Genomic DNA, 324000 nt, shown 5'->3' on the forward strand with positions numbered 1-324000 from the left:
ACTGTTCTAAGGCCTTTTTCTTGAGGCCGTCGTAATCAAATTGATCATTCTTGCTCATAAAAAGAAACTTGTGTTAAAGGTCAGGAAATTATTTTAACCTTTGACACAGTTCATTTTACAGTCTCAATTGTAACTGTTTTATATAGTGAGGTGTGTCATTCATGTTTTAATAAATTAAACGATTTCACTTTGGGGTTGGGTTAGGGCCTTTTTAGGATGTGCTTAAATTCTTTTTCAAAATCACTTTTAAAAGTTCTGTCCTGGTCAATCCTGAATTTTTCATATTCTGTTTCAGCTAATTTCATTGCCACCGCATGGCTTATTTTTCCTGCATCTTTTAAAATCTGGTATTCGTTAAATTGGAGAAAACCATCAAGTTTTTGTACCCAGTCAGACATCTTCATTGGTAATTGTCTTGCAGCCTGATTCTCTGCATAGTCTAAGTACATAGATACAATTCTTTCCAACTCCTTAATTTCTTTTTCTATAAGGTAATTTTTAGCGACAGCAATATCACTTTTGAGTACTTTGCCAGCAGGAGCATTTTTAAAGGTTTGTAATCCCATATGAGGTTTACTTGCATCAGCTCTTTCTGCTATTATTTGAGCTGCTGTCTTACCTGATATTGCATAATGTAATTTGTTTTGAACAGTCTTAAAGAATTGCTGAGTAATCTCAGCATCTTTATTATAATCAATACTGCACTGCTCATATATATCAGTTATTTTAAGATAAAATCTACGTTCGCTGGCTCGTATTTCTCTAATACGTTCAATAATTCGTCAAAGTAATCTTTACCAAAACGTTGCCCTTGTTTTAGTCGTTCATCATCCAGTACAAATCCTTTTATAATATAATCCTTCAAGACTTTAGTGGCCCATATGCGAAATTGGGTCGCTTCAAAACTATTAACTCTATAACCAATAGCAATAATTACATCAAGATTGTAAAAATCTAATACTCGTTTTACATCTCTGGAGCCTTCCTTTTGAACTACTCGAATTTTTCGAGCAGTTGCTGCCTCATCTAATTCTCCACTTCTATATATTTCTTTAAGATGATAAGTAATCGTGTGGCTTTCAATAGAAAACAGCTCCCCCATTCTTTTTTGCGTTAACCAAAAAGTATCATCATTGTATACTACTTCAACTTTTATGTCTCCGTTAGGATTACTGTAGAATATGATATCGGCATTTTTAAGATTATCCTCCATTGATATAGTTATTGTAGGCAAATTAAACATCTCCTGAGTTTAGGCAAAACAAATTTTTGTTTTTATAAGATTGATTTCCATATTGCTATGTTTGTACGTTCGGCAGTAAATCTGATAGTAGTGCATTCATTTATATTTTATGACGAAGGAAGATTTTCAATGCAGGTCCCACCAGAAATGCACTTGGATCTGCAACTTCGTTCAATGAATAATGATAATCCGATCATACCTGGTATACGCCGGAGGCTATTCATGCTTTGGTGATTTGCAGGTATGACAAGTCTAACGGGAAAATATATGTGCTGAATCCAGAAACCGGGCCGGCAATTGGTATTTCTCTTCCCTTATTTTTGTTTATAGTAAATATTCTTCGCAGTTGTGTTTTACGAAGCGTTGATCTGCGTCTTTTCCCAGGGAGATATAATTTGCAAAATTTCGCACAATGCAATATATTTATACAAAATTTCTAGCTGCTGCATACTCTGCAGGTAAACGGTAACATTCAGCACTTTTTTCATAGAGGTTCCGGCCTGTTTCAGGATGGCGCTTATATTATCTAAAGCCTGGCGTAACTCTTCGTTAAAGCCTGCATCCCCATTACCGATCTGGCCCGACACAAAAACCAACCCTTTGTATTCGGTATAATTACTGAATGATTCGGTCCTGCATTATTTGTTTGTGCATATGCGGTCGTTATAAACAACCCCATTACTGCGATAGTTATTAACTTTTTCATTTTATAATCCATATTTACTGATAAGTGCAACCATGGCAGCCATTGCAGCTGCGCCCATAGCAACTTCCCTTTGATTAATTTTATCGTAGGTATCCAGTGCGCTATGATGAATATAAAACAACCGGCTATCGTCACAGTCAAGACTGATCAGCGCTGTTGCCTGTTCCTTCATAGGCGTCAGGTCAACACCGCGTTGCTGCAGCTGTATGTCACCTGCTTTATAAGGCATGAATAATTCTTTCCATTGTTGAAACCGAGCCATGGCTTCAGGTGTGGTTTCAATCCTGAATCCACGTGGCGCAAAGCCGCCTGCATCAGACTCAATAACGGCAACATGTTTTTCATTGCGCAACCTGGCCTGTTTGGCATATTGGATGGCGCCATGTGCACCGGCCTCTTCATTCATGTATAGAATGATCCTCACGGTACGTTCGGGTTGTAGTGCAGTTGCCCTGAAAAGCCTCAGCACTTCCATGGCCTGTACTATACCAGTACCGTCGTCACTGGCACTTTCACTGAGGTCCCAGGAATCAAGATGTGCGCCTACCGTTACATACTCCTCCCGGTATTTTGCTCCTCTGATCTCGGCTATTACATTATACGACTGCACATCGGGTAGCTGAATGCAATACATACGAAGCGTATACTGCAGGCCAGGATCTTTCTTCAAAGCATCACTTAGCAGATCGGCGCTATTGGTGCTCAGCGCTGCTGCCGGAATTTTCGGGACGGCCGTGTCGTAATTCATGGCGCCTGTATGCGGGTAATCATCTTTGGCGAGTGTTAATGACCTTACCAGCGCTCCAACGGCGCCCCTGCGGGAGGCTGCAATAGCCCCCTGCGCCCGTTGATCTGCCGCAATCAGATAAGCTTTGAATGTCTCGATCTCACCCGCATCCATAGCCCGGTTGAAGAAAACAAACTTACCTTTTACTGCCTGATCGGGTAAAGCGGCCAATTCGGCCCACGACTTTACTTCAACAACGCCGGCCGTTAACAGGCCATCAGTGCCAATGGAGCCTCCCAGGGCAGTAACGTCCATTTTTACCCGCCGGCCTTTAGCCGTATAATAAGAAAGTTCTTTTGCACCCCTTACCCAATGAGGTACTGTTACGGGCTGCAGATATACACTATCCGACTTGTATTGCGCCAATACTTTTTTTGACCACTCAACGGTTTGCTGTGCCTGTAACGAGCCACTTATACGCGCGCCAATGCGGGAAGTGAGGTAACGCAGGTTAACATCCGTTTGGCCATTCTTTAAAGCCTCACTATAGAGCTTACGAAATAAGATGGAGTCGGATGAGTCAGGCACCTGGGCAAACATAGATAAACCAATGGCCAGCATTACAGTCACCATAAAGGACTGTAATGCTAATTTGAATACTATTTTCATACGGTAATTATTGACCGATGCCGGTGGTTGTGTAATTAACAGGGACCCAACTGTAACCCTTGTTCATTTTACGAATATGACCGATGCCGGGGAACGACAGGTGATCGCCTGCTATCCAGTACCGGCCTTTGGCCGCATCTTCATACGCTTTTTTGCGTGCTGCTGCAGCCGCTTTAGGGTCTACATCGTAAACAATGGTTATATCAGGCTTAGTGAATTGCAGCGCGGCGACATGCATAATATCGCCCCAGAACATTATTTTTTCACCTTTACCTGTCACCTGGTAAAAACTATGACCAGGCGTATGCCCCGGGCTGGCAACAGGCAGTATGCCCGGGAATAGCTCTGTGCTGTAATCAAAGGTCTTCACCTTTCCAGCCTTAACATAAGGCAGCATTTTTAGTCGCGCCTGATCATAGTAAGGCTTCAGTCTCTCAGGAGCTTTGGCATAGCTTTCGTCGCTTAGCCAAAAGTCTGCTTCCTTTTTGCTTACATAAATGGTCGCATTGGGAAACACCATTTTATCACCATCCATTAAACCTCCGGTGTGATCGGTATGAATATGGGTAATCAAAACTGCATCTATCTCTTTTGGATCATAGCCAGCGCTGATCATACTGGCAGGCAGATGCCCGAGCGCAGGCCCATATAATTCGGAAGTGCCGGCATCTATCAAAATGAGTTTTCCTGCCGTTTTCACGAGGTAAGCATTTACTGAAGCTTCCACTACTGGTGTTTGAAAATTGGAGTGGGTCAGCTCCTCAATTTCAGCAGGTGTTGTATTTGTCATCAATTTATTCAGTTCCTGGGGAATGCTGCCATCCGAAAACGCAATGACCTCTATATCGCCAATCATCATATGATAGCTACTGGGTTGTGGCAGCGGCTTTGCTTTTTCCTGTGCCGAAACAGTTAACGTGAAAAACAAAGCTGCTACAAAAAAATTTATATACCTTTTCATTGTGTAATAATTTTAATTTGACTTAAAAAGCGAAACATCTTTCCGGCGGGCCCACTTTCAAAATAATTCATCTGCAAAGCTAGGATGCTTGTATGCTGTAGACAAGTACGCACTTCATTATAGCATAGGGCTAAAATTAGCTCTATACCCCTGTATTGTTTTATTGTTTAATTTCACTTCGTAAAACAGTATATTATGGCTGAAAGAAAGATTCCCAAAGACCTGAATTGCGGCATGGCCATGATCATGGAAATAATTGGCGGAAAATGGAAGCCTTGCCTGATCCATAATATCTGGAAAGGACATAAAAGGCCCAGCGAATTACAACGACTAAATCCCAAAGCCACGCGAAGGGTTTTGTATCAGCAACTTCAGGAACTGGAAGAACATGGAATTATCAGCAGGGTAGTGCATCCCGTGCTTCCACCCAAAGTAGAATATTTCCTGACAGACCTGGGCTTATCATTACTTCCGGTGATCAGTGTTATGGATGAGTGGGGCTCCCAATATCTGGAAAATCCCGGCGTACACCCGAAGCTGAAAATAGCATAATGCCATAGCGTACTATACTTATTGATTTGCGTCCACATTGATCAGCAGGTGCTGTCCCGACTACAAAATGAAACCCTTCAAATCCAACGACTTGAAGGGTTTTTAATTGGAATAATTTCTAAATAGTTTGAATTAAATGAACTATTTAAAACTTCTAAGTAATTCTTCTATCTTTAATTCGCCTGCTATAGTTTGTGCACCATTTTCCATAACTTTTTCATAATCTCAGCTGTTCTTGCAGAAAATGCTAACGTCGTCCAACCACCATTTTCTGCTTTAAAACCTTCTGCATTTCTTACCGCGGCAAGACTTTTTCAGTCGTTTTTATTACGCCTTCCGGTAATGCTGCTATGTTCCGCGCCACTGGTCTACAAACGCATCTATTTCCACAACAGATTCGAAATTTGTCCCGTTGTCCCGACATATTTAATATCAAAAAGGGCATTAAGAGGCCCGTAGGACGTAGCCTTTACGGTCTTTTGTGTTTTTGTACAAATGATCTACTACTCAAAAAATTGACTTTTTAGTTTAATGAAATGGACGAAAGACAATGAATGGTTAGAAATTATTGATATTAAAAAAATGAATGAAAATGAATAAAATCTGAGTAGTACCACGATCTACATTTGTAATAATATGAGTACAGAAAAATATCCTTATATACAAGCCAACATTTCCGCACAATTTGAATTTGAAAGTACTGGCCCAAATGGCGCCATTAAAAAGGTGGTGACATATGAAATGATGGGTACTTTAGAAGGGGGAATACCTCTTTTTAATCTGGGATTTGGAGATTATAATGAGGATGATAAATCTTATAATGATCTGACAGTTTCCAACAATGAAGATAAGCTCAAGGTATTGGCCACTGTTGCAAATACGGTACTGGATTTTACAGAGCCTTATGAAAAGGTTGCTATTCACGCTATAGGAAGCACACCATCCAGAACCAGGTTATATCAAATGGGGATCAACGCTTATAGAAAAGAAATAGAGGCGCATTTTAAGATCCTGGGGTACAAAGACGGTAAATGGCAGGAATTCAAATTTGCTACCAACTACGAGGCATTTCTGGTAATAAAAAAATAATTGTAAATTTGCTTAAACAGGAAAAATGGCGTATAAATTTTCCAAAATAGTTAAAGATAAAAATGAGCATGTAACCGGGCAGCAGGAGTCATCTTTGCCAGATCCCCGGAAGAGTCCATTTTTCATTAAACAGTTAGAAAAGGCGAAGGAATTTATGAAGAATAATCCAGTGCCTGGTGAGTTATTAAAAACAAAATAAACTAGTATAATTAGCAGGACTGTACACTCCTGCTATCTTAAATTGAAATAATGTTAGAGAGCTGCACTAATGGTATGGTTCTCTTTTTTATTTATTTCAATCTATATCATTTTAATACAATCCGTATAACGATATGATTTTAACCAGTGATATAAGCAGATAAACGAATTACTATTAGCTTATCGTAATGGCACCTGTAAAATTGCATATTTTAGTCAAACCCTCCGTAGACTGGCCTTAATTTTTGAGTCTAAAGAATTGGAAGAAGTAATATACTTAACCGGAGTAGGTTGTATATATATAAAAGGGCCGTTTTCATTCTCAGTAAAATCTCTGATCGTTAAAAAAGATCCAGAAAATGGTAATACTATTATTTCAGACGAATCCCGGCAAGCAAATTAATATAGTGGGCAAGCACTATATCTTTAGCATCCCTGTTCTTCTTAGCCACACAAAAATACTAATCTTTTCAGCAAACAATAGCAGCAACTTGGTTCTATACGAAGAGCCTGTGGTAAAGTCTTTTGTATTATTCGTGGTTTAATGCAGCAGATTTCCGGGGCGATTTTTATATTTGCCCCCATGCAACCAAAATTCAACATCACTTCTCTCAGCTCAAAACCAGAGATCATTTCATCCCTGGCGGAAATGATCATTGAAACAGTTGCCCATGGAGGCTCTGTCAGTTTCATGCATCCGCTGGCGCCTGAAAAGGCGATAGCATTCTGGACAGCTTCCCTTGCCGCTGCAGACCGGGGAGAGCGGATTATATTAGGCGCTTTTGATAGAGATCTGCTTATCGGTACGGTAACACTGCATCTTGATTGTCCGCCGAATCAACCTCATCGCGGGGAAATTGCCAAGATGATGACGCGTGTAAAGTACCGGGGGCAGGGAGTTGCCCGTGCACTGCTAACAGAGGCAGAACGCCTGGCAGTAGAACATGGGAGAACTTTGCTGACGCTGGATACCGCTGAAGATGAGGGAGCAGCGGGGCTTTATGAGAAACATGGTTTTCAGAAGGCAGGTGTGATCCCGGATTTTGCGCTAAAGCCACATGGCGGGCTTACCAGCACTATCATTTACTGGAAAAAGATAGGTAGCTTATAATGAAAAACGCTTCAACCTGACGGTTGAAGCGTTTTTTTTATTATCATCCTACTAATTACAGTTACAGTACCTCTTTCAGCTTCTCTTCCAGGTTACGTCCTTTCAGGTTCCTGGCAATGATATTGCCTGCAGGGTCTATCAGTACGTTCTGCGGTATAGCGGTAATACCGTATTGCAGAGCCACTTCACTTTTCATGTAGTTCAGGTCACTCAGCTGTAACCAGAACAGACCATCTTCCTGAATAGCTTTCTTCCACTCATCTTTACGCTCTTCCAGGCCGATACCTATAATAGCGAGTTTCTTGTCGTTAAACTGCTTCAGGATCATTTTCAGCATAGCATTCTCTGCCCTGGAAGTACCGGAAAGACTTGACCAGAAATTCAGGAATACATATTTGCCTTTGAATGATGATAAAGTTACTTTATTGCCTTCCGTATCTTTCAATGCAAATTCAGGCGCTACCTTTCCAATAGCTGTTGCCTTTGCATCATTGATCCTTTTCTCAAACGCCTTACCTTTTACGGTTTCTCTCACACTTTCAGTCAGCGTTTTATAAATTGGCTCAACATCCCGGTAATCGATAAAATAACCGCTATATTCTTCGAGTAAGTCAAGCGAAATATACATGTCAGGATGCTCGGAGATAAAGGTTTTCATCAATCCTCTTCTTTCTTCCATTGCAGCTCTCAGCTTCTCGAAATACTCTCTCCTCGCTGTCATTGCTTTAGCAGAAGTATCAGTCGGGTTGGAAGATTCCTTTGTAAGTGAATTCAGCTTCGCTTCAACAGGAGCCATATAACGCTGATATACCTTATAATCAAGTTCTGATTCTGAACCAGTAGCTTCGAAGTTTGAGATATTTTCATCGGAAGTAAGCCAGATGGTTACACCGGGTTCTACGTACAGACGGGCTACGTTCTTACTGTCAAAAACAGTGGTTGGTTCTCCGGTCCTGCTTACAGAAAGCATTGCGTTTACAGGATAAGGTACGTCCTGGGCTAACTGGAAAAAACCGTTATCAACATCAGCGGAATCATATACAGTCTTACCTTCTACAGAATAACCGATATAAACCTTTGCCGGAGCCTGGAGCTTTCCCAATTGTCCTTTTATTGTGAAGGTTGTTTGTGCCATTGCAGGCGCTGCAAGGAAAAGAGCGGAAAGAAGACTTAAACTTTTGAACATTCTATATAAGTTTATATACATGCTTTTTCGGGACGGCGTCTATGACAACTGTCCAGTTTTTCATATATACATCCGTGTTAAAAGGCAGCGCAAAGTTAGCTTTTTTATTTATCTATTAATAAAAAATACTATGTTTTAGGGGTGATATATGTTAAAAATTCGTTAAGAGAAGTAATCTCAGAGAATTGCTCAAAAAACAGGGTTCCGTCTTCGGCAAAACCCTGTTTTTTGAGAGTTCTTTTGCACGGTGCGGAGCTGAAGTTTTTGTGATAAAAAGCAAAAGTCAGTTTTTCTGAAAAGACATTACCGGTAGTCCAAAGCACAGATATTGTATAGATACTCCTACTCAAAGCCTACTATAAAGTATGGATAGTGTATGCATTGCGGTATCACTTTAGCGCCACAATGCTTTCCGAAAGAAAGTACCACTTTTCTATCTGCCAACTTAAAATTGCAATCAGAAGCAGCACTCAAACTTGTTTTTGCCGGGAATTAAGAATTTTCATTATACTTTGATAAAACCTGTTCATGATATTTTGAGAAGGAATTTCCGGGTTGCGCAAGGCTGAAGTTTTCATGAGAGAGATTTGGCTTTCAGGCGGCGAAAAAGTCAAACTGATACCGTATTTTAACAGCTTCACGTTCAACTCAGGGTTATGAAACACATCACGTTATTGTTACTGATCTCCCTCTTTATTGCCCCTGGAGCAGGACATAGCCAGGGATTTCTGAAAGCAGAAGGCACAAAGATTGTCAATGGGAAAGGAGAAAATGTATTGTTACGCGGTATTGGCCTGGGCGGCTGGATGCTGCAGGAAGGTTATATGCTGCGGATAAACGGACCGGGGCAACAGCATAAGATCCGCGCCCGTATAGAGGAACTGGTGGGCAGGGAGAAAACAGACGCATTCTATGATGCGTGGCTGTCCAATCATACCACAAAGGCAGATATAGATTCACTGAAGGCATGGGGCTTTAATTCCGTGCGATTACCCATGCATTACAATCTCTACCTGGATATATATAAGGGGTTTGCCCTGACAGATACATTATTACAGTGGTGCAAAGAGAATAGCATGTACCTGATACTGGACCTGCATGCAGCTCCGGGCGGACAGGGCAATGACCTCAATATCTCCGACAGGGATAGCTCCCGTCCTTCTCTGTGGGAAAATGAAGAGGCACAAAAGCAAACTATTGCTCTCTGGAAAAAGATAGCTGCTCATTATAAGGATGAGCCATGGATAGGCGCGTATGATATTCTTAATGAGCCGAATTTCGGGTTTGACGATCCCCAAAATGATAAAAATGGCCTTAAAGAGCAGCATAACGCTCCGCTGAAAAAGTTGCTGCAGGAGATCACCACTGCCATCAGGGAAGCAGACCAGCAACATATGATCATCATTGAAGGGAATGGCTGGGGAAATAACTACAATGGTATGCTTCCCCCGTGGGATAAGAACATGGCACTGAGCTTTCATAAATACTGGAATTTCAATGACCAGCAATCTATCCGGTATATACTGGATTACCGCAGGAAATACAATATTCCTGTATGGGTAGGAGAAACCGGGGAGAACTCGAATGTGTGGTTTACGGAAGCCATCCGTTTGCTGGAAAAGAATAATATTGGCTGGTCATGGTGGCCGCTGAAAAAGCTGGGCGTCAGCAATCCGCTGGAGATACCTTCTAATGATGGCTATCAACAGATACTTAATTACTGGAACGGTAAGGGTGAGAAACCTGATGAAACGGCAGCCTTTGCCGCGTTGATGGAGCTGGCACAGGCTACCAATATCAGCAATAATATCCTGCACCGGGATGTGACAGACGCCATGATGCGGCAGCCATTCACAAGGCAGGCAAAGCCTTTCAATGCCAATATCATAACAGACAACTTCTTTTTACCTGCCACAGACTATGATCTTGGTGTAAATGGCGCTGCCTATTACGATACGGATACTGCCAACTACCGCGTATCTGACCCTAAAATGACGGGAGGTAACAGCGGCAGGGCGTACCGGAATGACGGCGTGGATATCATGGCCGATAAAGACAGTGCAGACCAGTATTATGTAACGGATATTGAGAAGGGAGAATGGCTGCAGTATACGATCAATGCAAAACGAAACGGGAAGTATACTTTACTGGTGCTTGTTGCGGGTAATAAGGGTAACGGGAAATTCTACCTTACTGTTAACGGGAAACCGGTTAGCAGCACTATTGCCGTACCTGCGGGACATAAAGGGCAATGGCAGACGGTTGATGTAAAGAACGTTACATTGAAGAATGGCCATCAAACCCTGCGGCTCCATGCTGAGGCGGGAGGGTTTGACTTTAAGGCCATCCTGTTTACACGCACACCCTTACCATAAACAGGCAGGAATGTATCAGCTCAGCTCAGCCAGTTCCTGATCTGAAAATATACGGGACCGGATATGGAAACGAACGCCAAGCGGAATCTCCAGGGAGAAACTGCTACCTCTTCCTTTGATAACATCAAGGATTAGCTGGGTATGTTTCCAGTATTCAAACTGGTCTCCGCTCATATAGAATTTACAACCTGCCACTTCTCCGAGGCATACGTCGGTCTGTCCCACCCTGAACTCCCCTTCGGGGAAACACATGGGCTGGGAGCCATCGCAACAGCCACCGCTCTGGTGAAACATGAGGGGGCCATGCTGCTTCCGGAGTTTGTCAATAAGTTCAATAGCTGCTTCCGTAGCAATGATCCTTTCGGGCATGCTGAAGTGAATTAGTTACAATAATGACAGGGGGCATGCAGCCCCCTGTCCCATCCTATGGAGCAGGAAATTAAACATCCTGCCCGTCCCCCTTAAAAGAACCCCAGTTTATCTTTACTGTAAGAGATCAGCATATTTTTAGTTTGCCGGTAGTGGTTCAGCATCATCTTATGCGTTTCTCTTCCGAAACCGGATTTCTTATATCCGCCAAACGGAGCATGTGCGGGGTACGCATGATAGCAGTTCACCCATACACGGCCGGCCTGGAGGGCGCGGGGCACCTGGTACATTTCATGTGCATCGCGGGTCCAGACGCCAGCGCCTAATCCGTACAGGGTATCGTTGGCAATGGCAATGGCTTCTTCTGTGGTTTTGAAGGTGGTAACACAGGCTACCGGCCCGAATATTTCTTCCTGGAATACCCTCATCTTGTTGTTTCCGAACATCAGGGTTGGCTGGATGTAATATCCGTGTTCCAGTCCGCTGTTCTGATGGTAAGCGTCTCCGCCACAGAGTATTTTTGCGCCTTCCTGTTTACCGATATCCAGGTAGCTGAGGATCTTCTGATATTGATCTTCACTGGCCTGGGCCCCCATCATAACGGTGCTGTCCAGCGGGTTACCCATTTTTATAGCTTTAGTACGCTGGATAACGCGGTTCATGAACCGGTCATAGATATGCTCGTGCACCAGGATGCGGCTTGGGCAGGTACAGACTTCGCCCTGGTTGAGGGCAAACAATACTGCTCCTTCTATGGCTTTATCAAAGAAGGCGTCATCTGAATCTGCTACACTTTCGAAGAAAATGTTGGGGCTTTTACCTCCCAGTTCCATTGTAACAGGGATCAGATTTTCAGAGGCGTATTGCATGATGAGCCGGCCGGTAGTGGTTTCTCCTGTGAAAGCCACTTTTTGTACGCGTGAAGAGGAAGCAAGCGGTTTACCAGCTTCCACGCCAAAACCGGTTACGATGTTCAGTACCCCTTTAGGCAGTACATGGCCTACCAGTTCCATCAGGCACATGATGCTGGTGGGAGTCTGTTCCGCAGGTTTTACTACTACGCAGCAGCCAGCGGCTAATGCCGGGGCTATTTTCCATGCGGCCATCAGCAAGGGAAAATTCCAGGGGATGATCTGTCCTACAACACCGATTGGTTCATGCAGGTTAATGCTTACGGTAGTTTCATCATGTTCGCTGATAGTACCTTCTTCGCTGCGGATCACGCCTGCAAAATAGCGGAAGTGATCTACCACCAGCGGAAGGTCTGCCGCCCTGGTTTCCCTGATGGGTTTACCGTTGTCTATTGTTTCCACAACGGCCAGGTATTCCAGGTTATCTTCTACTATCTGCGCTATCTTCAAAAGCAGGTTGCTACGGCTGGCGGCGCTGGTTTTGCTCCAGGAGGTGAAAGCTGCATGTGCTGCATCAATGGCTTTATCTATATCCTGCGCGTTGCCACGGGCTGCCTGTGTAAATGCTTTACCATCTATGGGTGATATGTTGTCGAAATATTCACCGCCGGATGGTGGTACCCATTCCCCATTAATAAAGTGATCGTATCTCGGTTTAAACTCGGGACGTGCTGCCAGGTTCGAGACAGGGGCAGCTGTTGCTGAAACGCTCATAATAGTGGAATTTTTTTAGTGTGAAACAATGCTAAAAAACGATACTACTAATATCAACAACGCTGGAAATCGTTTTGTTTTTTTTGTATTTATTTATAGGACGATTGTACCTGAGTTTATTTTGAGGGAAGTTTGAATAACGCGGAGAAAGGCCTAAAAAATCGCTTTCGCCTTCGGCGAAAGCGATTTTTTAGGGGAAAGTTTTTCTGGCCTGCGGCCGGCTGGAAAAAATGGTGTAACTTATTCATTATGCTTAATCTTACAGTACCCAAACAATTGCAGACGCTGGTTGAAAACCGCCGCATCTTCAACCTGAAGAACTGTGAACTGAACATCTTCGAAAGCTATGAAGAAGCATACCAGGTACCGCTTACCTTCAATGATCTTGTCATTACCAGCATGATACGAGGTAAAAAAGTTATGCATCTTCCTGACAAGCCCACCTTCGATTATCTGCCGGGAGAAACGGTAATAGTTCCCGCACATGAAACAATGACCATTGACTTTCCGGAAGCTACTATGGGATCTCCCACGCAATGTATTGCGCTGGCTATAGATCAGGCCTATATACAGGATACCATGCAATATCTTAACAGCTATTACAATGCAGGGAATGAAGAGCACAGATGGGCGCTATCCTTTGATCAGTACCACTTCGAGAACGATCATGAAGTGACAGAACTGATCAATAAGCTGATCAGGATATGTACCAGTGAGGATAAAGCAAAGAACGTCTATGCTGACCTTCAGCTGAAAGAGCTGCTGATAAGGCTTATACAGAGCCAGCACGTGAGACAGGCATCCATCAGCACTACAGATACCAATCAGAACAGGTTGCATTTTGTACTGAATTATATACGGGAACACCTGACAGAGAAAATAGCGGTGGATGAGTTGAGCAAGAAAGCCTATCTGAGCAGGAACCTCTTCTTCAAATGGTTCAGGGAGCAATTCGGAATAACGCCACTGGAGTATATTAACAGGGAAAGGGTTAAGCTGGCCAAGCAATTGCTGGCAAAACCGCAAAGCAATATTTACACTGTAAGCAAGCTTTGCGGTTTTAGCGACACCAATTATTTTATAAGAGTATTCAGAAAAACGGAAGGGACCACGCCTAAGGCATACCAGTCCTGTATCCGTTAATCAATCTAACGTTTCCATTCATTGTCTTTCTTCTCAGCATCCATAAACAGGTTGCCGTCCACACGTATGCCGGCCACTTCTTTTTTACCGGTAGGGATTGAGAATACTGCCTGCCGGGAATCCTGTTTCCAGACAGCAGGTGTCTGATGAACAGTATCACTGCTGCCATCCGCATAGTTCACAATGATATCGAACGGGACGGCAAATCCGCCAGTATTAATAACTGATAATGAGACAGCTCCATTCTTCTGCTGTACATTCTTTATACCCAGGTCGATATAATTATTGCTGAAAAACCAGTTGTTCCAGAACCAGTTCAGCTGCTGACCGGAAGCAGTATTGAAGGAATTGAAGAAATCCCATGGGATGGGGTGTTTTCCGTTCCAGTTATCCATATAGGCATGCAGGCATTTTTTGAACAGTGCATCTCCCAGCATGTCCTTCAAGGCAAGATATGCCAGGGAAGGTTTGCCGTAGGCATTATTACCATATCCCCTGCCACTTACCTGGTTTGACATGGAAATAATGGGCTGGTCTTCTTCTGCAGAAGGATCGTTGATATAACCGTCTACGCGGAATTCTTTGTAGAACCTGTCTGCCGCAGCCTTATCTCCCTGGGAAAGGCCGATAAGATATTCCAGGGTAGTGGCCCATCCTTCGTCCATAAAGGCGTAACGGCTTTCGTTGATACCCATATAGAAGGGAAACCAGGTATGTGCTATTTCATGGTCCTGCACCAGGCGGGCAAAGGTCAGGTTATCTCCTACAGTGGCGTCATTCACCATCATGGGATATTCCATGTCTGCATATCCCTGGAATGCTGTCATAACAGGGAAGGGATAAGCGACACCGGGCCAATTGTGAGAGAACCAGTTGAGGGCATAGCGGGCATATTCTACAGAGTGGTGGAAATCTGTTGCTGCATCATTGTAAGCCGCCTGTACACTGGCCCTGCGGTTTGCCGCACTGTCTACTATCACGCTGGCCGCATCCCATACGTAATGATCGCTCAGTCCGTAGGTGACATCGGCAATATTGTCTGCCTTAAATCTCCAGGTATTCCATTCCTGCTGACGGGTAACCTGGTGCTGCTGCATCTCTGAGGCTGTTGCGATATGCGCCGGGATATCGGAAGTATAAGAAGCTATCAGTCGGCCGGCAATGGCAGGTTGCAATACCTCATCTGCGTTCTGTAATACGCCTGTGCCCCATACCACGTAGTTGGCAGGTACTGTGACCGCTACCTTATAGTCATTAAAATCGCTATAAAACTCTACCCTGTCAGCGTGTTCTATTCTATCCCATCCGTTGTAATCATCATACACTGAAATACGGGGATATGAATAGGCCAGGTAGAAAGTAGTGCTGTCTATACTGCCTTCCCTCCCACTCAGTACCGACATATCATAATGCCAGCGGATACTGAACTTTGTAGTTTCTCCTGGTACCAAAGCCTCGGGTAACTGAACATTTGCCACTGTTCCAACATCATTATTAAAAGATACAGCGGTACCGTTAATGACCAGGGTATCTATTATCACGCCTTTTGTAAGGAAATCACTGCTGGTGTAACCGGAGCGGGGCGCCTGGGGCTTATGAATGTTACAGATAAGCCGCAGCACGACGTAGCGGAGGGTATCCGGGCTGTTGTTCACATACTGGATAGTTTCTTCCCCGTATATAGTTCTGGAAGGTGGTTGTACAAGAAGATTGATAGCGTAACTGCCCTTGTTCTGCCAGTACCGGCGACCGGGTTTACCGCTGATGGTCCTTGTTTCTTTGGTGTAGGCGTTTTTAATGTTTCTTGGCATGTATAGATCCTGTGCGGAAGTGGATGGGAGTATGCCAAGGAGGAGCATGGAGGAAAATGCTATCCTGCAGATGACTTTGTTTGCTTTCATATGAAACAAATATACAAAGCAAGGTTCTCCCGGGTTGTTTTTTTTGATCAGAGGTAGTTTGTTTGCCGTAGGCGGATAAACAGGGAGATAGTACAAAGCAGGCATAATGATTGTGCTTTATTTATCAAAACATACAACTATGAATACATTCACAATAGGTCATGGGGATAATACCATACGGGTAGAGCAGCAGGATAAGGAACGCTTCATAGTAAGGCTGGAAGAGAGGAAGATCAAGCTCCTGAAGAAAGAAGATAATGAGGGCGCCAATCACTGGTTTGAGGAAGGGTGTGATAATGAAACGCCTGAGGCAAAAGCCCTGGGTAATGCCATTCATCATTATGAAGTGGAAGAGCAGGAAAAGCAGCAGTTTGTTGTGAAGCTGGAAGCAAGAACTATCAGGTTAGTGCAGAAAGAGGATAATGAGGGCGCTAATCACTGGTTTGAGGAAGGATCTGATAATGAGACCCCGGAAACGAAGGCGCTGGGGAATGCGATAGATAATTACCTGGCGAAAGAGCAGAAGTAGTTCAGGGAATAATAAAAGGGAATGTTTCCCGGGCTTTCCACGGCCCTTTCAGGTATATCCAGGTCTGTAACCCGGTTGTGTCAAAGCTAAAAGGCGTAAAATTCTTTTTTAATGCGTCGTATAATAGCTGCGCCTTCATTGCCGTTACCTTATTCTGTATGGTAATATGTGGGCGGAGCGGTTGCCGGTCCTGCCTGATGAGCCAGGGGTCAAATTTTGACTGCATTTCCCTGTGTAGTTCCTGTAATTCTTCAGAATATAGCTGGTATCCTACCCCATTGCCGTAGAAGCTGAGACCGGTTACCTGTAAAGTAAGTGGAGCCCTGGCGGCAAATGAGTGTAGTGCTTCCCCGATAAGGGGTTGATTGGCTGGCAGATGATAGAATAATGTGATGTGTGCATCCAGGTAGTTGGCATGCGAGGGAAAGTGTCTCCTTCTTAAGGCATTGAAGTGGTCCTGATAGCGGGGTTCCATTCCCACGGTGATAATGAGCGTGTTACCCATAGGAGCAAAAATAATAATTTAGGTTCTGACAGGGAACCGCTTGATAGAAATTTTTCATATACAAACTTAAAAAGCTATTTTTGCCCGCATGGATTTCAATTACAAAGAAATGGATCCCGAAGGTTGGGAAACCCTGAAGGTGATCAGCGAAGCGGATAAACTGAACCAATGGATGTTTGATACTATCCATCCTTTCCTGAAGGGGAAAGTGCTGGAAATAGGCAGTGGTATTGGTAATATCTCCTCTTTTGTGCTGAATAACAATTACCAGCTTACAATGAGTGATATCAGGCCCAGTTACCGGGAAGTGCTGAAGAAGCATTTTGGCGGGCATCCGAATACTTCAGAAGTAATGGAGCTGGATATTGTTGATCCTGATTTTGATCAGAAATTCGGTAAGTACTTCAATACTTTTGATGCAATTTTTGCATTGAATGTAGTTGAACATATCAAGGATGATAAACTGGCTATTGCCAACTGTAAAAAGCTGCTGGCTCCCGGTGGGAAACTGACTATACTGGTGCCTGCTTACCAGAGCCTTTACAATCATTTTGATGAGGCGTTAGAGCATTACCGCAGGTATAATAAAACTACCCTCTCAGCCCTGTTCACAGCCAATGATCTGCGGATCACCCGGAAGCAGTATTTTAATGCTGCCGGCATTATGGGATGGTATGTTTCAGGTAAGCTGCAGAAGAATAAGATCATTCCCGGCGGACAGATGAAGCTGTATAATACGCTTGTACCTGTTTTCCGTCTTACAGATAAAGTATTGCTGAACCGGTTGGGGCTTTCCGTGATCGTTTCGGGCACGAAAGATTAAGTGAAGGTTTTAACTGTTTGCAAAAAAACGCGTTTGCCGGATGGCAAACGCGTTTTTTTGTGAGTGGGAGCCTGGTACTGAAGATGGCGCGACGGCAAATCGGTTTGACGTGCTACTTAATTTTTCCGGTAAGGTTTTCCTTTTCCTTCTTCGCAATATTGCTTCAGGCTGAGCAGGAACATAGCCCAGTTGTAATTGCACCAGCGATAGTAATCTGTTACTTCCCGCCAGTTGTAATGTTTCAGTACCAGTTTGGTAACGCCTTTCTCTTCAGTAAGATCAAACGAAATACAGGTACCTACCCATTCCGGATCTGAGGCTGTACATTTCCACAAGATCCTTTCATCAGGCTTCAGCTCCTGTATTTCCATTTCTGTAGTGTAATCTTCGCCCCAATTGAATTTACTGGTAGTTCCTGTTTCGTTCCTGACTTCCAGGTTCTCTGTCCATATGTTTCCCAATCCTTCCTGTGTACTCAGGGCTGTGTATACTTTAGTCTTCCCGGTTTTGATGTACTGGATATGTTCTATTGCATGCATGGTGAACCGTTTAATGAGCGCTAAATTAAACTGTTTGGTTATACGCAGGGATGGCCGGAACAGCCAAACTATGCGGGCTGTCCGGGACATGGGACCGGCTAAAAGTTCAAAGTAGCTGCCTGCTCCATGTCTGATGTTTTATATAATACCTCGGGGATCTCTGCCAGTGTGGAGGTATGTACTTTTTCTCCAAGGCCGTAAAATTCCTGGAAACTCATAATGAGCGGGCGCCATTTATCCGGATCTACTTTATCCGGCATGCCGGGCATGAGGATATTTTCGTCGATGTATACACGTTGTATGCGCATTTCCAATGTGATGATCCTGCCACGCTGTGCTTCATTATCTTCCGCCAGCGGGTGGATGCCTGTCAATACAGCTTCCAGCTGTACCGGGCATTCGAGTATACGTGGCGCCGCCACTGTATTACCGGCCAGGGGCGTGAGACCGGCTGTACCGAATTTGTCGGGTTCATACCGGTATCCTTTCTGTAGTTTTCCTGCCGGTACAGGATTGCTGCCTGTAGTTTTTGCCAGCCGGTTCACCGCCGGCGCCAGGTTGAAGGAGGGCAGGTTCAGTACGCACTCTTTAGTGCGCAGAATGTTCTCTGTCGTTTTTGAGAAAGCAGATAGTCCCAGCATACAGCGCCAGCCCAGCCAGAAAACAGAAGACATTGGTGCAATATTGTAACTTCCGTTTTCGTTGATAGTGCTGAGAAGTGCCACAGGAGTTCCAAAATAAAGAATAGGCGGTTGTGACTGTACATGCATAATAACCTCGTTTATTCCCTCAAAGGTAGATGCAGTAAAGCTGCTACTCAACCCGGTTCTTGCTGTATATAATTCCCTCATAATAAAACACAACTATCTATCATGAAACCCACACATCGATTGTTGGTAGCAACCGCGCTTTTCTTTGCGGTGAGCTGTACCAGGAAGAATTCAGAAGCAACAGAATTACTGAAGAATGACGCACTGGCAGTATCTGCCCTCAGCTCTCCACCGGGAGATGTTGTAGGCAAGGTGACTGTAGGTTACCAGGGATGGTTTGCCTGTACGGGAGATGGCTCTCCTATCAATGCCTGGTGGCACTGGACACAGAACTGGGCGCAAGCGCCATCATCCACTAACAACGGTATAAAGTCCTGGCCTGATGTCAGGGATTATACTTCCACCTTCCAGACAGCCTGGCCGAACCTGAACAACGGACAGCCGGCAAAGCTCTTCTCTTCGTTCTCTGACCAGACCATCAACACACATTTCCAGTGGATGCAACAGTATGGGATTGATGCCGCAGCGCTGCAACGGTTTAATCCCAACGGGCAGGAAGGACCGGTGCGGGATGCTATTACTGCCAAAGTGAAAACAGCTGCGGAGAATTATAGTGTAAAGTTCTATATCATGTATGATGTAAGCGGATGGCTTAATATGCAATCTGAGATCAAGGCCGACTGGAGCAGTAAAATGGCTGCCTATACCTCCTCTCCTGCCTATGCCAGACAGAACGGCAAGCCTGTGGTTTGTATATGGGGTTTTGGTTTTAATGATGAGAATCATCCATGGTCAGCAGCTGTATGCCTGAATGTGATCAACTGGTTTAAGAACCAGGGCTGTTATGTTATTGGCGGTGTGCCTACTCATTGGCGTACGCAACCGGCCAACAGCGATTCAAGGCCTGATTTCTCTTCTGCCTACAATGCGTTCAATATGATCTCTCCGTGGATGGTTGGAAGAATAGGAACATCTCAGGAGTCAGATAATTTCTTTACCAATGTGAATACTCCTGACCAGGCGTATTGTAATGCCAATGGTATCGATTATCAACCCTGTGTACTGCCGGGCGACCTGCAGGAAAGGCAACGCGCTCATGGTAACTTTATGTGGAGGCAGTTTTACAATATGATAAGAGTAGGATGCCAGGGTATTTATATCTCTATGTTCGATGAATATAATGAAGGTAACCAGATAGCCAAGACTGCTGAGAACAGCAGCATGATACCTGCTGGTTCTTCTTTCCTGACGCTGGATGAAGATGGTACTGCCTGCTCTGCCGACTACTATCTTCGTCTTACCGGTGATGGGGGCAGGATGCTGAAAGGGTTAACACCTCTTACTGCTATCAGGCCTACGCCTCCTGTTGTTGGCGGGCCGAATAATCCTGTAGGTATGACTATTGCCCTGAAAGGTTTTAATGGCAGGTATGTGAGCAGTGAAAACGGGACACAGCCTATGATATGTAACCGTACTGCTGTTGGGGGCTGGGAGCAGTTCACTGTTGTTGATGCGGGGAACGGGAAAGTAGCTTTGAGCAATGGTGGCAAATATGTTTGCTCGGAGAATGGTACGCAGCCTGTTACCTGCAACCGGACGGCTGTTGGTCCGTGGGAGCAGTTTGACTGGATTGTGAATGCTGATGGTACTGTTTCTTTGAGAGGGAATAATGGCGCTTATGTTTCTGCGGAGGATGGTTTGAGTAGTATGACGTGTACTAAGACTACGATAAGTGCTGGTGAGAAGTTTATGGTTAATTGATTGGTGCGGATAAATTGCTCAAAAGAAAAGCTTTTGCCTTCGGCAAAAGCTTTTCTTTTGAGAGAGGGCTTTAACCGGCCTACGGCCGGTTAAAGTGATTTCTTCTATTTCAAGACGCTTACTTCTCCTTTTGCTATGATGGTTTCACCACCTGTTTTCTTCTTATAGTACAGCAACCATACATAAGTACCATTCTCCACCAGTTTGCCGTTGAACTTACCATCCCAGCCGGTCTGAGCATCTTTACCAAGGTAGATCAGCTCCCCCCAGCGGTTGTAGATACGTAAGTCATAATCATACATTACACCCTGTACGTGAGGTTTGAACGTATCGTTCTTACCATCCCCGTTTGGCGTGAAGGCATTCGGGAAGATCGGTTTGGCTTCACATTCCTTAAACATTACCGTGATATCGTCTGACACAGATCCACATTCATTGTATACAGTTACGGTATAAATACCGCTTGTAGTTACAACATATGTATCGTCATTTGAACCATCCTGCCAGCGTACGCTGTTATCGCCTACCGGCGGTTTCAGGGTCAATGTGCGGCCAATACACAGGGTAGTGTCTTCAGGCAGTAATGTGGAAGGAATACCTCCTACTGTTACTTTCATGCTATCCATAACAACACGGGAACAATTGGCATCCATTACAGAAACGATGTATGTTCCGGCGGCTGTGATCTCTTTCACAGGATTGGTGGTACCATCATTCCACATATAGGATGCAGCATTGGCTGTGGTTGCGTCTACTGTTACGCGGCCACCGATACAGAATTCCCTGTCAGGACCAAGATCTACTTCGGGCGCAGGCACCAGGCTTACTACCACAGAATCTTTGATGACGCAGCTGCCGCGGGTAACTGTTACTCCGTAAGTACCTTCTTTGGATACTACGATAGAATAGGTTGCTTCGTTGGTGCTCCAGCGTACTGTACCACCGTCAGGATCTACTGTCAGCATGGTGGTAGCGCCAGGACAGATAGCCACATCGTCTGTCAGTGTGATCTGCGGAGCAGGTACTACTGTCACATCGATATCATCATGTGTGGTACAGCCTTTCAGCGATACGTCCACACTGTAGGTACCCGGCATGTTCACCTCTATAGCGGCTGTTGTTTCGCCAGTGCTCCAGGAATATGTACCACCCTGCACGTAGGCATTCAGTTTTACTGTTTGTCCGTCGCAAAGTATAGCATCCGGGATATTCACTACCGGTGGATTATTCACGCTCACTTTGATAGAATCTGAAGTAGAGCAGATACCGTTGCTGACAGTTACTTTATAGGTACCGGCAGCAGATACGGTGATGGTCTGGGAGGTTTCACCGGTAGACCAGCGGATGGTGTATCCAGCATTGGCTGCACCTGCATCCAGGGTGATGCTGTTCACGCTACAGATAGCAGTGTCATTACCCAGGTTCACTACCGGTTTGGCAATGTATTGCAGGTTATATGTCACGGTATCGGACATACAGCCTGTTACCCCGTCTGTTACAACGAAGGAGGCCTGTGTGGCGCCTTTCAGGTCAAACACATTGCTGCTCTGAGTGAACGGAGCACTTACAATACCTGCAGGTACAACGCTTACCAGGGTGAATTTAGGTTTGCTTACTTTATTCAGCAGCAGTACAGCTACTTTCGTATAGTTTGAGCAGTTAGCTGCCATGTTCGGGTCCAGCTGTGGTTTCGGACATGGGCTTACCGTGATGGTCTGCACACGTTCTATGGCGGCATTGCCACAGGCATCCGTGATATTCCATCTTCTGATGATGGTGTAACCTGCACATGCATCCACTGTATAAGGATCTGTTGTCATCGTTACCTTTTTAGGGAAGGTACCGTCACAATTATCTTTTGCATACAGGGTAGCTGCCACAGGGATAGATTGACCGCAGGTCAGTGTTACATCAGCAGGAGCCGGATCTATTACCGGGCGGGTGGTATCTACCACGGTGATCACCTGGCGGGCTGTTATAGTATTGTTACAATTGTCTTTCGCTGTCCAGGTACGTACCAGGCGGTAGTTGCCCGCACAAGCTCCTGAAACTGTTTCACGGTTCTGGGTGTAAGAGATCTTCACGCTGCCACAGTTGTCTGTTGCGCTGATATTAACCGGTGCATCAGGTATTGCGTCACAGCTTACAGTGGTATCCGCTGGCGGAACTACTGTGAAGGTTGGACGGGTAGTATCCTGGACGAGGATCACCTGTTGCATGGTGTTCTTATTACCACAGTTATCGGTTGCTGTCCAGGTACGTGTCAGGCGGTAGCTGCTCAGGCAGGTGGTGGACAGGAACTCTTTCTTCTCAGATACTTTTACTGCTATTGTAGCAGTACAGTTGTCTGTTGCTGTGATAGCCGGTACTGTCGGTACTTTATCACAATCTACGGTCACATTTGCCGGTACTGTCATAGAGAACACAGGGCGGATGGTATCCTGTACTGTGATGGTCTGGGTCAGTACGGTTTTGTTACCGCAAAGGTCTGTAGCAGTCCAGGTACGGATGATCTGGTAGTTATCCGCACACGCGCTGTTAGAGATATTCTTACGTGTATCTACAGGATTTACTGTGATCACGCCAGGAGTACAGTTGTCTGTCGCTGTAAGCGGAGCACCTGCAGGCACCTTATCACAATCTACTGTGATGTTGGCCGGAGCCGTAGCACCGAATACAGGGGCGGTCTGATCTCTAACGTTCACTACCTGTCTGAGGGTATCGCTGGCGTTGCCACAGGCGTCTACTGCCACCCATTTGCGGATCAGCTGGTAGTTGCTTGCACATGCACCTGGCTGGTCTACACGTACTTCGATCGGAGTAATGGTCATGGTGCCGTTACATGCGTCGATAGCGGTGAGGTTTACAGCGGCTGGTACGTTGTTACATTCTACAGTTACGCTGGCAGGAGCTGCGCTGCTGAATACAGGAGCTGTTCTGTCAACCACTGTGATGGTCTGCTGTGCCTGGGTGGTCAGTCCGCAACGGTCTGTCGCAGTCCAGGTACGCATGATCGTGGTTGTACAAGTATTTACTACAGTTGTTACATCATTATATGTTACTGTCAGTGCTTCGTTGGTATAAGGCGCGTGGCTGAATACCGGTGTGCCGAACAGTGTGGTGTAATCTTTACCCTGTACGCAATCTGTTGTTACAGCTGGCGGTACGGAGATTACAACCGGAGGTGTGTTCATCAGGGTCAGCATTACTGCGTTGCTGATGTTGCCGGTACAACCGCCTGACATTACCACTCTTCTGTACCAGGTGTTCTGAGCAATGTTAGCGGGGCTATAGGTAGCGTTGGTGCCGCCTGTAGCAACATTCACGAAGCCGAGGGTTGCGCTGGTGGTGCTTATCTGCCACTGGTAGGTGAAGGTACCGTTACCACCGCTTACTGTGCCGCCCTGCAGCATGGCAGGAGTCTGGTTAGCACAGAGGACCTGATCGGCAGTGATGGTATTACCCAGGATAGCCGGCTGGTTGGTCAGCGTTACCTGGTCTGGAACAGAGGTACATGTACCGTTGGTGACGGTCCATTGCAATGTTGCGCTGGTCCCGGCAGGCACCTGTACGGTTGTTGACGGGTTATGGATATCGGTGATGGTTGGTGAACCGCTGATGATGGTCCAGGTACCGATCGCGTATGCCGGGCTAACCGGAGTAGCGTTCATGGTAAAGTTCACATCGTCACAGTTGGTCTGGTCAGCACCTGCGTTGGCGTTAGCCGGCATCAGGTAGTTGCGCAGTTTCACGGTATCTGTAGTGACGGTACAGGAGCCATTTGAAATGGTCCATACCAGGGTAGCAGAATCGCCGTTAGGTACGGTTACTGTTGAAGTTGGGCTTGCCAGGGTAGTCACTACAGCTGCGCCCTGTACTACTGACCATACACCTGTGCCCACAGCCGGCGTGTTGGCTGCCAGGGTGAAGGAAGTGGTCATACACTGGTTCTGGTCAGGACCTGCTGCTGCGGCTGAAGGCAACATATAGTTGCGCAGGATCACACTGTCTACCGTTGTACAAGGGCCGTTTGTGATGGTCCAGTACAGTACGGCGGTATCACCGGGAGCTACTGTTACGGTAGCATTAGGCTGAGCAGCAGTTGACGGAGCAATCGTTGCTGTACCTGAGTAAACTGTCCACAGGCCTTTACCTGCAGATGGCGTGCTACCTGCCATGGTGAAGTTGGCGTTGTTACATTGTGCTATATCGGGACCGGCGCTGGCCTGTGCTGGCTGTGTGAAGTTGCGCAGCACAACCCTGTCGGAGCTGGTACATGTACCATTTATGATGGTCCATTCCAGAACGGCGGTATCGCCTGCGGCAACGGTTACCGGAGCATTTGTCAATAAGGTATCTGTATCCAGCAGTACACCGTTACCGAGTACCAGTTTCCATCTGCCCACGCCTATTGCAGGAGTATTACCTGCCAGGGTGAAGCTGGCATTATTACACTGGTCCTGGTCGGCGCCTGCATTGGCTGCTGACGGAGCGGCAAAGCTACGCAGCACAACGGTGTCCGGTTTAGAGGTACAGGTTGCGTTGCTGATCCTCCATTCCAGGGTAGCGGTATTTCCGATGGCTACTGTTACCGGAGCATTAGGTGTATTAGCATCGGCAGGGTTGAGTACGGCTGTACCGGCTATTACAGTCCAGGTACCAACGGCGCCGGCTATATCCGGTGTGCTGCCGTTTAAGGTAAAGCTGGTATTGTTACACTGGTCCTGGTCAGGGCCTGCATTGGCATCGGCCGGGGTCAGGTAGTTGGTTAATTGCACATCGTCAGTCGGAGCGGTACATGTACCGTTGGTAATGGTCCACCTTAATGTGGCTGTACCACCGTTTGGTACCTGTATCACGGCATTATTCTTATGTTCGTCACCCGGGGTGATGGTAGCTGTTCCTGATACGATGGTCCATGTACCTACAGCACCTGCTTCTGTTGGAGCAGTGGCGGTCATGGTAAAACCGGCGGTATTGAGACATTGTGCCTGGTCGGCCCCTGCAACAGCGGCAGCCGGCATCAGGTAGTTATGTAATATTACTATGTCTGTAGCCACGCAGGTACCATTGGTGATAGTCCATACCAGGTAAGCAGAATCGCCGGCGGCAACAGTTACTGTTGTTGTGGCCAGATTAGGATTAGTGATAATGGCGTTTCCTGATCCTGGTGCAGTACTAAGGCTCCATACGCCTGTACCTATTGTTGGTACAGTTGCGTTCATGGTAAAGGTCGCGTTCATACAGTTTGCCTGGTCAGCGCCGGCCGCGGATGTTGGCGGCTGGAAGTTGTTCAGCAATACATTATCTGTAGAAGTGCAGGAACCGTTGGTGATGGTCCATACCAGGTCTGCGAAATCGCCTGCCGCTACGGTCACTGTTGTAGACGGGTTGGTTGGATCGGCAATGGTAGCATTACCGGAACTAAGCGACCAGCGTCCTGTACCTACAGCAGGTGTATTAGCTGCCATGGTGAAATCGGCCGTATTACAGTTTGCCTGATCGGGGCCAGCGGCGGCTGTGGTAGGCGCCTGGCTGTTCACCAGTTTCACTGTATCTGCTTTCGCTATGCAGGTACCGTTGGTAATGGTCCATACCAGGAAGGCAGAGTCACCATTTGGTACATTAACAGTAGAAGTATTGCTGTTAGGGGTGGTGATGGTGGCTGTGCCGGAGCCGTAACCTGCACCGGTGAGCAGTGTCCAGGTACCGGTACCTATGGAAGGTACGCTACCTGCCAGTGTGAACAGAGGCGTCATACACTGGGCCTGGTCGGGACCCGCGTTGGCATCGGCAGGCATCTGGTGATTGGTGAGGACCACGGAATCTCTTACAATACATACACCATTAGTAATGGTCCAGTATAATTTGGCTGAGTCTCCGTTAGGTATGGTCACTGTTGTGGTCTGGCTGGCCGGGTCTGCGATAGTAGCAGTACCTGAGCCGAAGCCTGACGCCATTGTCCAGGCGCCGGTACCAACAGAAGGTGTGCTGCCGGTTACTGTAAATGCAGGGTCCATGCAATGCTCTACGTTAGCGCCTGCCTCTGACGGGTCAGGTTCTTCAAATACTGTAACGGTAGTGCTTACACAGGCAGTGGTATCGCAAGGGCTTGTACCTTCTGCTCTTACATAATAGGTGGTAGTGGTGTTGAGGCTGACTGTAATAGTGGTACCTGTACCGATGCTGGCGCCGGTTCCGCAGCCTCCTGCATACCATACCCATTGGGCGTTAGGTGTGCCATTTGCTTTCTGTCCGAGGTTACCGCCGTTGACGGTCAGCGTAGTAGTACCGGATTCGCAGATGTTCGGAGAGCTTACAATAATATCTGTAGCAGCGGTAGGTGGTGTTTCTATATCAACCGTAAAGTTTAAGATAGAATCGCAACCTGCGTTTGCATTTTTATAAGAGAGCAGGAAGTTATAAGTACCTGCAGCTGTACCTGCCGGGTAACTGATGGTGAGCGGCCATGTTAATGGCTGGTCTGTAACAGTTACGAAGCCAGGCATTGGGTTGCCGGTACCTACGGCGAGGCTGTAGGTATCAGGATTTCCGGTTGTGGCCAGGGTATCCAGGAGGAATGTTCCTGTCTGGCTACAGCTGAGGACAGGTGTTTTCAGTGTAATGGTCGGTTTTGCCAGTTTATGTATCACCACGGTATCTGTTGTTGGTGTACAACCCTGAGCGTTGGTGATAGACCAAACCAGTACGATGTCGTCTACCTGGCTGTTTACAGTTACAGTTGTATTATAGGCGTGGATATCTGCAACTGTAGCGTTGCCTGATACCAGCGTCCATGTACCTGTTTCTGCCGCGGGGCCTGTCAGCGTATCGTTCGGCTGGCTGGCGATCATCGTGAAGATGTTGTTTGTGCCACATTGTGTAGTGTCCGGACCAGCGTCACTGTGTGTAGGATCGAAGAGGAGGCTCAGTGTATCTACAGCTGAAGAAGTACAGTTTGTATTCTCCGTGCTTTTTACTGTCCATAATAATACAGCGGTAACACCAGGTGATAAGATCACTCTTGATCTTGGGTTGGCGGCATTCGCGATCATTACATAATCGTCGAAGTTTACAGTGCCGGTGGTGCTTACGCCCGGGCCGTATACATTCTGGATGGTCCATCTGCCGGTTGTTGCAGGTTGCAGGGTAGCATCCATCGTAAAGCTGCCGCTTTCGTTGAAGCTGGCGCACATTACCTGGTTTGCGCCCACCTGGGCGGTTGGTATCTCTGTTACTTTTACTTTATAAGGAGCGGATGTTACCACGCAGGAACCTGTAGGATCAGTTACTTCTACGGTATAGAGACTATCCGCTATACTCATCGGCTGTACGCTGATAGTAGTCTGGTCGTCTGTACCTGCTATTGGTGTGCGTACGCCGGTAACAGGGTCTGGTCCGGTAAACCAGCGGATGGTATTGCCGGCCAGCTGGGCGTTGATCCTGAGCTCTACCTGTTCTGTGCGACAAACGGATACAGAAGAAGAGGACAGTTCTACAGCAGGCGCATCTACTTTCAGGATCTTCTTGGTGTTTTCGTCCATACAGGTATGTCCGTCGCCGTAGTCCATAAATCCGTATACGGTAATGGAGGTATCTTCTGTTACAAGGATATCGCGTGTAGTTCCTGTATATCCCGGCAGGTCTTTCCAGGCATACCTGTCAAAGCCACCGGAGGCCTGCAGCTGTACGGTGGTGCCCGCACATACCTGGCTCTTGGTCAGGTAGAGTGTTGGCATTGGCAGGATGGTGAGTTTGACGGGGCTGGAGGGGGCGGCGCAGGTAGATACGTCACTGCCTGCTTCGTATATACGTATGCGGAACAGGTAGTCAGCAGCTACTGTACGGGTACCTCTCAGTTCTCCCGGTGCAATCACCAGGTCCTGGCTGGTAGCAGTGCCATAAGGTACGTTCATCCAGGTAATACCATTATCATCACTCATCTCCCACTGGTAAGTAGGCGCCACAAAATAAGATGTAGGCTGATACGAGGAGGTTAGTTTTACGGGAGCGCCTTCGCACAATACCTCTTTCAGACTGGTGCTATTACCATCAATACCAGCGGTGATGATAGGGCTACAATAAGAAAATTCGATATCGTCTACCGCGATATCGTTACCACAACCACCCGGTTTGTTATTTACTATATATACTTTAACCGAATCTATATTGGCGGGTACGGTAAAGGAACCCCCGTATTTCTGCCAGCTGTTCAGGCTAGCCTGGTCCAGTCGCATAGAAACCGAGTATGTTCTGTATTCTCCCAATATCTGGCTCTGGTTAGCTGCGTTCACTATCCTGAAGGTCACCCCGGCATACTGATAACCGGCTTTACATACGCTACCGATGGAGTTCTCCAGGTTCACGTTCATCAGCCAGGCGCTGAAGTTATATACAGATCCTTTACAGAGTCCGGTAACTGTTTTCTGGTAAAATATGCTTGGCTGATAAGCGGAGTTAGCTACGAGCATGGCGCCGCGGTAATCGCCTGTATGGTCTCCTACGTTGGCCCAGTTGCTTTTTCCCTGGGTGGTATTGGAGATAGTATAATTATTATCTGTCAGGTCACCACTGCCCTGGTAGGTATAGGTAACGACACCGTTAACCGGGTAAGGCCGGCGGCTTACGCCGTCAGCCATGGCACCGAAGTTCTCTGAGAAACCGGGCATAACGGCATTACCGCCGTTACAGGTACGAATGGTACAGTCCATCGCCACCATTTTTACTGTCCTGGTTTCAACATAGTTTACACCACCTTTTGTATATGGCAGGGTGATGGTAAATGTATAATCACCGGGTTGCAGGAGCTGAAGGGTGAGTGACTTGGTGTTAGTCAGCTTGGTAGCTTTTACTGTAGAAGTATTGTCAGAATACAATATTTCATAGTCGGCTTCCGTTCCTCCCGGAGAAGCGATAGACCAGGTGGCTTTCTGTGTAACAGTCACACCACTTCCCTCTACCATTGCATTCATACTGGTAAATTTCAGCTGATCTGCTGTTGCATTGTTCGTTGACATACAAACCGTATCCGGTATATTAACATATACGGTTTGTGCCTGTAATGCTCCTATAGAGCAGAACAGGAAAAGGTATAGGATTGAAAGGAGTTTCTTCATCGGTATAGGGTTTGTGTAAAATAACTCACATGCTTGAACGACAGATTTCGTCTTACAGTGATTCACAATGACTTACCAATTGAAAAAGCATAAAGCTTCCTCCCCGGGGTTACAACCTGAGTGTAAAATAAATCCATAGGTATGATATTAAACTGGGATTAAAATTAGAATTAATATGAAATATTCAAAAATGTGTAAATATTATAATATGGCTGGCTAGTCAGGAAATGAGAGGGTTGGGGGGAATGGAATTTGATAGTCAGGTGATTAAAGGGAAGAAGAAAATAAGTAAAAGTTATCCACATTTGGAGTATCTGGATAAATATTTTCTATAATATGTGGGGAAGGAGTAAAAAATGGGATTTCGCCTTCGGCAAAATCCCATTTTTTGAAAAGGGCTGCGGCGCTTTTTAAAGAGTGGGTAAAAGATGTTTTTTTGATAAAGGCGGTTTAGCGGGCGGCGGGCTTTTAAAGGGTGGGTAAAGATGTTTTTGAATAAAGACGTTTAACCGGCGGTGGAAAGGCTTGAAAATAGAGAGCGGGGAACAGGTACAGATCGTTTTTTTGATGAGTGCTTCTGCCTGCGGCCGGGTCAGGAGGAAAGGGAATTTTTAATTCTCAACAATACCTCTTCATCCCGGATAATACGATAATGCCCTTCGGCAGTAATTTTACAAACCTGTACTTCGGGATGTTCATGCAGAAAACGTTCAGTCTGAGGCACTGAGATCACGACATCTGTAGTGTCATATATCAGCAACACCTGTTCTGCCTGTACGTTGCTGATATGTGTTGGCAGATCCAGCGTTCTTACATCTTCTTTATAATTATTGAGTACCATCTGAGGCACCAGTGTACTTACGGGCTCCCCTATCCGCAGTTGCCGGAAAGCGTCTTCAAAAGCCCATATGGATGATATTAACGGCGCAATCAGAATATGATGGGATACTTTCTTTTGTTCTCTTGCCAGCGCTATGGTGGCTGCCAGTCCGCCGAGGGAATGGGCTATCACTATACTGATATCATAAAGCCGGAGGAATTGCCTGATAATATATATCCATTGGATCAGGTTGGTATTCTTTCCTTCGGAGAAGCCATGTGCAGGCTGATCAAACGAAATTACACGATATCCTTCTTCTGTCAGCATATTGACCATAGCTCCGAAATCTACAGCACTTCCGGCCCAGCCGTGCAGTAACAGGACCGTTTTATTACCTGTGCCCCAGATGTACGTTCTGACGCCGGTCTTTGATTCGTCAAATGCGTAGGAGCTGACCATAATTGTTGTTTCTGCAGCTGCCGCTTTCAGCGCCAGGTGAGGTTCGCGGAAGGCTCTTCCGGGAGGTTGGGTGAAGAGGTTAATGAAAACGCGGGCGGCGGTTTTGGTAAAAATCCGGCCGATTGTAGTGAAGAAGAGTATGAGTATCTTTTTCATGGTTATGTCCGTTTAAAAGAGTAGGTGCAAAATAAGATAAAGAATGTAGTGGGGGTGATTAAATGGGGGAAATTGCTCAAAAAAACGCGTTTACCTTCGGCAAACGCGTTTTTTTGAGGGAGAGATTTAACCAGCCGCAGGCTGGTTAAAAGTATTAATGACGGAAATAACTTCCTGGTACAGGGCTTTCTGTGAGGAAATTATACCGGCGTAAAGTAGCGTGCTCCCCTATTCCCTTTAACGCATGGGCATGTTTCCTGTAAAAATCCATCTGTGTCGCCAGGTCTTTTTCTTCTGCCGGGGCATGGTGAATATCATTAGCAATTTCTGCAGGCGTTCTGTTATCTGCCGGAGTGTGCTCAACTTCCTGTGTTGTTTCATTTATCCGCATCTGACCTTCACCCCACGGATACCAGTAGCTCTGAGACATAAAACCGATGATATCCGGTGTTATCAGGGCAGAGCCCAGCCAGGAATGGTTGAGGGTAAATATCAATTGCCCGTTCTTTACTTCTTCCAGCTCTCCGTAACCATTCAGTAATGATGTATCTGCACTTACGATCAGGGCGTCTGACAGATCACTGTTCTGGTTATACGTTATATAAGAGCATCCCAGTTCTGCGGCAACGGCCCGGCCTGTTATTTCGGAGTCTCTGTCGGGTAATCCCGCCACTACGCGGATGTTTCTATCAACAGTATCCAGGAAGATCCTGAGTTTATGGATCACGGTTTTTATGGAAACATGATTCCCCCATAATGCTACGTAACGGCCGCCAGCTACGTACTGGTCTGCCGAATCGAAGTAATCCAGCACTACTCCGCCGTACTGGATGAAATGCCAGTCGCGTATATGCTTTTCCGGTGCAGCTATTAACCGGCAGCGGTAGAGCATATCTGTCAGCTCGTCTATATGCCGGATAGGTACTTCCATGCCGGGATCGTCTTTATATTTTTCGAGGAAAGATCTGATTCCATATATCTCTTCCTTTACTCCTTCCAGTTTATTATTGAGGATCCTGCATTTATTCAGGAAATGTACGGCCCAGAAATCTTTCTGCAGATCTATACTTTCCAGTATGCGGAGCGCTTCATCTACCTGGAATTCTTTTGCGTAACAAACGGCCAGCAGGTGAGCTGTGTTTACGTGTGTGCTATTCAGGGATAATGCCTTTTTCAGGAAGGGCATGGCCATTCTGAAGTGTTCTACCTGGAAGAAGTGTTCTCCTAATTGCTGATAGGCTTCAAACTGCCCTGGTGTAGCTAACGCCTGTTCAAAGAACTGCTGTTCATCCTGTCCGCCTAAAGTACCGAGGCAGTCTGCCGACAGACGATATAACGGCATGTAGTCTACGTCCTGGTTGAATGCTTCTATTAACAGGCCGAGTGCTTCCTGGTATTCCTTCTTTTCAAAGGCAGCTTTGGCTTTCAGGTATCTTTCGTGTGCAGGAGAAGTTTCTGGCGCCTGCTTTTTGAACAGATCGAATAGTCCCATAGGTAGTTTTTATAGTTTCATAGGAGTAGTACAAATATATGGTTTTATATAATACATTTTGAGCGAGGAATGTATTGATAGTGGCGCTGTTTGAATTTCTTTCTGATAGGAATTTTTTTTGCGCTGCGCGGCTGGATTTGAATAAAGGGGGTTAGCTCTGCGGACCAGACGGAGACGGTACCCTTATGTTAAAAAGGGATTAATTGATTACTTTTATGCTATGAACCTGCATGCTTTTTCAGATAGTCCTTTTCTTATCCAGTTCAGTTTTCACCAGATCATAGAAGAGCTGGAAAAACAGGCGGCAGAGCCGGCAGGTGAATATGCTGAGCAGGCAAGGCAACTGCTGCAGGACCTGGGTCCTTATCCCCAGTTCAGGGAAGGCATTACAGAGTATGCGCAGGTAGAAGGTCATGAAGACCTGTTACGCCGTCTGCTGAAAGATTATTTTCCGCCGGCACTTACCCTGAATGAGATCAAGGCTGTCACCTTTCCATACTTCAACATCACCTTTAATCATACAGAAAGGTTTAAGAATATCCTGAAAGCGGCGGGACCGGATTTCCAGATCAACATCAGGGACCTTGATCCGCACCAGCTGTATGTGCTGAGCTGCTGTATTATACTGAATGAATACTACGGCACCAACGTGGATTTCAGTACGCCGCTGTTCTATGATATACCGGCAGCCAATGGCACCATCAGGCATTACCGTATCTTATACAATGCTGATTTTCTGGATGTGCTGCCAACGGAAAAGTCCGTGCCTCTTACAAAGGAAGATATTGATCTGCTGCTTAACAACTATGACGACCTGGACCTCTGGAAACAGAAGTTCCCTGTTGGCAGCTGGCTGCTGAAAGGCTTTGGCATTATGAACCTGTATGATGCCACTATCGAGAATGCTGTTTCCATACTGAAGGAAAAACTACTGGGGTTAAACGCAGCGGATTTCCAGGAGAGTGTTGAAGCCATTTTCCGTTCCATATACCGTATCCCGGATATCAAAATAGGTTTTACGCTCTACAACCAGGAAGAGGGTAGATTCAGTCATGATGTTTTTGGTCAACAGATACACAGCTACCTTCTTCAGGCACAGCGGAACAGTGAGCCTGACGAGATGTTATGCCTGCATTCTTACTATAACCTGATACAGAAGAAGGTGTACTATGCTGTTTCGGATACTTCAGCGCAGGGCAATGCAGATACAGACAGCCTGCTGGTGCGCAATCTTGCTGCTATTGGCGCACGCAGTTTCATACTGGCCCCGATTGTAAAGAACGGTCAGCTGCTGGGCGTACTGGAAGTACTGGCCAGTAAACCCGGAGAGCTAAACAGCGTCAACGCCAACAAGCTGGATGTGGTCATGCCTTTCCTGACAGATACTATTGAGCGGCTGATAGCAGAGTTGGAAAATGAAGTACAGGCGGTGATACAGACAGAGTATACTGCTATTCATAACAGTGTATACTGGAAGTTCAGGGATGAGGCGCAGAAGCTGATACTGCGCCGGCAGCTGGGCAGGGAGTATAAACTGAAAGAGATCATCTTCCAGGATGTATACCCGTTATATGGACAGATAGATATTAAAGGTTCCACGCAGGCGCGTAATGAAAGTGTGCAGAAAGACCTGCGTTACCAGGTAAAAACGATGCTTGCCTTGCTGGAAAAGCTACCTGCAGATAATAGCTCTTATGCCGGGGAAAGACAACAACTGAAAGATTACCTGGTAGAGCTGACCTTCCCGCTGAGGGCCAGTACAGAACAGTATATCAGCAGTTATCTTCACTCTATCCATCGCCGTATCCGGGCAGTGCCTGATGCGGAGCAGCATCCGCTCATCAACAGTTATTTTGCAGAGACTGATAAGCTAACGGGGGCATTCCATACTTACAGGCGTATGCATGAAACCACCGTATCGCTTATCAATGACCATATGGCCAGTATTATTGACAACGGGCAGATTGCCATGCAAGCCGTATATCCTCATTATTATGAAAGGTTTAAAACAGATGGGGTTGAGCACAATCTTTATATTGGCGCTTCTATAGCACCTAATCATACTTTTAAAATTGAGTATCTGCACAAATTACGGCTCTGGCAGTTACAGATGCTTTGTGAAATGAGCAGTTCTCACCGGGAGCTGCTGCAGCCAACACTCCCCTATCCGCTGGAAATCACGGCGCTGGTACTGGTCTACAATTCCAAACTGGCTATCCGTTTCCGTATGGATGAAAAACGTTTTGATGTGGATGGCAGTTATAATGCCCGTTTTGAGATCGTGAAGAAAAGGATAGATAAGGCGCATATACAGGATACGGAAGAGCGTATCACGGAATCGGGGAAGCTTACTATTGTTTATTCTTCGGACGCAGAAGAAGCAGAATATACAGGCTATATACAGGAGCTGCAAGCCCGCGGGATGCTGGACAGCGATATTGAGAAACTGGAAGTGGAAGACCTGCAGGGAGTATCGGGGCTTAAGGCGTTGCGTATTAAAATTTCCTGAGCAATCTTATTTGAAGGGCGCAATGAATGCGCCCTTCTTTTACTAAACCCTTAATATGTAAACTTCTCCCAACCTCCTATTGCTGCACGGTTGCAGGTCATAGCCTGTTCACCGTTCTCGCTGGATACGTACAGGCCATTATTGCCCCTCAGGGAAAATGTACCGTCGCTATTCGCTATCCAGTCAAATTTCTCCCAATCCTGGATAGTTGTCCTGCTGCAGGTAATAGGGTTGGCTCCATTCTCTGATGATACGTACTTGCCCTGGCTTTGCAGCGCTACTTTTCCACCGCCGGCCTCTACTACAGTGAACTGTTCCCATGCCTGTGCAGTGGCCCTGTTGCAGGTCATTGCCTGAGTACCGTTCTCTCCGCTTACAAAGAGATTGTTGTTACCTCTTAATGAGATAGTGGCGCCGATGGGGGCGCCGCTACCGGTGTTGGTGATGTTATATACCCTTACATAGTCTACCAGCATGCTGGCAGGCAGGGCGTTGTCATTAATAGTATTTCCCGGAAGGTTACCGCCTACGGCCACATTCAGAAGAATGAAGAAGTTGTTGTGAAACTCTTCTGTTCCGTTGATGTTGTTCAGGATATTGGCCGTATGGTATTGTACTCCGTCAACATACCAGCGGATTGAGGAAGCATCCCATTCTATTGCATATATGTGGTAGTCTGTCGGTGTAGTGGTGGTGCTGCCGCCATAGTAGGAATAAGCGGTATTGAACCAGTGAATGGTGCCCAGTACGGTGTTACGCGTGTTCACGTGTTCCATGATATCGATCTCACCGCAGGCGGGCCAGCCGGCAGTAGCGATATTGGAGCCCAGCATCCAGAACGCGGGCCATAGTCCCTGTACACCTGGCAGTTTGATACGCGCCTCTACACGGCCATATTTCCTGGAGAACTTACCGTTGGTGTTGATGCGGCCGGAAGTGTAAGGCTGGCCGGCCACCGTCTGTTTACGCGCAGTGATGACCAGGTTACCGTTACTTACGGCAACGTTCTCTGTCTGGTAGTACTGTTTCTCATTGTTGACGCCCAGGTTACCATTTTCATATCCCCATTTGGAGGTATTAAGGCTGGTACCGTCAAACTCATCGGACCATACCAGCTCATAGGCCAATGCGGCAGGAGCTGCAGCAATAGCTTCATCTCTCTTTAAACCGGGAGCTTCCTGCCCTCCTTCCTTCTTACAGGCAATGGCTGTAGTTAACAGCGCAGATAAAATCAATAGTTGTTTCTTCATAGCTTTTCAATTAACGTGGTGAATGAATAATGAATCATGGTTTTCATAGTCTCTAATGTTTATTGTGAGGGATTGATGATTCCGGACCGGGCCCAAAGATCAACAATAATTACCTGCAGGCGCTTTTCAGGGGGTACGTCAATTCTACTACAGCAGAAAGATACCCTATTGATTATCAATGAACATATTTTACGTCACGCCTACTTCAGGGAGATTATTTACTATTTTTAATCAAACGTTATGAATGAAAAGGCTCCTTTTGTTTGGGCTGCTCTGGCTGATAGCAGTTACTACCCGGGGCCGGCAGATCAGCGGACTGCCGCCCATCGTCAACCATACCAAACTGCAGCATACAGGAGGTGGGCAGACATGGGATGTTGATACAGACCATCGCGGCATTCTTTACTTTGCCAATAATGAAGGGCTACTCACCTTTAACGGGAATACCTGGACCTTACTGCCCGTACCCAACCACACCCGCCTGCGCTCCGTTCGTGTGGATAAGAACGGCAGGATCTACGTAGGTGCGCAGGACGACTTTGGCTATTACCAGGCGGACGCTGACGGCGTGTTGCGCTATACCTCCCTTAAACCGCTGATCCGTTCCGGCAGGAAAGAATTTGCAGATGTCTGGAATACAGTTCTTTATAACGGCAGCGTATACTTCCGCAGTAGTAATAATATCTTCTGTTACCGGGATACAATGGTAACGGTGTATCCTGCCCCGGGTGAATGGCGGCATCTTAGTAAGACCAGCCGCGGGCTCTTTGCTCAGGACGCCCGGCAGGGACTTATGCAGTTAAAGAATGGCAGCTGGCAGCCTATATGTAAGGAGATAACAGCACAACATATGCAGGTATGCGGGGTGCTGGAGCATGAAAATGATACCCTGCTGATAGGGACACTGAAACATGGGTTTTATAAACTTTACGGCGGGCGGCTCATTCCCTGGAAGATTGCGGCGGACAGCCTGTTCCGCAATATCCAGATGAGCTGTATAAAAGCCTGGGAGGATGATCAGCTGCTGATAGGGACTTCCTACGGAGGTTGTTATATCCTGCAACGCAGTACCGGCCACATACTGCAACGTTTTTCCGTTGAGGAAGGCCTGCAGCATAATGGTGTGCTGCGCATCTTCACAGACCCGGCCAGGAACATCTGGCTAACACTGGACAACGGTATTGATATGGTCCGTTATAATACGGCTATCAAACAGTTACTGGCCAACAACAAAAATTATCTTACCACCTATGCAGCCAGGGTATTCAACAACCAGCTGTTTATCGGAACTTCTGACGGGCTGTTTGCCGCTCCGCTTGGCGCTATGAATAATTTCCGGCCTGTGAACCAGACCAAAGGGCAGGTATGGCATCTCTCGGCAGCCGGCGGACATCTTCTCATGGGCCATCATGAAGGCGCCTTCGAAATAAAGGACAATACAGCCGTCCCTCTCCTGAGAAATACCGGCTGCTGGCTGTTCCGGCCCCTCTCCCGCTTTATACTGGCTGGCTGTTATAACGGGCTTCGCCTTATCCCGTCAGATAGCGCGGTGCTCAGATCTGCCAGGAATGTCCGGGGACTGTTCGAATCCCTGCGTTTCCTGACACCGGAAAATGACAGCGTTATCTGGGCCTCCCATCCCTACAGGGGAGTATACAGGATCAGGTTGGAACGTGATACCATACTACATTATACCCTCTTCACGCAGCAACATGGATTGCCTTCAGGATATAATAACTCTGTATTCCGCATCCATGATAAAATGATCGTCGCCACCCAGGCAGGCGCATACGAATTTGATCCCTTACATGAGCGCTTCATTCCCTCTCCCTGGCTGACACCCGTATTCAGGAACATCCCGCTTCAATACATGACGGAAGACAGTAAGGGAAATATCTGGTTTGTGTCTGATAAAATGCCGGGCGTTCTTGACTTCCGGAAAAACAGTATTGTTTTTTTCCCGGAGCTGAAGGGAAAAATAGTGAACGGCTTTGAGTGTATCTACCCTTATAATGACGAGCATATCTTTATCGGGGCGGAAAAAGGTATGTACCATATTAATTACCGGAACTATCTGCAGTCAAAGGAAAAGCCCGTTGTGCTGATCAGCCGGGTGATAGCGCAAGCTGATACAGACAGCCTGTTGTTTGGCGGATATCGCGCCTCTTCAGAGGCGGCGTTCAAAGCCATGCCCAATGCTTATGCAGGATTTCACTTTGAATATGCCACTCCAATAGCAGGACAGGAAAATACATTGGAATATAGCTTTCGCCTGATGGGGTTTGACAATACCTGGAGCGACTGGTCTTCCCGTACAGAGAAAGACTACACCAATCTGCCATACGGGGATTATACTTTTTCGGTCAAAGCAAAAGATAACCTGGGTAATATCTCCTTCCCGGCCAGTTATACCTTCCGTATCCTGCCCGCGTGGTACCAGACCATTTTTGCCCGGATCGTTTATGGTTTGATACTACTAGGACTTGCCTGGTATGCTTATCTCTTTCAACGGAAAAAATTCACGACTCAACAGCGGAAATATCAGCAGCAGCAGGAGCAGCTTATTCTTCAGCATCAACTGGAAAAGGAACAAAGGGAGAAGCAGTTGATCAGTCTGCAGAATGAAAAACTTACTTCAGAAGTACAGTTCAAGAATAAGGAGCTGGCCACTTCCACTATGTACCTGCTGCAGCGAAGCAAACTGCTTTTCACCATCAAGGAGGAGATACTGATGGCTATCAAAAAGATAGAGCCATCGCCGTTGCATGCATTTAAAAAAGTCCTACGCATGTTTGAGGAAGCAGAGAACAATGAAGAGGACTGGGAGCAATTCTCCCGGCACTTTGATGAGGTGCATAATAACTTCCTTTCTTCACTGAAAAAGCAATATCCTGATCTTAGCACCACAGATCTGAAGCTGTGCGCCTACCTGAGGATCAACCTTACTACTAAAGAAATAGCGCAATCCCTGGGTATTTCTGTGCGTGGTGTGGAAACCAGCCGTTACCGGTTAAGGAAGAAGCTGTCTATTCCGGGGGAGATAGGGTTATATGATTTTTTGATAGGAATAGCCGATGTTGAGAAGAATTGACAGAGGTTAAATGACTTCATATTGTGCAAACACCGACCGAGATTATCCGTTACGTTGCAGGGAACCCGGAAGTGAACGCAGGTGCATCGAAACCGGACAGTTTCGTATAGTTATAAATTATAAGACACTCATTATCAATAAGCATTAAAGCGGCATTTTCTTTGTTCCAGGCAGCGAGGAGAATTGCAAAAAATTGATTTCGCCTTCGGCGAAATCAATTTTTTGAGGGAAGAAAGGCCTGCGGCCGGCAGGAGAAATCAAATTTTTGAGAAGTGAAGGCTGACCTGCAGTCAGTCGAAAAATAAAAGCCTAAAATAAACCTGCGTCGACATATGTTACAGAACTACATCAGGATAGCCTGGAGAAACATTCTGAAAAACCGGTTCTATTCAATTCTGAATATTACAGGCCTGGCAACGGGTATTGCTTTCACAATATTGATTGCCGCTTATGTATGGAGTGAGCTGCAGGTAAATAAGCGCGTTAAAAATGTAGATAACCATTATATTATTGAAAGCAAGTGGAAAGACCCTAATATGGGATATGAGTTTGCTACTGTAGGTATGTTGTCCAAGGCGCTGAAAGAACAATATCCAACACTGGTGAAGAACTACTATCGCTGGGATGGGATCACCACCAATGTTTCTTTAGGAGAAAAAGCATTCAGGGAAAGCGTACAGATAGGCGACAGTACCTTTCTGAGCATGTACGGATTCAAAGTACTTTCAGGCAATGCTGCCACTGCTCTTGCTGATCCTTTCTCTGTCGTGATATCAGATAAAATAGCATTGAAATACTTCGGAAAAACAGATGTAACCGGCAAAGTGCTTACAATGGAGAACTTTGGAGGTTCAAAACATGACTTCATGATAACTGCAGTGATCAGTTACAATGGAGATAATTCCGTTTCCCATATGCTGGAGGATGATGCCAACGGGTTCTATCTACCACTGGAATCTGCATCGTTCTTTGGACGGAGAATAGAATTCTGGGATAATCCTTTTATTGTAAGTATGGTGGAACTTCAGGATGGTGTTACGCCACAACAACTGGATAAGCCTATCGCCTCTTTGCTGAAAACACATTCAACACAACAGATAGCTGCAGATATGCACCCTCACCTGGCGCCTCTTAAAACCTTTCACCTGGAAAAGTTCAATGGGGTGGTGAAGCGAATGTTATATACTTTATCAGTCATTGTATTATTTATTTTACTGATGGCTGTAGTCAACTTCGTTAACATGTCTGTAAGCCGTTCTTCTTCACGCCTGAAGGAGATAGGCGTACGAAAAGTGCTGGGCGGGTTGAAGAAACAGCTTATCTGGCAATTCCTGACAGAATCTACTATACTCATTCTCTTTGCCACATTACTTGCGTTTGTGGTATACCTGCTGGTCAGCCCGGCATTTGGGCAGGTGCTGGGTAAAGATCTTCCACGGTTGAATGCATTTCCTTTGTACTTTATGGCCTTCCCTTTCCTGATCATCATAGTAACAGGACTGGTTGCCGGTTTATACCCGGCATTTGTACTGTCATCTATGCAATCTGTAGATTCATTGAAAGGGAAACTGAAAACAGCGAAAGAAAACGTTGTGCTGCGAAAATCGCTTGTGGCATTCCAGTTCTTTACAGCAGCTGTTGTGCTTATCAGCGCTTTTATTATAACCCACCAGGTACAGCTGTTCTTCAGTAAGGACCTGGGATATAATAAAGAATTCATGATATCAGCCCAGGTACCGAGGGACTGGACACCAGCCGGTGTTAACCGTATGGAGGGCATCCGTGCACAACTGGCGTCTATACCTGAAGTAAAGGAGGTAACGCTTTCCTATGAAGTGCCTGATGGCAATAACTCCCAGGGCATCAATGTTTATCATGCCTCTGCCGATTCCACAACGGCTATAACATCTTACCTGTTAAGCTCAGATGAGCACTATGCAACTACTTATGGTATCCCGATGAGTGAGGGTAAATTCTTTACTGATCCTGGGATGAAGGTTGACAGCAGCAAAGTGGTGATCAATGAGAAACTGGCGAAGGCGCTTGGATGGGAGCATCCTGCAGATGCTATAGGACAGCTGGTGAGAATGGACCTGGCCCGGACTCCGTTCACTATAGCCGGCGTAACGAAAGACTTTCATTTTTCTTCTATGGCACAGGCTATTCAGCCTATCTTCTTTACACATATCAAGAACAGCAACATCTATCGCTTTTTCTCCTTTAAACTGCAGTCAAAAGATATTCCGGGATCTATTGCCGCTTTGCAGCGTAAGTGGTCGGAGCTCCTGCCCGGGGCACCGTTTGAATATAAATTCATGGATGAAAGACTTTCCCGTGTATACAAGACAGAGATACAGCTGCAGAAAGCGGCTTATACAGCTACTATACTATCTATCATCATTGTGTTGCTTGGCGTGACAGGAATGATATCTTTAAGTGTGCAGAAACGTACGAAGGAGATAGGTATACGGAAAGTGCTGGGAGCCTCTGTAAGCGGTATTGTAACACTCTTTGCAAAGGAGTTTATGCTGATCATATTAATAGCCGGCCTGCTGGCTTGTCCTGTTGCTTATATGCTTATGCAGAAATGGCTGGATAACTATGCTTATCATATCAATATTACGGCGGAACCATTTGTGGTTACTTTGCTGGCGCTGGCGGGTGTTACGGCGGTGCTGATAGTTACCCAGACTATAAAAACGGCGTTGAGTAATCCGGTTAAGAGCTTACGGTCGGAATAGTACATTCCATCATCCATTTAACCTGGGTTATTCTTTAATAAGGATAACCCTTTTTACTGTGTATTTGATCTTTGTCTTTTCATATTCAAGGACAAGCAGCATTGAATTAGTTATTCCTCCTAACTTGTTGTTGATAGTTGGAAATCCGGTGAAATGAATTAATTTCGGGTAATTTCATTTTTTAAATTTTAAAAAAATTGCGATGCCAGAAAATCAATTTGAGGCTATAATGGCCGCTATTCAAGGGCTGACTGTTAAGTTTGAGAATAGATTTGATAAAGTTGAAGCCCAATTAGTTAGTATTAACGGCGAATTGAAAAGGATTGAACATTGGACACCTTACAATGCAAACCAGGATATTGTTGCTAAATTAGCAGCTATTACCGCCCGTAAATAAGTTATCCTTAATCCAAGATCCACTATACCCCTAAAATTTTTGAACCTTACCAGTTGCCTGGTAAGGTTTTTATTTTAAACTAATACAGCGCTACTTTGGGGCGAAAGCGATTTTGAGAGGGAGAAGAGAACTTTTTTTGAAACAGGCTATTATTTTTTTGAGATAAGCTGTATATTTTTCAGCATAAAATAAATTCCATGACCCAGAACATTTCCACAGAAAGAGCCAACATGCCAACGGGCGTTAATAAAGTACTGGACAGAAGAACGGTTGAAGCTGATAATAAAAACCTATTGAAATTCCTGAGGCCAGGCATGCATGTGCTGGATGTAGGATGCGGTTCAGGCGCTATCACCAGGGGCATTGCGGAAATAACAGGACCTTCGGGCAAGGTGACGGGGATTGATGTAAGTGAAGATCTTATAGCACAGGCGTCTGCGCATTTTGGGGATGTTCCTTCCCTGCAATTCAGTGTGGCAGATATTAAAGCATTTGACAACGGGGACAGATACGACCTTATTACATCTGCCCGGGTGCTGCAATGGCTGCCTGACCCGAAAGCGGCATTGCTTGCAATGAAAAAGCTGTTAAAAGAGAATGGCGTTATTGCCATCCTTGACTATAATCATGAAAAGATAAAATGGGAGCCCGCTATCCCCGCTCCTATGCAGCACTTCTACAATGCTTTTCTGCAGTGGAGGAAGGATGCCGGTTTTGACAATGCCATTGCGGATAACCTTACCGGTATTTTCAGGGAAATAGGATTTAATGAAGTATATGTAAGTTCTCAGTCAGAACGTACGGAGAAAGGAGAAGCCTCTTTTTCTTCACGTGCCGACATATGGATACAGGTAGCCGCCGGCAGGGGCAAACAGCTGGTGAAAGATAATTATGTTACAGAGGCAGAAAGATTGGCAGCCATAGCTTCTTATGAAGAATGGATGACCGGTGAAGGACAGAGCATGGAAATGTACCTGCTGGCTGTAGAGACAGCGAAGCCCTGATAACAGGCTGCTTAAGGCACGAAGGCTGTTTGCCGTTTCTTTTCATCATGCCGTGACTGCGTTCTGAATGAGAGCGTGCGTTGCAGGGGGAGGATAAGCCATATGCTTATCCTGAGCAGATCGTAGAGACGCTTTTTGAAAAAGCCCTTCTGCCTGCCCAGGAAGGCAAAGCGCTGATAAAGCATCTGGAGTACGGAAGATGCCAGCACATGTGCGCATACCATGTTCTCCCTGGCTGCAAATTCCGGTCTTACGACATCGATAATGAGTATCATGCGTTTGCGGTCTGAGTTATTCCAGGCCGTATGTGTTTGTGCGTCGCAGAAAGGCAGGGCCTTTCCGTTTTCCCAGGGGCGGATCTCCTTTCCTACCTGGAAGCCACATTCGGGCAGCGATGCCGGAACGGAGAGTCCCAGGTGACAGCGGATAATAGCGTCTGTATCTCCCTGATGGGGGTTGATATTGGAATGAGGTTCCAGCACGCTGAGCGAACAGGAAGTAAGGTGAGGGATGCGCTTCATGATGCGTACTGTTTCCGGGCATTTACGGCAGTTGTCATGCATGGTGAACTTCCAGAAACAGAGGCCCATCGTTTTCCATTTCTTAGGCGGGAAAGACATGGACTTATTGATAAAATAGGGCTTCAGCCTGGCAGGCCTTTCTTCCATCAGGGTAAACACTTCGTCCCTGATCACTTCCCAGTTGTCTTCCAGCTCTTTGATCCAGGGCAGGGTTGATCTATCGTAGAAGGCGGGCTCTTTTCCCATATACCGTCCGCCAAAAACATTATACCAGGGTTGCTGCTTTTCCATATTATTTCATCGATGATTTAATGATTTGAATAAGATCGTCAGAGTGGTCCTGCAGGAGGTTGTGCGCGCCGTTCAGGTATACTACAGAGAAGCCGGCGGCAGACAGTTCCTGCCATTTCTTTACTTCTGCGGGAGGCACCAGGGTATCCTGCAAGCCGCCTATGACTGTGAGCGGTACATCTATCATCCCTTTTTCAGGCAGGTAGCATTCCAGTACCTGGAGGTCTGCCCTCAGCAGTTCTGTGCCCTGGTTCAAAGCCATTCTGCGGGTAACGCTGTCCTCTCCTTCATAATTCTTCAATACAGCCTCAATAAAGGCCTCTTCTTCCAGCAGGTATGTCTGAGTATCAGAAGGCGTTAAAGGCGCTGCGCAACCACTCAGGAACAGGCCTTTTGGCAGCTTCCTGTTGCTGCGTTTCAGTGCTGTATAAAATTCATAGGCCATTAAGGCACCCAGGCTGTGGCCGAAGAGGTAGAAGTCTTCTTCCCCATCATGATAATCATTCAGGAGGTCATCTATCAATGGCCTGATATCGGTAAAGGCTTTTTCATGGCTTCTTTCTTCCCGTCCTCTTGGTTGTACAGCCACTACTTCCACATCGTTTCCGAAGGCGCCGGCCCACCTGCCGAAGATAGAGGCGCCGGAACCGGCATATGGGAAGCAAAGCAGTCTTGCTCTGCGTGTTGCCGCTCCTTCCTGTAGTACAATGAACCCTTTACCTTCAGTAACATGGGATTGTGCTCTTTCCAGGTAAATGCTGTCATAGATAAAATCACGTACGGCCGCGATAGTGGGATAATTGTATACGAGTGTGGCAGGCAGCTTGCAGTTAAAGTCTTCCTGGAGTTTTGTAACGAAGGTGATGGCCATTAGGGAATCCATGCCCAGGAAATTGAAACGCTGTCCGGCGTCTATTGCGTCCATTGATTCTATGAGCATCACCATTCTCAGTTCCCGCCTTACGATATCTTCTATCATGCTCCGCGCCTCTTCCGGCGTGCTGGTAAGGATGCTGTTGATATCCCGGTGCCGGGGCTGTTCTGTTTTTTCGCCCTTGCCAATCACTTCACTGAACAGGGAGGGTTGCAGGGAGAAATCTATGAACAGGCGGAATTTGTTCCAGTCGGCGTCTACTATCAATGAATATGGGGCGCCGGCCGCCAGCTCAGTTTCCATACATTCCAGGGCTTTGGCAGGCGGGAGTAAACGGAAGCCGAGTTTCTGCAGGACCTCTTTTTCATTGCCGGCAGCGCTCATCCCGGTTTCATCCCAGGGGCCCCAGTTAATGCTGCAGGTCTTTAACTGGCGGTCAGCCCGGTAAAGGCTCAGCATATCCATAAAGTAGTTGGCTGCTGTGTAATGGCTCAGCTCTACCGAGCCCCATAGTGCAGATACGGAAGAGAAGAGGATGAAGCAGTCCAGGTCACGATGTTCTGTTAAGCGGTGCAGGGTCCATGAGGAGGACACTTTTATCCGCAGGGTGTCCAGGTAGTTATTACGGTCCAGGTCCATGATCTTTGACATCCAGTTCACGCCGGCGGCGTGGATCACTCCCCGTACCGGTATGTTCCTTTCATCCAGTCCGGCGAAGAGCTGTTCCAGTAATGCGGTATCCCGAATGTCTGCCGAGATGATGTCTATTTTTACTCCGCCGTTCTTCCAGGCCAGGAGTTGTTGTACGATAGTATAATTGCTGTCAGTGTTTGTCAGTGATTCCCAGCTACTTTCAGCAGGCAGTACTCTCCTGCCGGTAAGCACAAGATGTTTTACGCCCTTTGATACCAGCCAGCCGGCGCATTGCAGGCCCAGTCCGCCCATACCGCCGGTGATGATATAAGCACCGTCTGCACGGAGAGCGACGTTGCTGCGTAGCCGTTTAACGTGTTCCAGCTGGCAGATGTACTGTTTCCCGTTCCTGATAGCGATGCAATGTTCACCTTCCGGCTTTAACACCTTCTGTAATACTTCATCGGCAGTGGAGGCGTCGCTGATGTCTATCATACCTCCTCTCCATTCGGGATGTTCCAGGAAGAGGGTGCGTGAAAAGCCCCAGAGCGGCGCCGCAGCCAGGTTGATCCCCTCGCCTGCTATTACCTGTTGTAAGCCGGTGGTGATGACCCATACAGGCATTACCAATGCGTTTTCTTTTGCTGCCTGGAGCAGGGAGATCAGTAATCCGTTAGTATCGGCAATGTATTGTTCCAGCGAGGTATCGGTACTATGACCAGCCAGGAAGAGCATCTTCCATTCCCTGTTGTTCTCCCGGCGATGCAGGTTGGAGATCCTGTCCAGTACTGCACTGCATTGTTCAGGACTGGTGTTGCCCAGATGGAAGTCTGCTTTGGCAGAGGATGTGCTGATCCAGTGAACGCTTTTTTGTTTTGCCTTCAGCCTCTGCAGCAACGTGGTTGTCATGCTGCCGGCCGCCCCTATTACCAGCCAGTTTGCGGGTTCTTCCAATGCTGATTCAAGACCCGCTGCGGGTAGTGCGCCACTGTCTTTCCAGGTTACCTGGTAGTGGTAATCTGACTGGGGCAGCTGTGCAGGAGCTGGTATTTTTTCCGGCGATGCAAATGCAGATAAGCGTTCTGCATTCAGTCCTTCCAGCCAGTAAGAGCGATGCTCGAATTTCTGCCCGGGGATGAGTGAGGGCTGGAAGTTGCCTGTTAACAGTGGTTCCCAGCGTATGTTCACTCCTTTGCGGTATAGCTGGCAGAGTGCGTCCAGCAGGAAGTATCCTTCTGTTCTGTCGCCCTTTTTGATATTCAGTGTACGTAATAAAGATTCGCTTTTGCAGCCTGAATCGTTGATAGCTACCAATGTGCTGCTGCCTGGTCCTACTTCAATAAAGTGAGCGATATCTAATGTTGATATGACCTGCGCGGCTTCATAAAATTCTACTGTATGCCGCAAATGCGCTACCCAGTAGTCTGCATCCGGAACATCCTGCATAACAGCACCGTGGAGGGAAGATATCCATAACTTATCCGGCGCTTTGAAAGTAAATTTCTGAAGGTACTGGTAGAATGGCTCCAGTACGGGGTCCATGATATGGCTGTGAAAGGCCTGATCTGTTTTCAGCAGGTATACTTCTATGTTTGCAGCACGGCATTTTTCAAGTACCAGGTGTACATCTTCTGCATGCCCGGAAATAACAGTTTTCAGGGGACTGTTCACGGCTGCGATGGAGATCTTTTCAGGGTTGATCATTTCGCGGACTGTGGCAGCGTTGGTGAATACTGTTGCCATAGTACCGGTATCTTTTATGGTGCTGATCAGTTCAGCCCTTTTATGCAGTATCAGCATGCCGGTTTCCGGTTCAAAGCATCCTGCCAGGCAGGCGGCGGCATATTCTCCGAGGCTATGTCCAAGCAGAACATGAGGTGCGCAGCCACATTCCTGTAAAAGTGTGCCTAAAGCGTATTGTACGGCAAAGAGGATGGGTTGCATGTAACGATCGCTCCACAGGCTGGTATCTTCTTCTTCAAAGGCCAGACGCCACAGGGGGATCTGGTCTTCTTTATCCAGCGCCCTGGCGCAGCGGTCAAAGGCATTCCGGAAAACGGGATAGCGGAAGTAGAGCTCCCTGCCCATATGCAGGTAATGTTCTCCCTGGCCGGTGAAGAGGAAGCAGATCTTCCCGGCGTCATCTGTTGTTGTGGTCAATGTACTGCCGGACATTGCCGCCAGGCGTTCTTTTAAAACATTTATGGAGCTGACCAGGAAGGCCTGCCTGTATTTCAGGTCGGTACGTCCTCTCAGCTGGGTGTAGCAGATATCGTTGATTGACAGAGATGTTCCCTGTTCCAGCCATTTCTGCCAGAGGGCTATCTGGGCATCCAGTCCGCCGGGAGTCATGGCTGACAGTGCAAAGGGGGAAGCATATGCTAATGTATGCCCTATTCCGTTACTATAGGCTGGTGCTGAAAGTGGTTCTTCCAGTATAGTATGTGCCAGGGAGCCGCCGAATCCGAAGGAGCTGATGGCTATCCGTTTCTTTTTAACGTTCCAGGGGGTAAGCCGGGTGGGTATGTGCAGGCGTGTGCCCTGCAGATGGATGTTGGGATTTAATTGATCAAAATGAAGCTGAGGGGGGATCTTTCCATGCTGCAGCATGAGGATGGATTTGATCACGCTTGCGATGCCTGCTGCCGCTTCGAGGTGGCCGATGCTGGCTTTGACGGAGCCCACGTAGCAGGGAGCGCCTTCAACGTTGCCGTAGATCCTGGCCAGTTGTGCCATTTCAACGGGATCGCCGGCGGCGGTACCGGTGCCATGAGCTTCTATACAGGAGATATCTGCACGGTTGATATTTCCTTCTTTCAAAGTCCTTTCTATGAGCCTGGCTTGCGCTTCACCACTGGGGAAAGTTATGCCTGGACTACGACCGTCCTGTCCAGTGGCTGAGGCGCTTACTACAGCCAGTATCTTATCTCCGTCCCGCAGGGCGGCGGAGCGGCGTTTCAACATTACCAGTCCGCAACCTTCTGCCCGTACATACCCATCGGCGTTTGCATCGAATGTTTTGCAGCGGCCTGCGGGCGACATCATGCCAAACTGGGACAGGGTTATGGTGGGGCCGGGAGAAAGGATGGCGTTCACCCCTCCTACTATTGCCTGTGTGCATTCTCCATTCAGGATAGCGCTTACGCCCAGGTGCAGGGCTGTGAGCGAAGATGAGCAGGCGGTATCTACTGCGAGGCTGGGACCTTTCAGGTCATAGAAATAGGACAGCCTGTTGGCCGCTATGCTGTTGGCGTTGCCCAGACCAGAATAGGCGTTGAAGCTTTCCATGCCTGGCATGAGCTTGATCTTCATATAGAGGTAATCGTTAGTAGACACCCCTACAAAAACGCCGGTATCTGACCCTTCCAGGCGTTCTTTCTTCCAGCCGGTATGTTCGAGCAGGCGCCAGGAGGTTTCCAGCAGCAGTCGCTGTTGCGGGTCCAGCTCAGGCGCTTCGTAGGGAGAGATGCCAAACAATGCAGGATCGAACTGGTCTATCTTATCAATGAACCCAGCCCATTTTGTATTCATCTTGCCCGGTACGGCAGGGCGGGCATCATAAAAAACGTTATTATCCCAACGTTCCGGCGGTACTTCGCTGATAGCGTCTGTGCCTGTGCTGAGCAGTTCCCAGAATTTCTCCGGGGTGTCAGCGCCGCCAGGAAAGCGGCAGGCCATGCCTACTATCACCACGGTATCTTCTTCATTAATGATGTTTGGGGAAGGATACAGGATAGGAAGTTTTCCATCCAGGTATTGCCGGATGCAGGCAGCTCTTGATATTTTGTAGTTGCTGGTACGTGGTAAACATCCGGCAGGGATCAGTATGATACCTGTAGCTGTAATACCAAATGCTTCCGCCAGGTTGGTGCGGACCTTTGCCGCTACCTGTTGCAGCTGTGCCTGTGTGCTGTGGCGGTGCACTTCCTGGAAGATGTAAAACTCTTCTTTATTGTTGTCTGTATATGCGGCGCATGCTGTATGATGATACAGTTGTAATAGCTCCTGGTCTATACGTACGGTCTGTTCCACGTCTTCTGCCGGGTAGTTTATACCGCGTACGATGATCATTTCTTTCCGGCGTCCGGTCAGGTATAGATAAGGCCCTCTGATAAATCCTGTGTCGCCTGTCTTTAGCAGGCGGGAATCAGTCAGCTCACCAAGATATCCGGAAAAGTTGCAGTTGCTTTCTGTCCATATTTCTCCTTCCTCTTCTTCGCTGCAAGGGCTGCCATCGGGTCTGTGAATGGTGATGTTTATTTCGTTATCGATGGCATAGGGAGTCATGAGTCTTATCTGCCGGCGGTCTACCTGTTTCCTGTATATGGCTGTATCCAGTTCCTCCATCCCCATTCCTCCACCCGCTACCAGCAGGGAGGCTTCTGCCAGCCCGTACACTGGTTTAAAGGCATTCCTGTCAAAGCCGGCCGGGGCAAATTTTGCGGCAAAGCTGTTCAGGGTTTCAACGGGCACTGTTTCGGCGCCGACGTAAACGTATTTCCAGCTGGCAAGATCCATTGTGGGTTGTGCTTTGCGGCAGCATAGCTCAAATGCGAAGGCCGGAGCAGCGGCGGCGTTGGCTTTATAATCGCTGATCATCTGCAGCCATGCTGTTGGAGAGGCGAGGAAGGAAGTGGCCGGCATAAATACGCCGAAGCCGCTTTCGAACAGTACGGTGAAGAGATGCCCCAGCAAACCCATATCGTGATGGAAAGGCAGCCATCCGGCTACTCTTACCAGTTCCTGCCGGTTAAACACACGGTACATGAATGCCAGGTTGCTGATCACATTTTCATGCCGCAGCACTACTCCTTTGGGATACGTAGTTGAGCCGGAAGTATATTGGATGTAGGCAATATCACCGGGTAATATATCCGGTAACGTTGCCTTGCAATTGTTTTCTTTTTGTAATGAGGCCAGTGTCAGTACTTCTGCGTTTGTGCCGTTCAACTGTTCCCGGTATTCTTCTGCTATCAGCACTTTGCTGATCTGTTCTTTCTGCAGGATGGTTTTCAGGCGGCCCATGCCGGTCCTGTCCCTCACGCTTCTGATGGGCGGTATTGGTGCGGGGATGACGCCTGCCAGTATACAACCCAGGAAGCTGAGCGTGAATTCTGCCTGTGTGCCGGCACACAGTAATACTATCTCTTTCGGGTTACATACGGTTAACAGGTCCTGTGCGATGCGGGTACATTGTTCGCGCAGCTGATTGAAGGTAAATACCTGTTCTTCTTTTCCTTCGTTGTCCAGGAAAACAAATACATTGTCATTCTCCCTGTTTGCAGGGAATTGTAAAATAAGGTCTGCAATAGTTCTTTTATCCATATACATATTAGCTTAAAACAGCAGCGCCGCAACGGGAGTGTGCGACTGCTGCTGTTTACCCTGTTTATACGGGTTGTACTTACAATTAACGGCAAGGTCCATTAACGTCCATGCTACGGGCGGTATTGAGGCTTTGCACAAGTGCGTTCCTCACCATACGCTGTACGTAAGCTCTTCTTTCTTCAGTAGAAGCTGTTGCCAGGTTTCCCTGAACGATAATGGCGGAGATAGTAGAGGCCCCGGATATTCCGTTGATCTGTACCTGCCAGTTACGGCCACCGCCGGCTATTGCTCCCTGTACGTCCAGTCTTACAGTACGTACGGAGATCCTGAAGGGAGGGAGGCGCCAGATGTCTGCAAATACCAGCTGGGAGATGGCATCTGTAGCATCCTGGATATTAGCCGGGCTGGGTACGTGATAGTTATTTATAGGACCGGTATTAACAATGGTGATGGTACAATTGGGGTCGTTAAATAGTTCTGTTTCGGATGCTGCCCCTAAATTGGGATCTAAGGATTGATTTTCCATGATGATAGGTTTTATTGTGAAGAATAAGATGTGTCTACCAGGATGTTGCTACCGTTCTGCAATCCTTCTTCCAGCGCTTTTTTAACCAGGCTTTCCACTTTTTTCTGTTTTTCTCCTTTTCTCAGGCTGCCGTGTACATGAATGCCGGCGATGACGTTACGGTGCTGGATGCCGTTCACGTGAATGCCCCACATTCTACCGCCGCCGGCTACTGTATTTTCCAGTACGAGGCTTACAGAACCTTCTGTGATCCGGAAGGGAGGCAGGCGCCAGATATCATCGTAAGTGAGCTGTTTGATGACTTTCTTTGCGTCCTGTTTGTTTGCGGTGGATGGAGCGAAATAGTTGTGGATCTTTTGCGGAGTGCGGAGTTCTCTTGCTGCCGGCGTGTATGGTACAGTCAGGAGGCTCTGGATGGGTGTACCGTCCGTGCCTGTTCCGTTAAGTGTATATGTTCCGGCTTCCAGTTTCAGGCTTTTAGAGCCATTCCCTATATCGGCGCCGGTTATATTATAGTTGCCCGGGTTGAGCGCAAGACTATTGAGATTGGCGGTTACCCAGCTGAAAGTGTATTCATCGCCGGCGCCTTTTTCGGCGTTGAAATATTGTATCTGCGGATGTGTGGTATCGGCGCTTCCGAGGTAATAGACATCGCTGTATCCGCCCGGCTGGAAGATGGTCAGTGTGTTGAGATTGGTGGTTTGTACCATGCGTGCGGCTCTCCATCCAAAGGGGACGGTAGCGAAGGCTGGCGCTGACAGTTTCCCGCCTGCATCTTTCTGTGTGTATTTGAAATAAGCCAGTTCTACAGGCTTTAAGCGGAATGACAGTGTTTCCTGTGGATTCTCCCTGTAGCCGAAGGCTGTCAGGATATAAGAAGCGGTGTCGGGCATGCTTTCGTAGTTACCCTGGTAGGCTTCCAGCAGGTCCTGGCCGGGTGTAACTTCCAGTTCTGAAATGACTGGCCGTACGGTGCCATTGGGTTTTTGAACGGCTGTGCTGGCAGCATACAGGGCTTTCCAGATCAGCTTTACGTTATCTGTTACGCTGATAGGCGTAGTGATAATGGGATCTGACCTATACTCTGTAATGTAGGGGGCATGTTGTGTGAGTGTTACTTCCTGTTCTGCGTGCTTTCCATCACCGGTAAGTACCTGTGCTGTATAGATCCACTGGTCTTTATCGTCCGGTACATAGACATCGCAATTGCCGGGGTATGGAGGATCTCCCTGTACGGGGAATGTCCTGATAGCGGGGTTGCCCTGGAAGCCTATGATCTTTACCTCGATGCCCCCCATGGATTGCCAGTAGAGTGTAGATAGCTGTCCCTGGCCTACTACGGGCGGTTGCAGCCAGGCTATGATGGCCAGTTGCGCCGGTTGTTTGGTGACGTTCATGGAGGCGCTTCCTTCATGCGATCCTATATATTCGGCGGCGGTTACGTTTGCCGACCCTACGGTGCCGTTGATGGGCACTCCTTTGAACAGTACCACTATGTTATCGCCCGGCATCAGGGTGCTTCCAGCGCCGGTCTTTGCCTTTATAGCAAAGTAGTTGGTGTTGGTCACTTTACCGCATACAAAAGCTGCCGTCTGCGATTCTGACTGGAACGAGGTGGAAGTGACCAGTTCAGGGGGGAAAGTGATGTCTATTTCATCCCCATGGGGGCCTCCTGTAAATTTAACATCGTTGCCATCGGGAGGGTTGGTGATGGTAAGTGTCATGTTAATAGTGGTGCCTACAAACACGTTTGAGGGCTGCAGATCGTACGTAAAAAGAGTTTTCGATGCCATATGATCAGCTTAATTGTTTTCAAGAGAATTTGCGTTTGACAGTGTGATCCATCCTTCTATCAGTTTCAGGTCCTCCTGTTCCATAGTAGCCAGGGGAGAGTATTGTTCTATTGGTACTTCCGGGTTCCAGCTGGTTACATCTCTGCGGGCCATCCATCCCCAGGAGCCATGTACTTCTGCCGGCGTAGGCATTTTGATCTTTAACGGATCGAGCAGTAATGGTCCGGCGCGGAAGGTAGATTTCAGCGCCATGAGGGCGTTGGAAACCGGTCCGCCGGGGAGGCTGAGCGTATTTGCCGGCAGGCTGCCCGGCACTACAGGGATGATACCGCTGGGATCTACCAGCATGGTCAGTTTTACTGTACTGCTATCCGCAGAAAGGTCTATTACATGTCCTCCCTGTACATACCCGCTTTCAAATGCGTTGTTTGTCTGCATGCCGTCTGCCAGACCGCGCAGGTCTCTTTGTTCCCTGCTGCGGAACATGCTGATGGCCTTACCTGTCTGTGCCGCGTCGTATACGGCGTAGAAGGTCTGGTAATCATCTGCCTGGAAATAGCCTATCACGCCGTTATCTGCCAGTAAAGGATCTCCTACGCGCAGCGGGAAAGGCACAGACATAAAGGGAGGATTAACGGGATCGTATACACCGGATTGGTTGTAATATTTCCCGGTGTCAATCCAGCTCTGGTTATAGATGGGGTTACCTCCCAGGGTGAGGCTGACTTCGGCCCTTACCACTGCCAGGGGTTTGCCCAGCAGGATAGCCTGGTTACTGGCGGCATCCTTGAAAGTTTCAGCAGTCCACAGTGTAGCATCTATGGCAGCTATGAGATCATTATATGCGCCGGCACCGTCAAAGCCTGTACGCAGCAGGTTGTTCACAAAGGCCTGCAGGTGCGCATTCTCAAGTTCAGGCGGAGCACCCAGGGCGGTGTTCAGTCCCGGAGCGGCATCCCACCTGATGGTATAATGGTCTTCATCACTTTTATGATCGTCTGTTACTTCTTTCTGTACTTTAATAACTGAGCCCTGGTTGTGACCATCCGCATCAAAGATGATGAGAGAATCGTCCAGGTGATTGGCCATTACCCAACCGCAGATAGGATTGGTAAGATCAGATGAGTTGGTGAGGATGTTGTCATCATCATTTTTCAGCAGATTCATTCTTGCCAGTGTGGGTTGTGCCAATCGTGGCGCCAATTGTCCGTAGATGGTACCGTCTCCGGAGTAATTAGGGCTTTGTGTTATGAGGTTTTCTGCCCATTTTATTTTTGGCAGGAGCTTCAGTCCGGGGTCTTTGCAGCGCATGACCTGTCCGAAAGCATCTACCACCCAGAGGTCTGTGACAGAGAAATGTCCTGACCTGATGGGGAAGAATGGTTTTGCTGTTTGCTGATCAGCATCTCCTGTTACAGGTTTGAAATTAGCGTCTGTATTGCCCAGCAGCTGTAATACTGATTGTTCATCGGGGTAGGTGTTCATGGAGATGAGCTGTGTGGCCAATTGTTTGGTGAAGCCGCTCATGGACTGTGTCAGGATATCTATCTTGCCGATCTTTGCGGCCACTACTTCCAGGTCTGTTATTACAAAGTCAGGCAGCGTGTTGTAGATGGGATCGTCTTCAAACTGGGAGAGTTTGGTTTGTATGACCTGCGCAGTTTTTGCGTTCAGTACAGTGCGACCGTAGAATAGCAGTCCGCCGGAGGATGGGATATTATTCCCTGTCCATTCGAAATCTATATCTCCCAGCTTCCAGTCTTTCAATGCCCCGTTCACGTCGAGCGATGTGGGGTACCAGCTAAGTGACCAGTCCATATAGATGGGTGACCATGGTTGTTTCACTATTACTGATACGGCTATCGGTGAGGGCAGTACGCCGGTGAAGCCGGCTACTTCTTTGAGCGCCTGCGCGGGGAATCCGAGCGCTTCGCTGTCGTTCCATACGGAGGTTTGCTGTGTTTTTATCTGGGCTGCCAGCTGCGCCAGATCTGCCGGGCTGGGTGTTACTCCACGCCTCATGAAATAGAGGGAGGCCAGGAAGGTGCAGCTATCGGGGTCCAGCAGGACTGATTCGATCCAGAGGTCCATCGCTTCTTTGGGGATGGCGTTCCATGCGGGCATCTGTGCTTTACTGAGGATATCTGCTGCCCCTAATGTATAAGTTTTTGTATCGCCTCCCATTGTATAGGAGACTTCTATGCCTGTTATATTCTGGCCCGTAAAACGTACGAAGAGCTGTTCATCTTCGCTGTACTGTCCGGGCGCGGTGAGTTTGGTGTCGAGTTGTCCGCCGCTGATCATGATAACCGGGTCTGTGGGCTGTGCAGATGCCGGCATGTCGATAGCTTTGAGCACATAGTCATCTCCCAGTGTAGCTTTCAGGGCATCGGCGGCGCTTTTTACTGCGACCACCTGCTGGTTGTAGTTGTTGATATTGCCTGCCAGCGAGCTTTTGATGGCGGTAATGCTCTGGCTTACTTTTTCTTTTACGGATGGAGGGTCCTGGCGTTTAAGAAGGTTTTGTTTTATGGACAGCATAAACAGTTCCTGGCGTTGGGTCTGTATGAGTCCTACCAGTTCATTGACGCCCATCTGTTGCCGGTTGAGCGCTATCAGGGCCTCTGTTTCCTGTGGAGTAAGCGGTATGCTTTGTTGTCCGCCGGTGCCGAGGATATCTTCCTTTGAACTTTCCGGCCGTACCACTACCCATATTTGTCCGCCGTAAAACAGTTCAAAGCGGTCATTATGAATAGCTGTTTCTACTTTGACAGGATCTGCCTCGAGATCGGCCAGCAGGTCTTTCTGGAATGCTTCCAGCGCTCTTTCAATGATGGGAATGTCTTCGCTGCCCTGTGACCTTTCATTTACTACCATATTGGCCATGTAGGTAGCAATGGCTTCTACCGCATTGTTACCGATGGCTACATCGGGGAAAATGAGTTCTCCCCCGTCTCCTTTATTTGGAACTCCGGTACCATATGCGTGTCCGTCTCCCTGCCAGAATATGCAGGCCTGCGAGTGGCAGAGTGTCTGTTTGGGCAGTGGAGGCATAGTGTCGGTTATGCCGTGTTGCTGTTGCCAGTTATGCCATGCTATGATAGCATCTTTCGCCTGCTGGGGCAGGTCTATCTTAGAGGGGTCCCAGCTGCCGGTCAGTCCATGTTGCTGCTGCCATAACTCCCATGCCTGTACGGCTTCCTGTACATCGGCTACGCTATCTCCTACGCCCCATTCTGCCAGTGCCGCAATTCCCTGTTGCCATGCTTCGTCAGAATCTGTCGGAAGGTTGATGAGGATATCATTTTCGGGGTTATCATACCAGCCTATGATGGAGTAGTTATAGCGTGCTATATCTGGTCCCAGGTCATCATGCAGAGAGAAGACGTTCTTGACGTTGTCATATGCAACGGACCATGACACATCTCCCGGGCCAACGGCCTTTACAAAGGGACGTGCGGGCATTGCTTTACCGTCAAACGATGCGAGATCTGTATTGACGCCTATTCCTTTTACGGGGAAGTCCAGGTCTTCCGGGACGGGATATTGGCTGGGGCCGTTATCCAGTTGTTCAGGCGAGAGGTCTTCTATGCTGAACAGCATATCACTCTGTACTATAACAGCGCTTACTTCCGGCGCCCCCTGAGTTGGATCGGAGTCCTGCACCTGGTATCTGAAGCGGGTGATGAGCCAGCGGTTGGGCGCCAGCGGGAAGTTCACGTCTGTACCGTCGCTGGCATTATCTGACTGTTCCCCTTTGCGCAGGGTGTATGGCAACGTCCACATAAGGTGGGCGCCTGGCAAGGGACAGGGAGCTTCATTGAAAGGCGAGGGCTCATCTCCGTCCATCTGCATCCAGAGCTTGTAATAATTGTCTTTAGTACCTGACCAGGTGGTATCTGAAAAATAGTCAGGTTTCCCGATGAGGAGGATATCTGTTATCATCGGTACCATTACAACTGGTCCGGGCCACATGGGCATATATATGTCGTTTGCCATCTTAGTTTTCATTTTGAGGGGGACTGAAGAAACATTCAGGAGAATTGAGATTGTAGGTCTGTTTGCCGGCTCCCTGTACCAGTTGTATAGCCAGTTCTGAGGGCGTCAGTACGCCATCTTTCAGCGCTCCCTGGGGCATGGCCGCTGTGATGCTGGCTCTTAACCCATCTATATCCAGTACGCCGGGTTCCTGTCCGGCGCCGGTGAGCAGGGTGCCGCTTGCTTTGAGATAATTGCTGCCTGCTTTGATCTGTTCTCCTGCCGGGTATGTGCTGTTATCGGGAAAGCCCAGGCCTCTCAGGTATACCTGGAAGGTATCAGATGTGGGAGTATCACGTACGATGCCGAAGTGCAATCCTTCGCCCGGTTCTATAAAATTCACTGTATCGGGCACTCCGTTGAAGAGGCAGAGCAGGACATTATCTGAAAGCCGGTCCATACGTAGTATGTCCAGTTTTTTATCTTCCTTAAATGCTTCTATTTCCATTCCCGGCCATCCTGACACTACGCAGGAGCGGAATATGAGACCGGAGATGGGGCCACCGGCTTCCGTCACATCAGGAGGGGTTTCTTTCCTGAGCATGGCGCGCAGCTGTTGCTGCATGATATCTACCTGTTCATAGATGCTTTCGAAGAAGGCTTCGTTGAAGATCTTTTCCCGTGAAGAGAACACGCCTACGCTGAGGGCGCCGTCTATGAGCCTGTCCTGCCAGTTCCTGTCTATGTAGAAGAACCGCATGGATTCTGTGGGCAGCAGACGATCGTCAGGGACGAGGTATTCTACCGGCACGCCATACAGCAGTGATAGCTGTGCCAGCCAGTATGTAAGCTTGTCCGGCAATTCGGGCGCCGCTCCTTTTTCGTCTCTGGCAGACAGTATGTTGTTCACTACTGTTCTGTGAATGGTATCACGATTTCCCCAGGATTTCATAATTACGCTCCTTTTATTTTTTTAGTAAGTACCAGTAAAGGGTCTTCATCATTCTCGAACATGGCTTCTTTCTCCTGTTCTGTGAGCACTCCCGGCAATTGCGGATCCGGCGTTGCTGATGTTCTTAATTTCACCTGCGGCCAGTCAACGTTCCTGAAGCTTGCTGTAAACAGGCTTCTTACAGCGGCCAGCATTCCATCGGCTTCGTTGCCGGCGATGACCTGGAGCTTATCTGTGCCTACTTTCCTGGCGTTGGCCACTATTGCTCTGAGGTAGCGGTTCCTCCACTGGAAGAGGGCGATGGAGAAACTGGCGTCAGAAAGGGCCAGCAATCGTCCTATCTGCCATGCGGCGCTGTAGGCGTGGTTGAACAGTCCGTATTCTGGATCGTATTGTATTGCGTGATCGCTGTAGTGATAAGGCCCATATGCGAAGTCCCTTTTTGTAGGCGCAGGCATCAGAGGCCCGCGGTACCAGGAAGTGGCTGTTTCTCCCTGCCGCATGTTGTTTTGCAATGGGATATATCCTATTTCCAATGCTTCTTTTGCGGTGGCTGACAAGGCGCTGGTAGCGGCGCTTTCAGGCATGCCGAAGAGGGTTACCCCTCCCCTTCCTTTTTCACAGAGATCGCCCATGAGTTTGATGAAGCTGCCCTGTGCGGCGTTGACAGTAAACTGCCAGGCCCCCAGCAGGCAAAGGCGGATCTTTGTGTAGTTGCCCGGGATGGTGCTACCTCTGAGGTGGTCCTGGTGCCCTTCATAGGAAACCAGGAAGACGCTGTTACGGCCGCCGGCCTGTGGCAGGCGGTTACCGATAACAAGAGAGAAGCAACCGTCATCGTCCATGCCCAGCAGGATCTTCCCCCCTGTGTTCACTGTCCGGGCATGCGCCAGGAACGGCAGTTCCGATAGTTTTGGGGAGATAGACTGAAAGAAGCTGAGGTCAAGATCAACAACGGTCACTTTCTCATCTTCTGCACCGAAAAGATTACCCAATACGGGTGGGAGGATCTTTGGATCTTCCGGTGCTGCCAGTTGACTTACTGTCACGGTTTTGGGGTTACTGACCTTAGATGTACCGCCTGTGGTATCGAGATCGGCCGGATATAAGGTCAGCAAACCCATCCAGGGTATGACATTGCCTGCGCCGTCCTTTGCTGCTTCGCTGCCTTTCAGTTGTTGTGATGCGGCAGGATCTATGGGACGGGCCCAGGGCAATGAGAAGTTATTGAATACAATATTGGGTAGTACGTTGTCATACAATCCCTGCTGATTGGCAGGCGGATAGAGGGTATGGATCTGTGAGGGGTTGATGGAGAAACGGGGCCCGTCTATCAGCACCTGTTGTGTGGAGATGTAAGGTTTTACCGTTTCTCCCGGTATATCCAGTATCTGCTGTTCTGCGGACAGGGTATATTCACCTGCTTCCAGCGGTGGCTGAATAGAATCGAAGAACTGGATCTGTCCAGGAGCCACTGTTCCCGGCTCAGTACTCAAACCTGCATTCATGGAATTATAGTTTTGATTGTATGCTTATTTTAACCGTGCTTACTGTTGCTGCTGAGAGATCAAGACCGGCGTTGTTGAGTGATAAGTCTTTCAGCTTAGTCTTTGCATTTTTGGGCAATTCGCTGAAGCCGTACATACCGGTGATCTGGCTGTCCTGGTCTCTTACTGTGGCCAGTACACCATAGAATTCAACCTGCGTATTACCTGCCGGTACCTGGTAAATGAAGAGGAAGCCGTTTGTCAGCACCACCTTCTTCACCAGTTCACTCTTAGCACCGCTGCCGCCGGGGATACTATTCGCAGCTATCCATACGTCAGGTGCTGCATCCTTATCTACTTTTACGCCCAGGTATTTTGTTCCTTCCGGGAAAACGGCCTGGATCCAGCCTTTCACCGGTTGATCGTCAAGACCCAGCACATAGTTTTCACGCAGCAGTTTTGCTGTATCTATGACACCTGCATCTGCATGAGCAGATCTTACGCGTATGCGTTGACTGTTCTGTACTCTGATCATAGCAGCATCGCCCAATGCCCATACTTCATTTACTTTGGAGAGATGGGTATCTTTCTGCCAGCCGGTGATCATTGATCCATCAGCTTCATAGCCCTGTACAGCCACCTGCGCTGCACCCTGTGGTAAAGCGAAGGACTTTTCACCAGCAACGTACCTGTAGGATAATATGGCCCCATGTGCGTCGAAGCTGATGACCCGTACCGGCAGGTTTCCGTCCAGCTGCAGGGTGGTCAGCGCCCTGTTGTCTATTGCCCATAATGCCACGCTGCCGTCGTAGAGTGTTCTGGTATTGGCAGCAAGGCCGCGTTTCATGGCCTGCGACTGAGGAATGTTCTTCCTGGTGAGCCCACCGGTATGCTGCCAGCTGCTCTTCACACCCAGGCTTCTGCCTGTGCCTCTCGTAGCTGTATCTGTATTCCGTTTTACTTTATAGCGTTTCAGCATACCTAACAGCCTGGGCTCTACGAGAGGAGCTTCTGCCGGAGCTGCAAAAGATCTTGTTGCGCTTCTGTTCACCTGTTTTGCTGCTTCCGGTACGCCGCCATTCTGGTAGATGCCGATGCGGGCAATGACAGGCAATGCCTGGAGGATGAAATTGGCGGAAGAGGCCATCACTGTCAGATCGGGATCCAGCGGAGCTTCTATACTGCTTAGCTGCAATGCCGCATATACTTCATTGCGTTTGGCGATAGTAGCCTGCGTCATGATGGAGTTCATGATGACCTGGTAAGCCGTAGCCTGGTCTGAGTCAGGATAGCGTTGTGCTGCCGGGTAGCCTGGTGTATTCTTAAAGGGCAGCAGTTTGGGATCGCCCAGGGTATACGCCAGGTTGATTATAGGGAAAGGAATGACCTCTCCTATGAAAACGTACTGGTCGCCATCAAAGACCAGTCCGAATGACGCGTCAGGGATCAGCATTTTAGACGGATCGGGCGGCTGGCGCTTATTCAGGCCGTCTTTAGACCATAATGCGCCCGGAGCCCCGTTGCTGAACGCAGAGATCCTGATGTTGCGTTCTTTCAGGTTGACCTGTTCTCCTTTTGCATTTGTGATGGTGATAGTAAGTGGTGAGTTGAGGTCTGTTACCATACCCATAGGGCGTACGCCTACCTTAATGCCCTGCTGACTGTAATCTGAATTGGCTACGGTGGTCAGCGAGGCTGGTATAGATGTTTTGAGTGAGAAAGAGAACGGATATGGCTGGATTGACCAGAGATTGTTGTTCTCACTCTGTAAACCTGCTTCTGCCGCCCATTTCACTACCTGTTGTACGGGGTCTGCATTGAGTAAGCGAACACCGCTTCGGGAGCGTGTTTCCGATATTTCCGGCGCAGGCAGGAAGGAATCTGCAAAGGCAGCCCAGGTAAGGTTTTTATTGTCAGTAGCTGTGGTTCCTGATCCGATGGGGATAGTAAAGGAAATAACGTACCAGTCCACATGAACATGTCCGTGTGTTGGAGGGCCTTCCAGGTGTAATTGTGCACCCAGCTCTGCCTTGATGGTCAGGGAGATGCCCGCTATGGTAGTACCGAAGGATGCGCCTACTGTAATGCCTATATCCACATTAAAGTAGAATGGTTTCCATTCTATGAGGAAATTGGCGTAAGCGCTGAGCCATGCTTTCAACGGTCCCAGCTGGTAAGCGACGTTGATATAGCCGCCCGCCATTACAGCTGTGGGGCAGAGAGCGAAGTAAGCTCCGCCGCCTATGCTGATGCTGCCTACGCTGATGTCCATCTTCCATTGCAGTCCCAGGCGGGGTACTTCGGGGTAATAGACAGGCTTCTGGAATGAAGGGTGATAGCCGCCGAGGGAGATCACAAAATCGCCCGCCGGTATAGTGTAATCTTTTGTGACGATGGTCTTATACCAGAGGAAGAAGGCAAAGCCGCCGGTGACCTTACAATCGTTAGAGAGGACGAATGAGTTGGGGGTCAGTTGCGCTTCTGCAGAGATAATGCCCAGCTCAGGTTTGAAGGAAACTTTAATGGCCAGTTCGAAGTAGGCCAGGGCCAGGCTTTTAGGAATGCGTGGCGGTAAAGATGCGAAGCTAAGACCCAGCAGGTTCACTTCCCAGTCTTTGCCGAAGCTGAAGAAGAGCAGTGCTGAAGAGGTGATCAGTTCAAATGAAGTGAACTTGATACCTGCTGCCAGCCAGTACTGACCTACTTCCGGTTTTACCACGGCAGACAGTGCTACCAATGCTTTGCCGGGGTCTTCTCCTTCTGCGAAGGAGCCATCTACCAGGCCTTTCAGCAGCGGGAAGTCCTGAACCTCTGTGATATTGGGAATCTGTATAGACCTGTTGAAGCTGAAGCCGGCTGCTACTCCGGTGATGAAGAAGGCAGGTACGCCTCCCAGCGGAGCGTTCAGTACGGCAAAGATGAACAGTGAAGGCGCCGTGTCTGCCCCAGGGTTGGGAGATACCGGTACTTCAGCGTAAGAGCCCAGCGCCATAAGTGAGAAGGTGCCCGCCTTGATAACTGCAATGCCGTTGTAGCTTACATAAGTATTGCCCCCATCGGTTATTTCAGTTTTCACGAAGCCACCGTTAATCTCTACAGCCCCGCCTCTGAAGCTGATGTCAAGGCCGTCCAGGTCTACCGTATAGGCGCCGAAGTCAGTAGGTGTAGTTACCGGTACTCCTACTCTCAATCCGATTACGGAAGCCTTCAGTCCTGCGAGGTCTACACTGCCGGTGAAGAGGAATTTCAGCAACTTCTGCTGATCTTCCCAGCCCAGTCCAAGGCTATCTATATACAAAGGTCCGAAGCCACGTTGTACGGGCAGGATCACTTCATTACCGTTGCCGCTGCTGCTCTTCAGGTTTACCCAGAGTTTGCTGCTGTAGGCAGTGGTAACGGAGAAAGCCGGGTCTGTAGGCGGATTGGTGTTCTTATTTGTAGTGCCGGATCCCAGTATGTTATTGGCAATGGGGTTGTTGCCGCCACCGCTGGCCAGTTCTGCCGGGGAGAGAGAAATGCGTATATCGTCCAGTGTTACAGCGGCCCCGAAGTATACGTCCGGTGCGTTGCTGCCTTTAAAGTCCAGGCCGAATATTGCACGGGGTTGTACCTTCCCTATTTTGAAGCGGGAAAGATCTACCAGTGGTTTGCCGTCAGTGCCTATAAAGTCGAAGCCGAGATTGTAGAGCATCATCATGAACAGTCCGAAATCGACCGAGACGTTGCCGTTGTCTGACTTCACAGGCAGGTAGAACCCGATGCCGGGGTCTCCTGGTTTGCCGCCGCTTTTAACTATCCATTCATCGTTGCCGGGGGTGTTATCTCCCAGTTGCAGTACAAGGTTGGGGATGGCCGCCAGTTTGAGGTTGGGCGCTACCAGCCGTACTCCGTAGTAGTCCGGCGTACCGTCTTTAGGCCCTATGACAATGCTCCCTTTGTTATCTGTGCCGAAGGTGAGCAGTGTCAGTTTATTCTTCATCAGTGTGAGCAGCAGGTTGCCGAAGAAGCTGCCTGGTGTGAGTTTGCTGAGGTTATCTATTGTGTTGAGGCTGTACCTGTTGTTCTCATTAACGATGAGGGACATGGCTTCCAGCAGGAGGGCCGGTGTGGGCGCGTTGGCCGCGGCCACAATGGGGGTTTCCAGCCAGGTTTTGATCTTGTCTATATTCAATACCAGTACAGACACATAACGAGGCAGTACAATCTTGATAACGTCGAGGAGCCAGCTGCCTACTTTTGCCCCCAGGTCCCCATCGCCAGGGAAGAAAGATGGCAACAGTTCGCGGCAGAGGTCAGACTGTTTGCTGAAATCAGCAGCATCGCCCAGCGGGTCGAAGTCCAGCGTAAAGCTTTGACCGGGCACATAGCTTAATGACAGTTCCGGACCTGTAGTACCATCCAGCGGCACGAGGGCATGGAAGCCAAAGTTGAAGTGTACTGTGCCGTCTGCGGTATTGACGCCTACCCCGGTATCTGCAATGTCTATACGCAGCAGCTGGGTGGAAGGCAGGTTCAGTTGTACCCACAGCCCCAGCAGGCTATCGCTGTTTAAACCGGTTTTAATGGTGATAGGAAGCTGATCGCTGGGTTTGTATAGCAGACAGCCGTTATCCCGGCTTAAACCGGATAATACGCCTGATAACATGGCAATGATAGCATCTACCGTGTCGGGCGCTTTAGCGGTGGTAAAGAGGCCTTTCAGCCATGCCAGCGCTACGGCCTCCACATCTTCCAGGAGGTCGAGCTGTGTTTTGCCGCCACGTACAGCGGGGTTGAGAGCGTTGATGATATTGTTAACCAGCGTCTGTACATCTACCAGGTTGCCGAAGGTAGTGAGGCGGTTCACAAAATCAGATGCGCCGGCGGCAGATAGTTTCTGCAGCAATGTGGGCACCAGCTGGTTGATGAGTGCCGCAGCAGCCAGGCTGGCCGCCTGGCCCAGCAGGCTACCCCATCCCAGGAAAGGTAACAGTTGCAGGGAAACTCCTGAAGGTGCACTGGCAGAGCCCTGCCCTATTTTCAGGAAGAATGCTTCATTATATCCTGTGTTTGTGTAGAAGGCTACTGGCAGTTTGGAGCCGGAAGAGAGGGTCAGCTCTCCTGCAAAGGCAGGCTGATAGTTCTGGTCTAACGTGACGCCAAAGGAAAGTTTATTCAGGATACCCAGATCGTCCGCAATATTGATATCCTTAGCCGCAAATGAGAAGGCAGCTTTCTGATCGGCGCCGGTGATGTTTACTTCAAAACCGTAAGGAAGGCCTGTGATACTGGTACCGTTGGTAACAGGCGCAATGCTGATGCCATTGGAAGAAGATACTGCAGGCAGTTTACCCAGCATGGCCGCCAGTTTGGCGATGCTGAACTTACCGTTATCTCCCAATACCTGGTCAGAGAGGAGCCAGCCGAGAGGATCTTTTAGTATACCCAGCAGGGAATACATCTGCCAGAGCTCAGGTTCTGACTGCTGGCCTATGGCCCTGCCATTTACTTTTCCTGCAGGCAGCAGCTCCTGTACAAGGCCCAGGCCTTTGAAGACCTGTTGCACCAATGGGTACTTCCTTACCAGCTGCTCTTCAAACACGGCGTTGAGCATGATGTTGAGCGTATACACGGGTGCGAGATAAGCTACCTGGTCAAGGAAAGCGTCAGTTTTAAATGGTATCAGCTGCAGGGGCACGGCTGAGGGTTTAGTGCTGTCACCCCAGATCAATGCTGAGGTGAACAACACTTCCGGTGTGTCATTCAGGAACTTGAGTATGATATTGTTATCAAGGGTAAAGCCGACTTTGGGACAGTACAGGTCCAGCGCAGCTGTGAGCTGGCGGTTGTTAAGGTCCATCTGTATACCGCCGGTGATGTTGAGCAGTCCGCCTAACGTGAATGCATATTGCGGTAATACGCGCAGGCTTACCACGCCTTTTCCATCTGCGCCAAATGTGAAGTTGCCGAATTGTATATCGGGGATATACTTAGTCAGCTCTGCGATCAATGTTTTCAGCTCTTCTGTATTGCTGGCGGCGAACAGCGCTTCAAAGCGGGTTTTCAGTGCGGTAACGGGGTTTGAAACCACTTCCAGCAATGCCTGTGGATAGAGCGGATAGCCTTCTTCAGCCGGGCCGCAGATATCCAGTCCTGACAGCAGTTCCAGCGCTGCTGTGGGGAACTCCGGCAGGTTGGTCTGTAATACCTCTGCGATGAAGCTGAACAACACCTCTCTTTCTGCTTCAAGAGAGAGCAGCTGTTGTAACTGCGTATCGATGAATGTGTCAAAGTTTGCCAGCAGGGCATTCCAACCGGCGGAGTTGATGCCATATAACTGGTCTGCCGCATCCCTGGTGGGTATTCTTTCCAGCGCCAGTCCCAGCATTTCCAGCAGTCCGTAGGCTGTCTGGAACAACGGTTTTTCTTTTACCTCTGCTATGGCTTTTTGGATACCTGCGTTCAGCATAGCCAGGAAAGCGCTTTGCAGGGAAGCGTGGAAATTGGCCGAGAGGAAGTCCTGCAGGGTGTAAGTAGCTACCTGTTGCCCCGGAATGGTGATGTTTACCAGGGTTACTACAGGGGTGAACTTAATGCTGCCGCCGGAGAGATTGATGTTAAACCCGATAATGGCTTTTTCCAGGCTGCCGATGGAGGCAGGAAGGTTTACGAGGAGCCCGCCGGGATTATATAAGGTACACAGGAAGCTAAGTGAGGGCGCCTGCTGGTCAAGTACAAACGTTCCGTTCTGCAGGCTATACTTTATGCCATTCAGGCGGGTGGAGAGGTCTACGCTTACCTGCTGATATGCCCAGCTATCTGTACGGCCGGCGCCAATGCCAAGTATCTTATCCGCAGTATCATACCAGAATATAGCTTCAAAACCTTTGGGCAAAGGTGTGCTGTAAGGATCGTCGAAAGTACCTGTGCCTTTGATGGCAGGCGCGGTGGTCATGGAGTTGTTAATGGTCCATGAGAGAAGTGATAGCAGGCTATCTGCTGTCTGGGTGGTATTGAAAGCTGCTGCCAGCTGGTTCCTGATATCCGGCCAGGGATCGCTGAGGTTGCTGATGGACAGTTGCGGGAATCCCTGCCATTGCAATCCCTGGGGAAAGATGGGAGATTTGGAGATGTCTGGTAATAACCCCAGGGCGCCTGTCATCAGTAATCCGGCTCTTGTTTCAAAGCGGGTGAGCACTGCGCCCAATGCTGCCACCAGGAAGGGATTGAAGGTTTGCTGGGAATTTCTTACCAGGTCTTCCAGGTCTTTCAGCTTGCTGAAGTTGAGGCTTTGTCCAAGTACGATGTTTTGTCCGTCGACGATCAGCGTAGGTGCATCAACGTACATAGACCATGACCATCCTCCTGTGCGGGCCCATTGTGCGGAGAGCTGCGCTTTACTAACGCTTACCACTACACCGGCTATGGAAGGTGTTGTAATGCCCTGTGGCAAGGTAAGTTTTGCCGCTATCTGTGGCAACCAGTCGGCAATGATGCCATTATCCCCGTGAGGGAAAGTGATACTTACAGCGTCTATATTGAGGGAAGGAGCGATCTGTATTGAACCGATGGTAATAACGGGCATTAATTCCACACCAAGTACCAAAGTAGTAACGCCATCCACAGCTTGCTGATAAGCAGTTACATAGGCAGGCAGATTATTACCGTTCAGTGAGATGCCTGCTTTCCAGGGCGTAGTAGGTGTACCGTCACCATCGACGGTGATAGTGCTGCCGTCAGCAGCCACCTGCAGCAATAAGGCAAGTTCGTTCACCATCCAGGAGAAGGCTGCTTTACCGTCTACCTGTTGTGCGTAGCTGAGCACACTGGAATAGTAGTCAGCCAATGCAGACACCGGGTTGAGGATGGAGGTTACCATACCTGCAGGTGAGAATGGCGGCACCAGCGTGGATGGCCAGCCAGCTCCTGCGCTGGCAGGAGCAATGAGGCCAATCAATGCGGCAATATTGTCTGAAAAAGATTTCTGTCCGACGCCAATGAGAGCAGACAGTGCTTCGCTGAGCACGGCCGCGCCGGCGTTTGCCAGTTCTCCGGGGGATAGCAGGTTGATGCTGTCGTACTGGCTATCTGGCGTAATAACTGTATTGAGTAAGAATTGTGGTACTATCTTTCCACCGGTGCCAAGTTGTAAGCCGCCGCTGAGTGAACCGAAGCTGTATCCATCGTAGGCTATCAGCGGAGTACCAGCTGTCTTGTTGTTCAGGTTAAAATGGAAGAGGAAGCTGATGTTGGGTGATGCTGTCACGGCCTGTTCGCTCAGTCCGAAGGAACCTAATTCCAGTGAGGCTCCGATGACAAATACCGTATCTGAGGTACCCAGTGGGATATTGTTCCCTTTGAGTGAGAGGCCGGGATAAAAATAACGGAGGCCACCATCGGCAACGTCTGTCGCCACGGTAAATGCCAGTTGTCCGACGCTGTTGACGGAAAGAATGGTAACGGCATAAGGGTCTATGCGTGTGCCCGTTCCGGTTATAGTCAGCTGATCGTTACCCAGGAAGCCGGCCAGGCTTGTGATCCAGGCTTTCAATTGTTCACTATCCGTACAAAGTGCATTGAACCAGTTGAAGAAGAGGGCTTTTACGCCGCCGGGATAAGCCACCGGATCTGAGGCAGCTTTGAAGAGGTCATACCATTCCAGTAAGGGCAGTTTAACATCGGGTAAACCCGGTACTGTTTTAGAGAGGCCAAACAATGAGGAGATGTAGCGGATGCGTTGGTCCTGTCCGGGGAAGACGTATGTCAGCGCACCGATGAACAGGTTGGACGCTATGTCCAGTATTTCCTGGCCGGAGACGGCCAGGAGGTCTGCCAGGGAGCGGTTGGAGGGCAGCAGCTCTCCCGGTAGTTTAAGTGAGAGTACTTCGAGGGATACGCTGAAAGGATCTGCTGCGGGCAGGTCTACCATGGCGCTGAATTTCACGCCGTCGAATGAAAGTCCGGCGATATTGACCAGCGGCTGGTCCTTTACGCCACCTTCCGCAGAAATGCCTATACTGATGGGATATCCCGGGCTGTCGAATGTGATATTGAAAGAGCCGTTGCCGATGCGTACGAAAGGCAGGAGGCCCCATACATTCACCTTTAGCAGTGGAGAGGTATCGGGCACATTCCAGGTGTTCAGTACTCCCAGTCCAAGCACTGTTTCTGCCTGCTCTCCTTCCCCTTTGATGTAGCTGACTATGTAGAACCCTGTAGGTGTTTCCCCGTTTTTGATGGGATACCAGGTGCCCAGCAGTGCGGGATCCTGTACGGGTATACCCAATGCGCTGCCACCTACCTGTCCCAGAACCTGTGACAGTAATGATTCAAACTGCTGAGGGTTGACGGTTACTCCATTACGGATATTGGTGATGGGGTCCGTGAACCAGGACGGGTTCAGTTCGTAGATGGTGCTATTGCCGGGGCCGGGTTTTGCGGAGAGCAATCCTATGAGAACGCCGAGGCTGCCTAATATGGGGTCAAGGCCGGTGAAGGTGATGCTGTTGTTGTCTTCCAGATCACGTTCAGGCATGCTGACAGGAACGGTATATACCCGCGCAAGGGCTTTCTTTCGTGTGCTTGATGTTTTATCCACCTTTCAGGCTTTAAAAAATCAATAAATAATTGGGGTTCTTTTGAGCAGGGCTGGTCCAGCTATGCGTTGGAAACGGATTCCCTGTTCGCTTTTTTCAGCAGGTCTGTTGTGTAGACGTTCAACAGATTGAGATAGCCGTAGAGGGAGTGATGCGTCATCTCATCAATTTCGAGGCTACCATTCAGTACGACAGGTTTATCTACCGCCTGTAATCCTATCTCTGCTGTTGCTGTGGCTATTCTGTCGCTCAGTCGCCTGATCTGGTAGCTTTTATCTCCCAGTACTTTGGTATAATCCTGAGCGAAGGCATAGTCTGCCATCAGTATGCAGCCGAAGGTGTATACTGATCCGACGGTGAGGCTTCTGTCGCTGCTCATTGCATAATCTGCCGCTGCGATATTGGCGATAGCTCCGCCGAGGCTGTGGCCTGTCACAACGAGTTTCCTGGTGCCTGTCAACAGTGGCTTAACCACCTGGTACAGGACTTCGCCGAAAAGGCCGGTCTTTCCGCTGGTTGTAGCGACTGCCTGCGATTCGTATACGTTATACGCACCTCTTTGTACGTGAGAGGAATTTGTGGGAGCGAAAGAAGGATGCACCAGGCCGGAATCGGCTGTATAGCCGTTGAATTCATCCCAGGTAGTGCATCCACGGATGGCGACAGCTATAATGGTTGAACTGCTGAAAACCAGTGCGAATGGGGCGTCGTTGACTTCAATGGTATCTTCGAGGGTAAAGTTTGTAGATGGAATAGTAGCTCCGGGATGTTGTCCCAGCTGATAGGCAGCTGCTATCAGCTGTGTCATGGAAGAAGCCAGTACGGGATCAAAGCCCGGAGGCGGATTGGGAAAGCTTGGCGCAATAGCTACACCGGGAATGGGAGTACCTCCTATTGCCTGCAGGTAGAAGACGTCGCTTCTTTCCCACCAGGGTACATCCGGTAGCGGAATTTTGGAGGGCACCAGGGTAACCTGTCCCAGCGGTTGCCAATCGTTGTCTGTAGGTTCCTGCGGGAAATTGTCGACCACGATAAGATTTGTTTTTACCCAGTGGGTATATGATTCCGGTGCTTTTGTTTTGTAATAATCTGCCATTGCTTTTGTGGCAATGTTACCTACAGAGAAGGTGTAGCAGGGAGTTACAGAGGTGGGCGCATCCTGATTGTCCGGGCCGATGTTGCCCGGACGGAGATCGAGTGCAGCTATCTGTGCCAGAGGTGCGCCCAGGCTCATTCCGCAGAGATATAGTTTTTTTGTTCCTGCCATTGGCAGTACGTCCCATAATGGCTTACGCAAAGCCTGGTAAGCGCGGGAGTAGATGGTCATGACCTTACAATCGTCCGAAGTTTTTCCTGCTATAGCCTCCGGTAGTTGCTGCTGGTTAAACTGGCCATCGTACTGGTAAGCCAGGTATTGTGTCCATGTTATACCGAGGGCAAGTACATATACTACGTTGCCGTTACCGTCAGGGCCATGAGAGAGGAAGCCCTGGTTGGGTATTACGACGGGATCCATGGGGGCGGAGCTTATGTTGAAGATCTTTCTGTCCAGCGACCATCCTGGGGGCAGACTGGGATCGATGTTCTTCATATTTGGAATGCTGGCTTGTGCGGCCAGTTGTTCCATTGCTATGAGCAGTTGGTTGGAGATTGAAGATGCCATAAACCTGAAGATTGGATATGATGAGGGAATGATCAATTTAAACTGGCTGGACGATTACTTCGGAATTGGAGCCGGGATTGCCGTTACTGCCTCTGCTGCCACTGCCGGTGCCACAGTTGTTATAGCCGTCTCCGACACCTCCGCCATCGCCGCCGTTGCCGGCTTTTCCGTTGAAGGTCTCACTACCGGGGACATACGGAGAAGAGTAATCGTAATTCACAATTATTGTGGCGCCGTCGCCACCATCGCCGCCACGGCCGCCGTTGCCTCCATATCCGCCACAACCCTGCTGGCCTGTGGAAGCTGCCGAGCAAACGTTATTCGGGCCTCTGTCGCCAGGATCTCCCCCTGGTCCGCCGGTACCACCTTTACCGCCTTTGCCTGCGTCCTGGCCGGTACCCCCGCCAACCCTGACAATTACCGGGTTGTTGACATACCCGAGATTTAAAGTGCCCGGAGGCGCCGGTCTCCCTTTGGAGCCGTCTGTACCTTTTGACCCGGTGGTGCCGGTACCGCCTTTACCCCCACTTGAAGGGCCATAATCGCAAGAAAAGGTACAGTTGCTGCTATTGTAGGATTCCTTTCCGGGGCTTCCTTTGGCCCCTTTTGAGCCTGTTCCTCCGGTAGCGCCATTAGGCGCTGCGTTTGTATATGGATCGCCTGTGATTATAATAGTTGTAGTAGCCATAGAATTTCTTTTTTCTTACAGAGTGTGGAGTTTCATTAAGGTTGCTGACGTACGGTAACGTAGGAGGGTGACCCTGGTTGTCCGGGGCTGCCGGGGCCACCGGGGCCGAGGTTACCATTGCTGCTTGAGCCACCGCTGCCGGGTTGACCGGGTACGCCGGGTTGGCCTAACTCGGTGGTTGTTTCTATGTTAGCTCCTGGCAATAACTTTGTGTACCATACTGTTACTGAGGCACCATCACCACCATCGCCTGATCTTCCACCGTTCCCACCTTTGCCGCCTGGTCCCTGTGGGCCGTCTTTAGCTGCATTGCAGGCGTTGTGGGAATCGCGATAACCGGGAGGACCACCCGGACCACCATCGCCACCCTGACCACCCTGACCGCCATCCTGACCGGGGCCACCTCCTACCACCACCAGTACCTGTCCGGACACTTCGCCGAGATAAACATCAGGACGTGGCACAGGTCTTCCTTTTAATCCTACTCCACCGGTGGTACCTGTACCACCGGGCGATCCCGGCGCACCGTCTGTTGGGGGAGAATCACATCGATAATTTCCACAGCCAACATCCGTAGAACTACCGGCATTCCCTCTAGTTCCCTGCGAGCCCATATTTCCTTTATATCCACTGGAAGCGGGATATGTATACGGATCACCTTTTACATAAATTGTAGCCATGTTATCAGGTTTTATTGGGCATTGAAATATTGTGTGTTAAGGGTTGCTTTTGTGGTGATCCATATCTCTGCATCAGCACCTGTGGTAATAGACTGGTAATTGAGATATACAGGATCCGGACCTGTTATTCTCAGGACACCGTTTGCGGGGATAATAAGGTCTTCACCGGTAAAAACAGCTATTCTTCCGGGGAATAGTACTGCGTTAATAGCTTCTTCGTATTCCTGTACTTTCCTTGAGTTTCCCATTACGAAAGCATGGGCAGCTTTTTCGAGATGCGCAAAAAATTCGGGATGTACTTTACCAAATACTTCTCCTTTTGATTTTGCGGTGCGGAATACGTCTGCGTATTGCTGAGGAAATGCCTGTGGGTATGCAACGTGTGCGTCATCGTTATTATCTTCTACGCCTACCAGTCTTTTTACATCGGCGATAGATCCTACGCTTAAATAGATGGGGGGAACATGAGATTCAACAGGGTCTGAAGAAAAAACGAGTTCCTGTTTGCCAGATTGGGTACTTCTCTGGCCGGATTGGGCAGCCTGTAAATGTTCCATTTGTCTTGCAGCTACTTCGGCTGTAATGCCCAGTCGCTCGTTAATTTTGAGGAACCGGCCTTGTTGTGCGGGTGTTAGTGAAGCCATAATAGGTTTCTTTTTAATGATTTAGTGAGAGAATATGAGGTAACGAATGTGCATAAGTATCCAGATGTCCTTGACATTATTTCACTTGACAATAAAAAACAAACCCGACAGGAAAAGAGAACTGCATTCGGAGTTACACTGTACCAAACGTTGCAGCATTAAACGAATAAAATAGGGTACCACGGTTCATAAACACAGAGACAACTAGTAAGGATGCCCTATGATTTCTGAGGTGACTTCTTTAGCCGGTTTAGCCTGGTAAATTCTCGAAACTACCATTCATAGAAAAGACGATTGAGGGAATTAATTATAATTATCCGATAAGGTTATTTTGATCCTGTTTAACACTGACAAAATCCAATCCATTAATAATCAAATGGAGTTCTAAAATAATGAATTCTAAGGCACAGCGCTTCAACTCATAACCACTTTTTTAAATATTTTTTATTATATAACATGTATTTAACTATAAAACAGATTTTATCATTTAAAAATAGTTAGCTATCCTAACGGTAAGATTTTGAGATGTTGCGTAAGTAAATGCCGGGTATTATCTTTAGCAACTAACAGTTTACTCTATATGAAATTTGCAAATTCCACGTTCTTCGTTTCGATCCTTTTTCTTTGCTGTAATGCGCCAAAGGCGCCGGAGCAACCTGTAGCTGAGAAACCGCTGACGGGTACATGGCGACTGGTATCTGCCAAGGTGATCACCAAGGGGGATACAGTATCTACGTTTCCTGTGGCTGGGCAGGAGATGATAAAGATGTTCAACGCAACGCATTTTTCGTTCTTTAAGCATGATGTTGGGGAAGCGAATGCTGTATTTGATGCGGGCGCCGGTACATTTACATTATCCGGGGAGGATTATAAGGAGCAGTTGAGTTATTGCAGCGCCAGGGAATGGGAGAACAGGGGTTTTTCGTTTAAAGTTAGTTTTCATCATGATACGCTTGTTCAGAAGGGTGTTGAGAAAATAGATAGTCTGAATATTAACCAGGAGATCGTGGAAGTGTATGTAAAAGTTAATTGATCTTTTTCATTGGGAAGAATTGGCTTTTTGTTAACCAGTTTTTTTTGCCAATCTACGAAAGCCATCGTACATTAGTTGAGTATATTCCTGATATTTAAAATGTACCAGATGAAATGTAGTCAGATCACCAGGATCATGATGGGGTATTGCTTTGTCTTTATGGCACAGCAGTTACAGGCGCAATCGATAGAAATAGACAGTCTTTTTAACAGTGAGGTGCAGCAGTTTGCATTTAATGGCAATGTGCTGGTTACCGAGAAGGGGAAGATAATATATGATCATTCATTTGGTTATGCGGATGTTGAAGGGAGCCGCCTGGTGAATGAGAATTCCGGTTTTCATCTTGCGTCTGTTTCCAAGACAATCACATCCACAGCTATCCTGCAGCTGAAAGATAAGGGCAAGTTGCGACTGGAAGATGCCGTTATTAAATATCTGCCTGATTTCCCCTACCCTGCTATTACTATCAGGCATCTTCTGTCTCATACTTCAGGGCTGCCGGACTTCCAGATCTTTGAGGCGCCACACAGAAAGGATACGGGGAAAATATTCAGTAATGAAGACCTGATCCCTGCTCTTAAAGGATATGACAGGTCTATGCCGGCGCCAGGCGAGAAATGGAGTTATTCCAATACCGGTTATGCATTGCTGGCATTGATCGTTGAGAGAATAAGCGGCATGGCTTTCCCCGCTTACCTGGAGAAATACATTTTCAAGCCCGCCGGCATGCGGCATACTTATGTACAGACATCTTTGTTGCCGGTGAATGATACCAGCCGCACGATCAACTATGACTTTCCCAGTTATGATCCTTCCCGTTTAAAACGGGTATCTTCCATGCCACAGCTGAGAATACCTTCCGTAATCCTGGGAAGTATTTACGGGCCGGGGAATGTTGTAAGCAACACCAGCGACCTGCTGCGATTTGATGAGGCATTATATAACGGCAAATTGCTGAAACCAGCTACGCTGGAAGACGCCTTTACTCCCGCGAAGCTGAATAATGGTGAGAAAGCCGCTATGGGATGGGGTAACAGTGTTTCCTGGTATGGACTGGGATGGCAGATACTACAGGACAGCTCTATGGGAAAAGTAGTATGGCATACCGGTGGCGCACCAGGAATGGTTACTGTATTTATGAGAAATCTTACACGAAGGCAAGCGGTGATTGTGCTGGATAATGTTACTCACCGTAAAGTGCATGCAGATGGTATGAATACTTTATATCTGCTGAATAAAAAGCAGCTGCCATCACCCGGTAAAAGCTCGCTCGCATCAGTTTACATTAAAGCATTACTGAAAGGTGACGCGGAGCATGCCATTACAGTTTTTAATGAGCTGAAATCAGATACAGCGCATTATTACCTGGATGAAATGGAGATGAACATACGTGGGCTGGAGTTATTTTTTGATGGTCAGCAGCAGGCTGGTGTGGAAGTGCTTCGTCTTAATACGTTGTTGTTCCCCCAGAGCTGGAATGTTTATGATAGTTATGCAGAAGTGCTTTCACTCACCGGTAAAAAAGAGGATGCAATGATCATGTACAGGAAGTCTATCCGTATGAATCCTGATAATAAGGGAGGGAAAGAGGCGCTTGAAAAGATCATTGCTGCGGGATCAAAGTAGTTGTTTATATCACTCATATAAAAGCGCTTTCATCAATAATGGTGAAAGCGTTTTTTTTGGCCTTCGGCCGGTTAAAAAAATGTAATTTGGGGAACAGAATCCCTATCCCGAATACCCCTGCTACACAATTTTTCTTCACCCGTTTAACTCCCAAACTATGCGAACAGTAATTCTACTGCTACTTCTATCTATTTACAGTTTCTGTTCTTACTCCCAGAGCTGCAGTACTCCTTACAGAATTGTGGTATTAGGCTCGTCTACAGCTGCCGGCATGGGCGCTACACCCAATCACAGCTGGGTATATCTCTATACCCAATACCTGAAAACCATCAATACCGGTTACCAGGTGTATAATCTTGCTGTAGGCGGATATACGACTTATGATATTAATCCGACGGGATATGTGCCTCCTGCTTCAAGACCATCTCCGGATACGGCGCATAACATCACCAAGGCTTTATCCCTGCAACCGCATGCCATCATCATCAACCTGCCTACCAACGATGTTGGCAGGAATTATACACTGGCAGAGCAGCAGGCAAATTACCAGCGTGTTATTGATGCGGCTACTGCCCAGGGAGTACAGGTGTGGGTTTGCACGACACAGCCCCGTAATGATTATTCAGCGCAACAGGTTGTCAACCTGAAAGCGATGCGTGACTGGACATTCTCCTACTTCGGAAATAAATCTATCGATTTCTGGACGGGAATGACAGAGCCGAATGATTCTATCAAACGCGCCTATAGTTATGGAGATGGCATACATCTGAATGACTCCGGGCATTATGTGCTATATACGCGGGTAGTTGCCAGAAATATTCCACAGGCATTGTGTAACGGGAACCCTCCTACTCCACAGGTACCGGTGGTATTGAGTTCGTTTACCGTGACAAACAGCACTAATAAGCTGCAAGTGAACTGGAGCACAGCTTATCAGAAAAATGTGAGCAGGTTTGTTGTACAACAGAGCATTGATTCCGTCAATTTCAATAATATCGCTACTATCACGCCTACCGGCAATGACAGCACAGGGCGTTCTTATAGCTACCTGGATACTGTGGTCCGTAAAGTGAAGCAGTTCTACCGGCTGGATGTCATAGTTGCAGATACACACTATATCCACAGTAATATCGTTAAAGGTATGCCTGATACAGCTTATGGCACTAATACCTACTTTAATATCACCAACCTGGCTGTGCAGCAGAATAAAGATAAACTGCAGCTGATATGGTACAGCAACAATGAAAAAAGTACATCGAAATTTATTATAGAACATAGCAGCGACTCCCTGAACTGGAATACTGTCGGTACTTTAGCAGCTGCAGGTAATTATACAGGCTCCCGCTTTTATAATTTCACAGATACTACCGTATATACCCGTCTGCAGTATTACCGGTTGAATATGGTGACCACTACTAACCTGCATTTCTTCAGTACTGTTGTAAAGGGTATGCCGGATACTATGTATACCCGGCCGTTCAGGATATCCAGCTTTACTGTAACGTTACAGCAATCCAAAGCACAGCTGAACTGGACTACCAGTGCCGAAAGGAATACAAAGAACTTTACTGTGGAACGGAGCCTTGATTCGCTGACGTGGAATGCCATAGGTACTGTTAATGCTGCAAGTAATTCAAGCACCACCCGTTCGTACAGTTTCAGGGATACGGCCACACTTAGCGGAACAGTATATTACAGGTTGAATATGCTGACACATGATAACAGACGGTTCTTTAGTTCAGTGGTAAGGTTCTCGTTCCTGACGTTGCGTACTATGGCGGTTGTTCCTTTTGATAGTCCGTCGGCTGTAAGGCTTGCGCCTAATCCCGTTACAGAAAGCAGCCAGTTATTGGGTTTAGCGCCGGGGAATCATGTGGTGAAGGTTTTTGATCTTTCCGGGCGGCTGGTGTATTGTAATATGCAGTTCCAGGCGGGGAGGAAAATAGAGGCAGAAGCATGGCCTAAGGGATTGTATATCATTTTGATAGATGAGGGGAGATATCAGCTTAAGATGGTAAAGCAGTAGTATACAATAGTTGTGTAAATAGTGTAAGTGAGGGGGAATGTACCGGGAACATGCCGGGAACGTAGTACTATCCATGCTTTTGATGTGGAGTAGAGGTGGACTTGATGTGGACTTGATCAGGGGTTGATAAAGGGAGGTTTGTTACAGGAAATGTTGATAAAAAAGGATTCCCTTCTCAATGAGGGGGAGTCCTTTTTATTTGGGATATGGAGCCAACTTATAAATAATAAGTCTATACGAGAATACTACTTTCAATATAACCTCCTGTCAATCATTGAAACATAACACAAAGATGTTAGCCCTGCTCAATAAGGAGATTTTTACTTTTGCCTATCAGTTATATACGAGAATGATCTTATAGCTTAATCCTTGTGAATGTTCCTATACATACCTTGTACCGGCTATATAATTCATATTCGGTTGTAATTTAACCAGCATTGTTCTAATTTTTTAGTCTGCCGGATTTGCCTGCTAAAAATTACTATGCCCGTGAACGTAATACATGTGACCCTGGATTAATCTTTTTGGGGACAATGGAAAAGGACCAGAAAAGTTGATTCCATTAGATATAATATCAAGTTCAATAGCTATAATACTATGATCTCTGCTTTTAGAAAAAGTTTGTCTCTCTTTTTATGGATTGTTCTCTATGCCCATTATTCCATTGGACAGCAAAAGAACACTTTTGACATTACTGCACCCACGACAGTGTATAAACCTTCTTCTAATGCCAGTGAGATGGTAAAAGTTGCAGATATACCTGTGAGCACTTACAGTGGAAATGCGCAAATCAATTTTCCATTATTCTCTATTAAGAGCGGTGAGCTGACACATAATATTTCCCTGAATTATACAGGCGGTGCTGGTATTCCTCTAGACCAGGAAGGAAACTGGGCAGGGCTTGGCTGGGATATTTCTATGGGTGGCGCTATCAGCAGATCTGCTATGGGGAAAAACGACGAGATGACTACAACACCGGGGTATACATCCGCCGCTCAGTCAACTAATCTTCCATTGTGGACAGACACCGACCCTACCAACTGGTTAAATACTATCACTACCTGTGATAAAAAGGATATTGGAGAAGGCCGTATGGATATGGCGCCGGACGTTTATTTCCTGAACTTTAGTGGGAATTCGGCGAAGATGTTCTTTGATAAGAACGGAGCAGTCTTTTTTTCGCCTTTCAAGGCATGGAAAGTGCTCGGTAATCAATCTTCCGGCTTTACTATCATTATTGAAGATGGTACGCGATATGAGTTCAGCACTATTGAAAACTCTTCTACCAGTTCTGAAACCTATCCGGGAGATGGCGGTGGCAGCATCAATGCCGGGAAATCAGCCTGGTTCCTGACCAGGATAGTATCAGCAAACTTACGGGATAGTATCAGCTTTAATTATTCTCCTGTCAGCTATACCTATGAGGATGGCATCCCTTCCTATACTATTTATGATCTGTTTGAAGAGCAGGATGCCGGCCCCTGTCCAGGTGGGGCTCAGATGGATACTCACCGGGAAAGCTATACATTGAATTATCAGACATTGAGTACATATGTGCTGAATTCTATCGTATATAATGGAGGAAAGATACAGTTTACAATTACTGCTGACCGCCAGGATGTCAATTCAGGTAATAAGTATCGCATCAGTGGTATGGATATTTATTCGGCAGTAAATACGGGGTTTACTTTATATAAAAGTATTGTTTTTAACCAGAACTATACAAACAGCACAGCTACCGATCCGCTGAAAAAAAGGTTGTTGTTATCGTCATTCTATGAAACCGGTGGCACAGATACATTGAAATATATTTTCTCTTATATAGACCCGGAAGCTTTACCATCAAAGAAATCCTTTTCACAGGACCATTGGGGATATTACAATGGCAAGAATAACAGTACAATGGTGCCAGCCTATGATGATAATGCGGGGAATGTGATTGCAGGCGCCGACAGGGGACCAGATTCTGTTTACATGCAAAAAGGGCTGTTAAAGACCATAACATACCCTACCGGTGGGACAGTTACATTTGATTATGAGCCGCACAGGTATTCCTATTATAATGCGAATTACGAGTATACCCTACAGCATATAGATTCTTCAGTAGTGAATACTTCAGTCAGTGCAAATACACTTCTTCTTGGCTCCACTCCTGCAAAGGCTGCCGATACTACAGAATTCATTATGCCGAACTCACCCGGGCAAAAGCCTACCATAACTTACTTCGTAAAAGGGCAAATAACAGGCGATGCACTTGCCGATGTATACATTTATGATGAGAACTGGAACCTTAAAGTGAGCGCCGGCGATTCTCACAACCAGACACTTACGCTTCCGCTTGTTTTTGACAAGGGAAAGAAGTATTATCTCGTGGCCAGCAGGGAAAAGGCTACTGAACAGGCAAGGATCAGTGTAGCCTATAAGAAATATGAGCCTTACCTTGCTTCAACTGTATACAGTAAAATGGCCGGAGGTAACAGAATCAAAAGGGTTACTCTATATGACGGGATCAATCACAGTAATGATGTCGTAAAAAGATACAGATACATGCTGAATGACAGTATCTCTTCCGGGGTGTTACTTGATTATCCTAAATATGAAGATGTAACGTATACAGCATATTATTGTAATGTTTCCACTTCAGAAGGAGGCAGCCCATTGTCTTATAAAAATGGAGACCTTCCTTACTTTACCAGGTATTCTACTTCCCTCAATTCACTGGGGCGAACACAAGGCTCTCCGGTAGGATATTCCAAAGTAAGTATACTGAATGGAGAGAATGGGGAAAATGGCCGTGAGGATTTCTTTTACTCCATTACGGGTCTTTATGATGAAGGAGGTAATGGTTATCCATATGCGCCGAAAACCAGCAAGGAAGACCTGCGAGGATTGTTGTTGGGGCATAAGGTATATAATGCTGCCGGTAATATTTTACAGGCTACCACTAATGAATATGATTTTAATAATACAGCGGGAGCTCCCAATTATAAATGGATATGGGCGGCCAAAATAGGTATCCGTAAATCTGATGCTTATCCCTCTACACCCTGCCCGGAAAATAGTCACTGGAGTTTTATGAGCACCATGTATAAAATTTACCAGTTCTGGCCGGTACTCACATCGAAAACAGATACGACATATGACGTTAACGGCAATGCACTGGTATCAAAGACTACCTATCAGTATGACACCACTAACCTGCAGTTGATTAACGAGACGTCTACGAACAGTGATCTCTCCGTTCTATCGAAAACATATAAATATGCCAACAGCTTTTCGGGTACTGCAGTATACGATAGTATGCTTGCTAAGAATATGCTGGGTCAAAGGATAGAAACGGTTGTGACCCGAAACAGTGCCCAGACCTACAGAGAGAAAAACAATTTTGATTTTTTCAATGGGCTGATTGTCCCTGCCTCTAAGGACCTGATAAATGGTAACAACCCTATTGAGAACAGGCTACAATATATTCGCTATGATGCCGATGGGAATCTGCAGGAACAAGCTAAATCAAGTGATGTACATGAAGTTTATCTCTGGGGATATCGTAATGAATATCCTGTAGCAAGAATTGTAGGTACTACCTATAGTGCAGTTGCTGGGCTGGTTAATTCCTCAGTACTGTATGATCCGGTATCAGACCAGGTATTGCGGGATGAGATCAATAAAATAAGGGTAGCATTGGCTGGCTCCGCCCAGGTATATACTTATACTTATTCTCAACAGATAGGTGTTACCAGTGAGACTGACCCGGCAGGCAGAACTACCTATTATCAATACGATAACCTGAAGCGATTGGTGACGGTAAAAGACCAGGATGGCAATGTGATCAAGCATTTTGATTACGAATACCAAGGCCCTATAATCAATAATCCCCAGTAGAGAAAATGAGAAAATATTCAATATTAGTATTGCTGTGTTTTTTTGTCCACTATGCCAATGCACAGAATACGCCGGAAAACACACCTAAAGTAAACGCGACTCCTGTTGCTATGCCATCAGCTTATAGCAATACTCTTATCAATTATGTACGGACCTGGGAGCCCAGTATGCCTACATCTGATGTTAATGTTGTTATATCGGAGAGCCGTACACTGTCTGAAGTAAAGCAGGCGACACAGTATCTTGATGGTCTTGGCCGGCCGCTGCAAACGGTTCAGAAAGGGATCAGTCCGCAGGGGCGTGATCTTGTAGTTCCGCTTGTCTATGATATCTATGGAAGAGAGCAATACAAGTATCTCCCTTATGTTCAGCAGTCTGATAATAACAATGACGGAAGGTTTAAAACAAATCCTTTTGTTGCGCAAAAGTCTTTTTACCAGGATAATAATCTTAATCCTGGTGTAGCGGGGGAGAATGTTTATTACAGTCAGACGGAATATGAAGCGTCTCCGTTGAACAGGGTCCTGAAGGCTTATGCTTCGGGAAATAGCTGGGCGCTGGGAGGAGGCAACAAACCGGTAACGAATCAGTACCTGGTTAACACAGCATACGATTCTGTGCGTATATGGAAAATGGCGACCCAAGTTCCGACAAGTACAGATATTTATGCAGCCAATCAGTTGTATAAGAATGTCTCCACTGATGAAGCAGGCAACCAGGTAGTTGAGTATAAGGATAAGGAAGGGAAAGTGATCATGAAGAAATCTCAGCTGGCAATTTCTCCCGGTACTGCGCATGTGGGATGGTTATGTACTTATTATGTGTATGATGATCTGGGAAATCTTGTATTTGTGATCCCTCCCAAAGCAGTGCAGTTGATTGCGGGTAACTGGACAATAGGAACAGATGTTGCGGCTGAACTTTGTTTCAGCTATCAGTACGATAAACGTAACAGGATGGTAGTAAAGCAGGTACCGGGCGCTGGTCCTGTTCATATGGTATATGATGTACGGGACAGGCTGGTATTCACACAGGATGTTGTACAGCGTTCCAAGTCCACACCTGAATGGTTAGTTACATTTTATGATGAGCTGAACCGGCCGGTAATGACGGCCATCTACAGATCATCCAGCACCAGGGAAACGCTGCAGCAGAGCATGGATACTGCCACTTCCGGTGGGACAATTACCTATAATTTTCCTGCTCAACCGGACCTGTATGTTAGTCAATATGCAGGAGAAAGTCAGTTTATAGCCACAAACAGTATAAATTTTTCCGGGAGATTTGATTCTGGTGAAAACGCAACTTTTGATGCAAATATTCAACCCGGTGGCACATCGGGATCTACAACAACAATTGCCACTAATCCGTTGCCAGGTATTTCTTCTACCGATCTAACCCCGCTGACATATACCTACTATGATAAATATGATTATGCCGGCAAACTTCCTTTTGAGAACAGCGATATCAGCAAACCACAAGCTGGCAGCAATCCTTATGCTGAGGCATTGCCAGGCGCACCAAGCACTATGACCAATGGGCTCGTTACCGGTTCAAAGGTACGAGTTCTGGGAACAGATCAGTGGTTAACTACCAGTTCCTATTACAATGATAAAGGGCGTACTATCCAGGTGGTTAGCGAAAATAGTGTTGGGGGACGTGATGTAGTGACAAGCCTTTACGATTTTAATGGAAAAGTATTAAGCTCTTATGTAAGTCACAGGAATCCCCGGAGTATACTGACACCAGAGATCAAGGTGCTTGCAACTAATTTGTATGATGCTGCAGGCAGATTGGTCCAGGTGAAAAAGAAGATAAATGAGGAAGCAGAGCAGATTGTATCAGCTAATAGTTATGATGAATTGGGACAGCTAAAACAGAAGCGGCTCGGTATAACCGGAGGCAATACTCAGCTGGATACTGTAACATATACTTATAATATCCGTGGCTGGGTGTCCGGTATTAACAAGGCCTATGTGAATAATCCCGGTGCCAGTTTTAACTGGTTTGGGCAGGAGCTGAGTTATGATCAGGGCTTTACTACTAACCAATATAACGGGAATATAGCTGGTATTAAATGGAAGGCTAAAGGCGATGGGATCAGCCGGGCTTATGGTTATAACTATGATAAGGTTAATCGTCTTACAGTAGCTGATTTTACGCAGCAGAACAGTGGAAGTACTGCCTGGACTAAGGATAAAGTAGATTTTTCAGTGAGTAACCTACTGTATGATGCCAATGGCAATATTAATTCCATGACGCAGAAAGGTATGGTTGGCACCGGTATCACTACTATCGATCAGCTTAGTTATTCTTACCAGGATAAAAGTAATAAGTTGTTGACGGTAGCAGATCCAAGCAGTACGGCTACTGCCAAACTGGGGGATTTTAACAAGGGTACTAATACCGGGAATGACTATAGCTACGATGTAAATGGCAACCTGGTAAGTGATCAGAATAAGGGAATAAGTTCTATTGTCTACAATCATCTGAATCTTCCGTCGCAGATTACCATTACCGGTAAGGGCGTCATTAGCTATCAATATGATGCTGCGGGTAATAAACTGAAGAAAACAGTAACAGACAATACTGTAACTCCTTCTAAAACAACCACTACTGATTACGTGTCTGGTTTTGTATACAAACAAGACACCCTTGAATTTACCGGTCATGAGGAAGGCCGCATCCGCCCGGTGTATAAATCTGGTCAGCCGGTACATTATGCCTATGACTATTTTGAGAAGGACCATCTCGGCAATATCAGGGTTGTCTTAGGCACTCAGACAGATACCAGTGTTTACGCCGCTACTATGGAGACTGCTGCTACAGAGAAGGAAAATGCCTTGTTCAGTAACATAGATGCTACCCGCTCTGCTTTGCCATCAGGCTATCCGGCTGACGCGACTACGAATCTTAACGCGTATGTTTCCCGTCTCAATGCTGTGAATGGCGCTAAAATAGGGCCGTCTCTTGTGTTGAGGGTAATGGCAGGAGATACTATTCAACTAGGGGTAAAAGCCTTTTATAAGAGCACAGGAACCAGTACATCCAATACTACTCCAGATAATATGCTGGCAGCGATTGTTTCGGCGTTTAGTGGTAGAGATGTAAGCGATGGCGCCCATGCTGCAACCGGAAGCAACTCCCCTATTGCAAACAATTTCACAAGTAGTGATTATACAGCGCTAAAGACTTCCGATCCGTCTCAGAATCTGAGTGACAAGCCGAAAGCGTATCTCAATTTTGCGCTGTTTGATGATCAGTTCCAGATGGTTAGTGAGAATAGCGGGGTTAGACAGGTACAGGGAAGCCCGGATGAGCTGCAGACATTGTCTGCTGATAAAGCGGTTATCAGGAAAAGCGGATTTTTATATATTTACACCAGTAATGAGAGTGGTGAGGATGTGTTTTTTGATAATCTGGTTGTTGTGCATAATAGTGGGCCGCTGTTGGAGGAGACACATTATTATCCGTTTGGGTTGACGATGGCGGGGATTAGTAGCAATGCTCTTAAAGGCTTGACCTATCCGGAGAATCGCAGGAAATATAACGGCAATGAGTTACAAAGTAAGGAGTTCGGAGATGGGGCAGGTCTTGAATGGACAGACTTCAATGCAAGGACATATGATCAGCAGATAGGAAGGTTCCAGCAGATAGACCCCTGGGGTGAAGTAGGCACCCAGGAAATGTTAACTCCTTATCAGTTCGCTTATAATAACCCGGTACGTTATAATGATCCTGATGGTAAATGCCCGTGGTGTATACCTGTTGTTCTTCCTACTGTTGTCGAAGGTTTAGCGGCGTTAGGTGCAGCAACGGGTATTACTGCTGTTATCTATAAAGCAGCCGACAAATTAAGGGATCTTGATTGGAGTCAGCTGGGCGCTGGCAGTCAGACGACGTTCGTTCCGCATATTACGATACCTCAAAGTGACGTAAGAAGAATGCAAAGCACTCTGGAGGAAGCACGCAACGAACTTAATGACAAAGCTAAAGACTTAGAGACAAAAAGTAATCAACTTGAGCGTTCCAGAAACTCTCTCGAAAAGAATGTAAAAGAGCATGAACAAAAGCTAGAGGATTATAAAGCTAATCCGGATGCACATGACAATAAGGGAATACTTAAAGACAAAACACCAGAGCAACGGCAGCAAATAATTGAAGGAAGAGCTAAGTCTTTGGAGAAACAAATTGCTAAGAATAAAGGTGAGTTAAATAAAGCAGAAGCTCAGCTTAAACAAACTAAGCAGCAATTGCAGGAAGTTAAACAACAAATTAAAAATATTGATAAAAGATTAAATAATTGAACTGATGCGAATTAGTAGAAAAGAAATCGAAGTGCTATTTGAATTAGTATTGAAAAAATTGACTTTTGATAAATTCGAGGAAATTCACTTTATCAAAGATGAATATTGGATAATCACTACAGACGAATGGCAAAATTTTGATCATGCCCCCAAACCAGGGGTAGCCTCTTTGGTGGAAGATGTCAGTTATTTAAAGCAATCAATAGAAAATCATGAGATTCATTCATACAGTGATTTAGATAGACTGGCAAGTGTATTGAGGGTAATAAGTGAGAACCAGGCACCTACAAATCAATAGATAATCCGACTGATCATTAAGCATAAGCCGCAGGCATTGAGCTTGCGGCTTTTTCATTTATGGCTATCCGTCTTCTTGTTTTTAAAATCCCTGATCATAATATCGATATGGTTAAGGATATAGTCTTTAGCCTCACCCGGTAAGGCATTAATATCTTCCAGGCGTTTTAAGGTATCCTGATCCAACACCAGGTTGGTTTTACCAACCAGGTAATCAATGGATACAGCTAGGGCGTCTGCAATTTTAATAATCACCTCAATGGATGGGGTCATGATGTTACGCTCATAACCGCCGATAATATCACCGGAAGTACCGATCTGTTTACCAAGATCGGCTTGGGATAAGCCCTTTTGCTTGCGCAGCAGCATAACATGTTCGCCTATTGTCATACTGAAACGTATTGAAACAGACCCGTTTTAATGGGTTTTTACAAAAACACTCTACCTATAAGTATTAATCAAAACCTATAAAGCTTGGTTTGTAAAGATGGATATGTTACATTTGCGACCAATAGGTAGTGATTAAATGAGTATTTCATATCAAAACCAGCCACGTACCATAGCAAAACCAGCCAAACTTTTCGCGTGAAACCCAGCCACAATTGCTAAAAGAATTAGCGATTGTTCAGATTTTTCTCAAACCCAGCCAATTTTTCCGCATTAAGTCCATCTATTTATTTCACAGCAAAACCAGCCAATAGTTTCATATCATTTCCAGCCAGCAGATATTCATTTAGGCTATAAAGCTATTTAATAGTATATATTTTATTAATTCGTTGATTAATAAATAATTATTAACGAATTGTATGCCCAATAAATTCATTAACATGTTAATATTAAGAAGACTGTTACAGTTGCTGCAACGCGAGTTTTCGATGCGTAACATTGCCATTGAATTGGATTTAAACAGGGAGACTGTATCCGTATATCACAAGAGGATTGAAGCCACTGGGAGGAACTATGAAGATTTGCTCAGGCTGAGTGATGGTGACCTTGCTGCGGCATTGCAACCTCGACCGGCCACTGCTGAGGATCCTAGGCTTATAGACTTTATGTCAAGAAAGGAATACTTTCTAAATGAGCTTGAAAAAAGAGGGGTTATACGACAACTGTTGCTCAAAGAGTACAAAAAGGTTTATCCTGATTGTTATGGATACACCAAATTCTGTGGCTTGTTGGACCAGCAGTTGGTTCTAAAGGGAGTAAGTATGTACCAGGAACATCGAGTAGGTGAAATTCTTCAGATTGACTTTGCCGGAGATAAGATGTCTTATGTGCGACCTGAAACCAGAGAACTGGTCGACTGCGTAGTATTTGTTGCCATCCTTCCTTATAGCGGATATACGTATGTCATGGCTTTGGCTGACGCTACCTTGCCTCAGCTTGTTAAAGCGCTAAATAGCTGCTTAAGGTATTTCTGTGGCGTTCCCAAATATATAAAGTGTGACAATATGAAGCAGGCTGTGATAAAACCAAGTCTGTATGAACCATCCTTGAATGAATTACTTGAGTAGTGGACAGTTCATAATAACACTGCCTTAATCACGGCAAGAGTGAGAAAACCCAAAGACAAAGCTCATGTGGAAAATGCAGTCCATCTCGCATGCCTTACTGGACAATATCGAACCGGCAGTTCGAATCTCTTCTTCCGCACGAACATGCTGTTCCCAACCCGTTCCAAGACAAACAGAGTCAGAGTCTGTCGTACTATCGTAATGTATATAAAAGAGCATCTGACTACGGATCAGAAGGTCCTCGTACCTATCTTGATACCTGTCCTCAGCATCAACAAGTAAATCAGGCCAAGCAGTCTCCCTGCGCACGGCCTCCCCAAAAAACCGCGCCAGGCATCCCGCTGACGCGGGCGTGCCTGTCACGGTTTTGCTCTGCGTCGTGCTCCGATCGGGCAGCTCCCGGTATGGCTGTATCCTGTTATGCCAGGTGCTTACTGGTGACCGCCATCCCTGCGCTGCCCGTTATGCGTCCGCCACCTGCCAACCGCCCTGGCCTTATCTTATTATCTGCCGCCCGCTTCGCTCCCGGCTATTAACATGGTCTAGCGGCCTGCTATGGCTCCGTGCTTCGCTTCGCTGTGCACTCTCACCATAGCGGCCAGGGCGGAATGGCGGTCGGTGGCGGCGGGAATCCTATTAAGCGGCAGATTATAGCTGCCAGACAGTAGAGCCCTGATTACTGAACGATAGAACATGACCTGCCGCGAACAGCGGCGACAGTAATACTCTTCAACGTTAGTACTATCTTGGCGCGTCCGCGGTCCCCCTTATCTTCACCCATGCGATTTTTTGTTCAATTGAAAAAGGAAACCTTATTTTAGGGACTATTAGCAGTTCTTTGAAGATTACTGGTCGGAGACGGTAATTATTATCCGTACGGACTTACGATGGCGGGGATTAGTGCGAATGCGCTTAGAAGTATCACTTACCCAGTCAATAGAAATAAGTTTAATGGTATCGAATTAAATAGTGACCTAGACTTATACTCTTATGAAGCTCATTACCGAAATCTCGACCCGCAGCTAGGAAGATGGTGACAGATAGACCCGAAGCCCAATAACGCAGTATCCCCATATGCCATAATGGATAATAATCCTATTAAATATAGTGACTTTTTAGGCGATACTACTATACAAGGGGCTGGTTTTTGGAGAAATGCCTGGGAGGGGATAAAAGATGGAGTAAGCTCTACAGGACAATGGTTTAAAAGTCTAGGGACTGCTGATGGTTGGGGTAAAACATTAGATGGAATTTCGGTAATTTCTCCCTTTAATGTGGATGAAGGAACTGTAAATACCAGGGCCCAAATGATAGGTAATACGGTGAATTATGTAACTGATATTCCTAATAAAACAAGTGATCAAATAGGGCATGACGTAGGATATGGTGTAGAAAAATTTGGCGAAACTGTAGTAGCAAGCAAAGGGGCTGGTTTGATAAAAAGTGGCATAGAGATAGCTAACTCAACAACTCTTTATAGAGCAGTCTCCGGTGCAGAGCTAACCAGCATATCAGAAACAGGAAGGTTAAGTATGGCTCCAGGTACATATGAGACCGGAAAATTATTCGCAACATCCTCTTCCGATGCTGCACAGTTTGGAAAAGCGAATTTTGCATTTGATCAATCTCCTAATACAATTATACAAGCAAGGGTACCTAGTGCGGTAATGAAAGCTATAACACGATTTGAAGCTGATGGCATGCCTGCAATATCCGTACCCACTAATCAATTACCTAAAATTAATTTTGTAAAACCTTTGAATTTTTCACCTCGTCCAACAAACCCTTTTAATTCTTCAGGATGGTAGAACTTATTAAAGTTTTGGCAACAATAGTATTGTTCTCAAATGAAAAATCGAGAAAAACACCTTTCATTAGTGGTTATAGACCTTTATTCAATTTTCCTAATGCTAAGACGAAGATATCAGGTAGCATTAAGCTCATGGGAACCAGTTCCTTTTCTCCTGGATCCAAAGGAGATGTCGAGATTACCTTTATAAAAGGTATGATAGACGATAATTATTTTAAATCTGGAATCAAATTCACTTTTGATGAAGGACGAGATACTTTAGGAGAAGGAGAAATTAAATAAACCATGATAAGTATAAACAACAAGAGTCGCAGATATTCGGCAGCTCTTGTTGTTCATACTTTGGGGGCTGCTTATTAAGCGCGTCTCAAAGCTATCCTTTAGATGTTGTACTAATAATATTAGCTTATCATAGCCAAAGCTCAAACTGATGTATATGATTAGCTCACGGATAAATACCAACTCTAACTTTGGCTGCCATTGGCTTATTGTTGAAAGGCAGATAAGATATTACAAAATTTCATATATTCACACCTTAATATTTTTTACCAAAATGATCCGTATCTTTTTCTTATCAACAGTTGTTACATCCCTGATATCTATTAATGCAAGTGCCCAACAGAAGCCTGTAAAATCCAATGAAGAAGTTGTTACAGCCATCCGGACGGAGTTTAAAAGGATTAATGCCCTGCCATTAAACAAAGAGCAGTTTAAATATGAATCTGAAGGATGTGTTGAAGGAGGAAACGTTCAATATTTCTTTGACAAGAAGGAAATTGTGAAGGTCGTTGAATCCGGAAGTATGGGAGATGGCAGCTGGACAACGGAATTTTATTACCAGTCCGGGAAATTGATCTTCTGCTATGAGAAAGCTGTTGGCAGCTCTGCCGATGGGCAGGAATCGAAGATAGAGCATCGTGTATATGTGAAAGGTAATGAAGTGGTGAAGTATATGGAAGATCAGAAGGTAATAGCTGCTGATGCAGAAGCAACTAAAAAGCTGGCTACAGCTGATAAATTGCTGAAGGCGTATGGCACAAAGAATTTTGCAGGTGCGTTGTGCGAGTAAAGTATATTAATCCTTGTTGGTAGATATTGATTTCAGGACCCTTCTCATTCGTGCAAAGCTGGAGCCGGACATGTAACCAATGTTGACCTGGAACCTAAAGCCGCTGTAGCTGTTCAATCCTCCGATGGAGGGAGTATAGGCGGGGCTCCAGATGTATTTTGCAGATATGTCGTAGGTGAGTCTTTTACCGAGACGTGTAAATAGTCCCATCCCCGTTTCCAATGCAAATTTCTGCTGGGAGTAGTCGGTAGAATTTATTCCGTTGCTCATAGTACCTTTTATTTTGAACAGGGTGGTGTTTACGGCTCCCGCTCCGAACATGAAGTAGGGCTTGGGCTCTGCCGCCAGTTTAGTACGGGTAAAGCTTCTCCTGGAAAGGATAGCTCCCTGTTCCATTTCATCCCCCTCTGCCCTCTCTGCTTCAGCATCCAGTTCGGTTATCCTGAGCCGCAATCTTGCTTTGTAAGCCGGGCTGTATAATCCGCCGAGGCCGAATTTGATATAGGCGAAGTTGGACAGGATCATGCCGGAAGATGCGGAGATCTGTGCAGATGTAGAGCCGGTAACAGACATGAATTTCTCCGTCCTGTTCATTTGTATTTCGATACCTATACGATGCTTCTGCGAAATGAAACGTTCTGAAGACAATCCGAAAAAGAATTTCCGGTCTGAAATGTCAACCCTGGTCTTTATATCTTCTGCGCTTTTACTATATCCGGGAATGAACGTGCCTCCCAGCGTGATACTGGTGATGCGATTGCCCAGGAACTCATCCAGCAGCTGATCTGAAAGGTCTCTGCGGATCTTTGTATACATTTTAGTGTAACGTTCAAATCTCTCTATCTCCCATTCGTAGTCACTTTCGCTCATCATTTTTCGTCGCCTGATATAGTACATAGTATCAGCCGGCATTTCTCCGATGGTAAGGCTGTATTTTGAATTATGGCGGTTCATCTTATGGAACCTGAACACCGCATCCCCGAAGAAGGTTGTACCTATCTGCATGGAAGGCATCATGAAGAGCATGCCGGGGAAAGTTGTAAAATATTCGGGCATGAAGGACATTGTCGGCATCATGACGGCCCCTTTCACAGCGCCATCTACACTCCTGTTGAGCGAGCGGAATGAAGTAATATTCCGGATCGATACTGTATCAAAATCAACAGAAGGTAAAGGTATAGGGATGGGAATAGGCATGAAAGGAGGCCGTTTCATGAATACCAGTTCGCTGTCTGTTATTGCAATTAAAGCAGATTCTACATAATAGGTATGACGATTAAAATCTGTTCTGACAAGCGGTTGTTCCATTTGTCTCTTCCTATCGGACCGAAACCATAATTTGATAAAATCTCCCTGCCTGATGGTATCCTTCGCACCTGTTTTACTATTCACTTCTACCAGTATCTTCTGCATGCCATTGGCCGGAGGTTGTGGCAGTGAAAAGCGCTGGGCTGATACGTTGCAGAAAATCAATACTAAAACAAGCGATGGTACTAAAAATTTCATAGCAAATATTTACAGCATTCCCCAGGCGTCTGGCAGGCAATACACCAACAGGAATATGCGTGTTATAATTTGCTGACGAAGTTATCTTCCCGTATGATCAGACAGAAAATAAACGGGAGAACCGGCCTATAATAATGGAGAACCGCCCACCTGAACTGACAGCTGCCGGGCCTGGTTACGATAGGTATCGCCTATGGGCAGCTGTGTGCCGGAAATAACTATGTAACGGCTGTTGTAAGAGGTTATCTTTGACAGGTTGATGATATATGATCTGTGTATGCGAAGGAACTTCTGCTGAGGTAACCTGTTCAGTATTTCCTTCATAGACATCATTGAAAAGATAGGTTTGTGGCTATGACAGGTATGGATCTTTACATGGTTGTTAAGTCCTTCTATGTACGTTATATCTGACAACAGGATCTTCTTGGACTGGTATTCCGATCTGACATTCAGGAAAGAAGTGTTTTCTTCCCCGGTATGCTTACGGAATGCTTTGTACTGGCAAGCCTTGAATACTGCCTGCAGGAAACGTTCTGCCGAAATGGGTTTTACAAGGTAGTCCAAAGCTGCTACTTCAAAACCCTGTACAGCATAATGGCTATAGGCAGTAGTGAATATAACCATAGGCTTTCTGCTGAGGGATCTGTAAAAGGAAAGTCCGTCGATATCTGTCATTTCGATATCAAGGAAAATGAGATCGACTTCATTAGCAGCCAGGTATTCTTCTGCTTTCTGCGTACCTGTAAAGGTATTCAGCAGCTTTATATTGTCCAGCGGATCAGTGTAGGCTTTGATGACCTGGAGTGCGAGTGGTTCATCGTCTATAGCAATACAGTGTAACATCTTTATAGTTCCATTTCAAGGTGTACAGCAAATTCATGTTCGTTCTCCCTGATGGAAAGGGAGTAGCGGTCAGGGTAAATAAGTTCCAGTCTCCGTTTTACATTATTGATTCCAATTCCTTTATGGTCCGGGTCTATCTTGCCTGGTATGATCGTATTATTTGATGAAAAGAGGAGCCTTTTACCGTTGCAATCAAGGGAAATGTTCATCTTCGTATCATGATTACCGGATGTACCATATTTGAAGCAGTTTTCTATAAAAGGTATCATAAGTAAAGGTGCGATGGTTAGTCCGGATGAGGTGTTCCTTACTTCAAAGTTCACGGTGTTATTTCCACTTAACCTCATATGCTGCATTTTTACATATCCGGACATATATTCGATCTCTTTTTCAAGAGGTACTCTTTCCCCCTCACTTTCATACAGTACGTACCGCATTAGTTGTGAAAGCTGCAATACGGCTGCCGGAGTTTCTGTTGATTGGCGGATGGCCATTGAATAGATGCCATTCAGCATGTTAAAGAAAAAGTGAGGGTTTACCTGGTTTCTCAATAGTGAGACCTCTGCTGCGTTCTTCTGCATTTCCATTTCCATTTTGTCACGCTGGGCCTGTTTCCATTCGTTGTTCTTATGTAAGATGAAAGATAGCATCAGGGCCATGGCTGTCATCAGTAAGGAAGGCAAAGGCGCTCTTAATGAATTGACAAAGGGGAACGGTATATGCAGTCTGCTCATAATGAAATTGCATAGTACAGGTACCAGGAGAATGACTGCTGCTATCAACAGTAATGAGACTGTATAGGCTTTGTATTTCCGTTTGGTGTTAAATGAAGGGATGAGATAGTAATAGTTCAGATAGTATGCAGAGGCGGCTAAGAAGTTAGTTAGTATAACGGAGCGGAATAGCTGGCCCGCATCGTTGAACTGTTTATGTGCTGTCAGTGGTGGCATCAGCAGAAGAGGGAAACTGAGGAATCCTGCAAGGAAGAGTATATGCGTGAAAATAGCTGGTATTCTTTTCATACCGCCAAAATAGCTTAGTTGTCCAGATAAAAAATATAGGGTTGAGGGAGAAAGAGATGTAGTGATGGTGTCTTTTATACCAATTCACTGAAAGTATATGTAAACAGGCAGTTTTTATAGACCAAAGAAATGTTAAATAAGGGTGGTTGTTTAAAAATGGTCCGTTTTACCGGACCATTTTTGAGCCGGTTGGAATTTAATACCTTTGTTCTGCATTTGATTTTTGCAAATATCAGATATATGAAGTCAAAGACGATAGAGGACTTTTATAGTGCACTGGCCAAACATAAGCAGAAGGATTTAAGTGATTTGCTTCCGTCTGGCATATCGAAGGAGATAGGTCATTTTAATGTGTTTAATACGGCAGAGATATTTAACCAGTTCATGGAAACAGGTAAAGTACCAATGCCTTATAACAGAAGGGCTTATTATAAAATAAGCCTGATTGGCGGGCATAACAGGGCCGAATATGCTGATAAGGTGATTGATATTCCTAAAAACGGGCTTTTATTTGCAACTCCCCGGATACCATATCACTGGCTTCCGCAGGACCTGAAGCAATCCGGACATTTTTGCATATTTACCGATGACTTCCTTATACAGGCTAAAAGCGGGGTGGTATTAGACGATCTTCCTATCTTTAAAACAGGCGGATACCCTGTTTTCCAGTTATCTGATGAAGAAGCTAGGGAAATAGAAGCCATCTTTTTAAAAATGCATAAAGAGATAGCTTCTGATTATCTCTATAAGTATGACCTGATACGTAACTATGTTTTAGAGCTGATCCACTACGGACAAAAGCTACAACCCGTTACTGCCCACCATTCGGCTCATAGTGGTACAGCCCGGGTATCTTCGTTGTTTATAGAATTGCTGGAACGCCAGTTCCCTATTGAATCCCATCATCAAAGAATAAGTCTGCGCACAGCCAAAGACTATGCAGAAAGGCTGTCTGTCCATGTGAACTATCTTAACAGGGCGCTTAAAGAAACAATCGGTAAGACCACAACGGATATTATTGGCAACAGGATCATACAGGAAGCCAAGATACTGCTGAAACAAACCCAGTGGAATATTTCTGAAATAGCTTATTGCCTGGGCTTTGAGGAAGTAGCTCACTTCTCCAACTTCTTTAAAAAACAAACCACCTTCTCCCCCGCTGCTTTTCGTACCCAATAACCCAGGTTTGAATTTTGCAAACACTAGTTTGATGCTCGCAAATGCTGAACCCTGTTTTTGACTCAACTTTGTGTCATAAAATTTTAATGAAATGACACAAGCAAAAAGTAGAATAGCATTCATAACAGGCGGTAGCCGCGGATTAGGCAGGGATATGGCGATAAACATCGCTAAAAAGGGGCTGGATGTGGTCATCACTTACAACAGCAGGAAAGACGAAGCTTTAGCTGTTGTAGCTGAAGTTGAAAACCTGGGACAGAAAGCTGCTGCATTGCAGCTGAATGTTGGCGATATTAAAAGCTTTGACACATTTATAGCTGGCCTGACAACTACATTAGGCGGTACATTTAACACTGATAAAATCGACTATCTCGTTAACAATGCAGGAGCCAATGTGGTTATCCCTTCGTTTGCAGAGACTACAGAAGAGAACTTTGACGAATTACTGAACATGCATTTTAAAGGCGTGTTCTTTCTGACACAGAAAATACTGCCTTTGCTCAATGACGACGGAGGTATCGTTAATATCTCTTCAGGACTGACACGCGTTTCATTTCCAGGTTCAGGCGCTTATGGCAGTATGAAGGGGGCAGTGGAAGTGCTTACAAGGTATCTTGCTAAAGAATTGGGACATCGTGGTATCAACGCTAACGTAGTAGCGCCTGGTGCTATTGCAACGGAATTCAGCGGTGGCAGGTTGAAAAATTCTCCGCAGCTGCAGGAGCATATCAAAAGCGTCACAGCTATTCCACGTATTGGTCAGGCGGAAGATATTGGAGGCGTGGTTGCGTTCCTGTGTACACCGGAAGCCAAATGGGTGAATGGACAACGGATCGAGGCGTCTGGCGGGATGTTCCTGTGATCTTTTATTCCAGATGGTCTGCCTGAGGCGGACCATCTTTTTAGGGGAGAAAGTGACTTTTCTATATATTATCTTTGCGCGGAATATTACTTTCGAACTATGAAACTATTCTCTGTCCTTTTATCAGTTACCCTGCTTCCTGTCCTGGCGTTTGCCCAGGAAGAAGGTCCATGGCCTGAGCCAAGTCCTGAAAGCCAGGCTTATCACGACTACCGCATGAAGCTGACCACCCCACCCTATGGATTGGAAAAAGTAAAAACAATGATCAGCAAGGCTGTTTCTGTTGGTGAGGAGGAAGGTGAAGGAGAGGCTATCAGGCCTAAAGATTACCTGACCCTTTCCCTGCGGGAGAAGTTCACCTATCATATGATACACACGGAAGCATATAGCCAGAACTGTGATGCCACTCCGCCGATCATAGATGAGCATAAAAAGATATTTGCCCGGCTGCCGGATATTTTCGGAGAAGGTAACTGGAGTATCAGGCAGAGAGATTTCCTGGTGAGCAACAGGGATTCTGTACTGGCTATCATCGAGGAATCTGCCAACAGGAGTAAGCGACTGGGCGCCAATTATAAAATGGCAATAGTTGAGGTGAACGGACTGGAAATGATCCCTTTCCTGATAGAGTTCTACAAACGTGATTACAAAGATCATGATATCCTCACTACTTTATTACTGCTGATGAACGGGGTAAAATATCCGCCCTTCGTACAATCTACCTCTTACGCCAAGCTCTATGGGCCGAACAGCAACTATGGCGCCTGGCTGCAGTATAACAAAGCCAATGAAGATCTGATCTTTCAACGGGCAATGGCGCTCTTTAATTCAATGAACTGATGCTGACTGCGCTGCTCTCCTGTTTACTGACGTTCGGCGCTCCGCCGGATACGGTGTTTGTGCGCATACCGGTGGGTGACTACCAGGTGGGACGGAAAGGTCATCACCTCAACCCGTTGCGTAAAGTACATGTTAACAGCTATTATATTGGCGCTACTGAAGTCACTAACAGGCTGTTTGCCGCTTTCATAACAGCTACAGGGTATGTTACCGATGCAGAACGGCGGCATAATGCCATGGTATTTGAGCCTGGACTGGAAGAGTTCCGGTGGCTGGAAGATAGTACAGCCTGCTGGAAGTATCCTAATGGCATTAGCCGGGGCGGCATAACTGATAAAATGGATCATCCGGTTACCTGTATCAGTTATGCCGATATCCAGGTTTATTGTAAATGGGCCGGGGTAAGGCTTCCTTCTTTTGAGGAATGGGAAATAGCTTCCCGGGCGGGAGCATCTACCACCTACTTCTGGGGAGAAGATACTTCACAGCTCTCCACTTATGCTAATGTATGGCATGGGCATGATCATCTGCGGGCTGATAGTACGGACGGGTATATGTATACATCTCCTGTTGCCAGTTTTAAACCTAATGCTTTTGGATTGTATGATGTGTACGGGAACGTGTTCGAGTTTTGCGAAGGGCATCTGAAAGATGAGAAAGCTGTGCATGCCAGGGGTGGTTCCTGGTGGTGTAGTCAGCATTCCTGCAGTTATTTTAATTCGGTTGAAATAGGGAGGGTGAATGCGCACGCTTCTTTTAGTAATCAGGGGTTTAGAGTAGTTAAAAAAATAAACTGAATTTTGCTTTATTTCCCTTAATTTGTTAGTAAAGCAATATAAAGTAATGAATTTCAGATTCCGCAAGGGAAAAACTACCGAGAAAAAGAAGAAGTCGAAATTGAGGGAATGGGTAGATGCCGCAGTTTTTGCTATTATAGCAGCCACGCTTATCAGGACGTTCATCTTTGAAGCCTACGTTATACCTACTCCATCCATGGAGAAAACATTACTGGTCAATGATTTCCTGTTTGTCAGCAAGATATCTTACGGTCCACGTCTGCCGATGACGCCGCTTGCAGTACCTTTCACTCATCATACTCTCCCTCTTACCAAACAGACGAAAGCCTATTCAGAAGCTATCCAGTGGAAATACAGGAGATGGCCGGGTTTTACTGATGTAAAACGCAATGACGTAGTGGTGTTTAATTACCCTGCGGGCGATACTGTTCTGAAAGATTCAGATGGTAAGGATGTAGATTACTATACTACAGTGCGGGCAAGGGGCCTGCAGGAAGCATTGGCTGAATATCCGCCGCTGACAGTGAGACCGGTAGATAAGCGGGAGAACTGGATCAAGAGATGCCTGGCTATTGGAGGGGATTCCCTGAAATTAGTGAATGGTGTGGTATATGTAAACGGGGAGAAAGCCCATATACCGGCAAACTATGAGAAAAGATACTGGGTGCAGACCAAAACAGGAGATCCGTTGAATAGTATGCGGCTGAATGAGCTGCAGATAGACCAGGATTATTACCAGGGCGTCCGTGCAGGTGTGTTTTCGTATAATCTTACTCCGGGCGCTGTGAAAGAGGTGAAAGATATGAATGTAGAAAGTATTGAACCGGCTCTTGAGCGGAATCCGGATCCGAATATGTTTCCGAATGATATAGAACATTATCCGTGGAATGCGAATAATTTCGGGCCTGTGTATATTCCTAAAAAAGGGGCTACTGTGAAGCTGGATAGTCTTTCGTTGCCTTTTTACAGGAGGGTTATTGTGACTTATGAGCATAATACGCTGGAAGAGAAGAACGGGCAGCTATTTATTAATGGAAAAGCAGCGGATAGTTATACGTTTAAAATGAATTATTACTGGGTGATGGGAGATAACAGGGATAATTCTATGGATTCGCGTTATTGGGGGTATTTGCCGGAGGATCATCTTGTGGGGAAGGCGTGGATTATATGGATGAGTTTTAATCATGGGAAGATAAGGTGGGGGCGGTTGTTTAACCAGATTAAATAGTTTTGCAAAAAGATAGCGTTCGCCTTCGGCGAACGCTATCTTTTTGTGAGGGGCCTGCGGCCGGCTTTTCTGTAAAAGGGAGATCCGGGCAGGTCAGGTTTTTTGAGTTTGCTTCAGGTATTTGAGAAGGAATTTATGTCTATTTAAGAATAACGTTCTTAAACCGGCCTTTAAAAATCTCCAGTGCTTTTTGTTTTACCGTTTCAGAAGGAGGAAGAACATCCTTCAACTGATAATCCATATTCAGCAATTCCCATTTATGTCTTCCCAGCTGATGAAAGGGAATGATCTCTACCCTCTCCACTGTCTTATAATCAGTAAAATATTCCGCCCATTCTTCCAGGTATTCAGGCTGATCTGTCCATCCCGGCACCAGTACATAACGCAGCCACATGCGTTTGCCGGTGGATTCCCGGTAAGCTGCCAGGCTGAGCGTGTTTTTGTTGGAGAGACCAGTCAATCGATGATGCCATCTGTCGTTAATATGTTTAACATCCAATAATAAGAGATCTGTATGTTCCAGTAACTGGCGGGTATGGGCGTCGTTCAGTCGCCCGTTGGAGTCGAGGCAGGTGTTGATGCCTTCATGGTGCAGGGCCCTGAAAAAAGGAATGAGTATATCCCTTTGTAACAGGGGCTCTCCACCGGAAACGGTCACACCGCCTAACTTACCGAAATAGGCCTTTTGTTTCACTGCTTTTTCTACCAGCTCCTTTAGCTCTATCATCCTCCCTCCTTTTACATCGAGGGTATCGGGGTTCTGACAATATACACAGCGGAACTGGCAGCCCTGTGCGAATACTACCATACGTACTCCCGGACCGTCATGTGTACCAAAGGTTTCGAGCGAGTGGATACGAAGAGATAAGCCGGACTGTATAGCATAGTCCGGCTTATTTAGCTCATTACATTGTTTCATGGAAAGTGCGCGTTATTACTTCTAACTGATGCGCCCTTGACAGGCGGACAAAATTCACAGCATAGCCGGATACACGGATGGTAAGCTGAGGATAGTTCTCAGGGTGCTCATAGGCATCCATCAATGTTTCCCGATCCAGGACATTCACGTTGAGATGATGGGCGTGCTGGTTAAAGTAACCGCCCATTGTAGCAACCAGGTTAGTGATCTGCTCCTCCCTGCTGTCTCCCAGTGATTTAGGCACCATAGAGAAGGTATTTGAGATCCCGTCCTGTGCATCCTTGTAATCCAGTTTGCAGACGGAATTCAGGGAAGCAATGGCGCCGTTACAATCCCTGCCATGCATGGGATTGGCTCCGGGAGCAAAGGCCTCGCCGGCTTTACGTCCGTCGGGAGTGGCGCCGGTGTTGGTACCATACATGACGTTGGAGGTGATGGTGAGCAGGGATAATGTGGGAGTAGAATTTTTGTATGTGGCGTGTTTGCGCAGTTCGCCGATAAAGAAGCGGGTGATCTCTTTGGCGATATTATCTGCACGGTCGTCGTCATTCCCGTATTTGGGGAAATCGCCTTCTATTTTGAAGTCGATCGTTAGTCCTCTTTCATCCCTTATGGGCGTAACTTTTGCATACTTTATAGCAGAAAGGGAGTCTGCGATGATGGAGATGCCGGCAGCGCCGTAAGCGATGTCAATATGCGGATCGGTATCTACCAGTGCCATCTGAGCCCGTTCGTAGTAGTACTTGTCATGCATGTAATGAATGATGTACATGGCTTTAGCGTATACCCGTGCCAGTTCGCGCAGGGTCTGTTTGAACACCCCCAGGACTGTTTCATATTCCAGCGGACCGGCGGGCAGTCCGTGGATGTTGCGGATCAGTTCTGTTCCTTCCAGTTCTTCCTTACCCTGGTTCAGTGCAATGAGCAATGCTTTGGGCAGGTTGGCCCGGGCGCCGAAGTGTTGAATGGATTTGCCTATTTCCTGATAGGAAACGCAGCAGGCAATGCCATAATCGTCAGAGCCACGGGTGTCCCTCATCAGGTCGTCGTTCTCATATTGAATGGAGGAGGTGTCTATAGATGCCTGGGCGCAGAATTGTTTGAAGCCTTCCGGCAGTTGTTCTGACCAGAGGACGGTGAGGTTTGGTTCCGGCGCTGCTCCCAGGTTGTAGAGGGTTTGCAGGAAGCGGAAGGAGGTTTTGGTCACTTTGGTACGGCCGTCGTGCAGGGTGCCGCCAATGGCTTCTGTTACCCAGGTAGGATCGCCGCCAAAGATCTCATCGTAGGAGGCCGGGCGCAAGTGGCGTACCAGCCGGAGTTTCATCACAAACTGGTCTATCAGTTCCTGTGCGCCTTCTTCGGTGAGCAATCCGCTTTGAAGGTCTCTTTCAATGTAGATGTCCAGGAAAGAGGAAACGTTTCCGAGGGACATGGCTGCACCATCCTGTTCTTTAACAGCTGCCAGGTAAGCGAAATATACCCATTGCACTGCTTCTGTGGCATTCTCTGCCGGGCGGTTCACATTGTAGCCATATTCTGCCGCCATTGTCACCATATCTTTCAGGGCATTGATCTGGGTGTTGATCTCTTCGCGGAGGCGTACTTTATGTTCTGTCATTTCGCCGCCTGTCCCTGCCAGGTCTGTCTTTTTGAATTTAATGAGCTGGGCTGCGCCGTAGAGGGCCAGCCGGCGGAAATCGCCGATGATCCGGCCGCGGGCGTAGTTATCCGGCAGGCCTGTTAACAGGTGTTTGGAACGGAAGGCCCTTATTTCACTGTCGTAGGCGTTGAATACGCCTTCGTTATGGTTCCTGGCATAGTTGAAGATATCTGTCACCCTGGTGGCAACGGTCTGTCCCCGCTCTTTTACTGCTGATTCTACCAGTTTGATGCCACCGAAAGGTTTCATGGCTCTTTTCAGGAGCTGGTCTGTTTGTAAACCTACGATCACTTCATTTTCCCTGTCTATATATCCAGGTTTGAATGCGGTCATGTTTGAGATCGTTTCTGTGTCGATAGCCAGGCAACCGTTATTGGCCCTTTCTTTTGCCAGTTCTTTCTTTACCTTTTCCCAGAGGCGGTTGGTGCGGGGGGAAGATCCTGTTAAAAAAGAAGCGTTGCCTGTGTATGGGCGGATGTTTTTCAGGACGAAATCATATACATTCAATGAGGTATTCCATTCTCCGGTTTTGAAGGGAATAGCTGTGATGTCTGTTCTCATATTATTGAGTTTTTGATTATCATTTTTAGTTTTCCGGCAGGTTTCAACGTAGGAGAGCTGCTTAAAAGGGATTTCTGAGAGTATGGATGAAGCTTTAAACAGCAATGCAAAGTTAGATTGCGGCAGATGGTGGGAATGTGCTGACCGTCATATTAAAGAGTGATTGTGATATGATCTGTGCTGGTGCTGAAGTTCTTTCTTTGCACTGAAATTTTTGTTTGGATTCACATTTTCCAATTCCTTCACCATGGAAACAAATACCAAAAAGCTCATCGAAAAAATAGACAGGATCAGGAAGGCCCAGGTACAATTCTCCACATTTACCCAGGAACAGGTAGACGAGATATTCCGGCAATCGGCCATAGCGGCGAATAACGCACGTATACATCTGGCAAAGCTGGCCGTTGAAGAGACGGGTATGGGACTGGTTGAAGATAAAGTTACAAAGAACCATTTTGCATCGGAGTACATCTACAACCAGTACAAAGATGAGAAAACGTGCGGTGTAATAGAGACTGACGAGGCATTCGGTATTACTAAAATAGCTGAGCCTATTGGTGTGATAGCTGCTGTTGTACCGACTACCAATCCTACATCTACTGCTATATTCAAAGCATTGATAGCATTGAAGACACGCAATGGTATCATTTTCTCTCCTCACCCGCGGGCAAAGAACGCTACTATTGAGGCAGCAAAGATCATACTGGAAGCGGCTGTGAAAGCAGGTGCACCGAAGAACATCATTGACTGGATAGAAGATCCTTCCGTAGACGCGTCTCAGGTAGTGATGGCCGAAGCGGATCTTATCCTGGCTACCGGTGGTCCCGGTATGGTAAAAGCTGCTTATTCTTCCGGCAAGCCTGCTATTGGCGTTGGGGCGGGTAATACGCCTACTATTGTGGATGAAACTGCGCACATCAAAATGGCAGCTAACTCTATACTGCTTTCAAAGACGTTTGACAATGGTATGATCTGCGCGTCAGAACAGAGCGTGATAGTAGTGGAGAAGGTGTATGAAGAGATGAAGCAGGAGTTCATAGACCGTGGCGCCTATATCCTGAAGAAAAATGAGGTAAGCAAAGTGGGTGCGTTGCTGCTTATTAATGGCGTGCTTAATGCAAACATTGTGGGGCAGTCTGCCTGTAAGATAGCGGCGCTGGCGGGTATTATTGTGCCGGAAGAAACGAAGATACTGATAGGCGAAGTTAGTTCTGTGGAGCTGGACGAGCCATTCTCCCACGAAAAGCTGTCTACCGTACTGGCTATGTACAGGGCGAAGGATTTTGACGATGCGCTGGCAAAAGCTACAAGGCTTGTGCAGTTGGGAGGTTTCGGGCATACTTCTGTATTGTATACAGACCCGGCGGTATCGCAGGAGAGGATCAACCGGTTTGGAGCAGCTATGAAGACCGGCCGTACTATCATCAACATGCCGTCTTCACAGGGCGCAATAGGAGATATTTTCAACTTTAAGCTTTCTCCTTCCCTCACCCTGGGCTGTGGCAGCTGGGGTGGTAATTCAGTGTCAGAAAATGTAGGTGTTAAACATCTCTTAAACATCAAAAGCGTGGCCAGCAGAAGGGAAAATATGCTATGGTTCAGGGTACCTGAAAAGGTGTACTTTAAATATGGTTGTCTGCCTGTAGCGCTGAGGGAATTAAAGGAACTGGGCAAGAAGAAAGTATTTATTGTAACGGACAGGGTGTTGTTCTCTTTAGGTTATACAGAGCGGGTTACTAAGATACTGGATGAACTGGGTATAGCACATACGGTATATTTCGAAGTAGACCCTGACCCTACCCTGCTGGTTGCCCGTAAGGGCGCTGCGGAGATGATCAATTTCCAGCCGGATACGATCCTTGCGCTGGGAGGCGGTTCTCCTATGGACGCTGCCAAGATCATGTGGGTGTTGTATGAGCATCCTGAGGAAAAATTTGAAGATCTGGCTATGCGTTTCATGGATATACGTAAACGGGTATATGCTTTTCCCGAAATGGGCGTTAAGGCCAGTTTTGTGGCTATTCCTACATCTGCTGGTACCGGTTCTGAAGTGACGCCGTTTGCGGTGATCACCGATGAAAAAACGGATATCAAATATCCATTGGCGGATTATGAGCTGACGCCAGATATGGCGATAGTAGATGCGGAGCTGATGATGAATATGCCTAAGGGGCTGACTGCTGCCTCCGGTATAGATGCGCTGACCCATGCGCTGGAATCTTATGTGTCTGTGCTGGCTTCAGAGTTTACGAACGGGCTGGCGCTGGAGGCGATCAGGTTGATCTTTAAATACCTGCCGGCGGCTTACCGGGAAGGGAGGAGTAATATTAAGGCAAGAGAGAAAATGGCACATGCGTCTACTATTGCGGGGATGGCATTTGCGAATGCGTTCCTGGGAATTTGTCACTCGCTGGCGCATAAGCTGGGGGCGACACATAATGTGCCTCATGGTGTGGCAAATGGTATGCTGATATCTGAGGTGATCAGGTTTAATGCGGTGGAGAATCCGCGTAAGCAGGCGGCTTTCCCTCAATATAAGTATCCTAATGCCCGGTGGCGGTATGCGCAGATAGCTGATTATCTGAAGCTGGGAGGGAATACTGAAGCTGAGAAAGTGGAATTGCTGATAGCAGCTATAGATAAGCTGAAGGCTGCTGTAGATATTCCTGTCTCTATCAGGGATTTCGGGGTGAGTGAAGCTAGTTTCTATGCAAGCCTGGATAAAATGTCAGAGCAGGCGTTTGATGATCAGTGTACGCCGGCTAATCCGCGTTACCCGTTGATCAGTGAGTTGAAAAGTATTTATATAAAGGCTTTTGAGGGGCCGCAGGCGGCTGTTGCCGGTGTTGCGAAGCTGAGGAAGCCGGTTGAGGTTTGATCTTTATTTCAGGCTGGCCTGAGGCCAGCCTGAATTATGTAACTGTCTTATTGAGGAGAGGCTTCTGCCAGAGAAGAAGAAATGCCTAATTCCAGTCCGGTCAATGCGGCCAATCCTTTTAACCTGCCGATGGCGGAATAGCCGGGATAGGTTGATCTCTGCAGATCGTCCAGCATCTGGTGACCATGGTCAGGCCGCATGGGGATGGATACCTGTTTCCGTTCCATGAGCTTTACCAGCTCGCGTACTACAGCAAACATATTTACATCTCCCAGCAGGTGATCTGCCTCGAAGAAATTGCCGGCTTTATCGCGGCTGATGTTGCGCAGGTGTATGAAGTGGATGTGATCTCCCAGGCGTTGGATGATGCCGGGCAGGTCGTTATCGGACCTGACACCCAGGGAGCCGGTACAATAGCAAAGTCCGTTAGCGGGAGAAGGCGCTGCGTCCAGTAATGCCCTGATATCTTTCTCAGTGCTTACGATACGGGGAAGGCCCAGTACGGAGAAGGGAGGATCGTCAGGGTGTATGGCCAGCTGCAGGCCCAGTTCTTCTGCTATGGGTACTACCTGTTGCAGGAAGTAAAAGAGGTGCTGGCGAAGCTTGTTTTCGTCAATTCCTGCATATGTCTGTAAGGCCTGTAATACCTGGGGCGCTGTGAAGCGGTCGTTGCTGCCGGGTAGTCCGAGCAATGCGTTGTTGTAGAGGGTTGTGCGGGCTTCTTCGGATAATGTGGCGAGTAAAGCTTCTGCACGTTCCTTTTCTTCAGCGGTATAATCTTTCTCAGCATCCGGGCGTTTGAGCAGGAAGAGGTCGAACGCAATGAAGGCCGCCCTATCGTAGCGCAGCGCTTTGCTGCCTTCGGGCAAGGTGAAGGCGATGTCAGTACGTACCCAGTCCAGTACCGGCATGAAGTTGTAGGTTACGACTTTCAGTCCGCATTCTGCCAGGTTTCGCAGGCTTTGTTTATAGTTCTCAATATGTTCCTGGTAGTTGCCGGATTGTCTTTTGATATCTTCACTTACGGGGAGACTTTCAATGACCGTCCATGTCATACCTGCCGTTTCTATCAGCTCCTGACGTTTCTTTATTTCGGTGACCGGCCATATTTCTCCTACCGGTATATGATGCAGCGCAGTTACAACGCCTGTGCATCCTGCCTGCCGGATATCCCGGAGGCTGACAGGATCTGCAGGGCCGAACCAGCGCATTGTTTTCTCCATTAAGATCATTCTGTAAATTTTGCGGTTTTCTGAGTTTTTGCGCTGTGCGCAGTTAAATATATGGATTTTCAGAGAAATACAACCGATTGTATTTTTTTGATAGATCAATTCTGCTTTTATTTGTGTGGAAACAAGCCTGTCATGTCTGAAGAAAAAGAAGTAACGATCTACGATATTGCGAAGCAGCTGAATATTTCGGCCACGACGGTGAGCCGTGGGCTGAAGGACCATCCTACAATTAATATCAAGACAAGAAAGAAGATAGCTGAGACGGCGAAGCTGCTGGGATACCGTTCCAATACTTTTGCCAGCAGCCTGCGTAGCAAGCGTACGCAGACGCTGGGGGTGATCGTGCCGCGGCTGAACAGTAGTTTTATGTCTTCTGTGCTGGCGGGTATGGAGAATGCGGCCAACAAGGAGGGGTATAACCTGATCATTGCGCAATCGCAGGAGCAGGTTGAAAAGGAGAAGGAGAATGCGCAGATCATGTTCAATAAGAGAGTGGATGGTTTGCTGGTTTCACTGGCGTATGGGACTGAGAGCATTCAGCATTTTGAGGTTTTCTTCAGCAAGAAGATACCTGTTATCTTCTTTGACCGTGTAGCGGCGCATGCGGACAGTACTTCCATTATTATAGATAATTATTCTGCTGCTTACCAGGTAACGAAACATCTTATATCCCAGGGATGTAAGCGGATCATGCATGTGGGCGGGAATATGCTGCTGAATGTTTATTCTGAGCGGTTGCGGGGGTATAAGCAGGCTTTGGCTGATCATAAGCTGCCTTTTACTGAAAAGCTGGTGCTGACGGGGAACCTGACGGAGGAATGTGGTGCAGAGACGGCGCAGAAGATATTGAAAATGAAGGTTAAGGACAGGCCGGATGCTGTTTTTTGTGCGAATGATACTGCTGCGGTGTATTGTATGATAGCTTTGAAGGCGGCGGGGATAAAGATACCGGGGGAGATTGCTTTTGCTGGTTTTAATAATGACCCTATCAGCAGGGTTGTGGAGCCGAATCTGACTACGGTTAATTATCCGGGGTATAATATGGGGCAGGCTGCGGTGACGGGTATTACCAGTCATTTGAATGGCGGGACGAATATAAGTGATACTAATACTATTGTTTTGCGGTCGGAGTTGATTGTGAGGGATTCTTCAGTGAAGAAGAAATAATGCTTTGATTATGAGCGCGGATCGGCGCAAAAAAAAGCTTTGGCCTGCGGTGAGGGCACTGAAAAAGTAGTTTTCTTTAAAGAAATATTCGGGTAGGGGGTGGAGAATATTTTCGAATAGACGATTCTCAGAGCCTACGTAAGGACTTTTTCAGTGCCCTCGCCTGCGGTCAAAGCTTTTTTTTGTTGTGAGAGGTAGAGACAGACCTACGGTCTGTCAGGAATAAAGGCAAAGCGTTTTTTGTGAGAGGCAGGGGCAGATCGATAGTCTGCCGGAAATAAAGGTTTATAAAAAATTAAGCAAGACAATTAAAAAAATTTTGCGACTTTTACGCAACCGATTGTAATTTACGTTATGAAAAAGATCTGGTCTCTTCTTATCCTGATGTTATGCGTATTCCATGCAAGCTCCCAGGACCAATATACGTTGTGGCTCCGCTACACTCCGGTAAAGGACCCGGCATTGCTGGCTTCCTACCGGCGGAGTATTACAGCTGTGGCTGTGACGGGGAGCTCTCCGACTATGGAGGTAGTAAGAAAAGAGCTGGGCAATGGCCTTAACGGGTTATTGGAGACACCTATCCCTTTTAACGGAAATGCCAGCCTGATGGTGGGAACCATTCCCTCCTTCCCTGCTTTAAGAGACCGTTCAAAGGAATTAGGTACTGAAGGCTTCCTGATCCTTTCCACTGTAATGAATGGCAGGAAAGTGACTGTTATCACTGCTAATACGGATAAAGGTGTATTATATGGCGTTTTCCATTTCCTGAGACTGATACAGACCGCTCAGTCTATCGGGGACCTGAACATTGTATCTGTTCCCCGTGTCAAACTCAGGCTGCTGGACCATTGGGACAATCTGAACCGCTATGTTGAAAGAGGTTATGCCGGCATCTCTCTCTGGAACTGGCATACGCTGCCGGATTACCTGGACAGCCGTTATACTGATTATGCGAGGTATAATGCGTCTGTCGGCATTAACGGGGCGGTACTGAATAATGTGAATGCCAATGCTGTTATACTTACCCCGGCTTACCTGCAGAAGGTAGCTGCGCTGGCCAATGTATTCCGTCCCTATGGTATTAAGGTATATCTCAGCGCCAGGTTCAGCGCTCCAATGGAGATTGGCGGCCTGCATACTGCCGATCCGCTGAATGATAGTGTCAGACAATGGTGGCAGGGCAAGGCTAAGGAAATATATGCCCTTATACCGGATTTTGGTGGTTTCCTGGTAAAGGCCAACAGTGAGGGGCAACCTGGTCCGCAGAGTTATGGCCGCACACATGCGGACGGCGCCAATATGCTGGCAGATGCAGTAGCGCCTTATGGGGGAATAGTTATGTGGCGGGCATTTGTATATGATCCGAAAGCCAGTGACCGTTTCAAACAGGCCTATGATGAATTTCAGCCGCTGGACGGCAAGTTCAGGGAGAATGTTATGGTGCAGGTGAAGAACGGGCCTATCGACTTCCAGCCCCGGGAGCCCTTCTCTCCCCTGCTGGGCGCCATGCCTCATACTCCGTTAATGCTGGAATTCCAGCTTACCCAGGAATATCTTGGTCAAGGTACTCACCTCGTATACCTGGCACCGTTATTCAAGGAAGTACTGAATGCAGATACCTATGCCCAGGGGAAGAACAGTACCGTTGCCAGGACCATTGACGGCAGCCTGAACAATCATGCGCTCTCGGGCATTGCAGCTGTTGCCAACATTGGGAATGAACGTAACTGGACAGGACATACGTTCGGGCAGGCCAACTGGTATGCCATAGGCAGGTTATCGTGGGATAACTCACTGAGCAGTGAGCAGATAGCAGAGGAATGGATCAGGCAAACGTTTGGCAACTCCCCTCTCCTGGTTTCATCCATTAAACGCATGATGCTTGCTTCGCATGAAGCAGTGGTTAATTATATGACTCCGCTGGGGTTGCATCATATTATGGGTAATGGTCATCATTATGGTCCGGCGCCATGGGGGAACGATCTTCCACGGGCCGACTGGAACCCGGTCTATTACCACAGGGCGGATACCAACGGTATTGGCTTTGACAGAACGGTTACCGGCACCAATGCGTTGTTGCAATACCGGCCGGAGGTGAGGAAACAGTTCCTGGAAGATGAGAAGTACCTGTTATGGTTCCGTCATGTGAGCTGGGGACAGCGTTTGCGCTCCGGCAGGACCGTATGGGAAGAACTTTGCTATAAATACAATGAAGGTGTAGATACTGTGAGAGCTATGCAGTCAACATGGGAGCAACTGAAAGGCTTGATAGATGAGGAGCGCTTTCAGCAGGTCAGGATGCTGCTTGCTATACAGGCCAAAGAGGCAACCTGGTGGAGGAATGCGTGCCTGTTGTACTTCCAGACCTATTCCCGTCTCCCTTTCCCGGCGAACTATGAAAAACCGGACCATTCCCTTGATGAATACAAACAACTAAGTTTTCCCTATGCACCGGGGAATTAATACAAGATGATATGAGCAAACAACAAAAAAGAGTAGCTATTGTAACAGGCGGCGGCTCCGGTATAGGGCTGGCCATTACAGAAAAATTCATTTCAGAAGGCATTGATACCGTTATTATTGGCCGCGATGAGGAAAAACTCAGCATGGCAAAGTCGAAGCTGGGAGCGCTTTGTCATACGGTATGTTATGATATCAGCAATCTTTCCGGCATTCCTCAGCTGGTAGAAGGAATTCTTGATAACCTTGGGCAGATCGATATCCTGGTGAACAATGCGGGCATCAACATGAAAAAGGACTTTGTGGAAGTTACGGATGAGGATTTTCAGCGGGTCATTACCACTAATCTTTGTTCGGTATTCTCAATATCCAGGGAAGTGGTGAAGCATATGTTACCTAAAGGAAAGGGCAGTATTATCAATATCAGCTCTATGGCTGCACAATACGGCATTCCCCGGGTAATAGCCTATAGTGCCAGCAAAACCGCTATTGACGGGATGACAAGGGCAATGGCTGTGGAATTATCGCCCGCCGGTATCCGGATCAATGCCATTGCGCCGGGATTTATTGAAACAGCTATGACTGCCAAGGCATTAAATGCTGATCCTGAAAGAAAGGGTAAGGCAATGGGAAGGACGCCGTTAGGATATATGGGGCAACCGGGGGATGTAGCTGATGCTGCGCTGTTCCTGGCGACTGATGCTTCCAGGTATATTACGGGAGTGGTATTGCCGGTTGACGGGGGTAATTCTATTGGGTTCTGATTTTTTTTCAGATTGACCCAACCTTTTGTAAATGACGGCCCGTTCATTATAGCAAAACAATACCTCTATGAAAAAACTTATTGGTTATTTTTTGCTGATCGGATCAATTGTACTGGTGCAAAGTTCATGTTCAAAAGAGCAGTCTTTAAAGACTAAGGACCTGCTTAACAGTCTGCGGGATTCCCTCCCTGGTGATAGTATTCCGCATGATACTATACCCCACGACACAATCCCGCATGACACTATCCCTCATGATACGTTTCCGCATTTTCCTCATCCGCCGGTTGATACTTTTCCACCGATTGACACATTTCCGCCGATCGATACGTTTCCTCATCATCCGTATCCCCCGATCGATACATTTCCCCCTGTTGACACTTTCCGCCGGGCATATATACAGGTGCCTGGTATAAAGCAGGGATATTATACGGCTGTTGTAACTAACAGGGCTCAATATCGTTTCAGTATCTGATCTTAAGAGTACTGTAGCAACAGCAGGGAAGTTTATCATACTCAATGTGAGGGAATTGCTCAAAAAATTGCTTTTTCCTGCGGCAAAAGCAATTTTTTGAGGGTATTCAGGCAGACCTGACGGTCTGCCTGAATACAGCATATCATCAAATAAATCATTGTTATACCTATCGGGGAACCATCGTTTGGAAGATATACAGGAATTGATAAAGCAATGTGCAGCTAATGACCGGTTAGGACAGGAAAAACTTTACAGAAAGTTTTATCCTGCATTATTCCTTTTATGCAGGAAGTTCTTCCCTGAACAGGCAGATGCATTGGAGGTATTAAATGACGGAATGTTAAAGGTATTCAGGAACATAGGGCAATACCGGGATGATAAGGGACTGTTCTTCAACTGGGTTTATACAGTAGTAAGGAATACAGCACTTGACAGGTTAAAGAACGTGAAATGGAATAATTATGTTGATGTAGAAGAGATAAATGTACCAGCTACAGATAACCCACTGGCTGCACTGGAACTGGCAGATATCTACAAATTGCTGGATGTTCTGCCGGCTGCCACAAGGGTGATATGTATTTTGTTTTACCTGGAAGGATTTGCTATCAACGAGATATGTGCGCGGTTACAGTTAAGCGCAGGAACGGTAAAATGGCATCTTAGCGAGACCAGGAGCAGACTCAGGCCGGTGTTATTAAAATATTATTCTAAAAACCAGGGTTATAGTGGATGAGCAAAATTTGAGCGGCAAGCATTTGAACAGCGGTAAAGTACCCATACCGATGCCTCCAGCTGATCAGGCATGGGGCGCTATGAAGCAGCGGCTGGATGCTGAACTGCCGGTGACCGGGCATTCTCATTTCCATATTAATTTATGGAAGGGTATTGCCGTAGTGGCCACTGCTTTTACAATAGCCGGTATTTCCTGGTGGTGGTTCAGTAGCAAGCCAGGTGATGAGAGACATACTATAGGGGTTATCAAAAGAGATCCATCAACCGGAAAAATTATTACTACAACGACTTCACAAACATCTGTTTCTTCAGAAAAAGGCCCTGATACTATCAATAAAACTATAACAGAGAGAACTATATCTTTTGATTCCGCTGTGTCAGTACCCATGAAGGCAGTTGGAGTTGCACCTACATCTGCATCTGCTGAAAAGAAGCCTGATGCTTCAGAGAAAGCTACAGGTAACAGCATACCTCCTGCTATGCCCCTGTCAGTGCCCATGAAGGTAGTTGGAGTTGCTCCTACATCTGCATCTGCTGAAAAGGAGCCTGATGCTTCAGAGAAAGCTACAGGTAACAGCATGCCTCCTGCTATGCCCCTGTCAGTGCCGGTAAGTAAAAAAGGTACGAAATCACGCGATATGATAACAGCAGTATCTCCTGTTACAGGTGAACCGCTGTTCCATGCACAAAGAGTGGAAGCTGAAGAAAGTTATACCGGCAATTCTTATGAAGGGCAGCGAAAGAATAATGATGAAAAGCTGGTATTGGAAAGGATCGAACAACCACCGGCGGTATATAGTACCCGTCTTGAAAATAAGATGAGCATTGTCGTATCACCATCCCCGGGAACAATAATAAAAGCAAGGAGCCCCTGGTCATTATATGCACAGCTGCCGGTGCAGATACCATTATCCGGCGGAAGTAATTATATGATGGGACCAAATGGTAAGAACCAGTTTTACCGGGCGCTGATCCCTTCAGTAAGAATAGAAAAAGAATCAGGGAAATCGGCGCTGTCGCTCGATGTTATACCATCCCTGAACACATTGTTCCGTGAAAATAAATATAAGGCAGGAAGAGATACTGTATGGCCTCTTAATGATACTACCACTACCCTGCTGAAGCAGTCTGGCTGGGGACTGGCGTTACAATATCATACTCCTGTTTATAAGAACTGGCGGCTCAGTGCCGGTGTACAAGCGTCTTTCATGAGGAAGGCTGTTATGCAGCGAGCTGTTACGGATACAATGAATACAATACGTACAACTATTTATGCTGCTGCAGAGGAAGATTGGAAGCGGCTTTCCAGGTTCAGGTTAAATGGTGTTATGGAATTGTATTATGAGGCTGGTAAGTGGCAGATGGGACTCCGGACGTTAATACCGGTGTCTTCTGCGGGAAAGAATATAAAGACGCCTGTGCAGCTGGAGTTGTTGTTCAGGAGAAGGCTTTGGCAATTTGGAAAAAGAGACTGATCTTTTGAATAGGTCTTATGAGCGCTTTTGAGGACGCTTTTTGGGTCTTCAGCCAGCTAAGAATTTAAACCGGTGCACGACCCTTTTGAGGAGTTTTTTTTCAGAGAATTTTTTTGAGAGTATATTTACTGAATTAAACCTATTTCCATCCACATGAAAAAGACCTTTTGGTTAGTTACCCTATGCCTGGCAGGTGCTAAAGTTTCGTTTGCCCAGCATTTTTCCCACGGCGTTGGTCTCGGCTATTCCGCAGAATTTGCCGATAATATAAAAACCAGGACCAGCACTATTATTACCTATTCTCCGCGTATCAATGTATCTGAAACAGAAAATACTTCTGTATCTGTTGGTATACCTTTAAGTATTGGCATCTCAAATACTTTTAAGGCTGGTTATAGTCACGATAATGATTCCACCTACGATTACGGTTATTCAACCGGGTTCATTTTAAATGTTCCTGTAATGGTGAATTTTAACATTGGTGCAGGTTCAGTTCCGGGGAATCAAAAAAGAACCGGTTTCTTTGCGGGGGCTGGTTATGCTTATAACCTGAGCACAGTAAATACTTTTACGCCAAATGAATACGGGCCTGAGTATGAATTCAGCAGGAGAGAAACAAAAGGCAATTCGGGGCCTGCGGCCAATTTTGGTGTTCGTATAGGTGTGGGTAGTTTGCGAAGAAGGCACAATATTGAGATAAAGACCTCTTATATGAGAGCTATCAGCTCGCGCAAGCTCAATGTTATAGGACTGAATTGCCTGTTTAACTTTTAATGTTCCAATAAGTAAGTGAGCAGAGATGGCTCGACCTGTTCTACCGGATGCGGAGTACCTGGTAATACTCCCATCCGGGCTTCAGGCAGTAGTTTATATGTGCTGATAGTTTCCTCGAATGTTACCATTTTGTCCCTGTCTCCCAGTAAGATAGTGCAGGGTGTTTTTATTTCTTTATAGTCGTCCGGTTTCAGTGGATTATCTTTTCCCATTTCCACCAGCATGTCAGCTGTTCTTTGTACCACCTGTTTCCAGTCGGCCGGGGCATGGAGGTCTTTCAATATTGCAGCGAAGGCGGGTACTTTTTCAGCTATTCCTTCGGCGTTCAGCATTTTAATTTCTCTTGCGGCAATAGCTTCATCCCAGTAAAATTTGGTGCCAAGGGTGATGATCCTGCCTGTTAGCCCGGGATGGAAGCGGGCGAGGTACATGGCTACGTATCCTCCCATGCTGTAACCGAAGATAGCGGGTTGTTGCAGTTGGTGTTCGTGGATGTAGGTCAATACGGTGTCTGCGAAGAATTTTATGGAAAAGGGTTCTTCGGGCAGTTTTTTGCCACCGTGACCGGGGAAATCCAGTAAGTGTACTTCGTAGGTTTCAGAGAGTTTTTCAGCTATGGTCTTTAATTGACGGGAGGCTCCGACAGCGCCGTGTAATAAGAGAAGTGGTGGTTTCATGATGAGTTTTTTTGGGGTGATGGAAGCAAAAATAGTATTTGTGGGGGTATAAACCTTGTTTCAGGGGATTTTTGCGTTGTATGGCTTAAATTTAAACTCTGACTATCAATATCTTAATTCTTCTTCCATTAACCTGGGGTTAACTTCTTTTTCCGTAACCGGGGTTATCTTAGTGTCTGTATTCTCAATCACGTCTTTTCATACGTCTGTTGATATATAAACAAAGAATTTTTAACAGGCTGCCTTATCCAGGGTGGCCTTTTAACATTAAATAACAGTTCCTTTTTCTATCTGGCACAGTTTTGTCATTTACTATAGTAAAGAAGAAGTTCGACGGCCTGCAGGTGTTTAACTTTTATTTATTCACCACATACTTCAAACCTTAAGATCATGAAAACAATCAAATATTTTGTTGTTATGGCTATGCTTGTCACCGGGTTTAGCAGTTGCCTGGTTGTGCGTGACAGACCAGGGTATTATGGCAGGCCGCATCATCATTATCATCATGGGTATGGTTATTACAGATAATAATTTATGGGGACTGCACAAAAAAACGCTTTTGCCTTCGGCAAAAGCGTTTTTTTGTGATAGAGGCCTGCGGCCGGCTTTTTTTGAGAAGGTTGTTTTTAGCCGGTAGGCCTAAAAGCAATTTTTAAGAGAAGCTTTTTTTAGCCGATAGTTATCCAAAATGTTTTTTTGAAGGGGGATGGCCTGCGGCCGGCTTTTTTTGAGCAGGATTGCTTTTAGCCGGTAAACGTTTAAAGCGTTTTTGTGAGTGGCTTTCTTTTGGCCTTTATCATTCAAACAGGCTTTTATCAATTCCGGGGATGATCTTTAATGCGTTCCTGTAATACACTTTCTTCAGTATTTCATCGGGCAGGTCCATTCCGTACATACGCCAGAAGGCATGGTATTTTTTATGATAAGGGAAATATTCATCGGCCGTTTCCAGTACGCGGAAATAGGTGGTATATTCTTCCGGCTGCCAGGAATCTTTTCCGAACAGGATGCGATCCTGGTATTTCTCAAAGAACTGCCTGGCCATCCGGGGCTGGCGTCCCAGTTCTGCTATCACTGCTCCAAACTCTACGTACATGTTAGGTATCTCGTTCATCAGTCCTGATAAGCGGGCAAGGTCACTGGCATACCATCCGAAGTGGGCGTTAATGAAAGTGGTACCGGGATGTTTTTTGAACATGCGGTGTTGTTCCTCTATGATCTGTGCCCAGGGAGCCGGGTTGGTATCGCTGCGTTTGCGGCCGGGATGGGTGATCAGCTCCAGCCAGCGTTCATTGTTGTAGTCAGCAGGCTGCCAGAATTGTTTGGGATCTGCAGCGTGAATAAGTACTGGTATTTTCAGTTTTCCGCATTGATCCCAGATGGCATCCAGCCGGGGATCATCTATGGCTACCCGTTTACCGGTATTGTCCTTTACACTGAGCCCGAGGTTCTTGAATACTTTGAGTCCGCCGGCGCCGTTCTTCACATCTTCGGTCAGCTGCTGTACTGCCTTTTCTGTCCATCCGGCCTCTCCTATGCCGCTGAAGTCGACATTGGCGAATATGACAAAGCGTTTGGGCGCTTTGCTATGTATATTGTCGACCTGAGATTTCAGGCGGTTGCCATTTCCCCCGCTGAGGTTCACCATTACCTTCATATTCAGCGCGTCCATATCCTTCAGTAAGTCCTGCAAGCTACCGGAGGCCAGGCCGTTCTGATGGTTATGCACATCAATAAAGGGGAACTTAGCTCTTGTCAGCGTATGCTCCGGCACTACCAGTGAGGAAGGCGGGTCGTACTTCTCAAAATCGATAACTGGCTGATCCTGTGCATATAGAGCGGGGACAGTCAGAAAAAGGACACAGGTGAGGGCTGATATTTTTCGCATAGCGGTTACAGATAGTTTAAACTAAATTTATGAAATGGCTAGCGGGACGGAAAGGAGGATTTGATGAATGGTAGCAACATTCTAAAAATCCCCAATTATCGTTATTTGATATACAGTTCCTTAGCACTACTTTTGCCTCGGAACGTTGATTATTATACATGACAATGAAAAAAATTTCCGTCATTTGTCTCTTCCTGCTGTCCCTATTCCTCAGCTCCTGTTTTGAAGTGGTCGAGGACATGAAGGTAGACAGGGATGGTTCAGGCAGTATGACGCTGACCGTTAACTTAAGCCAGAGCCGGACAAAGCTGGCCGCCATCATGATGATGGATACTATAAACGGTCATAAAGTGCCTGAACGGCAGGATATACAGCAGGAAATCGATAAACTGGTAACACGACTGAACAGTACTCCAGGCATCTCCAATGCAAAAGGCAATATTGACTTTACAAGCTTTATTGCTGTTATCAGCTTCTCATTCAGGGACGTAGCAAATGTAAACCGGGCTATCAGCAACATTATGGACCAGTACAAGGTCAAGGGCATGAGTGCCGCCAACTACAGTTATAATGAGGCAGAAGGCAGATTTTCAAGGGTTTATAAGAACACAGGGGACGTAAGGGAACAATACAATAAATTACGTGACAGGGACAAGGAAATATTCAGTTCTGCTATGTATATCAGTATTTTCCGCTTTGAAAATACCATAACAGACTACAGCAACAAGCTGTCCAGGGTTGCCAGGAATCAGCTGGCCATCATGCAGCGCTGCTCAGTAAAAGACCTCATCAACGGAAAAACAGATATTTCTAATCAAATACAGTTATCCAAATAGCATGAAACGTGCATTACAGTTAGTTACCCTGTTATTGGCAGGGTACACAGGCATGGCACAGGACCTGGCCTATAAGATCCCCGAAAAGGCCCGTATGGTGGCCAGCTTTAAGGCTGAACAGTTATTCCGGCTCTATCCCGCAGCAGAATTTGATACTTCGGCTATGGGACGGGAGTTATTGGAAAAGATCTCAAGGAAAGGCCCGGCAGACTTTAAAAGCATAGAGGACCTGGGGCTTGACCTGAAAGGGACTATTTATTACTATAGCCAGCATACTGACAGTATCAACTACGATTGCGTACTGATCCCTATCAAAGATGCGGGGAAAGTAGAAAAGCTTTTCACTGAAGATGAGCGTGCGGCCTTTACAAGGCAGAATGGTGTAACAGCCCTGCAGAATGCTGTAAATAAGCCACTGGTAGCATGGAATAACGAAATATTGGTTGTTACATATGGTACGCTGAATAAATATTTCCTGGAAGATTCTACCAATGCAGCAAGATATGGGATCAGCAAGGCCGATGATTATGGGTATGATAATGTAACAGATCCTGTAATATATACAGACAGCGCAATAGCTATAGCAGATAGTGCAGCATACTATGCTGATAGCGCAGCAACGGCAGCAGAACCTCTTACAGACATTGCTGATACTGCCACCCAACCACCTGCAATGGAAGAAATGCCAATGGCGGTGGTTGATTCTTTTGCAACAGTATCTGTAGAAGGTGCGGAAAATGATGCTGCTCCGCCTGTAGCTGAAGATGCTGATGTTCCTCCTCCTCCTGTAGTGGAATCATATTATTTTGATCCTAACAAGGAAAAGCGGGACAGTCTTACAAAAGCCTGGGTGCAGGTATATACAACAGGGATATTCAACAAACCTGCCGGCAGTTCATCTATACTGGCGAACCCTGATTTTATCAAACGTTCGGATAAGAATGCCATCGCATCTTTCTGGCTGGATAACCTGAACAGTACCTATGCCGGTTTCCTGCCTTACTATTACATGAGATATGGCAGTCTTTTCCAGGGATATGGCAGCATCAATGCCAGGATGTACATGAATAATGATAACATGCGTATAACGGGTGAGTTAGGGCTGGATGATGCAAAAACAGCATCCTATAAAAAGATATACAACAGGAAACTGAACAAGAAATTCCTGAAATATATCAATAGCGACAGCCTTATCGGGTTTATGAGCTATGCTTTTGATACGAAGGCTTACCTGGATGAAATACCCCGTATGCTTAATGGTATTTATGGCATGTATAAAGATGAAACTGAAATTGGTGCAGACCTGTTCTCTCTTTTGCTGGATGAGGAAGCGGTTGCTAAAGTTGCCAAGGGTGATGCGCTGTTCGTGCTGAGCAATGTTTCTGCGAAAGAAGTTTCTTATCATACCTATGCGTACGATGAGAACTATGAATATAAAGATACCGTAAAGACAAAGACAGAGACCCTGCCGGATTTCCTTTTCATGTTCTCTTCAGAGGATGCACGGTTGTTTGTTAAGCTGCTGGAATATGGTATCAAAAAGGGGAAAGTAACTTTTGCCCATAATATTTACAGTATTACTTCAAGCAGGAAAAATCCTTTCAACCTGCATATTCTTTTCAAGGATGGGATAGTATTTTTGGGAACTTCGCTTACTGATATGGAACAGATCAGTACTGATACGTACCGGGGTAATCTTTCAAGGCAGCATGAAGAGTTGCTGATGAAGAATAATATGACTCTGTACTTTAATCCTAATCATCTGGGGAATAAGTTGTTTGAAGGGGAGTTCAGGGATCTGGGTGCGATTGCGGATAACCTGAAAGGAATGGGAGATGTTTATATAAAATCGGCTGGTGTAAAGGATAATAGTGTTTCGTTTGATCTTGTGAGTGAGGTACCGAAGGATAAGGGGAATGCGCTTAAGTATTTTATAGCTCTTATGCAGGATATAAGTAAGTTGAAATAGTATGGTGCGGAGATTGCACCAAAAAAGCGCTTTTGCCTTCGGCAAAAGCGCTTTTTTGGTGTTTAGGCCTGCGGCAGGCTTTATTTTGAGAGGATGGTTTGCAGCTGGCTTTTTGTAAAAGAGAGCGAGGGACCGACCTTTCAAAAGTAGATGGCCTGCGGCAGGCTTTTTAGAAAGGGAATTATTGTGCTGGTGTGATCACGATTTTGCGGAACTCTATCGGACCATGGTCTCCCTGAATATAGATAGGCCCAGGTTCTCCTTCATTGCTATCCAGTGCACCGCCGGTAATACCTGGGATTTCCTGGTTGCTGATCACGGTTTTACCATTCACTGCAATAGTCACCATTCTTCCTATCAAAGTAATATCATAGCTCTGCCATTGATCCGGTCCTAATGTCTCTATTTCACTTGGAGCCAGGAAGCCGTATACACCGCTGAACAATACACTGGAAGGATGTGTACCCTTAGGGCTATCTTCTATCTGTACTTCATAGCGGCCTCTCAGGTAAACCCCGCTGTTACTGCCTTTCTGGTAACGGAATTCAACATGCAATTTAAAGTCAGTAAAGGTCTGTCTGGACACGAGATTTACGCCTCCGTGCGGGCTGGTGAGGATACCATTTTTTACTACCCACTGGTTCTTTTCCTTTATTTCCCAGCCGGTCAGATCTTTACCGTTGAACAGGTTGATAGCTTTTCCCCAGGCAGGAGCAGCTGTTCTTTTGAGATAAGGGGCTTTTACGCCTTTCCAGTTATACTTTTTGCCTTCGCTGGTGGTGATGGTGCCTTCAATACCAGCCCCTGCCAGCGCACCTTCGATCACAAAATCGAGGTCGCCGTTCTCCCATTGCGGAGGGATGGTAAAACTAAACTTACCGTTATCAAAATTAACTTTTGCTACCGGGCGGGCACTTCCGCTGCTGGCTACAAAATAGCCTACCAGTGTACGGGTACCGGAGAGCTTTACTTCCAGCCAGGCAGGAGCAGGTTTTCCATTTTCATCAATGGTTATATCCCAGCGGCCTATGAGCTCTTTATAATCAGCTGTACCGTTAACAGCTTTCTCCACTGAGTTTACACCGGCAGAAACCGTGTGTACCACACTGAGTAAGGTCATACAACTGAGACCCAGGACAAGAAAAGGTTTACGCATATGAAATATCGGTTTATTGTATTACAAGAGATACCTGAATGCAACAAGATAGATTTAATTTTAGTTTTTTGCAAAGTACTGAATTGGTAGTATTGTAATATGAAAGATAACTTCTCCACTCAATCGGACCATTATGCCAGATATCGTCCCGGCTATCCGGATGAGCTGTTCAGCTATATAGCGGAGCTGACACCGGGTAAGGAAGCCGCCTGGGACTGCGGAACAGGGAACGGGCAGGTAGCTGGAAAACTGGCGGCATATTTCAGGCAGGTCTATGCCACAGATATCAGCCAGAACCAGCTGGACAATGCTATTCCTTCACCCAACATCTCTTATTCGCTACAACCGGCGGAAAAGACCAGCTTCCCTGACAAACTTTTCGATCTGATCATAGTAGCCCAGGCTATACACTGGTTCAATTTCGATGATTTTTACAGGGAAGTGAAGCGTACCCTTAAACAGGAAGGTTATCTTGTAGTAACAGGTTATCATCTGCTGCAGATAGCGGAAGAGATGGATGCTTTGATCCGCTCCTTCTATGAGGATGTAGTAGGACCATACTGGGACGAGGAAAGAAGATATATTGATGAAAAATACCAGACCATCCCCTTCCCTTTCGAAGAGATCAGGACACCGGAATTTTCACTGAAACTGGAATGGACGCTGGAACATCTGCTGGGATATCTTAATACATGGTCGGCCGTTAAACATTTCCAGAAGAAAAATGGCTATAACCCGGTAGATGAATTAAAAGAAGGACTGAGGAGAGCATGGGGAGACCAGGAGTACCGGACTATCACGCTGCCGTTGTTATTGAGAATAGGCAGACTGCGATGAACGCCTGCCATTGAATTTTACCGTTGCCCCATATGCAGGATCATTGAATCTAAAGAAACCGTATATTGGCGGCCGGAAAGAAAGTACTGTAATACAGCTTCTTCCTTTATAGAACCAACCACCAACCATGAGAAATAAGATCTTCTTAGCACTGCTAACCGCATCCTTATGCGGTTACGTCAGCATGCCGGACGCAACGGCACAGAGCACTACAGGTAGCAGCAACACCAAAATTCCACTGGACCCTGCCGTCCACACAGGACAACTACCTAACGGACTGACTTACTTTATCCGTAAGAACAATTACCCGGAAAAGAGGGTACTGCTGTACATCGTTACAAAAGCAGGTTCTGTCCTGGAAGCAGAGAACCAGCGTGGGCTGGCACACTTCCTTGAGCACATGAACTTCAACGGCACCACTCATTTTCCTAAGAATGAGCTGGTAAGCTACCTGGAGAAATCAGGTGTTAAATTCGGGGCAGACCTGAATGCCTATACTTCATTCGATGAAACAGTGTACCAGCTGCCTCTCCCCTCTGACGATCCTGCTGTACTGGCCAATGGCCTGCAGATCATCCGTGACTGGGCGCATGGCGCTCTCCTGGAACCGACAGAGATAGATAAGGAAAGAGGCGTGATACTGGAAGAGAAAAGGGCAAGGAGCGGCTTACAGCAAAGGGTAATGGACAAGACCTTGCCAATGCTGTTAAATAAATCTATCTATGCAGACCGCCTGCCTATTGGGACGGAACAGGTGCTACGCAATTTCAAACCAAAGGAAATAAGGGACTTTTATGATCAATGGTACAGACCAGACCTGCAGGCAGTGATCGTTGTAGGTGATATAGATCCTGTGGCAATGGAGCAAAAGATCAAAACACTCTTTGCAGATCTTAAGAACCCTGCCAGTGAGAAAAAGCGTCCCGTTTATTCTATTCCCCTTACAGGAAAGAAACAGTTCCTGACCTTTACCGATGCAGAAGCACAACAGGTAAGAGTAGAACTGATCAATAAATTCAGATCAGCGCCACTGAAAACAATGGGCGACTATCGCAACCAGCTTGTTGAAAACCTGATGGACGGTATGCTGACACAACGTTACAGCAGACTGGCACATTCTAAAGATGTATCTTATGTATCTGCCAATGTTGGCACTTCGGGTTATATGGCAGACCTGGATGTTTTCAGCTTTGCAGTAACATTGAAACCTGGTCAGGCTGAAAATGGTTTTAAAATGGCTTACCGGGAGTTAAGCAGGGTGAATAAAGATGGTTTTACCCAGCCGGAACTGGACTTCTGTAAAAAGACCATGGAGAACAACCTGGAAAGAATGCTGCGCGAAAAAGATAAAGTTCAGTCGTCCAACTATGTAGATGGGTATCTTTCCTGTTTTACAAAAGAGGAAGCTGCACCGGATATTAACACAGAATATGCTCTCAGTAAGAAATACCTGGCGGAAATAACACTGGAAGATATCAATCGGCTGGTGAAACGTCTTATCAACCTCCCCGACCAGGATATTGTAATTACCGGTCCTGATAAGGAGAAAGATGCCATCCCTACCCAGCAACAGCTGAATGAGTGGATATCACAGGTGAAAAGCGAAAAAACAGAACCATACAATAACAATACTGCTAATGAGCAGCTGATACAGCACCTGCCTCCTGCCGGGAAAGTACTCTCATCCACAGAACTGGCTTCTCCGGCTACTACCATGTATACACTTTCCAATGGTGTTAAGGTAGTTTTCAAGCCAACGGATTTCAAGAATGATGAGATACTGATCAATGCTTTCAAAGCCGGCGGTACATCACTGTGTACTGACAATGATTATATTTCGGCCGCCAATGCCGCCACTATTATTTCTGCCGGTGGTGTGGGTAATTTCAATTTAGATGACCTGAGAAACCAGCTGAACGGGAAAAGCTTGCAGGTAGCTCCGTATATCAATGAACTGTATGAAGGTTTTAATGGTGCGTCCAGCAAAAAAGACCTGGAAACGGCTTTACAGCTGATACATCTTTACATGACCCAGCCAAGAAAAGATACGGTGATGTTCAACAATATCGTTTCCAATGCCCGTGTCAGTCTTGCTGCAAAAAGCAGGAGCGCTGATGCGGTTTTTGGAGATACTGTTGCTACTGTGCTGGGGAATTATCACCCGAGAAGAATATCTCCGGATACGGCTACTATTAAGAACCTGAGCCTGGAGAAAGCATATGATTTTTACAAATCCAGCTTCAGCAATGCTAACGGGTTTACCTTTATATTTACCGGCAGCTTTACGCCGGAACAGCTTCTGCCCCTGTGCGAGCAGTATCTTGGCAGCCTGCCTTCAGATACTACTGTAAAGAGTAGTTTCCGTGATCTTAAGATCCAGATACCGGAGGGGACGCAGGAGCACCTGGTATATAAAGGCAGCAATCCCCGTTCAACGGTGCAACTGGTGATAAGCGGCAATCATGAGTACAAGCAAGTTAATAATATCCAGCTACAGGCGCTTTCTGAGATCATAGAATTGAGGCTTACCGAGCGTTTGCGTGAGACTGAAGGCGGTGTGTATACTCCGCAGACGAATGTCAGCTATGTGAAGTATCCTAAGAATACGTATTACTTCGTGATCCGTTTTGTGTGTGCGCCGGAGAATGCGCAGAAGCTGGCGGATGCTGCGAGAGAGGAGGTGCTGGCGCTGGCGGAGAAGGGAGTGCCTGCAGGGGACCTGGAGAAGTTTAAGGCAGAGAGTTTGAGGGGGTTTCAGGTGCAGTTGCGGGAGAATAAGTTCTGGTTGAGTGTGTTGAGTAGTAAGTTGGCTAATGGGGAGAGTTTGGGGGATGTTGATAGTTATGAAAAAGTAGTTAATGGGTTGACTATAGATGCGCTTCAGAATGCAGCGAAGAAGTATCTTGATACGAAGAATTATATAAAGTTTATTTTGTATCCTGAGGGGAAGAAATGATCAAAAAAAACGCTTTTGCCTTCGGCAAAAGCGTTTTTTTTGAAGGTTATGGCCTGCGGCCGGCTTTTCTTCAGAAAGGAATTAAAGCTATTTTGAGAGAGAGCTGATCTGCGGCTTTTTTTTGAGAAGTGTGTACTGTTTCAGGAAATTAAAACGTTTTTGAGAGAGAATTGATCTGTTAACGTTTTTTGGTTGTTTGAAATCCATGAAAACCGTTTCTCCGTAAATAAGTGTACTATCAACATTAATTCCACATCCTATGTCCAGAGAGCTGCAAAAGTTAGAGCAATTAAAAACCGACCTATTCGACTGTATTTCTGATAAAATTGATATCCTGAACTTCCGCCTTAAACTAATACAGATCTGTTCCTGTATAGCCACCTGCTCTGTTCAGTACCAGGACCAATACCTGATCCCGGAACTGAAAAAAGCGCTCCATATTATTTCAGACACGGGCAATAATGCAACGAGGCAAGCTAAGGTGAGCCTGGAAGATGTGAGTAATGTCATTACTGCCATTGATATGATCATGCTACTGTTGCAGGAGGAAGCAGAAGCGCCTGTATTTGAGCTTCTTTAACATCAATCTGCATCGTCAGACCTCTCCAGGGAGTCTTTGCTGTTACCACGGCGTAATTTTACTACCGGATTACGCTGACTGCCTGTTACATTGAAAGGGATACCCCAGATTCCCAGGGGTGGTAATCCTATGCGTCCTTTCAGGCTGAGGCGGCCGTCAAAGCTTACCTGTCCTTCAAAACGAGGCCGGAGGCCTGCAATACGCATTTTAGTCTTTTCGATGGTGATAATGTTATTGGCGATAGCAGACCTGATATCGACTTCTGAGAGATCAGGGTCTTTCATATCATGTTTGCCTGTAGATCTGCTTACTGCATTGAACAACTTAAATCCTTTGATCTTTATCTTCTTAAGGGACAATACCCCCTCGCCTTTCAGGGAAGGATATACTACTCTCATATTTTCATCCAGCCTGCCATTCACATGATAATCCAATCCGACGATACCGCTTGCAGATGCGGCAGATGAAGCCATATCATGAAACAGCTGAATCTCATTGTAGGCGCGTTTTATGTCAAATTCCTTTGCATTGATATGATAATCGAACACTGCACTTTGTTTATTCAGGCTGGCGTACTGTCCGTTCATCTCAACAGGGGCACCGATAATATTAAAGCCTGTCCTGTTCATCTGTAAAGTACCATTACTCATTAAGAGCTGTCCGTGGAAACGCCGGATATCAATTCCCTTATACCGTACTTTTTCTGCCGCAGCATTGAGGGTCAATGCCAGGTTGTCCGGTATTACTACAACGCCGGGAGTGCCGGTATCGTCAAAGTCGGTTTCAGTGTAAGACATCAGCTCATCTACGAGGATATACCTGCTCTTCAGGTCAAAAACGCCCTGCAGCTGCTGTCCTTTCTGTGTAATGTACCCTACCAGGTTATATAAGTGCCCATCCAGCCTGAGATCAGACTTCCCATAATGTGCGTCGAACTTGTCAAACCACATCTTATCTTCTTCAAAACGGAAGACACCATTATCAATGTGAAATGGCAGAGGAAAGAGGTCAGATTTCACTGTTACACCCTTCAGCGTGAGCGAACCTTTGTTCAACAGTTTGTCATACTGGCTGGTCATCGCGTCATTACGGGTACCCTGCAGGGAGAGATCTGTTTTGATATATCCATTCACATCATATCCTTCCTTACCCAGCACTTTATATATCCTGCCAAGATCTATCACTCCATTAGCTGATATATTATACTGCAGGTTATCAAAGTTATTGAGGGCAGCTTTCAGTGTGAAAGTCTGTCCTTCAAACTGAAAAGTTACCGGTTTAATATCTACTTTCAGCGACTGGAAATTGCCGGCCGTATCTGTCAATACAGCGTTGACGTTAATCTTTTCAATGGGATGTTTGTAATATTTTGTTTCTACGGTCCCGTTATCCATATTCAGAGTAGCGGTAGTTACCGGGAATAAACTTCTGGCCGGCTGATAGATACCTTTACTCAGAACGTTGAAATTCAGCTCGCCGTCCAGGTCAATACCATCCAGCGGATAAAACTCTTCTACTTCCGCCATATGCAGCTGTCCCTGTAAGCTGGCATCTATCTGTGGTTCCTGCGCATTGTTTAACCGGAGATAACCTCTGATATAGTTACCCAGCGCCTGGGCGTTGATCCTGTCAACGTTAACATGCACATTGGCATAGTTATTATCAGGGCAATATGCCTGCATCTCGAATCCTATCTGGCGGACAGGTTCTGACATACCTTTGAATTTCAGATAACCATTGCTGAGAGCTGAACTGAAGTTAAACACCGGGATGCTGCTGATAGTACCGTTTTCCTGTATATATCTGCCATCTGCCTTCAGGTGGGCCTGCAGGCGGCCCTGCAGATCGAAATCTTTCCAGCCCATCGCCTTGCTCCATTTCTCCATGTCGATATCGGCATCCATCTTTGCATGGATATCGGGTCTTGTCAGTCCTGTGATCCTGATAGCAGAATTGAAATATCCATTATCCAGTTTGAAATAGACAGAATCAGCGTTGATGGTAAGCCTGTCTGTGTTCATTTGCGGCAGTTTTACCTGGAAATCCAGGTGCAGGCCTTCTATCTTATAAGGAGCGCCGGAACCGGCAATCACACCTTCCTTTATTTTTATGTTGAAGTCAAAGTCCGGTATCCTGTTGGTTTTCGCCACATACTTTCCTGTCAGCGAAGCGTTTACTTCGGCAGTCCCTTTGATGTCTGCGTTTTCCAGCCAGGATATGTATTTGGAAGGCAATGCGCTGAGCAGGTCATCCAGGCCGGATTCTACAGAGCTCAGTTTAAAATCCATTTTGTACCCGTTCTTCAGGAAACTGAACTCTCCTTTTAACCGCATGGGTAAGCGGTTAATTTTCAGGTCATTCTTTTCAAAAATGAAATTCAGGGAGCGGGTGTTGATACGGGTAATCAGGTTACCGTCCAGTTTCTTGGATTGGATATAGGGAACGCCTCCATAAGAGAGATCGAACGATGTAATGCCGATATGTGAGTACAGGTCAAACTGTGACTTGCTCAGGTTTCCTTTGCCAACATAGTTTACATCGCTGGCGCGGATATGTAAAGCGAGGGATTTATCATTATAGATGATCCTGCAATGTTCCAGCTGTATCTTTTCTATTTTCAGCGACACACCTGTGCTGTCTGAAGATTTGTTTCCCTGACCGGTAGATTTGTATACGTTATAATTGGGACGGCCTTCTGTATCTACCAATACATGCACCTTTCCCTGTGTGAGGTAGATCTTATCTATCCTGGTATTGCCGGAAAAGATGCTGGTCAGGTTTACTCCTAATGCCACTTCATCGGCAGCTATCAGCGTGTCATGTTCAAAGGGAGCAGATCCTTTCAGGCTGAAATCGTGTAATGTCAGTGTTAATGAGGGGAAATGGTTAAAGAATGACAATCTTGCCTTAGAAAAATCAATTTCACCTGTGATGTTATTATTGGCCCAGGTTTTTATCTTTCTCGAAACGGCCCCTGGAAATAATAAAGGCAGCAAAAATAATAATAGCAACATTGCCACGACGGATATTGAAGTAATTTTCAATGTCTTCCGTGCGGCTCTCATCATGGTATCACTAAGCATAAGGTATAGGAGCGTTTGAAAGCACAGTGCTTGCGGCGCAAAGATAGTTTAATCCTGATATGTTTTAAAAAAACATCATGTTTAGTTGTGTAGCTGTTTAAATTTCATTTTAATGTACAATGCGAAAAACTGCTCAAAAACTGGGTTTCGCCTTCGGCAAAACCCAGTTTTTGAGGGAGATTTTTTTTTGCGCTGCGCGCGGCTGATTTTTTGAGGCGGAGGTTTTTACCGGGAAAAATCCCCTTATGCTTCCGTTGAATCTCCCATTATTACTCCTCAGCTCACTTTCTACCTTTGACTTGTCAGTGAATCAGCATTTTTAATCATCAAATAAACCCCATCACAATGTTAACGAACTACCTCGCTCTTGTCAGCGAATCCCCATCCGTCACATTTGCAGAAACCGCACAAATAGCGGCAGCAATTCAAAAGCAGATCACAAGGGATTTTACGCCTATCTGGGGCGTTCCAGCCACGCTGGATGTATTTACCTCCCTGGATGATGTACCGCCGGATTACTGGACCACTATCATCAGGGATGATATTGGCTTTGATGCCGCCGGTATACACCTGGACAGGAATGGTCAGCCTTATGCACTGGTAATGGCCAGTAAGGTAACGGCGCTCACCTGTAGTCATGAGATCATTGAAATGCTGGTAGATCCGTTTGGAGACCGCTTCGTTGCGTCACAATCCATCAAGCCCGGTCAGGGCAGGGTAAATTACCTGGTGGAAGCATGCGATCCCTGTGAAGGGGAACACCTGGGTTACCATATTAATGGTATCCTGGTTTCCGACTTCTATACGCCTAATTTCTTTGATCCTGTGTTCAGCCCTTCTGTACGGTACAGCTATACAGGAGCGGTGAAAGAGCCCCGGCAGATATTGAAAGATGGTTATATCTCCTGGCGGATACCGGAAACGGGGGAATGGTGGCAGGCAGTGTACAGGGATAAGCTTGAGTTCAAACCTCTTGGGGTGCTTAATAAGGCTGATGGCAATTCATGGCGGGAGATGATTGACAGGGTTACTAAAGAGCCGTTGAAGAAACTGGTTAATAATAATCAGCTTACGGAAGCTCCGCTGGCCGCTTCGATGCTGGCGCCGGCTTTTACAAATGCGTCTAAAGGGTGGGCTGCGCAGTTAAGGGAGGATATTGACCTGGTGATGAAGGGTGGTAAGGTGCATTAGATCATAGTTTTTTATTTAATCCCATATTTCTAAACACTAAAACCAACAAACATGTTACCAAACGGAATGGTCCTTAAAGGGGGACACTTAAGTTCATTAAACCGCAATTTAGAAATTGATCTTGCCCCCGATCACGCGGAAGTGCGTGGATTTGGTCAGCCGATCACGCAGCAGGCGGCATCGGTGATGGTTGATGATTATGTGAATGATATCAAGAAAGCTAATGATCTGCTTTTAAAAATAGAGGGTGATATTACCCTCAAAGATATTGCAGCTGATCAGGGCTTTGGTATTATCAAAGATCTTTTAAGTCTTACAACACAGACGGTATCCGGTGTGTTTGGCAAAGAAATCATTCTTCAGATCCTGGCACAGAGGAATTGCGAAGGGATACGTTATGCGGTTGGTAAATCAAATGGGAAAAATACGCTTATTCTTGTAGGCGTGACAGAAGATGCAGAAGGAATACCGAGAGAAGAGAATGGTGAAATGATACCTCCTTCAAAAGCCATCGTTAATAAAGATTTCAATGAGCTCCCCGCTCTTAGCAGGGTTAACGGGAATGGCGCTACAGCTGACGGCCCTCCTCCTGAGAGCAATATCAGTATCAATTATGTGATGGCAGAAGTGCATCGTGGTAGTCTGACGATTGCACAACTTGAGGATTTGTTCGGGATAGTGCAGCCTCCGTCATTTGTGCTGTTTGGAAGCTATTAGAGCGAATTGATCAAAAAAGATCGCTTTAGCCTTCGGCTAAAGCGATCTTTTTTGAGGGGGTATTGGTCTGCAGCCAGCTAAAAACTGTTTTGAGAATAAAAGATGCTTTTAAAATTATGCGATATCAATGCCCCACTGCTTCATTACATTGTTGCTAAAAATGCTGGTCATATCAGCAGTCACTACTCTTGCCCTTGCCAGCCGGAACTGCAAGAGATTGCTACCATACATCTGCTGCATGCGTTCCGGGCTGAGTGTATTTACCTTCCCCCAATGAAAAGTAAACGGTATTCCCAGCTGATCTAACCTGTCCCATACCGCATCATAATAATGCAGCGTTTCAGGGGAAAGCACCCCATCCAGCTCCATTATACAGGTAACCGGTGTGAAGCGGGTAAAAGCCATTGTAGCCGGGGAGGCTTTTACAAAGCGAAAAGCAAACAGACCGGCAAACGGGCCTGCGGATCTGTTCACGTCCTTCAGTACCGCTATTACCTGTTCTACAGCATTCAATGGCAAGCCTATGGCGGCGCTGGATACTTTGCCGTGCAGGGTGGTATTACTGAATATCTCCCCTAACCGGCCAAATTGCCCTTCATGTAAGGTAAGGCTGGCGGCCAATACCTTGTTGACCAAGGTGGGGACCAGCGCGGGGATTACGCCCGCCAGTTTCCCGATAAAGCAGGGAGCATCATCTCCCGGTCCTATACCGGCGCCATTGGGTTTGGGCGGTTCATAGCCGGTGCGGTAAGGACGTTTATACATAGTAGTAATATACATCCTGTTCTGCTTATCATAGGGATTGATAAGCATCTGCAGGTGGAATGGCCGGACTCCCGGGAAGGGAAGCTGGCTATTGAAAAAGTCGAGATTTGTCAATTGTTTTACCAGCTGCTGGTCATAAGGAATATGCCGCATGTATGATTCCAGCAGAAAATCGTCCTCAGCTTCTATCATCACACCATGGATAAAACCGAAAGCCCCCATGCTGACAAGAGCAGCATTGAAAACGGTATCATCTCTTACCAGTGTAGCTCCAAGTCTGTCAGGGAAAGTATCTGCCATTACAGGGCGGGAATTCCTTTCCAGCCAGATATGGCTGTCCGGCCCTGTTATGATATGCAGGGCCACTACCCCGTCGTGTATGGCCCCGAAGTCAATGGCAGCGCCATGTGTGCCGGTGGCAATTGCTCCGGCAATAGTTTGTCCGTTGCTGGCGCCACAGGTAGACATGGAAAGGCCTCTTTCATGCAGGACCTGGTGCAGTTCCCAGATACGGTTGCCACACTGGGCAAGGATAAGCCGCTTTGCATCTCCGGTGTAAGCGGGTGACACACTGGCCTGGGATATGGGGAAACGGATATTCAGTGGTTTGGTGTTCAGGATAATACCACTGCTGGCTGCAATAGGAGTAAATGACCAGCAGCCGCCTACGGTACGTAAGGGGATGTTATCCCTTATCGCATCCTTAATGATCTGCTGTATACCTTTGGTTGTATCATTGTAGATATCGAGCGCATTGCCTGAGGTTTCGTTACCCAGATCGTAAAAATCCCTTACAGGTTGTGTAAAGGTTTCATGCTCGTTATGCCAGGAGAAGGGGCCTGATTTTATAATTTTCATAATGGGGTTATTTGATATTACAAAGGAGTTACCTGCGGCTGACAAGGAACAGAACAGCCCCATTCTATTGCTATGGGGCAATAAATACCTAATGTACAGACCGTTAAAAGGGCATTGCCGAAGTTAGTTTTCACTTTTACTTCTGCTACCCCGTTTACGCCTAATGAGTCGCAGACGGGGGTACGGATCAACTGGGGCTTATTTACCAGTCCCCAGAAGAGGCTGTATGTCTTTACGCGGTTCATGGGAGTGCCGGTTACAGAAGGTTGGGCGTGTGTGGCGAGGCGGTAGGAATAGCAGTGGCTGAAAAGCAGGATAATAGCAAATAGTGATAGTATCATGCTGATGGGCCGGGGTGATGAGCAAGGCATAATATTGGTTTTTGGGGTGAATTGGTATGTAAAAATAGTTGATTGTGGGGAATATATTAATCCAATACCTATTTCAGTTAATTGAACATTCATTGGCACTGATGTATGAATTAAATATATCTTATGTCCAAAGAATATCTAAGCAGAGGACCTTATAAATTATCTCATTTGATTCACCGATGGTGAATACTGGATTATAAAATTAAAATAGAACATTCTTTCAACCACTTTCAAAAAAAGCATCTAACATCTCTCCAAAATGCTATAACTCTTTTCTTATTTCATATATGAAAATTATATCCTTCTCATATAAAATTCTATAGATATATACATGCTACTTATTTTTTGCTTTAACTTATTATTAACACAATTCAAATAGTAGCTTCTTATTTTAGACCTATACAAATTACTCTTAAAGAAGTCATTGCTATATCATTAACTACATACTATGATCTTGAATACAAAATGCTATTTTGGGAGTAATTTTAAAATCAAGAGATAAAAATATTTATTATGTAAATCTTGAATAAATAGCATTAATAATCTTATTTTTATAACAACAACAAGATATAATCAAAATATACTATATAATTATCCCTAAGTATCCCCTAGTATGCCCGGTTATACTGTATATCTATCATCTACCTTTCTAGACCTCAAAGCTTACCGTGAGGAAGTAAATACACTTTTTAAAAATCTTCCAGGTGAATTTGCCTTGGTCAGAATGGAGACATATAATGCAAGGAACATGCAAACATTAGAGGCTTGTTTAACTGATGTCAAACAATGCGATATTTATATATTATTGGTTGGAAACAGATATGGATTTATTCCAGAAGATGAGCAAAAAAATCCGGAAGGTAAGTCAATAACCGAACTCGAATACGAGACGGCAATGAAGTTTGAGTCTAAGATGAAATTCCTTTTCCTTATAGATGAGAATAGTACTAACATTGAAGATGATGACCAGGAAGAAAAAATAAGATTGAATAAAAAAAATTTATTGAAAGAATTCCGAAAAAAGGTAAGTCACAACTTGTCCTCTCCTATTCCTGTCAAAGAACCTCAAGAACTTGTTCTCAAAATTTCCTCTACTCTAATCTCATGGCTAAATTCTAAAACGGTCACAGATAAGAAGATCCTTGACGAGAGATGGAAATATTGCTGTGACAGGTCTGTCCAATATGCGTCTTATGAAATAGGAAGAATTCAGCATAATTCAAACTTCCATGTCTTTATCTCGCATGGCAACAAAGATGACCTTGGATCTAATCTGGTTAATCGATGTACAATATTCTCGCTACAACTTCATGAGAAAGATATATTTTCTATATCGTTAAATGAAATCTATCAAGGAGATTATGAGATAAGTAAACAGCGCTTTCTACAGCAACTCCAATTAAAACTGCCCGCAATTAATAAGCTCTTTTCTCAAACGTATGAACTACCTCAAAGCGATACAAAAAACCTAGGAGTGTATCTCTTAAATTGCCCCGAGCGTTTCCTAGATGAGAAAAAAATTGATTTCTTAGTTAGGTTCTTTGAAGAAATGTATAACAAATACAAGGAGAGTGCCTTTCTTTATCAAATTTATTTATTTGTCAATATCGAAGATCAACATGAACATGGAGAAGATTCCGGCATCGTCACTACATTAAAGAGTCTGATGGGAACATCTTATTCGAAGGATAAGTCACATCCGTATATTTCTTGTCTCCCTAGATTCGGTTTAGCAAGCCAAGAACTTATAAAAATTTGGATACGAGAATATATAACGAGTGACCAAGGGCAATTGGAAGATTTATTTGAAGCACATTTTGAGGCTCTACCAGAAGAGTTCCGGATGAGAATAGCAGAAAAAAGTATAAGAGAATTTTATAGAAGGATTAACAATAATGATTATAGCATCATGAATATTATTAATTCATAATAGTACAATTTTATGAGTAACAGCCTATTTAACAGAACAATCAATATAAAGTCTTTCCCTTTAAAAGAGGATAATTCCGGATATGTAGCAGATGAAGCTTTAATTCAGGCAATAGAAATGGCTATTGCACTCCACAAACCCCTGATTGTTAGCGGGGAACCAGGAACAGGCAAAACCAGGCTAGCTCACTGGGTTGCAGCTCAACTACATAGGCAAACTCAAAATCAAGAGTATCCATTTTTGCCAGAAGCGCTGGTTTTTAATACTAAATCCATATCCACCGCCGCTGACCTTTTTTACCACTATGATGCAGTCAGCCATTTCCAAAACAAGGACAACCAACCAACTGAACAGTTTATTGAGCTTTGCGCTATGGGAAAAGCAATTGCACAATCGCATGGCAAAGAAGCTAAAAACCTGGAAGAGCTTAAGAGATTGAAAGATTTTCAGAAATTAAGCAATTTCCCATGTAGTAGTGTTGTGCTGATAGATGAAATAGATAAAGCTCCTCGTGATTTTCCTAATGACCTGTTAAATGAAATTGAAAGATATCAATTCCGCATCAAAGAATTAAATTTGGAAATAGAAACCAATAAAAATGCGAGAATGCTTGTTATTCTCACCAGTAATTCCGAAAAGAGTCTGCCTAACGCCTTTCTCCGTCGTTGCATTTTTTATCATATTCCTTTTCCAAATGAAGAAAAACTATTAAAAATAGCTACGGCCAGACTTGGTAAAGATCAACCTAGCTTCGCTATGGCATGTAAAAAATTTATGGAATATCGTCAGAAGGCTCTTAATAAAAAACCTGCTACATCAGAATTTTTAGATTGGCTAAGAATACTTGATGACTATGGTTTACTAAATATAAGCGAGTTTGGGATGAAGGGAAATCAAGAACAACAGCTTAACTATCGAACTTCTCTCAATGCCTTAGTAAAAACTAAGGAAGATATTGAAAAAATCGAATCATTGAATTTTTAATGCAGGTGCTTCACCAATTCGTCCCCAATTCAGATAAAGCAAAAGTTCTTCTTCCACTTGAAGGATTAATAAACCTTTTGCAAGCACATGGCTTTCATATACAACCCGAAGATTATCTGGAAATATTGAGCTCCGTACAGCAGGTAAAGACAAAAAATCTGCCGGAATTGAAATACAGGCTATGTCCATTGGTTGTAACTTCCCCAGAGGAGCAGGAAAGATTTTATCAAGTATTTGATAAGTATGTGCAGTTGCAATCTTTCGACGAATCACCCATTAAGCAGTCAAAAAAGATAACAAAATCCCTGATAATAATTTCAACATTTATATGCCTCAGTATTGTAGTTTTCTTTCTATTTAAATATCCTCGTAAATCTACTGACTTTCCAAAATATAGCGCAACATTTAATCTATCAGGAAAGCAATCGAATAGAAAGTCTCCATATCATGCTTTAACAGGTGATACTCTTCTGTTAGACGCTACAAAATTATTTCCGAGGGAAGTTGATACTATTAATGCAAGAATAAGCTGGAACTTCGGACATGACTGGGAATATGTAAATCAGTTAAAACTGTATTACCCCGCTATTCACGGATTGATCCGTTTGAGAGTAGAATCTGGTGATCAAAAAAAATACATTAATATTGATTCTCAACACATAAGAATATGTAACAAAATACTTGATTCATTAAGGGTTGAATTTATTGTAAAACAGGAGAAAACTGAATCCACAATCTCCCCAATTACTGCTCTAATAGGAGATTCAGTTTTATTAACACCTATTTTTAGAGGGGACAGTGCTAAAAATAACGGAAATTGGATAATTAACGAAACTATTTACAACAAAACTGCTAATACTCTTAAATACAAATTCAATAAAGAAGGTCCTGTAAATATAACATACCGAATTGGGCAACAAGAAGACTATCAGTACTCAACTCGGCACTTTTTTATAAAACAACCTAAGCACAGGCTCTTTCTACAAGTATTCCAAAATGGCCGCTCTGCTACAAGCATAAAAAAAAGTATCGTACCCTGGATATTATGGACTTTGCATTTATTCCCCATAATCTCCGGGCTATTTGTTTATTGGTTATTTAAACGCAATAAACGAGCTGCCCAGCTGGAGAATATACGGAAAGAAGAGCATTTTGACAAATGTAAACCATACCGTCCTCCATATGAGGTACCGATGGAAAATAAGTCCCTTCAACAAGTAATACGAGAGAATAATCAAAATATAATATTCACTGCTATGAGGAGAAAGGTGAAAGATGATTATCGTATACTAGACATTCAGAAATCCATCAGTGAAATAATTAAATCGGGAGGAATACCATTCTTAGCATTTACAAACAGAATGAAGCAACAACAATACCTCATTCTTATAGATGAAAGTAAGATTAAAAGCCAGGAGTTGAATCTATTCAAATACCTTGTTAATCTATTAATAGAAGAGGATATTTTTATTGAGTACTTCTATTACACAACCTTTGATCACTTTTATAGTGAGAATTTCTCCTCGGGGTTCTCTCTCCAACAACTGGCTGAACTATATCACTCAAGTACTTTGATAATTTTTGGGAATGCCCATCAATTATTGTATTACGCGTATCCAGTGATACAAAAAGAAAAAGAAGAATTATTGGAGAGATGGGAGAACAAAGCTATTCTTACTCCTGAATGTTATCAAGATTGGGGAATCAGAGAAGAAGCGTTGAAAAAGCACTACATTATTCTTCCAGCGGATATACAGGGACAATTGCAGTTGATGCAAGCAATACGAGAGAATCAATTAAGGAATGATCAGTATTTATCTGCGATTAATGAATGGGATAAGACTGAATTATATCATTTTTCCGAAGTTGATGATTTAAAGGACTATCTATCCGATGAAGATCTATTTCAGTGGCTCTGTGCAATTTGCGTATATCCTGTTATTCGATGGGAAGTAATTATCACTGTCGGTAAAACATTACTTACTGCTGGTAATTGTTTGGATAAACTAAATTTTACCAATTTATTGAAATTAGTTCGCATTCGATGGATGCAAGAAGGAGTGTATCCCGATGATACTCGTTTAGCTCTTCTAAAAGAGCTTACAATTTCCAATGAGCTTCTTGCAAGGGAAGCCATCCACTCCATACTTGAATACTCAACATTCTTGGAAGATGGTACACATTTTTTCGAATTTGAAAAAGAACAACAACTGGTTACATCAGAATTTATCCTCTTTTTAAACAGCAACGACACCAAATACAAATCAGGGTATCAACGCTTTATAGATTTATGGCAAAACAACAAAGTGCTAGATGCCCCTCTAGTTCATTATCTTGATAAAAATGATGACGAGGATTATTTGACACCGCTAATATATAACTATAAAAATGTCGGTGTTACAGAATACCTCAAAAAACTAAAAGATGATAAGTCCGTTGAGATAAGAAAAGCGAAAAAGGTACAGTTAATCAGATATGCCTGCGTCCCCCTCCTTCTGTTAGTCGCTTGTCTTTATTTAATATGGGTAAGTGACAGAATTGCTCAAACGCAGTTAGCAAAAAAAATAGGTATCCTATCTACTAATGCTTCTACACCACCTCCTATTTCCTTTAGTCTATATACTAATGACTCTTGTTTGCAAGTATCTAGAATTTTCAACTATCCAGTTAATGGAGTATTGATAACCAACAGCAGAACATATCCGTTAAAATTCTACAATGGCAAGACTGAGAAACTAAACCTTAGCTATTCTGATATACAGAATCCTATGAAATTAAGGCTAATTATGGATGATACAACATGGATATGGAATTCAGCTATCCATATTACTAAAGAAAATATAAACCTTCGATTAGGAGGCTTCTGCAACTCAGCCTCTATCATAAAAAAACAGATAAATATATCGTACAATAATATTAGTCTACTACCTGAAGTCAGACAATTAGAAAGAGCTCTGTCTAATAGGTATCAGGTAAGCACTTTGCTACAAAAATTTAGTGACTCCTCTAATGTATTATATTTTTCCAATGCCGACGAACAATTAGCGCAGACATTAACAGTGGCTATACTTAATATTACAGGAAAAAAATTAATTCCACAGCTATCTCGAAAGTCCACGTCTGACCCAGCATTCGTAACCATACACTTGCGTGATGATAATACTTCATCCACCTGTACACCAGCTAACATGGATAATCTACCCCAAGAACTAAATGATATTTGGGAATATGACAACAATTTAATCCGAATAGACTTCCAAAAAAGAGTGATATACTCCACTAAAGATAATAACAGTTTCAATACCCAATTGATAAATGAAGTTTGTACACAGGAAAATACATTCAGAATTATTACTAACGAATCTTTGAAATATAAATTAATGCAGATTGCTTCTGATGGACAGGGTAATTTTGAAATAGCAGATTGTAATAATCTTTATAATACAAAAGAAGAATCCAAGGAAAAAGGTATCATTAATTGCGTTAATTTTTCAAAACTAACCCCTCATTTACCTAATTATCAAAACAATGATACCTTGATCCATTTTGTACTAAACACTGATGGCATAAAAAGATTACCACAGATAGCAGAAACGTATAAAAGATCTGATATTGATAAGATCACAGCTACGGTCCATATGTACAAAAACGAAAATGTGAATAAAAAGAAGCTCATCAACTCAGGTATTAACGCTTTCATTGCTCAATTAGAAAAGTTAAATATCCAAACATTTGTAAATTTCGATACTGTTATCCAGAACCCTTTCCTGCAAAGTTATATATCTGTACAAATCCGGCGTATTCTGCCTGATTGTTCCCGTACATATTATTCTATTGAAGAGGCAAATAAGTTGGGAAATCCAATGCTAGTATGCAGGCTTGATTTATCGAAGAGTAAAACTAAAATCTGGGGAAAAGAGTTATACATTTATAAGAACTTAAAACGTCTTACTTTAAAGAGAGAACTTACATCTGACTCTGAAGTTTCAGCACTTAAACAAGTACTTCCCAATTGTATAATTTCAATAATTGGTAATGAAAAAGAAACTCAGCTTGGAACACTGACTATTGATGACCAAGGCAATCCAGACTATAAAAGTAAACAGATTATTAAAGATGTAGCCGCAAAACTAAAGGCCTATCCCAATGCAAAAATAAAACTAGTAGGTCTTTATTACAATGAAAAAAGTTCAACTAAAATAAATAGAGGGATTAAAATTATCAATGTATTATTTCATAGAGCGGGTCTGAGTGTAAATACACAGCAAATAGAACAAGAAATTTATTTTGTCCAACATGCTATTCAATCAAATTATACTATTAATATTATCGGAATAAATGTGCCTTAGACTTCATAATACAATTAGTCAAACATATAATTAATTAAATTTGTTAAATGACAATATTTAACCCACAATCTGCTTAGCGAGATCGGCGGAGAGATCGTCAAGGCTGACTGTGCCGGTATTGCTTAAGATGATTATAGTAGCATTATCCTCTAAAATATGAAAAAGCATTGCCTGAGCCCCCATTATAGAACCGGGTCTTTTTACAATGGTGTACATTTTGCCGTTGATCTCGTAACGCTCATATACCCATACGCCTAAGCCATATTCTCCAAGGCCGGAAACGAACATTTGTTTAAGCGTTTCTTTCTTTAACAGTTTGCCATAAAACAGGGCATTCGAAAATTTCAGGATATCATCTGCAGTAGAATACATTGCGCCTGCGGCATACCAGTTTTCAAGATATACTGGCAGATCGCTAACCAGGGTATGAAGATCATCCCTGTAAAAATAGGTATCTGCTAATTTATCGATGAGCTTATGCTGTGACAAGAGACCGGAATTAGTCATCTGTAAAGGCAGCAGTATCTTTTCATTTAACTGTTGTTCGTATGATCTTCCGCTTACTTCTTCTATGATCTTACCAAGGATAATATAGTCTGCGTTATTATAGTCGAACTCCTTGCCTGGCTCTTTCACTAAGGGACCGCTGCAGAATCCTGTTAATAGTTGATCCGGAGTATATGGCCGCTGGTATTGAGGAATACCGTTTTTCAAAGCAGAATCAAGGTTAGTGCCTTCGTCCATGTTATGCATGCCAGTGGTCATGTTCAGTAATTGCCTTACTGTTACTTTCTCTCCTTCTCCTTTATAGTCCGGTAAATAGGTCTTAACAGGGGCGTCAAGATCTATTTTCCCGTTCTCAAACAATTGTAAGATCAGCACGGAAGTAAATGCTTTGGTAATAGATGCTACCTTATATCTTGTAGCTGGAGTATTGGGAACTTTGAAAGGCAGGTTGGCGAAGCCGAAACTTTTCCTGTAGACGGGTTTTGAGTGCCGTTCTATAAGGATTGTTCCGTTGAAGTTATGCGTCTTCAGAAAAGCGGTCATGAATGTATCGACCTTTGATTGTGAGAAAGTATTGTTGTATATGAAGATAAAGGAAAAGAGCAGGAGTATGTTTTTCATTTAGAGATTGTTTATGTGTTTGAAAGTACATTAAGTTGCTCAAAAAATGAGTTTTGCCTTCGGCAAAACTCATTTTTTGAGAGAGGATTTTTTTTGCACTGCGCGCGGCTGATTTTTTTTAAAATAAAATCCTTATTTTAACAATAATAAAATAAACTCCCTGTTATGAAACCCCTCATTGCCATTGTTATATGTACCGTGTTAGCTTATGCCTGTAACCGCCCGGACTTCCCACATTCAGCTAAACTGGACATAGCATTAAAGTATGCCCGTGATAATGTGTCGGAGCTGGAGAAGGTAATAGACCATTATTCAAAAGACGCGAAGGACTCACTGAAGTTGCAGGCTGCGCTTTTTCTCATAGAGAATATGCCAGGGAAAGGATACTTTAAATATTCCCCGAGGGATAACCGGGGTATCACCTCTTACCAGGTGTTCAGGGGAGAACTTGGCATAGACAGTATCAACGTATTGAAAAGCAAATATGAAGATTCCATGAACTGCGGGGAGATCAGATATGTCAACCCGGTCTTTGTGGAAGACCTGCAGATCATCAGGGCGCCGCAGATAATTGAGAATATTGAGTATGCTTTCAGGGCCTGGGAAATGCCCTGGGCAAAGTCTCTTACCTTCAGTCAGTTCAAGGAGCTTATTTTGCCATACCGCGTTAATGATGAACCCCTGCAGAAATGGAGAAAGTACTTTTTTGAGAACAGCGGGTGGATCTTTAAACTGGCGGGCAATACGCATGACCGGCTGAAGCTGGCTTCTGTTGTAAACGACAGCCTGAAAAAGGGTTATCGCTATATACATGGCGAGATCAGTTACTTTCCCGGTACTTTTACGCTGGCAGAGCTCAAATGCACCAAAGGAGGCCGCTGTGAAGACCTGAACATGCTGCTGGGCTACTGGTTGCGGGCTATAGGCGTACCGCTGACAAGAGAGTATACCTCATATTGGGCCAATACTAACTGGGGTGGTCATTCCTGGTTAAGCATACTGGATTCGACCGGCAAATTTGTTCCCATGAATGCGGTCTATGACAATCCACGGAGGGACTCTCTCCCCTTCCATGATGAAAAGCTGATCAAGGCATACCGGAACCAATATGAGATAAACAACTTCAGCTCTCCCGGGAGTTTTGTCAGGAAACCTGTTACCGATATCACGACTGAATATATAGACGCAACGGATTATACCTTTGTATACCATCATGAAGATACCACACGCACGTATATCAGTGTGCTGAACGGCCCTTACTGGAAGCCTTTTGTCACCGAAACTGTTATACAGGGCGATTCTACTGTCTTTAAAAATATAGGGACCGGGGCATTATACGCTACTATTCAACTCAGGGGCGATACTTTTCACAGGACTATAAGAGCTCCTTTCCTGCTTACCAAAACAGGTAAGGTCCAGCCGCTGATGATGAGAAAAGATACATCGGTCACAGTTTCTTTTGATCTGTCGCTCGTGCGGGTTGATCTTTATAAAAAGAGATGCCGGGTAATATACTGGGATGAAGACCTGCAGGACTGGTCAGCAGGTAACGAGATAAAGGTACTTACTATAGATCCTAACCAGGTGATAAAACAGAAAAAGCATGCCGCTATCACGTTCAATGGTCTTCCTGGTGGCACTATGTACAAGCTGGTTGATGCTGACTATTTCCCTTATGCAAGATTTGGCGGCAGGCCATTTATTTTCAATGAAGAGGAACGGCAATACATGCGCTATTAAAATATCCTGTAATTAAGGGTAGCCATGAAGAAACGGCCCAGGTTATTATACTGTGCATCCAGTGTATAGTTCTGCTCTATGACCCTGTACCGGTTCACGTTGCTCTTTAAGAGGTCATTTACAGAGAGTTTCAGCTGTAAGCGGTCTTTCTTCATGAAAAGGAAAGTAGCGCCCATGTTCCATAACCTGATATTGCTATTGAAACCTGTCATCTGCTGATTCATGATCATATCATATTTTGTATCAAAAACGAAATGTCTTGTGAAACGGATGATCAGCTCTGTAGCGGTCAGGTGGCTGGTAAAATGCTGGTCAGGCAGGTATCCGTCATCATAGCCGCTGGTGTTTATGTTGAGGCTGTACCGTTGGTTGAATTCAATTTTATCATGAAGATTAAGCTGTAGTCCCACGGTGGGCCCTACAGTCAGCTGCCGGGTTTTAATATGCTGCTGGTTCAGTACCAGTTCACTTCTTTCATACTGTGCACTATAACCGAGGTTAATGCCGATCTGCCTGTCAGTATTCTTGAAATCTTTCCCGATAGTACCACTACTGTAAAACAAATAAGTCCGGTCAGCATTGACAGGCATGTTCACCTGGATACCATTTGAGTCTATGTTGCGCGAGCTGACCACGCTGTTATGCCGGAGGCTACCACGCAGGGTAAAGTTATAGTTCATTTTTCTACGGGTATCATAACTATAAAAACCGAGGCCCAGGTTATCTGTACGGGTGGGTAACAGCTCGGGGTTGCCTTTGTTAATATAAACGGGGTCTGTATTATCAGGTACCGGCTGCAGATAACTCATATCCGGCGCCTGGGCTGTACGGCTGTAGTTGAGCCCAACAGATTTATACCGGACAATCAATGCGGGCGATAAAAAATTGAGTTGCCTGTTAAAGTCCGGGTAAGTGATAAACCGGTTACGCATATAAAGAGTGTTCATGGAGATACCAGGTCTGAGCAACAGGCCATTTTTCAGCTTGTATTCTATCCCTATGGTAGATATAGTTCCAATACCCAGCTGGTTTACCTTTTCACTTAATGAAGGGTCTTTGATCGTATTTCCCCAGTAAGTAGATAAATTGTTCGTCTTATCCCAGTAGCTTATATTCAGGATAGCATACAGGGCTATCTTTTCTGTGAGTGGGTTGTTATAGCTGGCATAAAGATATCCGTTCAATGTTTCGACGCCTGTGTGCCGCTTCTGGTTTAATATAGAAGTAGAATCTTCCGGTTGAAAGAATTGATTATAGGCAGCGGTCAGGTGATTGTTCCTGTTATCGACATCGTTCACTTCAAGGGTTACATTCAGGGAATGTCCTTTCTTTTTAAAATCGTGTGACAGCAAGGCGCCTACGTTATAGGTGATGTTATCAGTTTTCTGATCCTGTGAATTGTCTGAGCGGTTGATATCAGTACCTGCCTGATCTGATGTAAGCAGATGCGATGCTGACTGATACCTGGAACCGGAGAAAAGCACCGATGGCTGGACAATGAGCTTTGTTGTCTTGTCTATATTGTATTCCAGCCGGCCGTTCACCCGGTGATTATATTTCCGGTCAGTATATGCCAGATCGCTACGGCTAATGAGGGCCCCTTCTTCCAGTACCTGGTTGCGGTTCATCAGCTGGTCCAGCCGGTTGTCTGCTTTTCCGTAGAAATACTGCAGATTGGCGATCAGGCCATTACGGAAGGTCTTATTCAGGTTAACACCTGCGCCGGCGGAAGTTTGTACGCCGGCATCGTTACCACCTAATCCACCACTTTCAAATTTACTGATAAGACGTGCTTCATCCGGGTTGAACCCTGTTCTGTTGATGTTATTGCCGTATCCCAGCAGACTTGCCTGTATGGTATCCCTGAAGTAATTGAGGATACCGCCTATTTCATATCTTCCTTCAGTACCTGCTCCACCATAAAACCGGCCCAGCGGGCGGGTTTTGCTGCCTTTTTTAAGCTTCAGGTTGATGACCTGGGGAGTCTCTCCTTCCCTGACATCCGGGTTACTGATAGCAAATTCGCGGTCATCCATTACCTGTATTGCCTCGATGATATCTGAGGGAAGATTTTTGCCAGCTATTGTCAGATCTGAACCAAAGAAAACCTTACCATCTACCAGGATGCGGCTGACCTTTTTACCATTCACGGATACGCCGCTGCTGCTTACCTGTACACCGGGTAATTTTTTCAGCAGGTCTTCCAGTACTGCACCTGGTAATGTTCTGAAATATTCTGCATTAAACTCTATCGTGTCTTTCCGTACCAATACCGGCGGCCGTATGCTGCTGACCGTAAAAGTGTCCAGGCGATTGACCTTTTGTTCTAATGTAAATATTCCCAGGTCAATATCCTGCTGGTTATCTTCCAGCGTAAGTTGTTTTTTGAGCATGCTATACTGCCAGGCATTTACCTGGATAGTCAGTTGTTTACCGGCAGGAAGGTTATTAAAGCTGAACCTTCCCCGGGCATCTGTTAACCGGTAGCTGACAAGCACAGAGTCGCTACTGTTAATGACTGATACTGTGGCATGCTGTACAGGAGTATGCTGTGCGCTTTCCTGTACAATGCCGGTTATGCGTCCGCTTTTCTGGGCTTTTACCTGTGAAAGGAACAATAAAAAGAATATAAGGGAAAACAGTATGGGCGTACGAAACATGTAGCTATAGTTTATACAGGTATTTGCCAACAAAATTATCTTCAGGAACAGGGCCATAATCTCTTGAGTCAATGGCATTGACCCTGTTATCTCCCATCATAAAATAGTAATTCTTCTTAAATGTATAATGGCCGGTTTTACGGCCGCTGATATACAAGCTGCTATCCTTTACTACAAAAGCGGCATTTTCGTAATGCCGGATAATGTAAGCATATTGTGTATAGCCTTGTTTATCGAGTATGATCTTCATGCCTTTATAAGGTATCTTCAATGCAGCAAGGCGAGGCATTTCGGTGCTCATTCCCAGCCTGTCCAGGCTAAGTTTCACGGAGTCGTTCGTGCTGATATATCTTGTGAGGGAATCAATCCCTTTCATTTTCTTAACAAGGGGCAGTTGAGAAAGGTCCAGTCCGATGAAGAGGTATTTTGAGAATTTTATGCCGCCGTTCTCTTCGAGGTCAATTTTTCCTTTCTCAAAGTTCTCTTTTGTCATTGAGTAGTTATTATACCATACTTTATACTGATGTCTGACGGTATTGGTTTCAGCTACCTGCTGACCGTTGATGGATACAATTCCGCCGGCGATCTGTATAACGTCTCCCGGTACGGCTATGCATCTTTTCACAAAGAGCCCGTAATATTCAGGGTTGATGGTAAAGACGTATACTTCATTCCGTTTTGGGACTGAGCGGATGCCGAGAGTAGCAAGGATACCGGACAGTATCCCGCCATAAGTGGTTTTATTGGCCAGTATCAGGTCTCCGCGGTACAGGAGGTTGCGCATGGAATCGCTTGGAATCCGGTATATGTCAATAAATGAAGAGCGGGTCAATAGTATTACCAGCACAGCGATCAGAAATATTTTTATGAGTTTCTTCATTTTACGTACAAGGTGAAAGTGTTTTTGCCAAGTAGTCCGCCGTCACTGATCCCTTCCACTTTACCCGTAAAACTGCCGGGAATGTCTGAGCAAAAGAAGCTGATCACGGCCTCTCCTTTCTGGTCTGTAACGATTACAGGCTGCCATATTAATGTTCTGCGAAAATCGGGTAAGGAGTTATCATTGGTTTTATCATAGTCAGGCTGGATAAATTCCTGGTGACTATAATACCCGTTTGCGGCAGCAAGATTGAATTTCCGCAGCAGCTCTTCTTCTGTGTAGTCATGGTAATGATATTTTACCTGTCTCATTTCTCCTGCGGAGAAGGAAAAAGGATGGGTAGAAATTTCGTTCCTCCTGTTACCTACATATTCACTGTATGTCTTTCCTTCTTCCGGTTTCCGGCCTGAATGACAGGCAGGGCAGTTGAGAATGCCACACTGACCTACATAGTCGTTATTACCATCCATGCGGGCGAGGCTGTCCAGTTTACCCAGGTATTTGGGCCAGGACCTGGACCTGCCTTTAGCAGTGATCTCTACTCCGGTAAGGGTTTGGCTGAGTGGTCCTATTTCAGGGGGGAGCTGCGCGGGGGGATCTTTCTGTTCGTCTGCAAGGACAAGGGGGTAGTTCATTCCTTTTGCTTTCTCTGTTTCCCTGATGGTGGTAAAAGGGTTATTGATAGTTATTCTCTGTTCCGGATCATTTTCTACAAATGATTTTATGTAGATGCGGCGTCCCATTGAAAAGATCTCCGGGGTCAGGCTGAAACGGCCGTTAATATCTACTGTAATTGCCTGGCTGTAGCGTTCTTCACTGTCAAACGCCATCAGGACCAGGGGGCCACGGGCGTTCTTCTTTTTGGTTGTCAAACGGCCGGCAATGCTGTCTGATAAGAGAGGGTTATTATCCTTTATGTTCTTTCTCATCTCTTCTTCGTTCCAGGTATAGCTTTTCGCGCCCAGGGCCAGCAGGAGCTGGTCCAGCTGCTGTAAGCGGCCAGGGTCTTTTTCATTAAAATAACGGCCGGGTTGATAGATCCGGCCTCTGAGCTGTGAGGAGAGATAGTAATGATTATCGATCTCTTTGCTATCCAGGTTATTGTTATAAAAGGAGCTGAATACTGTCAGATCCAATACTGCGGGCACCGGTTTACCGTCTTTATCAGTCGTTTTTATATGCAGGGATACTTTCTCCCGTTTTGCATAAGTTTCTTTGCTGAGCTGACATTCAACGTACAGGCGTTTTTCCGGGTTCATGTATATCAGCCGTTCTGCCAGGGGCTTCAGTTGTTCATTGAACAGGGTGACGGCGGCAATCCCCTGTGGGGTGTTCTGCGCCGGAAGCGTTATAAGCAGGCTGTCTGCAAGCATTGCCATTGCGATGGACTGTACTATGCCCCGCTGCTGCACTCTCAGAAAGATCCTTTCCGGCTTATGATTGATGGCTGTGATCTTCAGTTGCAGGCTGTCATGCTCATTTTTAAGAAGATGTATGGCAATGCTGGTATCCTTTACCGGAAGTGGTGTATATACAGTGTCTTTCAAACGGACAGCGGCGATCTTACGCAGAGAATAAGCATCCTTCACAATACGGATATGCCGGAGGGCATTAAATGCAGGCTGACCACTATTGAACGAATTGGCTGAATAAGCTTTTAAACAGTATTCGCCTTCGGGCAGGTCACCGTTAAGATATACCTGTCCGTTTGCCATTCCGTTCATGATGGGATACATTTCTTCCCATACGGTGCTGTCGTTATCGATCTTCTGCAGTTTTACATACAGGGTCTTATCTGCCAGGGATAGCATGAAAGAACGTGCATCCAGTACGTATCCTTTAAACCAGAGGTCTTCTCCGGATTCATAGATGCCCCTGTCTGTATTCAGGTAAACATTGGTTTGCGGTTCCCTGTCAGACAAGGCATGCAGCCTTTCTGCCAGTCCGTCCATCATTTCTTTATGCTGGGAAAGCCCGGCAGCAGGCCGGGCAAACAGGAAGCATAACAGGAGTATGTATTTCTCAGCTTTAATCATTACTTAGTTTTACTCTTAATCCCTCGAAGGCCTGCCCGCTCTGGGGGGACTGGAACTGGTGTTTTACCGGTTTACCATTATCCAGCTGTACAATGCATGGATAGATAGCGTTGTTGGTAGGCATATCGAAAAGGCGGTCTTTATCTACGTATACGTTATCGTGCTCTTTCAGGCTGATACCGGTTTTTTGCTGTAAGATCTTAAAAGATTTGGTGTTGGTCAATACAAACATGACCTGTGGGTTATCGATAAAATCGCGCATAAAGGCCTCTCCTTCCTGGATACAGCCTTTACAGCCAGCACCTGGCAGGATGACCAGCCAGTTGGTATTTTTCTTCAGGGCGAGTTTTTCCATGCCTGTAGAAATGGCTTCGTTTTCCTTATCCGTATCGCTTTTCTTACAGGAGCTGATCGCCATGGATAAGATCATTATAAGGAGGAAAATATGTTGTTTCATGGGTCAGATCTTTTGAGGTTGGAAAATTTTAAAGTTCATGAATTTCTCGTCTACATCGCTGTCGTCCAGGTATTCTATATTCAGTCCTTCTTTGGTGACGAATGCGTTTTCAGGATAGAACTCGTGCATGGTGCCGATGCTGGTTTCACCAAGGTACCTGAAGTGTTCGTCCATGATGATAACTGTTACTTCCTTATCCTCCCATCTTAATTTCCTACCTGATTCCGGTAATGCCTTTCTTAAGAAGCGGTAATATACTTTGCGGTATTTATCGTATTTGATACCGCCGTAGAGGTCAGTCAGACAGGCTTTTTCATTCAGGGCTTCTCTTGATATCTTTCCGTCTGCGGGTTTCTCAAAAGAGCTGATGGTACCGGCCTCATTGCTGCCCCCGTATACTACTTTGTATCCGGGTTTGCTGATATCGGCGATGTAGAGGTTGTGTGAGATGGGGAAGCTGTAGATGATCTCGTCTTTGCCTGGTCCGGCATCGCAGAATACCATGGTGAAAAGAGGATCGTCCCAGATGTAGCTGAATCCATATAAAGAATCGGGATAATTATGTACGAACTGTACGGTACTGTCGTGCATGTTCATCACTGATGTAAAGTTGAATTTATGTATGAGGGTATCGGGGAGAGTCCACATGAATTGCCCGGGCAGCACCAGTTTTCCGGACAGTTCCATGATGGGGGTGACTGTTTGCGGATAGTGTTGCGGGTAAGAGAGTGTCCATACCTGTTTTTTCGGGTCCATGTTATTGATCACAGAAGTTCTTGAGAGGACTTTCCCCTTACTGTTTATCAGCACCATATCATTCTGCATATCATTGTATACATAAGTGGAATCCTCGTTCTTTATATAAAATCCTAATGGTATCATAATCTGGTCCGGGCCTTTTCTTTCATAAGCTACTCTTTTGGTGAATGCAAGTGTTTCGTAGTCATAAAAGTTCAGTGAGTTGGTAAATGTATTGAGGCAAACGAGGCTTCGCCGGCCTGCTGTATCAGTATATACCTGTATCAGCTGGGGTTTGGCTGCGGAGCCGCTGTCCAGCGGAAACTTTTTATCGGCCACCAGTACCAGTTTATCTGTGGCTTTCAGATTGCCTTTCTCATTATTCTTTATCTCTGCAACCCTGGAACAGGAAACCAGGGCATAAAATAGGGAAAAAAGACAATAAAAGATTTTTTTCATAGCATGTTTGGATTCAGTTCGAACTTTTTACCTGGAGTAGTTTGGCCTGCCTGCGGCAGGCCAAACAGGGATCATTAACCTTTGGTGCTGTCACAATCTACCGGTCCGCCGGGATTGGGGAAGCAGTTGCCGGTAAAGCTGCATCTGCCATTGTTGATTGGGGTGCTCTGGCATTCAGCGTTTGCATCGCTTACGCCGATGAGGCTTGTCAGGCTGATGTCACTGATATTGCCAGCTGCGCTGGTTGCGAAGAAAACGCCTGTAGAAAAGGCCATGATACCGAAGAATCCGATTACTTTCTTTTTCATTTTGTGTTTAATTTAGGGTTTAAAATGTTTGTTTTTCTCGTGAAAGGGGGAACGGGCTGTTCCCTGGGGGTGTTTGATCCTGTCAGGTCATACATTCATTTTTAAGGGTGAATAATCAGGGTGGATGCTGTTTTTTGTGAATTGATCAATTCATGTGCTGCAGCTTTGATTTCTTCTACTGCCTTTGATGGGACCTTTATGCTTTTGGATAATATCTCTTCTGCTTTTTGCAATGCTTTGTCTTTCTGTCCGGCGGTATCGTATAGCCTCATCAGCAGGTAAGCCGGGTAAAAGCGGCCGGGGACCATATTTTCTGCCTGCAGATAAGCTCTTTCGGCCGCCCTGTAATCTTTTTTTCCTTTATAGGAGTCGCCCAGGGCGGTTTCGATGATGGTGTTATTCAGTTGCCGGCGGGCTTGTTCCAGTATGCTGATGGCTTCATCATATTTACCGGCCATGGAAAGTGCTTTACCGTATTGCATGAGGAAATCTCCATGATGTTTTAATACCGGGTAGGCTGCTTTATACTCTGCCATACATTCTTCATATAATCCATTCTCATAACTGTTCCGGGCCAGCTTCCAGTTCCTGAAGCCCATAAGGAGGTGTGCGGACAGTAATACGCCGGATGCGGCGGCTACGAGGCAGGTCAGCAGGGCCGGTACTGCGACATTTGCATTTACCCGGTATACTGTATTCTTTTCTATATGCGCCAGTATAGCCAAAGTGGTTATCATGATGATCTTTATAGAAAGGATATAAGAGGGATAGGCAAAAAGCCCGAAAGTGAAACCGGCTAACAGTACAGATAAGCATAACTGTTTAATGAGGATATGCTGTTCTGCTACCATTATGCGTACCAGAGCTATAAACAAAGCGAGGAGCAGCAGCATGCCGGCAATGCCGTTTTCTACCAGGAAGTGAAGGGGCTCGCTGAATGCGTAACAGGTATTATCAGCCAGCTGAAATTGAGAGATATTGGCGGTTTCCCTGAACATGCCGGCCTGTGCGTCCATATAAAAACTGCCGAACCTGTCGAAGCCTACGCCTGCTAACGGATGTTGTTTAAAAATACCTAAAGATACCTGGTATATCAGCATCCTGCCATCTGCGGACTGTTTTTTATATCCGTATGCACCATACAGGGTTGCAGCTAAAAGTATAAGCAGGCTAACACCTGCAAAGTATTTCCCAGGAACAGACATACATGCGATGCGGTTACGGATATTATACCTGTAAGCCAGGAGATACATCCCTCCCACTGCAAATCCTATCCAGGCAGCGCGGGACCTCAGGGCGGGTAATATCACTGCAGCGCTTATTAACGCTGCTAATGAGATATATGAGAAAAGGGATTTCCTTTTACTGGTCAGTTCATTACTATACAGGTAGATCCCTGATGCCAGTATACCTGTTACCACCATGAAGCCTGCATAGGGACCGGGGTTAAAGAAGCTACCGGTAACGGGAAAGCTGCTGTGAAGAGAAGGGGCTATACCTGACAATTGCAGCAGGCCATGCAATCCCTGTATACCTCCTGCCAGGGCTATTGCCAGCAGCAGGTACGAAAGGTATTCGGTGGGGAAGGTCCTTATTAATATATAAAGAGCGGTAAGTGCTGTCAGCTCATACAACTGCATTGAGAAACCGGCATGGGGAGCTGATATAAAGCGGTTTAAGAGCAGGTAAATGAATAACAGCAGCAGACATGTATCTAATGCTGATAACCGTATATAAATATTATCGTTGCACAAAGTACGTATGAGGCAAAGTCCTGTTGCTATTGCCAGCAGGAAGAGGGATGCGATGAGCTTTGTACTTTGCGTGGCATCAGCTAAGTATGGCATATATATAGTAGGAACAATAGCTATCAGTATACAAACGACAATAAATGTCATGCCTGTAAACAAGCTAACAATACGAATCTTCATCGGTGATCATGATTTAGGTGATCCTGATGTCCGGGTTATGAGCGTTGCAATAAAAAAGTAAACGATCCTGGCTTTGAGGATGGGTTACGACCAGATATTTTTTATTGTATTCAATGCATCTGGAACATGGGAGTGTAATGGATAATTAAGGTAATTTTTCATTGTGGATCTATTATTATTACAGGAAATTGTCAATCCCCGCACAAACAACTGGAACACTTGGAGCAATGGTATTTATTCCGGGTCAATTGAAATTAGGAAATAAATGTCACATGCACAAGATTAATGAAAATTATTTTTGGGAGGTATTGCTGAGTGATCTATGCATAATACCAATCACGGCCCTGTTCAATCCGGGCTCTCCACAGGTTTGTTGCGGGATCCCACCATGAGCTATAGTCGTGGGTCCAGTAATATCCGTTGTGGGTAACGAGTCCTGTTTGATAGGTAGTTTGTTGCTGCGAGTTATTTAACTGCTGGTATGAGGGTTGAGGTTGCTGATAGGTAGTTTGTGGTTGCTGATGTGAGTTATTTACCTGCTGGTATGAGGGATATGGTTGCTGATAGGTAGTTTGTGGTTGCTGATGTGAGCTATTTACCTGCTGGTATGAGGGATATGGTTGCTGATAGATAGTTTGTGGTTGCTGATGTGAGTTATTTACCTGCTGGTATGAAGGTTGAGGTTGTGCCCCTCTCTGCTGAGTTCCCCGTTGCTGTGTTCCCCGGGGGGCCCTTGGCTCGACTATAAAACAGGAAGTAATACCACCAAGCCCCCAGACCAGTCTCACTGTCTGCCCTCCCCAGCTGTGGTCTACGGCAAAGGACCCGCCATTGTTTATCCAATCCTCCTGATTAGTCAGGTTAAATAATTGCCTGGCAATGCCTCTGACAGCGTCAACGGTATTCACCTGAGGGAAATACCGGCTCCATACATCCAGATGCCTGTCCAGGTGAACGTTATCTGCTTCAACATATGTCGTATTCTGAAAACCCGGGCCATGTCTCTGAATAATGTTACGGGCCAAATATCCATTATTGTGCTTCAGTTGCAAGGGATCTGCAGCAGGTCTTGAAATGCCTGAAGCGTGTAATGCCTGAGCCGCTGAACGGCTTGAAACGGGGACTGGCTGTGAGGTTTTGCTGTAATGTTGCATAGTTATGGAACAGAGGGTTATTGCAGTAAATTAAGCAAAGATTTCGTAAAAGTAAACAGTAATTACTCATGAGTAATGCAACAGTTTTAAATTTTTTTTGATGTTGCACCTGGCAGGCTAAAAGAGCAATAATGGAATTTTTCCCTATTGCGTAAATGATTTTCCCGATCCGTTTGCAGTACTGTCGTTAATAGCCCCAATTTGCGCGCTGAAACTGTTTCTATCGATCAAATACTACCCATCCATGCTTAATCGCTTTTTCCTTTTAATAACAGCGCTATTGAGCGCCAATATCCTGTACGCACAAAATGGAACCATTAAAGGCACCATCACAACGAGTGATGGAAAGCCTGCCGCTTATGTCACTATCAGAGTTCAGAACGCCCGTTGGGGAGATATCAGTAATGAGCAGGGTGAATACACAATCAAAAACGTGAAAGCAGGCACCTGGACCGTTATTGTAACCAACCTGGTATCTACTGCTGAGGAAAAACAGGTGACAGTCGTAGCCGGACAGACAAGCAAAGTTGATTTTGAGCTAAAAGAAAACGCCGCACAGCTCCAGGAGGTGACTATCTCTTCCAGGAATGTTAACAAAGAAGATAAGTTCACGGCTAAGATGCCACTGGAAAACCTGGAAAATCCGCAGGTATATAATACCGTGTCTGCCGATCTCATGAAGCAACAGGTTATTTCAAACTATGACGATGCTTTCCGTAACGTGCCAGGCATTACCAGGACATGGGAATCGACCGGCAGGGCCAATGATGGCGGCGCTTATTTTGCGCTGAGAGGATTTGATGCCCAACCTATCCTGATAAACGGGTTGCCTGGTATTACCAGCGGTAACCTGGACCCGTCCAATATAGAAGAGATACAGGTTATCAAAGGGCCCTCCGGTACTCTTTTTGGTGGCAGTGTATACAGTTACGGCGGGATGATCAATACCATCACTAAAAAGCCTTATTATACCTTTGGCGGCGAAGTGGCTTATAATACAGGCAGCTGGGACCTGCACAGGGTAACAATAGATGTGAATACGCCGCTGAGCAAAAAGAAAAAGATAGCGCTCCGCTTAAACAGCGCCTTCCATTCTGAAAACACTTTCCAGGATGCGGGTTTCAAAAAATCTTTCTTTGTAGCTCCTTCTCTGGCCTATGAGGTGAATGACCGCCTGTCCTTCAGCGTTATGGCGGAAATACTGGAAGAAAAAAGGGCTGTACCTCCTGTTTTCTTTAATAGTGACAGGGCAGCACCGCTGGATTTTAAGACACTCGGAGAGTTGAACCTGAACAACAACCTGTCATTCACCAGCAACGATCTTACGATCAAAAACCCGCGTTTTAATCTGCAGGCCCAGATGTTGTATAAGCTTTCTTCCAGCTGGACTTCACAGACGGTAGTATCTGCAGGGAGGGTTAAAACCGACGGTATCTATACCTATATATGGGACGTTACGCCGGGAGATAAATGGTTCAACCAGAATTTTCAATATCAGCATCAGAGGACACGGTCGCTCGATATCCAGCAGAACTTCAATGGTGATTTCAAGATCGGTAAGCTGAGGAACCGCTTATTGGCAGGCCTGGATTATTACCACCGCCAGGTTGTTGAAAACAGTTCCGGATCGGGTTATGGACGGAATATAACGCCACAGGGTGAAATAGGTTATTTTGATCCGGAAACCGGCGATCCGCAGGCTCCGGTATACCTGACAATGGCATCTGTGAAAAGTTTCCTGGCTCCGCTGGATAGCTCAAGAAGTGATCTTTCCAACAGTTATTACAGTGCCTATTTTTCAGATGTACTCAACATCACTTCTGCCCTGATGGCTATGGTGAGCGTACGCGCAGACTATTTTGATTCAAAGGGCCAGAAAGGTGATCCGTCTGATGATTATGACCAGTTTACGGTATCTCCGAAATTCGGCATCGTTTATCAGCCTATTCCTAATAAGCTGTCATTGTTCGCCAACTATATGAATGCGTTCATTAACGTAGCGCCAAGGCAGATAAGTGATGTTGATGGCAGTAACGCCCGTGTAAAATCATTCAAACCTGAACACGCTAACCAGTTTGAATACGGCGTTAAAGCTGTATTACTTGATGGGAAACTAGCCGGTACGCTTTCCCTTTATAATATCAAGGTTACTGACAGGGTAATGCCCGATCCGGCCAACCCGCTTTATGATTATCTGCAGGGCGGGAAGGTACGTAGCACCGGATTGGAGTTCGATGTAAATGCCGCCCCTGTACATGGGTTGAATATTATTGCAGGATATAGCTATAATCATATCAGAAATCTTGCCGGCTATCAGAATGATTTTTACGGACAGCCAGGCAGAAATCCCGGCGGACAAGGGCCGCAACACCTCGCTAATCTCTGGGTTACGTATAAATTCAGCACCGGTATACTGAAAAACTTTGGTATAGGTGCAGGCGGTAATTATGCAGGTGATTACAAGGTGATCGATAACAGTGCTACCGGAGTGTTTATACTTCCGTCTTATACATTACTGAACAGCAGTGTATTTTACAATGCCAGGAAATTCAGGGTGTCTTTTGCTGTTAATAATATTACTGACAAGGTTTATTATACGGGTTACTGGTCTGTTAATCCGCAGAAGCCGAGAAATTTTGCGGCGAGTGTAGCATATAAGTTCTGATACTTTCAAAATAATAGCCAGGAAAGCCGGTAAATAATTACCGGCTTTTTTCAACCTAGCTAAATAGGTTAACAAAAGGGCTTTGTTAGAAAATAACTTATAGTTATTCTGAGGTTCAGGTTTTCAGGGATATTTAATAACCAACCTATTTTAAATAGTAAGCTCCGTTGTTGTAATAATATGTCAGGTCAGGGTACATATTTATGCAGCGTTGCAGGAATTCTTCGGGAGGTTCCCGCCTGTCCATAGCTAATGTCAGGTAGTTCCTTTGTCCGGACGGGGAAATATTTAATTTTACGCCGTAGCATTTCAGGAATGTTTTTTCGATATCAGTACCTGAAGGATTGCTCAGGGTACTGACGGGTTCTATCCATGAAATTGTATTGCCGGCATTAAATGCTTTCACTTCCATCTTCTTATTAATGCAGATTGCCTGATAGCGGGGTCTGAGAGTAATAGTATTATCTCCGTTTGTTACCTGTACACTGCCTGATACCAGTGAAGTGACTGATTCCTTTTCGTTTCCTTTTATATTAAGCTCTGTCCCTAAAACATTTACTGTACTGTTGGGTAAATGAATAATAACAGGCCTTTCTGCATTCTTTTTTATATTGATATAAGCTTCCCCGATAAGAAAAAACTCTGACCGGCTCTTCTCTCCTTCCGCCAGCAGGGTAAACCTGGAATGGGCATTCAAAAGAACAGAGCTGCCATCATCAAAATTCACACTACATTCTCTTCCGGAAGGTACATGTATAGTAGCACCGGAAAGCTGATATACTTTTTTATGACCCATTAAATTTTTCCCTGTAAGGTCTTCGTTCTGTTCTTTCATAGCGGGCATTGAGATAGTCTTTTCCGGAAACGGGTTCATTACATGAATAAGAAGTAATCTACTTTCTCCGGAGCTTCCATTGTATTCTCTCCTGGCCAGTACGGGGATACTAACCTTTGTCAGGGTAGGACTTTTACTACTATCTACGACCCATCCATCTTTGTCCAGGGTAATTGTCCGTCCATGCAGCTGTAACGTATCCCTGCCTGTAGTGATAAGTATATCGCGTCCTTCTGCCAGTGAGATTTCCGGTTTGTTCTTTCCAGCTTTCTGAAACCAGAAGAATGTTGCAATTCCAAGTAAACAGGCGGCTGCGGTTGTCACTATAGTTACAACTTTAGGTATTCTTTTCACTTTATTGCTATCCGGGCTGGCAGCTGCCAGAATTTTTATTCTTTCAATAGCCAAATCCTCCAGCTTTTCTTTATCCCATACCTTATGCAGGTATTCTGATAAATCTTTAGCCTCCGGGAGTTCCTCCAGCAAAAGGTCCAGATGATACTTTTCCTCAGGAGTGATTGTCCCTTCTATTTCGGCTATAATGAGAGATCGTATGTATAGTGCAATGTTGTTCATGTTCCTACTATTATTAGACACAACTAAAATCAAAAAGAGATTACAGGAATAAGAAAAAAAACTGTTTAAATTTATTCTGCAGTTCCTTTACTGCGTCACGTACCTGTATTTTCAGGGTATTAACTGATGTTCCCGTAATTTCAGCGGCCTCTTTATATTTTAATCCTCTGATTAATATGAGCTGAACGGCCTTCTTTCTTTTGGGAGATAATTCTTCTATCGCTTTTCCAAGACGCGTTACAAGCTCTTTTTCTTCAATACAAACAGGATCTGTTGTCTGCAGTGACTCTTCACTATATGCCTGGTTTCTTTCGCTATAACTTTTATTCCCGCGTATATAATTCAGATATTCGTTACGGGTTATTCTGTGTAAATAGCCGTCCAATCTATCCTTAATATTTACGGATTCCCCATTTGACAATTTCTGATGAATCCTGGCAAACAGATTCTGTGTTATATCCTGTGCACTTGATCGATCCCCTGTAAACTGAAGGGCCCAATTGAAAATACGGGGCATATATTTCCGGTAGAACAGGCCGGTTACATGTGGATTTCCATCTTTAAGACCCTGGACTATTTGTGCATCTTCCTGTAATTCTTTTTCCATGGTTGATTTGGTGATTTAATAAGAGGAACTACATGATCCGTATGCCTGATCATGACCAGATTGTTTGGTGAGTACTATAATGGTTTGGGGCAAGTTATTTGAGGGGAAAGGATGCAAATTAATCACTGAGATATCGATAAAAAAATTTCCGCATCGATTTTTTACAACTTTTTTGACATTTCCATTGCAAGCTCAATATCAATAAGCATTTGAGAAAAATGAACATTCTAATGTAAGAACAACAGGTTATAAAAAAAATAAAGTACCCATAACCCATTTTGACATTCTGGTGTGTCTTATATATTGATTTAACACCAAAACCTAAATCTTTACAAACAATATGCGGCTTTCCAAGAGGTATGTCAGCACATTTTATCCCTTGCTGTTACTCTGTTTTCTTTCGTCCAATACCTTATCTGCACAGGATGTTTTGTCCCTGGATAGGATCTTTGTAACCTTATCAGCTAAAGATGAAACGTTGCCAGTCATTTTCGGAGAAATTTCACAGCAGACAAAAATATATCTGAATGCTGCAGGAGATGTACCTGCGGTCAATGAGCGGTTCTCTATTAATGTGAAGCACAAGCCACTTCAAGATGTATTAAAGACCCTGCTGAAAGATAAAGGCTGTACATGGTCATTAAAGAAAAACATGGTCACTATTACTTTTACCCATAAGAACTCGCCTCCGGAGCCTGTTAAAAAGGCCAATCCGGACGCTATTGCGACAAAACCCAAAGGGATAGCAGCTATAAAGGGTATTGTAACAGACAACGAGGGCAAACCCTTAGAGCGCGCTACAATTAAAGTAAAGGGTACCAGAAAAGGGTATTTCACGAATGAGGCCGGGCTATTTTTCCTGGGAACTGCAGATCTCAACCGTACTCTTGAAATAAGTTTTACGGGTTATGAAGCGAAACAATACCGGGTTAGCTCTCCTGACAGTATCCGGATAGTGCTTACACCGCATCCCCAATATCTGACTGAGCAATTAGCAACGGGCTATGGCACAACTTCGATGCTTCTGAATACAGGGAACATTATGTCTGTTTCTGCCAGGGAAATAGCATTATACCCAGTAAGTAATCCAATTATACCTCTTCAGGGCCGTATACCGGGTCTTCTTATATCACAGAGCAGCGGGCTACCCGGTGCGTCCCTGAAGCTCAGGATAAGAGGACAAAACTCCTTCCTTAGCGGGGGTAATCCACTATTTGTTGTTGATGGGGTGCCCTTACCTTTCGGTAATCAGCATGTGAATCAGCTTACTTCGATCATAACACTGACCATGGATGCCGGTGTAAGTCCATTAACCAGCCTTAATCCTGCTGATATTGAGAATATAGAAGTATTGAAAGATGCTGACGCAACTGCTATTTATGGTAGCCGGGGTGCTAATGGCGTTATTTTCATTACAACAAAGAAAGGGCAGGCGGGAAAAGCGACAGTAAGTGCTGATATTACGACAGGTGTTGACCATGTTGCTTTCAGTCCCAGATTGATGAATACGGCTCAATATCTGGAAATGAGAAATGAAGCTTTTAAGAATGACAATATTGTTCCCGATCATTTGCCTGGTACAAACAGCTATGCCCCGGACCTGAAAGTATGGGATACCACGCGATATACGAACTGGCCGAAACTGCTGACAGGAGGAAATGCGGCTTTTACAAGTGCCAATATTACGGTATCCGGAGGTAGTGCTACGACACAGTTGCTATTTGGGGGCAGCTATTACAGGCAATCGTCTGTATTCCCTGTAAATATGCCTTACGTGAAAGGAGCTCTCAGCTTTTCGCTTAACCACAGATCTGCCGATAACAAGTTCAAGCTTGGTATGTACGGCAATTACTCCAGAGATAAAAATCAACTTTATAATGCCTCATTAGCAGCTATGTATCTGCCCCCTAACGCTCCATCGCTATATGATGGCGACGGGCAGTTAAACTGGTCTGAAGGAGATGAACCCTTCCAGAACCCGATGGCTGATTATCTGAAAACATATAAGATCACTAAAGAGAACTATCTGGCAAACATGCACCTTTCCTATGCGTTGTTGCCCAATCTTTCATTCAGGGCCGGACTGGGATACAGTGTTATGCTGACCAATGAGCATTCAACAGTTCCTAAAGCGGCTCAGAATCCCTTCCTTTATGATGTGAGGAGCGGCATTGCTTCTTTCGGTAACAATAATTCCAGAAGTTACATTGCAGAGCCACAGGTAGAGTATTCCCTAAAGCTTGGCAAAGGGAATATAAAGATGATGACCGGAGCATCTTATCAATATGCCAGTACGACCAATGCTGTTATTGAAGGGCAGGGATATACCAATGATGCCTTACTGAATTCCCTGGATGGAGCGGCATCTATTTCCAATAAGACCACCAACGTAAGCGAATACAGGTATGGCGCGCTCTTCAGCAGGATCTCTTACAACCTGCTGAACAAATATGTAGTCAATCTTACAGGACGGATGGATGGAAGCAGTAAGTTCAGCCCGGAAAACCGTCTTGGTCATTTTGGTGCTATCGGTGCTGCCTGGATATTCTCGGAGGAGCAGCTTGTTCAGAATTCCATGCCTTTCATCAGTTTTGGTAAGTTACGGGCAAGCTACGGTGTAACCGGTAATGACCAGATAGCTGATTACAAATACCTGGATACGTGGTCTGCCAGATTATTAAATCCGTACCAGAACACTACTACCCTTTCTCCTGACGCGCTTTATAATCCACGTTATAACTGGGAGAAAAATAGGAAGCTGGAAGCAGCAGTTGAGCTAGGGCTTTTTAATGGACGTTTACTGGGATCATTCTCTTATTATCTTAACAGGAGCAGCAATCAGCTAATTCAATATCCTTTACCTGCCCAAACAGGTTTCAACAATATTCTGAAGAACTTCAATTCTCTGATAGAGAACAAAGGGCTGGAGGTAACATTAAGCGGAGATATCATTAAAACTGATGATCTGAAGCTGAATGTGAGCGTCAATCTGACAGTACCGAAAAATAAGTTGCTGCGTTTTGATCAACTTGCTAAATCTTCCTACAACGGGATATTTGTTGTTCGTGAACCTGTAAATGTGCTGAATAAATTGAGATCGTCCGGGGTTAACCCTGAAACGGGTCTCTTCCGGTTAAAAGATGTAAATGAAGATTCAGTTTATACCAGGGAGGATTGTGAAGTAATAGGCAGTCTTGATCCTGACTTTTATGGAGGGCTTCATGTCAACTTCCAGTATAAGAGTCTTTCAATAGAGTTATTGGGTGATTTCAGGAAACAAATGGCGCCCAATTACCTGTTTACAGGTTACCTGAACAATTTACTTCCCGGCATGATGGTAAATCAGCCGGATATAGTGCTGGACCGTTGGCGCCAACAGGGGGATAAAGCGCAATTTCCCCGGTACTCGACCCTCCCTACAGGAGAGGTTTATGCTGATAAAAATAATATGATCAATTCCAGCGAGGCTTATTCAAGGGCCGATTATTTTAAACTACGACAACTTTCTGTCTCCTATATTCTCAATAAATCACTACTATCCAGGTTTGGCGTTAAAAAGGCAGTCATTTTCTGCAAGACGCAGAACCTGTTTACGATTACCGGATATAAGGTCGGAGATCCGGAGACGGCCAATGCACTGGTACTCCCCACATTGAGAAGTATTGCAGGAGGTTTACAGATTTCATTCTAAATCCCATTAGGTAACATGATGCGTTTTACATTCTTTCTATTTATTATTATGATCTGTCTGTTGGGCCAGGGATGCAGCAAGCTATTAAATGTTGACAATCCTGATAACAAGATTACGGGGGTAGAATTATTTAAAGATAACGAAGCTGCGGAATCGGCTGTACTGGGTATTTACTCGGCCGCTTCGGGTACATCCAGTCTACTTTCCGGCTCCATCACCGTTTATGCAGGGCTGTATGCAGATGAATTAATTTATACCAGCACGCAAGTCTCTACCACTGAATTCTATCATGGTCCTATTGCCGTTAACAATACAGTTCTGGAAAGTAATTTCTGGAATAATACTTATCGTTTTATTTATCAGGTCAATGCCTGCCTTGAGGGATTGCACAACAGCACTTCACTTTCTTCGGGAGTAAAAGCAAGGTTAACCGGTGAATGCAGATTTCTCAGAGCATTGTTTTATTTCTACATGATCCAACTTTTTGGAGATGTACCGCTTGTGACGGTAACAAATTATAACACTAACGAGAATATGCCGAGAACGAGCGTGGCCCAGGTAAAGGACAGTATCCTGGCAGACCTGCTGAATGCAAGGGAATTACTATCAGAAGAATATCCTTCCAATGAGAAAGTAAGGGCTAATAAATGGGCTGCTGTGGCTCTATTGGCCAGGTATTACCTGTATGAAGAGAAGTGGACAAAGGCTGAAGCCGCCGCTACAGAAATCATAACTTCCAACGTCTATCAACTTGATGAGCCCAATAAAGTCTTCCTGGCAAACAGTTCAGAGGCCATTCTTCAGCTCAGGCCCGTACTTGCGGGATATAATACTATGGAAGGAAATATGTTTCTTCCTACCAGTACCTCAAGACCTGTGTACCCGCTTAGCGGGTATTTAACAGCTTCGTTTGAGCGGAATGACAAACGCAGAAGTGCATGGGTTAACAGTAAAGTTGTAAGCGGGGTCACTTATTACTATCCTTATAAATATAAACAAAAGGTAAATTTCACATCCAGCTTCAAACTAACAGAATACAGTATGATGCTTCGGCTTGCTGAAATATACCTGGTACGTGCAGAATGCCGCGTACATCTTGAACAGCTATCCGGGGCAATTGCAGACATTGACGTTATCCGGTCCCGTGCGGGATTGCCCCTGGTAGCAGTTACTGCTCCTGATATTTCTTCCGCGCTATTAAATAAAAAGATACAGCAGGAAAGAAGAATAGAGTTCTTTGCTGAATGGGGGCATCGCTGGTTTGATCTTAAAAGGACAGGTAAGGCATATGAAACCATGATAACGATCAAACCGGGTTGGAAGGAAACACAGCATCTATGGCCAATTCCCTATCCACAGATATCCTTAAACCCTTACCTTACCCAGAACCCCGGATATTTTTAGTGCTTTTATCCCGAAACAACACCAGGGAACATTGTGTCCCTGGATGTCGTTTCCCGGTTACTAATGTAATAGCATCAGTTCGCCTACTGTAAAGATGTAGGGGTTATCGGCTGCTCTCAGGCAAATGCCAAAATTTCCCGCGCAGACAAGCTGAGCCTGTTCCTGTGTCTGGTTAACCAACACAAGCTCATTATTCCAATTTATCCAGTTATGAGTTATCTGAGGAGAAAAAGCCTGGCGGTCAGATGCAACTGCTGCGCTGATACCGGTAACAGCGGCTAATACTGCGAATATCAGTTTTACTTTTTTCATATGTATTTTTTATAAGGGTGAGAAAATAATGAGCTATTTTGAATACTTCCCTATCCGGCCATGGCCGGGCATAAGCGTCCATCATTGCTACCGGCAATGCCTCATTCAGTTTTATATATTCTCCTGTTAATTCCTGGCTATGCCTGCTGTACGGCGTTCCAGGTAAATGCCGGTTATCCCGATCACTACAAAAAAGAGATTAAAGATCAGATGCTGTGTCCAGGTAAAGGTAGAAATAGCGCCGCCACAGCTGCATGGTATCTTATCAAACATATGCATTTTCACCAGGATGATATATCCCGTAAAACAAACCATTAATCCTGTAGCCAGGTATAAGCCCAGTTTCCTGAAAGGAAGCGTCATCATCATAAGAGAAATAATGATCTCCGCGACAGGTATCCCCCATGCCAGTACCGGTGCAAATTCATTGGGGAATGGCTGCAGCTTCATCTGAAGCATAAAAACCTGGTGTGTCAATAATTTTGAAACGGCAGCATAGAGATACATGCTGGTGAATAAAAAGTAACAAGTAAGCAAAATAAGATCCCTTGCCTTCATTGCTTAGGCGTTTAATTGCATTCCATACATGAATGCAGGCGTGATCAATGGTTACTTTGAAATGTAATTGTCCCCTTCGTGATTTGCTGATTTACTTTAGCTAGTTAAAACATCTTAAGATGCTACATGCATATTACAAAACTTCCCGCTCGAATCTGTTAATGAATAGTTAACAATGCTTGTTTTTTATCAGGGAGCTCATAAATTAAAAAGCGCTTTCTCTTTCCCGGAGAAAGCGCTTTTTAAACATAATTGCTGATATGATCAACCTATTTTTTCCAGTCTGAATTCAAGACGTTTATCTTTTTTGAAGTATTCCATGATCATCACAGAACCGGGTTTGGCGGGGAATACCTTCATAGTGCTGGCTTTGGATTTAAGCTCTATTTTATCTTTAGTGAATTTAGAGCCGTTGTAGCGGATGGTATTAAAGGTCTGGCCTTTATAGTCGCCCGTACGCACGTAATCACTATAACATACAGAGAACACGGAATTATCGGGCTCTCCTGTTGTGAAGTCGTAGTCGAAAGCTCCGGTTGCCTTCAGGTATACGGCAAGTGCATGCTGACTGAGGTAGTCGCTGATAATGGACGCTTCAGCTGTATTGTTGGTTTTATCGTAAATATTGGCTGCTGTTACCTTATAGTTCTTATCAAATTCCATCATTACCATGTCAGTAACAACTACCTTGGTTACACCCGCAGCGCCTCTGCCACCATAACCACCACCAGCTGCTGCAAGTGCAGTCAGGGCAATACCTCCGGCGCTTGCCTGTTTCTTATATCCCTCTCCTACTACGAACAGCTTTCCTCCGGGGGCCTGTAACATCTTGTGGATATACAGATAACCGATGTTGTCTATTTTACCTTTGCTGTTGGTAGGAAGATATTTTGCGAAGTCTTCTGCCCATGAGTTATAGGTACGGTTCAGGATGTTTCCTTTAGGATCTATCTGATACACTGCCAGTCCGCGGGTAGGATCTTTCATCGCCTTATCTCCTTTATTGTAATAGGTACCCATTACCAGCAGGTTCTCAGATCCTTCGATCTGTTTTACAGTAGTCGGGAATAACATCTGTTCGTCATCTTCTCCTGCTTCCAGGTCAAAAACCTGTTTTTTGGTGGTAAGATCTATAGCTACCATATGAGCCACCATCTTGTTGCTCATTTTTTTGCTTTTCCTGATGACCTGCAGTATCAGCAAATTATCAGTGCTGCCCAGGTATTCAGCTGCAGCATATTTATCATCGTCATTCAAAGGTTTGAATGTCCATTGTTTTTTAGCGTCTGAGGAAAAGTAATCTACTTCGTAGGTAACGTTCCTGCCGTCTCTTAACGGCATAACTGACACATATCCTTTTCCGCTGATGTCGTAAACGTTCTGGTTAGTTCCTTCGTCAGTATGCATGGTTTCATACTGCGCCATCAGGGCTTCCGTTTTTCTGTCGTACTCACGGCTATAGGTGAACTTCAGCTTACCTGACAGGTCGTATACTTTCATGGTCAGCAGATTCTCTTTTTCATTCTGAAAATAGAATGCCATACTGTTACCGTTGTAAGATGCTTCCAGCAGTCTCAGATCTTTCGAGTCCTGGAATTTGATGTCCTGTACTTTATTCAGGTTTTCATCGAGGATCTGCAGGGTATACTCGTTGGTTTTCCTGTCTATCTTATCGCTCTGATAGAGGAAAAAGTATCCTTTCAGCTGGTTGTTTTCCATAATGGAACCGCTGTTGCGCAGGTAAGTGGAATACACTTTGTCAATGCTTAATTTCTGCTGGGCATTGGTTCCCGTGATGATTGCCCCAAACAGGAACAATGCTGCTACAAACTTTCTGATCATAGTTATTCGTTTATGGGATATATGTGACGATTATTCTTTTGTGAACCGCTCACCGGCGTCCAGTTCTTTTCTGAAAGCGGCATAATCATTAAATCTGTCCTGGTAGCGGAGCAGGTAATTGTAACCGATGCCGGCGTAATCCTCTATATAAAGCTGCTGGAGGAAATGTAACAGCGCGTTGTACCCACCTGTCTGTCCCGCGCCGGGCAGGTCAATCCTTTTCCCTAATACATGCTCTTTCTGGGCGGTATAACAGCTATTCATTACTCTTCCTACGGATGTAACCAGGTAGGGATCATCCGGTAATTGTCCCAGTAGCGCTATTGTATAATACAGGCTGAGTGAATAATTATCATTCGCATAAGCATATTCTATCACTTCATACCGGAAGGTTCGCTGCAGGGTTTCAAACTGTTGTCTGCTGACCGGGTCCTTACTTTCATTTCCTGTCTGATAGCCGGATATAGCGGGAGATAACAGGGCGATCCTCTTCTGGCAATCGGGGTGTGTTTTCAGGGAATCGCTGAGCGCTTTGTTCTCTTCCACGACAACGCTTCCCAGCAGGCCGGTCTTCCTGGTGGTCCATTTTTTTCTGAAAGGGTACTTTTCTGCGTTGAACATTACTTCCAAACGGCTATTGATATTCAGTGTATCCTCGTCAATATTGTCCAGTAATGTTAACAGGCTCAGGGCTGCAGTTTTGTCGAAGCGGGTGTTATGCATGAATGCAAGCGCCATAGAATCTGCCTGAGATTCATGATCGCGGCTGTGTCTGCGGGTATTAAACGTGAATCCCTTAACCAGCTTATCCAGCATCTGGCGTTTTCCATATTCGGTATCCTTTATCTGGCGCAGGGCTTCCTGCATCTGAGCAGAGTTCATGGTATCCACATATTTGCGGATAGCATTGTCCATATGATGCAGGTAGAAGTGTGCTATTTCATGACAGAGTACAAAAGCGGCTTCGCTTTCGTTATTCAACCGGCTGAAGAGGCCCATGTTGAAGAGGATAATTCCACTTCCGATATAGCTGGCATTGGGAATGCCGGAGCGGGAGAAGAAACAGCGGAACTGTTGCTGCTGCAGCCCGGGATTAGCTCTTTTGATCTCGGAGACGAGGGCATCCAGGTATTGACGGGCACTGTCTGCCGTGTACATCTCTTTTTTGCCGATCACCTCTTTAATGGCGTCCCAATGCAGTTTGTAGATCTCTTCATAGTCTTTCTTTCCCCTGGCAGGAAGGGCCGCCAGCTCAGCTTTGTAAATTTTCTCGGATTCGGTTAGTAAACTGGTGAAGAGTGCTGTGTTTTCTTTGGCTGGAGTGAAAATGGGGGTTTGGCCATAGGTTATGGATAAGAAATGTCCCGGAATAACAATCAATATGTGGGTCAAAAGGAAAGCCCTCAGTACAGACTTTACGTCTTTCATGTGTACAGGTATAAGGAGATACAAATAAACGAATATTTAATATATTATCAAAAAAATATAAATAAGTTTGGCTACCTGTGTTATGCCAGATACTCAAAAAAACGATTTTGCCTTCGGCAAAATCGTTTTTTTGAGGGGGGGGTTATGGCCTGCGGCCGGCTAAGAATTTAAATTGATGAAAAAAATGGGCGTTGTCTTGAATGAGGCAAAACCCATTTGAGGAGGAAGATTTGGCCTGCAGCCAGTTAAAGGAGTTTAGAAAATGTAGAAGACACTTGCCTGTACTACACTATTCTTATAATCAGGATTCACATCTGAGATCTTAAAATCACTCACTTTAGATAGGCCTGCAACATATCTTGCTCCGAAGCCCAGTCCATTCCTCATCTGAAAGCCTAAGCCGCCTACTGCTGCCAGATCCATTTTCTTTGCGAATTCTTTTACGCTATCATCTCCAATATCATCTTTGATACGGAAGCCGGCCTGTGCACCCGCTTCAATATAGAAACCTGGCTTAGTACGGTACTTCAGCAGGAAGGGTACAGTGCCATAATATATCTTTATGTTCTCTTTGTTAAACACATCCCCTTTAACTTTTGCTCCCTGGGAAGAAAACAGGAACTCTTCCTGTATTGAAAAATTATCTGTGATCTTAAAATTAACGATGGCGCCCGCATGGAAACCAACTAATCCTTCCGTTTCAAAGTCGGCACCGGTGAAATTGCTGTAGTTGGCGCCGGCTTTCAGACCGAAGCTGAGTCTTTTCAGTAAACTCTGACTGAACCCTTTGGTAGATACCAGTACAAGACAAATTAAAAGTAACTTTTTCATAATTTTTTTTGAAGGTGATCAATACTCTAATGCACGCAAAGTTGGGAGTTCGGGGAGGGTTCGTGAAGCGGAAGATAACTGAAACGGACAAAAACAGCCCGCAAACGGCCGATCGGGGAATATTATAAATGAGTAAAGCCCACCATAGCAGGGGCTCTACTTATAATTTTATTGCCTGACAAGCTTTCCTGATAGTGTCTCTGTTTCCAATCTATATGTTAGCGCTGGGAGTCAGAGTGCTATGAAAGTATTTTATACCCTTATAAATTTGTGACATTTTCTTTCTATTAATAGTTCCTTCTTGCTTATAGTAGAAAAAGAGCGGAACTTTGCTGTTGATTCAAGACTATATGCCTGGTTTATGTCATTGAAAACTGTCGGGGCATATGCCTCAATACCACCTACTCTTCTCTTCATAATTTTGGCCGTTTCCTGTAAAATACCTGGGTTTCCTGTATCTAAGAATGGATAATTGTTTATACAATTAAAATATCATTGTATAGACGTTATGACTATCGTGCCTGTGTTTTTACTTTATTAAGGCCTTCCTAATAACTACTTATTAGTTATACGCCAGACTAATTACGCACTACCTTATGTACTGTGGGGAGAGGCGCATTCATCAACCAAAAACCTCATTTATTTTATGGATGCAACAGATCTACTTCCAAACAAAATCCTTCGAAAATTTATCTGTCGGCCGCTAATGAATTCCGCGCTGCTTATCCTGTTATTTACATTATCTCAATCATCAGTCCGGGGGCAATCTGCCAATCTTGACCAGGGGGCCAATGAAAAAGCCACTACGCCCCTCACTCCTGTTGATTGGATCAATGGTAACCTGAATATGAATGTGGCGCACTTCCTCGAAGGATATTCCGTTCCTTACAGAGCTATTCTGAAGGACCTTGTAGTTAATCAGACCTATACACTTGTTATAGGTTTTGACATTAAAAACAGTGGTAAACATGCGCTGGATTATATCACGCATTTCCAGCGACTGGAACCACATACAGTATTCGGGCATGGTGCAGAAACCGTCAACCCGCTACTGAATATTACAGGCTTTCCGCCTTCATATTTCACGTCTACGGATGTTGAGCCAATACCTGCTCCGAGCAGTGCAGGATCGCCGGTGGCAGGACAACCTACCACCAGCTTTAATGCGTTGTCAGCAGGTGAAAGGGTATTTACCGGGTATAACGCAGATCTGCTCAGTGTAACTTATAGTTCAGAGGGCAACCTGGCTGCCGCTCAGTCTGAAACGGTTGTTCATGTTACCTTCAAGGCACTTAAAGAAACTGTGGTACTGGCGTGGGGCGGGCATATTGCCAGTGTTGTTGACTGGGGGAAAGACCCTGTCACTCATGAATCACGTTCAGCCAGTGCTATCAGCGGTTCGCCTTACCATATGAGCCTTAAGAACTGGATCATTAATGGTAGCGTAGTGAGTATTGGTAACCAGGACAGGTCTCTTAAGACTGATGCAGTGTTCATTCCGCCAAAATGCGATGTGACCGGACCTGTTACCGGATGTCTGGAAACCACCAAACTGGTATATACAGCTACAGTTGATGATGCTGATGGTCTTACCTATGCCTGGAGTATTATCGGTGCAAATACTGCCAATGCGAAAATAGTAGATCCGACCCTGGGCACTATTGAAGTTGTACCCATAGGAACTACTTTTACTGCGGGTAGTTTCAATTTAAGACTGATTGTAACCAGGGAAGGACTGAAAGATACCTGTTATCTGAATAATCATACCAATCCTGGTGCTACTGTAAATATTTCGCAGGTTACAGTTAATGCCGGTGCTGATCAGAATATCACTCATCTTGATGTAGCTTCTTTGTCAGCATCTGCATCCGGTGGTACAGAACCATATACGTTCAGCTGGACACCTGTTACAGGGCTTGACAATCCGAATATATTCAATCCGACCTTTACACCTCCGTCTACCGGAGTATTTGAGTTCATTGTAAAGGCTGTGGATGCAAATAACTGCCAGGATGTGGATACAGTGGTGATCACTGTTACTGAACATCCGAAGCCGCCATGCGGTATTACAGGACCTGATCCTGTTTGTCCCGGGTCTAAGAATGAATATACCGGGCCGCCGGCAGCAGAGGTGGGTTCTTACCTCTGGTCAGTGACCGGAGATGCCAGCGTTTCAGGAGATAATAATAAGGAAACGGTATGGATACAGGCAGATAATAAATGCGGCAGCTATCTTATAAAGCTGATCGTTTCTACTCCTGATGGTAAACGGAAAGATACCTGTTACAAGGAAGTAATTATCAAGGATACCATTAAACCTGTGCTTTCAGGAGATGTAACCGGCGCTACCGTTAAGTGTGCGAAAGATATACCGGCGCCACCGGTTATCACCGCATCAGACAATTGTACAGCAGAGCTTAACATTGAAAAGAGCGCTGTTACTTCTGACAGTACCTGTGTAAACAAGTTTAAGATCACACGTAAGTGGTGGGCTACTGATATCTGTGGTAATACTTCAGATACGCTGACACAGGTGATCATTGTGAATGATGATGTGAAACCTGTCATTACAGCTGATTTCGATAAGGAAGTCAGTGTACAATGCCTGAAGGAGGTACCAGCTCTGCCTGAACCAACTGCCACTGACAACTGTAATGGCAGCATTACACCTGTTTATACTGCGGAGGGTTCCGGTACTGCCTGTGATTCTACTATCACACGCAAGTGGGTATTTGCTGATGCATGCGGTAACAGTGATTCTGTGACCCAGGTAATTAAGATCAAGGATGATATTAAGCCTGTGATCTCTGCTGATTTCGAAAAGGAAATCAGTGTACAATGCCTGAAAGATGTACCAGAGCCTCCTCGTCCGACAGCTACTGACAACTGTGACGGCGACGTCGCGGCTGTATGTTCTGCTGAAGGGTCAGGTACTGCCTGTGATTCTACTATCACACGCAAGTGGGTATTTACTGATGCATGCGGTAACAGTGATTCTGTGACCCAGGTAATTCATATTAAGGACAATATAGCTCCTGTTCTTTCAGGTACTACAGAAGATGTGAATGTTAAATGTACTGCCGACATCCCGGCTGCAGCTGATATTAAAGCTACAGATAACTGTGGTGACCCGAAAGTATATTATAAGCAGATAGTTTCTGACAGCACCTGTCCGAACGGGTACAACGTTGTACGTAAGTGGTGGGCTAAGGATGCCTGTGGCAATGTTTCAGATACACTTAAACAGGTGATCAAAGTTTATGATGATGAAAAACCAGTCATCACTGCCGACTTTGATAAACTGATCGAAGTATCATGTCTGAAAGATGTGCCTGCTGCACCTAAGCCAACAGCTAAAGACAATTGTAATGGCGACATTACACCTGTTTATACTGTTAAGGGTTACGGTACTTTCTGTGATTCTACTATTACACGTAAATGGGTATTCACTGATGCATGTGGCAACAGAGACTCTGTGAAACAGGTGATCAAGGTGAAGGATACTACTGCGCCGATAGTGACTTACAAACCGGCTAACACTACCTTGCCATGCGCTTCTACTCCTGTATTCGGTACGCCGACATTCAGTGATAATTGTGGCGGCAGCCTGAAGGTGACCTATGTAGATACTAAGGATGAAACCAAGTGTCCGTTCACTTACACCCGCAGATGGACTGCGAAAGACGCATGTAATAACAGTGTATGGACTGAACAGACCATCTCTGTGGAATGTTGTTCAACAAGCTTCTGCACTTATACACAGGGCTTCTATGGCAACACCGGCGGTAAAGGATGTACACCTAACGGTACAACCCTGACCTCTAAACAGATGATGACTGCAGCTGTAGATGCACAGGATGGTGATTCCGTTATCTTCGGTCTGAAATCTACCGGCAAGTTCTTTACATTGTTCCTGAGTGACATTGCCAATGACAATATCTTCAAGATGTTGCCTGGTGGTGGTACTCCAGTAGCTTTGAAGGGATATGCAACATATAGTAAGACCAATACCTGGAGCAATGTTCCTGTTCTTACTACAGTGACCAACTATGGTAAGATCAATAATGTGCTCCTGGCTCAGACCATGGCATTGTTCTTCAATACGTACCTGTCACCAACGCTCAAGACTATGCCGATAGAATGCGATACAGTGTATACTGTGAAGCTTGCCGCATGTGGCAGTAAACTTCCGGGCGGTACAGTAAGTAAATACGTTATCCCGGCCAGTGTTGTGAATTATCTCAGGTCAGTGGGCAAAGCAAATGTAGCTGGCTTGTTTGAACTGGCTAACCTGTACCTGGGTGGACAGACAGTTCCGGGAGTAGCTATTGGCGATGTCAGCAAGGCTGCAGATGCTATCAATAATGCCTTTGATAAATGCGCATTCCTTGTTCGCTGGGCATGTTCATCCGGCATAACCAATCTGAAGGTTTCCGGCTTATCAGTTATTGCGGCTGATAGTAAGATAACTGATCCGTCTGTTGTGAATAAGCTTGAAGTGAACGTATTCCCGAACCCATACAGGGATAAGCTCATATTCAGGTTCACTGCTCCGGAAACAGGACAGGTTAAACTGGAAACATATAATATGCTTGGTCAACAGGTTGGTCAGCTGAATTATGGAACGGTTAATAAGGGTACTACTCATACTATAATATATGACGTGCCGTCTGCTCAGCGTACTGCATTGCTGTACAGATTGAGTGTAGGCAAATACTTTACAACAGGTAAAGCAATCCCGGATAAGGAATAAACAGAGGCTGGTTCCCAAGGTCAGTTTCAATCCTCATAAGGGTAATATATGGCTCGCTCAGGCGGGCCATATGTTTTTAGCGCAAGGTGCTTCATAAGGTATAAACTACGCTTTTTCAATCAATTGCATTAAAAATAACACCAAAATATTTTTGTGTTTAATAAAAAAAGTTTGACATTTGGTTACAAATTCAGGACTCTCAATGAACGCCTATACCAAAATGTTCTGAGAGTGCGATACAACAAATCTTCACTATTTCTTTTTTAACTATCTCCTGTAAAATACCTCGATTGTCCCTATAGCGATGAGAGTGCAAAGTGTTTATGCGATTAAAAACACCTGCCGATGCGTGTCATTGTATGAACGTTGCGTCTTCTATGCCTTAGGTGCTTATTACAACTTCTTAGGATTTATTTATTTGTACGCCAAACAAATTACGCATTACATTCTGTACTGTGAGTGAGAGGCGCATTCATCAACCAAAAGCTTTACCTATCATGAATGCAACACATCTACTTAACAACAAAATCCTTCGAACGACGCGCAGTCAGGCTTTATTGAACTTTGTATCACTTATTCTGTTATTCACATTATTTCAATTACCGGTATGGGGACAGTCTGCCAACATTGACCAGGGGGCCAATGACAAAGCCACTACTCCCCTCACGCCTGTTGATTGGATTAACGGGAACCTGAATACGAATACAGCGCACTTTCTTGAAGGATATTCCGTTCCTTACAGGGCTGTATTGAAGAGCCTTGTCGTCAATCAGACCTATACACTTGTTATAGGTTTTGACATTAAAAACAGTGGTAAACATGCGTTGGATTACCTGACGCATTATCAACGTCTACTACCACATACGCCATTCGGCCATGCCGCTGAAACCGTCAATCCGTTGCTGAATATTGCAGGGTTCCCTGTTTCTTATTTTACGACAACAGATACGGAGCCTATACCAGCGCCAGGTAGTACGGGATCGCCGGTGGCAGGACAGCCTACCACCAGCTTTAATGCGTTGCCAGCAGGTGAAAGGGTATTTACCGGGTATAACGCAGATCTGCTCAGTGTAACCTATAACAGCCAGGGAGACCTGAATGCTTCTCAATCTGAAGCGCTCATTTATGTTACTTTCAAAGCGCTCAAGGAAACTGTGGTACTGGCATGGGGCGGGCATATTGCCAGTATTGTTGACTGGGGAAAGGAACCTGGTACCGGTGAGCCCCGATCTGCCAGTGCTATCAGTGGCTCTCCTTACCATATGAGCCTTAAGAACTGGATCATTAATGGTAGTGTAGTGAGTATTGGTAACCAGGACAGGTCTCTTAAGACGGATGCGGTGTTCATTCCGCCTCAATGTGAAGTTGCCGGTCCTGTTAATGGATGTGTGGAAACTACGAAGCTGGTATATACTTCTACGGTAGATGATCCTGTTGGCCTCACTTACTCATGGAGTATTATTGGCGCGAATACTGCCAATGCTAAAATAGTGAATGCCACGCTGGCAAATATTGAAGTTGTGCCTATAGGCGCCGCTTTTATAGCAGGCAGTTTCAACCTGAGATTAGTTGTGACCAGGGAGGGGCTGAAAGATACGTGTTATCTGAACAGTCATATAAACCCCGGTGCTACTGTAAATATCTCGCAGGTTACCGTTAATGCCGGTGTTGATCAGAACATCACTCATCTGGATGTTGCTTCTTTGTCAGCATCTGCATCCGGTGGTACAGCTCCATATACATTCAGCTGGACACCGGTTACAGGGCTTAGTAATCCGAATATATTCAATCCGACCTTTACGCCTCCGTCTACGGGGGTATTTCAGTTTATTGTAAAGGCTGTAGATGCAAATAACTGCCAGGATGTGGATACAGTGGTGGTCACTGTTACAGAACATCCAAAACCGCCATGCGGTATTACAGGGTCTGATCCTGTTTGTCCCGGATCTAAGAATGAATATGCAGGGCCACCTGCTGCCCAGGTAGGTTCTTATCTCTGGTCAGTGACCGGGGATGCCAGTGTTTCAGGAGATAATGATAAAGAAAAGGTATGGATACAGGCAGATAATAAATGCGGCAGCTATCTTATAAAGCTGATCGTTTCTACTCCTGATGGTAAACGGAAGGATACCTGTTATAAGCAGGTTGTTATCAAGGATACTATTAAGCCTATTCTTTCAGGAAATGTAGCTGGTGCTACAGTAGGCTGTGCGAAAGACATACCGGCACCGCCCAATATCACGGCTACAGATAACTGTACGGCAGAACTGAATATAGAATCAAGCGCTGTCGTTTCTGATAGTACCTGTGTGAACAAGTATAAGATCACCCGTAAGTGGTGGGCTACTGATGTTTGCGGTAATACTTCTGAGGTGCTGATCCAGGTGATTACTGTGAATGATGATGTGAAGCCGGTTATTACGGCTGATTTCGATAAGTCAGTGAGTGTACAGTGTCTGCAGGATGTACCTGCTGTACCTGAACCGACTGCTTCTGACAATTGTAATGGTAATATTACGCCTGTGTATACAGAAGTCGGTGCTGGTACAGGTTGTGATTCTACTATCACCCGTAAGTGGGTATTTACGGATGCTTGTGGTAATAGTGACTCTGTAACCCAGGTCATTACTATCAAAGATGATGTGAAACCTGTGCTGAACGGTACCGCTCCGGATGCGAATGTAACCTGTACTGCTGATGTACCGGTTGTGCCTGAAATTGGTGCTACTGATAATTGTGGTACGCCGAAAGTACATTACACCCAGGAAGTGACTGACAGTACCTGTGTGAACAAGTACAAGATCACCCGTAAGTGGTGGGCTACTGATGTTTGCGGTAATACTTCCGATGTGCTTACTCAGGTGATTACCGTCAACGATGATGTGAAGCCTGTTATTACGGCTGATTTCGATAAGTCAGTGAATGTACAGTGTCTCCAGGATGTACCTGCTGTACCTGAGCCGACGGCTACAGACAATTGTAATGGTAACATTACGCCTGTGTATACAGAACTCGGTGCTGGTACTGGTTGTGATTCTACTATTACACGCAAGTGGGTATTTACGGATGCTTGTGGTAATAGTGACTCTGTAACCCAGGTGATCACAATCAAAGATGACGTGAAGCCTGTGCTGAACGGTACTGCTCCGGATGCAAATGTGACCTGTACTGCTGATGTACCGGTTGTGCCTGAAATTGGCGCTACCGATAATTGTGGTACGCCGAAAGTACATTACAGCCAGGAAGTGACTGACAGTACCTGCGTGAACAAGTACAAGATCACTCGTAAATGGTGGGCTACTGATGTTTGCGGTAATACTTCTGATGTACTGATCCAGGTGATTACCGTCAACGATGATGTGAAGCCTGTTATTACGGCTGATTTTGATAAGGCAGTGAGTGTACAGTGTCTGCAGGATGTACCTGCGGCTCCTGAGCCGACGGCTACAGACAATTGTAATGGTAACATTACGCCTGTCTATACAGTGGTTGGTACTGGTACTGGTTGTGATTCTACTATTACCCGCAAGTGGGTATTTACCGATGCCTGTGGTAATAGTGACTCTGTGACCCAGGTAATTACTATCAAAGATGATGTGAAACCTGTGCTGAACGGTACCGCTCCGGATGCGAATGTAACCTGTACTGCTGATGTACCGGTTGTGCCTGAAATTGGTGCTACTGATAATTGTGGCATACCAACTGTACATTACACCCAGGAAGTGACCGATAGTACTTGTGTGAACAAGTATAAGATCACCCGTAAATGGTGGGCTACTGATGTTTGCGGTAATACTTCTGATGTACTGATCCAGGTGATTACTGTGAATGATGACGTGAAGCCGGTTATTACGGCTGATTTCGATAAGTCAGTGAATGTACAGTGTCTGCAGGATGTACCTGCGGCTCCTGAGCCGACGGCTACAGACAATTGTAATGGTAACATTACACCTGTCTATACAGAAGTTGGTGCTGGTACCGGTTGTGATTCTACTATTACACGCAAGTGGGTATTTACGGATGCTTGTGGTAATAGTGACTCTGTAACCCAGGTCATTACTATCAAAGATGATGTGAAACCTGTGCTGAACGGTACCGCTCCGGATGCGAATGTAACCTGTACTGCTGATGTACCGGTTGTGCCTGAAATTGGCGCTACTGATAATTGTGGCATACCAACTGTACATTACACCCAGGAAGTGACTGACAGTACTTGCGTGAACAAGTACAAGATCACCCGTAAATGGTGGGCTACTGATGTTTGCGGTAATATTTCGGATGTACTGATCCAGGTGATTACTGTGCATGATGATGTGAAGCCGGTTATTACGGCTGATTTTGATAAGGCAGTCAATATTAAATGTCTGCAAGACATTCCGACTGTACCTAACCCAACTGCTGCTGACAATTGTAATGGTAACATTACACCTGTCTATACAGAAGTTGGTGCTGGTACCGGTTGTGATTCTACTATTACACGCAAGTGGGTATTTACTGATGCTTGTGGTAATAGTGACTCTGTAACCCAGGTGATCACAATCAAAGATGATGTGAAACCTGTGCTGAACGGTACTGCTCCGGATGCAAATGTAACCTGTACTGCTGATGTACCGGTTGTGCCTGAAATTGGCGCTACTGATAATTGTGGTACGCCGAAAGTACATTACACCCAGGAAGTAACTGACAGTACCTGCGTGAACAAGTACAAGATCACCCGTAAGTGGTGGGCTGCGGATGTTTGCGGTAATATTTCCGATGTGCTTACTCAGGTGATTACCGTCAACGATGATGTGAAGCCGGTTATTACGGCTGATTTCGATAAGTCAGTGAGTATACAGTGTCTGCAGGATGTACCTGCGGCTCCTGAGCCGACGGCTACAGACAATTGTAATGGTAACATTACGCCTGTCTATACAGTGGTTGGTACTGGTACCGGTTGTGATTCTACTATTACCCGCAAGTGGGTATTTACGGATGCTTGTGGTAATAGTGACTCTGTAACCCAGGTCATTACTATCAAAGACGACGTGAAGCCTGTGCTGAACGGTACCGCTCCGGATGCAAATGTGACCTGTACTGCTGATGTACCGGTTGTGCCTGAAATTGGTGCTACTGATAATTGTGGTACGCCGAAAGTACATTACACCCAGGAAGTAACTGACAGTACCTGCGTGAACAAGTACAAGATCACACGTAAGTGGTGGGCGACTGACATTTGCGGTAATACTTCCGATGTGCTTACTCAGGTGATTACCGTCAACGATGATGTGAAGCCTGTTATTACGGCTGATTTCGATAAGTCAGTGAGTGTACAGTGTCTGCAGGATGTACCTGCGGCTCCTGAGCCGATGGCTACAGACAATTGTAATGGTAACATTACGCCTGTCTATACAGTGGTTGGTACTGGTACTGGTTGTGATTCTACTATTACCCGCAAGTGGGTATTTACCGATGCCTGTGGTAATAGTGACTCTGTGACTCAGGTAATTACTATCAAAGATGATGTGAAGCCTGTGCTGAACGGTACCGCTCCGGATGCGAATGTAACCTGTACTGCTGATGTACCGGTTGTGCCTGAAATTGGCGCTACCGATAATTGTGGTACGCCTAAAGTGCATTACACCCAGGAAGTGACTGACAGTACCTGCGTGAACAAGTACAAGATCACACGTAAGTGGTGGGCTACGGATGTTTGCGGTAATATTTCTGATGTGCTGATCCAGGTGATTACTGTGAATGATGATGTGAAGCCGGTTATTACGGCTGATTTCGATAAGTCTGTGAATGTACAGTGTCTGCAGGATGTACCTGCGGCTCCTGAGCCGACGGCTACAGACAATTGTAATGGCAACATTACGCCTGTCTATACAGAAGTTGGTGCTGGTATCGGTTGTGATTCTACTATTACACGCAAGTGGGTATTCACTGATGCCTGTGGTAATAGTGATTCTGTTACTCAGATCATTACTATCAAAGATGATGTGAAACCTGTGCTGAATGGTACAGCTCCGGATGCGAATGTAACCTGTACTGCTGATGTACCGGTTGTGCCTGAAATTGGTGCTACCGATAATTGTGGTACGCCTAAAGTACATTACACCCAGGAAGTGACTGACAGCACCTGTGTGAACAAGTATAAGATCACCCGTAAATGGTGGGCTACGGACGTTTGCGGTAATACTTCCGATGTGCTTACTCAGGTGATTACCGTCAACGATGATGTGAAGCCTGTTATTACGGCTGATTTCGATAAGTCAGTGAGTGTACAGTGTCTGCAGGATGTACCTGCCGCTCCTGAGCCGACGGCTACAGACAATTGTAATGGTAATATTACGCCTGTGTATACAGAACTCGGTGCTGGTACCGGTTGTGATTCTACAATTACACGCAAGTGGGTATTTACGGATGCTTGTGGTAATAGTGACTCTGTAACCCAGGTCATTACTATAAAAGACGACGTGAAACCTGTGCTGAACGGAACCGCTCCGGATGCGAATGTAACCTGTACTGCTGATGTACCGGTTGTGCCTGAAATTGGTGCTACTGATAATTGTGGTACGCCGAAAGTACATTACACCCAGGAAGTGACTGACAGTACCTGCGTGAACAAGTACAAGATCACCCGTAAATGGTGGGCGACTGACATTTGCGGTAATACTTCCGATGTGCTTACTCAGGTGATTACCGTCAACGATGATGTGAAGCCTGTTATTACGGCTGATTTCGAAAAAACAATCTATGTACAATGCCTGAACGACGTACCTGTTCCGCCAAGGCCTACAGCTACAGACAACTGTAACGGCGAAATACCGGCTGTTTGTTCTGCTGAAGGATCTGGTACAGCATGCGATTCTACTATCACACGCAAGTGGGTATTTACGGATGATTGTGGCAATAGCGACTCTGTCACTCAGATCATCAGGATCAAGGACAATATCGCTCCTGTTCTCTCCGGTACGGCAACAGATATAAATGTTAAATGTACTGCCGACATACCTGGTGCAGCAGCTATTGATGCTACTGACAACTGTGGAACGCCGAAGGTATATTTTAAACAGATAGTTTCTGACAGCACCTGTTTGAACAGGTACAAAGTGGTTCGCAAATGGTGGGCTAAGGATGCATGCGGCAATACTTCAGATACACTTAAACAGGTGATTAATGTGTTTGATGACGTGAAACCTGTCATCACCGCCAACTTCGAAAAATCACTCTGTGTACAGTGTGTGAAGGATCTGCCAGCGGTACCAACGCCGACAGCAAAAGACAACTGCACCGGCAACATTACGCCTGTTTATACGGTGAAAGGATCTGGTACGGCATGCGACTCTACCATTACACGCAAGTGGGTATTTACTGATGCATGTGGTAACAAAGACTCTGTCGCCCAGGTGATCAAAGTCAAGGATACTACAGCGCCGGTAGTGACTTACAAACCTGCTAATGCTACATTGCCATGCGGTTCTACACCTGTATTCGGTACTCCGACCTTTACAGATAACTGCGGAGGTAAAGTTAAAGTGACCTATGTGGATAGAAAAGAAGGAACAAAGTGTCCGTTCACTTACATCCGCAGATGGACTGCCACAGATGCATGCAACAATAGCAAGTGGGTTGAGCAAGCCATCGTTGTTGAATGCTGTAAACAAAGCTTCTGTAGCTATACACAGGGCTTCTATGGCAATACAAATGGTAAAGGCTGTACTCCTGCCGGAGCAAACCTGACCTCTAAACAGATGATGACCGCAGCAGTAGATGCACAACCGGGGGATTCTGTTATATTCGGTCTGAAAGCAACCGGCAAGTTCTTCACCTTGTTCCTGAGCAACATTACCAATGACAATATCTATAAGATGTTGCCTGGTGGTGGTACAGCGGTAGCGTTGAAAGGATATGCAACATATAGTAAGATCAATACATGGGGAAATGTTCCGCTGATCACTTCCGGACCTAACACCGGTAAGATCAACAACATACTTCTGGCTCAAACTATGACGTTGTTCTTTAACATGCAGCTTTCCGCAACACTTAAAGACCTGGCGATAGAAGGTGACAGCCTGTTCACATCCAAGCTCATTGCATGTGGCAGCACCATACCTTCTGCAACAGTAGATAAGTATGTACTCCCGCTTAATGTGGTGATCTATCTCAAGCTAACAGGTAAAGCCAATATAGCCGGTCTGTATGAACTGGCTAACAGATACCTGGGTGGACAGACGGTACCGGCAATATCCATCTCTGACGTGAATAAAGCTGTGGATGCTATCAACAATGCCTTTGACAAGTGTGCAGTACTTGTACGCTGGGCATATACATCCAATCAGACATGTCTGAAACCACAGACAACAACTATGTCAGAAGGTGATATGGAGGTATTTAAGCCATCTGCTTCAGAAAAACTTGAAGTGAATGTATACCCGAACCCATACAGGGATAAGCTCATATTCAGGTTCACTGCTCCTGAAACAGGAAAGGTTAAGCTGGAAGTATACAATATGCTGGGACAGCAGACTGGACAGCTGAATTATGGAACGGTTGAAAAGGGAACCACTCACACTGTAGAATACAGTATACCGTCTACTCAAAGAACTATGTTAATATACAAGTTGAGCGTAGGCAGTCAGAGTGTTACCGGTAAGGCAATCCCATATAAGGAATAAACAAAACTCCGTTTCTTCATATAGCAGGGATTTTAAAAGGGGCCCGGCCAAATGGCCGGGCCCTTCTTTATTGTTTAACTATCTTTTTTGTCAATATCTCTCCATTGTGTAACACTTTCACTGTATATGAGCCGGCCGGTAAATTCTTTGTATCCAGGGAAGCACGGTGAGTCCCTGGCTGGAGACTGCTACTCAGTATTACGGTCACTCTCTTCTGTTGCATGTCAAATACTTCTATGCTGGTCCTCCCGGCTTCTTTTATCTGCAGCTCTATATTGGTGACCTGCTGGACCGGGTTTGGAAATACATTAACAGATACAGCTTTAATGCCTGCTTTGCCGGAAGCCTCCGCAAGAGAACTGCCGCAGGTGGCATTGCCTTCAGCGATACAAAAATCAGCGAACCTTACCTGTTCATCCCGCATGCCGTCAACCAGTTTTCGGTAAATACCCCATTTAGGGCGGCAGAAAGTAGTTTCACTTCTCCACATGTCAATATTATTGTTTGTATAGGTCAACAAGGTAACCCCATCGCTCACTCTTTTTATAGTGAGCTGATAAGAGCCGGCAGAAGTATAGGTGATCTTCTCCGTAACATCTACCCAGACACCTTTGAAGGAGGATAACGGGGCATTTGCTTTCTCTCCGCCACCGGATAATCCTGAGCCTGGTGTATAGATTACCTGGAGTTTCTGCGGACTACCCGCCCGTGGGGTAAGCGTGATCAGCGGGGCGCCATCATCGCCATCTCCTGCTTTGATCTGGTGCAGGTGGCAGAAGCCGGTAGTGGGTATAAAACCTGCATCGATCTTAAACTTCCAACGGTAAGTAACAGTCTCTCCGTAGGAAGCCTTTACGTTTGCGGGAGATGATCCGAATGTCTTGATCTCATTCCGTTGACGGTCTGTACTGGAATTACAGCGATCATCATCAGGTGTGGTGTGGATGTGAAATACAAATACATTCCTGTTAAGCTGGCTGTCAAATACTTCAGTAATATGCCTGCCGAAAGATGAGTGCCCACAGTCTGGTACTTCGCCTGTTGTACCGCTACCCAGTACGCTCTCGATAAGTTCGTAGGTGTTGCCAGGTCCATTGGCGGAAAGGGTAACCTGGGCATAGGTGTAAGAGCAAAACAGGGACGTAATGAGTAATAAGAGGGTTGTAATTAAAGGTTTCATAAGGTTAATTTTGAGGGTTGCGTTCATGGTTAAACGTAGTATAAGATAGCTGATTTTGTGCGGAAAAGGCATAGGATGACAGGGGAAAAGTTTTTTAAACAGAGAGTAACAAAAATTACTCAGAAAGATGAGTTTTTCCTTTGGCAAAACTCATCTTTCTGAGAGGGATTCTAACCGGCCGTCCGCCGGTTAGGAATAAAAGGTGAAAGCGATTTTTTGGAAATTCATTTTTTTATCTATATTTGGAAACAGACATAGATGGCTTGTAACCCGTGTGAAAACCCAAGTATAGATCAAGATCTAACCCGTATTCTATCCTTTCGTTTAAAAAGTATAAAAACCTGTTTTCCTTTCATTTAAATCACATAAACATGAAAAAAAGCCTCGTTCTAATTGGTTTTGCTGTATCAGCATTAGTTCTTTTTGTGTCTGGAACTTCATCTGGAAGTGCATGTGAGGATGATCATCATGGATTGCGCGGAAAATGCCGTATCACAGTTGTGAATGGTGTTTACCACTACAATTGCGTGACTGCAATAGACCCGGAAACGACCGACTGTACTTATTATGTAGAGTAAATTATTCAACCCTGAATAAACGGGGCCAGGCGCCCTGTTTATTCATTCAACATGACACATACAAGTATGCAGGGAAGAGTATTATTTATTTTTTTATACAGCTGGATAGTTATCACGTCTTTCAGCTGTCAGAACGGAACTACTGCTACTTATTCTAACTGTACATCTGCCACAGATCCTGTTATACCACTTGCTATAACACAGGGAGATACACTCAATCTTTATCTTGACAGCCTGACGGTGATGGGAATAACAACACCTGTGGATTATCATGAACGGGAAAACAGGTTGTATGTATTTGACAGCTATAATAAACGGTTGCTGGAATATCCGTTGAATGGTGCAGGAAAAGCTGTGTACCCGGAGGCCATTCACAAGATAAGTATCAACAAAAAGATCTCTTATTTCAGGTATATCTCACCCGATAGCATTGTCCTGTATAATTATGCGGGGGCAGAACTGTTGTATTATTCCATTGACAGGGATACGCTATGGAAGAGACTGGCTTTTATTAATAAAGGCAGGATCAGGCAAGCGGCTCCTCCATATGCCAATGCGACGTCGCCTGTTCTGTTTATTGGCAATACTATTATTGGCTTTGGGTTTCTGCTGGGAGAGAGTGATAAGGAGAACCCTGCAAGCCGGACCATGTGTTCTGTTATTCATCTTCCTGCCGGTAATATCCGTTACCGGATACCTTACTCAAAAGTATACTGGCAACATAACTGGGGTGGTTCTCATTTGCGGACACCTTATACCACCTATAACGGACAAACAGGTAAGATACTGCTTAGTCTTCCGGCTGATCATAATATTCAGTCGATTGACAGTAACTGGCAGATAAAAGAAATACCTGCCGGTACCAGGAGAAAGATCTGCATCACTTCCATGGGGCTGTCAAAGGATAATGAAAAGGTATCTGATGCTGAGTATTCATTGCAATACTTTACGAATACGCCATGTTACCGCAATATTATTTATGATCAGTACCATGACCGGTATTACAGGATACTGGAGCTGCCACCGGCGGAAGGGAGAACGGATAAGCAACGGCTGGCAGATAAAGAAGCCAGCCTGATAGTTTTTGATAAGGACTTTAAATATCTTGGAGAGGCCCCTCTCCCACGCGCCATAGTATTAGACAACTTCTTTATTACAACAGAGGGGATCTATTTCCTGAATGCCGGTAATAAAGATCAAAACATTGCCCAGTATGTACAATGTAAGATTGAACTGTAGCCTGATACTACTATGCACCCTGATCCTGGGCGCCTGTTCTGAGAATAATGCCGTGCTCCGGAAAAGTATCCAGGCATTAGACAGCAAAATGTTCCCTGAAGGGAAATATGTAATTATTCCTAACCAGGGTTGTGAAGGTTGCATCAGCCATGCAGAAGCTTTTGTGAAGAAGCATATAACTGAGCAGGATAACATCCGTTATATCTTTACGAAGATACAATCTGTGAAATTGCTGAAGATAAAGTTGGGTAGTGACGTTATCAGCAATAGTAAAATATTCCTGGATACAGCAAATACCATTGAATATCCGGATAAGAAGAATGATATATATCCGATGATCGTGACTGTTCATGGGCAGAAGATCACCACTATCAATTATCAGAGCCCTTCCGATGATGGGCTTGCGGGGCTGCTGAGCAAATAGCCAGTATCTGACCTTTATTACCTCCATCCCCGGGACGATATATACTGCCGGAATGACCATAAACATCCTGTATGGCAACCGTGGTCATTTCCCATCCCTTTAAGATCATCTATTTTCATGCAAAAACCACATGCATAAAAAAGGCTGCCTGTTAATCCTCCTGCTGTTCCAATATTGTGTTGCTTCCTTCGCACAGCATATGTTATGGCTCCCCGCCGGATGTACCAAGAACAGACAGTTGCTTTTTGATTACTTTGATCAGGCTTCATTGCTGGGACTGGATGTGCATGACTATGCCTATACCCAGGTTGAACGACTGAAAACGGGCACGTTGCAGGAAGATTCCATTAAAACGGATCTGCAACTTACAGCTGCGGCTATCGCATTTTTTACCGATGTGGCATATGGCAGAAAAGCAGTAAGGATTGGATACGATGGACTAAAGTATGTTCCCGACTGCCAGGATATATCCAACCTGTTATACCGCTCATTGGCGGACGACACATTCAGTGAACTATTAAACAGGCTGGAACCACGATGTCCGGAGTATCTTGCTATCAAAAAGAAGATTGCACTCTATAGCGAACGATCGCGGGAGCAAAACTACCGCCCTGTATTTATCAGCTCGGAGGTTGTAGACAGTACAAATCATCCGTTGATCGACAAATTATATCAATTAGGCGTTCTTGATACTACTGATTACCGTACAGGGGAAGATATCCTGAGAGAAAAGGTCCGCGCTGCTGAGCATATGTTTGAGTTCCTGGAAGATGGAACATTGCGCCCTGGTGTACTGGAAGAAATGAATATTACTCTTGAGAAAAGGCTTGAGGAACTGAATCATGCCCTCAATACATTCCGTTGGCTGAATTGCATACGAAAATACCAGTCTGTTATTGTAGTAAACATTCCTGCTGCAGGTCTATTTCTTTACCAGGGCGACAGCACTCTACTTTATTCCCGTGCTATAGTTGGAAAAGAACGTACTCCTACCATTCCTCTTGCCAGCAGAATAGATGGGATCATTATGTATCCTTACTGGACTGTACCCTATAATATTGCTACCAGAGAATTGCTGCCTGGTATAAAAGGCAGCCCTGTTGCTTTCCTGGAAGCGGGTAACTACCAGGTACTGGATAATTCGGGGAAGATACTGGACCCTGCTACGATAAACTGGCAGTCATTAAACAGGCGTAATTTTCCTTATACTTTAAGACAGATGAACGGCTGCGATAATTCGCTAGGCGTTATCAAGCTGAACTTTTTCAATCCTTACAGCACTTATCTTCATGATACACCAGCTAAAAGTTATTTCATGTTCAATAAACGTTATTTCAGTCATGGTTGCATAAGGGTGGAAGATGCTGTTGCACTGGCACAATTACTGGTGCCGGAGCAGGCCCAATTCATAGACAGCCTGGTAAAACTGGCCACCAAGCCGCAGAAAGTTCCTGTGATAATACCGGTAAAACCGCAAACACCTGTATTTATATTATACGAAGTAGCATGGCCGGACTATATGGGAACTGTAAGATTCCATGATGACATTTACGGTAAGTTCAGATAAAGTTAACCGCTTACTGATCCGGATGTGCACAAATCTCATAATGAGTATCATCATATAATGGCGTCTTGCCGGACGCCATTATATGATGATACTCAGGAAAAGAGGGGTAAAAAACTTTTGGCGGCAGTAACAGCACGGGAGAGCTGACTTACATTCTCATATGCTTTGCTGAAGAGGAAAGGTCCCATGCTTATGCGTTTTACTCCCAGGGCTTTAAGACGGTCAAAGTCCGGCAGGCCGGGGATGCACATTACGTTTAAAGGAAGTGAGGTACCGGCAACAGCGGCAGCAATGTCTTCTTCTGCTGAAATACAGGGGAGGAAAATACCATCTGCACCTGCCGTTTCATATAGTTTAATCCTTTCAGCGGTTTCCTGTTGTTTGTTTGCTACATTCAGTATATAGGTATCACAACGAACATTGATGAACAGTTCTGCGTTTTCTGACACCAGCCTGTTCTTTAAGTGTTCTACTGTTTTTGCAAATGTTGTTGCATCTTTAAGTTCCCGGCCGGAAGAATTGATGGTTGAATCTTCTATGTTGATCCCAACTACTCCCATACCAGCCAGTGTCAGTATATTCTCCTGGACCTTTTCATCAGATGAGCCGTAACCCATTTCTATGTCTACCGTTAACGGAATGTTCACGACAGACAGTATGCGGTTAATAACAAACAGGTAATCATTAAAGGTCATTTTTTCTCCGTCTTCGAAGCCCAGGGCGCCGGCCACAGCAGAGCTTGAAGTAGCGATGGCGGAGAATTTTTCATCCTGGAAGCTGAGGGCGATTTTAGCGTCCCATACATTGGGTAGAATAAAAAGGTCAGAGGTGTGATGCAGGTCTTTGAACCTGGTAAATTGTGATGCCATATGCCTGGTTTGTAATAATGTTGTTCAAAGGTAAGGGGTTCGGAGATGGTTGAATTGTATAAAAAGGAACAAAAGAGTAAGTTAAAAATCAGATGGATGGCATTAAAAAAATCAGTAAATTAGTAGATAACCCATAAAGTTAACCCCATCTATAAGGGATAGCTGAAAACCTTAAGAAAAGAGTAAGCATCATTTTTCCTCTAAATGAACCTGTTTTATGAAAAAAAAGATCAAGAAAAAATTAGACCTCGGCAAAATTAAAATTGCAAAACTTTGTGAAAAGGTAGATAAGAAAATGCAGGCAGTGACTATTCCACCTCCTACTTATTTCTGTACGACTACAGATATATGATTACAATGCGGTTTTAAAGTTATAAAGGCTTACCCAACCTTAGGTTTGGTAAGCCTTTTAATTATTTACAGTTTCTGTATTTTCCTCACGTTCGTTTTCCCGTTATGCTCCAATGATACGATGTATGTTCCTCCTGGTTTTCCGCCGGCATCAAACGGTATATTATATATCCCTGCCTGCAGGTGGGTCTGTAACAGCACTTTTACCTGTTTACCATTTATGTCATGTACAATAAGGCTGACCATACCCGCTTTTTCGAGGTTGAAGCTGATGGTTGTCTGGCCATTAAATGGATTGGGATAGTTTTTTAACGAAAAGGAATTATCAATATTCTTTGCGGTTTTTGTCCTGGCATTGCCAGCTGTCTGCAGTTCAACTTCGGTATAGCTGTTCCAGGCATTTGCGCTGTTGCCATGGCCGACTATGCGTACGTATTTGCCGGTCCGGGGAGTAAAGGAAAATGTCTGCAGGCTGAGGGAGGTGCCGCTGCTGACCAGTCCTGCGGCGGCTGTGGTCCAGCTGAGGGCATCATTGCTTACCAGTACATCAAAAGTGGATGTTCGCACATTACCGTTATAGAATGCGATGCGCACGGCAGATACCTGTACAATATCATCAAGGCAGAACTGGATCCATTGTCCGTCGCCATTGGCAGACCAGCGGGTATTCAGATCGCCGTCCAGAACGTTTGCTTCCACATTACCATCGTTGATACTGGCGGTTACCTGTTGGCAATCAGGGGTCAGATCGTTTGCAAAAGGGCCAACCATGGCTGGTGTCAGGATACGTGCCGTAACGGGAGCAGAAGATACTTCGTCGGCTCCGACATCTTTGGAGGAGGGGCGTGACTGCCCGTCCATGTCGACGGTTACGACTGAATAAGAACCGGTGGCAGCGTTGATAGCAGGGCTTCCGGACTGCAGGTGGAAGGTACCGGTAGCGTCTCTTGCCAGTAAAGGATTGGTGGTTGTGTATCCGCTGGCGGGCATATCGCCATCGCCGTTGGTATTATAGAGTATGTTCCCGGCCCATACTGCCCCGGTGTAGGGCCCTGCAATGGAAGCAGCGGCACCGCCGCCCTGGATGATGTTATTGACAACTTTCTGGGCAGTAGCGCCGAGTCCGTTTGTGCGGCCGGCCTGTACAATATTCCCTGTATTATTTACAAGGGTATTAAAGGCGATCAGTGTGCGGTCAGGGCGGTCATGAGAAGTAAGCGCGGCGCCATCTGCCACTTCACCATCCCCATTGCCGATATTGATAGCAGGGTTACAATTTTCAAAATGGTTGCTGAAGATATTGTGATCATCCCCGAAAATGCGGATGCCGGGGGTGTTGATGAAATAGTTACCATATACGTCGCAATGGTTACCATGTCTGAGAGTGAACTGGGCAGGGCAATTGCGGATGGTGTTGTAACGGAGGGTGACGGCAGATGATTTGATGGATATCAGTTCATTCTCGCCTTCACAGTCTTCGAAAAGATTATATTCTACTATACTGTTGGAGGATGAAAGGCTTAAACCACTCAGGCCGAACTGCAATGTTTCTGCCCCATTGGCTGTTTGTGGTTGCTGATCGAGGAAGTAGTTATGATGGATGTACAGGCGCTGAGCGATCTGGCTGCCGCTGCCACGTACGGTAATGAAGCGGCCCATGGCATTTTTGTGCTGGAAGGTATTATGATCTACTTCGTGATCATTTCCGTTTAGTGAGAGGTTTTCTCCGTCGCCTGGTGTCTGGAACAGGTTGCGGGTCCACCGGCAAAAGCTGGTGCCACTGGCCATAGTAGCCTGAGAGGCGTTGTGGGTAAATTTGAAGCCGCGGATGATGATATATCTTGCAGGGCTTACAATGCTGAAGCCGGCAGTCCCGTTTATTTCTGCGCCGCCTATTGACTGGGCGGCAATGGTAATGGGCTGGGCGGCAGTACCCTGTTTGTTGATGGTGATGTCTGCAGATGCTGTATAGACGCCATTGGCCAGGATGATAACATCTCCCGGGGCAGCGTTGTTAATAGCTGTTTGCAGCGCTGATAAAGAAGAAACATTGATCGTGGCGGCTGACAGGTTTACAGCTGTTGTTAAGCATAACGTAAGGAATAATAGCGAGTAGTGTTTCATGTTCATTTTTGTACGATTTAGAGGTTAATTTGAAGGGGGTTGATATTCATTTATTATTAAGGTCCTGAAACATTGCTATGTACCCGCCGCCGGATGACAACCGGAGGGAGATCACGTCTTTCTGTGTATAAGTTCCATCTTCCAGTTTCACAGCGTTTGTGCTATCGGGGTTATCCTTTACAATTGATGCTTTGTAACCTGTTCCTTTCAGGAAAGAAAGCGGGATGCTGATCTTCTGAGGCTGATCTCCATTCATGACGGCCAGGAACCAGTTATTTCCTTTACGGCGGGCAAATACAGCCAGCTGGCCAATTTCAGAGGGTGGCAATACTATGGTTTCATCCCAGGTGGCAGGGATAAGCCGGATCAGGCCGTTTGCAGGGTTATCCAGCAAATGTTGCGGCAGGGCAGCATATGTGAGCAGTGGTGCGCTCAGGATGGCTGCGCTGGCAACCTGATGGGCCCATGAGGTATTCTTTCTCCGTTCTCCGAAATGGACTACGGTATACTCTGCCGGGCCGGCAAGGAAGCGTGTGAATGGCAAGGTGGTTTCATGTGCAGCCCTGTCTGTCAGTTTGCTGGCTTCCATTCCTTTTACAGCTTCTCTTGTCAGTTCATTGGGCCAGGTCCGTGACAGGCCTGTAGGCTTATCAGCGCCATGAAAATCAGCTAAGAGGTGATATACTGCCGTTTCCTGCAGGATGGCCGTATAGAGGTCTATTACTTCTTTGGCTTCACTGTCAAAGAAATCTATCTTCACTCCTGTTATGCCCAGGTCATGGCAGCGTTTGAAGAAGGCCTGGCGCTGCGTTTTATCGCGCAATTCTTTGGAGTGTTTCCACAGCCAGATGCCTACGTGGTGGCGTTTACCATCGTCCACCACATCCCTTATCTGTTCATCAGTCCATTTCTCCCAAAAGCCTTCCAGGATATTATGTTCAAATCCTAAAGCGGCTGCCTGGGCGGAGAATTGTTTCATGACCTCCGGGGTGCCGGCGCCGCCGCCATCCAGGTATTTCCATACAGCCCGTCCAGGCCTGATCCAGCTGGTTTCTATCCCGTTGGGAAAAAGTTTGGGATCGGGAGGTGGGCAGAGATTCTGTACTATGTCATTGTTGACCATTGTGTTCAGGTCAGCTCCTATCATGACCACCCGCCAGGGAGTGGTAATTGTGCCGGTAATTGAAGCGAGCCTGAGCGTTCGTTTTACTTCTTCTTCGCTGTAGCGCAGCTTATAAGGATATGAAACCGGCTGACGATGGGCTAAGCGTAATACCAGTCCCTGCTTACCATTTGCTTCCAGCGCCATGCCGCTGTAGTTTACCAAGTCAGCTTCTGTAACAGAGGCATAGATGCCCTGTGGCAACCGGATAGTAGCTGGTGGCGCTACCCACTCCCCTGCCTGTAAAGCTGAGATGTCCTTTTTGGAGTATACACTTTCATAATGCATGGTCAGGTCATGATACCATATTTCGCTGCCGCCGGGAATATTGAATATTGTTCCCTCATCAGGAGTGCGCACTGCTCCTTTGGCTCCGGGCACTACTGTGCGGAAAGCGATGCCGTTATTAAATACCCTTACATCCAGTGTAAACCCTGTCAGGGCAATAGTGGCGCCGTGGCAGTTATTGACAGCCACAGCATGCACTCCATGCCAGGGATAGCGTTCGTTTATAGTATACCGTTTGGCAGCGCCTATTGTTACGTTGCCGGTTAACAGGCGATCGTCAACTGACAATATCATGGGTGATGCGTCAATGACCGTGGTGTTCCTGAAAGTGACTGTATAATATAACTCATGCTGGCGGAGAAATAATCCGAAGCGGGTTTGTCCGTCCGGGCTGGTCACCGTTGTAGTATCTGCTGCAAATACTTTTGATACAAAGAAAAGGGAGCAAAGAAGCGTTTGTATTTTCATATGGTTCTTTCAGTTTGATTTCCTGTAGCGATTTTTTAAAGGAGCTTTCGGCCCCCTGAAGTTTATCGTAATAAGGCAGCTGCACACCATAACAGTGGCGCCTGTCCGTGCATGTCGCCGGTAATGCGTTTACGGTCCAGGTAGTATTGCCGGTCGTTCTTTTTGTTTGTGCCTTCGCATACTTCACGAACATCTCCGTTGCTATCAATATAGGTAACAAGCGCCAGCCAGGCTTTTCTTGCTGCGGGGCCATAGGTTGCAGCATCAAGCCAGCCTTTTTTTACGCCGGTGATCATGGCAAAGGTGAACATGCCTGTACCGGATGTTTCTGCCCAGGAGGCGGGGTCGTCTATCAGTTGCCGCCACATGCCGTCTTCTGCCTGGTATTGCAGCAATGAAGCCATCATCTTCTTATATCCTTCCATGATACGTGGTCTGTCGGGGTTATCTTCAGGCAGGGAGCGTAACAGTTCGCTCATGCCTGCAGCCATCCAGCCATTGCCCCGTCCCCAGAAGAAGGGAACATCCGGCGCGTGGTAGAAGAGGCCGTTAGGTTGTTGTAAGGAGTCCAGGTAAACTACCATTTCCTTAGCAGCGCGATCTATGTATGAGCTGTTGCCTGTGGCGCGGTAGGCTTGTGCCTGTACTGCTGTGATCATAAACATATCATCGATCCACATGCGGGTTTGCCAGGTAAGTCCCTGTTTATAATAAACAAAGGACGTAGGTTTTACGTGAGGGCCATCCGGTGAGCCCCATTGTTTGTCTGCTATTCTTTTTCCCATTTCCAGGTAACGCGGATCTTTGAGCTGCTGATACAGTTCCAGTGGTACTGCTCCGAATACGGTATGGTCTACATGGTCTGGCTCAGGCACTAAGCCTGTGTCTGCGCCGAACAGTGGTTCAAACCGTTCTGCCAGTTTAGCCGTCAGCGTTTTATTCCTGCTTTCCTTTGCAAATGCCAGCGCGCCGTACCAGGTACATACTTCCGGGTATGTAATAACGGAGGGAGGTGTTGGCCTGCCAAAGTTGGGATGCGGAGATGCAAGGAAACGGGCAACCACCCGTTTCCCGACCTCCTGCGGTGAGCTGTTTTGAGGGAAATTCTTCAATTGTGAGTATGCCATGCTACAATGGATAAAGGCCGGGAAGAGCAGGAGCATGGCTGTGGGTTTTCTTTTCATGTTGTTATTTTTAATTACCATAGTGGATTCTGTGGATATTGAGGACCGGTGGTGGTTGCGTCTATCTGTCCCTGGGGAATAGGCCGGAGCGTGTGTTTCTCCTGTATATTCTTCTGGGCATCTGTATTATGTAACCTTACCCGTTTCAGTAATTGTCCTGTTCTTACAAGGTCCTGCCACCTTGTTAATTCTCCGCATAGTTCCCTGGAGCGTTCGTCCAGGATAAAATCGAGCGAAAGATCGGAAGCCTGTACTTCCATGGCCTGTGGATTGCCGGTAGGGTATGCCGCTCTTCTGCGAACAGCGTTTATAAAAGGCAGTGCATCTCCCGGGCGGCCATCCATGAAAGCTGCTTCTGCTGCTACCAGGTAAGTATCTGCCAGCCTGTAAACGATGATTGGCCTGATGGAAGGCGCGTTCATGTCTGAGCGTTTGGTATCGAAATATTTTGTCACAGTGGGCGCTAAAGTGGGAGCATATCTATTGGGTGTAATGACCTGGTAGGGTGTTGCCTTTATCTGTGCATCGGGCACTTCATAACCGGGCATATAGATGGCTGTATCTCCGGGCCCGAACCTTGGTTTTCCAGGTTGTGCATTTGCCGGTGCTCCTGGTGGTAGCGGGTCGGGCCAGTTGGGGATCAGCTTGCGGGCATTACAGATCCATGTTGTCTGGAAGGTTTTGTTATACCGGGTATCGTTCACTCTTTCTGCGAATACGGTATCTGTGAGCCAGCGTGTGGGAATGGCCCTTATGTAAGGGCGGCCGTAAAAAACATCCCGCTGCATGCCGGGCTGATTTTCATACTGGGGCACCCACAGGTGACATAACAGGTTGTCTGCGTCCCTGTTATCCTGTTTGGGGGAGCCGTTATATGCCAGGTTGGAGGTATGCTGTACGGACCATAGTACTTCCATATTTCCTTCATTGCCTTCCTGGAATACTTTCCCGAAATCGGGTAGCAGTCCTATTCCTGACGAAGCACTGTTATTGATCAGTGTTGCCGCTGTTGTGCAGGCGTTCTTATAATCATCTGCTTCTTTAGCGGCAGAACCCGCTCTTGTCAGGTATACTTTTGCCAGCAGGTGGGTGGCTGCTGCTGCTGTGGCCCTGCCTGGCTGTACGCCTGCAGAGAGCGGCCCTGGTGGCAGGGCGGTGATGGCGGCGGTAAGATCTTCAATAATAAAGTCATATACGCTGGCCATAGGGTCGCGTGTAGCCGAGGTAGTTGGGGTATTCTGGAAGCTTTTGTTCAACGTCACATCGCCCCATGACTGTACCAGGATGAAATAATAATTGGCGCGCAGGAACCTGGCCTCTCCTACCATCCTCTTTTTAAGCACTGAATCCATGCCTGTTATTACAGGCGCATTATCTATAAGACCATTGCAGGTATTGATGTATGTGTAACAATATTTCCAGACGTTGCCTACGTTGGTATTTGAGGGTGTGTAGTTGCTGGAATAAGTGTTCAGATCTGAGCTACCGTCTACGCCTCTTTTAAATTCATCTGTTCCGCATACTGTCAGGTTATAATAATCCTGTGGCCCCCAGATCCAGCGGGTACCTGCGTAGGCCGCGTTAAGACCGGCTTCAAATCCCTGTGCGGTAGAAAAGAATTCAGGGGTAAGAACAGAGCGTGGTTCTTCTACCAGTTTGTCCTTACAACCTGCAAAGAGGAAAGCGATCATATATAGTAAGAGCTTTTTCATAATCTGGTATTTTTTGTAGTCTTTCAGTGCGGTCATGACCAGGCTGAAGCAGGGTTGTATTTTTTATAAAGACAAGTTGAGACCGAATATCATGGACCAGGTGCCTGGTGTGTCTACATTCAACGCCCCCTGGTTATTGGTGCCGGACCCTGATCCCATGGCGGTTTCGGGGTCGATCCCTTTATACCTGTTCCTGTATGGAGAGAAGAGGATAAAGGGATTCTGTGCAGTAGCATAGATCCGCAGCGCGTCTACTTTCATTCGTTTTACCATGGTGGGCGACAGGTTATAGCCAAGGCTCAGTGACCGTATCTTCAGGTAGCTTCCATCGAAGTAACTCAGCAATGAGCTGTTGGGAGTATTGGTATTGGCGTGATTGGGTTTGGGATAAAAGTTCTGTCCGCTGCCGGGAGTCCAGTATTCTACATCCAGGTTATTGTAATTACTCTGATAGGTATTGATAAAGCTGCTGCTCTGATGCATTTTACTAACGATGGTCCCGCCCATTCTTACAAATGCAACGATGGTAAAATCGAATCCTTTAAAAGTAAAGCGGTTGGTAATACCTCCCTCCCATTCAGGCTGATTGGAGCCGAGTATTATACGGTCATCGGCATTAATAAGAGAGTCTCCGTTGGTATCTGCCAGCCTGATCTGACCTATTACGGAGCCGGGGTGAGTTACTGTTTGTTTGTATGCCCTGGCTGTCAGGGAATCTTCTTTCGTATTCTGCCAGATGCCTTCTTTCTTATAATCGTAAATGACGCCAATGGGATATCCTACAAACCAGTTGTTGTTAATGTCTCTTGTAACTCCATTGGCCAGCTGGGTTATCTTTCCACGGTTAATAAAAACATTCAGGTCTGTGGTCCAGCTGAATCCGTTGCCTGGCTGCCTGATATTTACGGTGCTGAGCTGCAGCTCTATTCCTTTGTTAGATGTCTTTCCGACATTGGTCAGGATGGCGTTGGGGATACCAGAGGTGGGTGGTAAGGTTTGCGGTAACAACAAGGACCTTGTCTGCTGCTGGTAAACTTCCACCAATCCTGTTACGCGATTATCCCAGAGGCCTATATCAATTCCTGCGTTCAGGGTAGCTGTATATTCCCATGTGAGAGCCGGGTTGGGCACATTAGTGGGATATGCTCCTGTAACGTTGGTGGAGCCATAGTTATAGGTAACGGGAGATAAAGCTCCCAGTGTCTGGTATGGAGAGATAGCTGTATTGCCGACGGAGCCATATCCAACTCTTAATTTCAGATTGGAGATAGCATGTGTTTTTGCCAGGAAAGGTTCTTGGGAGAGGTTCCATGCAGCTGCAACGGAGGGGAATACGTGGTACTTGTTTCCCGGCGCCAGGCGGGAAGAACCATCTGAACGCAAGGTCAGGGTAAGTAGATATTTTTCATCATAGTTATAGTTAAGTCTTGCCATGTAAGAGAGGATATCCCATTTCTCATATTTGCCTGAGCCTGCCAGGTTGGATGAATACTGTGGATTATAATACTGGAGGAAATCTGCGAGGATGGAATTATTATTGAATGAGTTGGATTGCAGTTCAGATTCCTGCAGGCTATATAACCCGGTGAAGCTGATCTTATGTTTACCGAGCTGCTTTTCATAGAGCAGGAGGTTTTCCAGCGTATAATCGAGCGTGATACTGGTCTGGTTGCTGGAGGTAGATAAGGTGCCCTGGTTGTAAGTTGTTTTGCTGGCGTAGAAATTACCATATACATCATTTCTTAATTCTGCACCTGCGTTGAACCTGTATTTCAGTCCGCGGGCGAGGTTTACCTCTGCATATAAAGTGGTGAAGGTCCCGAACCTTTTGCGTCTTTCAACTGCGGCGCCCGGCAGGAAGTTGGCTAATGGGTTCCATACCTGGCTGGCGGTGCCGGGCACGTATGCGTTCAGCAAAGCGCCGGAACTATCGTATGGCGATACCAGCGGGTTAGCTCTCAGTACCTGTCCCATTGGGTTGGCATTCTCCCCGTTTGTGATGGAATAGGTGTTGAGGGTGTTCAGTCCTATTTTTACTGCTTTTCCGATCTGCTGGTCAACGCTGGCTTTAACGGAGAATCTTTCGAAGGATTGTCCTGAGTAGATGCCTGTTTCCCGGTAATAGCCGCCGGATAATGCGTATTGCGTTGTTTCCGAGCCACCGGTAACTCCCAGTTGATGGTTGGTGGTCATACCGGTTTTATAGATCAGTTTCTGCCAGTTGGTATTGCGTCCTGTTTGAATTCCCTGTACTTCTTCCTGGCTGAAGCTTCCGTTGGTATAGAAGGCGGGATCATCCAGGCCTCTATATTTACCTGGTGTTTCATTGATCAGTGCCCATTTTTTGAAAGTGGTGAATTGTTGGGCATCCATCACATCATATTCGCCCATATTTTTGACGAATCCCGTATAGGCGCTGTAGGTTATTACGGGTTTACCTGTTCTGCCCCTGCGGGTGCTGACAAGGATAACGCCGTTGGCGCCTCTTGAGCCGTAGATAGCTGTTGCGGAGGCATCTTTCAATACTTCTACAGACACTACATCGTCCGGGTTCAGATCATTGATATCTCCGTTAAAGGGAATACCGTCTACGATGAACAGCGGGTCATTTGCTGCGTTCACAGACCTGGTGCCTCTTATCAATATTTTCGGTTTTGCGCCGGGTTTGCTGTTACCACCGTTCTTCTGTACGTCTATTCCGGCCCCTCTGCCCTGCAGGGCCTGGCTTAAATTGGCTACGGGCACTTCTCTGAGTGTCTGTTCTTTGATAGAGATGATTGAGCCTGTAACATCTGATTTTCTTTGTGTACCGTATCCGACCACGACTACTTCATTGAGGCCTTTGTTATCTATCTGCATAGGAATGATAAGAGAGGATTGATCTTCGTTCCCGATGACGACCTCTTTGCGGAGATAGCCTGTAAAAGAGACGCTGAGTATGGATTGCCGGGGAACGCTGATGGTGAATTGTCCGCCGGCCGAAGCTGCTGTTCCGACACTACCTCCTTTCAGTCTTACGACGGCTCCCGGGAGCGGGTCTCCCTGTTCTCCGGTAACTGTTCCTTTAATAGTCACCATTTCTTTATTTACAGGTTGCCGGGCGTATAAACTGTTTGATAAAAGGACCAGGCAATATGTCCCGATTTTACTTATGCTGCAGATAGTGCGGATGACATCTTTCATAACGGAATTTTTAATTATAGAGCAAAGACAACGTGGATAAGCATTTCGAAATGCAAACGATTGCATATAAGGGCGATAAAAATCCCTTTCCCATATATTTTTATGGGAATATACTATCAGCTATGCAAACGATTGCATATAAGGAGCCGGGGAAAAAGCGTTACAGAATATTTAATGTCATAATTTAAAGTTGACTTGTGAAGAAGATCAGATGCGGCTATCGGGCTAGGAACTGTCGATCTTTCATAATGGAACTAACTTAAGGGTATTAAGTTATCATCGTGGAACTTGTTTTAAAATTAAAGAAAAGGAATTGAAAAAGAGGCAGACCTTCCTTGTCTAATTTTAGCATTTACTTATACTTTTTTCTCATTAAAATGTAACATTTACCCCGGCCGGCCGTTTTACCTAACATCCATTTAACTATATACTACCGCTTTATGAAACATTTTTTACTCTTTCTTCCCTTTGTACTATTATTTGCAGCCTGCTCCAAAGATGAATTTGACCCTTCAAAGCCGAAGGCCGGGCAGGTGGTTGAGCTTTTCGTGGATCATTACAGGACGGGCTCTGATTCACGGTTATTTTTAAATACGGACAGAAAAAATTCCCTGGGCACTTATGTAGATAAGTTTGATCAGCGGGAAATTGGTTATACGTATGTTATCAAGGCCAAAGTAGTGGTTGCTCCCAGCAACCTGATGGATGCGCCCTCCTATTGGTTTGAGTATGTCAGAACTGTTGAAACGGAAAAATATAAGGGACAGGATACGTTTGCTCTGCCATTATTTGGTTTCCTTGCGCCATCGGAAGTCTTCTTCCTGAGAAAGGACACTGATAAATATTATTACCGTAATTACCTGTTATCTCCTGCAGATGCTACCGTTCAGGCAGATCTTGCAGAGGCGCTTGAAAAAGGCCCTGGTATGCTGACTGCCGCCGGGCCCCGGTCCATAACGTTATATGTAAAACATGATCCTGACAACTACGGAAAGGGTTACGTTGTGTACCGGGTAGCACTTTAACCCGGTTACAGGCTTTTTTACTAACTTTAGTAAAAAAGAGATGCAAAATAAAGGCCTGCTTTTTATCCCGGATATAAGTGGCTTTACCCGTTTTGTCAATGAAATAGAGATAGATCATGGCCGGCATATCATACAGCAGCTGCTGGAGGTATTGATCAACTCCAACAACACCGGGCTTGAGATCTCTGAGATTGAAGGGGACGCCATCCTGTTCTACAAATTTGGCGAACCGCTGGAACTGGAAGCATTATACAAACAGGTGGAGAAAATGTTCTGTGAATTTCACCGTCATCTGAATGCTTACCATCAGCGCAGAATATGCCAGTGTAAAGCATGTTTATCTGCCGTGGACCTTACGTTGAAAGTAATTACCCATTACGGCGAGTTCACTACCTATAATGTGAAGAATTTCAGTAAGCTTATTGGCAAAGATGTGATCGTTGCCCATCAGTTGCTGAAGAATGATATTGAGCAGCATGAATACTGGCTGGTGACGGATAACCTGTTGCAGGATAATCCGCCTGGACTGGCGGAATGGATGAAATGGGATGCGAGTATCAAACAAACGGAAATTGGCCAGATACCTTTTCATTATACGCAGCTGACCCAGTTAAAGATTGATCTTCCTTCCGAGCCTGATCTGCAACTGGAGCTTTCTGATAAGATCAAAGTACTTTCTGTATACAGGGATTATGAGGTGGATATTAAAACGCTCTGTTTTACGGTAATACATTACGAATTCCGTCATCAGTGGCTGGTAGGGATAAAAGAAGTGAATGAGATAGAACATTTTTTACCGGGTGTAGGCAGCCGCCATCAGTATGTCCTGGAAAACGGTCAGAAAATAATGATGTTCATCAGCAGTTTTGTTTATAATCCTGAAGAAAAGATAATTTTCAGTGAAACTGATATAAAACGGAAAAGCGCTACTTATTTTACTATTCAAAAAGCGCCTGATGGTAAATCCCGGTTAACGATGGATGTATACCTGCATAAAAACCCTGTACAATGGCTGCTATTTAATTTAACAGAGAAAAAGAAGATGCAGCAGCGGTTGCAGCTGTCATTGGAGAGGCTGGAACCGGTGGTGAAAGAAATGGTGTTGCCGTTGGAGTTTTGATGTTATTAAAGCCGGGTTAATATATGTCTTTTCAGGGGGCGGGGAAGTTGCTCAAAAAAATCGCTTTTACCTTCGGTAAAAGCGATTTTTTTGAGTTTTTTTTTTGCGCTGCGCGCGGCTGAATTTTTAAATAATGAGGATATTTTCAGAATATTTTCTTAAATTAGGATTACTGATAGCCACTGACACAAGTGAGAACCCGGCTACTTCCATGCCCAAATCCATAATCCATGTTACGAAAATCTGTACTGGAGATAATAAGTTTCTTATTCATCTTATTGTTCGTTTACACTGCAGTCAGCAAGTTCCTGGATCATGAGAACTTCCGTGCTGTGATAGGACAGTCTCCCCTGCTTACCAGGTTTGCCCCTGTGCTGGCAATTGCAGTTCCCCTGGCTGAAATAGCTATCGCCATATTGCTGGCCGTTCCCCGCTACCGGCGCGCCGGTCTTTACGCCTCTTTTGCCATGATGATGCTTTTCACTACCTATATTATTGTACTGGTGACATTGTCAGAGAAAATACCCTGTTCATGCGGAGGCGTGATCTCCCGGATGACCTGGCAACAACACCTGTATTTCAATATATTCTTTGTACTGCTGGCATTGCTGGGAATGTGGGTACATAGCAGGCAGACAGCGTCCGGACAACCCATTCACGCATAACTGATGCACAATGATGCAGAAGCCCTTCCAATTTGCCGCCATTTGCATTATGGCCTGCTTTACTTTTGTTCTTATACTGTATGCTTTTGCAGATAAGCCTAATGATCATAAAAACGGGTTTATGCGTAAGCAACCTGTTGTAACAGCTGTGTGGAAGCGTTCACTGGATCTGCAATACCCGGCTTATTATATTGCAGGCTATGCTGATCAGCATATTTACCTGGGTAATTATTCTGCCTCCCAGCATCTGCTGACGGTAAATCTCAACTTAAAAGATACGCAGCAACTGACGCTGACCATGCCTGCAGGAGAGCGTTATGCATGGAAGCTGGCGAGGGTGATGGTAGATTCTCCTGCTGTATATATGACAGAAGGGAGCACTCCTGCTCTATACAGAGGGAAACTGGATGATCTGAATATGAACCGGTTCCTGCCTCAAAGCTGTTTCTTTAATATGCTGCAAAGCATCTCGTTCACTTCTTTTATATCGCGCAGCATCCATATAGATTCACTGGGCAACAAACAAAATATACTTGTAAAAATCACGACAGATTCCCCTTATGTGAAGCTGGGAAAGGATATCATTACCAAACAGGTGGATGGAGTTTTTTGTACAGACGGAACATTGGATTATGACAGGCAGACAGGGCAACTGGTTTATCTTTACCACTACCGGAATGAATTTGTAACACTGGATACCAACCTCCAGGTGATCAATACCGGGCATACGCTGGATACCAATACTATCGCTAAAATACAGGTTGCTGATATGTCAACAGGCACCAGCAAGTTTTCCGCCCCGCCAACATATGTAAACAGCAGGGCCAGAATTGCAGATAACAGGATCTATGTACTTTCTTCCCTCCTGGCGGATAATGAAGACGGGAAAACCGGGCAGCAGCATGAGATCATAGATGTGTTCTCACTGGATAAAGGTGAATATCTCCATACCTTATACATTCCGCTAAAGGGAGGAGCCCGTATTACAGACTTTATTATAAAAGGAGATGAGCTGTTTGCATTGCAGGACCGTACGTTAAATGTGTATTCCATTCATCTATTGCAATAGAACAGGCGAAGCCGAACACCTGTAGAAAATAGTAGGCATGTATCTGAACTCAAAATTTTACTATCGTGAATTTAAAAAAAATTGGTTTATCAGTAACAGCGTTTGCGCTTGCTATAGCCGGCGCTTTCGCTACTAATTCCCGGTATCCAGGAGACGGATATACAAATCTTCAACAAGTACCCAGCCAGGGCTCTCCCTGCGTGTACAGGCAATACTGCGGAGGCGGTTTCAATACCTGCAGGGTTACGATATCAGGCGTTGGGACTGTCCAGCTGTTACGACTGGAGTCTAATGGTACATGTAGCAGTACTGTTCTTTCGCAACCTTAAAAATAAAGCCTTGCAACATTGCAAGGCTTTATTTTTTATTCTGTTCTCAGGCTTTTAACGGGGTTGGCGATGGCTGTTTTTATTGCCTGGATACCGATGGTAAATAACGCGATCAATATTGCCAATACTCCGGCTATTAAAAAATACCACCAGGAGACGGTGACGCGGTAAGCAAAATCCTGAAGCCATTTATTCATTGCGAACCATACAACAGGAAAGGCGATCACCGCTGCAATAATGATCAGTTTCAGAAAATCCTTTGATAACAGTGTTACAATATTTGATACAGATGCACCCATTACTTTCCTTACTCCTATCTCTTTTGCTCTCTGGACAGTACTGTAAGAGACCAGGCCCAGTAATCCCAGGCAGGATATAAAGATGGCTAATGAGGCAAAGTTCAGGAATAGTTTTCCGAAGCGTTCTTCACTACGGTACTGCCGGTCAAAGAACTCATCCAGAAAGTAGTAATTGAATGATCTTCCGGGTATCAGCTCTTTCCATTTTTTCTCAATTGCAGCGATGGTATTTTGCAGATCTGCAGATGACACCTCTACAGAAACAAACTGGTCATTACGGGGAGAAATACGCATGCTAAGCGGCTTGATAGGTTCCTGTAAAGAGCGGAAATGAAAGTCTTTCATCACACCGATAATCACTCCTTTACTTTCCCATTGGCTGAAGCGTTTTCCTATTGCCTGCTCAGGAGAGGAATAGCCAAACATCTTTACGGCTGTTTCGTTGATGATCATCGCCTGTAGCGTATCTGTTTTAAACTGCTCCGAAAATGCTCTGCCAGCAACAATCTTTATTTTAAACTGGTTGATAAAATCGAAATCAACATAGTAAAGATCAAGGCTGCCAGCCTGCAACTCTCCTTTGAAGTTCTCTACTTCAGAATATGCCTGCGAATTAACTCCACCCGGAATACTTAATGACATAGCTGTTGACTTAACTCCGGATATCCGGCTCAGCGCTTCCTTAAAAGCATACCGGGAGGGAGCACCCTGGGTGTCCATCACCAATATCTGATCTTTGTTAAAACCGAGATCCCTGTTACGCATGTAGTTCATCTGGTTATAAACGATGATCGTAGATACGATCAACCCTATGGCGATCGCAAATTGCGATACCACCAGTACTTTTCTTAATAGTATACCATGGGTGCCGGTCGAAAATCTCCCTTTCAAAACTGTTACCGGTTTAAAGGAGGACAATACCAATGCAGGATACAGACCTGCCAGTATACCTATACCTATTGCCGACAGTAACAGGATGCCCAGGTAACCGGTATGTTCAAAAATGCTTTGGCTGATAGTCTTACCTGCCAGCTGGTTAAACAAAGGGAGCAGCATCCAGCCTAAAAGAACAGCGAGGGAAAAAGAGATAAGACAAATAATGACGGACTCTCCTATAAACTGTTTTGTGAGCTGTGCCCTTTCTGCTCCTACCACTTTGCGAACACCAACTTCCCTGGCACGTTCTGCAGAACGTGCTGTAGTGAGATTGATAAAGTTAAAGCAGGCGATCAGCATAATGAATATAGCTATGATGGAGAATATGCATACATTGGTAATGTTCCCTTTTTTCTGGCCATCCCGGGTAGAATGCAGATAAACATCCCTTAAAGGTTCAAGCAGTAAAGTAGTGTATACCTGAGATTGCTTCATTGCTGCTCCGGTATGTTTCTCAAGAAAGGCGGGGAGCTTTCTCTCTAACGCTCCGGGGTCAGCTCCGGGCTTCAGTAATAAGTAACCATAAGCGCCGTAACCGCCCCAATTGTTATCCATCTTTGGATCCCATAGTTTGACCATAGTGGTTAATGACATCACTATATCTCCCTTTATCTGCGAATTTTCAGGGATGTCTTTCATAATGCCTGTAACTTTTACAGGATAGCCGTCTTCCTCTATCTGTAAGGTCTGGCCAATGGGGGATTCTTTTCCGAAATATTTTTTGGCGGCTGTTTCTGAAAGCACAACGCTGAAGGGCTCTTTCAGGGCCGTTTGCGGATTGCCTGCAAGCAGGCCAAAATCAAATACATTAAAGAATGAGGAGTCTGCCCAGAGAATACTTCCTTCCTGGAATTCTGCCGCTTCTTTTCGTACCATAACCTTATTTGCACGGGTAACACGTACAAAAGACGCTACTTCCGGAAAGTCATTTTTCAGATTGGGAGGCACACCCCATGGTGCGAGGCTTTCATGAATAATATCGGTTGGTGTTTTAAGATCGGCTACAATACGGTAAATACGCTCAGATCTGCTATGGAATGAATCATAGCTTAATTCAAATCTTACGTAAAGGAAAATGAGAAACCCTGCAGTCATCCCGACAGCCAATCCCATGATATTGATCAATGAAAATATCTTATGCCTCCATAGATTACGAAAAGCGATTTTGAAGTAATTTCTAAGCATAGTTGAATGTACAATAAAGTCCGGGGAAAGCCGGCAAAGAAAGCACCAGATCTTAAATAAATGAAAATCAACAACCTAAATCCAATATCAATAAAAAAACCGTTCAATTTTGAAATGAAATGTCCGGTTTTGGCACATCTGCCAAAATGGTTTAAATAAGTACCGTATAGAAAAAGAAAGAAGATAGTGAAGGAGTAATATTCTTTTTCCAGATAGGTAAAAGCCATGCTTACACATGGCTTTTATTATTTTTATCAAGATCAAACTTTACCGTTATAAATACGTTTAAAGGTAAAAAACCTTTATCTTTAAATTCAGCTGTTAACCGGTTATATATTGACAAGAACGTTAGAGAAACTTCAGTTTGACGGAGGATGCTTAATCTTTGATTTTATTAATACTATAAATACGCGGAAACCTGCATCTGCTCGCGTATGACTTTACGGAATATTTTCCTTTCAGACATGACGGGCATAATATGCCATCTAATATCACCCCTGTCTAAAACTGTAGCTTTTATACAACCTAACATTGTTATGAACAAGTTCTATCCCATTTTCTTTGCACTACTCGTATTGAACATCACTAGTTCTCATTCACAAACCTACAAAACATCAGTAATGAAAAACGTAACAGAATTCAAAGTAGCTGTCTCTCAACAAGTATTGGATGATCTGAAAAACCGTTTGCAGAATACCCGCTGGCCAGGTGAGGCGCAGGGCTCAGGCTGGGACTATGGCACCAGTGAATCTTACCTGCAGGACCTGGTCCGTTATTGGCTGTCTGAATATGACTGGCGCAAGCAAGAGTCTTTCCTTAACCAATATCCGCAATACATTGCAGATGTGAATGGGCTAAAGATCCACTTTCAGTATATCAAAGGAAAAGGTAAAAATGCGAAACCACTCATACTGACGCATGGCTGGCCGGACAGTTATTACCGCTTTCATAAAATCATTCCATTACTAACTGAAGGTGATCAAAGCTTTGACCTGGTGATACCATCTATTCCTGGTTTTGGTTTCTCTGAAAAAACGGCCCTTAGCAGTGGAGATGTTGCTGACCTATGGAAAATACTGATGACAGAGAACCTTGGTTATGAGAAATTCTATGCGGCCGGTGGTGATATAGGTATGGAAGTCACTAAAGCATTAGTTTCAAAATATCCTGACGTAGTGGCGGGAGCACATTTTACTGATGTTGGTTATCCCAGGGGGCAGGAAGATCCGGCTACTATGACTGAAGCTGAAAAGAAATTTGCACAGGATGTACAACAGTGGTGGTATGCTGAAGGGGCTTATGCTATGGTACATTCTACGAAGCCGCAATCTTTGGCTTACGGCCTGAACGATTCGCCGGTTGCTCTTGCCAGCTGGGTACTGAGTTTTATCAATGCCGGCGCAACACCTGATATAATTGAGCGGGCATTTGGCGGCAGGGATGAGTTGCTTACCAATATAATGATCTATTGGGTTACACAGACTATTGCGACTTCTGTCAGGATGTATAAAACGGGGGCAATTACTCAGTGGGATAATTCACAGTCGTTAAAGAAAAGTAATGTACCGGCCGGGGTGGCGGTGTTTCCGAGGGAAGCGCAATTTCCTAAGGAGTGGGCGGAGCGTTTTGTGAATGTGGTTAGTTTTAGGAAAATGGGGGAAGGTGGGCATTTTGCGGCGCTTGAGGTTCCGGATGTTTTTGCGGAAGAGCTTAGGAGTTTTTTTTATAGTATTAATTAAAGTGTAGTTGTTAGATTTGGTTTGTATAGAGTCAAAAGAAAGGTTTCGCCTTCGGCGAAACCTTTCTTTTAGCGGAATTCTTTATTTCTTCGCGGCCTTCAGGCTAAAACCGATCTCAACGTCTTTGCTGATCACCCAGTTTTCAGGGCTACCTTCAGTTTTGTAGTTGATACCCCAGGCAGTTCTGTCGATCACGAACTTTGCGTTAGCTGTAACATCATTTTCACCAACAGTGATCTGTGCAGGGAAAGTGATGTTCAGGGTGCTGTCTTTCAATGTCAGGTTACCGCTGATAAGATTAGTAGCGCCGGGAAGCAGGCTTTTCTCTTTGGTGCTGTCATAAGGAGCTACACCGGTAATAACGAATTTCGCTGTTGGATACTTAGCAGCATCAAAGAAGTCAGGGCTTTTCAGGTGGCCATCCAGGTCAGTTGATTTCTTATCCTTCTCAGTAACAGATGCCGGATCTGTTGTCAGTGTATTCAGGTTAACGTCGAAGCTACCACCGGTAACTGCTCCGTTTTCTACGTTGAGGCTACCATCCACTACTTTGATGGCTCCGAAACGTGGTGCAAATCCGCCTTTGTGCGTAGCACGCCACTGAACGGATGTAGCTGCGGTGTCAATAGCATAAGCTGTGCCTGTGGCTACAGCTGCTTCTTTCTTTTCCTCTGTCTTTGCCTGATTTGTAGAGGCGCCACCACATGCTGCCAATGTGAGCAGCAGGATAAAAGCAGGTACTACTGTTTGCTTCATAATTTCAAGTTAAATTAAAAATTATATACCGTTCTCTAAATTAATGAATTGCGTTTAACCGGCAATAGAACAGGTAAAAAAGAATATCAAGCTTCCTTTCCGACCGTCTTCCGCCGATATTAAAAAGGGATTAAAATTAGTAGTTGTTGTGAAATAAATTATTAGACTAGCCTAAATTTATATTTTCACACATTTAAATTCCATACCGGAAAAATGAAGAATATACTGTCAATCGTGCTTGTTTCATTATTTGTTACCTCATTGAAAGCTCAAACTGTTACTATCCAGGGAAAGGTCACCTCTGATAACAAGCCTGTTCCCTATGCAGGTATTACCCTGATGGGAACAGGCTTTGGAGGAATAGCCGACAGTTCAGGAAACTATCTCATTAAAAATGTTCCCAGGGGGAATTATATACTTCAGGCGTCTTACTTAGGATATGAACATTTTGAAAAGAGGGTTTCACTGGGAGCGGCGGATAAAATAAAGCTCGATATTTTGCTGGTTGCAGGTAATAAAATGCTGAATGAGCTGGTAGTAACAGGTGTTTCCAGGGCCACGCTGATCCGGGAAAACCCGGTTGCCATTGTGAGCGTCTCCCCTAAACAAATTGAACAAACAAGTGAAAGTAACATTATTGATGTGCTGGTAAAAAATGTTCCGGGGTTAAATGCCGTGAAAACGGGGCCTAATATTTCAAAACCATTTATTCGCGGGCTTGGGTATAACCGGGTTCTGACCTTGTACGACGGTATTCGCCAGGAAGGGCAGCAATGGGGAGATGAACACGGGATTGAAGTGGATGCCTACAACATTGACAGGGCTGAAGTTATTAAAGGTCCGGCAAGCCTCATGTATGGTTCTGATGCTTTGGCCGGAGTTGTGAGTTTTTTCCCTTTCATACCTGATTATAATGACGGGAGGCTGCATGGGAAGATTACAAGTGAATATCAGACAAATAATAATTTAACCGGTGAAGGCTTGCGGCTGGATTATAATAAAGCGCATTTTCTCTTTGCGGTCCGTGGTTCTTATCGTATGGCAAAAGACTATCGTAATCCGGTTGACGGCAGGGTATATCTCACCAACTTTAACGAGAAGAACCTTTCCGCACTTTTAGGATATAAAACAGACAAGGGGTTTACTCATTTCAACTTTACCCTGTATGACAACCGCCAGGGAATACCTGATGGCAGCCGTGATTCGCTGACAAGGAAATTCACCCGGCAGATCTATGAGGGCGACCAGGACACTGTTAAAAATCGCCCGGTTGTTTCTGAGGCTGATCTGAATTCCTATAAGGTCCCTGCCCTATCGCAGCATATCCAGCATTACAGGGCATACCTGCACAGTTTCTACCAGGCAGGCAACGGTAGTGTTGATCTGCTGTCAGGTGTACAACAGAATATCCGCAGGGAATATAATCACCCTACGGCACCTGGTCAGGCCGGTATGTATGTCAGGCTGAATACGTTTAACTATGGTCTGAGGTATAATGCGCCACAGTTTGCAGGTATTGAAACGTCTATCGGTCTTAACGGGATGTTACAGAATAATAAAAGCCTGGATGCTACAGACTTTCCTATTCCTGATTATAATTTGCATGATGGTGGTGTGTATATACATACAAAGTGGAAATACGATAAATTGAATGTTAGCGGAGGGATACGCTATGACATACGTTCTGTACAATGGAATGATTTCTATATAAAAGCAAACTCCATAACAGGATTTGATGAGCATATCAATATTCCTGATACAGCTAACAGTACTTTACAATTTGCCGGGTACAAGAAAAATTTTCAGGGTTTATCAGCAAGCCTGGGAGCGACGTTCCAGGCAACAAGCCAGATCAGCCTGAAGGCTAATATCGGACGGGCTTACCGGGCTCCGAACATTACTGAAATGGCTTCTAACGGACTTGACCCGGGTGCACATATTATTTACTTAGGCAACAAGGGTTTCAGTCCGGAGTTCTCTTTACAGGAAGATATAGGGGTAAGCGCGAGGTTCAGGGACTTTTCTGCTGATCTGAGTTTATTCAATAATAATATCCGGAATTATATTTACCTGAACCTGGTAACAGGTGCGAACGGAAATGCAGTTACAGATGCACAGGGGAATAAAACCTACCAGTATCAACAGTCTGCAGCGCAGCTGTATGGGACAGAGATCTGGTTCGCCATTCATCCTGAAAATTTACGTGGGTTCAGATTTGATAATAGCCTGGCTGTTGTGTATGGTTTCAATAAAAAAGCGGTCTACAAGTATAAAGGCGTTGATGGGGAATATCTTCCTTTCATTCCACCATTAAAACTCCTCAGCTCTGTTTCGCAGGTAATAAAACCTGTATCGAAATACTTTTCGTCCCTGACCCCGAAAATTGAGATGGAATTCTCTGCTGCACAAAACAGGTATTTAGGTTTGAATAATACCGAAACGCCGACACCTGCGTATACTCTATTTAATGTTAGTCTTTCGACAGAAGTAAAATATTCGGGTACACGGACGTTGCAGGTCCAATTCCAGGTAAATAACCTGTTTGACGTAGCATATCAATCGAATTTAAGCCGGTTAAAATATTTTGAGTATTATGCTCAGTCGCCTAACGGGCGGTCGGGTATTTACAATATGGGAAGAAATATTGGGGTAAAAGTAGCCGTACCTTTCTGAGTAATGGAAACTTTTATCTATCAAAATATTTTTTACTATTTTTTTGGAGGGAAGCTGCCAGATGAGCGTTGGGGCCGGACCAGATTAAGCATTTTCCAAATAATCGCACATTTATTCGATTTTAAGACCTATCTTCATTAAATTATATCAGGCTCCTGCCTCGGCTTCTTCTGATTTAGTCTGGATAATTTCTTTTCTTCCTCAGTCTTCGCTTTTCCAGCTGCCGCTTTTTTTATATTTAAAGCTTTCATATTATGAGTATTTTGTTGGCATACAGCCTGAAGGGAATCGAGTCCTGAATATATATGATGTTGATTGATATGACAGAATTATTACGCAATAATGCGATTTAACTAAAACCAGGTAAGTATGGGTGATTCATTTTCAAAAAAAGAGAACAGAAACAAAAAAGCAAAAGCGAAAGAAGATAAGGCGCAAAGAATGAAGGAGCGGAAAGCGAATAATAACAAAGGCAAGAGCCTGGAAGATATGCTGGCTTATGTGGATGAAAATGGAAACCTCAGCGCTGTACCTCCGAAAGAAACCAGAATTGAAATAGATTCGAAAGACATCCAGATCGGCGCTACTCCCCGGCCTCCGGAAGATACGACCAGAACCGGAATTGTCACATTCTTTAATACCTCAAAAGGATTTGGATTTATAACTGACGATAAGTCGAAGGAAAGTATATTCTTTCATGTTAACGAGTTATCCGAACCTGTGAAAGAAAAAGATAAGGTATCTTTTATGCGGGAAAGAGGTGCGAGAGGCTATAATGCGATTGCAGTAAGGAAAGCAGATCCCGGAGCAAAAACCCCCTGACAGTTGTTTTAACCAGCCTATATAGCCGGATTTTTATACTTTTAGTTAAACGAAGCCCGAAACTCCAATGGCGATTGATTTGTTTTGCTTTTGAATAACCGGCTGAAAGTCTGCGAATGTTCAAAACCGAGCTGATATGCAATCTCGCTAACAGACAGATCTGTTGTAGATAGTTTCTCTTTGGCCTTTTCAATCAGCTTTTCATGAATGTGTTGCTGGGTGGTTTGCCCTGTCAGTACTTTGAGCATCCGGCTCAGGTAGCTTACAGATATGTTTAATTTGCCGGAAAGATACTGGACCGTAGGCAGTCCTTTTGTAATTACGTCATCGTTTAAATAATCATTCAATAGTTCTTCCAAGCGATCAAGGACCTGATGATTTGCTTTTTTGCGTGTGATGAACTGACGGTGATAAAAGCGTTCTGCATAGCTTAACAGGGTCTCCAAATGCGCGATGACAATGCCCTGGCTAAAATTATCAATATTTGAGTGATATTCCTGCTGAATATTCTGAATGATAGTATTGATAATATTTTCTTCTTTATTGGAAAGGAAAAGCGCTTCATTTACAGAATAACCAAAATACTCGTACCGTTTTATCGTTTTCGCCAAAGATGTATTCCAGAGAAAGTCCGGATGAATAAACAGTATCCATCCGGAGTGCGCTACATCAGAATTCTGTGTAGCCTCAATCCGTATTACCTGGTTGGGAGCTGTAAACAACATCACACCGGCATCAAAATCATATTGTTGCTGACCATACATCATTCTGATGCCTGCGGTCCCTCTTTTAACAGCGATTGAGTACCCGTCAAAAATGATACCGGCGGGAAGGGCCCGGATATTTATTGTTGCATAGTCAACCACACTGATTGATGGATGTTCCGGTCCTGGTAATCCGCAGGACCGGTGAAGCTCTGTTATCGTTTTAAAATGTATTAAACCTGATTTCGGCATTTTGCAAAATTAAAATCTTATTACAACTCTCCCTTTTACCTTCTCCCCTTTCTCAATCTTTGTAATGATGTCAATTGCCTCTGAGAAGCCAATTTCCTTCGCGATGCCTGCTTTTAAGCTTTCTTTGACCGCAATATCGGCAAATTCTGTAAGATGGCTCATTCCTGCTGTTGCAAATGTCATTCTATATTTACCCGAAAATAAACCTCTCAGCATCCGTTTTGGAGTAGGATTGATATCTACGAACTTTCCTTTGGGGTTAAGCATAGAGAAACCAATTGCAGGTTCCATCAGTCCGGAAGTATCAAACACCAGATCAAATGGTTTAATATTTTTCCAATAGTTCTTATCTGCATAATTAAATACAGCATTAAGCCCTAAGTCTTTGGCTCTTTCCATATCATTTTCTGAACAGGTGCCGGCAACAAAAGCTCCTTTTGATCTTGCCAATTGTACAGCCATTGCTCCAACAGCGCCCATACAACCATTGATCAGAACCCTTGACCTTTTCGAAATATTTCCTTTTATGAATAAAGCTGCCCAGGCTGTTGCGCAAGGTATGGGAAGGCAAGAGGCTTCTGAGAAAGAAATTTGTGAGGGTTTCTTTGAAATATATCCGGCAGGTGTGATCAATGCTTCGGCAAAAGCCCCGGGGTGTTTTACATCCATAGTACCAAAAACTTCATCTCCTATCCGTACATTATTTACCTCTTTTCCCACGGCTTCAACAATACCCGAGAAGTCATTACCAATACCTTTTGGGAACCTGTTGGACATAAATAACTTTAAAGCTCCTTTCCTTTGCTTCCAGTCTAATGGATTAATTGCTGCAGCCCTGACCTTTATCTTTACTTCATTGCTTTTTAGCTGAGGCAATTCATAATCTCCCATATACATTTCAGAAGCTTCTCCATAACGGTCAAACTGAATTCTTTTGATTTTCATTTTACTTTTTTTGATACAACAAAGGTCGATAACAGGTTAAAAAACGCTGTAACCGAATTTGACTATGTTGTAGCTAAAAATGAAAATCTGTGTATGGTCTGGTTGAAATTGTGCTTATTTTCTATTTAGTCTTACGATAATCAGGGATGAAAAACTTCTAACGCCTATTTTTATACTTTCTTCATCAACATTAAAATCAGGCGCATAATTCATTACAACAACACTGCATTATGATGACCTAAAATCCTTCATAAATAATTCTTGTAAACTGCAGGTATCCTTTTTCCTCGATCATACGCCAGAATGGCGCTGAGGTAGGCAGTCCGGCTATTTTGGGGGTGTAATGCCCGCTGATGCTTTCGAGTAACAGGGTACCATCTCTTTGTAATGTTACTTCTCCTGCAATATATACCAGCCGGCCTTCGCCTTCAATAGCTGCGTGTTTAAGCGCTTCCGTGCCCACTCTCAGTGTAAAGTCATCAAACGACAGCACGAATTTATAGCCCATGCCAACGTTATTCGTTAACAGGTTGCCTATTTCCCTCCGGGAGTCCAGCCACATATTTTCTCCTGTGGCGGTGGTTCTTTCCCGGTAATCTATTTCCTCATCCAGCAATTGGCCCAGCCTATTTCTCCAAAAGGGGTTGCCATAGGCATCACTGCCGGGCAGATCGCCGCCTATGAGAGGAGATTCATATACCCCGTGTGCCCCTTCCATGGCAAGGCGTTCTGCGGGGCTGAAGCCATCATTAATGTCACGCATTGTCTGGTAAATGGATACGGCTTTCTCATCGTCAATGTCTCCTATCTGCCGGGCTCTGCTCAGCGCCCGTAAGAAAGTAGCGTCAGTTTCTTCTTCTGCCGCGCGCCGGGCGGCGATCATCGCTCCGTCTGCGGCCAGCTCTTCCGGTATTTCGGCGCCGGCGGTAAATATATCGGCAATAAACTGGAGCACCGCCAGGATAATACCACCTCCCAGAGTATGACCGGAAGGGTCAACATATTTCACGGGGTTATTTACCGTGTAAGCATAGCGGTTAAACACATCCGTTTGCAGCCGGTGCCCGCCTGGCCGGTCATCTGCTGTGGTAAAGCGGCCGGTTACCGGGTCGTAATACCGGGCATCAAAGTAATAAAGTCCGCTGCCATCCAGCTCCTTACTACCGAAAAGGTAGGTGGCAGTATCCTGTCCGCTTACAGCAGCCAGGCTTCCAAACGGTGCATATTGTACCTGGCTGGCGGTGTTGCCCAGGGTATCGGTGGTAAGAACGGTAGAGCCGATAAAATTCTGATGCAGGTAACTAATGCCACGCGGAGAAAATGCGCCACCCGATGCAGCACCGGCATTAACGGCAGCGATCATGCTTGCCGGCGAGCAAACGTACTTAGTGGTCCATACGCTATCTGCACTGGTATACACGGTATAATGCGGACTAATATAGTAAGTGGTAATGCCCTGCTGGTAATCTTTCTTTATCAGCCTGTTTCCCGATTCATTATACATAAATGTAAAGAGGGTATCAGCGCCGGAGAGAACAGCAGTCAGCTGGTTGTATACATTGTAGACATACGTTTGTCTTACGGAGTCCTGTCCCTTGTAAAGGGTGCGCCAGGAAAGATTGCCGTTACTGTCGTAGCCGGCTGTGAAGTAAGGATTGTTGTTGTTATAACCTGCCGTTACCTGGTACTGGTTGTTATATTGATAAACAACACTGTCTTTACGCAGCAGATTTCCTGAAGAATCGTAGGCATAGCCTGCAGCGCCGTAACTTCCTACAGCGCTATCCAGGCGGTTATTGAGCGTGTACTGGTAAAGCTCGCTATTCGAGGCATTCAGGCTATCTGTTATGGCGGTAATGTTGTTGACCAGGTTCCATGTATATGACTTATTCACGAACGTCTGACCGTTTGCGTTGTTAATGCTGTAGCCGGCCAGGCTGCCAAAAGGATTAAAGCTGGCTGTACGTGAGGTCTGGTTGCCGTAATTCAGCTGTGTCTCATTGCCCGCCGCATCATATTGCCCATAGGTAAGATAGTTCTGAGGCGATCCATTCCCGTTTGCATCTGTCATGCTCACCTGTTGCAGATAGCCATTATCATAGTAGCTGTACTGCGCAGTGGACTGATCGGGGTATTGCAGGCTATTCACTACTTTATCAGGATTGTAGGTAATGTCTTCTGTGTAGTCCTGTCCGCCGATATGCAGGGTAGCATTTACCTGCTGATGATAAGCATCGTAGGCGTAGGTGTAATAGACACTGGTATCTTCCAGTATCACCTTGCAGCGGTTGGTCATACCGTTGGCGATTCCCGGTACATCGTACTGGAAGCTGATGGTACCGGTGGGTGATTGCCTGGTTATTTCCCTTCCCAGCGCATCGTACTGATGCACGATTGTATCGCCGGTATTATTCACTTCCGCATAGTAATTGGAGGTGTAGTTGCGTAAGTACCAGGTGTTACCGCTTGCCGGATTGGTGGTGGCGATCATGTCTCCCAGGGAATTGAGCGTATAGGAGGTGATCAGTCCGCCGGGATCGGTAACGGCTGTGTTTCTGCCCAGCAGGTCATAGGCGAAACCTGTGATAAATCCGGCTTCATCCTGTCTTTGTGTAGTAACGCGGCCTCCATTGTAATAATCAAAATTGCGGTAGCTGGTGGTGGAATCTGCTGAACCTACTGCATTTTTTATCATGATCTGCTTACCGGTGTAGCTGTACTGATTCAGGATAGTTTGTCCGCCAGGCCCGGGCAGACTGGCTGTAATAATACGCTGGTAAGGATCATATTGATAAGTGCTGACCTGTGCCGTATCCTGTGCAAAGAATGGCAGGCTGGCTGTAACAACCTGGTTTTTGCTGTTGTAGGATTTCTTTTGCAGTACCGGTTGATGATTTTGTCCGCTCCAGCTATGCTGTATATCCCGGTTAAGTCCATCATAGCTCACTGTTGAACTGTCCCATTGCAAACCGTTCCAGTTGTTCCGTACCAGGCGTTGCCTGGTATAACCTGTTGCGCCGTTCAGGTAATAGAACACCTGTGATAGTACAACGGCGTTGCCGGAACTGTCCGGTCCCATCATCAGGCTATCTCTCCCAAACTGGTCGCTGATGGTTTGCAGGGTATTACCGTTTGCGTCTGTAGCAATAGCCAGTTTCCCGAAAGCAGGATCATAGGTCATAGTATTTACCAGTTTGTTGTTCCATTGATTGGGCGGGCTGGTCTGGATAACGGGGAAGGTATGATACGTACTGTCATACGCATATTGCGCGGTATCTCCAGCAAAGTTTACGACAGTTACTTTGTTGCCATAGGTATCATAAGCATATTGCTCACTCAGCCAGCTGCTGTCAGTGTCCAACCACGCTGTTTTGCTGACCGGCTGCCAGGTGGTACTGTCATACCGGTAAGCTGTGGCCTTCAATATATTGTTCCCTGCGCTATCGGCTGCCAGTGTGCTGGATGTGAGATAGCCGATATGCCAGCCGCTCGTATCGTTTATATAATTATTGATCGTGTATACTTTGTTGTATAGCTCCGTGGTATCGTTCAGCTGCACCAGCGTGGTTACGTTACCGAAAGCATCATAGTAATAATTTACACCCGTAGTATAGGCGAATGTGCCATAATCATAGTAATCGTTCCTGCGGGTAGCAGGTAGTACCTGGTAGCTTACGGAAGGCAGGAGGTCCAGGGAATCTGCCACTATGTTATAGGTAGTACGACGCTGTAACAACAGGTTACCCGAAAGATCATATTTACTGCTGTTATATACCCTGCCTGTAGCAGGATAGAGCTGCAGATACTGATTGGTAAGCATGTTACCTGCGCTGCTGTCTGTTACAGTGGTTTGCTGAAAGCCCAGCCACCCGTATGCCTGTACATCCTGCAAGGAACCGCTATACCTATAGCTGTACGGGTAGCTATTCCCCAATCCGTCTGCCATTGTATAGTTTTGTACCACATACCTGGCTGACTGCGTATGTACATAAGGGTAAGGGCTTAATTGTACAGGGGCGAGCGCCTGGCTATTATACCTGTTCTGTGTGCGCAGTTCTTCCAGTGCTGTACCGGTATTTGCCTGCGGGGTATACACAGCTGCATTGGTGATGGGCGCGTATTGTACAGCATACGTGCCGTTAATGCCATTATTGATACTGGTAACCAGGTTAGGCACCTGGTTGGCTGCCGGTATGGTGCCGGCTGTTGCATTGCCACCGTAGTAAATAGTAGCGGTATTGGCAGCAAACAGGTCGGCAATGCCGTCGCCGTTAAAGTCGCCGGACCATGTATTTTCTGACAGTAAAGCCGGTGAATTGCCGGTTTGCGCCTGAAACCTGTTGCCGGCATAATAGTAGATGGTAGAGGCGGTACCGTTGAGGGTGTAGAAGTCCATCGTTCCGTCCCCATTGAAATCGCTCAGCCAGTTTTCCGAGCTGCCCAGGTTAATGTTATTAAGCGGTATCGCGTTATTGAAGCCCTGGCCGTTGGAATAGTAAAGGTTATACTGAGTACCGGTATAAGCGAGCAGGTCTGCCAGGCCGTCGCTGTTATAATCTGCCAGCAGGTTATTTTGCATGCTGCTGCTGATGGTCATACCGGGCAGTGGGATGGAAGGCAGGAAGCTGCCGGTGTGTGAGAAATCAGAAAGATATAACGTTCCGCCTGTGTTACCGGCGGAAAAAAGGTCGGCCTGTCCGTCTCCGTTCACATCTCCTACAAAGATCTGGCTGCCGTTGAGAGACAGGTTATTGAGGTTTTGTACGGGATTAAAGCCGTTTCCATTGGCGATATACAGGTATCCTGTTGTGCCGGTAATGGAAAGGAAGTCGGCAAGGCCATCACCATTAAAATCTGCTGTCCATTGACAGGTAGCGCAGGATTGGCTGAACTGGAAGTTATTAATAACTACCGGAGTGGTGTTAAATGCCTGTCCATTGCCATAGTATAGCAAACCGATGCCGGTCTTCGGTACCAGCAGATCCGGCAGGCCATCGCCGTTAAAGTCAGATACTGTAGAATTAGGTGTCACCAGCAGTGAACCTGACAGGGGCTGGGTAGTAAATCCACCGGGTGCGCCGTAATAGATATTTGTAATAGCGTTATTGCTTACCGGCGCCAGGTCGGTTATGCCGTCACCGTTAAAGTCGGCCACGTAACCGGTGTTAGCGCCGGGCCCGTTCCAGCTTATAGTCTGGCCCACCAGGCCAGAGGCCCCGTTGGTCCACTGAAAGGTAAGCGGCTGACTGGCCCCACCCTGTTTGCCGAGGAATACGACAGTCGCCAGGCGACTGATATTCAGTGGCGCAGTGCTGTCATACGAAAACAGATAGCTGTTTACCGGTGTGGTATCATTACCGGCCAGCAGGAAAGACTGTATAGCCTTCAGTCTTACAGATACGCTGTTACCTGCGCCACCGCTATATTGCATCAGCGTATCGGGCCGGGGCTCATAAAGGAACTGGATCATTCTTCCGTTATAGGAGATAACATCCGGGTAGGCTGTACCGTCATTGGCGCTGCCGTTCATGGGAATTCCCTGTAAGTTTTTAGGCATACTGGTATAAGCATAAGAAACCGTGTTGCCTGTTGTAGAAGTCAGGCTGCTGATCAGCCATTTGCGTACTGATCCCTGAAGGCTGCTACCGGAAAAAGCAGGTCCCTGGGCTACTACCTGGCTGTTATATTGTGCCACTGATCCGTCTTCACGATATACAGTGAAGGAAGCGGGGCCTTGTCCGGCAGTACCATTGGCCACCACATTGCTCCATGACTGCTGTTCAGTATAATAACTACTACCTGCGTTAAAATACTGGCTGGCGCCGGAACTGTTGTTCATCAGCCGCGCGCCGTCCAGCGCAAACCTGTCGTTCGCATTATAGTTCACACCTCCCCGGAAGCCATCTTCCGGTACTGTGGCACCGGTACGGGTTACGGCCGACAGGCCGCTGAGTGAAAAGCCGGCGCCCAGCAGCCCGTTGGGCGACTGGCTGCTGTATGTCAGCTCCAGGCCGGGCTCTGCTCCTACGTTACCTGGCGGCAGCTGCAGGGGAATGGCATAAGTAAATGCGCCATCCGGCGTAACAGTCATTTTTCCGTTGATAATGCCGTTAAATGAAGGAAGGATAGCCGGTACCGGCTGCTTAAGTTTGTTCACGCGCTTGCGTTGACCTGCTGCTGCATGGGAAAGCAACAGCAATGCCAGGCAGGCATAATAGTAGTTTTTCATAGCCTGGAGTAAAGCGTCGTGTTTATTGCACGGCGATGGTGACATTAAAAGTGTAGTTATAGCCGTCGTCAGACGTAGGCGTAGTAGCGCCGCTGGCGGAGTATCCTACGCCTGTTACAATCTGTGGCTGGTCGCCTCCGTTAAAGGCGTCCAGGTCCCAGGTAATAGTCAGCTGACTACCATTGGGCAGGTTAAAGGTAGCGGTGCCGCAGGTTGTAGAAGTTGCAGGCACCGGTCCCTGTTCGGTACTCGTCCATTGCTGTCTATAAGTGGCTTCCAGGATAGTGGCTGAAGTGTTGTTATCCAGTGTGGTGCACACCAGCGGAGGGAAACCAATATTCGTATAATCGCTGTTCTGCAGGAAAGACAGGCTGTTAAAAGTGATAGCACCCTGCCCGGTATTGTTTGTGACGATTACAGTAACGCCACAGGTCTGGCTGTTATTCCAACTCATGGTAAAAAGGATTAGATGTTCAGACTGATAGTTACATAAACTGTTAAAACAGTGCCTATGGGTGGGTCAGTAGCGCTCAGTGACTGTCCGTCGAGGTTGGCCGAGCAACTTACCACGTATAAGGTACCGGAGGAAGGCACGTTGGTAAGTCCTGCATAGAAATAGACGTTTGAACTGCCGGCTGTTCCCTCCTGGTCGTGAGGGTTATTAAAAGTAAAGGTAAGTACTGTACCGTCGGTAAGCGTATAAGTTACATACCCGGTTACCCCATGTGCGGCCCCTGGCGTTTTTTTGAATGAAAAGACCAGGGTTTGTCCGGAGTTGGCAGCTATGGTCTGCGCTGCCAGCGGATCTTCCTCTCCATGTTCCAGATTGGTGGTGGGACTGTAGGAATCTGAGGTATTGTTGGTAACATAACAAAGAATATCTTCTGCCATAGGGTATATATTGAGGTTTAATATAAATGCAGATCCGGGAACGACAATCAAAAATCCAGACAATTAATCAATTTTAATTGTGCGGGTTACAAAGATTGATTCAAAATAAATTAAAAATTTGTTTTTGGAAAATAATTTTTGTCCCGGTTGATTCTGCCAATTGGTGTAAATATCACTGATGTGCAAAATTCCGGTGAGCGTATTCCGGGAAGATCAGACCTTTCGTGATTGCCCTCAAATTTGACGTGATCACCCCTCTTCAAACTAAATTATGGGTTTTACTTTAGTGTTCAATTGCAGGACAAGCTGCAAAACTCAATCAACGATGAAAATATAACAACATGGGTAAACTAATAATTAATGACAGGCGGAGTGATCCTTACTTACCAACCTGTTGCCGGCAAGTAACAGATAAGCAATAATGATATATAAGTGGAGCAGCTACCATTTCAAAAACGGGCGGAGCCGAAAAGCCAGATGAGTAGGAACAAAAATATTATCTTATGTCAAGCAACACCGTTTCGCTGCACAGAGTTCTTAAAACATCGCCGGAAAAAGTATTCCGCGCATTTACTGAGCCTTCCGCCATTGCGTCGTGGTTACCTCCTTATGGCTTTCTTTGCACTGTTCATCAGATGGAGGTAAAGCCGGGGGGCACTCATAAGATGTCATTCCAAAATTTTTCAACCGGGAATAGTCATTCATTTGGTGGCACGTACCTGGAAATTAAACCTTCTGAGTTTTTAAAATACACTGATAAGTTTGACGATCCGAACCTGCCGGGAGAGATGACCACTTCTGTGTCTCTCCGGAAAACTATTGCAGGTACAGAGATAAAAATTACACAGGAAGGGATTCCTGCTGCTATACCTGCAGAAATGTGCTACCTGGGCTGGCAGGAATCGCTGGAAAAGCTGGCTAAGCTGGTGGAGCCTGAGATACCGGATGCCTGATCTGCTGAGAGATAGTATCCTTCCGGTGTATGAGTAAACAGCCGCATAAATCGTGTGATCTATGCGGCTGTGGTGCTGTTACTGTTGTAGCTACGCGATAGCGAAAAATTAATGATGCAAACTATTTCCCGAGAATTTCCTTCCGGTGCTTTATTCCCCATTCTGTGAGGTTATTGATGATGGTCTGCAATGTTTTTCCATGTTCAGTAAGCTCATACTGAACGGTTACAGGCTGGGAGTCTAAAACGGTTCGTTTAACCAGTTTGTTTAATTCCAGTTCCTTTAATTCCTTGCTCAGCATTTTGTTGGAAATACCATCTATATCATCCAAAATGTCGGAAAATCTTCTTTTGTTGTAATAGCAGATAGAGGAAATGATAGCTATTTTCCATTTCCCGCTTAATACGTCCATTGAATCCTGGACAGCCCGCATTTCATTTTTGTGTTCCTTTTCCAAATAATTGCACGTCATAAGTTACTTTGTTACTTCCAGGTTACTGTTACTTTTGGATACAAAGTTACCAAAATAAATTAGCCTGATCTAACTTTGCTCTCAGGAATTAAACAATCAGAAAAATGAGTAAACTAAAGAACAAAGTAGCAATAGTTACAGGCGGCAATAGCGGAATTGGATTCGGCATTGCGGAAGCATTCAGGAACGAAGGTGCGGTTGGCGCTATTACCGGCAGGAATGAAGCGACATTAGCCAGTGCTGCAGACGCATTGGGAACCGGTTTTATCGGCATTAAAGGAGATGTTACTTCTCTTAGTGACCTGGAAAATACATTCAAAAAAACAGCTGATAAATTTGGGAAGATCGACGTCCTGGTAGTGAATGCGGGCGGTGTAGTGGATGGATTTCCGATGGCTGCTATAACTGATGTTACTGAAGAGAATTATGACCGTTATATGGACCTGAATTTAAAGAGTGTCTATTTTACTGTACAAAAATCGCTTCCGTATTTAAATGACGGCGCTTCTGTCATACTTATCGGCTCAAGCGCTGCACATCGTGCGGTACCGGGAATGGCTATTTATAGTGCGGCAAAAGCGGCTATTATATCATTAGCTAAAGGTTTGTCGCTCGATCTGTTATCCAGGAAAATACGGGTGAATACACTTTCGCCGGGGTCTATCGATACGCCTGTATTTGGTAAGATCGTACCACAGGAACAGTTGGAACAGGTGAAACAGGCATGGACAGATATTACGCCTGCAGGCAGGCAAGGGCTTCCTTCTGACATTGGCCATGCGGCGGTATTTTTAGCATCTGATGATTCGGCTTTTATAGTTGGTACGGAGATACTTTCAGACGGTGGTCTCACCAATATCAGCCTGATGAAATAATTAGCTGTCTATTCGAAAAATGAGAAGCCGGTCATGCTGATGGAGCGGATAAATGCTTCAGTGCCCGGTAGATAATTCTACCGGGCACCGAAGCATATTTCAGCTGCTTTATTTAACTGTTTTCTTTTTTATCAGCGGGTTAAAGATCATAAAACTGATCAGCGCTGTTCGGGTCAGGAAGTGGAAAAGCCGGTGCAATTCTGGCCATAATGCTAAGTTTGGTTGGCATAATACTTAGCGGATTGGTACTTCGCTACTTTTTTGTGAACGCGATAGTGAACTGTAGATTTTCCTGGCAAGCCCTTTTGCTTTTTCTTTGGACAGATCGTTTTTCAGTTTAACTCTTATTCGCTTCTGGTTGCATACACTGGAGCATCCTGATCTTTGCCAGGAGGATGTTGTTAAACACTTCGTTAATGCCCTGATAGTTATTGCTGTCCGCAATATTGAAAAAGCCGGGCCGCCGGCAGCATCAGAAAATACCGATAAAATATTGCTTAAAATAATTCCTTAATCGTTGCTGGAAATACTCTTTATGTTTCCCTTCGTAGGTATGGCTCTGTCCCGGCAGCACCAGCATATCAAAATCTTTCCCCGCCTGTATCAGGGCATTTACCATCCTGTACGTATTACCGGGATGCACATTGGCATCCACTTCACCGGTTACCAGCAATAAATGCCCTTTCAGGCGCCCTGCCAGCTCCTGGTTGAGCGGTACGCTGAAGGAGAACGTGGAATCATCCTTTTGCTGTATTCCCTGGAATGTCTCTCCCCAGGTACGGTTATAAATATAGTTGTCATGGTTACCTGAAGAGGCTACTGCTACTTTATAAAAATCAGGATAAGTACAGAGAGCGGTAACTGCCATCATACCTCCACCGGAATGCCCGAATATACCAATGCGGGTAGTGTCGATAAACGGATAGCGGGCAGCCAATTGCTGAAGACCATATTTATCGTCAGCAAGGGCGTAATCACGCAACTGACCATATCCGTAAGTGTGATATGCTTTGCTCCGATAAGGAGATCCACCCCGATGTCCCATACATACAACGATGCAACCTGTCTGAGCCAGGGCAGTGTTGTTATAACGGTCCAATATCGTGAACTCCGACCATACGGTTTCTGTCTGCGGGCCGGGATATACCTGGGAGATCACAGGATATCTGTGCGCGCTGTCAAAATTGAACGGTTTCCACATGATCCCATAAAGATCTGTAACCCCGTCTGCTGCCTTTATTCTGAACATCTCAGGTTTCTTCCATCCATAACGGTACAGGCGGCTGATATCCGGCTTCCATACTTCCATGACCATCCTGCCTGAAGTACTGCGCACAATAGTACGTGGTTCCAGGTCTATACGGGAGTAGTTATCAACAAAATACTTTCCCTGTGGATCGATAAATACATGGTGGGTAGCATTCTCCGGCGTTAGCAGCCGGAGGTCCCGGCCTTGCAGGTCTACACTGTAAAGGAAAGCATAATAAGGGTTGATATCTTTCTGCCTTCCATATCCATAAAAGTAAAGTTTGCGGGCAACAGTATCTATTTTCGCTACCTTTCCTGCCGTCCATTCGCCGGCAGTCAGTTGTTTTTTCAGCTGGCCGTTTCCGTTATACAAGTAGTAATGCCCCCAACCGCTACGGTCTGACCACCAAAGAATATCTTCACCATCGTTAAGAATAGCGGCTGCAAAAAGATCCTCGTTGATATAAGGCCTGCTTACTTCATGAATAAGTACTTTCACTGCTGTATCCTGCAGGCTGACAGAGCAAAGCTCCATTTCATCGCGCGTACGTTTTTTCCGTACAAAGTAAACCTTACTGCCACCATACAGGACTTCCAGCTCCTGGTCCTTCCACCTGTTTGTATTGATACGGGTGAACGTACCTTTTTCTGCATCCCCCACAAACAGTTCGTATTGTGTCACTTCCTTATCGCCCGGCAATTCATATTTATATGTTTCTATACGCGGGCGGGGAGGATATAATGTATGTAACACAGACATGGTCCCTATCCGGCGGCGATCTTTCCGTATAACATAAAACTGCGCCGTACCTTTTATCCATACAGCATCAGTAGACGATTCACGGGTAAGCGATGTATCATCATCATTCAAATTGAAGGAATACCATAGTTCTCCGTCTGCAGAAAGCTTTGTCTCTGCAGAGTCTCTCAGCCGGCGCAAATAAAGGTTATGCCCTTTTGAGACCAGTTGCCATTTCCTGTCAGGAGAAAGCCCGGTGCGCCAGTCGGCATATTTTTTCTCATCTTGTTTGTTTTCTGTCAGCTTACCGGAAACCAAGTCATATTTATAACGGCTCTCTCTGTAGATTACCTGCATCCCTTCCCTGCGACTAACACCTGGCATGCTAACCCGGATAGCAGAAGTATCTATTTTTTCCTTTCGTAATTCATACAGCCTTGCTGCCAGGAACACACGGTCAGAAATAACACGTCGCGTGCCATTAGTCGGGTCTACCAGGTAATAGTCATTTTCAGCAGAATCTGAAGCACTGAACCAGAATTTATCAGTGTCCTTTATAAAAAAAGGGACTACTGTCAGCGATCCGACCTGCTTAGCCAGGTTAGGTGCATCGAAATAGCCGGCAGGATCTGTCTGCTGCTGAGCTGACAGTCCCACCGGCACAAGGCATAGGGTTGTCAAAAGGATATTAAAAGTATGTCTTAACATGATCAACCAGGAATCTGTTTTGTGAATGAGCAATAATGGTCTGCATGATCTCTGTCCAGCGGGGATATTTATCTTTCCTGTAAGCCGGGCACATAGCAATATAATCAAATGCTATATCCATGTTTTCACTGCTGAAATGCCCGATATTATCTGCCAGCAGGTTCATTACCTTCAGCGTATCGTTCTGGCAGGCGGCCTGTGCAATGTCCATCATAACCAGCAGGCTTTTCTTATCCGGCACCTGCGTATTCTTTATCTGCTTACGGTAAGAGGTGAAGTCTTCTGTTTTATACTTATAACTTTTCTGATAATAACCCCGCATGCAGTAGCCTGTCATTTTTCTAAAAACCCCGGATATTTTCCGGTTTACAGAATCAATGCCTTTTGCAGGAACAAAGTCTTTCCAGTGTTCTACCAGGTAGGTAAAATTTGTGCTATGTATGTCTGACAGCTCGCGGGAATGGTTATTTTCTCCGAACAGGAACCAGTTTTCAGGTGTGGCTTTTTGCTTGCGGGTCAGCATGTTAAAGTATTCCTGCGCCAGTTCCTGCCCTCTTTTCACTTCCCTCATTCTCAGCGTTTCCCGGATATATTCCCGCATAAGCGGATGCGAACGGTCGCCGGCTTCATAACGGCGGAAGATCTGCGCCTGCCGGTTATCCGGGTCCATCCCTGCGGCTGTTTTCTGCAGGAACTCTGCCGCCGGCATACCGCCTATAAATTTGTAGACCAGCTCTCCTTTCTCATTTAGCAGCAAGTAGGAAGGATATGCAGCTACACGGTATTTTTTACCTGCGGCCGGCCCTTCCCCTTTCTCCATATCCAGCTTAAGGTTAATAAAATGCTGATTAAAGAAATCTGCCACGGTATCCTGCGTGAACACATATTTTGACATTTCTTTACAGGGGCCGCACCATTCTGTATAACAGTCTACAAACAGGAGTTTGTTTTCCTTCCCTGCTTTTATCAACAGGTCTGCCAGAGAAACATGTTCAAATAAGATCTCCCTGTGTTGGGCAATGATATTATTACAGCAAAGCAGCAAAAAGAAAAGATATATCGTTCTCATTTTTCTCAGGCTTTTATTTTGTTAAAAAACTCCCGGTCGGCCTTCATCTTCATAAGTCTGTAATTTTCCCGGGTCAGTATATCCGCGTGCGTGTTTCCCAGTTGCTCCAGCTTTGTAACAGTGCTGGTCAGGTAATAGTGTAATAATATGTTGGCATCATTCAGTCCACCGGAAATATTAGCCTTAAATGCAGACTGTGACAATTCATAGATAAAATTGGCCTGCATGGTACGTTGGGCTGATGTTAATACCAGATCGCTACGGAAAGACTGAAAAACTTCTCTGTCAACAAACGCGAATAACTCCTTTACAGTAAAAGCCGTTTTACCAACAGCGGTTTCCTGGCGTACAAGGGCGCTCAGACGTTGCAAATCTGTTAGCTCCTTCAGCACTTTTACCTGCATGTGTACAAAAGCGTCTTCTATATCTATCACCCTGCCGCGTGGCGCGCCGTTCACTTTCATCCAGGCCGGAACTCCGCTAAATACATACCGGGACAGAAATTCCAGCACTTTGCGCTGGGTTTCCGCGTCGGTAAATGCAACTGTTTCACCTGTGCTCTCTGTACGTCTTGACACACCTCCGATCAGCGGAAGCACATCCATCACATATTTCTCGTAGGCTTTAATGGCTGCGCCATATAATGATCCATTACTGGAGTAAAGGTCTTCTGTGCCATCCAGTTGTTTGCTGATGGTATCAAGCCTGCCAAAGACCCTTTCGATGTTCCGGATACCAAGGCTGGAAGCTTCTATTTTGTTGGAAGACAGGTCAAAATGCTGAGTAATGGGGTCCTGCTTATTTTCTTCGATGAAAGGCCGGGGGGCTGGTGTTCTGCCATAGGCCCATTTTATGGAGGCTACATCGGCAACGCCAATATGGGGCTGGAGATATTCAACGGGTATACTATCTCCCGGCTGTACCAGGTAATTAAATTCAAGGTCGTCCATAATAGATGTCGCAAAGCTGTTAGACTTCAGCCAGGAAACATTGCGTAGTTGCGCAGGAGAGTAAGCCATACTTCCACTCAGGTCAGGTCTCAGCCCAAGTGCCTCTCCCATTGCTTTTGTCATTTGCCAGCGAAGGATAGCTGCCTGCACCTCCGGGTTCTTAATATTTTCCGTGATACGGTTGTCAACAGCTCCACACTGTACCAGGTATTTTGTCATCAGTTCTTCGGCAACTCCTTCAGTAATGTTGATACGGGCTGTAATAATCTCACCTGTTTCCGGATGTTCAACAGTAGCCACTGTTGTTTTCATAAAAGCATTTCCCCAGTTTACAAGGATGCTACCTGGCTTCAGGCGAAGGGCATCTCCGGCATGAACGATCCGGAGTACATCAGTATAGCCTGCCGCATGGAAAGCCTCATTCCAGGCAAGTATACCTTCCTCAATATATCTCCTGAAAAAATCAGGCGTATTAGGGTCTATAGCCACGGAGATCATTCGCTCAGGCGTAACCAGGGAGTCTTTACGGCGTTTTCCGGTACCGGATGGACGGATATCCCATTTGCGGACAAAGGTGACTTTACGGGCAGTATATGCCACCTTCCCGTAGTCCATATAGCTGAAGGTCTCAAATGCAGTTGTCTCTTCCGCCAGCTTGCGCGGCATTCTCTCTTGAGGCAACTGCTGGAACAACAGTTCCAGCTCGTATGTGCTGGCATTGTCCATATTCCGGCCTGAAACAAATTCTTTGTTAAAGTCAGTCTGTGAACGTTCAACAAGGAAACGTACTGCGTTATCTGCAGGCTGAACACTTCGCACGAGGGAGCGTTCAGGATCAGGCCTGCTAAGCGAGGGCATATCCGGAAAAGAGAACCAATCGCCATTGTCCGTGATCTGCCGGGTGATGTCGATAATATAGCTGTCCCTGTTCTTTCCGAGGGCTTCTATGCGGTAGCTGTAGTTAACAGGTGCCAGGTTGGATTTCTTTATCACAGCTTCCATATCTCCGTTCACGTCACCAGATGCAGCCTCACTGAAACGGACACGGGTAGCGTCGAGATGATTGTTCAGGCCTTTACTGAAGCGTATAATGCCGGCAGATTTAGCAATAGCTGAAGAATAGCCTTTTCGTACATACCCCATCACCAGCACATCCCTGCTGAGTCCTGAGACTGGTATTTCCAGGTAATATTTGTCATGCTTCAGGTATACGGGATAATCCCCATCTATCTTTTTTATACCATCTTTATTGAACTGATCGAATGAAAGTGGTTCTTTTGAGGATAGCTGCGCAACTGCTATGGCAGTAGTTATTAAAAATACGGCTATAGTTACCAGTGATTTTTTCATCATTAATGTTGATTTTATTGGCGTCCCAGCAATGTACCGGCATCACCCGTTTTCCAGATCTTTATCATATCGGCCAGTGATTGCAGATGCGCTTTGGTGAGCAGGTCGGCAGTCAACGGCAGAGCAACTTCACAGCGCATTTTAATCTTGTCTATCATCAGCATGAGTTTCACTGCTACATCATTAGGAAAAGCTGCAGGAGATTCAGCAATTGCGATAGCTTTTATAAGCAGGCCCCTTTGCAGTACTCTGTCAAATTCACTTACAGGTTGTCCATTCTGCAATTTTCCGAAAATGGCATCATACAGTTGGTTAAACAGGTCGTTTGTTGTAAATGCATTATTGCCGGTTACCAGTTCATTGGCGGCCAGTTGATCATACATCATGAGCAAGCGGGAAAGGGAATTGGAGAAAGGTTCAGCACCATCCCTGTCAAATTCGAATGCTGCCTTTTCCATAATGGAAGGTTCAAAAAGCCATCCGGGATAAGTGAGCAGATATTCTTTAAGGAAGACCATCGTTTCCATTTGTTTTTCATGGGATACGGGCAGGTATGCAGGCAGCCCCTCTTCCGGGCGGGCGTCTGCATTATTATAGCGTCCGCCTATATTCCGGAGGGCATGTGTAATGTAATTATGATAGCGGCCCAGCAGGCTTCTGTACTGCTGCCGGTAATGCACCGGATCTATTTCGGATGTTTTTGCCCATTCTTCAAAATGTTTCATGGTAAGGCGAAGGTTCCGCATACCGAGCCGGCCAGCCTTTACCGGATCATTACCAACATCTTCCGACTGGCACCGGGGATCATAGTGATCTGTTTCTTTTCCGAAGTGCAGGCGTACATCTTTCCGCTTTGCGGTTACCCAGTGCTCCAGGGAATCTGCTGCTGATTTGGGGGAATTGAATTGCGGAAAGTAGCGGTATCCCCACTCTATGGCAAACAGGTCATACACTCCTATTCCAGGTGTCAGTAAAGCGGCAGGCATATGGTCTTCCGGTTGTGCTACGTAGTTAAACCGCATATAATCCATTACGGAGGCGCCGAAGCCATTCTTTTCTACAAAAGCGGCGTTCCTGATGCTGTCTGTATCATAGGATGAACTGCCGGCAAAATTATGTCGCAGTCCCAGTGTGTGTCCTATTTCGTGAGTGATTACATTACAGACCAGGCGCCCCATCACTTCCCGGCTGAGAGGGTAACGGCGGGCAGCAGTATCGGTTGCAGCGCACATAGCAAAATACCACCGCTGTACCAGGTCCATAATATTATGGAACACGGCAACGCGGGAACTGATGATCTGTCCAGAACGGGGGTCGCACACTTGTGGACCGTAGGCATTAGGAATCGGCGATGCTTTATAAGAGATATAGGAATAACGGACATCTTCAGGCGAGTAAGAACTATCCTCTTCCGGAGATGGTTCCGGTTTAGCGCAGATAGCATTCTTAAAACCCGCCTTCTCAAACGCTTTCTGCCATGCATTTACTCCTTCCATGAAATAAGATACCAGGTAAGCGGGGGTATTATGGTCTATATAAAAAACAATTGGTTTTTCTGGTTCCACCAGTTCTCCTGCCTGGTACCGCTGTATATCTTCCGGCCGGGGGCGCAAGTCCCAGCGGGTAGCAAGTTGCACAATGCGGGGGTTGGTGGGAAAGTGATCAAGGTCTTTGATCCCTTTAGTGAAATACCCCACTCTTTCATCAGCGAAGCGTTGAGGCATAGGCGTAACCGGAAGCAATATCCAGGAAGCGCCTACTTCCCAGGCAGTGGATAGCGGAGTTGTTTTCTTTGGTCCTTCACTATTTGTAGCAGATGCAGGCCCCGGTCCATAGGTCCGCAGAGAGCGGAAATTCATGTTACCGGGAAAGCATCTGATACTGAGTATAGAAGATTTATCGGCTTCCAGGCTGCCCAGTCCCAGATCTTCTTTTGCACCCTTCAGTGCAAAGAGGTCGCCATCTCCTGTTAATATCTCCGTGAAATCTATCAATACAGAATGGGCTCCCCGGGCCTTTACAGGGAATGACAGCAAAACCGGCAGCAGGACATTTCCGGCTGGTCTGTAATACCAGGTTGCAGAATCATTCGCATTCATGAACAGGGGTTGTACCAGGTTAAGCCGGTCTCCTTCCTTTACAAACCGTACTATCCTTTCAAACACAGCATCTCCTGCATACCCGAAACGTTTTTCTGCCGGCCGCTCCTCCCGGGCTGAGCCTTGCACAATAGTAATGGCGCTGAGTATGTCCCGTCCCTGCAAACTGTCTGGTACTTCCATCAAATACCGTCCTTCCTGTATGTAAACATTGCACATACCGTAGTGGCGTTCTGCTTCTGGCTTAATATAGCTTTCAATCAGCGGAACGCTGTCTGGCTTTGCTATTCCCTGTACCTGTAAAGGCGGGGACATTGCTATCAGTATGGCAATAAGCATTAGTCTCTGTATAGTCTTCATGGTCTTTATTCCGTTATAATATATCTTTTACCGGGGAATGGCAGCATTGCCAATTGCCTGCAGGTCTACATTGTAATTATTGATGAAATAATTACGTACAATATTGTAACGCTGTCTTATTCTCCCGTTGGTATCCTTAGTAGAATTGAGAATACCCTTGAATGAGCTTATGGTATTAGCCTCCGCTGTTTTTAACATGGTTTCCGAACAGGTAACCATGGCCAGCATATAGGCATTCCAGTCATTCTGCTGCGTTGCTGACCAGTAAGTGGATATAGAGCCGTTTGTATATGCAGTGGCCTGGCTGGCAAAAGCAGTTGTATAGCTCGTTATCCGGGTAAATTCTACAACGGGGCTCACGGATTTACGTGCAAAGATCTGCTCCATGAATATTTTGGAAGTTTTCCAGATGAACGCCGCAGAATCCAATGCGCTTATATTTTCCACGTTCATATTTCCGAAACTTACAGATATATTATCATAGCTGTACCATGCATACACCTCTTTATCCTTTTTCAAGAAAGTAACCGGTGTGGTAGTAAAGTCAAAGCCCAGGTATACAGAATCAACAGAAGAACATAGCAATACTTTCGCTGGCAGGAACTCCTGCAGGAATTTATCTGAATAAAAACGAAACCATAATCTTCCGATCACATCCAGTTGTTTTGCCACATACTGTTCCCCGGACTGTTGCACAAGGAATCCGGACGACCAGTTTCTGGTAACTGAATCGTAAGCTGCATTCTTCCAACCGGAAGGAGTCCAATAAGCGTCCCTGTCCGTGAATTTATACAGCATATAAGTACCATATTTGTTATAGTAGTCCATGATCAGGGTATCATAGGAATGATTACCCTGCGGCAATGTATACGCCAGGCTTTCAGACGGCGTTAACGCTTCTTCTTTTTTACAGGCAGAGAAGAGTACAGCAGTAAAAACAAGTATATAAATGAGCTGTTTCATGATGTTGGATTTTAGCGGGGATTAGGTACCAGGTTGTTATTCCGTTCTATAGCAGTGACCGGGATGGGCAATGCATACAAAAGGCTGTTGGCAGGCAACGTATATACAGTACTGTTACCATCCGCATCAATGAAGGTATGCGTTACTGACAACCCCAGCCGTTTGATATCCGCCCAGCGGAAAGTCTCTTCAAGAGATAATTCCCTCCTGCGTTCAGCCAGGCTGAAGTTAATCAGTGAGTCAGCCTGTTGTATATCTACCTGTACGTAAGCGGTATTACGGGTGTCATAACGGCTTTCACGCAATGTATTCAGGTATTGCAGGGATTTCAGGCGATCAGCGTCATTTCCCTGGGATTTGAAGCGGCGGGACAGGGCTTCTGCTGCATTAATGTACACCTCCGCCGTACGGATCCCCTTCTCCCCCGGCGTAGGACTTAGCCCAGCCTTGGCGCCGCGTGACGGGTATTCAACTCCGTCCTTCGTATATTTATAAAAGTAGTAAGCATACCGCAGATCTCCCCTGCGATTATTATCCGGCCCTATTTCATACATATTACGCAGCTCATCAGATACGGCATAAGGTGCATGCAGACCAGAATAACTGGTTGGGAAAGGGAAGAATACCGTCATATTCTTGGAATTAGTACTATATTGCCAGATCACCTCACTGCTTCGCGCCTGTTCATAAATCCCAGCTATAGTAATAGTATTGGTGGCACTGATAAAATTTTTCAGCAAAGTTAACTGAGGACGTTCTGTTATAACTCTATCTGCATAGTCTATGACTTTATCCATATCTGCATCGAGACCACGGTAGAGATAAAAACGGGACAATAACGTATAGGCCGCAATATGTCCGACACGGAATGCATTTGGCGCTGTATAGTTTGCTTCCAGCAATGTGACCGCTTCCATCAAGTCTTTCTCCACCTGGTCAAAAGTTTGCTTCAAGGTGCTGCGGCCAACATGTTCATCACTGACCTGCATAGAGAGGATAAGCGGAACACCCAGTGTTGTGCCGGGATCAATACCTGTACCATTATAAGGAGCACAATAAAGCTGCAACAATTTGAAATAATAAAACCCCCTCAATAGTAGTGCCTGGCCGCGCAAAGCATTCTTTGCAACATCAGTACCGGATACTTTATCAACATAGTCAATAATGATGTTACATCCTTTTATCTTGTTATAACAATTCTTCCAGGCATTCAGTGACGATGCTGCAGTTCCTTGTGAGCCCTCCAGTTCCAGCGGATCAAACGAAAAGATCCCCTTACCATTCTCATAGTAACTCGAATAGGCTGTGTTCAGCTCTCCATTTGTAAGGCGAGGCATGCCATAGCTTTTAATATCGTCAGTAAGCATATCGGAAAAGTCTTCCATAGAAGATGAATAAGGATATGCATCACTGATCATTAATGCGTAAAGGTCATCGGTCGAGGAAGGTCTTATCTCGTCAGGACTGGTTTCTTCCAGGAATTTCTTACAGGATCCTGCCAGCAGGCAAACAGGTAAAAGATATATCAGTAGTTTCTTCATTTTCATTACTCATTTGACTATTAAAAACTGACGTAAGCGGAGAGTGTATAAGAACGGGTGCGTGGTTGCGAACCGGTAGCCACTTCTGCATCCCTTCCTTTGAAATCTTTGCTCACAATAGAGAAGAGTTGGGAAACACCTCCTGAAAGACTGAGATTCCGGCATCCCAGTTTTTTAACCAGCAATTCCGGGAAACTGTAAGCCAGTAACAGGCTGTTACATTGCAGCATTGAGGCATCCACCACCCTGGCAGTACTATAATTGTACATTTCATACACATTATAAGCCCTCCCACTGGGTAGCACAGTATTAGCTACCCTGTTGTCCGGCAGTCCTGGAAACTTTGCACTTGTATTAGCTGGTGTCCATCGCTGCAGGAGCTCAGTAGAAAGGTTTTCATACTCTCTTGGCAGCAAGGGAGAAAGGGCATAAGCCGGTGTCAGGAACCTTTTGCCGCCTACCTGCAGATAGAGGCTGGTAGACATGGTAAAACGTTTATAACGGAAACTCATACCCAGACCAGCAGTGAAATCCGGGTCAAGCTTGCCCATATAGCGCATATAGGAGGTAGGGTCGTTGGTAGAATCTGCATCCTTTGCCACGGAGAGGTCAATAACCGGTAAGCCGTTAGCTGGATTCACCCCTTTAAAGTCGAATGCCCAGAAACCGGTAACAGGATATCCTTCCTTATAATAGGCACCTGCAACAGCCGTCTTCCAGGTAGTGATCTGGGTACCTGTATGATTAATCTGGTTAAAATTCTTAGAAGAGTTAATACCTACACTCCAGGTAAAATCGCGGGTACGAACGGGTACAAAAGTAGCACTGACGTCCAGTCCCCTGTTTAGCATACTTCCTCCGTTAATTGGCATGCTCTCTACTCCATATTCGACCGGAACAGTCAGGCTAGTGATCAGATCGCGACCTTTCTTCCAGTAGTATTCCACGGTTGTCTGCACCCTTCCCTGGAAAAGGCTCAGATCGATACCCAGGTTGACAGAAGTATTTTTTTCCCAACGCAGATCAGCATAAGGTAACTTACTCAGGGTAAGCATGGATTCTCCCGTGAACTGGTCTACCACAGCCGAAGCAGGAGTAGTAGGTATCCTGAGTATCAGGTCGGGACTCACACCTGCAACGATATTCCGCTGGTAACCGAAGCTGGAGCGTAGACTCAGGTCTGACAGCCACGCGTTGCGCTCAAACCATTTTTCACGTGCTACATTCCAGCGTAAGCCTGCTGCCCACACAGGATTGAACTTTTCACCAGTAAATTGCCCGAAGCGGTTAGAGGCATCGGAACGTACGCTTACATTCAAAGCATAGCGGTTGTCATACACATAATTGGCAGTTGCATATAATCCGACATTATTCACAAGTGCATCAGTATAGACATGCGGCATTTCCAGCAACAATGGGTTGGCCACATTGGTGGAAAGATAGGTAAGGGGAAGCGTTGCAAAAGCCTTTCCCCGATAGTGAAGATATCCCAATGTACGGGAAGAGAAACCCTTTGCCCGGCTGCTACTAACCTCTTGTCCTATCATGGCAGTCAATGCATGCTTTTGCGCAAATACCCGGGAGTAAGAAAGGTTGTTACGCCAGTTCCAGGTAAGATTGCGGTTATTATTTTCATTGAATTCTCCTCCTACAGGAAGTTTACTGTTGATATACAACTGATCTGTAGGTTTGGCAGCCCCGTAATCATAGTTTCGTATTTTGGCAATGTACTCAGTACGTTCTGTTGCATAGGATTCCCCGACAGTATTGTTGGAATTCAAGCCAAACAATGTCTGGAAGCGCAGTCCCGGTGCTATTTCATAGGTAACGTCCATGCTGGCATTTGCAGACAATGTATTGGTGCGCAGGTTAGTATTGTCCCGCTCATTGATGAAATTATACAGGAAACCTGATGAATTGATATAATAACTCAGTGCCCCTTCTTCGGTATAAGCTTCCAGCGCCCTGTTAACCTTAGAAGCATAACCATAGGGATCAACTATATAGAAGCCGTTAGTAGTTTTATTTGTAGCTGACAGACGCAGCGAAGTATTCAATTTAGATGATAACCGGGATGTAATGTTTATGTTACCGGAATATCCTTTAGAGTCATTTCCCTTAGCAGTACCATTAGCAGTATTATACCCGAAGGAAGCATAATATCTCGTAGTGCCGCTCCCGCCGGAAATACTCAGGTTGTGGTTCACGCTTACCGGGGCCCTGAAAAGAATATCAAACCAGTCTGTATTCACTGTTTCCATCCTTGCCACTCTCCTGTCAAATTCTTCTGCGGTAATGCTTTTATTAAGATATTGAGACAGTGCACCTGCATACCCCACGTTATTGTTAACGGAATTAGATACCAGACCGCGTTCATATATCTCTTTGGAAACTGCTACCCTTTGTTTGGAGTTCATCATTTCCAGTCTGTTGTAATTCACCTTTTCAGTGATACTTGTATTCAGGGAATAATTGACAGTAGCGGGCCCAGGTTGGCCTTTTTTAGTAGAGATAACTATAACGCCATTGGCAGCACGTACGCCGTAGATAGCAGTAGCGGAAGCGTCTTTCAGCACAGTAATATCTTCAATATCGTTCGGGTTGAGCCAACCTATTGAGTTACCTACAAAATCACGGATATAATCGAAGTTGTCCCGGCTTACCTCTCCAAGCAGATTTAAGGTTGATGCTTTAAAGGGAAGTGGATCTTCCTGCACTATTCCGTCCACTACCCATATTGGTTCCTGGGAACCCAGTAAGGTAGAAGTACCCCGTACCCTGGTACGCTGCCGTACACCTGTCAGGCCGGAACTATTGGTTACCACTACTCCGGGCAATTTACCCTGCAGGGATTGTTCTATCGTATTTATACCATTCAGATAAAGCTCTGAAGCTTTAATGGAACTAACAGAGCCCGCTACGCTGGACTTGCGTAGTACCTGGTAACCGGTAATCACGGTTTCATCCAGGGAAGTCACAGCAGGCGTCAGTTCTACCATAAAGTCTCCAGAAGCCAGCCGGGTAAAGCGCCCGCCTCCCGAAGTCATAGATTTACCCGTGCTGAGCTCAGTAAGCTTTGAAGCCTGTACTTCTATACGGGCATATCCTATATGGGAAATAATCAGTATATCTTCCGGCGAGGCATTGATGGTGAAACGGCCCGCTGCATCAGTGAAAGCACTTACGCTTTTCCCTTTCGCGGTAATAGTAGCTCCTATCAGGGGCTGTCCTGACTGACTTGTGATCGTACCGGTAACCGGGCCTTTTCCCCTGAATTCCATCGGAAATATAGGTTGTGCCGATACAGTTCTTGTCACTACAATTGTTTTCCCCTGTATGTTCCAGGTGAACGGCTGGTTGCGGAGCAATTCTGACAATGCATTGCGCAGCTCCGTGCCATGCCATTGCACGTTTACAGGTTGCGCAGTTTTCAGATCGGCATCGTCATAAAAGAATACATAGCCTGTTTGCTGTTTAATAACATCAAATACTTTTTCCAGCCTGGCAGACTTTGCGCTGTAGCTGACCAGCTGGGCTTTGGTTGCTGCACTGAGGTGAATAAATGCCCCAAGCAATAAAATGGTTGTTAGCTTCATGACTAACACGATTTTGGTTGATAACAGCGGCCCTTTCCCCCCATTTATTGAAACGGGGCCGCAATACGCCTTAATTTGCATACTTTTGCAATGTTTAGGTTGATATTTAAGCAGTAAAACTCTCTTAAGAAATCGGCCTGGACGTTAACCGGGGGCAGGGTCCAATCTGAATCCCCGGTTTATTTCCATAGATCTCCTTTCTCCCTTTATGGGAAACTCTTTTTAGCTGGCTCTAGTTTATTCTATAGTAAATGTCCTGTAACTAGTCTGTAATTGTTAGTTGTTTATTGTTCACCGTATAATTGATGCGCATCGATTTAAGAATTGCCAGTACCTGTTGCAGGCTGAGATCCCGTCCAATCTCCCCTGAAAATGTACGTACAGGGGGAGTACCTTCAAAACGTACTTCAACGTCATACCAGCGGGCTAGTTGCCGCATTATCTGGGGCACAGTAGCGTTGCTGAAATGGAAGAGCCCGTTACGCCATGCCATTACTTCATTCAACTGTACTTCATCTACAGTCATCATTCTATTCTCAGTAATACGTGCCTGCTGACCTGGCTTTAATATTGTATTGTCCACTGCCTGCTGTATATTCCGGGATACCTTCACAGCTCCTTCCAGCAATGTTGTTTCTATAAATGGCTCGTCTCCGTAAGCATTAATATTAAAATGAGTACCCAGTACCTGAACATTCGCTTTACCATTAATATCTACTATAAACGGCTGACCGGCCAACTTTGCTACTTCAAAATATACCTCCCCGCTGATCCTGACATTTCTTTCTTTACCTGTGAATGCCACGGGGTAAGTAATGGAACTGCCCGCATTCAACCATACACCGGTACCGTCCTGCAAAGTGAGGTGGAAAGTTCTACCCCTAGGTGTTGTAATAGTATTATATACAAGCCGGTCCCCAACACCTCCTCCCTGGTAGGACAGATTATCTTTATCAAATACCAGATCGGTGCCTTCCTCTTCACTTATCCTACCGGTGTGAATGCTATCCAGCAATAGCTGCTGACCGTTACTACGGGTGAGCATAGCGCCATACCTGGCAGGAGCTATATCAGCAACAGCTTGTGGCTGTCCGGCCGGTGCTTTCTTTGGCCGTTGCCATAAATAGCTTCCTGCAGCAAGCACCAGTAATATTGCCGCAGCAGCAGCACGGACACGGACCGGAAATATGCGGAACAGAAGACGCTGTTGTGCTTTCATACGAGGTACCCTGTCTGCCACCACTATATTAGCGGCAATATCCCGGTAAGGTTTCAGGTTGGTCTTAATATGTTGATTGGCAAGCAAAAAAGCGTCTCCTACATCCTCTGCCAGTTCACTACCGGGATTGGTCTGCAGGTATTCCAGGAATTCTTTTTCTTCTTCACTGGTAATAGTATTATCCGCATAGCGGTCTAATAAATAAGCTAGTTTTTGCTGTTCCATTGAATCTCTATACTTAATTGACCTTTGAAATGGGAAAAGGGGGGTATACCCGGGAAAAAATTTTCAGAAAAAAAATAAAGTGGAGGGCAGAAGCTTTCCGGCAGCTTTTAGCTTTCTGCGGATCTTCTCCAGTGCAGTGGCAAGTGTTTTCTTTACGTAATCAGGCGTCAATCCCAATATACGGGCAATCTCAGGGGTGGTTTTCCCCTGTTCCCGGCTTAGCTTATAAATCGCATATTGACGCGGAGAAAGCTCAGCAATAGCTTCCTGAACAATACGCCTGGTTTCATTCAGCGCTACCTGTTGTGCAGTATGGTGTGTTGAAATGGCATTCTCTCCGGCAAGGGAAAGCAAGTTTTCATGTAATCTTTCGCGAAGCCCCTTTTTCTTCAGCAGGCGATAGCATTCGTTTACCACTATCCGGCGTATCCATCCCCCGGGATTGGTAAGGCCAGGTATTGTATCCCGGTTCAGCCAGACACGCAGAAAGGCTTCCTGTAAAACTTCTTCCATATCCCGTTCCGATTTCACGATCCGGAACACAGCTCCCCCCAGAAGTGTAATAAAGTGGTGGTAGATAATATTAAATGCTTCTTCATCTCCATCTGCCACCCGGGCGAAAAGCTTCTTTTCGTCCAGATCTTCATTTGTTCCCTGACTGGCCATTCTCGTAACTTTAATTATTTAAAGTACAATGTAGCAAAACATGCAGAAATTATCAGGCCCGATAAATGCATAATTTTCAAATATACCTGTTTAAAGTACAAAATTGCCCCGAAGTCAGGTGCTTCATCCACGTTGCACTCAAATTAATAATATTTCTATTCCGGACTGAAGTGCTTATGCTCTCTTAATTAATCATGCTCCTAATATTTCTTTATAACGCTCTTTTTTAGTTGTTCTGCTTTTTGTCTGTATTCCGCAGACTAGTCTTTTCTCGTAAAATGATTGCCTGTCCGGCTTTAGCGCGGATATTTACAGGAAACATATTTCCTTTATGCACTACCTCTGTACGTTTATGAATCCCACCACTGTCATCATCTTCATAAATAGTTGCTTCATAAGTTATTGAGGGGGGCAAAAAACCCATTTTCAATTCGGTTACCCAGCTTTCAAATCCTGAAACACATCCAATATACCATGTATCTCCGTGTCTACGCGCTACTGCGATGTTCTTTCCGATCCCGCCGGCCAGATAGTAACTTTCATTCCATACCGTTGGCAAACAGCTAAAAAACTCTATTTCTTCTTCATTTGTATAGTCAATGGGCTGACCATACCAGAATATTGCCTGCAAGGGACTGTAATATACTACTGCCAAGGATAGTTGCTGGACCTTACTTACCTTGATATTCTTACTGAAACTATTCCTGGAATTGGGAAAACAGTATGTAAAATCAGCCGCTCCAGCCAGGAATCGGGTAAACGGAAGTACCGTATTGTGGAAGGCATCAGGGCTGTTCTCATCTCCCCTGACACCCTCCTGTGTAAGTAAAGCAGGGTAAGTCCTGCTTAACCCTGTGGGTTTATAGTTATCATGAATATTAAGTACAAATCCATATTCATTTACTTTCTGAATGGCATTATTCAGCCAGATAATCCCGTTCTGCGTAAGACCATCTACAAAACCGAATTTCAAGCCTGCAACACCCCAGTTTTTATATAAGGGTAAAATGGTATCGAGCTTCTCCTTCAGCCCTACATAGTTTACATACAGTATAACCCCAATCCCTTTTTCTTTACCATAAGTAATCACCCTTGGCATATCAATGGCAGGTATTACCTGTGTAGGATCCGAAGAACTGTAAAATTCTGCGCCATACCAGCCGGCGTCATACATGATGTATTGAAAATGATGTCTGGCAGCAAAATCAATACAATCCAGGCCACTTTGAGTATTCAATTGTGCCCTGATCAGTTTTCCTGGCTTAATGGCGGGAGAAACGGGGCGATTTGAAGCCGGACTTAATCTCAATCCAAGATCGCTGAAATCATGCAGGCCGATAGCCGTTTTTGAAACGCTGATACTCCGCCAGGGTGTTAACCATTTTCCAGTAATGACAACTGTACTGTCTCTTACATATTCTATTATAAGACTGCTGTTCTCCTTGCCTCTTTTTAACTCAGCTTTAGTGAATTGGTTATTATCAGCCTCCCCAATGCTGATATATAATTCTCCGTTTGTGAGTGTGGCTGGTAAATCACAGTTCTTGTTTAGTGTATCTATGTCTGTTGGAGTAAACACAGATTCCTGATTATATTGGAACAGGGTATAATTTCCTGCTAGCTGGAAAGTTGTAGCTTCATTTATAAACCTGAAAGGCGATTCAATTGCTTTCTGCAACAAATAACGGAAAGCCACGCTTCGGTTAAATGCTCTCACTACGATACCATAGTGCAACTCTTGCCTTGTACATTGAACTATTAATTCGTTATAATTATTTTTAATAGAGTCGCATTCTCCAAATAGCCATGCAAACGTTTCCTTGTGTGCGACTTTCTTTATTCCCGTAATGAAGTTTTTATCCTGTTTTTTTCTGCTGGCGGTAACAATACCCAATTCAGACCAGTCAATAATCTTACGACCATTGTATGACATCCTATACTGCAATTGCCCATAACTGTCAGTTCGTATTTCAAATGAAGTTGATTTATCAGGCGACTGAACATTATAGGTCTTTCTTGTCTGACAGATTCCAGCCAAACCATAGATCAGGCACATGATCCATAAAGTTCCCATCCTTATCATATTGCTCATACTGCTGTTAATAAACACTAGGTGTATTTTCATATTCCATCTGTAGCATTAAGAACCCGAACTTATTTTACTCACTTCTCCGGTCCTGATGTTCAAGAACCAGGACTGCGGCTTCGGCAATAAAAGCTTCCCTCCGCCAATTTCCAGAGGCATCCATAAGTAACGGGAGTCCCATTGGGACTGAGGCTTCCATTGATCAGCCATAAAAATGACGGTGGTTGATTTTGATCCCACCACCTTAATCATCATGGTAGATTGTGAATTATATTTATTACTGGCTGGTGGCGCAATATCTTTAAATTCTGACCATGGGCCAGCCCCCCATGTGCCTGGATATGATGGTCTTCATTATCGGGCCAGATCTCACCTGGCCTGACAGGCCGTTGTGCTCTAGCTGCATCCAAAACTACCAGGCTGGTGATAATCATAAAGATTGAGCGAAATTTTTTCAATTTAATCATCCTCGTTCTTGTTTTATCTAAGTTTGATTTTTTCAGGAATAGTTTGACCCGACAGCGGCGTGTCAAACCGAAACAATATTCTTTGTTTATTACTTAATTATTGTAAGCGGTATCGGATTTTCACCGTCTATGACAACCCAGTAAATACCTGCCGGCATTTGAACAGGAATCTGCAGCTCAATAACCCCTCCTTTATAATCACTTATTTTCCTGTTAAACACTGGCCGGCCCTGGCTGTCCATCAAACGGACTGTAAAAGTATATCTGCTCGTTCCCGGCTTCATGCCCAGTCGGATGTAAAACATATTTTGCGCTGGATTAGGGTATACCCTAGGCATTGACGATTCCTTTGCCATAGTCACAGGCGCTGCCTGCCGTGCCGCGTTAAGTCCTATTGAAGGTTCAACGCCATACAGCAGATTGCCTTTGTAGTAGACAGTTACCCGGCTATTTTCCGCCAGCGGGACAGAAGACAGGTAAGAATAATCATTCAACTGATTGAAAGCCGACCAATCCTGTTTTGTTATCCTATATTGTATATCCCCGGTATTGGACAGTGGATAAAGTTTGCTATGACCTGATGTAAATGATAATTCAAGATAGATATCTGCACTGTCACTCATAATCCCTGGCTTCATAAATAGCCCGGTAACCTGCATATCACCTGAAGCAACATAGTCCAACCAGTAATTGAGCGGAGCTTCTCCATCCCTGGTAAACCAGTATCTTACTTTCAGGTCATTATAATTCAGCGCCCGGTTACCTTCATTCTGCAACCGCATTATTGAATTAATGGTGTTACTGCCAGATGATCTGCTTTCCGTAAATACCCGGACAGCTAATGCAGGGGGGACCTGCGATGGTTCTATTCCCCATACCAGCACGCCATTACGGTAAACAGTAACTTGTTGATTAGCCGTATATGACGTAGCAGACAGGTAAGAATAATCATTCTCTTCGTCCAGGTCAGCCCAATTGCTATTGGCCAACCGGGATTGTATTTCCCCGGTATTACTTCCTGTCATCAACATACCGGCAGACGGTGTGAAAACATATTCCATATATCCAATGGCCTTTTGCCGTGCAGTCTGCGTTTCTACGTAACGGAGGGCAAGATTTCCTATGGGCAATTGAGCATAGTCAATCCATCCATTGATGGCACCGTTAAAATTTTCAGGGGTAAGCCAATACCGAATGGTGATCTGCGATAGATCAACCGCTATGCTACCGTTGTTAATTAGTTTAAAATATGGTTTAACAGAATTGTTGGATAGATTACCAGCATCCCCATCTGCATAAAGCAGCGATATACCCAGATCACGCACATTCAACCGGCGTACAACCGGGATAGCAGCGTCATATTTATCTGTACCTGGCTGACTGGCCGCGATATCAGCTGTACCCGGCTTCAACATATATAGTTTTCCATCTAAGATGCGTGCAACAGTTGTATCAGAACTTGAAAAAATTACCGGCAGTCCTGCGCTGGACCTGGCCTCGAGTGCAAAGGCAGTATCGCCAATCAACCTGGGGGCCAGGCTATCAAAAACAATCGACTGACTATCAGGAGATGGTATAAGAGTGAAAGGAAAGCTTCCTGGGAACGGATCATTTGTACCTCCTCCAACAGCCAGGATCTTGCTGCTGTTTATATACCAATAGCCGTTCCCGGCACTCTGAGCCCTTTGAAGCGCGTAAGAAGTACCGTTATAATAAATATTCATAGTATTCCATTCTACATAATAATCGTTAATACTAAACTGCGCCGATTCATTGATGAAATTCTTATAAGGCGTAACAGGCGCTGTGAGGCAAGTGATTTTGTAACGGTTATTACTTTCTTTGGCTATACGCCAGCGCTGCAGATTCCTGTTGACATTCTCCGATTCAAAAGATGGGGAATTGGTGGTGTTACCAGTCCAGAAAGTATTCAGCCCATATGGCTTTATATAATAAACACCATCTGCCAGGTTATTTGTCTCAAAGAGGTAAGCGGATTTATACCTGTTGATAGCATTGGTAAGCATAGTAATATACCAGCCAGCCTCATTCACTGTAGTGGTAAGGCTATCGAAATTATGCTGCACAAATAGCACTGTATCATTTAACATATTGTTGACCGCTAAAGGATACTTACCTAATTCACCAGTGGCAGTAGTTAACGTGGAATCTCTCCAGTTTATGGCTTCGGCCAGTTTTTTCCGCAGCGCTTCAAACAAATCCTGCAGTATAACGGGTTCAAAAATGTAAATCTGGTTATTCCCATCCGTCCAGTTATAAAGTGATACAGCAGCACCATCGGCAGCACCTCCGCCTTTTACTTCTGCGGCTTTTCCACTCTGTTTGCCAATAATATTGTAAGTTTCATCTCCACGGTCAAAAATCTTCCAAACCTGGCCTGTGTCGCTTGTGGAATAAGCTCTTTGTTCCAGGGCTGATCCATCAACAATAGAATCACCTGCAACATCCAATGCTTTGCCGCTTAACACATTGATTAATTTATATTCACCATTGCCCAGATGTGTAACGTTCCAATGCTGGTTTGCAGCAAATGTATAAGTATTCTGTTCTATCAGGCCTCCGTCTGTAGTGACAGCGCCGCGTACACCTAATACTTTGCCACTATGCCTTGCAATAATTCTATACATGCCGTTAATGGGCACAGATACATATGCCAGCCTGGGATTCGCAAAATCAACGGGAGAATCAATACTTTCACCAGCATCATTGACGGCACTTACTGCATAATAATAGGTCTGCCCATTCGCAACATTGTTATCAAAGAAACTATTCTGGTGAAGATTTCCTGCAATCGTTGTAAACGGGCCACCTGGTGAAGCAGATCTTTTGAGGTTATAGCCTGTTGCGCCAAATGAACTTAACCAGCGAACCTGTACCTGTCCATCTCCGCCGCAAGCATGTACTGAATAAGGTGCAGCAGGTTTTGTGACAGTTCCCCCGGATCCACCGGTCATACTTACATTGCTGAAAGTAGAAGTAATAGGTGTACTATTTGTACCCGAACTAACTACTAAACCTATATAAGCAGTACCGCTAAACCCAGGAAAACGACCTTCTGTTACTGCCGCCCAGCTGGCGCCATCCGGCGAATAATAAGTTGCTATCTTTTCACCTATACGTTCAATCTTCACCCAATATGGAACCTGGGGAATACCTCTGGATTGCTTTTCCCAATTTGCCCCTCCAAATACATCGGCCCAACCATGCATAAATCCCTCTCCTCTCTGCAGGGGAGTAATAGCCATCCAAACCCGTTGGGCGGCGTTGCCGGTCAGGTCAGAACGTATCATTACACCGGCTTTAGCAGCAGTTGAGGTACTACCTATACTTTCAACTTTTGCTATTATGCTGCAGTTGCCAGTTACCTCTTTGTAAACAAAGTGGAACGACTCGCTTCCATGTGTCCACATATCAAGGCCGCCACCAGTCACCGTCCATGTGTTATTATTGAAGCTACTACTACCAACCGGCGATGCGTCACCGATATCAAAGTCAGTAAGACCGGAGCCAGAAAGTGTGGCAGGAGGTATTACAATATTACCAGGGGCAATAGATGCTGTAGAGCTGTCCAATGTTTTGTAAAACCATGTATCCGTTGCACCTATCCTGCTGCCATTGAACAATCGCTTGTTCACGTATGGCAACTGCATGCCTTTTCTTACCCCATACGCACCATTCAGTATCATAAACATCATTCTGCCTCCTCCCCAAATATCTGTCTGATCTGTCCAATATAATGCATCGGTAGTACCATATGTAATATATCTTTGCGGCACACCTGAATTTTTCCGTGAAAAGTATTCGCCAGTGGCAAGCAGCCTGTTCTCATACTCAGAAAAAAGATCAATCCCCTGTTTCCATAGGACTTCAGCAGCAAAGGCATAACTTAAAATAGTTCCATTCGCATGCCCCTGGTCCCTCCCACTTTCACCTATCTGGCCATTGGGCAAGGTATTTGGGAAACCGGCAGAACCACTGTACCGGAACAGGTAGATAACCCGGTCTATTTTAGCATAGTCATCTGAAAATGCTGCTATTGCGGCACCAGATGCTATACTTAGCGCACCTTTATTGGCAGGCCCTAAGCCGATGATATGGCACCCTGAGGCTGGCCAGTAAATACTATTAAAGAAATTTTTTACAGTAGCAGTGTTGGCAGTTGTCCAGCCACTCCACGTTCCTCTTAATATAGATGCTGCCCCCCCCCAGGCATAAGCATAATCTCCGAGATCAAGATTTGCTTCCACTCCAAGAAACTGGGTTTGTGTATTGGCCCAGGCCAGTAGAATATCCCTTGCTTTTATTGCATAAGCCTGATTGCCGGTAAAATACCACATCAACGAAAGATTCCAGATGGCAATCATATCATTGCGCCATTGGTTCAGGTTAATATTAGGATTTCTCGAAACTGTGACAAAAGGGCCCTGCATTGTATAAGAAAGCGAAGAATGTCCATCCGCAACCAACTGATCATAAGCCTGCTTCCATGGATAGTCGCCGGCCTGGACATGCTTTTTAAGCGTGACCAGATCCGACGACGTAAGGGGTATTCCGGGGTGAACAAAAGCTGCTTGTGCATTAACGGCAGAATATCTAAGTAAAAAAAAAGTAGTAATTAAAAAGAGTTTTGCAAATGTCAGAAAAACTAAACGTCTGAGAACGTTTGTAGATTTACGAGGGTTGACGAACTGGTTAAGCATTTTACGTGTGTTTTAATTAACATGGAATTTGTATCTAGGATCACTTTAAACTTTTACTCGCCAATTAACAGGTAGGATTTATTTCGTAATGTAGGGAAAGAGGTCAGATATCCTCCACTGCTCTTTACACTTGTCACAGGTATTCCCTTTATTTTTACAGGAATAGCGGTACGAACAGTACATTCTCCACCTTTATGAGATGTAATTGTAGCGTGCTTTAACCTGCTGTTCTCCCAGGCTACAGCCACTTCAAAATTTCCCCGTGAGCGCAATCCGGAGACAGAACCATCCGGCCATGCAGAAGGTAATGCAGGTAATATGTCAAGAATATACCCCTGTGCTCCTGTGAGGTTCTTTTCATTACTTTGCAACAACATTTCTGTGATGCCTGAAACGGCGCCGAGATTGCCATCGATCTGAAATGGCGGATGAGCATCAAACAGATTGGGATAAGTACCACCGGCATCCGCCATCACCGTTCTTGTTTCCTTTGTGTACCTTAGCTGACAGGACAACAGCCTATGAACATGATCACCGTCACGTAACCTGGCCCAAAGGTTTTCTTTCCAGGCAATAGACCATCCCGTTCCGTTATCACCCCGTAGTTCAAGCGATTTTTTTACCGCTGCCGCTAATTCAGGAGTTCCCAGCATTGTAACCTGGTGCCCCGGATACAAGGGGAATAGATGGGACACATGTCTATGTCCTATATCATCAGAATTCAAATCCCAATCCTCATTCCATTCCATTAGCTGGCCGGCTTTACCGATTTTCAGGGGACTGATCTTATCCCTTGCCTGGATGAGTTTATTCCTGAAATCTTCATCAACTTTTAACACAGCGCAAGCATTTGCCACATTATCAAAAAGGTCCCATACTATTGCTTTTTCAATTGTGGCCCCCTGTGTAACATCACATTTCACCCCACTATTGGTAACAAAATGGTTTTCAGGAGAGGTAGAAGGTGATGTAACCCAGTAGCCTTCTTTATCCAGGACCATTGTAGCCAAGTAGAATTCTGCCGCTTCTTTTAATGTAGGATATACCGACCGGAGATATGCTTTATCCAGGCTGAAGGTATAATGCTCCCAGAGATGCTGACAGGTCCATCCGCTGCCCCCGGAGAAAACACCCCAGGCTAATTTAGCCCCGGGGCTTGTCCACGCCCAGGCATTTGTGGTATAACCGAAATACCAACCTGGTGTTGAAGGCCCATAATATGTCCTTGCAGTTTTCCTACCTGGTTCAACCAATGCACTGACCATGCGGATCATAGGTAAATGCATTTCCCCCAGGTTTGCCACCTCTGCCGGCCAGTAATTCATCTGAAAATTAATATTCGATTTATAATCGCATTTCCATGGCAGGTCCAGCCCATCTCCCCACAAACCTTGTGCATTTGAGGGCAGCGGGTTATCCGGACGACTTGAACTGATCAGCAGGTAACGTCCGTATTGATAAAAAAGAGAGGCAAAGGAAGGGTCTGATTTTCCTGCGCCATAAGATTTAAGCCTTTCATCAGTAGGTATAGGTACTACCGGGTTGTTACCGATGGTTAATCTTACCCTACGGAAATAGTGTTGATAGTCGCTGATATGCCTTTCTCTGAGACGTTCATAGGTTATACCTGCAGCGGCATCCATCCTGGCCTGAGCCAGGATATGCGGGTCAGGCCCTGCAAAACCTTTATGGTAATCCAGTACATACGATGTAGCAGCAGTAACCAGTAGCGTGGCCCCGTCAGCGTGTTCTACTATTATTTTATTGTCTTTTGTAGTCAGGATGCCACCTTTATTCAGCACGGTGAGCTGTACCTCGTAACGAAGCGTGCCGCCGGTGTTGCCTGTCATCACAAGCCTGTTCCTTCCTGCCATGAGCGTAATAGCCCTTTCAACACGGTCTAAAGTGATTTCGAAGGATAAGCCTCCTTTAACAGAGCTTTTGAGCTTCTGTACCATTACCTGGTCGGGAGCGCTTGAAAAAATCTCTCTGGAAAAATCACATCCTCCGGCGGTGAAGTTAACTCCGGCAATAGCCTTGTCGATATCCAGCCAACGGTTATAATTCGTTATTTGCCCGCCCGGCAGCAGGAAAGAGATATTAATATCGCCCAGTGTCTGATATGATGCGCTATAAGGGGCAGATGATGTAAAATACCGGCCAGTGAGGGCTTCTCCTGTTTTATAATCCCCCTTACTTAATGCTTCCCTGATAGAGTCCAGATGCTGATAAGCATCTTTACGATCAACATCTGGCTGTGGGCCGCCTGACCATACTGTAATTTCATTTAATTGAAGACGTTCATTTTCAGGTTGTCCAAAAACCATGGCGCCAAAGCGGCCATTGCCAATAGGAAGCGCTTCTATCCAGGCATCTGCCGGTGTTTTATACCATAAAAGTAAATTACGGGGGAGAGCAGGCACTGCTCCTTTGATAAGGTCATTATTATGTGTCTGTCCTTTCAGGATGGTAGCAACACACAGACAGCATAATAAAGACCGGAGAAATAGTTTCATATTCTGATCTTAATGTGTTTTCTTTTTATTCCTTTACTTCACCTGTAATAGTCACATCTGCAAGCTTTGCATAAGCGGGTATGGGAAAGCGGATCCGTACTGCACCGGCTATTATTCCGTGTAAACGGATTGTACTTTCCTGTACTGCCTCCTTATTTTCTGTCCTGTCATCAACAGTTTTCCAATGGCGGCCATCTTCAGAAAGTTCCACACTATAACGGTAAATATTTTTCGAAGGGAAGCTAATATGTATCTCCTCCATGGCCAGCCGTTTCTCAACGTCTATCTTCCACCAGGCCGATGTGTCGCCGGCTGCTGCCTGCCACCAGGTATTCTCGTTGCCGTCTGCAGCATATCCTGAAAGGTGCCGGGCATCCTGACTGCTTGCTGAAGTGGGATTATTACGACCAAACACCTGCAATTCCTTCCCTTTCTTTTCCCGTGTAAACCGTGCATAAGTGCGATTCTGTACACGGGGAGTAATCTCCTCTTTATAAGCAGGTCCTCCTTTAAAATTCAGTCGAAGTTCAGCGGGCTTAAGCCCAGGCGATGTAGCGCGCACGATCGTAATACCAGCATAACCGGAACGGCATTCAATGGCCGCCTGTCCATCTTGTATACGGATATCGCTGCTCCCGTTAAATTGTATTGCTGTTCCTGTAGGAAATTCTCCAGGTCCGGTTACAATGCTCAGGGTTACAGGAGGGCTATTGCTGATAGGAGTTCCCTTGTTATCCAGGACGGTTACGCGCAGTTGTATATCATCTGTTCCATCTGTGCCTGCTATGAGTTTGTCTGCTGTCAACCGCAACGCAGCAGGTGTTCCGGCTACAGGCCACTCCGGCGGAGGTATATGCCTGTAATGATTACGATACCAGTACCAGGCCCTTTTAGGAATACGGAAATAGTCTACCAGCCCCATTCTACCTAGCCGTGAACCAGCTATAGACCCGTGATCAAAACCGCACCAGATAGCCTGGCCACTTCGCCATGGGTATACATTCCTGCCGCTGTCTTTAGCCAGGTCCCCCCATCCTGGTTCGTAATTACCAGGTCTGTCAGCAGTAGTGCTACCGTATTCTGTAACCACACTGGGAACGCCTGGCTTAAGAAAAACAGCAAGCGTAGCACCGTCGCCGTTATAGCCAACGATGTCCCCGATTTTGTCAATACGACTGCTGTCTAATGGACGCTGCGCCCCGCCAATGGCAGCCGGCCTGGACGGGTCATACTGGTGAGTAAGGGTTACCAACCGCGTCAATAATTTTCTCAATGGTGCCATTGTTTGCTGCAGCGTAAAGAAGGGTTCGTTACTCATGCACCATGCAATCACCGAAGGATGGTTACGATGTATCCTGATCATCTCTTCCAGCTGTTGTTCAACGCTTGCCTCGAAAGGCGCCCTATCCTTTTCATCTGTAGGATAGGTACTGCCATTCCAATATCCCTCCGGCTGGCGATCGCTGCCACCTATGCCCCATAATACGTTCTCTGACCAGAACAAAATACCCAATCTGTCACAGGCCTCATAAAACGCCGGGTCATGCGGATAGTGTGATCCCCGAATGAAATTAAAACCTGCATCTTTCATCATCTGAACATCACGGAATATGCCTGCATTCGTCACCGCATCTCCCCAGCCGGCATGATCCTGGTGCACGTTCGCTCCCTGCAGGTAAAGATGTTCACCATTGAGGAAAAAACCCTGGTCCGCTGTCCACCGGATAGACCTGATACCAAATGAAGTGGTATATTCATCCACTCTACGCTTTCCAACATATAATGTAGTAAGGGCTGTATATAAATGAGGATGATCGGGGTGCCACAACATAGGTCCAGGGATGACCGGGCTTATCTGATCCACAGTGGCAATATCTCCTGCAGCCAGAGTCCTGACAGATGAAAACTGCGACACAGTTTTCCCTGCTTTATCTATGATAACCGTTTGTACTTTCACCGCGTGCGCTATCGAATCCTGATTCTGTATTTCTGTAGCGACGTGCACAGTTGCTGCGAGTCTGGATACCTGCGGCGTTGTCACAAAAGTACCACACCAGGCCACATGCACCGGGTCAGTAATGACCAGGTAAACATCCCGGTAAATTCCCCCGGAAAATACATGTTCTCCAGCTCTAGGTGCCAAGGCTGGGTCCCATATATTATTTACTCTTACAGCTACTACATTCTCACCTGCCTGCACGAGGCGGGAGATGTCTAATGAAAAGCCCGTATACCCCCCACGGTGTTCTCCCGCCCGTTTACCATTTATAAAAACTTCTGCTACCTGAAAAGCACCTTCAAACTCAATGTTCAGCTTTCTTCCCAGCTCCTTTGCCGTTACGGTAAAATATTTACGATACCAGCCATATCCTGTATAAAAATCAGGCGACTGAAAATAGGGGATGCTGAAAGAATGTGGCAAGCTTACTTGTTCCCATCTGCTGTCCTCATAAGCCGGCGTGTCTGCTGCAGGATGATCACCCATCATAAATTTCCAATCTTTGTTGAATATAAGCCGGCGGCGTACCTCCTGTGCTTTCGTGGAAAAAGTCAGCATACAAAAAAACAGACTTAGTACTGCCGGAAAAATGTTCTTCATTCGTATTTTTCTTTAAATCCTGTATTACCCACAGCCATATGTAGCTGCAGTTATGTTTGTCTTAAGATTGCTGGATATAACTATTTGAAATGACGTAATAACCTGACTCCGGTTACTCTCCAATACTGGTTCCCTTGCATTTTAACCAGAAAGCCGAGCGCCACCGGACCGGCTTGAGGAACGACAAATGTAATGCTCTTTAAAGCCAGATCTGCTATTCCAAGTGCCCCGGGGACCTGGTCGCCATCAAAGTCAGGCAGTGTCGTACCCTCTTTTGCAACGATCCGGACCAGGCTACTGCCATATCCATAAGGCCCCAGGTCAGCTAGAAATGAATAGATCCCCGCAGGCAGTACCACGCTCTGATAAATTTTCCCGTTAATAATATCGGAAGCTCCCCATCCGGATTCCATGCAAAGGACAGTGTTGTTATCACTTCCCCATCCACCCATGTTATTGTGGTTTTGAACGGGCGCATTGACGATCCAGTAAAGGGGATCTCTGAAGCGGTTGTTTGACTGCACAGACAGGAAGGGCTGTGAAGTGTTTTTCAGGTATTGAGCTGTAATATCCTGCTTGATCTGCAGGGTATCATAACTGTGCACATAGAACGTATCCAGGGATTGAGGCTGAGGCTTATAGGAAGATCTATATACTACTGATGTCCCTACCTGCCAGTCACTAATAGAGAATATACTTTGTTCCGGACCTAAGGAAATGATCTTTTTCTCCCCTGATGAAGAAGTATAATTAACTTCAGTAGAAATATTGGTACTATCGGTAAGGTCATTAAAAGTAACTTTAATAACATTGTCAGTATCCAGATCTGTGCTTTTAATTGTCCTGTTCACAAGCCCTCCGAGATAGAGATCTCCATACACATTCACATTGTTTATAATAATCGTCTTCGATTTATTATTCTGTTTATCTAAAGCGTAAATTGTAAAAAAATAGGTACCCTCCGCAATATTACTGATCTCGCCTCCGGTAAATTGTTCCAGCTTTCCATCGGGAACATCAAAGCTGACCGAGTCTGTATAATTGTTCCAGTAGATCATATACTTAGATACAGTAGGATCTGTGCCTGGAGTCCAGGTAAATTGTACTCTTTTATATCCTGGACTAACTACTACGTCTGAAGGTCCCCCGGGATAGACTATCTCTTTTCCCTCCAGAAATTTTCTATAGTCTGTATCCAATTTTTTGCAACCGGCAATGATCAAGCACCCTAAAAGGGTTAATGTAAAAAAATCCTTATTGGATTTATTAAAACCTTTCATAAAATACTATTTATAGTGATTTTTTCGAGGAGGGCCGCCTATTTGCCTCCATAAAGGGTTAGTTCTGTTATATATGCAACTTCATTCCCCCCCCATGTCTTCGAGACAGCAAATCTTAAAAATTTCACTTTGGGAGAATTCACCGGCAATTCAAAGCCCACACCATCAGACCACCACTGTATATCCGCTTGTGTTGGACTTGAAGGAGGGCTTCCAGACGGCGGGGCAGGAAAATCAAAGTTCCCAAGATTTATCCAGTCCCCTAACACAGTACCAACAGGGGCATACTCCGGTAAAACTGCATCACGGGGAACATCCGATGCAGATCCCCATATGCTGAATTTCTCAGCTTCTCCATCCGACCAATAATGACCATCCCACCCATTCCGTTGATAAAAAACAAACCTGCTTAAACTTACGAGCTGTCCGATGCCGAAAGTGATAACATAGGGCTTTACAGGTTTGGGCGTAAGAATCGGATCAAATTGCGAATGCCAGAAATTATTGTTCAAGCTACCAACAACGATTCCATCCCATATTTTCATTATCGGAAAATTATTTTGTGTAGGAATATCCGATGCTAAAGAATACGCGGAAAATTTAGATTTGTCTAACAGTATTTCATAAACGGGGTTAATAGTCGCGTAGGTAACAGGCGATTTATTTCCCCATCTGTCCGTCACATAAGCGCCGAATTGTTTAGGCAGTGTATCAAATCCCCGCATAGGATAGTTGATGTCCAGCGCGTCAAAATACTTCTGCTGGCGTATTACATATTTACCGTAAGCAGGATCATTATATAAATATACAATTGTAATGCCCTGTCCTGAAGCATTTCTGGCAGTGGCATTTACGCCACCAAAAGTTGATTCAAGTTTTAAGCTTTCAGCTACCATTAAATAAGCGGGAGTTTCAGGATGAATTTTCACCGTAACGGGGTCGGATTCAACGTTACTTCTGGTCACTGTCTTTAAGGTTATGGTATATTCCTTTGATTCCGCAAACCCTTCTACAACGGTGGTATCACTATAATAGCTAGTCTTTGTCTGCCTCTTTGCACCGGTACTGTCATTTATAGTATAATCAGCCACTATATACAGTGTGTTCTGTGATTTTGGGATATTATAGATAATATAAGCGCCCCCTTCAAAATTTGAAACCCTTATATTGGTCGGGGGGTCAGGTTTCGTTTTATCAGCAACCACCGGTCCATTATAGTCAGAAACCTTACTACAGGAACTGATTCCAGCTATCACAGATAAAATCAAAAAATATAAAATACAGGAATAATTTAATTTCTTCATTTCAGATCTCTTTTAACTTTTAAATCCTCTATTACTTCCAAAATGGTGACTGGACAAGCTTTCCATTATTTAGCAACTCATCGCCTGAAATTGGCCATAAGTAATCTTTGATATTGAGGATGGGAATCAAATATGTTTGTATACTGTAATAGGCATTAATATCCTGTTGTCTGACATTCCAGCCTTGAATTGGCTTTGAGACTTCATTAACATATTCCTTCCAACGACGAAGGTCCCAACCGGCTTTACCTTCAAACATGAGTTCTATTCGTCTTTCCCGATGAATTATTTCCCGAAGGCCTTCTTTTGAAAGGGGTTTATCAGGATTTTTCGCGTATGTGGCCCAGGATGCAACAACCCCCTTTAATTTTGCTCTTTCCCTTACTTTATCAATATAGCTATAGGCCTCTGCAGAAGGGCCATTGGCTTCATTCAGGCACTCTGCATATAGCAGGTACAGATCAGCCAGACGTATTCGTGGCAAACGATAATTATTTATTGAAAGGCTGCCATTGGAATTAACTGCTGTTTGATAATGTACTAACTTCTTCGCCCAGTAACCCGTCACATTTGCTCTCCCAAACTCTGTTATTCCACCTATATCTCCTCTCTTCGCAGCTACATACATCGTGGCATCCTGATTAAGCGCCCCTCCACCATACCAGATACCACCATCGAAAGCAATATCTGCATAGTAGCGTGCTTCGCGGTCAAAATTTGCTCTAATAGTTGTATACCCTTCTTTAAGATAATATTTATCAACTCTGTCAGCTATCTGCAAATTGAAACGGTTGTCATAATCCCATGTTTTATCTTCTGTAACAGGAATACCATTCTTGGTATAGAACAACTCAGTTATAGCCAGGGGCACGGCTATATTACCGGGAGCGTTTATATTAGCAGTTAAACGGGGAATATAGTTTTCCTGGTTGGGGAACGTACTATTTAAAGCCCATATCAATTCGTTGTTTAAGTCCCATTTTTCAGTGACTGCATTCTGTAATGTCAGTACAAGCTTTAATGAGTCATTCAGATTAATTGGAATAGCAGCAGTAGGAATAAATGTATATAATTTCGCTCCTGCACCTTCTACCTGTGAGATGGCTTCCCTAACGGCATCTGCCGCTTTTTTCCATTTTGTATTATCGACAGCGGCGGGAAACAGCATGGTACCGTCCTTATCCTTATAATCAGCATAATCAGGATTTCCATTAAACAACGGGCTGGCCTGTGTAGCCAAAACCTCTGCTTTTACAGCCAATGCAATTGTCCGCGTAATCCTTCCCCATTCCTGCGTTGTATTCGTTATGCCTGCCGGCAGGCCAGGTATTGCCTTGTCAAGTAAGCCTGTAATATACGAGAACACACTATCCACAGGAGCCCTATTTTTTTGGTATTCTTCCGCTGGTTGACTTATGTCCTCCGTTTTATCCATAATCGGAACGGGGCCATACATTCTTAATAAATAAAAATGGTAATACGCCTTTAAAAAGCAGATTTCAGCTATCCATCTTTCTTTCTCATAGGGTGTAAGATCAATGGGTTTATCGATATTATCCAACATAATATTGCACCTGCGTATTCCCTGGAATAATGCCTTTCCACCATTTTTTCCTTCCCAATAATTGAGCAAGGGAGAAGTTGTATTCTGGGTACCGCTGATAATCAGAAAATTCGTAGTACTTAAATTACTGAAGCTATTGTTGTACAATTCCCCGGAGGTAATAAAGCCAGGATCATCAATACATGAGGCCAGGCTTTGCAGGGTACCATAACAGGCAAAAAGATAATTTTCTGCTTCATTACGATTTCTGAATGCATAATCAATTGTACCTACATTTTCGGGGGTCACGTCCAGATACTTGCTGCAGGATGCCAGGGAAGCAGTCATCAATGAAAGAATAATTCCTGCCCAATAGCTATATACAAGATCTTTATTTTTTCTTATACTACTCATATAATCAATTATAAAAAGTTCACGTTAATACCGAGATTATATACCCGTTGTAATGGATAGCTGAATGCATTTCCTCCCTGCTCTATATCCCAATATTTAAATCTGGTGAAATTGAAGAGATTGAGCCCGCTGACAAAAATCCTGCAGGAGTTCAAGGCAAGCCTTCTGGCTATATCCCGGGGAAGTGTATATCCCACTTCTACCATTTTTAACCTCAGGAAGCTACCATCACGCATCCACCAGGTGCTTGGTTGCAGGTTGTTGGATATCTGGTTTGTATTAGTTCCCAACCGGGGATAGATAGCATACAGGTCCTGGTTGTCTTCAGACCAATGACTGTCTGCATATACTTTCAGTACCTGGGCCAGACCGGTAGCAGTTCCTCCACCAGGAATAAAGGGGCTTGTTGATGTCGGGTTAATAAAAAATGTTGAACGCGCCTGTCCCTGGAAACGTGCATTAATATCAAGAGCCCTGTAACCGAACGAAACTCCAAATCCATATACAATCTGCGGTGAAGTAGGATAACCAACCGGTACCATGTCTGCTGCAGTAATTACGCCATCGTTATTTACATCCCTGTATTTAATATCGCCCCCTAACGGAGCATTACCGCCAAACAATTGCGATGGTGACGCCGAGGCTTCCTTATCATCTACAAAAAGACGTTCTGCTATATAACCATAAGATTGTCCCAGCAAGGTCCCTGAACGGTAGCGCCAGGGTTCTGCATACGCGGGTTCTTCATACCTTCCATATCTTCCCTGGGAATAAGTAAGGTTTGACATAAACTCTACCCAGGCTTTTTCAGACAACTTGTGCTTGTAGTTCAGGGTAAGATCCAGCCCTTTAATTTTTGCCGTACCAACATTGGCATTTATATCAGCTTCCAAACCTGCACTTGCAGGAATATTACGTTTCATTAATATATTGGTACGGTTCTGCTGCCAGTATTCTGCTACCAGGCTTAAGCTCTTGAATAAGGTCAATTCAATAGCCTCGTTGGCAATCTGCGCTCTCTCCCAGGTGATATTCCGGTTCTCATAATTCTTAATCACTACTCCCGGTCTCGAATAACCATTATCTACACCAAAGAAAGCACCATTACCTCCCTGCAGGTTTACGTCTGACAAATAGAAGAAACGTTGACTACTGATGGCATCATTACCTGTATAACCAAAGCTGCCCCTTAATTTCAAACTGGTTATAATGTTGGTAATGGGGCCATCCCAGAATTTTTCATTCGATACTATCCATGATGTTCCCACAGTGGGGAAAAAGCCGAAACGGTTATTTTGCGAAAAGCGTTCCGAGCCATTATATCCGGCATTAAGCTCTATAAAATACCTGCTTTGGTAATTGTATGACACTCTGCCGGCTATATTGAGATTGCGGTACGGCAAAGCCTCCTGTAATGTAGACGCATCCGAATTAAGCGTTTGCTGACGTACGCCGATCAAGGAAGCCTCTATGCTATGATCATCTATTTTCTTGCTGTAGTCGAACTGTCCCTGAAATTGAACAAATGTGTTGGCACTTGTACTTATAGCTGTATAATTCAAGTATTCTGTAGGAATAGGACTACTATTGGTAGCGGAATTCAACCAGTAAAGTTTGTATGTATTGGCAGAACGGTCATAGTCCTGAGGCCGGATAGTGTAATAGAACGGATTATACGCCATCTGGTTGGCAAACAGGGAATATCTGTTCGTAGAGAAAAACCCGTGAAATCTTAACCCGGGGGTAATTATGTCAAGTTTCTGATCTAACTCCAGGGTTGCAGACATTCTTGATTGAGAAAATCTCTTGTATCCTCTAAGCAATTCAGCATATGGATTCTGAAAACCGACATTGCTGGTATTGGTAGTATTGCCGGTATTGTTACCAAAAAGTATATGCTGCACTTTAAAATTAGCAGTATCCGGTTGGTAGTATGCAGGGAACAATACGGGGCTGGTATGAGTTGCCATGTTATACAGATCAGTGGAGAAGGAGGCATCCTGGGTAATAGGACCATTATAGTCATTAAAATTACCCCATAACCGGACAATCAGCTCAGTATTCTTCGAAATGTTGATATTTATATTGGACCTTAGCTGATAATTTTTAAAGTTTACATTATTATTAAAACTATTCATCGGGTTTTTCTTCAATATGCCATTGTCATTACTCAGAGATGCAGATACCATATATCTGGCCACCTTACCTCCACCACTTACATTCATGGTTGCACGCCGGGTAGTTGTACTTTTCTTAAACATCAGGTCCAGCCAGTCAACCACCGGGTATACATATTTATTACTTCCCGGCGCGTTTATAAGTGTCTGTTCCCTGTTGTAAATGTCATCCTCTGTATAAAAAGGTATTGCTTGGGGATCGCGGGTCATCAGCGCGTCGTTATACATGCGCATATAAGTAACCGGATCTGCCAGCTTTATGCTTTTAGTAGGTTCAGATATTGACTGGTCTGTACGGATATTAATTCTGGCACTGCCTTCCTTACCCGATCTGGTAGTTACCAGTACCACGCCATTGGCCCCCCTTGCACCGTATAATGCTGTGGCGCTGGCATCTTTTAATATGGAAAAGCTTTCAATATCCTCTACCTGTAACCTGGCGAGATCCTCTGTAGAAAGTTCCACATTGTCAATCAGGATAAGCGGATTCTGGCGATAACCGAACGTAGTTACTCCCCTGATGAAAAAATTGGAGTTATCAAGACCAGGTTGCCCACTCTGCTGATATGCAATTACGCCGGCTACCTGTCCAGCTAATGCGTTTGTCAGGTTACTGGCAGGAATACGTAACTGCTCCGGTTGAATAGTAGTAACGGAACCTACTACGGCCTCCCGTCGCTGTTTTCTCCCAAATGCAGTTACTACCACCTCATCCAGGGGGCGGGAGGAAGTTTTTTTCAGTACGATGTCGATCTTTGTACTGGAAGGCATTACCAATACTGTTACCTGCTGGTATCCAATATAACTGAATACAAGACGTTTACCGACCGGAACCTTAAGTACGTACATTCCATTTTCATTGGTTACGGTGCCTGATGCAGAGCCTTCTATAGATACTGTGACGCCAGGAAGCGTAATACCCGTACTGTCACGCAAGGTGCCTGTAACTGTAATTCTACCGGTATCTGCAACCGGAACCGGTACAGACTGCCTGTTTTCGGGAGTATTAATGCTGGTTAATGGTACTGATTGCTGGGTTATTGAATCTATGTTGATCATGGCAGTCACATGTACTGGCATAAAGCTACAGATAGCGATACCTGCCCTAAAGAGCATAACCCAGTACTTTTTAATTTTATTTTTCATACGTAGTCGTAAATTTTCAAATCATTGATTGCCGGTCAGTTGACGGCATACATTGAAACCAAGGTGTAGATGATTATTATTAGAGCCTGGGTCAGGGCTTCGTCCTTATGTAATTTTTTTGCATCCTCACCCGGATTGATTGCAGGAAAATCTTAAACTGATCTTTTTTAAGTACTGTGTACAGTGGTTAGCCCTCTTGAAAAGCAGCATTACATCTCCCATGCCGCTCGTGGAATTTAAAATATACATAGCGTGGTAAGTTTAGTTTGGCTGATAAAGTGGATTCATTTTTGATCCAGGCACAAGTTTGCCCTTTTGATCAACTAACAGGGTACACAGATTCTTAAAAAAGGGGCGTATTTTTATAAAATTCCATCAAATAGTTCTTAAAAGGAGTCTTTTTGCTTGAAGAGGATATCAGGTAAAGGAGTTTTTATTAATAGAGAAGTTATCTCCGAGACGATCTCTGTATTTTTTGACATATTCTGAAGGGGTCATTCCGAAGAGCTGCAAAAAGCATTTTCTGAAATAAGGGAGGTGGTTGAATCCGGTACTAAAGGCAACCTGGTTAACCCTCATATCAGTCTTCACCAGCATTTCGGCAGCTTTTCTAAGCCTGAGATAGCGAATAAAGGCATTTACAGACAGTCCCGAAATAGCTTTGATGCGGTTATAAAGAGTGGAATAGCTCATTCCCATTTCTTTTGCGAGGTCCCTGATCTCAAACTCTTCATCATCCAGATGTCTGCCAACCACCTCAATGCAGGTTTCCAGGAACTGACGATATTCTGCTGAAATTTTAAAATCATTGTTCTGAAGGGTTACCTCATTCAGGAAATATTGCTGAAGCCCTTTCCGGGCTTTAATAATGCTTGTCACCCTGGCAAACAGCAGGTCTGCATCGAACGGTTTGGTAATGTAATCATCCGCACCACCTTCTACCCCTTCCAGCCGCAAGGCATCTGATTGACTGCCGGTAAGGAGGATCACCGGGATATGCGCCGTTTCCGGTACTTCCTTCAATGTGCGACACAGGTCAATGCCGCTGATCCCTCCCATATGTATGTCAGAAATGATCAGATCCGGCCTGTGCATTCCGGCTATTTTAAGGCCGGCGGCGCCATCACAAGCTTCAAATACGCGGTAGTTTCCCCGGAAAATATCAGCCAGGTAACGAAGCATCTGCGAGTCATCATCTATGACCAGCAAACTATACTTCGCTGCTGCAAGATCTTCTACCGGGCTGGTCTCTTGTTTGCTGGTGGCAGCAGTCGCGCCTGAATCCAGGTACAATTCACCTACCAGGCTCTCCTGCTCCTTGCTGTCCGGCATGATTTCCTCTAGCTGAAAATGTGAATCCTCCTTTTTTAATGCAAGCCTGAAAATTGTTCCTTCCCCCAGACGGCTTTCAAACGAAAGACTCCCCTTATGAGCCTCAGCAAATGCCCGGGCCAGGTATAACCCAACTCCAAAGCCGGTTTTCCTGGTTGTTCCGCCCTGAACAGCCTGTCCGAATTTTTTAAATAATTGATTACCCAATGCTGGAAGAATCCCTTCACCAGTGTCGCTCACATATATATTATATGTCCCATCGCTATTTTCAATCCGCAGGGCAACGTTGCCACCTTCTGGCGTGAACTTGATCGCATTCGACAAAAGGTTGAACAGGATGATCTCCAGCTTCATCTTGTCTGCATATACAGGGATATCGTTAAATGCACATTCAAACGTAAAGGATATTTTCCTGGCGGCAGCCTGACTAACAAAACACCTGAACACTTCCTTGCAGATCTCCCCCAGGTCCAGTCTGGAGACCCTGAGTGTATCAAATCCGCTTTCTGATTTATTGAAAAGCAGCAATTGATCTACCAGGCTCAGTAAACGTTTGGAGTTCAGGTAAATAGTATTCAGGATTTCCTTTTGTCCGGCAGGGTGTACGACCTCTTGTAACTTTTTAACCGGGTTGACGATCAGAGTCAGCGGAGTGCGAAATTCATGCGAAATACTGGTAAAAAAATCTTTCCTGCGTTCATTTAATTCCCTCTCGCTTTCGATAAGTATCTTTTCTTTTTCCCGTTCAGCGTTTGCAGCTGCATGTTCAGCTTCTTTTCGTTCCAGTTCAGCCTGTCGCTTCTCCTTTTCTGCTTTTTCTGTATCGGCAGTGAGCCTGGCTATCCTCACTTCATAAAGCAGCCGTTTCTGCCTTGCTCTGTAACTTACATAAAAGCCTATAGAAAGGAATCCCGAAAGAAGATAGAGGCAATAAGCCCACCAGCTCCGGTACCAGGGAGGGAACACGGTAATCAGGATAGGCTGCATCTCTTCGCCCCATTCACCACTGATAGTTCGTACTCTTATCTTCAACTTGTACTCCCCTTCCCTCAGACCGGAATATGCAACAGATTGAAGAACGCCAGCATCATTCCACTCCTTGTCCCAACCTTCCAGGTAATAGCTATATCTCAATTGCCCCGGAGATGTAAATTCAGGAGCTGTATAATCAAGTACCAGACTTGCACTTTCAAATGGAAGCGTCAGCCGCCCGGTTCCTTTTTCCGGATCTGATCTCCACGTAGCAGAGCTTCTGGAAAGAGGTTGCCCGGCAACTCTTACCATTATAACCACAGGTGTTGATGGTTTTTTAGGGGGATGGATATCCAGGGGATTAAAAATGATCAACCCCTGAGCGCATCCAAATGCCATCTTCCCGTCTGCCAGGCGGCGAGCCGCATGAAAACTGAATTGGTTGGCGGGCAGGCCATCCTCTCTGTAATAATTCATAAAACCGACCTTTCCCGGAACAAAACAGGCAAGACCATAGGCAGTCCCCATCCACAAACGGCCAGCCCCATCCTTAACTATATTCAGCACAGCATCATTGCAGAGACCATCAGCAGATGTATATTGTTTCACAATTTTGCCGGTAAGAAGGTCCAGTAATAATAAACCATTACCTTCAGTCCCTACCCATAGCTTACCTGGCCCTGCTTCACATACTGATCTTACTATGCACCCAATCTCAAAACGGCGGTGTCTTTTTGCAGCCGTCTTGTCTATCAGCACTACCTCATGGAGATTCCCACCCCAGAATGTACTATCAGGCAATTCCTTAAGCACCATAAGATCTGACAATGAAGGGTCAAACACTTCAAACCTGTCTTTTTCCCGCTGATACCTGTAAAGTGCTCCAAGGCCACCATTGTTCTTCAACGTACCTGCCCATATATAGCCGTCTGAAGTGGCTGCAATTGAAAACACACTGTTGGATTTCCCCACGGAAGGATTATTACATTCGTACTGCCTGAAAGCTCCTCCTTCAGATCTGTACCTCGATATTCCGTTTGCAGAAGTTGCCAGCCATAAGTCGCCGTCAGGAGTGCAGACCATATCACAAATAGCGTTCCCGCTCAAATGTCCCTGTACGCCGGGCAAAGCAATATAGCTGTCAAAGTGTCCAGAGCCTCTGTCCCATCGGTGCAGGCCTTTACCATCGGTACCTACCCATAATACGTTATCCATACTTTCTTCAATGGAGAAAACAACATTATCGGCAAGCACTTTCCCACTGGCTGCCTGATAAGCATAGGTCCCAAAATCATTTCTGCCTGGATCGAAAAGAAATATCCCTTTTTTAATAGTACCGGCCCACATCCTGCCATCACTATCTCTCTGCAGGCAATAAACTGATTCAATCCTGTCGCCGAGCGGATATGTAGTATTTACCGGATGTACAGTTCCTTTAACTGGTTCCAGTACAAAAAGTCCGCAGGAATTAACCGCCAGCCAGAGATTATGCTCTTTGTCTGCCTTGATAGCCGTAATACGTTCTCCCGTACGTCTGGCAACCGTTTTATTATAAAGTCTCCTGACAGCCCGGGTTCTGATATCATACTCTGTAACACCCTCCCCATCTCCCAGCCATATCTTCCCTTGTTCCACTTCCATACAGGTTGCTCCCTTCAGTGATGGCTCCTTTAGCACAAGGCATCTGTTTTCTTTATCAAAAGAGAACAACCCTTTGCCTTGTATCAAAGCCCAAAGAGTCCCGCTACTATCCTTTGCAATGAAGAGTACCTTATAGTCATATTCTTGCCGGTCTCTTATCTTAACCGGAATCCGGGTACCTGATTGACCCAGGTTAAAAAAAGCCACGACCCCGGTTCCTTCGGTCGATGCGTATGCGTCCCGTCCCGTACACACAACCCCTGTAACATACTGCAATGCCCGATTAACGCCATTCTCATTGAGCACAGCATGCTTGAAAAAGCCTGTAACCTTTTCAAAAATGCTGACTCCCTGCCGGGTAGCAACCCAAAGATGCCCTGTTGTATCTTCTGTAATACCAGTAATCCAGTTACCCACGATGGAAGTACTGTCATTCGGACGGTTTCTGTACACAGTAAAGTCCTTTCCATCATAGTAGTTCAGGCCATCATTAGTACCTATCCAAACGAGTCCCTGACTGTCCTGATAAAGAGTCTTAGCAGTAAAATTTGACAGTCCTTCCGGTGTACTGATATTTGAAGCTACCAACTGGCCAAAACAGAGAGACGAAATATGGAGAAAACAAATCGTTAAATGTAGTAAATATATTACCCTGACAGATTTCATAAGAAATGAGTTCAAGCTTGTTTCTAACGCAGAATAATTAAAAATAAGTTTTTATCCGGCTACTATGGATCCATCATAAAATACTATAAAATCGTGAAAGTAGTATTATACCCCTTAAAATAACAGGATAAAGCCTGCAGCTTCAGAGTAGCAGACTATAATCAGATATCCCTGGTATCCATTTGTTTTTTCGCAATCTGCTGCCTGTAATTACGGGGGGATATTTTCGTTACTTTTTTAAAAATCCTTGAAAACTGGGAGAGGCTTTTAAAACCGGTAAGCTCTGCAATCTCTGCATTGGAAACCTGGCTTGTTGCCATAATATGTTGCGCCCGTTCTATCCGTTTATCATTTATATAGGTCAATGGGCGAATGCCTGTATAACGTTCAAATGACCTGGAAAAATACTCAGGGTTTTGGTTAACTCTTTTTGCCAGCATATTAACCGACAGTGTCAGATGCAGGTTTACGAGAATATATTTCATTGTGTCCATAATCTTAACAGGGATAGCCTCTGGTTCCCCTACAAAAGTTTTTCCGGGTATTACAAACCTTGATAACAGCATCAGCAGAATACCCTGTGTTTCCAGGAAATCTGATAAACTTTGATAGCTATTCAATTTCTGATATTCTTTATAATATGGAACTTTCTCATAAACTCTTGGATTATCCGATCTGTTAATTCCTCTTCCCGGGTTTATTACAAGCAGCCGCTTAAAATTAAGCACATCTATATCTGTTGCTTTTACTTTATTAATGAGCCTGATATTTAAGAACAATGAAGTTCCATCAGAGGCTTCTTCAAAAAACTGAACAAAGTATTGGCTGAGATAGCTCCGGCAACATAAATTGCATAAAGTAAAACTCGGGATAATATATAAATATCCTGGTTCTAATTTTAAGGTTAGCCCGGCACTGGAAATTTCACCTTCACCTTCATCAATGTAATAAATTCTATGATACGGGCTAATCACATTATTGTAATTCCACTTGGTATCCAGCTTTACATAATCCGCATTCAGCATTGAAAGGTTATGTCTCAATACATGCTTATTCATAGTCATTGTTCTACACAGCTCTCTAAAAGATCTGTTTCAGAACAAAAAAAGTCTTTTTTTATCAAAAAAAAAATCTTTCAACGCAATAATTTTGAATTAATCATTATGACCCATAGACATAATATTTAGTTACAGGTACATAAAGAAAAGTATAACATATGATCAGGAACATTCAAAGGTCGGGAATACTCATGCTAATAATTCATTCTGTATTATTACTAACTGCTTCAGCCCAACATGTACAGAATGAGGCAATATCCAAAAGATCCAGGGAAAACTTCGATGCCGGCTGGCAATTCCACAAAGGAGACATTGCAATGAAGCGGGCCGTCAAAGCAGGTAAATATGGTGGGCTTACTGATTCTAAAGTAAAAGTTATAACGGGAGAAGATACCACAATTGCATATTCCGACAAAAACAAAGTTGCACCTTTTAAATCTTCAGACTGGACCATGGTAAACCTACCGCATGACTGGTGTGTAGAGGGGGCTTTCGTTCATGACAACACCATAGGTAGCCAGCCTGCTGCTAACGGTTACTTACCAGTAGGTATTGGATTTTACAGAAAGGAATTTGCAATACCGGAAACCGATAAAGGGAAAAAGATTTCTATCGAATTTGATGGAATTTTCAGGAACAGCACTGTTTGGCTGAATGGCCATCTTATTGGTAATCATCAGAGTGGTTATACCCCTTCCAATTATGATCTTACCGATATATTACGTTATGGCAATGAAGGTCAAAATGTAATACTCGTGAAAGTAGACGCTACTGACTATGAAGGCTGGTGGTACGAAGGTTGTGGCATTTACAGGCATGTATGGCTTATTAAAACAGGAAAACTTCATGTGGGCAGGTTTGGAACATATGTTACCACTCCTGCAGTATCGGGAAGCGAAGCCGTTGTAGATATTAAAACTACTTTGCAGAACGAGGGCAAAGTGATTAAGAATATTACCCTCACCTCAAAAATTATAGATGGCAAAGGTACCTTGTTAAATACGCAAACCTCAACCCAGACAATAACTCCCTTTAACGAGGTTGAAATATCTCAAAAAGGGGGAATTCAAAGGCCTTTACTTTGGTCTCCCGAAAGCCCCAACCTTTACAAAATACTAACTGAGGTGAAAGAAAACGGAATAATCATAGATAACTACGAAACTACTTTTGGGGTAAGAACTATTGAAGTCACTAATGCAGGAGTTTTCCTCAACGGTAAGCTATATCCTATAAAAGGTACTGCTAATCACCAGGACTTTGCAGGAGTTGGAGTTGCTGTTCCTGACAAAATAAATAATTATAGAATAAAATTATTGAAAGAAATGGGCTGCAACGGTTACCGGTCAGCCCATAATCCGCCCACACCCGAACTGCTGGAGGCATGTGACCGGCTTGGTATGCTCGTGTTAGATGAAAACCGGCTGCTATCAAGTACGGAAGATGGTATGAAAGATTTGAAAGCATTACTCTACAGAGACCGGAATCATCCTTCGGTATTCATGTGGAGCCTGGAGAATGAAGAACCGCTTCAGGGAAATATAACAGGAACCCGGATACTTGAAACGATGGTCCATATCACCCATAGTATTGACCCTACGCGCCCCGTAACTACTGCGATGAACCATGGCTGGAATGATAGCGGATATAGTGATTTGCTTGATGTTACCGGCTATAATTATGGACAAAGGGATATGCAGTATGTCAAAGACCATGAAAAATTTCCGGAAAGAAAAATGTTTGTTACTGAATCTACGAGTTTCGTGTCAACACGTGGCGAGTATGAAGATAATAGAGAGAAAGGTTATGTCTCAAATCTTGGAAATGGTGTTGGATGGGGTATGTTACCGGGTAAAGACTGGGAACATATCGTTCAATACCCTTACCTTAACGGTATGTTTGCCTGGACGGGCTTTGACTATCGTGGTGAGCCAACTCCCTACGAATGGCCGTGCGTAACTTCGCACTTTGGCATTATGGATATCTGCGGTTTCCCGAAAGATGGGTATTACGCTTACCAGGCCGCCTGGACCAATAAACCAGTAGTGCATGTGTTTCCTCACTGGAATTGGCAGGGAAAAGAAGGACAAAAGGTAAAAGTACAGGGGTATAGTAACTGTGACGAAGTTGAATTATTTATCAATGGCAGGAGTGCCGGCAAAAAGCAGGTGGTTCCCTTTAACAGGTTTGAATGGGAGGTAGAATATCAACCCGGCAAACTGGAAGCCAGGGGTTACAAAGCTGGAAAAGCTATAGCTAAAGAAATTACTGAAACCTCCGGAGCTCCGGCTCAGGTAGTATTGAAGAGTGATTGCAATGTGCTCCAGGCTGATGGCTGTGATGTTGCCATTATAAATATTGCCATTAAAGATGCTAAGGGGCGGTTGGTACCAACAGCTAATAATCTTGTTAAGTTTACTATTGAGGGGCCTGGCAGAATAATTGGAACAGGCAACGGCGATCCCAGTAGTCATGAACCTGATAAAGCCAATCAGCGAAAGGCTTTTAATGGATATTGCCAGGTTTTAGTGCAAACTGATAAAACTGCAGGTGAAATCCGGTTAAAGGCTTCTTCTGAAGCTCTTAAAAGTATGGAAGCTGTTCTAATAACTGAATAGTGTTACAATGTATTGTGTACTTTGCTTTATGAATGTATTAAGAAGAATATCTATCCTTATAATCCTTTTATGCCCGGTATCGGCGCTCTCGCAAACCAGTTTTTACGTTTCTTCTGCGGGCGCTGATACCAACCCTGGTACAAAAGCCCGTCCATTTGCTTCGATAAACAAAGCTTTGTCAATGGCCCGTAAAACGCCTGGGGCTGTTACAATTAAACTCTACGGAGGTATTTATCGTTTAAGCAGTCCTATAGTCTTTACTCCTGCTGATTCCAGGAAAGAAGGTGAGACACTTACTCTGACCAATGTAGAAAATCAAAAAGCAATTATCAGTGGCGGAGTTACTTTAAATAACCTGAAGTGGAAAGAATATAAAAATGGGGTCTGGCAGACAGGAATAGAGGGCGATCTTATTTTTGATGAACTGATTGTGAACGGACAGTTACAACGCATGGCACGATATCCAAACTATTCCTCCTCCAGCCGTTTCCTAGGTGGAACTGCTTCCAATGCAACTGATAAAGAACATGTGGCCCACTGGAAGTCGCCTGAAGGAGGATATGTGCATGCTCTGCACCGTTTTGAATGGGGTGATTTTCATTATATCATTAAAGGGGTAAATAACGAGGGAGAATTGTCTCTTGAAGGCGGCTGGCAAAATAACCGGCGAATGGGCATGCACCCCCAGTATCGCTTTGTCGAAAATATCTTTGAAGAACTGGATACCGCAAATGAATGGTTCTATGATAAAATAACAAAGGTCTTATATTACTTCCCACCCAAAGGTCTTAATATAAAGACAGCAAAATTTGCGAGTCCTCAAATTACTCATTTAATAGAATTCAAGGGTACGGAAGCAAATCCTGTGAGCAATATTGATATAACCGGTATTACTTTTACACAAACACTACGCACTTTTATGCAAAACCAGGAACCATTATTGCGTAGTGACTGGACCATTTACCGTGGAGGAGCAGTATTCTACAATGGGGCGGTACATTGCCGTCTCGCAGACTGTACTCTCCATAATCTTGGGGGCAATGCTATTTTCTTTAATAACTTTAACCGGAATTGCGAGGTCTCAGGATGTTTGATTTCCAGTATTGGGGCTAGCGCAATCTGTTTTGTTGGTGACCCTAAGGCTGTGCGTTCTCCAAGTTTTGAGTATAATGAATTTGTACCGTTGCCGCAAATAGACCGTACTCCTGGTCCTCTAACCAATAACTATCCTGCAGACTGCAAAATTTATGACAACCTGATATTTGACCTTGGTTATGTAGAGAAACAATGTGCCGGAGTAGAATTATCCATGTGTCAGAGTATCATGGTAAGCCATAACACTATCTACGATGTTCCCCGTGCTGGGATCAATGTTAGTGAAGGAACCTGGGGAGGCCACATTATCGAGTACAATGACATATTCAATACAGTGAAGGAAAGTGGCGACCATGGATCATTTAACTCCTGGGGCCGCGACCGTTACTGGCACCCGGACAAAAATATACTTGACTCCATTGTGACAACCAACTTTGAGCTTACTATGCTGGATGTAGTGAAACCCATCATTCTTCGCAATAACCGTATGCGGTGCGACCATGGTTGGGACATTGACCTGGACGACGGGTCCAGTAATTACCTGATCTATAACAACCTGTGTCTGAATGGCGGTATAAAGCTCCGCGAAGGAGTGAACAGGGTGGTGGAAAATAACATTATGATCAATAATACATTCCATCCCCATGTGTGGTTTAAAAATAGTAACGATGTATTTCGTCACAATATTGTTTCAACGGGATATCAGCCTATTGGGATCAAAGTTTGGGGGAAGGAAACCGATTATAACGTCTTCCCCGATTCTGTTTCTCTCCGGGAAGCATGGAGCCGTGGTACAGATAAACATTCTGTATACGGAAAACTCTCCTTCAGGGCCCCACAGAAAGGGGATTTTCGCCTGACTGATGGGTCCATTGCTTTTTCTACAGGTTTCAATAATTTCGCAATGGACAGCTTCGGAGTGATCTCTTCCAAACTGAAATTGTTAGCCAAGAGAGTGCAATTCCCCACCGTTATTGCACCCGATAACATGAACAATAACGAAATAATTGATTTTATGGGGGCCAGAGTAAAGAACCTGAATACGCTTGGAGAACGCTCTGCCACAGGGATGGATAGTATGCGTGGTGTGCTTGTTGTAGAAGTGGCCTCCGGATCAGGAGCTTCAGTTTTTTTGCAGGCCAATGATGTAATCCTGTCATTTAATTACAAAACAATCAATAAACTACGTGACCTGTTAGAAGCCCGCTTATCAGTTATTGGAACAACTACTGAAGTAATAATCTTCCGCAACCAGAAAGAATACAAAAAGAAAATTGAACCGGGTAATATAAAATAGGCCCATATTATCTCCTTACTCTAAGGGATACTTTCCGATGCTCAATTCCCTATTCCACCATAGCGTCCATCACCTTTTTGAACGCCCTGCCCAATTGGGCAAACTCGTATTCCACCGTAACAGGAACGGTATTGTAAACCGCTCTTGTTACAATGCCGTTCATTTCCAGATCACGCTGCTCTTTTGACAACATCCTTGCTGTAATTCCTGGGATCTCCCGTTCAATTTCTTTAAACCGCTTTTTACCGAAAATCAGCGAGGCCATAATCGGAAGCTTCCATTTTCCGGTTAATACGTTCACTGTGTCATTTACAGCAAGCATAAATGACTGTGGACACTTTTCCATGCTTTTTAAATCAAGAAGTATTTCCATTTCCGAGAGTCATTACTATACAAAAGTATATCACTATAAAATATATATTAAATGTACAGTAAATTTGCCGCATGAAACAGATCATAAGATGAAGCAGGATAAACCTATCTATTGGAGCACCATGATTTAGCGAAAATAAATAGAATAAAAAGATATTAACATTTTAAATCCACATAAAATATTCAAAAGATGAAAGTAGCAGTTATCGGTGCCACCGGATTTGTAGGTGCCCATATTACAAATGAATTAGCCAGCAGAGGCATTGAAGTTTTAGGCATCTCAAGGCAGGAAAAAGCATCGAAAAAAGACAATATAAGCTACGTGGCAATTGACGTAACAAACGTTGCGGCATTGGCAACAGCTTTAAAAGGTCATGACGTGGTAGTGAACTCTTTTAATCCGGGTTGGACAAATCCCAATATTTACGAGGATTTTATTACCGGTTCTAAAGCTATTCAGGAAGCCGTAAAACTTTCCGGAGTAAAACGTTTCATCACTATTGGTGGTGCAGGAAGTCTCTATGCATCAGAAGGCGGACCACAAATAATAGACACATTCCCAAGCGATTCGCCTTTTTATCCCGGGGCTAAAGCAGCGAAAGATTATCTGGACATTATAAAAGAAGAAAAAGAACTGGATTGGGCATTTTTCAGTCCCGCGCTGGAAATGCACCAGGGCATTACCACCGGCAGAACAGGAAAATACCGCTTAGGGACTGATTTTCCGGTAATGGATCAGAACGGTAAAAACTTACTTTCTGGCGAGGATCTGGCTGTAGTGATTGCTGACGAAGTAGAAAATCCCAAACATCACCGGATGCGTTTTACAGCAGCTTATTGATCAATCAGAAACAGAATAGCGGAAGTAGGTTATTTGTCAGACAATACCTTGCCCTGGGGAGCCACTTCAACTGATGACAAAATAAATGAAGGCAGTTTTGAGCTAGTTAATTAAAAAACAAATAGAATGAGTTTAACAGAATCATTAAAATGGCGTTATGCCGTAAAAAAGTACAGCGACAAAAAAGTAAGTGACAATGATGTTAAACCTGTTCTGGAAGCCATCAATCTTTCGGCCTCATCGGCAGGCTTGCAGCCCTATCGCGTAATCGTGGTCGAAAACCCTGAAATCCGCCGAAAACTAACCGAAGGCGAATTTAACCCACAAATTTCTGAAGCTTCACATTTATTGGTGTAGAACCTGTCGGTAACTCACATTGACGAATATGTGCAGCGTATGGCCAACACCCGTGGCCTTCCGACAGAAGCATTGACAGGTTTCAGAGATATATTGATAGCTCATATTACAGGAAGAACACAGGAAGAGAATTTGATATGGACAGTTAAACAAGCCTACATTGGTTTAGGCACCGGCATTGCAACAGCATCTGAATTAAAAATAGATACCACGCCAATGGAAGGTTTCAATCCGCCTAAGTTTGATGAGATTTTGGGATTAAAAGAGAACGGTCTGAGAAGTATGGTATTACTAGCGCTGGGTTATCGTGATGAAGCAAAAGACCCGTACGTTAATGCAGCTAAAGTGCGTTTGCCTTTGGAGGTGTTTACTGAATTGGTGTAGTAAGATGATCGATGGAAATTTCCGCGTCCTTTAAGTTGAAATAGCTCAGATTTAGTCCGACAGCCTGTACAAAGGAGTTTAGGCTTGATCTGCCGCTTATTTGAATCTTTATTTCTTTTGGAATGCCCTCCCAATAGCCAAAGGGGATTTCGAAAGAAATAAATGATTCATAGTTCATCTGACAGTGCTGACAAAATAAAGCTGGTGTATATTTGGACCGTGTTCGTAGTCTACTTCCGGATTTAGAAGCAATGGTCTTTCATTTAACAGGTTCGCACCATTCGCTACTTTATAACTTTCAGTTACAGTTCTATTATCCTGTAATACAAGTGTATGTACTCTTTCTCCTTCGATAGGAAAACTATCCCCTTTATTTGAATTACATCTTTCGCACGCTAGCAACAAATAAATCCCGATCCCCCTTCTCAAAATCTTCTAATTTCTTTTTCAGTTCTTTATTCTTCAGATATTCTGAATATGAATCTTCTGTACGTATCTCCTGAACACCTTCGCTGTTGACCTGTGCGATAGAATCCATATCAAAAAGCGAGGATGTTAATAATACATTGGGTAAAAGGTTCTTAATATCAAGATTCAGCCTTGTTACTACCGAGCCCTCCCCTTTAGTTTTAGAAACCTTCAGAAATACAGAATTTAGCGGTGCTCCGAGAAATGGGATTACGCTATGGGTTGTGGCAATAAATTGTATGTCGGGGAAACATTCTGATAGCAAGGATGGGAATAACTTTTGAAGCTTCGGGTGCAAGTGAACGTCAATCTCATCAATCAGTACTATGCCAGAGAAATTCCTGGGATCTTCTAAAGCTGGATTGATGCTATAAATGCGGCAAATTAAATCGCCGATCATGGCGATTATGCTTCTTGTGCCCGATGCTAATTGATTAAATATAAGCCAGCCTCTAAATCCTTCTACTTCGACATTTCGTTCTTTATAATAAATCTTTTTTTCCTCCTGCCGGTAATCAATATCCTCAAGGTGAGGAATCAGATAACAAAAAATATACTTAATTAAATCCAAACTGTTCGGTGATATTAAAGTGGACAAATAGCGGTTAGTGGTGGTACATAAAAGAAGGTTCTATGGCCGTTGTGCCGGAACAAAAAGCGCCCTGCAAGTGATTGGCTTGCAGGGCGCTTATATGTTAATCCTGTGATCCCGCTGGGACTCGAACCCAGGACCCATACATTAAAAGTGTATTGCTCTACCAACTGAGCTACGGAATCATTCCCTTTTTGCGTTGGGATTGCAAAGGTAATAATATTTTAATTCCCTCCAACTTTTTGGCAACTTTTTTTAAAACATTTCTGTTTTGTGCTGAACAAAAAAGGGTATTATATCATTTACCCGCCTATTTTTGTGTCTGCAAAAAAATAATAATGCAACATTCTTTTCAAAACAAAGTTGTAGTCATAACCGGGGGAACGTCCGGCATTGGTAAGGCGCTGGCGGAGGCATTCCTGCAGGCGGGCGCCAGGGTAGCCGTATGTGGGAGAAAGCAGGATAGCCTGCAGGCCCTGGAGCAGGAGCTGGCTACGGATAGTCTTTATACCTACCAGGCTGATGTCAGCAAAGAAGAAGATTGTAAACGTTTTATAGACCAGGTCATTACACGGCTGGGGAAAGTGGATATACTGATCAACAATGCAGGTATATCTATGCGGGCCCTGTTCCGGGATGCGGAGGTAAGTGTTCTCAAACAATTAATGGACATTAACTTCTGGGGAACGGTGTATTGTACCAAATATGCATTACCTTCAGTACTGGCAAACAATGGTACTATCGTAGGCGTATCATCGATAGCAGGTTACCGCGGCCTGCCGGGACGTACCGGTTACTCCGCCTCCAAGTTTGCCATGCAGGGATTTCTTGAGGCATTGCGCACCGAGAATCTACATACAGGCGTGAACGTAATGTGGGTGTGCCCGGGATTCACTGCTTCCAATATACGCAACACAGCATTAAATGAACAGGGTCGGGCTCAGGGAGAAACACCGCTGGATGAAAGTCGCCTGATGAGTGCAGAAGCAGTTGCACAATCTATTCTCAAAGCTATTTACAAACGCAAGCGCACACTGGTGCTTACCGGGCAGGGCAAACTCACGGTCCTGTTAAGTAAGCTGATACCGGGAATAGCAGACGGATTAGTGTACAATCACTTCAAAAAGGAACCAGGGTCTCCGCTTAAGTAAAAAAGAATTTAAGCCGTTCCGCGCCAGCAGGCAGTTTCAAGAGTCTGGCGATGAACGGCTTAAATTTTCATCTTTTACTTTTTAATCTTTGATTTTTTACTTATAGGCCCCTAAAACCCCCAACCCCGGCCCTTTTATAGTTATTCACATCTGAACAAGTATTGACGTTTGAAACACGGCTACATGTAGATTTTAATTTTCTTTGCACTTGTAAATAACGCCAATCCCTTAATGGCATTCTTTTTGGGTACCTGGCAATTGATTTCAACGCATGTCCATTATAACATTAACATCAGATATAGGGTTACAGGACTACCTGGTAGGCGCCATCAAAGGGCAGCTGTGGCAACACTGTCCGGGTGCCCCTGTAATGGACATTACGCATCAGATATCTCCTTTCAACCTGCCGCAGGCTACATATATCTGTAAGAGTTCCTTCTCATATTATCCCAAAGGGACCTTTCATATAGTGCTGATAAATCTGTTTGACCGCAAAGCTGATCACGTGCTGCTGGCGGAACACAACGGGCACTACATTGCATGCGCTGATAACGGGCTGATAACCATGATTGCAGGAAATGCACCTGAAAAAGTAGTTAAACTTCCGCTGTACAAACAACAGCCTAAAGATACCTTCACCGTTCTGCGACGCTTTGCGGAGGCTTACAGGGAGCTGCAGGCAGGAAAACAATTGTCTGAACTGGGCGAGCCTGCTACCGGCTACATCGTCAAAAATAACCTGCAACCTATGACAGGACAGGATTATATTGATGGCCAGATCATTCATATTGACAACTTCGAGAACGTTGTTGTTAATATAACACGCCACCAGTTTGATGAACAGCGCCAGAACAGGCCGTTCTCTATCTTCTTCCGCCGTGATGAAGTGATCACCCAGCTGAGTGAAACATACTCTGATGTACCGGAAGGGCATAAACTTGCCATGTTCAATGCTGCAGGCTACCTGGAGATTGCCATTAACAAGGGCAACGCTGCCGGTCTTTTTGGTCTGCGCGGATTTAACCGGGACCAGCTCACAGATCCCTCCGGATTCCAGAAACTGTCCTTTTACCAGACCGTCAGGGTCATCTTCGGGTAAAACCATCCCTATTCTCCCTGCTTACCCTATTTCCTTTACTTATCCTTTAACTTTAGCAGAAACCCCTAAAAGACTGATAAAGAGGCTTCCATTAATCCTTCCCTTTTATAAAAAAATATTCTTATTAAAGAAAAAGTTAAAACTGTTATCGCTAATTATCATAATTTGCCACTTTTTCTATTTTTGTCGGAACCTAAAACATCTCTATGAATTTTCAAAGGACCAACAACATTGTAGGTTGGGTTATTTGTATCATTGCCTGCACGGTTTACATTATGACTATGGAGGCCACCGGCAGCTTATGGGACTGCGGCGAGTTTATTTCCAGCGCCTATAAAGTACAGGTGCCCCACCCGCCAGGAGCTCCTTTGTTTGTGCTGTTAGGTAGATTATTTACGATGTTTCTTAGCCCTTCACAGGCAGCAATAGGCGTTAACCTGATGTCTGCCCTGTCCAGCGGTTTTACCATCCTTTTCCTTTTCTGGACCATTACTCACTTTGCCCGCCGCCTTATGGTGAAAAACGGTGAAGAGATATCCCGTGAGAAAATGATCGCTATTATGGGCGCCGGCGCTGTTGGTGCATTGGCCTATACCTTTTCCGACTCCTTCTGGTTCTCTGCTGTTGAAGGCGAGGTATATGCAATGTCTTCCTTATTTACCGCTGTTGTTTTCTGGGCTATCCTGAAATGGGAGCATGAAGCTGATGAGCCTTATGCAGACCGCTGGATAGTATTCATCGCCTTTATGATGGGCCTCTCCATCGGCGTGCACCTGCTGAACCTCCTCACTATCCCGGCTATAGTAATGGTTTACTACTTCAGGCGCTCTAAAGTAACTCCATGGGGTACCTTCTGGGCATTTGTTTTAGGTTGTATTATTACCGGTCTGGTACAGAAATTCATCATACAGGACACCATCAAGACTTCCGGCCTGATGGACGTATTCTTTGTGAACAGCCTGGGTATGCCATTCTTTACAGGCTTTGCCTTCTACTTCCTGGCATTGGTAGCAGTGCTTCTTTACGGTCTGAAAAATCCTAAATTCGGACTGTACGCTCCGCTGATCCTCATTGCTTCTGTAATTGCCATCCCGGCTTTCAACGGAATTGGTAACACGCCAATGATCATCTTAAAACTGATCGTTGCTGCTATTACCATCTGCGTATGGGCTATTGCCAAATACTTTGGCGCACAGCTGACCAGCTCCGGTGTTGTTCATTTTACGAAACTTACTATCTACTGTATACTTTTCCTCCTGCTGGGTTACTCTACCTACATCACTACCATGGTGCGCTCTACAGCCAATCCATCTGTAGATATGTACAACGTGGATAACCCAATCTCCCTGGTAGGTTACCTGGGACGTGAGCAATACGGTGACTTCCCGCTTATCTATGGCCAGGTATTCACCGCCCGTCCTACCTCCTACGAAGAGACCGATAACATCTATGCGCGTGGTAAGGACAAATACGAGATTGCCGGTAAGAAACAGGTACCGGTGTACGCTCCCGAAGATAAAATGCTCTTCCCACGTGTATGGGATGCCAGCAATGACCAGGGGCATGCTGATTACTACCGTGACTTTCTCGGACTGCAGGAAGGAGAAAGACCTTCCTTCGGCGATAACGTGAAATTCTTCCTCCAGTACCAGGTAGGGTTTATGTACCTCCGCTACTTCATGTGGAACTTCTCCGGCCGCCAGAATGATACCCAGGGTTATGGCAACGTACGTGATGGTAACTGGATCACAGGTATTTCCGCCATCGATAATATCATGTACGGAGACCAGTCCACTATGCCGGACAGCCTGAAAAACAACAAAGCGCATAATAAGCTGTTCCTCCTGCCCTTCCTGCTGGGTATTTTCGGACTGCTCTATCAATACAAGTATCACCGCAGAGACAGCCTGGTAACAGGTTTACTGTTCTTCTTCACCGGCTTTGCCATTGTCCTGTACCTGAACCAGGCGGGTAACCAGCCACGTGAACGTGACTACGCCTATGTAGGCTCTTTCTATGCTTATGCTATCTGGATAGGTCTCGGCGTACTTTCTGTATACCAGTTCCTTAAAACAAAGGTGAAAGGTGCGGCGACAATGGCGGCTCCTGTAGCTACTATCGTCTGCCTCCTGGCAGTACCGGTGCTGATGGGCTTCCAGGAATGGGATGACCATGACCGTTCTACCAAAACCATAGCACGCGACGTTGCAAAGGATTATCTTGAATCCTGTGCTCCTAATGCAATACTCTTTACGGTTGGGGATAACGATACCTATCCGCTCTGGTATGCCCAGGAAGTGGAAAATATCCGTCCTGACGTTCGTGTGATCAACCTCAGCCTCTTAGGGGTTGACTGGTACATTGACCAGCAGCGCCAGGCCGTAAACAAGAGCCAGGGGGTTCCGATGAGCTGGTCGCCGGACAAATACCGCGGTGAGAACCGTAACTATATCCAGTTCTATGACGGAGGCAACTTCCCACAGGATAAGTTCTATAACCTGAAAGAAGTAATGGCATTTATGGGTTCTGACGATCCCCGTGCCAAACTCTCCACCCAGGACGGCAGCCAGATCAACTACCTGCCTGCAAGGAAGCTGTTCATCCCGGTTAATGTGGTGGAAGTGATCAATAACGGTACAGTTGATATCCATGACAGCGCCCGTATTATGCCACAGATCCCGCTGCAGATCACCAAGAACTATCTGCTGAAGAATGACCTGGCAGTATATGACATCATTGCAGCGAACGACTGGAAACGTCCTATCTACTTTACCAGTCCGACCGACCTGGGTCTGAACGACTACCTCCGTATGGATGGTCTTACTTACCGCCTGGTTCCGCTGAGAAAAGAAGAAAGTAATGATCCGATGGGCGCCGAGAAGAATGTGAACATCCCTGCGATGTACACGAATCTGACCACTAAATTCGCGTTTGGCGGAGCTGATGTGAAAGGTACCTATTTCGACGAGCCAAACCGTAAACTGCTTCAGTATGTAAGGAATTCCTACACCCGCCTGGGTACTGCACTGGCCCTGGACGGCAAGAAGGATTCTGCTCTGGCAGTACTGAATACCAGTGATAAACACCTGCTGGAAGGTAACTTCCCTTATGCGATGACCACTCCGGGCCAGATGCATAACTACAGCTCTATGCAGACTGTATATGCTTACTACCTGGCTGGCGACAATAAGAAAGCGGAAGAGATCTCCCAGAAGATCATTAAAGACTGTACTCAGCAGCTGAACTACTACCGTGGCCTGCCTCTTTCCAAAATGGGTAACGGGCTACAGCGTGATGCGCAGATGGCTGAGCAGTTTATCAGCCTGCTGCAGCGGATGAAGGATGACTTTACCAAACCTGGTGGACGCCAGCAGTTGCTGGAACAGGCCAATGGATTCCGGACAGATTCTCAGGAGACGCCTGCAGATAGTGGGAATCAGTGATCAAATGATTTTTGAATAGAAAAGGCCGTCTCTTGTGAGACGGCTTTTTTATTGCACGAGGAGATTGCGAACAAAACGGTTTTGCCTTCGGCAAAACCGTTTTGTTCGCTGATGGATGGCCTGCGGCCGGCTATAGGCCGGTTATTGAGATGCCGATGACCATTTGCACAGTAAGATTTTTGAGAACGGGGTTATTTTCCCTAATTTAGATATTATTATGAGAGGCATACATTTTTCCAAATTTGAACCCGATGAGCAGGGAAAATCGCCCTTTGAGAAATTGCTGGACGTGTTTACCCAATTGCTTACCTACACCAGTGGCGATGTGAGCGAAGCGCTACAGTGGCTGACCGAACTGGACAAGGAGTACCAGCTTACCAATGAAGATTACGGTATCGGAGACTTTATACAGGAACTGAGGGATAAAGGATATATCCGCGAAAATGAAGAAAGCGGCGCTATCCAGATAACCGGCAAGACTGAGCAGAATATCCGGAAACGTGCACTGGAAGAGATCTTCGGCAAACTTAAAAAATCCAGCGTTGGCAATCATAATATTCGCAAATCCGGACAGGGGGATGAACTGAATGCAGACAGCCGCCCTTACCAGTTTGGCGACGCGCTGGAACAGATCGACATGACCGCTTCCCTGAGGAATGCACAGATCAATCATGGTATAGAGAGCTTTTCCATTCAGCAGGATGATCTTGAGATCCAGGAAACAGACTTTAAAACACAAACGTCTACCGCCCTGATGATCGATATCTCCCACTCCATGATCCTCTATGGCGAAGACCGTATCACTCCTGCCAAGAAAGTGGCCATGGCTTTGAGTGAGCTGATCACCACCCGCTATCCGAAAGACACGCTGGACATTATCGTATTTGGCAACGATGCCTGGCAGATAGAGATCAAAGATCTCCCCTATCTGCAGGTGGGACCGTTCCACACCAATACGGTAGCAGGTCTTGAGCTGGCGATGGACATTCTCCGCCGCAGGCGCAATCCCAATAAGCAGATCTTTATGATCACTGACGGGAAACCTACCTGCCTTAAAAACGGGAAGCAGTATTACAAGAACAGTTTCGGACTGGACCGCAAGATCCTGAACCGTACGCTGAACCTGGCAGCCCAGTGCAAGAAACTGAAGATCCCGATCACAACATTCATGGTAGCTACTGACCCGTGGTTGCAAAAGTTCGTAACAGAGTTTACCGAAACCAACAGCGGGAAAGCCTTCTTCTCCGGACTGGACAAACTGGGACAGTTCTTATTTTACGATTTCGAGAACGGAAAGAAAAAACTACTGTAAAACATGCTGTTATGTACTAACACATACCTTAATCCATTAATTAACATATGAATATTGATATCAGAACGCTAGGAGAATTAAAGAAGAGTGGATATAAACCTAAATCTGTTAAAGAAGAAATAAGGCAAAACCTCATCCGTAAACTGCAGAATAAAGAGAATGCCTTTCCGGGTATCATCGGTTATGAAGATACCGTAATACCTGATACAGAAAGAGCCCTGTTGTCAAGGCATAATATACTTTTCCTGGGCCTCCGCGGACAGGCAAAGACCAGGATGGCCAGGCAAATGACCTCCCTGCTGGACGAATACATTCCCATCGTAGAAGGATCTGAAGTGAATGACAATCCCTTCCACCCGCTTTCCCGCTATGCACGCGACCTGGTATCAGAACTGGGAGATGCTACTCCCATTTCCTGGGTATCACGGGAAGCCCGTTACAGTGAGAAGCTGGCTACGCCGGATGTATCAGTAGCTGACCTGGTAGGTGATATAGATCCTATCAAAGCCGCCAACCTGAAACTGAACTATGCGGATGAAAGGGTGATCCACTTCGGTATCATTCCCCGTTCCAACAGAGGCATCTTCGTAATCAACGAACTGCCTGACCTTCAGGCACGTATACAGGTTTCCCTGTTCAACATCCTCCAGGAAGGCGATATCCAGATCCGTGGCTTTAAAGTACGTATGCCGCTGGATATCCTTTTTGTATTTACCGCCAACCCGGAAGACTATACCAATCGCGGCTCTATCGTTACGCCGCTGAAAGACCGTATTGAGAGCCAGATCATTACCCACTATCCCAAAAACGTGGAAAATTCGCTGCTCATTACGGAACAGGAAGCCAATGTGCATGAAGATCAGCAGCATGTTCATATCACCGATATGATCAAACGCCTGATAGAGCAGGTGGCTTTTGAAGCGCGTAACAGTGAGTATGTTGATAAAAAAAGCGGCGTATCTGCCCGTCTGACCATTGCGGCATATGAAAATGCGGTGAGTGCAGGCGAGCGCAGGGCCATCATCAACAAAGAGAAGAGCACCTATGTGCGCATTGCTGACCTGCAGGGTATTATTCCCGCTATTACCGGTAAAATAGAGCTGGTATATGAAGGGGAACAGGAAGGTCCGCTACAGGTAGCTGTAAACCTCCTGGATAAGGCTATCCGCAGTGTTTTCGCACAGTATTTTCCGAATCCTGACTCTTTCAAGAAAAGGAAACAGGCTGCTACCGCTGAGAATCCTTACCGGGCCGTTATTCAATGGTTTGATAAGGGGAATGCTGTACAGCTGCTGCAGGACGTGAATGATAAACAGTATGAGACCTCCCTGCTGAAAGTTGAAGGGCTGAAAGAACTGATCAAAGGGAAATTCCCGCATGCCAATAATAAAGAACAGCTGCTGCTGATGGAATTTGTACTTCACGGGCTGGCTTCTTATTCATTGATCAGTAAGAAAGTAGTGGAGAATGAGACCCGTTTCAGTGATCTGCTGGGGACGATGATGAATTTTGGCACCGGTACTGAAGAGGAAAGTGAAGAATTTTAAATAACTTTTTAGTTACCCGAAAAACGCTTTCACCGGTATGGTGAAAGCGTTTTTCGGGGTTATTTTTTTAATTGTAAATATCACAATTAAAAATAGGTTGCATATTAACCTGTAACTCCATATCTTTCATTATTCCGCGATCTTGAAATACTTAATCTCAACACTATCATGAATAATTCAAGAAGACATTTTATTCGTTCTGCATCCACACTGGTGGCAGGTGCAGGGCTTGTTACCTCTCTGCCTGCTTCATTACGGGCCATTGCTCCAAGTGATAAGATCAATGTAGCTGCCATAGGTATTAACGGTATGGGATGGGCTGATCTGAATGCCATTCTAAAAAATCCTGTTGCCCAATGTGTGGCCCTTTGTGATGTGGACAAGAACGTGCTTGACAAAAAAGCAGCAGAACTGGCGGAGAAAGGCCAGAAAGTAAAGACGTATGCGGACTACCGCAAGCTGCTGGAAAACAAGGACATTGATGCCGTGATTATCGGTACACCGGACCACTGGCATTGCCTGCAGATGACGGACGCTGTATCTGCCGGTAAGGATGTATATGTAGAAAAGCCTATCGGCAATTCCATTGCGGAGATCAATGCTATGGTAGCAGCCCAGGAACGTACCGGAAGAGTGGTACAGGTAGGTCAGTGGCAGCGCAGCCAGCAACACTTTAAAGATGCTATCAGCTTTGTTCATTCCGGTAAGCTGGGGCAGGTGCGACTGGTAAAGGCGTGGGCTTATATGGGCTGGATGAAATCCATTCCTAAGCAACCGGATGGCAATCCGCCGGCGGGTGTTGATTATAAAGCCTGGCTGGGCCCTGCTGAGACAAGGCCGTTCAATCCTAACCGTTTCCATTTCAACTTCAGGTGGTACTGGGATTATGCCGGTGGCCTGATGACAGACTGGGGCGTACACCTGCTGGATTATGCCCTGCTGGGTATGAAAGCTCAGCATCCTACTACAATAATGGCTGCAGGTGGTAAATTCGCTTATCCTGATGATGCTGCGGAAACACCTGATACTCTCACTACAGTGTACCAGTTTGAGGGCTTTAACTTACAGTGGGAGCATGCTATTGGCATAGATGGCGGTCCTTACGGTCGTGATCATGGGATAGCTTTCATTGGAAATAACGGCACCCTGGTGCTGAACCGTGGTGGCTGGGAAGTGATACCTGAAAAAGGGAAAATGGAAGCTGTGCCTCTGCAGAAATCTGTGGATAAGGGTCTTGACCTGCATGCTGTCAATTTCCTGGATGTGATAAAATCACGCAAGCTGGCAGATCTGAACACACCTGTACAGGCTGGTGCACATGTTGCCAGGGTGGCACAGCTGGGGAATATTGCCTATAAAACAGGGAAAAAACTGAACTGGAACGGGGTGAAAGAGCAATTTGACGATGGTGAAGCAAACAATTACCTGGCAGCTGCATATCACAATGGATATAAACTGCCAAAATAATAATACTGAGCACCGCAAGGGGTCCTGCAGTCTCGCCTGGTGCGAGACTGCTTCTTTTAATATTGGTTATACAGTTTCCTTATAAAACCGTATCTGCGTTCTGACTCTCCTCTTCCAGCATCATTGACAGGTAAACTGCATCAGAGATGGGATTGTCATAATATGCCGCGATTGGCTGAAAGCCAAGGCTGGTATACAACTCAATAGCAGGACGCATGTGCGCCAGTGTATCCAGCAACATCCGCTTATATCCCAGCTCCCTGCCTTTTTCAATAGCTTTTCTTGCCAGTGCTTTTCCTACACCATGCCCTTTATAGGCATCACGTACGAATAAACGTTTCATTTCACAGGTAGAGTTTTCGAAATGCCTTACGGCTACGCATCCTGCCGGCTGACCATCTACCAGGGCCAGGAGTAATGCTCCTGCTGGCGCTTCATAATAGGGTTCCGGCAAACTGCTTAACTCTTCTTCAAAACGCTGAAAGCTCAGGTCTACACTCAACCAGTTGGCATACTCCCTGAAAAGTGATTTTACCCGTTCCAACGCTGCTACATCATCCTTAGTTACTTCTACAATTTCCAACATACCACTTCTTTTTTGGTACAAAAAATACAAAAGCCTCCTGAGCATCAGAAGGCTTGATTCCGGAAGTTCCGGGGTGATTATCTTTATTTATCATCGAAACCATCCCAAAACCACTACTGTAAACGATATAATTATACAATTAATTCATTGTCAGCATTTCTCAAATACACACATTAGCCTTACTGCTCACCTCCCTATATTTAGGGGGGGGGACAAATATAATGAATTTTAATTAAAAAAGCAAGGGTTTAGTGCAACAGTTTAGAGCTTTATATCATACTTCGAAGAAACTGCTCAAAAATCAATTTACTTCGGTAAAATCGATTTTGAGGGTGTTTTTCTGGTTTGCGGCCGGCTAAGAATTTAAACTGGTGTATTACCTGAAAAGTGCTGTGGTGCAAAAGTGCGCCCGCAATACATGCACTAAACATGCTTAAGACATGCCTGAAAGGTGCTTGAAACATGCCTGAAAGGTGCTTCAAAGATCCATGAAGTATGCCTGAAAGGTAGAGATGAAGTGAAGAAATGCGGCTCAGGGAATGACGCGCCGTTCTTTCAGGTTATCGAAGATCTGCAGGAACATACTTTTCGTATCAACGTATTCGTGGAACCCCAGTCGCCGGGCCTTTGTCCCATCTGCAAACACATCATAATCCCATGCAAAGACAAAGTCCGGGAATTTCCATGCAGATAGTTCCTCATAGCTATGTGGGGCCAGGTCATGTTTTTCCTTCATTTTATCCCATAAAGGGGCTTTATCTGCCATGATCACGTTTAACGACATAGGTAATGGCGGGGCTACTTCCAATCCAAAATAACGGGCTATTTCCGGCCACATTTCGTTCCACCGGAAGAGGTCACCGTTATTTATATTAAATGCCTGATTGGCGGCTTCAGCGCTGGTTGCAGCCCATACGGTGGCTTTTGCCAGTAAACCGGCGTCTGTCATTTCGATCAGCTTATCATATGCGCCCGGCTTGCCCGGAAAGCGCAGGGGAAGACCCAGTTCTTTGGATATGCTGGCATATATGGCGATGGACAATGCCAGGTTCATAGGGTTTCCCAGTGCAAATCCCCCCACTACGGAGGGGCGTAAGGCTGACCAGGTCCACTGTTTGCCTTTCTGACGCTGTTCCAGGAATTCCTGCTGGTCAACATTGAACTCCGGCGGCATATGCCCCGCGTCTGTTTCCCTGGCGGGTGTTTTAAAAGGGCCCAGGTGAGCGCCATAAACTTTATATCCCTGCATGAGGCTGATGTGTTGTAAATTCTTTGCAACGGGTTCTATGGTTTCCACCACGTTGACCAGCATAGCAAGGTTGGGAGCTACCAGTTCTGCCCAGGCAGGCTTATCCTGGTAAGCAGCGTAAAAGATGTGTGTGACGGTTGTCAGGCCCTTCAGCCGGTTATGGCTGTCTTCCGTATCCAGCAGATCTACTGCGATATAACGCAGTCGTCCCTCCGAAGCTCCTCCCCTGCGTGATAACCCGATAATCTCCCAGTCATCCAGTGTTAAAAGATGATCAACCAGATTCTTTCCTATTACGCCATTTGCGCCCACTACCAGGGCTACATTTTTTGTTTTCATCCTGTTTTGTTTTGGTCAAAATTAGGCTGGCGCTACTTCTCCGTAATTGTACATTGGGAGGGAATATTTGTATTTTGCGTCTTATGCAGCGGTATATTCAACATGAGTTCCTGAAGATCTCGCATTTTACTTCCGGGGAATGGGAGCACCCGGTGCATAACCACAATCACTTTGAGCTGATCTTCATTCATAAAGGCAGAGGTGTTCATTATTTATCAGATATGAAATATCCTTATGAGGATAAAATGTTGTTCCTGTTAGCGCCTTCAGATCATCACTATTTTGATATTTCTTCCGAAACGACTTTTACTTTTATCAAATTCACCAACGTATACCTGCAACAGGCAGAAAACCGCTGGAACAGGGATATGGATGAGTTCCTCAATTGTACACGCAATCAACCGCAGCCATTGATCAGTTCTGCTGCGGATGCTGATAAACTTGACAAACTACTGTTAATGGTAGTATCTGAATGGAAAGAAAGCAATAATACTGACAATGAAGCCATCTTCTTCCTGCTGCAGACGGTCCTGTCTATTACCAGGAGAAACCTGCATCAGTCGGCCGGTCTGTCTGATACAACAAATGGGAAGATAACGGCTATCATCAACTATATTCACCGGCATATTTATTCGGTGGAATATACGCAGCAGGAGCATCTTTCAAAATTGTTCGGTCTGTCTAAAAAGCACCTGGGCACATTTTTTAAGGAGCAGACAGGGATTCCGCTGAGGGATTATGTAAACCGGTATAAACTCCGGCTGGTAGAGAACAGGTTGAAATACAGTTCACTTTCTCTTAAGGAAATAGGTCATGAACTGGGATTTACAGACCTCAGTCATTTTAATAAGTTCTTTAAGCATTATCACGGTATCAATCCTACCCTATTCAGGGAAAACAGCAGAGGTATCAGGCAGTAAGGCTGATATTCCCATTCCCTCTTTTCCTGAGCCTTATTCCTGCTGATATAAGCATGATACCGATAACCAGTGCATACAGGCCAAACAGGCTTGCAAGCAGGACAATACCGCTTTCGGGGATAAGAAATACCATTAACCCGAAGAGTAGCGTGAGTACTCCTGCCAGTATATACCAGCCTTCTCCTTTGATCTCTTTTCTTATCTGGATGGCCCAGATGATCTCCATAATACCGATCACAATAGCCCAGACGGCTATCAGCATAACAATGGCAAATGCGGTAATAAAAGGATTATAAAGGGTGATAATGCCGATGATGATGCTTAATATGCCGGAAAGCAGCCACCATGCCCAGTAGCGTCTTGATTTACGGGAGCTGATGGCCGCCGCCACGGTGAATAGTCCGTCGATGAACATATAGATCCCTATAAAGATCACAAGCACTGCAAAGGTAGTAACCGGCATTACCAGGGCCAGGATGCCGAGAATAACGGCAAATATGCCCCTGACCAGGAATAGCCACCAGAACCGGGTAAGATATGTTTCCATTGTCAACAGCTTTGGTGTATACCTGTTCCAGGCCGAAAAACTGTGCCAATGGTTTAATGAGAGGACTGTTCCGGAGATTTTATCTTAAGTAGTTAACCAGTATATTAAATTTCCGTAGAAATACGTGATTCTTCCGCCTTGTACTCTATAATAATTTAATATGATTATCTTGCAGCTAAATTGATTAACCTTAATATTCTTACTATTTACTTAGTAGCTCATGAGGACAATACTTATAACAGGGGCCACCTGTCTGTTGTTGACCTGCACTGCTCAGGCACAGTTTTTAGACCGTATCAAAAACAAGGTGCAGAACAAAGTGAACGATGCGATAGACAAAACGATTGATAACGCCGGCAAAAAGAAAGATGGCTCTACCGGCAGCGGAAGCCCGACAGAAACTACCAAAGAGGACCCTTCTTCATCTGAAGGAACTTCAGCTTCAGGCGGTGGTGGCGGAGTAAATGCAGATATCAAATCGTATTCTAAATTCGATTTTATTCCTGGTGCTAAAATAATAGTGCAGGAAGATTTTTCACAGGATGCTATTGGCGATTTTCCCGCGCAATGGAACACCCGTACAGGGGCGGAAGTAGTTACTGTTAGCAATCAACCGGGCAAATGGCTTAGTCTTAAGCAGGATGGGATTTTCTTCCCCGAATACATTACAAGTAATTTCCCGGAGAACTTCACCCTGCAGATGGATGTAATGGCCAATAACAATGTCTCTAATATTGGCAGTTTTACAATAGGATTACTGCAGACAAAAGATGCTGAAGAAAAATTTGAAATGCGCCCGGCGGATTACTCTACTACGAGTCCTTCTTTCAAATTGACCCTGAACCCTCTTTCTTCCGGTTATGGCAGCCTGTATTATTCAACCAACCTGATAGGCGCACAGAGTCACAGCAACGTGCCTGAGTTCAACATTCCTAGAAAGAACTTTGTAACAGTCTCCATCTGGCGTCAGAAACAGCGTGTACGCGTATATCTTGACAGTACCAAAACCCTGGATCTGCCAAGGGCGCTGGATGCGACAGCGGTGCTCAACTCCCTCGTATTATCAGCATATGCTCCTGACTTTGACGGGAAAGGCGGGGCTTTTTATGTAAGTAATATCCGCCTGGCGGTTGGTGCTCCGGATACCCGTAATAAGCTGATCACAGAAGGTAAATTCGTGACACATGGTATACTGTTCGATGTGAACAGTGATAAGATACTGGCAGCCTCTTACGGTAGTCTGCAGGATATTGCCAATGTATTAAAAGAGAATGCTTCAGTTCGCATAAAAATAATAGGCCATACTGATGCTGATGGCGATGAGAAACTGAACCTGGATCTATCCAAACGTCGTGCAGCAGCTGTGAAAGAAGCGCTGAGCAAGGACTTCGGTATAGACGCTTCCCGTATGGAGACTGATGGGAAAGGAAAGACTCAACCGATTGATAATAATACTACGCCAGCAGGCAAGGCTAATAACAGGCGTGTTGAATTTGTCAAACTCTGATAAATACGCTTGATCCTAACTTATTTTTCCTGTGTCCTACACAGGATGTCCCGGATATCGGATATTTTGCAGGTATAGCTTACAATGCAACCATCTGAATAAATAGGGTCATCGAAGGATGCGGCGGCAACAGGGTGTTGCCGCCTTTTTTTTGTGCGGGCGGGATGTCCAAAGAAGTATTCTCTATCTGGTAAGTAATAATCGTAAAAGGGGGGTAACTTTGATTCCATAACCACCACCATTAACCACCAATCATCAACCATTACAATTATTAAATCCAAACGAACCATTATGTTCTCTTATAATTATTGTTGTTGCTGTTGTTGTTAATTAACCCACCAGTGTAGCCATCCACCAGGTACATTTACTTATTCCTTCTTACACTTTATTTCATCAATACATCTTTTGTTACGCGTAACATAGGTCAACCCGCTATGCGCATAGCCTGGCCAATGAATGGGCAAGCCGAAAACCATTAGAAAAGAGTAGGCAGATACTCAACTTTTAAGTTTAGCCTTTTGAGTTATAAAGGCATGTTTCTTATGAAAAAAGCTAGAATCGTTCTTTCTGCAGTTGCATTGTTTGCGCTTATTGGTGGTGCGCTGGCGTTTAAAGCTACCCGAAATGCTCTTGGTGTCCCTTACACACTGACCAGGACTGTTACAATTGGTGGAATTGCATATTCTGCAGCAGCTTCCTTCTATACTTCGGTACCAAATGAGTTCTTTGCTTTCACAGGTATTTCAACTACCAAATATAGCACTACAGAACAACTTCCAGGAGTGATCACGCTGACACAGGTTGGAGGTACGGCAACCACGACTATAGCAAGTTATGGTGTTACATTGCTTGCAAATACGCTCACAGCAAATGTAGATTAATACAGGTACTCTAAAAGCCGGCAGAAGAAACTGCCGGCTTTTAAGTTCTAAACAAATATAATACTCATGGAACTCTTGCCTGAGTATCTATCTCCAGTCCGGACCTGATGCCTTTAAGAGTTGCAGGTACTCCTTCGATCATCCAGAGCGGTGCTGGTCTTTTTTTTAGATAATGATCAAAAAACTGCTGTTGCCTGATTGAAAAATCTCTGGATCTTTCATTTCCGTCAGACATAATATGAGTCTCCTGATCATATTGCAACAACCAAACTTTCTTTCCCGCTCTTCTTAATGCCGTAAATAATTCTATACCCTGCGAGAAATTTACCGCCTGGTCAGCTTGATTATGCCTAATCAATAATGGAGTAACAACCTTTTCTATTGAAAAAACAGGCGAGTTCTCAATATAAATATCTGCACCCTCCCAGGGAGTAGTGCCAAGAAAATTCTGCCCGATCTCATGAACATTTTGCAAACTCTTATCCCCAAATCCAATACCTCCAAATCCGCTGACAAAGTCACTACGCCCGGCATTAGACTGAGCTGCCGCAAAAAGGGAAGAATGAGTAATTATATAGTTAGTCATAGTGCCTCCAAAACTTTGGCCCTGTAGTCCCATCCTTCCTTTATTGATCCAGGCATATTTATTTGTAAGCATCTTTGCAGCACTCTCAACTGTAATTAGCGCACTTCTTCCATTTTCACCTTTTCTGCGGATAATATCAGGTACAAATATCAGGTAGTCACGACTTACATACCAGGGAATGTTTACATTTACAGCACTGAGACCTGGCATTTTGTACTTAAATCGCTCATCACTACTCTCCTCATAATAGTTGAAAATGATCGGATACTCTTTCAATGTATCCAGCTGTTCCGGCATATAAAGTACTCCCCTCTGGACTCTTCCATCATCACTTTTCCAATGGAGCAACTCAGCTTTATGCCATTTATAATCATGCTCAGGATGTAGATCGGAAATAACTAAAAAATTCCTGAAATCGGATGTAACTACCACATTGGGGGCCTCTCTATCGCTTTGCCTCTGCAATATAAACATAGAGGTATTCTCTGCGCGGCGGGGAGCCGGTGGGGGCAGAGATGCAAATTGACCTGGGAAATAATAGAGATATGGCTGTAAAGATAAATTACCAATGCTATTCTCTGTGTTTAGACTCAGGCTATAGAAACCATTATATTTATCTGCATCAGATAGTATGGCGGCCACTACGGTATCCCTTTCCCTTAAAACATTTTTTCCATTTATCCCTGCTATCAGGCGAAATGCAATATGATGTCTGCGTCCATATTTACCTGTTAAGCATACCGGAACTGTTTTAAATAATGGGTCAATTTGCCAGATATCATACTTATCATAAACCAGAATACTCCTATCCTCATCTGTCCAGTCAAAAACAATAAAAGGAGTTATCTTGTCATTCCATTCAGGATTATCTTCCTCATAAATAAAACCAGGAAGCAATCTTCTGACTCTATTTGTTTTTATCTCATAACAAAAAAAACTCTTGTCTGTTTTGTCAAACCATGTGATATATTTTCCGGAAGGTGACAACTGAATGGAATATATATTACCATTTCCAGGAATACTGTCAATCACTCTTCCATCCTTCAGGGAAATGATCCGGTGAAAAGGTACCTGGCTCTGATTCCAGTATGTCTCATCTTCGTTCTTATAGGTTTTAACAAGGGCAATTGTATTTCCGGGTTTTCCAATCAATATCATGCTATCATTCTCCAGTTGCAGAACCTTACCTGAGCTATAAGACACAACCATATGGTACTGGCGCTTCAAATATCCTTTCAATATATTAAGTTGCTGGGACTGAAGAAAATCGTCTTTATAGCTCCAGATATCTACATCTTTAGTAATCAGGAGACTATCCGGAGAAAGCTTTCTCTCCTGCCGCTCTAGCTGACACATAACAAGTTCGTTATTAGCACTGAATTCCAGCTCATGCTCTGCTAACGTAAACCCTGACATTATTCCCTCAGAACTATTCCTGGCCAATATCTGTGCGTATTTATAATCTGGTTGATACCTGAATAACTCTATAGCATTATCTTCCCCTGATAAAAAAACTATTCTATTTCCCTTTGGATTGAAGGCCATTTTTCTGATCTTATCTCCTCTATATATTATGATACTTTTGTTGTTGCTGAGATCTACCCAACAAATACCCGAATCTCTTTGTAATAGAAGAACCGTACCTTGTTGATTCAATTTAAAATTTACAACCTTCCCATAGTTTCTTTCTGTTTCTGTCTTATAATCCCGTAGTATCAGGTCTCCTCCTTTCATATAGGTAAGCCATCTTCTTCCTGTACCTCCAGGTATATGAAGATCAGTTATACCAACAGTTGTGCTGTCTTTTCCTGTCAATAAACTGATCTGATGCAAAGTATCTTTTGTATTAAAGAATAGAAACCGGCTGTCATTTGTAAATGCGGCATTATATGCATTCCTGTATTCTTTCTTATTGCTGCCATTTATATCACAAACAGTAAGAATAATATTACTTCCACTAATACTCTCATAGAATACTTTTTTTCCGTTTGCAGAGATCCCATACTTGCCAAGCCTCTGCCAATACTTTATTGCATGAAAATCAATTTCCCTTTTCTGTGCATATAATGCATTTGAAAACAACCATAAGAATATTAAGGGGAACAATATCCTGTTCATCGGTAACAATCATTTTTAAATAAAAATAAAAGCCGCTGGTGCATTAATACTACAGTATTAATACATTTGCAACTTCCTAGTTATTGATCCTTACCATTTCCATTCCTGGGAATCCCTGTTCCAATCCCCTGATCACCAACGTTACATTTTTGTATCTGGCAATATTAGTATACCTGTAAGAACAAAGTAATTTTCCTGTGGTGGCTTTTCTGACCTCAAATAAGTAATTACTGACTGACCTGTTTGCCGGAAAGGGAATGAAAGTACTAATGTCTTTATAGGGCAAATCTCTAATGAAAGGGGCATCCACATTCCCAGCAACATTTACTGTCACCGCTATATTGTCTGGAGATAGATTCACAAAACGAACTCCTGTCAAACTATCAGTATAGACAGGAATAACATCTCTGTTTAATATTGTTACAGCACTTCCATATTTCCCGGTGATAAATAAAGAATAGATCTCTCCTCTCTTAAAATCTGTTATCCGGTCAAATATCGGCTTCAGTGTATCTTTTGAGGACACGATTACCAGGGGAACATCCTTTCTTGTTGATATCCCAAAGTTCAATGCTCCGTTACTAAACAAGCCATCAGAGGACTGGTAATTCAATTCAGCGGCATCAGACCAATGGATAGTTTTACCTGTAAAATTCATCTTAAGACTTCCATTATAATCAGGAATTGCATTTACCACGCTTAATGTAGCAGTATACCCATCCATATCAATGTTTTCCTTATTACAGGATAAATTCATTATCAGCACAAATAAGATCAATATATTCTTATGATATTTCATTTCTGGCATTTTTAGTCAGATCAAAGATTATGGTTGTTCTGTATAACCGGGATTCTGATGCCCTATCAAGGCCTTGTTATAGAGGAACTCTTCATACGGAATTGGCATCAGGGACTTGTAAGATTCCCAGGTGCTACCCTTTTCCTGCGAAATTTCTCCCATTATTTTGTTCACCCTGTTTGTACGGATCAGGTCAAGCCATCGCTGACCCCATTCTGCAAAAAGTTCTATCCGCCGCTCCTGCTCTATAGCAGCAATAAGTTCTTCCCTGGTAGAGCCTGCCTTACCGGGAAGACCAGCCCTGTGCCGAATTACATTAATATCATTTTCTGCACTGTTTATACCTGAAAGTTTATTCTGATGAACACGGGCCTCGGCACGTATCAGATATTGTTCTGCCAGGCGGAATACTATGGTATGCTCCTTCTGTGCTCCCATTCCCCAGCCTTCTTTATATTTATAAGCTACAATGGAATTGTCTGGTCTGAGACTGGTCCAGGCAATCTTTCTGATATCGTTTTCTTCAAATGCCTGCACCAAAACCGGATTCAGATAAAAAAAAGGATCTCCGTCAAAAGGGTTAATAAACCATCTGCCATCAGGTGTATTATTCCCATCCTGGTCTAATGGATTTGATTGTAATTGCCATATTGCCTCCCTGCTATCTTTCAGGAATACGAGGTCAGGATCATTCAGCAGTTCAATATCAGGGTTATTGATTACTTTATCAGCTTCTTCTTCAGCCATTTCCCATTTCCCCATGAAAAGGTAGACTCTTGCAAGCAAAGCCGTAGCTACAACTTTATTAGGCCTTACCCTCTCATTAACAGTGTTCTCCAGATTCTTATCCAGGTAATTTGCTGTCAGGTTTTCCTGTGCATATAAAAGATCCTTCACGATCTGTTCATAAACAAGCGCTTTGGAAGACCTCGAAATATTACTGTTAACCCTGAAATCTGTTGACAAAACTAAAGGAACATCCCCATAAAAGTTGACGAGGTAGAAATAGATCCACGCTCTTGTAAATTTTGCTTCAGCACTAAGTATCTGTTTGGCAGAGCCTGGCAAACTTCCTGATTTTTCCAATCCTTCTAAAATTGAATTGACCTGAAAAATGTAGTCCCTGTAAGCTGTGATCCACAAAACGCTTGCCCAGCTACCACTTCCTTTTAATTCATTCAGGTATTCGGGGTAAGCCTGGGGGACCTTAGGAGTTATTTCATCAGACAAAAACCCTGCACGTACCGAAATACCCAACTCTCCGGTAAAACATCCATCTGCACCGCCAATTCTGCCATATACACCTGTCATTGCTGCTATTGCCGTACTTTTATTACCAAAGACTGTCTCTGAAGTATTTTTATCTATAGGTAGCTCCGTCTCCACCATTTTTTTACATGAGCACAGGATTGAAATTAAAGCAACATAAATAACATATGTGATACTCAGGTTCTTTACTCCTGAAAAACACTTGCTCTGATATGTAATAAATAACATCATAAAATCAATTTATAATAATTGCTTTTGATAATCTTTTAAAGCTCCAGTTGAATACCACCTGTAATACTGCGCAACATTGGTAAAACACTTCCGTTTTGCACTTCCGGATCAAGCCCCTTATATTTTGTTATTGTAAGCAGATTTTGGCCTATCATATAAACTCTGATGTTCTGTAGTTGGCCGTTTCTCTTCCGGGAAAATGGAATATCATAAGAAACGGAGAGATTCCTGAGCCTTATGAAAGATGCGTCGACCCAGGCCAGATCACTTTCGCGAGCCTTATTTAACATCGACCTTAACGTTTCAGTAGTAAGCCCGGAAGTCAATCGCTGAATAGTACTCACATCTCCCGGCTTTCTCCAATGATTTAACAGTTCAACAGGAAGATTCCCAAATTCTACCCCGGCGGTTGAGTTAAATGATCCAACATTAAATCCTGAGAATGCAGGATCATATAAATAATTACGCCCCATCTGTCGTGTGAATTGTATAAAGAAAGACAGTGAAAATCTCTTCCAGGATATATTATTGGAAAGTCCCAGGGTTAAAGGACGGGTATCTATTTTCTTTGCAAAAATGTAAGAGTTATTGCTACTTGTGCTGACATTTCCAACAAGGTCACTGAATTGATATAGACCGTTAGCAACATTAACGCCTTTCGATTCATATACCGTTGCAAAACCTGTAAATGGCTGTCCTACTCTTATAAACGGATTGGCAAAATAACCATTGTATCCCCCTGCAGGCATAGATAATAACTTGTTAGCCTGCAGTCCCAGGTTAGCAGAGGTAGACCAGGAAAGATCTTCACTATTAATATTTCTTGAAGTCAATATAAAATCCCAGCCCATATTCTGTATCCTGGCGTCCTGATTCATTATTATCTCTGTTGTACCAGCAGTAGCAGGCAAGCGATAAGTTCCCAGCTGATCATCTGCTCTGGTACGCCAATAAGCGGCGGAGATCAATAATCTGTCCTTAAAGAACCCGGTCTCCAGTGCAAGCTCCAGCTTACGCAGCTCCTCCCAATGATAATCAGGATTTACAGCGCCGCCGGATTTGATAAGGCTCAGGTTCTGATAAGTTATATTATTTATCCCCTCATATAATTCCAGGTACTGGTAATCTCCGATCCCATCATTTCCAGATGTACCATAACTGAACCTTAATTTACCAAAACTCATTACAGGTAAAACACGTTTTATATTATCTTCCTCTGTAAAGATCCACGCTCCTCCTGTTGACCAGAAATTCCCAAATGTATGGCCGGGTCCAAAACGGCTGCTACCATCACGCCGACCTGTAAGGTTCAGCAAGTATTTGCCCTCCCAATTGTAACTTATTCTTCCAAATACAGCTGCATACTTGTATTGAGAACTACCGTTCACCGAATTACGGGTTGCTGCATCTCCCATACTTTTCAACAACGCATCGCTTGTGTATCCGTAACCGGCTATAGTCTCGGAGAACGAACTTTGTCTTTGCAGGGAAAATCCGGTGATAACATTCAACCGGCCTTTACTGATCTTTTTATCATAAGATAGTTGCGGATCGAATGTAAGAGAACGGACCAATAGGTTTGTCTGCAATGCGCTTCCCGTAGCACTTGAATTTGCCGGATCATAAGAAACAATAGGAAACAAATTCTGGTTCCTGGTGCGAATCTCTGAATAACCTATAGCTGCTTTAATGATCAGTCCCTTTATCACTTCGTATCCTATATCGGCACTGCCCCTGACACTATTATTATCTGATCGGGAAGTCCTTAGCAACTGGGAATACGGATTATTCCAGGTAGCTGCCCTATTACTGGCAGATGGATTGGGCTCCCAGTTTAAAGCACCTTCTTCTGTATAAAGGGTTGGCGCATTCGGAGCTAATCTGACTGCAAGACGGGTAAAGTCCGTTACTGGTGCCAAGGCATTGTTAAAGATGAAAGTCCCTCCTATAAACGTTTTGAATTTATTGTCTGCGGAACTTGTATTGATACTCATAGTAGCACCTCCGGATTCATATTTATTCTTCCCGGGATACACGTATTTCTGGGTACTATAATTCCCGCTGATCAGATACTGAATACCAGGAGTTCCCCCCGTTACTGATATATTCGCATTGTAAGAGGGAGCGCTCCTGCCAAGGAATTTTTCCTGCCAGTCAGTATACCTGGCTGTATCCCAAACTGTCAGGTCAAAATTTGAAAAATTCTTTATCGCTGCAGACCTATCCGGAATTGCAAGTCCATCATTTGTATATGCTTCCCTTCTCATCTGCAGGTACTGTCTTGTATCCAGCAGATCTATCTTTTTAACAACCTGACTCACACCAGTTGACACTGCCATATTAATTCTGGTAGCGCCTTCCTTTCCTCTTTTTGTTGTAATCAGGATAACTCCGTTTCCTCCTCTTGAACCATAAATAGAAGTGGCATCTGCATCTGATAAAACATCTATTTGTTCAATATCATTAACGTTGATAAAGCTTAATGCCGAGAGCCGGTCCCCGATAGTACCAAAAGAGCCAAGGTTCCCGGCACTAAGATTATTCTGATAAGGTACCCCGTCCACAATTATCAATGGTTCAGATCTTAAAGACGCTCTGCTCAAACTATTCTGACCTCTTAACTGTACATTCACTGCTCCATTAGGCAATCCAGATGTTGGTGTTATCACCAGGTTAGGCGCTCTGCCCTGTAAAGCTATCAGTGGATTTGTTACCGGTTGCCTCGCTATATCCTCTCCTTTTATTGTTACTACACTACCTGTATTAAGACGTTTAGTTGTTTTATAATATCCTTTTACTACCGTTACATCCAGCTCATCCACTCGTTCCTGTAACACTATATTTCCCAACATTGTCCGCCCTTTCACACCAATCTCCTGTTTTAAAAAAGAGATGTTGGTAATTGTCAGATAAGCATTCTCCGGAACATCAACAATCGTGAATATACCTTCTGCATTACTCAAGGCTCCCTTTTTAGAACCATTTAGCATGACCGTTGCTCCCGGGACCGGCTCTCCCTTCTCATTAATGATCTTACCCGTCACGGTAAGCATGGTATCTCTTACCACGGGTGTAACAAATTCCCGTTTTATGATCACCGTCTTCTCCTTATATACCCATGTATATCCTTTCTTCCCTACCAGGAAAGTCAGGACCTCATCCAGCAAGGCATCATCGAAACTGGCCGAAACGCGTTCATTCTGGTTCAATTCTTCATTAGAATACATGAACCATAATCCTGTTTGTTTACGGAGCTGATTGAATATTTCATTTAATGTAGCATTCTGTACATGAAGAGACACTTTTGGAGCTGTAGCCTGAGCATAAGCTCCCATATAAAAGTGAAGGAGAAACAGGCAGACTATAAACCTGAAAAAACTGGAATTACTCATACTAAAGATTTCTAGGTTGATGATGTAAGCGCAGTTAGTTGTAACAGAACCTGTAAAAATGTATCAAACATTTTTTCTTTCTCCTGTTAACATCACATTAACTCATTTTGTATTTGCATTATTTATTTTAGGGTCGCTAAAAGGGGGTAGTAACTCCATCTCACTAACTATGAATTATGTTGACAAAGAACTATTGTCCAGGCTCAGACTGGATGATGAATCTGCATTTGCAGAAATATACAGGCGCTACCAACCCCTGTTGCATCTGGAAGCATATTTTAAGTTAAATCAACACGAAGAAGCGCAGGACCTGGTACAGGAAGTATTTACCTCTCTCTGGCTACGCAGACGGGATATTGATATTTCATTATCTTTAAAAGCCTATCTGCTTCGTTCTATCCATTATCAATATTCCAATATTGTACGCAGCCGGACTTCCTTCCGGAAATGTATAGCAGAGCATGGCACCTGTACCTACACAGCGTCCGTTCATCCACAGTTAGAATTAAAAGACCTCAGAACACGTTTATATAAAGGTATAGAGCACATCTCCGCCAGCACATGCAGGCTTATTGTAAAAAAAGTATTGCTGGACCAGTGGAGCTACAAAGAGATACAACATGAATTTAATGTAACACCCGCTAATGCAAGGAACCAGGTCAGCCGGGGACTGAAAGAACTACGGTCCTTATTTTCTGCAAAATAAACGCTATGAGTTTACGGGAAGTACTACTACAATTATATTCGCACGTTTATGGATTACCCTAAGATTGACCTGGAACGTATAGATTTCCTGATTACGGAAGAAATTGCAGCAGTGATTTCAGAAGATGATCTGGCCTACCTGCACTGGGCTATTTCAGTCAATGAAACAGCCTACAGAATGCGGGAGGAAAAGCGGGCAAAACTATGTAAACCAGAAGTAATGGCTGAAGTTCAGAATAACTACAACCCCGAACAGATACTACAGAACATCCCTAAACCACACAATCGGGCATTAATACCGGAAATTGCCGCTGTACTGCTTATTGGGATAATTCTGCTTTATAAAAAGCCTCAACAGACAATCCCCTTACCTGTAAGCGGTAATACAGTCCGGCTTATCCTTCCCGGCGGAAAAGAAATAGATCTCTCAAACACAAAAGGTACTTTAAAAACCGGTTCTGTTATCCTGCAAACCAATCAAAAAACGCTCACCTATTCAGATGCCAATACCTTAGACAACAGACAAGCCACCCTTACCGTTCCACCGGGTAAAGACTACAGGGTCACGCTTGACGATGGCACAGAAGTATCACTCAACGCAACTTCCCGTTTGACCTTCCCTCTTCATTTTAACGGGAAGACCCGTAAAATTTCGATAAACGGAGAAGCATTTCTAAAGATAGCTGCGCATGCCAATCAACCATTCATTGTACAATTGCCTGGTAGCACAGTATATGTATTAGGCACTACGTTTAATATTAACAGTTATGACACTGCCCATATAAAGGTATCCCTCTTACAGGGAAAAGTAAGCCTGCAGCATGTGCAGGACAGTATAGTATTACAGCCGGGACAGGAAGCGCTGATCACAGAGAACAGTATTACTGCCCGATCTTTTGACCAGGATTATACCCTAAGCTGGCTCAACGGCATTTATGCGTTTAACAACAGCTCTCTCAATGAGATACTGCAGGTGCTTCCCCGCTGGTTTGATATTACACTTAAAATAGAAAACCCGGACCTCTCGAAAAAAAGATTTACAGGCATAATAGACCGCAATCAGCCGCTAAAAAACTCGCTGGAAGCACTGAGAATGACAAGCCATTTCAATTATGCCATTGAAGGCGATGTTGTACGTATCTGGTAATCAAAACGCCTCTCCCAGATTCAAACTAAACCGGCTCCCATACTTACTCACTCCATAATCAAACGCCAGGTTAGTACCTGATTTTTTATTGAACTTGATCCTCAACCCCGCTCCCACTGCCGGATGAGGCCGTGTAAACCTGTATTCATCGGGTTGAGTTACAGTATTCATATTTGCAAATACGGTGAATCCTAATAATCCGTTTCTTGTAATATCCCTGCGATATTCGGCTTCCAGGTCTATCAATCCTCTTCCTCTGAAACGGTTCTGTGTTATTCCTCTGCCGCTCCGGTTAGCAGGATCCCAGCCAATACTGGGAAGATCCAGGTAAGGGGTTTTAGAGCTTAATGATGTCCAGTAATATCCCCATAGGGCAAGTACATTCTGCGTATTCCCATCACCAAAACGAATATATCTTCTGTAATCTAAGTAAAGGGATTCCCAGTTCTCGTAGCTGCCCAGGAATTTCCGGTTTACCCTGAACACAGCATTAAAATAATGCCCGGATTGAGGGTTAATAGAATTCTGGCGACTATCTTTCAGCAGGTTCAGGGAAATACCGGAAGATACAGAGTGAGTGCCCTGTTCCGTACCGTATTTGTAGCGGACAAACTCCGGCAGGTCCAGCGAATCGTTGCCGGGCACCCTGATGGCAGAATACCAGTCCAGGTGATAACCAATACCAGCGAGCAAACCAGGTTTTACTTTACGATAAACTGTTTCGTAGAACCTGAAATAGTTATTGTTCAGCAACTGACGCTCCTCCTGAGGTACACCATTACCCAGCCCCCAGGTATATTGCGGATTGATGGCAAAACGCATATCTCCCGCCATATTATACCTGTTACCTTCCAGCCATACGTTCGATTTAAAAGAGAACGAAAAACGGCCGCTAAATGAAAAAGAAGGGGAAAAGGTGATGTTAGACAGATTGGTAGTTCTCCTGGGCCCCAGGTAAAAGGCGGCATTAGTGGAAGTGATCAGTGCAGTACCACCACCTGGAACATTTGTGGGAACAGGCACAAGGGAATAATATATCCGTCTTTTCCCCTTTTTGGGGAGCCTGTCGGACTTAATATGTACCACATTCTTCAATAAGTCTATCAGGTCTTTCCTGGGTACAGTGTCTTCATCTGCTCCATAATCATATTTCTGACGCAGAGAATCCGTCTTTTTCTGTGCAAATACACATACAGGGGTTATAATCAACAGTATCAACAGGTATTTCTTCATCAGAATACTCGGGTTTTAACAGCAGAAGCTGCAACGTACCCTGATGATTACCAAAATATTGTGCCAGTTACTTGTAATTACTGTGCCTGAACCAACATAAAGCCATCTGCTGACGGCCGGAGCACATATTTTATTGTTTTCCGGCTGGCAGCAGCAGAGCTGTTATCTGTCGAAAAACTACGCACCAGGTATTTTTCATCAATATAAATTGAATCGTGCCCTCTGTATTCACCGGCCTGCTGAGATGTCAGTTCCGGAAAATTGATGGGTTTCCCGGTTTTCCCATCAAAAGCATATGCATATACTTTACTGTAACCAGAGCTATCTGCTGTTCCGCGTGTAAAGCAATATACTTCAGGTCTGCCATCCTGATTCAGATCGGCAGTGGAAGCGTAGTAAATATTCCCTTCCAGCGGAGTGTTCACTTCGCTGAGATCACTCGCGCTGTCACGCCCGGTGATGGTTAGCTGCCGTAATGCTCCCTGTCCCCTGGAATTGACTGAAAAAGAATATTGCTTATAGGTCAGCTGCTGATTGTAATCTTCACTCTTATCTGTCTTATCTGTTGCCGGGGCAGCAGCAGTACTATCTCCGTTAACCTCTGTCCGCTGGCCATTATTACAACTCAGCGACGGCAGCAATAGTGCTCCTGACATCACGATAAATAATAACGTTCTCATCGTATCAGATTTTAAGTGTACTGTATAACGGGGCAAAATATGTTCCTAAAAAAATGCGCCGGCCTGCAGACTCACAAACTGCAGCCGGCGCTTGATCCAGCCTTAACAATTATTTATTTTACATAACAAAAGTAGCGGGCTTTATAAATCTGATAAATGATCTTGTTCAACAAATAAACTGATCTTCATCAGGCTCTGCGCAGGTGATTCTTCCTGGCTTTTCTTAAGATTAAAAGACCAACAGTACCTGCTATCAGTGAAGCTACCAGGATACCATATTTTGACTGCTCCGTCATCATAGCATCATCAAAAGCCAGCCCGGTAATAAAGAGAGACATAGTAAATCCTATTCCCGCCAGTGCCGCCACACCTGCAATATGTTTCCAGCTGGCGCCCTGTGGCAGCGGAGCTACGCGCGTACGCACCATCATCCAGGTAAATAAAAATACTCCCGTAAACTTTCCAACAACAAGACCCAATGCCACACCCAGGCTTACAGGGTTAAGCAGAGAGGAAAAGAAATTACTGCCAATATCCATCCCGGAATTTGCCAGGGCGAATAAAGGCATGATCATAAATGCCACCCAGGGGTGAAGTGCAAATTCTATTTTCTGTAAGGGGGTTTCTGCGTCAAGGCTCAGCTGTTTCATCTTTTCCAGGGCATGCAGCTGCTGCATGCTGATCAATGCGCCATCACGGCGCATTGCATTCTCAAATTCGTCCGTATACTTCCTTGCATGTTCTATATACTCTTCTTCATCTATTTTTGGCCGCGCAGGTATTGTAAATGCCACCAGTACACCCGCTATCGTAGCATGTACTCCCGACATCAGGAAACCAGCCCATACCACAATACCGAGCAACAGGTAAAAAAAGGCACTGCGTACGCCCAGCAGGTTACCCAGTCCCAGTAACAACAGGAAAGTTCCAGCTACCATTAAAGGTATAAAAGCGATATGCGCAGTATAGAAGAAAGCAATGACCAGGACAGCGCCAAGATCGTCTGCTACGGCCAGTGCTGACAGGAATACTTTTACCGATGCCGGGATGTGTTTACCTGCAAGAGATAATAAAGCCAGAGAGAATGCAATATCAGTAGCCATAGGAATACCCCATCCTCCTTCTGAAGACAGCCCCCTGTTGACCAGGAAATAGATGATGCCGGGGATCAGCATTCCTCCCAGCGCAGCTACCATAGGTAGTGAGGCTTTTTTCATGGAAGACAGTTCTCCCGCCATAAACTCTCTTTTCAGCTCCAGCCCTATCACGAAAAAGAACAAGGCCATTAGTCCGTCGTTGATCCAGACATGCAGGGGTTTATCCAATCCGCGGTTATTGAAGTGTACTGCAAAAGTAGTTTCCCATAGATGGTGGTAGGATTCGTGCCATACAGAATTAGCCCAGATAATGGCAACCACTACACTTACAAATAAAACTATCCCGCCGGTAAATTCCTGGTGGATGAATTTGTTGACGGGTCTTAATAAATACTCTATCGGTGATCTTGCCATCAAAAATAATTTATGAATACTAAAGGTTACAAATATACTATATGCTTGCAAAAATCGCTTTCACCTTCGGTGAAAGCGATTTTTGCAAGGGGGATTGGCCTGCGGCCGGCTGGAGAAAGGCGAAGTGATTTTTTGAGGACCGATTTGGAGCTGTGGTAAGCTGGAGAAAAGACAAAATCATTATCTTCGTTCCATTAAAGCATACCTATGAGATTATTATCGGCCCTTCTGCTTTGTATTATCCCATACATAGTATCTGCACAAAAGAAGAAACCTAAGCCTCTTATAGTCAATGATTTACCTGTAACAACGCTGGAAGCCCAACCTGAGGAACCAGACCCGGCCCTCTCTGAAGAAGCCCTGCAAACGGATAAAAAAGGCGAAAAATATGGTGTGATCAATACAGTCACAAAGAAAGTACTCATTCCCTATGAATATGAGCACATCGAAAAAAAATATGCTACGTTTTACTCCACTTCCTTCTTTTTCAAAGTAAAGAAGAACGGTTTGTATGGTATTAAAGACATTACAAAAAAAATATCAATTCCCACAGTATACAATAATATTGCGTATGACAGCAAGCCCTTTTTCCCTGCTGCCAGGGGAGGTAAATGGGGTATTATCAGTACTACAGGTAAGGTAAAAGTCCCATTCAGTTATGATACTGTTTTCAGTGACATGAATGCTTACGTGGTCAGGAAAGGGCAACTACAAGGCATTATTTCTGTGGAGGGAAAGATTTTGTTGCCGATTGCCTATACCTCCTTTAAGTCTTTCAGAAATTCATCGCTCAACGAAACAGACTGGCAGCTGATAGCTGATAGTCACTCGCATAAGGGCTTATGGAATATAGCAAGCCAAACCCTGGCTTTACCTGCTGTATTTGATCAGATCACGGATGTTTCTAATACACATGTCATAGTTGTTAACGCAGGTAAATACGGGGTTGTGACTACTCAAAATAAGCCTGCGGTGCCCTTCAGGTATGACTATATCAAATTTCTTTTCCTGAAAGACGCCAGTCAACCGCTGATAGCCAGAACCGGAGATAAGTATGGGCTGCTCAGTTCTTCCGGGAAGGAGCTGATCCCTCTCCAATACGATGATCTGCAAAGTATTTCTGCAGGCTTATACAAGGTATCAAATGCAGGAAAATATAAAGTAATAAATGCTGCAGGACGTATACTTACAGGCCAGGAATACGATCATATAGGCGTCTATGTGAACGGTAAGGCCACAGCCTATAAAGGGCAACAGAAAACCTTTATCGACACTCTTGGAGAAGCGGGCAATTTTCAGCCCTCTGACGATCTGGGATATACTGACCTGAAATCTCTTTTTGATGATTTTGCCCTTGCAATGAATGCTGAAAATGATTCATTGCTGGAACTTTTTTGCAAAAAAGTATGCCCGGATAAGCATACACTGGATTTTATGATACAGGCAAACCTGAAATACAGTACTTTCATTACTGACATTGTCAGAAACAAATATACCCTCGAATATATCAGGGAGAGCTGGTTTTCCCGGTTACAAGACACCCATCGTTACTGGGCAGCCAACGGCCTGACAGGTAAACTCCGTTATACAGGGAAGGAATACCTGAATACCTATCTGTGGAATGAAAAATATGCTGTTGAGACTTTTATGAAACCGGTGTTTTTTACTGCAGGAGATAAGAGCGTAAAGTTTCAACCGAATGATCTTACAAGAATTGACGGAAGATGGAAAGCGTTTAAGCTGCCTACGAGGATATAGGAAGAAGGCAACGGGAAAACCGCTCAAAAAAATGGATTTTGCATCAAAAGGCAAAATCCATTTTTTTGAGCGGAGCGTTTGGCCTACAGCCTGTTAAAAGGTTAAGCTGCTGTATTACCAGGAAGATATATATTTGGCAGATTAAACAACACATCGTAATTTTATTAGCACTGACAGGTAACTAGCCAAAAAAGAACGAGTTACACCCCAATATTACTAGCGAGACTTTATTAATTACCCCAAAAACACCATGTCTTTTATGTTTGAGGACATAAACAGAAGGAATACGTCTGTCCCATCGTCTCAGCATACCAATAATGAACCTGTAAATACCGCTTTAGAAAAACCGCAACAATCGGGCGTTTCTGAAAGCATACAGCTGCAGATTCCACAGGTAAACCTTCCAAAAGGAGGCGGGGCACTAAAATCTATTGATGAAAAATTTGAAGTGAATGGCGCCAATGGTACGGCCTCTTTCAGCATTCCTCTCCCACTCTCTCCTGCCAGGAACGGGTTCATTCCCACGCTTGCACTGTCATATAATTCAGGCGTGGGGAACAGCGCATTCGGCCTGGGATGGAGCTGTGACGTACCTGCCATACAACGGAGGACAGATAACCAGCTGCCTTTATATACGGATGATGATATCTACCTCTTTTCCGGCATGGAAGATCTTGTGCCTGTATTGGAGTATACAGATGACAAATGGGAGCCGAAAGTCACGACGGTTGGTGATTATACGATTAAAGCATACCGTCCGCGGACGGAGGGCAGCTTTTCGCGTATAGAACAAATATCTCACCCCATTAAGGGCGTTTACTGGAAAGTAACCACCCGCGAGAACGTTACTACCATCTTTGGGCGTAGTGATGGTAGCCGGCTGACACATCCGGACCAGACCGACAGCATATTCAAATGGTTGCCGGAGTTCAGCTTTGACTGCATGGGCAACTGGATACGGTATGAATATGCGGCAGAGAACAGGGACAATGTCCCGGCGTCCGCACATGAGCGGAACCGTCTCTCACCTGTTACCCCTCCGTTCTCCAACCTTTACCTGAAACGTGTTCAATATGCCAACAGGACACCTTACTATATGAGTCCTGCTGACGTATATGATCCGCAACCGCCGGCAGATGAACGTTATTTCTTTGAAGCCGTGTTTGATTACGGAGAGCATGATACAGATATTCCCCGGCCGGCAACAGATACTACATGGCCCTGCCGGAGCGATCCATTTTCACATCACCGGGCAGGTTTTGAGATCCGTACTTACCGGCTTTGCCACCGTATCCTCATCTTCCATTATTTTGAAGAACTGGGTGACGATCCCTGTCTTATCCGCTCACTGGACCTTACCTATAAAGGCTCTTCCATCAATAACAGCGGGCTGCATGAAGTGACCTATCTCAGCGCAGTCATTCAGTCAGGTTACATTCGCCGGCCTGATAACACCTATTCAAAGCAATCATTCCCTCCCCTGGAATTTCAGTACCAGGAACTGCACTGGAACAAAAGCATCCATAATGTATCTCCTGAAAGCACGCTGCATATGCCCGCAGGCATCAGCAGCGCGTACCAGTGGGTAGACCTGTACAATGAAGGTATTTCCGGCATTCTCTCGGAACAGGGCAGCGGGTGGTTCTATAAAAGTAATTATGGCGATATTGATGAAGACCATGATGTAAAGTTCTCCCATGCCCGTCCTGTTATACCCAAGCCATCTTTCCTGGGCATACAGGCTGGTACACTCACCATACAGGACCTGGACGGGGATGGCAGCAAACAGGTGGTTGTCAGTTCTGAGGGATTACAGGGCTATTTTCCGCTGTCTGACGAAGAAGGGTGGACAAGATTCCGTTCGTTTGAACAAAGGGCCAATATAAGGCCCAAAGACCCCAATATCCGTCTCTTTGATGTGGATGGGGATGGCCTGCCGGATATTGTGATGAGTGAAGACAATGTTTTCACCTGGTTTCCTTCCAAAGGCACTAAAGGATATGATGCCCGCAGGAGCGCGGCCAAACCGTTTGATGAGGAACAGGGAGCGGCTATTGTGTTCTCTGATCCGCAGCAGTGTATATTCCTGTCTGATATGACGGGCGATGGCCTGACGGATATTGTCAGGGTACGCAACGGGGAAATATGTTACTGGCCCAATACAGGCTATGGAAATTTCGGGGCGAAGGTGACCATGAGCAACGCCCCTGTATTTGACCATCCGGATGCCTTCAATTCTACGTTCATACAACTGGCGGATATCAGCGGTACCGGTGTCAGTGATATTATCTACCTGGGCAGGAACAGTTTCCGGGCTTTCCTGAACCTGAGCGGCAATGCCTGGAGTGATGCACAGGAAATTGATCCATTCTTCCGGATCAGTAAAACGGGGCAACTGGCCGTTATAGACCTGCTGGGCACGGGTACAGCCTGTATTGTATGGTCTTCAGACCTGCCGGCAGACAGCCAGGCGCCTATGCGTTATATTGACCTGATGGACAGCAGGAAGCCGCACCTGATGACCGGGTATAAGAATAACCTGGGCAAGGAGACATCCATCACCTATAAAAGTTCTACCTGGTTTTACCTGAAAGATAAACTGGAAGGCGTTCCCTGGATCACCAAACTGCCTTTCCCTGTGCAGGTAGTACACAAAACGTTACTGGAAGATAAGATCAGCAATTCGAAGTTCAGTGCAGAATATCACTATCATCACGGATATTATGATCATGCAGAACGGGAATTCCGTGGCTTTGGCATGGTTGAGCAGATAGATTCGGATATCTACAGTATATGGCAAAAGAACAATGCAGGCACTCAGCTTGAGCAGTCTGAAACATTGTTCCAGCAGCCTGTGCTCACAAAAACCTGGTATCATACAGGGGTATTCCTGAACCGGGGAAAGATACTTTCACAGTACGAGGAAGAATACTGGTATAATGTGCTGGAGAAAAAGGGATTTCCTGTTACTACTACAGAGCCATCATTGCCGGATGCACTTGTCAGCATAGCCGGCAATATAGCTCCCCAGGTAATGCAGCTCAGCACAGAAGAGCAGCGGGAGGCTTTGCGTATATGCAAGGGTATGATGCTGCGGCAGGAAGTGTTCTCGCTGGACAAGCCCCTGCTGAACCCCAGCGATGATGAAATAAAGAAGGAGCTTACCCCGTTCTATACTGCCACGCACAATTGCCATATCAAGCTGCTGCAGCCAAAGGCAGGTAACAGGTATGCGGTATTCAGCATAACGGAGAGTGAGGCGCTTACCATACAGTATGAAAGAAATCCTGCCGATCCCCGTATTTCGCATACACTTAACACGGTTATAGATGATTTTGGGCTGGTGCTTGAAAAAGCATCAGTAGTCTACCCCCGGCAGGATGATGATGCTACGTTACCAGCGCAGGTCATAGCTGCGCAGCATAAAACATTCATCAGCTACAACCAGTATACTTTTACCAACGATATTATTACACCGGAAATTTACCGGTTGCGGTTACCTGCTACAGTCCGCAGTTATGAGCTGACCAACATACCTAAAACGGGCACGATATACCGTTTGTCTGATTTCAACAACGTACTGGGCGCCGCTACTACAGAGATACCGTATGAGCAGGCAGCCGGCCTTCCTCCTTCCAGGCGGATCATTGAGGAGCAATGTACTACCTATCTCAATGATGGGCTGACGGCGGAGTTGCCGGTTGGTCAGCAGGGAGCTGCAGGGCTCAGATACCAGCAATACCAGCTGGCATTTACACCTTCTCTCCTGCTGCATGTCTTTGCAGGCAAGATCAGTGGTGCAGAAGCGCCTGCCCTGATGACTGCGGGGAAGTATGTGCAACGCCCGGGCCATACCGGCTGGTGGATACCTTCGGGTATCATTCATAATGTACTTGCCGGGGAGACCATTGCAGATGCAAAGGCACGTTTTTATGCCCCTATGAAGTATACAGATCCCACAGGTGCTGATACGACCGTTACTTATTACAAGGATTATTTCCTCCTGATCACCTCTACTGAAGATGCCCTGCAGAATGTAAATAAGGTAGATGCTTTCAATTTCCGCACGTTGCAACCTGCCATAGTGAGGGACAATAATGATAATATCACACAATCCCTCTACGATGAACTGGGTATGTTAAAAGCGGTGGCCTTCCTGGGTAAAGACCTGGACGGGGATGGAGCTGCAGAACTAAACGTTGCAGATGATCTTTCCGGTTTGCAGGAGATCACTTCTCCTGCTGAAAGGACAGCCATAGCGGCATTCTTCAATACAGAAGATTCTGTTTCGCTTATGACGGCCGCTGGCAGCCTGCTGGAACATGCTACTATCCGTTATGTGTACGACTATGAAAAGTACCGTACGAACGGCGCCCCGGTATCTGTATCTACTATTACCCGGTCAGTGCATCATGCAGATGTATCCCCGGATAATCCATTGGAACTCTTCATGGCTTTTGAATATACCGGTGGCACGGGACAGCCGGTCATGGCCAAAATGCAGGCAGCGCCCGGTATTGCCTCCAGGGTGACCATCAATAATGATAATACTTATACGGTGAGCCAGGTGGATACTTCGACACAGGTACCCCAGCGTCTCAGGTGGGTAGGTAATGGCCGTATTGTGCTCAATAATAAAGGGAAAGCTGTAAGACAGTATGAGCCTTACTTCTCTGTTACGCCATTTTATGAGAACCAGCCGGAGCTGGTGGAAACAGGCGTATCGCCTATTATCTATCATGATCCGCTGGGAAGGATAGTGCGCACGGTAATGCCGGAAGAGACTTTCACGCGGACGGTCTTCACTCCCTGGAAACGGGTGGTATATGATGTGAATGATAACGTTACACTCAGCAACTGGTATCATAAGCGGATCAACAATGAAATAGATGCAGAGCTGATAGCCGCAGGTAAAGACCCTGTACGGGAGAAAGAGGCGGCTCTGCAGACAGTCGTACATGATGATACGCCATTTACCATGCATCTGGACCCGCTGAACAGAGATATTTATGGAGTGGAGCATAATATTGTGGAAGGTGTTCCGGAGTTTTACGGCACATTCACTTCTATGGACATTGAAGGCAATATCCTGTCTATCAGAGATCCGCGCAATAACCCGGTTATGAGTTACCGGTACAATATGCTGGGACAGGCCGGTTACCAGCAAAGTATGGATGCGGGGGAGCGCTGGGCGTTCAACAATGTAGCGGGCAAGCCTGTTAAGACATGGGATGGCCGTAACCATATTTTCCTGTTCACGTACGATGTGTTGCAACGTCCGCTGGAATCCCGTGTTACCGGTGGAGATGGTCTGCTGCCGCTGGATAATGTATTCAGTAAAAACAGTTATGGGGAAACGGCCCCCAACAATAAACAACATAACCTGCGCGGTAAGGTGCATATCAGCTATGATTCTGCCGGGAAGATGGAAGCGGCCGACTATGATGCAAAAGGCAATCTTGTACTTTATCACCGTCGTCTTACTATTGATTATAAACAGCTGGTGAACTGGTCTGTTCCCAACCCGGATACCTTGCTGGAATTAGCCACCTATTCTACAACAGCCACCTACGATGCGATTGCCCGTATTACCCGTCATAGTTTTCCTGATGGCAGCATACTGGAACCGGGGTATAATGAAATGAGCCTGCTGAAAGAGATACGGGTGAATGATGCTTTCTTTGTAAAAAACATAGAGTATAATGAGAAAGGCCAGCGTAAGAGGATTGTGTACGGAAATGATGTGAATACCCGTTATGTGTATGATAAGCTGACCTTCCGGCTTAACCGGCTGGAAACGAAGCGTAATAATAATGATCCGCTGCAGGACAACTATTATACTTACGATCCTCTGGGCAACATCACTCATATTGCTGATAAAAACATTCCTGTTGTTTTCTTCAATAACCAGAAAACAGAGGGTGTTTCCCGTTGCAGGTATGATGCTGTATACCGGCTTACAGGTGTTGCCGGCAGGGAACATGCTGCAGCGGCTGCTTTTGATCCGGCAGACAATTACAATGACCATCCTTTCCTCCAGGAGTACAGCCAGGGAAATGCACTGGGATGGCGTAACTACACACAGGAATATCATTATGATGCGGCAGGCAACCTGAAGCAGATGAAGCATACGGCGACAGGTGGCGACTGGACAAGGGATTATACACCGGATGCAACCAGCAACCGTTTGTTGTCTACTACTGTTGGCGCCTCTACATTCGCATATACTCATCATCCGGCACATGGTTACATTACTGCTATGCCGCACCTTACGGTAATGGAATGGACTTTCAAGGACCAGTTGCAGGCAGTATCCCGTCAATCTGTCAACGCGGGTACACCGGAAACTACCTGGTATGTATACGATGGTAGTGGCAAACGTACCAGGAAGATCACGGAAAGGCAGGCGGGAGAAGGTGTTACTCCGCTGAAGAAATCACAACGTATCTACCTGGGCGCGGTGGAGCTGTTCGAGGAATACGACAATGCCAACAATGTTACGCTGCAACGTAATACCCTGCATATACTGGACGATACACGCCGTATTGCTTTGATAGAAACACGTGTTTCCGGTAATGACGATGCTCCTGCGCAACTGGTGCGTTACCAGTTTGACAATCACCAGGGGTCTGCCTGTATTGAGACAGACCAGGATGCCCGTGTGATCAGCTATGAAGAATACCATCCGTTTGGCACTACCTCTTACCAGGCTGTTGACAAAGATATTAAAGCTGCATATAAGCGGTACCGTTATACAGGTATGGAAAGGGACGAAGAAAGCGGCTTCCAGTACCATAACGCCCGGCATTACCTGCCCTGGCTGGGCAGATGGCTCAGTGCCGACCCTATAGGTATAGGCGATGGACTGAACGTATACCGTTATGCGAAAAACAATCCGCTGATGTATGCTGATACCAGCGGTACCTCCTGTGCTGATTCGGTGCCTATAGAGACCAATGAAAAGAAAACAAAAGAGAAGAAAGAGAAAGAAGAAATGGCAGAGGCAGCCGTGGGCGCCCTTACCGGAGGTAAGGGAGGGGAAGGACCCGGGAGCGGAGGTGGAGGTTCCGGCAGCGGGGATGGTCCTGCTCCCGGAGGGTCAGATGCAGGCGGCTCAATAGGTGAAAGCATACTTAACGGGCTTAAAGGGTTTGGCAGATGGATAGGTGAAGCCCTGGGCAAGTTATGGGACTGGATAAAGGGCGCTGCCACTACGGTATGGAACTGGATAAAGGGTGCGGCAAGTTCAGCGTGGGAATGGATAAAGGGTGCGGCCAGCACTATCTGGGAGGGTATTAAAGGAGCGGCCAGCGCGGCGTGGGAATGGATAAAAAGTGCTGCCAGCGCGGCCTGGAACTGGATAAAGGAAACTGCCAGCGCCGTATGGGAATGGACAAAGCAGAAGGCAGCGGAGTTCTGGAACTGGTTTGCGGGTGATGATGGTTTCCTGGAAGATTTTTTGGAGATAGTGGGGCATCTTACCTGGGGATCTCTGGCAACGGCAGCCGGTCTTCTTTTCAGCATTTTCAATTTCACTATCGGCAACCTGGTAGTGGCCATTCATAATGCCATTGCTGATCCAGGCAAGCGGTGGGAATATGCCAGCATTTCAATAGGCGGTCCTAACAACGAAGATGACATTATCGGCAACTATGGAGGGATACTTAATGCCGGCGGGCTTGGAGCTGCCGTGACCCTCGGGCCGTTCGTATTCTTCCAGGGCGCCCCACATGAAGCTCCTCCAGCGGCAAAAGGTATACAGGATTATTATGCGCACCATGAAGCGGCATCGTCCATTTATAAATCCGTTGCCCACCTCCATACTGCCGAGCATGAAGAAGGGCATGAAGATCAGAACCTGCTGTATGGTCCGTTGACTTTGCTTTTTGGCCTCATATTCAGCCTGCTGCCCAATGCAGGTGGTGCAGACAAAAAATCGGGATGGTACTGGTATGACAGGCAGGCCAATAAATGGTCAGGCGGCAACAGCATCATTAATCCAAATACAGGCGTACATCCTTAATAGTTTCGATCAGGCCGCTGCAGGGCGGCCTGACCAGGATTAACATTCATATTTAAACCCCAATAAAATGATACCTTCAACTAACATCGTTTACAAGGTATATGGTACCGTAAGAGACGCACTGGGCAATCCTGTTCCCAATATACTGATCAGGACCTTTGACCGCGACCTGCGCAATGAAGAGCTGCTGGGAGAGAAACTGACTGATGAAGCAGGCAAATATGAAGTGCTTTATAGTCCGACCTCTTTTCAACGGGCAGAAAAACAATATGCGGACCTCTCTGTAAAGGCTTATGATAATACCGGCAAGCAGGTGCTTTATGAGCCGACGGTAGATGAGATCATTTTCAATGCTCCTGCTGTGCAGAAAGTGGATATCATTATCAGGGTAGCTATTAAACCCCGGGAAAATGAATTTGAAAGCCTGCTGCGTACAGTGGCTCCCCTTATAGAAAATATTCCGCTTACCACTTTACATGAAGAGACGAAGTTACGCGACATTACTTTCCTGGCAAAGGAAACAGGAGTTCCGGCGATCCGGCTCCATTATCTTGTTGTTTCACACCGGCTGCAGGCGCTTTCGAAAATAGACGCTGCATTCTTTTATGGGCTGCTGCGTAAAGACACGCTATTAAAACTGGACATTAACAGGGCATTTAATGCCCGTGTGCAGATAGACGTTAATTCTGAAGATAAACCTATTCTGTATGATGTGGCCCTGGCTGATGAAAAGCAGGTCAGTACAGACATTACGACGGCCATCAGGGAGATGATCATCCCGGAGCGTGTAGGCGGGCAGCTGCGGGAGATAATGGCTATGCTCAGCCAGTACCGTGATGAAGCGAGGAAGTTTGAAGAGGAAGAAAAGATGCGGAGGATCACAGCTACGCTGACCAATTTCCTGATGAAGGACAAACTGGGAGAAATGCAGCAGCTCTTTGATACTAACAGGGAGGATTATACTAAGTTCCTGGATGCTATTACCTCTGCCAGCTTTTTTGCTACGGAAGAAGATAAAAAGCGTACGCAGATCACCCTGGCGCTGGCGGATGTACTGGGTTTTAATGATAAGATCATCAATACTGTAGCGCAATCGCAAAAGATAAACAGACCGGAGGATATCAAAAAGCTGGCTAAGCTTAACAGCGCCGGGTGGAGGGATGTGCTTACACAGTCTACCAGGGACCTGAGCGTAGAGCCTGACCTTATTAAAGTGCATGCTTCTGCCCTCTCCCGCAGAATGGAGGCGGAGTACCCTACCATGGCATATACTGCGCAGCTTGAGCGTGCCAAAGAGAAGACCGGCGCACATCATGATGCTATCCTGAAACTGTTGACTGAAAACGAAGATTTTGATCTGCAGCGCTCCAATATAGATACCTTCTTCCGGGAAAAAGGCAGCAGGGACGCTACCGTTACGGAACCTGTATTGAGAGAGCTGAAGTCCATACAACGTGTGTTCAAACTTGTGCCAAACTATTCCAAGACCAATGCCTTATTGTCCAGGAAGGTACATTCCGCTCAGAGCATAGTAGCTACCGGTGAAACGCGCTTCATCAATGAAGTTGCCCCGGCCTCCGGTATATCGCGCAAGGAAGCAGAGAACATTTACAACAAGGCCAGTAATATACAGGCTGCTTCTATGATCATAGCGGGAGATCTGCAGGATACTATCCGCAGTATGGAGGTTGCCGCGTTGAATGTAGAGACGCTGTCCCTCAAGCTGAAAGCTATCAGCAAAGACTTTCCCAATCTCAAGACCCTTTTCCAGCTTTCTGATCTTTGTGCATGTGAGCATTGCCGTTCTGTGTACAGTCCGGCCGCCTACCTGGTGGAGCTGTTACAGTACCTGGACAAGCGTACTGTCAGGAACCTGGATGTAGACCCTAATGCCCCGGTACGGATAGCCAAAGATGTGCTCTTTGAAAGAAGGCCGGATCTGGGTGAGATAGATCTGGGTTGTGAGAATGCCAATACTCCGCTGCCTTATATAGATCTTGTCTGCGAGTTGCTGGAAGAAGCCATCAGCCCGGACCCCGGCATTGTCTACAATGGAGCGCTGGCCAATGGGAAGATACCGCCTGCCTTGCAAACTTTGCTGAATACGAATAAGATACCTGTTACTGCCAATGCGCTTGTGTATGAACCGCTGGACGCTGTCATCAACCCGGCTTATTACCTGCGTGACGAGGGTGTAGTATGCAAGCTCTCTCCCGTAGCCCCCAACCAGTGGACGGTAAAACTGTTGCATCAGACCTTTGCTTCTGCCGAGGAGCTGGCGGCGGCGCCGGAATATGTGAATGAACAGGCATATAATCTTTTAAGCACACAACAGTTTGCATTCAGTCTCCCGTTCGATCTTGCTCATACAGAAGCCCAGGCATACTTTTCCCGTTTCGGCATTGGCAGGGCTCAGCTGATGCAGGACCTGCAGGTAGGCGCAGTACCTCCTGCAGAGGCCATAGCAGCTGAAATACTGGGGTTGACACAGGCAGAGCGTAACCTGATCATTACCGCCGATGCTGCCAACCAGGAGCTTTACTGGAATACGGGAGCGCCTAACGTTGTCAACTATATGAAAGTGGTTGACAATATGCTGCAGAAGACCGGGCTGACCTATGCAGGTCTTGATACACTGCTGAACCTCTCCTTTATAAACCCTGACAACAAACTCTTTATACAGCATCTTGATACCGGTTGCGATACTACGCAAAAGGAGATTGCCAACCTGGACGATGCTGCTCTTGACCGGATACACCGTTTTCTCAGGCTGGTTAAACTTACGGGGTGGAAGCAGGAGATACTGAATGAGGTGATCATGCAGAAAAAACTGGGAGATAAGAAGCTGGATGATCCGTGCCTGACGGCGCTTTCCAAACTGCAAACCATTAACCAGATTACTGGTATTAAACGGGAGGAGCTGATAGGCTTTTATGGGGAGATACCTCATACAGCCATCCCTGGTTCTACGGTAAAACCGCTTTATCAGCAGGTGTTCCTGAATAAGGCAACCACCGGTTTCCTGGATGAGACATTGTTACCTGCATTGGTGAATGGCAGTACCACGTTAGCCAGTCATGCTACCAGTCTTGCAGCCTGCCTGCAACTCTCTGCGCAGGACTTTACCCGTATTACCGGAGCGATGGCCAATACGGACCTGACGTTTGCCAATCTCAGTCATCTCTTTGCTGTTGCAAGATTGTGCAGGAAGCTGAAGCTTTCTGTAAGCGACTATCTCCTGTACGCTACGCTGACAGGGCTGGATGTTTTCAGTCTGCCCTCTATTACTGTAGATTTCATCAATCATATCAATATAGCCAAAGGTTCTCCGTTAAAACCTGCGGAAGTGAAATACATGCTGCGTCATGAGGCTGATAACCTGGCTGAGCTGGAAATTGCGGATGATAAGATCACGGCTTTCCTGAACAGTATACAGCAAGGCTATCAACAGGCATTTAATACCAATAAATCGCCTTATGATGCGCTTCTTTCTGCTGACGAGCTGAAAGAGCCACTGAAGAACGGACTGGCCAAATTACCCGGTTTTACGGAGGAGACGGTGAACAACTTCCTGAAAATGGCGGACGATGCCTGGGCTAGTCCGCCGGACCCTGTTGCTGCCACTTATATCAGCGATCAGCTGCTTCCATTCTTTGCGCCGGCTGTTATTGCCAATATACAGGCTTTGCAGGCGGCTATCACCACTGCCCTGCCGGCCAACCTGGAGGCAGCCCGGAAAGCGTTTATGGAAGCTATCTTCACGGCTTTATCAGAATACTTCTTCCTGGCAGACAAAACAGATCTGCTGACCACTACCCTGGCCAGCACCTTCAAGGCGGAGGAAGATCTTGTCACTGCTGTATTAAGCAGCGCCAGGTTGAAGCAACCGGCTCCCGGCACGGCTTTTCTGCGGGATATATTGCTATCTGATACACTTATAGATAAGGTGAACCAGCCTCCGGCACCTCCTCTTATCACTCCGGCAGGCTTTATACAGCAATACAATGCTGTCAGGTTACTGCATAAGCTCTTCCCCCTGCTGAAAGTGTTGAAACAGGACCCGGACACTATAGCCTGGCTGCTCAACAACAATGCTTCTATGGGATGGATGGAGCCGGACAGTATTCCATATGCCGGGTCGCAGACACCTGTTACCTATACGGTATGGGAAAGTTTTGTACAACTCCTCTCTTTATTGAATACCCTCACTCCGGTACCTAACCCGGGAGATGCGGAAAATCCGCTGACCTTCTTTTCCCTCATTGCCCTACTCCAGAATGGGGCAACTACCCGCCAGCAATGGCTGGATGCCTTTGCCCTGCTTAACGGATATGATCGCGATGTGCTGGATGATGCGGACCTCTATTTTGGATTTTCGAATCCTGACCTGGCGCAATACCATAATATTTCTACCTGGCTGAAACTGGCCACTGCTATGCAGGACCTGCGCATACTGGGTACAACGGCCAGCGTTGCAAAGGAATTTATAAAACCGGTGCTTACCATGACCGATACGGGTCAGCTGCGCATGACGCTGAAAGCACGTTACGAAGAAGATCTCTGGCTGGATACACTCAAAGAGGTCATGAACACTGTGCGGCCTAAAAAGCGGGATGCCCTGGTAGCTTACCTGCTGGCCACTACTGCTGGTATACAGAGCCCTAATGACCTGTTTGACTATTACCTTGTAGACACCCAGATGGAAGCCATCATGCCTTCCTCCCGTATAGTACAGGCTCATGGCACCATACAGCTGTTTGTACAGCGTTGCCTGATGGGACTGGAGCCAACCGCTGCGGCAGACAGGAACACTGATTCCGGCTGGGAGCAGTGGAAATGGATGAAGAACTACCGTGTATGGGAAGCCAACAGGAAAGTATTCCTCTACCCGGAGAACTGGATTGAGCCTGAGCTGCTGGATGATAAGTCCTATCTGTTCTCTGAAATGGAAGAGCAGCTGTTGCAGGACGAAGTGAATGAATTCACTACAGAAGATGCTTTGATCCGTTATCTTGAAAAACTGGATGATATTGCCTTCCTGGAAGTAGTGGCAGAATATTACCAGGCAGATATTTATACACTGCATGTTTTTGCCCGCACCAAGACCGGCGATCCGGCCTCTTATTATTATCGCCGCTTTGAGCAGGAACGCTACTGGAGCCCGTGGGAGAAAGTAGACCTGGACATTACCAGCAACCAGCTGCTGGCTTTTGTGCACAATCACCGCCTCTGCCTGGCCTGGCCTATTTTCACGGAAATTCCCAACGACAACCACCAGGTTACCATTCCCGGTGTATCTGCCAATGAAAGCGCCCCGAAGGACATGAAGAAGGTAGAGCGCAAGCTGAAGATACAGATAGCTATCAGCCAGTTTGCCAATAAGCAATGGCAGCCTAAGAGAGTATCGCGGACGGGCATTATGACGCCGGATTACTTTACAACAGACAAGTTTGACCAGGACGCCTATAACCTCATGTACTTTGAGTTCTCTCAGCAGATCATGGTATTCCATACCTACACAGAAAATATACAAGAGTATCATTATATGGATGGGCTCTTTAACCTTGCGGGTTGTAAGGGATATCCCGAGCTTACTGACGCCAAACCTAACTGGTTTCCGGATTTCTTCCCGGATTTCAAAGATACCCTGCTGGGTTCTGACAGGTATAAGGAACTGAATAAAGATGCGGATAACGCCCTCTCTGTTCGTAATGCTTTCCTCTTCTTCAATTTCTTTGATCTGTTGCAGGAGACGCCGGGCACTTTCAGGCTTAGCTATCCGCATCAGTTCACCTGGATAGATATGCTGGCCATGCTTTACCAGATCATCATGAAGAAGATACTGGCCAACGTCACTGACGCGGGCGGCAGAAGTATCAAGGTGCTGCTGGGTACATTGCTGCCTTATTTCTTTGAAGACAGTAAGCATAACTATGTGATAGTACCGGGCTTTTATGGAACGGATAAGGACCCGCAAACAGGTAAACCTATTACGGTAAAGAGAACGTATACGGATGTACTGAAACTGCTGGAAGCTGTTATTGCGCTTTACAACAAGTATGTACAGATCGTAAAGGAAAATCCCGGTATGCCGGCGGCAGACCTGGTAGCCAAGCTGATAGCCGATCCTGACTTCCAGGATATTGTGAAGGAATGGAAGGTATATAAAACGCTCCAGTATGGAGAGCAGTTCCGGAATTTCTATCATCCTCTTTTATGTATGCTGCGGAAAACCCTTTACAAGGATGGTATTCCTGCATTGATGAAACGGGAAACACAGCTGACCGTTACCAAATTCGATTTTAAAAACTATTATAAACCCGGTGTGCTTGTGCCTGGCCCGCTACCCATAGAAGACATAGACTTTAACAGTGATGGCAGTTACAGCGGCTATAACTGGGAGCTTTTCTACCACACGCCCATGATGCTGGCTACGCGGCTAAGCAGGGACCAGCGGTTTGAGGAAGCGCTGGTGTGGTTCCATTATATCTTTAATCCTACGGGTGCACTGGAAGGCAATCCGCCGCAGAAGTACTGGGTTACAAAGCCTTTTTATCAGCGGCTTACGCCCGAGTACCTGGAGCAGCGTATAGACAACCTGCTTACCAGTGTGGCTGATCCCAATACACCGGAGATCAAGGAACTGGAAGCTGCCATTGACCAGTGGCGCACCAAGCCATTCATGCCTCATGTGGTGGCGCGCTTCCGTCCTGTTGCCTACCAGAAGGCTACATTGATGAAATATATTGAGAACCTGGTGGAATGGGGTGATAACCTGTTCAGGCAGGATACGATGGAATCTATTACGCAGGCCACCCAGATGTATATACTGGCGGATAAGCTGCTGGGGCCTAAGCCCCGTATTATTCCGCCGGCGGTGAAAGTGCCTTATGAGACATATAACCAGCTGGAACCAAAACTAGATGCCTTTGGCAATGCCTTGCTGGAATTTGAGAACCTGCTGCCTGACCTATCTGTTCTGCCGCATGGCGGGGCAGAGCTGCCTCCTCCGCCCATTACCATGTCCAGCCTGTATTTCTGCATTCCGCAGAACGATCAGATGCTGGCCTGGTGGGATGTGATAGCAGACCGTCTGTTCAAGATCCGCAATTCCCAGAATATTGATGGTGTGGAACGTGTGCTGGCGCTCTTTGCTCCGCCGATAGACCCCGGTATGCTGGTACGTGCCGCTGCTGCAGGGCTGGACCTTTCCAGTGTCATCGCCGGTTTGAATGCGCCGCTGCCTATTTACCGGTTCAATATCATGTCGCAGAAAGCGACTGAGCTGATACAGGAAGTACGCGGGCTGGGGAGTGCGCTCCTGCAGGCATTGGAAAAGAAAGATGCTGAAGCGCTGGCCCTGTTGCGGAACGACCTGGAACTGAAGCTGCTCAAGACCATTCTGGACATGAAGAAGATACAGGTGAAAGAAGCTAAACAGCAGATAGAAGTGCTTAACCGTACCAAAGCCATCACGGAAGAACGGGACGCTTACTTTTCAGCCATTGAGAATATCAGTCCCAGTGAACAGCTTAACCTGGATAAGCTTTCTGAAGCGCACGACTTCCAGATGGCAGCACAGATAGTACAGGCTACCGGCGCCATATTAGGCCTGATACCTGATTTTGCGCTGGGCGGACATGGTTTTGGCGGTTCTCCGGCGGTGGACGTCACCTTTGGAGGCACCTTCCTGGCTACCGCCGCCAATGCCGCTACAGCTGTGCTGAACATACTCAGCGGAGTAGCGTGCTATGAAGCCAACAGGGCTTCTATACTGGGAGGTTTTGAAAGACGGTACAGTGACTGGAAGCTGCAGGAAAGACTGGCTAAACTGGAAATAAAACAGATCGATCAGCAGATAGCAGCTGCTGAAATAAGGGTTGATATAACAGAGGCTGATGTGAAGAGCCAGGAGCAACAGATAGAGAACAACGAGAAGACAGATGAGTTCATGAAGGAGAAGTTCACGAACAAGGAACTTTACCAGTGGATGATAGGTAAGATCAGCGCTGTTTACTTCAAAGCCTACAAGCTGGCTTATGATGTTGCCAGGAAAGCAGAGCGTTGCTATCAGCATGAACTGGGCAATACAAATACCTTCCTGCAGTTTGGCTATTGGGATAACCTGAAGAAGGGCCTGCAAACCGCAGATCAGTTGTTCTATGACCTGAAGCGAATGGAAGCCAGTTACCTGGATACCAACAAACGTGAGTATGAGATCACCAAGCATATCTCACTCGCCCAACTGGACCCACTGGCGCTTATACGCCTGCGTGCTACCGGAGCATGTGATTTCCAGGTACCGGAAGCGCTCTTTGATATGGACCATCCGGGACATTATTTCCGTCGTATCAAGGCAGTCAGCATTACGCTGCCATGTATTGCCGGTCCGTATACATCTGTCAGCGCCAGGCTTTCTCTTGTCAATAACAGGTACCGTAAGAACACAGCCAAAGCTGTTGGGTTTACTGATGATAAGACGGCTTATGAGGAAGTTCCAGGCAATGATGACCGTTTTGTTTACAATATAGGTACTATACAGTCTATCGCCACCAGTAATGCTCAGAATGACAGCGGCCTGTTTGAGCTGAATTTCCGTGATGAACGTTACCTGCCTTTTGAATATACAGGAGCTATTGGTATGTGGCGGCTGGAACTGCCGGCTGGCGTTCGTTTGTTTGATTACAACACCATTGCCGATGTGATCATTCATCTGAAATATACTGCCCGTGAAGGAGGCAGTACTTTAAAGACGCTGGCTGCCAATACGCTGAAAGATAAACTCGCAGAGATTGGCCAGGAGCTGAATGAGACCGGCCTTCACCTGGCGCTGAACCTGCGGTATGATATGCCGGATGATTGGAACCTGCTGAAAAAGACCGGTACTGTCAGTATGCAGATCGCTAAAACGAGGTTGCCTTATTTCATGCAGCCGTTTAATAGTGAGATTGAGAAGGTAGTTGTGCTGGCAAGGTTTAAGAACACACCAGGATCGGTGAACTTTACGCTTAATGCCGCGCCGTTTGATCTTAATCCGAAGCCGGAATGGTCGGTTTTCCTGAATGAGACAATGGCTATTGACCTGGATACTTCGTTTACATTAGCAGCTCCATTGCCGTTGTTGAATGATATGGAGGAACTGGTATTTATTGTGAAGTATAAGTTTGCGTGATATTATTGGATAAGATAAGAACTACTGGGCTGACCCAAAAAGGTCAGCCCGGTCTATGTTAGCCATAACTCAGTTACAAACTCTCTCTTCCAATCGATAATTTCTATTTTTTTGATAAATTTTTGCTAATTGTAAAACTTCGAACTTTCTTCAATATCTTGTTTAAGAACTGGATACACTGACCAAACAGACTCATTATTCGTAGTATAATAATCCAAAATTTTTATCTTATTATTGAATTTAATAACTAATTCTCCCTTCCCTCTACCACTTTTTTCTTTATAAGGAATTGATCCAATTATTACCGGGAGGATAACCATAGAATCTCTTACAAAGACCTTCATGCTTTTATCCTGATATTCATAATCTATTACGTACTTCTCTCCAATCTGATAAAGTAAATCTTCTTCTTTATCAAAAGATATAAGGTAACCAGGTTCCTTAAGTCTTGCTGTAAAAAAGTCATTTCCTGTAATATGCTTACTTGGAAAGAAGTATTTTTGGCGATTGTGAAATAACAAATAGCCAGTTCTGGTATTAAATACCCGATCTTTGTGAACTAATAACTTATAGTCGCAAGAAGTAAAAACTGTCATCAAAATTAACAGCTGAATACTCAGCTTTTCTATAAGAAATTTACTGCCCTTTAAGTTTTCCATATTGATCCAAATCTACTACAACATTTGAAATAAAATTATCGCTTTGCTTTGCCTTACTCAATTCCAAAATTTTCTGTCCCAGATTATTATAATGAGTTTGGCTCACTTGGGCGTTAGATAGCTGATGCGCATCTCCCATTATGTCATTTTTATAATTAGCAGAAGTTTCTTTCAATCCGTTTTTCCCAGCATATCTATCACTCAACCCATATTGATGAAGTGTTTCATGAAGCGCAGCCAAGGCTGATGAATAGTAAATACTAGTACTTTTTAGTACTGATTTTCGTGAGGTAAGGAGTTCTCTCCCTACAACCATATTTATACCATTTCGCTTTTCCAATTTCTGTTCATAATTAATTTCTGCTCTTCCATCAGGCCCCTTGATTGCCTCATTGCTCGCCCCATCCTTTAGCGGATCAAGAACAAGCATATTCTCTGCCGCAGCACCACTACCCGCTTCCTCTATTCTTTTCCTGTCTTCATCTGTCCCAACTTTAAAATTCATCTTAATAGAGATAGTCCATACATTACCATCTTCATCCGTATAGGAACCACTAAATCCTTTAAATCCAGAGGCAGCTTTGTTGTAATCTTCAGCCTTGGATCCAGCATTCTGACCAAAAACGTAAATATCTGACGAGAGCTCTATAGCCCCAGTTTCTCTATTAATGCTAATACGCACATCTTTCCCATCTGGATCTACAAATATCACAGGGTTGTTTAAGGCATAGTTATAAGGAGAAATAGCCTGATACTTTTCAGATTTCGCATCAATGCCATGCCACCTCCCAATCTGCTGATCATACATCCTCGCACCATAATCATACCACTCTAGTCCACTTCCATTCGCAAACTCTCCACTCTGTAACTCCTTCCCATTATATTTCAACCTATTCTCAGTGTAACTGTTACCTTTCAAGGCATTCGCACTTATCCCAGCCATTGTCAACCCAAACGGATAATAATGTGTTTCTTCCAACAACGGCCCGCTATTATGTACGACCACCAGGTTGTCAAAAAACACGTCTTCTGCACTTTCATTAGAGGAATAAATATAAATAAATCCTGTCTTCTTTATCACCAAACTTCCGGTTTCCAGCGGTTGAATAACGTTCGGACTACCCTGTACCTGCCTGACCCCACTATTCTCATTCACCATTTTAAACTGATCATCGAACAGAACATAATTCAAATAAGCTTTAGGCTTATCACTTAGGTTCTGTAACGGATCTGTATTCTTTAAGACCTGGTAATCATCTCCTGTAAAGTTATTGGCAATGGGAGCATTAACGCCAAGAGCGGCATGAACTCCTTCAGTCAGATTTCCTGTGCTGAAAGCAGAAATAGCAGCTATCACCATTTCTTCAGCAGTGGCGGCAGACTGGCTGGCGCCGGCATTCTGATAAAAGGCCTTTGCAACCGCCTGAATAGTATCTCCTGCCATGACTCTCAGCACTAATGAAGGCCCTATCTTAGCGGTATTCTTATTCAGTTTTGCCAGATAAGTATTAGGGTTTGTCGTTGCATCTTCCGGATAACCAGCAGGTAATGTTGAACGGGTAGCCTAGTCACAAAACCAAAAAATCATTCACCAGGCAAAGAGAATTCTGCGCCATCTAAGGATTTCAACATTTTTTCAATCACCTCATGATCCTTTGAATTAATTAACCAATATGAAGAATCTACCAATTCAATAACATATTCGCAATTCCGAACCATTTCGTCATCAGTAGAGAACCTTCTTAAAACTCCTTTGTTTTCACTTCCACAAATAAGCACTTCTATTATTTGGTCAAATTGATTCGCTAAAGCAAGTAAGTCCTGCCAACTTAATACAACTCCGGCTAATGAAGCATTTACCAACTCTTCATATTCCAAAACATTGGAATTATCCTTCGATCCCACTGCCCTTATCCATAAAAGCGACCAAACCGTTTCTCCTTCATCGATGCATCTTAAAATATCTAACAATTGAACATTTAAGACGTTAGAAGATGAACCGCGTATTATTATTTCCCTTGCAACCATGGTAAATATCTTTTATAATCTATGTTTAATTCTACTTTGCCAAGTTAAAATGGATGAAAAGACAGAACTTAGCATTATATTGCCTATTTCATGCAGCCGTTTAATAATGAGATTGAGAAGGTAGTAGTGCTGGCAAGGTTTAAGAACACACCAGGATCGGTGAGCTTTACGCTTAATGCAACCCCGTTTGATCTTAATCCGAAGCCGGAATGGTCGGTTTTCCTGAATGAGACAATGGCTATTGACCTGGATACTTCGTTTACGCTGGCAGCTCCATTGCCGTTATTGAATGATATGGAGGAGCTGGTGTTTATTGTGAAGTATAAGTTTGCGTGATATTATCAGATAAGATAAGGCCTGCGGGGCTGATCCTTTTAGATCAGCCGAGACTGTAAAATGAACTGTGTCAAAGGTTAAAATAATTTCCTGACCTTTAACACAAGTTTCTTTTTATGAGCAAGAATGATCAATTTGATTACGACGGCCTCAAGAAAAAGGCCTTAGAACAGTTT

At 45.3% G+C, this 324000-nt stretch carries 192 protein-coding genes, 1 tRNA gene and 2 pseudogenes; 89 read left to right on the forward strand and 106 right to left on the reverse strand.

Translation table 11 applies throughout. The annotated features are described in order from the left end of the window. Positions 1–200 precede the first annotated feature (200 nt). From GO493_RS31435 to GO493_RS18190, 4 genes and pseudogenes are all read right to left on the reverse strand, one after another. Positions 201–1243: pseudogene (locus tag GO493_RS31435) on the reverse strand (virulence RhuM family protein). Positions 1244–1596: 353 nt separating this feature from the next. After that, positions 1597–1860: pseudogene (locus GO493_RS31440) on the reverse strand (RidA family protein); the annotation flags it as partial. A 90-nt stretch (positions 1861–1950) separates the two neighbouring features. Next, on the reverse strand, positions 1951–3345 hold the full coding sequence (locus GO493_RS18185) for a M20/M25/M40 family metallo-hydrolase (protein WP_157307652.1): 1395 nt from the start codon (positions 3343–3345) through the stop codon (positions 1951–1953). 7 nt (positions 3346–3352) lie between these two features. Continuing rightward, positions 3353–4306: an MBL fold metallo-hydrolase gene (locus GO493_RS18190; RefSeq protein WP_157307653.1), complete on the reverse strand. Its 954-nt coding sequence runs from the start codon at positions 4304–4306 to the stop codon at positions 3353–3355. Between the two features lie 195 nt (positions 4307–4501). On the opposite strand from GO493_RS18190, the gene GO493_RS18195 reads away from it, so the two are divergent. The 4 genes from GO493_RS18195 (at position 4502) to GO493_RS18210 (ending at position 7256) form a co-directional block, all read left to right on the forward strand. Then, on the forward strand, positions 4502–4858 hold the full coding sequence (locus GO493_RS18195) for a winged helix-turn-helix transcriptional regulator (protein ID WP_157307654.1): 357 nt from the start codon (positions 4502–4504) through the stop codon (positions 4856–4858). A 636-nt stretch (positions 4859–5494) separates the two neighbouring features. Then, positions 5495–5947 (forward strand): DUF6934 family protein, encoded by a 453-nt coding sequence (locus GO493_RS18200; protein ID WP_157307655.1) that lies wholly within the window; start codon positions 5495–5497, stop codon positions 5945–5947. Between the two features lie 25 nt (positions 5948–5972). After that, positions 5973–6146, forward strand: coding sequence for a hypothetical protein (locus tag GO493_RS18205; protein ID WP_157307656.1), 174 nt, complete (start codon positions 5973–5975; stop codon positions 6144–6146). A gap of 582 nt (positions 6147–6728) precedes the next feature. Continuing rightward, complete coding sequence (locus GO493_RS18210) at positions 6729–7256, forward strand: GNAT family N-acetyltransferase (RefSeq protein WP_157307657.1); 528 nt, start codon at positions 6729–6731, stop codon at positions 7254–7256. A gap of 61 nt (positions 7257–7317) precedes the next feature. On the opposite strand, the gene GO493_RS18215 is transcribed toward GO493_RS18210, so the two are convergent. Beyond that, positions 7318–8442 carry a TlpA disulfide reductase family protein gene (locus GO493_RS18215; RefSeq protein ID WP_157307658.1) on the reverse strand — a complete coding sequence of 375 codons (1125 nt, stop codon included), beginning with the start codon at positions 8440–8442 and terminating at the stop codon, positions 7318–7320. Positions 8443–9098: 656 nt separating this feature from the next. On the opposite strand from GO493_RS18215, the gene GO493_RS18220 reads away from it, so the two are divergent. Beyond that, a complete protein-coding gene (locus tag GO493_RS18220) occupies positions 9099–10817 on the forward strand; it encodes a cellulase family glycosylhydrolase (protein ID WP_157307659.1) in 1719 nt (572 codons plus the stop codon). Positions 10818–10832: 15 nt separating this feature from the next. Here the strand turns inward: GO493_RS18220 and GO493_RS18225 are convergent, their stop codons facing one another. Continuing rightward, entirely contained in the window at positions 10833–11186 is a 354-nt protein-coding gene (locus GO493_RS18225) for a DUF779 domain-containing protein (protein ID WP_157307660.1), read from the reverse strand. A gap of 92 nt (positions 11187–11278) precedes the next feature. Beyond that, on the reverse strand, positions 11279–12811 hold the full coding sequence (locus GO493_RS18230) for an aldehyde dehydrogenase family protein (RefSeq protein WP_157307661.1): 1533 nt from the start codon (positions 12809–12811) through the stop codon (positions 11279–11281). 249 nt (positions 12812–13060) lie between these two features. Between GO493_RS18230 and GO493_RS18235 the strand changes: the two genes are divergently transcribed. Continuing rightward, positions 13061–13954, forward strand: coding sequence for an AraC family transcriptional regulator (locus GO493_RS18235; protein WP_157307662.1), 894 nt, complete (start codon positions 13061–13063; stop codon positions 13952–13954). A 5-nt stretch (positions 13955–13959) separates the two neighbouring features. On the opposite strand, the gene GO493_RS18240 is transcribed toward GO493_RS18235, so the two are convergent. After that, complete coding sequence (locus tag GO493_RS18240; RefSeq protein WP_198315753.1) at positions 13960–15855, reverse strand: M1 family metallopeptidase; 1896 nt, start codon at positions 15853–15855, stop codon at positions 13960–13962. Positions 15856–15994: 139 nt separating this feature from the next. On the opposite strand from GO493_RS18240, the gene GO493_RS18245 reads away from it, so the two are divergent. Continuing rightward, a complete protein-coding gene (locus GO493_RS18245) occupies positions 15995–16384 on the forward strand; it encodes a hypothetical protein (protein ID WP_157307663.1) in 390 nt (129 codons plus the stop codon). 1 nt (position 16385) lies between these two features. Here the strand turns inward: GO493_RS18245 and GO493_RS18250 are convergent, their stop codons facing one another. Beyond that, complete coding sequence (locus GO493_RS18250; RefSeq protein WP_157307664.1) at positions 16386–16889, reverse strand: 2'-5' RNA ligase family protein; 504 nt, start codon at positions 16887–16889, stop codon at positions 16386–16388. Between the two features lie 88 nt (positions 16890–16977). Here GO493_RS18250 and GO493_RS18255 point away from each other — a divergent pair, with 88 nt between their 5' ends. Next, the gene (locus GO493_RS18255) at positions 16978–17712 is read left to right on the forward strand and encodes a class I SAM-dependent methyltransferase (protein ID WP_157307665.1); all 735 of its coding nucleotides are present in this window, start codon (positions 16978–16980) and stop codon (positions 17710–17712) included. A gap of 116 nt (positions 17713–17828) precedes the next feature. Here GO493_RS18255 and GO493_RS18260 read toward each other — a convergent pair whose 3' ends face one another. Further along, positions 17829–18251 carry an SRPBCC family protein gene (locus GO493_RS18260; RefSeq protein ID WP_157307666.1) on the reverse strand — a complete coding sequence of 141 codons (423 nt, stop codon included), beginning with the start codon at positions 18249–18251 and terminating at the stop codon, positions 17829–17831. A 98-nt stretch (positions 18252–18349) separates the two neighbouring features. Beyond that, the gene (locus tag GO493_RS18265) at positions 18350–19021 is read right to left on the reverse strand and encodes a flavin reductase family protein (protein WP_157307667.1); all 672 of its coding nucleotides are present in this window, start codon (positions 19019–19021) and stop codon (positions 18350–18352) included. Between the two features lie 102 nt (positions 19022–19123). On the opposite strand from GO493_RS18265, the gene GO493_RS18270 reads away from it, so the two are divergent. Then, the gene (locus GO493_RS18270) at positions 19124–20782 is read left to right on the forward strand and encodes a lectin (RefSeq protein ID WP_157307668.1); all 1659 of its coding nucleotides are present in this window, start codon (positions 19124–19126) and stop codon (positions 20780–20782) included. A 104-nt stretch (positions 20783–20886) separates the two neighbouring features. Here the strand turns inward: GO493_RS18270 and GO493_RS18275 are convergent, their stop codons facing one another. The 3 genes from GO493_RS18275 to GO493_RS18285 form a co-directional block, all read right to left on the reverse strand. Then, positions 20887–29898: a gliding motility-associated C-terminal domain-containing protein gene (locus GO493_RS18275; RefSeq protein WP_157307669.1), complete on the reverse strand. Its 9012-nt coding sequence runs from the start codon at positions 29896–29898 to the stop codon at positions 20887–20889. A 592-nt stretch (positions 29899–30490) separates the two neighbouring features. After that, the gene (locus tag GO493_RS18280) at positions 30491–31333 is read right to left on the reverse strand and encodes an alpha/beta fold hydrolase (RefSeq protein ID WP_157307670.1); all 843 of its coding nucleotides are present in this window, start codon (positions 31331–31333) and stop codon (positions 30491–30493) included. Positions 31334–31487: 154 nt separating this feature from the next. After that, complete coding sequence (locus GO493_RS18285) at positions 31488–32825, reverse strand: tetratricopeptide repeat protein (protein ID WP_157307671.1); 1338 nt, start codon at positions 32823–32825, stop codon at positions 31488–31490. A 220-nt stretch (positions 32826–33045) separates the two neighbouring features. Here GO493_RS18285 and GO493_RS18290 point away from each other — a divergent pair, with 220 nt between their 5' ends. After that, positions 33046–35334 carry a GAF domain-containing protein gene (locus tag GO493_RS18290; RefSeq protein WP_157307672.1) on the forward strand — a complete coding sequence of 763 codons (2289 nt, stop codon included), beginning with the start codon at positions 33046–33048 and terminating at the stop codon, positions 35332–35334. Between the two features lie 50 nt (positions 35335–35384). Here the strand turns inward: GO493_RS18290 and GO493_RS18295 are convergent, their stop codons facing one another. After that, positions 35385–36584 carry a family 16 glycosylhydrolase gene (locus GO493_RS18295; protein WP_157307673.1) on the reverse strand — a complete coding sequence of 400 codons (1200 nt, stop codon included), beginning with the start codon at positions 36582–36584 and terminating at the stop codon, positions 35385–35387. A 244-nt stretch (positions 36585–36828) separates the two neighbouring features. Between GO493_RS18295 and GO493_RS18300 the strand changes: the two genes are divergently transcribed. The 4 genes from GO493_RS18300 to GO493_RS18315 all read left to right on the forward strand — a co-directional run bounded on the left by GO493_RS18300 (position 36829) and on the right by GO493_RS18315 (position 43817). Next, a complete protein-coding gene (locus GO493_RS18300; RefSeq protein WP_157307674.1) occupies positions 36829–39675 on the forward strand; it encodes a triple tyrosine motif-containing protein in 2847 nt (948 codons plus the stop codon). A gap of 332 nt (positions 39676–40007) precedes the next feature. Next, complete coding sequence (locus GO493_RS18305; RefSeq protein ID WP_157307675.1) at positions 40008–42416, forward strand: ABC transporter permease; 2409 nt, start codon at positions 40008–40010, stop codon at positions 42414–42416. 202 nt (positions 42417–42618) lie between these two features. Continuing rightward, complete coding sequence (locus GO493_RS18310; protein WP_157307676.1) at positions 42619–42813, forward strand: hypothetical protein; 195 nt, start codon at positions 42619–42621, stop codon at positions 42811–42813. A gap of 197 nt (positions 42814–43010) precedes the next feature. Beyond that, positions 43011–43817: a class I SAM-dependent methyltransferase gene (locus GO493_RS18315; protein ID WP_157307677.1), complete on the forward strand. Its 807-nt coding sequence runs from the start codon at positions 43011–43013 to the stop codon at positions 43815–43817. Positions 43818–43828: 11 nt separating this feature from the next. Here GO493_RS18315 and GO493_RS18320 read toward each other — a convergent pair whose 3' ends face one another. The 12 genes from GO493_RS18320 to GO493_RS18375 form a co-directional block, all read right to left on the reverse strand. Beyond that, on the reverse strand, positions 43829–44629 hold the full coding sequence (locus GO493_RS18320) for an aspartyl/asparaginyl beta-hydroxylase domain-containing protein (protein ID WP_157307678.1): 801 nt from the start codon (positions 44627–44629) through the stop codon (positions 43829–43831). Position 44630: 1 nt separating this feature from the next. Further along, positions 44631–51461, reverse strand: a complete 6831-nt coding sequence (locus GO493_RS18325) for a type I polyketide synthase (RefSeq protein WP_198315754.1) — start codon at positions 51459–51461, stop codon at positions 44631–44633. A gap of 85 nt (positions 51462–51546) precedes the next feature. Beyond that, positions 51547–51990 carry a hypothetical protein gene (locus GO493_RS18330; protein WP_157307680.1) on the reverse strand — a complete coding sequence of 148 codons (444 nt, stop codon included), beginning with the start codon at positions 51988–51990 and terminating at the stop codon, positions 51547–51549. Positions 51991–52001: 11 nt separating this feature from the next. Further along, positions 52002–53783, reverse strand: a complete 1782-nt coding sequence (locus GO493_RS18335) for a hypothetical protein (protein ID WP_157307681.1) — start codon at positions 53781–53783, stop codon at positions 52002–52004. Positions 53784–53792: 9 nt separating this feature from the next. After that, positions 53793–57782 (reverse strand): hypothetical protein, encoded by a 3990-nt coding sequence (locus GO493_RS18340; RefSeq protein ID WP_157307682.1) that lies wholly within the window; start codon positions 57780–57782, stop codon positions 53793–53795. Between the two features lies 1 nt (position 57783). After that, positions 57784–58713: a hypothetical protein gene (locus GO493_RS18345; protein WP_157307683.1), complete on the reverse strand. Its 930-nt coding sequence runs from the start codon at positions 58711–58713 to the stop codon at positions 57784–57786. A gap of 2 nt (positions 58714–58715) precedes the next feature. After that, complete coding sequence (locus tag GO493_RS18350; protein WP_157307684.1) at positions 58716–60221, reverse strand: hypothetical protein; 1506 nt, start codon at positions 60219–60221, stop codon at positions 58716–58718. Positions 60222–60225: 4 nt separating this feature from the next. Beyond that, positions 60226–69777: a DUF6603 domain-containing protein gene (locus GO493_RS18355; protein ID WP_157307685.1), complete on the reverse strand. Its 9552-nt coding sequence runs from the start codon at positions 69775–69777 to the stop codon at positions 60226–60228. A 59-nt stretch (positions 69778–69836) separates the two neighbouring features. Beyond that, positions 69837–71438, reverse strand: coding sequence for a lipase family protein (locus GO493_RS18360; RefSeq protein WP_157307686.1), 1602 nt, complete (start codon positions 71436–71438; stop codon positions 69837–69839). A gap of 37 nt (positions 71439–71475) precedes the next feature. Further along, the gene (locus GO493_RS18365; protein ID WP_157307687.1) at positions 71476–72126 is read right to left on the reverse strand and encodes a hypothetical protein; all 651 of its coding nucleotides are present in this window, start codon (positions 72124–72126) and stop codon (positions 71476–71478) included. Between the two features lie 35 nt (positions 72127–72161). Further along, the gene (locus GO493_RS31275; RefSeq protein WP_157307688.1) at positions 72162–72806 is read right to left on the reverse strand and encodes a hypothetical protein; all 645 of its coding nucleotides are present in this window, start codon (positions 72804–72806) and stop codon (positions 72162–72164) included. A gap of 11 nt (positions 72807–72817) precedes the next feature. After that, the gene (locus GO493_RS18375; RefSeq protein WP_157307689.1) at positions 72818–73450 is read right to left on the reverse strand and encodes a hypothetical protein; all 633 of its coding nucleotides are present in this window, start codon (positions 73448–73450) and stop codon (positions 72818–72820) included. Between the two features lie 580 nt (positions 73451–74030). On the opposite strand from GO493_RS18375, the gene GO493_RS18380 reads away from it, so the two are divergent. From GO493_RS18380 to GO493_RS18405, 6 genes are all read left to right on the forward strand, one after another. Next, complete coding sequence (locus GO493_RS18380; protein ID WP_157307690.1) at positions 74031–74483, forward strand: hypothetical protein; 453 nt, start codon at positions 74031–74033, stop codon at positions 74481–74483. Positions 74484–74591: 108 nt separating this feature from the next. Continuing rightward, complete coding sequence (locus GO493_RS18385) at positions 74592–76109, forward strand: serine hydrolase domain-containing protein (protein ID WP_157307691.1); 1518 nt, start codon at positions 74592–74594, stop codon at positions 76107–76109. A 157-nt stretch (positions 76110–76266) separates the two neighbouring features. Then, the gene (locus GO493_RS18390) at positions 76267–78135 is read left to right on the forward strand and encodes a GDSL-type esterase/lipase family protein (protein WP_157307692.1); all 1869 of its coding nucleotides are present in this window, start codon (positions 76267–76269) and stop codon (positions 78133–78135) included. 597 nt (positions 78136–78732) lie between these two features. Then, positions 78733–82017 carry an RHS repeat domain-containing protein gene (locus GO493_RS18395; RefSeq protein ID WP_157307693.1) on the forward strand — a complete coding sequence of 1095 codons (3285 nt, stop codon included), beginning with the start codon at positions 78733–78735 and terminating at the stop codon, positions 82015–82017. A gap of 5 nt (positions 82018–82022) precedes the next feature. Further along, positions 82023–86324 carry a DUF6443 domain-containing protein gene (locus GO493_RS18400; protein WP_157307694.1) on the forward strand — a complete coding sequence of 1434 codons (4302 nt, stop codon included), beginning with the start codon at positions 82023–82025 and terminating at the stop codon, positions 86322–86324. 4 nt (positions 86325–86328) lie between these two features. Continuing rightward, positions 86329–86622, forward strand: a complete 294-nt coding sequence (locus tag GO493_RS18405) for a hypothetical protein (protein WP_157307695.1) — start codon at positions 86329–86331, stop codon at positions 86620–86622. A 53-nt stretch (positions 86623–86675) separates the two neighbouring features. On the opposite strand, the gene GO493_RS18410 is transcribed toward GO493_RS18405, so the two are convergent. Next, positions 86676–87011: a helix-turn-helix domain-containing protein gene (locus GO493_RS18410; protein WP_157307696.1), complete on the reverse strand. Its 336-nt coding sequence runs from the start codon at positions 87009–87011 to the stop codon at positions 86676–86678. Positions 87012–87448: 437 nt separating this feature from the next. Here GO493_RS18410 and GO493_RS18415 point away from each other — a divergent pair, with 437 nt between their 5' ends. The 5 genes from GO493_RS18415 (at position 87449) to GO493_RS18430 (ending at position 91014) form a co-directional block, all read left to right on the forward strand. Continuing rightward, positions 87449–88135, forward strand: a complete 687-nt coding sequence (locus GO493_RS18415; RefSeq protein WP_157307697.1) for a DDE-type integrase/transposase/recombinase — start codon at positions 87449–87451, stop codon at positions 88133–88135. A 404-nt stretch (positions 88136–88539) separates the two neighbouring features. After that, positions 88540–88671 (forward strand): hypothetical protein, encoded by a 132-nt coding sequence (locus GO493_RS31280; protein ID WP_262885973.1) that lies wholly within the window; start codon positions 88540–88542, stop codon positions 88669–88671. A gap of 546 nt (positions 88672–89217) precedes the next feature. Continuing rightward, entirely contained in the window at positions 89218–89943 is a 726-nt protein-coding gene (locus GO493_RS18420; RefSeq protein WP_157307698.1) for a hypothetical protein, read from the forward strand. Further along, positions 89937–90227 carry a hypothetical protein gene (locus GO493_RS18425; protein ID WP_157307699.1) on the forward strand — a complete coding sequence of 97 codons (291 nt, stop codon included), beginning with the start codon at positions 89937–89939 and terminating at the stop codon, positions 90225–90227. The genes GO493_RS18420 and GO493_RS18425 overlap by 7 nt, the downstream gene beginning before the upstream one ends. Positions 90228–90498: 271 nt before the next feature. Then, positions 90499–91014, forward strand: a complete 516-nt coding sequence (locus tag GO493_RS18430) for a hypothetical protein (RefSeq protein WP_157307700.1) — start codon at positions 90499–90501, stop codon at positions 91012–91014. Positions 91015–91020: 6 nt separating this feature from the next. Here the strand turns inward: GO493_RS18430 and GO493_RS18435 are convergent, their stop codons facing one another. From GO493_RS18435 to GO493_RS18445, 3 genes are all read right to left on the reverse strand, one after another. Next, positions 91021–92520 carry a hypothetical protein gene (locus tag GO493_RS18435; protein ID WP_157307701.1) on the reverse strand — a complete coding sequence of 500 codons (1500 nt, stop codon included), beginning with the start codon at positions 92518–92520 and terminating at the stop codon, positions 91021–91023. Between the two features lie 126 nt (positions 92521–92646). After that, entirely contained in the window at positions 92647–93363 is a 717-nt protein-coding gene (locus tag GO493_RS18440) for a LytR/AlgR family response regulator transcription factor (RefSeq protein WP_157307702.1), read from the reverse strand. Between the two features lie 2 nt (positions 93364–93365). Beyond that, the gene (locus tag GO493_RS18445; protein ID WP_157307703.1) at positions 93366–94385 is read right to left on the reverse strand and encodes a sensor histidine kinase; all 1020 of its coding nucleotides are present in this window, start codon (positions 94383–94385) and stop codon (positions 93366–93368) included. 240 nt (positions 94386–94625) lie between these two features. On the opposite strand from GO493_RS18445, the gene GO493_RS18450 reads away from it, so the two are divergent. The 5 genes from GO493_RS18450 (at position 94626) to lepB (GO493_RS18470) (ending at position 99291) form a co-directional block, all read left to right on the forward strand. After that, positions 94626–95564: a helix-turn-helix domain-containing protein gene (locus tag GO493_RS18450; protein WP_157307704.1), complete on the forward strand. Its 939-nt coding sequence runs from the start codon at positions 94626–94628 to the stop codon at positions 95562–95564. Between the two features lie 91 nt (positions 95565–95655). Next, positions 95656–96426, forward strand: a complete 771-nt coding sequence (locus tag GO493_RS18455) for an SDR family NAD(P)-dependent oxidoreductase (protein ID WP_157307705.1) — start codon at positions 95656–95658, stop codon at positions 96424–96426. Between the two features lie 99 nt (positions 96427–96525). Beyond that, entirely contained in the window at positions 96526–97266 is a 741-nt protein-coding gene (locus tag GO493_RS18460) for a hypothetical protein (protein ID WP_157307706.1), read from the forward strand. Continuing rightward, entirely contained in the window at positions 97266–98063 is a 798-nt protein-coding gene (locus GO493_RS18465; protein ID WP_157307707.1) for a formylglycine-generating enzyme family protein, read from the forward strand. Before GO493_RS18460 ends, GO493_RS18465 begins: the two co-directional genes overlap by 1 nt. Positions 98064–98109: 46 nt before the next feature. Continuing rightward, entirely contained in the window at positions 98110–99291 is a 1182-nt protein-coding gene (lepB, locus tag GO493_RS18470; RefSeq protein ID WP_157307708.1) for a signal peptidase I, read from the forward strand. Between the two features lie 139 nt (positions 99292–99430). Here lepB (GO493_RS18470) and pflA read toward each other — a convergent pair whose 3' ends face one another. Both pflA and pflB read right to left on the reverse strand, forming a co-directional pair. Beyond that, positions 99431–100210, reverse strand: a complete 780-nt coding sequence (gene pflA, locus GO493_RS18475) for a pyruvate formate-lyase-activating protein (protein WP_157307709.1) — start codon at positions 100208–100210, stop codon at positions 99431–99433. After that, a complete protein-coding gene (gene pflB / locus GO493_RS18480) occupies positions 100197–102431 on the reverse strand; it encodes a formate C-acetyltransferase (RefSeq protein WP_157307710.1) in 2235 nt (744 codons plus the stop codon). The genes pflA and pflB overlap by 14 nt, the downstream gene beginning before the upstream one ends. Positions 102432–102678: 247 nt before the next feature. Here pflB and adhE point away from each other — a divergent pair, with 247 nt between their 5' ends. Then, positions 102679–105309 carry a bifunctional acetaldehyde-CoA/alcohol dehydrogenase gene (gene adhE / locus GO493_RS18485; RefSeq protein WP_157307711.1) on the forward strand — a complete coding sequence of 877 codons (2631 nt, stop codon included), beginning with the start codon at positions 102679–102681 and terminating at the stop codon, positions 105307–105309. 47 nt (positions 105310–105356) lie between these two features. Here adhE and uxuA read toward each other — a convergent pair whose 3' ends face one another. Next, on the reverse strand, positions 105357–106541 hold the full coding sequence (gene uxuA, locus GO493_RS18490; protein ID WP_157307712.1) for a mannonate dehydratase: 1185 nt from the start codon (positions 106539–106541) through the stop codon (positions 105357–105359). 132 nt (positions 106542–106673) lie between these two features. Between uxuA and GO493_RS18495 the strand changes: the two genes are divergently transcribed. From GO493_RS18495 to GO493_RS18525, 7 genes are all read left to right on the forward strand, one after another. Next, positions 106674–107708, forward strand: a complete 1035-nt coding sequence (locus tag GO493_RS18495) for a LacI family DNA-binding transcriptional regulator (RefSeq protein ID WP_157307713.1) — start codon at positions 106674–106676, stop codon at positions 107706–107708. A 354-nt stretch (positions 107709–108062) separates the two neighbouring features. Then, complete coding sequence (locus GO493_RS18500; protein WP_157307714.1) at positions 108063–110171, forward strand: alpha-glucuronidase family glycosyl hydrolase; 2109 nt, start codon at positions 108063–108065, stop codon at positions 110169–110171. Positions 110172–110182: 11 nt separating this feature from the next. Beyond that, positions 110183–110932 carry an SDR family NAD(P)-dependent oxidoreductase gene (locus GO493_RS18505; protein WP_157307715.1) on the forward strand — a complete coding sequence of 250 codons (750 nt, stop codon included), beginning with the start codon at positions 110183–110185 and terminating at the stop codon, positions 110930–110932. 67 nt (positions 110933–110999) lie between these two features. Next, the gene (locus tag GO493_RS18510; protein ID WP_157307716.1) at positions 111000–111404 is read left to right on the forward strand and encodes a hypothetical protein; all 405 of its coding nucleotides are present in this window, start codon (positions 111000–111002) and stop codon (positions 111402–111404) included. A gap of 157 nt (positions 111405–111561) precedes the next feature. Continuing rightward, positions 111562–112137 carry an RNA polymerase sigma factor gene (locus GO493_RS18515; protein ID WP_157307717.1) on the forward strand — a complete coding sequence of 192 codons (576 nt, stop codon included), beginning with the start codon at positions 111562–111564 and terminating at the stop codon, positions 112135–112137. After that, complete coding sequence (locus GO493_RS18520) at positions 112130–113611, forward strand: hypothetical protein (protein ID WP_157307718.1); 1482 nt, start codon at positions 112130–112132, stop codon at positions 113609–113611. The genes GO493_RS18515 and GO493_RS18520 overlap by 8 nt, the downstream gene beginning before the upstream one ends. 153 nt (positions 113612–113764) lie before the next feature. Further along, the gene (locus GO493_RS18525) at positions 113765–114385 is read left to right on the forward strand and encodes a hypothetical protein (protein ID WP_157307719.1); all 621 of its coding nucleotides are present in this window, start codon (positions 113765–113767) and stop codon (positions 114383–114385) included. Here GO493_RS18525 and GO493_RS18530 read toward each other — a convergent pair. Then, the gene (locus tag GO493_RS18530) at positions 114382–115062 is read right to left on the reverse strand and encodes an alpha/beta fold hydrolase (RefSeq protein ID WP_157307720.1); all 681 of its coding nucleotides are present in this window, start codon (positions 115060–115062) and stop codon (positions 114382–114384) included. The genes GO493_RS18525 and GO493_RS18530 overlap by 4 nt on opposite strands. Before the next feature lie 390 nt (positions 115063–115452). On the opposite strand from GO493_RS18530, the gene GO493_RS18535 reads away from it, so the two are divergent. Continuing rightward, positions 115453–115590: a hypothetical protein gene (locus tag GO493_RS18535; RefSeq protein WP_157307721.1), complete on the forward strand. Its 138-nt coding sequence runs from the start codon at positions 115453–115455 to the stop codon at positions 115588–115590. Positions 115591–115858: 268 nt separating this feature from the next. Here GO493_RS18535 and GO493_RS18540 read toward each other — a convergent pair whose 3' ends face one another. Beyond that, on the reverse strand, positions 115859–116950 hold the full coding sequence (locus GO493_RS18540; protein WP_157307722.1) for an amidohydrolase family protein: 1092 nt from the start codon (positions 116948–116950) through the stop codon (positions 115859–115861). A gap of 164 nt (positions 116951–117114) precedes the next feature. Here GO493_RS18540 and GO493_RS18545 point away from each other — a divergent pair, with 164 nt between their 5' ends. Both GO493_RS18545 and GO493_RS18550 read left to right on the forward strand, forming a co-directional pair. Further along, a complete protein-coding gene (locus GO493_RS18545) occupies positions 117115–117786 on the forward strand; it encodes a hypothetical protein (protein ID WP_157307723.1) in 672 nt (223 codons plus the stop codon). Position 117787: 1 nt separating this feature from the next. Further along, positions 117788–119755, forward strand: a complete 1968-nt coding sequence (locus tag GO493_RS18550) for a hypothetical protein (protein WP_157307724.1) — start codon at positions 117788–117790, stop codon at positions 119753–119755. A gap of 181 nt (positions 119756–119936) precedes the next feature. Here GO493_RS18550 and GO493_RS18555 read toward each other — a convergent pair whose 3' ends face one another. Then, positions 119937–120911, reverse strand: coding sequence for a 3-keto-disaccharide hydrolase (locus tag GO493_RS18555; RefSeq protein ID WP_157307725.1), 975 nt, complete (start codon positions 120909–120911; stop codon positions 119937–119939). A gap of 99 nt (positions 120912–121010) precedes the next feature. Here GO493_RS18555 and GO493_RS18560 point away from each other — a divergent pair, with 99 nt between their 5' ends. The 3 genes from GO493_RS18560 (at position 121011) to GO493_RS18570 (ending at position 125284) form a co-directional block, all read left to right on the forward strand. Beyond that, the gene (locus GO493_RS18560) at positions 121011–121748 is read left to right on the forward strand and encodes a class I SAM-dependent methyltransferase (RefSeq protein WP_157307726.1); all 738 of its coding nucleotides are present in this window, start codon (positions 121011–121013) and stop codon (positions 121746–121748) included. Between the two features lie 127 nt (positions 121749–121875). Continuing rightward, positions 121876–124704, forward strand: coding sequence for a M16 family metallopeptidase (locus tag GO493_RS18565; protein ID WP_157307727.1), 2829 nt, complete (start codon positions 121876–121878; stop codon positions 124702–124704). Between the two features lie 259 nt (positions 124705–124963). Beyond that, entirely contained in the window at positions 124964–125284 is a 321-nt protein-coding gene (locus tag GO493_RS18570; RefSeq protein WP_157307728.1) for a hypothetical protein, read from the forward strand. Positions 125285–125286: 2 nt separating this feature from the next. Here the strand turns inward: GO493_RS18570 and GO493_RS18575 are convergent, their stop codons facing one another. Next, the gene (locus GO493_RS18575; protein WP_157307729.1) at positions 125287–128367 is read right to left on the reverse strand and encodes an AsmA family protein; all 3081 of its coding nucleotides are present in this window, start codon (positions 128365–128367) and stop codon (positions 125287–125289) included. A gap of 345 nt (positions 128368–128712) precedes the next feature. Here GO493_RS18575 and GO493_RS18580 point away from each other — a divergent pair, with 345 nt between their 5' ends. Further along, positions 128713–129558: a hypothetical protein gene (locus tag GO493_RS18580; protein WP_157307730.1), complete on the forward strand. Its 846-nt coding sequence runs from the start codon at positions 128713–128715 to the stop codon at positions 129556–129558. 51 nt (positions 129559–129609) lie between these two features. Further along, positions 129610–130275: a hypothetical protein gene (locus tag GO493_RS18585; RefSeq protein ID WP_157307731.1), complete on the forward strand. Its 666-nt coding sequence runs from the start codon at positions 129610–129612 to the stop codon at positions 130273–130275. Between the two features lie 114 nt (positions 130276–130389). Here GO493_RS18585 and GO493_RS18590 read toward each other — a convergent pair whose 3' ends face one another. Continuing rightward, positions 130390–131898: an FAD-binding protein gene (locus GO493_RS18590; protein ID WP_157307732.1), complete on the reverse strand. Its 1509-nt coding sequence runs from the start codon at positions 131896–131898 to the stop codon at positions 130390–130392. A 17-nt stretch (positions 131899–131915) separates the two neighbouring features. Further along, positions 131916–132269, reverse strand: coding sequence for a Bor/Iss family lipoprotein (locus GO493_RS18595; protein ID WP_157307733.1), 354 nt, complete (start codon positions 132267–132269; stop codon positions 131916–131918). A 613-nt stretch (positions 132270–132882) separates the two neighbouring features. Between GO493_RS18595 and GO493_RS18600 the strand changes: the two genes are divergently transcribed. From GO493_RS18600 to GO493_RS18610, 3 genes are read left to right on the forward strand one after another with little or no spacing between them, the layout of a single operon-like run. Beyond that, complete coding sequence (locus tag GO493_RS18600; RefSeq protein ID WP_157307734.1) at positions 132883–134199, forward strand: DUF4062 domain-containing protein; 1317 nt, start codon at positions 132883–132885, stop codon at positions 134197–134199. A gap of 12 nt (positions 134200–134211) precedes the next feature. Continuing rightward, entirely contained in the window at positions 134212–135183 is a 972-nt protein-coding gene (locus GO493_RS18605; RefSeq protein WP_157307735.1) for an AAA family ATPase, read from the forward strand. Then, the gene (locus GO493_RS18610) at positions 135183–139532 is read left to right on the forward strand and encodes a hypothetical protein (protein WP_157307736.1); all 4350 of its coding nucleotides are present in this window, start codon (positions 135183–135185) and stop codon (positions 139530–139532) included. Before GO493_RS18605 ends, GO493_RS18610 begins: the two co-directional genes overlap by 1 nt. A 57-nt stretch (positions 139533–139589) precedes the next feature. Here the strand turns inward: GO493_RS18610 and GO493_RS18615 are convergent, their stop codons facing one another. After that, a complete protein-coding gene (locus GO493_RS18615) occupies positions 139590–140660 on the reverse strand; it encodes a serine hydrolase domain-containing protein (RefSeq protein WP_157307737.1) in 1071 nt (356 codons plus the stop codon). 165 nt (positions 140661–140825) lie between these two features. Between GO493_RS18615 and GO493_RS18620 the strand changes: the two genes are divergently transcribed. Continuing rightward, a complete protein-coding gene (locus tag GO493_RS18620) occupies positions 140826–142400 on the forward strand; it encodes a transglutaminase domain-containing protein (protein WP_157307738.1) in 1575 nt (524 codons plus the stop codon). Here GO493_RS18620 and GO493_RS18625 read toward each other — a convergent pair. From GO493_RS18625 to GO493_RS18660, 8 genes are all read right to left on the reverse strand, one after another. Further along, positions 142397–145060: an outer membrane beta-barrel protein gene (locus tag GO493_RS18625; protein ID WP_198315757.1), complete on the reverse strand. Its 2664-nt coding sequence runs from the start codon at positions 145058–145060 to the stop codon at positions 142397–142399. The genes GO493_RS18620 and GO493_RS18625 overlap by 4 nt on opposite strands. Before the next feature lie 4 nt (positions 145061–145064). Further along, positions 145065–145940 (reverse strand): signal peptidase I, encoded by an 876-nt coding sequence (gene lepB, locus GO493_RS18630; RefSeq protein ID WP_157307740.1) that lies wholly within the window; start codon positions 145938–145940, stop codon positions 145065–145067. Beyond that, positions 145937–147976, reverse strand: coding sequence for a hypothetical protein (locus GO493_RS18635; RefSeq protein WP_157307741.1), 2040 nt, complete (start codon positions 147974–147976; stop codon positions 145937–145939). Before GO493_RS18635 ends, lepB (GO493_RS18630) begins: the two co-directional genes overlap by 4 nt. Then, positions 147969–148433, reverse strand: a complete 465-nt coding sequence (locus GO493_RS18640) for a hypothetical protein (RefSeq protein ID WP_157307742.1) — start codon at positions 148431–148433, stop codon at positions 147969–147971. The genes GO493_RS18635 and GO493_RS18640 overlap by 8 nt, the downstream gene beginning before the upstream one ends. A 3-nt stretch (positions 148434–148436) precedes the next feature. Then, a complete protein-coding gene (locus GO493_RS18645) occupies positions 148437–149630 on the reverse strand; it encodes a DUF4221 family protein (RefSeq protein ID WP_157307743.1) in 1194 nt (397 codons plus the stop codon). A gap of 74 nt (positions 149631–149704) precedes the next feature. Then, positions 149705–149938 carry a hypothetical protein gene (locus GO493_RS18650; RefSeq protein WP_157307744.1) on the reverse strand — a complete coding sequence of 78 codons (234 nt, stop codon included), beginning with the start codon at positions 149936–149938 and terminating at the stop codon, positions 149705–149707. Between the two features lie 101 nt (positions 149939–150039). After that, positions 150040–151869 carry an O-antigen ligase family protein gene (locus GO493_RS18655; RefSeq protein ID WP_157307745.1) on the reverse strand — a complete coding sequence of 610 codons (1830 nt, stop codon included), beginning with the start codon at positions 151867–151869 and terminating at the stop codon, positions 150040–150042. Between the two features lie 320 nt (positions 151870–152189). Continuing rightward, positions 152190–153023 carry a hypothetical protein gene (locus GO493_RS18660; protein ID WP_157307746.1) on the reverse strand — a complete coding sequence of 278 codons (834 nt, stop codon included), beginning with the start codon at positions 153021–153023 and terminating at the stop codon, positions 152190–152192. A gap of 244 nt (positions 153024–153267) precedes the next feature. Between GO493_RS18660 and GO493_RS18665 the strand changes: the two genes are divergently transcribed. Next, a complete protein-coding gene (locus GO493_RS18665) occupies positions 153268–155688 on the forward strand; it encodes a TonB-dependent receptor (RefSeq protein ID WP_157307747.1) in 2421 nt (806 codons plus the stop codon). A 145-nt stretch (positions 155689–155833) separates the two neighbouring features. On the opposite strand, the gene GO493_RS18670 is transcribed toward GO493_RS18665, so the two are convergent. Together GO493_RS18670 and GO493_RS18675 are read right to left on the reverse strand one after the other, a co-directional pair. Beyond that, the gene (locus GO493_RS18670; RefSeq protein WP_157307748.1) at positions 155834–157099 is read right to left on the reverse strand and encodes a FecR family protein; all 1266 of its coding nucleotides are present in this window, start codon (positions 157097–157099) and stop codon (positions 155834–155836) included. 40 nt (positions 157100–157139) lie between these two features. Continuing rightward, on the reverse strand, positions 157140–157706 hold the full coding sequence (locus GO493_RS18675; RefSeq protein WP_157307749.1) for an RNA polymerase sigma factor: 567 nt from the start codon (positions 157704–157706) through the stop codon (positions 157140–157142). Between the two features lie 340 nt (positions 157707–158046). Here GO493_RS18675 and GO493_RS18680 point away from each other — a divergent pair, with 340 nt between their 5' ends. Both GO493_RS18680 and GO493_RS18685 read left to right on the forward strand, forming a co-directional pair. Then, positions 158047–161397: a SusC/RagA family TonB-linked outer membrane protein gene (locus tag GO493_RS18680; protein ID WP_157307750.1), complete on the forward strand. Its 3351-nt coding sequence runs from the start codon at positions 158047–158049 to the stop codon at positions 161395–161397. 48 nt (positions 161398–161445) lie between these two features. Next, positions 161446–162801 carry a RagB/SusD family nutrient uptake outer membrane protein gene (locus GO493_RS18685; protein WP_232538894.1) on the forward strand — a complete coding sequence of 452 codons (1356 nt, stop codon included), beginning with the start codon at positions 161446–161448 and terminating at the stop codon, positions 162799–162801. 60 nt (positions 162802–162861) lie between these two features. On the opposite strand, the gene GO493_RS18690 is transcribed toward GO493_RS18685, so the two are convergent. From GO493_RS18690 to GO493_RS18710, 5 genes are all read right to left on the reverse strand, one after another. Next, complete coding sequence (locus GO493_RS18690) at positions 162862–163113, reverse strand: hypothetical protein (RefSeq protein ID WP_157307752.1); 252 nt, start codon at positions 163111–163113, stop codon at positions 162862–162864. A gap of 126 nt (positions 163114–163239) precedes the next feature. Then, positions 163240–163671: a MauE/DoxX family redox-associated membrane protein gene (locus tag GO493_RS18695; protein ID WP_394350740.1), complete on the reverse strand. Its 432-nt coding sequence runs from the start codon at positions 163669–163671 to the stop codon at positions 163240–163242. 264 nt (positions 163672–163935) lie between these two features. Then, complete coding sequence (locus tag GO493_RS18700) at positions 163936–165513, reverse strand: DUF6770 family protein (RefSeq protein ID WP_157307754.1); 1578 nt, start codon at positions 165511–165513, stop codon at positions 163936–163938. 30 nt (positions 165514–165543) lie between these two features. Beyond that, positions 165544–166941 carry a M48 family metalloprotease gene (locus GO493_RS18705; protein ID WP_157307755.1) on the reverse strand — a complete coding sequence of 466 codons (1398 nt, stop codon included), beginning with the start codon at positions 166939–166941 and terminating at the stop codon, positions 165544–165546. 255 nt (positions 166942–167196) lie between these two features. Beyond that, the gene (locus tag GO493_RS18710) at positions 167197–167772 is read right to left on the reverse strand and encodes a porin family protein (protein WP_157307756.1); all 576 of its coding nucleotides are present in this window, start codon (positions 167770–167772) and stop codon (positions 167197–167199) included. A 706-nt stretch (positions 167773–168478) separates the two neighbouring features. Here GO493_RS18710 and GO493_RS18715 point away from each other — a divergent pair. Both GO493_RS18715 and GO493_RS18720 read left to right on the forward strand, forming a co-directional pair. After that, a complete protein-coding gene (locus GO493_RS18715; RefSeq protein ID WP_157307757.1) occupies positions 168479–172525 on the forward strand; it encodes an HYR-like domain-containing protein in 4047 nt (1348 codons plus the stop codon). A gap of 497 nt (positions 172526–173022) precedes the next feature. Then, entirely contained in the window at positions 173023–181185 is an 8163-nt protein-coding gene (locus GO493_RS18720; protein WP_157307758.1) for a T9SS type A sorting domain-containing protein, read from the forward strand. Between the two features lie 67 nt (positions 181186–181252). On the opposite strand, the gene GO493_RS18725 is transcribed toward GO493_RS18720, so the two are convergent. Then, the gene (locus GO493_RS18725; protein WP_157307759.1) at positions 181253–182365 is read right to left on the reverse strand and encodes a T9SS type A sorting domain-containing protein; all 1113 of its coding nucleotides are present in this window, start codon (positions 182363–182365) and stop codon (positions 181253–181255) included. 371 nt (positions 182366–182736) lie between these two features. Here GO493_RS18725 and GO493_RS18730 point away from each other — a divergent pair, with 371 nt between their 5' ends. The 4 genes from GO493_RS18730 to GO493_RS18745 all read left to right on the forward strand — a co-directional run bounded on the left by GO493_RS18730 (position 182737) and on the right by GO493_RS18745 (position 186173). Continuing rightward, positions 182737–182943 (forward strand): hypothetical protein, encoded by a 207-nt coding sequence (locus GO493_RS18730; protein ID WP_157307760.1) that lies wholly within the window; start codon positions 182737–182739, stop codon positions 182941–182943. Positions 182944–182994: 51 nt separating this feature from the next. Continuing rightward, positions 182995–184182 (forward strand): DUF4221 family protein, encoded by a 1188-nt coding sequence (locus tag GO493_RS18735; RefSeq protein ID WP_157307761.1) that lies wholly within the window; start codon positions 182995–182997, stop codon positions 184180–184182. Then, on the forward strand, positions 184157–184606 hold the full coding sequence (locus GO493_RS18740; protein WP_157307762.1) for a hypothetical protein: 450 nt from the start codon (positions 184157–184159) through the stop codon (positions 184604–184606). The genes GO493_RS18735 and GO493_RS18740 overlap by 26 nt, the downstream gene beginning before the upstream one ends. Before the next feature lie 130 nt (positions 184607–184736). Beyond that, positions 184737–186173 (forward strand): L,D-transpeptidase family protein, encoded by a 1437-nt coding sequence (locus GO493_RS18745; protein WP_157307763.1) that lies wholly within the window; start codon positions 184737–184739, stop codon positions 186171–186173. 92 nt (positions 186174–186265) lie between these two features. On the opposite strand, the gene GO493_RS18750 is transcribed toward GO493_RS18745, so the two are convergent. The 6 genes from GO493_RS18750 to GO493_RS18775 all read right to left on the reverse strand — a co-directional run bounded on the left by GO493_RS18750 (position 186266) and on the right by GO493_RS18775 (position 197514). Then, positions 186266–187042 carry an isocitrate lyase/PEP mutase family protein gene (locus GO493_RS18750; RefSeq protein WP_157307764.1) on the reverse strand — a complete coding sequence of 259 codons (777 nt, stop codon included), beginning with the start codon at positions 187040–187042 and terminating at the stop codon, positions 186266–186268. Positions 187043–187459: 417 nt separating this feature from the next. After that, positions 187460–189517 carry a chondroitinase-B domain-containing protein gene (locus tag GO493_RS18755; protein WP_157307765.1) on the reverse strand — a complete coding sequence of 686 codons (2058 nt, stop codon included), beginning with the start codon at positions 189515–189517 and terminating at the stop codon, positions 187460–187462. A gap of 46 nt (positions 189518–189563) precedes the next feature. Continuing rightward, positions 189564–191435, reverse strand: a complete 1872-nt coding sequence (locus tag GO493_RS18760; protein ID WP_157307766.1) for a glycoside hydrolase family 97 protein — start codon at positions 191433–191435, stop codon at positions 189564–189566. Between the two features lie 62 nt (positions 191436–191497). Next, entirely contained in the window at positions 191498–192619 is a 1122-nt protein-coding gene (locus tag GO493_RS18765; protein WP_157307767.1) for a glycoside hydrolase family 88/105 protein, read from the reverse strand. A gap of 14 nt (positions 192620–192633) precedes the next feature. Continuing rightward, positions 192634–194331, reverse strand: a complete 1698-nt coding sequence (locus GO493_RS18770; RefSeq protein WP_157307768.1) for a RagB/SusD family nutrient uptake outer membrane protein — start codon at positions 194329–194331, stop codon at positions 192634–192636. A 63-nt stretch (positions 194332–194394) separates the two neighbouring features. Then, positions 194395–197514, reverse strand: a complete 3120-nt coding sequence (locus GO493_RS18775) for a SusC/RagA family TonB-linked outer membrane protein (RefSeq protein ID WP_157307769.1) — start codon at positions 197512–197514, stop codon at positions 194395–194397. Between the two features lie 440 nt (positions 197515–197954). Here GO493_RS18775 and GO493_RS18780 point away from each other — a divergent pair, with 440 nt between their 5' ends. The 5 genes from GO493_RS18780 (at position 197955) to GO493_RS18805 (ending at position 201722) form a co-directional block, all read left to right on the forward strand. Then, positions 197955–198539, forward strand: a complete 585-nt coding sequence (locus tag GO493_RS18780; protein WP_157307770.1) for a hypothetical protein — start codon at positions 197955–197957, stop codon at positions 198537–198539. A gap of 40 nt (positions 198540–198579) precedes the next feature. Continuing rightward, complete coding sequence (locus GO493_RS18785) at positions 198580–199659, forward strand: DUF2652 domain-containing protein (RefSeq protein WP_157307771.1); 1080 nt, start codon at positions 198580–198582, stop codon at positions 199657–199659. Between the two features lie 230 nt (positions 199660–199889). Next, positions 199890–200324 (forward strand): MauE/DoxX family redox-associated membrane protein, encoded by a 435-nt coding sequence (locus tag GO493_RS18790; protein ID WP_157307772.1) that lies wholly within the window; start codon positions 199890–199892, stop codon positions 200322–200324. A 121-nt stretch (positions 200325–200445) separates the two neighbouring features. Continuing rightward, positions 200446–201393 carry a hypothetical protein gene (locus GO493_RS18795; protein ID WP_157307773.1) on the forward strand — a complete coding sequence of 316 codons (948 nt, stop codon included), beginning with the start codon at positions 200446–200448 and terminating at the stop codon, positions 201391–201393. A gap of 65 nt (positions 201394–201458) precedes the next feature. Beyond that, entirely contained in the window at positions 201459–201722 is a 264-nt protein-coding gene (locus tag GO493_RS18805) for a DUF6520 family protein (protein ID WP_157307774.1), read from the forward strand. A 35-nt stretch (positions 201723–201757) separates the two neighbouring features. Here the strand turns inward: GO493_RS18805 and GO493_RS18810 are convergent, their stop codons facing one another. Beyond that, a complete protein-coding gene (locus GO493_RS18810) occupies positions 201758–204142 on the reverse strand; it encodes an ABC transporter permease (RefSeq protein ID WP_157307775.1) in 2385 nt (794 codons plus the stop codon). A gap of 620 nt (positions 204143–204762) precedes the next feature. Between GO493_RS18810 and GO493_RS18815 the strand changes: the two genes are divergently transcribed. Continuing rightward, positions 204763–205881 carry an epoxide hydrolase family protein gene (locus GO493_RS18815; RefSeq protein ID WP_157307776.1) on the forward strand — a complete coding sequence of 373 codons (1119 nt, stop codon included), beginning with the start codon at positions 204763–204765 and terminating at the stop codon, positions 205879–205881. 81 nt (positions 205882–205962) lie between these two features. Here GO493_RS18815 and GO493_RS18820 read toward each other — a convergent pair whose 3' ends face one another. Further along, a complete protein-coding gene (locus tag GO493_RS18820; RefSeq protein ID WP_157307777.1) occupies positions 205963–206637 on the reverse strand; it encodes a YceI family protein in 675 nt (224 codons plus the stop codon). A gap of 213 nt (positions 206638–206850) precedes the next feature. On the opposite strand from GO493_RS18820, the gene GO493_RS18825 reads away from it, so the two are divergent. Then, positions 206851–209310 carry a TonB-dependent receptor gene (locus GO493_RS18825; protein WP_157307778.1) on the forward strand — a complete coding sequence of 820 codons (2460 nt, stop codon included), beginning with the start codon at positions 206851–206853 and terminating at the stop codon, positions 209308–209310. Positions 209311–209679: 369 nt separating this feature from the next. Further along, on the forward strand, positions 209680–210132 hold the full coding sequence (locus tag GO493_RS18830) for a cold shock domain-containing protein (RefSeq protein WP_157307779.1): 453 nt from the start codon (positions 209680–209682) through the stop codon (positions 210130–210132). Between the two features lie 41 nt (positions 210133–210173). On the opposite strand, the gene GO493_RS18835 is transcribed toward GO493_RS18830, so the two are convergent. From GO493_RS18835 to GO493_RS18855, 5 genes are all read right to left on the reverse strand, one after another. Continuing rightward, on the reverse strand, positions 210174–211088 hold the full coding sequence (locus tag GO493_RS18835) for a helix-turn-helix domain-containing protein (protein ID WP_157307780.1): 915 nt from the start codon (positions 211086–211088) through the stop codon (positions 210174–210176). Between the two features lie 9 nt (positions 211089–211097). After that, positions 211098–212033: an NADP-dependent oxidoreductase gene (locus tag GO493_RS18840; protein ID WP_198315758.1), complete on the reverse strand. Its 936-nt coding sequence runs from the start codon at positions 212031–212033 to the stop codon at positions 211098–211100. Positions 212034–212271: 238 nt separating this feature from the next. After that, positions 212272–218262, reverse strand: coding sequence for an FG-GAP-like repeat-containing protein (locus GO493_RS18845; RefSeq protein WP_198315759.1), 5991 nt, complete (start codon positions 218260–218262; stop codon positions 212272–212274). A gap of 22 nt (positions 218263–218284) precedes the next feature. Then, positions 218285–218716 carry a hypothetical protein gene (locus GO493_RS18850; protein ID WP_157307782.1) on the reverse strand — a complete coding sequence of 144 codons (432 nt, stop codon included), beginning with the start codon at positions 218714–218716 and terminating at the stop codon, positions 218285–218287. 11 nt (positions 218717–218727) lie between these two features. Next, positions 218728–219153, reverse strand: a complete 426-nt coding sequence (locus GO493_RS18855) for a hypothetical protein (RefSeq protein WP_157307783.1) — start codon at positions 219151–219153, stop codon at positions 218728–218730. 503 nt (positions 219154–219656) lie between these two features. Here GO493_RS18855 and GO493_RS18860 point away from each other — a divergent pair. Then, the gene (locus GO493_RS18860) at positions 219657–220106 is read left to right on the forward strand and encodes an SRPBCC family protein (protein ID WP_157307784.1); all 450 of its coding nucleotides are present in this window, start codon (positions 219657–219659) and stop codon (positions 220104–220106) included. A 121-nt stretch (positions 220107–220227) separates the two neighbouring features. Here the strand turns inward: GO493_RS18860 and GO493_RS18865 are convergent, their stop codons facing one another. After that, positions 220228–220578 (reverse strand): winged helix-turn-helix transcriptional regulator, encoded by a 351-nt coding sequence (locus GO493_RS18865; RefSeq protein ID WP_198315760.1) that lies wholly within the window; start codon positions 220576–220578, stop codon positions 220228–220230. A gap of 104 nt (positions 220579–220682) precedes the next feature. Between GO493_RS18865 and GO493_RS18870 the strand changes: the two genes are divergently transcribed. Next, entirely contained in the window at positions 220683–221453 is a 771-nt protein-coding gene (locus GO493_RS18870; protein ID WP_157307785.1) for an SDR family oxidoreductase, read from the forward strand. Positions 221454–221925: 472 nt separating this feature from the next. Here GO493_RS18870 and GO493_RS18875 read toward each other — a convergent pair whose 3' ends face one another. The 19 genes from GO493_RS18875 to GO493_RS18965 all read right to left on the reverse strand — a co-directional run bounded on the left by GO493_RS18875 (position 221926) and on the right by GO493_RS18965 (position 264108). Then, complete coding sequence (locus tag GO493_RS18875; protein WP_157307786.1) at positions 221926–224148, reverse strand: S9 family peptidase; 2223 nt, start codon at positions 224146–224148, stop codon at positions 221926–221928. Then, positions 224129–225217 (reverse strand): thioredoxin family protein, encoded by a 1089-nt coding sequence (locus tag GO493_RS18880; RefSeq protein WP_157307787.1) that lies wholly within the window; start codon positions 225215–225217, stop codon positions 224129–224131. Before GO493_RS18880 ends, GO493_RS18875 begins: the two co-directional genes overlap by 20 nt. A 5-nt stretch (positions 225218–225222) precedes the next feature. Continuing rightward, positions 225223–227520 carry a DUF5117 and DUF5118 domain-containing protein gene (locus GO493_RS18885; protein ID WP_157307788.1) on the reverse strand — a complete coding sequence of 766 codons (2298 nt, stop codon included), beginning with the start codon at positions 227518–227520 and terminating at the stop codon, positions 225223–225225. A gap of 11 nt (positions 227521–227531) precedes the next feature. Continuing rightward, the gene (locus GO493_RS18890; RefSeq protein WP_157307789.1) at positions 227532–229976 is read right to left on the reverse strand and encodes a zinc-dependent metalloprotease; all 2445 of its coding nucleotides are present in this window, start codon (positions 229974–229976) and stop codon (positions 227532–227534) included. Positions 229977–230003: 27 nt separating this feature from the next. Continuing rightward, positions 230004–230939, reverse strand: coding sequence for a putative zinc-binding metallopeptidase (locus tag GO493_RS18895; protein WP_157307790.1), 936 nt, complete (start codon positions 230937–230939; stop codon positions 230004–230006). A gap of 11 nt (positions 230940–230950) precedes the next feature. Next, positions 230951–232480, reverse strand: coding sequence for a RagB/SusD family nutrient uptake outer membrane protein (locus tag GO493_RS18900; RefSeq protein ID WP_157307791.1), 1530 nt, complete (start codon positions 232478–232480; stop codon positions 230951–230953). Positions 232481–232500: 20 nt separating this feature from the next. Then, on the reverse strand, positions 232501–236076 hold the full coding sequence (locus GO493_RS18905) for a SusC/RagA family TonB-linked outer membrane protein (RefSeq protein WP_198315762.1): 3576 nt from the start codon (positions 236074–236076) through the stop codon (positions 232501–232503). Between the two features lie 262 nt (positions 236077–236338). Next, positions 236339–237520 (reverse strand): FecR family protein, encoded by a 1182-nt coding sequence (locus GO493_RS18910; RefSeq protein WP_157307793.1) that lies wholly within the window; start codon positions 237518–237520, stop codon positions 236339–236341. Between the two features lie 63 nt (positions 237521–237583). After that, positions 237584–238186 carry an RNA polymerase sigma factor gene (locus tag GO493_RS18915; RefSeq protein ID WP_157307794.1) on the reverse strand — a complete coding sequence of 201 codons (603 nt, stop codon included), beginning with the start codon at positions 238184–238186 and terminating at the stop codon, positions 237584–237586. A 226-nt stretch (positions 238187–238412) separates the two neighbouring features. Further along, positions 238413–240311, reverse strand: coding sequence for a glycoside hydrolase family 97 protein (locus GO493_RS18920; protein WP_157307795.1), 1899 nt, complete (start codon positions 240309–240311; stop codon positions 238413–238415). 517 nt (positions 240312–240828) lie between these two features. Beyond that, positions 240829–245124, reverse strand: coding sequence for a cellulose binding domain-containing protein (locus GO493_RS18925; protein WP_198315763.1), 4296 nt, complete (start codon positions 245122–245124; stop codon positions 240829–240831). Positions 245125–245513: 389 nt separating this feature from the next. Further along, positions 245514–247976: a glycoside hydrolase family 95 protein gene (locus GO493_RS18930; RefSeq protein ID WP_157307797.1), complete on the reverse strand. Its 2463-nt coding sequence runs from the start codon at positions 247974–247976 to the stop codon at positions 245514–245516. A gap of 25 nt (positions 247977–248001) precedes the next feature. Beyond that, a complete protein-coding gene (locus GO493_RS18935; protein ID WP_157307798.1) occupies positions 248002–250533 on the reverse strand; it encodes a glycoside hydrolase family 2 protein in 2532 nt (843 codons plus the stop codon). Positions 250534–250655: 122 nt separating this feature from the next. Then, on the reverse strand, positions 250656–251774 hold the full coding sequence (locus GO493_RS18940; protein WP_198315764.1) for a DUF4998 domain-containing protein: 1119 nt from the start codon (positions 251772–251774) through the stop codon (positions 250656–250658). Positions 251775–251893: 119 nt separating this feature from the next. Continuing rightward, positions 251894–253159, reverse strand: a complete 1266-nt coding sequence (locus GO493_RS18945) for a DUF4959 domain-containing protein (RefSeq protein WP_157307800.1) — start codon at positions 253157–253159, stop codon at positions 251894–251896. Between the two features lie 31 nt (positions 253160–253190). Next, the gene (locus GO493_RS18950; protein ID WP_157307801.1) at positions 253191–255116 is read right to left on the reverse strand and encodes a RagB/SusD family nutrient uptake outer membrane protein; all 1926 of its coding nucleotides are present in this window, start codon (positions 255114–255116) and stop codon (positions 253191–253193) included. An 8-nt stretch (positions 255117–255124) separates the two neighbouring features. Then, positions 255125–258409 carry a SusC/RagA family TonB-linked outer membrane protein gene (locus GO493_RS18955; protein WP_232538896.1) on the reverse strand — a complete coding sequence of 1095 codons (3285 nt, stop codon included), beginning with the start codon at positions 258407–258409 and terminating at the stop codon, positions 255125–255127. Positions 258410–258856: 447 nt separating this feature from the next. Then, entirely contained in the window at positions 258857–263050 is a 4194-nt protein-coding gene (locus GO493_RS18960) for a hybrid sensor histidine kinase/response regulator transcription factor (RefSeq protein WP_157307802.1), read from the reverse strand. Between the two features lie 161 nt (positions 263051–263211). Continuing rightward, positions 263212–264108 carry a helix-turn-helix domain-containing protein gene (locus GO493_RS18965; protein ID WP_157307803.1) on the reverse strand — a complete coding sequence of 299 codons (897 nt, stop codon included), beginning with the start codon at positions 264106–264108 and terminating at the stop codon, positions 263212–263214. Between the two features lie 158 nt (positions 264109–264266). Here GO493_RS18965 and galA point away from each other — a divergent pair, with 158 nt between their 5' ends. Both galA and GO493_RS18975 read left to right on the forward strand, forming a co-directional pair. Then, entirely contained in the window at positions 264267–266723 is a 2457-nt protein-coding gene (galA, locus tag GO493_RS18970; RefSeq protein WP_157307804.1) for a beta-galactosidase GalA, read from the forward strand. Positions 266724–266904: 181 nt separating this feature from the next. Then, positions 266905–269115 carry a PDZ domain-containing protein gene (locus tag GO493_RS18975; RefSeq protein ID WP_198315765.1) on the forward strand — a complete coding sequence of 737 codons (2211 nt, stop codon included), beginning with the start codon at positions 266905–266907 and terminating at the stop codon, positions 269113–269115. A gap of 49 nt (positions 269116–269164) precedes the next feature. On the opposite strand, the gene GO493_RS18980 is transcribed toward GO493_RS18975, so the two are convergent. Further along, positions 269165–269488, reverse strand: coding sequence for a winged helix-turn-helix transcriptional regulator (locus tag GO493_RS18980; RefSeq protein WP_157307806.1), 324 nt, complete (start codon positions 269486–269488; stop codon positions 269165–269167). Between the two features lie 189 nt (positions 269489–269677). Between GO493_RS18980 and GO493_RS18985 the strand changes: the two genes are divergently transcribed. The 3 genes from GO493_RS18985 (at position 269678) to GO493_RS30890 (ending at position 271069) form a co-directional block, all read left to right on the forward strand. Then, entirely contained in the window at positions 269678–270328 is a 651-nt protein-coding gene (locus tag GO493_RS18985) for an NAD(P)-dependent oxidoreductase (protein WP_157307807.1), read from the forward strand. 126 nt (positions 270329–270454) lie between these two features. After that, positions 270455–270685, forward strand: coding sequence for a nitroreductase family protein (locus tag GO493_RS30885; RefSeq protein ID WP_198315766.1), 231 nt, complete (start codon positions 270455–270457; stop codon positions 270683–270685). Positions 270686–270724: 39 nt separating this feature from the next. Next, positions 270725–271069 (forward strand): nitroreductase family protein, encoded by a 345-nt coding sequence (locus GO493_RS30890; RefSeq protein WP_198315767.1) that lies wholly within the window; start codon positions 270725–270727, stop codon positions 271067–271069. A gap of 379 nt (positions 271070–271448) precedes the next feature. On the opposite strand, the gene GO493_RS18995 is transcribed toward GO493_RS30890, so the two are convergent. Both GO493_RS18995 and GO493_RS19000 read right to left on the reverse strand, forming a co-directional pair. Further along, positions 271449–272108, reverse strand: coding sequence for an AAA family ATPase (locus GO493_RS18995; protein WP_157307808.1), 660 nt, complete (start codon positions 272106–272108; stop codon positions 271449–271451). A 133-nt stretch (positions 272109–272241) separates the two neighbouring features. After that, a tRNA-Lys gene (locus GO493_RS19000) sits at positions 272242–272314 on the reverse strand. Positions 272315–272467: 153 nt separating this feature from the next. Here GO493_RS19000 and GO493_RS19005 point away from each other — a divergent pair. The 6 genes from GO493_RS19005 to GO493_RS19030 all read left to right on the forward strand — a co-directional run bounded on the left by GO493_RS19005 (position 272468) and on the right by GO493_RS19030 (position 282148). After that, complete coding sequence (locus tag GO493_RS19005; protein ID WP_157307809.1) at positions 272468–273280, forward strand: SDR family oxidoreductase; 813 nt, start codon at positions 272468–272470, stop codon at positions 273278–273280. 271 nt (positions 273281–273551) lie between these two features. Further along, positions 273552–274379, forward strand: a complete 828-nt coding sequence (locus GO493_RS19010; protein ID WP_157307810.1) for an SAM hydrolase/SAM-dependent halogenase family protein — start codon at positions 273552–273554, stop codon at positions 274377–274379. Positions 274380–274585: 206 nt separating this feature from the next. Next, positions 274586–277822 carry a DUF2723 domain-containing protein gene (locus GO493_RS19015; protein WP_157307811.1) on the forward strand — a complete coding sequence of 1079 codons (3237 nt, stop codon included), beginning with the start codon at positions 274586–274588 and terminating at the stop codon, positions 277820–277822. A 217-nt stretch (positions 277823–278039) separates the two neighbouring features. Beyond that, on the forward strand, positions 278040–279134 hold the full coding sequence (locus tag GO493_RS19020) for a vWA domain-containing protein (protein ID WP_157307812.1): 1095 nt from the start codon (positions 278040–278042) through the stop codon (positions 279132–279134). A 47-nt stretch (positions 279135–279181) separates the two neighbouring features. Then, complete coding sequence (locus tag GO493_RS19025; protein WP_157307813.1) at positions 279182–280681, forward strand: sigma 54-interacting transcriptional regulator; 1500 nt, start codon at positions 279182–279184, stop codon at positions 280679–280681. Positions 280682–280849: 168 nt separating this feature from the next. Further along, entirely contained in the window at positions 280850–282148 is a 1299-nt protein-coding gene (locus GO493_RS19030; RefSeq protein WP_157307814.1) for a Gfo/Idh/MocA family protein, read from the forward strand. A 79-nt stretch (positions 282149–282227) separates the two neighbouring features. Here the strand turns inward: GO493_RS19030 and GO493_RS19035 are convergent, their stop codons facing one another. Both GO493_RS19035 and GO493_RS19040 read right to left on the reverse strand, forming a co-directional pair. After that, positions 282228–282734: a GNAT family N-acetyltransferase gene (locus GO493_RS19035; protein WP_157307815.1), complete on the reverse strand. Its 507-nt coding sequence runs from the start codon at positions 282732–282734 to the stop codon at positions 282228–282230. A gap of 532 nt (positions 282735–283266) precedes the next feature. Next, complete coding sequence (locus tag GO493_RS19040) at positions 283267–284322, reverse strand: SDR family oxidoreductase (RefSeq protein WP_157307816.1); 1056 nt, start codon at positions 284320–284322, stop codon at positions 283267–283269. An 83-nt stretch (positions 284323–284405) separates the two neighbouring features. Here GO493_RS19040 and GO493_RS19045 point away from each other — a divergent pair, with 83 nt between their 5' ends. Continuing rightward, complete coding sequence (locus tag GO493_RS19045; protein WP_157307817.1) at positions 284406–285242, forward strand: AraC family transcriptional regulator; 837 nt, start codon at positions 284406–284408, stop codon at positions 285240–285242. On the opposite strand, the gene GO493_RS19050 is transcribed toward GO493_RS19045, so the two are convergent. Beyond that, entirely contained in the window at positions 285232–285789 is a 558-nt protein-coding gene (locus GO493_RS19050; RefSeq protein ID WP_157307818.1) for an HdeD family acid-resistance protein, read from the reverse strand. The genes GO493_RS19045 and GO493_RS19050 overlap by 11 nt on opposite strands. A gap of 220 nt (positions 285790–286009) precedes the next feature. On the opposite strand from GO493_RS19050, the gene GO493_RS19055 reads away from it, so the two are divergent. Next, positions 286010–287296, forward strand: a complete 1287-nt coding sequence (locus tag GO493_RS19055; protein WP_157307819.1) for an OmpA family protein — start codon at positions 286010–286012, stop codon at positions 287294–287296. A 542-nt stretch (positions 287297–287838) separates the two neighbouring features. Then, a complete protein-coding gene (locus GO493_RS19060; protein WP_157307820.1) occupies positions 287839–288177 on the forward strand; it encodes a hypothetical protein in 339 nt (112 codons plus the stop codon). Between the two features lie 64 nt (positions 288178–288241). Here GO493_RS19060 and GO493_RS19065 read toward each other — a convergent pair whose 3' ends face one another. From GO493_RS19065 to GO493_RS19080, 4 genes are all read right to left on the reverse strand, one after another. Next, positions 288242–290881, reverse strand: coding sequence for an alpha/beta hydrolase family protein (locus tag GO493_RS19065; protein WP_157307821.1), 2640 nt, complete (start codon positions 290879–290881; stop codon positions 288242–288244). 76 nt (positions 290882–290957) lie between these two features. Then, positions 290958–291680 (reverse strand): DUF4397 domain-containing protein, encoded by a 723-nt coding sequence (locus GO493_RS19070; protein ID WP_157307822.1) that lies wholly within the window; start codon positions 291678–291680, stop codon positions 290958–290960. A gap of 27 nt (positions 291681–291707) precedes the next feature. Beyond that, entirely contained in the window at positions 291708–293069 is a 1362-nt protein-coding gene (locus GO493_RS19075) for a RagB/SusD family nutrient uptake outer membrane protein (protein ID WP_198315768.1), read from the reverse strand. A 146-nt stretch (positions 293070–293215) separates the two neighbouring features. Then, complete coding sequence (locus GO493_RS19080; RefSeq protein WP_157307824.1) at positions 293216–296572, reverse strand: SusC/RagA family TonB-linked outer membrane protein; 3357 nt, start codon at positions 296570–296572, stop codon at positions 293216–293218. Positions 296573–296741: 169 nt separating this feature from the next. Between GO493_RS19080 and GO493_RS19085 the strand changes: the two genes are divergently transcribed. Beyond that, complete coding sequence (locus GO493_RS19085) at positions 296742–297278, forward strand: RNA polymerase sigma factor (protein WP_157307825.1); 537 nt, start codon at positions 296742–296744, stop codon at positions 297276–297278. 48 nt (positions 297279–297326) lie between these two features. Next, a complete protein-coding gene (locus GO493_RS19090; RefSeq protein ID WP_157307826.1) occupies positions 297327–298424 on the forward strand; it encodes a FecR family protein in 1098 nt (365 codons plus the stop codon). Here GO493_RS19090 and GO493_RS19095 read toward each other — a convergent pair whose 3' ends face one another. The 3 genes from GO493_RS19095 to nhaA all read right to left on the reverse strand — a co-directional run bounded on the left by GO493_RS19095 (position 298425) and on the right by nhaA (position 301848). Then, positions 298425–299657 (reverse strand): BamA/TamA family outer membrane protein, encoded by a 1233-nt coding sequence (locus tag GO493_RS19095; RefSeq protein ID WP_157307827.1) that lies wholly within the window; start codon positions 299655–299657, stop codon positions 298425–298427. Positions 299658–299734: 77 nt separating this feature from the next. Then, positions 299735–300337, reverse strand: a complete 603-nt coding sequence (locus tag GO493_RS19100) for a hypothetical protein (protein ID WP_157307828.1) — start codon at positions 300335–300337, stop codon at positions 299735–299737. A gap of 188 nt (positions 300338–300525) precedes the next feature. Then, positions 300526–301848 (reverse strand): Na+/H+ antiporter NhaA, encoded by a 1323-nt coding sequence (gene nhaA, locus GO493_RS19105; protein ID WP_157307829.1) that lies wholly within the window; start codon positions 301846–301848, stop codon positions 300526–300528. Between the two features lie 207 nt (positions 301849–302055). Between nhaA and GO493_RS19110 the strand changes: the two genes are divergently transcribed. The 3 genes from GO493_RS19110 to GO493_RS19120 all read left to right on the forward strand — a co-directional run bounded on the left by GO493_RS19110 (position 302056) and on the right by GO493_RS19120 (position 320801). Beyond that, entirely contained in the window at positions 302056–303606 is a 1551-nt protein-coding gene (locus tag GO493_RS19110; protein WP_157307830.1) for a WG repeat-containing protein, read from the forward strand. Positions 303607–303865: 259 nt separating this feature from the next. Continuing rightward, positions 303866–311629: a SpvB/TcaC N-terminal domain-containing protein gene (locus GO493_RS19115; RefSeq protein WP_198315769.1), complete on the forward strand. Its 7764-nt coding sequence runs from the start codon at positions 303866–303868 to the stop codon at positions 311627–311629. Positions 311630–311696: 67 nt separating this feature from the next. Continuing rightward, on the forward strand, positions 311697–320801 hold the full coding sequence (locus GO493_RS19120) for a Tc toxin subunit A-related protein (RefSeq protein WP_157307832.1): 9105 nt from the start codon (positions 311697–311699) through the stop codon (positions 320799–320801). Positions 320802–320926: 125 nt separating this feature from the next. On the opposite strand, the gene GO493_RS19125 is transcribed toward GO493_RS19120, so the two are convergent. From GO493_RS19125 to GO493_RS19135, 3 genes are all read right to left on the reverse strand, one after another. Next, positions 320927–321460 carry a hypothetical protein gene (locus GO493_RS19125; RefSeq protein ID WP_157307833.1) on the reverse strand — a complete coding sequence of 178 codons (534 nt, stop codon included), beginning with the start codon at positions 321458–321460 and terminating at the stop codon, positions 320927–320929. Next, positions 321438–322904, reverse strand: coding sequence for an RHS repeat-associated core domain-containing protein (locus GO493_RS19130; RefSeq protein ID WP_157307834.1), 1467 nt, complete (start codon positions 322902–322904; stop codon positions 321438–321440). The genes GO493_RS19125 and GO493_RS19130 overlap by 23 nt, the downstream gene beginning before the upstream one ends. A gap of 140 nt (positions 322905–323044) precedes the next feature. Then, positions 323045–323488 (reverse strand): hypothetical protein, encoded by a 444-nt coding sequence (locus GO493_RS19135; protein ID WP_157307835.1) that lies wholly within the window; start codon positions 323486–323488, stop codon positions 323045–323047. Between the two features lie 90 nt (positions 323489–323578). On the opposite strand from GO493_RS19135, the gene GO493_RS19140 reads away from it, so the two are divergent. Continuing rightward, complete coding sequence (locus GO493_RS19140; RefSeq protein WP_157307836.1) at positions 323579–323824, forward strand: hypothetical protein; 246 nt, start codon at positions 323579–323581, stop codon at positions 323822–323824. Positions 323825–324000: the final 176 nt, after the last annotated feature.

This window comes from Chitinophaga tropicalis, assembly GCF_009758205.1.
Lineage (GTDB): Bacteria > Bacteroidota > Bacteroidia > Chitinophagales > Chitinophagaceae > Chitinophaga > Chitinophaga tropicalis.

Bases quoted from the DNA above. Each gene is read 5' to 3' on its own strand.
- GO493_RS18680 (WP_157307750.1), top strand. From the start codon at position 158,047: ATGCGGCTTTCCAAGAGGTATGTCAGCACATTTTATCCCTTGCTGTTA.
- GO493_RS18705 (WP_157307755.1), bottom strand. From the start codon at position 166,941: ATGAAAGACGTAAAGTCTGTACTGAGGGCTTTCCTTTTGACCCACATA.
- GO493_RS18770 (WP_157307768.1), bottom strand. From the start codon at position 194,331: ATGAAAAAGCTCTTACTATATATGATCGCTTTCCTCTTTGCAGGTTGT.
- GO493_RS19090 (WP_157307826.1), top strand. From the start codon at position 297,327: ATGGATTACCCTAAGATTGACCTGGAACGTATAGATTTCCTGATTACG.
- GO493_RS18210 (WP_157307657.1), top strand. From the start codon at position 6,729: ATGCAACCAAAATTCAACATCACTTCTCTCAGCTCAAAACCAGAGATC.
- GO493_RS18895 (WP_157307790.1), bottom strand. From the start codon at position 230,939: ATGAAACAGCTCATTTATATACTTGTTTTTACTGCTGTACTCTTCTCT.
- GO493_RS18340 (WP_157307682.1), bottom strand. From the start codon at position 57,782: ATGGCAAACGACATATATATGCCCATGTGGCCCGGACCAGTTGTAATG.
- GO493_RS19020 (WP_157307812.1), top strand. From the start codon at position 278,040: ATGAGAGGCATACATTTTTCCAAATTTGAACCCGATGAGCAGGGAAAA.
- GO493_RS18880 (WP_157307787.1), bottom strand. From the start codon at position 225,217: ATGAGAACGATATATCTTTTCTTTTTGCTGCTTTGCTGTAATAATATC.
- GO493_RS19130 (WP_157307834.1), bottom strand. From the start codon at position 322,904: ATGGCAGGAGATACTATTCAGGCGGTTGCAAAGGCCTTTTATCAGAAT.
- GO493_RS19075 (WP_198315768.1), bottom strand. From the start codon at position 293,069: ATGGTGGAGACGGAGCTACCTATAGATAAAAATACTTCAGAGACAGTC.
- GO493_RS18545 (WP_157307723.1), top strand. From the start codon at position 117,115: ATGAAAAAAATTTCCGTCATTTGTCTCTTCCTGCTGTCCCTATTCCTC.
- GO493_RS18190 (WP_157307653.1), bottom strand. From the start codon at position 4,306: ATGAAAAGGTATATAAATTTTTTTGTAGCAGCTTTGTTTTTCACGTTA.
- GO493_RS18650 (WP_157307744.1), bottom strand. From the start codon at position 149,938: ATGAAAAAGAAAGTAATCGGATTCTTCGGTATCATGGCCTTTTCTACA.
- GO493_RS19135 (WP_157307835.1), bottom strand. From the start codon at position 323,488: ATGGTTGCAAGGGAAATAATAATACGCGGTTCATCTTCTAACGTCTTA.
- GO493_RS18610 (WP_157307736.1), top strand. From the start codon at position 135,183: ATGCAGGTGCTTCACCAATTCGTCCCCAATTCAGATAAAGCAAAAGTT.
- GO493_RS18285 (WP_157307671.1), bottom strand. From the start codon at position 32,825: ATGGGACTATTCGATCTGTTCAAAAAGCAGGCGCCAGAAACTTCTCCT.
- GO493_RS18925 (WP_198315763.1), bottom strand. From the start codon at position 245,124: ATGATTGCCATCTGGAATCTTTCGTTGATGTGGTATTTTACCGGCAAT.
- GO493_RS18525 (WP_157307719.1), top strand. From the start codon at position 113,765: ATGAAAAAGACCTTTTGGTTAGTTACCCTATGCCTGGCAGGTGCTAAA.
- GO493_RS19115 (WP_198315769.1), top strand. From the start codon at position 303,866: ATGTTTGAGGACATAAACAGAAGGAATACGTCTGTCCCATCGTCTCAG.
- GO493_RS18535 (WP_157307721.1), top strand. From the start codon at position 115,453: ATGAAAACAATCAAATATTTTGTTGTTATGGCTATGCTTGTCACCGGG.
- GO493_RS18335 (WP_157307681.1), bottom strand. From the start codon at position 53,783: ATGGCATCGAAAACTCTTTTTACGTACGATCTGCAGCCCTCAAACGTG.
- GO493_RS18270 (WP_157307668.1), top strand. From the start codon at position 19,124: ATGAAACCCACACATCGATTGTTGGTAGCAACCGCGCTTTTCTTTGCG.
- GO493_RS18595 (WP_157307733.1), bottom strand. From the start codon at position 132,269: ATGCCTTGCTCATCACCCCGGCCCATCAGCATGATACTATCACTATTT.
- GO493_RS18980 (WP_157307806.1), bottom strand. From the start codon at position 269,488: ATGGAAATACTTCTTGATTTAAAAAGCATGGAAAAGTGTCCACAGTCA.
- GO493_RS18415 (WP_157307697.1), top strand. From the start codon at position 87,449: ATGTTAATATTAAGAAGACTGTTACAGTTGCTGCAACGCGAGTTTTCG.
- GO493_RS19110 (WP_157307830.1), top strand. From the start codon at position 302,056: ATGAGATTATTATCGGCCCTTCTGCTTTGTATTATCCCATACATAGTA.
- GO493_RS18195 (WP_157307654.1), top strand. From the start codon at position 4,502: ATGGCTGAAAGAAAGATTCCCAAAGACCTGAATTGCGGCATGGCCATG.
- GO493_RS31275 (WP_157307688.1), bottom strand. From the start codon at position 72,806: ATGGCTACAATTTATGTAAAAGGTGATCCGTATACATATCCCGCTTCC.
- GO493_RS19015 (WP_157307811.1), top strand. From the start codon at position 274,586: ATGAATTTTCAAAGGACCAACAACATTGTAGGTTGGGTTATTTGTATC.
- uxuA (WP_157307712.1), bottom strand. From the start codon at position 106,541: ATGATCTTAATGGAGAAAACAATGCGCTGGTTCGGCCCTGCAGATCCT.
- GO493_RS18670 (WP_157307748.1), bottom strand. From the start codon at position 157,099: ATGAACAACATTGCACTATACATACGATCTCTCATTATAGCCGAAATA.
- GO493_RS18910 (WP_157307793.1), bottom strand. From the start codon at position 237,520: ATGGAACAGCAAAAACTAGCTTATTTATTAGACCGCTATGCGGATAAT.
- GO493_RS18825 (WP_157307778.1), top strand. From the start codon at position 206,851: ATGAAGAATATACTGTCAATCGTGCTTGTTTCATTATTTGTTACCTCA.
- GO493_RS18250 (WP_157307664.1), bottom strand. From the start codon at position 16,889: ATGGGTAACACGCTCATTATCACCGTGGGAATGGAACCCCGCTATCAG.
- GO493_RS18365 (WP_157307687.1), bottom strand. From the start codon at position 72,126: ATGGCTACTACAACTATTATAATCACAGGCGATCCATATACAAACGCA.
- GO493_RS18700 (WP_157307754.1), bottom strand. From the start codon at position 165,513: ATGATCAGAAAGTTTGTAGCAGCATTGTTCCTGTTTGGGGCAATCATC.
- GO493_RS19140 (WP_157307836.1), top strand. From the start codon at position 323,579: ATGCAGCCGTTTAATAATGAGATTGAGAAGGTAGTAGTGCTGGCAAGG.
- GO493_RS18870 (WP_157307785.1), top strand. From the start codon at position 220,683: ATGAGTAAACTAAAGAACAAAGTAGCAATAGTTACAGGCGGCAATAGC.
- GO493_RS18255 (WP_157307665.1), top strand. From the start codon at position 16,978: ATGGATTTCAATTACAAAGAAATGGATCCCGAAGGTTGGGAAACCCTG.
- GO493_RS18205 (WP_157307656.1), top strand. From the start codon at position 5,973: ATGGCGTATAAATTTTCCAAAATAGTTAAAGATAAAAATGAGCATGTA.
- GO493_RS18215 (WP_157307658.1), bottom strand. From the start codon at position 8,442: ATGTTCAAAAGTTTAAGTCTTCTTTCCGCTCTTTTCCTTGCAGCGCCT.
- GO493_RS18320 (WP_157307678.1), bottom strand. From the start codon at position 44,629: ATGGAAAAGCAGCAACCCTGGTATAATGTTTTTGGCGGACGGTATATG.
- lepB (WP_157307708.1), top strand. From the start codon at position 98,110: ATGAATTTCAGATTCCGCAAGGGAAAAACTACCGAGAAAAAGAAGAAG.
- GO493_RS18425 (WP_157307699.1), top strand. From the start codon at position 89,937: ATGGTAGAACTTATTAAAGTTTTGGCAACAATAGTATTGTTCTCAAAT.
- nhaA (WP_157307829.1), bottom strand. From the start codon at position 301,848: ATGGCAAGATCACCGATAGAGTATTTATTAAGACCCGTCAACAAATTC.
- GO493_RS18835 (WP_157307780.1), bottom strand. From the start codon at position 211,088: ATGCCGAAATCAGGTTTAATACATTTTAAAACGATAACAGAGCTTCAC.
- adhE (WP_157307711.1), top strand. From the start codon at position 102,679: ATGGAAACAAATACCAAAAAGCTCATCGAAAAAATAGACAGGATCAGG.
- GO493_RS18585 (WP_157307731.1), top strand. From the start codon at position 129,610: ATGTTACCAAACGGAATGGTCCTTAAAGGGGGACACTTAAGTTCATTA.
- GO493_RS18975 (WP_198315765.1), top strand. From the start codon at position 266,905: ATGGCCCGTAAAACGCCTGGGGCTGTTACAATTAAACTCTACGGAGGT.
- GO493_RS19065 (WP_157307821.1), bottom strand. From the start codon at position 290,881: ATGAACAGGATATTGTTCCCCTTAATATTCTTATGGTTGTTTTCAAAT.
- GO493_RS18410 (WP_157307696.1), bottom strand. From the start codon at position 87,011: ATGACAATAGGCGAACATGTTATGCTGCTGCGCAAGCAAAAGGGCTTA.
- GO493_RS19005 (WP_157307809.1), top strand. From the start codon at position 272,468: ATGCAACATTCTTTTCAAAACAAAGTTGTAGTCATAACCGGGGGAACG.
- GO493_RS18875 (WP_157307786.1), bottom strand. From the start codon at position 224,148: ATGTTAAGACATACTTTTAATATCCTTTTGACAACCCTATGCCTTGTG.
- GO493_RS18840 (WP_198315758.1), bottom strand. From the start codon at position 212,033: ATGAAAATCAAAAGAATTCAGTTTGACCGTTATGGAGAAGCTTCTGAA.
- GO493_RS19030 (WP_157307814.1), top strand. From the start codon at position 280,850: ATGAATAATTCAAGAAGACATTTTATTCGTTCTGCATCCACACTGGTG.
- GO493_RS18935 (WP_157307798.1), bottom strand. From the start codon at position 250,533: ATGCTGACTTTTTCCACGAAAGCACAGGAGGTACGCCGCCGGCTTATA.
- GO493_RS18755 (WP_157307765.1), bottom strand. From the start codon at position 189,517: ATGAAACACTACTCGCTATTATTCCTTACGTTATGCTTAACAACAGCT.
- GO493_RS18815 (WP_157307776.1), top strand. From the start codon at position 204,763: ATGAAAAACGTAACAGAATTCAAAGTAGCTGTCTCTCAACAAGTATTG.
- GO493_RS18565 (WP_157307727.1), top strand. From the start codon at position 121,876: ATGAGAAATAAGATCTTCTTAGCACTGCTAACCGCATCCTTATGCGGT.
- GO493_RS18905 (WP_198315762.1), bottom strand. From the start codon at position 236,076: ATGAAGCTAACAACCATTTTATTGCTTGGGGCATTTATTCACCTCAGT.
- GO493_RS18955 (WP_232538896.1), bottom strand. From the start codon at position 258,409: ATGCTCTTTAGGGCAGGTATCGCTATCTGTAGCTTTATGCCAGTACAT.
- GO493_RS18390 (WP_157307692.1), top strand. From the start codon at position 76,267: ATGCGAACAGTAATTCTACTGCTACTTCTATCTATTTACAGTTTCTGT.
- GO493_RS18420 (WP_157307698.1), top strand. From the start codon at position 89,218: ATGGATAATAATCCTATTAAATATAGTGACTTTTTAGGCGATACTACT.
- GO493_RS18945 (WP_157307800.1), bottom strand. From the start codon at position 253,159: ATGAAGAAATTAAATTATTCCTGTATTTTATATTTTTTGATTTTATCT.
- GO493_RS18865 (WP_198315760.1), bottom strand. From the start codon at position 220,578: ATGACGTGCAATTATTTGGAAAAGGAACACAAAAATGAAATGCGGGCT.
- GO493_RS18590 (WP_157307732.1), bottom strand. From the start codon at position 131,898: ATGAAAATTATAAAATCAGGCCCCTTCTCCTGGCATAACGAGCATGAA.
- GO493_RS18240 (WP_198315753.1), bottom strand. From the start codon at position 15,855: ATGAAAGCAAACAAAGTCATCTGCAGGATAGCATTTTCCTCCATGCTC.
- GO493_RS18305 (WP_157307675.1), top strand. From the start codon at position 40,008: ATGTTACAGAACTACATCAGGATAGCCTGGAGAAACATTCTGAAAAAC.
- GO493_RS18915 (WP_157307794.1), bottom strand. From the start codon at position 238,186: ATGGCCAGTCAGGGAACAAATGAAGATCTGGACGAAAAGAAGCTTTTC.
- GO493_RS19040 (WP_157307816.1), bottom strand. From the start codon at position 284,322: ATGAAAACAAAAAATGTAGCCCTGGTAGTGGGCGCAAATGGCGTAATA.
- GO493_RS19010 (WP_157307810.1), top strand. From the start codon at position 273,552: ATGTCCATTATAACATTAACATCAGATATAGGGTTACAGGACTACCTG.
- GO493_RS18225 (WP_157307660.1), bottom strand. From the start codon at position 11,186: ATGCCCGAAAGGATCATTGCTACGGAAGCAGCTATTGAACTTATTGAC.
- GO493_RS18450 (WP_157307704.1), top strand. From the start codon at position 94,626: ATGAAGTCAAAGACGATAGAGGACTTTTATAGTGCACTGGCCAAACAT.
- GO493_RS19080 (WP_157307824.1), bottom strand. From the start codon at position 296,572: ATGAGTAATTCCAGTTTTTTCAGGTTTATAGTCTGCCTGTTTCTCCTT.
- GO493_RS18730 (WP_157307760.1), top strand. From the start codon at position 182,737: ATGAAAAAAAGCCTCGTTCTAATTGGTTTTGCTGTATCAGCATTAGTT.
- GO493_RS18920 (WP_157307795.1), bottom strand. From the start codon at position 240,311: ATGAAAATACACCTAGTGTTTATTAACAGCAGTATGAGCAATATGATA.
- GO493_RS18230 (WP_157307661.1), bottom strand. From the start codon at position 12,811: ATGAGCGTTTCAGCAACAGCTGCCCCTGTCTCGAACCTGGCAGCACGT.
- GO493_RS18220 (WP_157307659.1), top strand. From the start codon at position 9,099: ATGAAACACATCACGTTATTGTTACTGATCTCCCTCTTTATTGCCCCT.
- GO493_RS18695 (WP_394350740.1), bottom strand. From the start codon at position 163,671: ATGAAGGCAAGGGATCTTATTTTGCTTACTTGTTACTTTTTATTCACC.
- GO493_RS18930 (WP_157307797.1), bottom strand. From the start codon at position 247,976: ATGAAACTATTTCTCCGGTCTTTATTATGCTGTCTGTGTGTTGCTACC.
- GO493_RS18275 (WP_157307669.1), bottom strand. From the start codon at position 29,898: ATGAAGAAACTCCTTTCAATCCTATACCTTTTCCTGTTCTGCTCTATA.
- pflA (WP_157307709.1), bottom strand. From the start codon at position 100,210: ATGAAACAATGTAATGAGCTAAATAAGCCGGACTATGCTATACAGTCC.
- GO493_RS18790 (WP_157307772.1), top strand. From the start codon at position 199,890: ATGTTACGAAAATCTGTACTGGAGATAATAAGTTTCTTATTCATCTTA.
- GO493_RS18575 (WP_157307729.1), bottom strand. From the start codon at position 128,367: ATGCTTAGTGATACCATGATGAGAGCCGCACGGAAGACATTGAAAATT.
- GO493_RS18350 (WP_157307684.1), bottom strand. From the start codon at position 60,221: ATGAATGCAGGTTTGAGTACTGAGCCGGGAACAGTGGCTCCTGGACAG.
- GO493_RS18675 (WP_157307749.1), bottom strand. From the start codon at position 157,706: ATGGAAAAAGAATTACAGGAAGATGCACAAATAGTCCAGGGTCTTAAA.
- GO493_RS18375 (WP_157307689.1), bottom strand. From the start codon at position 73,450: ATGGCTTCACTAACACCCGCACAACAAGGCCGGTTCCTCAAAATTAAC.
- GO493_RS18330 (WP_157307680.1), bottom strand. From the start codon at position 51,990: ATGGAAAATCAATCCTTAGATCCCAATTTAGGGGCAGCATCCGAAACA.
- GO493_RS18735 (WP_157307761.1), top strand. From the start codon at position 182,995: ATGACACATACAAGTATGCAGGGAAGAGTATTATTTATTTTTTTATAC.
- GO493_RS30885 (WP_198315766.1), top strand. From the start codon at position 270,455: ATGAGTTTAACAGAATCATTAAAATGGCGTTATGCCGTAAAAAAGTAC.
- GO493_RS18325 (WP_198315754.1), bottom strand. From the start codon at position 51,461: ATGGATAAAAGAACTATTGCAGACCTTATTTTACAATTCCCTGCAAAC.
- GO493_RS18395 (WP_157307693.1), top strand. From the start codon at position 78,733: ATGATCTCTGCTTTTAGAAAAAGTTTGTCTCTCTTTTTATGGATTGTT.
- GO493_RS18605 (WP_157307735.1), top strand. From the start codon at position 134,212: ATGAGTAACAGCCTATTTAACAGAACAATCAATATAAAGTCTTTCCCT.
- galA (WP_157307804.1), top strand. From the start codon at position 264,267: ATGATCAGGAACATTCAAAGGTCGGGAATACTCATGCTAATAATTCAT.
- GO493_RS18725 (WP_157307759.1), bottom strand. From the start codon at position 182,365: ATGAAACCTTTAATTACAACCCTCTTATTACTCATTACGTCCCTGTTT.
- GO493_RS18430 (WP_157307700.1), top strand. From the start codon at position 90,499: ATGATCCGTATCTTTTTCTTATCAACAGTTGTTACATCCCTGATATCT.
- GO493_RS18600 (WP_157307734.1), top strand. From the start codon at position 132,883: ATGCCCGGTTATACTGTATATCTATCATCTACCTTTCTAGACCTCAAA.
- GO493_RS18465 (WP_157307707.1), top strand. From the start codon at position 97,266: ATGCTGACTGCGCTGCTCTCCTGTTTACTGACGTTCGGCGCTCCGCCG.
- GO493_RS18260 (WP_157307666.1), bottom strand. From the start codon at position 18,251: ATGCATGCAATAGAACATATCCAGTACATCAAAACCGGGAAGACTAAA.
- GO493_RS19035 (WP_157307815.1), bottom strand. From the start codon at position 282,734: ATGTTGGAAATTGTAGAAGTAACTAAGGATGATGTAGCAGCGTTGGAA.
- GO493_RS18965 (WP_157307803.1), bottom strand. From the start codon at position 264,108: ATGAATAAGCATGTATTGAGACATAACCTTTCAATGCTGAATGCGGAT.
- GO493_RS18625 (WP_198315757.1), bottom strand. From the start codon at position 145,060: ATGTTTCGTACGCCCATACTGTTTTCCCTTATATTCTTTTTATTGTTC.
- GO493_RS18645 (WP_157307743.1), bottom strand. From the start codon at position 149,630: ATGAAAAAAATCTTTTATTGTCTTTTTTCCCTATTTTATGCCCTGGTT.
- GO493_RS18400 (WP_157307694.1), top strand. From the start codon at position 82,023: ATGAGAAAATATTCAATATTAGTATTGCTGTGTTTTTTTGTCCACTAT.
- GO493_RS18360 (WP_157307686.1), bottom strand. From the start codon at position 71,438: ATGGCATCTTCAATCTCCAACCAACTGCTCATAGCAATGGAACAACTG.
- GO493_RS18760 (WP_157307766.1), bottom strand. From the start codon at position 191,435: ATGAAAATACAAACGCTTCTTTGCTCCCTTTTCTTTGTATCAAAAGTA.
- GO493_RS18850 (WP_157307782.1), bottom strand. From the start codon at position 218,716: ATGAGTTGGAATAACAGCCAGACCTGTGGCGTTACTGTAATCGTCACA.
- GO493_RS18295 (WP_157307673.1), bottom strand. From the start codon at position 36,584: ATGAAGAAACAACTATTGATTTTATCTGCGCTGTTAACTACAGCCATT.
- GO493_RS18685 (WP_232538894.1), top strand. From the start codon at position 161,446: ATGATCTGTCTGTTGGGCCAGGGATGCAGCAAGCTATTAAATGTTGAC.
- GO493_RS18655 (WP_157307745.1), bottom strand. From the start codon at position 151,869: ATGAAGATTCGTATTGTTAGCTTGTTTACAGGCATGACATTTATTGTC.
- GO493_RS18200 (WP_157307655.1), top strand. From the start codon at position 5,495: ATGAGTACAGAAAAATATCCTTATATACAAGCCAACATTTCCGCACAA.
- GO493_RS18985 (WP_157307807.1), top strand. From the start codon at position 269,678: ATGAAAGTAGCAGTTATCGGTGCCACCGGATTTGTAGGTGCCCATATT.
- GO493_RS18345 (WP_157307683.1), bottom strand. From the start codon at position 58,713: ATGAAATCCTGGGGAAATCGTGATACCATTCACAGAACAGTAGTGAAC.
- GO493_RS18385 (WP_157307691.1), top strand. From the start codon at position 74,592: ATGAAATGTAGTCAGATCACCAGGATCATGATGGGGTATTGCTTTGTC.
- GO493_RS18690 (WP_157307752.1), bottom strand. From the start codon at position 163,113: ATGAAAAAAGTAAAACTGATATTCGCAGTATTAGCCGCTGTTACCGGT.
- GO493_RS18185 (WP_157307652.1), bottom strand. From the start codon at position 3,345: ATGAAAATAGTATTCAAATTAGCATTACAGTCCTTTATGGTGACTGTA.
- GO493_RS18280 (WP_157307670.1), bottom strand. From the start codon at position 31,333: ATGAAAAAGATACTCATACTCTTCTTCACTACAATCGGCCGGATTTTT.
- GO493_RS31280 (WP_262885973.1), top strand. From the start codon at position 88,540: ATGGCTGTATCCTGTTATGCCAGGTGCTTACTGGTGACCGCCATCCCT.
- GO493_RS18440 (WP_157307702.1), bottom strand. From the start codon at position 93,363: ATGTTACACTGTATTGCTATAGACGATGAACCACTCGCACTCCAGGTC.
- GO493_RS18810 (WP_157307775.1), bottom strand. From the start codon at position 204,142: ATGCTTAGAAATTACTTCAAAATCGCTTTTCGTAATCTATGGAGGCAT.
- GO493_RS18785 (WP_157307771.1), top strand. From the start codon at position 198,580: ATGCAAAATAAAGGCCTGCTTTTTATCCCGGATATAAGTGGCTTTACC.
- GO493_RS18315 (WP_157307677.1), top strand. From the start codon at position 43,011: ATGACCCAGAACATTTCCACAGAAAGAGCCAACATGCCAACGGGCGTT.
- GO493_RS18720 (WP_157307758.1), top strand. From the start codon at position 173,023: ATGAATGCAACACATCTACTTAACAACAAAATCCTTCGAACGACGCGC.
- GO493_RS18830 (WP_157307779.1), top strand. From the start codon at position 209,680: ATGGGTGATTCATTTTCAAAAAAAGAGAACAGAAACAAAAAAGCAAAA.
- GO493_RS19050 (WP_157307818.1), bottom strand. From the start codon at position 285,789: ATGGAAACATATCTTACCCGGTTCTGGTGGCTATTCCTGGTCAGGGGC.
- GO493_RS18495 (WP_157307713.1), top strand. From the start codon at position 106,674: ATGTCTGAAGAAAAAGAAGTAACGATCTACGATATTGCGAAGCAGCTG.
- GO493_RS18405 (WP_157307695.1), top strand. From the start codon at position 86,329: ATGCGAATTAGTAGAAAAGAAATCGAAGTGCTATTTGAATTAGTATTG.
- GO493_RS18950 (WP_157307801.1), bottom strand. From the start codon at position 255,116: ATGAGTAGTATAAGAAAAAATAAAGATCTTGTATATAGCTATTGGGCA.
- GO493_RS18460 (WP_157307706.1), top strand. From the start codon at position 96,526: ATGAAACTATTCTCTGTCCTTTTATCAGTTACCCTGCTTCCTGTCCTG.
- GO493_RS18665 (WP_157307747.1), top strand. From the start codon at position 153,268: ATGCTTAATCGCTTTTTCCTTTTAATAACAGCGCTATTGAGCGCCAAT.
- GO493_RS19120 (WP_157307832.1), top strand. From the start codon at position 311,697: ATGATACCTTCAACTAACATCGTTTACAAGGTATATGGTACCGTAAGA.
- GO493_RS18740 (WP_157307762.1), top strand. From the start codon at position 184,157: ATGTACAATGTAAGATTGAACTGTAGCCTGATACTACTATGCACCCTG.
- GO493_RS18765 (WP_157307767.1), bottom strand. From the start codon at position 192,619: ATGAAAAGAAAACCCACAGCCATGCTCCTGCTCTTCCCGGCCTTTATC.
- GO493_RS19060 (WP_157307820.1), top strand. From the start codon at position 287,839: ATGAAAAAAGCTAGAATCGTTCTTTCTGCAGTTGCATTGTTTGCGCTT.
- GO493_RS18265 (WP_157307667.1), bottom strand. From the start codon at position 19,021: ATGCATGTACAGTCACAACCGCCTATTCTTTATTTTGGAACTCCTGTG.
- GO493_RS18745 (WP_157307763.1), top strand. From the start codon at position 184,737: ATGCATAAAAAAGGCTGCCTGTTAATCCTCCTGCTGTTCCAATATTGT.
- GO493_RS18560 (WP_157307726.1), top strand. From the start codon at position 121,011: ATGAAAGATAACTTCTCCACTCAATCGGACCATTATGCCAGATATCGT.
- GO493_RS18455 (WP_157307705.1), top strand. From the start codon at position 95,656: ATGACACAAGCAAAAAGTAGAATAGCATTCATAACAGGCGGTAGCCGC.
- GO493_RS18885 (WP_157307788.1), bottom strand. From the start codon at position 227,520: ATGATGAAAAAATCACTGGTAACTATAGCCGTATTTTTAATAACTACT.
- GO493_RS18640 (WP_157307742.1), bottom strand. From the start codon at position 148,433: ATGAAACAACATATTTTCCTCCTTATAATGATCTTATCCATGGCGATC.
- GO493_RS18540 (WP_157307722.1), bottom strand. From the start codon at position 116,950: ATGCGAAAAATATCAGCCCTCACCTGTGTCCTTTTTCTGACTGTCCCC.
- GO493_RS18710 (WP_157307756.1), bottom strand. From the start codon at position 167,772: ATGAAAAAGTTACTTTTAATTTGTCTTGTACTGGTATCTACCAAAGGG.
- GO493_RS19055 (WP_157307819.1), top strand. From the start codon at position 286,010: ATGAGGACAATACTTATAACAGGGGCCACCTGTCTGTTGTTGACCTGC.
- GO493_RS18620 (WP_157307738.1), top strand. From the start codon at position 140,826: ATGAAACCCCTCATTGCCATTGTTATATGTACCGTGTTAGCTTATGCC.
- GO493_RS18445 (WP_157307703.1), bottom strand. From the start codon at position 94,385: ATGAAAAGAATACCAGCTATTTTCACGCATATACTCTTCCTTGCAGGA.
- GO493_RS18500 (WP_157307714.1), top strand. From the start codon at position 108,063: ATGAAAAAGATCTGGTCTCTTCTTATCCTGATGTTATGCGTATTCCAT.
- GO493_RS18860 (WP_157307784.1), top strand. From the start codon at position 219,657: ATGTCAAGCAACACCGTTTCGCTGCACAGAGTTCTTAAAACATCGCCG.
- GO493_RS18380 (WP_157307690.1), top strand. From the start codon at position 74,031: ATGAAATTTGCAAATTCCACGTTCTTCGTTTCGATCCTTTTTCTTTGC.
- GO493_RS18235 (WP_157307662.1), top strand. From the start codon at position 13,061: ATGCTTAATCTTACAGTACCCAAACAATTGCAGACGCTGGTTGAAAAC.
- GO493_RS19125 (WP_157307833.1), bottom strand. From the start codon at position 321,460: ATGGAAAACTTAAAGGGCAGTAAATTTCTTATAGAAAAGCTGAGTATT.
- GO493_RS19070 (WP_157307822.1), bottom strand. From the start codon at position 291,680: ATGAAATATCATAAGAATATATTGATCTTATTTGTGCTGATAATGAAT.
- GO493_RS18555 (WP_157307725.1), bottom strand. From the start codon at position 120,911: ATGCGTAAACCTTTTCTTGTCCTGGGTCTCAGTTGTATGACCTTACTC.
- GO493_RS30890 (WP_198315767.1), top strand. From the start codon at position 270,725: ATGGCCAACACCCGTGGCCTTCCGACAGAAGCATTGACAGGTTTCAGA.
- GO493_RS18580 (WP_157307730.1), top strand. From the start codon at position 128,713: ATGTTAACGAACTACCTCGCTCTTGTCAGCGAATCCCCATCCGTCACA.
- GO493_RS18775 (WP_157307769.1), bottom strand. From the start codon at position 197,514: ATGAAAGATGTCATCCGCACTATCTGCAGCATAAGTAAAATCGGGACA.
- GO493_RS18845 (WP_198315759.1), bottom strand. From the start codon at position 218,262: ATGAAAAACTACTATTATGCCTGCCTGGCATTGCTGTTGCTTTCCCAT.
- GO493_RS18900 (WP_157307791.1), bottom strand. From the start codon at position 232,480: ATGAAGAAACTACTGATATATCTTTTACCTGTTTGCCTGCTGGCAGGA.
- GO493_RS19100 (WP_157307828.1), bottom strand. From the start codon at position 300,337: ATGAGAACGTTATTATTTATCGTGATGTCAGGAGCACTATTGCTGCCG.
- GO493_RS18290 (WP_157307672.1), top strand. From the start codon at position 33,046: ATGAACCTGCATGCTTTTTCAGATAGTCCTTTTCTTATCCAGTTCAGT.
- GO493_RS18635 (WP_157307741.1), bottom strand. From the start codon at position 147,976: ATGATTAAAGCTGAGAAATACATACTCCTGTTATGCTTCCTGTTTGCC.
- GO493_RS18510 (WP_157307716.1), top strand. From the start codon at position 111,000: ATGAAAAAACTTATTGGTTATTTTTTGCTGATCGGATCAATTGTACTG.
- GO493_RS18890 (WP_157307789.1), bottom strand. From the start codon at position 229,976: ATGAAGACTATACAGAGACTAATGCTTATTGCCATACTGATAGCAATG.
- GO493_RS18530 (WP_157307720.1), bottom strand. From the start codon at position 115,062: ATGAAACCACCACTTCTCTTATTACACGGCGCTGTCGGAGCCTCCCGT.
- GO493_RS18820 (WP_157307777.1), bottom strand. From the start codon at position 206,637: ATGAAGCAAACAGTAGTACCTGCTTTTATCCTGCTGCTCACATTGGCA.
- GO493_RS19025 (WP_157307813.1), top strand. From the start codon at position 279,182: ATGAATATTGATATCAGAACGCTAGGAGAATTAAAGAAGAGTGGATAT.
- GO493_RS18310 (WP_157307676.1), top strand. From the start codon at position 42,619: ATGCCAGAAAATCAATTTGAGGCTATAATGGCCGCTATTCAAGGGCTG.
- GO493_RS18660 (WP_157307746.1), bottom strand. From the start codon at position 153,023: ATGCAACATTACAGCAAAACCTCACAGCCAGTCCCCGTTTCAAGCCGT.
- GO493_RS19085 (WP_157307825.1), top strand. From the start codon at position 296,742: ATGAATTATGTTGACAAAGAACTATTGTCCAGGCTCAGACTGGATGAT.
- GO493_RS18795 (WP_157307773.1), top strand. From the start codon at position 200,446: ATGCGTAAGCAACCTGTTGTAACAGCTGTGTGGAAGCGTTCACTGGAT.
- GO493_RS18715 (WP_157307757.1), top strand. From the start codon at position 168,479: ATGAATTCCGCGCTGCTTATCCTGTTATTTACATTATCTCAATCATCA.
- GO493_RS18750 (WP_157307764.1), bottom strand. From the start codon at position 187,042: ATGGCATCACAATTTACCAGGTTCAAAGACCTGCATCACACCTCTGAC.
- GO493_RS18960 (WP_157307802.1), bottom strand. From the start codon at position 263,050: ATGAAATCTGTCAGGGTAATATATTTACTACATTTAACGATTTGTTTT.
- GO493_RS18505 (WP_157307715.1), top strand. From the start codon at position 110,183: ATGAGCAAACAACAAAAAAGAGTAGCTATTGTAACAGGCGGCGGCTCC.
- GO493_RS18435 (WP_157307701.1), bottom strand. From the start codon at position 92,520: ATGAAATTTTTAGTACCATCGCTTGTTTTAGTATTGATTTTCTGCAAC.
- GO493_RS18855 (WP_157307783.1), bottom strand. From the start codon at position 219,153: ATGGCAGAAGATATTCTTTGTTATGTTACCAACAATACCTCAGATTCC.
- GO493_RS18570 (WP_157307728.1), top strand. From the start codon at position 124,964: ATGTCCAGAGAGCTGCAAAAGTTAGAGCAATTAAAAACCGACCTATTC.
- pflB (WP_157307710.1), bottom strand. From the start codon at position 102,431: ATGAGAACAGACATCACAGCTATTCCCTTCAAAACCGGAGAATGGAAT.
- GO493_RS19095 (WP_157307827.1), bottom strand. From the start codon at position 299,657: ATGAAGAAATACCTGTTGATACTGTTGATTATAACCCCTGTATGTGTA.
- GO493_RS18245 (WP_157307663.1), top strand. From the start codon at position 15,995: ATGAATACATTCACAATAGGTCATGGGGATAATACCATACGGGTAGAG.
- lepB (WP_157307740.1), bottom strand. From the start codon at position 145,940: ATGAAGAAACTCATAAAAATATTTCTGATCGCTGTGCTGGTAATACTA.
- GO493_RS18780 (WP_157307770.1), top strand. From the start codon at position 197,955: ATGAAACATTTTTTACTCTTTCTTCCCTTTGTACTATTATTTGCAGCC.
- GO493_RS19045 (WP_157307817.1), top strand. From the start codon at position 284,406: ATGCAGCGGTATATTCAACATGAGTTCCTGAAGATCTCGCATTTTACT.
- GO493_RS18550 (WP_157307724.1), top strand. From the start codon at position 117,788: ATGAAACGTGCATTACAGTTAGTTACCCTGTTATTGGCAGGGTACACA.
- GO493_RS18615 (WP_157307737.1), bottom strand. From the start codon at position 140,660: ATGAAAAACATACTCCTGCTCTTTTCCTTTATCTTCATATACAACAAT.
- GO493_RS18300 (WP_157307674.1), top strand. From the start codon at position 36,829: ATGAAAAGGCTCCTTTTGTTTGGGCTGCTCTGGCTGATAGCAGTTACT.